Origin of the sequence: Cryobacterium soli (genome assembly GCF_003611035.1) — a bacterium.
GTDB lineage: Bacteria > Actinomycetota > Actinomycetes > Actinomycetales > Microbacteriaceae > Cryobacterium > Cryobacterium soli.
Map to the genome: position 1 here is coordinate 343420 of NZ_CP030033.1, position 455279 is coordinate 798698.

The 455279-nt window shown below is 69.5% G+C and carries 411 protein-coding genes, 3 tRNA genes, 1 other RNA gene and 1 pseudogene (2 of these 416 only partly in view); 145 read left to right on the top strand and 271 right to left on the bottom strand.

What is annotated here, in order from left to right; genetic code table 11:
- Both DOE79_RS01640 and DOE79_RS20825 read left to right on the top strand, forming a co-directional pair.
- Positions 1-1530, top strand: partial view of a DNA gyrase/topoisomerase IV subunit A gene (locus DOE79_RS01640; protein ID WP_120337000.1) — the 3' portion only. Its footprint begins 942 nt before the window's first position; 1530 of the gene's 2472 nt are visible here — the last part of the coding sequence; the start codon falls outside the window, past its left edge; it ends in the stop codon at positions 1528-1530.
- A gap of 58 nt (positions 1531-1588) precedes the next feature.
- Positions 1589-2101, top strand: a pseudogene (locus DOE79_RS20825) (SDR family NAD(P)-dependent oxidoreductase); the annotation flags it as partial.
- Between the two features lie 212 nt (positions 2102-2313).
- On the opposite strand, the gene DOE79_RS01650 reads toward DOE79_RS20825, so the two are convergent.
- On the bottom strand, positions 2314-4392 hold the full coding sequence (locus DOE79_RS01650) for a DNA gyrase/topoisomerase IV subunit B (protein ID WP_120337002.1): 2079 nt from the start codon (positions 4390-4392) through the stop codon (positions 2314-2316).
- Positions 4393-4590: 198 nt separating this feature from the next.
- Between DOE79_RS01650 and DOE79_RS01655 the strand changes: the two genes are divergently transcribed.
- Positions 4591-4827 carry a DUF7455 domain-containing protein gene (locus DOE79_RS01655; protein ID WP_066595309.1) on the top strand — a complete coding sequence of 79 codons (237 nt, stop codon included), beginning with the start codon at positions 4591-4593 and terminating at the stop codon, positions 4825-4827.
- A gap of 23 nt (positions 4828-4850) precedes the next feature.
- Here the strand turns inward: DOE79_RS01655 and DOE79_RS01660 are convergent, their stop codons facing one another.
- From DOE79_RS01660 to DOE79_RS01680, 5 genes are all read right to left on the bottom strand, one after another.
- On the bottom strand, positions 4851-5588 hold the full coding sequence (locus tag DOE79_RS01660; protein WP_120337003.1) for a type 1 glutamine amidotransferase: 738 nt from the start codon (positions 5586-5588) through the stop codon (positions 4851-4853).
- Positions 5585-6772 carry a MurT ligase domain-containing protein gene (locus DOE79_RS01665; RefSeq protein WP_162942564.1) on the bottom strand — a complete coding sequence of 396 codons (1188 nt, stop codon included), beginning with the start codon at positions 6770-6772 and terminating at the stop codon, positions 5585-5587. Before DOE79_RS01665 ends, DOE79_RS01660 begins: the two co-directional genes overlap by 4 nt.
- 90 nt (positions 6773-6862) lie before the next feature.
- Entirely contained in the window at positions 6863-8191 is a 1329-nt protein-coding gene (locus tag DOE79_RS01670; RefSeq protein ID WP_120337005.1) for an RNA polymerase sigma factor, read from the bottom strand.
- A 287-nt stretch (positions 8192-8478) separates the two neighbouring features.
- Positions 8479-9813, bottom strand: a complete 1335-nt coding sequence (locus DOE79_RS01675; protein WP_120337006.1) for an MFS transporter — start codon at positions 9811-9813, stop codon at positions 8479-8481.
- A 66-nt stretch (positions 9814-9879) separates the two neighbouring features.
- Positions 9880-10803, bottom strand: coding sequence for a proteasome assembly chaperone family protein (locus DOE79_RS01680; protein WP_120337007.1), 924 nt, complete (start codon positions 10801-10803; stop codon positions 9880-9882).
- A gap of 95 nt (positions 10804-10898) precedes the next feature.
- Between DOE79_RS01680 and DOE79_RS01685 the strand changes: the two genes are divergently transcribed.
- The 3 genes from DOE79_RS01685 to sucB all read left to right on the top strand — a co-directional run bounded on the left by DOE79_RS01685 (position 10899) and on the right by sucB (position 15374).
- The gene (locus DOE79_RS01685) at positions 10899-12386 is read left to right on the top strand and encodes a leucyl aminopeptidase (protein WP_120337008.1); all 1488 of its coding nucleotides are present in this window, start codon (positions 10899-10901) and stop codon (positions 12384-12386) included.
- A 106-nt stretch (positions 12387-12492) separates the two neighbouring features.
- Positions 12493-13866 (top strand): dihydrolipoyl dehydrogenase, encoded by a 1374-nt coding sequence (lpdA, locus tag DOE79_RS01690; protein ID WP_120337009.1) that lies wholly within the window; start codon positions 12493-12495, stop codon positions 13864-13866.
- A gap of 68 nt (positions 13867-13934) precedes the next feature.
- Positions 13935-15374 (top strand): 2-oxoglutarate dehydrogenase, E2 component, dihydrolipoamide succinyltransferase, encoded by a 1440-nt coding sequence (sucB, locus tag DOE79_RS01695; RefSeq protein WP_120337010.1) that lies wholly within the window; start codon positions 13935-13937, stop codon positions 15372-15374.
- 22 nt (positions 15375-15396) lie between these two features.
- Here sucB and DOE79_RS01700 read toward each other — a convergent pair whose 3' ends face one another.
- On the bottom strand, positions 15397-16860 hold the full coding sequence (locus tag DOE79_RS01700) for a protein kinase family protein (RefSeq protein ID WP_120337011.1): 1464 nt from the start codon (positions 16858-16860) through the stop codon (positions 15397-15399).
- A 107-nt stretch (positions 16861-16967) separates the two neighbouring features.
- On the opposite strand from DOE79_RS01700, the gene lipB reads away from it, so the two are divergent.
- From lipB to DOE79_RS01715, 3 genes are read left to right on the top strand one after another with little or no spacing between them, the layout of a single operon-like run.
- A complete protein-coding gene (gene lipB, locus DOE79_RS01705) occupies positions 16968-17603 on the top strand; it encodes a lipoyl(octanoyl) transferase LipB (protein ID WP_120337012.1) in 636 nt (211 codons plus the stop codon).
- Positions 17600-18586 (top strand): lipoyl synthase, encoded by a 987-nt coding sequence (gene lipA, locus DOE79_RS01710; protein WP_120337013.1) that lies wholly within the window; start codon positions 17600-17602, stop codon positions 18584-18586. The genes lipB and lipA overlap by 4 nt, the downstream gene beginning before the upstream one ends.
- A gap of 48 nt (positions 18587-18634) precedes the next feature.
- A complete protein-coding gene (locus DOE79_RS01715) occupies positions 18635-19345 on the top strand; it encodes a DUF4191 domain-containing protein (RefSeq protein WP_120337014.1) in 711 nt (236 codons plus the stop codon).
- Between the two features lie 87 nt (positions 19346-19432).
- On the opposite strand, the gene DOE79_RS01720 is transcribed toward DOE79_RS01715, so the two are convergent.
- Entirely contained in the window at positions 19433-19876 is a 444-nt protein-coding gene (locus DOE79_RS01720) for an RDD family protein (RefSeq protein ID WP_120337015.1), read from the bottom strand.
- A gap of 146 nt (positions 19877-20022) precedes the next feature.
- Between DOE79_RS01720 and glnA (DOE79_RS01725) the strand changes: the two genes are divergently transcribed.
- Positions 20023-21447 carry a type I glutamate--ammonia ligase gene (gene glnA, locus DOE79_RS01725; RefSeq protein WP_120337016.1) on the top strand — a complete coding sequence of 475 codons (1425 nt, stop codon included), beginning with the start codon at positions 20023-20025 and terminating at the stop codon, positions 21445-21447.
- A gap of 57 nt (positions 21448-21504) precedes the next feature.
- Here glnA (DOE79_RS01725) and DOE79_RS01730 read toward each other — a convergent pair whose 3' ends face one another.
- Together DOE79_RS01730 and glnA (DOE79_RS01735) are read right to left on the bottom strand one after the other, a co-directional pair.
- Complete coding sequence (locus tag DOE79_RS01730) at positions 21505-24540, bottom strand: bifunctional [glutamine synthetase] adenylyltransferase/[glutamine synthetase]-adenylyl-L-tyrosine phosphorylase (protein WP_120337017.1); 3036 nt, start codon at positions 24538-24540, stop codon at positions 21505-21507.
- Between the two features lie 39 nt (positions 24541-24579).
- Positions 24580-25917 (bottom strand): type I glutamate--ammonia ligase, encoded by a 1338-nt coding sequence (gene glnA, locus DOE79_RS01735; protein ID WP_066595282.1) that lies wholly within the window; start codon positions 25915-25917, stop codon positions 24580-24582.
- Positions 25918-26056: 139 nt separating this feature from the next.
- Between glnA (DOE79_RS01735) and panB the strand changes: the two genes are divergently transcribed.
- Positions 26057-26929 carry a 3-methyl-2-oxobutanoate hydroxymethyltransferase gene (panB, locus tag DOE79_RS01740; protein WP_120337018.1) on the top strand — a complete coding sequence of 291 codons (873 nt, stop codon included), beginning with the start codon at positions 26057-26059 and terminating at the stop codon, positions 26927-26929.
- Between the two features lie 28 nt (positions 26930-26957).
- Here the strand turns inward: panB and DOE79_RS01745 are convergent, their stop codons facing one another.
- Positions 26958-27146 (bottom strand): hypothetical protein, encoded by a 189-nt coding sequence (locus tag DOE79_RS01745; RefSeq protein WP_066595281.1) that lies wholly within the window; start codon positions 27144-27146, stop codon positions 26958-26960.
- A gap of 12 nt (positions 27147-27158) precedes the next feature.
- On the opposite strand from DOE79_RS01745, the gene map reads away from it, so the two are divergent.
- Positions 27159-28025, top strand: coding sequence for a type I methionyl aminopeptidase (map, locus tag DOE79_RS01750; RefSeq protein ID WP_120337019.1), 867 nt, complete (start codon positions 27159-27161; stop codon positions 28023-28025).
- Positions 28026-28067: 42 nt separating this feature from the next.
- The gene (ppgK, locus tag DOE79_RS01755) at positions 28068-28835 is read left to right on the top strand and encodes a polyphosphate--glucose phosphotransferase (RefSeq protein WP_120337020.1); all 768 of its coding nucleotides are present in this window, start codon (positions 28068-28070) and stop codon (positions 28833-28835) included.
- A gap of 14 nt (positions 28836-28849) precedes the next feature.
- On the opposite strand, the gene DOE79_RS01760 is transcribed toward ppgK, so the two are convergent.
- From DOE79_RS01760 to DOE79_RS01790, 7 genes are all read right to left on the bottom strand, one after another.
- Complete coding sequence (locus DOE79_RS01760; protein ID WP_120340089.1) at positions 28850-29239, bottom strand: TIGR02611 family protein; 390 nt, start codon at positions 29237-29239, stop codon at positions 28850-28852.
- A gap of 85 nt (positions 29240-29324) precedes the next feature.
- An RNA gene (rnpB, locus tag DOE79_RS01765) (RNase P RNA component class A) lies at positions 29325-29695 on the bottom strand.
- Between the two features lie 76 nt (positions 29696-29771).
- Complete coding sequence (locus tag DOE79_RS01770) at positions 29772-30509, bottom strand: zinc ribbon domain-containing protein (protein ID WP_120337021.1); 738 nt, start codon at positions 30507-30509, stop codon at positions 29772-29774.
- Between the two features lie 54 nt (positions 30510-30563).
- Positions 30564-31385 carry a Nif3-like dinuclear metal center hexameric protein gene (locus DOE79_RS01775; RefSeq protein ID WP_120337022.1) on the bottom strand — a complete coding sequence of 274 codons (822 nt, stop codon included), beginning with the start codon at positions 31383-31385 and terminating at the stop codon, positions 30564-30566.
- Positions 31386-31435: 50 nt separating this feature from the next.
- Positions 31436-31939, bottom strand: coding sequence for a DUF427 domain-containing protein (locus tag DOE79_RS01780; protein WP_120337023.1), 504 nt, complete (start codon positions 31937-31939; stop codon positions 31436-31438).
- Between the two features lie 4 nt (positions 31940-31943).
- Positions 31944-32573: a response regulator gene (locus DOE79_RS01785; protein ID WP_066595274.1), complete on the bottom strand. Its 630-nt coding sequence runs from the start codon at positions 32571-32573 to the stop codon at positions 31944-31946.
- Positions 32570-34291 carry a sensor histidine kinase gene (locus tag DOE79_RS01790; RefSeq protein ID WP_120337024.1) on the bottom strand — a complete coding sequence of 574 codons (1722 nt, stop codon included), beginning with the start codon at positions 34289-34291 and terminating at the stop codon, positions 32570-32572. The genes DOE79_RS01785 and DOE79_RS01790 overlap by 4 nt, the downstream gene beginning before the upstream one ends.
- Positions 34292-34444: 153 nt before the next feature.
- Between DOE79_RS01790 and DOE79_RS01795 the strand changes: the two genes are divergently transcribed.
- The gene (locus DOE79_RS01795; protein ID WP_162942565.1) at positions 34445-35314 is read left to right on the top strand and encodes a universal stress protein; all 870 of its coding nucleotides are present in this window, start codon (positions 34445-34447) and stop codon (positions 35312-35314) included.
- Positions 35311-36204: a universal stress protein gene (locus DOE79_RS01800; RefSeq protein ID WP_120337026.1), complete on the top strand. Its 894-nt coding sequence runs from the start codon at positions 35311-35313 to the stop codon at positions 36202-36204. Before DOE79_RS01795 ends, DOE79_RS01800 begins: the two co-directional genes overlap by 4 nt.
- Before the next feature lie 21 nt (positions 36205-36225).
- On the opposite strand, the gene DOE79_RS01805 is transcribed toward DOE79_RS01800, so the two are convergent.
- The 5 genes from DOE79_RS01805 to DOE79_RS01825 form a co-directional block, all read right to left on the bottom strand.
- A complete protein-coding gene (locus tag DOE79_RS01805; protein WP_120337027.1) occupies positions 36226-36564 on the bottom strand; it encodes a hypothetical protein in 339 nt (112 codons plus the stop codon).
- An 83-nt stretch (positions 36565-36647) separates the two neighbouring features.
- On the bottom strand, positions 36648-37358 hold the full coding sequence (locus tag DOE79_RS01810; protein ID WP_120337028.1) for a GAF and ANTAR domain-containing protein: 711 nt from the start codon (positions 37356-37358) through the stop codon (positions 36648-36650).
- 7 nt (positions 37359-37365) lie between these two features.
- Positions 37366-38091, bottom strand: coding sequence for a GAF and ANTAR domain-containing protein (locus DOE79_RS01815; protein WP_120337029.1), 726 nt, complete (start codon positions 38089-38091; stop codon positions 37366-37368).
- Between the two features lie 114 nt (positions 38092-38205).
- Positions 38206-38278 (bottom strand) — tRNA-Val (locus DOE79_RS01820).
- Positions 38279-38325: 47 nt separating this feature from the next.
- Positions 38326-38811 (bottom strand): peroxiredoxin, encoded by a 486-nt coding sequence (locus DOE79_RS01825; protein ID WP_120337030.1) that lies wholly within the window; start codon positions 38809-38811, stop codon positions 38326-38328.
- A 195-nt stretch (positions 38812-39006) separates the two neighbouring features.
- Between DOE79_RS01825 and aceE the strand changes: the two genes are divergently transcribed.
- The 6 genes from aceE to DOE79_RS01855 all read left to right on the top strand — a co-directional run bounded on the left by aceE (position 39007) and on the right by DOE79_RS01855 (position 46668).
- Positions 39007-41733 (top strand): pyruvate dehydrogenase (acetyl-transferring), homodimeric type, encoded by a 2727-nt coding sequence (gene aceE / locus DOE79_RS01830; RefSeq protein WP_120337031.1) that lies wholly within the window; start codon positions 39007-39009, stop codon positions 41731-41733.
- Positions 41734-41782: 49 nt separating this feature from the next.
- Positions 41783-42943: a PucR family transcriptional regulator gene (locus DOE79_RS01835; RefSeq protein WP_181445846.1), complete on the top strand. Its 1161-nt coding sequence runs from the start codon at positions 41783-41785 to the stop codon at positions 42941-42943.
- Between the two features lie 99 nt (positions 42944-43042).
- Complete coding sequence (locus tag DOE79_RS01840; RefSeq protein WP_120337033.1) at positions 43043-43963, top strand: ACP S-malonyltransferase; 921 nt, start codon at positions 43043-43045, stop codon at positions 43961-43963.
- Between the two features lie 29 nt (positions 43964-43992).
- Complete coding sequence (locus DOE79_RS01845; protein ID WP_120337034.1) at positions 43993-44994, top strand: beta-ketoacyl-ACP synthase III; 1002 nt, start codon at positions 43993-43995, stop codon at positions 44992-44994.
- 62 nt (positions 44995-45056) lie between these two features.
- On the top strand, positions 45057-45305 hold the full coding sequence (locus tag DOE79_RS01850; protein WP_022883990.1) for an acyl carrier protein: 249 nt from the start codon (positions 45057-45059) through the stop codon (positions 45303-45305).
- Between the two features lie 127 nt (positions 45306-45432).
- Positions 45433-46668, top strand: a complete 1236-nt coding sequence (locus DOE79_RS01855; RefSeq protein ID WP_120337035.1) for a beta-ketoacyl-[acyl-carrier-protein] synthase family protein — start codon at positions 45433-45435, stop codon at positions 46666-46668.
- A gap of 88 nt (positions 46669-46756) precedes the next feature.
- Here the strand turns inward: DOE79_RS01855 and DOE79_RS01860 are convergent, their stop codons facing one another.
- Positions 46757-47278, bottom strand: a complete 522-nt coding sequence (locus tag DOE79_RS01860) for a DUF3145 domain-containing protein (RefSeq protein ID WP_120337036.1) — start codon at positions 47276-47278, stop codon at positions 46757-46759.
- Between the two features lie 207 nt (positions 47279-47485).
- Here DOE79_RS01860 and DOE79_RS01865 point away from each other — a divergent pair, with 207 nt between their 5' ends.
- Complete coding sequence (locus tag DOE79_RS01865) at positions 47486-48073, top strand: PadR family transcriptional regulator (RefSeq protein ID WP_162942566.1); 588 nt, start codon at positions 47486-47488, stop codon at positions 48071-48073.
- 5 nt (positions 48074-48078) lie between these two features.
- Here the strand turns inward: DOE79_RS01865 and DOE79_RS01870 are convergent, their stop codons facing one another.
- The 5 genes from DOE79_RS01870 to DOE79_RS01890 form a co-directional block, all read right to left on the bottom strand.
- The gene (locus tag DOE79_RS01870) at positions 48079-49824 is read right to left on the bottom strand and encodes a bifunctional 3'-5' exonuclease/DNA polymerase (RefSeq protein ID WP_120337038.1); all 1746 of its coding nucleotides are present in this window, start codon (positions 49822-49824) and stop codon (positions 48079-48081) included.
- A complete protein-coding gene (locus DOE79_RS01875; protein WP_120337039.1) occupies positions 49712-50560 on the bottom strand; it encodes a hypothetical protein in 849 nt (282 codons plus the stop codon). Before DOE79_RS01875 ends, DOE79_RS01870 begins: the two co-directional genes overlap by 113 nt.
- A 95-nt stretch (positions 50561-50655) precedes the next feature.
- Positions 50656-50729 (bottom strand) — tRNA-Ile (locus tag DOE79_RS01880).
- A gap of 42 nt (positions 50730-50771) precedes the next feature.
- On the bottom strand, positions 50772-52016 hold the full coding sequence (locus DOE79_RS01885; protein ID WP_245977068.1) for a glycosyltransferase: 1245 nt from the start codon (positions 52014-52016) through the stop codon (positions 50772-50774).
- A gap of 197 nt (positions 52017-52213) precedes the next feature.
- A complete protein-coding gene (locus DOE79_RS01890) occupies positions 52214-53128 on the bottom strand; it encodes a DMT family transporter (RefSeq protein WP_120337040.1) in 915 nt (304 codons plus the stop codon).
- A gap of 40 nt (positions 53129-53168) precedes the next feature.
- On the opposite strand from DOE79_RS01890, the gene def (DOE79_RS01895) reads away from it, so the two are divergent.
- Positions 53169-53735, top strand: coding sequence for a peptide deformylase (gene def / locus DOE79_RS01895; protein ID WP_120337041.1), 567 nt, complete (start codon positions 53169-53171; stop codon positions 53733-53735).
- A gap of 22 nt (positions 53736-53757) precedes the next feature.
- On the opposite strand, the gene DOE79_RS01900 is transcribed toward def (DOE79_RS01895), so the two are convergent.
- The 15 genes from DOE79_RS01900 to recO all read right to left on the bottom strand — a co-directional run bounded on the left by DOE79_RS01900 (position 53758) and on the right by recO (position 69390).
- Complete coding sequence (locus tag DOE79_RS01900; protein ID WP_245977069.1) at positions 53758-54633, bottom strand: sensor histidine kinase; 876 nt, start codon at positions 54631-54633, stop codon at positions 53758-53760.
- 112 nt (positions 54634-54745) lie between these two features.
- Positions 54746-54818: transfer RNA gene (locus DOE79_RS01905), tRNA-Asn, on the bottom strand.
- 86 nt (positions 54819-54904) lie between these two features.
- Positions 54905-55843: an NAD(P)-dependent oxidoreductase gene (locus tag DOE79_RS01910; RefSeq protein ID WP_120340091.1), complete on the bottom strand. Its 939-nt coding sequence runs from the start codon at positions 55841-55843 to the stop codon at positions 54905-54907.
- 51 nt (positions 55844-55894) lie between these two features.
- Positions 55895-56797: an ATP-binding cassette domain-containing protein gene (locus tag DOE79_RS01915; RefSeq protein ID WP_120337043.1), complete on the bottom strand. Its 903-nt coding sequence runs from the start codon at positions 56795-56797 to the stop codon at positions 55895-55897.
- A gap of 5 nt (positions 56798-56802) precedes the next feature.
- Positions 56803-58509: an ABC transporter ATP-binding protein gene (locus tag DOE79_RS01920; RefSeq protein ID WP_120337044.1), complete on the bottom strand. Its 1707-nt coding sequence runs from the start codon at positions 58507-58509 to the stop codon at positions 56803-56805.
- Positions 58506-59588: an ABC transporter permease gene (locus tag DOE79_RS01925; protein ID WP_120337045.1), complete on the bottom strand. Its 1083-nt coding sequence runs from the start codon at positions 59586-59588 to the stop codon at positions 58506-58508. Before DOE79_RS01925 ends, DOE79_RS01920 begins: the two co-directional genes overlap by 4 nt.
- Before the next feature lie 2 nt (positions 59589-59590).
- Positions 59591-60694, bottom strand: a complete 1104-nt coding sequence (locus tag DOE79_RS01930) for an ABC transporter permease (protein ID WP_120337046.1) — start codon at positions 60692-60694, stop codon at positions 59591-59593.
- Positions 60695-60785: 91 nt separating this feature from the next.
- On the bottom strand, positions 60786-62417 hold the full coding sequence (locus DOE79_RS01935) for an ABC transporter substrate-binding protein (RefSeq protein ID WP_120337047.1): 1632 nt from the start codon (positions 62415-62417) through the stop codon (positions 60786-60788).
- Between the two features lie 171 nt (positions 62418-62588).
- On the bottom strand, positions 62589-64454 hold the full coding sequence (gene dnaG, locus DOE79_RS01940) for a DNA primase (RefSeq protein WP_120337048.1): 1866 nt from the start codon (positions 64452-64454) through the stop codon (positions 62589-62591).
- Positions 64442-65731: a deoxyguanosinetriphosphate triphosphohydrolase gene (locus DOE79_RS01945; RefSeq protein ID WP_120337049.1), complete on the bottom strand. Its 1290-nt coding sequence runs from the start codon at positions 65729-65731 to the stop codon at positions 64442-64444. The genes dnaG and DOE79_RS01945 overlap by 13 nt, the downstream gene beginning before the upstream one ends.
- Positions 65724-66887: a tRNA dihydrouridine synthase DusB gene (gene dusB / locus DOE79_RS01950; RefSeq protein WP_120337050.1), complete on the bottom strand. Its 1164-nt coding sequence runs from the start codon at positions 66885-66887 to the stop codon at positions 65724-65726. The genes DOE79_RS01945 and dusB overlap by 8 nt, the downstream gene beginning before the upstream one ends.
- 95 nt (positions 66888-66982) lie before the next feature.
- Positions 66983-67105 carry a hypothetical protein gene (locus tag DOE79_RS21005; RefSeq protein ID WP_281270270.1) on the bottom strand — a complete coding sequence of 41 codons (123 nt, stop codon included), beginning with the start codon at positions 67103-67105 and terminating at the stop codon, positions 66983-66985.
- Positions 67102-67791: a DsbA family oxidoreductase gene (locus tag DOE79_RS01955; protein WP_120337051.1), complete on the bottom strand. Its 690-nt coding sequence runs from the start codon at positions 67789-67791 to the stop codon at positions 67102-67104. The genes DOE79_RS21005 and DOE79_RS01955 overlap by 4 nt, the downstream gene beginning before the upstream one ends.
- Positions 67792-67843: 52 nt before the next feature.
- Positions 67844-68671 carry an isoprenyl transferase gene (locus tag DOE79_RS01960; RefSeq protein ID WP_120337052.1) on the bottom strand — a complete coding sequence of 276 codons (828 nt, stop codon included), beginning with the start codon at positions 68669-68671 and terminating at the stop codon, positions 67844-67846.
- Complete coding sequence (gene recO / locus DOE79_RS01965; protein WP_120340092.1) at positions 68668-69390, bottom strand: DNA repair protein RecO; 723 nt, start codon at positions 69388-69390, stop codon at positions 68668-68670. The genes DOE79_RS01960 and recO overlap by 4 nt, the downstream gene beginning before the upstream one ends.
- Before the next feature lie 86 nt (positions 69391-69476).
- Between recO and DOE79_RS01970 the strand changes: the two genes are divergently transcribed.
- Both DOE79_RS01970 and DOE79_RS01975 read left to right on the top strand, forming a co-directional pair.
- Entirely contained in the window at positions 69477-70217 is a 741-nt protein-coding gene (locus DOE79_RS01970; RefSeq protein WP_181445847.1) for a trimeric intracellular cation channel family protein, read from the top strand.
- Between the two features lie 126 nt (positions 70218-70343).
- Entirely contained in the window at positions 70344-71051 is a 708-nt protein-coding gene (locus DOE79_RS01975) for a hypothetical protein (protein ID WP_245977070.1), read from the top strand.
- A 66-nt stretch (positions 71052-71117) separates the two neighbouring features.
- Here the strand turns inward: DOE79_RS01975 and leuA are convergent, their stop codons facing one another.
- The 8 genes from leuA to DOE79_RS02015 all read right to left on the bottom strand — a co-directional run bounded on the left by leuA (position 71118) and on the right by DOE79_RS02015 (position 82898).
- Positions 71118-72884, bottom strand: coding sequence for a 2-isopropylmalate synthase (leuA, locus tag DOE79_RS01980; RefSeq protein ID WP_120337054.1), 1767 nt, complete (start codon positions 72882-72884; stop codon positions 71118-71120).
- 151 nt (positions 72885-73035) lie between these two features.
- Positions 73036-74445 (bottom strand): ABC transporter permease, encoded by a 1410-nt coding sequence (locus DOE79_RS01985; protein ID WP_120337055.1) that lies wholly within the window; start codon positions 74443-74445, stop codon positions 73036-73038.
- On the bottom strand, positions 74442-75203 hold the full coding sequence (locus DOE79_RS01990) for an ABC transporter ATP-binding protein (RefSeq protein WP_120337056.1): 762 nt from the start codon (positions 75201-75203) through the stop codon (positions 74442-74444). The genes DOE79_RS01985 and DOE79_RS01990 overlap by 4 nt, the downstream gene beginning before the upstream one ends.
- A 113-nt stretch (positions 75204-75316) precedes the next feature.
- Positions 75317-75922, bottom strand: a complete 606-nt coding sequence (locus tag DOE79_RS01995) for a LuxR C-terminal-related transcriptional regulator (protein ID WP_220094342.1) — start codon at positions 75920-75922, stop codon at positions 75317-75319.
- 80 nt (positions 75923-76002) lie between these two features.
- Positions 76003-77913: a sensor histidine kinase gene (locus tag DOE79_RS02000; protein ID WP_245977071.1), complete on the bottom strand. Its 1911-nt coding sequence runs from the start codon at positions 77911-77913 to the stop codon at positions 76003-76005.
- A gap of 102 nt (positions 77914-78015) precedes the next feature.
- Positions 78016-80610 carry a phosphatidylglycerol lysyltransferase domain-containing protein gene (locus tag DOE79_RS02005; RefSeq protein ID WP_245977072.1) on the bottom strand — a complete coding sequence of 865 codons (2595 nt, stop codon included), beginning with the start codon at positions 80608-80610 and terminating at the stop codon, positions 78016-78018.
- Positions 80607-81857, bottom strand: a complete 1251-nt coding sequence (locus DOE79_RS02010; protein WP_162942567.1) for an alpha/beta hydrolase — start codon at positions 81855-81857, stop codon at positions 80607-80609. Before DOE79_RS02010 ends, DOE79_RS02005 begins: the two co-directional genes overlap by 4 nt.
- Before the next feature lie 162 nt (positions 81858-82019).
- A complete protein-coding gene (locus DOE79_RS02015; RefSeq protein ID WP_120337058.1) occupies positions 82020-82898 on the bottom strand; it encodes a ketopantoate reductase family protein in 879 nt (292 codons plus the stop codon).
- Positions 82899-82980: 82 nt separating this feature from the next.
- On the opposite strand from DOE79_RS02015, the gene DOE79_RS02020 reads away from it, so the two are divergent.
- On the top strand, positions 82981-83394 hold the full coding sequence (locus DOE79_RS02020; protein ID WP_120337059.1) for a PPOX class F420-dependent oxidoreductase: 414 nt from the start codon (positions 82981-82983) through the stop codon (positions 83392-83394).
- Positions 83395-83448: 54 nt separating this feature from the next.
- Here the strand turns inward: DOE79_RS02020 and DOE79_RS02025 are convergent, their stop codons facing one another.
- The 9 genes from DOE79_RS02025 to hrcA all read right to left on the bottom strand — a co-directional run bounded on the left by DOE79_RS02025 (position 83449) and on the right by hrcA (position 92560).
- Entirely contained in the window at positions 83449-85212 is a 1764-nt protein-coding gene (locus DOE79_RS02025; RefSeq protein ID WP_120337060.1) for an HNH endonuclease signature motif containing protein, read from the bottom strand.
- A gap of 264 nt (positions 85213-85476) precedes the next feature.
- Positions 85477-86379, bottom strand: a complete 903-nt coding sequence (gene era / locus DOE79_RS02030) for a GTPase Era (protein ID WP_066595187.1) — start codon at positions 86377-86379, stop codon at positions 85477-85479.
- Positions 86363-87691, bottom strand: a complete 1329-nt coding sequence (locus DOE79_RS02035) for a hemolysin family protein (protein WP_120337061.1) — start codon at positions 87689-87691, stop codon at positions 86363-86365. Before DOE79_RS02035 ends, era begins: the two co-directional genes overlap by 17 nt.
- Positions 87688-88155, bottom strand: a complete 468-nt coding sequence (gene ybeY / locus DOE79_RS02040; RefSeq protein WP_120337062.1) for an rRNA maturation RNase YbeY — start codon at positions 88153-88155, stop codon at positions 87688-87690. The genes DOE79_RS02035 and ybeY overlap by 4 nt, the downstream gene beginning before the upstream one ends.
- Entirely contained in the window at positions 88152-89276 is a 1125-nt protein-coding gene (locus tag DOE79_RS02045; RefSeq protein WP_120337063.1) for a PhoH family protein, read from the bottom strand. Before DOE79_RS02045 ends, ybeY begins: the two co-directional genes overlap by 4 nt.
- On the bottom strand, positions 89230-89592 hold the full coding sequence (locus tag DOE79_RS02050) for an HIT domain-containing protein (RefSeq protein WP_120337064.1): 363 nt from the start codon (positions 89590-89592) through the stop codon (positions 89230-89232). Before DOE79_RS02050 ends, DOE79_RS02045 begins: the two co-directional genes overlap by 47 nt.
- Before the next feature lie 19 nt (positions 89593-89611).
- Positions 89612-90358: a 16S rRNA (uracil(1498)-N(3))-methyltransferase gene (locus DOE79_RS02055; protein ID WP_120337065.1), complete on the bottom strand. Its 747-nt coding sequence runs from the start codon at positions 90356-90358 to the stop codon at positions 89612-89614.
- Between the two features lie 15 nt (positions 90359-90373).
- A complete protein-coding gene (dnaJ, locus tag DOE79_RS02060; RefSeq protein WP_120337066.1) occupies positions 90374-91483 on the bottom strand; it encodes a molecular chaperone DnaJ in 1110 nt (369 codons plus the stop codon).
- Positions 91484-91540: 57 nt separating this feature from the next.
- The gene (gene hrcA, locus DOE79_RS02065) at positions 91541-92560 is read right to left on the bottom strand and encodes a heat-inducible transcriptional repressor HrcA (RefSeq protein WP_120337067.1); all 1020 of its coding nucleotides are present in this window, start codon (positions 92558-92560) and stop codon (positions 91541-91543) included.
- A gap of 167 nt (positions 92561-92727) precedes the next feature.
- Here hrcA and DOE79_RS02070 point away from each other — a divergent pair, with 167 nt between their 5' ends.
- Positions 92728-93129: a DUF4870 domain-containing protein gene (locus tag DOE79_RS02070; RefSeq protein ID WP_120337068.1), complete on the top strand. Its 402-nt coding sequence runs from the start codon at positions 92728-92730 to the stop codon at positions 93127-93129.
- Between the two features lie 93 nt (positions 93130-93222).
- Positions 93223-93597: a DUF4870 domain-containing protein gene (locus DOE79_RS02075; protein WP_120337069.1), complete on the top strand. Its 375-nt coding sequence runs from the start codon at positions 93223-93225 to the stop codon at positions 93595-93597.
- 88 nt (positions 93598-93685) lie between these two features.
- On the opposite strand, the gene hemW is transcribed toward DOE79_RS02075, so the two are convergent.
- The 3 genes from hemW to lepA are packed head-to-tail and all read right to left on the bottom strand — an operon-like array spanning position 93686 to position 97423.
- Entirely contained in the window at positions 93686-94912 is a 1227-nt protein-coding gene (gene hemW, locus DOE79_RS02080; protein WP_120337070.1) for a radical SAM family heme chaperone HemW, read from the bottom strand.
- Positions 94913-94916: 4 nt separating this feature from the next.
- Positions 94917-95564: a DUF1990 domain-containing protein gene (locus tag DOE79_RS02085; RefSeq protein ID WP_066595166.1), complete on the bottom strand. Its 648-nt coding sequence runs from the start codon at positions 95562-95564 to the stop codon at positions 94917-94919.
- A 5-nt stretch (positions 95565-95569) separates the two neighbouring features.
- Positions 95570-97423 (bottom strand): translation elongation factor 4, encoded by a 1854-nt coding sequence (gene lepA / locus DOE79_RS02090; RefSeq protein ID WP_120337071.1) that lies wholly within the window; start codon positions 97421-97423, stop codon positions 95570-95572.
- A gap of 112 nt (positions 97424-97535) precedes the next feature.
- Between lepA and DOE79_RS02095 the strand changes: the two genes are divergently transcribed.
- The 5 genes from DOE79_RS02095 (at position 97536) to DOE79_RS02115 (ending at position 101513) form a co-directional block, all read left to right on the top strand.
- Positions 97536-98801 carry a sensor histidine kinase gene (locus tag DOE79_RS02095; RefSeq protein ID WP_342767937.1) on the top strand — a complete coding sequence of 422 codons (1266 nt, stop codon included), beginning with the start codon at positions 97536-97538 and terminating at the stop codon, positions 98799-98801.
- Positions 98798-99439 (top strand): response regulator, encoded by a 642-nt coding sequence (locus DOE79_RS02100; protein WP_120337072.1) that lies wholly within the window; start codon positions 98798-98800, stop codon positions 99437-99439. The genes DOE79_RS02095 and DOE79_RS02100 overlap by 4 nt, the downstream gene beginning before the upstream one ends.
- A 1-nt stretch (position 99440) precedes the next feature.
- Positions 99441-100247, top strand: a complete 807-nt coding sequence (locus DOE79_RS02105; RefSeq protein WP_120337073.1) for an alpha/beta fold hydrolase — start codon at positions 99441-99443, stop codon at positions 100245-100247.
- A 119-nt stretch (positions 100248-100366) separates the two neighbouring features.
- A complete protein-coding gene (gene rpsT / locus DOE79_RS02110; protein ID WP_066595159.1) occupies positions 100367-100627 on the top strand; it encodes a 30S ribosomal protein S20 in 261 nt (86 codons plus the stop codon).
- 130 nt (positions 100628-100757) lie between these two features.
- Positions 100758-101513: a hypothetical protein gene (locus DOE79_RS02115; protein WP_120337074.1), complete on the top strand. Its 756-nt coding sequence runs from the start codon at positions 100758-100760 to the stop codon at positions 101511-101513.
- Here DOE79_RS02115 and holA read toward each other — a convergent pair.
- The 5 genes from holA to DOE79_RS02140 all read right to left on the bottom strand — a co-directional run bounded on the left by holA (position 101510) and on the right by DOE79_RS02140 (position 110384).
- Positions 101510-102553, bottom strand: coding sequence for a DNA polymerase III subunit delta (gene holA / locus DOE79_RS02120; RefSeq protein WP_120337075.1), 1044 nt, complete (start codon positions 102551-102553; stop codon positions 101510-101512). The genes DOE79_RS02115 and holA overlap by 4 nt on opposite strands.
- A 26-nt stretch (positions 102554-102579) precedes the next feature.
- The gene (locus DOE79_RS02125; RefSeq protein ID WP_120337076.1) at positions 102580-105117 is read right to left on the bottom strand and encodes a ComEC/Rec2 family competence protein; all 2538 of its coding nucleotides are present in this window, start codon (positions 105115-105117) and stop codon (positions 102580-102582) included.
- Between the two features lie 9 nt (positions 105118-105126).
- Positions 105127-105957 (bottom strand): ComEA family DNA-binding protein, encoded by an 831-nt coding sequence (locus tag DOE79_RS02130; protein ID WP_245977073.1) that lies wholly within the window; start codon positions 105955-105957, stop codon positions 105127-105129.
- A gap of 138 nt (positions 105958-106095) precedes the next feature.
- Positions 106096-108702, bottom strand: coding sequence for a leucine--tRNA ligase (leuS, locus tag DOE79_RS02135; protein ID WP_120337078.1), 2607 nt, complete (start codon positions 108700-108702; stop codon positions 106096-106098).
- 56 nt (positions 108703-108758) lie between these two features.
- Entirely contained in the window at positions 108759-110384 is a 1626-nt protein-coding gene (locus DOE79_RS02140) for an anthranilate synthase component I family protein (RefSeq protein ID WP_245977074.1), read from the bottom strand.
- Positions 110385-110586: 202 nt separating this feature from the next.
- Here DOE79_RS02140 and DOE79_RS02145 point away from each other — a divergent pair, with 202 nt between their 5' ends.
- Entirely contained in the window at positions 110587-111240 is a 654-nt protein-coding gene (locus DOE79_RS02145) for a DedA family protein (protein ID WP_120337079.1), read from the top strand.
- 3 nt (positions 111241-111243) lie between these two features.
- Here DOE79_RS02145 and cydC read toward each other — a convergent pair whose 3' ends face one another.
- Genes cydC through DOE79_RS02165 form a run of 4 tightly spaced genes read right to left on the bottom strand, consistent with a single transcriptional unit; the run spans position 111244 to position 117064 of the window.
- Positions 111244-112989, bottom strand: a complete 1746-nt coding sequence (cydC, locus tag DOE79_RS02150; RefSeq protein ID WP_120337080.1) for a thiol reductant ABC exporter subunit CydC — start codon at positions 112987-112989, stop codon at positions 111244-111246.
- Positions 112982-114634, bottom strand: coding sequence for a thiol reductant ABC exporter subunit CydD (gene cydD, locus DOE79_RS02155; RefSeq protein ID WP_120337081.1), 1653 nt, complete (start codon positions 114632-114634; stop codon positions 112982-112984). The genes cydC and cydD overlap by 8 nt, the downstream gene beginning before the upstream one ends.
- Before the next feature lie 6 nt (positions 114635-114640).
- The gene (cydB, locus tag DOE79_RS02160; RefSeq protein WP_120337082.1) at positions 114641-115645 is read right to left on the bottom strand and encodes a cytochrome d ubiquinol oxidase subunit II; all 1005 of its coding nucleotides are present in this window, start codon (positions 115643-115645) and stop codon (positions 114641-114643) included.
- Positions 115646-115654: 9 nt separating this feature from the next.
- Positions 115655-117064 carry a cytochrome ubiquinol oxidase subunit I gene (locus DOE79_RS02165; protein ID WP_120337083.1) on the bottom strand — a complete coding sequence of 470 codons (1410 nt, stop codon included), beginning with the start codon at positions 117062-117064 and terminating at the stop codon, positions 115655-115657.
- A gap of 93 nt (positions 117065-117157) precedes the next feature.
- Between DOE79_RS02165 and DOE79_RS02170 the strand changes: the two genes are divergently transcribed.
- Positions 117158-117541, top strand: coding sequence for a BlaI/MecI/CopY family transcriptional regulator (locus DOE79_RS02170; RefSeq protein ID WP_120337084.1), 384 nt, complete (start codon positions 117158-117160; stop codon positions 117539-117541).
- A gap of 16 nt (positions 117542-117557) precedes the next feature.
- Positions 117558-118622 (top strand): M56 family metallopeptidase, encoded by a 1065-nt coding sequence (locus tag DOE79_RS02175; protein ID WP_245977075.1) that lies wholly within the window; start codon positions 117558-117560, stop codon positions 118620-118622.
- 103 nt (positions 118623-118725) lie between these two features.
- On the opposite strand, the gene DOE79_RS02180 is transcribed toward DOE79_RS02175, so the two are convergent.
- The 5 genes from DOE79_RS02180 to DOE79_RS02200 all read right to left on the bottom strand — a co-directional run bounded on the left by DOE79_RS02180 (position 118726) and on the right by DOE79_RS02200 (position 122813).
- Positions 118726-119652 carry an ABC transporter substrate-binding protein gene (locus DOE79_RS02180; RefSeq protein ID WP_120337085.1) on the bottom strand — a complete coding sequence of 309 codons (927 nt, stop codon included), beginning with the start codon at positions 119650-119652 and terminating at the stop codon, positions 118726-118728.
- Positions 119653-119693: 41 nt separating this feature from the next.
- Positions 119694-120452 (bottom strand): ABC transporter permease, encoded by a 759-nt coding sequence (locus tag DOE79_RS02185; RefSeq protein ID WP_120340100.1) that lies wholly within the window; start codon positions 120450-120452, stop codon positions 119694-119696.
- A complete protein-coding gene (locus DOE79_RS02190; protein ID WP_120337086.1) occupies positions 120449-121126 on the bottom strand; it encodes an ABC transporter permease in 678 nt (225 codons plus the stop codon). Before DOE79_RS02190 ends, DOE79_RS02185 begins: the two co-directional genes overlap by 4 nt.
- On the bottom strand, positions 121123-121977 hold the full coding sequence (locus DOE79_RS02195) for an ABC transporter ATP-binding protein (RefSeq protein ID WP_120337087.1): 855 nt from the start codon (positions 121975-121977) through the stop codon (positions 121123-121125). The genes DOE79_RS02190 and DOE79_RS02195 overlap by 4 nt, the downstream gene beginning before the upstream one ends.
- 179 nt (positions 121978-122156) lie before the next feature.
- Entirely contained in the window at positions 122157-122813 is a 657-nt protein-coding gene (locus DOE79_RS02200) for a TetR/AcrR family transcriptional regulator (RefSeq protein WP_120337088.1), read from the bottom strand.
- Between the two features lie 225 nt (positions 122814-123038).
- On the opposite strand from DOE79_RS02200, the gene DOE79_RS02205 reads away from it, so the two are divergent.
- Positions 123039-124091 carry an App1 family protein phosphatidate phosphatase gene (locus tag DOE79_RS02205; RefSeq protein ID WP_162942870.1) on the top strand — a complete coding sequence of 351 codons (1053 nt, stop codon included), beginning with the start codon at positions 123039-123041 and terminating at the stop codon, positions 124089-124091.
- A 29-nt stretch (positions 124092-124120) separates the two neighbouring features.
- Here the strand turns inward: DOE79_RS02205 and DOE79_RS02210 are convergent, their stop codons facing one another.
- The 3 genes from DOE79_RS02210 to hisD are packed head-to-tail and all read right to left on the bottom strand — an operon-like array spanning position 124121 to position 126984.
- Positions 124121-125155 (bottom strand): quinone-dependent dihydroorotate dehydrogenase, encoded by a 1035-nt coding sequence (locus tag DOE79_RS02210; protein ID WP_120337089.1) that lies wholly within the window; start codon positions 125153-125155, stop codon positions 124121-124123.
- A 2-nt stretch (positions 125156-125157) separates the two neighbouring features.
- Complete coding sequence (gene nrdR, locus DOE79_RS02215) at positions 125158-125652, bottom strand: transcriptional regulator NrdR (protein WP_120337090.1); 495 nt, start codon at positions 125650-125652, stop codon at positions 125158-125160.
- Positions 125653-125664: 12 nt separating this feature from the next.
- Positions 125665-126984 (bottom strand): histidinol dehydrogenase, encoded by a 1320-nt coding sequence (hisD, locus tag DOE79_RS02220; RefSeq protein ID WP_120337091.1) that lies wholly within the window; start codon positions 126982-126984, stop codon positions 125665-125667.
- A gap of 70 nt (positions 126985-127054) precedes the next feature.
- On the opposite strand from hisD, the gene DOE79_RS02225 reads away from it, so the two are divergent.
- Complete coding sequence (locus DOE79_RS02225; protein ID WP_120337092.1) at positions 127055-127606, top strand: flavin reductase family protein; 552 nt, start codon at positions 127055-127057, stop codon at positions 127604-127606.
- 35 nt (positions 127607-127641) lie between these two features.
- On the opposite strand, the gene DOE79_RS02230 is transcribed toward DOE79_RS02225, so the two are convergent.
- Positions 127642-128424: a lysophospholipid acyltransferase family protein gene (locus DOE79_RS02230; protein ID WP_120337093.1), complete on the bottom strand. Its 783-nt coding sequence runs from the start codon at positions 128422-128424 to the stop codon at positions 127642-127644.
- Positions 128425-128548: 124 nt separating this feature from the next.
- On the opposite strand from DOE79_RS02230, the gene DOE79_RS02235 reads away from it, so the two are divergent.
- Positions 128549-129058: a hypothetical protein gene (locus DOE79_RS02235; RefSeq protein ID WP_120337094.1), complete on the top strand. Its 510-nt coding sequence runs from the start codon at positions 128549-128551 to the stop codon at positions 129056-129058.
- 75 nt (positions 129059-129133) lie between these two features.
- Here DOE79_RS02235 and dnaE read toward each other — a convergent pair whose 3' ends face one another.
- From dnaE to DOE79_RS02340, 21 genes are all read right to left on the bottom strand, one after another.
- Positions 129134-132601, bottom strand: a complete 3468-nt coding sequence (gene dnaE / locus DOE79_RS02240; protein WP_245977272.1) for a DNA polymerase III subunit alpha — start codon at positions 132599-132601, stop codon at positions 129134-129136.
- Between the two features lie 110 nt (positions 132602-132711).
- Positions 132712-133632, bottom strand: a complete 921-nt coding sequence (locus DOE79_RS02245) for an RluA family pseudouridine synthase (RefSeq protein WP_066595110.1) — start codon at positions 133630-133632, stop codon at positions 132712-132714.
- Between the two features lie 8 nt (positions 133633-133640).
- Positions 133641-134225, bottom strand: coding sequence for a signal peptidase II (gene lspA / locus DOE79_RS02250; protein ID WP_120337096.1), 585 nt, complete (start codon positions 134223-134225; stop codon positions 133641-133643).
- On the bottom strand, positions 134215-134871 hold the full coding sequence (locus DOE79_RS02255) for a DivIVA domain-containing protein (RefSeq protein ID WP_120337097.1): 657 nt from the start codon (positions 134869-134871) through the stop codon (positions 134215-134217). The genes lspA and DOE79_RS02255 overlap by 11 nt, the downstream gene beginning before the upstream one ends.
- Before the next feature lie 135 nt (positions 134872-135006).
- Positions 135007-135303, bottom strand: a complete 297-nt coding sequence (locus DOE79_RS02260) for a YggT family protein (RefSeq protein ID WP_120337098.1) — start codon at positions 135301-135303, stop codon at positions 135007-135009.
- 6 nt (positions 135304-135309) lie between these two features.
- The gene (locus DOE79_RS02265) at positions 135310-135816 is read right to left on the bottom strand and encodes a cell division protein SepF (RefSeq protein WP_120337099.1); all 507 of its coding nucleotides are present in this window, start codon (positions 135814-135816) and stop codon (positions 135310-135312) included.
- A gap of 19 nt (positions 135817-135835) precedes the next feature.
- Positions 135836-136555, bottom strand: coding sequence for a YggS family pyridoxal phosphate-dependent enzyme (locus tag DOE79_RS02270; RefSeq protein ID WP_120337100.1), 720 nt, complete (start codon positions 136553-136555; stop codon positions 135836-135838).
- A gap of 34 nt (positions 136556-136589) precedes the next feature.
- Positions 136590-137756, bottom strand: coding sequence for a cell division protein FtsZ (ftsZ, locus tag DOE79_RS02275; protein WP_120337101.1), 1167 nt, complete (start codon positions 137754-137756; stop codon positions 136590-136592).
- A 186-nt stretch (positions 137757-137942) separates the two neighbouring features.
- Entirely contained in the window at positions 137943-139079 is a 1137-nt protein-coding gene (locus DOE79_RS02280) for a cell division protein FtsQ/DivIB (RefSeq protein ID WP_120337102.1), read from the bottom strand.
- Between the two features lie 25 nt (positions 139080-139104).
- The gene (gene murC / locus DOE79_RS02285; RefSeq protein ID WP_120340102.1) at positions 139105-140514 is read right to left on the bottom strand and encodes a UDP-N-acetylmuramate--L-alanine ligase; all 1410 of its coding nucleotides are present in this window, start codon (positions 140512-140514) and stop codon (positions 139105-139107) included.
- Positions 140515-140661: 147 nt separating this feature from the next.
- Complete coding sequence (locus DOE79_RS02290) at positions 140662-141747, bottom strand: UDP-N-acetylglucosamine--N-acetylmuramyl-(pentapeptide) pyrophosphoryl-undecaprenol N-acetylglucosamine transferase (protein ID WP_120337103.1); 1086 nt, start codon at positions 141745-141747, stop codon at positions 140662-140664.
- Positions 141744-143051, bottom strand: a complete 1308-nt coding sequence (gene ftsW / locus DOE79_RS02295) for a putative lipid II flippase FtsW (RefSeq protein ID WP_120337104.1) — start codon at positions 143049-143051, stop codon at positions 141744-141746. The genes DOE79_RS02290 and ftsW overlap by 4 nt, the downstream gene beginning before the upstream one ends.
- Positions 143020-144576, bottom strand: coding sequence for a UDP-N-acetylmuramoyl-L-alanine--D-glutamate ligase (murD, locus tag DOE79_RS02300; RefSeq protein ID WP_120337105.1), 1557 nt, complete (start codon positions 144574-144576; stop codon positions 143020-143022). The genes ftsW and murD overlap by 32 nt, the downstream gene beginning before the upstream one ends.
- Positions 144555-145655, bottom strand: coding sequence for a phospho-N-acetylmuramoyl-pentapeptide-transferase (gene mraY, locus DOE79_RS02305; RefSeq protein ID WP_120337106.1), 1101 nt, complete (start codon positions 145653-145655; stop codon positions 144555-144557). Before mraY ends, murD begins: the two co-directional genes overlap by 22 nt.
- Entirely contained in the window at positions 145649-147076 is a 1428-nt protein-coding gene (locus tag DOE79_RS02310; protein ID WP_120337107.1) for a UDP-N-acetylmuramoyl-tripeptide--D-alanyl-D-alanine ligase, read from the bottom strand. The genes mraY and DOE79_RS02310 overlap by 7 nt, the downstream gene beginning before the upstream one ends.
- A complete protein-coding gene (locus DOE79_RS02315; RefSeq protein ID WP_120340103.1) occupies positions 147077-148645 on the bottom strand; it encodes a Mur ligase family protein in 1569 nt (522 codons plus the stop codon). It abuts the gene before it with no gap.
- A 13-nt stretch (positions 148646-148658) separates the two neighbouring features.
- The gene (locus tag DOE79_RS02320) at positions 148659-150422 is read right to left on the bottom strand and encodes a peptidoglycan D,D-transpeptidase FtsI family protein (protein ID WP_120337108.1); all 1764 of its coding nucleotides are present in this window, start codon (positions 150420-150422) and stop codon (positions 148659-148661) included.
- A 48-nt stretch (positions 150423-150470) separates the two neighbouring features.
- On the bottom strand, positions 150471-151064 hold the full coding sequence (gene ftsL, locus DOE79_RS02325; RefSeq protein ID WP_120337109.1) for a cell division protein FtsL: 594 nt from the start codon (positions 151062-151064) through the stop codon (positions 150471-150473).
- The gene (gene rsmH, locus DOE79_RS02330; protein WP_120340104.1) at positions 151061-152053 is read right to left on the bottom strand and encodes a 16S rRNA (cytosine(1402)-N(4))-methyltransferase RsmH; all 993 of its coding nucleotides are present in this window, start codon (positions 152051-152053) and stop codon (positions 151061-151063) included. Before rsmH ends, ftsL begins: the two co-directional genes overlap by 4 nt.
- 163 nt (positions 152054-152216) lie before the next feature.
- Complete coding sequence (mraZ, locus tag DOE79_RS02335; RefSeq protein ID WP_120337110.1) at positions 152217-152648, bottom strand: division/cell wall cluster transcriptional repressor MraZ; 432 nt, start codon at positions 152646-152648, stop codon at positions 152217-152219.
- Positions 152649-153028: 380 nt separating this feature from the next.
- A complete protein-coding gene (locus DOE79_RS02340) occupies positions 153029-153409 on the bottom strand; it encodes a DUF3040 domain-containing protein (RefSeq protein WP_120337111.1) in 381 nt (126 codons plus the stop codon).
- Positions 153410-153482: 73 nt separating this feature from the next.
- Here DOE79_RS02340 and DOE79_RS02345 point away from each other — a divergent pair, with 73 nt between their 5' ends.
- Positions 153483-154592, top strand: coding sequence for a polyprenyl synthetase family protein (locus DOE79_RS02345; protein WP_120337112.1), 1110 nt, complete (start codon positions 153483-153485; stop codon positions 154590-154592).
- A 22-nt stretch (positions 154593-154614) separates the two neighbouring features.
- On the opposite strand, the gene DOE79_RS02350 is transcribed toward DOE79_RS02345, so the two are convergent.
- Positions 154615-154983 carry an Rv2175c family DNA-binding protein gene (locus tag DOE79_RS02350; RefSeq protein WP_120337113.1) on the bottom strand — a complete coding sequence of 123 codons (369 nt, stop codon included), beginning with the start codon at positions 154981-154983 and terminating at the stop codon, positions 154615-154617.
- Positions 154984-155133: 150 nt separating this feature from the next.
- On the opposite strand from DOE79_RS02350, the gene DOE79_RS02355 reads away from it, so the two are divergent.
- Positions 155134-156480, top strand: coding sequence for a muramidase family protein (locus DOE79_RS02355; RefSeq protein WP_120337114.1), 1347 nt, complete (start codon positions 155134-155136; stop codon positions 156478-156480).
- Positions 156481-156613: 133 nt separating this feature from the next.
- Positions 156614-158557 (top strand): Stk1 family PASTA domain-containing Ser/Thr kinase, encoded by a 1944-nt coding sequence (pknB, locus tag DOE79_RS02360; RefSeq protein WP_120337115.1) that lies wholly within the window; start codon positions 156614-156616, stop codon positions 158555-158557.
- Positions 158558-158622: 65 nt separating this feature from the next.
- Here pknB and DOE79_RS02365 read toward each other — a convergent pair whose 3' ends face one another.
- The 3 genes from DOE79_RS02365 to DOE79_RS02375 form a co-directional block, all read right to left on the bottom strand.
- Positions 158623-159966, bottom strand: a complete 1344-nt coding sequence (locus DOE79_RS02365; RefSeq protein ID WP_120337116.1) for a class II 3-deoxy-7-phosphoheptulonate synthase — start codon at positions 159964-159966, stop codon at positions 158623-158625.
- A gap of 95 nt (positions 159967-160061) precedes the next feature.
- A complete protein-coding gene (locus DOE79_RS02370) occupies positions 160062-160751 on the bottom strand; it encodes a lysophospholipid acyltransferase family protein (RefSeq protein WP_120337117.1) in 690 nt (229 codons plus the stop codon).
- 81 nt (positions 160752-160832) lie between these two features.
- Positions 160833-161780: an ROK family glucokinase gene (locus DOE79_RS02375; RefSeq protein WP_120340105.1), complete on the bottom strand. Its 948-nt coding sequence runs from the start codon at positions 161778-161780 to the stop codon at positions 160833-160835.
- Between the two features lie 201 nt (positions 161781-161981).
- Here DOE79_RS02375 and DOE79_RS02380 point away from each other — a divergent pair, with 201 nt between their 5' ends.
- Entirely contained in the window at positions 161982-163826 is a 1845-nt protein-coding gene (locus tag DOE79_RS02380; RefSeq protein WP_120337118.1) for an AMP-dependent synthetase/ligase, read from the top strand.
- Between the two features lie 54 nt (positions 163827-163880).
- Here the strand turns inward: DOE79_RS02380 and def (DOE79_RS02385) are convergent, their stop codons facing one another.
- The 3 genes from def (DOE79_RS02385) to DOE79_RS02395 form a co-directional block, all read right to left on the bottom strand.
- Positions 163881-164372: a peptide deformylase gene (gene def / locus DOE79_RS02385; RefSeq protein ID WP_066595054.1), complete on the bottom strand. Its 492-nt coding sequence runs from the start codon at positions 164370-164372 to the stop codon at positions 163881-163883.
- 113 nt (positions 164373-164485) lie between these two features.
- A complete protein-coding gene (locus DOE79_RS02390) occupies positions 164486-165895 on the bottom strand; it encodes a MinD/ParA family ATP-binding protein (RefSeq protein ID WP_245977077.1) in 1410 nt (469 codons plus the stop codon).
- A 55-nt stretch (positions 165896-165950) separates the two neighbouring features.
- Positions 165951-169355, bottom strand: coding sequence for a pyruvate carboxylase (locus DOE79_RS02395; RefSeq protein WP_120337119.1), 3405 nt, complete (start codon positions 169353-169355; stop codon positions 165951-165953).
- A gap of 77 nt (positions 169356-169432) precedes the next feature.
- Between DOE79_RS02395 and DOE79_RS02400 the strand changes: the two genes are divergently transcribed.
- Entirely contained in the window at positions 169433-170245 is an 813-nt protein-coding gene (locus DOE79_RS02400; protein ID WP_066595050.1) for a ParA family protein, read from the top strand.
- Positions 170246-170338: 93 nt separating this feature from the next.
- Here the strand turns inward: DOE79_RS02400 and DOE79_RS02405 are convergent, their stop codons facing one another.
- The 5 genes from DOE79_RS02405 to ku all read right to left on the bottom strand — a co-directional run bounded on the left by DOE79_RS02405 (position 170339) and on the right by ku (position 173912).
- Positions 170339-170890, bottom strand: coding sequence for a MerR family transcriptional regulator (locus DOE79_RS02405; protein ID WP_066595049.1), 552 nt, complete (start codon positions 170888-170890; stop codon positions 170339-170341).
- A 210-nt stretch (positions 170891-171100) separates the two neighbouring features.
- Complete coding sequence (gene ftsR, locus DOE79_RS02410; protein ID WP_120337120.1) at positions 171101-171799, bottom strand: transcriptional regulator FtsR; 699 nt, start codon at positions 171797-171799, stop codon at positions 171101-171103.
- Positions 171799-172212: an FHA domain-containing protein gene (locus tag DOE79_RS02415; RefSeq protein ID WP_084021395.1), complete on the bottom strand. Its 414-nt coding sequence runs from the start codon at positions 172210-172212 to the stop codon at positions 171799-171801. The genes ftsR and DOE79_RS02415 overlap by 1 nt, the downstream gene beginning before the upstream one ends.
- A 146-nt stretch (positions 172213-172358) precedes the next feature.
- Positions 172359-172937 (bottom strand): CDP-alcohol phosphatidyltransferase family protein, encoded by a 579-nt coding sequence (locus DOE79_RS02420; RefSeq protein ID WP_245977078.1) that lies wholly within the window; start codon positions 172935-172937, stop codon positions 172359-172361.
- A gap of 33 nt (positions 172938-172970) precedes the next feature.
- Complete coding sequence (ku, locus tag DOE79_RS02425; protein WP_120337121.1) at positions 172971-173912, bottom strand: non-homologous end joining protein Ku; 942 nt, start codon at positions 173910-173912, stop codon at positions 172971-172973.
- Positions 173913-174013: 101 nt separating this feature from the next.
- Between ku and DOE79_RS02430 the strand changes: the two genes are divergently transcribed.
- Both DOE79_RS02430 and DOE79_RS02435 read left to right on the top strand, forming a co-directional pair.
- Positions 174014-176653 carry an ATP-dependent DNA ligase gene (locus tag DOE79_RS02430; protein WP_120337122.1) on the top strand — a complete coding sequence of 880 codons (2640 nt, stop codon included), beginning with the start codon at positions 174014-174016 and terminating at the stop codon, positions 176651-176653.
- The gene (locus DOE79_RS02435) at positions 176650-177516 is read left to right on the top strand and encodes a DUF1295 domain-containing protein (RefSeq protein WP_120337123.1); all 867 of its coding nucleotides are present in this window, start codon (positions 176650-176652) and stop codon (positions 177514-177516) included. Before DOE79_RS02430 ends, DOE79_RS02435 begins: the two co-directional genes overlap by 4 nt.
- Here DOE79_RS02435 and DOE79_RS02440 read toward each other — a convergent pair.
- Complete coding sequence (locus tag DOE79_RS02440) at positions 177497-177949, bottom strand: NUDIX domain-containing protein (RefSeq protein WP_335582791.1); 453 nt, start codon at positions 177947-177949, stop codon at positions 177497-177499. The two genes, DOE79_RS02435 and DOE79_RS02440, sit on opposite strands and share 20 nt — an antisense overlap.
- A 111-nt stretch (positions 177950-178060) precedes the next feature.
- Between DOE79_RS02440 and deoC the strand changes: the two genes are divergently transcribed.
- Positions 178061-178774, top strand: coding sequence for a deoxyribose-phosphate aldolase (deoC, locus tag DOE79_RS02445; RefSeq protein ID WP_120337124.1), 714 nt, complete (start codon positions 178061-178063; stop codon positions 178772-178774).
- 118 nt (positions 178775-178892) lie between these two features.
- On the opposite strand, the gene DOE79_RS02450 is transcribed toward deoC, so the two are convergent.
- Positions 178893-179420 carry an adenine phosphoribosyltransferase gene (locus tag DOE79_RS02450; protein ID WP_120337125.1) on the bottom strand — a complete coding sequence of 176 codons (528 nt, stop codon included), beginning with the start codon at positions 179418-179420 and terminating at the stop codon, positions 178893-178895.
- A gap of 28 nt (positions 179421-179448) precedes the next feature.
- A complete protein-coding gene (locus DOE79_RS02455; RefSeq protein ID WP_162942569.1) occupies positions 179449-180111 on the bottom strand; it encodes a MarR family winged helix-turn-helix transcriptional regulator in 663 nt (220 codons plus the stop codon).
- An 82-nt stretch (positions 180112-180193) separates the two neighbouring features.
- Here DOE79_RS02455 and idi point away from each other — a divergent pair, with 82 nt between their 5' ends.
- The 8 genes from idi to DOE79_RS02495 are packed head-to-tail and all read left to right on the top strand — an operon-like array spanning position 180194 to position 186307.
- A complete protein-coding gene (idi, locus tag DOE79_RS02460) occupies positions 180194-180745 on the top strand; it encodes an isopentenyl-diphosphate Delta-isomerase (RefSeq protein ID WP_425455677.1) in 552 nt (183 codons plus the stop codon).
- On the top strand, positions 180738-181784 hold the full coding sequence (locus DOE79_RS02465) for a polyprenyl synthetase family protein (protein ID WP_162942570.1): 1047 nt from the start codon (positions 180738-180740) through the stop codon (positions 181782-181784). Before idi ends, DOE79_RS02465 begins: the two co-directional genes overlap by 8 nt.
- Positions 181781-182689, top strand: coding sequence for a phytoene/squalene synthase family protein (locus DOE79_RS02470; RefSeq protein WP_120337129.1), 909 nt, complete (start codon positions 181781-181783; stop codon positions 182687-182689). Before DOE79_RS02465 ends, DOE79_RS02470 begins: the two co-directional genes overlap by 4 nt.
- Positions 182686-184305 carry a phytoene desaturase family protein gene (gene crtI / locus DOE79_RS02475; protein ID WP_120340108.1) on the top strand — a complete coding sequence of 540 codons (1620 nt, stop codon included), beginning with the start codon at positions 182686-182688 and terminating at the stop codon, positions 184303-184305. The genes DOE79_RS02470 and crtI overlap by 4 nt, the downstream gene beginning before the upstream one ends.
- 7 nt (positions 184306-184312) lie before the next feature.
- Complete coding sequence (locus tag DOE79_RS02480; protein WP_120337130.1) at positions 184313-184639, top strand: lycopene cyclase domain-containing protein; 327 nt, start codon at positions 184313-184315, stop codon at positions 184637-184639.
- Positions 184636-184986, top strand: coding sequence for a lycopene cyclase domain-containing protein (locus DOE79_RS02485; protein ID WP_120337131.1), 351 nt, complete (start codon positions 184636-184638; stop codon positions 184984-184986). The genes DOE79_RS02480 and DOE79_RS02485 overlap by 4 nt, the downstream gene beginning before the upstream one ends.
- A complete protein-coding gene (locus tag DOE79_RS02490) occupies positions 184983-185894 on the top strand; it encodes a prenyltransferase (protein ID WP_120337132.1) in 912 nt (303 codons plus the stop codon). Before DOE79_RS02485 ends, DOE79_RS02490 begins: the two co-directional genes overlap by 4 nt.
- A 44-nt stretch (positions 185895-185938) precedes the next feature.
- On the top strand, positions 185939-186307 hold the full coding sequence (locus DOE79_RS02495; protein ID WP_120337133.1) for an RNA-binding S4 domain-containing protein: 369 nt from the start codon (positions 185939-185941) through the stop codon (positions 186305-186307).
- 3 nt (positions 186308-186310) lie between these two features.
- Here DOE79_RS02495 and DOE79_RS02500 read toward each other — a convergent pair whose 3' ends face one another.
- Positions 186311-187792, bottom strand: a complete 1482-nt coding sequence (locus DOE79_RS02500) for a lipase maturation factor family protein (protein ID WP_120337134.1) — start codon at positions 187790-187792, stop codon at positions 186311-186313.
- A 155-nt stretch (positions 187793-187947) separates the two neighbouring features.
- Between DOE79_RS02500 and DOE79_RS02505 the strand changes: the two genes are divergently transcribed.
- The 5 genes from DOE79_RS02505 (at position 187948) to DOE79_RS02525 (ending at position 193366) form a co-directional block, all read left to right on the top strand.
- Complete coding sequence (locus tag DOE79_RS02505) at positions 187948-189018, top strand: LacI family DNA-binding transcriptional regulator (protein ID WP_120337135.1); 1071 nt, start codon at positions 187948-187950, stop codon at positions 189016-189018.
- Between the two features lie 76 nt (positions 189019-189094).
- On the top strand, positions 189095-190429 hold the full coding sequence (locus DOE79_RS02510; protein WP_120337136.1) for an extracellular solute-binding protein: 1335 nt from the start codon (positions 189095-189097) through the stop codon (positions 190427-190429).
- 5 nt (positions 190430-190434) lie between these two features.
- Complete coding sequence (locus DOE79_RS02515) at positions 190435-191394, top strand: carbohydrate ABC transporter permease (RefSeq protein WP_120337137.1); 960 nt, start codon at positions 190435-190437, stop codon at positions 191392-191394.
- Between the two features lie 59 nt (positions 191395-191453).
- Positions 191454-192287: a carbohydrate ABC transporter permease gene (locus DOE79_RS02520; protein WP_066599395.1), complete on the top strand. Its 834-nt coding sequence runs from the start codon at positions 191454-191456 to the stop codon at positions 192285-192287.
- 2 nt (positions 192288-192289) lie between these two features.
- On the top strand, positions 192290-193366 hold the full coding sequence (locus DOE79_RS02525) for a glycoside hydrolase family 130 protein (RefSeq protein ID WP_120337138.1): 1077 nt from the start codon (positions 192290-192292) through the stop codon (positions 193364-193366).
- Between the two features lie 109 nt (positions 193367-193475).
- Here DOE79_RS02525 and csrA read toward each other — a convergent pair whose 3' ends face one another.
- The 13 genes from csrA to DOE79_RS02590 form a co-directional block, all read right to left on the bottom strand.
- Positions 193476-193739, bottom strand: a complete 264-nt coding sequence (gene csrA / locus DOE79_RS02530; RefSeq protein WP_120337139.1) for a carbon storage regulator CsrA — start codon at positions 193737-193739, stop codon at positions 193476-193478.
- A 4-nt stretch (positions 193740-193743) separates the two neighbouring features.
- Complete coding sequence (locus tag DOE79_RS02535) at positions 193744-194985, bottom strand: hypothetical protein (RefSeq protein ID WP_162942571.1); 1242 nt, start codon at positions 194983-194985, stop codon at positions 193744-193746.
- A complete protein-coding gene (locus DOE79_RS02540) occupies positions 194960-196957 on the bottom strand; it encodes a flagellar biosynthesis protein FlhA (RefSeq protein ID WP_245977275.1) in 1998 nt (665 codons plus the stop codon). Before DOE79_RS02540 ends, DOE79_RS02535 begins: the two co-directional genes overlap by 26 nt.
- 54 nt (positions 196958-197011) lie before the next feature.
- The gene (locus DOE79_RS02545) at positions 197012-198193 is read right to left on the bottom strand and encodes an EscU/YscU/HrcU family type III secretion system export apparatus switch protein (protein WP_120340109.1); all 1182 of its coding nucleotides are present in this window, start codon (positions 198191-198193) and stop codon (positions 197012-197014) included.
- On the bottom strand, positions 198193-198951 hold the full coding sequence (locus DOE79_RS02550) for a flagellar biosynthetic protein FliR (RefSeq protein ID WP_120337142.1): 759 nt from the start codon (positions 198949-198951) through the stop codon (positions 198193-198195). Before DOE79_RS02550 ends, DOE79_RS02545 begins: the two co-directional genes overlap by 1 nt.
- Positions 198952-199227 carry a flagellar biosynthesis protein FliQ gene (gene fliQ, locus DOE79_RS02555; protein WP_066595006.1) on the bottom strand — a complete coding sequence of 92 codons (276 nt, stop codon included), beginning with the start codon at positions 199225-199227 and terminating at the stop codon, positions 198952-198954.
- Positions 199227-200156 (bottom strand): flagellar type III secretion system pore protein FliP, encoded by a 930-nt coding sequence (fliP, locus tag DOE79_RS02560; protein ID WP_245977079.1) that lies wholly within the window; start codon positions 200154-200156, stop codon positions 199227-199229. The genes fliQ and fliP overlap by 1 nt, the downstream gene beginning before the upstream one ends.
- Before the next feature lie 56 nt (positions 200157-200212).
- A complete protein-coding gene (gene fliO, locus DOE79_RS02565; RefSeq protein WP_120337143.1) occupies positions 200213-200746 on the bottom strand; it encodes a flagellar biosynthetic protein FliO in 534 nt (177 codons plus the stop codon).
- Positions 200747-201499: a flagellar motor switch protein FliN gene (gene fliN, locus DOE79_RS02570; protein ID WP_120337144.1), complete on the bottom strand. Its 753-nt coding sequence runs from the start codon at positions 201497-201499 to the stop codon at positions 200747-200749.
- The gene (locus tag DOE79_RS02575; protein WP_245977080.1) at positions 201496-202404 is read right to left on the bottom strand and encodes a flagellar motor switch protein FliM; all 909 of its coding nucleotides are present in this window, start codon (positions 202402-202404) and stop codon (positions 201496-201498) included. The genes fliN and DOE79_RS02575 overlap by 4 nt, the downstream gene beginning before the upstream one ends.
- Positions 202405-202489: 85 nt before the next feature.
- Complete coding sequence (locus tag DOE79_RS02580) at positions 202490-203440, bottom strand: flagellar motor protein MotB (RefSeq protein WP_181445848.1); 951 nt, start codon at positions 203438-203440, stop codon at positions 202490-202492.
- Positions 203437-204255: a motility protein A gene (locus DOE79_RS02585; protein WP_120337145.1), complete on the bottom strand. Its 819-nt coding sequence runs from the start codon at positions 204253-204255 to the stop codon at positions 203437-203439. Before DOE79_RS02585 ends, DOE79_RS02580 begins: the two co-directional genes overlap by 4 nt.
- Positions 204256-204537 (bottom strand): flagellar FlbD family protein, encoded by a 282-nt coding sequence (locus DOE79_RS02590; protein ID WP_120337146.1) that lies wholly within the window; start codon positions 204535-204537, stop codon positions 204256-204258.
- 402 nt (positions 204538-204939) lie between these two features.
- Between DOE79_RS02590 and DOE79_RS21010 the strand changes: the two genes are divergently transcribed.
- Positions 204940-206826: an HNH endonuclease signature motif containing protein gene (locus tag DOE79_RS21010; protein ID WP_120337147.1), complete on the top strand. Its 1887-nt coding sequence runs from the start codon at positions 204940-204942 to the stop codon at positions 206824-206826.
- A 201-nt stretch (positions 206827-207027) separates the two neighbouring features.
- Here DOE79_RS21010 and DOE79_RS02600 read toward each other — a convergent pair whose 3' ends face one another.
- The 17 genes from DOE79_RS02600 to DOE79_RS02680 form a co-directional block, all read right to left on the bottom strand.
- On the bottom strand, positions 207028-208218 hold the full coding sequence (locus DOE79_RS02600; protein ID WP_120337148.1) for a flagellar hook protein FlgE: 1191 nt from the start codon (positions 208216-208218) through the stop codon (positions 207028-207030).
- 128 nt (positions 208219-208346) lie between these two features.
- Entirely contained in the window at positions 208347-208802 is a 456-nt protein-coding gene (locus DOE79_RS02605; RefSeq protein WP_120337149.1) for a flagellar hook assembly protein FlgD, read from the bottom strand.
- 99 nt (positions 208803-208901) lie between these two features.
- Positions 208902-210539, bottom strand: coding sequence for a flagellar hook-length control protein FliK (locus DOE79_RS02610; RefSeq protein ID WP_162942572.1), 1638 nt, complete (start codon positions 210537-210539; stop codon positions 208902-208904).
- Between the two features lie 320 nt (positions 210540-210859).
- Positions 210860-211588: a C40 family peptidase gene (locus DOE79_RS02615; protein ID WP_120337151.1), complete on the bottom strand. Its 729-nt coding sequence runs from the start codon at positions 211586-211588 to the stop codon at positions 210860-210862.
- The gene (locus DOE79_RS02620) at positions 211585-212079 is read right to left on the bottom strand and encodes a flagellar export protein FliJ (protein WP_181445849.1); all 495 of its coding nucleotides are present in this window, start codon (positions 212077-212079) and stop codon (positions 211585-211587) included. The genes DOE79_RS02615 and DOE79_RS02620 overlap by 4 nt, the downstream gene beginning before the upstream one ends.
- Positions 212076-213500 carry a FliI/YscN family ATPase gene (locus DOE79_RS02625; RefSeq protein ID WP_120337152.1) on the bottom strand — a complete coding sequence of 475 codons (1425 nt, stop codon included), beginning with the start codon at positions 213498-213500 and terminating at the stop codon, positions 212076-212078. The genes DOE79_RS02620 and DOE79_RS02625 overlap by 4 nt, the downstream gene beginning before the upstream one ends.
- Positions 213497-214306: a FliH/SctL family protein gene (locus DOE79_RS02630; protein ID WP_162942573.1), complete on the bottom strand. Its 810-nt coding sequence runs from the start codon at positions 214304-214306 to the stop codon at positions 213497-213499. The genes DOE79_RS02625 and DOE79_RS02630 overlap by 4 nt, the downstream gene beginning before the upstream one ends.
- Positions 214299-215318 carry a flagellar motor switch protein FliG gene (gene fliG, locus DOE79_RS02635; protein ID WP_120337154.1) on the bottom strand — a complete coding sequence of 340 codons (1020 nt, stop codon included), beginning with the start codon at positions 215316-215318 and terminating at the stop codon, positions 214299-214301. The genes DOE79_RS02630 and fliG overlap by 8 nt, the downstream gene beginning before the upstream one ends.
- The gene (gene fliF / locus DOE79_RS02640) at positions 215315-216910 is read right to left on the bottom strand and encodes a flagellar basal-body MS-ring/collar protein FliF (protein ID WP_120337155.1); all 1596 of its coding nucleotides are present in this window, start codon (positions 216908-216910) and stop codon (positions 215315-215317) included. The genes fliG and fliF overlap by 4 nt, the downstream gene beginning before the upstream one ends.
- Positions 216910-217221: a flagellar hook-basal body complex protein FliE gene (fliE, locus tag DOE79_RS02645; RefSeq protein WP_120337156.1), complete on the bottom strand. Its 312-nt coding sequence runs from the start codon at positions 217219-217221 to the stop codon at positions 216910-216912. The genes fliF and fliE overlap by 1 nt, the downstream gene beginning before the upstream one ends.
- On the bottom strand, positions 217221-217613 hold the full coding sequence (locus DOE79_RS02650; protein WP_120337157.1) for a flagellar basal body rod protein FlgC: 393 nt from the start codon (positions 217611-217613) through the stop codon (positions 217221-217223). Before DOE79_RS02650 ends, fliE begins: the two co-directional genes overlap by 1 nt.
- Positions 217613-217954 carry a flagellar basal body rod protein FlgB gene (gene flgB / locus DOE79_RS02655; protein ID WP_120337158.1) on the bottom strand — a complete coding sequence of 114 codons (342 nt, stop codon included), beginning with the start codon at positions 217952-217954 and terminating at the stop codon, positions 217613-217615. Before flgB ends, DOE79_RS02650 begins: the two co-directional genes overlap by 1 nt.
- Positions 217955-218091: 137 nt before the next feature.
- Complete coding sequence (locus tag DOE79_RS02660) at positions 218092-218514, bottom strand: hypothetical protein (RefSeq protein ID WP_120337159.1); 423 nt, start codon at positions 218512-218514, stop codon at positions 218092-218094.
- Positions 218501-218986 (bottom strand): flagellar export chaperone FliS, encoded by a 486-nt coding sequence (locus DOE79_RS02665; RefSeq protein WP_245977081.1) that lies wholly within the window; start codon positions 218984-218986, stop codon positions 218501-218503. Before DOE79_RS02665 ends, DOE79_RS02660 begins: the two co-directional genes overlap by 14 nt.
- Positions 218983-220314 (bottom strand): flagellar filament capping protein FliD, encoded by a 1332-nt coding sequence (gene fliD / locus DOE79_RS02670; RefSeq protein WP_120337161.1) that lies wholly within the window; start codon positions 220312-220314, stop codon positions 218983-218985. The genes DOE79_RS02665 and fliD overlap by 4 nt, the downstream gene beginning before the upstream one ends.
- Positions 220315-220493: 179 nt before the next feature.
- Positions 220494-221654 carry a flagellin N-terminal helical domain-containing protein gene (locus DOE79_RS02675; RefSeq protein ID WP_120337162.1) on the bottom strand — a complete coding sequence of 387 codons (1161 nt, stop codon included), beginning with the start codon at positions 221652-221654 and terminating at the stop codon, positions 220494-220496.
- Positions 221655-221739: 85 nt separating this feature from the next.
- Entirely contained in the window at positions 221740-222648 is a 909-nt protein-coding gene (locus DOE79_RS02680; RefSeq protein ID WP_120337163.1) for a sigma-70 family RNA polymerase sigma factor, read from the bottom strand.
- A 381-nt stretch (positions 222649-223029) separates the two neighbouring features.
- Between DOE79_RS02680 and DOE79_RS02685 the strand changes: the two genes are divergently transcribed.
- The 6 genes from DOE79_RS02685 to DOE79_RS02710 all read left to right on the top strand — a co-directional run bounded on the left by DOE79_RS02685 (position 223030) and on the right by DOE79_RS02710 (position 230068).
- Positions 223030-223515 (top strand): flagellar protein FlgN, encoded by a 486-nt coding sequence (locus DOE79_RS02685; RefSeq protein ID WP_120337164.1) that lies wholly within the window; start codon positions 223030-223032, stop codon positions 223513-223515.
- A 28-nt stretch (positions 223516-223543) separates the two neighbouring features.
- The gene (gene flgK / locus DOE79_RS02690; RefSeq protein WP_120337165.1) at positions 223544-225016 is read left to right on the top strand and encodes a flagellar hook-associated protein FlgK; all 1473 of its coding nucleotides are present in this window, start codon (positions 223544-223546) and stop codon (positions 225014-225016) included.
- 15 nt (positions 225017-225031) lie between these two features.
- Positions 225032-225919, top strand: a complete 888-nt coding sequence (locus DOE79_RS02695; protein ID WP_342767942.1) for a flagellin N-terminal helical domain-containing protein — start codon at positions 225032-225034, stop codon at positions 225917-225919.
- Positions 225916-226341, top strand: coding sequence for a flagellar assembly protein FliW (locus DOE79_RS02700; protein WP_120337167.1), 426 nt, complete (start codon positions 225916-225918; stop codon positions 226339-226341). Before DOE79_RS02695 ends, DOE79_RS02700 begins: the two co-directional genes overlap by 4 nt.
- Positions 226342-226679: 338 nt before the next feature.
- Positions 226680-228992, top strand: coding sequence for an acyltransferase family protein (locus tag DOE79_RS02705; RefSeq protein ID WP_245977082.1), 2313 nt, complete (start codon positions 226680-226682; stop codon positions 228990-228992).
- A gap of 92 nt (positions 228993-229084) precedes the next feature.
- Positions 229085-230068, top strand: coding sequence for an acetylxylan esterase (locus DOE79_RS02710; RefSeq protein ID WP_120337168.1), 984 nt, complete (start codon positions 229085-229087; stop codon positions 230066-230068).
- Positions 230069-230172: 104 nt separating this feature from the next.
- Here the strand turns inward: DOE79_RS02710 and DOE79_RS02715 are convergent, their stop codons facing one another.
- Positions 230173-231186 (bottom strand): LacI family DNA-binding transcriptional regulator, encoded by a 1014-nt coding sequence (locus DOE79_RS02715; RefSeq protein WP_120337169.1) that lies wholly within the window; start codon positions 231184-231186, stop codon positions 230173-230175.
- Between the two features lie 235 nt (positions 231187-231421).
- Between DOE79_RS02715 and DOE79_RS02720 the strand changes: the two genes are divergently transcribed.
- Both DOE79_RS02720 and DOE79_RS02725 read left to right on the top strand, forming a co-directional pair.
- On the top strand, positions 231422-233950 hold the full coding sequence (locus DOE79_RS02720; RefSeq protein WP_120337170.1) for a glycoside hydrolase family 2 protein: 2529 nt from the start codon (positions 231422-231424) through the stop codon (positions 233948-233950).
- 115 nt (positions 233951-234065) lie between these two features.
- Complete coding sequence (locus DOE79_RS02725) at positions 234066-234995, top strand: N-acetylglucosamine kinase (RefSeq protein ID WP_120337171.1); 930 nt, start codon at positions 234066-234068, stop codon at positions 234993-234995.
- Positions 234996-235049: 54 nt separating this feature from the next.
- Here the strand turns inward: DOE79_RS02725 and sufU are convergent, their stop codons facing one another.
- Together sufU and DOE79_RS02735 are read right to left on the bottom strand one after the other, a co-directional pair.
- On the bottom strand, positions 235050-235547 hold the full coding sequence (gene sufU / locus DOE79_RS02730; protein ID WP_120337172.1) for a Fe-S cluster assembly sulfur transfer protein SufU: 498 nt from the start codon (positions 235545-235547) through the stop codon (positions 235050-235052).
- Entirely contained in the window at positions 235544-236917 is a 1374-nt protein-coding gene (locus tag DOE79_RS02735; protein WP_120337173.1) for an aminotransferase class V-fold PLP-dependent enzyme, read from the bottom strand. The genes sufU and DOE79_RS02735 overlap by 4 nt, the downstream gene beginning before the upstream one ends.
- Positions 236918-237028: 111 nt before the next feature.
- Here DOE79_RS02735 and DOE79_RS02740 point away from each other — a divergent pair, with 111 nt between their 5' ends.
- From DOE79_RS02740 to DOE79_RS02755, 3 genes are all read left to right on the top strand, one after another.
- Complete coding sequence (locus tag DOE79_RS02740) at positions 237029-238333, top strand: ThiF family adenylyltransferase (protein ID WP_120337174.1); 1305 nt, start codon at positions 237029-237031, stop codon at positions 238331-238333.
- Between the two features lie 403 nt (positions 238334-238736).
- The gene (locus tag DOE79_RS02750) at positions 238737-239138 is read left to right on the top strand and encodes a (R)-mandelonitrile lyase (RefSeq protein WP_120337175.1); all 402 of its coding nucleotides are present in this window, start codon (positions 238737-238739) and stop codon (positions 239136-239138) included.
- Between the two features lie 73 nt (positions 239139-239211).
- Positions 239212-241110 carry an alkyl/aryl-sulfatase gene (locus DOE79_RS02755; protein ID WP_220094271.1) on the top strand — a complete coding sequence of 633 codons (1899 nt, stop codon included), beginning with the start codon at positions 239212-239214 and terminating at the stop codon, positions 241108-241110.
- Positions 241111-241162: 52 nt separating this feature from the next.
- On the opposite strand, the gene DOE79_RS02760 is transcribed toward DOE79_RS02755, so the two are convergent.
- The gene (locus DOE79_RS02760; RefSeq protein ID WP_120337176.1) at positions 241163-241402 is read right to left on the bottom strand and encodes a MoaD/ThiS family protein; all 240 of its coding nucleotides are present in this window, start codon (positions 241400-241402) and stop codon (positions 241163-241165) included.
- Positions 241403-241477: 75 nt separating this feature from the next.
- Positions 241478-242062, bottom strand: a complete 585-nt coding sequence (locus DOE79_RS02765; protein WP_120337177.1) for a dihydrofolate reductase family protein — start codon at positions 242060-242062, stop codon at positions 241478-241480.
- Positions 242063-242226: 164 nt separating this feature from the next.
- On the opposite strand from DOE79_RS02765, the gene DOE79_RS02770 reads away from it, so the two are divergent.
- From DOE79_RS02770 to DOE79_RS02795, 6 genes are all read left to right on the top strand, one after another.
- On the top strand, positions 242227-243519 hold the full coding sequence (locus DOE79_RS02770; RefSeq protein WP_120337178.1) for a molybdopterin molybdotransferase MoeA: 1293 nt from the start codon (positions 242227-242229) through the stop codon (positions 243517-243519).
- A gap of 73 nt (positions 243520-243592) precedes the next feature.
- On the top strand, positions 243593-244096 hold the full coding sequence (gene moaC, locus DOE79_RS02775) for a cyclic pyranopterin monophosphate synthase MoaC (protein WP_120340114.1): 504 nt from the start codon (positions 243593-243595) through the stop codon (positions 244094-244096).
- The gene (locus DOE79_RS02780) at positions 244093-244716 is read left to right on the top strand and encodes a MogA/MoaB family molybdenum cofactor biosynthesis protein (RefSeq protein WP_120337179.1); all 624 of its coding nucleotides are present in this window, start codon (positions 244093-244095) and stop codon (positions 244714-244716) included. The genes moaC and DOE79_RS02780 overlap by 4 nt, the downstream gene beginning before the upstream one ends.
- A complete protein-coding gene (locus tag DOE79_RS02785) occupies positions 244706-245161 on the top strand; it encodes a molybdenum cofactor biosynthesis protein MoaE (protein WP_181445850.1) in 456 nt (151 codons plus the stop codon). The genes DOE79_RS02780 and DOE79_RS02785 overlap by 11 nt, the downstream gene beginning before the upstream one ends.
- Before the next feature lie 346 nt (positions 245162-245507).
- Positions 245508-246419, top strand: coding sequence for an FAD binding domain-containing protein (locus DOE79_RS02790; RefSeq protein ID WP_120337180.1), 912 nt, complete (start codon positions 245508-245510; stop codon positions 246417-246419).
- Positions 246416-249247, top strand: coding sequence for a molybdopterin-dependent oxidoreductase (locus DOE79_RS02795; protein WP_120337181.1), 2832 nt, complete (start codon positions 246416-246418; stop codon positions 249245-249247). The genes DOE79_RS02790 and DOE79_RS02795 overlap by 4 nt, the downstream gene beginning before the upstream one ends.
- Before the next feature lie 37 nt (positions 249248-249284).
- Here the strand turns inward: DOE79_RS02795 and DOE79_RS02800 are convergent, their stop codons facing one another.
- The 6 genes from DOE79_RS02800 to DOE79_RS02825 all read right to left on the bottom strand — a co-directional run bounded on the left by DOE79_RS02800 (position 249285) and on the right by DOE79_RS02825 (position 254899).
- On the bottom strand, positions 249285-249779 hold the full coding sequence (locus DOE79_RS02800) for a DUF7144 family membrane protein (protein ID WP_120337182.1): 495 nt from the start codon (positions 249777-249779) through the stop codon (positions 249285-249287).
- A 160-nt stretch (positions 249780-249939) separates the two neighbouring features.
- Entirely contained in the window at positions 249940-251142 is a 1203-nt protein-coding gene (locus DOE79_RS02805) for an XdhC family protein (protein ID WP_120337183.1), read from the bottom strand.
- A 2-nt stretch (positions 251143-251144) separates the two neighbouring features.
- Entirely contained in the window at positions 251145-252008 is an 864-nt protein-coding gene (locus DOE79_RS02810) for an ABC transporter permease (RefSeq protein WP_245977083.1), read from the bottom strand.
- On the bottom strand, positions 252005-252808 hold the full coding sequence (locus DOE79_RS02815; RefSeq protein ID WP_120337184.1) for an ABC transporter permease: 804 nt from the start codon (positions 252806-252808) through the stop codon (positions 252005-252007). The genes DOE79_RS02810 and DOE79_RS02815 overlap by 4 nt, the downstream gene beginning before the upstream one ends.
- Entirely contained in the window at positions 252808-253641 is an 834-nt protein-coding gene (locus DOE79_RS02820) for an ABC transporter ATP-binding protein (protein ID WP_245977084.1), read from the bottom strand. The genes DOE79_RS02815 and DOE79_RS02820 overlap by 1 nt, the downstream gene beginning before the upstream one ends.
- Positions 253642-253813: 172 nt before the next feature.
- On the bottom strand, positions 253814-254899 hold the full coding sequence (locus DOE79_RS02825) for an ABC transporter substrate-binding protein (protein ID WP_120337186.1): 1086 nt from the start codon (positions 254897-254899) through the stop codon (positions 253814-253816).
- A 329-nt stretch (positions 254900-255228) separates the two neighbouring features.
- Between DOE79_RS02825 and add the strand changes: the two genes are divergently transcribed.
- The 4 genes from add to DOE79_RS02845 all read left to right on the top strand — a co-directional run bounded on the left by add (position 255229) and on the right by DOE79_RS02845 (position 260210).
- Positions 255229-256260: an adenosine deaminase gene (add, locus tag DOE79_RS02830; protein WP_120337187.1), complete on the top strand. Its 1032-nt coding sequence runs from the start codon at positions 255229-255231 to the stop codon at positions 256258-256260.
- A gap of 154 nt (positions 256261-256414) precedes the next feature.
- Positions 256415-257821: an allantoinase AllB gene (gene allB, locus DOE79_RS02835; RefSeq protein WP_120337188.1), complete on the top strand. Its 1407-nt coding sequence runs from the start codon at positions 256415-256417 to the stop codon at positions 257819-257821.
- 51 nt (positions 257822-257872) lie between these two features.
- Complete coding sequence (gene pucL, locus DOE79_RS02840) at positions 257873-258781, top strand: factor-independent urate hydroxylase (RefSeq protein ID WP_120337189.1); 909 nt, start codon at positions 257873-257875, stop codon at positions 258779-258781.
- A gap of 1 nt (position 258782) precedes the next feature.
- Positions 258783-260210, top strand: a complete 1428-nt coding sequence (locus DOE79_RS02845) for an amidohydrolase family protein (protein ID WP_245977085.1) — start codon at positions 258783-258785, stop codon at positions 260208-260210.
- Positions 260211-260292: 82 nt separating this feature from the next.
- On the opposite strand, the gene DOE79_RS02850 is transcribed toward DOE79_RS02845, so the two are convergent.
- Positions 260293-260808 (bottom strand): DinB family protein, encoded by a 516-nt coding sequence (locus tag DOE79_RS02850; RefSeq protein WP_120337191.1) that lies wholly within the window; start codon positions 260806-260808, stop codon positions 260293-260295.
- A gap of 113 nt (positions 260809-260921) precedes the next feature.
- Positions 260922-261449 carry a GNAT family N-acetyltransferase gene (locus DOE79_RS02855; RefSeq protein ID WP_220094272.1) on the bottom strand — a complete coding sequence of 176 codons (528 nt, stop codon included), beginning with the start codon at positions 261447-261449 and terminating at the stop codon, positions 260922-260924.
- An 83-nt stretch (positions 261450-261532) separates the two neighbouring features.
- Between DOE79_RS02855 and DOE79_RS02860 the strand changes: the two genes are divergently transcribed.
- The 3 genes from DOE79_RS02860 (at position 261533) to DOE79_RS02870 (ending at position 263638) form a co-directional block, all read left to right on the top strand.
- On the top strand, positions 261533-261982 hold the full coding sequence (locus tag DOE79_RS02860; protein ID WP_120337192.1) for a bleomycin resistance protein: 450 nt from the start codon (positions 261533-261535) through the stop codon (positions 261980-261982).
- 82 nt (positions 261983-262064) lie between these two features.
- On the top strand, positions 262065-262772 hold the full coding sequence (locus tag DOE79_RS02865; protein ID WP_162942575.1) for an SOS response-associated peptidase: 708 nt from the start codon (positions 262065-262067) through the stop codon (positions 262770-262772).
- A gap of 335 nt (positions 262773-263107) precedes the next feature.
- Entirely contained in the window at positions 263108-263638 is a 531-nt protein-coding gene (locus DOE79_RS02870) for a hypothetical protein (RefSeq protein WP_120337194.1), read from the top strand.
- 12 nt (positions 263639-263650) lie between these two features.
- On the opposite strand, the gene uraH is transcribed toward DOE79_RS02870, so the two are convergent.
- A complete protein-coding gene (gene uraH / locus DOE79_RS02875; RefSeq protein ID WP_120337195.1) occupies positions 263651-263995 on the bottom strand; it encodes a hydroxyisourate hydrolase in 345 nt (114 codons plus the stop codon).
- Positions 263992-264543 carry a 2-oxo-4-hydroxy-4-carboxy-5-ureidoimidazoline decarboxylase gene (uraD, locus tag DOE79_RS02880; protein WP_120337196.1) on the bottom strand — a complete coding sequence of 184 codons (552 nt, stop codon included), beginning with the start codon at positions 264541-264543 and terminating at the stop codon, positions 263992-263994. Before uraD ends, uraH begins: the two co-directional genes overlap by 4 nt.
- Before the next feature lie 97 nt (positions 264544-264640).
- Between uraD and DOE79_RS02885 the strand changes: the two genes are divergently transcribed.
- Positions 264641-265393: a nucleotidyltransferase family protein gene (locus DOE79_RS02885; RefSeq protein ID WP_162942576.1), complete on the top strand. Its 753-nt coding sequence runs from the start codon at positions 264641-264643 to the stop codon at positions 265391-265393.
- A 122-nt stretch (positions 265394-265515) separates the two neighbouring features.
- Here DOE79_RS02885 and DOE79_RS02890 read toward each other — a convergent pair whose 3' ends face one another.
- The 5 genes from DOE79_RS02890 to DOE79_RS02910 all read right to left on the bottom strand — a co-directional run bounded on the left by DOE79_RS02890 (position 265516) and on the right by DOE79_RS02910 (position 271734).
- Entirely contained in the window at positions 265516-266361 is an 846-nt protein-coding gene (locus DOE79_RS02890) for a MurR/RpiR family transcriptional regulator (RefSeq protein WP_236900867.1), read from the bottom strand.
- Positions 266358-267665: an allantoate amidohydrolase gene (locus tag DOE79_RS02895; protein ID WP_120337198.1), complete on the bottom strand. Its 1308-nt coding sequence runs from the start codon at positions 267663-267665 to the stop codon at positions 266358-266360. Before DOE79_RS02895 ends, DOE79_RS02890 begins: the two co-directional genes overlap by 4 nt.
- Positions 267662-268879 carry a pyridoxal-phosphate-dependent aminotransferase family protein gene (locus DOE79_RS02900; protein ID WP_120337199.1) on the bottom strand — a complete coding sequence of 406 codons (1218 nt, stop codon included), beginning with the start codon at positions 268877-268879 and terminating at the stop codon, positions 267662-267664. Before DOE79_RS02900 ends, DOE79_RS02895 begins: the two co-directional genes overlap by 4 nt.
- 124 nt (positions 268880-269003) lie before the next feature.
- On the bottom strand, positions 269004-270659 hold the full coding sequence (locus DOE79_RS02905) for an AtzH-like domain-containing protein (protein WP_120337200.1): 1656 nt from the start codon (positions 270657-270659) through the stop codon (positions 269004-269006).
- Positions 270652-271734, bottom strand: coding sequence for an acetamidase/formamidase family protein (locus tag DOE79_RS02910; RefSeq protein ID WP_120337201.1), 1083 nt, complete (start codon positions 271732-271734; stop codon positions 270652-270654). The genes DOE79_RS02905 and DOE79_RS02910 overlap by 8 nt, the downstream gene beginning before the upstream one ends.
- Before the next feature lie 219 nt (positions 271735-271953).
- Between DOE79_RS02910 and DOE79_RS02915 the strand changes: the two genes are divergently transcribed.
- Positions 271954-272670 (top strand): YoaK family protein, encoded by a 717-nt coding sequence (locus DOE79_RS02915; protein WP_342767944.1) that lies wholly within the window; start codon positions 271954-271956, stop codon positions 272668-272670.
- Between the two features lie 96 nt (positions 272671-272766).
- On the opposite strand, the gene DOE79_RS02920 is transcribed toward DOE79_RS02915, so the two are convergent.
- Both DOE79_RS02920 and DOE79_RS02925 read right to left on the bottom strand, forming a co-directional pair.
- Positions 272767-273414 carry a hypothetical protein gene (locus DOE79_RS02920; protein ID WP_120337202.1) on the bottom strand — a complete coding sequence of 216 codons (648 nt, stop codon included), beginning with the start codon at positions 273412-273414 and terminating at the stop codon, positions 272767-272769.
- A gap of 312 nt (positions 273415-273726) precedes the next feature.
- Entirely contained in the window at positions 273727-274551 is an 825-nt protein-coding gene (locus DOE79_RS02925) for an HNH endonuclease family protein (RefSeq protein WP_245977086.1), read from the bottom strand.
- Positions 274552-274721: 170 nt separating this feature from the next.
- Here DOE79_RS02925 and clpS point away from each other — a divergent pair, with 170 nt between their 5' ends.
- Both clpS and DOE79_RS02935 read left to right on the top strand, forming a co-directional pair.
- Entirely contained in the window at positions 274722-275006 is a 285-nt protein-coding gene (clpS, locus tag DOE79_RS02930) for an ATP-dependent Clp protease adapter ClpS (RefSeq protein WP_120337204.1), read from the top strand.
- Between the two features lie 82 nt (positions 275007-275088).
- On the top strand, positions 275089-275604 hold the full coding sequence (locus DOE79_RS02935; RefSeq protein ID WP_120337205.1) for a DUF2017 family protein: 516 nt from the start codon (positions 275089-275091) through the stop codon (positions 275602-275604).
- 89 nt (positions 275605-275693) lie between these two features.
- On the opposite strand, the gene DOE79_RS02940 is transcribed toward DOE79_RS02935, so the two are convergent.
- From DOE79_RS02940 to gad, 4 genes are all read right to left on the bottom strand, one after another.
- A complete protein-coding gene (locus tag DOE79_RS02940; RefSeq protein WP_120337206.1) occupies positions 275694-277010 on the bottom strand; it encodes a nucleotide disphospho-sugar-binding domain-containing protein in 1317 nt (438 codons plus the stop codon).
- Entirely contained in the window at positions 277007-279226 is a 2220-nt protein-coding gene (locus DOE79_RS02945; RefSeq protein ID WP_120337207.1) for a glycosyltransferase, read from the bottom strand. Before DOE79_RS02945 ends, DOE79_RS02940 begins: the two co-directional genes overlap by 4 nt.
- Before the next feature lie 329 nt (positions 279227-279555).
- On the bottom strand, positions 279556-280446 hold the full coding sequence (locus DOE79_RS02950; RefSeq protein WP_120337208.1) for an SDR family NAD(P)-dependent oxidoreductase: 891 nt from the start codon (positions 280444-280446) through the stop codon (positions 279556-279558).
- Positions 280447-280604: 158 nt separating this feature from the next.
- Positions 280605-281981, bottom strand: a complete 1377-nt coding sequence (gad, locus tag DOE79_RS02955) for a glutamate decarboxylase (RefSeq protein WP_120337209.1) — start codon at positions 281979-281981, stop codon at positions 280605-280607.
- 172 nt (positions 281982-282153) lie between these two features.
- Here gad and DOE79_RS02960 point away from each other — a divergent pair, with 172 nt between their 5' ends.
- On the top strand, positions 282154-282426 hold the full coding sequence (locus tag DOE79_RS02960) for a hypothetical protein (protein WP_120337210.1): 273 nt from the start codon (positions 282154-282156) through the stop codon (positions 282424-282426).
- A gap of 7 nt (positions 282427-282433) precedes the next feature.
- The gene (locus DOE79_RS02965; protein ID WP_162942578.1) at positions 282434-285904 is read left to right on the top strand and encodes a DNA polymerase III subunit alpha; all 3471 of its coding nucleotides are present in this window, start codon (positions 282434-282436) and stop codon (positions 285902-285904) included.
- Between the two features lie 68 nt (positions 285905-285972).
- Here DOE79_RS02965 and DOE79_RS02970 read toward each other — a convergent pair whose 3' ends face one another.
- Positions 285973-288387: a transglycosylase domain-containing protein gene (locus tag DOE79_RS02970; protein WP_120337212.1), complete on the bottom strand. Its 2415-nt coding sequence runs from the start codon at positions 288385-288387 to the stop codon at positions 285973-285975.
- A 269-nt stretch (positions 288388-288656) separates the two neighbouring features.
- Between DOE79_RS02970 and DOE79_RS02975 the strand changes: the two genes are divergently transcribed.
- The gene (locus DOE79_RS02975) at positions 288657-289241 is read left to right on the top strand and encodes a hypothetical protein (RefSeq protein WP_162942580.1); all 585 of its coding nucleotides are present in this window, start codon (positions 288657-288659) and stop codon (positions 289239-289241) included.
- Between the two features lie 99 nt (positions 289242-289340).
- Here DOE79_RS02975 and DOE79_RS02980 read toward each other — a convergent pair whose 3' ends face one another.
- The 7 genes from DOE79_RS02980 to DOE79_RS03010 form a co-directional block, all read right to left on the bottom strand.
- On the bottom strand, positions 289341-291119 hold the full coding sequence (locus DOE79_RS02980; protein WP_120337214.1) for a cellulase family glycosylhydrolase: 1779 nt from the start codon (positions 291117-291119) through the stop codon (positions 289341-289343).
- Between the two features lie 173 nt (positions 291120-291292).
- Positions 291293-291778, bottom strand: a complete 486-nt coding sequence (locus DOE79_RS02985; protein WP_120337215.1) for an aromatic ring-opening dioxygenase LigA — start codon at positions 291776-291778, stop codon at positions 291293-291295.
- Positions 291779-291982: 204 nt separating this feature from the next.
- Entirely contained in the window at positions 291983-292876 is an 894-nt protein-coding gene (pflA, locus tag DOE79_RS02990; RefSeq protein ID WP_219902635.1) for a pyruvate formate-lyase-activating protein, read from the bottom strand.
- Positions 292877-292922: 46 nt separating this feature from the next.
- The gene (pflB, locus tag DOE79_RS02995; RefSeq protein WP_120337216.1) at positions 292923-295190 is read right to left on the bottom strand and encodes a formate C-acetyltransferase; all 2268 of its coding nucleotides are present in this window, start codon (positions 295188-295190) and stop codon (positions 292923-292925) included.
- Between the two features lie 208 nt (positions 295191-295398).
- A complete protein-coding gene (locus DOE79_RS03000) occupies positions 295399-296409 on the bottom strand; it encodes a ferredoxin family protein (protein ID WP_220094273.1) in 1011 nt (336 codons plus the stop codon).
- Positions 296406-297668: a cupin domain-containing protein gene (locus tag DOE79_RS03005; protein ID WP_120337217.1), complete on the bottom strand. Its 1263-nt coding sequence runs from the start codon at positions 297666-297668 to the stop codon at positions 296406-296408. The genes DOE79_RS03000 and DOE79_RS03005 overlap by 4 nt, the downstream gene beginning before the upstream one ends.
- Complete coding sequence (locus DOE79_RS03010) at positions 297668-297922, bottom strand: BatC protein (RefSeq protein ID WP_120337218.1); 255 nt, start codon at positions 297920-297922, stop codon at positions 297668-297670. The genes DOE79_RS03005 and DOE79_RS03010 overlap by 1 nt, the downstream gene beginning before the upstream one ends.
- Positions 297923-298083: 161 nt before the next feature.
- Here DOE79_RS03010 and DOE79_RS03015 point away from each other — a divergent pair, with 161 nt between their 5' ends.
- From DOE79_RS03015 to DOE79_RS03025, 3 genes are read left to right on the top strand one after another with little or no spacing between them, the layout of a single operon-like run.
- On the top strand, positions 298084-299556 hold the full coding sequence (locus DOE79_RS03015; protein WP_120337219.1) for a ferredoxin reductase family protein: 1473 nt from the start codon (positions 298084-298086) through the stop codon (positions 299554-299556).
- Positions 299553-300086, top strand: a complete 534-nt coding sequence (locus tag DOE79_RS03020) for an FMN-binding protein (RefSeq protein WP_245977087.1) — start codon at positions 299553-299555, stop codon at positions 300084-300086. Before DOE79_RS03015 ends, DOE79_RS03020 begins: the two co-directional genes overlap by 4 nt.
- Positions 300087-300088: 2 nt before the next feature.
- Positions 300089-300877 carry an FAD:protein FMN transferase gene (locus tag DOE79_RS03025; RefSeq protein WP_245977088.1) on the top strand — a complete coding sequence of 263 codons (789 nt, stop codon included), beginning with the start codon at positions 300089-300091 and terminating at the stop codon, positions 300875-300877.
- 38 nt (positions 300878-300915) lie between these two features.
- On the opposite strand, the gene DOE79_RS03030 is transcribed toward DOE79_RS03025, so the two are convergent.
- Together DOE79_RS03030 and DOE79_RS03035 are read right to left on the bottom strand one after the other, a co-directional pair.
- Positions 300916-302304, bottom strand: a complete 1389-nt coding sequence (locus DOE79_RS03030; RefSeq protein WP_220094274.1) for an FAD-binding oxidoreductase — start codon at positions 302302-302304, stop codon at positions 300916-300918.
- Positions 302305-302541: 237 nt separating this feature from the next.
- Complete coding sequence (locus DOE79_RS03035; protein WP_120340124.1) at positions 302542-303279, bottom strand: DUF72 domain-containing protein; 738 nt, start codon at positions 303277-303279, stop codon at positions 302542-302544.
- A 213-nt stretch (positions 303280-303492) separates the two neighbouring features.
- Between DOE79_RS03035 and DOE79_RS03040 the strand changes: the two genes are divergently transcribed.
- Positions 303493-304353, top strand: coding sequence for a hypothetical protein (locus DOE79_RS03040; protein ID WP_120337220.1), 861 nt, complete (start codon positions 303493-303495; stop codon positions 304351-304353).
- 112 nt (positions 304354-304465) lie between these two features.
- Here DOE79_RS03040 and DOE79_RS03045 read toward each other — a convergent pair whose 3' ends face one another.
- Positions 304466-305311 carry an SDR family NAD(P)-dependent oxidoreductase gene (locus DOE79_RS03045; RefSeq protein ID WP_120337221.1) on the bottom strand — a complete coding sequence of 282 codons (846 nt, stop codon included), beginning with the start codon at positions 305309-305311 and terminating at the stop codon, positions 304466-304468.
- A gap of 178 nt (positions 305312-305489) precedes the next feature.
- On the opposite strand from DOE79_RS03045, the gene DOE79_RS03050 reads away from it, so the two are divergent.
- Both DOE79_RS03050 and DOE79_RS03055 read left to right on the top strand, forming a co-directional pair.
- The gene (locus DOE79_RS03050; protein WP_120337222.1) at positions 305490-306161 is read left to right on the top strand and encodes a GntR family transcriptional regulator; all 672 of its coding nucleotides are present in this window, start codon (positions 305490-305492) and stop codon (positions 306159-306161) included.
- A 79-nt stretch (positions 306162-306240) separates the two neighbouring features.
- On the top strand, positions 306241-307440 hold the full coding sequence (locus tag DOE79_RS03055; protein ID WP_120337223.1) for an MFS transporter: 1200 nt from the start codon (positions 306241-306243) through the stop codon (positions 307438-307440).
- Between the two features lie 53 nt (positions 307441-307493).
- Here DOE79_RS03055 and DOE79_RS03060 read toward each other — a convergent pair whose 3' ends face one another.
- The 4 genes from DOE79_RS03060 to DOE79_RS03075 form a co-directional block, all read right to left on the bottom strand.
- Positions 307494-307898, bottom strand: a complete 405-nt coding sequence (locus tag DOE79_RS03060) for a phage holin family protein (protein WP_120337224.1) — start codon at positions 307896-307898, stop codon at positions 307494-307496.
- Positions 307899-308018: 120 nt separating this feature from the next.
- Complete coding sequence (locus tag DOE79_RS03065) at positions 308019-309884, bottom strand: carbohydrate-binding domain-containing protein (RefSeq protein WP_120337225.1); 1866 nt, start codon at positions 309882-309884, stop codon at positions 308019-308021.
- Positions 309885-309959: 75 nt separating this feature from the next.
- The gene (locus DOE79_RS03070) at positions 309960-310736 is read right to left on the bottom strand and encodes a VTC domain-containing protein (RefSeq protein WP_120337226.1); all 777 of its coding nucleotides are present in this window, start codon (positions 310734-310736) and stop codon (positions 309960-309962) included.
- Entirely contained in the window at positions 310733-311350 is a 618-nt protein-coding gene (locus tag DOE79_RS03075) for a DUF4956 domain-containing protein (RefSeq protein ID WP_120337227.1), read from the bottom strand. The genes DOE79_RS03070 and DOE79_RS03075 overlap by 4 nt, the downstream gene beginning before the upstream one ends.
- Before the next feature lie 203 nt (positions 311351-311553).
- Here DOE79_RS03075 and DOE79_RS03080 point away from each other — a divergent pair, with 203 nt between their 5' ends.
- A complete protein-coding gene (locus DOE79_RS03080) occupies positions 311554-311835 on the top strand; it encodes a hypothetical protein (protein WP_120337228.1) in 282 nt (93 codons plus the stop codon).
- A gap of 77 nt (positions 311836-311912) precedes the next feature.
- The gene (locus tag DOE79_RS03085) at positions 311913-312332 is read left to right on the top strand and encodes a hypothetical protein (RefSeq protein ID WP_120337229.1); all 420 of its coding nucleotides are present in this window, start codon (positions 311913-311915) and stop codon (positions 312330-312332) included.
- A gap of 59 nt (positions 312333-312391) precedes the next feature.
- Here DOE79_RS03085 and ppsA read toward each other — a convergent pair whose 3' ends face one another.
- On the bottom strand, positions 312392-314812 hold the full coding sequence (ppsA, locus tag DOE79_RS03090; RefSeq protein WP_120337230.1) for a phosphoenolpyruvate synthase: 2421 nt from the start codon (positions 314810-314812) through the stop codon (positions 312392-312394).
- Between the two features lie 123 nt (positions 314813-314935).
- Between ppsA and DOE79_RS03095 the strand changes: the two genes are divergently transcribed.
- Complete coding sequence (locus DOE79_RS03095) at positions 314936-315478, top strand: GNAT family N-acetyltransferase (RefSeq protein ID WP_120337231.1); 543 nt, start codon at positions 314936-314938, stop codon at positions 315476-315478.
- A 23-nt stretch (positions 315479-315501) separates the two neighbouring features.
- The gene (locus DOE79_RS03100) at positions 315502-317037 is read left to right on the top strand and encodes a maltokinase N-terminal cap-like domain-containing protein (protein WP_120337232.1); all 1536 of its coding nucleotides are present in this window, start codon (positions 315502-315504) and stop codon (positions 317035-317037) included.
- Here the strand turns inward: DOE79_RS03100 and DOE79_RS03105 are convergent.
- Positions 317034-317825: an MIP/aquaporin family protein gene (locus DOE79_RS03105; RefSeq protein ID WP_120337233.1), complete on the bottom strand. Its 792-nt coding sequence runs from the start codon at positions 317823-317825 to the stop codon at positions 317034-317036. The genes DOE79_RS03100 and DOE79_RS03105 overlap by 4 nt on opposite strands.
- Positions 317826-317917: 92 nt before the next feature.
- Complete coding sequence (locus tag DOE79_RS03110) at positions 317918-319627, bottom strand: AMP-binding protein (RefSeq protein WP_120337234.1); 1710 nt, start codon at positions 319625-319627, stop codon at positions 317918-317920.
- A gap of 108 nt (positions 319628-319735) precedes the next feature.
- Between DOE79_RS03110 and DOE79_RS03115 the strand changes: the two genes are divergently transcribed.
- A complete protein-coding gene (locus DOE79_RS03115) occupies positions 319736-320782 on the top strand; it encodes an ATP-dependent DNA ligase (protein ID WP_120337235.1) in 1047 nt (348 codons plus the stop codon).
- 11 nt (positions 320783-320793) lie between these two features.
- Here the strand turns inward: DOE79_RS03115 and DOE79_RS03120 are convergent, their stop codons facing one another.
- A complete protein-coding gene (locus DOE79_RS03120) occupies positions 320794-321852 on the bottom strand; it encodes a DNA topoisomerase IB (RefSeq protein WP_245977089.1) in 1059 nt (352 codons plus the stop codon).
- Between the two features lie 304 nt (positions 321853-322156).
- On the opposite strand from DOE79_RS03120, the gene DOE79_RS03125 reads away from it, so the two are divergent.
- Positions 322157-323422, top strand: coding sequence for an acyl-CoA dehydrogenase family protein (locus DOE79_RS03125; protein WP_120337236.1), 1266 nt, complete (start codon positions 322157-322159; stop codon positions 323420-323422).
- Here the strand turns inward: DOE79_RS03125 and DOE79_RS03130 are convergent, their stop codons facing one another.
- On the bottom strand, positions 323423-323638 hold the full coding sequence (locus DOE79_RS03130; protein WP_120337237.1) for a hypothetical protein: 216 nt from the start codon (positions 323636-323638) through the stop codon (positions 323423-323425).
- Between the two features lie 237 nt (positions 323639-323875).
- On the opposite strand from DOE79_RS03130, the gene DOE79_RS03135 reads away from it, so the two are divergent.
- Entirely contained in the window at positions 323876-324289 is a 414-nt protein-coding gene (locus DOE79_RS03135; protein ID WP_120337238.1) for an ASCH domain-containing protein, read from the top strand.
- Between the two features lie 27 nt (positions 324290-324316).
- Here the strand turns inward: DOE79_RS03135 and DOE79_RS03140 are convergent, their stop codons facing one another.
- Both DOE79_RS03140 and DOE79_RS03145 read right to left on the bottom strand, forming a co-directional pair.
- Positions 324317-324742 carry a hypothetical protein gene (locus tag DOE79_RS03140; protein WP_120337239.1) on the bottom strand — a complete coding sequence of 142 codons (426 nt, stop codon included), beginning with the start codon at positions 324740-324742 and terminating at the stop codon, positions 324317-324319.
- Positions 324743-324751: 9 nt separating this feature from the next.
- Positions 324752-326458, bottom strand: coding sequence for a PspC domain-containing protein (locus DOE79_RS03145; RefSeq protein WP_120337240.1), 1707 nt, complete (start codon positions 326456-326458; stop codon positions 324752-324754).
- A gap of 114 nt (positions 326459-326572) precedes the next feature.
- Between DOE79_RS03145 and DOE79_RS03150 the strand changes: the two genes are divergently transcribed.
- The 3 genes from DOE79_RS03150 (at position 326573) to DOE79_RS03160 (ending at position 330165) form a co-directional block, all read left to right on the top strand.
- The gene (locus DOE79_RS03150) at positions 326573-327919 is read left to right on the top strand and encodes an ATP-binding protein (protein WP_245977090.1); all 1347 of its coding nucleotides are present in this window, start codon (positions 326573-326575) and stop codon (positions 327917-327919) included.
- Positions 327916-328617 (top strand): LuxR C-terminal-related transcriptional regulator, encoded by a 702-nt coding sequence (locus DOE79_RS03155; RefSeq protein ID WP_120337241.1) that lies wholly within the window; start codon positions 327916-327918, stop codon positions 328615-328617. Before DOE79_RS03150 ends, DOE79_RS03155 begins: the two co-directional genes overlap by 4 nt.
- 204 nt (positions 328618-328821) lie before the next feature.
- Positions 328822-330165, top strand: coding sequence for a CotH kinase family protein (locus DOE79_RS03160; RefSeq protein WP_120337242.1), 1344 nt, complete (start codon positions 328822-328824; stop codon positions 330163-330165).
- Positions 330166-330168: 3 nt separating this feature from the next.
- On the opposite strand, the gene DOE79_RS03165 is transcribed toward DOE79_RS03160, so the two are convergent.
- Positions 330169-330903, bottom strand: coding sequence for a glutamine amidotransferase (locus tag DOE79_RS03165; protein ID WP_120337243.1), 735 nt, complete (start codon positions 330901-330903; stop codon positions 330169-330171).
- Positions 330904-331051: 148 nt separating this feature from the next.
- Positions 331052-333064: an alpha/beta hydrolase-fold protein gene (locus tag DOE79_RS03170; RefSeq protein ID WP_162942581.1), complete on the bottom strand. Its 2013-nt coding sequence runs from the start codon at positions 333062-333064 to the stop codon at positions 331052-331054.
- A gap of 243 nt (positions 333065-333307) precedes the next feature.
- On the opposite strand from DOE79_RS03170, the gene DOE79_RS03175 reads away from it, so the two are divergent.
- Positions 333308-334147, top strand: coding sequence for a thymidylate synthase (locus DOE79_RS03175; RefSeq protein ID WP_120337245.1), 840 nt, complete (start codon positions 333308-333310; stop codon positions 334145-334147).
- Complete coding sequence (locus DOE79_RS03180) at positions 334137-334682, top strand: dihydrofolate reductase (RefSeq protein ID WP_281270279.1); 546 nt, start codon at positions 334137-334139, stop codon at positions 334680-334682. Before DOE79_RS03175 ends, DOE79_RS03180 begins: the two co-directional genes overlap by 11 nt.
- Here DOE79_RS03180 and DOE79_RS03185 read toward each other — a convergent pair.
- The 3 genes from DOE79_RS03185 to DOE79_RS03195 form a co-directional block, all read right to left on the bottom strand.
- A complete protein-coding gene (locus tag DOE79_RS03185; protein ID WP_120337246.1) occupies positions 334679-335695 on the bottom strand; it encodes a CPBP family intramembrane glutamic endopeptidase in 1017 nt (338 codons plus the stop codon). The genes DOE79_RS03180 and DOE79_RS03185 overlap by 4 nt on opposite strands.
- A 51-nt stretch (positions 335696-335746) precedes the next feature.
- A complete protein-coding gene (gene ligD, locus DOE79_RS03190; RefSeq protein ID WP_120337247.1) occupies positions 335747-336787 on the bottom strand; it encodes a non-homologous end-joining DNA ligase in 1041 nt (346 codons plus the stop codon).
- Between the two features lie 87 nt (positions 336788-336874).
- Positions 336875-338770 (bottom strand): APC family permease, encoded by a 1896-nt coding sequence (locus tag DOE79_RS03195; protein WP_425455709.1) that lies wholly within the window; start codon positions 338768-338770, stop codon positions 336875-336877.
- Positions 338771-339016: 246 nt separating this feature from the next.
- Between DOE79_RS03195 and DOE79_RS03200 the strand changes: the two genes are divergently transcribed.
- The gene (locus tag DOE79_RS03200) at positions 339017-341536 is read left to right on the top strand and encodes an FAD-dependent oxidoreductase (protein ID WP_120337248.1); all 2520 of its coding nucleotides are present in this window, start codon (positions 339017-339019) and stop codon (positions 341534-341536) included.
- 64 nt (positions 341537-341600) lie between these two features.
- Here DOE79_RS03200 and DOE79_RS03205 read toward each other — a convergent pair whose 3' ends face one another.
- The 5 genes from DOE79_RS03205 to DOE79_RS03225 all read right to left on the bottom strand — a co-directional run bounded on the left by DOE79_RS03205 (position 341601) and on the right by DOE79_RS03225 (position 347010).
- Positions 341601-342071, bottom strand: coding sequence for a VOC family protein (locus DOE79_RS03205; RefSeq protein WP_120337249.1), 471 nt, complete (start codon positions 342069-342071; stop codon positions 341601-341603).
- Positions 342072-342199: 128 nt separating this feature from the next.
- The gene (locus DOE79_RS03210; RefSeq protein ID WP_120337250.1) at positions 342200-343672 is read right to left on the bottom strand and encodes a lipase family alpha/beta hydrolase; all 1473 of its coding nucleotides are present in this window, start codon (positions 343670-343672) and stop codon (positions 342200-342202) included.
- A 43-nt stretch (positions 343673-343715) separates the two neighbouring features.
- A complete protein-coding gene (locus DOE79_RS03215; protein WP_120337251.1) occupies positions 343716-344591 on the bottom strand; it encodes an alpha/beta hydrolase in 876 nt (291 codons plus the stop codon).
- A gap of 167 nt (positions 344592-344758) precedes the next feature.
- A complete protein-coding gene (locus tag DOE79_RS03220; protein ID WP_120337252.1) occupies positions 344759-346381 on the bottom strand; it encodes a hypothetical protein in 1623 nt (540 codons plus the stop codon).
- Positions 346378-347010, bottom strand: a complete 633-nt coding sequence (locus DOE79_RS03225) for an ABC transporter ATP-binding protein (RefSeq protein WP_245977092.1) — start codon at positions 347008-347010, stop codon at positions 346378-346380. The genes DOE79_RS03220 and DOE79_RS03225 overlap by 4 nt, the downstream gene beginning before the upstream one ends.
- Before the next feature lie 71 nt (positions 347011-347081).
- On the opposite strand from DOE79_RS03225, the gene DOE79_RS03230 reads away from it, so the two are divergent.
- The 3 genes from DOE79_RS03230 to kduI all read left to right on the top strand — a co-directional run bounded on the left by DOE79_RS03230 (position 347082) and on the right by kduI (position 349398).
- Complete coding sequence (locus tag DOE79_RS03230) at positions 347082-347378, top strand: hypothetical protein (RefSeq protein ID WP_120337254.1); 297 nt, start codon at positions 347082-347084, stop codon at positions 347376-347378.
- A gap of 74 nt (positions 347379-347452) precedes the next feature.
- The gene (locus DOE79_RS03235) at positions 347453-348487 is read left to right on the top strand and encodes a glutathione S-transferase family protein (protein WP_181445851.1); all 1035 of its coding nucleotides are present in this window, start codon (positions 347453-347455) and stop codon (positions 348485-348487) included.
- 59 nt (positions 348488-348546) lie between these two features.
- On the top strand, positions 348547-349398 hold the full coding sequence (kduI, locus tag DOE79_RS03240) for a 5-dehydro-4-deoxy-D-glucuronate isomerase (protein ID WP_245977093.1): 852 nt from the start codon (positions 348547-348549) through the stop codon (positions 349396-349398).
- A gap of 22 nt (positions 349399-349420) precedes the next feature.
- Here kduI and DOE79_RS03245 read toward each other — a convergent pair whose 3' ends face one another.
- Complete coding sequence (locus DOE79_RS03245; RefSeq protein WP_120337256.1) at positions 349421-350182, bottom strand: SDR family oxidoreductase; 762 nt, start codon at positions 350180-350182, stop codon at positions 349421-349423.
- A gap of 116 nt (positions 350183-350298) precedes the next feature.
- Between DOE79_RS03245 and DOE79_RS03250 the strand changes: the two genes are divergently transcribed.
- Positions 350299-351216 carry a 3-methyladenine DNA glycosylase gene (locus tag DOE79_RS03250; protein WP_425455678.1) on the top strand — a complete coding sequence of 306 codons (918 nt, stop codon included), beginning with the start codon at positions 350299-350301 and terminating at the stop codon, positions 351214-351216.
- A gap of 40 nt (positions 351217-351256) precedes the next feature.
- Positions 351257-353824, top strand: a complete 2568-nt coding sequence (locus tag DOE79_RS03255) for a cation-translocating P-type ATPase (RefSeq protein ID WP_181445906.1) — start codon at positions 351257-351259, stop codon at positions 353822-353824.
- Positions 353825-354092: 268 nt separating this feature from the next.
- Here DOE79_RS03255 and DOE79_RS03260 read toward each other — a convergent pair whose 3' ends face one another.
- Entirely contained in the window at positions 354093-354647 is a 555-nt protein-coding gene (locus DOE79_RS03260; protein ID WP_120337259.1) for an NAD(P)H-hydrate epimerase, read from the bottom strand.
- A 788-nt stretch (positions 354648-355435) separates the two neighbouring features.
- On the opposite strand from DOE79_RS03260, the gene DOE79_RS03265 reads away from it, so the two are divergent.
- The 4 genes from DOE79_RS03265 to DOE79_RS03280 all read left to right on the top strand — a co-directional run bounded on the left by DOE79_RS03265 (position 355436) and on the right by DOE79_RS03280 (position 358013).
- Complete coding sequence (locus DOE79_RS03265) at positions 355436-356398, top strand: 1-phosphofructokinase family hexose kinase (protein WP_181445852.1); 963 nt, start codon at positions 355436-355438, stop codon at positions 356396-356398.
- A 21-nt stretch (positions 356399-356419) separates the two neighbouring features.
- On the top strand, positions 356420-356734 hold the full coding sequence (locus DOE79_RS03270) for a hypothetical protein (protein WP_120337260.1): 315 nt from the start codon (positions 356420-356422) through the stop codon (positions 356732-356734).
- Positions 356735-356831: 97 nt separating this feature from the next.
- Positions 356832-357338, top strand: a complete 507-nt coding sequence (locus DOE79_RS03275; protein ID WP_120337261.1) for a DoxX family protein — start codon at positions 356832-356834, stop codon at positions 357336-357338.
- A gap of 3 nt (positions 357339-357341) precedes the next feature.
- Positions 357342-358013: a TetR/AcrR family transcriptional regulator gene (locus tag DOE79_RS03280; protein WP_120337262.1), complete on the top strand. Its 672-nt coding sequence runs from the start codon at positions 357342-357344 to the stop codon at positions 358011-358013.
- A 239-nt stretch (positions 358014-358252) separates the two neighbouring features.
- Here the strand turns inward: DOE79_RS03280 and DOE79_RS03285 are convergent, their stop codons facing one another.
- Positions 358253-360496 carry a HelD family protein gene (locus DOE79_RS03285; protein ID WP_162942582.1) on the bottom strand — a complete coding sequence of 748 codons (2244 nt, stop codon included), beginning with the start codon at positions 360494-360496 and terminating at the stop codon, positions 358253-358255.
- Positions 360497-360687: 191 nt separating this feature from the next.
- Between DOE79_RS03285 and DOE79_RS03290 the strand changes: the two genes are divergently transcribed.
- The gene (locus DOE79_RS03290) at positions 360688-362865 is read left to right on the top strand and encodes a glutamine synthetase III family protein (protein WP_120337263.1); all 2178 of its coding nucleotides are present in this window, start codon (positions 360688-360690) and stop codon (positions 362863-362865) included.
- A 73-nt stretch (positions 362866-362938) separates the two neighbouring features.
- Here DOE79_RS03290 and DOE79_RS03295 read toward each other — a convergent pair whose 3' ends face one another.
- From DOE79_RS03295 to DOE79_RS03325, 7 genes are all read right to left on the bottom strand, one after another.
- Positions 362939-365509, bottom strand: a complete 2571-nt coding sequence (locus DOE79_RS03295; protein ID WP_120337264.1) for an ATP-dependent Clp protease ATP-binding subunit — start codon at positions 365507-365509, stop codon at positions 362939-362941.
- Between the two features lie 254 nt (positions 365510-365763).
- Positions 365764-366369 carry a hypothetical protein gene (locus tag DOE79_RS03300; RefSeq protein WP_120337265.1) on the bottom strand — a complete coding sequence of 202 codons (606 nt, stop codon included), beginning with the start codon at positions 366367-366369 and terminating at the stop codon, positions 365764-365766.
- A gap of 33 nt (positions 366370-366402) precedes the next feature.
- Entirely contained in the window at positions 366403-366720 is a 318-nt protein-coding gene (locus tag DOE79_RS03305; protein ID WP_066594738.1) for a carboxymuconolactone decarboxylase family protein, read from the bottom strand.
- 214 nt (positions 366721-366934) lie between these two features.
- Positions 366935-367720 carry an ATP-binding cassette domain-containing protein gene (locus DOE79_RS03310; protein WP_120337266.1) on the bottom strand — a complete coding sequence of 262 codons (786 nt, stop codon included), beginning with the start codon at positions 367718-367720 and terminating at the stop codon, positions 366935-366937.
- The gene (locus tag DOE79_RS03315; RefSeq protein ID WP_120337267.1) at positions 367717-368760 is read right to left on the bottom strand and encodes an ABC transporter permease; all 1044 of its coding nucleotides are present in this window, start codon (positions 368758-368760) and stop codon (positions 367717-367719) included. The genes DOE79_RS03310 and DOE79_RS03315 overlap by 4 nt, the downstream gene beginning before the upstream one ends.
- Positions 368757-369752, bottom strand: coding sequence for a substrate-binding domain-containing protein (locus tag DOE79_RS03320; protein WP_245977094.1), 996 nt, complete (start codon positions 369750-369752; stop codon positions 368757-368759). Before DOE79_RS03320 ends, DOE79_RS03315 begins: the two co-directional genes overlap by 4 nt.
- A gap of 145 nt (positions 369753-369897) precedes the next feature.
- Entirely contained in the window at positions 369898-370479 is a 582-nt protein-coding gene (locus DOE79_RS03325; RefSeq protein WP_120337268.1) for a DinB family protein, read from the bottom strand.
- Between the two features lie 68 nt (positions 370480-370547).
- Between DOE79_RS03325 and DOE79_RS03330 the strand changes: the two genes are divergently transcribed.
- Complete coding sequence (locus DOE79_RS03330) at positions 370548-371033, top strand: DNA alkylation repair protein (protein WP_120337269.1); 486 nt, start codon at positions 370548-370550, stop codon at positions 371031-371033.
- Here DOE79_RS03330 and DOE79_RS03335 read toward each other — a convergent pair.
- The 9 genes from DOE79_RS03335 to DOE79_RS03375 form a co-directional block, all read right to left on the bottom strand.
- Complete coding sequence (locus DOE79_RS03335) at positions 371030-371998, bottom strand: NAD(P)-dependent alcohol dehydrogenase (protein WP_120337270.1); 969 nt, start codon at positions 371996-371998, stop codon at positions 371030-371032. The genes DOE79_RS03330 and DOE79_RS03335 overlap by 4 nt on opposite strands.
- Entirely contained in the window at positions 371995-372288 is a 294-nt protein-coding gene (locus DOE79_RS03340; protein ID WP_120337271.1) for a helix-turn-helix transcriptional regulator, read from the bottom strand. Before DOE79_RS03340 ends, DOE79_RS03335 begins: the two co-directional genes overlap by 4 nt.
- Positions 372282-372710 (bottom strand): hypothetical protein, encoded by a 429-nt coding sequence (locus DOE79_RS03345; protein ID WP_120337272.1) that lies wholly within the window; start codon positions 372708-372710, stop codon positions 372282-372284. The genes DOE79_RS03340 and DOE79_RS03345 overlap by 7 nt, the downstream gene beginning before the upstream one ends.
- A gap of 89 nt (positions 372711-372799) precedes the next feature.
- Entirely contained in the window at positions 372800-373174 is a 375-nt protein-coding gene (locus tag DOE79_RS03350; protein ID WP_120337273.1) for a VOC family protein, read from the bottom strand.
- A gap of 27 nt (positions 373175-373201) precedes the next feature.
- On the bottom strand, positions 373202-374050 hold the full coding sequence (locus tag DOE79_RS03355) for an alpha/beta fold hydrolase (RefSeq protein WP_120337274.1): 849 nt from the start codon (positions 374048-374050) through the stop codon (positions 373202-373204).
- A gap of 45 nt (positions 374051-374095) precedes the next feature.
- Positions 374096-377557, bottom strand: a complete 3462-nt coding sequence (locus tag DOE79_RS03360; protein WP_162942583.1) for an ATP-binding protein — start codon at positions 377555-377557, stop codon at positions 374096-374098.
- Entirely contained in the window at positions 377554-378378 is an 825-nt protein-coding gene (locus DOE79_RS03365) for a DUF4194 domain-containing protein (protein ID WP_162942584.1), read from the bottom strand. Before DOE79_RS03365 ends, DOE79_RS03360 begins: the two co-directional genes overlap by 4 nt.
- A complete protein-coding gene (locus tag DOE79_RS03370) occupies positions 378371-379885 on the bottom strand; it encodes a DUF3375 domain-containing protein (RefSeq protein WP_120337277.1) in 1515 nt (504 codons plus the stop codon). Before DOE79_RS03370 ends, DOE79_RS03365 begins: the two co-directional genes overlap by 8 nt.
- Positions 379886-380017: 132 nt before the next feature.
- The gene (locus tag DOE79_RS03375; RefSeq protein WP_120337278.1) at positions 380018-380599 is read right to left on the bottom strand and encodes a hypothetical protein; all 582 of its coding nucleotides are present in this window, start codon (positions 380597-380599) and stop codon (positions 380018-380020) included.
- 101 nt (positions 380600-380700) lie between these two features.
- On the opposite strand from DOE79_RS03375, the gene DOE79_RS03380 reads away from it, so the two are divergent.
- Complete coding sequence (locus tag DOE79_RS03380) at positions 380701-384675, top strand: SCO7613 C-terminal domain-containing membrane protein (protein ID WP_162942585.1); 3975 nt, start codon at positions 380701-380703, stop codon at positions 384673-384675.
- A gap of 33 nt (positions 384676-384708) precedes the next feature.
- Here the strand turns inward: DOE79_RS03380 and DOE79_RS03385 are convergent, their stop codons facing one another.
- On the bottom strand, positions 384709-386385 hold the full coding sequence (locus DOE79_RS03385) for an FAD-dependent oxidoreductase (RefSeq protein WP_120337280.1): 1677 nt from the start codon (positions 386383-386385) through the stop codon (positions 384709-384711).
- 163 nt (positions 386386-386548) lie between these two features.
- Between DOE79_RS03385 and DOE79_RS03390 the strand changes: the two genes are divergently transcribed.
- Complete coding sequence (locus DOE79_RS03390) at positions 386549-387211, top strand: histidine phosphatase family protein (RefSeq protein WP_120337281.1); 663 nt, start codon at positions 386549-386551, stop codon at positions 387209-387211.
- Here the strand turns inward: DOE79_RS03390 and DOE79_RS03395 are convergent.
- From DOE79_RS03395 to DOE79_RS03440, 10 genes are read right to left on the bottom strand one after another with little or no spacing between them, the layout of a single operon-like run.
- Entirely contained in the window at positions 387208-388191 is a 984-nt protein-coding gene (locus tag DOE79_RS03395; protein WP_162942586.1) for a DUF4862 family protein, read from the bottom strand. The genes DOE79_RS03390 and DOE79_RS03395 overlap by 4 nt on opposite strands.
- On the bottom strand, positions 388188-389162 hold the full coding sequence (locus tag DOE79_RS03400) for a sugar kinase (protein WP_120337283.1): 975 nt from the start codon (positions 389160-389162) through the stop codon (positions 388188-388190). Before DOE79_RS03400 ends, DOE79_RS03395 begins: the two co-directional genes overlap by 4 nt.
- Positions 389159-389860 carry a bifunctional 4-hydroxy-2-oxoglutarate aldolase/2-dehydro-3-deoxy-phosphogluconate aldolase gene (locus DOE79_RS03405; RefSeq protein WP_245977095.1) on the bottom strand — a complete coding sequence of 234 codons (702 nt, stop codon included), beginning with the start codon at positions 389858-389860 and terminating at the stop codon, positions 389159-389161. The genes DOE79_RS03400 and DOE79_RS03405 overlap by 4 nt, the downstream gene beginning before the upstream one ends.
- Positions 389861-389871: 11 nt before the next feature.
- Entirely contained in the window at positions 389872-390537 is a 666-nt protein-coding gene (locus tag DOE79_RS03410; protein WP_120337285.1) for a DUF624 domain-containing protein, read from the bottom strand.
- Positions 390534-392552 (bottom strand): DUF4962 domain-containing protein, encoded by a 2019-nt coding sequence (locus DOE79_RS03415; RefSeq protein WP_120337286.1) that lies wholly within the window; start codon positions 392550-392552, stop codon positions 390534-390536. Before DOE79_RS03415 ends, DOE79_RS03410 begins: the two co-directional genes overlap by 4 nt.
- Positions 392549-394450 carry a heparinase II/III domain-containing protein gene (locus tag DOE79_RS03420; protein WP_120337287.1) on the bottom strand — a complete coding sequence of 634 codons (1902 nt, stop codon included), beginning with the start codon at positions 394448-394450 and terminating at the stop codon, positions 392549-392551. The genes DOE79_RS03415 and DOE79_RS03420 overlap by 4 nt, the downstream gene beginning before the upstream one ends.
- Positions 394447-395256, bottom strand: a complete 810-nt coding sequence (locus tag DOE79_RS03425; RefSeq protein ID WP_245977096.1) for an SDR family NAD(P)-dependent oxidoreductase — start codon at positions 395254-395256, stop codon at positions 394447-394449. The genes DOE79_RS03420 and DOE79_RS03425 overlap by 4 nt, the downstream gene beginning before the upstream one ends.
- Before the next feature lie 46 nt (positions 395257-395302).
- Entirely contained in the window at positions 395303-396229 is a 927-nt protein-coding gene (locus tag DOE79_RS03430; RefSeq protein ID WP_120337288.1) for a carbohydrate ABC transporter permease, read from the bottom strand.
- Positions 396226-397182: a carbohydrate ABC transporter permease gene (locus DOE79_RS03435; RefSeq protein ID WP_120337289.1), complete on the bottom strand. Its 957-nt coding sequence runs from the start codon at positions 397180-397182 to the stop codon at positions 396226-396228. The genes DOE79_RS03430 and DOE79_RS03435 overlap by 4 nt, the downstream gene beginning before the upstream one ends.
- Positions 397183-397184: 2 nt before the next feature.
- The gene (locus DOE79_RS03440; RefSeq protein WP_162942587.1) at positions 397185-398540 is read right to left on the bottom strand and encodes an ABC transporter substrate-binding protein; all 1356 of its coding nucleotides are present in this window, start codon (positions 398538-398540) and stop codon (positions 397185-397187) included.
- Between the two features lie 301 nt (positions 398541-398841).
- Between DOE79_RS03440 and DOE79_RS03445 the strand changes: the two genes are divergently transcribed.
- Both DOE79_RS03445 and DOE79_RS03450 read left to right on the top strand, forming a co-directional pair.
- Complete coding sequence (locus DOE79_RS03445) at positions 398842-399897, top strand: LacI family DNA-binding transcriptional regulator (RefSeq protein WP_245977097.1); 1056 nt, start codon at positions 398842-398844, stop codon at positions 399895-399897.
- 100 nt (positions 399898-399997) lie between these two features.
- On the top strand, positions 399998-401179 hold the full coding sequence (locus DOE79_RS03450; RefSeq protein ID WP_425455710.1) for an MFS transporter: 1182 nt from the start codon (positions 399998-400000) through the stop codon (positions 401177-401179).
- On the opposite strand, the gene DOE79_RS03455 is transcribed toward DOE79_RS03450, so the two are convergent.
- The 6 genes from DOE79_RS03455 to DOE79_RS03480 all read right to left on the bottom strand — a co-directional run bounded on the left by DOE79_RS03455 (position 401180) and on the right by DOE79_RS03480 (position 405816).
- A complete protein-coding gene (locus DOE79_RS03455; RefSeq protein WP_120337292.1) occupies positions 401180-401539 on the bottom strand; it encodes an MmcQ/YjbR family DNA-binding protein in 360 nt (119 codons plus the stop codon).
- A gap of 54 nt (positions 401540-401593) precedes the next feature.
- Positions 401594-402592, bottom strand: a complete 999-nt coding sequence (locus DOE79_RS03460; protein WP_120337293.1) for an LLM class flavin-dependent oxidoreductase — start codon at positions 402590-402592, stop codon at positions 401594-401596.
- A 38-nt stretch (positions 402593-402630) separates the two neighbouring features.
- Positions 402631-403092, bottom strand: a complete 462-nt coding sequence (locus DOE79_RS03465) for a methyltransferase family protein (protein WP_120337294.1) — start codon at positions 403090-403092, stop codon at positions 402631-402633.
- A 135-nt stretch (positions 403093-403227) separates the two neighbouring features.
- Positions 403228-404100, bottom strand: a complete 873-nt coding sequence (locus DOE79_RS20715) for an aggregation-promoting factor C-terminal-like domain-containing protein (RefSeq protein ID WP_181445853.1) — start codon at positions 404098-404100, stop codon at positions 403228-403230.
- A gap of 460 nt (positions 404101-404560) precedes the next feature.
- The gene (locus tag DOE79_RS03475) at positions 404561-405088 is read right to left on the bottom strand and encodes a nitroreductase family deazaflavin-dependent oxidoreductase (protein ID WP_120337295.1); all 528 of its coding nucleotides are present in this window, start codon (positions 405086-405088) and stop codon (positions 404561-404563) included.
- Between the two features lie 101 nt (positions 405089-405189).
- Positions 405190-405816, bottom strand: coding sequence for a PadR family transcriptional regulator (locus DOE79_RS03480; RefSeq protein WP_120337296.1), 627 nt, complete (start codon positions 405814-405816; stop codon positions 405190-405192).
- A 337-nt stretch (positions 405817-406153) separates the two neighbouring features.
- On the opposite strand from DOE79_RS03480, the gene DOE79_RS03485 reads away from it, so the two are divergent.
- On the top strand, positions 406154-406801 hold the full coding sequence (locus DOE79_RS03485) for a hypothetical protein (RefSeq protein ID WP_162942588.1): 648 nt from the start codon (positions 406154-406156) through the stop codon (positions 406799-406801).
- A 155-nt stretch (positions 406802-406956) separates the two neighbouring features.
- A complete protein-coding gene (locus DOE79_RS03490) occupies positions 406957-408516 on the top strand; it encodes a cellulose binding domain-containing protein (protein WP_120337298.1) in 1560 nt (519 codons plus the stop codon).
- Between the two features lie 40 nt (positions 408517-408556).
- Here the strand turns inward: DOE79_RS03490 and DOE79_RS20415 are convergent, their stop codons facing one another.
- The 6 genes from DOE79_RS20415 to DOE79_RS03515 all read right to left on the bottom strand — a co-directional run bounded on the left by DOE79_RS20415 (position 408557) and on the right by DOE79_RS03515 (position 413578).
- Entirely contained in the window at positions 408557-408706 is a 150-nt protein-coding gene (locus tag DOE79_RS20415; protein ID WP_162942589.1) for a hypothetical protein, read from the bottom strand.
- 1 nt (position 408707) lies between these two features.
- Entirely contained in the window at positions 408708-409154 is a 447-nt protein-coding gene (locus tag DOE79_RS03495) for a DUF6325 family protein (protein ID WP_120337299.1), read from the bottom strand.
- A gap of 113 nt (positions 409155-409267) precedes the next feature.
- Positions 409268-410956, bottom strand: coding sequence for a long-chain-fatty-acid--CoA ligase (locus DOE79_RS03500; protein WP_120337300.1), 1689 nt, complete (start codon positions 410954-410956; stop codon positions 409268-409270).
- 63 nt (positions 410957-411019) lie between these two features.
- Complete coding sequence (locus DOE79_RS03505; RefSeq protein ID WP_120337301.1) at positions 411020-411820, bottom strand: slipin family protein; 801 nt, start codon at positions 411818-411820, stop codon at positions 411020-411022.
- Between the two features lie 104 nt (positions 411821-411924).
- Positions 411925-412182, bottom strand: coding sequence for a DUF1272 domain-containing protein (locus DOE79_RS03510; protein ID WP_120337302.1), 258 nt, complete (start codon positions 412180-412182; stop codon positions 411925-411927).
- A gap of 76 nt (positions 412183-412258) precedes the next feature.
- Entirely contained in the window at positions 412259-413578 is a 1320-nt protein-coding gene (locus DOE79_RS03515) for an LLM class flavin-dependent oxidoreductase (protein ID WP_120337303.1), read from the bottom strand.
- A gap of 119 nt (positions 413579-413697) precedes the next feature.
- Here DOE79_RS03515 and DOE79_RS03520 point away from each other — a divergent pair, with 119 nt between their 5' ends.
- The 3 genes from DOE79_RS03520 (at position 413698) to DOE79_RS03530 (ending at position 418389) form a co-directional block, all read left to right on the top strand.
- Positions 413698-415095, top strand: coding sequence for an O-acetylhomoserine aminocarboxypropyltransferase/cysteine synthase family protein (locus DOE79_RS03520; protein ID WP_120337304.1), 1398 nt, complete (start codon positions 413698-413700; stop codon positions 415093-415095).
- 113 nt (positions 415096-415208) lie between these two features.
- Positions 415209-417053 (top strand): DEAD/DEAH box helicase, encoded by a 1845-nt coding sequence (locus DOE79_RS03525; RefSeq protein WP_120337305.1) that lies wholly within the window; start codon positions 415209-415211, stop codon positions 417051-417053.
- Between the two features lie 313 nt (positions 417054-417366).
- Positions 417367-418389: a TerC/Alx family metal homeostasis membrane protein gene (locus DOE79_RS03530; protein WP_120337306.1), complete on the top strand. Its 1023-nt coding sequence runs from the start codon at positions 417367-417369 to the stop codon at positions 418387-418389.
- Positions 418390-418434: 45 nt separating this feature from the next.
- Here DOE79_RS03530 and DOE79_RS03535 read toward each other — a convergent pair whose 3' ends face one another.
- The 3 genes from DOE79_RS03535 to DOE79_RS21015 all read right to left on the bottom strand — a co-directional run bounded on the left by DOE79_RS03535 (position 418435) and on the right by DOE79_RS21015 (position 422450).
- A complete protein-coding gene (locus DOE79_RS03535) occupies positions 418435-419142 on the bottom strand; it encodes an NUDIX hydrolase (protein ID WP_120337307.1) in 708 nt (235 codons plus the stop codon).
- A gap of 35 nt (positions 419143-419177) precedes the next feature.
- Entirely contained in the window at positions 419178-422087 is a 2910-nt protein-coding gene (locus tag DOE79_RS03540) for an arylsulfatase (protein WP_120337308.1), read from the bottom strand.
- A 234-nt stretch (positions 422088-422321) separates the two neighbouring features.
- Positions 422322-422450, bottom strand: a complete 129-nt coding sequence (locus DOE79_RS21015) for a hypothetical protein (protein ID WP_281270280.1) — start codon at positions 422448-422450, stop codon at positions 422322-422324.
- Between DOE79_RS21015 and DOE79_RS21105 the strand changes: the two genes are divergently transcribed.
- The gene (locus tag DOE79_RS21105; protein WP_425455711.1) at positions 422389-422541 is read left to right on the top strand and encodes a DUF805 domain-containing protein; all 153 of its coding nucleotides are present in this window, start codon (positions 422389-422391) and stop codon (positions 422539-422541) included. The genes DOE79_RS21015 and DOE79_RS21105 overlap by 62 nt on opposite strands.
- A 124-nt stretch (positions 422542-422665) precedes the next feature.
- Here the strand turns inward: DOE79_RS21105 and pgi are convergent, their stop codons facing one another.
- Positions 422666-424393, bottom strand: a complete 1728-nt coding sequence (gene pgi, locus DOE79_RS03550; protein ID WP_120337310.1) for a glucose-6-phosphate isomerase — start codon at positions 424391-424393, stop codon at positions 422666-422668.
- A gap of 152 nt (positions 424394-424545) precedes the next feature.
- On the opposite strand from pgi, the gene DOE79_RS03555 reads away from it, so the two are divergent.
- On the top strand, positions 424546-425049 hold the full coding sequence (locus DOE79_RS03555; protein ID WP_120337311.1) for a SixA phosphatase family protein: 504 nt from the start codon (positions 424546-424548) through the stop codon (positions 425047-425049).
- A gap of 43 nt (positions 425050-425092) precedes the next feature.
- Here the strand turns inward: DOE79_RS03555 and DOE79_RS03560 are convergent, their stop codons facing one another.
- The 5 genes from DOE79_RS03560 to DOE79_RS03580 form a co-directional block, all read right to left on the bottom strand.
- Positions 425093-426034, bottom strand: a complete 942-nt coding sequence (locus DOE79_RS03560) for a pseudouridine synthase (protein WP_120337312.1) — start codon at positions 426032-426034, stop codon at positions 425093-425095.
- Positions 426035-426052: 18 nt separating this feature from the next.
- Entirely contained in the window at positions 426053-426463 is a 411-nt protein-coding gene (locus tag DOE79_RS03565; RefSeq protein WP_120337313.1) for a Rid family hydrolase, read from the bottom strand.
- 172 nt (positions 426464-426635) lie between these two features.
- Entirely contained in the window at positions 426636-429266 is a 2631-nt protein-coding gene (locus DOE79_RS03570) for a helix-turn-helix domain-containing protein (RefSeq protein WP_120337314.1), read from the bottom strand.
- A gap of 199 nt (positions 429267-429465) precedes the next feature.
- Positions 429466-430461, bottom strand: coding sequence for a Gfo/Idh/MocA family protein (locus tag DOE79_RS03575; protein WP_120337315.1), 996 nt, complete (start codon positions 430459-430461; stop codon positions 429466-429468).
- The gene (locus DOE79_RS03580; protein WP_120337316.1) at positions 430458-430946 is read right to left on the bottom strand and encodes a heme-degrading domain-containing protein; all 489 of its coding nucleotides are present in this window, start codon (positions 430944-430946) and stop codon (positions 430458-430460) included. The genes DOE79_RS03575 and DOE79_RS03580 overlap by 4 nt, the downstream gene beginning before the upstream one ends.
- Before the next feature lie 118 nt (positions 430947-431064).
- Here DOE79_RS03580 and DOE79_RS03585 point away from each other — a divergent pair, with 118 nt between their 5' ends.
- Positions 431065-431778: a phosphatase PAP2 family protein gene (locus DOE79_RS03585; RefSeq protein ID WP_120337317.1), complete on the top strand. Its 714-nt coding sequence runs from the start codon at positions 431065-431067 to the stop codon at positions 431776-431778.
- A gap of 18 nt (positions 431779-431796) precedes the next feature.
- Here DOE79_RS03585 and DOE79_RS03590 read toward each other — a convergent pair whose 3' ends face one another.
- Positions 431797-432411, bottom strand: a complete 615-nt coding sequence (locus tag DOE79_RS03590; RefSeq protein ID WP_120337318.1) for a DnaJ family domain-containing protein — start codon at positions 432409-432411, stop codon at positions 431797-431799.
- A gap of 65 nt (positions 432412-432476) precedes the next feature.
- Between DOE79_RS03590 and DOE79_RS03595 the strand changes: the two genes are divergently transcribed.
- Positions 432477-432977: a DUF2127 domain-containing protein gene (locus DOE79_RS03595; RefSeq protein WP_120337319.1), complete on the top strand. Its 501-nt coding sequence runs from the start codon at positions 432477-432479 to the stop codon at positions 432975-432977.
- A 2-nt stretch (positions 432978-432979) separates the two neighbouring features.
- Here DOE79_RS03595 and DOE79_RS03600 read toward each other — a convergent pair whose 3' ends face one another.
- Both DOE79_RS03600 and DOE79_RS03605 read right to left on the bottom strand, forming a co-directional pair.
- A complete protein-coding gene (locus tag DOE79_RS03600; protein WP_120337320.1) occupies positions 432980-433558 on the bottom strand; it encodes a hypothetical protein in 579 nt (192 codons plus the stop codon).
- 89 nt (positions 433559-433647) lie between these two features.
- Entirely contained in the window at positions 433648-434922 is a 1275-nt protein-coding gene (locus DOE79_RS03605; RefSeq protein ID WP_120337321.1) for an MFS transporter, read from the bottom strand.
- 208 nt (positions 434923-435130) lie between these two features.
- On the opposite strand from DOE79_RS03605, the gene DOE79_RS03610 reads away from it, so the two are divergent.
- Positions 435131-435610 carry a flavodoxin family protein gene (locus DOE79_RS03610; protein WP_120337322.1) on the top strand — a complete coding sequence of 160 codons (480 nt, stop codon included), beginning with the start codon at positions 435131-435133 and terminating at the stop codon, positions 435608-435610.
- Between the two features lie 3 nt (positions 435611-435613).
- On the opposite strand, the gene DOE79_RS03615 is transcribed toward DOE79_RS03610, so the two are convergent.
- Together DOE79_RS03615 and DOE79_RS03620 are read right to left on the bottom strand one after the other, a co-directional pair.
- Entirely contained in the window at positions 435614-437041 is a 1428-nt protein-coding gene (locus tag DOE79_RS03615) for a DHA2 family efflux MFS transporter permease subunit (protein WP_120337323.1), read from the bottom strand.
- A complete protein-coding gene (locus tag DOE79_RS03620) occupies positions 437038-437601 on the bottom strand; it encodes a PadR family transcriptional regulator (protein ID WP_162942590.1) in 564 nt (187 codons plus the stop codon). Before DOE79_RS03620 ends, DOE79_RS03615 begins: the two co-directional genes overlap by 4 nt.
- A gap of 86 nt (positions 437602-437687) precedes the next feature.
- On the opposite strand from DOE79_RS03620, the gene ppk2 reads away from it, so the two are divergent.
- The 3 genes from ppk2 to DOE79_RS03635 all read left to right on the top strand — a co-directional run bounded on the left by ppk2 (position 437688) and on the right by DOE79_RS03635 (position 442006).
- A complete protein-coding gene (gene ppk2 / locus DOE79_RS03625) occupies positions 437688-438515 on the top strand; it encodes a polyphosphate kinase 2 (RefSeq protein WP_120337325.1) in 828 nt (275 codons plus the stop codon).
- A gap of 48 nt (positions 438516-438563) precedes the next feature.
- Positions 438564-441287: a cation-translocating P-type ATPase gene (locus tag DOE79_RS03630; protein WP_281270283.1), complete on the top strand. Its 2724-nt coding sequence runs from the start codon at positions 438564-438566 to the stop codon at positions 441285-441287.
- Positions 441288-441463: 176 nt separating this feature from the next.
- Complete coding sequence (locus DOE79_RS03635; RefSeq protein WP_120337326.1) at positions 441464-442006, top strand: flavodoxin domain-containing protein; 543 nt, start codon at positions 441464-441466, stop codon at positions 442004-442006.
- 78 nt (positions 442007-442084) lie between these two features.
- Here DOE79_RS03635 and arfB read toward each other — a convergent pair whose 3' ends face one another.
- The 5 genes from arfB to DOE79_RS03660 all read right to left on the bottom strand — a co-directional run bounded on the left by arfB (position 442085) and on the right by DOE79_RS03660 (position 447051).
- The gene (gene arfB / locus DOE79_RS03640) at positions 442085-442507 is read right to left on the bottom strand and encodes an alternative ribosome rescue aminoacyl-tRNA hydrolase ArfB (RefSeq protein WP_120337327.1); all 423 of its coding nucleotides are present in this window, start codon (positions 442505-442507) and stop codon (positions 442085-442087) included.
- Between the two features lie 111 nt (positions 442508-442618).
- Positions 442619-443386, bottom strand: coding sequence for an SCO1664 family protein (locus tag DOE79_RS03645; protein ID WP_120337328.1), 768 nt, complete (start codon positions 443384-443386; stop codon positions 442619-442621).
- Complete coding sequence (locus DOE79_RS03650) at positions 443386-443931, bottom strand: DUF3090 domain-containing protein (RefSeq protein WP_120337329.1); 546 nt, start codon at positions 443929-443931, stop codon at positions 443386-443388. Before DOE79_RS03650 ends, DOE79_RS03645 begins: the two co-directional genes overlap by 1 nt.
- Positions 443932-443940: 9 nt before the next feature.
- Entirely contained in the window at positions 443941-444648 is a 708-nt protein-coding gene (locus tag DOE79_RS03655) for an MSMEG_4193 family putative phosphomutase (RefSeq protein ID WP_120337330.1), read from the bottom strand.
- Positions 444649-444774: 126 nt separating this feature from the next.
- Entirely contained in the window at positions 444775-447051 is a 2277-nt protein-coding gene (locus DOE79_RS03660) for an exo-beta-d-1,3/1,6-glucosidase (protein ID WP_245977099.1), read from the bottom strand.
- 112 nt (positions 447052-447163) lie between these two features.
- On the opposite strand from DOE79_RS03660, the gene DOE79_RS03665 reads away from it, so the two are divergent.
- The 4 genes from DOE79_RS03665 to DOE79_RS03680 all read left to right on the top strand — a co-directional run bounded on the left by DOE79_RS03665 (position 447164) and on the right by DOE79_RS03680 (position 450809).
- On the top strand, positions 447164-447808 hold the full coding sequence (locus DOE79_RS03665) for a TetR/AcrR family transcriptional regulator (RefSeq protein ID WP_120337331.1): 645 nt from the start codon (positions 447164-447166) through the stop codon (positions 447806-447808).
- Positions 447805-448236, top strand: a complete 432-nt coding sequence (locus tag DOE79_RS03670) for a VOC family protein (RefSeq protein WP_120337332.1) — start codon at positions 447805-447807, stop codon at positions 448234-448236. The genes DOE79_RS03665 and DOE79_RS03670 overlap by 4 nt, the downstream gene beginning before the upstream one ends.
- A 104-nt stretch (positions 448237-448340) precedes the next feature.
- Positions 448341-449480: a guanitoxin biosynthesis MBL fold metallo-hydrolase GntH gene (gntH, locus tag DOE79_RS03675; protein ID WP_120340136.1), complete on the top strand. Its 1140-nt coding sequence runs from the start codon at positions 448341-448343 to the stop codon at positions 449478-449480.
- A gap of 12 nt (positions 449481-449492) precedes the next feature.
- A complete protein-coding gene (locus tag DOE79_RS03680; protein ID WP_120337333.1) occupies positions 449493-450809 on the top strand; it encodes a cation:proton antiporter domain-containing protein in 1317 nt (438 codons plus the stop codon).
- Here the strand turns inward: DOE79_RS03680 and DOE79_RS03685 are convergent.
- Positions 450793-451539: an SDR family oxidoreductase gene (locus DOE79_RS03685; protein ID WP_120337334.1), complete on the bottom strand. Its 747-nt coding sequence runs from the start codon at positions 451537-451539 to the stop codon at positions 450793-450795. The two genes, DOE79_RS03680 and DOE79_RS03685, sit on opposite strands and share 17 nt — an antisense overlap.
- Before the next feature lie 101 nt (positions 451540-451640).
- Here DOE79_RS03685 and DOE79_RS03690 point away from each other — a divergent pair, with 101 nt between their 5' ends.
- On the top strand, positions 451641-452495 hold the full coding sequence (locus DOE79_RS03690; protein WP_120337335.1) for a helix-turn-helix transcriptional regulator: 855 nt from the start codon (positions 451641-451643) through the stop codon (positions 452493-452495).
- An 8-nt stretch (positions 452496-452503) separates the two neighbouring features.
- Here the strand turns inward: DOE79_RS03690 and DOE79_RS03695 are convergent, their stop codons facing one another.
- Complete coding sequence (locus DOE79_RS03695; RefSeq protein ID WP_120337336.1) at positions 452504-453115, bottom strand: hypothetical protein; 612 nt, start codon at positions 453113-453115, stop codon at positions 452504-452506.
- 91 nt (positions 453116-453206) lie between these two features.
- Positions 453207-454475 (bottom strand): ammonium transporter, encoded by a 1269-nt coding sequence (locus DOE79_RS03700; protein ID WP_120337337.1) that lies wholly within the window; start codon positions 454473-454475, stop codon positions 453207-453209.
- Positions 454476-454671: 196 nt separating this feature from the next.
- Here DOE79_RS03700 and DOE79_RS03705 point away from each other — a divergent pair, with 196 nt between their 5' ends.
- Positions 454672-455279, top strand: partial view of a DNA alkylation repair protein gene (locus tag DOE79_RS03705; protein WP_120337338.1) — the 5' portion only. 88 nt of this gene lie beyond the right edge of the window; only the first 608 of its 696 coding nucleotides appear in the window; the start codon lies at positions 454672-454674; its stop codon lies beyond the right edge, outside the window.

Here is a 455279-nt window from a genome sequence, read left to right on the forward strand (position 1 = left end):
AAGACCGGCTTCAGCCCCGAGGCGGTGCTGGAGCAGCTCTACCGGTACACCCCGCTCGAGGACTCCTTCAATATCAACGCCGTCGCCCTGGTCAACGGCGGGCCGCAGACCCTCGGCCTGGTGGAGCTGCTGCAGGTCTACGTGGACCACCGCATCGAGGTCGTCACCCGGCGCTCCGCCTACCGGCTCGCGCGCCGGCGCGAGCGCCTGCACCTGGTGGAGGGACTGCTCATCGCGATCCTGGACATCGACGAGGTCATCCAGGTCATCCGCGCCAGCGACGACACCGACCAGGCCCGCACCCGGCTCATCGACGTGTTCGACCTCAGCCAGGTCCAGGCCGAGTACATCCTCGAACTGCGACTGCGCCGCCTGACCCGGTTCTCCCGCATCGAGCTCGAGTCCGAGCGCGACCAGCTGCTCGCCGAGATCCGCGAGCTGGAGACCCTGCTCGGCAGCAAGCAGGCCATCCGTACCCTGGTGTCCACCGAGCTCGCCGCCGTGTCGGACCGGTTCGGCACGCCGCGCCGCACCCTGCTCACCGAGGCGCGACCGAGCATCGCCGGCGCCTCCGCCAAGCGCGCGGCCGTGCTGGAGGTGACCGACACCCCCACCCGGGTGTACCTGAGCACCACGGGCCGCATCGCGAGGGTCGACCTGCCACCGTCGGACGACGACCAGGCCGAACGCATCACCCCTGCGCACCGCCGCAGCAAGCACGACGCCGTGCTGTCGGCGCTGGACACCACCAGCCGCACCGAGATCGGCGCCGTGACCAACCGCGGCCGGCTCATCAGGTTCTCCCCCGTCGACCTCCCCGTGGTGCCGCCTACCTCGATCCAGTTGGCCGCCGGCGTGCGCGTGCGGGACTACCTGTCGCTGGCCGGCGGCGGCGAGCATGTGCTCGCCCTCGTGGCGCTGACGGGCGACCGGTGCATCGCCATCGGCACCCGGTTGGGCGTGGTCAAACGGCTCACCGCGAACGACTGGGCGAACAAGCCCGATTTTGAGATCATCGCGCTTAAGCCCGGCGACGAGGTTGTCGGAGCCGTGCAGGGCTCGGAGGAGGACGAACTCGTGTTCGTCGCCTCCGACGCCCAGCTGCTGCGTTTCCCGGCCGCGACCGTGCGGCCGCAAGGCCGGACGGCCGGCGGAATGGCGGGCATCAAACTCGCCACGGGAGTCAGCGTCGTGTTCTTCACCAGCCTGCCGGCCGACTCCGCCGACACCGCTGTTGTCGCCACCATCGCCTCGAGCAGCCTGACCCTGCCCGGCACCGATCCGGGCAGCGCGAAGGTTTCGGCGTTCTCCGAGTACCCGGCCAAGGGGCGCGCCACAGGCGGTGTGCGCTCACACCGGTTCCTCAAGGGCGAAGACCTCATCGCCCTCGCCTGGGTGGGCGCGGCTCCGGCTCGCGCCCTGGGCATGGAAGGGTCGCCGCGTACCCTGCCCGAGACCGGCGCGCGGCGGGATGCGTCCGGCGTCATGCTGGACGCCGTGGTCGGCTCGATCGGCGCCGGGATCGGCTGACCGGCGTCTCGGTCGGCCTGCCGAGGTGCAGCCGGAGCCTCCCGCAGTAGGGTGGGGCATGGCTGATCTGAGCGGTTCCACGATCCTGGTTGTCGGTGCGACGGGCGGGTTGGGCCGTGAGCTCGCCCGGCAACTCGCCGAGGCCGGGGCCACCCTGGTGCTCAGCGCCCGCGATCCGGCCGCGATCGCCGCGCTGGGGATTCCGGGTGCCGTCGTCGCGGCCGACCTGACCGACCCGGCCGCGATCCGGCGCCTGGTGCAGGTGGCCGTGACCGTCACCGGCCGCCTCGACGGCATCGTCGTCGCCGCCGGCGTCGTGGCGTTCGGTCCGGCCGCCGACCTCTCCCCCGCCACCATCGAGCGGCTCTTCGCCGTGAACACCATCGCCCCGATGCTGCTGCTCCAGGCCGCCCATCAGACCCTCGCGGCGTCGGCGGCGGCCGGTAGCTCCCCCTTCTTCGTCACGCTCAGCGGGGTGGTGAGCGAGAGCCCCACGGCGAACCTCGCGGCCTACTCGGCGTCGAAGGCGGCACTGGCCGCGTTCGGCACCGCCACCGGGAGGGAGCTGCGGCGCTCGGGCATCCGGATCCTCGACGCCCGGCCCGGGCACACCGACACCGCCCTGTCCACGCATCCGATCAGCGGCACGGCCCCGCCCTCCCCCGCGGGCTGGATCCCGTCGCCGTCTGCGCGCGCATCGTGCGCGCCATCGCCGACGGCGAACGTGACCTGCCGAGCACGGCGTTCACCGTCACCTAACCCGCAGCAGCTGGGCGGACAGGGTCAGACGTCGATGCGGTCGCGGCTGAGCTTGTCGGCGCTGTCCACGATGAACTCCTTGCGCGGGGCGACGTCATTGCCCATGAGCAGTTCGAAGACCTTGCCCGCCATCTCGGCGTCGGCCACTTGCACCCGGCGCAGCGTGCGGTGCGAGCGTTCCATGGTCGTGGTGGCCAGCTGGTCGGCGTCCATCTCGCCCAGGCCCTTGTACCGCTGGATCGGGTCCTGGTAGCGCTTGCCGCTCTTCTTCAGCGCAGCGAGCACTCCCTGCAGTTCAAGCTCCGAGTAGGTGTAGATGGTCTCGTTGGGCTTGCTGCCCGGGTTCATCACGACCACCCGGTGCAGCGGCGGCACCGCGGCGAAGATCCGGCCTGCCTCGATCATCGGCCGCATGTAGCGGAAGAACAGGGTGAGCAGCAGGGTGCGGATGTGCGCGCCGTCGACATCGGCGTCGCTCATGATGATGACCTTGCCGTAGCGCGCGGCGGAGAGGTCGAAGCTGCGCCCTGAGCCGGCACCGATGACCTGGATGATGGAGGCGCACTCGAGGTTGGAGAGCATGTCGGAGACCGACGCCTTCTGCACGTTGAGGATCTTGCCCCGGATCGGCAGCAGCGCCTGGTGTTCGCTGTCCCTGGCCAGCTTGGCCGTGCCGAGGGCGGAGTCGCCCTCGACGATGAACAGTTCGCTGAGCGCCACGTCGTTGCTGCGGCAGTCCACGAGCTTGGCCGGCAGCGACGAGCTCTCCAGGGCGTTCTTCCGGCGCTGGGTCTCCTTGTGCGCCCGGGCGGAGATGCGGGACTTCATCTCGGCGACGATCTTGTCCAGCACCACGGCGGACTGCGTCTTGTCGTCGCGCTTGGCCGAGGTGAAGCGCTCGGTCATGGTCTTCTGGATCACAGCGGCCACGATCGCGCGCACGGCCGGGGTCCCGAGGACCTCCTTGGTCTGCCCCTCGAACTGCGGTTCAGGCAGCCGCACCGTGAGCACGGCCGTGAGGCCGGCCATGATGTCGTCCTTCTCGAGCTTGTCACTGCCCACCTTGAGCCGGCGGGCGTTCTGTTCCACCTGCGCCCGCAGGAACTTGAGCAACCCGGCATCGAACCCTGCCTGGTGCGTGCCGCCCTTGGGCGTGGCGATGATGTTGACGAAGCTCTTGACGACGGTGTCGTAGCCGGTCCCCCAGCGCAGGGCGATGTCGACCTGGCAGTCCCTGACCAGTTCGGTCGGGATCATGGCTCCGGAATCGGTGAGTACGGGCACGGTCTCGGTGAAGCTTCCGGCGCCCGTGAGCCGCCAGGTGTCCGTGATCGGGGTGTCCACGGCGAGGTGGTCGACGAACTCGGAGATGCCGCCGGCGAAGGTGAAGGATTCCGCCAGGGGCGTCTCCCCCCGCCTGTCGTCGATGTTGATCGTGAGCCCTGGAATCAGGAACGCAGTCTGGCGGGCCCGGCCCATCAGGTCGTCGGTCTGGAAGGACGCGCCCTTGGTGAAGATCTGCCGGTCGGCCCAGTAGCGGATGCGGGTGCCCGTCACACCCTTCTTGACCTTGCCCACCACGCGCAATTCGCTGGTCTTCTCGAACGGGGTGAACGGCGCATCCGGGCTCTTCTCGCCGGTGTCGGCGAACACCCCCGGCTCGCCGCGGTGGAAGGACATCGCCCAGGTCTTGCCGTCCCGGTCGACCTCCACGTCGAGACGTTCGGACAGCGCGTTCACGACCGAGGCGCCGACGCCATGCAGACCGCCCGACGCGGCGTAGGAGCCGCTACCGAACTTTCCGCCGGCGTGCAGCTTGGTGAACACCACCTCCACACCAGACAGACCGGTCTTCGGTTCGATGTCCACAGGGATGCCGCGGGCGGTGTCGCTGACCTCGACGCTCTCGTCGGGGTGCAGGACAATGCCGATCGATGACCCGTGCCCGCTCAGCGCCTCGTCGACGGAGTTGTCGATGATCTCCCAGAGGCAGTGCATGAGCCCGCGGGAGTCGGTGGAACCGATGTACATGCCGGGGCGTTTGCGCACCGCGTCGAGGCCTTCGAGGACCGAGAGGTGGCGGGCGGAATAGTCAGAACTCACAACTGTTAAGAATAGTGACCCCGAGCCGTGCGGCTCCGCAGGACACCCTGTGGAGCCGGATACGCCCGGTTCGCCGCGTGAATGCTACGCGGTGAGCGAAATGTCACCCAACTGTGGCCCAATCCGGGCCCGGCCGTGTTTACATGGTCAGTAAGGATTCAATTGGTATCACCTGGTATCAGTCTGGAGGAGGAGAATATGTCCCAGATCGCCACCGAAAATGGTGCCGTCGACCAACAGGGCGCCCCCCACCAGCTCACCGCGGCCGACCGCTGCGACGCTTGTGGCGCTCAGGCCTACATCCGTGTAGTCGTGAACAACAGCGAGTTGCTCTTCTGCGCCCACCATGGTCGCAAGCACCAGGAGAAGCTCGCCGCGATCGCCGAAAGCTGGCACGACGAGTCGAGCCGACTCTTCGAAGACCAGAAGTCCTAGGGGCGGGCTCGCTCCGGCGAGTCCTACTCTGAGGCGAGGCTGAGCCGCACTGCAACCTGGTTGCGTGCGGCTTTTGCCATTTCATCGACAGTCTCGGTGTGAGCGGATGCGTCGAGGATGATCCCCCGGGCGGCGCACGCCGCGCCGAGCAAACGATCGGCCAGCACGGGGTTGCGTGCAAGGACGGGCCCGTGCAGGTGGGTCCCGATGAAGCTGCCTTCGCGGGTTCCCTCCGTGCCGTCGCCGTTCCCGGTGCCCGAGAGCACCGACCCCAGTGCTGCCGCGGCGTTCACATAGCCCCGCGCGTGGTTCTCGAACCCGATCAGGCGCTCCGTGCCGGTGGCCACGACGAGGTCGTCGGTGGCGCGAGCCGGCCGGGCCGTCGCGCGTCCGCGCACCAGGCCGAGACCGTCCACGGTGCCGCCGCCGGACAGGTCGACGCCGTCGCTGAGCAGTTCCCAGCCGGTGCCGACGGCAAGAACCGGTACCCCGTCGGCCAACCAGCCGCGCAGAGCAGCCGAGAGCGGCTGCAGGGCGTCCCTGACGCCGCCGAGGTCGGTGTCCGTTCCCGACCCGATCACGACGAGGTCCACGACGGGCGGAAGGTCGGCCGGGGTGTGCACGGGCACGACAGAAGCCTGCAGCCCGGCCCAGCGAGCCCGCTGGGCGAGCACCCGCGCGTTCGCGGCGTCGCCGTTGGTGTCGAGCAGGCGCGGGAGCAGCGTCACGATGGTGAGGGAGGCCGAGGGGTCCACTGTCATGAGGGGTTCGCTTCGTTGGTGGCCAGACCCAGGTGCGCGCGTGTGCGCCGCATGGAGTCGGCCGAGAAAATAATGGTCTTCATCCCCGTGGCCGGTTCAGGCAAGGCGAGGAAATCATCCAGTGCCCGGCCGAGATCCGGTTCCACCCGGTCGACCGTGACACCGTCGTAGACGAGCTGCAACGCGATGTCGTGGGCCTTGGACCCCGACGCGATGAGTACGTGGCCGAGACCCGAGGTGTCGGCCGGCCACAGGTAGGACGGGTCACGCACATCGGAGCCGACGGCGACGAGGATCTGCTCGGTTCCGGGGGCCAGGCTGTCGACGTTGAGTTGGAAGCTGGCCGGGTTCTGCACGAGGACGAATTCGACGCTCGTGCCGCGCACGGTGACGACCTCACCGCGACCGAACACCGGAGCGATGCCGGAGATCGCGGCGGTCGCTCGTGCGGCGTCGAAGGCCGTGCCGAGCGCGGCGCGCGTCGCGGCCAACGCCGTCAGGGCATCCACGGCGTAGTGCGTTCCGCGCGCGGGCAGCCGGACCGCCAGGTCGGTGCCGTCGACACGCACGCGGGCATCCCGGCCGTCGACCTCGGTCAACAGCATGCCGTCGTCACCGTTCAGCCGGGTGTCGGCCGTGGCCGCGTAGCCGAGCCCGCGAGGGTTGGCCGCGAGTACGGCCTCGGTCACGCCGTAGCGCCCCACCGAGACCGGCGGGCGGATGGCGTCGCCGATGTCGACGAGGTACCGGTCGTCGGCGTTGATGACGACGGTGCCGGTGGCGCGTGCAGCGATCTTGGCGAGCATCGCCGCGACCATGTCGGAATCGTGGAACCGGTCGATCTGATCGACCATCACATTGGTGAGCACCACGACGCGCGGCTCGAGCGCCCCGGAGATGAGCGCACCGTGCCCTTCGTCCATTTCCAGCACGGCGATGTCGCCCGCGATGCGGCCCGTCAGGGTGACCTGCTCAAGCAGAGCCGAGGTGAGACCCTGGCTGATGTTCGCCGTGGACGGGTTCGTGAAGACGTCGGAGCCGTGGGCCCGAAGCGCAGCCACGAGCATCTTGGTCGTGGTGGACTTGCCGCTGGAGCCGGTCACGATGACCAGGCCCTGGGGGAAGGAATTCAGGGTGCGCGGCAGGAAACCCGGCGCGATCGTGTTGACTACCAGGCCGGGCACGGCGGAACCCCCACCGGGCTTCCGCCAGCGCGCGAGCGTCCGCGCGACCCTCCCGAGGAGGATCGCCGGCGCGTACCGCACAGGCAACTCCTACTCGAGGTAGTCGCGCAGGGACTGCGACCGGGACGGGTGGCGCAGCTTGGCCATGGTCTTCGATTCAATCTGACGGATGCGTTCGCGGGTGACCCCGAACGTGTCGCCGATCTGGTCGAGAGTCTTGGGCATGCCGTCGCCGAGTCCGAAGCGCATGCGGATCACGCCCGCCTCACGCTCGGACAGGGAGTCGAGCAGGCTCTCGAGCTGCTTCTGCAACATGGTGAAGCCCACGGCATCGGCGGGTACGACGGCTTCGGTGTCCTCGATGAGGTCACCGAATTCGCTGTCGCCGTCCTCGCCCAGCGGGGTGTGCAGGGAGATCGGCTCGCGGCCGTACTTCTGCACCTCGACGACCTTCTCCGGGGTCATGTCGAGTTCGCGGCTCAACTCTTCCGGCGTGGGCTCGCGGCCCAGGTCCTGCAGCATCTGGCGCTGCACCCGGGCGAGCTTGTTGATGACCTCGACCATGTGCACGGGGATGCGGATGGTGCGGGCCTGGTCGGCCATCGCACGGGTGATGGCCTGGCGGATCCACCAGGTGGCGTAGGTGGAGAACTTGAAGCCCTTGGTGTAGTCGAACTTCTCGACGGCACGGATCAGGCCCAGGTTGCCCTCCTGGATCAGGTCGAGGAACTGCATCCCTCGGCCCGTGTAGCGCTTGGCCAGGGAGACGACGAGACGCAGGTTGGCACCGAGCAGGTGGCTCTTCGCCCGGGCGCCGTCCTTGGCGACCCACTGCAGTTCGCGGCCGAGGGCGCTCTTCTTCTCGGCATCCGTCATCTGCGCGAGTTTGTCCTCGGCGAAGAGACCGGCCTCGATGCGCATCGCCAGCTCGACCTCCTCGGCGGCGTTGAGCAGCGCGACCTTACCGATCTGCTTGAGGTAGTCCTTGACGGGGTCGGCCGTGGCACCGGTGATGGCACTGGAGTACACCGGCACCTCGTCTTCATCGTCCACGAGCGACAACACGAGCGCACCGCTGGGCAGCGGTTCGGCGGGGGCCACGCGCTTGGCGGAACCGTCGCTGTTCTCGTCGTCGTCGCTGTCGTGCTCGTCCCCGGCAACCACGACGTCGTCGTCGCCGGCGTCGGAGTCGCCGTCCTTCTTCTTACCGGCGGCGGCCTTGGTCTTCGTGCTGGCGGCACGCTTACGCGGGGCGGCCTTCTCGGGCGCGTCGGCACCGTCGGCGGCGGCGGCCTTGGCCGCACGGGTCGCGGCGGCCTTCTGGGCGGCCGTGCGGGGCGCGGCGTCGACGGCTGCTGCGTCGACTGCTTCGGTCTCTGTGATCTTCAATTCGGGCTCTGTCTTCGTTGGGGTTGCCATGCGAACACCTCTCATGCCGTAGTTCGTGCGCGTGCGGCGCTGCCCCGCTCACCCGGTCACTCGGCGCGGACCGGGTACGTGCCAGGCGGGGTGGTGGGCAGTACGTTTGTGGAAGTACGTGTGTCGGCAGTCCTGCGTTTTCGAGCAGTCCTGCGTTTTCGGGCAGTACGAGGACCCATGTCAAGTCCCCGGGAATGCAGCCAACGATGAGTTGGAGTGCCCAGGAACCAGAACGGGTCCTATTGACAATTATTGCACGGATTGTGTATAAACCGAGCCACGCGACATCACTGACCGCGCCCGCGCCGACGCATCCGTCGTGACAGTTCAACCCAGAGCGGGGCCACTTCTATTCCCTCATCGCGCGAGAGCACCCGCCTGGTGCGCTTGCGTGTCGTGACGAGCATCACCACTCCGGCGCCGATCACCACGAACTGCACCGCGAAGGCGAGCCGGAACGAGTCCAGCGCGTACAGGTCGCTGGTTTCACCCTGGGCCAGCCGCCACCCGTCCTGGAGGTCCAGGAGCACGCCGATCAGGAACATCATCACGAAGCTGGCGAGAAAACCACCCACGTTCACGACTCCGTTGGCCGACCCCAGGCTGCGCTGGGGGTTGAAGGTGCGGGCGAAGTCGAATCCGATCAGGGAGCCCGGTCCGCCGATTCCCAGAACAACCAGCAGCAGTACGACGAGCGGGAACGGCGGTGCGACGGGCCACAGGAGAACCAGGGCCCACGCTGTGCCCATGGCCGACACGATGCCGAGCACGATGTTGCTGCGGCGCAACGGATGGCGGGCCGTGAGGACACCCAGCACCGGCCCGCAGAGAATGCCCGCCGCCACCGGGATGGTCAGCATGGCCGCGGCCATGCCGGACTCGTAGCCCAGGCCGTAGACCATGAAGGGGTAGCCCCAGAGCAGGGTGAAGACAGTTCCGGAGGATTGGGTGACGAAGTGCGACCAGAACCCGAGCTGGGTTCCCGGCCGGCTGAAACTGTGCCGCAGCTGGGTGAGCGCACTGCCCCACGTGCCGGGCCTGGCCTGGTCGGCGGACCCCGCCGGCCTGTCCCGGATGGCGACGACCACGACGACGAACGCCGTGAAGGCGACCAGGGTGGCCACGAGGAATGCCGGCGTCCAGCCCCAGCTGTGCAGGATCCAGGCCAGCGGAACGGCCGAGAGCACCTGGCCGAGCTGGCCGATGTTGCCGAACCACTGCGACAGTTGCGGCACGATCCGGCCGCTGAACCAGGAGGTGATCAACCGGATCATGGAGATGAAGATGGTGGCGTCGCCCGCCCCCACCAGCATCCGCCCCACCACCGCGATAGTGATCGACGGCGCGAACGCCAGAGTCAGCTGGCCGGCGACCATCAAGATGGTTCCGGCGAGCATGAGCACTCGAGGGCCGAACCGGTCGATCAGAACCCCGACCGGGATCTGCGCCGCCGCATAGACGATCAGCTGCACCACGGCGAGGCTGGACAGGACGGCGGCCGAGCCGCCGAATCGTTCGGTGGCCGACACCCCGGCGATGCCGAGCGACGTGCGCTGCATGACGGCGGAGAGGTAGACGAACGACCCGAGGGAAAAGATCAACCAGGATCGACGAGAGTTCACTCCCCCCAATCTAGCCGGATGCCCGGGAGGTCCTGACCACCGCCCGTGCCGGCGCGGCCGGCCGGGTCAGCCGGGCTGGCCGTCGTCACGGCCGCGGCGGGTCGCGAGGAATTTCTCCAGCTCGGCCGCGATCTCGTCGGCCGTGGGCAGCGCCCCGTCTTCGTCGGTCAGCGGGGACCGCAGGGTGTTCCCCTCCATGTAGGCGTCGTAGCGCTCCTCGAGAGTGCCCACCAGCTTCGCCAGTTCGGGGTTGTCGCCGACCTGCTCGTCGATCCGGGCGACGAACTCGCGGTTCTTCTCCCGGAGCAAGTCGGTCGGGAAGATCAGACCGGTGGAGGCACTCGTGCTCTCCAGGGCGGACAACGCCGCCGACGGGAACTCGGTGTCCGCGAGGTAGTGCGGGATCAACAGGACGTAGCCGATCGCCCAGGCGCCCATCTCCTGGAGCCGGAATTCGACCAGGTGCAGCGCGTTCGCGGGCACCTGGGTGTGCGGACGCCAGACCGACATGCTCTCGATGAGATCGGTGCGGTTGCCGCTCACTGTCACGCCGATCGGCCGGGTGTGCGGCACAGGCATGGGAATGGCGTTCACCCAGGTCGTCGACGACACCGTGAACCGGCTGACCAGCTCGAGCACGGCGGCGGTGAACTGCTCCCAGCGGAAGTCGGGTTCGAAGCCGGCCAGGAGCAGGAACGGCTGACCGATCTCGTCGCGGGCCAGGTACAGCCGCAGCCGCGGCGGCCGGTAGTCGGTGAGGTGGTCCTGGTCGAAGTAGATGATCGGGCGGCGGGCCCGGTAGTCCAGGAGCAGATCGGCGTCGAACTCCGCGATGACCGTGTGCTCGAGGGTCGCGAGAAGATACTCGGTGAATTGCGAGACGGCACCGCCTGCATCGGTGAAGCCGGTCAGGCCCGCGACAAGATGCAGCCCTTCGGGGACGCCGGCGGCGTCCGCAGTGAGCGTGTAGATTTCATCGGGATCGCGCATTCGTTAACTCTATTCGGGGTTTTTGCCCGGTGTCCGAGAAACCCGGCGCTCGGCATGGTGCCCAGAGCGAACACCGGGCCCCGTAGCATCGAGGCATGACCGTTCCCCGCATTTCAGTGTCCGCACAGCCCGCGATCGAATCAACCGCCGATGTCCTCGTCGTCGGCGCCGTCCAGGGCAAGGACGGTCCCACCCTGTTCGCCGACCCCTCCTTCGCTCCCCTCGCCGAGCAGTTCAAGGCCGTCGGCGTCTCGGGCGCCAAGGACCAGGTCGTGAGGTTCGCCCCCGTCGTGGGCAGCGCGCGCAGCATCGCGGTCGTCGGCCTCGGCGCCGTCGTCACTTCAGAGTCGCTGCGGTACGCGGCCGGGTCCGCCGTCCGCCAGCTCACCGGCGCGGCCACCGTGGCGTTCGCCCTCCCGCTGGCGGATGCCGAGCAGGCCGCGGCGGTCCTGGAGGGGGCGGCCCTTGGCGGCTATTCCTTCACGACCTACCGCAAGGCCTCCCTGGCCGGCACCAGCCTCCCCACGGGTGACATCACCGTCCACACTGACCAGGCCGCGGCCGGTGCAGTCGACCGGGCGGACGTCGTCGCCGGGGCCGTGAGCCTCGTGAAGGACCTCGTCAACACTCCCCCGCTCGACCTCTACCCCGAATCCCTGACCGCCCTGGCCCAGGCCGCGGCCGAGGGGCTTCCCGTCACCCTGACGGTGTGGGACGAGGACCAGCTCGTCGCCGACGGCTTCGGCGGCATCGCCGGTGTCGGACAGGGCTCGACCCGCCCGCCCCGCCTGGTCAAGGTCAGCTACGCCCCGGCCGGCGCGGCCAAGCACCTGGCCCTCGTCGGCAAGGGCATCACCTTCGACACCGGCGGACTCTCGCTCAAGCCGCCGGCATCCATGGTGGGCATGAAGTACGACATGACCGGAGCGGCCACGGTCCTCGCCGTCACGCTCGCCGCCGCGCGCCTGAACCTGAACGTGCGCATCACGGCGTGGTTGTGCATCGCGGAGAACATGCCCTCCGGCTCGGCCATCCGCCCCAACGACGTGCTCAGCATCCGCGGCGGGCGCACGGTCGAGGTGCTCAACACCGACGCGGAGGGCCGCCTCGTCCTGGCCGACGGGCTCGTCGCGGCCGGAGAGGAAGAGCCGGATGCGATCATCGACGTCGCCACTCTGACGGGTGCCGCTGTCGTCGCCCTCGGCACGCGGTACTCGGCTGTGCTCGGCGATGACGACCTGGTGGAGCATGTCCTCGCTGCCAGCACGTCGGAGGGAGAGTTGGCCTGGCCGATGCCGATGCCCGAGGAACTGCGGGCCCTGCTGAACTCCGATGTCGCCGACATCGCCAACGCCAAGATCGGCAACACGGGCGGCGGCATGCTGCTGGCCGCCGTGTTCCTGCGGGAATTCATCGGCTCTGTGGGCGAGGGCGACAACGCCCGGACCATTCCCTGGGCGCACCTGGACATCGCCGGCAGCGCTCAGCTGGTCGGCGGCGGCCTCGGCTTCACGGCCCCCGGGCCCACCGGAGTCACCGTTCGAACCCTGTTGCGACTGGCCGAGGACTTTTCACGCCCGTAGTACAGTCGTATAGGCAGGAAAATCCTTGCCGTTCAACGCCTGTCCGCGCAGCATAATTGCGCTGGCAGGCCGTGAAAGTGTATGTGATGCACGAGGGAGTATCTGGGTGTCTGAACAGAATTTTGACCTTGTAGTTCTCGGTGGCGGCAGCGGCGGCTACGCGGCCGCCCTGCGCGCCGTCCAGCTCGGCCTGACCGTGGGCCTGATCGAGAAAGACAAGCTCGGCGGTACCTGCCTGCACGTCGGTTGCATCCCGACCAAGGCCCTGCTGCACTCCGCCGAGGTCGCCGACGTCAGCCGCGAGTCGGCCAAGTACGGCGTCACGACGTCGTTCGAAGGCATCGACATGGCGGCCGTCACGGCGTTCCGTGAGGGCATCGTCGCCAGCAAGTTCCGCGGACTGCAGGGCCTGATCAAGGCCCGCGGCATCACCGTCATCTCCGGAGAGGGCCGTCTGGTCTCCCCCACGACCGTCCAGGTCGGCGAGGACACCATCGTCGGCAAGAACGTGGTCCTGGCCACCGGTTCCTACTCCCGGTCGCTGCCCGGGCTGGCCATCGAAGGCCGCGTCATCACGAGCGAGCAGGCCCTCGAGCTCAGCTACGTGCCCAAGAAGGTCGCCGTGCTCGGTGGCGGCGTCATCGGCGTCGAATTCGCCAGCGTCTGGAAGTCCTTCGGCGCAGACGTGACCATCATCGAGGCGCTGCCGCACCTGGCCCCGAACGAAGAGGAATCCGTCTCCAAGCAGCTCGAGCGTGCCTTCCGCAAGCGCGGCATCGAGTTCTCCCTCGGCGTGCGGTTCCAGTCGGTCACCCAGGACGACTCCGGCGTCGTCGTCACCCTCGAGAACGGCACCACCATCGAGGCCGAGCTACTGCTCGTCGCCGTCGGACGTGGCCCCTCGACCGCCGGGCTCGGCTTTGAAGAGGCCGGCATCACCATGGACCGCGGTTTCGTTCTCACCGACGAGCGCCTCGCCACCAACATCCCCGGCGTCTACGCCGTGGGCGACATCGTCCCCGGCCTCCAGCTCGCGCACCGCGGCTTCCAGCAGGGCATCTTCGTCGCCGAGGAGATCGCCGGCCTGTCCCCGATCGTCGTGGACGACCTGAACATCCCCAAGGTCACCTACTGCGACCCTGAGATCGCATCCGTCGGCTACACCGAGGCCAAGGCCGCCGCCAAGTTCGGCGTCGACAAGGTCTCCAGCTACGAGTACAGCCTGGGCGGCAACGGCAAGAGCTCGATCCTGGGCACCACCGGCTCGATCAAGGTCGTCCGCGAAGTCGATGGCCCCATTCTCGGCATCCACATGATCGGCGCCCGCGTCGGCGAGCTGATCGGTGAAGGCCAGCTGATCGTGAACTGGGAAGCGTACCCGGAGGACCTCGCGCCGCTGCTGCACGCCCACCCCACCCAGAACGAAGCGCTCGGCGAGGCCTTCCTGGCCCTGGCCGGCAAGCCGCTGCACGCCATGTAGCCCGTTTCGGGCACAGAGAACGTCACTAACATTGGTCAGACATTAATGGTTTCAAAGGAGACAAACGCATGAGCGAATCCGTCAACCTCCCGGCACTCGGTGAGAGTGTCACAGAGGGTACGGTCACCCGCTGGCTCAAGAACGTGGGAGACCGCGTCGAAGTCGACGAACCGCTGCTCGAGGTATCGACCGACAAGGTCGACACCGAGATCCCATCCCCGATCGCCGGCGTCATCGAAGCCATCCTGGTTCAGGAAGACGAGACCGTCGAGGTCGGAACCCCCCTCGTGACCATCGGCGACGGCTCGGCTCCGGCCGCGGCCCCCGAAGCGGCAGCACCCGAAGCGGCCGCACCGGCCGCACCGGCCGCAGCAGAGGCACCCGCCGCCCCCGTCGCAGCGGCTCCCGTTGCCGAGGTCCCGTCGACCGAGGCTCCCGCTCCCGCGGAGGCTCCGGCCGCTGTCGCCCCGCCGGCCCCCGCTGCCGTCGAGCCGCCGCCCGCGGCGCCGGCAGCACCCGCCGCTCCAGCCCCGGCAGCACCGGTGGCTGCAGCGCCCGCCGCACCCGCTCCGGCAGCCGCAGCACCCGCCGAGCCCTCTCGCGGCGCGCACGCCGGCACCAGCGGCTATGTCACGCCCATCGTGCGCAAGCTCGCCAACGAAGCCGGCGTGGACCTGTCCACCATCACCGGCACCGGTGTCGGCGGACGCATCCGCAAGCAGGACATCGAGAACGCCGCGGCACCGGCCCAGGCGGCTCCCGCCGAGTCGGCCGTCGCCGTCGAGGTTTCGCCGCTGCGCGGCACCACCCAGCCGATGTCGCGTCTGCGCAAGGTCGTCGCCGAACGAGCCGTTGCCTCGATGCAGCAGACCGCACAGCTCACGACCGTTGTCGAGGTGGACGTGACCCGGGTCGCGATGCTGCGCGACAAGGTCAAGGTCTCCTTCCACGAGAAGACCGGCAACAAGCTGTCCTTCCTGCCGTTCTTCGCCCTGGCCGCGGCCGAGGCCCTGAAGGCGAACCCGATCATCAACGCCACCGTTGACGGCACCTCGATCGTGTACCCGCCCCAGGAGAACATGAGCATCGCCGTGGACACCGAGCGTGGACTGCTGACGCCGGTCATCCGCGACGCCGGGGAACTCGATCTGGCCGGCTTCGCCGCCCAGATCGCGGACCTGGCCGCCCGCACCCGCGACAACAAGCTCAAGCCCGACGAACTGTCCGGTGGCACGTTCACGCTGACCAACACCGGTTCGCGCGGCGCGCTGTTCGACACCCCGGTGGTCTTCCTGCCGCAGAGCGCCATCCTCGGCACCGGCGTGGTCTACAAGAAGCCCATCGTCGTGACCGACAAGGGCCTGGACTCCATCGCGATCCGTTCGACGGTGTTCCTGGCGCTCTCCTACGACCACCGCATCATCGACGGAGCGGACGCCTCGCGCTTCCTCACCACGATGAAGGCACGTCTGGAAGCCGGAGCCTTCGAGGCGAACCTGGGCATCTAACACCCCACCCGAGCGGTTCGATTCACCAATCGAAGAGTTCGCGTAACCGCCAGCCGGCCTCGCCCTTGATCACCAGGGCCGAGGCCGGCTGTCTCGTTTCCCCGAGCTCGGAGCCGGCTGCATCCGGCACCGGCGTGAGGAGCACGAGCGCCGAATTCCCGGTTCGCTCCTGCACGCCGGCTGTGAACGGCACCGTCGCACCCCACGGTGACGCCCCGCCCGTCGGAGTCCCCGGCTGCCCCTGCCGGACCGAGTAGACGTCCGCGGCGCTGGCGACGGAACCGGCCTGGTCGACGGAATCAAGGCACAGCACAGACGCGTTCGCCAGGCACCGCTCCCGCAACGCCAGCAGCGTCAGTGTCGCCGCCGCCGGATCGTCCGCCAGCAGGGAGTCCGTCGGCACCGCCGCAGCATCGCCGTCGGTGGCTGTCGCATCGGCGGCTGCGTCTGAGGGGACGTCAGACTGGGCGTGAGACGGCAGGTCGCGCTGTCCGCCGCCGCCGGGCGCGGCGCCACCCTGGCCCAGCACGCCCAGTCCCCCCGCTCCGAGGACGACCGCCAGCCCCGCTCCGACCAGCACCGGTCGCCGCGCCCTGCGAAGCCTCACCCGCCCGGCGCCGAGTGCCGCGACGATCGCGGGCACAAACCGGTTGGGGAGGCCACGGGAGACAACGACGGCACTCGGCGTCCCTGCGGCGCTCGGCAAGGCCCCGCCGGTCAACTCCGCACCGGCCTCGGTACCCGTCTCGGCGCGCAGCCCGGCCCCCGCGCCGCGCACGGCGGCCGCGGGCGCCCAATCGAACAGCGCCGCCTCGAGCCCGGTCAGGTCCGGTGGAAGCGGGCGGGCGGTCGCCGCGGATTCGAACCGCGCCAGCACCGCGGCGGCCCCGCCGGCATACGGATCCCGGGGATCGAGATGGTCCAGGAGCCGGCGGAGGAACCCGGCCAGCCGCAGCAGGTCGTCCCGACGCCGTGCCGCCCCGCCGCCGCCGGCCGGGAGGTCCTCCAGGGCGCCGAGCCCCAGCAGCACGGGGCGCCCGGAGGCGTCGAAACGAACACAGGCCGCACCGATGGCGGGATGGCTGAACCCCGCCGCGTGCAGCGCCCCCAGGGCCGCCGTGACCGTGGCCCCGATCGTCACTGCCTCGCCCGCCGTCAGCGCCCCGTGTTCGACGAGCGCATGCTGCAGCGTGGGCCCGGGCAGCCGCTCCAGCACGAGGCAGACCTGGCCGTCCGGCGTCGTCGCCACATCGAGGAGCCGGCACAGGTATCCGGCGGGGACCGTGAGCAGCGCCCGCACCTGCCTGTCAAGGCTCTTGCCGTCCAGGCCGGGGTGGAACACCTGCAGTGCCGCCGTCGGGGATTGCCCCCGGAGGCCTGCGACGGCACCGAGGTACACCGACGAACGGCTTCCGGTGCCGATCCGGCGCACCAGGCGGTACCCCGCGACGGTTCCGCGTGCCGCGGCTGTGTTCGCTTCGTCCATCGTGTCACCCTGCCTGCCGGTCTCCCGGTCAGGCGGCTGCGGGGCGAGTCGGGGGGAATCCCGTCGGACTTCCCCGCTGGGGAGGAGCGGCCCCCTAGACTGGCCGCATGCTCGACTTTGTCGTCGCGGGGCTAAGCGCCAACTCCGTGCCGTATTTCGAGGGCCTTGAGCTCCAGCGCGCCGTCCATCGCACGGTGGTGTCCGGTCACCGACCGAACACCGTCCTGCTTCTCGAACATCCCGCCGTGTACACGGCCGGTAAACGCACCCAGCCGGAGGACCGTCCCACCGACGGCACCCCGGTCGTGGACGTCGACCGCGGCGGCCGGATCACCTGGCACGGCCCCGGGCAGCTGGTCGGCTATCCGATCCTGCGCCTGGCCGAACCCATCGACGTGGTCGGCTATGTGCGACTCCTCGAAGCCATCCTCATCGACGCCCTCGCCGAGTTCGGTATCACTGGCAGAAGGGTGGACGGCCGAAGCGGCGTCTGGGTCGGACCCGTCGGGGCCGAGGACAAGATCGCCGCCATCGGCATCCGTGTCGCCGACGGAGTCACCATGCACGGCTTCGCCCTGAACTGCAACAACTCCCTGGAGCCGTACGACCGCATCGTCGCCTGCGGCATCGCGGACGCCGGCGTGACCACCATGACCCGGGTGCTCGGCCGGGTCGTGAGCACCGAGGATGCCGCGGCGTCCGTCACCGCCGCCTTCCGCAGCCACCTGGCGGTGCCCGCATGAACGCCGCGCCCGACGGCCGCCGGATGCTGCGCCTGGAGGTCCGCAACGCCGAAACACCCATCGAAAAGAAGCCCTCCTGGATCAAGACCCGAGCCCGGATGGGCCCCGAGTACCGTCAACTGCAGAACCTGGTGACGAGCGAAAACCTGCATACCGTCTGTCAGGAAGCCGCCTGCCCGAACATCTACGAATGTTGGGAGGACCGCGAGGCGACCTTCCTCATCGGCGGGTCGCAGTGCACCCGGCGCTGCGACTTCTGCCAGATCGACACGGGCAAACCCGCCGACTACGACACCGACGAGCCCCGCCGGGTTGCCGAGTCCGTGCGGGCCATGGACCTCCGCTATGCCACCGTCACGGGGGTGGCCCGTGACGACCTGCCCGACGAGGGCGCCTGGCTCTACGCCGAGACGATCCGGCAGATCCACGAACACTGCCCCGGCACCGGCGTGGAAATCCTGGTACCCGACTTCTCGGGAAACCGCGACCATCTCGCCGAGGTGTTCTCCGCCCGCCCCGAGGTTTTCGCGCACAATGTCGAAACCGTCCCCCGGATCTTCAAGCGCATCCGCCCCGCCTTCCGCTACGACCGGTCCCTCGACGTGCTCAGCCAGGGGCGTGCCGCCGGCCTGATCACCAAGTCGAACCTGATCCTGGGCATGGGCGAGGACCGTGCCGAGGTGTCAGAGGCGCTGCGGGACCTGCACCAGGCGGGCACCGACATCCTGACCCTCACCCAGTACCTGCGGCCCAGCCCACGGCACCTGCCTGTGGCGAGGTGGGTGCGGCCGGAGGAGTTCGTCGAACTCAAGGAAGAAGCCGAGGAGATCGGCTTCCTCGGGGTCCTCTCCGGACCCCTCGTGCGGTCGTCGTATCGGGCCGGGCGCCTCTGGGCCCAGTCCATGGCGGCGACGGGGCGCCCCGTTCCCGCGAGCCTGCAGCACCTCGCCGACGCCACCCTGGGGTTCAGCCAGGCCGTTTGACCCTAAATCCGTCACGCGCATATCGACCGACTGGGTAGTCTTAGAACCATGGCACGCAGCAAGGACAAGAGTCCCCGCACCCCCAAAGAACCTGGCCGCTTGAAGCAAATGTGGCAGGTCTTCCAGATGACCAGGCGCTACGACTCGAACATTGTTCTGTTCATGGTCCTTGGCTTCCTGATCCCGGTCGCGGTGGGCCTGATCCTGGCCCTCCTGCTGACCCCGGACAGCGGCTTCACCATCGCCCTCTGGATCATCGCCGGAGTGCTCGGTGGTGTGCTCGCAATGCTCATCATCCTGGGGCGACGGGCCGAGAAGGCCGCATACTCGCAGATCGAGGGCCAGCCCGGAGCCGTGGGCGCCGTGCTGCGTTCCTCGCTCAAGCGCGGTTGGGTCGGCAGTGAGATGCCCGTCGCCGTCAACGGCAAGACCCAGGATGCGGTGTACCGCGCCGTCGGCCGTGGCGGCGTCGTCCTCATCAGCGAGGGCCCCCGCACCCGCACAGCGCGAATGGTGGACGAAGAACGTCGCTCCGTGGCCAAGGTGGGCGGCAACGTCGCTGTCACGGTCATCTCGGTCGGACCCGACTCGGACGCCGTGCCGCTGCACAAGCTCGCGCGACGTCTGACCAAGATCAAGCCGTCCCTGACCAAGGCCGAGGTTCTCGCGGTGAACAACCGCCTCAACTCCATCGCCAAGAAGCTCCCCATCCCCAAGGGCGTCGACCCGACCAAGGCCCGCCCACAGCGCGGCAACTAGCCGACGCATCCGCGCACCCGAACGGGACACAACACAGCAGGGCACGGGGTCGACCCCGTGCCCTGCTGCCGTTTCCTGAGCCGTCGGCTACCGGCGGATCAGCACCGTGCCGGCAATCTTGTCGTGGAAGCCGCGCTGATCCGAGTCCCAGACCAACGCGGGAACGGCCACGCCGAGCAGGGCGGACCGCACGACGGGCCGCCACAGGCCCACCGGTCCGCCGCTGAGGCTGATCAGGCGGAGGCCGACCAGCAGGTGGCCGATGCTGGCTCCGAGCGTCGCGAGCAGTACCGCCTGCAGCAGCACGAAGACGCCCAGCACGACGAACCCGTCGTAGTCCAGAAGGGTGTAGCCCCAGATCAGGCACGCCAGGCCCACCGCGATCGCCCAGTCGATGACCAGGGCCACAATGCGGCGCCCGACCCGGCCCACCGAGTGGGGGCCGCTCCGGGGCAGACCCAGCCGCTCCCCCGGCCAGGTGCTGGGCGGAAGCTGCCCGAATGTCGTGGGTCGTGGAGGTGTCGCGTTCACCCGCCCAGTTTACCCAGCGACCTCCCCTGTAACATTGCGGAAACATAAGCGTCATTCTTAAGTAACCCGTCCGTAATAGTGTCGGGGAAGCCGCAGTGTGCGACATTGATAGTCACCCACGCCTACGTCGTTTGGAGTAAAACCGCATGTTCCGCGATTCGTCCGAAGTGCTCGCTTTCATCAAGGACACCGATGTCAAGTTCCTTGACCTCCGCTTTACCGACCTGCCGGGTGTGCAGCAGCACTTCAACATCCCCGCGTCGACCGTTGACGAGGACTTCTTCACCGTCGGCCAGATGTTCGACGGCTCGTCGATCCGCGGTTTCGCGTCGATCCACGAATCTGACATGCAGCTGATCCCCGACGTGACGAGCGCCTTCGTCGACCCGTTCCGCGCCGAGCGCACGCTCATCATGCTGTTCGACATCTACAACCCGCGCAACGGCGAGATCTACTCCAAGGACCCGCGCCAGGTGGCCAAGAAGGCCGAGAAGTACCTCGCGTCCACCGGCATCGGCGACACGGCGTACTTCGGCTCCGAGGCCGAGTTCTACATCTTCGACGACGTGCGCTACGAGGTCAACCAGCACACCAGCTTCTACTCGGTCGACTCCGGTGAGGGCGCCTGGAACTCCGGCCGCAAGGAAGAGGGCGGGAACCTCGCCAACAAGACCCCCTACAAGGGCGGCTACTTCCCGGTCAGCCCGGTCGACCAGCACGCCGACATGCGCGACGACATCTGCCTGAAGCTCATCGACGCGGGCCTGGTGCTCGAGCGCAGCCACCACGAGGTCGGCACCGGCGGCCAGGGTGAGATCAACTACAAGTTCGACACCATGGTGCACGCGGCCGACGACCTGCTGAAGTTCAAGTACATCGTCAAGAACACGGCGCACGAGTGGGGCAAGACCGCCACGTTCATGCCCAAGCCGCTCTTCGGCGACAACGGCTCCGGCATGCACACCCACCAGTCCCTGTGGTCAGAGGGCAAGCCGCTGTTCTACGACGAGGCCGGCTACGGCGGACTCTCCGACGTCGCTCGCTGGTACATCGGCGGCCTGCTCAAGCACGCCCCCGCCGTGCTCGCCTTCACGAACCCGACGGTCAACTCCTACCACCGCCTGGTGCCGGGCTTCGAAGCACCGGTCAACCTGGTCTACTCGGCCGGCAACCGCTCAGCCTCGATCCGCATCCCGATCACCGGCACCAACCCCAAGGCCAAGCGACTCGAGTTCCGCGCGCCCGATGCCTCAGGCAACCCGTACCTCGCCTTCGCAGCCCAGCTGATGGCCGGCCTTGACGGCATCAAGAACCGCATCGAACCGCACGAGCCGGTAGACAAGGACCTCTACGAGCTGCCGCCCGAAGAGGCCAAGAACATCCCCCAGGTTCCCGCTTCGCTCGAAGAGGCCCTGCAGGCGCTGGAGGCCGACCACGACTTCCTGCTCGCCGGCAACGTCTTCACCCCTGAGCTCATCGAGACCTGGATCGACTACAAGCGCGAGAAGGAGATCAAGCCCCTCGCGCAGCGTCCGCACCCGTTCGAATTCGAACTGTACTACGGCGTCTAAGCAGCACCATTCACTGAGCCGAAGGGCCGCGACCGCGAGGTCGCGGCCCTTCGGTCGTTAACCCGAGAAGGCCCCTGGGCGCTCCACCGGGCCGTAGAAACGGCGCTCGAACACTGCTCGGGCGCGGCGGGTGACCGACAGGTAGTCTTCCTCGAGCTGGTTGGCCGAGCCGGGCGGGTACTCCATCATGCGGGCAACGCCGTCCAGCTGCATCCGGTCGCTCGGGAGCACGTCAGCGGTTTTGTTGGTCCACAGGGTGATGGCCGAACGGCACCGGGACGCGAAAAGCCAGGCGGCGCGGAGCGTGGCGGCCTCCGGCGCCGTCACCAGGGAGTGCCGAGTGGCTTCCTCAAGGGCCCCGAGAGTGGAAGTCGTGCGGAGTGCCGGCAGCGCGGCGGCATGCTGGAGCTGCAGGAGCTGCACGAACCATTCCACGTCGCTGAGCGAACCACGCCCCAGCTTGAGGTGGCGGTTGGGGTCGGCGCCCTGGGGCAGGCGTTCGTTCTCCACCCGCGCCTTGATGCGCTTGATCTCGCGCACGTCTTGCTCGGAGATGGCCTCGGGGTACCGCACGGTGTCCATGACGGCGTGGAAGCTCTCCACGAGCGCAGGTTCCCCGGCGATGCCGCGGGCGCGCAGCAGGGCCTGCGCCTCCCAGGTGAGCGACCAACGGCGGTAGTACGCCTGGTACGAATCGATCGACCGCGCCACGGCCCCGTTCTTGCCCTCAGGGCGCAGACCGATGTCGAGGTCCAGCGGCAGCCGGTTGTCGTCGGTGAGCCTGTTCAGTTCGCGCACGATGAACGTCGCCCGGTCGTGCGCCGCGCCTTGCTCGAGCGCACCCGGCCGGAAGACGAACATGACGTCGGCGTCGGACCCGAACCCCAGCTCCGCTCCCCCGAACCGGCCCATCGCGATGACTGCGAACTCGATGCCGTCCGGCGCCAGCGGACCGTCGTCGCCGGTGAGCCCGGTGCCTCGGATGGCGCCCAGCACACCCTGGATGATCACCGTGGTCACATCGGTCAGGCCCGCCGCCAACTCGTCGATGCTGATCCGGCCGAGGATCGCCGACAGGGCCAGGCGCAACATCTCTCGGCGCCGACTGGTGCGCAGCACCGACGCGGCAGCGTCGGGGCTGCCGTGCCGGGCCAGGACCGCCCGTGCCTCGTCCTGCAGCACCCCGAGGGATCGTGGGCGCAGCTCGTCGTCGTGCTCCAGCCAGGCGACGGCCTCTGGGATGGTCTCGAAAAGCTCCCCGACGAACCGGGAGGCGGACAGCACCCGGGTCAGACGCTCGGCGGCACCGGACGAGTCACGCAGCATGCGCAGGAACCAATAGGTGGAGCCCAGGCTGTCGCTCAGGCGGCGGAACGCGAGCAGACCGTAGTCCGGGTCGGCGCCGTCGGAGAGCCACTGGAGCAGCACCGGCAGCAGGTGCTGCTGGATCGTCGCCCGCCGGGACACCCCGCTCGTGAGCGCGGCGATATGGGCCAGGGCACCCGCGGTGTTGCGGAAACCGATGGCAGCCAGTCGTGCCTCAGCCTGGGCGCTCGTGAGATTGAGCCCCTCGGCGGGCAACGCCGCCACGGCCGACAGCAACGGGCGGTAGAACAAGCGTTCGTGCAGACCCCGCACGCGATGCTTGGTCGCCTCCCACCGGGAACTCAGCCCGGCCGCGCTGGTCGCCAGTCCGGTGGCGCGGGCGAGCACCCGCAGACCGGACTCGTCCCGGGGTAGCAGGTGCGTGCGGCGCAGGCGATCCAACTGCAGGCGGTGTTCCATGAGCCGGAGCATCCGGTAGTCCTGGGCGAACTCGGCCGCCTCCGCTCGGCCGACGTAGCCGGACTCGGCCAGCGCGGCCAGCGCCGGCAGCGTGCCGGGCTGGCGCACGTCAGGGTCGGCCTGGCCGTGCACGAGCTGCAGCAACTGCACCGTGAACTCGATGTCGCGCAGGCCGCCGGGCCCGAGCTTGAGCTGCACGGCGACCTCGTCGGCGGGGATGTTGCTGGTCACGCGTTCGCGCATCCGCTGCACGGACTCGACGAAGTTCTCCCGGCTCGCACTGGTCCACACCTTCGGCGCGACGGCTGCGACATAGCGGGAACCGAGGTCGAGGTCGCCAGCCAGCGGCCGGGCCTTGAGCAGCGCCTGAAACTCCCAGCTCTTGGCCCACCTGTCGTAGTAGACGATGTGGGACTCGAGGGTGCGCACCAACGCCCCCGACTTGCCTTCCGGCCGCAGGTTGGGGTCCACCTCCCACAGCTCGGGTTCCACGGTGGGCTGGTTGAGCCCGCGCATCATCAGGATCGCCAGCCGGGTGGCGATGTCCACGGCACGGCCGGTATCGAGACCGGCGTCCTCGTCTCCTTCGGCGACGAAGATGACGTCGACGTCGCTGACGTAGTTGAGCTCCCCCGCACCTGCCTTACCCATGCCGATCACCGCGAGCTTGGTCAGCCGCACCTGCTCGAGGGGGAACACGCCGGGAGCGGCGACGGCGCCGCCGGCCATCCCCCTGGCGACGGCCAGGGAGGCCTCCAGCGCCGCGGCGGCCAGGTGGGACAGGTGCCGGGCGATCCTGTCGAGGCCGGCAACGGGATCGGCCTGTTCGAGGTCGAACGCGGCCAGTTCGGCGAGCCGGCGGCGGTACCGCACCCGTAGCGCGACCCAGCCGGCGTCGTCGACCAGCGCTGCGACTCCGTCCGTGGCCTGCACAGAGTCGAGCAGGTCGCGAGTGAGCTCGGCCAGCCCGGGCAGCGCCGTGCTCTTCTCGTGCAGTACCACGAGTTCGTCGGGATGCCGCAGGAAGAAGTCGGTCAACCCCGTCGACGCACCCGCAACGAGCACCAGGCGTTGAACGGCTCCCGGATGCCGCCGGAGCACGGCGAACTCGGCCGGAGACTGCCGGACGAACGAGAGCACCGCGAATAGCGCCGCGTCGGGATTCGCCGCCCGGCTGAGCAGCGGGAAGAGGTCGGACGGGTCAGGTCCGCCTCGCTCGCTGACCTCGTCGAGGCGTGCGCGGGCCTCGCCGAGATCGGCGAAGCCCACCCGAGCGAGGTCTGTCAGGGTCAGCTGTTCTCTCGCCATGTCGTGCGCCTGTCTGGGTCTGCCGGTGTGGGACTGCCCCTAGAGCATCTCGAGGTTCTTGTTCAGCTCGAAGGGGGTGACCTGCGACCGGTACTCACGCCATTCCTGGCGCTTGTTCAGCAGCACGTAGTTGAAGACGTGCTCACCGAGCGTCTCGGCCACCAGTTCGGATTCCTCCATGTACTGGATGGCGTGATCAAGGCTGGCGGGGAGCTGGTGGTAGCCCAAGGCGCGGCGTTCGGTGTCGCTGAGACCCCACACGTTGTCCTCTGCCTCCGGCGGCAGCTCGTAGCCCTCTTCGATGCCCTTGAGACCGGCGGCCAGCATCAACGAGTATGCCAAGTACGGGTTCGCCGCGGAGTCGATCGCGCGGTACTCGATGCGCGAGCTCTGACCCTTGTTGGGCTTGTACAGCGGAACCCGGATCAGGGCCGACCGGTTGTTGTGGCCCCAGCAGACGAAGCTGGGCGCCTCGTCGCCGCCCCACAGCCGCTTGTACGAGTTCACGAACTGGTTGGTCACCGCCGTGATCTCAGGCGCGTGGCGCAGCAGTCCGGCGATGAACTGGCGGCCCGTGGTGGACAGCTGGTACTGGGCGCCGGCCTCGTAGAAGGCGTTGGTGTCCCCCTCGAAGAGCGAGAGGTGGGTGTGCATACCCGAGCCAGGCTGGTCGGAGAGCGGCTTGGGCATGAAGGTCGCATAGACGCCCTGCTCGATGGCCACTTCCTTGATCACGGTGCGGAACGTCATGATGTTGTCCGCCGTGGTCAGGGCATCCGCGTAGCGCAGGTCGATCTCGTTCTGGCCGGGGCCGGCCTCGTGGTGGCTGAACTCCACCGAGATGCCGAGGTCTTCGAGCATCCGCACCGACCGGCGGCGGAAGTCGTGCGCGGTGCCGCCGGGGACGTTGTCGAAGTAGCCGGCTGAGTCGACCGGGACGGGACCGTTCTTGCCGAACTTCGAAGACTTGAGCAGGTAGAACTCGATCTCCGGGTGCGTGTAGAAGGTGAACCCGCGTTCCGCTGCCTTCGCCAGGGTGCGCTTGAGAACGTTCCGGGGGTCGGCGACGGCGGGCTGGCCGTCCGGCGTGGTGATGTCGCAGAACATCCGCGCGGTGGGGTCCACCTCGCCGCGCCAGGGCAGTATCTGGAACGTCGTGGGGTCCGGGTGGGCCAGCACGTCGGCTTCGAACGAGCGCGTGAGGCCCTCGATCGCGGAGCCGTCGAAGCCGAGTCCCTCGGCGAACGCCCCCTCGACCTCGGCCGGTGCGATGGCGACCGACTTCAGGGTGCCGACCACGTCGGTGAACCATAGTCGAATGAACTTGATGCCCCGTTCCTCGATGGTCCGAAGAACGAAGTCGCGCTGCTTGTCCATCCACGCCCTTTCTTGTTGCTCCTAGGCTACCGGCTGCCGCCCGTCCGCGCGCGAAAACCGGCTGATCGCGCACGAATCAGACGGGCCCATCCGGATGAAGGATCGGGATGGTGAAACGGGCGCTGAGTACACTGGGCACATGCCTGAGCCAGTCACACCGGACGCCGCCAATGCCGTCGAGGTGCAGAATCCGTATGTCAGTGTTCCCTCCGGACCCAAGCGGGTGCGCACCAGGCATTTCCAGAACGCGAAACAGCAGGGCATCCCGATCACGGGTTTGACCAGCTACGACATGCTGACCGCCCAGATTTTCGACCAGGCCGGGATCGACTTCCTGCTCGTGGGCGATTCGGCCGGCAACAACGTCTTCGGCTACGAGACCACTCTCCCGGTCACGGTGGACGAGCTCATCCCCCTCACGCGCGCTGTCGCCCGCGCCGTCAACCGTGCCCTCGTCGTGGCGGACATGCCGTTCGGCACCTACGAGACCGGCCCCTCCGAGGCCCTGCACACGGCCGTGCGGTTCATGAAGGAGGCGCAGGCCCACGCGGTCAAACTCGAGGGCGGGGTGCGCAGCCGCAAGCAGATCTCCCGGATCGTCTCGGCCGGTATCCCCGTGATGGCCCACATCGGTTTCACCCCGCAGAGCGAGCATGGTCTGGGCGGCCACATCATCCAGGGCCGCGGCGCCGCCGCCGACCAGCTCCTGGCCGACGCCCTCGCGGTGCAGGAGGCGGGCGCGTTCGCCGTTGTCCTGGAGATGGTGCCGTCCACGGTCGCGGCTCTGGTCACCGAGAAACTCGAGATCCCCACCATCGGTGTCGGAGCCGGCCCGGATGTGGATGGCCAGCTCATGGTCTGGACCGACTTCGCGGGGATGACCGGCGGCCGGGTGCCCCGCTTCGTGCGCCAGTACGCCAATATGCGTTCCGCGCTCACGGATGCCGTGCACGCCTTCAAGGCGGACGTCGACTCCGGCGCTTACCCCGGCGCAGAGCACAGCTACGAGTAGCGCCCGCGCAGGAGCTGCTGGCGGCGGGCTACCTGTCGTCGGCGGCGTCGTCCTCGGCCCACTTCGCGCTGTTCGCGCGCAGTTTGTCCAGGGCGTGCGTCGCCTCGTCGAATGTCGCGAACGGACCCACGCGGTCCACCGACGGTGACAGCAGACCCTTCTCGACGGCTCCCGTGCGCATGTTGTACCAGAACTGGTGCTCAGTATCTTCGGCCATAAGCTTGATCCTATGCCTAAGGATTCCATCGGTCACCTCATTCCCGGAGCCGTGTCCAGCCACCGCTCCGTTCCCTCCCAGATCCCCCGTCCGGAGTACGTCGGACGGACCGCACCGGCCCGGTTCACCGGCTCCGACGTGTACTCCCCCGAACGCATCGCACTGATCCGCGAGTCGGGCCGGATCGCCGCGGAGGCCATCCAGGAGGTCGGCCGCGCCGTGCGGCCCGGCGTCACCACGGAGGAACTGGACCGGATCGGCCACGAGTACGTGATCGGGCAGGGTGCCTATCCCTCCACGCTGGGTTACCGGGGCTACCCGAAATCGCTCTGCTCGTCCGTGAACGAGGTCATCTGCCACGGCATACCCGACGACACCGTGCTGGAGAACGGCGACATCGTGAACATCGACATCACCGCGTTCAAGAACGGCGTGCACGGTGACTCCAACGTCACCTTCATCGTCGGGGAGGCCTCCGAGGAGGTCACCCTGCTCGTGGACCGCACCAGGGAAGCCCTGGCCCGCGGGATCAAGGCCGTCGCCCCCGGGCGTCAGGTCAACGTGATCGGCCGCACCATCGAGTCCTACGCCAAGCGGTTCGGCTACGGTGTGGTGCGGGACTTCACCGGCCACGGTGTGGGTGAGGCGTTCCACTCCGGCCTGATCATCCCGCACTACGACTCAGCGCCGCAGTACGACACCGTCATGGAGGTCGGCATGGTCTTCACGATCGAACCCATGCTCACCCTGGGTACGAGCGAGTGGGACATGTGGGCGGATGACTGGACCGTGTTGACGAAGGACCGCAGCATCACCGCGCAGTTCGAACACACCCTCGTGGTCACCGAACGCGGCGCCGAAATCCTGACCCTCCCGTAGCCGGCTGCCGAAGCCGCCGCGCGTAGCCGGTAGATTGTCTCCATGAGTTCATCCACTGCCATCGGCATCGATATCGGCGGAACCGGCATCAAGGGGGCCGTGGTCGACCTGTCCACCGGCGCCCTGCTCTCCCCCCGCATCAAACTGCCCACCCCCAAGGGCGGCCGCCCGCAGGACATCGTCGAGACCACGCGGCAGCTGCTCGCCACGGTCTCCAGCGGCACCAGCGACCTTCCGATCGGCGTCTGTTTCCCGGCCGTCGTCAAGCACGGGCACACCATGTCCGCCGCGAATGTGTCAGACAAATGGATCGGCCTGGCCGCGGAGAAGCTCTTCGAGAAGGGTCTGGGCGTTCCCATCCACTTCGTCAACGACGCCGACGCGGCCGGCTACGCCGAGTCGCAGTTCGGCGCCGCCCGCGATGTGGACGGAGTGGTCCTCCTGACCACACTGGGCACGGGCATCGGCACCGCGCTGATCAACGACGGTGAACTGGTTCCCAACACCGAGCTCGGGCACCTCGAGATCGACGGCGTGGACTACGAGACCCGCGCGGCATTCTCGGCCAAGGAACGCGACAACCTCAGCTGGGAGAAGTGGGCGTCCCGGCTGCAGAAGTACTACAGCCGGTTGGAGGCGCTGTTCACCCCCGACCTGTTCATCGTCGGCGGCGGCGTGTCGAAGCACCACGAGGACTTCCTGCCGTTGCTGCACCTGAACACGCGCATCATTCCGGCCGTGCACCGCAACAACGCGGGCATCCTCGGCGCGGCGGCCCTGGCCGTGAAGTACGCCCCGGTCACGGCCTGATCCGCTCCGGCGATCTAAGCCGCCTCTGCCCCGGTCGACTGGGTGCTCTGGCGATCCCGGCGGGCGCGCCACCACTGCCGAACCCGATGAGCCAGGCGCCGCACCGACACCGTGATCCGGTGCGCGGCGGGGAATTCGGTGCCCAGCACCGCCACCCCGACGAACACGATGAGCCAGCCAGGGCCGGGCAGCGGCACCAGGATCAGGCCGAGCACGATCACCGTCAGGCCCGCCGCCCCCACCAGGATCCGGTACGGGGTGCGCAACCTCGGGTGCCGGTGGATCCAGGCGCGAGTGCGGGTCAGTCGCCGCCGGAACGTCGAGCCCTGGCCGTCAGTGCCCGGCAGGTGGTCCGGTCGCGTGGCGGGGTGCGTACCGGGCAGGTATGACGAGGTGGTGGCCATGGGCCCAGCGTAGGAGGACTGCCGGACGTCCGCCACCCCCGCCCGGGTGATCACGCGGGACTCACAGGTTGGGGGGGAGTTGGGGGGAATGGGCCGGCTGGTACGCCGGGTTCTGTCCCAGCTTGCGCTCTGGACGGCCATCTATCTCGGGACTACGTTGCCGCAGCCCTCTAGCGGTCTACCCGGGAACTCGGCGAGCAGCCTTGACGTTCCCTGTGTGACCTTGCTCCGGACGAGGTTTACCGAGCCAGCCAGGTCACCCTGGCCGCTGGTGGTCTCTTACACCACCGTTTCACCCTTACCCCGGGCCGAGGCCCAAGGCGGTCTATTTTCTGTGGCACTGTCTCGCGGGTTGCCCCGGGTGGGTGTTACCCACCGTCCTGCTCTGTGGAGCCCGGACGTTCCTCGGCATCACGGACTCTGAAGCCCGGATGACGCGACCGTCTTGCCGACCCATTCCGTCGTCGAGCCTACAGGCCCCCGGAGCCGGCCCGGTACCGGACCGGTTCCGACCCGGGCCCGGCCGGGTCGATCAGATGCCTGATTCCTCCGTGCGGACCAGGATGGCACCGCAGTCCGGGCAGAAGACGATGTCGTCGGCCGGAGCGGCCCGGACGTCTTCGAGGTCGTTGCCGGTGAGCGTCATGGTGCAGCCGCTGCAGGTGCGTGCCCGCAGCAGTGACGCGGCATTGCCGCGGCCGGCCACGCGGCGCTTCTCGTAGAGCGCGGCGAGGTCGGCGCCGATGGCCGAGACGATGGCCTCCCGGTCGCGGGCCAGCTCACCGAGCTGACGGTTCAGGTCCACGAGGAGCACGTCGCGGTCCGCCTCGATCTCGGCCACCCGGGACGCCACGGCCGCGCGTTCGGCCTCGGTCTCTGCGACGGCGGCTTCCTTCTCCTCGAGCCGTTCCATCACCGCGAGTTCGATCTCCTCGAGGGCCGACAGGCGGGCGGTCAGCGCGGCGAGCTCGGTCTCCAGGGCCTGCACGTCCTTGATCGAGGAGGTGTGCTGGGCACGGTCGGTGTCCCGCGCGATGCGCTTCTCCACGACCTCCACGTCGGACTCGATCCGGCGCAACTCGATCCGGGCGTCCTCGACCTCGCCGGTGCGGCCCGTGAGGACCGTCTTGGACGCATCGAGGGTGCGCGCGAGCGCCGCGAGCTCGGCGTGTTGGGGAAGCGCCTTGGCCTGGTGTTCGACCTGCTGCAGACGGATATCGAGGGCCTGGAGCCGCAGGAGCTCTTTCTGCTCTGGGGGGGATGCCTTCACAATGTCCTGACCTTCATGATTATGGAGTTTGAAATGAGCGGGGGTGAGCGGGGCTCACTGGGTGACGGCGAAGTCCCACGGGTCGGTGCGCAGTTCACTGACCGTGACCCGGATGCCGGGCAGCGCCTGCCGGAGCGCGGCGGCCGCGACGTCCAACCACAGCCACTCGCTGGCCCAGTGTGACACGTCGATGAGCGCCGGGCCAACCCCGGCGAGCACGGACTGCTCCCGGGACTCGGACGCCGGGTGGTGGCGCAGGTCGGAGGTGATGAAGGCATCCGCTCCGCGCACCATTGGTTCGCGCAGCAGCGAGTCTCCGGCCCCGCCGCAGAGGGCGATGGTCGAGACGACGTCTCCGTAGCCGCCCGCGACGCGCACGCCGGATGCCGTCGGCGGGATCAGGTCGGCCAGTCGCCGGGCGAGCTTTCCCAGCGTGGTCGGTTCGGGAAGCCGTCCGACCCTGCCGATGCCGGTGCCGGGGGCATCGCCCGCGGTGATCGGGTGCACGTCGACGAGGCCCAGTCGCTGGGCGAACACATCAGACACCCCGTCGGCGACGACGTCGGCGTTGGTGTGCGCGGCCAGGAGGGCGCAGTCGGCCCGGATGAGCCTGGCCAGCAGGGCGCCCTTGTAGCCGTCTTCGGCCACGGTCGTCACACCGCGCAGCAGCAGTGGGTGGTGCGCCAGCAGCAGGTCGGCGCCGGACTCGACGGCCTCGGCGACGGTGTCCGCCACGGCGTCGACGGCCAGCAGGATGGAGTCCACCCGGTGCGCGGGGTCGCCGCTGATCAGGCCCGGCGCGTCCCAGTCCTCGGCCCCGGAGAGCGGCCACAGGTCATGGGAGACCCGGGCTACTTCAGCAAGCGAGAATGACACCCCATCAGCCTACTTGTCGGCGGGCGCGCACGGGGACGCCGACCGGCCGGTCACCAGCCGAGGGTCCCTGGGGCGCCCTTGAACGGACCCACGATCCGGTCGGTGATCCAGCCGCCGTAGAAGTCGCCGGGCTGGGCCCGCACGGTCTCCCCGTCCACGGTGCACTCCTCCAGGCGTCCGGGGTACACGGCCACCCGGCCGGCCAGGACCTCGAATCCGGCCAGCGGCGCCGGGTAGTACCAGGCGACGGCGTCGGCGTGGGCGTCGCCGACGACGACGCTGAGGTAGGACGCCAGTCCCTTGTACTCGCACACACTGTGCCCGTTCACGGGCACCAGCACTCCGGGAGCGAAAGCGGTCCGCGGCAGGTAGTAGGTGGGCGGATGGCTGGTCTCCAGCACCCGGACGCTGTCGCGTGTGTCGGCGATCACCCGGCCGTTGAACCGGAGGACGACGTGCTCGGACGTGGGCTCCGCCCTTGGCGGCCGCGGGTAGTCCCACACGGATTCCTGGCCGGGGCCGGGAATCTCACGATTCCGGTGAGTCCTGTCCATGGGACTACCGCGGGCGCAGACCGGCGCCGTACACGGCCGCCTGGGTGCGCCGGGCCATGCCGAGCTTGGCGAGCAGACCGGACACGTAGTTCTTGACGGTCTTCTCGGCCAGGTCGAGCTGGTCGCCGATCTGCCGGTTCGTCAGTCCCTCTGCGATGAGCTCGAGGACCTGGCGCTCCCGGGTGGTCAGGTTGGACGCCGGTGAGTCGGCGGCGGTACCGGTGAGTTCGGTGACGACCTTGCGGGTCACGGCCTTCTGCACGAGCGATTCGCCGCGGGCGACCCGCCGGATGGATTCGACGAGGTGCTGGCCGCGGATGTCCTTGAGGACGTAGCCGGCGGCACCGGCCAGGACCGCGGAGTAGCTGGCTTCGTCGTCGTCGTAGGCGGTGAGCATGAGGCACTGCACACCGGGGTTCGCCGAGCGGATGGTGCGGCACACGTCGATCCCGCTGCCGTCGGGCAGACGGACGTCGAGCACCGCCACGTCGGGCACAGTGGCCGCGACCCTGGCCACGGCCTGCCGAGCCGTCGAGGCCTCGCCGACCACCTCGAGGTCGGGTTCGGCGTTGATCATGTCCGCGATTCCGCGGCGCACGACCTCGTGGTCATCCACCAGGAAGACTCGGATCATGACGGTTCCTTTCGTACGGGTTCGGGTTCGATGCCGGCTGTCCAGCGTAGTCGGCTGCCGCCCCTTGCCCGGTTCTCGAGCACGACGTCACCGCCCCACTGTTCGGCGCGCACCGCCAGGTTGGCCAGGCCGCTGCGCCGGTCGGATTCCGTGACGCCCACTCCGTTGTCGACGACCTCGATGACGACGAGGTCGTCGCCCACGCTGAGGTTGACCACGGTCTCGGTGGCCTCGGCGTGGCGGACCACGTTCATCAGACCCTCGCGGATGACCGCGGCGATGTCGTCGGACATCGCCGGTGGGGTGAGCAGGTCGATCGGACCGGTGAAGACCAGTCGCGGCGTCTGGGGGAAGAGGGACGCCAGCTCGCTGAGCAGATCGATGACACGGTGCCGGATGGAACCGCGGTCCCGGCTGGTCTGCGCGGTCAGGGCGAAGATCGCGGTTCGGATCTCGACGATGGCCACGTCGAGGGCGACGACCTCCTCGATGATGCGTTCGCGCACATCCGCATCGTCGACCGAGCCGCTGATGGCCTGCAGGCCGATACCTGCGGCGAACACCCGCTGAATGACGTTGTCGTGCAGGTCCCTGGCGATCCGGCTGCGATCCTCGAGCAGGGCCAGCTTCTGCCCGGCGGTGCGTCCGCGGGCAAGCTCGAGAGCCACGCTGGCCTGGCCGGCGAAGTCCGCCGCCATCTCCAGGTCGCTCGTCGTGAAGCGCGGCCGGCCGGCCGACCGGGAGACCGTCATGACGCCGTGCGTGCGGCCTGACGCGAGCAGCGGGATGACCATGGTCGGGCCGAGCACGAGCTGGGCGTCCGGCTGGTCGAGGCTGGCTCCGCCGTCGGCGGTGAGGATGGGCTGGCCGCTGTCGAAAGCTCGCCCCACGGTCGTGCCGGCCGACGGGATGACGAGACCCTTGACCCGTTTGGCCTGGGTGCCACGGGCGGTGTCCACGATGAGGGTGCCCTCGCCCGCGGCCAGGACCACGCAGACCAGGTCGGCGTCGGCGAGCGAGGCGAACCTGTCGGCGAGGAGTTCAAGCGACGCATCCGCCCGGTCGGAGAGCAGGGCGGCACTGATCTCCGCAGAGGCGGCCGACCAGCGCTGGCGCCGCCGGGTCTCGTCGAACAGCCGGGCGTTGTCGATCGCGATGCCCGCCGTGGCGGCGAGGGCCGTCAGGAGTTCCTCGTCTTCCTCGCTGAAGCCGCCGGAGATCTGGTTGGACAGGTAGAGGTTGCCGTACACCTCGCCGCGCACCCGCACAGGGACACCGAGGAAGCTGTCCATCGGCGGGTGGTGCGCCGGGAAGCCGGAGGATCGCGGGTCGTCGCCCAAGTGGGTGAGACGGATGGCGTGCGGGTCGTCGATGAGGGCGCCGAGGAGACCGTGACCGGCCGGCAGGTGGCCGATCCGGGTGGCCAGCTCGTCGGGGATCCCGACGTGGATGAACTGCTCGAGGTTACCGCTGGGGGCGATGACGCCCAGGGCACCGTACTGGGCGCCGACGAGGTCGACGGCCACGTCCACGATACGTCGAAGCACCGCGGCGAGGTCGAGTTCCTCGACGACGGCCTGGCTGGCCTGCAACAGGCTGCGCAGGCGCCCCTGGGTGGCGAGCACCTTCTGGGCGTTCAGGACGAGTTCGGACAGCGCCTGATCGAGGGCCGACCGCGGCCCGTCGGGAAAGGAGAGCCTGGTCTCAGGAACGGTCACAGAATGCGTCCCCTTTCGGTTCGCGCTAGCCCAAAGTGTAACTGACTGGGACCTTCGGCCCTTTCGCAGTTTAGGGGATCTTGCCACCCTGGAGACATGGCATCTCCCGACGCACCACCGGGAAGAACTGGAGATCAACTCATGGTTGAGAGAGTGATCGTAGCCGTTGACGGGGGGCCGGCGAGCCGGGCCGCCCTGGACTGGGCGTTGGCCAGAGCCGCCACCGTGCCGATCAGGCTGGAGCTGACCACTGTCGTGGAGCTGGGTTGGTCGCCTGTCGCCGGTCCGGACGACGACTTCCAGCCGGTCTACGAGCGGGCGCTGGCCGAGGCCACCCGGTTCGTCGAGAAGAACCTCCCAGAGCTCAAGACCATGAGCGTCGTCCGTCGCGGTGTCCCCGTCGACGAGTTGGTGCGAGCCGCCGCCGATGCCGACCTGATCGTGATAGGCACCAACAAGACCGGCGCGCTGGCCGGCGCCGTGCACGGCACCCTGCCGCTCAAGCTCGCCGCCCATGCGCCCTGCACGGTAGCGGTGGTTCCTGCGGGTTGGGTCGCCGGCGGCGACCGCGTCGTCGTGGGCGTCGAGGACGACGGCACCCAGGACGCGCCCCTCGGCGCCGCCGCGGCCGAGGCCGACCGGCTCGGGCAGCCCCTCGACGTCGTGCACGCCTGGTCCATTCCGGCCACGCTGGGTGTCGACTTCGGCGCCGCGGTCCCCTACGACGCTCTCATCGAGGCGCACACCGACATCGTGGACCGGGCGCTGCAGCGGGTCACCGCGGCCCACCCCGGCCTGGCCGCGTCAGCGGTCCTCGTGCAGGGCGCCGCAGCGCCGGTCCTCGTCGAGGCGGCCGCGACGGCGACCGTCCTGGTGGTGGGCACCCACGGGCGTGGGGCCGTCGCGGGCCTGATTCTCGGCTCGGTGAGCCACGACGTGCTCCTCAACATGCCCTGCCCCGTCCTCGTCGTCCCTTCCGCCCGCCCGCAGCCCGGCACCGACCGGACGGGGGCGTCGGCATGAGCGCCACGTATTACATCGGGGTCGACGGCTCCGGCCCCAGCCGCGCCGCCCTCCGGTGGGGCGTGCGCCGGGCCTCCGAACGCGGTGCCGCCGTGGTCCTGGTCAACACCGTCGACGACGAATGGGGCCTGGTCGGACGGGACGCCGCCGCCGGAGCCGAACGGCAGGCCAGGGAACTGCTGGCCGAGGAGTCCGCCCGGGTTGACGCGCTGCACACCGGGGTCAGCCTGACCACCCGGATCGTGCACGGCGGGACGGCCTGGGAGCTGGCCAGGCTGCCCAACCCCGAAGACCTGCTCATCGTCGGAACCCACAAGACCGGGTTTCTCCGCGGCCGGGTACTCGGCTCCCGCAGCGTGCAGATCGCGTCAGCGGCGCGATGCTCCGTGGCCATCGTCCCTGACACGACCCTCGAGTCCCGCCACGACGTCGTCGTCGGCATCGACGGCACCGACGGGTCCCTGCCCGCCGTGCAGATGGGTGCCCAGGAGGCGGAGCGTCTCGATCAGGATCTGCTGCTGGTCTACGCCCCGCCGGCCCCGCAACGTGCCGAACCGTCCCGCGCCGAGTCCCGAGCCGAGTCCTCCGACGACCGCAGTCCGCAGACCGCCGGCCTGATGAGCCGCGCGGCGGCCGTGGCCGCCGCCACGTCCTCCCGGATCACGGTGCGACGCCGGGTGGCACACCGCGACCCTGCCGAAGCCCTTCTGGACGCAAGCTTCGATGCGGCGCTGCTGATCTTGGGCGTGTCGGCACGCCACGGCGACAGCAGCCTGATCGGCTCGGTGACCCACGACGTCCTGATGAACATCAACGTCCCCGTTCTTATCGCCCGGGGCGCTGCGACGTCGCACGAGTCGGCATCGCGCGTCTCCCGGGTCAGCGCCTGAGGAACACCGGCGGCGAAGGGCTCAGTAGTCGAATTCGTCGAACTGTGGCGATCCCACCGCGGCACCCGCCCAGACCGAGGACGGCGGGCGTCCGCCTCTGGAGACCTTCAGGTACAACGCCTCGGTGGTGGCCGTCTCGGTCAACTCGGACAGGACGTCGGCGCTGGTGACGCTGACCAGCTGGCTCGACGCGCCGATGAGGAACTGGGCCCGGCCCGGGCTGCCGTCCTCTGAGATCACCGGAATGTCCACGACATCCGTCTCTCGGCGATTGCCCAAAGCCTCGGCATACAGCATCACGGCGTCGGCGAGATCGCTGCCCGTGACGATGGATCCCCCAGGATGGAAAATACGTTTCATGGCGCACCCCTGATGGTTCACGTGAAAACTCGGTCGTGAAGCCGGGGTCTAGGGCTCTACGTGCGATTCTACGACGGGGACGGTCAGAGCGCGAGGTCGCCGTTGACGATCTGCGCGGCGACGTCGGCCAGCGGCAGGCCGTTCGAGCGCGCATAGGTGCGGATGAGCGTGAACGCCTCGTCCATGCCGGCGCTGTGCGTGTACGCGACGACGCCCTTCGCCTGTTCGATGACCACGCGGCTGCTCAGCGCGTACTGGAGCTGCTGGCGCGCGACGTCGCTTTCACGCAGCGCCCGCTCCTGCAGGATCCCGATGGTGGCGACGTCGGCCAGGGCCTGCACCGTCGGCGCGTCCTGCTCGGGCAGCCCGCCCGTGCGTTCCCAGAACAGGTTGAGGGACCCGATGGTGGTCGCCCGCAGGCGCATGGGAACGGAGAACATGGATCCGAAGCCCTGCTCGAGAGCGCCGGCCCGGAAACGGGGCCATTTGGGACCGGAGGCGTCGATGTCGGGCACGGAGACGGAGTGACCGGTGATGACGCTTTCCACGCACGGGCCGCTGCCGCTGCGCAGCTGGAGGATCTCCACCAGTCGGCTGCGTTCGTTGGTGGACGCGACGACTTCGAACTCCTCCTCGTCGGTGAGGATGATGCCGGCCGCTGACGCTTCGAACAGCGGCACGCACTTGGAGACCAGGGAGTGCAGCAGATCGACGAGGTCGTATCCGACCACGAGCGTGTCGGCCAGTGTCACGAAGGCCTCGACGAGTTGGCCTTCACGGGTCTTTGTTGCCATCACTCCATCATAATGAGTCGGACGAGGGCTCAGACGGGGATGCCCACTCCTCGGCGAAATCCAGGCGCCTGGCCACGATGTCGGCCGAGACCTCACGCACGGTCCGGCCCCTGGCGAAGGCGTAACCGGTGATGACCAGGTGGGCGTCGGCCGCGCTCACTCCGAGCTGGGCGAGCACCATCCCGGTGGCCTGGTGCACCTCCCGCCGGGAGAAGCCGTCGCCGTCGTCGTCCGGGCCCGGGTGGGGCTGGTCGGCCAGGCTGCGGCGTAGCACCTGACGGGCGCAGATCGTCGCCAGGGTCGTGGCGTCGCCGACCTGATCATCGGTCAGCGTGGCCGGCCGCCGGCTGTAGAGGTCGACGGCACCGATGTTGAGAGAACCGAGGGCCAAGGGGAACGCGAAGAGCGAGCCCACCTCCGCAGCCCCGAGCGCTTCGGTGAACAGCGGCCAGCGGGCCACGTCGGTGCGGAAATCCTGGCTGAGCACGGGGCGGCGGTGGGCCAGGGCCTCCCAGCATGGCCCCTCGCCGAGGTCGAACTGCAGTTCGTCGAGCCGGGCCGCCTGGGCGTCGCTCGCGCACAGCGTCTCGGAGCCGAACGGCTGCCCGAGGGTGGAGATGGCGGCACCGGTGACGGGCAGCACGCGCAGGAACGGGCGGCACAGGCTGGTACGGCGCTCGAATGCGAGCGACAACTCCTCGACGGCGGCCCCGAAGGCCAAGCGATCAGACATGTGCACGCACGACCAAGGCGGCCGTCTCCTGCCGTGCTGCCATGGTGACCTCGCAACCGCCGGGCCCACCGGACCCGGGTGTGGAACTACGGTGTGGGAACTCTGGAGGAAGTGTGGGCCCTACCGGGCTCGAACCGATGACATCCACGGTGTAAACGTGGCGCTCTACCAACTGAGCTAAAGGCCCCGACCGAAACGAACCGGTTCAGGATGGGACAAGCCTACGACACAACGTCAGCTGCCGGAAAACGACGGCGCGGGATGCAGTTCGTCCAGCGCCGCCCGGTAGGCGTCGAGTGAGCGAGCCTGCCCCGGCGCGGTGATGAAGCTCGCCCGGATGATGCCGTCCGTGTCGATGAGGAATGTCGCCCGGTTGGCGAAACCCTTGTCCTCGAGGAACACCCCGTACTCCTTCGCGACCGAGCCGTGCGGCCAGAAGTCGGCGAGCAAGGTGAAGCCGTAGCCCTGCTGCTCTCCCCACGCCCGGAGGGTGTGCCGGGAGTCGACCGAGATGCCGATGAGTTCGACGCTGTTGTCGGCGAAGAGGCCCAGGTTGTCCCGCAGCTCGCACAGCTCACCGCTGCAGATTCCGGAGAACGCGAGGGGGAAGAAGACCAGGGCGACCGCCTTCTCGCCTCGGTAACGGCTGAGTTGAATGGTCTCGCCGAATTGACTGACGAGTTCGAAATCCGGAGCCTGGGTGTCGTTCTCCAGTGCCATGGTGCGCGTCCTTCCCGGCCACCGGGAAACGATGGCTGAATACGGGGGGAAAGCCTATCCCGTGCACGCTTCCCAGCAAGAATCACTAGGCTGACGTGGTGCCTTTCGGTCGTGACCCGGCCGGGCTGTGTCCGGCACGCCTAACCAGGCATGATCCTTCCCCCACACGATCTGCCCTACAGAAAGAGGTCGAGTGTGACTGTCAACGACCAAGACCCGTACTCCATGGACAACTCGGACGCCGATCCCGAAGAGACGAGCGAATGGTCGCAATCTCTCGAAGCGCTTGTCGCGGCCAACGGGCCGGCCCGGGCCCGCGAGATCATGCTCAGCCTGCTCAAGCGCTCCAAGGAATTGCACCTTAATGTCCCGATGGTTCCGACCACGGACTACATCAACACCATCGCCTCGACGAACGAGCCCGATTTCCCCGGCGATGAAGACATCGAACGCCGCTACCGCGCCTGGATCCGCTGGAACGCCGCCGTGCTCGTGCACCGCGCCCAGCGCCCCGGCATCGCCGTCGGTGGTCACATCTCCACCTACGCGTCGTCTGCCGCGCTCTATGAAACCGGTTTCAACCACTTCTTCCGCGGCCAGGACCACCCGGGCGGCGGCGACCAGATCTTCATCCAGGGGCACGCCTCCCCCGGCACCTACGCCCGCGCGTTCCTCGAGGGCCGCCTGAGCGCCAACCAGCTCGACGGGTTCCGTCAGGAGAAGTCGCACGCGCCGGACGGCATCTCGTCGTACCCGCACCCGCGCCTGATGCCGGAGTTCTGGCAGTTCCCCACCGTGTCGATGGGCCTGGGCCCGATCAATGCCATCTACCAGGCGCAGCTGAACCGCTACCTGACCAACCGCGGCATCAAGGACGCCAGCGACCAGCAGGTCTGGGCGTTCCTCGGCGACGGCGAGATGGACGAGGTCGAAAGCCGCGGCCAGCTCCAGGTCGCCGCGAACGAGGGCCTGGACAACCTCAACTTCATCGTCAACTGCAACCTGCAGCGCCTCGACGGCCCGGTGCGCGGCAACGGCAAGATCATCCAGGAACTGGAGAGCTTCTTCCGCGGTGCCGGCTGGAACGTCATCAAGGTGGTCTGGGGCCGCGAATGGGACGACCTGCTCTCCCGCGACACCGACGGTGCCCTGCTCAACCTGATGAACGTCACCACGGACGGTGACTACCAGACCTACAAGGCCGAGAGCGGCGCGTACGTGCGCGAGAACTTCTTCGGCCGCGACCCTCGCGCGCTCAAGCTGGTCGAGGGTTACACCGACGACCAGGTCTGGAACCTCAAGCGCGGTGGCCACGACTACCGCAAGGTCTACGCGGCGTTCAAGGCTGCGTCCGAGCACAAGGGCCAGCCCACGGTCATCCTGGCGAAGACGGTCAAGGGCTACGGCCTCGGCCCGAGCTTCGAGGGCCGCAACGCGACCCACCAGATGAAGAAGATGACGCTGGACAACCTCAAGACGTTCCGCGACAGCATGCACGTGCCGATCACGGACGCGCAGCTCGAGGCCAACCCGTACCAGCCGCCGTACTACACCCCGGGCGAGAACGACGAGGCCATCCAGTACCTCCACGAGCGCCGTCGCGCGCTGGGCGGATACCTGCCGGAGCGTCGGAGCAAGTACACCCAGGTGAACCTGCCGGACGACTCCACCTACGCCATCACCAAGAAGGGCTCCGGCACCCAGGAGATCGCCACCACCATGGCGTTCGTCCGGCTGCTCAAGGAGCTGCTGCGCTCGAAGGACTTCGGCCACCGCATCGTGCCGATCATCCCCGACGAAGCCCGCACCTTCGGCATCGACGCGTTCTTCCCGAACGCGAAGATCTACAACCCCAACGGCCAGCACTACACCTCGGTGGACCACGCCCAGCTGCTCGCCTACAAGGAGAGCCCGCAGGGCCAGATCATCCACGTCGGCATCAACGAGGCCGGCGCCCTCGCCGCGTTCACCAACGTCGGGACGTCGTACGCCACCCAGGGTGAGCCGCTCATCCCGGTCTACGTCTTCTACTCGATGTTCGGCTTCCAGCGCACCGGCGACGCCATGTGGGCAGCCGGCGACCAGATGACGCGTGGTTTCATGATCGGCGCCACCGCCGGCCGCACCACACTCACGGGTGAGGGCCTGCAGCACGCCGACGGCCACTCCCCCCTGCTCGCCTCGACCAACCCCGCCGTCGTGTCCTACGACCCGGCGTTCGGCTATGAGATCGGGCACATCGTGCGCTCCGGCCTGGAGCGGATGTACGGCGGAACCCACACCGACCCGAACGTCATGTACTACATCACGGTGTACAACGAGCCGCAGGTACAGCCGGTCGAACCGGCCGACGTGGACGTGGACGGAATCATCCGCGGCATCCACCGGGTGTCGGAGTCCACCGTCGCCGGCCCGAAGGCGCAGCTGCTGGCTTCCGGTGTCGCGGTGCCGTGGGCCCTCGAGGCGCAGACCCTGCTCGCCGAGGACTGGGGGGTGTCCGCCGATGTCTGGTCGGTGACCTCTTGGGCGGAACTCCGCCGGGACGGCCTCGCGGCCGAGGAGCACAACTTCCTCTACCCGAACGAGGAGCCGCGCACGGCGTACGTCACCGACAAGCTGGCCGGCACAGCCGGCCCGTTCGTCGCGGTGAGCGACTTCATGCACGCCGTGCCCGACCAGATCCGCCAGTTCATTCCCGGCGACTTCGCGACGCTGGGTGCGGACGACTTCGGTTTCTCCGACACCCGCCCCGCCGCCCGCCGGTTCTTCAAGATCGACGGCCCGTCGATGGTGGTGCGCACCCTGCAGCAGCTGGCCAACAGCGGCGAATTGGACCGCAGCGTCATCCAGCAGGCCATCGACAAGTACAGCCTGCACGACGTCTCGGCCGGCACGACCGGCTCGGCCGGTGGCGAGAGCTAACTGACCCGTGGCACCGGCGCCGAAGACAAAGGAACAGACCCTCACCTGGTTGCGCACGATTTCAGGTGAGTTGTCCACGGCGACGCTGAAACGACTCGAGGACACGCTGCCCTGGTATGGCGATATGCCACCAGGGCGGCGGTCCGCCGTCGGCCTGGTGGCCCAGGCCGGCATCACGTCCTTCATCTCCTGGTATGACGATCCCCGGTCCACGCCGTGGATCGCCGCGGACGTCTTCGGCGCCGCACCCCGGGAGCTGCTCCGCTCGGTGAGCCTGCAGCAGACCCTGCAGCTGATCCGGGTGACCGTCGAGGTCGTCGAGGAGCGCGTCAAGGACGGGTCAGAGACGCTCCGCGAAGCGATCCTGCTGTACTCCCGCGAGATCGCCTTCGGCGCGGCTGATGTCTACGCCCGCGCCGCCGAGGCCCGCGGGCTCTGGGACGCCAGGCTCGAGGCCCTCGTGGTCGACTCGATCCTCTCCGGCGAGTACGACGACGAGCTGCCCAGCCGCATCGCGGCCCTCGGCTGGCACGGCCACGGCGAGGTCTGCGTGCTCGTCGGAACGACCCCCAAGATGCTCGACGTCGACCAGTTGCGCCGGTCGGCCCGGCACATGACGGCCGATGTGCTCATCGGGGTGCAGGGCAATCGTCTGGTCCTGGTGATCGGCCGGGCCCATCCCACAGTGCAGGACTCGGACGAGGCGACCGGCCCGCCGGCCCTGAGCTTCATGGACATCGCCCTGCAACTCGAACCCAGCTTCGGCCCTGGCCATCTCGTGCTCGGACACGAGGTCCCCAACCTCGTCGACGCCTCGAAGAGCGCCAAGGCGGCCCTCGCCGGTTTCGCCGTTGCCCGCTCCTGGCGGAACGCGCCCAGGCCTGTGCAAGCCGACGATCTGTTGCCCGAACGCGCTCTCGCCGGCGACCCGCTGGCTCGGGCGACCCTCATCCACCGCATCTACCGCCCCCTGCAGGCGCACTCCACCGAGCTGCTCACCACACTGTGGTGCTACCTCGACAACGGCCGGTCGCTCGAGGCCACGGCCAGGGAACTGTTCGTGCACCCCAACACAGTTCGTTACCGGCTCAAGCGGGTCTCCGAGGTGATCGGCTACGACGCCACAGGCGCCAGGGAAGCCCTGATCCTGCAGGCCGCCCTCATCATCGGATCGATCAGCGACCACGACGGATCGACCCGGCGGCGCTGAGCTGAAAGCCCGGCCCTTTGCGTTTACGGACAAACGTCTGGCGGATAGTCGGTAGATTATCCACACCCCCCGCCTGTTCCAAGTTGGGAGACTTAGGAAATGATTGTTGTCGTCTGCCCCGGTCAGGGCTCACAAACGCCCGGATTCCTCGAACCGTGGTTGCAGAACCCCGACTTCGCCGAGCGTCTCGCGGCCATGTCCGCCCCGGCCGGCACCGACCTCGTCACCGCCGGGACGGTCAGCGATGCAGACACCATCCGCGACACCGCGATCGCCCAGCCGCTGATCGTGGCGGCCGGCCTGCTGGCCCTTGACGCCCTCTTCACCGACGGCCGCCGCGACGGCATCGGCGGCATAGCGGGCCACTCGGTCGGCGAGATCACCGCTGCCGTCGGGGCCGGCGTGCTCGGGAGCACCGACGCCCTCACCTTCGTCGGCGAGCGTGGCCGGGCCATGAAGGCCGCAGCCGCCCTCGCACCGACCGGCATGAGCGCGGTCCTCGGCGGTGACGAGGCCGACCTCCTCGCCCGCCTCGCCGAGCTGGACCTCGAGCCGGCCAACTTCAACGGGGGCGGTCAGATCGTCGTCGCCGGAGCCCTCGACGCCCTCGCGGCCCTCGCCGCCGAACCGCCGGCCAAGGCCCGGGTCATTCCGTTGCAGGTCGCCGGAGCGTTCCACACCCGCCACATGCTGCCGGCCGTTCAACACCTGGACGCGGTGTCCCACACCCTCTCCCCGCAGGATCCGACCATTCCGCTCTGGACGAATAACGACGGCACCGTGGTGACCAGCGGCTCCCGCTTCATCGAACTTCTCGTCGGCCAGGTCTCGTCGCCGGTACGGTGGGACCTGTGCATGCAGGCGTTCACCGACGCCGGCGTCACCGGAATCATCGAGGTCGCCCCTGCCGGCGCCCTCGTCGGCCTGGCCAAACGCGCCCTGCGGGGCATCCCCAGCGTGGCCATCAGGACCCCGGACGATCTGCCTGCCGCATACGAACTGATCGACCACCAGGCCTGAATCAGCCCAGTCGCCACCGGAAGAGACGAATGACCCAGCCACAACTCCTGCAGTCGCAGGGCGCCCAGTACACCCGCATCCTCTCGGTGGGCGCCGCCCGCGGCGACCTCGTCGTACCCAACGACGACCTCGTCGGCCCGATCGACTCCTCCGACGAGTGGATCCAGCAGCGCACCGGAATCATCACCCGCACCCGCGCCAGCCAGGATGTGCTCGCGGTGGATCTGGCCACGACGGCTGCCATCGAGGCCATCGAGAAGAGCGGTATCCGCGCCGACCAGATCGATGCGATCATCATCGCCACCATCAGCAACGGTCGCCAGACCCCGTCGATGGCCGCCGTGGTCGCCGACCGCATCGGCGCCGTCCCGGCCGCCGCCTTCGACCTCAACGCCGCCTGTGCCGGCTACGCCTACGGCGTCGCCCAGGCCGACGCCCTGATCCGGTCCGGCGCCGCGCACTACGCGCTGGTCATCGGCGCAGAGAAGCTCTCCGACATGGTCGACGGCACGGACCGCAGCATCTCGTTCCTCCTGGGCGACGGAGCCGGCGCCGTGGTCATCGGACCGAGCGACTACCCGGGCATCTCTGCCTCGGTCTGGGGCTCGGACGGGCGTGCCGACGCTGTGGGGATGAACGCCACACTGCAGGAATACCGCCGCGGCGAGAAGGAGTGGCCCACGCTCCGCCAGGAAGGTCAGACCGTCTTCCGCTGGGCCGTCTGGGATATGGCCAAGATCGCCAAGCGGACCCTCGAAGCTGCCGGCATCACGGCCGACCAGCTGGCCGCCTTCATCCCGCATCAGGCCAACATGCGTATCGTCGACGAGTTCGCCAAGCAGCTCAAGCTGCCGGACTCCGTCGTGATCGCCCGCGACATCGCCACGACGGGGAACACCTCCGCCGCGTCGATCCCCCTTGCCACCCACCGCCTGCTCGAGGAACACCCCGAGCTCAGCGGTGGTCTTGCCCTCCAGATCGGCTTCGGAGCCGGTCTGGTTTACGGCGCGCAGGTGGTTGTGCTGCCGTAGCTGTCCTCTGTCCATCTAAACTGAATCTCGGTCAAACGAGACACCCTCAAGGAGAAAACACCATGGCATTGTCCACCGAAGAAGTTCTTGCCGGCCTGGCCGAGCTCATCAACGACGAGACGGGCATCGCAACCGACACGGTTGAGCTGGACAAGTCGTTCACCGACGACCTGGACATCGATTCCATCTCGATGATGACCATCGTCGTCAACGCTGAAGAAAAGTTCGACGTCAAGATCCCCGACGAAGAGGTCAAGAACCTCAAGACCGTCGGCGACGCCGTCGAGTTCATCGTCAAGGCCCAGGACTAGGTCCACGCCCGAACGGGCCGGCTGGCACCAGCCGGCCGGCCCGTTTTCCAGGGACGCTCCATCCGGGGTCGTTGCCTCGTTTCGCGCACGTTCTCACTCGCGCTCGTTCTGACGGAGAGTCGTTGTTATGACCAAGAAAATCGTTGTCACCGGTCTCGGTGCCACCTCCCCCCTCGGCGGGACCGCCACAGATACCTGGAACGCCCTCCTCGCCGGCGAGTCCGGCGCATCCACCCTCGACTATGAGTGGGTCGAGCGCACCGCGCTCCCCATCACCTTCGCCGCCCAGGCGCGCGTCAAGCCCATCGACGTCCTCGCACGCCACGAGACCAAGCGCCTCGACCCGTCCAGCCAGTTCGCCCTCATCGCCGGCCGTGAGGCCTGGGCCGATGCGGGCATGCCCGCCGTTGAGCCCGAGCGGCTCGCCGTGGACTGGGCCACCGGAATCGGTGGGGTCTGGACTCTGCTGGACGCCTGGGACACCCTGCGCGAACGCGGCCCGCGCCGGGTCCTGCCGATGACGGTTCCCATGCTCATGCCCAACGGACCTGGAGCGGCGATCGGCATGGACCTGCACGCACGGGCCGGCATCACCACCGTGGTATCCGCCTGCGCCTCGAGCACCGAGTCCCTCGTGAACGCGTACAACCGCCTCCAGGCCGGCCTCGCCGACGTCGTCATCGCCGGGGGTTCGGAGGCGGCCATCCACCCGCTGCCCATCGCCTCCTTTGCGGCCATGCAGGCTCTGTCCAAGCGCAACGACGACCCCGCGACGGCCTCCCGCCCCTACGACGTCAGCCGGGACGGCTTCGTGCTCGGTGAGGGCGCCGCGGCGCTCGTCGTGGAGACGGAGGAGCACGCCTTGGCCCGCGGCGCACACATCTACGCCGAACTGCTGGGCGGCTCGATCACGAGTGACGCATACCACATCACCGCGCCGGACCCCGAGGGCTCCGCTGCGGCACGCGCCATGATCCAGACCATCCGGAATGCCGGCGCCGACCTGGCCGACGTCATGCACATCAATGCGCACGCCACCAGCACGCCCGTGGGCGATATCGCCGAGTACAACGCGCTGCGCCGCGTTTTCGGCGACCTGCTCGAAGGCATCCCCGTGTCGGCCACCAAGGCCTCGACCGGGCACCTGCTCGGCGGCGCCGGAGCGATCGAGGCACTGTTCACGGTCAAGGCCCTGTCCGAACGGATGCTTCCGCCGACCATCAACCTGACCGAGCAGGATGCCGCCATCCCGCTGGATGTCGTCACTTCGCCCCGGTCCCTGGGCGCCGGGGACCTGCTCGCGATCAGCAACTCGTTCGGGTTCGGCGGCCACAACGCCGTCGTCGCCTTCCGGTCGGTCTAAGCCGCGCGACGGTCGCCGAAGCCGGCCACCCGACCATGGTCGGGTGGCCGGCTTCCGTCGTACCGGGACGGTCCCACCCTGTGTCGTCTCAACCCGCGCGGTGCAGCCAGACGACGCTCGAGAAGTCGCCGGCGTGCCGGAAGGCCTCCAACTCGTCGTCCCAGGCTTGCCCGAGCACGCGCTGCAGCTCCTGCTGGAGCTGGACCGGGTCCGTGCCAGCTGTGGACATGGCGGCACGCAGCCGGTCTTCGGGCAGCACGACGTTGCCCGCCGTGTCGGTCTGGGCGAAATGGATGCCAAGGGTCGGGGTGTGCACCCACCGTCCGCCGTCGCGGCCCGGGCCAGGGTCCTCGGTGACCTCGAAACGCAGGTGCTCCCAACCCAGCAGTTCGGAGGCTATCGCCGCGCCACTTCCCGGCGCCCCCTCCCAGTAGAACTCGGCTCGCTGAGCACCGGGAAGCACGGGCTGCGCACTCCACTCGAAACTCACCGCCTCGTCGAGGGCACGGCTGGCCGCCCACTCCACGTGCGGGCACAGGGCACGCGGTGCCGAATGCACATACAAAACTCCCCGTGCAGTCGGTGACTGACGAGCATGGGGTGCCGTCATCGTGTTCTCCGTTCCCTGGTTGTTGTTCGAGGTGCGTCTTCCCCAACGAACTCGACGACAACAACTGTGGAACCGGGACCTGACCGATGAATGCAGGCTCTGGGCGGTGCTCTTAGCTGAATTATGCCTCACTCACCCGGGAAATCACAACGAAGTGCCCACGCGTTATGTATATTCGGTATAGCTTTAGTGGATTTCGGAGGCACGGTGTCGGTACGCAACTCGCTCCTGGCCGTCCTGACCATGGGCCCTGCCTACGGCTTCCAGCTACACGGGGAGCTCGCCCGACGCACCGGCGGCCGTCGCTCCGTGAATGTCGGCCAGATCTACGGCACCCTGGAGCGCCTCATTGCCCAGGACGCCGTCGAATCCGCCGGTTCGACGGCGGACGGCCTGCCCCTGTACAGGCTCACCGAGACGGGCCGCACCGAGGCCCTCAGCTGGCTGCACGACACCCGCAGCGGCTCCGGAGACGAGTGGAACGACATGCTCGAGCGGGTCATGATCGCCTCGTCGCTCCCCCACGTCGATCTTGCGTCCGTTCTGGACGGCTATCGGTCGGCCTGGCAGTCCCGGCTGGCCGCCCGCACAGCGGAACCGGACTCCGGTCAGGGTTTGTTGGCCGATGCCGCGGACGCCGCGCAGGGGCGTGCCGCGCTCGCGTGGCTGTCCGTGGTCGCCGGCCTGGCCGGGGACCAGGGCACCGGCCCTTCAATGCACCGTGAACTCAGTGCCCTGCGCCCGAAACGAGGCCGGCGCCCGGCTCCGGCCGTCTCGGCACGCCCGCACCGCTGAGCGCGCTACTTCGCGTCGGCGTAGCTGTCCACCACCACGCAGGTCAAGGGGAAATCGACCGGGAAGTCGCCGAAGAGCAGCCGCCCCGCCGTCGCCGCCGCCTCCCCCACGATGCGCGCCACATCGTCGGCCAGAGCCGCCGGGGTATGCACGATGACCTCGTCGTGTAGGAAGAAGACCAGGTGCGGTACGGAGGCGAAAGGGCCGGGGGCTGAGCGCGTCGTGCCGGCCTCAGGGGACGCCGGTGCGGAGAGTGCCCACAGGCCCTTCCTGATCTCGGCCATCCAGCACAGCGCCCACTCCGCTGCGGTCCCCTGAACTATGAAATTGCGGGTGAACCGCCCCCAGTCCCCGGCCTGACTACGTGCCCGCCGCTGGGCGGCCGAGCCGGCGCCGCCCTCGCTCCCCCGTGCCTGATCGTCCTGCCAGTCCGGGCCTGGGCGGGGCGAGGACCGTCCCAGCCTGGTGCTCACGATGTCGCCGCGCTCCCCGGCCCGTGCCGCGGATTCCGTGAGAGCCAGGGCCCGCGGGTACGCTCGGGCCAGCCTGGGCAGTAGTCGCCCGCTCTCGCCGGAGGTGGCGCCGTACATGGCGCCGAGCATCGCGACCTTCGCGTGGGCGCGCGTCTCCACCACACCGCTGGCCACGATGCCGGCGTAGAGGTCTGTTCCGCGGCCCGCCGCGGCCATGGCCGTGTCTGCCGACAGTGCCGCCAGGATGCGGGGCTCCAACTGGGCGGCGTCGGCGACCACGAAGCGCCACCCCGGGTCGGCCACCACGGCTCCCCGGATCTGCCGGGGCAGCTGCAGCGCTCCGCCGCCACGGGTGGCCCAGCGGCCGGTCACCACGCCGCCCGGCAGGTACTCGGGGTGGAACCTGTCGTCGACGATCCAGGTCTGCATCCAGTACCACCCGTTGGCGCTTTGTAGCCTGGCCAGCTTCTTATAGCGCAGCAGCGGTTCGATCACCGGGTGCGACAGCTTCTCCAACTCCCAGGCCCTGGTCGTCGTGACCTGCACCCCGGCCCGGTTGAGCGCGCGGAGCAGCTCGGGGGGCGAATCGGGGTTGACCGTCGGGTCGCCCAGTTCCTCGCGGATGCGCCCGGCTAGACTCTCCAGACGAACCGGGCGCTGGCCGGGTGCCGCCCTCGGGCCGAGTTCCGCAGTCAGCAGGCTGTCATGGATGCCCGTGCGCCACGGCAGCCCGGCGAACTGCATCTCCGCGGCGATCAGGGCGCCCACCGATTCCGCAGCCAGGAGCAGCCGGAGCCGGCCGGGTTCGGTGCTGCCAGCGACGGCGGCCAACTGCGCCAGGAACTCCGTGAGAATGTCCTCGCCCGGCGTCTCGCCGGCGGTGTCCACGGCGCCGCCCAGGTCCATGTCGAAAAGCGTCGACCCCGCAGTCTCCGGGCGCGGAACGGCGGGCGGCGCATCCCACCGGCCCGCCGCCGCATTCGCCAGGACGCTCGCACCGGTCAGGGCGGAGTTCCGCAGGATGGCGTGGCAGAGCCGGAGGTCGTGGCACCGCTGCACGCGAACGTGGGCGCGCAACAACAGCGGATAGATGTCGGCGGTGTCCTCCCAGACCCACCGGACGCCACCGCCCTCCCTGGCACGGGCATGGGCCGCGAAAGCCGCGTCAGAGAGCGTCACGTCGGCACCGGCATCGGCTGGTTCCGCCGGGCCGCCGTCGGCGTCGAGTTCCCTGAGCCGCACCCGATCGGGGCGCGTTCGGGTCACCAGAATGTACACACTCCATTGTCCCGCACGGGAACCGGCCCCGCCGCAGGTCAGGCCCGGGGAAGATGGCGACAGGCACCGGCACGTGCACGATTTGCTTGGTGTAGCCACCGGCGCCCGCGGAGGACTCGGCCGAGATCGTCATCGCGAAGTCGAGGATGACACCGTAGGTGTCCGCGCTCAGCGTGCCGATCTGGTTGGATTCCAACTGGAAGCCGCCCTTGGGCGAGGTGATGAGCAACCCATCCGCCGAGCGGAGCGCCTCAGGGTCGAGGGTGACCAGAAGCGGGTCGGTGTCCAGGACGAACGGCGAGACGGATGCACCGCCGGTGGTGGAGGTCGTGGCGGTCACGGAGATGTTGGACATGTAGACCAGTCGCTTAGCCGCGAACGGCGCGTCGGCCGGGACCGAACGGTCGAAGACGTTGATGACGAAGGAGAACAGCTTCTCGCTGTCCGTGTACCACTCGTGGGTCTTCTGCTCCGTCCACATGTCCAGCTGTAGCTCGAGGTCGTCGCCGATCATGAGGGTGGGGTGCACAGACCCCATGTCGGTGAAGACCGAGTCGAAGACGAGGTCGGGTGTTGCGGACGGCGTCGGCGTCGCTGCGGCGACGTTCTGGACCGGTTGCGCGCCGATCAACGGGGTGAATGTGCTGCACCCCGTGAACCCGAGGGCCATCAGGGTCAGGCCGCCCGCCAGAACGGTGCGGGAGGTGCGAGTACGAAGGAGGAACCGTCCGGGCATGCTGGGTACTTTCGGGAGGAGGCTGAAGGCAATCCCTCATATAGTGGCACAGATCTTCGCCCCACCCGGCCATTCGGGGGGAGCGACTGCCTCGGTAGGGTGGACGGGACTTGAACCCGTGACCGTGCGGTTATGAGCCGCGTGCTCTAACCAGCTGAGCTACCACCCCGTGTGTGACGTCTATCGTATCGTCCGGGCGCCGAGCCCGGCGTCAGTCGTGCGCTGGCGTGCCGTCCAGCACTTGCCGGGAGGAGGCCGACTCGGTCGTGGCCGTGGCCGGGCTGTCGATCGGTTCGCCGCGGTAGAGGTGCTCGAAGGTCGTCAGGGTGCGCTTGATGTCGTGGGCCTCGATGAGCTTGAGCGATTCGTTCTTGAGCGCGTCGAGTTCGTCGGGCGCCGCCGTGAGCACCACGGTCAGCTTGTCCGCAAGGTCCCTGGCACTGCCCGGCTCGAAGAGATAGCCGTTCTGTCCGTCGTGCACGAGGTGCGGGAGAGCCATGGCGTTGGCGGCCACGACAGGAAGGCCGGAGGCCATGGCTTCCATGGTCGCGATGCTCTGCAGCTCGGCGATGGACGGCATCGCGAAGACCGTGGCCCGTGAGTAGGCCTGGCGAAGCTCCTCATCGGTGACGTAACCCGTGAAAGTGAAGCGCGAGCTGAGACCCAGGCTCTCGACGAGGAGTTCCAGATTGCGGCGCTGGTCCCCACCGCCGACGATCTCGACCTGGGCATCCAGGCTTGCGTCGAGCAGGGCTACGGCCTGCACCAGCACATCGATCTGCTTCTCGCCGGTGACCCGACCCACGAAGAGGATCCGGTTCTCGGTGCGCGGCGCGAAACTGGGCGAATAGTTGTCCGCGTCGATACCGCAGGAGATGGCGTGCACTCCCGTGAGTCCGGTGTACTTCTCCAGGAACTCGGCGGCCCGTCGGGTCGGGGTCGTGACGGCTTCGGCCCGCCTGAAGGTGTGCTCGGCGGCCTTCCAGAGCGCCTTGACCACCTGGTGCTGGAAGCCCTTGGGAACGAGGGAGAACTGCAGCATGTTCTCGGGCATGAAGTGGTTGGTACCCACGATTCGGATCCCGCGCTTCTGGGCCTCGATGGCCACACCGCGGCCCACGACGATATGGGACTGGAAGTGCACGACATCGGGCTGGAAGGAGTCGAGGATGGCGCGGCTGTGCCGGCGTACGATCCAGGGCAGAGCGAACCGCAGCCAGTCGTGCGGGTACCAGCGCCAGCTGTGCAGGCGGTGCACCGTCATGGACTCGCCCTCGTGCACCTCCGTCCAGGTGCCGTGCTTGCGTGTGGCGGCCGGGGCCATGATGGCGACGACGTGGCCGCGGGAGACCAGGCCCGCCGCGAGGCGTTCAGCGAACCGGGCGGCACCGTTCACGTCCGGCGCGAACGTGTCCGCGGCGATGAGGACGCGGATGGGCCTCGTCGCCGGGGTCACCCGGTCAGACGATTGTTCCGGTAAATCTGATGAAGCGCACAAGTGGCGTAGTCCCTACGTAGGTGGGCCGGGGATGAGCGTCCGGCACGAAGTCTGGGTCTCGACGGAACACGCCGTCGAGGTGTGTTAGCACCCTATTCTAAACCGGCTGGGCGATGGCAGCCCCCCAGTCGCGGCGCGTTGATAAAAATCACTGATCAGCTCGCGGATTGCGGGTGGTACTTTGCGAGCCGGAAGACTCCCCAGATCGCGACGGCACCGGCGAGGGCGAAGAGCACCCCGGCCCACGCGGGAGCCTGGGAGGCCTCCCCCAGGACGATGATCCCGATTCCCACTGCGATCATCGGGTCGATCACGGTGAGCCCCGCGATCACCAGGTCTGGCGGGCCGGAGGAGTAGGCGTTCTGCACGAAGTAGGCCCCTGCACCCGCGGCGAGCAGCAGCCCGGCGACGCAGACGAGAGTGAGCCACTCGAAGTTGCCGTTCTGGATGCGGTTGATGATCACCTTCGCGAGCGTGGCGACGAAGCCGTACAGCACGCCGGCGCCGATGATGTAGAAAATGGCCTGGAACCGGGTACGGAGCATCACGAAGGCTGCGGCGAAGGCGCAGAGCACCACGGCGAGCACGATGAGGATCGTGATGAGGTTGGCGTCGGTCACGGGCTTGTCCACGGCCGTGAAGGCCGCGACCGTCACGAACAGGCCCACACCGCCCACACACATGGCGATCGCGATGATCGAGGCCCTGTTGAGTTTGAGCCGGCTCACCCGGGCATTGAGGATCGCCGTGATGACCAGGGCCACCGCACCGAGCGGCTGGACCACGATGAGAGGAGCGAAGGCGAGGCTGGTGAGCTGGAACGCGATTGCCATGCCCAGCATGAGGGTGCCGAAGACCCAAGACGGCCGGGACAGCAGCAGAATCAGCTGGCGGGTGTTCAGGCCGCCGGTGACCTCGACCGTGGATGCCTCGACCTTGGTCACCCCGCGGTGCTGGAATTGTGCGCCCAACGAGAGGAACACCGCCCCGATCAACGCGAGCGGAATGCCAATTGCCTGACGAGGATCGATGGCGATCTCCCCAGCCAGGTCTGTCAGGTCGGGAGTCACTCAACGAGACTATCGAGATCCATGCCGATATCCTTGCTGAATGGCCGTACGACCGATAGTAATTTCAGGCGAACCCGTCCTGCACTCCCCCGCAGCCCCCGTCGTCGTCTTCGACGACGCGTTGCGCGAGCTGGTGCAGGACATGTTCGAGACCATGGACGCCGCCCCCGGCGTCGGTCTCGCCGGACCCCAGGTGGGCGTGGGGCTGCGGCTCTTCACGTTCAGTTACCTGGACGATGACGAGATCGAGACTCGCGGGGTCGCCATCAACCCGGAGCTGTGGATCACCCCGGTCCCGGCCTCAGAGGCCGATGAGGACGAGGACGTCGAGGGCTGCCTGTCCTTCCCGGGTGAGCGGTTCCCGCTCTGCCGCGCGGAATCGGCGATCCTGCGCGCCGTCGACCTGGAGCAGAACCCGTTCGAGATCCGCGCGGACGGCTGGCTGGCCAGAATCTTCCAGCACGAGTTCGACCACCTCGACGGAACCCTGTACGTGGACCGGCTGGAGCACCAGTACGCGAAGATCGCTGCCAAGGTGGGCCGCAAGCGCGGGTGGGGGGTGCCCGGCGTGAGCTGGCTGCCCGGTGTCGACGATCTCGAGAGTTGACCGCCTCGTAGGCTGCTGAGCCTCAGCGGGAGAGGTTGACTCCGTGTACACCGTTGTGGAACCGGAGTGACGGGAACACCGCGGAGACGGAGAATCCGACGCCGGGAACCGTGCCGGCGTTGAAGATGCCGCCGAAGAGCTGAGCGCGCTCCCGCATCTGCGTGATGTCCGCTCCGGAGATGCTCTCGCTGAGCGCCTTGAGGTCGTCGTCGATCGTGTACGTCGTCCGGGCCGCGAAATCGGATGCGGACGCGCTCTCCCGCCGAGCGGCGGCACGGATGCCGTCGTCGTCGATGAGCAGCTGCAGGCCGTCCTGGGTCCAGGTGAAGGACACTCTCGCCTCGGTGCCGATGCCGCCGTGCTTGAGCGCATTGGCCAGGGCGCTCTGCAGAATTCGGTAGATGGCCAGCTCCGCGCCGGGCTTGAGGGGGAACCGTTCGCCCGATTCGGTGAAGCCCACGGCCAGGCCGGCATCGCGCATCACACCGAAGAGGTTGTGGGCCGATTGCAGTCCAGGCTGCCTGGCCTGGATCGACTCGCCTTCGTGGGCGATGGTGAGAACGCGCCGGAGGTCCGCCAGGGTGATCCTGCCGTCGTCGACGAGCGCTGTGGCCGCCCGCACAGCGGTGGACGGGTCGCTCTCGGCGGCATAGCGCGCGCCCTCTGCCCGGGTGATCAGACGCGCAAGCGAGAGCACCGCGATGTCCTGCAGCTCGCGGATGATCGCCAGCCTGCCGTGCTGTTCGGCCAGCGAGAGTTCGAGGTCGATCCGCACCCGTTCGGCGGCAGAGCGGTCGAACCGGCTGCGGCGCTGCCGCACGGCCGAGCGCAGCCAGAGCACGAGGAAGACCACGGCCAGCCCCGCGAGGACGGCGCTCACACTCTGCCAGAGAGACACATCGGCCACCTTTCGGTACATTCGGGATCAGACTAGCGGCCGGCGCCCGCATGGGCACCCGCGTGGGCACTAAAAAAGGCCACCGGGGGTGGAGCCCCTAGTGACCTTTTCGCTCCCCGACTTGGACTCGAACCAAGAACCTGCGCATTAACAGTGCGCTGCTCTGCCAATTGAGCTATCGAGGAATGTGTGCTCGGCGAGAGTTTCCCTCGCCTTGAACAGCGTAGCTACTTTACCAAAAGATCGCCGTGTGCCAAATCGAGGGTGCCGTTCAGTAGCCAGACTCGGTGTCGACGACCCCGATGAACGGCCCGTTTCCTAGGAAAGCGGCCACATTCAGGCGAATTCGTTCGGCCAACAGCGGAGCGGTCATCTCGGGCGTGTCGGCCATGTGCGGGGTGATCAGACACCGGGGCTCGGTCCAGAGCGGATGCCCCTGCGGGAGCGGTTCGGGATCCGTGACGTCGAGCGCGGCGCCGGCTATCGTGCCGGAGCGCAGGGCTGCCACGAGCGCGTCGGTGTCGACGAGTGGTCCCCTGGCGATGTTGACCAGATGCGCCGTCTTCTTCATCAGGCCGAGTTCGGCCGCTCCGAGCAGATGGCGGGTGTCGCCGGTGAGGGCGGCGGCGACCACCACCACATCGGCCAGGGGAAGCTCGTCCCGCAGAGCCGGGGTGGTGACGGTGCGGGCGGCGCCCGGAACCGGCTCGGCACTGCGACGTACCACCACGTTCTCAGTGCCGAACGGGGCGAGCAGCCGGATGAGTTCACGGGCGATGCCGCCGGCCCCGATGATCAGCACGGTCCGGCCGTACAGCGACTCGCCGGACGGCACCGCGTTCCAGGATCGGGCCCTGGCGCGCTCGGGAAGCACCCGGAGAGACGCCAGGGCCAGGGCCAGCGCGTGTTCGGCGACGGGTTGGGCGAACGCCCCTTTGGCGCTGGTGACGAGCAGGCCGGGCCGCCGGTGGGCGGTGAGCACGTCGCTGAAGGCGTCGATACCCGCCCACGGCAGCTGCACCCAGTCCAGCTGCGGATGCGCGGCCAGGACATCGCCCAGCTCGCCAGCCCTGGCGTAGGAGAGCCAGATGAGACCCCGGGTGCGCTCGGACAGCGGAGCAACCTCGCCGCCGGCCTCGACCACGGCCGCAGCGAACACCGCGGAGCCCTCCGGGAGGATCGCGATGGGGGCGGGGCGGGCGCCTGGCATCCGCACGGTGGCCGCTTCGGGGGCCAGGACGGCGCGATGTTGGGCCACGGTTCAGTCCCGCGTCTCGACGTCGGCTGGGGGCAGGGCGTCCGGGTCGGTCGGGCCGGCCGGCTCCCCCTCACCCGTGTCGGCGCTGCCGAGGGTGAGCGCCGCCGCGAGTTCGACCACGTAGGGGTGCCAGGGGTTGTCGAACACCTCGTCGATCCGGCCGAGTCCCACCAGCACCCCCTCGTGCATCACCCCGATCCGGTCAGCGACCCGCCGGAGCACCCCGAGATCGTTGCTGATCAGGATGGCGGAGAACGCCCGCTCGCGCTGGAGCTCACCAATGAGGTCGATGACATCGTCGCGCACGAGCGCGTCGACGCCGGCGGTCGGCTCGTCGGCGATGAGCAGGGCTGGCCCGAAGACGAGCGCCCGCGCCAGGGCCACCCGCTGGCGTTGCCCGCTGCTGAGTTCGTAGGGGTACTTGCCAAGAAGTGACAGGGGCAGCCGCACGGCGTCGACCATGGTGGCCACCAGCGTCGCCAGCTCGACCTTGTCGTACCTGCGGTCGCGTTCGAGCACGGGCTCGCCGACGATGTCGGCCACCGTCAGGCTGGCAGGGAGCGTGCTCGCGGCGTCCTGAGCGAGCATCCCCACGCCGAAGGTCAGCTTGCTGAGTTTTCGCCGACCGATGCGGCGCAACGGGTAGCCCAGCACAGTGGCCTCCCCGCCGGTGATCTGCGCGCGCACGTCTCCGTGCCCGGCCGTCGCCTCGGCCCCCGACAGCACCCGGGCCAGGGTGCTCTTCCCTGATCCGCTTTCGCCGAGCAGGCCGAGGACCTCACCGCGGCCCAGGGTCAGGGTGAAGCCGTGCACCGCCACGAAGGACGAACTCGCTCCGTGCGCCGGATATTCGACCGTGAGGTCACTGGCTACGATCGGATACGGATCTGCTTCGGCGCGTCTCATGGGTTCTATCCTGCCGCACGCAACCTCGCGAGTTCTTCCCGGCGGAGCGCCTGCGCGGCCGGATCGGGCACAGGGAGGGACGCCAGCAGCCGTCGGGTGTACGGGTCGTTCGGGGCTCCGAGCACCTCCGCGCCCGTTCCCTCCTCGACGAGACGGCCGTGGTAGAGCACGGCGATCCGGTCGGCCAGGATGTCGACCACGGCGAGGTCGTGGCTGATGAACAGTGCGGCGAAACCGAACTCGCGCTGCAGTTCGGCGAAGAGTTCGAGCACCCGCGCCTGCACGGACACGTCAAGAGCCGATGTCGGTTCGTCGGCGATGAGCAGCGTGGGTTCGAGCGCCAGCGCCCGCGCCAGGCTCGCCCGCTGGCGCTGGCCACCACTGAGCTCGTGCGGATACCGATCGCCGAAGGCGCGCGGCAGCTGAACGGCTTCGAGGAGCTCATCGACCCGGGCCCTCGCAGCACGCGGGCTCGACGCCCGGCCGTGCACGACGAGCGGCTCGGCGACGCAGTCGGCGATGGTCAGCAGCGGGTTGAAGCTGGACGCCGGGTCCTGGAACACGAATCCGATGTCGCTGCGCAGGTGCTTGAACCGGCGTTCCTTGAATCCGTTCATCTCGTGGCCGAGTACGCGCAGCGACCCGTCGGTGACCTTGGTGAGACCGGCGATGGCGCGGCCGATCGTCGTCTTGCCCGAGCCGCTCTCCCCGACCAGGCCGAGCACCTCACCGGGGCGGATCGAGAAGCTGACCCCGTCGACGGCGACGAAGCCGGCCCGTCCGAGCCTGCCGGGGTACTGGATGCGCAGGTTGTCTGCCACGACGACGGGCGCCTGCTCCGACCATTCCGGCGTGCGGGCCGCTGCGCGTTCCGCCGCCCTGACCACTCCCTGGCCCACGTAGGGAACCGCGGCGAGCAGCCGCTGGGTGTATGGGTCCTTCGGGGCGGTGAACAAGGTGACGGCGTCGGCTTCCTCGACCACCTTGCCCTGGTACATCACGGCGACCCGGTCGGCGAGGTCGGCGACGACGCCCATATTGTGTGTGATGAGCACGATGGCGGTGCCGAATTCGTCGCGGCAGCGTCGCAGCAGGTCGAGGATCTCCGCCTGCACGGTGACGTCGAGGGCCGTGGTGGGCTCGTCGGCGACGATGAGGCCCGGTTCGAGGACCAGGGCCATGGCGATGACCACACGCTGTTTCTGGCCGCCGGAGAACTGGTGCGGGTAGTAGTTGACGCGCACCTCGGGGTCGGGGATGCCCACTCGTCCGAGGATCTCGATGGCCTTGGCCTTGGCGTCGGCGCGGCTGACCGCGCCGTGCGCCCTGATGCCCTCCATGATCTGCCAGCCGACCGTGTAGACGGGGTTCAGCGCTGTGGACGGCTCCTGGAACACCATGGACACGTCGGTGCCGCGGACCTGGCGCAGCCGTTGCTTGCTCAGGGCGATGACGTTGTTCTCGCTGGCCCCGTCGCGGCTGCTGAGGATGACGGCGCCCTCGGACACCGCCGTCTCCGGCAGCAGCCCGAGGATGGTCTTGGCGGTGACGGTCTTGCCACTGCCGCTTTCCCCGACGATGGCGAGCACCTCGCCGCGGCGGACGCTCAGGGAGACCCCGTCGACGGCGCGTACGGAGCCGGCATCGGTGGAGAAGGCCACACCGAGGTCGTCGATGCGCAGCACCGTCGACTGGTTGAGGGTGTCGCTCATCGGGTGGCCTCGCTGTCGTCAAGGGGAAGGATGTTGGTCGGCGGGGCGTCGGTGGGTGACCCCGAGCCGGTTTCGAGCCCGGCCAGGCCGCCTGGGCCGGCGTCCAGGGTGCCGCCGGGCACCACGGAGGTCTCGGCGACGAGGCCGGAGGACGAAGCGACCCGGCGGCGTCCGCGCAGGCGCGGGTCGGCCAGGTCGTTCAGGCTCTCGCCGACCAGGGTGATGCCCATCACGACGAGCACGATCGCCAGGCCGGGGAACAGCGAGGTCCACCAGATGCCGCTCGTGACGTCGGAGAGGGACTTGTTGAGGTCGTAGCCCCACTCGGAGGCCGCGGTGGGTTCGATGCCGAAGCCGAGGAAGCCCAGGCCGGCCAGGGTGAGGATCGCCTCGGAGGAGTTCAGCGTGAAGATCAGCGGCAGGGTGCGGGTGGCGTTGCGCAGCACGTGCCGGAACATGATCCGGGTGTTCCCGGCGCCGAGCACCCGCGCGGACTCCACGTAGGCCTCGGACTTGATCCGCACGGTCTCGGCCCTGATCACCCGGAAATACTGCGGGATGAAGACGACCGTGATGGAGATGGCCGCGGCGAACACACCGCCGACGAGATTGGACTTACCCCCGGAGATGACGATGGACATGACGATGGCCAGCAGGAGCGACGGGAAGGCGTAGACGGCGTCGCAGACGACGACGAGTACCCGGTCGAGCCAGCCGCCGAAGTACCCGGAGACGAGGCCGAGGAACACGCCGGCGAAGATCGACAACAGCACGGCGACGACGATCACGAACAGCGCGGTCTGGGCCCCCCAGAGCACCCGGGAGAGCACGTCGTAGCCGCCGACGGTGGTGCCGAACAGGTGCGAGCCTCCCGGGGGCTGCTGGGCGCCGAAGACCCCGTCGGCGTCCCGAAGCTGGCTGTACCCGTAGGGCGCGATCACGGGAGCGAAAATCGCCGTGAGGATGAACACCGCGGTGATCACCAGGCCGGCCACCAGCATGCCGCGCTGGAGGCCGACGCTCTGCTGCAGCTGGTGGACGATGGGCAGACGGGAGAGCCCGTTCGGTTTGCGTGTCATGGCTAGTACCGCACTCTCGGGTCGATCAGCGCGGCGATGATGTCCACGATGAAGTTGGACAGGGCCACGATCACAGCGAGGAGGGCGACGATGCCCTGCACGGCCACGAAGTCGCGGGCCTTGAGGAACTCGGAGAGCATGAAGCCGAGGCCCTTCCACTCGAAGGTTGTCTCGGTGAGCACCGCTCCGCCGAGAAGCAGGGCGATCTGCAGGCCGATCACGGTGATGATCGGGATCAGCGCCGGACGGTAGGCGTGCTTGCGCACCAACCGGAATTCGCTCACGCCGCGGGACCTGGCGGCATCGACGTAGTCGGTACCGAGAGTGCCGATGACATTCGTGCGTACCAGGCGGAGGAACACGCCCGCGGTGAGCAGCCCGAGGGCGAGAGCCGGCAGCACCGCGTGCGAGAGCACGTCGGTGAGCACGGCAGGGTTGCCGGTCTGGATGGCGTCGATCGTGTAGAAGCCTGTCTTATTCGGCAGGAGCTGCATCTGTAGCTCCGACCCCGTCGAGGCGCGCCCGGCGACGGGGAGCACCTTGAGCCAGACCGCGAAGATGAGCTTGAACAGCAGGCCGGAGAAGAACACCGGGGTGGCGTAGCAGAGGATCGCGAAGATGCGCAGGGACGCATCCGGCGACTTGTCGCGCCAGTAGGCGGCGACCATGCCCAGCGGGATGCCGACGATGAAGGCGACGAGGAGGGCGTAGAAGGCCAGCTCGGCCGTGGCGGCACCGTAGGTGAGCAGCACCTCGGAGACCGGACGGTTGGTGCTGATGGTGGTGCCGAAGTTGCCCGTGAAGATCTGGCCGAGGTACTCGAAGTACTGAACGAGGATGGGCCTGTCGTAGCCCGCGGCCGCGACGCGTTCGGCGAGTTGGTCGGCGCTGAGCCGGCCGCCGAGGGCCGCCGTGATCGGGTCGCCCGTGGTGCGCATGAGCCAGAACACCATGGAGACCAGGATGAAGATGGTGGGGAAGATCAGCAGGAAGCGCACCACGATGTAGCGCACGATGCCGCCGCCGGCGGGTTTCCTGGTCGCCGCCTTGGGCGTGGGTTCCGGCCCGGCCGCCGGGGCCTGGGGGGTGGTCACTACAGTCGTCATTCCTACCTCACTCGTGCAAAACGAAAGACGGGGACGTTCGGCGATGTGCCGCCCGAACGCCCCCGTCGTCTAGCCAGGTGTGACCGGGTTCCTAGCCCTTGGCGAGGGCCGCGTAACGGAACTTGAACGACGCGTCGAGCGTGTCGCTGGTTCCGGTCACGGTGGTGCCGGTGACGGCGACCTGGGCACCCTGGAGCAACGGCACGGTCGACAGCTGGGCCGCGACCTTGTCCTGGATCTCCTCGATGAGCGTGGTGCGCTCGGCGGGGTCGACGGTCACGGCCTGCTGCAGGATCAGGTCGTTGACCTCCTGGTCGGCGTAGTGGTTCTTCAGGAAGTTCTCCGTGAGGAAGAACGGCGTCAGGTAGTTGTCGGCGTCGGAGTAGTCCGGGAACCAGCCCAGCTGGTAGGCCGGGTAGACGTCGCTGGAGCGGTCCTTGGAGTACTGGACCCACTCGGTCGTCTGCAGGTTGACGGTGAACAGGCCCGAGGACTCCAGCTGGTCCTTGATGAGCGCGTACTCGTCGCCCGACGAGGGGCCGTAGTGGTCATTGCTGTACTGCAGGTTCAGTTCCACAGGCCCGGTGATACCGGCCGCGGTCAAAGTGGCCTTGGCCTTGTCGGCATCCGGGGCGCCGGAGCCGTCGCCGTAGAGGCCCTTGAGGGACTCGGTGGCACCGGTCAGACCGGCCGGCACGTAGGAGTACAGCGGGGTGTAGGTGCCCTTGTAGACCTGGTCGGCGATCTCTTCACGGTCGACGAGGTCTGCCACGGCCTGACGCACGGCGAGGGCCTTGGTGGCGTCAGCATCCGCGGTGGTCGCGCCGAACGGCTGGGTGTCGAAGTTGAACGTGATGTAGCGGATCTCGCCACCGGGGCCGTCGATGACCTGCACCTTGTCGTTGCCGCGGAGGTCTTCGACGTCGGTCGCTGAGAGGCTGCGGAAGGCGACGTCGATAGCCCCCTCCTGCACGTCCAGCTTGAGGTTGGAGGAGTCGGCGTAGTACTTCACGTTGACGACGTCGGTCTTCGCCGGGCCGAGGAGGCCGGCGTAGTCCGGGTTCGCCTTGTAGCCGATGAGGGAGTTGAAGTTGTAGCTGGTGATGACGTACTGGCCGGCGAACGCGTTGGCCTTGACGATGTCGTCGTCGCTCGTGAGCTCGGTGGCCGAGAAGGACTCCTCGTCGACGATCGGGCCGGCAGGGCTGGACAGGATCTGCGGGAAGATCTGGTCGTCGGGCGCCTTGAGGGTGAAGACGACGGTGGTGTCGTCCGGCGCGGCGACGCTCTCCAGGTTGTAGAGCAGCGAGGAGGGGCCGTTGTCGGCCGCGATGGCCAGCTGGCGGTCGAAGCTGAACTTGACGTCCGAGGAGGTCAGGTCGTTGCCGTTGGCCCAGACCAGGTCGGGCTTGAGGGTGACCGTGTACTCGGTCGGAGCGGTGAATTCGGCGGAGGCCGCGATGTCGGGCTGGACGTCGGGGCTGCCGTAGGGCGTGTTCATGAGGAACGGGAAGACCTGGTTCTGCACGGCAAACGAACCGTTGTCGTACGAACCGGCCGGGTCGAGAGTGGTGACCTTGTCGGTGGTGCCGATGGTGAGCGGTGCGCCGGAGCCGGAATCCTCGGCCGGGCTGCTCGAGCAGCCGGCGAGAACGAGTGCCGCGGCGGCGAGACCGGCGGTGACGCCGATTGCGCGGCCACGCCTGGTGGGTGCAAAAGCCATAGTCGAATGCCTCTTCCTCAAGGTGAATGTGTCGTGGTGACGTTCGCACTTCTGCAGACAGGCGCAGAAATGCGTTGCTGTAATCCAAGAATTAGCACACAATGCGCGATTGACGGCCACTCAGCGGAGCATCTTAATAGACCCGCAATATTTGGTGCACCCGCACACAGGTCACTCGACCCGGAGATTGCGCCGTTCTGCTTCGACCCGCACGAGCTCGCGCTGGATGGCGACGTAGACCTCGCGGTCGGTGGCGTCCGCGCGCTGCAGCCGGCCCAGGAGCTCGGCCTTCTGGCGCAGCAGGTCCTTTTCGATCAGCACGATGGTGATGTCGCGGACGTACCGGGTCACCTCGCGTTCGGTGCGCTCCGGCAGTGGCGCCATGGCCAGTTCAGTCACCAGGTTGGCCATCGGGGCCGGGGTCTCCCCCACCACCCTGTCGAGCCAGTCCGGGGCCGCGGCATGCGGGAGGGCAGCGGCCAGGGCGTCGCGCACGACGGCCAGGGTGGAGTTGGTCATGCCGGTCAGGACGGCCCGCTGCACGAGCTCGAGACCCACCAGGGTGGGATGTTGCAGCATCGCCATCAGGGCATCACGCTCGATGCGGGTGACCGGGTCTGCAGGGAGGTCGGCGAGGGAGAACAGGCGCTCGCGCGGGGCCGGGGCCGGCTCGCCCGAGCGGCGCGGCGCCTCGACAGGAGCGGTGCGGGACCGCGACTGGGCCTGGCTGACGGCGCGCGACACCTCGCCGAGATCCATGCCGAGCATCCGGGACAGTTCGTGCGTGTAGCCGGGCCGAAGGGAGGGGTCGCGGATGTCGCTCACGATGGGGGCGGCCGCCCGGAGCGCCGAGACCCTGCCCTCGACGGTGTCGAGGTTGTACTGGCCGAGCAGTTGACGGATCATGAATTCGAACATCGGCTTCTTGGCGTCGATGAGCCGGCGCACGGCGTCGTCGCCGCGGTGCAGGCGGAGATCGCACGGGTCGAGCCCTTCGGGGGCGACGGCGACGAATGTCTGGGCGGAGAAGCGCTGTTCCTCGGCGAAGGCCCGCATGGCGGCCTTCTGGCCGGCGGCATCCGGGTCGAAGGTGAAGACGACCTCGCCGACGCCGCTGTCGTCGCCGAGCACCCGGCGCAGTACCTTGATGTGGTCCACGCCGAAGGAGGTACCGCAGGTGGCAACGGCCGTGGTCACGCCGGCCAGGTGGCAGGCCATGACGTCGGTGTACCCCTCGACGACGACAACCTGGTGGCCGCGGGAGATGTCCCGTTTGGCCAGGTCGAGACCGTAGAGCACCTGGGCCTTGTGGTAGATCGGGGTCTCGGGGGTGTTGAGGTACTTGGGCCCTTTGTCGTCGTCGAGCAGCTTGCGCGCGCCGAAGCCGATGGTCTGCCCGGTGATGTCGCGGATCGGCCAGACCAGCCGGCCGCGGAACCTGTCGTAGACGCCGGAGGACCCTTCCCGGCTCGACACGAGGCCGGCGAGCGTGAGTTCCTCGGTGGAGAACCCGCGGCCTCGGAGGTGGTTGGTCAGTTCGTCCCAGCTCTGCGGGGCGAAGCCGATGCCGAACCGGGCAGCGGCCTGGGCGTCGAAGCCGCGCTCGCCGAGGAAGGTACGGCCGACCTGAGCACCCGGGCTGCCCAGCCTGTCGACGAAGAAGTCGGCGGCGGCCTGGTTGGCCGCGTACAGGCGCGCCCGGTTGGTGTGGTCGGGGGCCCCGCCCTCACCGCCCTCGTAGTGCAGTTCGATGCCCACCCGGGCGGCCAGGCGTTCGACGGCCTCGCTGAAGCTGACGTGGTCCATTTTCTGCAGGAACGAGTAGACGTCGCCGCTCTCGCCGCAGCCGAAACAGTGGTAGAAGCCCACCTGCGGGCGCACGTGGAAGCTCGGGCTGCGCTCGTCGTGGAAGGGGCAGAGACCCTTCATCGACCCCACGCCGGCGGATTTGAGAGTGACGTAGTCGCCCACGATGTCGGCGATGTTGGTGCGCGCCTTGACCTCTTCGATGTCGCCTTGACGGATCAGCCCTGCCATGCGTCACCGCTCGTCCGTGCCGGTTCCCGGGTGAGTTGCAGCCGGCGGTGCAGGGCGATGGCGCTCTGGTCGGTGAGGCTGGCCACCTGGTCGACGATGACCCGCTTGCGGGCGGAGTCGTCGGACGCCTCCGCCCAGTCCTCGCGGAAGCCGGGGTCGAGGTGCTCGTCGCCCGTGGCCAGCAGGGTGTCGGCGAGGTAGACCAGCGTCTCACGCTGTTCGACGTAGATCGGTTGGCGCACGTGGGTGGACATCACGAAGGCCGCGACGATGCCCTTGAGCACGCCGATCTCGGCCTGCACCTCACGAGGAACGACCACGTGCGCGTTGAACCGGATCAGGTGCCGGTCGGGGTAGCTGGCCCGGGTGGCCGCGACTGCTGCACCGCTGAACCGGCCGATGAGCTGGCTGGTCAGATTCTTCAGGCGGCCCTGGTCCCGGCGTCCTGCGCTGTAGGTGTGCAGCCATACGTCGAGGGCGTCGAGCCTGTCGAAGGCGGCCCGCAGCTCGTCGGGGCTGAACTGGCCACCTGTCCACTCGTACATCGAGGCGACGAGCGCGTCGTGGTCGGCGCGGTTGCCGAGTAGTTCCACGTCGAGGTAGCCGCTGACCACGGCGTCCTCGAAGTCGTGCACCGAGTAGGCGATGTCGTCGGAGAGGTCCATGACCTGCGCCTCGACGCAGAGCCGCCGGTCGGGGGCGCCCTGGCGCAACCATTCGAACGCGGCCCGGTCGTCCTCGTAGAAGCCGAACTTGGCGCGGCCGCTGGGGTCGGCGACCGAGGAGTCGGCAGCCCAGGGGTACTTGCAGCTGGCGTCCAGGCTGGCCCGGGTGAGGTTGAGCCCGTAGCTCTCGCCCCGGTCGCCGAAGACCTTGGGTTCGAGGCGGCTGAGCAGGCGCAGGGTCTGCGCGTTGCCCTCGAACCCGCCGATGTCGGACGCCCAGGTGTTGAGGGCCTTCTCGCCGTTGTGGCCGAAGGGCGGATGCCCGATGTCGTGCGCGAGGCAGGCTGTGTCGACGATGTCGGGGTCCAGGGCCAGGCGCAACGCGATCTCCCGGCCGATCTGGGCGACCTCGAGCGAGTGGGTGAGCCGGTTGCGGGCGAAGTCGAGGCCCGCGGCAGGACTGAGCACCTGGGTCTTCGCAGCCAGCCGGCGCAGGGCGCTGGAGTGCAGCAGCCTGGCGCGGTCGCGGGCGAAGTCGCTCCGGCTGGAGTCGTGCTCCTCCGGCCGGAACCTGGCTTCGTCGTGGACGCTGTATCCGGTCTGGTTAACCACCGCTGGTGTCCCCTTCTCCCTCGGTGAGGTTGCTGCGCTCGGCGCCCGCGATCTCGCGGGAGTCGAGCCAGCGCTCGGGCAGGGAGGTCTTCTTGGGGCTTCCCGCACGGCCGCGCTGGCCTTCGGCCCCGATGCCGGGGTACGGCTGGTCGGGGTCCATGGTGGCGAGCAGTTCGTCGAGCTGCTCGAGCGACACGACGGAGGCGAGGCTGGCGCGCAGGTCGCCGCCGACCGGGTAGCCCTTGAAGTACCAGGCCACGTGCTTGCGGATGTCGCGGCAGGCCCGTTCCTCGCTCTCGAAGAACTCGGTGAGCAGCACGGCGTGCCGGCGGAAGGCATCCGCCACCTGGCCGAGGGTCGGTTCGGCCTTGAGGACGTCGCCGCGGAAGGCCGCGGCCAGGTCGCCGAACAGCCAGGGGCGGCCGAGGCAACCGCGCCCGACGACGACGCCGTCGCAGCCGGTCTCGTCGACCATGCGCAGTGCGTCTGCCGCGGACCAGATGTCGCCGTTGCCGAGCACGGGGACGCTCGTGATGGTGTTCTTGAGGGTCGCGATGGCGGCCCAGTCGGCGTGGCCGGAGTAGTAGTCGGCGGCCGTGCGGGCGTGCAGCGCGATGGCCGCGACGCCGGCTCCCTCGGCGACCCGGCCGGCCTCGAGGTAGGTGAGGTGGTCGGAGTCGATGCCCTTGCGCATCTTGACGGTGAGCGGGATCGAGCCCGCAGCCGAGACGGCGGCCTCCACGATCTCGCGGAACAGGGTGATCTTCCACGGCAGTGCCGCTCCCCCGCCCTTGCGGGTGACCTTGGGAACCGGGCAGCCGAAGTTCAAGTCGATGTGGTCCGCGCGGTCCTCGGCGACGAGCATCGTGACGGCCTCTGAGACGGTCTTCGGGTCGACGCCGTACAGCTGGATGGAGCGGGTCGTCTCGCTCTCGTGGTGCGTGATCAGGCGCATCGACTCCGTGGTGCGCTCCACGAGCGCCCGTGAGGTGATCATCTCGCTGACGTAGAGGCCGGCGCCGTATTCGCGGCAGAGCCTGCGGAACGCGGTGTTGGTGATGCCGGCCATGGGTGCGAGGACCACGGGCACGTCGAGTTCGATGTCACCGATTCGAAGCGGTGCCATCAGATTCTGCGTGGGAGTCGAAGTGTTCATCGTGTCCAATTCTCCCAGACCCGGCTGTGTTCGTTCGCCACGCCCGGCCGACGGTGGAAAACCTCCGGGCCGGGCGTGGGAAGCCGGAGAGGGTGCTAGATGGCGCAGGAACCGTCGCCGCAGCATCCGCCAGCCGTGTCGTCCTGCTCGAGCAGCTGGATGATCGGGCGGGGTGTTGCGGGCGTCTCGGTGACGGTGCCGGTGGTGTTCTCGCTCATGCGCGGGTCTCCTCTGTGCTCGTGGTGCTGGTGGTGGCTGATGCCCGGTTTTCGTCCTGCACCTGGCGCAGCGCCTGGGCGAAGGTGTCGGGGTCCTGGGCGCCGGAGATGCCGTACTTGCCGTCGATGACGAAGAACGGCACCCCGTTGATGCCGTATTCGGCGGCCTGGGCGACATCGGCCTTCACGGCGGCGAGGTACTCGTTCGAGGTCAGGGAGCGAACGACGTCGGCGCGGTCCAGACCCACCGTGACGGCCAGGTCGGCGAGATCCTCGATGCGGCCGACGTGGCCGCCGTCGACGAAGTATGCCTTGAGCAGGCTTTCCTTCATCTCCAGCTGCACGCCGTGCGCCTTGGCGTAGTGCAGGAGTTCGTGGGCCTTGACGGTGTTGGTCTGGTGCACGGCGTCGTAGTCGTAGTGCAGCCCCACGCTCTCGGCGATGCCGGTGACCCGTTCGAGCATCTCGAGGACCTGCGGCACGGGGATGCCCTTGCGCTCACTGAGGTAGTCGACCGGGCTGCCGGCGAAGTCAACCGGGGTGTCGGGCGCGAGTTCGAAGGAGTGGTACTCCACCTCGACCTCGGCGCCGGAGGCGGCCACGCCGGCCTCGAACTTGCGTTTACCGATGTAGCACCAGGGGCACTGCACGTCGGACCAGATGTCTACTTTGATGGTTTCGCTCACAGGAGGGCTAACCCGAGCGCCCCCTCCAGTTATTCCCGGTCACTGTTCCCGCTCAGGCCGTCGGCGTGTCGACGGCGCCGCCGTAGCGCCGGTTGCGGGAGGCATAGAGCTCGATGGCGCGCCACAGGTCGACCCGGGAAAAGTCCGGCCACAGCGTGTCGAGGAACACCATCTCGGCGTAGGCGCTTTGCCAGAGCAGGAAGTTGCTGGTGCGCTGCTCGCCGGAGCTGCGCACGAAGAGGTCGACGTCGGGCAGCGCGGCGGTGTACAAGTGGCGTTGGATGGACTTTTCGGTGATGCCGGACGGCTTGAGCCGGCCGGCGGCGACGTCTTCGGCCAACGCGCGCACGGCATCCGCGATCTCGGTGCGACCGCCGTAGTTGACGCACATGGTGAGGGTGAGCACGTCGTTGCCCGCGGTGAGCTTTTCGGCGTACTGGAGTTCGTTGATCACGGAGGCCCACAGCTTCGGCTTCCGTCCGGCCCAGCGCACCCGGACACCCCAGTCGTTGAGCTGGTCCCTGCGGCGGTGCAGCACGTCGCGGTTGAAGCCCATCAGGAACCGCACCTCGTCTGGGGAGCGCTTCCAGTTCTCGGTGGAGAACGCGTAGACGCTGAGGTGCTTGACCCCGATCTGGATGGCGCCGGCGACGACGTCGAGCAGCGCGGCCTCGCCGGCCTTGTGCCCCTCCACCCGGGACAGCCCGCGGGCGTTGGCCCAGCGGCCGTTGCCGTCCATGACCACGGCCACGTGCTCCGGCACCACCTTGGCGGGCAGGACCGGCGGGTAGAGCCCGGTCCAGTCCACGGGCTTGAACGGCACGGCGTCCTTGTGCGTGTACGGCGTGGCCGCGGTGGAACGGAAAGGGTTCGGCGTCATGGGCGCACGTGCTCCAGAGATCGAAGGCCCCGGCCGAGGTGCCACTGCGTGTACGCGGCGACGACCCCGGTAGCCCGGGCCTGGGTGGATGGTTCGGCGGCGGCGGTGTGGGCCCAGTCGCCGGTGAGCAGGGCGGCGAGCAGGGCTGTCGTGTCCGGGTCCAACCGGGGTGACCCCGGGGCGGCGCAGGAGTCGCAGACGACGCCGCCCACCTGCACGACGAAGGCGGAGTGCGGGCCCGGTTTGCCACAGCGGGCACAGTCCTGGAAGCTCGGTGCCCAGCCGGCCATGGACAGGGAGCGCAGCAGGTAGGAGTCCAGGGTGGCACCTGAGCCGTGCTCCCGCCGGGACAGCGACCGGAGCGCGCCGACCAGAAGCAGGTACTGCTGCAGCGACCCCTCGGATTCGGTGAGCTTGTCGGCGGTTTCCACCATGGCGCTCGCGGCCGTGTAGCTGCCGTAGTCGGAGGTGATGGCTGCACCGTAGGAGCCGATCGACTCGGCCTGGTTGACGATGTCGAGGCTGCGGCCCTCGTAGAGCTGCACGTCGACCACCATGAACGGCTCGAGCCTGGCCCCGAACTTGGAGGCGGTGCGGCGCACCCCCTTGGCGACGGCGCGCACCTTGCCGTGCTGCCGGGTGAGCATCGTGATGATGCGGTCGGCCTCACCCAGCTTGTGGGTGCGCAGCACGACGGCTTCATCACGATAAACGGGCACGGTCAATTCTCCCACCCTCCGAGACGGATGCCGACGCGAAGCGCCGGTACGAGTGCCGGGGCGACCGGTCGTGGTAGACATTGACGGTGCCCACTCCGCTCTTCGCCATCCCCCTCTGGATAGACCTCGTCGCGGTGGCCATCGGCGCCATCCAGGGCGCGATGTTCGCCGGGCGGTTCACCGACCGCAGGATGGACCTGCTGGGCATCTCCATCATCGGCATCACGGTGGGGCTCGGCGGTGGTCTGCTGCGCGACATCCTGCTCGGCGGGGTGCCGGCGGCACTCCTGAGCAACTGGTACCTGCCCGTCGCGACCGCGTTCGCACTTCTGGGCATGGCGCTGCAGAGCCTGTTCAACCGGCTCGGGCCGCTCATCATCACCCTCGACGCCGTGACCATCGGCCTGTTCGGCGTGATCGGCACCACCAAGGCTCTTGCCGCGGGTCTGCCGGAGATCCCCGCCCTGTTCGTGGGCGTGGTGTCGGCAGTGGGCGGGTCGGTGCTGCGCGACATGATGCTCAACGTGCCGATCGCCGTGATGCACGTCGGGTCGCTCTACGCCGTCGCGGCCCTGGTGGGCTGCGGCCTGCTGGTGGGCCTGGTGGTGCTGCAGGTGCAGATCACGGTGGCCGCGCTCATCTGCGTCGTCGCCACGACCGTGATCCGGGTGCTCGCCGCCCGGTTCGGTTGGAGCCTGCCGCAACAGCGGGCCATCGGCAGCTGGCCGCACTGGCGGCGCCGCGGCTCGATACCGCCCTTCCGCGCCTGGCCGCGCCGACGGCGCGTGAGGGCGACGACGGCCGTCGCCGACCCGACGGAGCCCTGACCGGCCGGCTCCGACGGCTACCCTCACCCTTTCCTGAGGATTTATCACCCGCACTGGTTTTAACCTCGCCTTTCCCCGCATCTGGGGTCAGTATTGAGGCACAACCACGTCGCAGGGAGGTACTCCATGAAACGATTCGAGGGCACTGTGCCCGACCTGTTGCCCGTCCTGTCCCGGGGCAAACACAAGTCCCCCCGTAGCGGAGCGTGCTTCATGGAGTTCGCCTCGCACCTCTCGGGCGAAGCCTGGAGCGATCATCCCGCCTGCACGCATCCCGTTCTGGCGTCACTGGCCCGGATGGTGAACGACTGCACGTCGGACGACGCCAGGTCACGCCTGATGACACTGATCCCGTCGGTGATCGGGCTGCGCGGGGACGACCCCCGCGTCCGCCTCGTCGTGGCCCTGCGGGCCGCGACGGCCGGTCTGCCGGTGGTCAGTGCCGACCACCAGCGGGCTTTGGCCGTGGGTATCCTCAACTGCCAACGCCATCTGGCCCGGCTCAGTGAGAGCGACTCCGGCGCCGTCTCCGATCAGGTGCGGGAGGCCTTCGAACGGGCACCGCAGACCGAACGCTGGGCACGGGAGTTCATGGGCTCGGTGGGATCCTGGTCACGCACCCGGTTCACCGACCGCACCGCGGAGTCGATCATCCGCATCACCGTGCAGGGCATCGCCGAGGCGTGCATCCCCGACACCGATGAGCGGTTGTTCACCCTGCTCTCGCAGGCGATCGACGACACCACGCGGGTGCTCGGCAAGCCGGAGGGCGAACCCGTGGTGATGCCGCAGCCGTTGAGCCCGGAGGCCGCACGGCGCGCGTTGAGGGTGTGAGGAGAACAGGTCAGAGAAGCCCGGCTCCGACGGATGTCGGAGCCGGGCTTTTCTGTGCTCGATGTTCTAAACGGCCGCCAGCTCGCGGTCGCCGGTCTCGGCGCGGATGCCCCGGTTGACCGCGGACACCACGGCCTTGAGCGAGGCTGTGGAGATGTCGGGATCGATGCCGACGCCCCAGAACCGCTTGCCGTTCACGTCGAGCTCCACGTAGGACGCCGCGGTGGCGTCGCCGCCCGCGGACATGGCGTGCTCGACGTAGTCGTAGAGCGTGATGGCGATGCCGCGTTCGGCCATGATGCCCAGGAACGCCGCGATCGGGCCGTTGCCCGTGGCCGTGGCACTGGCCACGGCGTCGGAGTCGCGCAGGTCCACCGTGAGGTCGACCGCACCGGCCAGGTCGCTGGAGGTGCGGGTCGAGAAGAGTTCGAACCGTCCCCACTTGGCGTCTGGGTTCGTGTGCGTGGCCGGCAGGTACTCGTCGTTGAAGATATCCCAGATCTGCTCGCTGGTGACCTCTCCGCCGTCGGCGTCGGTCTTGGCCTGCACCACGCCCGAGAACTCGATCTGCAGCTTGCGCGGCAGGTCGAGGTGGTGGTCGGTCTTGAGCAGGTAGGCCACGCCGCCCTTGCCCGACTGTGAGTTGACCCGGATGACGGCCTCGTAGCTGCGGCCCAGGTCTTTGGGGTCGATCGGCAGGTAGGGCACGGCCCAGACCAGGTCGTCCACGCTGCGGCCGGTCTCCGCGGCCTCGACGGCCATGGCCTCGAAGCCCTTCTTGATGGCGTCCTGGTGTGATCCGCTGAATGCCGTGAAGACCAGGTCGCCGGCCCAGGGACTGCGCTCCGGAACCGGCAGCTGGTTGCAGTACTCCGCGGTGCGCTTGACCTCGTCGATGTTGCCGAAGTCGATCTGCGGGTCGATCCCCTGGGTGAACAGGTTGATCCCCAGTGCGACCAGGTCGACGTTGCCGGTGCGCTCGCCGTTACCGAACAGGCAGCCCTCGATGCGGTCGGCGCCGGCCAGGTAGCCCAGTTCGGCGGCCGCGATCGCGGTGCCGCGGTCGTTGTGCGGGTGCAGCGACAGGATGACGTTCTCCCGGTGCGCCAGGTGCCGGCTCATCCACTCGATCGAGTCGGCGTAGACGTTGGGCGTGGCCATCTCGACCGTGGCGGGCAGGTTGACGATGACCTTGCGCTCCGGCGTGGGTTCGAAGACCTCGATCACCTGGTTGGTGATGTCGACGGCGAATTCGAGCTCGGTGCCGGTGAAGCTCTCCGGGGAGTACTCGTAGTAGACGGTCGTGCCGGGCACGGTCGCCTCGAGCGCGCGGCAGGTGCGGGCGCCGAACAGGGCCAGGTCGATGATGCCCTGCTTGTCCTCGCGGAACACGACCTCGCGCTGCAGGACGCTGGTGGAGTTGTACAGGTGCACGATGGCCTGCTTCGCACCGAGGATGGACTCGTAGGTGCGGCGGATCAGGTGCTCACGCGCCTGAGTCAGCACCTGGATGGTGACGTCGTCGGGGATCGCGCCGTCCTCGATGAGGCTGCGGACGAAGTCGAAGTCGGTCTGGCTGGCTGACGGGAAGCCGACCTCGATCTCCTTGTAGCCCATCCGCACCAACAGGTCGAACATGATGCGCTTGCGTTCGGGGCTCATCGGGTCGATGAGAGCCTGGTTGCCGTCGCGCAGGTCGACGGCACACCAGCGTGGGGCCTCGGTAATGCGGTTGGACGGCCAGGTGCGGTCCGGCAGGTCGACCCGGAACGTGTCCTGGTACGGCCGGTACTTGTGCACCGGCATCGTCGATGCGGCTTGATTGTTTTTCATTGTCTGTTGTCTCCTCGCGAGTGGTGGTCAGCCGACGACGAACTCCGCGACGAGTGAGGCCTCAGATTAGGACTCGTCGCGGCAGCTAAGGAGGAGCAGACCGAACAGCACACAAAGAGGGTAACACCGTTTTGCCGCGCGGTCACCTGGCTCACGCGGCAGCCAGTGCCGTCACCGGGGCCACCGACACGGCGCGACGGGCCGGCACGAGCGTGGCGGCGACGGCGAGGAGCACGGTGCCGATCACACAGCCCACGACCAGAAGCCACGGAACCGCTGGGGCGGTCAGGCCGCCCATGGTGACCGCACCGAAGAGCGACTGCGCGGCGGCCCAGCCGTAGAACACGCCGAGGACCAGACCGAAGGCGACGGCCGCTGCGGCCATCTGCAAGCTCTCCGCCAGGATCATCCAGCGCACCTGTGTGGCGGTGAAGCCCAGCGACCGCAAGAGCCCGATCTCACGTGAGCGCTGCAGCACGCTCTGCGCCAGATTGTTGACCATGCCCACGGCCGCGATGAGGGCGCTGAAGCCGACCAGCACCGAGATCACCGCCAGGGATGTCGCCACTGTCTCGCTGATGGCCGCCTGGAGGACCGGATCCTCCATGGTGCGCTGCATCATGACCTCGAAGGTGGACCCGGCCACCGCGAACATCGTGATGAGGGTCACCCCGATCACCAGGCCGATGGTGGCCCTGGCGCTGCGCTCAGGGTGCCGTTGCGCGTTCGCCGCGGCGAGGCGGGCCGGCGCGCTGCCGCCGAGGACCCGTCCCGCGAGGGCCAGGATCGGGGGCATGATCAGGTGCGAACCGAGCACGAGTCCGCTGAACGAAAGGATGCCGCCGAGCAGGCCGAGCAGCACACCCTCCGGCGCGACCTGGCCCACGACCACCCCTCCGGCGAGGAGGAGTATCCCCGCGCCCATGAGGAGGACGGCGATGACCGTGCGCGCCGGGCGCCGGACGGTGTCCTCACGGGAGCGTTCCTCGGCCGCGCCGACGGCCTGCATCGGGCTGACCCCGAGCACCCGGCGGGACCCCACCCAGGCGGCGGCCCAGGTGGAGAGCACGACCACGGCGACGGGGAGGGCCAGGAGCGGTTCGATGAGGGTGTAGTCGAGGTCGGGCAGCACACCGGTGGCGACGAGCATGCGCAGACCCGCAAAACTCAGCAGGGTGCCGATCAGGGCTCCGGCGACGGCGCCGATCGCGCCCACGGTGAGTCCGTCGGTCGCCACAACCCGGCGCTGCGCTCTGGCGCTGGACCCGATCAGCCGCATCAGGGCGATGGTGCGGGTGCGGCCGGCGATGATGGTCGCCACGGTGTTGGTGGTCACGATCGCGGACACGTAGACGGCGATCGCGATGAACAGGAAGGCGACCAGGTCGAGCGCAGTGCGCACCGCGCCGACGTCCGTCATCCCCGAGGCGCTGACGATGGTGCCGATCATACTGGTGACCTGCAGGAGGACCACGCCGAAGGCGGATGCCAGGCCTGCCACGAGCACGCTCGCGCCCCGGCCTGCATGATCGTTCCGGCGCGTGCGAGTGGCGGCGCTCATGCGCGCTGCTCCATGCCCAGCATGATGCGGGAGATCTCTTCGGCCGAGGACTTCTCCCGGTCTTCGACGAGCCGGCCGTCGGCCAGGAACAGGATGCGGTCGGCGTAGCTGGCCGCCACCGGGTCGTGGGTGACCATGGCGATGGTCTGGCCGTATCCGGTGCTCGCTGCCTTGAGAAGGGTGAGCACCTCCCGGCCGGTGCGGGAATCCAGGTTGCCGGTGGGCTCGTCGGCGAAGACCAGCTCCGGGCGGGTGGCGAGGGCCCTGGCGATCGCGACGCGCTGCTGCTGGCCGCCGGAGAGCTCGTGCGGGCGGTGGGTCAGCCGGTCGCCCAGACCGAGGGACTCGGTCAGCTGGGCGATCCAGTCGGACTCGGCGCTGGTGGGCTTCCGGCCGTCCAGGCTGAACGGCAGCAGGATGTTGCCGCGTACGTCGAGCGTGGGCACCAGGTTGAACGCCTGGAAGATGAATCCGATCCGGCGGCGCCGGAGGACGGTGAGCGCCGAGTCGGCGAGACCGCTGATCTCGGTGTCGCCGAGCCAGGCCTGTCCGGACGTGGCGGTGTCCAGCCCCGCCATGATGTGCATGAGCGTCGACTTTCCCGAGCCGCTCGGGCCCATGATGGCCGTGAACTGGCCTCGGCGGATGCCGATCGACACATCGTCGAGGGCCGTCACTGCCGTGGACGACGAACCGTAGGTCTTGCCGAGGTGGGTCACTCTGGCTGCGAGGCCGAGGTCTGAGGGTGTGGTTTCCATGCTTTCAGGCTAGGAAGCCGCACGGTCCGGCCGCGTCGGGCCGGGGAGGTATCCAAGCCGCCGCACGGATGATCCCGGGCCTGGCCGGGTCATCCTCTGGGAGTGCCTGGCGCTTAGGAGGTGAGCCGGTGTTGGAAGGCGAAGACCACGAGCTGCACCCGGTCGCGCAGCGACAGCTTGCCGAGGATCCGGCTGATGTGGGTCTTGACGGTGGCTTCGCTGAGGAACTCCCCCGCCGCGATCTCGGCGTTGCTCAGGCCCAGTGCGGCGAGGGCGAAAATATCGCGTTCCCGGCTGGTGAGGGTGCGGAAAGCCTCCGGCTCCTCGCGTTGGGGCTCTGGCGCGTCGAAGTGGGCGAAGAGTTCGCGGGTGGCCGAGGCGGCGATGACGGCGCTGCCGGCGTGCACGGTGCGGATGGCGGCGAGCAGGAACTCGGGATCGGCGTCCTTGAGCAGGAAGCCGCTGGCTCCGCCGCGGATGGCGCGGCCGGCGCTCTCGTCGAGTTCGAAGGTGGTCAGCACCACGATGCGGGGCGGCGTGGTGCCCGCAGCCTCGGCCGCCGCGAGAATCGCCGTGGTGGCGTCGATGCCGTCCATCACGGGCATCCGGATATCCATCAGGATCACGTCTGGGGTGACCGCCGCGGCCATGGTGACGCCGGCGGCGCCGTTGCCGGCCTCGCCGACGAACTCCAGGTCGGCCTGCGAGGACACCAACATGCGGATGCCGGCCCGGAAGAGCGCCTGGTCGTCGACCAGGGCCACCCGGATGCGCGGGGCGTCGTCCGACGCCACCTCGCTCACTGCAGGGCTCCGGGCAGGGCCGCGGCCGCGGGCTGGTCTGCCAGGAGCGTGGCCGCCGGCCGCATCAGAGCGTTGGTGGTGATGGCCGGGAGGCGGGCGGCCACGATGAAGCGGCCGCCGATGGACTCCGCGGCGAGGGATCCGCCGGCCAGGAGCGCACGCTCGCGCATGCCGGGAAGGCCGTGGCCGATCTCGCCGGCACGCTCGGCCGTATCCGTCACGCCTACCGCATTGTCAATCGTCACCGCGACCCATCCGTCTGTCCACGCGAGGCTCAAATATACCGCCCGGCCAGCATCTCCGTGGCGGAGGGCGTTGGTGAGGGCCTCCTGCACGATGCGGTACACCGCCAGCTGCGCACCGGACCCGAGGGTGGTGGGGGTTCCGGTCGTCGTCCAGTCGATGTCGAGCCCGGTGCTCCGCATCTGCGCGACCAGGCGGTCGAGGTCGGCCAGCACGGGCTGCGGTCCGGCCGCGTCGTCCTGGCGCAGCCGGGTGAGCAGGATGCGGACGTCGCCCAGGGCCTCCCTGGCCGTGGTCGAGATGGTGCTGAGCGCCTCGTCGACGGCCTCCGGGTTCTGCGCCCGGGCATACCGGGCGCCGTCGGCCTGAGCGATCACGACGGCCAGGGAATGGGCGACCACGTCGTGCATGTCCCGGGCGATGCGGTTGCGTTCCTGTTCGACGACGACGCTGCGCTGGGCGACGCGCTGCTCCTCGACGGCACGGTGCTGGGTCACCCGGCTCTCCCTGGCGGTCTGCCAGGTGCGCATCAGCAAGCCCAGGGTCCAGGACAGGCCGAGCACGGCCAGGCTGGCGACGAAGACGGCCACGGCCGACCAGATCAGGCCGCCCACATCGCCCTGTGCCTTCGCCTCGGTGACTGTGGTCACGCCGCGCTGGAGGATGCTGAGATACATGGCGGCAAGCAGTGCGCCGATGCCCACTGAGACCAGGCCGGCCCAGCGCACGGCCCGCTCGGCGTACGCGGCCGTGACGTAGAGCACGGCCAGCACGGCCACGTCGCTCGTGAGCACCTCCAGGCCGCCCACCATCTGTGTGAGAGCGGTGATCCAGGCGATGCCGAGAGCGAGTGCCGGTGACAGCCGGCGTACGACCAGTGCGGCGGCGAATCCGGCAAGCACGACAAGGGACAACACGCTCGAGCGAGGGTCGGTCAGCAGGCCGAAGAGCAGAAAAGCACCGGCGACCCCGGCATCGACGACCAGCGTTCGCCGGGAGATCGGGCGGAATCCCTGGCGCCCGAAAGCCAGCGCGGGCCCCGTCAGCCACTCGGTGGGTACCGGGAGCATCACCCAGGCCTCCGCCCACTGGGCGGAGGGTGGACCGTTCGGGGTGGTGAGCAGGCCGGCGCGGCGGTCGGCGCGGTTCCGCAGGATCAGGCCGAGTACCCACCCCCCGGTCAGCACCACCGTGGCCAGGAACCCCTCGGTGAGACGGAAACCGAGTTCAAGAACGAAGCGCAGAGCACCGTCGATGCCCCGTTGGCCGGCCGTCAGGACGCTCATGGCGAGCAGCCCGGTGAGTATGGCTCCCACCAGCAGGCCGGCCCCCAGGGCGACGTAGCGCAAGGTGGGTTGGCCGTACAGGCATGCTCCCCAGGTGACGATGCATCCGCTGAACAACAGCATGGCCAGCCACGCCGGGTCGTCGAGGGTGCCGCCGACTCCGGCGATGGTGGCTGCGGCTCCGGTGATCAACGCGGCCGCAGGGAGCAGGCGCGAGACGCCCACGGCGGTCGCGAAGAGCACGACGCTCACCAGTGAGTCGAACCCGCCGGTGAACAGGCTCAATACGCCCCAGACCAGGAGGACGATGAGACCCAGGGAGGGCTCCAGCGCCCACCGGTAACGCGCCGTGCGCGTGAAGAGCCCCAGATCCGACATCCTCCCAGCGTACGGCTCGGGCCGTGTGACGGTGCCTCCTCCGGCGCGGTTCATCCCCGAGCGTGCCCAGGATCATCCGAGCGATGTACGCGGGCTGCGGGGTCACCCGAGGCTGCGAACGAAGGCCGCGGCCTCCCGCATGGTGAGAGTGGGCAGGTAGGCGCGGGCGAGCGCGACGCCGATGGCCGGCAGCGCCACCGGGTCGGGGTAGGCCATGAAGAGCGGGTGGAACTCGGGCTGGAACTTGCGTTTGAATGCGAAGAGCGACCGGAACCCGTACACGGGCTCCAGCGTACGACCGAGGAAGTCGAGCATCCGCGCGGCCAGGCTGCCGGTCTCGCCCTCGGACTGGGGCGTGTCTTTCCTCGCAAGCGGTGCCGCGGACAAGCTGAGGAATTCGACCTCCGGCCGGTCTTTGAGCAGTGACGCCGTCTCGCTGATCAGGAACTCCATGACGCCATTCATGGTGTCCGAACCTCGCCGCATGAAGTCGAGGGTCCACCCGATCACCTCGCCGCCCCGATAGGTGGGGAGCCAGCTCGTGACAGCCAGAATTCGGTCGTCGGAGTCGATCGCGAGCATCAGCCGCACGTCGGGGTCGCGCAGTTCGTCGAGTCCGCCGAGCGTGAAGCCGAGCTCCGGCAGGCCCTTCTCCTGCACCCACTGCTCGGAGATCTCCGCGATCTGTGCGGCCTGCCGCAGAGGCAAGGACCGGTACGAGGTCCACACGGCGCGGACCCCGAGCTTCTGGGCCCGGTTGACGGAGGAACGGATGTCCTGCCACTTCTTGCCGGTTGTGGCCCAGTTGTGCGGGCGCAGCACGGTCTCCTCCCCCACCTCCATGGCCTGCCAGCCCATCTCGTCGAACACCGGGCGCCAGCGTTCGCGCAGGGAGTAGAACACCGGCACCCAGCCGTGGTCGTCGCACATGCGGGCGAAGGCGGCGACCACCGCCGATGCCCGCGGCAGGTCATCGGCGGGGTCCACGCCGACGGGCTCTGCGACCGTGATGGCCACGCCGTTCACCACCCGGTAGGCGATGGCCACGGGCGTGACCGGCTCGGGCTCCGTCGGAGTGAACCACAGTGAGGACCCCTCCCAGGTGGTCATATGGGCGAGCGAACCGCCGCCGCCTGCGCGCAGCAGACCGCGGAGGCGCAGTTGGTCCTCCGGTGGGGCGCCGACGGCACCGGTGCGGAGGGCCAGGAGGGCTCCGCCGATGACGAGCAGCCAGAAAATCGGTCCTACCCAGTGGTAGAGCACGGTCGACAGGGGATCCCCCGGCAGGAAGGACAGGCGTTCCAGTCTCAGGAACCCGACCGGGATGAAGCGTTCGGGTAGGTCGGCGACGAGGTCGGCCAGGGTCACCTGCGGCCGGAAGCGATCGCGCAGAACCCAGCCCAGGCTCACGTACACGACCGACAGCACCAGCAGTCCGCCCGTCGTGATCACCGCGAACCGCCGCAGGTAGCCGGGGCGGGTGCGCACAGGGAAGTGGCGCAGGGACAGGGCGATCCAGACCGCGGTGGCCGCGGGCACCAGCACCGACACGATCAGCACCAGTGCGACCTCCCAGTAGTGGCCGGAGCGCCACTGGAACGAATAGGGCTCGCCGGAGACGGGGAGCAGACCGTAGTACCAGGCGCCGAGGACGGCCATCCCCACGTTGACGACGATGGCCAGCCCCGCGGCGAACCGGCGGCCACGGGTCAGGCCGTACGCGGCGATCAGCAGGACGATGAGCGGCAGCAGGCTCACCAGCACCGGACCGACTCCGCCGATCCGCTCCAGAGTCAGCTCGTGCACACACTGCCGGGTGATGTTCCCGAGCAGGCAACGGTCGACCACGTCGCCGACCGGAGGAACCTCCTGGGTGAGCAGCAGCCCGAGCGGCGCGAGGATCCCGAACCGGCCACCGGACACCACAGTGACCACGGGACCGATGGCGAGCACGGCCACGATCGCGCCGAACAGGGTGCGCGTCTCATGATCGGAACTGCGCCGCCAGGCCGCTTCGCGCCGCACCGGCCGGAGCACGATCCCCAGAACGAGGCCGGTGAGCACGGCCAGCAGCCGGTACAGGTCGCTCGGCTGGCCGGAGTAGAGCAGCAGGACGAGCGCAGCGGCGAGGGTGAGCACCCGGATGCGCCGGCGCCAGAGCGCCCCGGCGAATCCACTCGCGGCCATGATGGTGCCCAGGATCGGAGTGAACGGGTCGAGCGCCCACAGCTCCCGCACTCCCCGAGACCACATCTCGCCGCCGGCGACGCCGAAGTCCTGCAGCACCAGCCCCAGGCCCGTGCCGATCACCGCCGTGGCCAGGAACGCCAGGATGGTGCGGCCGGTGCCGAGCAGGCGCTCGGCGGCTCCGAGCACGAGAACCGCGCCGAGGATCGCCAGGACGAGTTCGGCGATGTTGTCAACGAGGAACACCGACGTGATCGGGGTCCACCAGTGCCCCAGCCCGATCGCGGAGTGATATCCGGTGCCGAGCAAGAGGCGCAGGGCATACGACGGGCCCCGGAGCAGCCCCGTCGCCAACGCGGTGGCGAGCAGAAGCACCGCGACGCTGAGGGAGAACGGCGTACGCGCGGCGCTGGTGGCGAGGCGGCGCATCCGCTGTCGGAGAGCCGACGGCCGGGTGACCGGCGGCGGGGTGACCGGTGTCTGTGCGCCCGAGAGGGTGGGAGTGCTCACGACAGGCCACTCAATCCGGTGCTCTCGGCGAGCACGGGCAGGGCCTGGGTCCACGCATACTGCACGGTGTGCCAGTCGTGCGCGGTGCCCGGCGACACGATGAAGTGGGTGTGAGCGCCGGCCTGGTCCGCGGCATCCTTCACGGACTGGGACCAGGGCAGGTACCGGGTGTCGTCGCCACCCACGGCGACGATCACCGTGAGGTTCTCGTACGGCGCGTGCGCGGCCAGCACGGAGACGGGAGCCGCTGCCGCGTACGCCGTGGCGTCGCCGGCGAACCCGGCGGCGATGGTCTGGGCGACGCTGCCCTTCTGCGGGGCCAGTTCACCCGAGATGTCGAGAATGGTTCCGTAGAGCTCCGGATGCGCGGCGCCGAGTTGAATCGAGCAGGTTCCGCCCTGGGAGAATCCGGCGATTGCCCAGCCGGCGGGGCCGGCGGCGACATGAAGGTGGGCCCGGATCCAGTCCGGAACGTCCTTGGTGAGGTAGGACGCCGAGTTGCCGAGCGTGGAGTCGACGCACATCGGGTTCTGTTCCGGGGCACCGAGCTGGTCGGGCACCACGACGATGGGAGCCACCCCTCCGTGCGCGGCCGCGTAGCCGTCGAGGATGGTGGCCAGGTGGCCCGCCGTGAAGACATCGGCAGGACTGCCGGGCTGGCCCGACAGCATCTCCACGACCGGCAGTGCTGGCGGGTTGGTCCTGCGCGCGGCCGGCGGAAGGTAGACGAGGGCAGACCGAGCGGCGAACCCCGAGGTGGTGGCCGGAATCGTCACGGTGCCCACCACTCCCGTCGCGGGCGTCGAGCCTGAAGTCGCCACAGCGAGCGAGTCGTAGGTGGGGAGTCCGAGGGCGGTGCGCACCGTCGTGAACTGCCCGAAGTCAGCATTCACCCCCGCCGCCGCGGAGAGCAGCAGCAGCGGGATGGCGACGACGGCGACCATTCGGCGCCACCTCCTCGCGGTGACGAGGGCGAACACGATCAGAGCGAGAGCACCGAAGAACCCGGCAGCCCAGAGGCGGGTCGTCGTACTCAGGGAGACTCCGAAGAGATCCCAGACGTCGCTCACCAGCCAGCTGAGCGTCCACCCTGCCGCAGCGCCGCCGACGACCAGGCCGAGTCCGATCAGTGTGCTCGGGGTCGGCAGACGACGGGCGGCCAGAACGATCAGGCTCACCGCCGTCACCCCGTATAGGGCGAAAAGAAGCGGGCCACCGACGATGCTGGTGTTCAGGAATGTGCTCACGAATGTCCTCCGGATCAACTGTGCACCCGCTGTGCTCGGCCACGCACCCGGAGTGATCGTTCTGAACGAGGTTTCAGAGCACGCGCTGGCTATCATCGGCCCGCTCACGGGACACTGTCAGGTACCGCTCAGGTATCGGAGCGGACGGCTGAAACCGGCCCGTCAGCGCGCTCCACGGGTGCTCAGATCGTCGACGAGTTCCTGCACACGAGGGGCGGGCGCGCCGTGCCGGCTGGCACGTCGCAGCAGGGCGCCGCCGATGGCGTCAAGCTCGTCCTCCGCCCCGGCCTCCAGGTCATTCTGCAGGGAGGACCGCATGCCGGGTGGGAGCGCGTGGATAGCCCGGGCGAGCTGGGCGGGGTCCGACGGCACACCATCCCTGGTGGCGATCTGGGCGACCTCGGCCAGCAACGCGGTGGTGAGGGCAGGGTCCTGGTCCCGGGCGGCCCCGATGCTGACTCCCCAGTAGGACGTGAGCAGCGCCATCGGAGCCAGGAATCGCAGTTTGCTCCAGAGCACCTCCGCCTCGCTTCCGCCCACGGTGACATCGAGTCCGGCGCCTTTCCAGGCCGTGACGACTCCGGTGCTCTCCCCGTCGGCGGGAACGGTGAGCCGCAGGAACGGACTGCGGTGGTCGATGATCGTGGGCCCGAGTCGGGTGCTCTCGACAGCGACCGTAGCGCCCGCGACGCGGGCATCGGGGGCTGCCTGCCGCAGCACGTCCATGTGTTCGATGCCGTTGAGCAGGGACACGACCTCGGCGGGTTGCGCTCGCCGGAGGGCATCGACGATTCCAGGGAGGGCATAGGCCTTGGTGGCCACGATCACGCGGGCACCGACGGGAATCTCCGTCACCGCCGTGAGTCGGCCGACCTGGTCGCCGAAATGGGGGCTATGCAGCGTGAGGCCGTCAGCGTTGATGTGCCGAGCCGTTTCCGGACGTGCGACGGCGACGACATCGATCCCGCTTCCGTGCAGCAGGACGGCGATGAGCCCTCCCACGGCTCCGGCACCCACAACAGCGATGACCGGCTCAGACATTCGACACCTGTGACATGGGGACCTTCCATTGTGCGTGCGGCGTCTGCCGCCCGTTCCATTGTGGAGCAGATACAGTGTGGAAATGTCCTCTTCCACCACGCTGGCCGGCCTCGGCGACGAACGCTTCGTGTCGCTCACCACGTTCCGCCGCACGGGAGAGCCAGTCTCGACCCCGGTGTGGATTGCCAGGGACGGTGACGACCTGATCGTGACCACCCCGAGGCAGAGCGGCAAGGTGAAGCGGATTCGCCACACCTCCCGGGTGCAGCTGGTCCCCTGTTCCCGCACCGGAGCCGTGGCGGCCGGTGCGCTGCCGCTGGAGGCGATGGCCGTTATCGAAGACGACGACCGGAGCCGGGCTGTATTGACGGCGGTCTTCGCCGCAAAATACCGACTCGAGTACCGGATCTTCCTGTTCATCGAACGACTCGGCAAATCCGGTGCCAAAACCCGCGTGCTGCTGCGGATCAGCAGCCCCCGCTCCCCCAACACATAGGAGACCGCCAAGCAGACTGCGTCCCGGTGGTCGAGCGTGTCGAGACCCGGTGGGTCATTCCGTGTTCGGTGGTTGTCGCGTGTCCGGGTCGTGGGTGTTGGGGTCGTGGGCGCGGTGTTGGTTGGGTCGGCGCCATGTGCCGGTGGGGTCGAGCCAGTGCGGTGCCTTCACTTGCGGCATGCCGTTGACCATGCGGATCTTCCACCCGGCGGTGTCGATGGTGTGGTGGTGGTACCAGCAGAGCAGTACCCCGTTGTCGATGTCGGTCGGGCCACCGTTCTGCCAGGGGATGACGTGGTGGAGTTCGGTCCATTGGGCCGGGCTGGTGCAGTTCGGGACGATGCAGCCGCCGTCTCGGGCGGTGATGGCGCGGCGTTGGAGGGGGCTGAAGCAGCGGGCTTTGTTGCCCAGGGCGAGGACGGCGCCGTTGCCGCCGAAGAACACCGGGCGGATGCCGCCGTTGTCGACCATCTGGTTGATCGTTTTCATCGACAAGGGTGCGTCGACGCCGTCGATCCAGCCGACGCCGATGCCGGCGAGGAGGTCTGCGGCGCTGACGTGCACCATCACGGTTGGTGGCATCCCGCCCATGGTGGGGGTGCGGGGGTCTTGGGCGATCTGGGTGAGGATGCCGCGGAGGATGTCGGCTCGTTTCTCGCCGCCGCTGCGGTCGTCGAGGATCTCTCCGGGGACGAGTTCGCCGGCTTCGATGCGTTCCTGTTCCTCGGCGGAGGGGAACCGGGGTGCGGTGCGGGCGGACTGGTAGGTGTTGAACAGGGTTTGGATGATGCCTTTGAGTTCCGGTGTGACGCCGCCGCGGAGGGGGTAGAGGCCGTTGCGGATCCCGCCGAAGGAGAACGTGGACTTCGCCTCGAGGACCTCCTCGTTGGGCGCGAGGCCGTCGGGGTTCAGTGCCGCCTGCCACTGCAGAGCCATGTCCCGGAGAGCATCGGCGGGGTAGGCGAACCCGTCTGAGTCGCCCAGTCGGGTGATCGGGTCGCCGTCGGTGCTGCGGCCGTAGACGGAGCCGGTGGCCGATTCGACCAGCCCGGCCTCGGCGGCGTCGACGTCGGCGGGGTTCGCATCGAACCGGCCGTGGACCTTGTAGTCGGCCAGGCCCTTCACGATCTCCTCCGCCGCGTCCAGCCCGAGTTCCCCGTCGGCCAGCGCGGCGGCGACGGTGGGGAAGACGGGGTCGAGGACGGTGCCGCCCATCATGCGTGGGGCGATCCTCTCCCCCAACCGCACCCGGCGTTTCATCTCCTGGCCCGACGCCCCGGTCAACCGGGTCAACAGGTCGGTGTGGTGCGACGCGCCCAACCGCCACGCCAACGAGTCCCGACCCAACCCCGTCCGAGCCCGGTACTCCACCACCGTGGCGGTGGTCACCCGGGCCAGATCCGCGGGCCGGCCGACCTGCTCCGTCATCTGCGTCAGCGCGACCAGCTCCGCATCGGTGAGCCCGTCGACATCGATCGAACCCATCACCTCCTGCACCACCGCGGCGGCCCGCGCCAGGACCTGCAGTTTCTGTCCGAACACCCCGGTATGTGCCTGCTGCACCGCGGGGAGCCGTGCGGGGTCCCGCCAGGTGGGCTGCGGGGCACCCCGGCGACCCGCGCGAGGCGGCGCGGGCACCGCCCGGTCGCCGTCGATGGGAGTATCGGTGGCCGCGTTTACGCTCGAGTCAGCGGGGACGTCGAAGGCTGCGGGAACTGGTGCCGGACCGGCCAGGCTGGTGTTCCAGTCCTGCGGAGTACCGCCGGCGGGAGTGTCTCCCAGCGGTGCGGTGGAGCCGTGTACGAGCTCTTCGTCCATACCCTCATTCTCCCACGAATCAAAGAATATTGTGAGGAAATGTCACGTTATCCACAAGGGAATCTCGAGAATACTTGCGCCCGAGTCATTGCAAGTTCATAGGGACATCCAAAGGATCTCGACGGGCTCGATCGACGGGACGGGGCGTCAGGGTGCACAGAAAAGACGGGGCCCAGCACGGTGTTAACCGGCTGAGTCCCGCCGCACGGCCTCTGACTGGACCGGGAGGCACCGCCCCGACAAGCCTCGCTTCGGAGCCCGGCGCTAGAAGCCCAGGCGGCCCAGCTGCTTCGGGTCGCGCTGCCATTCCTTGGCGACCTTCACGCGCAGGGACAGGAAGACCCGCTTGCCCACGAGAGGTTCGATCTGCTTGCGTGCCCGCATGCCGACATCCTTGAGGCGGCCGCCGGACTTGCCGATGATGATGCCCTTCTGGCTGTCGCGCTCGACGAAGAGGTTGGCGTAGATCTCCACGAGTTCCTGGTCGTCGCGCTCGATGATGTCGTCGATCGTGACGGCGATCGAGTGCGGCAGCTCGTCGGTCACGCCCTCGAGGGCGGCCTCCCGGATGTACTCGGAGATCCGGGACTCCAGGCTCTCGTCGGTCACGGCATCAGCGGGGTACAGTGGTGCGTCGCTGAGCGGCAGTAGTCGCAGCAGTTCGCTGCTCAGCACATCCAGCTGGATGCGGCTGGTGGCCGAGATCGGCACGATCGCCTCCCAGTCGCGCAGCTGCGAAACGGCGAGGAGCTGGTTGGCGACACTGGTCTTGGAGGACATGTCGATCTTGGTGACGATGGCCACCTTCTTGGCGCGGGGGAAGTTGTCCAGCTGCTCGTTGATGAACTTGTCGCCAGGGCCGATGGGTTCGTTGGCCGGGATGCACAGGCCGACGACGTCGACGCCACTGAGCGTGGACTGCACCAGGCTGTTCAACCGCTCGCCGAGCAAGGTGCGCGGGCGGTGGATGCCGGGGGTGTCGACCAGGATCAGCTGGCCGTCCTTCTGGTGCACGATGCCGCGGATAGCCCGCCGGGTGGTCTGCGGCTTCGACGACGTGATCGCCACCTTCTCCCCCACCAAGGCGTTGGTCAGGGTGGATTTGCCCACGTTGGGGCGCCCGACAAACGAGACGAACCCCGCTCTGAAGTCAGGTTCTCTTGTCATTGCCGTGTGCTCCTTCTGTGTCCGGCATTCCCAGGAATGCGGACTGTGCGTCTCTCAACGCCTTGTCTGGTTCAACCAGCACTGTGCTGATTCGTTTGCGGCGGCCTTCTGTACGTTCCGCCGTGAGGATGAGGCCGCTGGTTCTCGCCTCGGACCCGGCGACGGGAAGCCGTCCGAGCACCTTCGCGAGCAGGCCGCCGACTGAATCGACCTCGTCGTCGTCGAGGTCGAGGTCGAACAGCTCGCCGAGCTCATCGACGGGCAGTCGGGCGCTCACCCGGAAACGGCCTGATCCGAGGTCTTCGATCTCCACGACGTCGCGGTCGTACTCGTCGGAGATGTCGCCCACGAGTTCCTCGATGAGGTCCTCGAGGGTCACCAGACCGGCGATTCCGCCGTACTCGTCGACGACCATGGCGAGGTGGTTTGATTCGAGCTGCATCTGGCGGAGCAGCGCGTCGGCCTTCTTGGACTCGGGCACGAACTGGGCGGCCTTGGCCAGTTCCCGCACCGTGAGGCTCTCGAGGTTGCGCGGGCGCTCGTAGACGAGACGGGAGACATCCCGCAGGTAGAGCACACCGATGACGTCGTCCACCTCTCCGTCCACGACAGGCACCCGGGAGTAGCCCTTGCTGAGGAACAGCCCCATGGCGGCACCGACGGTGGCGTCGGCGTCGATGGTGACCATGTCGGTGCGCGGGATCATGACCTCGCGCACGACGGTCTCGCTGAACTCGAAGATCGAGTGGATGAGTTCGCGGTCGTCTTCCTCGATCACGTCCAGCTCGGTGGCCTCATCGACCATGCTGAGCAGCTGGTCCTCCGAGGTGAAGGTGGCGAGACGGCTGCGGCCCGGGGTGACCCGGTTACCGAGGGCGACCAGGGCGTTGGCCACAGGGCCGAGCAGCACGCGCAGGAAGTGCACGAGAACGGCCGTGAGCACGAGCAGGTTCTTCGGATGCGCCCGGCCCACGCTGCGCGGGCTGGCCCCGACGAGCACGAACGACACGGCCGTCATCAGCAGGGCCGACAGCAGCAGGGCCAACCAGATCTGGTCGATCGTGGTGGCGAACACGAGGGTGACGAGCACCGCCGCGGTCGTCTCCGCGATGATCCGCACGAAGTTGATGGCGTTCAGGTGCGCGCCCGTATCGGCGGCGATAGCACGCAGTGACCGCTTCGAACGTGCGGTCACGGCGAGTTCGGCGATGTCGGCCCGGGACTGGGATGTGACCGCAGCGTCGACAGCGGCCATCAGCCCGCCGAACGCGACGAGCAGGATGGCGGCCGTGAGGAACCACCCGACGATCATCGGGGCCGGCGTCGTTCCTGCATGGAGAAGCCGATCAGGATGTCGCGCTGGATGCCGAACATCTCCTTCTCTTCCTCTGGCTCCGCGTGGTCGAAGCCGAGCAGGTGCAGGATGCCGTGCGTGGTGAGCAGCAGCAGTTCGTCGAGGGTGCTGTGGCCGGCGGTCTCCGCCTGGCCCTGGGCCACCTGCGGGCAGAGCACGATGTCGCCGAGCAGGCCCGGCGGCGTGATGGCGTCTTCGGTGCCGGGGCGCAGTTCGTCCATCGGGAAGCTGAGGACGTCGGTAGGACCCGGCTCATCCATCCACTGCACGTGGAGCTGTTCCATGGCGCCCTCGTCGACGAGCACGATCGCCAGTTCGGCGTCGGCATGCACGTGCATGGTGTCCAGCGCGAAGGCGGCGAGCCTCAGGATGGCGGCCTCGTCGACCGGGATGGCCGACTCATTGTTGATTTCGATGCTCAACTGGATCTCCGTTTCGGGGTGCGATCGCGCGGGTTCCCCTGGTGCGGAGCGCGGGATGCGAAGTCGCGGGCCTGTTCGCTTTCGTAGCGTTGGGCCTGCTTCTGCGCGTCGTATTCGGTGTAGGCGTCGACGATGCGGCCGACAAGGCTGTGGCGCACGACGTCGGCGCTGGTCAGGCGAACGAAGGCTATGTCGTCGATTCCGTCGAGCACCTTGGTGACCAGGCGGAGTCCGCTGGCGCCGGCGGGCAGGTCCACCTGGGTGATGTCACCGGTGACAACCATCTGGGAACCGAAGCCGAGCCGGGTGAGGAACATCTTCATCTGCTCCGGCGTCGTGTTCTGGGCCTCGTCGAGCACGATGAACGCGGAATTCAGGGTGCGCCCGCGCATGTACGCCAGCGGGGCCACCTCGATGGTGCCGGCGGCCAGCAGCTTGGGCACCAGCTCCGGGTCCATCATCTCGAAGAGGGCGTCGTAGAGTGGCCGCAGGTACGGGTCGATCTTGTCAGTGAGGCTGCCGGGCAGGAACCCGAGCCGCTCCCCCGCCTCGACGGCCGGTCGGGTGAGGATGATGCGGTCGACCTCCTTGCGCTGCAGCGCCTGCACGGCCTTTGCCATGGCGAGGTAGGTCTTGCCGGTTCCGGCCGGCCCGATGCCGAAGACGATGGCGTTCTCGTCGATCGCGTTGACATAGCTGCTCTGACCGAGCGTCTTGGGGCGCACCGTGAGGCCACGCGACGTGAGGATGGTCTGGCCGAGCACCGTCGACGGGCTCGACGTGCTGTCGGCGCCGAGCATGCGCGCCGAGGTTGTCACCTCGGTCTCGCCGAGGTCCGCCCCGGTACGCAGAAGCAGCTGCAGCTCCTCGATCAGGCGCACCACGGCATCCGTGGAGGCGGCCGGCCCGGTGAGGGTGACCTCGTTGCCGCGGACGTGCACGGTCACGTCCGGGTATTCCTTCTCGATGGTGCTGAGGAACCGGTCCTGGGGGCCGAGCAGACGCACCATGGCGACGCCGTCGACGAGGAGTGTGCGCACCGCGGGCAGTGCGCCTGTTCCGGGAGTCTCCGGGTCAGAGGGCTGCAAGCGTCCCCTCCTCGAGAGTGCCGCCGAGCACATGGGCGTGCACGTGGAAAACCGTCTGGCCGGCCGATGCGCCGGTGTTGAAGATCAAGCGGTACTCCCCCGCGCAGTGTTCGTCGGCCACCCGGCCGGCCACGGCGACCAGTTCGGCCAGGAGGGCGGGGTCGCCGGCCGCGAGTTCGCCGACGTTCTGGTATTGCTGGGTCTTGGTGGTCACGACCACGTGGACGGGCGCCTGCGGGGCGATGTCGTTGAACGCGATGATGTGGTCGGTTTCCGCGACGATGGTCGCCGGAATCTCGCGCGCGGCAATGCGGCTGAAGATGGAGGGTTCTGCACCGGAGGAGGCCATACGTCTATCTTAAGCGGAACTACCAGCGACCGAGGGTTGCGTTCAGGATGGCGACGGCGGCGGGGCCCGCCGTCGACGTGCGCAGCACGGTGTCGCCCAGGCGCACCCGGCTGGCGCCGGCCGCCTCGAGGACGTCCAGTTCCGATGCGGCGATCCCGCCCTCCGGGCCCACGACGAGAACGATGTCACGATCGTCGGTCGGTGGCGCGATCGCGGTCAGCCGGGTGTCCGCGGTGGGTTCGAGCAGCAGCATCCGGCTGGTGGCGGCGAGCTGTGCAAGTTGCTTGGTGCTGACCAGCGCCGCCACCTCTGGCAGCCAGGGCCGGATTGACTGCTTGCTGGCCTCGCGCACGATGGCGGCCCAACGGGCCTGCCCCTTCGCCACCTTGACGCCTTCCCACCGCACCACCGACCGTGAGGCCGCCCACGGGATGACCCCGTCGATGCCGAGTTCGGTGGCCGCCTGCACCGCGAGTTCATCGCGGTCGCCCTTGGCCAGCGCCTGCACGAGCAGGATGCGCGGAGTCGCCGGCGGGCTGTGCCGCACGGAGTCGACGCGGAGCACAAGCTCGGTCGGAGCCGCCGTGATCACGGTGACCCCCAGCATCAGCCCGGCGCCGTCGCCCACCAGCAGGGTCTCGCCCGGGCGCACCCGGCTGACCGTGACGGCGTGCTTGGCCTCGGCGCCGGTGAGGCTCACCGTGGCCCCCACCTGCATGGCGGACGGGGCCTGGCCGAGAGTCTCCGAGAGGAAGAAATGCGCCATCGCTAGCGGGCGTCCCTAACCGAGGAACCGGTCGCGGAGCTTCGCGAACAGGCCCTGCTGGAAGTGGCTGAGGGCCGGTGCCGCGACCTTGTGGCGGGCGGCGAAGGCCTCGATGAGTTCGCGTTCCTTGTGGTCGAGCTTGGTCGGGGTGAGCACCTGCACGCCGACGCGGAGATCGCCACGGCCGTTGCCGCGCAGCCGCGTGATCCCGCGGTCCTTGACCGTGAGGATCTCGCCGGCCTGCACGCCCGGGCGGAGCTCCACCTCGATGTCGCCGTCGAGGGCCTTGACCGTGGCCGTGGCGCCGAGGATGGCGTCGGTCATGGGCACCTCGAGGGTGCACAGCAGGTCGTCGCCGTCACGGCTGAAGACGTCGTGGTGCCGCACCTTCATCTCGAGGTAGAGATCGCCGTTGGGGCCTCCGGCCGGTCCGGCCTCGCCGCTGCCGGGCATCTGCAGGCGCAGGCCCGTGTCGACGCCGGCGGGGATGTCGACCGGAACCGTGCGGCGCGCGCGCACGCGGCCCTGGCCCTGGCAGGTGACGCAGGGCGTGGCGATGATGGTGCCGTAGCCGCGGCAGGAGCCACAGGGGCTGGAGGTCATGACGTTGCCGAGCAGGGACCGCACGGCACGCTGGATGCTTCCGGTGCCGTGACAGATGTCGCAGGTCACCGGGGAGGTGCCGGGCTGGCAGCAGCTGCCGTTGCAGGTGGCGCAGACGATCGCGGTGTCCACCTCGATGTCGCGGTGGGTGCCGAAGATCACCTCGTCGAGGTCGAGCTCCACGCGGATGAGGGCGTCCTGCCCGCGTTCGCGGCGCGACCGCGGGCCGCGGCTGCCGCCGCCTCCCCCGCCGAAGAAGGTCTCGAAGATGTCGCCGAAGTTGCCGGCGTCGAAGCCGCCGCCCTGGCCGGAGTTGCCCGAGCCGCCGCGGTCGTAGTTCTGGCGCTGCTTGGGGTCGGAGAGCACGTCGTAGGCGTGGGTGATGGTCTTGAACCGCTCGGATGCCTCAGCGCCCGGGTTCACATCGGGGTGCAACTGGCGGGCGAGGCGCCGGTAGGCCTTCTTGATCTCGTCGGTGGTGGCATCGCGCGCGACGCCGAGTGCTTCGTAATGGTCAGCCAAAGCTGGCTCTCCTCGGGTTCTGGGGTGAAAAGTGTCGGTGGGAAGGTGTGGGGGCGGCTAGTTCTCGCCGAGCAGGCGCGAGAGGTACCGGGCGACGGCGCGCACGGCCGCCATGTTGTTGGAGTAGTCCATGCGGGTCGGGCCGAGCACGCCCAGCCGGGCCGCATCGCCGTGGGAGGTATAGCCGCTCGTGAGCACGGAGGTCTCCCCCAGGCCGAACGGCGCGTTCTCACGGCCGATGCTCACCGAGACGCCGTGCTGGTCGGTGGCCATCTCGCCGAACAGGCGCAACAGCACCACCTGCTCCTCGATGGCCTCGAGCACAGGGTAGATACTGCCGCTGAAGTCGTCCTCGGTGCGCACCAGGTTCGCGGCGCCGGCCATGACCAGGCGGTCCTGACGGTTGGCGCCCACCTGGTCCCGCAGAGTGCCGGTGATGAGGTCGATCAGGTCCTGCAGTTCGGGCGGGCCCAGCCCGGTCGGCCCGGTCAGCGCGGCGGCCGCCTCGCTCATGCTCAGACCGCCGACCACGGCGTTGAGCCGGGTGCGGAGTTCGGCCAGGGCGACCTCGTCCACGGCGCGGGTCAACTCCACCACGCGCTGTTCGACGCGTCCGGAGTCCGTGATCAGGACGGACAGCACCCGGGTGTCGCTGAGCGGCACCAGTTCGATGTGCCGCACGCTAGCGCGCGACAACGACGGGTACTGCACGAGGGCCACCTGATGGGTCAGCTGCGAGAGCAACCTGACGCTCCGCGCCAGCACCTCGTCCAGATCGGCGGACTGGCCGAGGAAGACCTCGATGGCCTGCCGCTGGGCGCCGGTCAGGGGGCGCAGGTCGGCCAAGTGGTCGACGAAGAGGCGATAGCCCTTGTCGGTGGGAATGCGCCCCGACGACGTGTGGGGCGCGATGATGAGCTCTTCCTCCTCGAGCAGGGCCATGTCGTTGCGGATGGTCGCTGCCGAGACTCCGAAGGCATGCCTGTCGACGATCGACTTGGACCCCACCGGTTCGCGCGAGGCCACGTAGTCCTGCACGATGACGCGGAGCACTTCGAGACTACGATCCGACACCATTCCGATCGCCTCCCTCACGCCCGGTCCTGCCACCAACTGGCTGGCACTCTCATTGTTTGACTGCTAATCATATCGCGAGCGGGCTGGATACCCATTGCTCCCCGACGATTTTGCGCAGTAGCGTGGGCACAAGCACACCCACGCACCGCTCACCGAAGGACACCGCCATGAGCTATCCCACCGGTCAGGGACCATCGAACGGGCCGTCATCAGGGCCTCCGCTCTCCCAGGAGCAGGACAGGCAGTGGGCGTCACTGGCTCACCTGGGCGGCATCCTCTCGTTCCCGCCCTCCCTGATCATCTGGCTGGTCTTCAAGGACCGGGGCCCGTTCACCAACGAACAAGGCAAGGAAGCGCTGAATTTCCAGATCACCCTGCTGATCGGCTATGTGGCCCTCAACGTTCTGTCCACGATTCTCAGTCTGATCACATTCGGCCTGCTGTCCGGGCTCTTCTCGCTCGGCTGGGTGCTGTGGCTGGTCGGATCGATCTTCTCCGTGCTCGGCTATCTGAGCGCTCGCGACGGCCGGCCGTACCGCTACCCCTTCTCTATCCGTCTGATCAGCTAGTTTGCAGACTCCGGGTTGGGGCGAGCGGCGCTATTCTGGTAACAGCGGCGCCGGACGCCGCCCCGCACCGCCGGGAGTCACGAAGGAGATCCCATGTCAGAGGCAACGCCTCCCCCCGCAGCCCCGTACCAGGCACAGAGTCAGCTGAGCCCGGCCGACGAGAAGCTCTGGGCGACCCTGATCCACATCGGCGGGATCCTCTTCAGCTTCCTGCCTGCCCTCATCGGCTACATCGTGCTCAAGGACCGCGGCCCGTTCATCCGGGCGCACACGGCAACCGCTCTGAACTTCCAGATCACCCTGGCCATCGCCGGGTTCGTCGGAGGCATCCTCACCGTCATCGGCATCGGCTTCCTGATCCTGGCCGCGGTGTGGATCCTCAACATCGTCTTCAGCATCATGGCCGCCATCGCCGCCAACAAGGGCGAGTGGTACACCTACCCGCTCACCATCAAGTTCCTCAGCTAGCCCGTTTCCCCCTCGCGAGCTGCGAGGTGAGCACCGAGAACTCGCGCGTTCTAGGGCTTAACTCACGGTTCGCGGGTGGGAGCGGAGGTTAGTCGGTGAGGAGGCGGCGCACCACGGCGTCGGCCAGGAGCCGCCCGCGCAGGGTCAGCTTGATGGTGCCGCCGATCGCCGCCCTCGCGTCGATGAGTTCGTCGGCAATCAGGCCGGCCACCTCGCGGCGCCCCGCCGTCGTCAACGTCGCCACGGGGATGCCCTCGCGGATGCGGGTGAGCAATAGCACCCGCTCCAGCTCGCGCGTGTCGTCGTCGAGAGTCTCGCGTCCGGCCGCCGGGGAATGCCCGGCGAGGATCCGGTCCGCATACGCCGCCGGGTGCTTGACGTTCCACCAGCGCACCCCGCCGATGTGGCTGTGCGCCCCTGGGCCCACACCCCACCAGTCGGCGCTCCTCCAGTAGGAGAGGTTGTGCCGGGAGCGATGCTCCGTGCCCCTGGACCAGTTGCTGACCTCGTACCAGCCGTAGCCGGCCTCGGCCAGGAGCCGGTCGGCCAGCTCGTAGAAGTCGGCCTGCAGGTCCTCGTCGGGCTGCACGAGCTCGCCGCGGCGGATCTGCCTGGCCAGCTTGGTGCCGTCTTCGACGATGAGCGAGTAGGCGCTGATGTGGTCGGGGTTCTGAGCGATAGCGTGGTCGAGGCTGGCCCGCCAGTTCTCGATGGTCTCCCCCGGGGTGCCGTAGATCAGGTCGAGGCTCACGTCCAGGCCTGCGTCCCTGGCCCACTGCACGACGAGCGGAACCCGCTCGGGGTCGTGCGTGCGCTCGAGGGTGGCGAGCACGCTCGGCACGGCCGACTGCATGCCGAAGGACACCCGGGTGAACCCGGCGGCCTTGAGCTGGAGGAGGTAAGCGGCGTCGACCGAGTCCGGGTTCGCCTCGGTGGTCACCTCGGCACCCGGCACAATGCCAAAGGTGTCCCGCACGGCGTGCAGCATCCGCACCAGGTGGTCGGCGGGCAGCAGCGTGGGCGTGCCGCCACCGAAGAAGACCGTCGCTGCGGGCCGGCTCTCCACGCCCGACGCGGCCAGGATGCGCGCGGCGGACTCGACCTCCGACACGGCCTGGCTGGCGTAGTCGCTCTGCTTCACCCCGCGCAGCTCGGTGGCGGTGTAGGTGTTGAAGTCGCAATAGCCGCAGCGCACCTTGCAGAACGGCACGTGCAGGTAGACCCCGAAGTCGCGTTCGTCCGCGCCGACTCCGGCCGAGGCCGGCAGCAGCCCGTCGAGGGGGGCGGGGTCACCGACCGGATGCGGTCCAGCCATCCGGTCAGGCCATCCCGACGGGATGCAGGGCGCGCAGGTACCGGCGCGTGTAGCGTTCCTGCTGGAAGCGCAGGACCGGCCAGGCCAGACGGTAGTACCAGGTGCTCGGCCGGGAGAACGAGCGGATCGTCAGCCAGACGGAGTCGTCCGGACGGCGGTCCACGATGAACGCTTCCTCGCCGTTCTGCGGGTGACCGCGCATGGTTCCGTAGGCGAAGCCGATCTTGTCGGCCTCATCGATGACGTAGACCACGCGGACCGGTGCGGCGACCGTGAAGGGGCCGTTCGGGATCTTGAGCACGCCGGTCATGCCGTTGCTGATGAAGGGGGTGCCGTCCTCGGCGAAGGTGGCCTCGTTCACCGGGTGCTCCTGGTTGGGCGCCGGGGTGCCGTCGTCGGTGAAGACGATGCCGGTGTACTGCACGCCGGTTCCGGCGTCGAGGTCGGTGACCTCGATGCCGCTGCCACGCTGGATGCCCCAGGTCATCAGCGACGTCGTCGCCGCCCGGAAACGTTCCTCGCCGCTGCCCAGGCGCACGGTGCGCTCGAGCGGCCGGTGCCCCTTCGGCGGGTAGCGCATGAGGTCGGACGCGAGGGTGCCGCCGATGGCGGCGTACGTCACGGCGGCGTCGGTGAAGGTCGAGCGGCGCATGACGGTTACTTCTTTTCCTTCTTGGGCGGTTCGTCGCCGGAGAGCGCGGCGATGAACGCCTCCTGCGGCACCTCGACCCGGCCGACCATCTTCATGCGCTTCTTGCCTTCCTTCTGCTTTTCGAGCAGCTTGCGCTTGCGGGAGATGTCACCGCCGTAGCACTTGGCCAGAACGTCCTTGCGGATGGCGCTGATGGATTCACGGGCGATGATGCGGGCGCCGATGGCGGCCTGGATGGGCACGTCGAACTGCTGGCGCGGAATGAGCTTGCGGAGGCGCCCCGTCATGAGGACACCGTAGTCGTAGGCCTTGTCGCGGTGCACGATGGCGCTGAAGGCGTCGACCTGTTCGCCCTGCAACAGGATGTCGACCTTGACCAGGTCGGCCTCCTGCGAGCCGATGGGCTCGTAGTCCAGCGAGGCGTAGCCGGCGGTCTTGCTCTTGAGCTGGTCGAAGAAGTCGAACACGATCTCGCCCAGCGGCATCGTGTAGCGGATCTCGACCCTGTCCTCACCGAGGTACTCCATGCCGAGCAGGGTGCCGCGGCGGCCCTGGCAGAGTTCCATGATCACGCCGACGTAGTCCTTGGGCGCGAGGATCGCGGCCTTGACGATGGGCTCCTCGACGACGGCGATCTTGCCGTTCGGGAACTCGCTCGGGTTCGTGACCGTGACGGTCTTCTTGTCGTCGGTGGTGACCTCGTAGATCACGCTGGGCGCGGTGGTGATCAGGTCGAGGTTGAACTCCCGGTCGATGCGCTCGGTGATGATCTCGAGGTGCAGCAGGCCCAGGAAGCCGCAGCGGAAGCCGAAGCCCAGCGCGACGGAGGTTTCCGGTTCGTAGACCAGCGACGCATCCGAGAGCTTGAGCTTGTCGAGCGCTTCGCGCAGCGCCGGGTAGTCGCTGCCGTCGATCGGGTAGAGGCCGGAGAACACCATGGGCTTGGGCTCGGTGTAGCCCGGCAGCGCCTCGGTGGCGGGCTTGGCCGCAGTGGTGACGGTGTCGCCGACCTTGGACTGGCGCACGTCCTTCACACCGGTGATCAGGTAACCCACCTCACCGACGCCCAGGCCCTTGCTGGGCGTGGGTTCGGGGCTGGTGACGCCGATCTCGAGGATGTCGTGGGTGGCTCTGGTCGACATCATCTGGATCTTCTCGCGCGGGCTGAGGTGCCCGTCGATCATGCGCACATAGGTGACGACGCCGCGGTAGCTGTCGTAGACGGAGTCGAAGATCATCGCGCGGGCCGGGGCGTTCGCGTCGCCGACCGGAGCCGGGATCAGACTGGTGGCCCGGTCGAGCAGCTCGGACACGCCCACGCCGGTCTTGCCGGAGACCCGCAGCACGTCGTCGGGGCTGCCGCCGATGAGGCTCGCGAGTTCCTTGGCGTACTTGTCGGGGTCGGCGGCCGGCAGGTCGATCTTGTTGAGCACCGGGATGATGGTGAGGTCGTTCTCGAGAGCCAGGTACAGGTTCGCCAGCGTCTGGGCTTCGATGCCCTGTGCGGCGTCGACGAGCAGGATGGCGCCTTCGCAAGCGGCCAGGCTGCGGGAGACCTCGTAGGTGAAGTCGACGTGGCCCGGAGTGTCGATCATATTCAGCGCGTAGGTCTGGCCGTCCATCTCCCACGGCATGCGCACGGCCTGGCTCTTGATGGTGATGCCGCGTTCGCGCTCGATGTCCATGCGGTCCAGGTACTGGGCACGCATGGAGCGGTCGTCGACGACGCCGGTGATCTGCAGCATCCGGTCGGCCAGCGTGGACTTGCCGTGGTCGATGTGCGCGATGATGCAGAAGTTACGGATGAACGCGGGGGCGGTTGCGGCCGGTTCCAGCGCCTTGATTGCTCTCGGTGACATGATGGCCCAATTCTCCCATGCCTCGCAGCATCGGGGTGACCTGCCTCGGCCCGGCTCGCTCATCCATTCGACGGATGCAGGCTGCGCACGGCCTGATTATGCTGGCATCACCATGTCCAGCCTCACCGTCGCCGCCACCCCGACCCCGAGGGATCCCACCCCGCCCACCAGCATCGGCGACGGCCTGCCACACTCCGCACTGACCCCGGTGTTCTCGGGGCTGCGCATCGGTCTGCACGTGCTGATCGTTGCCCTGACCGGGCTGGTGATCGTGCTCACTCTGTGGGACGCGGCCCCGGATGCGGCGCTCATCGTGGCACTGGCGCTGGTGTTCCTCACCAGCTACGCCGCCGGCGGCCGCCTGGCCCGCACGCGGCCGCGCTGCTGGGTCGTGCCGGTCTGGATGGCGTTGCTGCTCGTGGAGTGGCTCGCGCTGACGCTGTTGACCGAGGACGCCGCGTTCATCGTCTTCCCCCTGTTCTTCCTCCAGCTGCACGTGCTGCCCCTCCGGGCGGGCATTCCGCTGGTGCTGCTGAGTGTGTTCCTCACGATCTGGTCGATGAGCCTGCATGTGGGCCTGAGCCTGGGCGCGACCCTGGGGCCGCTCGTGGCCGCCGGTGTGGCCGTCGCGGTGGGGCTCGGCTACCGGGCGCTGCTGCGGGAGGCCGGCGAACGGCAGAGCCTCATCGACGACCTGCTGGCCACCCGGGCCGAGCTCGCCGCCACCGCCAGGGATGCCGGCACCCTCGCCGAGCGGCAGCGGCTGGCCCGCGAGATCCACGACACCGTCGCGCAGGGGCTCTCGAGCATCCAGTTGCTGTTGCACGCGGCCGAGCGCACCGTCACCGACCCGGCCGCCCTCGACCACCTACGGCTGGCCAGGGACACGGCGGCGGCGAATCTGCAGGAGACCCGTCGGTTCATCCGCGAACTCACCCCGCCGGCCTTGGATACCCAGACCCTGCCCGGCGCCCTGGCCAGGCTCGCGGCCTCGATGGAGCGCCCGACGCCCACCGATGGGCGGGCCACCCGGGTGAGCCTGCACGTCACCGGGGACGCCGTGGCCCTGCCCATGTCGTTGGAAACCACCCTGTTGCGCATCGCTCAGGGGTCGCTGGCCAACGTCGCCCAGCACGCCGACGCCCATCGCGCCGAGATCACGCTGAGCTACATGACCGACGAGGTGACCCTGGACATCGTCGACGACGGCCGGGGGTTCACGCTCACCGATGCGGCCGCCCAGAGCCCGGACTCGTTCGGGCTGGTCGCGATCAGGCAACGGGTGGAGCAACTCGGCGGCAGCTTCGTGCTCGAGTCTGCGCCGGGTCAGGGCACGGCCGTTGCGGTCACCTTCCCGACCGGGCAGGTGGCGGCATGATCCGGGTGCTGCTCGCCGATGACCACCCCGTGGTACGGGCGGGCCTGCGGGCCCTGCTCGGCGCGGAGCCCGACCTGGTCGTGGAGCTCGAGGCCGGCACGGCCGAGGAGGCGGTGACGCTGGCGGCGTCCGGACAGGTCGATGTCGTGCTCATGGACCTGCAATTCGGCGGGGCGCTGCCCGGTGCCACCATGCAGGGGGCCGAAGCCACCCGCCGGGTGCGCGCGGTTCCCGGCGCCCCTCACGTGCTGATCCTGACGAATTACGACACGGATGCCGACATCCTCGGCGCCATCGAGGCCGGCGCCAGCGGCTACCTGCTCAAGGACGCCCCGCCGGCCGAGCTCATCACGGCCGTTCGCGCGGCCGCGGCCGGCCAGAGCGCCCTCGCGCCGGCCATCGTGACCCGCCTGGCCGACCGCTCCCGGGTTCCGGAGAGCCGGCTCTCCCCGCGTGAGGTCGAGGTGCTCGGGCTCGTCGCCGCCGGACGCTCCAACCGGCAGATCGGGCAGGACCTGTTCCTCAGCGAGGCGACCGTGAAGTCCCACCTGGTGCACATCTTCGGCAAGCTCGGGGTGGGTTCGCGTACCTCGGCCGTCGCCAGTGCCCGCGCGTCGGGGACCATTAGGGGGGCCTGAGATGACCGAGGCCGATCGGCCCGGCGCCGACCTACCGGTCGCCGGTCCGTTCGCCGGCCCGGTCCCGGTGCTGCTGGTGCACGGTATCCGCACCTCGGCGACCATGTGGCGCCACCAACTGGAGTGGCTGGAGGCGGCGGGTCATCCGGTGCTCGCGATCGATCTGCCCGGCCATGGAGCACGACTCGGTGAGCCGTTCACGGCAGCGGCGGCGCTCGCCACCATCGACGCCGGAGTCGACGCCCTGGGCGGCACTGCGCTTCTGGTCGGACTGTCACTGGGCGGATACTGGACCATCGCGTATGCCGCCCTGCACCCGGAGAAGGTCATCGCCCTTGTCGCCGCGGGCAGTTCCTTCCAGCCGAGCGGCCCTGGGCTCGCCGGCTACCGGTTACTGGCCAGGTCTATTCGCCGTCTTCCGGACCGGGGCCTGGCCCTGCATACCGTGCTGGTCAGGCGAATGCTCCCCGAACCCGGAGCCACGGATGTCCTGGCGGGCGGCGTCGCCCTGGACGTCATGGACGCCGGTCTCGGCGCGACCGGGACCCTCACTCCCGTTGCCGACCTGCACAGGTATCCCGGCCGGGTCTGGCTGGTCAACGGCGCGTGGGACCACTTCAGGTTGCATCAGAGACGTTTCCTGGCCGCAACCAGACAGGGCACCCTGGTGACGGTTCCCGGGGCCGGTCACCTCGTGAGCCTGCACCGCCCGCACGCCTTCGATAGGATCCTGCGAGGCATCATCGCCGAGGTCGAGGCTGATCTTCGCCGGGATCACCCCGATTCGGTGCATGGTCGGCCCGGATAGCTGGTATCGTTGCCTGTTGGCTTGCGTGTTGGGTCCCACCCCACACGATTTTCGCCGCACGGTGCCCTCTATCACCGGGCGGCCCATCCGAACAAGAACCTAACGAAAGCGTAAAAAACGTGGCAAATATCAAGTCGCAGATCAAGCGGATCCTCACGAACAAGAAGTCGCAGGAGCGCAACAAGGCGGTCAAGAGCGAGTTCAAGACGGCCATCCGGGCAACCCGCCTCGCCGTCGCCGCCGGTGACAAGGACAAGGCTGTCGCCAGCCTCGCCGTTGCTTCCAAGAAGCTCGACAAGGCCGTCAGCAAGGGCGTCATCCACCAGAACCAGGCAGCGAACAAGAAGTCCGCTATCGCCAAGTCGGTCAACGCGCTCTAACTCGGCCTCACGGCGCTCTCTGACGAGGCGCCACACAGACAAACCCCCGCCCCCGGCGGGGGTTTTCTGTGTGTCCGGACGTACACCTCAGGCCCTTTCCGGCTCGGCCCGCCAACGCTATGGTGTCGACGTGACCAGCGAACAGGCCGCCGGGGCCACGAGTTCTCCCGGAGAGACCAGCGGAGGTCCGCCGAGCGCGGCCCACCCCACCGTGGGTGAGCCCGGCGGAGGGCAACCCGGCAGCGAGCAACCCGGCGGAGCCCAGCCCAGCCCAGGCACCGGCGGTCCGGCTTCTGCACCACCGGTCGCCTCCGGCTCCTCCCCCTGGCGTCGCCAGGCCGGGCTGCTCGGCGCCGCATTCGCCGTCGCCGCCGCCGTCATCGCGGCCGGGCTCCGATTCGCACCCCAGGTGTCGGCGTACTCAGGGCTCAGCTCCTGGGTCTTCGCCGGCCTCCTGGGCTTTGTGCTCGTGCTGGCGGGAGCCTGCGTGCTCTTCGCCGCATCCCTTCCGACCTCGCCCTCCTCTGGGCATGCCCACGATGACTCCCGGATGCCTGCCGGGCGGGGCCTCACCATCCTCGGCGCGGTGCTCGGGCTTGTCGGCCTGGCCCTGGCTGCCCTGGCGGTTCTCCTCGCGGTGGTGCTGCCCGGGCCCACCCAGCGGATCATGGTGCAGTTCACGGACCTCTACGGCCGGGTGCAACTCGAGTACTGCCCGACGCTGCCCGGATCGTTCGAGGCGACGGCCTCCCAGGCCGACCTGGTCGGGTCGTCCACGATCTTGCCGGTCAAGGTCAGCGGAGAGACCTGCGGCGACCCGGAGTACACCGACGGCGTCTGGATCTACCTGAACCGCGACTCGGTCACGGTGTCCGACCGCCCCTAGTCCCCGCGTTTGGCGATGACCGTCACGAGGCGTTCGAGGGCGAAGACCGGGTCACGGCCTGCGCCCTTGACCGCGGCATCCGTCTCGGCGAGCATCACGATGCACCGGGCCAGTCCCTCGTCCGACCAGCCGCGCAGGTCACGCTGGGCGCGCTCCACCTGCCACGGGGCCAGGCTCAGGCTGGCCGCCAGTTGAGCGGAACCCCCGCGGGCGCCGAAGACCTTGGCCATGGTGCGGATCTTGCTCGCGAACGCGGCCACGATCGGCACCGGGTCGGCCCCGGACGACAGCGCGTGTCTGAGGGTCACGAGCGCCTCCCCCAGCCGGCCGGCTATCGCGGAATCGGCCACCTTGAAGGCATTGGTCTCGACCCGGCCGCCGTAGTAGCGGTCGACCGTGGTCTCGGTCACCTCGGCGCCGGTGTCGGCGATGAGCTGCTGGCAGGCCGCCGACAGCTCGGCGAGGTCGTCGGAGAAGGCGGCCACGAGGGACCGCAGGGCGCTCGGCGTGACGCGCTTCCCGGCAGACCGGAACTCCGCGGTCGCGAAGTCGTGCTTGTCCGAGTCCTTCTTGAGTTCGGCGCAGACCACCTCGACGGCGCCGCCGACTCCGCTGCGGATGGTGTCGAGCAGCTTCTTTCCCCGGACTCCCCCTCCGTGGCGAAGCACGACGTAGGTGTCATCGGCGGGGTTCTGCAGGTAGTCGATGGCTTCGGTGAGGAAGGTGTCGCTGCACTTCTCCACCGAGCTGACCCGGATCATCCGCGGCTCACCGAAGAGCGACGGGCTCGCCAGGGTGAGCAGCTCGCCTGGGGCGTAACTGTCGGCCTGGATGTCGCTGACCTCCAGGCTGGGATCTTCCAGTTTGAGGAAGTCCCGTAACGAGCGGATGGCGCGGTCGGCGAGGAACGTCTCGGTGCCCGACACCAGCACCACGGGTGCCGGTCGCACCTGGTGCCAGGCGAGCTGGGGAATGTTCGCTGCGCTCGCCTTGGCGGCCGGTTTGCCGGTTCGTGCCTGTGCGGTTGTTCGTGCGGCCACGCGGCTCCCTTCGCTACCGCTCCAGCCTAACCGGAGCCCCCGACGCTCCCGACCCTGGTGCCGCCCACCGGGGTGTTGTCGATCCGTTCGGTCCAGACCCGGAGCGCGGCGCGGCCCGCCGCTCCCGGCGTCGTCTCCCCCGTGCTCGTCTGGCCCACGGCGGACGTCCCGGCGGTGGGGGCGACCACGGCCAGCCCCTCCTGGTCGGTGCGCACCACGGCCGTGCCCGTCGAGGCGAGCACCTCCAGCAACGACAGGGTCGGGTGCCCGTAGCCGTTGTCGGCGCCCACCGAGATCAGTCCGACCGACGCCCGCAGGTGCGCGTAGAGCGCGGAGCTCTGGTCGCGAGAGCCGTGGTGGGCCACCTTCACCACGTCGACCTGTCCGATCGGCCCCGCGGCGAGGAGGGCGTCCTGGGCCTCCTCGTTCAGGTCGCCGAGGAACACGGACCGGATGCCGGCTCCGTCGAAGAGGATCGTGACGCTTCCCGGGTTGCCCGTTTGCATGAGCGGCGATCCCCGGACCGGCCAGAGGATCTGCCAGGAGAGTCCACCGAGGGCGCCGCTGTCTCCCCGCGCCGCTTCCCGCACCTCGGCCCCACCCTCGGCCAGCCGGGTGTGCAGCGAGGCGTCCTCGGCGTTTTCCGGCACCCCCACCAGGGCGGTTCCCACCTGGCCGATCACCGCGTCCAGTCCGCCGACGTGGTCCAGGTCGTAGTGCGTGAGCACGAGCAGGTCCACGGTGTCGATCCCCAGGGTGTCCAGGCAGCGGGTCAGGAGCGCCGGGTCCGGACCGACGTCCACCAGCGCCACCCGGTCGCCGTCGCGCACGAGCACCGCGTCGCCCTGGCCGATGTCGCAGGCGGCGATCTGCCAGTCGGCGGGGAACACCGCCGCACGCCCGAGCCCTGTGCCGACCAGGGTGCCCAGGGTGCAGCCCACGGTCACGCAGACCAGGCCGGCGCTCAGGATACGCAGCACGAGCGGGGTGCGGTGCAGCAGCAGGCCCAGCACCGCCGCGGTGCAGACCACCGTGAGCAGCACCCCTGCGGGTCCGCCCAGCCAGGGCAGGCTGCTGCCGGGCAGGCCTGCGCTCGTGCGGGCGACCGCCGCTATCCAGGTGGCCGGCAGCCAGGCCAGCCAGATCAGCGCTGTGGCGAGCCAGGGCAGAAACGGCGCAAGAAGGCATCCGGCCAGGCCCACGATGGTGGCCAGGGGTGCAGCGGGGCCCGCGAGCAGGTTCGCCGGTACGCCGTAGCCAGGCAGAGTGGGGCTGAGCAGCACCAGGACGGGCTGGCAGGCCAGCTGAGCGGCGAGCGGGATCGCCAGGACCGTGGCGACGGGGCGGGGCAGCCACAGCGCCAGGCGGCGGCCGAGGGGCGCCGCGAACAGCAGCAGACCGAGCGTGGCCAGCACGGACAGTGCGAAGCCGTAGCTGCGTGACAGCCAGGGATCCCCGATGAGCAGGCAGAGGGTGGCAAGGGCCAGGGCGGACAGGCCCCGGCCGGGCCGGCCCATCGAGCCGGAGACGAGCACCGCGGTGGCCATGGCCGCGGCGCGCACCACGCTGGGTTCTGGGGTCACCAGGATCACGAAGCCGCCCAGGACCGCCAGTCCGGCGCCGATCCGCCAGAGCCGGCCGAGGCCCAGCGCGGCGGCGGCCAGCAGCGCCAGCGCCAGCACGATCGCGCAGTTCGCGCCGGAGACGGCCGTGAGGTGGCTGAGGGAGCTGAGTTTCATCGCGCTGTCGAGGTCCTCGCTCACCGCCGACGTGTCGCCGATGGCCAGCCCGGGCAGCAGCGCGGCACCGTCCCCGGGGAGCGTCCCAGACGCGGCGGCGAATCCCGCACGCAGGTCGTTGGCCCAGGCCAGCCACCAGGGAGCCGGGCTCAGCACCTCGGCGGCGTCCCGGGCGAACAGCAGGGCCGCCGCGGCGTCACCGGGATCGGTGGCCACAAGGGTCCCGGACACCCGGATCTCCTCCCCGATCCTCGGCGGAGACTCAGCCACCCGCGCGAAGACCACGACGGGCACGACCAATCCGGTGCGGCCGGTACCGACCGTCTCGGCCGACGTGGGCGCCGGCGCGTAGCTCCGTTCATCCTCCAGGGCGGTGAGCGTGGCCCGGAAACGCAGCTGTGGTGCCCCGCCGAAGGCAGCCCGCGGACCGGGCACGGCACTGGAGGCGACCGTGAGCCGGGCAGTGACCTTCTCGTGTTCGGCGATGACGGTGCGCACACCGTCGGGATACCGGGCCGGTGCCTGCACCGCCACGGCAAGACCGGCCAGCGCAGCCGCCGCACAGCAGACCGCCACGGTGCCGGGCAGCCGGGCTGGCCACGAGGGACCGCCGGCGCGTTGGTTCACGTGCCGGACGGCGCCGTGCCCGACCGCCCAGGCCAGGGTGACCACCGCCACCGCGCCCAGGACGATCGCGGTGGCGGCGGCGTCCCCTGGCGCGGCCACCACCAGTCCGGCCGACGCCCAGCAGGCCGTGGCGGGGAACACCAGACGGAGGTCGACGCGACCGGGCCCCACGCGGAGACGGGACGCCGTGCCGCTCATGCCTGTCGCTCAGACCGTGATCAGGTCCTGGAGCGCGGCAAAGGTCTTGTCACCGATCCCGGTCACGTTGCGGAGGTCGTCGATGCTGCCGAATCGGCCCTGGGCGTCGCGGTAGTCCAGGATGCGCTGGGCCATGGTCGGTCCGATCCGCGGCAGGGTGTCCAGATCGGCCAGCGTGGCCGTGTTCAGGTTCACCTTGACGGCCGCTCCGCTACCGGTTCCGCCCCAGCCGCCGTCGGTGGTCGCGCCGCCGGCGGCCACCGGGGGCGCGCCCGCCACGACTTCGCCCTGGGCCGGTACGTAGAGCTGCTCGCCGTCGGAGACCAGGCGGGCCAGGTTCACGCCGGCCTGGTCGGCCGTGGCCAGCAGCCCGCCGGCGGCCGCCACCGCGTCGACCACCCGGGCGCCGTCGTGCACCTCGAAGAGACCGGGGTGCGCCACCGCGCCCAGCACGTGCACGAAGATCGCCGGCGCCCCGGCGGCAGCCGGTCCCGTCGAGCCGTCCCCGGTACGGTCCTCCCCCGCTGCGGGCGCTCCGGATGAGTCCGGCGCGCCGGACGGATCGCCGGCGTCTGCCGCCGGCCCGTCGGGACCGGAGGTGACCACCCCTGAGGCAGTCGAGCCGGCCTGGCCCCGGTTCGCGGCGACCTCCACGCTGTGGCCCACCTGTCCAACGGCCGTCACTGCGACGGCGATCCCCAGGGCCGCGAGCAGCAACACGACGGCCGCGCCCACGCCGATGCGCATCCGGGCCCTACCGGGCTCACGGAGGCGGGCGCGCCAGCCCGGGCTCCCGGGTCGCGACGCGGGCGCAAGGCTGTCGAACGGGTCGAGGTCCATACCGGCAGGCTAGGAACCGGCACCGGGTGCGGGACCCACGCCGACCACCCTGGGGAGAAGACGACGCCGGCCTCGCCTGTGGAGGCGGGGCCGGCGTGTGGTGCGCCACGGCCGGGGCGGGCGCGGTTGAGCTTGTTGCTACGGTTTGGTGACGATGCTCACCATGCGCGGTGCCCGCACGATCACCTTGACGATCTCGCGATCGCCGATCGACCGGATCGCGGCGGCGGACGCACGAGCGAGAGCCTCCAGGTCGTCGGTGGAGATCTTCGGGGACACCTCGAGGCGGTCGCGCACCTTGCCGTCGACCTGCACCACGGCCGTGACGGACTCGGCCACGAGCAGGCTGCGGTCTGGCTTCCGCCATTGTGCGAGAGCGACGCAGGGGTCGTAGCCCAGGCGTTCCCACATGTCCTCCGCGGTGTACGGCGCGAAGAGGTTCAGGGCCATGGCGGTCACCTCGGCCGCCTCGCGGACGGCGGCGTCCCCGGCGCCTGCGCCGGTGTCGATGACCTTGCGGGTGGCGTTGACGAGCTCCATCATGCGGGCCACGACGACGTTGAACTTGAACGCCTCGATGAGCGACGGGGCGTCGGCGAGGAAGCGGTGGGTGACGCGGCGGAGCGCCACGTCTCCGGTCTTCCACTCCACCTCGGGGGCGCTCGTGACGTCGCGGGCGACGCGCCAGGCGCGGGCCAGGAACTTCGCCGATCCGACCGGGGACACATCCGCCCAGTCGATGTCGTCCTCAGGCGGGCCGGCGAACGCCATGGTCAGGCGCACGGCGTCGACGCCGAACTTGTCGACCTCCTCCGTGAAGTAGACCAGGTTGCCCTTGCTCTTGCTCATCTTGGCGCCGTCGAGGATGACCATGCCCTGGTTGAGCAGAGCCGTGAAAGGCTCGGTGAAGGTGACGTAGCCCAGGTCGAAGAGCACCTTGGTGATGAAACGGGCGTAGAGCAGGTGCAGGATGGCGTGTTCCACGCCGCCCACGTACTGGTCGACGGGGGCCCACTTGTCGGCTTCCTTCGGGTCGAAGGCCTTGGTGTCGTCGGTCGGGTTGAGGAAGCGCAGGAAGTACCAGGAGCTGTCCACGAAGGTGTCCATGGTGTCGGCGTCGCGCTTGGCCGGCGTGCCGTCGATCGGGTTCGTCACGTTCACCCAGTCGGTGGCGCCGCCGAGCGGCGACGTTCCCTTTGGCTTGAGGTCGAGGCCGTCGGTCGGCGGCAGCAGTACGGGCAGCTGGTCCTCCGGGACCGGGATCTCGGTGCCGTCCTCGCCGTGGATGATGGGGATGGGGGTTCCCCAGTAGCGCTGGCGGGAGATCAGCCAGTCGCGCAACCGGTAGTTCTTGGTGGCGCGCCCGGTGCCGTCGGCCACGAGAGTGTCGATCATCCGCTTGATGGCGTTGGCCTTGGTGAGCCCGTTGAGGGCGCCGGAGTTGACCAGGCGTCCTTCGCCGGTCAGGGCGGTACCGGACTGGGCGGGGTCGAGAGCGTCGGAGTCCAGCGCCGGCAGCTCTTCGGAGCCGTCCAGCATGCCGGGGGTGATGACCGGGATGACCCCGGTCACGGGCGCCGTGGTGTCGACGACGACCCGAATGGGCAGGTCGAAGCGCAGGGCGAAGTCGAGGTCGCGCTGGTCGTGCGCGGGCACGGCCATGACCGCTCCATGCCCGTAGTCGGCCAGCACGTAGTCGGCGGCCCAGATGGGCAGCCGCTCACCGTTGGCCGGGTTGATGGCGTAGCGCTCGAGGAAGACGCCGGTCTTCTCGCGGTCGGTGGCCTGGCGTTCGATCTCGGTGCTGTTCTGCACCTGCACGAGGTAGGCGGCGAAACGCTCGCGCACCTCGGGCGAGGAGTCGGCGACAAGCTCGGCGGCCAGGTCGGCATCCGGCGCGACGACCATGAAGGTGGCGCCGAAGAGGGTGTCCGGGCGGGTCGTGAAGACGCTGACCGGGGCGTCGCGGCCCTCGATGGCGAAGTCGACATCGGCACCGATGGAACGGCCGATCCAGTTGCGCTGCATGTTGAGCACCTTGGCCGGCCAGGTGCCCTCGAGCTGGTTGAGGTCGTCGAGCAGGCGGTCGGCGTAGTCGGTGATCTTGAAGTACCACTGGGTGAGCTTCTTCTTCACCACGACGGCGCCGCTGCGCTCGCTGGTGCCGTCGGCGAGCACCTGCTCGTTGGCGAGCACGGTCTGGTCGATCGGGTCCCAGTTGACCCAGCTGTCCTTACGGTAGGCCAGGCCCTTCTTGTAGAGCTGCAGGAACAGCCACTGGTTCCACTTGTAGTACTCGGGGTCGCTGGTGTGCAGTTCGCGGGACCAGTCGAAGGAGGCCGCGTAGAGCTTCATGCTCTTCTTCTGCTGCGCGATGTTGTCGTAGGTCCAGCCGCGCGGGTCGATGCCGCGCTTGATGGCGGCGTTCTCGGCGGGCAGGCCGAAGGAGTCCCAGCCGATGGGATGCAGCACGTTGAAGCCCTGCTGGCGCCAGTAGCGCGCGACGATGTCACCGAGGGCGTACACCTCGGCGTGGCCCATGTGCAGGTCGCCCGAGGGGTACGGGAACATGTCCAGCACGTACTTGCGCGGGCGCTTGTCATCGGGGTCGCTCGTGCGGAACGGCTCGAGCTCATCCCAGATGGGAGCCCACTTCGCCTGGATGGCGGCGAAGTCGTAGCCGTCTTCGTCCTCTGGACCGTTGGACAGGGTGTCGTGCTCGTGTGCCACGTGGCTCTCATTCATTGTGGTGAGGTGACGTTCTGCGCAGCGAAGTCGGGCCGCTGGCGACGCCCAAGCTCCTAGGTTACTAAACCCTGGCCATCCGCCGCTTCAGCCGCCGGTGCGGAGTCCATGAGGGCCGCGATCAGCGCCCGGGCCTTGATCTGGGTCTCCTCGATCTCCTCAGCGGCGATGGAGAGGGCGGTGATGCCGCCGCCGGTGCCGATCGACGCGCCGTCCGGGCCGAGGACGATGCTGCGGATGACCATGGCGAGGTCGACGGCGCCGTCCACCCCGAGGTAGCCGAATGCCCCGGCGTAGACACCCCGGTCGCCGCCCTCGAGCGTGGCCAGGATGCGCATGGCGCTGGCCTTGGGGGCCCCGGTCATCGACCCGGCGGGGAAACAGGCCTCGATGGCGTCGACGGCGCAGAGGCCCGGCGCCAGGCGGGCCTCGACCGTGCTCACCAGCTGGTGCACGTGCGGGTAGCTCTCCACCTGGAGCAGCGCAGTCACGGCCACGGAGCCGAGCGCGGCGACCCGGCCCAGGTCGTTGCGCATCAGGTCGACGATCATGAGGTTCTCGGCGCGCTCTTTGTCGCTGGCGAGCAGTTCGCCCCGGAGCAGCCGGTCTTCGGCGGGGTCGGCCGAACGCGGCCGGGTGCCCTTGATCGGCCGCGTCCGCAGCCGCCCGGCCGGGCTGACCGACAGGAACTCTTCCGGTGAGGCGCTGAGCAGGGCGAACGGGCCGAACCTCAGCAGCCCGCCGTGGTGGCTCGGGCTTCCGGCGCGCAGCCGCCGGTAGACCTCCAGCGGGTCGAAGCGGCCGGCAATCGTGACCTCGTTGGTGAGGCAGAGCTGGTAGGCGTCGCCGGCGACGATGCGCTCCTGGCACGCACCGATCAGGCGTGCGTACTCGACGGGATCGTGCCGCCAGCGAGCCGAGATCGGGTCGGCGGATGCCCCGGCGTGCGCGCCTCGTGTCGGCGTGGCGACGCTGCCGGGCTGTGCGCTGTCGGACTGTGCACTGTCGGACTGTGCACTGTCGGGCAGGGTGGCGGCGGACGGGGCGGCATCCTCGAGTCCCGTCGCGAGGACCCTCGCGGTGTCGCGTACCCAGGCGTCGAGGCCGGGCGAGGCGACGTCCGGCCCGGTGAGCGCGAGCAGGGTGACCGTGCGGGCCGCATGGTCGAAGGCGATGGCACGGTCGACGAAGAGCAGTGCGGCGTCGGGCGCCCCGGGCGTCGGGTCACCCCGGCCGTCAGTCGCGGAGGGCGCGGCCAGAGCGTAGCCGAACCAGCCCACCCAGCCGAGCCGGAATCCGTCCCCGGCGTGAGGGGCGGGGCCGGCCGCCGGAGCGGCCCCGGCGGCCACCAGATCCGCACGGAGGAAGTCGAAGATGCTGCCTGTCGTGGTGCGCGGCGCATCCGTGGCGCCCAGCGGCCGGGTGCAGGTCACCGTGCCGGCCGTCGCCGACGCTGTGACGAAGAGTGAGCCGGCGTGGGCCGCCGCGAGATAGCTCACTCCGGCCGTCGCACCCGCCCCGGCGTCGAGCCACACGGCATGGCTGGCGTCGCCGTGCAGCAGGTCGAAGGCCACGGCCGGCTCGATCCAGCACGGGAGCCGACGGGAGAACACATCAGCCGGCCGCACCCGCGCCGGGCGCGCGGCGTCGTCTTGCTGCGGGAGGATGGGGGTCGACGGCACCCCACCAGCCTAGAGCCGTGGCCGGAACGGGCCGGAAGGACAGGTCAGCCGTTCCGCCAGAGACAGGGTCCGTGGGTCACGAGGGCGATGAGGACGCCCCAGCACGCACCGATCAACACGGCCAGGAGAATCCGGAAACCCTGTGTGCCCGAGCCGCGTGAGCGCACACCAGCCGCGCAGGCACACGCCCTAGGCTGGCGAGGTGAACGACGTACTCAACTGGATCCTGGACGCCGTCGGGGCCGTCGACCCTATCGTGCGCACCCTGCTGGCCGGGGTGGGCATGCTCCTGGAGACCTCGGTCCTGATCGGGCTGGTCGTGCCGGGCGACACCATCGTGATCGTCGCCAGCACGGCTGTGGAGGGGCCGGTCGAATACGTCGCACTCGTCGTCGCAGTGATCCTGGGCGCGCTCGCCGGGGAGAGCATCGGTTTCTACCTCGGCCGCCGGTTCGGCCCAGCGATCCGCGCGAGCTGGCTGGGCCGGCGCATCGGCGAGAAGAACTGGGCGGGCGCCGAACGATATCTCGCCCGGCGCGGCGGCATTGCGGTGTTCCTGTCGCGCTTCCTACCGGTACTGCACTCGGTCATCCCACTCACGGTCGGCATGAGCACCATGCGCTATCGCACCTTCCTGAGCTGGACGGTTCCCGCCTGCGTGATCTGGACCCTCGCCTACGTCTCCGTCGGCGCCGCCGCCGCGGAGGGCTATCGGGGTATCTCGGACCGGTTGCACTTCGCCGGGTACCTGTTCGTGGCGGTCATCGCGGTCTTCGCCGTCGTCGTGGCCCTGGTCAAGCGCTGGGTCAAGCGCCGGGAAGCCCGGTTCATGGAACACGAGCTTCCCCCGGAGTGAGACCTAGAGCACGGACGCCTTCCGCCCAGCGGGCGCCGTGAGCGTGACCGTGCGGGTGATCAGGTCGGCCGGAACCGGGGTGTGGGAGATCAGGAGCACGGCCCGGCCGCCATCCGCGGCCGCGGACAGGATGTCGCGCACGAGCCGGTCGCCCAGGCCTGTGTCGACGTTGGCCGTGGGTTCGTCCACTATGAGCACCGGGAAGTCGGCGAGCAGGGCCCGGGCCAGAGCGATCCGCTGGGCCTGCCCGCCCGAGACCAGGGCGCCGCGTTCGCCGACCCGGGCGTCCAGGCCGCCGCGCTGGCCCACCCACTCGGACAACCCGACCCGGTCGAGAACCGTGAGCAGCTCGGCGTCGTCGGCCGACTCCCGGGCGAAGAGCAGGTTCTGCCGGATGGTGTCGTCGAAGAGCCATGGGCGCTGCTCGCACAGCCCGACGACCTGCCGCACGTCGGACGGAGTCAGGTCACTCGCTTCGACGCCGTTGACCCGGTACGACCCTGTGTAGTCGAGGAAGCGCACCAGGGTCTGTGCGAGAGTCGTCTTGCCCGCGCCGCTGGCGCCGGCCAGGTGCACCCGATCGCCGGCGTCCAGGCGCAGGGAGAGCCCGGCCACGGCCGGCGCGAGGGCGCCAGGCCAGCTGGCGCCGAGGCCCGTGAGCTCGAGCAGCGGGATGCCCGGCTCGCCCGGCGCGGCTGTGACCGGCGCTGTCACGCCGGCGGCATCCAGCGCAGCCTCGGCGGGGATCTCGGCGGGAACCTGCTCCGGCACCGCTGTCGCCACACGTTCTGCGCTGGAGCGCACCTGCCGCCAGGCGCTCAGTGCGGGCGGGATCATCCCGAAGACCTCGAAGACCGCCATCGGCACGAGCACCACCACGGCCAGGGCAGGTCCGGAGAACCCACCGGTGCCCAGCGCCGGGATCGCCGCGATGAGGGCGAGGACGGTGGCCGCTCCCGCGCCGAGCGAGATCACCGCGGCCTGCACTCCGGCCCCGGTCGAGCGCCGCAGTGCCGCGCGGCGCAACCGGTCCTCCACGACCCTGAGATCGTCCAGGCGTGCCTCGAGCGCCCCGAAGGCCGTGAGCACGTCCAGGTTCTCCACGACCTCGAGCACCTCGTCGGCCAGGGCGCCGCGCAGCGGGGCCAGGGCGCGCTCGGAGCGAGCGGCCAGCGCCGCGGAGGCGAGGGCGCCGACGACGCCTGCGACGACGAGGCACAGGGCCAGGGTGAGGCCGGCAGCCGGCAGGACAGTCCAGACACCGATCACGCTGAGCAGGGCCACCAGGCCCGAGGTAGCGAGTGGCTGCACGACCCGCAGGGGGAAGTCCTGCAGGTCGTCGACATCGCGCACCAGACGCGTGAGCAGGTCACCCCGGCGTGTTTCCGACAGCCCGGCCGGGGCCAGCGGCAGGAGCCGGGCGAAGATGCCCAGCCGGAGTGCGCCGAGCTGGCGGAAGGCCGCGTCGTGGCTGGTCAGGCGCTCCAGATAGCGGAAGGCCGAGCGGGACAGGGCGAAGGCGCGCACGCCGACGACGGCCGTGCCGAGGAACATGATGGGCGGCATCTCGGCGGCGCGGGTGATGAGCCACGCCGAGCAGGCGAGGAGCGCCACGGCGCTGGCCGCGCTGACCACGCCGGCGGCGAGTCCGGGGAGGCTGCGGCGGGCGGGCGGCTGCGCCAGCCGGAGGATCGACCGGGCGGCCGGTGCCGGCAGCCAGGTGGAGCGATTCGGTGAGAACTCAGACATGCGCGACCTCGCTCAGGCGGACGACGTGCTCGGCCGCGTCAACGAAGGCGCCGCGGTGGCTCACGACGATGACGATGCGGCCCTGGGCGGCCAGGCGCCGCAGGCCCGTGATCAGGGCGGCCTCGGCCGCCTCGTCGAGCGCGGAGCTCGGCTCGTCGAGCACCAGGACGGCGCAATCCCGCGCCAGGCACCGGTAAATGGCCCGGGCCGCGGCGACCCTCTGCGCCTGACCGCCGGAGAGTCCGGCGCCGTTGACGCCCAGATGCAGGGCCGGGTCGAGGTCCGCCGCCCCGGCCCGCCGGAGCGCGGTGAGCACGAGGGCGTGGTCCACGACGGTCTCCCCCAACGCCACATTGGCGGCGATCGTGCCGGCGAACAGCCCGGGGCGTTGGCCGGCCCAGGCGAGCCACTCACGGTGGTCATCGGAGGCCACACGCTCAGTCCCGAGCCACACGGCACCGTCGAAGGGAACAAAACCCTGCAGGGCGCCGATCAGGGTGGACTTACCGACACCGCTCGGGCCGCTGATGACGCTCAGCTGACCGGCCGGGAACTCAGCGCTGAACCCGGCGATGGTGGCGGTGTCGCCGCGGCGAACGGTCACCTCGGTGAAGCGGAGGGACGCGGGGCGCCGGGCGGGCGGTGTCGCACGCTCCACTCCCCCTGACGTCTGGGTTCCCGCCTGCGCACCGGAGTCACCGTCCAGGATCGCGAACACCTCTTCGGCCGCGGCCAGGCCGTCGGCGGCGGCATGGAACTGCGCGCCCACCTGGCGCAGCGGGAGGAATGCCTCCGGGGCCAGCAGGAGGACGAACAGGCCGACGCCCAGCAGCAGCGAGCCGTCAACCAGGCGCAGCCCGATGGATACGGCGATGAGCGCCACGGACAGGCTGCCGGCCAGCTCCAGCACGAAGCCGCTGAGGAAGGACACCCGCAGGACCGTCATGGTACGTCCGCGGTATTCGTCGGTCAGGCCGGTCAGCCGGGCCGCCTGGCGGCGATCACGACCGAAGATCTTGAGGGTGGCCAGGCCGCCGACCACGTCGAGGAAGCCCGAGGACAGCCGCTGCAGGGCGTCCCACTGCTGCCGTTGCACGGTCTGGGTGGCCTGCCCGATCAGGATCATGAAGATCGGGATGAACGGCAGCACGATGATCACGGTGATACCGCTCGCCGGGTCCTGCCAGAGCATGACCAGAACCAGGATCGGTGTGGCGATCGCGGTGAGCAGCAGTTGCGGCAGGTACCGGGCGAAGTAGTTGTCGAGGGCGTCGAGACCGCTCGTGACCACCGTGGCGATCCGCGCATCCTGCTGCCCGGCCAGCCAGTCCGGTCCGCGCTCCGCCAGCCGGTCGAGCACAGCGGTGCGCAGCTGGCTCTTGACCGCCGCCGCGCCCCGGTTGGCCGCCACCTCGAGCAACCAGACGATCACGGCCCGAACGACCACCACCCCGGCCAGAGCCGCGACGGTGCTGCGGAGGGAATCGAACGATTCGCCGCCGACAGCCAGGGTGATGCTCTGGCTGAGCAGCCACGCGAAGGCCACGATGGCGAGGGTCTGGGCCAGGCCCAGGAGCGCTCCGACGAGGAGGAACCAACGCGCGGCTGAGGCGTGTTTGAGAAGCCGGGGATCGAGGGGGCGCATGCCGATCTAGTGTACGGCGGCTTCGATGTGCGTCCGCGTGATCCGTTTGCGGAAGACCCAGTAGGTCCAGCCCTGGTAGGCCAGGATCACGGGGGCCGCGATCAGGGCGGTCCAGCTCATCACCTGCAACGTGTACGGGGTCGAGGAGGCGTTCTCGATGGTCAGGCTGTTGGCCACGTCGTTGCTGGCCGGCATCACGTCGGGGAACAACGATGCGAACAGGGTCAGAACGGCGAAGCCGATGGTCACGGCCATGAGTCCGAAGGCGGTGCGCTCGTTGCCGCGCAGATTGGCCAGGTAGGCCGCGATCAGCGCGACGGCGGCGACGGCGGCGAGGATCCCGGACGCCAGGGTGCCGTAGGCCAGGGTGGTCCAGACCAGGAAGCTCGCTGCGACGACGATGGTCACCACGCCGGACCGGATGGCCAGTGCCCTGGCCCGCACCCGGATGTCGCCCTCGGTCTTCGTGGAGACGAAGATCACGCCGTGCGTGAAGAAGAGAAGCAGGGTGGTCAGGCCGGCCAGCAGCGAATACGGGTTGAGCAGGTCGAAGAACGTGCCGATGTAGTTGAAGTCGGCATCGAGCGGCACACCGCGAACGACGTTGCCGAAGGCCACACCCCAGAGCAGGGCCGGTACAGCGGAGCCCACCACGATCATGGTGTCGAAGGACTTCTTCCACTTGAGCTCTGGGCGCTGGTGGCGGTACTCGAACGAGACCCCCCGGGCGATCAGCGCCAGCAGAATGAGCAGCAGGGCGAGGTAGAAACCGCTGAACATCGTCGCGTACCACTCGGGGAACGCGGCGAACAGGGACGCCCCGGCCACGATCACCCAGGTCTCGTTGAGGTCCCAGACCGGGCCGATGGTGTTGATGAGCACCCGGCGGTCGGTGTCGTCCTTACCGAGGAAGGGCAGCGACATGCCCACGCCGAAGTCGAACCCGTCGAGCACGAAGTACCCGATGAACATCGCGGCGATGATCCAGAACCACAGGATATTGAGTTCCATGGTGAGCTCCTAGTAGACCGTGGTCGTTTGCTTGATTTCGCCGGACACAGCGTCGGGTACCGGTGCGTCGTCCGGGCCCTTCTGCACGGCCTTGAGAATGAGCCTGAACTCCACGACGGCGAGGGCGCCGTACAGGAGGGTGAAGGCGATGAGGGAGATGAGGATCTCCAGGCCGCTCACGTTCGGCGAGACGCCATCCGCTGTCTTGAGCAGGCCGAACACCAGCCAGGGCTGGCGACCCATCTCGGTGAAGACCCAGCCCACGCTCATGGCCAGCAGCGACAGCGGGAAGGACCAGATCGCGACCTTCCAGATCCAGGTCTTGGGGTTGCGCCCCTTGCGGGTGACCCAGAGGCCGCCGACGGCGACGAGGATGTGCGCGATGCCCAGTCCGATCATCCAGCGGAAGGACCAGTAGGTCACCCAGATGATCGGCGAGTAGTCGCCCGGCCCGTACAGCTGGACGTACTGCTCCTGGAGGTTGTTGATGCCCTCCACCGTGCCGTCGAAGGTGTGGGTCGACAGGAACGACAGCAAGTACGGGATGCGGATGGAGAAGAGTTCGCTGACGCCGTCCGGGGTACCGAGGGTGAAGATCGAGAACGACGCGTTGGCCCCTGTGGCCGTGTGGTACATCGCCTCGGCCGCCGCCATCTTCATGGGCTGGGCCTGGACCATAGCCAGACTCAACTGGTCGCCCATCAGGGTGGTCAGGGCGCCGGCGATGACCATCATCCAGAGGCCGAACTTGAGCGCTGGGCGCATGGTCTCGAGGTGCTGGTTGCGGGACAGGTGCCAGGCGGCCACCGAGATGATCAGGCCGGCGGAGACCATGAAACAGGCGAAGATCGTGTGCGGGAAGGCCGCGAGGGCGATCGGGTTGGTGAGCAGTTCCCCGATGCTGGTGAGCTCGGCCCGGCCCTTCACCTCGTTGATCTGGTACGCCACCGGGTTCTGCATGAAGGCGTTCGCGGCGATGATGAAGTACGCCGACGCGATGCTGCCCACCGTGGTGAGCCAGATGGTGGCCAGATGCAGCCCCTTGGGCAGCTTGTCCCAGCCGAAGATCCACAGACCGATGAAGGTGGCCTCGAGGAAGAACGCCGTGATGCCCTCGAAGGCCAACGGGGCCCCGAAGACGTCGCCGACGAACCGGGAGTAGTCCGACCAGTTCATGCCGAACTGGAACTCCTGCACGATTCCCGTGACGACGCCCATGGCGAAGTTGATCAGGAAGATCTTGCCGAAGAAGTGGGTGAGCTGCAGGTACTTGGCCTTGTTCGTGCGGTACCAGGCGGTCTGGAAGATCGCGACAGTCGTCACGAGACCGATGGTGAGGGGCACGAAAAGGAAGTGGTACACCGTCGTGAGGCCGAACTGCCACCTCGACAGGAGTAACGGATCAAGCCACTCGTTCATGTGCCCTCCCGGACCTCAGATTTCTACGTGCTGTAGAACACTACTATTCTACGAGCCGTAGAAACACCCATTTCGCTTGATAAACTTGTGCACATGGGAAGTTTGGGTGTGCTCGAGAGACTGTTGATGGACCTGCTGTGGTCCGCCGACCGGCCGTTGTCGGCCAACGAGCTGCGGGACGCCCTGTTGGATCCCGCCGCCACCGGTACGAAGCCGCTGGCCACGACGACGGTGCTCACGGTGCTGTCCCGCCTGGAGAACAAGGGCTTCGTGACCAGGGACCGCGGCAGCCGTCCGCACGGCTACACGGCCGTGAGTTCCCGTGCCCAACACACCGCCGAGCTCATGCACGAGGTCCTGGGCTCCACGAGCGACCGCACGGCCACTCTGGCGCGGTTCATCGGGGACGTCAGCCCGCAGGAGGCCCGGATGCTGCGCGAGCTCCTCGAGAGCGTCGGTTCGCCATCAGCGGACTAGGCAAGGTCGCGGCGGCGTGCTGACCTGCGCGCTCGCCTTGATGGTCCTGGCCGTGATCCTGGCTTGGCCGCTTCCCATCGTGCTGGCGTCGTCGGCCTGGCCGGCAACCGCGCCCGGACTCGCGCTGGCCCTGTGGCAGTCCATCGCCCTGGCCGGCGGCGTGTCGATGATCGGCTCCCTCCTGGTCTTCGGCCTGATCCCGTTCGGGCCGACTCCGCTGCTGGCCCTCGGCGCCCTCGCCAGGCATGTGGGGGCAGGCACCCTGCCGGCGGGTGCCACCTTGGCCGGCGTCATGTCGCTCTGCCTGGCGCTCATCCTCGCCGCCCACCTGGTGTTGAACCTCGGCGCCACTTTCGTCAGGGCCGAACGGCAACGGCGCCGTCACCACACGCTGATAGCCCTGCTGAGCGAGCCGATGCCGTTCGATGAGACCGGAACCCGGGTGATCGACCATGCCGCCCCTGTGGCCTACTGCCTGCCCGGCGCCACGCGGTCGGCCACGGTGCTGTCCCGAGGTCTGCTGCGCCTGCTGGATGCCGACCAGTTGCGCGGTGTCGTCGCCCACGAACGCGCGCACCTGCGTCAACAGCACCACCTGGTGCTGTTGGCCTTCAAGTCCTGGCACAGCGCCCTGCCCTGGTTCCCGATCGCGAACCGCGCCGAGACCGCCGTAGCCCTGCTCGTGGAGATGCTCGCCGATGACCAGGCCAGGCAGGTTGTCGACGACCGCACCCTGGCCACGGCCATAGCGCTGGTCGGAACGGCGCCCATCGACGGCACGGCCGCCTCGTCGACGCGGGCGGGCACCTCTGCTGCCGGCCGCGGCGACGGGATCAGCCCTGACGGCGCCCCGAGCGGAGCCGCCGCAACCGGGCTCGCCCTCGGTGGGTTCGGTGTGGACGGCCTGGGTGACCGGCGGCGCATCGAGTCACCCGCCGATTGGTCCGCCGAACTGGTGGCGCCCAGGGTCCGTCGCCTGCTCGGGCAGGGCCGGGTGCTCCCGCCACTCGGCCGCGGAGCCGTGGTCGTGGCCACGGCCGGGCTCATCCTGCTGCCCGCCGTACTGCTCGTCAGCGCCTGAGGCCAGCGCAGCACGAACGGCCCCGTGGAATCACGGGGCCGTTCGTGGTGAAGCCGGGTGCGGTGCAGAGGACTGCGCCGCTGAGCCGTTTAAAGCTGAGCCGCTAGATCAGGTCTTCTTTGGTCAGCCAGTCGGTCGCGATGGTGTCGGCCGCGGCCTGGTCGTTGACGCTCTGGGCGTTCAGCGACACGAGGACATCCGCGCTCAGCTTGGCGCTGACGGCGTTGATGATCTCAGCGGCGCCGTCGTCGACCTTGTCGGAGACCACGGGGACGACGTTGTCGGGGAAGAACAGCCCGTCGGGGTCGTCGAGGGCGACGAGGTCGTTGGAGACGATGTTCGGGTCGGCCGTGTAGATGTTGGCCAGCTGGATGGTGTTGTCGACCAGAGCCTTGACCGTCAGCGGCCCGCCGTTGTCCTCCACCGGGGTGAAGCCGGCGATGTCGATGCCGTACTTCTCCTTGAGGGCGGTCGGTCCGTACGGGCGGGTCTCCAGCTCGGAGTTTCCGCCGACGGTGATCGGTTCGGTCACCTGGGTGAGCGAGGCGATGTCGGTGAGGTCATAGGTGTCGGCGAAGGCCTTCGTCACGGTCCAGGAGTTCTGGTCGGTCGCATCCGCCATGTCGAGCACGGCCAGCCCGTCTGGGAGGGCGTCCTGCAGCTCGGCGTAGGTCTCGTCGGCGGTTCCCCCGGCGGCGTCGGGCTCGAGGGCCTGCAGCAGGCTGCCGGTGTATTCGGGGAAGACGTCGATGGAGCCGGCTTCGATTTCGGGGAGGTAGGCCTCGCGCTGGCCGATGCGGAACTGGCGGTCGACGGTGTAGCCGCCGTTCTCCAGCGCCTGGGCGTAGATCTCCGCGATGATTTCGTTGGAGTAGTAGTCCTGCGAGCCGACCACGATGGTGTCCGGTGCGCTGGAGCTGTTACTTCCCTCATCCAGCGGATCGCCGGATGCACACCCTGCAAGGGCTACGACAGCCCCAACCGCGACCGCGCTGACAAGCGCGAGCCGGCCTCGTGTGATTGTGAACATGCTGTTGTCCTTCCTCAGGTACCGATGGTTCGGTAGTTGTGTCACCGGAGAGCTGTGCGGCGGTCCGGGCGAAGTGTGCTGGTGCTGGTGCTGGTGCTGGTTGTGGCCGTTGGGCTGCCGGTCCTGCCGGGGCGCAGGCGCCCGGAAACACCCCGTGGTACGACAAACCGTTGGATCAGCGCAAAGATTCCCTCGAGCACCAATGCCAGCAGGATCACCAGGATCGAGCCGCCCAACATCTCGGCGTAATCGCGATTCTTCAGGCCCGCGAACAGGTACCGGCCCAATCCGATGTCGGCCACATACGCCGCCAGCGTCGCCGTGGCGATGACCTGGAGGGTAGCCGAGCGCAGGCCCCCGATCAAGAGCGGCAGGCCGAGGGGAACCTCGACCTTCCGCACGATCTGCAGCTCCGACATGCCGACCGCGCGGGCGGCATCCACCGTGCGCCGGTCGATGGCCTCGAAACCGGTGTAGGCGCCGGCCAGGATGGGCGGGATCGCGAGCACCGTCAGGGCCACGTACGGGGCGACGACGCCGATGCCCACCCAGAGGGCCACGAGGGTGAGCAGGCCGAGGGTCGGGATGGCGCGCAGTCCGCCGGAGGTGGTGACCGCCAGGCCCCGGCCCCGTCCGGTGTGGCCGATCAGGTAGCCCAACGGAATCGCGATCGCGGAGGCGATCACGAGGGTGATGAGCGTGAAGACCAGGTGCTGGCCGAGGCGCAGCGGGATGGCGTTCAGACCCGTCCAGTTGGCCGGGTCGAGGATCCAGTCGATGGCGTCGACGAAGAGGTTCACGCGGCAGCCACCTCCGCCGGGGCGGGCGCCCGGACGGCGGCCACCTTCCGGGTCCACGGCATCAGCACTCGTCCGGCGAGCACCAGTGCCCCGTCGAAGATCAGGGCGAGAGCCACGGTGGCCACGAGTCCGGCGATGATCTCCGCCTGGATGCCACGCTGGAAGCCGTCGGTGAACAGACTGCCGAGGCTTTGCACCCCGATGACGGCGCCCACCGTCACCAGGCTCACCGTGCTCACCGCGACGACCCGCATCCCGGCCAGGAGCACCGGACCGGCCAGCGGCAGTTCGACCTGCCAGAACCGCGACCAGGCCGAGTAGCCCACGGCCGATGCCGATTGGCGCACATCGGCGTCCACGGACTCCAGCCCGTCGGCGACGACCCGCACCATGAGGGCGACCCCATAAAGGGTCAGCGCGATGATCACGTTGAGCGGGGAGCGGAGACCGGTGCCGATCACGGCGGGCAGCACGAAGAAGAGGGGCAGCGACGGCACAGCGTAGAGCAGGCCTGCACCGGTGAGGATGATGCCGCGGCTCACCCGGTAGCGCCGGGCCAGCCAGCCCAACGGAACCGCGATCACGAAGCACAGGACGATCGGGGGCAGGCTCAGCACGACGTGGTCGAGCATGCGCGCCCAGATCAACCCGAGGTTGGCCAGCACCCAGGTCATCGGGCGCCTTCGGTGCCGGTGGCGGCGCGGCTGGCCGCGGGGTCGTTCAGCACCCCGGCCAGCCGGCCGTCGCTGTCCACGAGGACGTCCTCCTCGCCGTGGCGCTCGAGGTGCAGCACGCGTCGGCCGCGGTCGGCGCCGACGAAGCTGGCCACGAAGTCATCGGCCGGGTGGGCGAGGATGTCCGCGGGGGTGCCGACCTGGGCGATGTGACCGCCCTCACGGAGGATGACGATCTGGTCGCCGAGCAGGAACGCCTCTTCGATGTCGTGAGTGACGAAGACCACTGTCTTGTCGAGGTCCTTCTGCAGCCGCACGAGCTCCTGCTGAAGTTCGGCCCGCACGATGGGGTCGACCGCACCGAAGGGCTCGTCCATGAGCAGGATGTTGGGGTTCACGGCCAGCCCCCTGGCCACGCCGACACGCTGCTGCTGACCGCCGGACAGCTGGCTGGGGTACCGGTCGGCCAGGGAACGGTCGAGCCCGACGGTGTCGAGCATGGCGAGGGCATCCGCTCTGGCCTGGCGTTTCGGGGTGCCGCGCAGCAACGGCACCGTGGCGACGTTGTCGACGACGGTGCGGTGCGGCAGCAGGCCCGAATTCTGCATGACGTAGCCGATGCCGCGTCGCAGCTTCACCGGGGCCAGCGTGGAGATGTCCTCACCGTCGATCTCGATCGACCCGCTCGTCGGGTCGACCATGCGGTTGATCATCCTCAGGAGGGTCGTCTTGCCCGACCCGGACGAGCCCACGAGCACCGTGGTCTGGTGCGAGGGCAGGACGAGGCTGAAGTCCTCCACGGCCAGGGTGCCGTCCGGGAATCTCTTGCTGACGGAATGAAACTCGATCATGGCTGGCTCGGTCCTCCAAGCGGCTTGACGCTCGACGTCACTCCCCGGGTACGGAGGTGACGGAAGCGGGCAAGTACGGAAAGACTAGCCAACCATTGTTCGGAGCCAGATCCAAAGCGGATTGCCGGTGATGACGCCGATCACGCCAGAGGCGAACGTCCCGATCAGGTCTCGGCCGGTCAGGAGTCGGTGCCGTAGAACCCCTCGAGGTAGTCGTGCATGATGCGCCGGCACTCGGCGATGAAGCGTTCGTCGCCCTGGCTGTTCCAGGTGAAGGCCCGCGACAGCAGGGAGTCGGCCATTTCCACAGCCACTTCGAGGCGGAAGATCAGCTCGGGTCCGCCGGAGAGGCCGAACTGCTCGGACAGGACGCCCGCGATCTGGTTGGCGAAGAATCCCGAGTCCAGTTCGTCGGGCACGCTGGCCTGGGCCCGCTCGCGGTCGGCGAAGTGCAGGATCCGGAAACCGGGTTCGGCACGGTACAGGTCGACGAAGGCGGAGATTCCGCAGTCCACCGCCTCCCACCAGGTGCTCGGCTGGGTCTCCTTGAGCGTGTCGGCGACCCGCTGGCGGTAGCGCATCACTGCGCGTTCGCGGAGCCCTTCGAGCACGGCGACGCGGTCGGGGTAATAGCGGTACACGGTGCCGATGGAGGCTCCGGCGCGTTCGGCGACCATCGCGGTGGTGATCCGGTCGAAACCGACTTCATCGACGACCTCTGCCGCCGCGTCGAGCAGGGCGGTCAGACGGGCCGCACTGCGCTGCTGGATGGGTTCGGTGCGAACCTGTCGGCCTTGTGCCACAGAGTCTTCACCGAAAAGGTCGATCAGCGCCACGTGTCCTCCTTGAATATACGTCACAATCCTAGGGGTCCCCGCGAGCGGCTCAGCACTATACTTGCCCCCCAAACGGGCAGAAACCCGATAGCCGGGCGCGTCGCATGTCGGCCCTGTCGCCGGCTGCCCGGCCCCGCTCGTCCCGGACAGCCGCGCCGCCCGTGAGAGACTCTAGGTGTGTCAAAGTTCCCCGCCACGGCCTCCGCCCCGCTGAACCCTGCACGCATGATGCACCGCGCGGCGCGAATCGAGGATTGGCTGCACGACAAGAGGGAGAAGTTCGCCCGGCGGCGTGGACACAAGCCCATCGTCATCCCGTACACCGGGTACGGCACCCCCGAGCGGGTCCGGGTTCTCTGCCGGGTGCTGCTGGCCAAGCCGGCGACGGCCGCGGCGGTCGCACGCAAACGGCGCCGCAACGACGGTCGCGACGCGAGCATCAGGGGCTGGCGGAGCTTCCTGAGCGTTCCCGTCAACGACGTCACGGTCACCATCGACATCGGCGGGCACGCGCACCGGGTGCAGGCCGACCGCGGCGGAGTGGTCGACACTGTCATGGACGTGGCCCTCGAACCCGGATGGCACACCGCCCTGCTGCACACCGAGGCATCAGCCCCCGTCGAAGCACCGGTGTTCGTCGTGGCGCCCGACGTGCGCCGGGGGATCATCTCCGATGTGGACGACACCGTCATGGTGACCACACTGCCGCGTCCACTGCTGGCCGCCTGGAACACCTTCGTGCTCGACGAGCACGCCCGGGTTCCCACGCCCGGCATGGCGGTTCTGCTGGACAGGCTGGCGGATGCGACACCCGGCGCCCCCGTGATCTACCTCTCCACGGGCGCGTGGAACGTCGCGCCGACACTGAGCCGTTTCCTCTCCCGCAACCTCTACCCGGCCGGGGCTCTCCTGCTCACGGATTGGGGCCCCACCCACGACAGGCTGTTCCGGAGCGGCCGGGAGCACAAGAGGGAGAACCTGCGCCGGTTGGCGCAGGAGTTCCCCGAGATGCAGTGGATCCTGATCGGCGACGACGGTCAGCACGATGAGGCGATCTACAGCGAGTTCCAGCAGGACTTCCCGCAGTGCGTCGCTGCCGTCGCCATCCGCCGCCTCTCCCCCAGTGAGGCCGTCCTGGCCGGCCGCCGGGCCAAGGATGCCGTGGAGGCCAAGCCTGATCCGCTCTGGGTCTACGGTCCGGACGGTGCGAGCCTGGCCACCCAACTGGCCGATCTCGGCCTGATCGCCGACCCCGGACTGCCCGGTCCGGCGGAGTAGCCGTCCGGCGCGGGACGCGTCGCTTCCTGTCAGCGCCGGGCGAGCAGCCGGTCGAGTCCGCGGTTGATCTGGCGGGCCCAGAGCGGACCCCGGTAGAGGAACCCCGTGTAGCCCTGCACGAGAGTGGCGCCGGCGGCGAGACGCTCGGCGACCTGCTCGGCCGTTTCCACCCCGCCCACCGAGATGACGCAGAGGTCGGCCGGGACGGTGGCCCGGATGAGCCGCAGCACCGCGAGGGACCTGGCGTGCAGCGGCGCCCCGGAGAGCCCGCCGGCGCCGGCGGCTGCCACGACGGCGGTGTCCGTCGCGAGGTTGTCGCGGCTGATGGTGGTGTTGGTGGCGATGATGCCGTCCAGGCCGAGTTCCACCGTGAGGCCCGCGATACGGGTGACTTCGTCGTCGGTGAGGTCCGGCGCGATCTTCACCAGGAGCGGGGTGCCCCCGGCCTCATCGCGCACGGCGCTCAGCAACGGGGCAAGCTGGTCGAGTTCCTGGAGTCCGCGCAGGCCCGGGGTGTTGGGGGAACTCACGTTGACCACGAGGTAGTCGGCGATGGGCGCCAGCAGGCGCGTGCTGACCAGGTAGTCCGCTGTGGCGTCCTCGACGGCGGTGACCCGGCTCTTGCCGATGTTGATGCCGAGGACCGGGCGCTTCCGGGTGGCGCGCACCCGGGCCAGCCGCTCGACGGCCGCGGCGGCGCCGCCGTTGTTGAAGCCCATCCGGTTGATCACGGCGCGGTCGGGAATCAGGCGGAACAGGCGGGGCTTGGGGTTCCCGGGCTGCGCGACGGCGGTGAGGGTGCCCACCTCCACGTGGCCGAAGCCCAGCCGGCCGAGGCCGATGACGGCCTGGCCGTCCTTGTCGAAGCCGGCGGCGACGCCGAACGGCGAGTCGAAGTGCAGCCCGAGGGTGGTCACCCCGATGTCGGTGCGCGGGCGCGTGAGCCCGTGCACGAGGGGGCCGAGGCCCAGGCGGGGAATCCAGCGAATGACCTCGAAGGCCAGGTGGTGAGCCCGTTCGGGGTCGATGCGGGTGAGGACGTGTGTGAAGAGGGTGGGGTACACGGTCAGCTTTCGGCCCGGGAGCCGGTCTCCACGGCCCCGGCATCCGCCTCGGCGTGTTCGGTGCGCAGCTGGCCGATGGCGGCTTCGAAGTCCTCGAGGGAATCGAACGCCTGGTAGACGCTGGCGAAGCGCAGGTACGCGACCTCGTCGAGCTCGCGCAACGGGGCCAGGATGGCCAGGCCGATGTCGTTGGCCTCGATCTGGGACGCGCCGGTCTGGCGGATGGTCTCTTCGACCTTCTGGGCCAGCATCGCCAGGTCGGAATCGGTGACCGGGCGGCCTTGGCAGGCCTTGCGTACGCCGGAGACGATCTTTTCTCGGCTGAACGGCTCCACGACACCGCTGCGCTTGATGATGTTCAGGCTGGCGGTCTCGGTGGTGCTGAACCGGCGCCCGCACTCCGGGCACTGCCGACGACGGCGGATCGAGAGCCCGTCGTCGCTGGTGCGCGAGTCGATGACACGGGAATCAGGGTGGCGACAGAACGGGCAATACATGGTGGGAAAAGCCTACCGCGCCGCATCCCCCGCGAAACGCGCCGTGACGGCGTCGCCGTGCGCCGGCAGCGCCTCGGCCGAGGACAGCGCCAGGATGTGGTCGGCCACGCCGGCCAGACCCTCACGGCTGTACCGCACCACCTGCTGCGGGCGCAGGAACGTGTAGGCGCCGAGGGCCGAGGAGAATCGCGCCTGTCCCCCGGTGGGCAGCACGTGGTTGGAGCCCGCGGCGTAGTCGCCGAGGCTGACCGGAGCGTACGGGCCGAGGAAGATGGCTCCGGCGTTGTCGATCTGGCTCAGGACGGCGTCGGGGTCGACGGTCTGGATTTCGAGGTGCTCCGGGCCGAAGGCGTTGCTGAAGGCGGCGGCCTGGTCGAGATCGTCGACGAGGACGATGGCCGACTGCGTGCCGCTCAGCGACGCCGTGACCCGCTCGGCGTGGGTGGTCGTTCCAGCGAGGTCGTCGAGCAGGTCCTCGACGGCGCCGGCAAGCTCGGCGGAGTCGGTGACGAGAACGGCCGCCGCGAGCTCGTCGTGCTCGGCCTGGCTGACCAGGTCGGCGGCGACGAACGCGGGGTCGGCGGCGGCATCCGCGATCACCAGGATGTCGGTCGGGCCGGCTTCGGAGTCGATGCCCGTCACACCGCGGACGAGGCGCTTGGCGGCAGCGACGTAGACGTTGCCCGGTCCGGTGACCAGCTGCACGGGGTCGAGCCCCAGACCCGGTACCCCGTAGGCGAAGGCCCCGACGGCGCCGGCCCCGCCCATGGCGTAGATCTCGTCGACGCCGAGCAGGCCGGCGACGGCCAGGATCGTGGGGTGCACACGGCCGCCGAAGTGGCTCTGCGGCGGAGACGCGAGCGCGATGGAGCCGACGCCGGCGACCTGGGCCGGCACCACGTTCATCACCACGCTGGACGGATAAACGGCCTTGCCGCCGGGGACATAGAGCCCGACACGCTGCACGGGCCGCCAGCGCTGCACGATCTCGGCGCCGTCGGCGATGGTTGTCGTGACCTGTGGCGGCACCTGGGCCAGGCTGGCCAGGCGCACCCGGCGGATGGTCTCTTCGATGGCTGTGCGCACCGCGGGGTCGAGGGCCGCGAGGGCCTCCTCGACGTGGGCGGCGGGCACCCGCACGAACTCGGGGCGCACCCGGTCGAGGCGCTCGGCCTGGTCGAGCAGGGCGATTTCGCCGCGTGCGCGCACGTCGTCGATCAGCTCCGCGGCGACGTCGCTGGCGACCGTGACGCTCGTCAGAGCCCGGGGTACAGCGGCCAGCAGATCGGCCGGAGCAGGCCGCGTTCCTCGGAGGTCAATCGTCTGAATCATGTCGACCCAGCTTATCCAACAACCGTCAGGGCACGGGAATAGGCTGGTAGGTGAAACGATTGGCACCAGTATGAACGAAGGCACCATCCGGTCGGCCGCGCTCCCCCAGGCGACCGCTCTCGACACCGATCCCCACGCCCCCGGCGATCTGGCCGCGTTCAAGAACGCGTTCCGTCGGCATGCCGCCGGGGTGTCGGTCGTGACCGCCCTGGATGCAGAGGGCTCCCCCGTCGGTTTCACCGCGACATCGCTCGCATCGCTGTCGGCGGTGCCGCCCCTGGCCACCTTCAACATGGCCAGGTCCGCGAGCTCCTGGCCGGCCATCTCCGAGACGGAGCGGGTGGTCATCCATCTGCTCGGGCTGCGCAATCGCACGCTGGCCGAACGCCTCGCCGGACCGGGCACCGAGCGTTTCGTCGGCGATCACTGGCGCGTGGGCCCGCACGGCCTCCCGGTGCTCAACAATGTGACGTCCTGGATGGTCGGCCGGATCGTCGAGCGGGTCTCCGTGCACAACGCGGCAGTGATCGTGGTGCAGATCGAGGGCGGCGGGCTCGGCGAGGACGACGAGGCGCTGGTCTACCACGAGCGCCGCTACCGGGCGCTGGGCGAGACGCTCTAGGCGCGTCAGCCGGCGCCGCCGTCAGAGCGCGCCCGTCAGCGGGCGGCCTGGGCCTCGCGTGCCGCGGCCTTTCGGCGCTGGCGTTCTGCTTCCGTCGCGGCAGCTTCGGCCGGCGTCGGCGCGGTGCCGCCCAGGTGGGCGGGCTGCCACCACCGCCCGGATCCGGGCTCGGGGTACCGGGCCTGGGCGCCGTCGACCAGGGTCTGCAGTGTGGCGTGCAGCCTGTCGGTGACCTGCTGCGGGTCCTCGTCTGCGCCCACGTGTATGGGTGCGCCGATGGCGAAGCTCACCGGGGTGCGGTAGGCCTCCCCGAGCGAGGGCTTGTGGTTCTTGGTGAGCAGCCGGTGGCCGCCCCAGACGGCCACAGGGATGATGGGCACCCTCGCTTCCTGGGCCATGCGTGCGGCTCCGGTCTTGAGGTCCCGCACGGTGAACGATGCGTTTACGCCGCCCTCGGGGAACACCCCGACCAGCTCACCGGCGCTCAACGCGCGCACAGCGTCGGCGTAGGCCTGCGCGCCGGCGGTCATGTCCACGTTGATGTGTCGCATGCCCCGCAGCAGCCAGCCCACGACGGGCTTGTCGAAAGCGCCCTTCTTGGCCATGAAGCGGATGTGCCGGCGGTTCTTCCGCCAGGTCATCCACTCGACGAGGGCGAAATCGGCGTAGCCGAAGTGGGTGATGGCCATCACCGCTCCGCCGGCATCCGGCAGATGGGTGAGGCCGGTGACGGAGGGCCGCAGCCGGAAGAGTCCGAAGATGCCTCGGCCGGCCGCAATGGCCGTGCTGTAGATCGGTTCCCTGGTACGCGTTCTCATGCCCTCAGCGTAGGACCTGAGGCTGTCAACCTCCTGGTGTCCGCGCCGTACTCGCCCGGGTCTTCGGGGGCGCGCGCGGACGGCCTCCTGCTCGCCGGCGTGGCGCCCGCGCTATCGTGTGCGCATGACTGAGCCGGTGACCACCGGATGGACCGATTTCGCCCTGGCGACGGCCGGGGCCGCGGCCGCCCTCGCGGGGCTCGTGATGGTGGCGATCTCGGTCAATATCCGCCAGATCCTGGGCCTGGCCGGGGTGTCCGCGCGGGCAGCGGCGGCCATCGGGTCGCTCGTCCTGGTGGTCGTGTCGAGCGCGCTGATCCTCGTTCCCGGCCAGCCGGGCTCCGCGCTCGGGGCGGAACTGCTCGCCGCCGCGGCGGCAGCCGCGCTCCTGCACGGGGTGTCCCTGAGCCAGAGCATGAGGCAGGCGACCCGGCCACGGGCCGCGCGCCTGCTGTCGCTTCCGATCGCGGCCGCCCAGCTGGCGCCGCTCATCGTCGGCGCACTGCTCCTGGTGTTCGGCGGCGACGGGTCCCTGGCCGGTGCCGCCCTGTACTGGGTGGCCGCCGGCCTGATCCTCACCGTGATCGGTTCCATGCTCGACGCCTGGGTCCTGATGGTCGAGATCCTGCGCTGACCCTTAACGTGCCGCGGACTGTGAGTGCGGCCCCGGAAACGCGCCCGTCCCGGCTTAGCTCACCGTTCGCGGGGTCTAGGTGAGGCAATAGGGGCCGAGGAGGCTCTTGAGCTCGCCGAACAGGTCGGCCGTGACGGTGACCCGGCTGGGCAGCTCGAAGACCCGGGCCACATCGCCCTTGATGAGCTTGAGGCGAACCTCGGAGGTGCCGCTGTGGCGCTTGAGCACCTCGCCGAGCTGGGTCACGGTGTCCGTGGTGGCCCGCGCCTCGAACAGCGTGATCGAGAGCGTGCCGTGATCCGAGGCCTGACCGAGGTCGGGCGCGAAGATGCTGTACGCGTGCAGGTTCATGCCGTCGTCGCGCATGCTCACCCGTCCTCGCACGACCACGACGGAGTCGCTGATGAGGTCGAGGGAGAACTCCTGGTACGCCTTGCCCATGAACATGACATCGATCTCGCCGCCGAAGTCCTCGACCGAGATGATGCCGTACTGGTTGCCGGACTTCTTGGCGATGCGGTGTTGCACGTTGGTGATGAGCCCGGCCACCGTGACGGTGTCGGCATCCTGGGTGTGCTCGGAGCTGATCAGGTCCGTGATGGTCGTGCTGGCGTGCTTGGCGAGCGGGATCTCGAGGCCGGCCAGGGGGTGATCGGAGACGTAGAGACCGAGCATGTCGCGCTCGAGCGCCAACTTCTCCTTCTTCGTCCACTCCGGCCGCTCGGGTACCTGCTCGGTCTCCTGAGGGTCGTCGAAGAGGCTGTCGAAGTCGAATCCGACCATACCGTGCGACTCGTCGCGCTTGATTTTGACGGCGGAGTCGACCGCACCCTCGTGGATCTCGAACATCGCCCGGCGGGTGGCGCCGAGGGAGTCGAACGCGCCGGACTTGATCAAGGACTCCACGGTGCGCTTGTTCGTCACCTGCAGGGGCACCTTGCGCAGGAAGTCGTGGAACGACTCGAAGGCGCCCTTCTCGGTGCGTGCCGCCCTGATCGCCTCGACGACGTTGAAGCCGACGTTCCGCACGGCGCCGAGACCGAAACGGATGTCGGTGCCGACGGCGGCGAAGAAGCCGATCGACTCGTTGACATCCGGCGGGAGCACCTGGATGCCCATGCGGCGGCACTCGTTGAGGTAGAGCGCGAGCTTGTCGCGCGCGTCGCCGACGCTCGTGAGCAGGGCCGCCATGTACTCGGCCGGGTAGTGCGCCTTGAGGTAGGCGGTCCAGTAGCTCAGCACGCCGTAGGCCGCAGAGTGAGCCTTGTTGAAGGCGTAGTCGGAGAACGGTAGAAGGATGTTCCACACGGTGGTAACGGCTTCCATCGAGTAACCGTTGGCCATCATTCCGCCGGAGAAGCCCTCGAACTGCTTGTCCAGTTCGGACTTCTTCTTCTTGCCCATCGCGCGGCGCAGCAGGTCGGCCTGGCCCAGCGAGAAGCCCGCCAGCTTCTGCGCGATCGACATCACCTGCTCCTGGTAGACGATGAGTCCGTAGGTTCCGCCGATGATGTCCTTGAGGGGCTCCTCGAGCTCCTTGTGGATGGGGATGATCTCCTGCTGGCCGGTCTTGCGCAGGGCGTAGTTGGTGTGCGAGTTCGCACCCATGGGGCCAGGCCGGTACAACGCGATGACGGCCGAGATGTCTTCGAAGTTGTCGGGCTTCATGCTGCGCAGGAGCGCCCGCATCGGGCCGCCGTCGAGCTGGAACACGCCGAGAGTGTCGCCGCGGGCGAGCAGCTCGTATGCGAGCGGGTCGTCCAGGCCGAGGTCCTCGAGAACGGGCCGGTGGCCGCGGTTGGCCTCGATGTTGTCGAGGGTGTCGTCGATGATGGTGAGGTTGCGCAACCCCAGGAAGTCCATCTTGATCAGGCCGAGGCTCTCGCAGGCCGGGTAGTCGAACTGGGTGACGATCTGGCCGTCCGCTTCACGGCGCATGATCGGGATGATGTCGATCAACGGGTCGGAGGACATGATGACACCCGCGGCGTGCACGCCCCACTGGCGCTTGAGGTTCTCGATGCCGAGAGCCGTGTCGAAGACCGTGCGCGCCTCGGCGTCGGTCTCGATCACAGCGCGGAAGTCGCCGGCCTCGCGGTAGCGCGGGTGGTCCTTGTCGAACATGCCGGTCAGCGGCATGTCCTTGCCCATGATGGGCTGCGGCATGGCTTTGGTGAGCTTGTCGCCCATGCCGAAGGGGAAGCCGAGCACCCGGCTGGAGTCCTTGAGGGCCTGCTTGGCCTTGATGGTGCCGTAGGTGACGATCTGGGCGACGCGCTCCGCGCCATACTTCTCGGTGACGTAGTGGATGACCTCGCCGCGGCGACGATCGTCGAAGTCGACGTCGAAGTCGGGCATGGACACGCGGTCGGGGTTGAGGAAGCGCTCGAAGATCAGTCCGTGCACGAGCGGGTCGAGGTCGGTGATGCCCATGGCGTACGCGACCATCGAGCCGGCACCGGAGCCACGGCCGGGGCCGACCCGGATGCCGTTGTCCTTCGACCAGTTGATGAAGTCGGCCACGACGAGGAAGTAGCCGGGGAACCCCATCTGGGTGATGACGCCGACCTCGTAGTCGGCCTGCTTGCGGACGGCGTCCGAGATACCGTTCGGGTAGCGGCGCTGCAGCCCGAGTTCGGTCTCCTTGATGAACCAGCTCTCCTCGTTCTCCCCCTCCGGGGTGGGGAACCGGGGCATGTAGTTGGCCTGGGTGTTGAACTTGACCTCGCACCGCTCGGCGATGAGCAGGGTGTTGTCGCAGGCCTCCGGGTTGTCCCGGAACAGGTGGCGCATCTCGGCGGCCGTCTTGAGGTAGAACTCGTTCGAGTCGAACTTGAACCGGTTCGGGTCGTCCAGCGTCGAGGCCGACTGCACGCAGAGCAGGGCGGCGTGCGCCGTGGCGTCGTGGGCGTGCGTGTAGTGCAGGTCATTGGTGGCCACCAGGGGCAGGTCGAGCTCCTTGGCCAGCTTGAGCAGGTCGGTCATGGTGCGGCGCTCGATGTCGATGCCGTGGTCCATGATCTCGCAGAAGAAATTGTCCTTGCCGAAGATGTCGCGCAGCTCCCCCGCGGCCTGCCTGGCCTCGTCGTACTGGCCGAGGCGGAGACGGGTCTGCACCTCGCCACCGACGCACCCGGTCGTGCCGATCAGGCCCTTCGAGTAGGTGCTGAGCAGCTCTCGGTCCATCCGGGGCTTGAAGTAGTAGCCCTCGAGCGACGCGAGCGAGGAGAGTCGGAAGAGGTTGTGCATGCCCTCGGTGTTCTCCGAGAGCAGGGTCATGTGGGTGTACGCGCCGCTTCCACCGACGTCGTCGCGGTTCTGCGCGTTGGTGCCCCACTTCACCCGGGTCTTGTCCCGGCGGTCGGTGCCAGGGGTGATGTACGCCTCGGTGCCGATGATGGGCTTGATGCCCGCGTCGGTGGCGGTCTTCCAGAAGTCGAAGGCGCCGAAGACGTTGCCGTGGTCGGTCACCGCGATGGCGGGCATACCCTGCTCCGCGGCCGCCGCGATCAGGGGCTTCACCCGGGCGGCACCGTCGAGCATGGAGTACTCGCTGTGCACGTGGAGGTGGACGAACGAATCATTCTGCGGTGACACGACTGCTCCAGCTGCTCTGGGGTTGTACTGATGAGAAGGAGGGGTGGTATTCCAGCCTAATCGCCACGAAGGATGCGCAGGGCGTTCGCCAGGTCGTCCGGGTATTCGGCGTCGAAGGTGACCCATTCGCGGCTGGACGGGTGCTCGAAGGAGAGCTGCTTGGCAACCAGCCACTGCCGGGTGAGGCCGAGTCTGGCCGAGATCTTGGCGTCGGCGCCGTACATGGCGTCACCGACACACGGATGCCGCTGGGCGGCCATGTGCACGCGGATCTGGTGGGTGCGCCCGGTTTCCAGGTGCACCTCGAGCAGCGACGCGGACGGGAAGGCCTCGAGCGTCTCGTAGTGGGTGACGGAGTCCTTGCCGCCGGCGATCACGGCGAACTTCCAGTCCGAACGCGGGTGGCGCCCGATGGGAGCGTCGATGGTGCCGCTGGACGGGTCGGGGTGGCCCTGCACGACGGCGTGGTAGATCTTGTCGACCTCGCGGTCGTGGAAGGCCCGCTTGAGGTGCGTGTAGGCGGCCTCCGACTTGGCCACGACCATCAGGCCGCTTGTGCCGACGTCGAGGCGGTGCACGATGCCGGCCCGTTCGGACGCCCCTGAGGTGGCGATCCGGTACCCGGCGGCGGCGAGGGCACCGAGCACAGTGGGGCCGGTCCAGCCCACACTGGGGTGCGCGGCGACACCGGAGGGCTTGTTGATCACGACGATGTCGTCGTCGTCGTGCACGATCGTGAGATCCGGCACCGCGATAGGGACTATCACCAGGTCTTGCTTGGGTGCCCAGCTCACATCCAGCCAGGCCCCGGCCCGCAGCTTGTCGGACTTGCCGACCACGACGCCGTCGAGGGTGACGCCGTCGGACTCGGCGATCTCGGCCGCGAAGCTGCGGGAGAAGCCGAAAAGCTTGGCGATGCCCGCATCCACGCGCACACCGTCCAGGCCGTCGGGGAGGGGAAGGGCTCGGTTTTCCATGATGCCGTTCAGTTGGGGGTGACGAGGGGGGCCGGGGCAGCCGGCGACTCGTCGGCGGCTGATGCTGCTGCATCCGCCGAGGTGGTGCGGCGGCCGTCGAGGCCGATGCCGCGCAGCGTCAGCAGCATGAAGAGCACCATGCTCACGACGATGCAGGAGTCGGCGATGTTGTAGATCGCCGGCATCATCCAGGGTGTGGAGATGAAGTCGACCACGTGGCCGAGGCCGAAGCTCGGCTCTCGGAACAGGCGGTCGGTGAGATTGCCGAGCACGCCGCCGAGCAGGAGCCCGAAGACCGTGGCCCATCGAAGCGAGCGGATGCGGCGGGCGAACCACACGATGAACACAACGACACCGGCCGCAATGAGTGAGAACACCCAGGTGAGGCCGGTGGCGAAGGAGAAGGCCGCGCCGGGGTTCCGGATGAAGTGCAGTTGAAGCACATCACCCAGAACCCGGGCGGTCTCGCCCTCGGTCATCGATGAGACGACGAGGGCTTTACTGATCTGATCGAACGCATACCCGCCCACGGCCACGAGGGCCAGGACGAGAAGGGCGCGGTAACTGACCTTCGTGGGAGTGTTACGCGCCAAAGCCCTGGAAGCTCGCCTTCGGCGAGTTGCCCGAGTCCTTGCCGGCACCGGCGCCGACAGGCGAGGTGGAGTCGAGGTCGCGAAGCTGACCCTCGATGTAGCTCTTCAGCTTCTGGCGGTACTCGCGCTCGAAGGTGCGCAGTTCCTCGATCTTGTTCTCGAGGACCGAACGCTCCTGGTCGAGGATGTTGATCTGCGCGCGCTGCTTGGCTTCGGACTCCGCGATGACGCGGGCCGCCGTGGCGTGGCCCTCGGCGATCAGGGCGTCGCGCTTCTCGGCGCCTTCCTTGACGTGCTCCTCGTGCAGGCGGCGGGCCAGCTGCAGCAGGTTGGTCGTTCCGGCGGTCTCGTCGACCTCGGCCGCCGGGGCGGCGGCGACGGGCGCGGGAACCACAGCAGCGACCGGCTCTGCGACGGGCTCCGGGGTGTTCACGGGCTCTGCGGCCTTGGCCGGGGCTGCGCTGACGGGGGCAGCCGTCTCGCCGCCGGAGAGACGGGCCTTGAGGTCCTCGTTCTCCTGGGTCAGGCGTCGCAGCTCGACAACGACCTCGTCGAGGAAGTCGTCAACCTCGTCCTGGTCATATCCCTCACGGAACTTGGTCGACTGGAACCGCTTGTTGACTACATCTTCCGGAGTTAGCGCCATGGCTTTCCACCTCAAAACTTATTTGCGAACAGTTGTGCGAACACGTGCATAGGCGCAATCCGCACCCGGTGGGTACCGGGGCGGTTGGCCGCCATCGATCCAGAATACATGCCGGGGCCGTCGTCGGGCTCCGGGTCAGAACAGAATCGCCGTAATCCACATGCCGATGATCACGCAGAGCATCGTCAGGCTCCAGCCGAAGTCGAAGGCAATCGGGCCTACGCGCAGCGGCGGGAAGATACGGCGGAAGAAGTTGACCGGCGGATCCGTCACGGTGTACACGAACTCGATGAGGACGAGAACCACGCCGTGCGGGCGCCAGGACCGATTGACACCGCGCACCAGGTCGACGATGAACCGGCCCCACATCACGAAGAAGTAGAGCAGGAGCGCGTAGTACAGAAGCGCCCCGATCAGGGAGACTACGTTCACGTCGCGTTAGGACTGGGCGAAGAAGGAGGAATCGGCGTCCCCCTCCTCTGCGGCGTTGTCACCGGAGATGACGACGTGCGACGGCGACAGCAGGAAGACCTTGGCGGTGACGCGCTCGATCTTGCCGTACAGCCCCTGGGACAGCCCGCTGGCGAAGTCGATCAGACGGCGTGCATCCGCATCGCTCATCTGGGAGAGGTTGATGATGACCGGGATGCCCTCACGGAAGGACTCGGCGATCACCTGCGCGTCGCGGTACTGACGCGGGTGGACGGTGAGGATCTCGTTCATTTCAGACACGACAACATTCTTGGGGGTGGAGGTCTTGTGCAGGGGCGTGACCGGAGCACGGCCGGACGAGTGCGAGGCATTCGCCGTGCTGGCGTGCGACGGCGCCGCGTGCGCGGACTGGGTGGGGAGCGTGGAGACGGGAGCCTTGGCGGGCTCCTCATATTCCAGCTCTTCGTCTGCCAGACCCAGGTAGACCATGGTTTTCTTGAGCGGGTTGGACATCTCTACCTCCGTGTTGGTATTACGACGTTTTCAGATTAACCGGTGCCGGGCGATTCCCGGTGATTGCGGTGCCAATTCGCAGGTGTGTCGCGCCCTCGGCGATGGCGGCTGCGTAGTCCTGGGACATGCCCATGGACAGATATCGGGCGTCGGGGGCGATCTGGCGCATCTGCGCCCCCAACTCGCTGACCAGGGCGAACGAGCGCCGCGGTTCGGTGCCGAGCGGCGCCACCGCCATCAGCCCGAGCAGGGTGAGGCCGTCGGACTCGAGCACCCGCTCCACGAGCGGTGCGAGGTTGGCGATGGAGACCCCGCCCCGTGCGGGATCGTCGGTGAGGTTGACCTGCACGAAGCAGTCCACCGGCGCTCCCGCGTTCGAGCCGCCGGCAGCATCGACGGTACCGCCCAGCGCGGTTACCAGCGATTCCCGGTCGACCGAGTGGATGACCGACGAGTAGGCGCGCACCTGGCGCGCCTTCTTGCCCTGCAACTGTCCGACGAAATGCCACCGGATGCCAGAGCCCGCCAGGTCGGCGGCCTTGGCCTGGGCCTCCTGGTGGCGGCTCTCGCCGAAGTCCCGCACCCCGAGCGCGAGCAGCTCGCGAACCAGACTCACCGGCTGGAACTTGGTCACCACGACGGTGGTGATCTCCTCGACCGGACGGCCGGCGCTGCGGGCGGCGGCGGAGATGCCGTCGCGCACACCGGCCAGCCGCTCGTTCAGCCCGGGGTCCGTCATGACGGACCCCGGGCTAGCGAACGAGACCGCGGCATCACTTGAGGAAGTCGGGGATGTCCAGGTCGTCTGAATCGTCCTCGAAGGCCGGGTCGGCGACGGGAGTGCTCGCGGCGGCATCGGTCGACCAGACCGAACCGGCGGGCTCCTCGACGGCGGAGGTGTCGGAACCGGTGGCACCGACGGCGGCGACGCCTGCGGCAACTCCGGCGGCGACCAGATCGGAGCGGCGGACCTCGGCGACCTTGGCGCCGGGCTCACCGCCGTCGAAGCCGGCCGCGATCACGGTGACCCGCACCTCGTCGCCCAGGGTGTCGTCGATGACGGCACCGAAGATGATGTTCGCCTCGGGGTGCACGGCTTCCTGCACCAGGCGGGCGGCATCGTTGATCTCGAAGATACCGAGGTTGGAGCCACCCTGGATGGACAAGAGCACCCCGTGGGCGCCGTCGATCGACGCCTCGAGGAGCGGGGAGGCCACGGCGAGTTCCGCCGCCTTGATGGCCCGGTCGGCGCCGCGGGAGGAACCGATACCCATGAGGGCGGAACCGGCGCCCTGCATGACCGACTTGACGTCGGCGAAGTCGAGGTTGATCAGGCCCGGCGTGGTGATCAAGTCGGTGATGCCCTGCACACCGGCGAGGAGCACCTGGTCCGCGGTGGCGAAGGCCTCGAGCATGCTGATGCCGCGGTCGCTGATTTCCAGCAGCCGGTCGTTCGGCACGACGATGAGGGTGTCGACCTCGTTCTTGAGCGAGGCTACGCCGGTCTCGGCCTGGGCCTGGCGGCGCTTGCCCTCGAAGCCGAACGGCTTGGTGACCACACCGATGGTGAGGGCGCCGATGGACTTGGCGATGCGGGCGACGACGGGAGCGCCACCGGTTCCGGTTCCGCCGCCCTCGCCGGCGGTGACGAAGACCATGTCGGCTCCGGCCAGCGCCTCTTCGATTTCCTCGGCGTGGTCCTCGGCGGCTCGGCGGCCGACCTCGGGGTCCGCTCCGGCGCCGAGACCCCGGGTGAGGTCACGGCCGACGTCGAGCTTGACGTCGGCATCGCTCATCAGGAGTGCCTGGGCATCCGTATTGATGGCGATGAATTCGACCCCGCGGAGGCCGAGCTCGATCATGCGGTTGACGGCGTTGACGCCGCCTCCGCCGATTCCAACAACCTTGATGACTGCTAGGTAGTTCTGATTAGTTGACACGTCCGGCCTCCGGTGGAACCCTAAACCTCTACTCGAGGCTTAAAGTTATGCTGAGTATGCAATTCCTAAACTCGAAATTAGGGGCCAGGCGGGGCGCCTTGGGGAGGCGCGCCCGCGTGTCGCGAATACTCAGCGCGATCCCAGCAGAACCGGGGTCTCCGCGGCCGATTCGGCGGCCGATCGGACTCAGCGGACGACGGCGCTGTCGGGCGAGGAGACGTCGTACTCGGTGACGCTGCCCACCGGATGGCTCACGATGAGAGCGCTGAGCACGACGGCCTTGTACTCGGACCGTTCGGCATTGCCCCAGACCACGCGCGCTCCCCCGGCGAGGGTGAGGGTGACGTCGTCCTTGGTGGCCGCCGCGACGCTGTCGAGCTGACTGCGGATGCCCTCCGGAAGCGCCCAGACCACGGCGACGGCGGACTGGAAGCCGGCGCCGCTGGCTCCCCCGGTGGCCGTGACGACGGGATACCCCGCCGGCCGGTCTGCGCTCGACTGGATGACGACTCCGGCTGCGTCCACGAGGTCGAAGCCGGCGGCGGAGGCGATCGCTCCGACGGGTTCGCGTTCGATGACGCGCACGACGAGGGTGTCCGGTGGCCGGCTCTCCGTGACGTAGCTGCGGATCAGGGTGAACTCGCTGAGTTCCCGTTTGACCTCGGCGAGATCCACGAGCGGCAGCGGCGTGCCGAGCTGGCCGTCGAGGGCCTGAGCGATGTCGGCCGCTGGGATGCGGTTGGTGCCGGTGACCTCGATCGTGCGCAGCGCCATGAGCGGGGAGAACACTCCCACCAGCACGAACGTGACGAGGGCGGCGATGGTGCCTGCCGCGGCGATCCACAGGTTGCGGCGGCGGCGCGATCTGGAGGTGAAGCGGCGCACCTCGCTGCGTTCGTACTGTTTGCGGGCGCGCCGGGCCGCGCGGAGGCGCGCGCGGGCGCTCCGGGCGGTGAGCGGTGGTTCGAGCGCCGGCTCAGCGGGCGCGGGGGTGCGGGAGCCGGAATCGGTGCGTGCCCCCAGGCCGGACGGGCGGGCACCGTGGGAGCCGGTCAGCCGGGCCCAGGCGGACGGTGCCGTGGGCGCGCCGGAGGGACTCGGTCCGGCTGCAGGGGCGGCCTCCGTCTCGGCTACGCCCAGCGGCGGCAGCGCGATCGGCTCGGTCGTCGCGTCGGGCTCCGCGCGCTTCCGGGCCGTCGTACCGGGTACCGCCGTGCGCGGCGATGCCGCGGCGGGAGTCTTCCGGGTCGATCTCGGCTCGGGCTCCGGCGCTCCCCCGGTGCCCGACCGGGCCGCCGGGGTGATCCCTGGGGGACGTTTCATGCGCGCACGATCCGTGCGGGCATGATCAGCGCGCCCCGGCCGCGGTGTCGGCGCTGAGCGACGCGAGCAGTTGGGGAACGATGCGGTAGACGTCACCGCAGCCGAGGGTCACGACGAAGTCGCCTTCCCTGGCGATGGTGCCCAGGTAGTCGGCGGCGTCCTGCCACTCGGGGATGAAGGCGACGTGAGACGGGTCCTGGAAGCGTTCGGAGACGAGGGCGCCGGTGACGCCGGGCTCCGGGTCCTCTCGGGCGCCGTAGACGGCCAGCACGATGGTCTCGTCCGCGTACTTCTCCAGAGTGTCGGCGAACTCCTGCGCGAACAGCCGCGTGCGGCTGTACAGGTGCGGCTGGTGCACGGCGATGATGCGCCCAGTGCCCACCACGGTCCGGGCGGCCGCCAGTGCCGCGGCGACCTCGGTCGGGTGGTGCGCGTAGTCGTCGTAGACGCTCACACCGCGTACGGTGCCGTGCAGCTCGAAGCGGCGCTCCGTTCCACCGAAGGCCGCAATGGCCTCCAGCGATGCGGCCGGCTCGAAGCCGAGGCCGACGAGCACAGCGAAGGCACCGGCGGCGTTGATCGCATTGTGGCGGCCGGGGATGCGCAGGGTGGCTGAGTAGTCGGTGCCCGCCCAGGTCACCGTGAAGCCCACCGGCCCGTTGGTGTCGATCGAGTGCACGCGAACGGTGGCGTCCTCGGCCTCGCCGAAGGTGATGACGTGCTTGCCCTCGAGGCGGCCGGTGACGTGAACGGCACCCGGGTCGTCGGAGGAGACCACCACGAGCTCGCCGGCGTTCTGGGCGAACTGCACGAACGCCGCCTCGAACGCCTCGAGCGAGCCGTAATGGTCGAGGTGGTCGGGGTCCACGTTCGTGATGAGCGCGATCCCGGTGTTGTAGAGCAGGAAGGACCCGTCGGATTCGTCGGCCTCGACGACGAAGAGGTCGTCGGATCCGCTGCCCGCACTCACGCCGAGGGATTCGATGACGCCGCCGTTGACGAAGCTGGGGTCCTGGCCGAGCCCGAGCAGCCCGGTGACGATCATTCCGGTCGACGTCGTCTTGCCGTGCGCGCCGGCCACGGAGACGAGCCGGTGCGAGCGGATCAGCCAGGCGAGAGCCTGCGAGCGGTGCAGCACGGGCAGGCCCCGTTCGAGCGCGAGCACGTACTCCGGGTTGTCCTGCCAGAGGGCCCCGGTGACCACGAGGCTGTCGGCATCGCCCACATTGGCGGCGTCGTGTCCGATCGCGATGGTCGCGCCCAAGGCGCGGAGGGCCTGGATGTTGTCGGAGTCGCGCACGTCGGAGCCGGTCACGGTGTGCCCGGCGGCCAGGAACAGGCGGGCGATGCCGCTCATCCCGGAGCCGCCGATGCCCACGAAGTGCACGGTTCCGAGGTCTGCGGGAACGATGAGGGTGAGGTCTGGCTTGATCACGTGACGGTCTTTCTGGCTGGCGGAGCTGGGGAGACGCAGGTCTGGTTCCACGTTACGCGGCGCTCGACGTGAGGTCGAACGCGGTCTCGCTGTCGCTGTGCTCGTGCGGAGTGGTGCGGAGGTGCGGGGATGGGCGGTAGGTGCCGGTCAGCGGGGCTTCGGCCGTCGGGCCGCCTGATCGATGAGTTCCACCGTGCGCCGGGTGCCGTCGAGCACGCCGACGGAGCGTGCGGCGACACTCATCTCCTGGATGGTCCCCGGCTTGTGCAGCAGGGGCAGCAGGGTCGATTCGATCCAGGAGGGCAGGAATCGGGCGTCGTCGATGAGGATGCCTCCTCCAGCTGCCACGACGTCGGCCGCGTTGAAGCGCTGTTCGCCGTTGCCGACCGGGTACGGCACGTACGCGGCGGGAATCCCGAGGGCGCTCAGTTCGCTCACGGTGGCGGCTCCGGCCCGGGACACCGCGAAGTCGGCGACCGACAAGGCGAGGTCCATGCGGTCGCAGTAGGCGATCATCCGGTAGCCGTCCAGGCCGGGATCGGTGACCTCCGCCTGGGTTCCGGTGATGTGCAGCACCTGCCAGCCTGCTGCAATGAGCGCAGGGGCAGCGTCGACGACGGTGCGGTTGATGCGGCGTGCGCCGAGCGACCCGCCCGTCACGAGCAGTGTGGGCAGGTCGGCGGCCAGGCCGAAGAAGGCCAGGCCCTCCGGGCGGGACGCGGCACGGTCGAGGACCTCGATCTCGCGCCGGAGCGGCATGCCGACGACCCGGGCGTGCCGGAGCCGGGTCCCGGCGAAGGCGACGCCCACGGAGTGGGTGAAGGCCGAGCCGAGCCGGTTGGCCAGGCCGGGCTTGGCGTTGGCCTCGTGGATGGCGATGGGGATTCCGGCGCGCCGGGCGGCAAGGTAGGCCGGTGTGGCCACATAGCCGCCGAAGCCCACCACGACGTCCACCTGGCGGCGGCGCAGGGTGGCGGCCACCTCGTTGATGGCCCGGTTGAACCGGGGCAGGAAACGCACGGCGGCGCGGTTGGGCCGGCGCGGGAACGGGAGGCGGGGCACGATGAGAAGTTCGTAGCCGCGCTCGGGGACCAGGCGGGACTCCAGTCCCTCGCTCGTTCCGAGCACCAGCACAGTGGCGTCGGGGTCGCGCGCGCGGAGCGCATCCGCGACGGCGAGCAACGGATTCACGTGACCGGCGGTTCCGCCGCCGGCGAGCAGATAGGTGGTCATCGAACCGTTCCTCGTTTCGGTGCCGTGCGCGCTGGGCCGGCGGACGCCACAGGGGCCGCGCCCGGGCGGGCCAGGGCATCCTGTTGCAGGTTGTGGTCGCTGCGTGCGAAGGAGAGCACGACGCCGATGGCGGCGAGCGTCGTGAGCAGCGCAGTGCCACCCGCTGAGATCAACGGCAGCGGCACCCCGAGCACGGGGAGCACCCCGAGCACGACGCCGATGTTCACCATCGCCTGGCCGATGATCCAGACCATGACGGCCGCTGTGGTCACCCTGATCTGCAGGTTGGTGGTGCTGTGCATGATGCGGATGAAGGCGAACGCGAGCAGGATGAACATCAAGAGCACCACGATGGCGCCGATGAGGCCGAGTTCCTCTCCGATGATGGCGAAGATGTAGTCGTTGTCCGCGGCGGGCAGCCAGGACCACTTGGCCTTGGAGTTGCCCAGCCCGACCCCGAACACTCCCCCGTTGGCCAGCGCCCAGGTGCCGTGCAGCGGTTGCCAGCAGGCCGCAGAGATGGTGCCGTTGAGTTCGTGGCAGGTGTCGACGGCGAAGCTGAGGATGCGGGTCATCCGGTTCTCGCTCGTGACGGCCAGCAGACCGCCGACGAGGATTCCGACCCCCAACGGGGCGGCGAGCATCCGCAGCCGCACCCCGGCGAAGAACAGCGCGCCGAAGAGGATGCCCGCCATGATGATCACGGTTCCGAGGTCACCACCGATCATGACGAGCATGATCGACCCGCCACCGACGCCGAAGACGGGGATGTACACGTGCCGCCAGTCGTCGAGCTTGTCCTTCTTCTGCGCCAGGAGCACGCCCAACCAGATCACCAGGGCCACCTTGATGGCCTCAGAGGGCTGGAACTGCACGCTCCCGATCGCGAGCCAGTTGGTGTTGCCGGCCACGGTGATGCCCAGCGGGGTGAAGACCACGAGGCACTGGAAGAAGCAGGAGACCAGCAGGGCCGGCCAGGCGACCCGTTGCCAGAAGCGCACGGGCAGCCGGCTGATCACGAGCATGAGCGGGATGCCGAGGACGGCGAAGATGCCCTGCCGGAAGAGGCCGCCGTAGAAACCGGCATCCTCGAGGTAGGAGTCGACCGACGAGGAGGAGAGCACCATGACCAGGCCGAAGAGCACCAGGAACAGCGTGGTACCCAGCAAAAGCAGGTAGTTGGTGGATTCGGCCCGGAAGACCCGGCCCAGATTGACGCGGGTCAGAGAGCTGCGTACCTGTCCGAGCGGCGCGGGGGTGTTACCGCCAGCCTCAGGCACCCGGGTACGAGGACGAGTCTTCATGCGACCCACCTCCCAAATAATCGTGAACGGCCTGGGCGAATTTCGCCCCGCGTTCCGCGTAGCTCGCGAACTGGTCCATGGACGCCGCTGCCGGAGCCAGCAGGACGACGTCTCCGGCCTCGGCCAGCGAGCCGGCCAGCCCGACCGCTGACGGCATGACCTCACCAGTGTCATCTGAGTCGATCTCGAATACCCGCAGGGCGGGGGCGTGTCGCCGGAATGCCGCGAGGACTTCGTCCCGTTCGACCCCGATGATCACGGCGCCGCGCAACCGGCCGACGTGCCGGGCCACCAGATCACCGATGTCGACACCCTTGAGCAGCCCGCCGACCAGCCAGACGACGGAGTCGAAGGCGGCGAGGGAGGCATCGGCGGCGTGCGGGTTGGTCGCCTTGGAGTCGTCGATCCAGCTGATGCCGTTCTGCACGGCGACCACCTCGATGCGGTGCGCGTCGAGCCTGAAGGTCTCCAGGGCGGCGCGGATGGCCGCGGGGGCGACATCGAAGGATCGCGCGAGCGCTGCGGCGGCGAGGATGTTGGCGACCACGTGCGGTGCGGCCAGGCCGGCCGCGGCGAGGTCGGTCACGGTGGTGAGCTCGATGGCGCTGTCGAACCGGTCCTCGAGGAACGCCCGGTCGCAGACGATGCCGTCGACGATTCCCAGGTCGCTGGGGCCGGGCACGCCCAGCCCGAAACCGATGGCCCGGGCACCGTCCCCCACCTCGGCGTCTTCGACCATGCGCATGGTGGCACGGTCGGCCTTGTTGTACACGCACGCCACCGTGGTGTTGGCGTAGACCTTGGCCTTCGCGTCCCGGTAGGCGTCGGCCGAGCCGTGCCAGTCCAGGTGGTCGTCGGCGACGTTGAGACAGACGCTGGACCAGGGCACCAGCGCGCCTGGGCCGGTGAGGGGCAGGTGGTGCAGCTGGTAGCTGGACAGCTCGACGACGAGCACGTCCCAGCCCTGCGGGTCTCGCACGGCGTCCAGCACGGGCACGCCGATGTTGCCGCAGGGAGCCACCCTATGGCCGGCTGCCGCGAGCATGGTCGCAGCAAGCTGCACCGTGGTGGTCTTGCCGTTGGTGCCCGTGACGAGGATCCACGGCGCGGGCGCGCCGACCTTGTCGCGCAGCCGCCAGGCCAGTTCGATGTCGCCCCAGACCGGGATCGACTCCGAGCGGGCCCAGAGCAGCACGGGGTGGTCGGGGTGGAACCCCGGCGACACGATGATGAGCTCTGGGGCGTGTGCCGCGAGGGCTGCCGGCACGGAGTCCAGGTCGGCGGTCAGCAACGGGATGCCGAGGACCTCGAGCAGGCGGGCCCGGTCGTCCGGGGCGGTGCCGGCCACGACGAGCACGTCCGCGCCGAGCTCGCCGAGGGTGTCGGCCGCGGCGAAACCGGTCATGCCCAGGCCCAGGACGGCCACGCGCAGGCCGGTCCACTCGGAGTGCCAGCTCGTCAGACGCTCCAGGCGCTCGTCGGACGGGGTATCCGCGGAAAGGGCTACCACAATCGCGCCAGCCATTCGAGGTAGAAGGTGCCGACGCCCGCGGCGACGAGCAACCCGCCGATGATCCAGAAGCGCACCACCACCGTGACCTCGGCCCAGCCCTTGAGCTCGAAGTGGTGATGGATCGGGCTCATCAGGAAGATCCGTTTGCCCCGGGTGACCTTGAAGTACGCGCGCTGGACGATCACCGAGCCGGCTTCGATGACGAAGAGGCCGCCGATGAGGACCAGGAGCAGTTCGGTGCGGCTGAGGATGGCCAGCGCGGCCAGGGCGCCGCCCAGCCCGAGCGAGCCGGTGTCGCCGAGGAAGATCTTGGCCGGGCTGGTGTTCCACCACAGGAAGCCGATCAGTCCGCCGACGATCGCCGCGGCCACGATGGCGAGGTCGAAGGAGTCGGGTCCGGGGTAGCACTTGTACATGTCGGCGATGTCCGACCCGCCGGGGTTGCAGGACTGGTTCGACTGCCAGAAGCCGATGATGATGTAGGACCCGATCGCGAAGACCAGCGAGCCCGTGGCGAGCCCGTCGAGGCCGTCGGTGACATTGACGCCGTTGGAGGTCGCCGCCACGATCAGGCAGATCCAGACGATGAACGCGGCGATCCCGATGAAGGTGCCGAGCTTCATGAAGTCCAGCGGCAGGTCCCGGATGAACGAGATGTGGGTGGAGGCCGGCGTCTCGCCGTTCTTGTCGGGGAACTGCAGCGCCATCCAGCCGAAGGCGCCGGCGACGACGACCTGTCCGGCGATCTTCTGCCAGCCGCCCAGGCCCAGGCTGCGCTGGTTGCGGGTCTTCAGGTAGTCGTCGAGGAAGCCGACCAGTCCGAGGCCGACCATCATGAACAGCACGAGCAGCGGGGATGCCGTCAGCGGCCGGTTTTCGATCCACATGGCGAGGAAGTAGCTGACCAGGACGCCGACGATGATGATGATGCCGCCCATGGTGGCGGTACCGCGTTTGGCGTGGTGGCTCTTGGGTCCGTCATCGCGGATGAACTGGCCCCAGCCGAGCTTGTGGAAGAGCCGGATGAACAGCGGGGTCAGGAGCAGCGTGAAGACGAGGGACATCGCTCCAGCCAGCAGGAGGGCTACCACGAGTACAACTTTCCCAGTCGGTCGCCGAGGAAACGGAGTCCGGCTGAATTCGATGATTTGACGAGCACGGTGTCGCCGGGCTTCACGGTGTCGCTCAGCAGGGCGAAGGCCTCGTCGGCGTTGTCGACATAGGCCGACTCGCCGTCCCAGGAGCCTTCGTTGATGGTGCTGATGTGCATGCGCCGGGCGGCGGGTCCGACCACGACGAGTTGGGAGATGTTGAGGCGCACGGCGAGCAGGCCGATCCGGTCGTGCTCGTCGCCGGCCAGTTCGCCCAGTTCGCTCATCTCGCCGAGGACGGCGATGCTGCGCCCGTCGGGCTTGCGGATCTGGGCGAGTGTCTTGAGGGCTGCCGTCATGGAGTCGGGGCTGGCGTTGTAGGCGTCGTTGATCACGGTGATGTCATCCCGTCCGCCCATGACCTCCATGCGCCACCGTTCGGCGACGGTGACGGATTCGAGCGCCGTGACGATGTCGTCGATGGGCACGCCGAGGACGTCGGCGACCGCGGCCGCGGCCAGGGCGTTCATCACGTGGTGTTCGCCGAGGACCCGGAAGGAGACCGGCCGGCTCGCACCATCGGGGAGGTGCAGCGTGAAACGTGTGCCGGTGCGGGTGCCGTGGATGTCGGAGGCGCGCACCGCGGCGCCAGCGCCCTCGCCGAACCAGACGACGCGCGCGGTCGTCAGAGCGGCCATCCCGGCCACCCTGTCGTCGTCCACGTTGAGCACGGCCACATCGCCAGGGAGCAGGTCGGTGACCATCTCCGACTTGGTGCGCACGGTGGCGTCGATACCGCCGAACCCGCCCGCGTGGGCGAGGCCGACCTTGAGCACGACGCCAATATCGGGCCGGGCCATCCGCACCAGGCGCCGGATCTCGCCTTCGGCGCTCGCGCCCATCTCGGCGACGAGGAATTCGGTCTGCTCGGTGACCTCGAGCATCGTCAACGGGGCGCCGACCTCGTTGTTGAAGGAGGCGCGTGCCGCCACAGTGGGGCCGACCTGCTCGAGGACGGCCCTGAGCAGGTTCTTGGTGGTGGTCTTGCCGTTGGATCCGGTGATGCCGATGACCCGGAGGGGTCCGGTGGCGCGCACGCGAGCGATGACGGCGGTGGCCAGGTCGCCGAGGGCGGTCACGGCGTCCGGCACGAGCACCTGGGCGACGGGAAGGTCGAGCAGCCGCTCGACGATGATGAGGACGGCGCCGTTGGCGACGGCGGCCGGCGCGAAGAGGTGACCGTCGGTCTCCTCCCCCGGCTTGGCGACGAAGATGTCGCCGGAGGCCACCTCACGGGAGTCGGTGTGCACCGCGCCGCTCACCAGGGAGTCGGCGGTCAGCACGTCGGAGGCGCCGGGCGCCGCGAGGTGAAGCTCGCCGGTCATGGCCGCCGTGATCTCGGTCAGGCTCAGGGCGATCATCTACAACCACCCGGCTTCCTGCAGGGCCAGGCGGGCGTCGTCCCGGGCGGAATAGGGCAGTTTCACACCTGCCACCTCCTGATAGTTCTCGTGGCCGGGGCCGGCGTAGAGCACGACATCGCCCTCTCCGGCCAGCGACAGGGCACGACGGAACGCCGTCGCGGGGTCGGGGACCTCGTAGAGTTCACCGTCAGGGACCGCGGCGCGGGCCGCCTCGAGGAGGGTGGCCCGGATGCTCGCCGCGTCTTCGAAACGCGGGTGGAAGTTGGTGATGACGACGGCGTCGGCGCCGCGGGCGGCGATGGCGCCCATGTCGGCGCGCTTGGTCTTGTCCCGGTCGCCGTCGGCGCCGAACACCATGATGATGCGGCCGGTGGTCGAGGCCCGGATCGCGGCCAGGGTGTTGAGGAAGGCGTCGGGGCTGTGCCCGTAGTCGATGTAGACGAGTGGCCCGCGGTCCCCGGAGATCAGTTCGGCCCGCCCGGGAATGTACGCGGTGATGCCACCGTCGCGCTCCAGGGCGTGCTCGATGGCCGCGAGGTCGAAACCGGACTCCACGAGCATCACGATGGCCAGGGCCGCGTTGGCGGCCATATACCAGCCGAGCAGCGGCACCTGGGTGCGCAGGCGCCGGCCGTCCGGTCCCTCGAGCGTGAACTCGGTGGAACGTGCGCCCGTCGCGACGACGTGCATGTGCCAGTCGGCCTCGAGATCCGAGGTGTCCATGGTGCCGATGTGGGGGTGGTTGGCCAGTGTGGTGACCGGGATGCGGCTCTCTGCGGCGATCCGCCGGCCCCACTCCGAGTCGACCGTGACGACCCCGCGGCGGGACCGGTCGGGCTGGAAGAGCTCGAGTTTGGCCTGGAAGTACTCTTCCATGTCGGAGTAGTCGTCCAGGTGGTCGTGTGAGAGGTTGGTGAACCCGGTGAGGTCGAAGACCAGGCCGTCGACCCGGTGCCGGCTGACCGCTTGCGCCGAGACCTCGACGCCCACGGCGCGAACCTCGGCCTCGCGCATCCGCGCCAGGAGTGCGTGCAGTTCGCTGGCCTCCGGGGTGGTCAGCGAGCTCGTGACGGCGACATCGCCGATCCGGCGTTCGGCGGTGGAGGTGAGTCCGGCCACGACGCCCAGCTGGTTGAGGATGGCGAAGAGAAGGTAGACGACGCTGGTCTTGCCGTTGGTGCCGGTGACGGCGAACAGCGTCGCCGGGTTGTCGGCGGTGCGGTGAATCCAGGCCGAGACCGCCCCGAGGGCCAAGCGCACGTCGGTCGTGACGAGGACGGGGAGCCCGCAGTCGGCGGCCAGCAGCGCACCGGCTTCGTCGGTGAGGACAGCCACCGCGCCGGCCTCGCGGGCGGTGGCGGCGAAGGAGGCCCCGTGGATGAGGCGCCCGGGCATGCCCACGTAGAGGTCGCCGGGCTGTACGGTGCGGGAACTCAGGCTCACGCCGGTCAGCTCCCGGGTACCCGCGTCGCCGCGGAGGTCAAGGTTGAATTCATCGACTAGTCCCGACAACGACCGCGGGACCGGATGCTGAGGACGGAGAGCCGAGGGTGCCAAATCGGTCACGAGGCTCACTTTCTTACCAGGTACCGGAGAGATCAGGCGCGGCGGCGCCCGAGGGAACTGCCCGGTACTTCTTCAGCACCTGACTCATGACTTCCTGGAAGACCGGAGCGGATGCTGCTGAAGAGTTCATGTTAACAGGATCGGCCAGACTCACCGAAACGACGTACTGCGGATCGTCGGCCGGGGCGAAGCCCGACACCGACACGAGATAGCCCTTGGTGTAGCCGCCCTTGCCGTCGGGCATCTGGGCGGTTCCGGTCTTGGCGGCCACCCGGTAGCCGGGGATCTTCCACTTCTCGGCGAGCCATCCCTGCTGGTAGACCATTTCGAGCATGTCGGCTGTCTCGCGGGCCGCCGTGGGCGACACGACCTGGGTGCCCTCGGCGGAGGGAACCTCGGTCATGGTGCCGTCTGCGGCCTTGCAACCGGACACCAGCTGCACGGGCATGCGCACCCCGTTGTTGGCGATGGTCTGGTAGATGCTCGACACCTGCAGGGCCGTGGTGGTCAGGCCCTGGCCGAACATGGTCGCGTAGGAGGTCTGGTTGTCCCAGTTCTCCGCGGCGTGCAGGATGCCGGAGTCCTCAGCGGGGAAGCCGCTCTCGGTGACGCTGCCGACGCCGAACTTGGTCATGTAGTCGTAGCGCTGCTGGTCGTTGAGGAGCTCGCCGAACTTGGACATGCCCGTGTTGGACGACTCGATCAGCACGCCCGTGAGGGTCAGCCGCAGGTCACCGTGACCGGAGCTGTCGTTGATGTTGGCGCCGTTGGCCGGCAGGTAGCGGAACGGGGCGACGATCTGGGAGTTCGGGTCGGCGAGGCCGGCGTCGATGACGGATGCCGCGGTGAGGGCCTTGAAGGTGGAGCCGGGCTCGTAGGAGGCGCTGAAGGCGCGGGAGCCGCGGTCGTCCGGGTTGGTCGTGGCGCTCACATTGTTGGGGTCGACGGCGGGATAGTCGGCGACGGCGACGAGCTTGCCGGTCTTGACCTCCTGCACGACGACGTTGCCCCAGGCGGCGCCGGTGGCCTGGGCCTGCTTGGCGAGCACCTGCTGCACGAACCACTGCAGGTCGGAGTCGATGGTGGTGACGACGTCGCTGCCGTCCACGGCGGCCTTCGTGGTGACCGTGCTTTCGGGCAGGCGCACGCCGTCGGCGCCGCGCTCGTAGGTCTCGATGCCGTTGTTGCTGGCCAGGCAGGAGTCCTGCCCCAGCTCGAGGCCCGCCTGGGCCTCCCCCTCGCCGGAGACGAAGCCGACGAGGTTGCCGGCGACGGCGCCGTTGGGGTAGACCCGGCTGGGGTTCTGGTACAGATACAGCCACGGGATGTCGAGGGCGTCGAGGGCACGAAAGGCATCCACGTCGACCTGTTTGGTGATGTATGCGAAATCGGACTTGGGGTTCTCGGTCAGTGAGTCCGTGACGATGCCCTGCACGGCCTCGGCGGTCTGGCCTGTGATGGCCCCGATCTCGGCCGCGGCCTGGGCGACCGGCACCGAGACATCCTTGCCGTTGACGGTCCGGGTGAACGTGCTGGTGTTCTTGGGCGACACGACGACGTCGTAACGCATGACAGTTCCGGCCAGCACCACCCCGTTGGCGTCGAGGATCTCGCCGCGAGAGCCGTAGACCGTCTTCTCCACAGAGCGGTTACCGAGGGAGTCGGCGCTGAGAGAGTCGGCGCGCACCACCTGGATATCCACGAGGCGTACCACGAAGAGTCCGATGATCGCGACAAGGACGACAATGGTCGCCGCCACTCTGCGCTTGCTGGACATGCTTCTTTTCGCCACGTGTGGTCCTCCTGTACCGGACTGTACCGGCGTTTAGCGAGTGGTCGGCGACGGCAGGCCGTCGGTCACGGCAACTGCCAGCGGAGCAGATCCTGCTGTCGCGGCGGCCGCGGACGCGACGCTGGTCCCTTGGCCGCCCGCGGGCAGCTGAGTCACCAGCGGCACCCCGGCCAGCAGGGCGTTGGGCACCAGGCTCGCCGCGCCTGCCTGGCTTCCGCTGGCCGAGCTCGGTGCGCCGAGGACGGCGCCGTCCGAAAGACGCAGGTACGCGGGGCTGGAATTGCTGACCATGCCCAGCGCCTCGGCGTTGGCGGCCAGGCTCTGCGGAGAGGACACCCGGATGAGGTCTTCGCTCACACTGCTGGCCGTGCGGCCGAGTTCGACCTGGCTGGCGCGCAGTGCCGAGATCTCGTAAGCGCCCTGCGAGATTCCGACGCTCAACAGGAGCTGGGCGACGATGACCGCCCCGACGCAGGCCACGGCTGACAGTGCGTAGACCACGCGCGGCCGCTTGTGCGCGCTCGGGCTGACGATCTCGATATGGCGGCGTTCCTCCGCCCCGGTGCGCGGGTCGTGATCCGGGCGAAGGGGTGCCGATTCAAATGCCCGGGCCAGGTTGTCGCTCATTCGGCTCTCCTCAGTCGTTCGGCGGCACGTAGGCGAACCGACGTTGCACGGGGGTTGATGGCTTTCTCGTCCTCGGACGCCTGTTCGGCGCCTCGGATGAGCAGGGTGAACAGCGGCTTGTGTTCCGGCAGTTCGACGGGGAGTCCGGCGGGGGCGCTGGACGTGGAGGCGGCGGCGAACATCCGCTTGACGATGCGGTCTTCGAGCGACTGGTAGGCCATGGTCACGATGCGGCCGCCGACGGCGACGGCCTCCATCGCGGCGGGGATGGCGCGCTCGAGAACGGCCAATTCCTGGTTGACCTCGATGCGCAGCGCCTGGAAGACCCGTTTGGCGGGGTGTCCCATCCGCTGCACGGCCACGGGGGTGACCTTGGTGATGACCTCGACCAGCTGGGCCGAGCGAACGAACGGCACGGTCTCGCGAGCCTCGACGATCGCCTTGGCGTAGCGTCCGGCGAGTTTCTCCTCGCCGTACTCCTGGAAGATGCGACGCAGTTCGGCCTCGCTGTAGTCGGCGAGGATGCGCTCGGCGGTGAGCGGTGACGTGCTGTCCATCCGCATGTCCAGCGGGGCGTCCTTGGAATAGGAGAAGCCGCGCTCGACCTGGTCGAGCTGCATGCTGGAGACGCCCAGGTCGAACAGGATGCCCTGGACCTCGCTGATGCCGAGACCCGCAAGGGCGTCGAGGATGCCGTCATAGACCGTGTGGACGAGGTGGATGCGGTCGTGGAACGGTTTGAGGCGCTCTTCGGCGATGGCCAGCGCGTCGAGGTCGCGGTCCAAACCCACCAGGGTGAGGCCGGGGAAACGGCTGAGCATGGCTTCGGCGTGGCCGCCCATACCGAGGGTGGCGTCCACGAGGATCGCGCCGGGCTTGTCCAGAACGGGGCCCAGCAGCTCGATGCTGCGCTCCAGCAGCACCGGGGTGTGGATCTCGCTCAGCTGGGGCCGGTCGGCCGGGGCTGCTGCGGTGGTGTCGGTGGTCATCTCGTCGTTCGGCTTGTTGTTCGTGTTGTCGTTGATGTTGGTGCCGTTGCTGTCTTTGGTCATAGCTACCCGGGCTGGATCCTGGGGCCGGATCCCCATCCGTTCCGCCTGGCACCGGGGAAGTGTGTCAGGAGGGCGACGGCTGGGAGTCGGGCACCAGGAGCTAGAAGAGTCCCGGAATCACCTCCTCCGTGATGTTGGCGAACGAGGTCTCCTGCTCGGCGAGATAGCTGTCCCAGACCTCGGTGTCCCAGATCTCCACGCGGTTGCCCACGCCGATGACCGTGAGGTCGCGGTCGAGTCCCGCGTAGGCCCTGAGGTTGGCCGGGATGGTGACGCGGTTCTGCTTGTCGGGGGTCTCGGCGCTGGCTCCCGAGAGGAAGACGCGGAAGAAGTCGCGCCCCTCCTTGCTCGTGATGGGCGCCTGGCGGATCTTCTCGTGCACCTCGTCGAAGTCACGCGAGGTGAAGACGTAGAGGCAGCGCTCCTGACCGCGAGTCATCACGATGCCGGTCGAGAGCTCGTCGCGGAATTTGGCCGGCAGGATGACGCGTCCTTTTTCGTCGAGCTTGGGGGCATAGGTCCCGAGGAACATTCGTCACCCCTCTCTTCCGGCCAAGGTCAGGTGTTGCTCCACTTTACTCCACTATCAACCACCGTGTCCGTAAATCAGGGTGTTTTGCCGTTTAATCCTGGTTTTATTCCCTGAATTCACAGGCAATCACTGGGTGGAGGAAAATCCCACGTTTTGGAGCAGATGTGCCCGTTTTTGGGCATGAAAAAGGGCCGACCTGGTGGTCGGCCCGTGCGGGTCGTGGTCAGTGGGGCAAAAGGGAGGCAGGTGGGGCGAGCGGGATGCGGCTTAACTCACGAACGCCCGCCATCCTGGGTGTGCCAGGGGCGGGCGTTACTCGGAGTCGACCCGGTGGTTCACACACGGGTCAGCGGGATGGGCTCGCGGAGCCCAGCCGTGGGCTACTGCTGTCCGTCCTGGCGACGGTCCCAGCGGTCGTTGAGCTTGTCCATGAAGCCCTGCTGGGTGCGCGCCTGGGCGGGGCTGCGAGTCTGGGCCGACGACGGCCGTGTCGCCCGGGCCGTGCGACCCGGGGTGATGGCCAGAAGCACACCGCCGAACATGATGATGAATCCGATGATGCCCAGCCAGAGCTGCTGCACCGCAACGCCGGCGACAAGAGTCGCGATCCCCACGACACCTGCGAGTACCCCGAGGACTATGGATCGGTAGTTGGGGCGGAGGCGCGTGCCCCCGACGCTCGCCACGAATTCGGCATCGTTGTGATAGAGACTGCGCTCCATCTCTTCGAGGAGTCGCTGCTCTTGTTCTGAAAGCGGCATCTCATTCCTCCAATTGGGGATCGAGCGGATTAGACCCTAATTCTAGTCCCGCCGAGATGGCTAGGCTAGGCACGTGGCTCAAAGCACTCGACTGGTCGATCTGGTTCATTCTCGCATCGACGAATTCATCAATACGCGTGAATCAATTGTGACGACCATCAGCCCGGACCTTGCTGTGCTGGTGGACTTCTCACGGCAGTTTCTCAGCGGCGGGAAGCGCTTCCGGGCTCAGTTCGCACACCTCGGCTGGCAGAGCGTTCCGGCGACCACGCAGACCGCCCCCGACGGGGTGTCTGCCGGCCTGGCCGGCCTGGTGTCCGCGGCCAGCGCACTCGAGGTCTTCCACGCCGCGGCGCTCGTCCACGACGACATCATCGACAACTCGGACACCCGCCGAGGAGCCCCCTCGGCGCACCGGCGTTTCGAGAGCCTGCACGGTGCCAACGGATGGGCCGGAAGCCCCGCCGACTTCGGTCGCGCCTCGGCGATCCTGCTCGGCGACCTCCTGCTCGGCTGGAGCGACGAATTACTCGACGAGGGCCTCGACGGCGCCGCCGACCGGGTCAGCGCTCGACGCGCCCGCACCGAGTTCAACCTCATGCGCACCGAGGTCACCGCAGGTCAGTATCTCGACATCCTGGAGGAGCGCGCCTGGCTCACCCAACCCGAGGCGGAGCTGCTCGACCGCGCCGTGCGGGTCATCATCTTCAAGTCGGCCAAGTACAGCGTGCAGGCACCGCTCGTGATCGGCGCGGCCCTCGCCGGTGCCGATGACGAGCAGCTCGACATCTTGCGGGCGTTCGGGCTGCCGCTCGGGATCGCCTACCAGCTGCGCGACGACCTGCTCGGGGTGTTCGGTGATGCCAGCGTCACGGGCAAGCCCAGTGGTGACGACCTGCGCGAGGGCAAGCGAACCGTCCTGATCGCCCTGACCAGGGAACGCCTGGACGCGGCGGACCTGGGCACTGTCGACAGGCTGCTCGGCCGCCCCGACCTCACGCCGGAGCAGATCTCGGCCCTGCAGCAGGTCATCGTGGACAGCGGCGCCGTCGACAGGGTCGAGACCCTGATCCAGCAGAACGTGGCCCAGGCTCTCGCCGCGCTGGACGGTTCGCTCGTGGAGCAGAGCGTGCAGGTCGCGCTCACCGACTTCGCCGGAACGGTGACCCGACGGGTCTTCTAGGCGTTCGAGCGGCCGGGCTGGATCAGGCCAGGGCCTGCGCCACTCGGCGCACCTCGGCCTTGCGTCCGGCCAGGAGCGCGTCGATCGGGGGAACTCCGAGGCTGTCGTCCACCTCGAGCAGCCATTCCATGGCCTGCTCGTCGGTGAAACCGTCATCGGAGAGCACAATCAGAGTGCCACGGAGCTCGCCCACCGGTGCCCCGTCACGTATGAAGGAGGCGGGCACGCTGACCCCGCCGTCACGACGGATCGCAAGGAGGTGCTTGTCTTCGATGAGCTGGCGCACCCGGCTGTGGCTGATCCCGAGAACCTCGACGAGGTCGGGGATGGAGTACCACTCGGGGGTGGAAGAAGGAACGGACTGCTGCGGAGCGGAAGACGAATCGGTCACCCCCCAAGCCTCCCACGATTCAGCACGGGCTACAAACCCCCTGTCAGGCCCGGTCACGCGGGTGATCCGTGCCGCTGCCGCGTGGTTAATTGACTCGGACTCGCTTCTGTGTGAGCGTTGAGGGCACATCATCTATCGATAGGACGTGCAATGCCGGTCAGAGCCAGCAAGATCGAATCGGGGACGGTCACCGCCGACTCCCCCGGTGCTGACTCCCCTGTCGAGTCGGGGGTCGTGCGCCCTGCGGCCAGGCGCCGCCCTGCGAAGACCGGTGTGCGGCGATCCTGGGGAGCGGTGGCGAGCATCCCCCTGGTTCTCGTCAGCACCGTGGCCATCGTGTTCAACCTGGCCTCACCCGCCCAGGCGGCGACGGCCCTGAAGAAGCCGTTGAAGACCCGCACGACGCTGCCGCAGGCGGTCGTCAAGCCGGTCCAGACCGTGCGGCCGGCGGTGTCGACTCCGGCGCCGAACCAGTACACCGTCGTCGACGGCGACACCATCAGCGCCATCGCCGGCAAGTTCGGCCTCTCGACGGCGTCCGTCCTCGCCCTCAACGGCCTGGGCTGGAGCGCGGTCATCTTCCCCGGCCAGGTCCTCACCCTCTCGACCTCCCCGGTCACGGCCGCGGCAGCCCCCGCGGCTGTCGCCAGCGAGCTCACCCGGTACACGATCCGCTCCGGCGACACCCTCAGTGGGATCGCGGCGGCCAACGGCGTGAGCGCGGATGCCGTCTTCCGAGCCAACGGTCTCGGCCGGGACAGCATCATCTTCCCCGGCCAGGTCATCGTGCTCCCTGCAGCCGCGCCGTCGGCCGTGGCCGGCGGACCCCAGATCTCGCTCGCGTCGGCCACGTCGGGCAGCCACACCGTGGTGTCCGGCGACACTGTCGACAAGGTGGCCGGCGCCGCCGGCGTCTCGGTGCAGGCGGTTCTCGAGGCCAACGGCCTGGGCTGGTCGAGTGTCATCCACCCGGGTCAGGTCCTGAAGATCCCGGGCTCAGCGCCCGTGTTGGACGCCGCACCCGCCGTCGTCGTGACCCCGAACGCACCAGCAGCACCTGCCCCCACTGCCGTGCGCGATGCCGTGACGCCCCTCACGTCGGAGATGGCCGCCAACGCCCGTCTTATCATCGCCGTCGGCCGCGAGGCCGGAGCGAACGACGCCGCCCTCGTCGTGGCCCTGGCCGCTGCCGCCCAGGAATCGGGGCTGCGCAACATCGATTACGGCGACCGCGACTCGCTCGGGCTCTTCCAGCAGCGGCCGAGCTCCGGCTGGGGAACCGCCGAGCAGGTGATGGATGCCGAGCGCGCCAGCCGCGCCTTCTTCGGCGGCCCGGTCAACCCCAACGTCGGTGTCACCCGCGGGCTGCTGGACATCCCGAATTGGGAGAGCATGACGGTGACGCAGGCCGCCCAGGCCGTGCAGATCTCCGCCTTCCCCGACTACTACGCCAAGTGGGAAGCCTCCGCCAGGAGCTGGCTCGCCGAACTCGGCTGACCGGCCCGTCACCCGACCCGCGCCACGTGGCGGGCGACGTTCACGGGCGACGCCGGCGACAGTGACCGAATCGTGTCCCGCCGCGCTGGTGGTCCGTCCCGAGGAACCCGCCAGAATTCCGTAGACTCGACGGGTGACCGAAAGCCCCATTGACCCCATGATCGGCCGTCTCATCGACGGCCGCTATCAGGTGCGCTCCCGGATCGCCCGCGGCGGTATGGCCACCGTGTACCTCGCCACCGACCTGCGCCTCGAGCGCCGCGTGGCGATCAAGATCATGCACGGCCACCTGGCCGACGACAACGCCTTCCGCAGCCGCTTCATCCAGGAAGCCCGCTCGGCGGCCCGCCTGGCGCACCCGAACGTGGTGAACGTGTTCGACCAGGGCCAGGACGCCGACATCGCCTACCTGGTGATGGAGCATCTGCCCGGCATCACCCTGCGCGACCTGCTCAAGGACTACGGCCGGCTCACCCCCGAGCAGACCATGGACATCCTCGAGGCCGTGCTGTCCGGCCTCGCCGCCGCCCACAAGGCCGGCATCGTGCACCGCGATGTGAAGCCGGAGAACGTGCTGCTAGCCGACGACGGCCGCATCAAGATCGGCGACTTCGGGCTGGCCCGTGCCGTCAACAACAACACCGCCACCGGCCAGGCCCTGCTCGGCACGGTGGCGTACCTCTCCCCCGAGCTGGTCACCCGGGGCATCGCGGATGCCCGCAGCGACATCTACGCGCTCGGCATCATGACCTACGAGATGCTCACCGGCGAGCAGCCCTACGTGGGTGAGGCGCCCATGCAGGTGGCCTACCAGCACGCCAACGACACCGTGCCGATGCCCAGCCTCGTCGCGCCCGGGGTGCCGCAGGAACTCGATGAGCTCGTCCTCTGGGCCACCGCCCGCGACCCCGAGGAGCGCCCGCGCGACGCGAGGGTCATGCTGGACCAGCTCCTCGACGTGGAGAAGCTGGTGCGACCGCACGACCAGACCGCGCTGCAGGCCACCATGGTCTTACCCCGAGGCGTCGCCGCGGCGTCGGCCGACGCCGAGACGCAGATCCTCGGCCGCGCTCCCCTGGCGGCTGCGACCCTCGCCGCCCCCGAGCCAGAGACGGGCGAGGTCGACAGCACCGACCAGCTGGCCGGCGGGGCGCGGAAGCGCCGCCGCCGCGGCTACCTGCTCTTCACAATGATCGTGCTGCTGGCCGCTCTCGCGGGCGGAGCCGGGTGGTATTTCGGCTTCGGCCCCGGCTCGGAGATCGCCGTGCCCAACCTGACCTCCGCCTCGCCGGAGGATGCCACAGCACAGCTGGAGGCGCTCGGTCTGGTCGCCGCAGGCGGCACGGCATACAGCACCGAGATTCCCGCCGGGCTCGTCGTCGATACCGATCCCGGCGACGGCGCCCGAGTGGCCAAGGGCAGCACGGTGACCGTCAACGTGTCGCAGGGACCCGCCCCGATCGTGCTGCCTGCCCTGGCCGGACTCACCTCTGATGCCGCGTCCCTGGCGATAGCCGAGGCCAAGGCCGTTCCCGGAACCATCGACGAGGTGTTCAACGGCGACGTCGAGGAGGGCCTGGTGATCTCGGCCAGCCGGGAGAGCGACGGAGGCGATGTCTCCCAGGGCGGTGACTACTTCGAGGGGCTCCCGGTCAACCTGGTGGTGTCGCTCGGCGGTATCCCCGACGTCACCGGCGAGTCGGTGGACGATGCCATCAGCATCCTCGAAAAGAAGAACCTCGTCGCCACAACGGGTGAGGAGACCTACAGCGACACCATCGCCGAGGGCGACGTCATCTCGGTCTCCGCCGCCGCAGAAGGCCCCATCAGGGCCGGCTCCACCCTCATCCTCACGGTTTCCAGAGGCCCGGAGCCTGTAGAGATACCGAACGTGATCGGCATGTCCTGGAGCGAGGGCAAGCAAGTGCTCGCAGACCTCGGCTTCAAGTTGAACTACAACCTGGCCGCGGACGCCATCGCGGCCATCATCAGTATCAAATCGACGGATCCGGCGGCAGGGACCCTCGCGGCCAAGGGCAGCTCGATCACGCTGACGCCCACCAACCCGTTCGGTTAACCCACAACGCGGCCCCGGATGACCGGGGCCGCGTTCGGCCGTACTGCGGGTGTGCCCGCGGGCTGCTAGCGGGCGGCCAGTTCCTCGGCCACCAGGAACGCGAGCTCCAGCGACTGCATGTGGTTCAGGCGCGGGTCGCAGAGCGACTCGTAGCGGGTCGCCAGGGCGGCCTCATCGATGTGCTCCGAGCCGCCGAGGCACTCGGTGACGTCGTCGCCGGTGAGCTCGACGTGGATGCCGCCCGGGTGCGTCCCCACCGCGCGGTGCGCCTCGAAGAAGCCCTTGACCTCGTCGACCACGTCATCGAAACGACGCGTCTTGTAACCGGTGGGCGTGGTGACGCCGTTGCCGTGCATCGGGTCCGTGACCCAGAGCGGCGTCGCGTCGCTGGCCTTGATCGCCTCCAGCAGGGGCGGAAGGGCATCGCGGATCTTGCCCGCGCCCATCCGCGTGATGAAGGTGAGTCGGCCGGGCTCGCGGTTCGGGTCGAGCTTGTCGATCAAACGCAGCATGTCGTCGATCGACGTGCTCGGGCCGAGCTTGACACCGATCGGGTTGCGCACCCGGGACAGGAAGTCCACGTGGGCGCCGTCGATCTCGCGGGTGCGCTCCCCGATCCAGACGAAATGCGCCGAGGTGTTGTAGGGAGTGCCTGTGCGGGAGTCGATGCGCGTCATGGGGCGCTCGTAATCCATCAGCAGGCCCTCGTGGCTGGTGTAGAACTCCGTGCGGCGCATGGCCTCGAAGTCGGCGCCACAGGCGATCATGAACTTGATGGCGCGGTCGATGTCCTTGGCCAGGCCCTCGTAGCGCTGGTTGGCCGGGTTCTTCGCGAAGCCCTGGTTCCAGCTGTGCACCTGGCGGAGGTCGGCGAAGCCGCCCTGCGTGAAGGCGCGGATCAGATTGAGGGTGGACGCGCTCGTGTGGTACGCCTTGACCAGCCGGTCGGGGTCGGCCTCACGGGACTCCGGGGTGAAATCGTAACCGTTGACGATGTCGCCGCGGTAGGCCGGCAGGGTGACGTCGCCGCGGGTCTCGAAGTCGCTCGAGCGCGGCTTGGCGAACTGGCCGGCCATACGACCCATCTTCACGACGGGCATGGATGCGCCGTAGGTGAGGACCACGGCCATCTGCAGCACGGTCTTGACCCGGTTGCGGATCTGCTCGGCCGTGGCGCCGCTGAAGGTCTCGGCGCAGTCGCCGCCCTGAAGCAGGAAGGCCTCCCCGCGGGCGGCCTGGGCCAGGCGGTCGCGCAGGATGTCGACCTCGCCGGCGAAGACCAGCGGCGGCTGGGTGGCCAGCTCGGCCGATGCCGCGGCCACGGCGTCGGCATCCGGCCAGGCCGGCTGCTGCTTGATGGGAAGGGTGCGCCAATAGTCCAGCCCGTTGATTACAGATTTGTCTGCCATTACAACCGGTTCGGTGGGGTCTACCACGGGACTGAGCCTGTTTTTCTCTTCTGCGGCCCGCGCGAACGCGAGTCTGGGGTTAGCGATATTCGAGCCTAGCGTGAAAGGCTGGCGCGCTTTTCTTTGACGCTGGTGGCATAGACGTCGACGTACTCCTGCGTGCTGAGGCGGCGCAGTTCGTACATCAGCTCGTCCGTCACGGAGCGCAACACGAACCTGTCGCCTTCCATTCCCTCGAACCGGCTGAAGTCCAGCGGCTTCCCGATCACGATGCCGATCCGGCGCACCTTGGGGATCCGGGTGCCGGTGGGCATGGCCTTCTCAGTGTCGATCATGGCGACGGGCACGACGGGCACGCCCGCCTCGAGCACCATGCGGGCCACGCCCGTGCGGCCGCGGTACATGCGCGCGTCCGGGCTGCGGGTGCCCTCTGGGTAGATGCCCAGCGCGCCGCCGGCGTTCAGGACCGCGAGACCGGTGTTGAGGGAGTCCTCGGAGGCCTTACCGCCTGAGCGGTCGATGGGCAGTTGTCCGGTGGCCTTGAAGAACTGCCGGGTGGCCCATCCCTTCAGGCCCGTCCCGGTGAAGTACTCGCTCTTGGCCAGGAACACCACCCGGCGCGGAACCACGAGCGGCAGGAAGACCGAGTCGATGAACGACAGATGGTTGCTCGCGAGCACCACGCCGCCCTCTTTGGGGATATTCTCGAGCCCGATCACCCAGGGCCTGAACAGGCCCAGCAGGAGCGGGCCCGCGACAATATTCTTCATGAACCAGTAGAACATCGGTGTCCTTACCTGACGGTGCGCTGTAGGGCGGTGCTCTGGACGGGGCCCTGCGGCACGTTCCTGGGCGACACGGTCAGCCTACTCACCCGTGACGTGCCGGCGGGCGAGGTCTGCGGCGCCGACGACGCCGGCATCGTTGACCAGTTCGGCGATGGCGAACTCCGCCTCCGGGTGGTAGCCGCGGGCCGGCAGGTTGTCGAGGTAGGCGCTGCGGATGGGCTCGAGCAGCAGTTCGCCGGCTGCGGCCACCCCGCCGCCGAAGACGAAGACCTGCGGGTCGAGCACCGCGGCCAGGCTGGCACAGGCCTGGCCGAGCGAGGCGCCGAGCTGGCGGAGCGCCGCCAGGGCGCCGGGGTCGCCCTCCTGGATGAACCGGCCGACATCCTTGCCGGTGAGCTTGCCGCGTTTGGCGCGCGACGCGGCCAGGCCCAGACCGATACCGCCGGCATCGGCGAATTCGTTGGCGATGCGCAGGAGGGCACGTCCGGAACCGTACTGCTCGATACAGCCGTGGGCGCCGCAGCCGCAGGGCAGGCCGTCGGGGACGACGCGCATGTGGCCGAGCTCGGCGCCCACCCCGAAACCGCCGCGGAACAGCTTGTCCCTGGACACGATGGCCCCGCCGACACCCGTGCCGATGGTGAGGGTCACCATGTCGCTGTAGAGCCGGCCGGCGCCGAAGCAGAACTCGGCCCAGCCGGCCGCGTTGGCGTCGTTCTCGATGATGATGGGAACCGACAGCCGGGACTCGAGCTTCTCGCGCAACGGCTCGTTGCGCCAGTTGATGTTGGGGGCGTAGTAGACGGTCGACTGCGCGGCGTCGATGAATCCGGCGGCGGCCACACCAGCGGCGACGACCTCTTCGCCGGCGGAGAGTCCTTCGATCATCTCGACGACGGCGTCCTCGATTTCCCGCGGATCGGCGGCCTCGGTGGGCCGGCGGTCCGACTTGATGATGGTTCCGAATTCGTCGACGAGGGCACCGGCGATCTTGGTCCCGCCGATGTCAATCCCAATGGCGTGCACGACTGACACCTTTCGTTGGTGGAGCTTCAGGAGCATTCTTCAACCGGTTGAACGCCGGCGTGGCGCTGAAGCGACCTGAACGACCACGGAGGCACCCCCTAGAGTGTAGTAAACGAGTATGCCGCCGGGAGAATCGCGAGGCTCAGGTCGTTTCACGGCTAGAGTGGTCGGACTTACCCGTCCGGTGCCAAAGGAGTTACCGTGAAACAGTTCGATGAGCCCGCCGTCGTCCCCGCCGACCCGAACGCGAACGTCACCGACCTGCTGGTCGACCGCCTCGCCCTGACCCCGCACTCAGTGTTGTTCTCCCGCCCTGACCAGGGCGGCTGGCTGCCGGTCACCACCGCTGAGTTCCACGCGGAGGTCGTCGCACTTGCGAAGGGGCTTGTCGCCTCCGGAGTGCAACCGGGCGACAAGATCGGGCTGACCTGCAAGACCCGGTACGAGTGGACCCTGATCGACTTCGCCGTGTGGTTCGCCGGAGCGATCCTGGTCCCGGTCTACGAGACCAGCTCCCCCAGCCAGATCCAGTGGATCCTCAGCGACTCCGGAGCAACGGCGCTCATTGTGGAGACGGCTGACCACTTCGCCCGGTTCGACGAGGTGCACCCCGACCTGCCCGAGGTTCAGACGGTCTGGCAGATCGATCTCGGCGACCTCGACAAGCTTTCCGCCAGGGGCGTCGACGTTCCGGATGCCGAGATCGAGCGCCGGCGCGGCCTGGCGGTCGGCTCGGACATGGCCACCTTGATCTACACCTCTGGCTCCACCGGGCGCCCCAAGGGATGCGTGCTCAGCCACAGCAACTTCGTCGAGACCAGCCGCAACGCCGGCATCGCCCTCAAGCCGGTCCTCACCGACCCGGAGGGCGCATCCACGCTGCTCTTCATCACGACGGCGCACGTGTTCGCCCGTTTCATCTCGGTGCTCTGCGTGCACGGCGGCGTGCGCGTCGGCCACCAGCCGGACACCCGGCAGCTGCTGCCGTCCCTGGGGAGCTTCAAGCCCACCTTCCTGCTGGCCGTTCCACGCGTGTTCGAGAAGGTCTACAACTCTGCCGAGCAGAAAGCGGAGGCCGGGGGCAAGGGGAAGATCTTCGAGGCCGCTTCGGACGTCGCCGTCGAGCATTCCAAGCTCATCGAGGCCGGCGAGCGGGTCCCGCTGGGCATGAAGATCAAGTTCGCCCTCTTCGACCGGCTGGTCTACAGCAAGCTGCGGGCGGCCATGGGGGGCAAGGTCAAGTACGCCGTGTCGGGTTCGGCCCCGCTCGGCGCGCACCTCGGCCATTTCTTCAACAGTCTCGGCATCGTCATCCTGGAGGGCTACGGTCTCACCGAGACCACGGCGCCGGCCACCGTCAACCTGGCCACCAAATCGAAGATCGGCTCTGTCGGTCCGGCACTTCCCGGCGTGTCGGTGCGGGTCATGGACGACGGTGAGATCGAGGTGAAGGGCGTCAACGTCTTCACCGAGTATTGGCACAACCCCGAGGCCACAGCCGCCGCATTCGACGACGGTTGGCTCAAGACCGGGGACATCGGTGCCCTCGACGCCGAGGGGTTCCTCTCGATCACCGGGCGCAAGAAGGAGATCATCGTGACCGCCGGAGGGAAGAACGTCGCCCCCGCCGCGCTGGAAGATCCCATCCGGTCCAACCCTCTGGTCGGCCAGGTCGTCGTCGTCGGCGACCAGAAGCCGTTCATCGCCGCCCTCGTGACCCTCGACCCGGAGATGCTGCCGGTCTGGCTGAACAACAACCACGAGGACGCGGGCCTGTCGCTCATGGACGCGTCGGTGCACCCCAAGGTGCTCGCCGAGGTGCAGCGCGCGATCGACCACGCCAACGAGACGGTGTCGCGGGCCGAATCGATCCGCAAGTTCGTGGTGCTGCCCATCGAGCTCACCGAGGCCGCCGGCTACCTCACCCCCAAGATGAGCATCAAGCGCGACGTGATCCTGCGCGACTTCGCCGCCGAGATCCAGAATCTCTACGGGGCCAACCCGGTCACCGCCGCGGTGCCGGTGCGCACGAGCTCCCAGGACTAGCGCCCGGCTCAGGGCCGTGTCCTGCGGCCCTGAGCCTGGCCGAGAGGCCCGGGTCTAGAACCAGTCCGACTCGCGCACTTCCTTCATGGCCGCCCGGCGGCTCTCCTTGTCGAGCCTGTCGAGATAGAGCAGACCGTCCAGGTGGTCGGTCTCGTGCTGCAGGGCCTGGGCCAGCAGGCCCTCGCCGGCCAGTTCGACGGCGTTACCGTCGAGGTCGATGCCGGTGACGCGGGCGAACGGGAACCGCCTGGTGGGGTACCACAGTCCGGGGACCGACAGGCAGCCTTCATCGACCAGCTCGGGCTCACCCGACAGCTCCACGATGACCGGGTTGAGGATGTAGCCGATATCGCCGTCGATGTTGTAGCTGAAGGCTCGGAGATTGACGCCGATCTGCGATGCAGCCACACCAGCGCGGCCCGGAAGCTTCACGCTGTCGACGAGGTCCTCCACGAGGCTCCGCACCCGCGCGTCGATCGTGCCGATCGGCTCTGAGCGGGTCTTGAGGACGGGATCGCCCAGCAGGCGGATCTGGCGTTCGGGCACGGGTGGCTCTCTTCGGGGTTCAGCGGCGGCCGGTTCGGGCGTCGGTCGCGGTAGGCGGGCGGAGTGCGGGTGGGTGGAGTGCGGGTGGCGGAGTGCTGCGGATGTGCCGGCGCTCAGACGCGTCGCTCGGCCGGCAGGCCCTCCACCACGAGTGCGGCCAGGGTGCGCGCGGCCAGGCGCGTGATCGGCTTGAGGTCCTTGTAGGACACCACGCTGCCGGCGGCCAGCTGCGGGTCGTACGGGATGCGCACGATCTCGCGCACGCGGGACCTGAAGTGCGACTCGATCTCTTCGAGTTTGACCAGGTTGGTGCCCTGTGTGGCGGTGTTCAGGGCGACGACGGCGTTGCGCACCAGGTCGCCGTAGCCGTTGGCTTCCAGCCAGGTGAGGGTCTCAGAGGCCAGCCGCGCCTCGTCGACGCTGCCGCCGGAGACGATCACGATGGAGTCGGCGCGCTGCAGGGTCGCCCGCATGACCGAGTGGACGATACCGGTTCCGCAGTCGGTGAGCACGATGGAATAGAACCGGGCCGCGAGGTCGGCGACGACGTTGTAGTCGTTCTCGTCGAACGCCTCGGAGAGCAGCGGGTCGGTGTCGCTGGCGAGGATGTCGAGCCTGGTCTCGTCGCGGGAGACCAGAGCCGAGAAGTCGGTGAAGCCGCCGATGGAGGCGGCCTTGGTGACGACGTCGCGGACGGTGGACCTGGTCTGTTTGGTCACGCGTTCGGAGAGCGTGCCGCGGTCGGGGTTGGCGTCGACGGCGATGATCCGGTCCTCGCGGGCGTCGGCGAGAGCCATCCCCATGAGCGCGGTGACCGTCGTCTTGCCCACGCCGCCCTTGCGGGTGAGGACCGGCACGAAGCGGGCGCCGCCCTCGAACTGCTTGCGGATGCGTTCGTCCATGGCCTGGTGAGCGCGCACCGCGGCGGAGTCGCCGAGATTGATCAGGTGCAGGGAGGCGTTGTAGACGAACCGGTTCCACGCGCCCTGGGGTGCGCGCCGGGTGCGCCGGTTGACTTCGAGCAGCCGGTCGGAGGTGAGCATCGAGGCGGATTCCGGCGCGACGGTGTCGGTGCGGGTGCGTTCGCGCCGGCTGCCGGTGGGAGCGTTGGTCGGGCCCGTGCCGAGCGAGAGCGCCGCCGCGGCCGTGCCGCTGGCCCCGACGGGAACGGCCAGCTCCCGCGCGGGTTGCGGGGTGACGATCTCGATGGTGTGCGTGCCGGGGTGAGCGTGCGCCGACGGGTCACCGGCCGGCCGGGTCGCTCCGGCGGGCCGCGCGGATCCGCGGGTCAGCGCGGGTGCCGACGCCGACACGGGCAGGGACCCGTCGCCGAGGGACACGCCCAGACTCTCGGGCAGGGCCGCCGCCAGATTGTCGAAGGTGTGCGGAGGGAGTTCACTGTGGTACTCGTCGCCCGCCCGCACCGATGACCCGGCCGCGGCCCCGGCCGAAGCCGGAGCCGGGGTCAGCTCGCCGTCACCCTCGTCGTGCGGATAGGCATCGTCTGTCCGTTTATCTGTCACAGCAGACTCCTCGTTCCTCAACGGGCCACGAATGGGCCCCAAATCAGGCCTCAGCCTAGCGTGGTCGCACCACCACGAGCAGGTCTCCGGCGTCGACCTGCTGGGTGGTGGGGATCGCCACCCGCTCCACGACGCCCGCAATGGGCGACGTGATGGCTGCTTCCATCTTCATGGCTTCGATGGAGGCCACGCTCTGGCCGGCCGCGACGTGGTCACCGTCGGCGACCTGCAGGGTGACCACTCCGGAGAACGGGGCGGCGACCTGGCCGGGCTGGTTGGCATCCGCCTTCTCGGCGGCCTTGGTCACCACGGCGATACTGCGGTCCCGCACGAACACGGGACGCAGCTGGCCGTTGAGGATGGTCATGACGGTGCGCATGCCCTTGTCGTCGGCCTCGCCGATGGCCTCGAGACCCACGTAGAGGCGCACGCCCTTGTCGATCTCGACGGAGTGCTCTGTGCCCTGACGCAGGCCGTAGAGGTAGTCGACGGTGTCCACAACGGACAGGTCGCCGAACAGCTCGCGGATCTGCTGGAAGTGCCGGGTGGGCGCGGGGAAAAGCAGCTGGTTGAGCATCCCCCGCCGGGTGGCGCTGTCGCCGCCCAGGGCTTCTTTCTCGTCCGCGGTGAGCTCGGTGGTGCTCACGCGCACGTTCCGGCCCTCGAGCACCTTGCTGCGGAAAGGCTCCGGCCAGCCGCCGGGCAGGTCGCCCAGCTCGCCGGCCATGAAGCCCACCACGGAGTCCGGCACGTCGTATTTGGATGGGTTGGCCTCGAAGTCGGCCGGGTCGGCGTTCACCGCGGCGAGGTAGAGGGCGAGGTCGCCGACCACCTTGGAGGATGGCGTCACCTTGGGCACCCGGCCCAGGATGGTGTTGGCCGCCGCGTACATGTCCTCGATGAGCTCGAAGTCGTCGGCGAGGCCCAGCGCCACGGCCTGGGTGCGCAGGTTGGAGAGCTGCCCGCCGGGGATCTCGTGCTTGTAGACCCGGCCGGTGGGGGCGCGGAGGCCGGATTCGAAGGGGTGGTAGACCCGGCGCACGTCCTCCCAGTACGGCTCGAGGTCGCAGACGTTCTGCAGCGAGATACCCGTGTCGCGCTCGGTGTGGGCGAGAGCGGCCACGAGGGACGAGGCGGAGGGCTGGCTGGTGGTGCCGCCCATGGGCGCGCTGGCCACGTCGACGGCGTCGGCGCCGGCGCGGGATGCCGCGAGCAGCGTGGCGAGCTGTCCGCCAGGGGTGTCGTGCGTGTGCACGTGCACCGGCAGGTCGAACCGTTCGCGGAACGCCGCGACGAGCTTCTCCGCCGCGGCCGGACGCAGCAGACCGGCCATGTCCTTGATGGCCAGGATGTGCGCGCCGGAGGCGACGATCTGGTCGGCCAGGCGCAGGTAGTAGTCCAGCGTGTAGAGGCTCTCGGCCGGGTCGAGCAGGTCGCCCGTGTAGCAGACCGCCACCTCGGCCACGCTGGTGCCGGTGTTCAGCACGGCGTCGATGGCGGGGCGCATCTGGTTGACGTCGTTGAGGGCGTCGAAGATGCGGAAGATGTCGACGCCGGTGTCGCTGGCTTCGCGAACGAACGCATCCGTCACCTCGGTGGGGTACGGGGTGTACCCCACGGTGTTGCGGCCGCGCAGGAGCATCTGGATGTTGATGTTGGGCAGCGCCTCCCGCAGGGCAGCGAGACGCTCCCAGGGGTCTTCGCCGAGGAAGCGCAGCGCGACGTCGTAGGTCGCACCGCCCCAGGCCTCGACCGAGAGCAGCTCCGGAGTGAGCCGGGCCACGTGCGGGGCGACGGCGACGAGGTCCTTGGTGCGCACCCGGGTGGCCAGGAGCGACTGGTGGGCGTCGCGGAAGGTGGTGTCGGTGACGGCCAGCGCGGTCTGCGCGCGCAGCGCGCTCGCAAAACCGACCGGGCCGAGCAGCTGCAGCTTCTGGCGGGAGCCCTCGGGCGCCGGAAGGGACAGGTCGATCTTCGGGAGCTTCTCGGCCGGGTTCATCAGCGTGATCGGCACCCCGTTGGGCTGGTTGACCGTGACATCGGCCAGCCAGTTGAGGATCTTGGTGCCGCGGTCCTTCGAGGCGCGGCCGCGCAGCAGTTGCGGGCGCTCATCGATGAACGAGGTGCTCAGGTCGCCGGCGGCGAAGTCGGGGTCCTCCAGCACGGCCTGCAGGAACGCGATGTTGGTGGACACGCCGCGGATGCGGAACTCCGCCAACGCGCGCTTGGACCGGGTGACGGCGGAGGCATAGTCGCGGCCGCGGCAGGTGAGCTTGGCCAGCATCGAGTCGAAGTGCGGGCTGATCTGTGCGCCCGGGTTGATGGTGCCGCCGTCCAGGCGGATGCCCGCGCCGCCGGGTGAGCGGTACGTGGTGATCTTGCCGGTGTCGGGGCGGAAACCCGCGGTGGGGTCCTCAGTGGTGATGCGGCACTGCAGGGCGAAGCCGCGCAGCTTGATGGAGTCCTGGCTCAGGCCCAGGTCGGCGAGGGTCTCCCCCGCGGCGATCCGGATCTGCGACTGCACGAGGTCGACGTCGGTGACCTCTTCCGTGACGGTGTGCTCGACCTGGATACGCGGGTTCATCTCGATGAAGACGTGCTGGCCGGCGCGCTCACCCACGGTGTCGAGCAGGAACTCGACGGTGCCGGCGTTGACGTAGCCGATCGACCGGGCGAAGGCCACGGCGTCCTTGTGCAGGCGCTGGCGGATCTCCTCGGGCAGGTTGGGCGCCGGTGCGATCTCGATGACCTTCTGGTGGCGTCGCTGCACGGAGCAGTCCCGTTCGAACAGGTGCACGGTCTCGCCCGTGGCATCCGCGAGGATCTGCACCTCGATGTGGCGCGGGCGGAGAACGGCCTGCTCGAGGAACATGGTCGGATCGCCGAAGGCGCTGTTGGCCTCCCGCATGGCTTCTTCGAGCGAGCCGCGCAGGTCCGCCATGGTGGCGACCCGCCGCATGCCGCGTCCGCCGCCTCCGGCGACGGCCTTGGCGAAGATGGGGAAGCCGATCTCCTCGGCGGCCGCGATGAGCTCTTCGACGTCGCGCGACGGTGCGCTGGACTTGAGCACCGGGACACCGGCGGCGATGGCGTGTTCCTTGGCGGTGACCTTGTTGCCGGCCATTTCCAGCACGTGCGAGCCCGGGCCGATGAAGGTGATGCCGGCGGCCTTGGCCGCTTCGGCCAGGTCGGGGTTCTCGGAGAGGAATCCGTAGCCGGGATAGATGGCGTCTGCGCCACTCTCCCTGGCCACGCGGATGATCTCGGCCACGTCGAGGTAGGCGCGCACGGGGTGACCCGGTTCGCCGATCTCGTACGCCTCGTCGGCCTTGAGCCGGTGCAGCGAATTGCGGTCTTCGAACGGGAAGACGGCGACGGTCTTTGCTCCCAATTCATAGGCGGCGCGGAAGGCGCGGATTGCTATCTCTCCACGGTTGGCGACGAGGATTTTGGTGAACATAGAGACCTTTCGATCCGGGAGCGGCACACAGCTGACGGTTAGGTTCTCTAAGACTAGTGAAGGTAACGTATCTACTTGTGCACGTACTTAGCGTTAGCTCCCTCAAGGGAGGGGTAGGCAAGACCACGGTGACCCTTGGTCTGGCTTCTGCTGCCTTCGCCCGCGGTGTTCGGACCCTCGTGGTCGACCTCGATCCGCAATCGGATGTCTCTACCGGGCTCGACATCCAACTCGCCGGCCACCTCAATGTGGCCGATGTGCTGGCCTCGCCGAAGGAGAAAGTCGTGCGGGCCGCCATTGCGCCCAGCGGCTGGACCCGCGGCCGCCCCGGCACCATCGACGTCATGATCGGCAGCCCCTCCGCCATCAATTTCGACGGCCCGCACCCCAGCATCCGCGACATCTGGAAGCTCGAGGAGGCCCTCTCCACAGTGGAGAAGGACTACGACCTGGTGCTCATCGACTGCGCGCCCTCGCTGAACGCCCTCACCCGCACCGCGTGGGCCGCCAGCGACCGCGTCGCCGTGGTGACCGAGCCCGGCCTGTTCTCGGTGGCCGCCGCCGACCGCGCCCTGCGCGCGATCGAGGAGATCCGCCGTGGGCTCAGCCCCCGGCTGCAGCCGCTGGGCATCATCGTGAACCGGGCCCGCACGGCCTCGCTCGAGCACCAGTTCCGCATCAAGGAGCTCCGCGACATGTTCGGCCCCCTCGTGCTGACTCCGCAGCTGCCGGAACGCACCAGCCTGCAGCAGGCCCAGGGCGCAGCGAAGCCGCTGCACACCTGGCCGGGAGACAGCGCCCAGGAGATGGCGCACTACTTCGACCAGCTGCTCGACCGGGTGCTGCGCACGGCGCGCATCGGCGAGTACGCCGAGGCGGCCGCCCGCTAACCCCGCGAACTGTGAGAAAAGCCCCGAAAACGTCCAGTTTTCGGGGCTTTTCTCGCAGTTCGCGAGGGATCGTTGATCGAGCTTGTCGAGATCCTAGGAGACCTTGCGGGAGACGCGACGGGCGGCGAGCTCGTCGGAGGGGTCGTTGGCCTGGGTGTCGAGCTCGACCAGGGTGGTCTCGACCTCGCGGAGAACCTTGCCAACGGCGATGCCGAAGACGCCCTGGCCGCGGCTGACGAGGTCGATGACCTCGTCGTTGGACGTGCAGAGGTAGACGCTGGCGCCGTCGCTCATGAGAGTGGTCTGGGCGAGGTCGTTCACGCCGGACTCGCGGAGCTGGTTCACTGCGGTGCGGATCTGCTGGAGGGAGATACCGGTGTCGAGAAGGCGCTTGACCAGCTTGAGCACGAGGATGTCGCGGAAGCCGTAGAGGCGCTGGGAGCCGGAGCCGGCCGCGCCGCGCACTGTGGGTTCGACCAGTTCGGTGCGGGCCCAGTAGTCGAGCTGGCGGTAGCTGATGCCGGCGGCGCGGGCCGCGACGGCGCCACGGTAGCCGGAGTTCTCGTCGAGTTCGGGCATACCGTCGGTGAAGAGCAGTCCCTGACCGTAGCGAGACGAATCGTCTCGGGGATTGAGCTCACTCATACGATCGCCTCTCGGGGGTGGATGCGAACCTTCAGGCCGCACTTCAACGTTAGCGAGGCCGACGGCCCCAACCCGTGACATCCGGTGCAAAGGCCCCGGCGTGTCTTGGGAACGGTGAGGCGTGCGCGGATTCTGCTCCGCGCGCACCTACCACATCCGTGCCACGAGGAGTCGAGCGCGCTGGAATGCGTTGAACTTGCAGTCTACGACCTATTTGGTCAGGCGACCCAGGGCGGAGCGGATGAGGCTGCCGCGGATCACTTCGAGCTGGCCGGCGATCTCCACGGCCATCTCGGCGGCCTTGGCCCGGCTGGAGGCGTCCTTGCGTCGCGCAAGGGGCACGAGGGCGCTCTCGATCAGACCCAGCTCGCGTTCGGCCGCGCCGCGGAACCCGCGGAGGTGCCGGGGCTCGATGCCGCTCTTCTGCAGGTCGACGAGGGCACGGAGCACCTGCAGTGCGTCGTCGCCGTAGTGCTCGGCAGGCAGGATGATGGACGACGAGACGGCGTCATGCAGCAGGGCGGCAGGGGCGCCGGACTCGCGCAGCAGTTCGTCGCGGCTGAAGCGGCGGGCCACGACGAGCATGCTCGGCCCTGGGGCCCCTCCGCCGGGCAGGGACGGCGACAGGCCGGCGTCGAGATCGTCGAGGTAGGAGCGAATGACCTTCAACGGCAGGTAGTGGTCCCGCTGCATCGAGAGGATCAGGCGCAACCGGTCCAGGTCGCCGCCGTTGAACTTTCGGTAGCCCGACTCGGTGCGGGCCGGGGAGACCAGTCCCTGTTCCTCGAGAAAGCGCAGCTTGGACGGGGTGAGGTCGGGGAATTCCGGCGTGAGCCGGGCCAGGACCTGGCCGATACTCAGAAGTGACGTCGCGCCCGGCAGCCTGGCCTGGGCGGAGGACGCCGGCACTAGTCGCTCGCCAGGTGTACGAGGTCGAGCCGCGAGGCGTAGAACGTCAGGCGGAATTTTCCGACCTGCACTTCGGACCCGTCGGTGAGGACGGCCAGGTCGATGCGTTCACCATCGAAGTAGGTGCCGTTGAGCGATCCGAGGTCCTTGACCTGGAAGGTGCGGCCTGAGCGCAGGAATTCGGCGTGACGCCGGGAGACCGTGACATCGTCGAGGAAGATGTCGGCGTTGGGGTGACGGCCCACCGTGGTGACATCGGCATCCAGGAGGAAGCGCGCACCGGAGTTGGGTCCGCGGCGCACGACCAGAAGGGCCGAGCCGGAGGGCAGCGCGGCGATGGCTTCCTGCTCCTCGACCGTCACGTTCGAGTCGAGGGCGGCCAACGACGCCGCGAACTCCTGGCTGAACGTCATCGTCGTGTCGACGTTCCCCCTGGCATTCTCGGGCGCTACCGTCTTCCCCGGCGCAACCGTCTGCTCGGGTTCTTTCTTATCGTCGGAATCGACCACCGTGCACCTCCTACCGGTAAATCGTATCGGATGGAACCGGCCAACATTTGCTAAGGCAGCCGAATCACCCGAACCGTTTCAATCGCGTAGATGACCCCGGCCCACCAATACAGGTACGCGCCCCAGAGCCCGAAGGCCCAGCCGACCGGCAATGACCACCAGGACAGCTCGGGGAACGCCTGCCCGAGCATGATCATCGGCAGGGCGTAGAACAGGCAGAACGTGGCGATCTTGCCCAGCTGATGCACCGGAAGCGGACCGAAACCGTGGTTGGCCAGCACAACGCCAAGGCCCAGCAGGAAGACGTCCCGGCCGACGACGACGGCCACGATCCACCAGGGGACCAGGTCGCGCCAGGCCAGCCCGATCAGGGCGGCGAAGATGTAGAGCCTGTCGGCGGCCGGATCGAGCAGCTGGCCGAGCCGGGTGACCTGGTTGAACCGGCGTGCGATCCAGCCGTCCAGGAAGTCGGTGAGGCTGGACACCGCCAGCACGAGCAATGCCCAGGCGTCCGCGCCGCTGACGATGAGGCCGAGGAAGACCGGAACGAGCCCCAGGCGCAGGAAACTGAGCAGATTGGGCACGGTGATCACCCGGGAGCTCACCACACTCGACTCGGGCCCTGTCACGTGTCGAGTCTATCGACGTGCCTTCGGTTCCGGTCAGGCGGTGTTCCGGTCCGCGGTGGTCGTCGCCGCGCTCTTCTTCTTCTTCGCCGCCGCCGTCTTCTTCTCGGCCGGTTTCTTGGCTGCCTTCGTGGCCGATGAGGCCTTCGCCCTCGACGGCGCAGGGGAAGACTCCGACGCCGCGGCCGAACCTTTCCTGCTGCGGTCGACACTCCGACGCAGCGCCTCCATCAGGTCGAGCACCTCTCCCCCGCCGCCCTCCTCCTCGGCGGCGCCGAAGGTGGCCTCGGTGTCGATGGCGTCGCCCTTCTCGAGCTTCTCCTCGATGAGCCGGCGCAGCTGGACCTGGTACTCGTCGGTGTAGTCGCCCGGGCTGAAATCGGCCGCGAAGGACTCGACCAGCGCCGCCGACAGGTCCAGCTCCCGGTCGGAGATCGTCACCGACTGCTCCAGCGCCGGGAAGTCGGCCGTGCGCACCTCGTCGTTCCAGAGCAGGGTCTGCAGCATCAGGACGTCCCCCTGCACCCGCAACGCGGCCAGGCGGGTCTTCTGCCGGAGGGAGAAGTGCACGATGGCGGTGCGATCGGACTGCTCCAGTGTGCGGCGCAAGAGCACGTAGGCCTTGGGCGAGCTCCCGTCGGGTTCGAGGAAGTAGCTCTTGTCGAACATGATCGGATTGAGCTGGTCGTTCGGCACGAATTCGAGCACGTCGATCTCCCGGCTGCGTTCCTCCGGCAGCGCCTTGAGGTCGGCATCCGTGATGATGACGGTCTTGTCTGCGTCGGTGAAGGCCTTGTCGATGTGCGCGTAGTCCACGATGTTGCCGCACACCTCGCAGCGACGCTGATAGCGGATGCGGCCGCCATCAGCGTCGTGCACCTGGTGCAGCTCGACGTCGTGGTCCTCGGTGGCGCTGTACACCTTGACCGGCACGTTGACCAGGCCGAAGGTGATGGCACCCTTCCAGATCGATCTCATCGCGCCTCCTCGACGCTCGCAGCCCGGTTCACCCTTCTAGTAGACACCGTGTCGGGCCGCTGCGGCTAGACCGGAAGCGCCGCCAGGAGCAAGCTGGCCTCATGACAGCTGGTGCGGAGGGTGCGGGGAACTCCACGGCGGGCGCCGGCGGCGCGCACCGCGAGGTCGTGACGGTGGACGGTCGCCGGGTCACCCTGACCAATCTCGAGAAGGTGATGTACCCGGCCACCGGCACCACCAAGGCCGACGTCCTCGGCTACTACGCGGCCGTGGCGGATGCCCTCATCCGGCACGCCAGGGACCGCCCGGCCACCCGCAAGCGCTGGGTGCACGGAGTGGGTACCGCCGCCGAGCCCGGCCAGGTGTTCTTCCAGAAGAACCTGGGCGACGGCACTCCGGAATGGGTGGAACGCCGGGAACTGGAGCACAAGGAGCGTCGCACCGTGTATCCGCTCGTGAACGATCTGGCCACGCTCACCTGGCTGGCGCAGATCGGCACCCTCGAGATCCATGTTCCGCAGTGGCGGTTCGACGCCCGGGGCGCGCAGAGCCCTCCGGACCGGCTGGTGCTCGACCTCGACCCCGGCGAGGGCGTGGGCCTGGCCGACTGTGCCGAGGTGGCGCGCTGGGCGCGGGCGCTGCTGCTGGACATGGGTCTGGACGCCCGGCCCGTGACGAGCGGGAGCAAGGGCATCCATCTCTATGCGGCGTTGGACGGCCGGCACAGTTCGGAGCAGGTGAGCCAGGTGGCCAGGGAGCTGGCCCGGGCGCTCGAAGCCGACCATCCGGACGAGGTGCTCAGCGCCATGACCCGGTCGATGCGACCGGGCAAGGTCTTCGTGGACTGGAGCCAGAACAGCGCGGCCAAGACCACTATCGCGCCGTACAGCCTGCGCGGCCTGCTGCGGCCGTTCGTGGCGGCTCCGCGCACCTGGCGCGAGCTGGAGGCACCGGGGCTGGAGCAGCTGGACTACCACCAGGTGCTCAAACGGCTCTCCAGGGCGCCGGACCCGCTGGCGGCCGTGGCCGACGCCGCCGAGGCGCGCGCCGGCGCCGCTGCAAGCCCGGTGCCGGCCTCCGGGGCCGCCGCCGGGCCGGACGAGGACCGCCTGCACACCTACCGGAGCAAGAGGGACGCCCGGCGCACGCCCGAACCCATGCCGGAGAGCACGCCTGACGCCTCCCCGGCCGCCGGCGGAGCCGCCTTCGTAGTCCAGGAACACCACGCCAGGGCCCTGCACTTCGATCTGCGCCTGGAGCACGAGGGCGTGCTGGCCTCCTGGGCACTGCCCAAGGGAGTGCCCACCGACCCCACCCACAACCACCTGGCCGTGCAGACCGAGGACCACCCGCTCGAGTACCTCGGGTTCGAGGGTGACATTCCGGCCGGGGAATACGGCGCCGGGACGATGTCGATCTGGGACCGGGGCGAATACAGCGCGGAGAAATGGCGGGACGACGAGATCATCGTGACCCTGCACGGCAGTCCCGGCGGCCCGCTCACGGCGGGTGGGGACGAGTCCGGGCGCACCTTCGCGCTCATCCGCACCGGGGGCGCCGGCTCCCGCAACTGGTTGATCCACCTCATGAAGCCCCGGCGCCCGCCGACCGCGGAGACACCCGGCGCCGGCCAGGTCGGCTCTGCCCAGGACGCCCGCGTCACCAGCGCCCCACTTCGCGCCGCGGCCTACTCCCCCATGCTCGCCCGGCCTGGCACCCTGCGCGACCTCTCGGCCGAGACCGACTGGGCGTACGAGATGAAATGGGACGGCATCCGCATGATCGCCACCGTCGGAGCCGGCGCCGACGGAGCCGTGCGTTTCCTCACCCGCAACGGCAACGACGTCACCGCCGCGTTCCCCGAACTCGTCGATGACCTGCGCGCGGCCCTGGCCGGCCGGGCCGCCGTGCTGGACGGCGAGGTCGTCGCGCTGGACCGTCACAACCGGCCCGACTTCTCCCTGTTGCAGACCCGGCTCGGGCTCACCGACCCGACCGATGTGCGCCGGGCCCGACAGGGCGCCCCGGTGCACTACTTCGCCTTCGACCTCCTCGAGCACGACTGGCGCCCCCTCGTCGAGCTGCCCTATGCCGAGCGCCGGCAGGCCCTTGAACGGTGGGTGCGGGGAACAGGCACCGTTCAGGTGCCGCCGACGTTCGACGACCAGGATGCGGCCACGGTGCTCGCCACCAGCTCCCGGCTGGGCCTGGAGGGCATCATCGCCAAGGACACCCGCAGCGGTTACCTCACCGGCCGCCGCGCCGACCGCTGGGTGAAGATCAAGCATGTGACCAGCCAGGAGGTCGTCATCGGCGGCTGGCGGCCCGGCGCCGGCCATCGCTCCTCGACCCTGGGCTCGCTCCTGGTGGGGATACCCGCGCCGGCCGGGCCCGACGCTGCCCCGGGCGCACCCCGGCGACTGCTCTACGCCGGACGGGTCGGCACGGGTTTCCGCGACCGGGACCTCACCGCTCTCCGACGGCGCCTCGACGAGCTTTCGACGACGGACACCCCGTTCGAGGACGTACCGGCGGCCGACGCGACCGACGCCGTCTGGGTGCAGCCGGTCCTGGTCGGCGAGGTGGACTTCTCGGCCTGGACCCCGGCCGGCCGGCTGCGCCACCCCAGCTGGCGAGGGCTGCGGGCCGACAAGGACCCCGCCGATGTGGTGCGGGAAGAAGCGGTGCGGGAGGATGCGGTGCGGGAGGCCGCCGTGGCCGAGGCGGGTGATTCCCGATGACCGAAGCGGCCGCATCCGCCCTGCTCATCTGCCTGGTGATCGCGGGGCTGGCCTCGGCTGCCGCATGGCTGCTGTCGCTGGCCACCCGCGACTACTCCTGGGTCGACAGGGCCTGGTCCATCCTGCCGGCCGTCTATCTCTGGATCTTCGCCCTCGCCGCCGACCCGCCTGATGCGCGCCTGCTCGTCCTGGCCGCGCTGGGCACCCTGTGGGGCGTGCGGCTCACCCTGAACTTCGCGCGCAAGGGCGGCTACCGGCCCGGCGGCGAGGATTACCGTTGGGCCGAACTGCGCCGGCGGATGTCGCCGCGCCGCTTCGCCGTCGTCAACCTGGTCTTCATCTCGGTGACCCAGAACCTCCTGCTGCTCATGATCGCCCTACCCGGCTGGATCGTGCTGCAGCATCCGGGCCGGTTCGGTCTCCCTGAGCTCGCGGCGACGGCCCTGTTCCTGGCCTTCCTGGCCGGCGAGAGCGTGGCCGATCAGCAGCAGTGGCGGTTCCAGCAGGAGCGGCGCAGGCTCGCGGCCCAGGGCGCGGCGGATCCGGGCTTCCTGCGGAGTGGGCTGTTCCGCTTCTCCCGCCATCCGAACTACTTCTTCGAGATCGCCCAGTGGTGGACCGTCGCCGCTTTCGGCGCCCTCGCCGCGGGCACGCTCCTGCAGCAAGGCACGCTGGGGGCGGTGCTGCTGACCCTGCTCTTCGTCGGCTCGATCGCCCTCACCGAGAGCATCTCGATGGCGCGGCATCCCGGCTACACGGCCTACCGGCGCGAGGTGTGGCCCCTGGTGCCGTGGTTACCCAGGCGCCCCGCGGACATCCGCGTGCCGGGCGCCGAGGACCCGTTCAGGCCAGACGCGCCCTGAGTGCGGGCCAGCTGGCGGCGAAGCCCGGATGCAGCGGCAGCAGGTCGACGTCGGCCGGCGGCACCCAGCGCAACGCGATGCTCTCGGAGTCGCTGATGACCGCGTCGAAGGCCTCAAGAGCCTCCACCACCACTGTCGTATAGGACCAGAATCCGAGGTCGACCACCGAGCTGAAGCTGAACCGGAGCAGGTGCGCCGGCACGCCGGCCTCTTCCCCGGCCTCCCGGATCGCGGCGTCGAGTGCGCTCTCGTTCTCGTGCCGTGCTCCGCCTGGGACACCCCAGGTGTCACCGTGATGGCTCCACACGGCCCGGTGCTGCAGGAGCACCCCTCGCTCGGCATGGTGCACGAGCAATCCGGCCGCGCCGTACCGTCCCCAGAACCGGGAACCGTCCGGGCCGAAGACCCAGGCGTCCCCGCTGTGTGCACTCACGCTGCCGCTCATCGCTTAAGCATGCCGCACCGGCCGGGGCCCGTTCTGCCGGGCCGGGTAAGATCGAGCCCGGCGGCGACCTTCCCGCCCCTCCCAAAGGACTTGACGAGCATGACCTCTTCCACCCCCGCCAGCGCCCTCGACGCCGCAGCACTGGCCCGCTACATCGACCACACCCTGCTCAAGCCCGAAGCCACCCAGGCCGACGTGGCCGCCCTCATCGCCGAGGCCGTCGAGCTCGGCGTCTACTCCGTGTGCGTGTCGCCGTCGATGCTGCCGCTCACCCTGCCCGCGGATGCCGACCTCAAGGTCGCCGTGGTGTGCGGGTTCCCGAGCGGGAAGCACGCGTCGGCGATCAAGGCCGCCGAGGCCGCACTGGCCGTGGCCCAGGGCACCGACGAGGTGGACATGGTGATCGACATCGGTGCCGCCAAGGCCGGCCGGTTCGACCTGATCGAAGCCGACATCAGTGCCGTGCGCGCCGAGATCCCGGCCCCCCTGGTGCTCAAGGTCATCATCGAATCCGCCGCCCTCACCGACGACGAGATCGTCGGCGCCTGCCGCGCGGCCGTTGCCGCCGGTGCCGACTTCGTCAAGACCTCCACCGGTTTCCACCCCACCGGCGGCGCCACCGTGCACGCCGTGCGCCTGATGCGCCAGACCGTGGGCGACGCTGTGGGCGTCAAGGCCTCCGGCGGAGTGCGCAGCCACGCGGACGCGCTGGCCATGATCGAGGCCGGCGCCACCCGCCTCGGCGTCTCCGGCAGCACGGCCGTGCTCTCCGGCGCCGTGGTCGAAGCCCCGGCCAACCCCGCCGCGTACTGAGGCTCCAGGGCCGAACCAGCGGGCCTTCTGTCGCCCGCGCGGACAACTGCCCCCGGTCTGCCGGGTGCTGTTGTCCGCACCGGGTGCAGAACCGGGTACAGAGCGGGTGCAGAAGAGGCTAAACCGACACGATGGTGTGCACCGGCACGTCGCCGATGCGGCCGCGGCCGTCAAGTTCGGCCAGCTCGAGCACCACGCCCACCCCGACCGTGAGGTACCCGGCCCGCTCGATCAGGCGCGCGGTGGCGGCGACGGTGCCGCCGGTGGCGAGCACGTCGTCCACGATCAGCACACGGGAGCCGGCCGGCAACTGCCCGACCTCCAGCTCCAGCCGGGCCGAGCCGTACTCGAGGTCGTATTCCTCGGTCAGCACGGTGCCCGGCAGCTTCCCGCCCTTCCGCACCGCCAGCACGGCGCACTGGGCGGCATACCCGATGCCGGCCGCGAGCAGGAAGCCGCGCGCCTCGATGCCGGCCACGGCGTCAAAGGAGCCCCGGTAGCGCTCGGCCAGTTCGTCGATGATGGACCGGAACGCCACCGCATCCGCGAAGACCGGATTGAGGTCTCGGAACAGGATGCCGGGAAGCGGGAAGTCGGGGTAGGAGGCGAGAAGGGTGTGCACGTGCTGGGCTGCGGGAACGATCACGTACTCCAGGGTACCGTCGCCGTCAGGGTCACCCCTGCTGCGCGGCCGGGCCTGAGGTCCCGGGTGCGACGGGGCCGGGCCGTTCCTGCCCACCCGACCCGCCGTCGGCCGTCGGCTCGCGCGGCCCGGGCTGCTCGGTCGGCTCGACCGGCTCGACCGGCTCGACCGGCTCGACCGGCTCGTCCATGGCTCCGCTGAGCTCGTCGAGGAACCTCACCACCGCGAGCTGCTCCGACGCGCTGAGCTTCTCGGCGGCGGCGAGCATCCGCTGGTGCGCCGCCCCGAGGGCCAGGCGCACCTCGTCGTGGGCGGCGCCGGTGGCGTGCAGCACCTGCGCCCGCCGGTCGCTCGGATGCGGTTCGCGGCGGAGCCGGCCGGCCGACTCCAACCGGGTGAGCAGTTTGGCCGTCGCGGCGGAGGAGATGCCGAGGTACCTGCTCAGGTCGGTGGGCCCGACGGACTCGCCCCGCTCCTCCGCCGCGATCAGGTGCCGGACCGCGACGAGGTCGGTGTGGTGCATGTCCATGCCCGAGCGGACCCGATTGCGCATGGCCAGATCGGCAGCACGGAAGCGGCGCACGGCGCGCAGGACGTCAACGGCACTCAAAGGAGCACCGCCGGAAACCGGGTACCAGAAGCCGCCTGAGCGGCCGGCCTCCACGTCCCCGGCAGGTTGGGCGTCTGCGGGCATAGCCACCATGCTAGCCTCGAATATCGCTAACTCGGTTAGGTACTTTTTCGGGTATCTTGGCTGCACGAGAGGGAGCCCAGTGATGCACACAGCAGAAAACACCATGGACCGGGTGGAAGATTGGGTCGTGCTGCTCGATGAGGACGGACTTGAGATCGGCATCGCCCCCAAGAGCAGCGTGCACGGAGCCGACACCTCGCTGCACCTGGCCTTCTCCTGCTACGTCTTCAACGATCGCGGCGAGGTTCTGCTGACCCGCAGGGCCCTGGGGAAGAAGACCTGGCCCGGCGTCTGGACGAACTCGTTCTGCGGCCACCCTGCCCCCGCCGAGCCCCTCCTGGATGCCGTGCACCGCCGCGCCGAGTTCGAGCTCGGCCTCCAAATCGAAGACATCGAGCTTGCCCTCCCCCTGTTCCGGTACCGCGCCACCGACAGCAGCGGCATCGTCGAGAACGAGGTCTGCCCGGTCTACCTGGCCCGCGCTGTGGGCGACCCGACCGCCAACCCGGACGAGGTGATGGAATACACCTGGACCGACCCTGAGGTGCTGCGCCGTTCCGTCCTGGCCAGCCCCTTCGCCTTCAGCCCCTGGATGGTCCTGCAGATGCGCGAATTGGAGACCTTCGGTGCATGAGATCGCGACGCTGGGCGTCGAGACCGAGCTGCACCGCTTCTTCGCCGCCGCGCGGCTGCGTGCCAGTGACTACGGCGAGCACTACGTCGCCCTCTGGGATTCCCTCGACCTGGCCAGCCGCGGCGGCAAGCGAGTACGCCCGGCACTCGTCTTGGCCGCGTACGACGGCTTCGGCGGCACCGACCACACCCTGTCCACCCCCGTCGCGGTCAGTTTCGAACTGCTGCACACGGCCTTCCTGATCCACGACGACGTGATCGACCGCGACCTCTCCCGCCGCGGCATGGCCAACATCGCCGGCCGGTTCACCGAGCGTGCGATTGCGCACGGTGCGGGCACCGGCCAGGCCGAGGCCTGGGCCGCGACCGCCGCCATCCTGGCCGGCGACCTGGCCCTGAGCGAGGCCCACCGCGCCCTCGCCCTGCTCCCGGTGGAGACCACCATGCGCGCCCGCCTGCTCGACCTCCTCGACCGGGCCGTGTTCGTGTCGGCCGCGGGCGAGCTGGCGGATGTGACCAACACGGTCAGCCGCGTGCCGCTCACGATCGAGCAGGTCATCGCGACCCTCGAGCACAAGACGGCGATCTACTCGTTCGAAGCCCCGTTGCAGGCCGGCGCCGTGCTGGCCGGCGCACCGGAGGAGGCCATCGACGCCCTGGGCCGGTTCGGTCGTCTGATCGGCGTGGCCTTCCAGCTCACCGACGACCTGCTCGGTGTGTTCGGCGATCCGGACACCACGGGTAAGAGCGTGCTCGCCGACCTGCGGGAAGGCAAGCAGACCGCCCTGATCGCGCACGCCGGCGCCACCGACCGGTGGCCCCTGATCGCGCCGTTCCTGGGCAAGGACGATCTGACCGAACCCGAGGCCGAGTCCGTGCGCACGCATCTGCGCGAGTGCGGTGCTCTCGAGACCGCGGATGCGCTGGCCCGCGAGTACGCCGGCCGCGCCGTGGAGGCCCTCGCCGTGCCCCTCATGCCCGAGGATCTGCGCAGTACCCTGACCCAGCTGGCGCGCAGCGCCGTGACCCGCCGCAAATGAGCCGCGACACCGCGGGGCCCCAAACCAGCGCCCTACCCACCACTCTCGGCACCTACAACGCCGCCGCCCTCGCCAGTTCCGCCACGGTCATCGGGCACTACTCGACGTCGTTCGGACTCGCCGCCCGCCTCCTGGCCCCCGGTGTGCGCGAGGATGTGCGCACCATCTACGCTCTCGTGCGGATCGCCGACGAGATCGTCGACGGCGCCGCCGCCGAGGCCGGCATCGACCTGGCCGGCCAGCGGGAATTGCTGGACGACCTGGAGCAGGAGACCGAGCGGGCCATGTCCCGGGGCTTCAGCACCAACCTGGTCGTGCACGCTTTCGCCCTCACTGCCCGCCGGGTGGAGATCGAGCCCGCCCTCACCCGCCCGTTCTTCGCGTCGATGCGCCGCGACCTCGACCCGGCGCCCTTCACTGCCGCGAGCGTCGCCGAGTACATCTACGGCTCTGCGGAGGTCGTGGGCCTGATGTGCCTGCAGAGCTTCCTGCAGGACTCCCCGCGCAGCCCCGCTGAGCAGGCCGAGCTGGTGCACGGTGCCCGCAGCCTCGGCGCGGCCTTCCAGAAGGTCAACTTCCTCCGCGACCTCGCCGCCGATCGCGACGCCCTCGGCCGGAACTACTTCCCCGGAATCGACCTGGCCCGGCTCACCGACCCGCAGAAACACCTGCTGCTCGACGATATGGACGCCGACCTCGAGGCCGCCGAGCGGGTCCTGCCGCTGCTGCCGACCGGCAGCCGACGCGCCGTCACGGCCGCCCACCACCTGTTCGCCAGGCTGTCTGCGAGACTGCGGGAGACCCCCGCCCACGAATTGATGAGCACCCGCGTGCGAGTGCCGGATCCGGAGAAACTGATGATCGCCCTGTCGTCCTCGCTCGGCCCACAGGCATGGCGCCGATGAACCGCCCGGCCGCACACACCCGCACCGTCGTGATCGGCGGCGGTATCGCCGGACTGGCCAGCGCCGCCCTGCTGGCAAAGGAGGGCCACGAGGTCACACTGCTCGAGGCGCACGACACCCTCGGCGGCCGGGCCGGGTTCTGGGAGACCGACGGGTTCAGGTTCGAGACCGGGCCGTCCTGGTACCTCATGCCGCAGGTGTTCGAGCACTTCTACCGCCTGATGGGCACGAGCGCGGCCGAACAGCTCGAGCTCACCCGCCTCGATCCCGGCTACCGGGTCTACTTCGAGTCCGACGCCGATCCCGTGGACGTGCGCGCCGACCGCGCCGACAACATCAGGCTCTTCGAGAGCCTGGAGCCCGGCGCCGGCGCCTCGCTGGAGACCTACCTCGCCTCGGCGCGCGAGACCTACGACATGGCCGTGGACAGGTTCCTGTACACCAGCTTCGCCTCGTTCAAGCCCCTGCTGGTGCGCGATGTGCTCTCCCGGATGGGCCGGCTCGGCCGGCTGCTGCTGCAGCCGCTCGACAAGTTCGTGGCCGGCTACTTCCGCGACCCCAGGATCCGGCAGATCCTCGGCTATCCAGCCGTGTTCCTCGGCTCCTCGCCCGACCGAACCCCGTCGATGTACCACCTGATGAGCCACCTCGACCTGGCCGACGGAGTGCTGTACCCGCAGGGCGGTTTCACCCGCCTGATCGACAGCATCGCAGACCTCGCACGCGCCCAAGGCGTCACCATCGAGACCGGCGCCCGGGTCCAGGCCATCCGTTCGGGCGCCACCCCGACCGGACGCGGAGCCAAGGCCGCCGTCGAGGGCGTGCGCTACACCAACGCCGCCGGTGAGACCGTGACGCTGGACGCCGACATCGTCGTCTCCGCCGCCGACCTGCACCACACCGAGACCGAGCTCGTGGAGCCGGCCAAGCAGACCTACCCCGAACGCTGGTGGCAGAAGCGCACCTCGGGCCCCGGCGCGGTGCTCGTGCTACTCGGCGTGACGGGCGAACTGCCCAAGCTGACCCACCACACCCTGTTCTTCACGACGGACTGGGCCGACAACTTCGACCGGATCTTCGGCGCAGAGACCTCCGTGCCCAACCCCGCATCGTTCTACGCCTGCATGCCCAGCGCCACCGACCCCGGGGTCGCCCCGGACGGCGCCAGCAACCTGTTCCTGCTGATCCCCGTGCCCGCCGACACCGGCCTCGGCCATGGCGGCGTGGACGGCGCCGGCTCCGACACCGTCGAGGGCATCGCGGACGCCGCGATCGGCCAGCTCGCCGAGTGGGCCGGCATCCCCGACCTGGCCGAGCGCATCGTGGTGCGCCGCACGATCGGTCCGGCCGACTTCGCCGACGACCTCAACTCCTGGAAGGGCGGGGCCCTGGGCCCCGCGCACACGCTCAAGCAGAGCGCGTTCTTCCGCGGCACCAATGTGTCCCGGCACATCGACGGCCTCTACTACGCCGGCGGCAGCACCATCCCGGGCATCGGCCTGCCGATGTGCCTGATCAGCGCCGAGATCCTTCTCAAACGCATCCGAGGTGACGTGAGCACAGGTCCGCTGCCCGAGCCGCTGCCGAGCGGTCCGGCCGGCGCCAGGGTGCGGTGACACCTCGATGCCGGGTGTGCTGTACCTGCTGGCCCTGCTCGTCTCATTGACCGGCATGGTCGTGCTCGACCGGAGGTTCGGGCTGTTCTTCTGGCGCGCGCCCCTGGTCGCGGCCGCCGTCCTGGCCATCGGGGTCGCCTTCTTCCTGGCCTGGGACCTCTGGGGCATCGGCGCCGGCATCTTCTACCGCGGCGAGACCGACTTCATGACCGGGCTGCAGCTGGCGCCCGAGCTGCCCGTCGAGGAGTTCTTCTTCCTGACCTTCCTCTGCTACCTGTTCATGAATGCCTTGCAGGGCGTGCGGACGCTGTTGGAGACGAGGCGCACCGCGTGACCTACACCCTGCTCAATATCGTCTTCCTCGGGCTGGCCCTCATCGTGGCCGCCGCGGCGTACCTGCGCCGGCCGGGGTACCGCCGGCTTCTTCCGGCGGCGGGACTCGCCCTGGTGGCCGTGCTCCTGCTCACCGCGGTGTTCGATAACATCATGATCGGAGTGGGACTGGTCGACTACGACCCGGACCTGATCTCCGGATTCTTCGTGGGGATCGCTCCCCTGGAGGACTTCGCCTACCCCGTGGCGGCGGCGCTCCTGCTGCCCGCGGCCTGGTCGCTGCTCGGCGGTGACATGCGGCGGAGCCCGAGGGGCCGGAGTTCGTCGCGATCGGAAGGCAGACAATGACCGAATCGGTACCCCGACCACGACCGACCACGGGCCTCGGCCACACCGTGCGCCAGGTGCTGCTCTCATCGCGTCCGCTCAGCTGGATCAACACGGCTTTTCCCTTCGCGGCCGCGTACATCGTCAGCACCGGACGGGTCGACGCCCTACTCGTGGTGGGGACCCTGTTCTTCCTCATTCCGTACAACCTGCTCATGTACGGCATCAACGATGTCTTCGACTACGAGTCCGATCTGCGCAACCCCCGCAAGGGCGGCGTCGAGGGCGCCATGCTCGACCGGAGCCTGCACCGCATCGTGCTGGTCTCCGGCGTCGCCACCGCCCTGCCGGTGCTGATCGTCATGGTGCTGCTCGCCGGCGTGAACCCCTGGTCGTGGGTGGTGCTGGCGCTCAGCCTGTTCGCAGTGGTCGCCTACTCGGCCCCCGGCCTGCGGTTCAAGGAACGCCCGGTGCTGGACTCGGTGACGTCGAGCATCCACTTCGTGAGCCCGGCCGTGTACGGCCTCGCGGTGGCCGGGGCACTGGTCACCCCGGACCTCGTGGCACTGCTCACGGCGTTCTTCTTCTGGGGCATCGCCAGCCACGCCTTCGGCGCCGTGCAGGATGTCGAACCCGACCGCCAGGGCGGCATCAGTTCCATCGCCACGGCCTTCGGCGCCGCCCAGACCGTGCGTCTGGCGATCGTCTTCTGGGTGCTGGCGGGCCTGTTGATGCTCGTGACGGACTGGCCGGGGCCGCTCGCGGCACTGCTCGTGATCCCCTATGTGCTCGCCGCGTGGCCGTACCGGTCGATCAGCGACGCCGATTCCGAGCGAGCGAACAACGGCTGGAAGCGGTTCCTCAGGTTGAACTTCTTCACGGGCTTCCTGGTGACCATGCTGCTGATCCTCTGGGTCGTGGTGCGCTGACGCTGCGGCGCCCTCCGCCCGCTGCCGCCGCGTAGAGTCGAGGCATGGAACTGCAGAGCGCCCGCGTCGACAGCTGGGCCTGGGCGGTGCGGATGTACAAGACCCGCTCCCAGGCCACCGCGGCGTGCCGGGCCGGGCATGTGCGGGTGAACGGCGAGCGGGCCAAGTCCGCTCAGGCCGTGAAACCGGGCGACGAGGTGCGCATCCGCTCCAACGGGTTCGACCGGGTGCTCGTGGTGTCGAAGATCATCGTCAAGCGCGTGGGCCCGAGCGTGGCCGCGGTGTGCTTCGTGGACAACACCCCGCCGCCCCCGCCGCGCGAGGAGGTGGCCCTGGTGCCGATGCGCGACCGCGGAGCGGGCCGGCCCACCAAGCGCGAGCGCCGCGACATCGAAGAGCTGCGCGGCTACTGATCGCTAGCCGTGCGGCGGCGGGGCCGGGGGTGGAGCCTGGGGAGGAAGGGTCACCGGCGGCACCAGCACGCCGGCCTCAGTACGCACCCACCACACGTGCCCGGCACGGCGCTCGGCCGGGGTGCTGAACCGGTAACGGAACACCCTCGCCCGCACGAAGCGCGGCGGGCCGTCCGGGAACGGGTTGCCGGCCAGGAGACGCAGGGTGGCCCGGTCGCCCTGCAGCAGGCGGGCCAGGAAGACCTCGAACCAGCGGGTGTCGCGGGCGCCGAGGGCCAGGAACCACATCAGCCAGTCCAACCGCAGGTGGTACGGGGCGAACTGGCCGGGCAGCCGGCCGACGGCGCCGGGCTTGCCGCGGAACTCGTAGGCCAGCCACCCGTCCTCGGAGCGGGGACCCTCGTCGGCGCTGCCCTCGACGACCACCTCGAAGCGTTCCTTGGTGACCGTGCCGAAGGCCCCGTAGGCGTTCACCAGGTGGAAGGGATTGAAGCTCGCGTTCATGAGCTGCCGTCGCCGGAGCAGGTTGCGGGCCGGCCAGTAGCTGAGCACCAGCAGCAGGGCGGTCACGGCCAGCACCACCACGACGAACCAGACGGGTTGCTCCCCCGGCGCCTCCATCTGTGCGGGGTCCCGCAGGGCCGGCACGACCCATCCGCCGAGCCAGCGGAACGACGCGTCGTCGACGGCCGATGCGGCCAGAACTATCGTGATCCAGTTCAGCCAGGCGAAATTGCCGGTGAGCACCAGCCAGAGCTGGCTGAGCACGATGATGCCCGCGGCGATAGACGCCACGGGCTGCGGGGCGAAGAGCAAGAACGGCAGCAGGAGTTGAACGGCGTGGTTGCCCAGCACCTCCCCGCGGTGGAACCACCGGGGCAGGTGGTGCACGAACCAGCTGACCGGATTGGGCATCGGTTGGGTCTCGTGGTGGTAGAACAGTGCGGTGAGATCGCGCCACTCCCGGCCACCGCGGATCTTGATCAGCCCGGCGCCGAACTCGAGCCGGAACACCAGCCAGCGCAGGAAGAGCAGGATCGGCAGCGGCGTGGCCACGGCATCGGAGCCGAGGAACGCGACGATGAAGCCCGCCTCGACCAGGAGGCTCTCCCAGCCGAAGGCATAGAACGTCTGCCCCACGTTGACGATCGACAGGTAGGCCCCGAAGAGCACCAGGAACACGAGCATCGGCAGCCAGGCCGGACCGGCCTGCGGCAGGCCGAGGACCACCGACGCGGCCAGCAGGACGCACCACCAGGCCACCAGGCGCAGCAACCTGTCTGAGTACCGCCACTGGAAGAGGCTGGGCGCCCGCCGCATGCTCACCACCTGGGTGAACCGGCGCACCGGCAGCAGACCGTTCTCGCCCAACAGGGCCGGGAACTGGGCGAGCGCCGAAACGAACGCGATCAGGAAGATCGCGGCGATCCCTCGCTGCAGCACCTGGCGGGCGATGTCGTAGTCGCCGGTCCCGAACCACTTCATGGTGCCGCCCACCCTAGGCGCACCCGTGCGGCGCAACAAGGAGACCCTTGACGTCGTCGGCTAAACCGGTATAGGTTGACTCTAAACCGGTTCAGCACAGTTTCAGTACGGCATCCCCCGCCGAACCGGGAACGCCATCAATGAGGAGGCCCCGCATGGATTCCCAGCCGGATTCCAGCACATCCGACACGTCGGCGTCGAAGGACGCGGCCAGGGTGACCATCGCCGACGTCGCCCGCCAGGCCGGTGTCAGCAAGGGACTGGTGTCGTTCGCCCTCAACGACCGGCCGGGCGTCTCCGCCGAGACCCGGGCCCGCATCCTCTCCGTTGCCGGGTTGCTCGGCTGGACACCGTCGCTCCGGGCCCGCTCGCTCTCCTCGCAGCGTTCCTTCGCCCTCGGCCTGGTCATCGCCAGGGACCCCGAGGTCCTCGGATCCGACCCGTTCTTCACCTCGTTCATCGCCGGCGTCGAAACCATCCTGGCCCCGGAGGGGCTGGCCCTGGTGCTCAGCGTCGTCCCCGACGAGAAGACCGAACTGGCCACGTACCGCACCCTCGTCGCCGACGGCCGGGTCGACGGCGTCTTCGTCAGCGACCTCCGCCAGGACGACGCGCGCATCCCCTGCCTGACCGAACTGGGCCTGCCGACCGTGACCCTGGGCCGGCCGGACCAGCCCAGCCCGTTTCCCTCGGTGTCCATCGACGACACCCAGGGCATCGCCGAGTCGGTGCGGCACCTCAGCACCCTCGGCCACCGCCGCATCGCGCACGTCGCCGGCAGTCCCGCCATGCTGCACGGGCGCCGGCGACGGGACGCGTTCACGCAGGCCATGCATGCCGCCGGGCTGGGCCAGGGGCAGATCGTCGAAACCGACTTCTCGATCGCGGCCGGTGCGGACGCCACCCGGAAACTGCTGCGCCAGCCCGAACCACCCACAGCCATCGTCTTCGCCAACGACCCGATGGCCATCGCCGGCATCGGTGTGGCGCAGGAGCTCGGCGTGCGGGTCCCCGACGACCTGTCCATCACCGGCTTCGACGACATCGAGTTCGCCCGCTATGTCTACCCGGCACTGACCACCGTCGGCGCCACCCCCATGGTCTGGGGTCGCGCCGCGGCGAGCACCCTGCTCGGCCTGATCCGGACCGGGAGCGCCGAGGATGTCGAGCTGCCCGCTGCCCGCCTGATCGTGCGGGGATCGGCATCCGCCCCACCGCCCTACTAGGGACGTGTCCCGCCGGACATGCCCCGCACTACCGTGCCGCAGCAGAGCCGCTGCGGATTCATGAATGGAGAATCGCATGCATACCCGCACCCGCATCACCAGCACGAACCGCCAGACCAGGCGGCGCAACGCCAGGTTCCTCGCCGCGGCAGCCACCTCCGCCGCCATGATCGTCGCCCTCGGCGCCTGCTCGAGCGGAGGCGCCTCCTCCGGCGGCTCGGGCTCGCGCGGAGACATCACCATCTGGTACTCCAACAACGAGACCGAGATCGCCTGGGGCAAGCAGATGGTCTCGGCCTGGAACGCCGACCACCCCGATGAGCAGGTCAAGGCCCAGGAGATCCCCGCCGGCAAGAGCAGCGAAGAGGTCATCGGAGCCGCCATCACGGCCGGCAACGCGCCCTGCCTGGTCTTCAACACCGCCCCGGTCGCGGTGCCGCAGTTCCAGAAGCAGGGTGGTCTGGTCGATCTGAGCAGCTTCGAGGACGGCGCCAGTTACATCGAGGAGCGCACCGGAGAGGCGTCGTCGCAGTACCAGGACGCCGACGGCGATTACTACCAGATGCCCTGGAAGTCGAACCCCGTCATGATCTTCTACAACAAGGACATGTTCGCCGCGGCCGGGCTCGACCCGGAGAACCCGCAGCTGTCCACCTACGACGACTTCCTCGCCACCTCGCGCACCCTCGTCGCCAGCGGCGCAGCACCCAACGCCATCTACCCGGCCCCCACCAGCCAGTTCTTCCAGAGCTGGTTCGACTTCTACCCGCTCTACGCGGCCGAGACCGGCGGCACGCAGCTCGTCGAGGACGGCGAGGCCACCTTCAACGACGCCGACGGCGCCGCGGTCGCCGAGTTCTGGAAGACCCTGTACTCAGAGGGGCTCGCCGGAAAGGAGCAGTACCAGGGTGACTCGTTCGCCGACGGCCAGGCGGCCATGTCGATCGTCGGACCGTGGGCGGTGTCCGTCTACAAGGATGCCGTGAACTGGGGTGCCGTTCCGGTTCCCACCAGTGCCGGCACCCCCGCCGACCAGACCTACACCTTCAGCGATGCCAAGAACGTGGGCATGTTCACCGCCTGCGAGAACCAGGCCACGGCCTGGGACGTGCTGAAGTTCGCCACCAGCGAGGAGCAGGACGGCCAACTTCTCGAACTGACCGGCCAGATGCCGCTGCGCGCCGACCTCACCACCGTGTACCCGGACTACTTCGCGGCCAACCCCGCGTACCAGCAGTTCGGTGACCAGGCGTCCCGTACGGTCGAGGTGCCCAGCGTCGCCAACTCGGTCGCCGTGTGGCAGGCCTTCCGTGACGCGTACACCAAGTCGGTGATCACCGGAGACGGTGATGTGGCCGGTTCCCTGGATGACGCGGCCACCAAGGTCAACGACCTGATCACGCAGCCGTAGGCATCATGTCCACCCTCACCCCGAAACGACCCCTCGCCGGGAGGCCCGCAAGACCTCCCGGCGGGGGCGCCCGCCCGCGCCGCCCGCGCCAGTGGCTGGGTAAGAACCCGTTCGGGCTCCTGCTCAGCGCACCGTACCTGATCTTCGTCCTCGCGGTCTTCGCCTATCCTCTGGTGTTCGCCTTCTGGATGTCGTTCCACGATTACTTCTTCGCCGCCCCCGGCGCCCAGGTCGACCGGCCATTCGTGGGGCTGGCCAACTTCCAGGAGGTGCTCAGCGATCCCGCCGTCATCCGGTCATTCGGCAACGTGGGGATCTTCCTGCTCATCAACGTGCCGCTCACCGTGGTTCTCTCCCTGGTCCTCGCCAGCGCCCTGAACAAGGCGGTGCGTTTCCGCACCTTCCTGCGGGTGTCGTACTACGTGCCGTACGTCACCGCATCCGTCGCCGTCGTGGGCGTGTGGATCTTCCTGTTCAGTGGCAACGGGCTGGTCAACCAGATCCTGGGCCCGCTTGCTCCCGACCCGGCCTGGCTGATCAACGAGCAGTGGGCCATGCCCACCATCGCCATCTTCGTGACCTGGAAGGGCCTGGGGTTCTTCATCCTGCTCTACCTGGCGGCGCTGCAGAACGTGTCAGAGGAGCTCTACGAGGCCGCGGCGACGGATGGTGCGGGCAAGATCCGCAGCTTCTTCTCGGTCACCGTGCCCGGTGTGCGCCCGGCGACGGTGCTCGTGCTGCTGCTGTCGACCGTGACCGGCGCCAACCTCTTCACCGAGCCGTACCTGCTCACCGGCGGCGGCGGCCCGAACGGCGCCTCCACCTCCCCCGTGCTGATCATGTACCAGCGCGGCATCGAACAGGGCTCGCCGGACACGGCGGCCGCGATCGGAGTGATCCTCGTGATCGGTGTCCTCATCCTCGCGTTCATCCAACGCAAGCTCGCCGGGGGTGACGAATCATGAGCCGCACACAGACCGAGAAGGTCACGGACGCTCCAGACCGTACCCACCGGGCGGACGGGATGAGCCGCGGCCAGAACATCCTGCGCGGCGTCGTGCTGCTGGTCGGCGCGCTGGTGTTCCTGTTCCCGTTCTACTACATGGTGATCGGATCGCTCCAGACCAAGCCGGACCCGACCATCGCGGGGGCCTTCCCCAACCCGGCCAACCTGACTCTCGACAACTACGCCGACATCAACGGCCGGATCAACCTGCTGCAGGGGCTGCTCAACTCGGGCATCTTCACCGGCGGCGTGATCCTGTGTACCGTCGTGTTCGGTGTCCTGGTCGGGTACGCCCTTGCGCAGTTGCAGTGGCGCGGCCGCGGAGTCACTTTCGCGCTGGCGCTGCTGGTGCAGGTGGTTCCGTTCCAGCTCCTGATGATCCCGCTCTACGTCATGATCGCCAGGGACTACGGCCTCGCCGACAACTACCTGGGCATGATCCTGCCGTTCGCCATCAACTCGACCGCGGTGATCATCTTCCGGCAGTACTTCCTGCAGATCCCCAAGGAACTCTTCGACGCGGCCCGTATCGACGGCGCCGGGGAGCTGCGGATCCTGCGCCGGATCGCGTTGCCGCTCGTGCGGCCGGCGCTGCTCACGGTGGTGCTGTTGACCTTCATCGGCCCGTGGAACGAGTTCCTCTGGCCGTTCCTGATCACCAAGGAAGCCTCGCTGCAACCGCTCGCCGTCTCGCTGGCGAACTACCTCAGCAATGTCGCCGCCACGGCGGCCAACCCCTTCGGAGCCATCCTGGCCGGTGCCTGTGTTCTGGCCGGCCCGGCGGTGCTCCTGTTCATCCTGTTCCAGCGTCACTTCGTCTCGAGCAATATCGGCTCGGGCGTGAAAGGTTAGCCATGCACACCGTCAGCACCGCATTCCCGTACACCCTCACCCGGATGGGCGTCATCATGACGCCGGAAGACGGCAATGAGCTCGAGGCCGAGGGCGTGCTCAACCCCGCGACCGGCCGCACCCCGGACGGCACCCTGTACCTGCTCCCCCGCCTGGTCGCCACCGGCAACGTCTCCAGGGTCGGACTGGCGCGCCTGATCATCGAGGACGGTGTGCCCACCGGCGTCGAACGCGAGGGTGTCGTCCTCGCCCCAGACCGTGGCTGGGAACGCGGCGCCAACAATGCCGGCGTGGAGGATCCGCGGGTGACCTTCGTGCCTCTGCTCGGTCTGCACGTGATGACCTACGTGGCCTACGGGCCGCTCGGTCCGCGCACCGCGGTGGCTGTGTCGGAGGACCTCCGCGAGTGGCGACGCCTGGGCCCGGCCCTGTTCGCCTACGATGACGCACTCGACATGGACCTCAACCTGTTCCACAACAAGGACACCGTCTTCTTTCCGGAGCCGGTGACCGCCCCGGACGGCGTGGCCAGCTTCGCGGTGCTGCACCGGCCCATGTGGGACCTGGGCGAGACCCGTCCGGGCGAGGGCATCCGGGTGCCGGCCGGAGTGACCGACCGGCGCCAGAGCATCTGGATCAGCTATGTCCCGGTGTCCGAGGTGCTGGCGGATGTCTCCGCCCTCACGATGTGGCGCGGGCACCGGTTCCTGGCCGGGCCGGAGTTCGCCTTCGAAGAACTGAAGATCGGCGGCGGCCCCGCTCCGCTGCGGGTGCCGGAGGGCTGGCTGCTGCTGCACCACGGTGTGACCGGGGTGATCAACAGCGCGTTCGACCAGCAGCAGAAGGTGAACTACGCCGCCGGAGCCATGATCCTGGACGCCGACGACCCCACGATCGTGCTCGCCCGCACCGAGGAACCGCTGCTGAAGGCCGAGACGCCCGATGAGACCAGCGGGATCGTGCCCAATGTGGTCTTCCCCACCGCTATCGAGGAGATCGAGGGTCAGCTCTACGTGTTCTACGGCATGGCCGACTCCAAGATCGGCGTGGCCCGGATGGACCGCCGCCCGCTCGACTGAGCATCCCCACCCAGAAGTGGACCCGAAGCGGACAATTGCACCCGGCGTACCAGGGGGCGCAGTTGTCCGCTTTGGTGACCAGTTGGGACGGGGCCGTCGGGGCGGGCGGTTACGGGGCGGGTGTCACCGGGGCAGGCAGGCCGAGGCTGGACCTGAGCTGGTCGGCGGCGGCCTCGTCGGACCTGCCGGCGGCCACATTCGCCTCGAGGTTGGCCTCGGTGACGGCCGTGAGGATCTCGGCCCGCTGGATGGAGATGCCGCGGGGGGCATCGACGCCGATGCGGATGCTGTCGCCGCGGACGTCGAGCACTGTGATGACGATATCGTCACCGATGAGGATCTTTTCCCCCTGTTTGCGCGTGAGAACCAGCATCCGGTCAGCTTATCGCGAACGGGTCGTCCGGCCCCTCTGGACGGCGCTGCGGGCGTGCCTCGGCGGGCGTACCTGGCCGGTCCTGGACCGTGGTCCTGGCCTGCTGTTGCGTGCCCACCGAGCCCGACGGAGATCGCTGGGCCGGCGCGATCCACCCGATCGGCAGGCCGAGCCGGCGCACCGTTCCCGGGGTGGCCGTGGACTCGGCGCCGACCACCGCAATGGCGTCGATGGCCACGGTGGCGCGCACGGCGCTCACCCATCGGGCGGTGTCGGCGGCCTTCCGCCCGGCGTGCACGACGGCCCAGGCCTGGTCCGCGCCGAGCACAGCCAGGGTGGCCACGTCGGCCCCCGACGCTCCGGGCGCATCATCGGGTCCGGTCGGCGCAAACGAACCGGGTGCCGGGCAGGCGACAAGGATGCTCCGCCCCTGCTCCACTCCCCTGGCCCGAGCGGCCAGAGCGCCGCGCCGGTCGACGATCCGGTCGCCCCCGGCGCTGATCGGCGCGCCTGGGCCTGTCGAGAGCAGCCGCACGACCTCGAGCACATCATCGGGCATCCCGACCAGCAGCACCAGGTCGCCCGGGCCGGCGAGCAGGGCCGGCGCCGAGACGCTGAGGTCGAGTGGGTGCTCCGGAGACTCGGCGTCAGCCGCAGCCGCAGCCATGCCTGTTCCGGTGCCGGGTGCGACGGTCGGGCCCGTCTGGCCCGGCCCGCCGCGGCCGGGCGAGGTCGCGAAGGTCAGGTCGTCCATCAGCCGGGCGAAGTCGGGCGTGCCGGTGGACACCGCCTCGGGCCGCCTCTCCCGCGCGGACGCGGCGCGGCGCGGCGCGGACTCTGCGGGCTGTGCGGGCTGTGCGGGCTGTGCGGGCTGTGCGGCAGGATCGACGTCCACGAGCCTCCCGGGCTCTCCCTGCTGTGCGGCACCGCTCGATGCGGCGCCCGCCCCGATCCCGATCAGCCCGGACTCGGCCGCATCGGCGTCGTCGAGCAGGGCCGCGATGCCCAGCCTGGTCGCGAGTTCGTCCCTGCCGCGGCGACGACGGACCGGCTCCGCCTCCACGAACACCTCGACGGGGACCTCGACCGTCACCTCCACGTGCCGTCTGGCGAAGTATCCGCGGATGCCGCCGACGGTGATCTGTTCCGCCCGCACGATGCGGGCATCCCGCCCGTGCTCGACCCGCACGCGTTCCCGTAACTCCGCCAGCGACGACCCCTCAAGCCGGAATCGTCGCGGTTCCACGGACCACCCCCACGGTTTCGATGGCCACGCGGGCCGAGGTGACCTCTTCGTAGGACAGCACGGGCAGGCCGCCGGCCTGCGCAGAGACCAGACGCCGGATGGCGGGGCGCAGGGCCGGCGCGCAGACCAGCACCGCCGTGCGGCCGCTGGCCTCGACGGTGGCGATGGCGCTCTGCAGCGAGCCGAGGATGGCGTCGATCCGCAGCGGGTCGAGGAGGATCTGGCTGCCCTGGTCGCTCGGCCGCATGCCCTCGAGCATGGACTGCTCGAGCCCCGGTTCGATCATGATCACCCTGAGCACCCCGCCGTCCATGTACAGGGCGGTGAGCGCGGGCCCGAGCGCCTGACGGGCTGCCTCGACCAGTCCCTCCTGGTCCACGGACACCTTGGCCCGCACCGACAGGGCCTCGTAGATGCGCGGCAGGTCGTTGATCGGGATCTGCTCGCCGAGCAGGCCCTGCAGCACCCGCTGCACCTCGGCCAGGGAGAGCAGGGCGGGCACCAGGTCGTCGACGGCGGAAGGACTCACCTGGCGGACACCATCCGTGAGCACACGCACGTCTTCGCGGGTGAGCAGCCGCGCGGCGTTGCCCGTGATGATCGAGGAGAGGTGGGTGACGAGCACCGACACCCGGTCGATCACGGTGGCGCCGGCCATCTCGGCCCGGGGGCGCATCTCGCTGGACACCCACTTGCCGGCCAGGCCGAAGACCGGTTCGACCGTCGTGGTGCCCGGCAGGGACTCCAGGTTGTCGCCGAGCGCGAGCACCTTGCCGGCCGGGGCGATGCCCCGTCCGGCCTCGACGCCCGAGATACGGATGGAGTACGTGGCCGGCGGCAGGTCGACGTTGTCCCTGGTGCGCACCGGGGGCACCACCATGCCCAGGTCGAGGGCGACCTTGCGGCGGAGCGCCCGCACCCGGGCGAGCAGGTCGTCGGATGCACCGGACACCAGGTCGACCAGGTCGGGGGCGAGCTGGATCTCCAGGGCGTGCACGCGCATCTGCTCGATGAGTTCCTCCGCGGTATCGGACCGGGGGGCGCGGCTCTCGACGGCCACGGCCGCCGCCGCGCCGGCCGTGGCCCTGGCCTCGTTGCCCTTGATGCGTTGGGCGAGCACGATGAGGCCGGCGCCGACGACGACGAACGGGATGATCGGCATGCCGGGGATGAGGGCCATCAGGATGGCGGCGGCGCCGGCGATCATCAGGGCCATGCGCGACTGGGTGAGCTGGGCGGACGCTGTGGCGCCGATGTCGGATTCGGCGTTGGACCTGGTGACGATCATGCCGGTGGAGACGGCCATCAGCAGCGCGGGGATCTGGGTGACCAGGCCGTCGCCGATGGTGAGCAGGGCGTAGGTGTTCAGCGCGTCGCCGATCTCCAGGCCCCGCTGCAGCATGCCGATCGCGATGCCGCCGATCAGGTTGATCACGATGATGATGATGCCGGCGATCGCGTCGCCCTTGACGAACTTGGAGGCGCCGTCCATGGCACCGTAGAAGTCGGCCTCGGCCGAGACCTCTGCACGGCGGTCCTTGGCCTGCACGTCGGTGATCAGGCCGGCGTTCAGGTCGGCGTCGATGGCCATCTGCTTGCCCGGCATGGCGTCGAGGGTGAACCGGGCGCCCACCTCCGCGACACGTTCGGCGCCCTTGGTCACCACGACGAACTGGATGACGACGAGGATCAGGAAGATCACCGCGCCGATGATGATCGAGCCGCCGACGGCCACATGCCCGAACGACGCGATCACCTGCCCGGCATAACCCTGGCCGAGCACGAGCCGGGTGGAGGCCACGTTGAGGCCCAGCCGGAACAGCGTGGCCACGAGCAGCAGCGACGGGAAGACCGAGAAGTCCAGCGGCTTCTTGACGAACATCGTGGTGAGCAGGGTCACCAGGGCCAGCAGGATGTTGACGATGATCAGGACGTCCAGGAGCACGGCAGGCACCGGGACCACCAGGAGCATGATGATGCCGACCACCCCGACCGGGACGGCGAGTTTCGCGAGGGTGCTGTTCACTTAAGTGGCCTCCGTGGTGCGGATACGCGTGGGCAGGGTCGACAGGTGCCTGGTGGGAGCGGACGGGGCGGGCGCGCCGCCGTGGCGGGCAGGCGGTGGCGGCGCCGGCGGGGTGGTCATGGTGTGCACGCCGGACCGGGAGCCGCGCGTCTTGAGCGCCAGCACGAAGGCGAGCACCCGGGCGACCGCGTTGTACAGCTCCACCGGGATCTCGTCGCCGAGCGCGCAGGCGCTGTGCAGCGCCCGGGTGAGCGGGATGTCCTTGACGATGGGCACGGCGTCGGTCTCCGCCTGCTCGCGGATGCGGGTGGCGATCACCCCGGCACCCGTGGCGACCACGCGGGGCGCCGACTTGCCCGGCTCATAGCGCAGGGCCACGGCGAAATGGGTGGGATTGATCAGCACCACATCGGCTGTGGCGACGGCCGCGATCATGCGGTTGCGGCTCATCGCCAGTTGCCGGGCCCGGCGCTGGGACCGGATCAGCGGGTCGCCCTCCGAGCTCTTGTGCTCGTCGGTGACCTCCTTCTTGGTCATCCGGGTACGTTTGCGGTTGCGCCTTAGCACCACGAACACGTCGGCGGCGGCGAGCACGAGACCGGCGATCACGGCCGACTGCACCAGCGCGGCGGTGCCGTCGGTGGCGGCCCCGATCAGCACGGTCACGGGCAGTCCCCCGGCCGTCATGAGCACGGGCGTCAGGCCCTGGATCACTGTGGTCAGCACCACACCGACGACGATGGTCTTCAGCAGCGCCTTCAGCCCCTGCCACAGGGCCTGGCTGCCGAAGGTGCGGGCCAGTCCGGTGACCGGGTTGAACTGGTCGTACTTGCCGGCGAGCTTCTTGATGTGGATGCCGCCCTGGGCGATCGACCCGGCCAGAACCGCCACGCACACCACGATCAACATCGGGGTGAGGATGCCGCCCATCGCGCCGAGTCCCTCGCCGAGCAGATCCAGCGCCCGTTGCGGGTCGGGGTTCTCGGCGACCGCGCGGATGTCGAACAGTTGCGTGCGCCCGGCGGCGGCGCCGGCCTCGATGGTGAGGGGCATCATCACCGCGGCCGCGCCGATGCCGACCCACGCCGTGAGGTCCTGGGAGCGGGAGAGCTGTCCCTTGGAGCGAACCTCGCGCATCCGCTTCTCTGTGGCCTGCTCGGTGCGTTCGCCCGAATCGCTCATCAGCGCACCCCCCACATGCTCGTGACGGCGTCGTCGGTGAGGGACGCGACAATGCCCGGGAGGGCCATGAAGCCTGCCGCGCCGAGGGTGAGGGTGATGAGGATCTTGAGCGGGAAGCCGAGGGCGAAGGCGTTGAGCGCGGGCGCCACCCGGGTGAGGAGTCCGAGGCCCGCGTCGGCGAGGAACAGCACCACGATGAGGGGGCCGGCGATCTGCACCGCGGCGAGGAGCATCTGGCCGACGGCCGCGGTGATCGTCTCCAACGGCACGGCGAGATCGATTCCGCCGCCGACCGGCAGGGCTGCGAACGACCGGGCGAGGCCGCCGAGGATGAGCTGGTACCCACCGGAGGCGAACAGGAGCGCCAGCGCGGTCATCTGGTACAGCCTGGTGAACTGGGCGCCGTTGACCATCGACTGCGGGTCGAAGCCCTGGGCCAGCTGGAAGCCGCCGAACAGGTCGATGAGGTTGCCGGCGGACTGGATGGCGGAGAAGACCACGAGCACCAGGAAACCCAGCACTCCACCCACGAGGATCTCGAGAAGTAGCGCGAGGATGAACCCGCCCGTGTCCGGCGAGGCATAGCCGGGCACCACGCGTGGGGCGACGGCCAGGGCCAGTCCCACGGCGAGCATGCCTTTGATGCGCAGCGGGAAGGCGTTGAAGGAGAACGGCGGCGCGATCACGAGGAACGCGACCATGCGCACGCCCGCGAGCATCACGGCTTCGAGCCAGGCGAAGTCCAGGGTGATGTCCACCTAGCCACCGCCGATGAGGCCGGGGATCTTGTCGAACAGATTGGTGGTGAACGAGACGATCTCCGAAATCATCCAGTGCCCGCAGATGAGCATGGCCACGCACACCGCGATGGCCTTGGGCACGAACGAGAGCGTCACCTCCTGGATCTGCGTGATCGACTGCACGAGGGAGATCGCGAAGCCGACCACCAGGGCGGTGATGAGGATGGGCGCGGAGAGCTTGGCGGCGACGACGATGGCCTGCAGCCCGATGTCGAGAACGGCGTTGGAGTCCATCAGCCACCCCGGTAACTGTTGACCAGGGTCGTGATGATCAGGCCCCAGCCGTCGACGAGGATGAAGAGCAGGATCTTGAACGGCAGGGAGATCATCACGGGCGGCAGCATCATCATGCCCATCGACATCAGCGCCGCGGACACCACGAGGTCGATGACCAGGAACGGGATGAAGATCACGAAGCCGATGATGAACGCGGCCCGGAGTTCGGAAATCATGAACGCCGGGATGAGGGTGAGCAGCGATACCGCGGCGGTGTTCGCCGGGTTGGGCTGGTCGGAGGCGCGCACCATCAGGGCGAGGTCCTCCTGCCTGGTGTGCGCGAGCATGAAGGTGCGCAGTGGCTCCGACCCTGTCGTCACGGCGTCGTCGAAGGTCATGGTGCCGTTGAGGTAGGGCTGCAGGGCATCCGTGTTGATGTCGGTGAGCACGGGCGCCATGATGAACAGCGACAGGAACAGCGCGAGGCCGGCCAGCACCTGGTTCGGCGGGATCGACGGCAGCGCGAGGGCGTTGCGGGTCATCGCCAGCACCACGAAGATCTTGGTGAACGACGTCATCATGAGCAGCAGCGCGGGGGCCACCGACAGCAGCGTGATGCCGATCAGGGTCACGATGGCCGAGGAGGGGGCGCCGTCGGGACCGTTGATCTCCACCGTGAGTCCGGTGCCCGGGGTGGCCGCCGGCGTGGCCACAGGGGTGGGCGTCGCCGGATCGGTGGGCGCGATCGGTTCGGCAGGTACCGCCAGGGCGTTGCTGTGGCGGGTCGTGCTTTCGGCAGCGTGTCCTGCCGAGGACACCAGCATCATCAGGGCGGCCACGATGACGAGGATGAGGGCGGCCGCGACGCCGAGGCGGGCGAGCCGTCGGCGCCGCTCGCTGACCACCGCGCGCGGGCGCGACGGTCCGCGGGCCGGGCCACGTGCCAACCCACGAACCTGACCAGGGACCAGCCCGGCGCCTGCCGGGAGCGGCGAAGCGTGATTCACCGGCCGTGCCGGAGCAGGGCGGCGGTCTGTTGCCAGGTCGACGGGGACAGGATGGAGCCGCCCAGCCGCCCGGTCGCGCTGCGGTCGCGGCGCGGCCGGAAGGTCAGCGGCGGACCGTCGAGCGGCTCCGCCTCGGCCTCGCCGGACGCGACGGGGCTCTCCGCCCGCAGCGGCACGAGCACCGGCGGCACGAGCGTGGGGCCGCCGGAGGCCGCGTGGAGGGACCGGGCGAAGGCGGCCGAGCGGTCATCCGGGGTCTGGTGCCCCGTCCGGTGGGCCTCGGGTTCGGCCTCGCCGCCGTGCAGCACGTTGATGGACTGCTCGGTGACGCCGAGCACGAACCGGCGGCCGTCGACATCCACCACCACCACGGATGCCTTCTGGCCGAGCCCCTGACGGCCCACGATAGTGACGACATTGGCCGTGCGCTTGCCCGGGCCCCTGGACAGGCGTCGTTGCAGCACCCAGAGCAGCCCGAGCACGACGGCCAGGGACAGCACCACCCTGAGGGCGACGACGACGGTGTCCACCTAGCTCAGGCTCTCGGCGACGTCGAGGATCTCGGTGATGCGCACCGCGTAGTCCTGATCGACCACGACGATCTCGCCGTGGGCGATGAGCCGGCCGTTGAGCAGGATGTCCGCGGGCGAGCCCACCGAGCGATCCAACTCCACGACCGCGCCGGGTTCGAGGGCCAGCACGTCGCGGACCGTCATGCGGGTGCGGCCGATCTCCACGGTGAGGGCCATCTCCACGCTGTTGATCCGGCCCAGGTTGCCGACGGCGCTGTCGCTCCGCGCGGCGGGACTGCCGTTCCGGCGCAGGCGGATCGCGAACCAGCCCACGGTCTCGCCGTCACCGACGAGGTCGAAGACCACGGTCTCCGGATCGAGCAGCAGGGCGGACGCGTCGTCGACGCGGGCGTCGCCGAGCACGCCGAGTCCGAGGACTCCCGCGGCACGCTCGAGGGCCGGGCGCACGATGTCGTCACGCGACACCATGCCGCCGTCGTCGCCGGCCGCTGCGTCGAGCGATGCCGGGTCGGCGAGCACAACGGCGAGGTCGGCCGAGGTGGCACCGACGAAGGCCGCGACCACGGCACCGTCGGCGCGGCTCAGGGCCGCCGCCGCGGAACCCGGCTGCGCGGCGAGCAGGGTGGGCGTGGGCAGCACCGTGAGCAGGGCGTCGACCGCTGCCAGCGCGGTGCTGTCGGTGAGACGGGGCTGGGCGGGCTCGCCGGCCGGGGCTGCGTACGGCTGCTGCGCGGGGCTGTGAAGCGTCATGGCGTGGTGTCCTCGGTGTCGATGATGATGCACGCCAGCCGGGACCCGGTGGAACCGACGGCGGCGCGCGCGAGTGGGCGGCCGTCCACCACCAAGTCGAGCGGCCGATGGGTCGGGTGCGGGATGGCCAGGATGTCGCCGACGGCGAGAGCCAGGATGGCGCTCGGCTTGACGCGCGCGTGAGCGAGACGCACTGACACGTCGACGGGCACCCAGCTCAGTTGGGCGCGGAGCAGGTCGGCCGCCGGGGTGGGCGGCAGCACCGGCCCCGGCTCACCGAGCTGCGGAAGCAGTGCCTCGGCCGGCAGGGCGAGGGTCGCGGTGGTGGTGCTCTCACCGACCCGGATGGTGAAACTCGCCACGATCATGAGGTCGGCCGTGGCGGCGGCCTGAGCGAACTGCGAGTTGTACTGGATGGCACCGACCGCGATGGGCAGGGTGAGGAGGGCGCCGAGCGAGTACCGCAGGTCTTCGAGGGCATCCTCCATCAGCCGACGCACGAGGGCCTGTTCGATCTGCGTGAACGGTCGTTCGGGCGGGGCCGGCAGGCCGGTCCCGCCGAGCATGTGGGTGACCCAGGACAGTGCGGCCGCCGAGGGGAACTGGATGACGGCCGCAGCCTCCAGACTCCCGACCGCGCAGAGCACCATTGTCGTCGTTGCCGGCAGCGAGGCGGCGTACTCGTCGTAACCGCGCATCAGCACCTGCTCACACGTGACCTGCGAGATCACCCGCACCTGCGCGGTCAGCTGGGTGCCCCACTGCCGGGCGAAGGTCTCGAAGGCCAGCTCGAGGACCCGGGCATGGTCGCGGGCCAGCGTCGTCGGTCGGCTGAAGTCATAGACCTCAACCGTGCGCGCCGGTTTTCCGGGCACGACCGTGCTGATGTGTTCCTGGACCGTCACGACTGGAACTATCGACCGTGCGCGAACGGATGTTAGCGGCGTCGCCGGATCCGCTCGACTCGATTCTGCGTCCGTGCCGCGGCTGTCAGTGCCCGGTGTCCGTCACCGGGTTCCCGTGCGAGGTGCCGGCAGGGTCGCTGCCGCCGGGCGCGACATCCGCGGCACCGGCGGGTGCGGGGTCGGCCGGAGCGGGGTCGTCCGGAGCGGGAGCGTCCGGCACCGCAGTGCCGTCGAGGACCGACGGGATCAGCGCCCGCACGCTGTCCGGCTGGTTCGAGAGCAGCACCACATCGACCCGCCGATTGCGGGCCATCGCGGCCAGGTCGTCGCCGGTGTCGACCGGCCGCGCCGAACCGTACCCCACGGCCCCGATCCGTTCCTGGGCCACACCGGTGCGCTCCACCAGGTGGCGCAGGACCTGGGTGGCGCGGGCGCTGGAGAGTTCCCAGTCGGTCGGATAGTTGATCGTCACGCCATGTCGGTCGGCGTGCCCCTCCACCGACACCTGCCGGCCGGTGCCCGCCAGGATCGGGCCGATGGTGTTGAGGACCGAGACCGCCTGTGCGCTCAGAGTGGCCACATTGGGTTCGAAGAACGTCTCCGACCCGACCAGGCCCACCGAGAGTCCCCGTTCGTCGATGGTGTACTCCACCAGAGTGTTGAGGCCGACCGCGGTGAGGGCGGTGTCCATGGCCTCCTCCACGGCGGTCAGGTCGTCGACTTCGGCTATCGCGAGTTCGAGGTCGGTGAGCCCGATGTCCTGGTTGTCGGCAGGAGTGTCGACCAGGTCGGGCGGCACCACGATGCCCTCCGCGGTGTCGACCGCACCCACGTCAACGGATCCGAAACCGGTGGCCAGGGAGTTCTTCAGCTGCACGAACTTGGCCTGATCGACCGTCGACATGGCGAAGAGAACGATGAACATGCACATCAGCACGGTGACCATGTCCATGTAGGAGGCCATCCACCGTTCGTCGACGTGCTCTTCGTGCTCCTCTTCCAGGCCGCGGCGGCGCCCCCGGCCGTGACCGCTCACGCAGCCTTCTTGAGCGGCTTGACCGCCTCAGACGGCTTGCCCTGCTTGACGCCTTTCCCCGCCTTCGCGGAGGCGAGGGGCACCATGGCCTGGAGCCGTTCGCCGAGAAGCCGTGGCTGGCTGCCGGCCTGCACGGCGAGAGCACCCTCCATGAGCAGGGTCATCCGCTCGGCCTCGATGTCGGAGAGGCGCTTGAGCCGGTTGCCGATCGGGAGCCACAGGAAATTCGCGGTGAGCAGCCCCCACAGGGTCGCCACGAACGCTGCCGCGATCATGGGGCCCAGAGTGGAGGGCGTGTCCAGATTCTCCAGCACGTGGGTGAGGGAGATCACGGTGCCGATGATGCCGACTGTGGGTGCGTACCCGCCGAGGGTGGTGAAGAACTTGGCGGCCGTTCGGCTCGCCTTGGTACGGGTGGCGATCTCGTCTTCGAGCAGGATGCGCAGCTCGTCACCGTCGGTGCCGTCGGCGATGTTCTGCAGGGCGCCGCGGAGGAACGGGTCCGAGATGTTGTCCGCCTCCTGCTCGAGGGCGAGCAGCCCCGAACTCCGAGCCTTCTCGGCCAGGCCGACCACCTGGTCGATGAGTTTCTGCGGCGGCGTGGTCCGTCCCAGGAAGGCCCCGGGAAGCGCCTTCACCGCATGGATGGTGTCGCGTAAGGTACCCCCGGCGATGCCGACGGCGATGGTGGCACCGAAGACCAGCACCATGGGTGCCGGCAGGAGGATCGCGGTGATCTGCGATCCCTCGATGGTGATCATCGCCAACAGGGCGCCGAACGCCAGGACGATACCGATCAGTGTTGCGGGATCCATCTACATTCTCCGGGGGCGCAAGGGGACAACGGCGTCCGGGCGGGTGTCGGGGTCGGCCGCACTGTGGTCGTCGTCGCTGCCGTTTCCGGAGCTGTAGGCCAGGTTGATCACGTGCGCCCGATAGGCGGCGATCTTCTCGATGACCTCGGCGAGGCTCTCCGTGACGATGAACTTGGCCCCGTCGACCATCACGAGGGTGGTGTCAGGATTCACGTGTATGCGCTCGATCAGGTCGGGGTTGATCGCGAACTGACTGTCGTTCAGCCTGGTTACAACGATCATGGACCCGTCCCTGGTTCCCGGACGGCTCCAGTAGCCGTCAGCGACCACTGTCGGCCGACGGGTGCATTAGGTTAGCTGCCGCCCGCCCTCGCGCTCCTCCGGCGATCTTCGTCAGCCGGTGCCGGGCCCCTTTGTCAGCCGGTGCCGGGCCGATTCCGGCTCTCCCTCCCCAGGGATGCACAACTCCTGCAAGTCCCGACAGGTCACCGAGTCGGCCCCGGAGTACAGCGGGCGGCTGGCTCAGCGGGAGGAAGGAGTTATGCACACTCTCGGCAAGCAGCAACGGCGCGCCCGGCGCGGGAGGCGTTCTCCAAGCCAGCACTGGGATCCGGGGCAGAAAAAACTTATCCACAAAGTGAATTTTGCTCACACAGGGATGCGATATCGGGCTACATTCGGGGCATGGCAATCCAGTCGAGCATCGCAGACACGTTCACCGTCGGGACCTCCCCCGACGGTGCTCTCAGTGCCGGCGAGGATGCTGCTGAGGGGCCCGCCGAACGCGATGCTGCGGATGCTACTGACGAGGGTGCTGCGGGCGGTGCTGACGGGGCTGTCAATGCTGCTGGTGACGGCGGCGACGGCCTCGTGGTCGCGGCGGCGAATGTGGCCCGGTTGGGCTGCTCGAGTGCCGACTACGACGCCCTGTCGGATGCCGACGTGTTGGCCGGGCAGCAGACCCTCGCCCGCGCCCAACGCGAGTTGGATACCCGGAAGGCGTGGATGGCGAAGACCCTCGCTCACCGGTCCCGGTGGGAGTTGGGCCAGGCGGGCTTGGCGAAGAAGCAGGGCTTCCTCTCCCCCGAAGCCCTGATCCAGGAGCTCACCGGCACGAGCAAGGTCGAGTCCCGCAAACTCGTCGGCGTCGGCCAGATGCTCGCCGAGGCCGAAGCGGCCGAGATACAGGCCGCCGAAGCCGAAGCTGAGGCAGCCCGCCGGCTGGTCGACACGGCCCTCGACCCCGACGCCGCTGACCCTGCGGACGCCGAACCGGCCGCTCCCCTGCTGCCGGCGCCGTGGCACGCGCCGATCAGCCGCGCGGTGAACGCCGGCACCCTCTCAATCGACGCCGCCCACGCGATCCGCACCGGCCTGGGCGACATCGACACCGTCGTCACCGCACCGGTCCTCGCCGACGCCCTGGAGGGGTTACTCGCCGACGCCGGGACGATGAACGTGGACCAACTCCTCAAACGCGCCCGGCAGACCCGCGACAGCCTCGACGAAGCCGGCATCCGGGTGCGGGAACAGAAAGCCTGGGACGACCGCTACCTGCGCATCTGGACCCTGAACACCGGCCAGGTGCGGGTCGACGGATTGTTCCCACCGGAACAGGGCGAATTCATCAAGGCCACCTTCGACAGCCTCACCAGCCCCCGCCGCGGCGGCGTGCGCTTCGTCGACACCGAACGCGCCGCCTGGGCCAGACGCGTCCAGGACGACCCCCGCAGCACCGAGCAGATCACCTGCGACGGCTTCTTCGACCTGATCGAGGCCGGCACCACCATCAACCCGAACGAGATGCTCGGCGGCCGCCGCCCCACCGTGCAGATCCTCACCACCCGCGCCCCCGCAGCCCGCCCCGCAGCCACAGAAACCCCGGCCGGCGGGACCTCAGCCAGTTCACCGCCCGCACCAAACGGGACCGCCGAGTCGCCCACGTCCACCCGGCCCACCGGATACACCGGGTCCACCGGATCCACCGGATCCACCGTGTCCAAAGGGTCCACCGGGCAGCCTCGACCACCCGGGATGGCGGAATCCACCGGGCCCTGCCCGCCGGACAGCCCGTTCCCGCCGGGATTCCTCCGCGACGCCGACAACATCCTGGTCTGCGAACCCGGACAACCCGGCCACGGCTACCTCGAAGGCAACACCGCACCCGTCTCCCAAGAAACCATCGAACGCCTCATCTGCGACTCGGCCACCATCGAGATCACCGTCGACGATCTGGGCCGGCCCCTGAACGTCGGCCACGAACAACGCCTCTTCAACCGGGCCCAACGCCGCGCCCTCGCCGCCCGCGACGGCGGCTGCCGCTGGCCCGGCTGCGACCGACCACCCGCCTTCACCGAAGCCCACCACATCCAACACTGGAAACGCGACCACGGCCGCACCGACATCAACCAGGGCATCCTGCTCTGCCACGCCCACCACATGCTGCTCCACAACCAAGGCTGGCAAATCCTCGAGAACACCGGCACCTACTGGCTGCGCCCACCCGCCACCATCGACCCCGGCCAAACACTCATCGAGATGCCCAGCCACACCCCGCCGGGCACCACCTGACCCACGCTGGGTCGCGACCACACGCTGATCGAGCTTGTCGAGATTTCGCCCGCCTGTGCACTTTCGCGAGCATCGTCACCAGGTCTACTTCGACAAGCTCAGCACGGCGTCGACACGCTCGACCAGCAGGGTGGCACCACACCTCGAACGCGGCATGCGAGTACCCCTCCGGTACCGGAGAGGCGCCCGCATGCCTGAGAGTCAGCGCTTGAGGTTGGTGAGCTCCTGCAGCACCTCATCCGAGGTGGTGATGATGCGGGCATTCGCCTGAAAGCCGCGCTGCGCGACGATGAGATTGGTGAATTCCTGCGAGAGGTCCACGTTCGACATCTCGAGCGCCCCTCCGATGAGCGACCCCAGCCCGGTCGAACCCGGGGCACCGATCTCGGCGGTACCGGAGTTGAACGTGGCCTGGTACCCGTTGGATCCGGTCTTCTCAAGCCCACCCGGGTTGGTGAATGTGGCCAGGGCAATGCGGCCGAGGGCCTTCTGCTCGCCGTTGCTGAACAGGCCGATGAGAGTGCCGTCCTTGCCGAACGAGTAGGACTCGAGCGATCCGGGTGCGCTGCCGGTCTTGGATGCGACCTCAGCCGTGCTGAGGCCCGCCAGGCCGGTGAGCGCGGCCATGCTCACCCGTATGCCACCGATGACAAGGTCGGGCCCGGCAGTGAGCTTGCCATCAGTGAACGCCAAAGTCGTCGAACCGGTTGCCGACCCGGGCGCCGTGCCGTCGACTCCGGTGACAGCCCAGCCGCCCGAGGCCGCGCCCGTGCGCGTGAAGGTGAGCGACACCGTGCGAGCCGCCCCAGACGCGTCGTAGACCTTGATGTCACGCAGGACTGAGGTGCCCACTGCAGCATCCGAGGGCAGGTTCCCACCCATCGCCGCGGATGTGGTTGCCGTGCCCGCGATGACCGCGTTCTGCGGCAGGGTGATGTCGCTGAGGGCGCCGCCCTCGTTGATGACGCCGTCCACCGCAGCCCAGCCCTGCACGATTGCACCTGACGGCGTCACCAGCCGCCCGGCCGAATCGAAGTCGAAGGTGCCGGCCCGGCTGTACACGGCTTGGCCGCCTTCCTTGGTGACGAAGAAGCCGTCGCCGGCGATGAGCATGTCACCGGCCTTACCGGTCGTCTGCGAGGAACCCTGGGTGAAGTTGGTCGAGATACCGGCGACCTGCACACCGAGGCCCACCTGGGCCGGGTTGGTGCCGCCGGCCTCGGTGGTCGGCCCTCCGGCGCCCTGGGTCAGCTGAGAGAGCGTGTCCTGGAACTGTGTTGCCGACGCCTTGAACGCCGTCGTGTTGACGTTGGCGATGTTGTTGCCGGTGACGTCGAGCATGGTCTGGTGGGCACGGAGCCCGGAGATGCCGGAGTAGAGGGAGCGAAGCATGGGTGCTTCCTTTCGAGAGTTCGTGCAGACGGATGGTGGTGGGTGCGGTGTTGTCGGCCGACGGCGGAATCGGGGCCGAACCGCACGGGGTCGAATCGGCCGTGCGAGCGGCCGGGGGCGGTGCCGCCTCACCCCGTCGGGGCGGTCACCCCCGAGATGGCATCGAGGGCGACGCTGGCCTTGCCGACGGTGACCTGGGGCACCGGGCCTGCAAACGACACGGCCGTCACAAGCCCGGAGACGCTCAGGCCCTTAGCATCCGTGTATGTGACGTTCTGGCCTACGAGAGCCGCAGCGGAGGTGCGCATCTGCAGCGAGAAGTTCTCGTCCGAGGTGGTGGACAGGGCGGTGATCTTCTCCATCATGGCCAGCTGGGTGGTCTGCGAGATCATCTGGTTGGTGTCCATGGGCGAGCTTGGATCCTGGTTGCGCAGCTGGGTGACCAGGAGCGACATGAAGGCCTCGGAGTCCAGAGTCTGTTTGGGCGCACGCACCGGCGCGGTGGCGTACATGCTGGCTTTGGAGGCAGAGCCGGTGGCGTTGGGAGTGGCGGCGGCCACCGTTCCTACGGCGTCGACGGTCATGAGATCTCGTTTCTCGGGAGCTGCGTGGATGTGGATATGGATGAGTACGTGGACGAGGAGTAAGACTGATGAGAGCCTGGCGTCACGCCGCGCGGCGGATCAGGCGAGAACATCGACACGTCCCCTCTGCGACCGGACGCCGGCATCGTCGGCTGAGCCGCCGGCCACGTCTGCGGATGCCAGGACGGAAGATCTGAGCCAGGGATCCGGAACCGCGGTTCTCGGCCGCTCATGAGGCCTGCCGGCATCTGCGCCATGGCCCGGGTTTCCCTGCCCGGCAGCGGCGCGATCCTGCGCGCCGGACTGGCCAGGGTCTCCCGGCTGGCTGCGGCTGGACAGGTCGAGGCTGGCCGGAAGCCCGCCGCCGGCGAGATCGCGGCGCAGGTCGGGCAGGATGAGGCGCAGCGCCTCGCGGGCCGCGTCGGTGGGCGCGAAAAGTTCCAGTCGCATACTGCCGGCGCTGATCTGTGCGCGCACCAGGACCGGCCCCAGGTCGTCTGGAGTCACGCTGATTGACAGTGTGTGCTCCCCCGCGCCCGCAGCCGCCAGGGTGAACAGCGGACGGACCACCTGCGCGGCCAGGGGCGTCGGTGTACTGGCCGGCCAAGCGATTGTCGGGGAGACCGCAGCGGGTGCGGACGCCCCCACGACGGTACCCGGGACCGTGGAGCCCATCGATACGGCCGGATCCAGGGCGGTGGGGTCCCGTATGACCACGGCCACCGCGGATGCGTCGGGTGCAGTCGCGGGTGCAGCACCGCTCCGGCCGTCCCGCGCTGCGGCCGCGGCGACAATTGTGCCGGCGGAGGCTGTGGAGGCGGCGGAGGAGGCGGAGGTCGTGGTGGTGGCGGAAGTACCGGCCGCGATCCTGGCGTCAGAGCCCATCCCGGCAACGGCCTCCACCAGGCCGGAATCGCCGAGCGCTGCGACCGCGAAGTTCGCGGCGCCGCTCTGAGCGCCGGCCCGGGCGGCGCCGAGTGGGGCAGCACCGAGCGGGGCAGTGACGACTGGGGCCGTGATTGCTGAAACCGTGGCGCTCGGAGGTGCGCTGTTCATGCCCGCGCCGCCCGGGGCCGAACCGCCCAGGGCCGCACTTTTCAGGGTTGCACCGCTCGGGTCGGCACCACTCGGGTCGGCACCGCCCGGGTCGGCACCGCTCGGCTCGGCAACGCTGAGGTCGGCACCACTCGGGTCGGCACCGCTCGGGTCGGCACCGCTCAGAGCCGCTCCGGTCCAGAGGAAACCGGACTTCTCGGCCCCGAAGAATGCGGCGCCGCCCTGGCCAGAGCCGCCCAGAGCTGCGTCGCCGTGGACAGCGCCGCTCCCGTCGGCGACCGACTGAGAGGCACCGATCGGGGCTGCGAAGGTGGGGACGGTCTCGGCCGTCGCCGCGCCACCACCGGTGTCGCCCTGGGCAGCGCCGCCTGGGGCGCTGCTCGCCGAAGCCCCGTCGGGCCGGACGCCGCCGGGCTCCGTCAGGCTGCCGATCTGCGTGGGGCCGGCGGGCTGCGGGAGACCAGCGTCGGTGGCGCTGGTCTGGACACCGGCTGACCCGGCACTCCCGCCCACCGTGGCTGCCTCGGCCGGGGCCTTCGCCGACGCGATGTTGCCCGTCTGTGCAGCACCGAGATCCCCCGCGGTGGCTGGAGCTCCGCCGACGCGAGGTGAGGAGGTGTGAGCTGCCTCATTGTGGACCGCGCCGGCGCGAGTAGCTGCGGCCTCGGCACCGCTCGACACGGTTACGCCTGCCTGGGCTGTACCCGCCGCATCTGCTGCGGTTGCGGGGGCCTCCGCTGCTGCAGCTGCCGAGACGGTTGTCGCGCTTCCGGAGGAATGTTCCGCTGCAGCGGGGTGGTCGGTCCTTTTCGACGCCGCCGCCGGCCTCGTCACGATGACGTCCGCACCGGGACCGGTCGCGGCGGCGGCTTTCAGGGTGCCGGCGAACACAGCCGCGGCTCGCCGGGAGCCACCTGCTGAGCCGGTCGATGGGGCGGACAATCGTGCAGCTGACAGGTGGGCCGCTGCCGGTCCGGGGCTCAGCGGTGCGGCGCCCGAGGTCACGACGCCAGTCCAGACATGGACAGTGCCGAAGCGGACAGAGCCGACGTGGACAGCGCCGACTGCGACGTTGTTCCTGAGAACAGCGAGGCGAACGCCGCCGTGAGCAGATCGGCCTGGCTCGAGCTGGCTGCTCCACTCGGCGCCGTGCCCGATGCAGTGCCGGCGACCGCGGCATCCGGGATCACTCGTCGGATGGTGTCGATCTCGGAGTCGTCCATGTAGGCGTCAACCTTGCACACCGTACGACCCTCATACGGAGCGTGGATCACCTGGTTGTTGCCGGCATAGATCAGGATGTGCTCACCGCCGCCCGTCACGATCAGGTCACCGGGCCGGGCCTCGGCGAGGGAGCCCACCTCGGTGCCGATGGTCATCTGCCCCGAGACCAGGCGCGGAACGTCTATGCCCAGATCGGCATAGACGCATTGCACGAGACCCGAGCAGTCCATGCCGCTGCCGTCCTCACCGCCGAAGACATACGGCACCCCCAGGTACTTCTCCGCGGAAGCAACCACGTCGGCGCCGGTCGCACCCGCGGTGTTCCCGGCTGTGGACGTTGCCGTCGCCGCGGCCAGGGCATCCGCAAAGCTCGTCGCGGACACCGTCGCGGTCGTCGCGACAGCGCTGCTCGACGTCACACCGGTGCCCCCGGCCACAAGGTCGTTGAGCTGCACCAGCCGGGTCTGTATCTCGCCGACCCGCAGCGTCGCATCCACCAGTGTCACGTTCTCTCCCCCGTTGTGTTTCCCCGTGCGGGGGTTCCGGCCTGCGAGGTTCCGGTCTGCGCGCGCTGCTCGCCCTGCCGGCGATGCCAACCCGTTGAGGCGATCTCGTCGATGACCGTCTGCTGGGCGTGCAGGTCCTCCGCCGCCTCCGCGGCACCATGCCGTCCCTCGAGCTTCTCCAGACTCGCCGACGCCGCCTTCTTCGCCTCGAAGTCCGCTTTCGCCGCTGCCGCCGCCTGCTGCGCCACGCCGTCCAGTGCGACCAGTTCGGCCAGCATGCTGCGCGAGGATGCCCGCGCCGCCGCGATCGCATAGAGCGTGTCGGCACCGGTGGGGTTGAGCGGAAGATGTTCGAGCGCCGCCCGGGTTTCATCGATACGGGTGGCGGTCGCCCGGAGGCGTGCGTTCGCGGCGGCCAGGTCGCCCGCGGCCTGATCCTGCTGCAGGTGGCGCAACCGCAGCAACCCGGCGAGGGAGAACGGCCGGCTCACCGGTCGCCGCCGAGTAGAGCGGCCAGTTCGGCGAGCCGGATCCAGGCCTGGTCGGCCGGGGTGTGCTCGTTGATCCGCTGTCGCAGGAATGCCGTGATGGCCGCGTCGTGCTCCACGGCCGCGTCCACCAACGGGTTGGTGCCGCTGCGGTAGGCGCCGACGTCGAGCAGGTCCTGTGCGGCCCGCCGTGCGGCAAGGACGGCGCGTAACCGGGTCGCGGACTCGGCCTGCTGCGGGGTGGTCACCCGTGCGGCCACCCGGGAGATCGAGGCGAGCGCGTCCACGGCCGGGAAGTGCCCGAGCACGGCCAGCGTGCGATCGAGCACGACGTGGCCGTCGAGGATGGAGCGGGCGGCATCAGCAATGGGTTCGTTGTGATCGTCACCGTCGACGAGAACCGTGTAGATGCCGGTGATCGAGCCCGTCTGGTCGGTGCCGGCCCTCTCCAACAACCGGGCGAGCAACGAGAACGTCGACGGCGGATACCCGCGGGTGGCCGGCGGCTCCCCGGCCGACAGACCGATCTCGCGCTGGGCCATCGCGACGCGGGTCAGCGAGTCCATCATCAACACCACGTCGGCCCCCCGGTCGCGGAACGACTCCGCGATGCGGGTGGCGACGAACGCAGCCCGCAGGCGCATCATGGCCGGTTCGTCCGAGGTGGACACCACCACGATCGACCGCGCCAGGCCCTCCTCGCCCAGATCGTCCTCGAGGAACTCCCGCACTTCACGACCGCGCTCCCCCACCAAGGCGATCACCGATACCTCGGCGTCGGTGCCGCGGGCGATCATGGACAGCAGCGACGACTTGCCCACGCCCGACCCCGCGAACAGGCCCATCCGCTGGCCCTTGCCCACCGTGGTGAGGGTGTCGAGCACCCGCACGCCCAGTTGGAGGGGCAAATGGATGCGGGAGCGCGCCATGGCCGACGGGCTCTCGTGCTCTACGGGCACCCGGTCGGGATCGACGAGGGGCCCCTTGCCGTCGATGGGCCGGCCCAGGCCGTCGATCACCCGGCCGAGCAGCCCCGGCCCGGTGGGAACCAGGTAGCCGGTGGTGCTGGCGCGAACGGGATCGCCCACCCGGATGCCGGTGAGCCGCGCCAGCGGCATGCAGCGCATGCCCTCTGGCGTTGTGGCGACGACCTCGGCGTCAATGCCGGCTCCCGTTGAACTGCCCGGAGCGCCCACACCGGCACCGGCGCCCTGCGCGGCCTCGCCGAGCGCCCCACCGAACGACGCGCCGGTTGCGCCGCCCGGCACCCCACCGATCGTGACGAGGTCGCCGATGGCGCCGTTCAGGCCACGCACGTCCACGCTCAGGCCCACGATCGATGACACAACGCCGACCCGCTCGGGGCGGGCGGCCGCCACCGCCCGGGCCAGCCGGTCGGTGGTGTCCGGTCGGGTGAGACTCATGAGTCGCCTCCGAGCGCCGCCCGGGCTCGCTCGAGGGCGCTGCCGATGCGGGCATCCAGATAGCCGTCGGGGAACTCGCTGACCGCGTCGCCGCGTTCGATACCAGGATCCGCCACACAGACCACACCTGCTGCGGCAGTGACCGCGGGATCGAGCACGGCGAGATCGTCGGGGTGCAGTCGCACCGTGTGCAGTGCGGTGTGGGCCGCCCGGAGCCCGCCTGCTCCGGCGCCGCCGTCCTCCCCGATGGCCCGGCCGAGAGCCGACCGCGCGGCCGCTGACTCATCGGCCAGCGCATGCCCGACGATCGCCTCGGCCAGGGCGAACGCCGCCTCGAGAACAGTGTCCTCGGCGTCCCGCAGCACCGGCAGCGTGCGTTCGTCGAGTGCGCGTACCGCCGCCTTCAGCACCGACAGCATCCGGTCGACCTGGTCCTGAGCGGCGAGAATCCGGTGCGCGTGTTCGGCGTCGAGGCGACGGATCTGGTCGGCCACCACCTGCTCGGCGGCTCGCAACCCCTCGGTGTATCCGGCGGCGTGACCGCGGGCCCGCCACTGCTGTTCGAGCCGCGCCCGGTCGGCGTCCCTGCCACCGCGCGCTCCGGAGGCGTGGCCGCCGAGCATGGGGAACACCAGTGCGGAGAAGTCGTTCTCTGGAACGGCCGAGGGCACCGCCGTCGAGGCGGGGGAAGGCACGGCGGACGGGAGCGCGGTGGGCACAGCGGGCGGCCCTGCGGCCGGCACGGCTGCGGGCACGGCTGCGGGCACGGCCGCCGCACCGGACACGAGGAACGCGGCGCTAGACAATGAAATCGTCCTCGTCGGCGCGTTGCACGGTGATGGCTCCCTCTGCGGCGAGCTCGCGGATGGACCGAACGACGGTGGCGCGCGCTTCCTCCACTTGCGATACCCGCACGGGTCCGAGCCCGGTGACCTCGTCGTTCAGGATGTCGCGGTTGCGTTCGGAGAGGTTGCGCTGGATGATGTCGACGACAAGCTCGCTGGTGCCCTTCATGGCCACGGCCAGCACCTGGGCGTCGATGCCGCGGAGCACCAACTGGACATCACGGTTCTCGAGTTTGATGATGTCGGCGAAGGTCAGCATGCGCGAGCGCACCTCCTCGGCGAGCACCGGGTCGCGTTCGTCGAGCGCCTCCAGCAGCGCCCGTTCGGTGCCGATATCGGCCCGGTTGATGATCTCGACGAGCGGTTGGATACCGCCCACCACGCCGGCGGAGTCCTTGGACGCGGCGACGGCGCCGATCCTCTTCTTGAGGATCTCGGTCACCACCCGCACCGCCTCGGGGGTCGCGGTACCCGTCGACGCGATGCACTGGGCCACGTCGGTGCGCACAGACCCCTCCAGCCCCGACAGGATGGCCGACGCGTGTTCGGGTCGCAGGTGCGCGAGCACAAGCGCGATGGTCTGGGGAAGCTCCCCGTCGAGCAGGGCGAGCACCTGCAGTGCGTCGACGGTGTCGAGGAATTCGAACGCCTTGCCGGCCATGGACGTGGCGACCCTGCTCATCACGCCGGCGGCCCGCTCGGCGCCGAAGGACTTCTCCAGCAGACCGACCGCCACCGCGTGCCCGCCACGCGGGTTGCGCGCCCCCACGGTGGCGAGCTCGTGGAACTCGGCGACGGCGCTGTCCATCACCGTGGCATCCACCCGGCGCAGCTGGACGATCTCGGCGATGATCTCGGCGGCCTCCGTCTCAGAGAATTGCTTCATCACCTCGGAGGCGCGCTGCTGGTCCATGGTCATCAGCACCACGGCCACCTTCTGCGTACCGGTCAGGGGCGTCCTGGCATCGATCATGCGTGCTGCCGATCGTCCATCAGCCCACGCAACATCTCCGCGGCCATCTGCGGGTCACGCAGCGCGAGAGCGTCGATGTCTGCCACTCGCTGGTCACCGTCGCCCGGCGCATACGCCTGGGTCGGCGTGGGGTCGATGACCAGGGGCACGAGGTGGGGCTGCAGGGCGAACGGCACCGTCGGTGCGTCCAACGACGCGTGCGGCTGCACGAGCTCGGTCAGCTCGATGGCCTCGCGGCTCTGCCGACGTGACCGGCGGGCGTAGAGGATCAGGCCGAGCACGAAGGCGATCACCGTGCCGCCCACGATCAGGCCCACTCGGAGGATGCCGGCGGTACGGTCGGCGGCCTCTGCGGCCTCGGCCTCGGCCAGGGCGGCGGCCGCGGCGTCGGCGCCGGCGGCATTGAAGCTCACGACCTCCACGGTGACCGCATCGCCCCTGGCGCTGTCGATCCCGGCGGCGGACGAGACCAGGCTGGTCACGTCGGCCACATTGAGATCGTCGGCGACCGCCGAATTCACGGCCACCGAGACGGTCTGCCGGGTGATCGCCCCGGCCGGGATGGTGCGGGTCTCGGTCACCTTGTTCACGGCATTGTTGCGGGTGGTGTCCTCCGAGGTGAAGGTGCCGTCGGTGGAGGTGTCGCTCGGAACCGCAATGTTGTCGGGGCCGAGCACACCGGCGGCCGAGCCGCCCGAGCCGGTGTACGACTCGGTCTTCACGGCCTCGTTCAGGGCGGGGGTGTCGGTGGGCGAGGTGAAGGACTCCTCGACCCGCTGGGCCGCCTCCGTGCTCATGTCGGCGGCGACCACCACGGTGGCGTTGCCCGGGCCGACGACCTTGTCGAGCATGGCCTGCACCGAGCCGCGCACGCGTTCCTCATAGTCGTTGGCCTGTTGGCCGGGCGTTCCCGTGGCTCCGACGCCCACCGCGGAGAGCACGACCCCGGAGGCGTCGATGACAGCGACATCCGTGGGCTTCATGCCGTCGATCGAGGCACTCGTGAGGTGCACGATGGCCTGCACCTGGTCGGCGTTGAGAGTGACCCCGTTGCGGGTCCCCACGAAGACGGATGCGGTGGGGTCGTTGGCCTCGTCGGTGAAGACCGTGGCCTCGGGGATGGCCAGTCGCACTGAGGCGGTCTTGACGCCCTTCATGGCCTCGATCGTGGCGGCGAGTTCGCCCTCGAGCGCTCGCTTGTAGGTGACCGACTGCTGGAACTCCGACGCGGTGACCCCCATGGTGTCCAAGAGCGAGTAGCCCCCGGTGCTGGAGGAGGGCAGGCCGGCCGCGGCCGACTTCAGCCGTTCGTCGTAGACATCGGCCTCCGGCACCAGGATCGTCGCTCCCCCGTCACTCAACTGGTACGGCACCCCGTCCGTGCGCAGCTGCTCCACGATGGTGTTGGCGTCCGCACCGCTCAGGCCCGAGTACAGCGGCGTATACGCCGGTTGGCTGACCCACATGGTGAGCGCGGCGATACCGAGCGCGAGAACCGCCACACCGATCAGGGCGACGGTGCGCTGGGCGACGGTGAATTCCCGCACCGCGTTGCCGAGGCGACGGAAGGCCGAGCTGATCTGAGCGGGCATCAGGCCTGCATTCTCATGATGTCGTTGAACGCCTCGACGCCCTTGTTACGCACGGCGGCCACGAGTTCGAGGGTCACCTGGGCGCGTGAGGCCGCGAGCGTGGCGGTGTGGATGTCGTTCAGGTCGCCCGTGACGGCTTGGATGGCGTATGTGTTGGATGTGGACTGCAGCTGCTGCAGGTTGTCGACGGCACCCGTGAGGGCGGTGGCGAAGCTGCCCTCGGTGCCGCTGCCGCCGGTGGTCGCCGTCGTGGCGGGCAGGTAGGACGTTGCGCTCACGGCGGGCACGGCGCCGATGGCGGAGACGGTCATCAGGAACGTCCGATCTGCAGGGCCGCTTCGTAGGAGGTCTTGGCCCTGTCGATGACCGCTGCGTTGGCCTGGTAGCCGCGCTGCGCCATGATGAGCTCACCCATCTGCTCCGCGAGGTCGACGTCGGGTCGCCGGACGTAGCCGTCGGCATCCGCGAGGGCGTTGTCGGGTTCGTAGGTGAGGATGCCGTCCGCATCGCCCAACGCGGTGCCTGACACGTATGCTCCTGTGGTGCCGGCGCCTTCCTGGGCGACGATGTAGCGGGCCTGGAAGGCATCCCCCGACGTCGCGGTGACCGTGTTCGCGTTGGCGATGTTGTCGGCCACGGCGTCGAGCCACTTGCGGTGCAGCGTGAGGCCGGTGCCGGCGATACCGAGCGCGTCGAGGCTCATCAGCTGGTCTTCAGCGCGGCGCGCATGGTGGAGTCGGCACCGGCGGCGGCCTGCGCGGCGAACTGGTAGCGCAGCACGGTGTCGATGTTGGAGACGGTCTCGGTGTCGAGGTTGACGTTGTTGCCGTCGAGGCGGGTGGGCTCGAGGGACCGCGCCGTTGATGCACTCGCGTGCCCGTCGCCGTCGCGCACCGATGCGGCGAGGGCGGTCTCGAACGACACCCGCTGGGCGTGGTAGCCGGGGGTGTTGACGTTGGCGATGTTGTCGGCGATGGTGCGCTGGCGCAGCGCCAGCCCGTCGAGGGCGCTGGAGAGCGCTGCGCTGGTCACGGATTCGATCACGCGGATGCCCGTTTCGTCGTCAGGGTGCCGAACGGCCGATCCGTGGCCTGGGGTGAGCGATCCGTGCTCATCAGTAGCTATCGGCGTTCTGTGACGCTTCGTTAGGGCGAATCCCGAAAAGGTTCCAGCGGTGGCGGTCAGCCCGCGATGTCGAGGTAGACGGGGTGGTCGGACGGGTGCGTCGAGAGGATGGTGCGCACTGCCGCCAGGTGGGCGCCGGCCGAGCGCCGCGCATCCTCGATCTCGCGGATCAGCTCGAGTTGGCCGGCCAGCAGCAGCCGGGCCCGCTCCTCCAGCTCGCGCGGGAGTTGTCCGAGGAGCTCAGGCGCCCGCCACTGCACCCCGGTCACCAGCGTGCCGCCCTGGGCCGAGAGCACCGCGTCCCTGGCGCCGCTGCCGAGGCTGGCCTCGAGGTCGTCGAGCACCTTGAGCCATTCGGCCGCGCTGGTTCGAGGGATGGCCCGCTCATCGGTGCCGGCGGCGCTGCCGTGTGGGCGGGCGCTGCTGGAGTGGACTCTGTTGGAGGGTACGCCGCTGGAGGGGATGTCAGGCGACGCCACGGTAGCCCTCCGCACTCGGCGCCGTCTGCGGCGCGGGCAGTGCGGCGGCGGCCTCGTGCCACGCCTGACGCAGCGGCTCCAGCAGCACGATGCTTTCGCGGGTGCGGGTCACGTCGCGGTGGATGTTCGCACCGACCAGGGCGTTGGACACGTAGGTGTACACGGCGAGCAGTCCCTCCGCGCCGTCCCACGCCGCGACATTCAGCGAGGTGGTGAGCTCGTCGACGATGGCCTGCGCGTGCAGCAGGTTCTCCGAGGCCAGCGGCCAGTTCTCGCCCACCTGGGCGGCTTCGGTGCGGTCGAGGTCTAGCATCAGCCTGTCGTAGAGCAGTGTGAGCAGCCGCACGGGTGTGGCCGACAGTACGGCCTCCCGGTTGAGCTGGGCCCGGCGCGCCTGGGCGCCGGCCGCGGAGGCGGGCACCCCCGGACTCACCGGGGTGAACAACGCTGGGAGCTCTGTCGGTGTCATCATGACGAAGAACTTCCTGTGTAGGCGGGCAGGAGCGAGGCGATCTGCGAGGTGAGCCAAGCCGATTGGGACTTGAGTTCGCCCAGGCGGGACTCCATGGCGGTGTACGTGCGTTCCAACGAGCTGCGCTTGGCGGTCAGCCTGAGATCCCAATCGGTGATCTCCAGCCCCATCGTCTTCACCTGGGACTCTTGGCTGGTGATGGTAGCCGTGAGTGTGCCGTCGTACTTGTCGGATGCGGCGGCGGCGGCGGTCGCGACCCGACCGGCGATCTCTTGCACAGCCTTCATCGTGCCGGCTGGGTCCTTGGCGAGGGCCGCAGTGAATTTCGCGGAGTCGAACTCCAGCGTGCCCGACTTCGTGATGCTGATGCCGATCTCCGACGGAGAGTGCCCGTTGACCGGCATGGACGCTGCGGTGATCAGGTTCTGGTTGACCGTGCGGATGGTGCTGTCGCCGGCGAAGACACCGGCGGACGTGACGGGCTTGCCCGTGGAGTCGGTGGTGGTCGACACTGCGGACCGGTTGGTGATGACGGCGAAGATGTTGTTGAGGCTGGTCACCAGGCCGCCGGCCATCGTGGTGATGGCGGTGTCGTCCCGGGCAACGGTGAGCGTGACCGGCGTGCTGGAGACCACGCTGACGGTCACATCCAGACCGGGCAGCAGGTTGGTGAACGTGTTGCTGCCCGAGGTGATGGCCTGTTCGGCGGCGGTGCCGGCCCAGAGGGTCACCTGGGCGTCCTGGGCCGCCTTGACCTGGGTGGTCGCGACCGTGCCGCCGGTCACGGTGAAAGCGTGCGCCGCGCCGGGGGCCGCGCTGCTGAACTGCAGGCGGAAGGAACCGGCGCCCACGGCGACCTTGGTGGCGGTGATGCCGAGCCCGGCCTTGTTGACCGCGCTGACGACGTCGTCGAGGGAACCGGAAGCCGGCGTGATCACGGTGGAGGTACCGGCGGCGTTGGTGAGTGTGAGGGTGGCGTCGGGCCAGGCTGTCACGGGCGCCGTGACCGTCACCTGGTTCTGGGCGAGCCGGCCCACAGTGACGTCGACGACACCGGCTGCGGCGCCGGCGCTGGTGGTGGCGGAGACCTGGCTGGAGCTGCTCGTGGCGCTGTAGAGGTCGTAACTGGCGGGCTTGGCCGCCTTCGCGGCGGCATCGGCGAGGGTGGAGACCTGGGTGTTCAGTCCCTGAACGGCGGTGGTGTAGCTCTGGGCGGCGGTGACCTTGCCTTTGAGCAGGGTCTGCGGAATCGCTTCGACCGCGATGAGGTTGTTGATCAGGGTCGTGGTGTCCTGGCCGCTGATCAGCCCGTCGATGGAGAGTCCCATGGCGCCTTCCGTCCCCTCGTGCGTGTGTCGGCATGTGCTGTGCTGCCTGGTTTGACTGGCGGCCGACGACGAGTGGCCGGCGGCGGGCTTCCTGAGGTCCAGTTCAGGTTGTGCTCGCCACCGGCCGATTCTCGGTCAATCGGCCGCCCGGTTCACCCGGGCCGTCGTTCGTCCGCGATCTAGCGCAGCAGCGTCAGGACGCCCTGGTTGGACTGGTTCGCCTGCGCGAGCATGGCGGTGCCGGCCTGCGACAGGATGCTGGAGCGGGTGTACTTGACCATTTCCTCGGCCATGTCGGTGTCGCGGATACGCGAGCCGGCAGCGGTGAGGTTCTCCTTGGAGACGGCCAGGTTGCGGATGACGCTCTCGAACCGGTTCTGCGAGGCACCCATGTCGGCGCGCGCGGTCGACACGGCCGTGATCTGCGTGTCCACTGCCGTGAGGGCAGCGGCTGCCCCGGCGGCGGTCGAGAAGTCAAGGGCTCCTGCCGCACCGGCCGTGCTGAGGGTGAAGCCCGTGCCGGCAGACGCGTGAGTTCCGGCGGTGCCGCCACCGACGACAGTGCCGCCGTTGTTCGAGCTGACGACCAGTTTGTTGTTGGCATCGACAGAGGCGGTCAGCGCCGACTTGAAGGTGGTGTCCTTGTTGAGCGCATCCGCAACGCTCTGGACGGTCTTCATCGAGCCCGCTGCTCCGAGGTCTCCCGTCGTGACGACGCTCTTCGAGCCGTCAGCCGCCGTGACCGAGAATGATGCGACACCGGTGACCAGGGTGGGGGTGTCCACTGCGCTGACGGCGCCCGCAGATCCGACCGTGAGTGCGGCGGCGATGCCCTTGACGTTGGCACCCGTGAGGCTCACCTGGATCTGGCTGCTGGAGTCGGCGTTGGCACCGACCTGGAAGCTCAGCGACGCCTTGGAACCGTCGAGGAGCTGCGTACCGTTGAAGTTGGTCGATGCGCTGATCCGCGTGAGTTCCGTCGTCAACTGCTTCACCTCAGTGGTGATGGCGTCGCGGGACTTGGCGTTGTTCGAGTCGTTACCGGCCTGGACGGCGAGGTCACGAACGCGCTGCAGAATGGTCTGCACCTCGCTCAGCGAACCTTCAGCGGTCTGGATGACCGAGATGCCGTCCTGGGCGTTGCGGCTGGCGACCGTGAGACCGCCGACCTGTGACTTCAGTCCCTCGGAGATGGCCAGGCCGGCCGCGTCATCCGCGGCACGGTTGATGCGGAGGCCGCTGGAGAGGCGTTCGAGCGACTTGGCCATGTCGGTCTGGGTCGAGGCCAGGTTGCGGTAGGTGTTGTTCGCCGCGAGGTTGGTGTTGATCTGCATACCCATGATGTGTTCCTCCGTGATTGGGTCGAGTTCGCCGGCCCATCCATGGGCTGACACAGAGACCTATCGGCTTCAGCCCTGCGGCTCGTTAGCCGTTGCTGGAGAAAAGTTCCTGCGAACCGAACGTGATTCCCTGGGCCCTGGCGATGTCGGTGACCCCGGCCAGCGCGTCGGTCGCGGAGATCGAGGCCTGCGCATCCGGCAGCCGGTCGTGCGCCATATGGGCCATGCCGAGCATCGCCTGGTCGGCCAGGCGCGACAGGTAGGCGCTGCGCCGCGCAGGCGCCACCGTGGACTCTGGCGTGTACTCGGCCTCGGCGTCGTCGGCATAGTGTGTGCCCAGGCCGTCGCGCAGCAGCCGGATAGCCTCGGAGCGCTGCTGGGACACTGCCGAGTGGGTGATGCCCAGGTCGGCGGCGATGTCCTTGACCGAGCGGTCCTGGAAGTACACCTGCTCCACGATCAGGCGCATTCGCTCAGGCAACGCCACCACGGCGGCCCGGAGGTAGGCGAGACGCTCTTCGGAGAGCAGGGACTCCTCCGGGAGAACGGTGTCGGCGACGAGGAACTCTGTTGTGGTGTCGTCGAGAGCCGTGAGAGTGCGCTCGGAATCGGCCAGTCCGGCGAGGGCGGTCTCCCTGTCGACGCCCAGCGCGGCCGCGACCTCATCGACCGTGGCGCTGCGGCCGAGGGCCGCGGCGAGGGTCTCCTGCACCTGGCGGGTATCCTTGATCCGGCGGCGGGCCATCCGGGTGGCCCAGTCGTTGGAGCGCATCTCGTCGGCGAAGGCGCCGATGATCCGCCGTCGGGCGAACGCTCCGAACGGCACGCCCAGGGTGGGGTCGAAGGCATCCGCCGAGGTGACCAGGGCCAGCGACCCGGCCGAGGCGAGGTCATCCCGGGAGAGGTGGCGGGCCTTGGCCCACACCTCGGAGACGAGGTAGCCGACGAGAGGCAGATTCTCGACCACGAGGTTGTTGCGTTCGGAACGGTTCAACGGCTTACCCTCCTGGCGGGTGCACGCGTGCTACTGCGGCGATGGGACATGGACCTGAAACGGGGAAACGCAGCCGGGTAAGCAGGGTGGAGGGTCTTCTGACGGGGAGGCGGAAATCGGCCCAGAACAGGGATTCGGGTCCCTCTCCGGGGGCTTTCGCCTGCTAACACGCTAACGAACGCGCCCGGCGTTTCCACCCGCAAACCGCCCCCAGTCCGGGGCGGCGGCTGTCCTCATTTAGGAGGACAGGACGGCTTGCGCCGGCGACGGCAATAGTCCTGCAGGCCTAACGGCAGGCGACTTCCGGCCGATAGTGCTCTCGAACGGGCAGGGAATCGTACGATAGAGCAACGAGCCGGCGGGGCGGAAAGGCAGTGACACGTGGGTGCCAATGAATTGTCCGCACTGCTGTGGCGGGAACGCGAGCTGCTCGAGCTGCTGGTCTTCAAGCTCGACGAGGAACAGCTCCTGCTCAGCGCCGGCCGCTCCCGCTGGGTGCAGCATGCCACGCGTGAGGTGGAACAGGTTCTCGAGCTCGTGCGCGAGGCGGGGCTCGGTCGGTCGGTGGAGGTGGCCGCGGTCGCTCTCGAGTGGGGTACCCCGCAGGAGGCCACGTTGCGGGAGCTCGTCGAGCAGGCTCCCCCTGGCCCGTGGTCCGACATCTTCAGTGCCCATCTCGCCGCCATGACGGACCTGATCGGTCAGATCCGCAACCTTCGCGACGTGAACGAGCAGTTCCTGCGCTCTGCCGCCCGGTACACCCAGGAATCGCTGGCCGGCGCCGATCTGCAGGCCACGACCTATGACTCCCGCGGCGCCTCCGGCGCCCAGACCACCGGTGCCCGACTCTTCGACCAGAGCCTGTGAGACGTGAGATGACAACAGTGATGACCTCGTGAGCACCTTCGGCGGACTCAACACCGCGTACACCGGCCTGGTCGCCGCCCGGGCCGGCCTCGATGTCGTGGGGCAGAACATGGCCAACATCAACACCGAGGGCTACACCCGACAGCGGGTCACGACGTCGGCGACGAATGCCGCCGCCCGGGCCGGCCTGGTGGCCTGGGGCGCCGCGCCGGGTGCCGGCGTGTCGGTCGACGGCATCTCGCGCCTGGGCAGCGCCACCCTCGACGCCACGGTGCGGGCGACCGCGGCGACCGCCGGGTACACGGCCGTGCGCGCCAACGCCCTGGGTTCTGTGGAGAACTCGTTGAACGAACCGGGCAAAGCAGGGCTGTCCACCCAGCTGCAGGAGTTCTGGGCTGCCTGGCAGGAGCTGTCCATCGGCGCCGACGACTCGGCGGCCAAACTCCTGCTGGGCGAAGCGGGGCAGCTCACCACCCAGATCCGCGCGGGCTATCGCGCGGTCACCGACGAATGGTCGGCCGTGCGCACGAGCGCGGATGCCCTCGTCACCGAGGTCAACGGTGCCGCGACCCAGGTCGCCACCCTCAACGGCATCATCCGCCAGACCCTCGCCTCTGGCGGGTCCGCCAACGAACTCATCGACAAACGCGACGCGCTCACCACCACGATCGCCGCGATCACCGGCGCGAGCGTGCGAGCCCAGGCAAACGGCACGGTCGATGTGCTCGTCGGCGGCAACACGCTGGTGTCCGGCACCGACGTGCAGAAGCTCACCGTGACCGGGCCGGCTTCGCTGGCGACCGCCGCGGTGCCCGGAAGCAACCCGGTGACGTACACCCCGGTGCAGCTGGAGTGGGCTCATCACCCGGGTGTGCCCGTGGCGGTGGACGGCGGCGAGCTCGCCGGCGCCCTGTCGCTTCTCGGGCCCGCGGATGCTGCCGGCACCGGAGGCGCTCTCGCCGAGGCCGCGGCCTCTTACAACGACTTCGCCGCGCGCCTGGCCGATAGCGTCAACGTGATTCATCGCGCCGGGGCGACCGCCGCGAACCCCGGTGTCGAAGCGAAGCTGGACTTCTTCTCCTTCGACCGAACCAACGCCGCATCGTCGATCAGCGTCCTGGCGACGGATGCAGACGGCATCGCCGGTGGAGCGCCAGGAGGCGCCACAGGTTCCAACGCCGACAAGATCGCACAGCTCGGCGCCGGACGCGCCGTGGACGCCGCCGGGAACCCGGTCACCTCCCCCAACGTGATCTGGACGGCCTTCGTCACCAAACTCGGCGTCGCCACGGGCATCGAACTCGGCCAGGCGTCCGCCTCGAACGCGTCCGCCGCCGCCGCCGTCACCCTGCAATTGTCCAACTCTTCGGTCGACATCGACGAGGAGAACGTCAACCTGTTGACGTTCCAACACGCCTACCAGGGCGCTGCCCGGGTGATGACGGCCGTGGACGAGATGCTCGACACCCTGATCAACCACACCGGACTGGTGGGAAGGTAACCGATGATCTCCCGTGTGACCAGCAGCACCCAGATGCGCGCCGCGCAGGCCAATCTGCAGGCCAGCGCGCAACGACTCGCCCAGTTGCAGGAGCAGTCCACGTCGCTGAAGACCATCAGCCGGGCATCCGACGACCCCGCCCGGGCGGCGAACGCCATGGCTGTGCGAGCCGAACAGCGTGCCACGGCCCAGTACACCCGCAACGCCGACAACGGGGCCGGCTGGCTCACCACGATCGACGGCGCCCTCGATGAGAGCACCAAGCTCCTCACCGCGGTGCGCGACCTCGCCGTGCAGGGCAGCAACGCCGGCACCATGACCCCTGCAGCCAAGGAGGCCATCGCCGTCCAGATCGACGGCCTCAAGAAGGACCTGCTCAACCAGGCCAACGCCAGCTATCTGGGGCGCACGGTGTTCGCCGGCAACTCGGATGCCCGCACCGCGGTCGGCTCAGAACCCCCGTACACCGTCAGCGCGGACACCTCGGTCCCGGTGGACCGGCGGGTGGGGGCAGACAGTACAGTGCGGGTGGACGCCGACGGCGCCGCCATCTTCGGCACCGGCGACGTCTCCGTCTTCGCGCTGCTCGACGAGGTCTCGGCCGCGCTCCGGAACCCCGACCCCACGGTGTCGGTGTCCGTGCACCTGGGTGCCATCGACGACCGCCTCACGACGATCATCGGCGCCCGCGCCGAGGCCGGAGCCCGGCAGAGCCGCATCGAGACAGCGGGCGCCTCGCTCGTCGTCCAGAAGGGCACCCTCGAGGCGCAGCGAGTGCAGCTCGAGGACGCCGACCTGGCCACTGTGATCCTCGACCTCAAGCTCCAGGAAGTGGCCTACCAGTCGGCCCTCTCCGTGACCGCCCGCGTGATCCAGCCGACCCTGATGGACTTCCTCCGATGACCGCATCCCTCAGCTTCGTCTCCCCGCCGCCCGGGCTGGCACCGCTCACCGACTTCCGGCTGCGCGAGATCGCCGGGGCAGCCGGGCTCTTCGCGCTGCAGTCCGCCGACGACGAACACACCCGGCTTTTCGTGCTGGATGCGTCGATCTACCTGCCGCAGTACACCCCGGTGATCTCCGATGAGCACGCGCGCTCCCTCGACCTGGCCACCCCGGACCAGGCCCTGGTCCTGGTGGTCACGAACCCGGGCGAGGCCGGCACAACGGTCAATCTGATGGCTCCCATCGTGGTGAACGCGAGCACGGGCCGTTGCGCCCAGATCATCCTGGACGGCCAGGACTGGCCGCTGAGGGCCGAGCTCACCCCTCAGTCGGGCTCCCAGACGGACACCAGGGCCGAACCGGCCGACGCCACGATCTGAACCCGCTTCGCTGTCCTGCGGCCGGCCTGAGCGCCCGCCTGCACGGTAGCCCACGCGCCCTCACACGCGGCAGAGCCTCCCCGAACGCGGCACTACGACTTTCGCGCTGTAGGCTCGTCAGCGGTTCGAGAGCTGGGGGACGTGTGACATCGGGGAATGGCGCGGCAGGGAACGACCCGGAACACACGGGCCCCGCCCCTCACCGGAATCCACGACCTGACCCGTCCCAGCCGGACCCGTCCCATCGGGTTTCCCGACCGACCCCCACCGGACCGGACCCCTCCAGGCCAGACCCCGTGCGACCAGACCCCGCCCGGCCAGGCACGTTACGGCCGGGCTTGTCACGGCCGGGTACGACACGGCCGGGCCTGTCCCGCCCCGGCACGCCGCTCAACCGCATCGTCACGACCACGTCAGCGTCCGCGGCTGGAGTCGGGGCCGGATCCGCGAAGCCCATCCCCCGTCCCGCGGACACCTATCCGGCGGCGTCCGCCACCCCGCCCGGCGCCATCCGCCCTGGCACAGCCCACCCCGGTGCCGCACCGCGGGAGACGACGTCAGGCCGCCGGCGGGACATCCAGGGCCTCCGGGCCCTCGCGGTGATCGCCGTCATCCTCGATCACGTCATCGCCTGGCCGGGCGGCGGCTTCGCGGGCGTCGACATCTTCTTCGTCATATCCGGGTTCCTCATCACCGGCGTCCTGCTGCGCGAACACGAGCGCACCGGGCGCATCTCCCTGCGCACCTTCTACGGCAACCGGCTCCGCCGCATCCTGCCGGCCGCCGCGGCGGTGCTGGCGGTCACCACCGCCCTCGGCGTCGTCCTGTTCAACCAGACCCGGGCGCTCTCCACCGCGTGGGACGCTCTCTCGGCACTCTTCTTCGCCGCCAACTGGCGATTCACTGCCGTCGGCACCGACTATTTCCACGCCACTGCGCCGGTATCGGTGCTACAGCACTACTGGTCTCTGTCGGTGGAAGAGCAGTTCTACCTGCTCTGGCCGGTGCTCCTGATCGTGGCGCTCGGCACCGCGAGCCGGCGCGGGCGTGGGTCGGGACGCGACCGTGCGCGCGGCCGCCGTCTGCTCGGCGCGGTCGCCGTCGTCGTCGTGGCGGCTTCGTTCTGCTACGCCGTGTGGGAGACCGCGACGAACCCCACCGTGGCTTACTTCTCCACGTTTTCCAGAGTCTGGGAACTCGGCGTCGGCGCCGCCCTGGCGATCGCGGCCCCTCTGTTCCTGCGGATGCCGCTGGCCGCCCGAATCGTCCTCGGCTGGGCCGGACTGGCAGGCATCATCGCCTCCTTCGCCGTCGTCACCTCGAGCCTGCCATTCCCGGGCCCGTGGGCCGCCCTGCCGGTGGGTGCCACCGTTCTCGTGATCGCGGCCGGCATCGGCGGGACCCAGCGCAACCTGTTCCCGCTCACGAACCCCGTCAGCGTCTATCTGGGCAACATCTCCTACTCGCTCTACCTGTGGCATTTCCCGGTCTTCGTGTTCCTCACGCTGGTGTTGCCCGAGGCCTCCAGCACGACCACCCTGCTCGTCCTCGGCACCACCCTGGCCGTGTCGGTCGTGTCGTATTACCTCATCGAGCAGCCTCTGCACCGCTCGCCCTGGCTGCGCGGAACCGGGCCACTGGTCGACCGTCGGCTCGCCTGGCGACGCTGGCGGGAACGCTACGGCACCCAGTTCATCATGTCGTCCCTGGGTGCCTTCGTCATCGTGGTCGTCGTCGCCGTGTCGTTCGAGGTGCACGACCGTCCGTTGACTCCCATCAGTGCCCCCGCGGCCGACGCCGCGGCCGATGTGAACCCGGAGGTGGCGGTGCAGGCCGACCTTGCTGCCGCCGCGGCCGCCACCACCTGGCCGGATGACCTGTCGCCCTCACTGGACCAGGCCATGGCTACGACCTCTACCAACAACCCGGCTCGCGCCTGTTTCGATGTGGGCGGCACACCCGACTTCGGCCGTTGCACCTGGGGCGACAGCGATGCGCCCCAACACATGTACCTCGTCGGCGACTCCGAGGCGCTCTCCTACGCGCCGGCGTTCAAGGCCATCGCTGAGGCCAGCGACGGCCAGTGGCGCATCACCACCATCGGCCTCTACGGCTGCCGGTTCACCCAGGTGCTCGTCGCCAACGACGGAGCGGGGGTGATGGATGCCTGCCCGCAGCGAAAACTCGACATCGCCACACACATCGTCGCCGACGCTCCCCAGCTCGTGGTGGTCGCCAACGCCTTCGCCGAAGGGCAGGACACCAACCGTCGGCCGCTGTCGGTCGCGAGCATGGTGGCCTCCACCCTCGCCGAAACAGCGGGCTACAACGCCGCGGGAAAGATCGTCTACCTCGCGCCGCCGCCGCTCGGTGCCGAGCTCGGGCAGTGTTATTCGACAGTGTCGAGCCCCCAGGACTGCGCCGTCGGCGTCGGAGCGACCTGGCAACAATTCGCCGCGGCGCTCTCGGCTCCCTCCACCACCGGCGACCACTTCGTCAGCTCCCTCCCGTTCAGCTGCGCCGACGGGGTATGCCCGGCCTTCGCCGGCACCATTCCCACGAAATACGACACCGTGCACATGACCCCGGCCTACGCCGAGCGTGTAGCGCCGGCCCTCCGCTACGCCCTGCAGACGGCCGGAGTCATGTAGCTCCGGGTGGGGCACACGCCGACAATCACAGCCCCGGTATAGTCGGTGCTGGCGCCAGCGCTGGCGCAGAATCCGTCCGCGAAAGGCTACACGTGCCCCGGTTAGATCTCCCCCTGTCCGACCTCGAGACGTATCGGCCGGAGGTGGCCGAGCCGGCCGATTTCGACGCGTTCTGGCAACGCACCCTCGCCGAAGCCCGCCGTTTCGATGCCGCACCCACGCTCACCCGGGTCGACTCGCCGCTGAGCGAGGTGGAGGTCTACGACGTCACCTTCGCCGGATTCGCCGGCGACCCGATCAAGGCCTGGTTCCTTGTGCCGGCCGAACGGCCCGGTTCCGAGCAGACGCGGCTGCCCACGGTCGTGGAGTACAACGGCTACGGCGGCGGTCGCGGCTTCCCGCACGAGCGCCTGGCCTGGGTGGCCAGCGGCTACGCCTACCTGTTCATGGACACCCGCGGACAGGGCAGCTCATGGGGCTCCGGCGGCCACACCCCCGATCCGCACGGCAGTGGCCCTGCCTCCCCCGGATTCATGACCCGCGGCATCCAGTCACCCGACGACTACTACTACCGCCGGGTGTTCACGGACGCCGTGCGCGCCATCGACGCCGTGCGCACCCTGGACCGCGTCGATGCCGAACGCGTGGCCGTGTGCGGCGGCAGTCAGGGCGGCGGCATCGCCCTCGCCGCCGCCGGCTTGGCGCAGGGCCTCATCGGCGCGATGCCCGAGGTGCCGTTCCTCTGCCACTTCGAACGTGCCGTCGGCATGACCGACAACGACCCGTACCACGAGGTCGTGCGATACCTCTCGGTGCACCGCGACCGTGTGGAGCAGACCTTCGCGACCCTGGCCTACTTCGACGGTGTCAACTTCGCCAAACGCGCCACCGCGCCGGCGATCTTCTCGGTGGCGCTGCTCGACCCGATCTGCCCGCCGTCCACAGTGTTCGCCGCGCGCAACCACTACGCGGCGGATGCCGAGATCGAGGTGTACCCGTTCAACGAGCACGAGGGCGGTCAGGGCTACCACTTCGAGCGTCAGGCCGCCTGGCTCTCCCGCCGTTTGGCCGGCTGACTGTTGCCCGAACGGACGTCTGCGCCCGGCGTACCGGGCGCAGAAGTCCGCTCCGGGAACAGATAGCCCGGGCGGCCGCAAGACGACGACGGACGGGCAGCGGGTTAGGGGGCCGGGGGCGGCGGGATCTCGCCGGAGCCGCGGTGGATCAGCCTGGTGGGCAGCTCGACCTGTTTGGTGAACGAGTCCGGGTCGGCGAGGTGCTCCAGGGCTAACCGGGCCGCCGTGCGTCCGAGTTCCATCGGGTCGTACGCCACGACCGAGATGCCCAGGGCATCCGCCAGCTCGAAGTCGTCGAAGCCGATGAACGCCACGGGCGTCTGCAACGTTCGCAGCACCCGCACGGCGCCGGCGCTGCCGCGGTTGTTGCCCGCCACGATGGCCGTGGGCGGGTCAGGCAGGTCCAGCAGGCTCTGCACGGCCAGCTCGGGCGAGATATCCGGGTCGTCGTCGAGCCGCTCCCACTGGGCGGTCTCGACGACCCCCACCTCCCGCAGGGCCTCTCGGTACCCGGCCAGGCGTTCCCGCTGGGTGTACATGGCGGACGGGTTGCTGATGAAGCCGATCTTGCGGTGCCCGATGGCGGTGAGGGAGCGCACCGCCTCGGCCATGCCCTGGCGGTTCGCCAGCACCACGGAGTCGGCCAGGAGGTTGCGTGCCGGCCGGTCGACGCTGACGACGGGGGTGCCCAGCTGCCGCTCGCCCTCGAGGTAGGACTGGTCGTCGGCGATCGGGATGAGCAGGAGGGCGCGTACGCGCTGGGAGATCAGCGCGTCGACCACGCGTTCCTCACTGTCCGGTGAGTCGTCGGTCGTGGCGAGCACCATGGTGAGCCCGCTGAGCGCGAGCTCGCGTTCGATCCCCGCCGCCACGTGGAAGTAGAACGGGTTCTTCAGGTCGCCGATCACGAACGCGACGGTGCTGGTCACCCCGCCGCGACGTAGGTTCCTGGCCAGGTTGTTGGGCCGGAAGCGCAACCGCTTCGCCGCGACGAGCACCCGTTCCCGGGTGTCGACCGACACATTCCCCGCGCCCAGGAACACCCGCGAGACCGTCTTGGAGCTCACTCCGGCCAGCCTCGCCACATCGGCCAGCGTCGCGCGCGGTTGAGTAGTCATCGGATCTCCTCGGTGAAGGACGCCTGTGGACGTTGCCGCGAAAGTGGTCCAGAGGTCGCAATGACAACGTAGGACATTTTGCAGGACATTCGCAAGGAGAGCCGCGGGCGTGACGAGGTGAATCGCCCTCTGATACCGGGAGATCCGGGGCTGACACCACGATGGGACAGGAACAGACAACCTTGACATTCCTGTTTGACGCGCCGCCGAATCCGGGCCTAGCATGAGGCCCAATATGCCGTTCCCTGCGCCCTCGACCCACGCCCCCGTCGTCCGTCTGCTCGACGCCGACTGGAACCTTACGGCCCTGGCCGGGCCGACGCCGGCGCCCATCCGCCGGATCACGGTCCCGGCCACCGTGCCCGGCTCGGTGCACACCGACCTGCTGGCCGCCGAGCTCATCCCCGATCCCTACCTCGACGGCAACGAGCAGCTGCTCTCCTGGATCGGCCTGACCGACTGGCGCTACAGCACCACCTTCGTCTGGAACCCGGCCGGGGCCGACCGCTCTGAACTGGTCTTCGCCGGCCTGGACACCATCGCCGAGATCGAGCTCAACGGGGTCCTGCTCGGCACCACCCGCAATATGCACCGCAGCTACACCTTCGACGTGGGCTCCAGGCTCAAAGCCGGCCTCAACGAACTTGTGGTCGTGTTCCGCTCCCCCATCAAGGCCGCTGACGCCGCCAGCCTCGAACTCGGGTACCGCCCGCACGTCAACCACCACCCATACAACGCCATCCGCAAGATGGCCTGCAGCTTCGGCTGGGACTGGGGCATCGACACCTCCACCTCCGGCTTGTGGAAGCCGGTGACCCTGGTGAGCTGGTCGACGGCCCGCCTGCACGCCGTGCGACCCATCGCCACGGTGCAGACCCACACTGTGCAGAGCACGGCCGGAGACACCTCTAACCGCAACGCCGGAACCGTCGATGTGCACGTGGACATCAGCCGGGCCACGGATGCGCCGGTGACCGTCACCGCCTCCGTCGCCGGGGTCAGCCGCACGCTCGAACTCGCAGCGGGCGCCACCAGCGCCACGGTGACCCTCGAGGTCCCCGAGGTCGACCTGTGGTGGCCGACCGGTTACGGCGAGCATCCGCTCTACGACATCGTCGTCACCCTGCACGATGCCGACACGGCCCACGAACTCGACCGGTCCCACACCCGCGTGGGCTTCCGCACCGTGGAATTCGACACCACCCCCGACGCCGCGGGCACCCCGTTCACCCTGGTGATCAACGGCCAGAGCGTCTTCGTGCGGGGCGCCAACTGGATCCCCGACGACGCCTTCCCGCACCGGATCGACCGGGCTCGCTACGAGCGGCGGCTCGAACAGGCCGAATTCGCCAATATCAACCTGATCCGGGTCTGGGGCGGCGGCATCTTCGAGAGCGACGACTTCTACGACCTCTGCGACGAGAAGGGCCTGCTCACCTGGCAGGACTTCCTGCTGGCCTGCGCCGCCTACGCCGAGGAGACGCCGCTCGGCGACGAGATAGCGGCCGAGGCCCGGGAGAACGTCGCCCGGCTGGCCGCGCATCCGTCGCTGGTCGTGCTCAACGGCAACAACGAGAACCTCTGGGGGTTCGAGGAGTGGAACTGGAAGCTGCGGCTGGACGGCAAGACCTGGGGCGCCGGCTACTACTACGACGTGTTCCCCGCGATCGTCGCCGAGCTCGCGCCGCACATCGGGTACACGCCCGGCAGCCCGTTCTCGCCCGTCGCCGGGAGCGTCCGGAACGACCTGCACCCCAACGACCCCGCGCACGGCACCATGCACATCTGGGACCTGTGGAACCAGCGCGACTACCCCGACTACCGCGACTACACGCCCCGCTTCGTCGCCGAGTTCGGCTGGCAGGGACCGCCCACCTGGTCGACGCTCACCGAGTCGATCCACGACGATCCGCTGACCCCGGAGTCGCCCGGCATGCTCGTGCACCAGAAGGCCATGGAGGGCAACGTCAAGCTCACCGACGGCCTGCTGCCGCACCTGCCGCTGCCGAACGAGATCGGCGACTGGCACTGGGCGATGTCGCTGAACCAAGCCACAGCGATCACCACGGCCATCGAGCATTTCCGCTCCCTGGCCCCGCACTGCATGGGCAGCATCGTCTGGCAGCTCAACGACTGCTGGCCGGTCACCTCCTGGGCCGCCGTCGACGGCTACGGCCGGCCGAAGCCGCTGCTCTACGCGATCAAGCACGCGTACGCCGACCGGCTGATCACGGTGCAGCCCCGGGGCGACGGCCTGGCCGTCATCGCGGTCAACGGCTCCGCCGAGCCCTGGAGCGGCGAGCTCCGGGTGCGGCGGTACACCGACGCGGGCGTCGTCCTGGCCGAGCACGCCGAGCAGGTCACCCTGCCGGCGCGGTCGAACGTGACCGTGCCGCTGGGCGCATCCGTGTCCGCGACAACGGATGCGGCAGCGGAGCTCCTCCGCGCCGAGCTCGGCGGCGCGCGCGGTCACTGGTTCTTCGCCGAGGCCCGCGACAGCGCGCTCTCGGACTCCGCTCCCGAGGTGCTGGCCGAGCGCACCACGACCGGGTACACCGTGCGGGTCACTGCGACCTCCCTCACCCGCGACCTGGCCCTGCTGGTCGACACCGTCGACCCCGACGCGCTCGTCGACGACATGCTCGTCACCCTCCTGCCCGGCGAAAGCGTGCTCTTCACGGTCGATTCCGTGCTCGACGTCGACCCCGCGGTCTTCGCCGCCCCGACCGTGCTGCGCAGCACCAACCAGCTGGTGCGGCCGTGACGGGCGCCTCTGCGGGCGCACGCTACGGTGTCAACGGCAAACCGGCCGCGGCGTTCCTGGCCCGGAAGTACCGGGCCCTCACCCCACCCGCACCAGCTGCAAGAACGGACCGTTCATGAGCGCCCCCGCCAGCTCCCTCACCATCGACGCCGGACAGACCGGTATCCGGGCACGGCTGCACAGCGCCACCGGTGAGGCCGTCCAGTTCCAGTTCGGCGGCATCCGCACCGACAGTGCCCTGATCCCGCAGCTCGGCGACGTCGTCGCCCAGGTCGCGTCGACGACGGACGAACCGATCTTCACCGTCAGCGCGGGCATCTCGGGCTTCTCCAAGGCTGAGACCGATCCCGCCGAGCTGCGCGCAGCGGGCGCGAGCCACGGGGTACACGAGGTGTTCCTCGCGCATGACTCCGTCACCAGCTACCTCGGCGCCCTCGGCGACGAGCTCGGCGTGGTCGTCGCCGCGGGCACCGGGGTCGTCACCCTGGCCGTGGGCTCGACGGAGGTGGCCAGGATCGACGGCTGGGGCAACCTGATCGGCGACGCCGGCAGCGGCTACTGGATCGGCCGGGCGGCGCTGGATGCCGTGATGCGCGCTTACGACGGGCGCGGGCCGGCCACGGCGTTGAGCGCCGTGATGGGACAGGACTTTCCCAACATCGAGATGGCCTACCTCGACCTGCAGGCCGATCCGCTGCGGGTCAGCCGCATCGCCGCCTACGCCCGCCGGGTCACCGAGCTGGCGGCCACGGATGCCGTTGCGGCGCGCATCTGCGACGACGCCGCTGCCGAGCTGGTGCTCTCGGCCACCACCGGGCTGCGCCGGGTGGGCCAGGCCGACCGCCCCGACCCCGTGGTATGCGGGATCGGCGGGGTTCTGCGCACTCCGGAGATCGCGGAACGGTTCGAACGGGGCCTACGGGGCATCTGGCCGCAGGTGGACATCCGCCCGCCAGGCGCCAACGCCCTCGACGGCGCCGAGTACCTGCCGCGACTGGCGCCCACCAGCGCCCTGCGCGACCGCCTGGCTACCTCGATCGCCTGACCGCCCCGTCCAGGGCGCGGGCGGCTGAGGGGCGGTCGACCCGGAGGATGGGTGCTAGCGCAGCTGGAGCAGGGCGGCCTCGAAGGCCACCCAGGGCAGCATGGCGCACTTGACCCTGGCCGGGTACTTGGAGACCCCGGCGAAGGCCGCGGCGTCGCCCATGACCTCTTCGTCGGGTTCGATGGTGCCGCGCGAGCGCAGCATCTCCCGGAAGAGGTCGAGCATGGCCTCGGCCTCGGCGACGCTGGTGTTCAGAACGGTGTCGTGCAGCACGGATGCCGAGGACATCGAGATCGAGCAGCCCGCCCCACGCCAGGTGAAGCCGTCGATCCGGGCATCCACACCGGTGCCGGACAGGGCGACACGCACGGTGACCTCGTCGCCGCAGGTGGTGTTCACCTGGTGCGACTGGGCCAGGCGCACGTCGGTGCCGGATTCGCCGGTGGCCGTGTCGGCGTCGAGTGCCGGCAGCTCGGCCACCGAGCCGTGCGCCGACTTGGCGTGGTCCAGGATGATCTGCTGGTACAGCTGCTGCATGGCGGAGGAGGTCATCGGGTGGCTCCGAAGAACGGGGCGACCTCGGCGAGCACGGCCAGGAACTGGTCGACCTCGTCGTCGGTCGTGTACAGGTAGGTGCTGGCCCGGGTGGACGCGGTCACACCGAGACGGCGGTGCAGCGGCTGGGCGCAGTGGTGGCCCACCCGCACGGCGATGCCGGCCTCGTCGAGGAACTGGCCCACGTCGTGCGCGTGCACGCCGGCGACGTCCACGGCGGCCAGGCCGATGCGCTCCACCCCGAGGCCGGGGCCGAGCAGGCGCACGCCGGGGATGGCCGTGACGCCCTCCACGAGCCGGCGGCCGAGCTCGGCCTCCCGGGTGCGGATCCGGTCCATGCCGGTGTGCGCGAGGTAGTCCACGGCCGCGGCCAGGGCGATGGCCTGGGAGATGCGCTGGGTGCCCGCCTCGAACCGCTGCGGCGGCGCGAGGAACTCGGCGGTCTGCATGTCGACCGTGGTGATCATCGACCCGCCGGTGAGGAACGGCGGCATCGCGGCCAGGAGTTCGGCCTTGCCGTAGAGCACGCCGATGCCGGTGGGGCCGAGCATCTTGTGCCCGGAGAACACCGCGAAATCCACGTCGAGGGCGGTCAGGTCGATGGCCAGGTGCGGCACGGACTGGCAGGCGTCGAGGAACACCAGCGCGTCGACACCGTGGGCGAGGGCGACGAGGTCCTCGATGGGGTTGATGGTGCCCACCACGTTGGACGCGTGGGTGACGGCCAGCAGCCGGGTGCGCGGGTTGACGATCTCGGCGGCGGCGCCCAGATCGAGGGTGCCGTCGTCCAGCACCGGGATGAACCGCAGCGTGGCGCCGGTGCGCAGCGCCAGCTGCTGCCAGGGGATGAGGTTGGAGTGGTGTTCCATCTCGGTGACGACGATCTCGTCGCCGGCGCCCAACCGGAACCGGGCGGCGGCGGGACCGCCGAGCCCGAGGGATGCGTTGGAGAAGGAGTAGGAGACCAGGTTGACGCCCTCGGTGGCGTTGGAGGTCCAGACGATCTCGTTCTCCCGGGCGCCCACGAAACGGGCGACGGTGGCGCGGGCGGCCTCGAACACCTCGGTGGCGGCGAACGCCAGGGTGTGCGCGCCGCGGTGCACGGCGGCGTTGCGTTGTTCGTAGTACTCCTGCTCGGCCTCCATCACGCTGATCGGGTTCTGCGAGGTGGCGCCGGAGTCGAGATAGTTGAGCGGATGCCCGTTGACCTGCTGGTTCAGCACCGGGAAGTCGTTGCGGATGCGCAGGACCTCGTCGGCGCTGAGGGTGTCGGCGGCGAGTGTGGCGGCCCCGAGTTTGTCCGCGCCGGCCGTGCCGGTACGGGGAGTCTGGTCACGCGAGGAAGCCGGGGGTGCAACGAACGTCATACTCCAGGGTACCGTCCCCCCGCTGCCGGGTGGCAGGGTGCGCGGCATCCGCTCAGACGGCCGGGCCGTCGCCTGCGAGGCTTAGGCTGGAACCCAGCAGAAAGGCCCGCCATGCCGCACGCTCCCCTTGTTTCGCCGGGGCCACCGCTCACCCCCGACCAGCGCCGGCGTTACGCCCGTCAGCTCTCCCTCGACCAGGTCGGCGACCTCGGCCAGCGGCGCCTCGCCGTCGCCCGGGTGCTCATGATCGGTGCGGGTGGTCTCGGCTCCCCCGTGCTCACGGCGCTGGCCGCGGCCGGGGTAGGCACGATCGGCATCGTCGACTCCGACAGCGTCGAGGTGTCCAATCTGCACCGCCAGACGATCTACTCCATGGCCGACCTCGCCCAGCCCAAGGCCGAGGCCGCCGCCGCCGCCCTGCGCGCACACAACCCGTTGATCGAGGTCGTGGCGCACCAGACCCGGCTCACGGCGGCCAATGTGCAGGAGCTCGTGGACGACTACGACATCGTGGTCGACGGCACCGACAACTTCGCCACCCGCCATCTCGCGCACGACGCAGCGGCCCGGGCGCACAAGCCTTATGTCTGGGGTTCGGTCTTGCGCTTCGACGGGCTCGTCACAACCTTCTGGGTCGACGGCCCCCGGGGCGGCACCCGGTTGGAGGACCTCTTCCCCAGCACCCCCGGCCCCGACGAAGCCGAGACCTGCGCGATGGCCGGTGTGCTCGGCTCGGTGTGCGCGAGCATCGGCGCCATGATGGCCACCGAGACCCTCAAGCTCATTGTCGGCTTCGGCGAACCTCTGTTCGGTCGGCTGCTCGTGCACGACGGCCTGGATGCTTCCTGGCGCGAGGTGCCGTATTCGGGCTCAGTGCCGGCCGAAACGGAAGCGGCCGCAGCGGCAACGGCAGCGGTGCCGTCCACCGGCACCGTGCCCGCGGAAGCCGTGCCCGCGGAAGCCGTGCCCGCGGGAGCTCCTGCGACGGAAACCGTGACCAGGGACACCAGCCACAGCCAGGTACCCGCTCACGCCCACCCCGGCGCCGCGCCCACCGAGCCCGGCCCGGGCTTTGTCACGCCCGAGGAGATCGACTCGGAGGAGCTGGCCGCGCTGCTCGCCGACCGCGCGGCCGGCACGGCAGATTTCGTGCTCGTCGACATCCGTGAGCCGTGGGAGCGCGAGATCGTCGCGATCGACGGGTCCGCGCTGGTGCCCATGGCGCAGCTGCTCACCGAGAGCGCCCGGCAGGTGCTCGAGCCCGATTCGCGCGTCATCCTGTACTGCCACCACGGCACCCGCTCCGAATACGCCCGCGGCGTGCTGCTCGACAACGGCTGGTCGGATGTGACCCACCTCGCGGGCGGCATCGACGACTGGGTGCGCCGGATCGAACCGGGCAAGCCGCGGTACTGATCAGCGACGACAAGCAGGCACGCCGTGCGGCGCTGCTCGTCGGCCGGTCGTTCAGTCCCCGAAGACGCGCTGGGCGACGTTCATCGCGGCCATGCCCTTGGGCCAGCCGGCGTAGAACGCCACGTGCGTGATGGCCTCGATGAGAAGGGCTGGTACTGCTGTCGGTCATGGTTGTTCCTTCGGCTGTCGTGACTGTATTGTGCGGCGTCGCGTGTGTGGCACGCGCCCAGCACCAGCACACCGCATCGCCGGCCGCTCAGGGAGACCCTGCTGGAGGAGGTACTGGCAGGGTGTTCCTCCTCGGCCCCGGGTGCCCTAGCGTCGACCTCGGCCGACCCGGGCAGACCCGACCGGGCGTCTTGGCAGCACCGGAACCACGAGGGCACCATCGAGGAGGACCACCATGCAGATCGAACCCCGCACACCCACCGTCAAGAATCCGGCTGCTCAATTCGCCGGTGACGTGTGGCTGGACTTCGTCGCGACCCCGCACACGGACGACCAGCGGATGACCGTCGCGGTCGTGCGCTTCGCCCCCGGCGCACGCACGGCCTGGCATTCCCATGCGCGCGGCCAGTACCTGCGGGTCACTCAGGGCGTGGCCCGCTTCGGTACCCGCGACGGGAGCATCATCGAGGTGCATCCCGGCCAGACGCTCTACACCCCGCCTGGCGAAGAACACTTCCACGCTGCCTCGCAGGACAGCTTCATGGAGCACATTGCCATGCTGGAATCCGCCGACGATCCCGCCACGACCACCGTCTGGCTCGAGCACATCACCGACGAGGACTACGCGGGGAGGTAGCCGTCCGCGGCTGGTCGATCCATCCTCATCACGCCCACTGTGCCTGCGAGCCCATCCGGTTATGGTGTGCGCAGTGGGACTCGACCGAGTCCTGACCGCAGCGATGGAGGTGGTCATCATGGACGATGGCGGCACACGAGACGGCACGACCGGCAGCATCCCGGTTCATGCCGGCAGGGCACACGCGGGTGACGGCACGGCCGATGACGTGGCCGCGGACCGCGGTTTCCTGGGCAGCATCGACCCCCTGGTCATCCGCGCGGCGGACGGACGGGTGGTCTGGGAGATGGACAGCCTGGCGTTCCTGGCCGGCGAAGGGTCGGAGAGCGTCAACGACAGCCTGTGGCGCCAGAGTGCCCTCACCGCCAAACACGGCCTCTACGAGGTCACGGAGGGCATCTACCAGGTGCGGGGATTCGACCTGTCGAATGTGACCTTCGTCGAGGGCGAGCGCGGTGTGATCGTGATCGACCCCCTCATCTCGGCCGAGACCGCCGCAGCGGCGCTCGACCTGTACCGGCAGTACCGCGGCGACCGCCCGGTCACCGCCATCGTCTACACCCACGCGCACGTCGACCACTTCGGCGGTGTGCTCGGAGTGGCCGAGCCTGACTCCGGGATCCCCGTTGTCGCCCCTGAGCACTTCCTCGACAACGCCGTGTCTGAGAACGTCTACGCCGGCACGGCCATGTTCCGCCGCGGCTACTACTACGACGGCCATCCGCTGGCCCGCAGCGCGTCGGGCCGGGTGGGCATCGGCCTGGGGCCCGGGGCCTCAACGGGCACCATCGGACTGTTGGTGCCCACCATCGAGATCACGCAGACCGGTCAGGAGGAGGTGCTGGACGGGGTGCGCATCATCTTCCAACTCACCCCCGGCACCGAGTGCCCGTCGGAGATGAACCTCTACTTCCCCGATCACCGCGCGCTCTGCATGGCCGAGAACGTCACGCACACCCTGCACAATCTGCTCACCCTGCGCGGCGCCCAGGTGCGTGACCCGCGCATGTGGTCGCGGTATATCGGCGAGGCCATCGAACTGTTCGCCCACCGGTCGGATGTCGAGTTCGCCTCGCACCACTGGCCGACCTGGGGTACCAGGGAGATCATCGACTTCCTCGGCGAACAGCGTGACCTCTACGCGTACCTGCACGACCAGACCGTGCGGCTGATGAACCAGGGGCTCACCGGCATCGAGATCGCCGAGGACTTCGAGTTGCCGCCCAGCCTCGCCACGCTGTGGCACACGCGGGGGTACTACGGTTCGGTGAACCACAACGTCAAGGCGATCTACCAGCGCTACCTCGGTTGGTACGACGGCAATCCCGCCCACCTGTGGCAGCATCCGCCGACCGCCGCCGCCCGTCGTTACGTCGAGGTGATGGGCGGTGTGGCGGCCACGCTCGAGCACGCCCGTCGGTATCTCGAGGCCGGTGACCTGCGCTTCGCCGTGGAGCTGGCCAGCCACGCTGTTTTCGCCGACCCCGGCGACGGCGCGGCCCGGGAACTCCTGGCGACCGGACTTGAGCGGTTAGGCCTCGGCGCGGAGAACGCCACCTGGCGGAATGTCTACCTCACCGGCGCCAACGAGCTGCGGTACGGAATCGGCCGGAACGACATCAGCGCTGGCGGGCTGCTCAGCGCCCTCACCGTGACCCAACTCTTCGACACCCTCGCGATCCGGGTGGTCGGGCCACGAGCCTGGAACGAGAGCTTCGCCATCAACTGGGTGATCACCGACACCCGCGACCTGTATCGCCTTGAGCTGAGCCACGGGGCCCTGGTGCATTACCCGATGCAGAAACCCCGCGCCGCGGACCTCAACGTGCGCATCAGCCGCACCCGGCTTGCTCAGGCGGTGGCCAGCGGCTCGTTCAGCGGGGTCGACATGACGGGTGACACCGGGGTGCTGTCGCGGTTGTTCGCCCTGCTCGACGCCCCGGATCCCTCTTTCGCCGTCGTCACTCCGTAGCGTGCCGGTCTAGGTTGGCCGGTCTGGGCGGGCCCGCCGGGGCGGGCGCGCCTCAGCCGCCGGCGAAGGGCGGCAGCACGTCCAGCCGGTCGCCATCGTCGAGCACCCTGGCCCGGTCCGTGGTGGCCACGCCGTTCACTATGAAGGAACAGCGCGCGAAAACCGCGGCAGAGCTGCTGCCCAGGTCATCGAGGAACGCACCGATCGTGGCCCCGGCCGGCAGCCGGCGGCTCTCCTCGGCCACGCCGGTGGCCGCCTTCGCGGCGGCGTAGTACCGAACCTGCACCTGCATGCTGATGGACCCTTCGTCGTGGTCGGGTGGAGTGTCCCCGGCCTGTTCACTTCCGTGGCTCCAGCCTACGACGGGTCACCACTCCGGAGCGGGCCGCAGCGTATAGACCAGCTCGACAAGGCCGGTGTCGAACACCTGGGCGCTCGTGAGATCGAGCACCGTTGGGTCGATGTCGGCGGGGAAGACCCCGCGGCCGGAGCCGATCACGACGGGCATCACCACGAGCCTCACCTCGTCGACCTCGCCCGCGGCGAAGAAGGCCCGGCTGAGGGCGAGGCTCCCCCACAGCACGACACTGCCCGTGGCTTCAGCCTTGATCCGGCGGATGGCGTCGACCGCATCCCCGGATTCGAGGGTGGCGGCGGGCAGGTCGCCCCAGGGCGCGTGGCCGAGACTGCGGGAGAACACGTGGCGGCGGAGTGCGTTGAGCGGACCGGCGATGACCTCTCCCTCGGCCGCCGGCGTGGGCCAATAGGCGGCGAACATGCGATAGGTGGTGGCGCCGAGGACCATGGCCTCCACGCCGGCCAGCCACTCCGTCTGGCTGCGGTCGAATTCGGCGGTGCCGCCCTCGAGCAGCTCATAGGCCGTGAACTCACCGGCGGAGTTCGCCGCGAACCCGTCGGCGGTCACGAACTCCTGCACCACAAGTCGCCCCATGCCCTGCCCTTCCCGGGTTGCCCTTCCCTGCGAGTCCGCCGGCACCTTCCGCCCGGCCGCCCCAGCCCCACGCGTCCGAAGCAGAATACGCCGGGGTCCCCGTCGCTTCAATGGGGCACGTCCACGGATGCCGTCATCCGAGCCGGGTGCGGCAAGATGGTGCCATGAGCGCGCGCACGATCGAGCAGCACCGCGAGGCCGTGGCGACGCTTCTCGCACCGCTGTTCCAGACCCGGTCCGTGGAGACCCTCACCCTCTCGAGCGAGCGGCTCACCGGGGACCCCGACGGTTTTCGCTCGCGCACCCTCGCCGCCGCCGTGGCCTCACCGGTGTCGCTGCCGCCCTTCGACAACTCGCAGATGGACGGCTACGCCGTCCGGTCCGGCGATCTTACGCCGGCCTCCTCCGGCACCCCCGTCACGCTCGGTGTCGCCGACCGCATAGCGGCCGGAGACGCCGGTACCCCGCTGCGGGCCGGCACCGCCGCGCCCATCATGACGGGTGCGCCGATTCCGCCCGGCGCGGATGCGGTCGTGCCGATCGAACTGGCCGACCCGCCACGCTTCCTGTCTCCTGCGACGACACCCGGCACGGTGTCATTCGCTGCGCCCGTGGCCGCCGGCACCTTCGTGCGGCCCGCCGGGAGCGATGTGGCCGCCGGCGACCTGCTGCTGCCGACCGGCAGCCACCTCGGGCCCGCGCAGCTCGGTGTTCTCGCGGGCACCGGGGTGACCGAGATCAGCGTGCTCCGGCGCATCCGGGTGCTGCTCATCGCCACCGGCCACGAAATCCGCGCGGCCGGCGAGCAGCTCGCCGCCGGGCAGATCTACGATTCCAACACCGTGATCCTGACCCAGGCCCTGCACGATGCGGGCTGCACGGTGGTCGCGCGGCCCTGCCCGTCGGACGATGCCGCCGACCTTCTCGCGCTCCTGACGGCGGCGCCAGAGGTAGACCTGATCGTCACCGTGGGCGGTGTGAGCGCCGGCGCCCGCGAGGTGGTGCGCGACGCGCTCGGCCCGCTGGGCGTCGAGTTCCTGCACGTGGCCATGCAGCCCGGCGGCCCGCAGGGGCTCGGCGAGATCACCCGCCCGAGTACTGCGGACGGCGATCCCGCCGCCCACGTGCCCGTGGTCTCCTTCCCCGGCAACCCGGTGAGCGCCCTCATCTCGTTCGAGGTCTTCCTGCGCCCCCTGCTGCGCGCCCTGGCCGGCCTGCCCCGGCCCGAGCGGGCCCTGCTGCGCGCGCCGCTGGCGACCGCGGTGGAATCGCCGGCCGGCAAACACCAGCTGCGCCGCGGCATCCTGCGCCCGGACGGGACCCTCGAGCTGGTGGGCGGTCCGAGTTCGCATCTCCTACATTCCTACGCGGCAGCGACCGTGCTGGTGCACCTTCCCGTCGGGCTCGACAGGGCCACCGCGGGAGAGCCCGTGAACTATTGGAGTATCGATGATTGACAGCACGCCCCTTTCCGGTGCCGGGGACAACACGGACGGCAACACGGGTGGCAACACCGACGGCGCCACCGGGATGGCCGCGGCCGCGAGCCCGGCCGGCGAGACGGCGCCCCGGCTCAGCCACGTGCGCGCGGACGGCGCGGCCCTGATGGTGGATGTGACGGACAAGCCCGTCACCAAACGGCGTGCCACGGCCACGGCCACCCTCATCACCCGGCCCGATGTGATCGACCTCGTGGTGGCGGGCACCCTCCCCAAGGGTGAGGCTCTCGCCGTGGCCAGGGTGGCGGGCATCATGGCTGCCAAGCAGACCTCGGCGCTGATCCCGTTGTGCCATCCGCTGCCGATCTCGGGCGCGACCATCGACTTCGAGCCGGGTGCCGACAGAATCGTCATCACCGCGACGGTGAAGACCACCGGGGTCACCGGCGTGGAGATGGAGGCGCTGACCAGCGTGTCTGTCGCCGCCCTCACCCTCTACGACATGATCAAGGCCGTCGACAAGCACGCCGTCCTCACCGACATCCGGGTGTTGGCCAAGTCGGGCGGCAAGAGCGGCGACTGGAGCCTCGAATGACCCCGGGCACCAGACCGGCGCCGGCCGGGGGTTCCGGAGGGAACTCCATCGTGCGGCGCACCGCGCAGGTGATCGTCGCGTCGACCCGGGCGGCGACGGGGGTGTACACCGATCAGACCGGTCCGGTCATCGACGCCTGGCTGCAGGACCGGGGCTGGCTGGTGCTCGAGCGCGCCGTCGTGGTGGACGGTGAACCCGTGGGCGACGCCCTGGCCGCCGCCATCGAGGCCGGCCTCGACCTCATCATCACAACGGGCGGCACCGGGGTGAGCCCCACCGACAGGACCCCAGAGCAGACACTGCCGCTGCTGGACCGGGAGCTTCCGGGGATCATGGAGGAACTGCGCCGCCGAGGCGCGCTCTCCACGCCGTTGGCCGTGCTGTCCCGCGGCCACGCCGGCATCGCCCGCGGCCGCACCGTGGTGATCAACCTGCCCGGCTCCACCGGCGGAGTGCGCGACGGCCTGGGCGTGCTCGCCGACATTCTCGACCACCTGCTGGACCAGGTCGCCGGGCTGGACCACGACACCCGAATCATCGCCGCCGGTGCACCGCCGGCAGCAGCATCCTCAGCGAAACCCGCAGCACCACTGACGAAGGACCCGCATCATGACCGCTGACACCCCCGACGCCCTGGCTCCGGGAACCGTGCTGTTCGCCCGGGTGGACGACACCCCCATCACCGTGGAGGAATGCACGGACGCCGTGGCCGACAAGGCGGCCGGCGCCGTCGTCACCTTCGCGGGCGTGGTGCGCAACCACGACGAGGACCGCGGCGTCACCTGGTTGCGCTACAGCGCGCATCCGAGCGCCGAGGCCGTGCTCGCCGACGTGGTGCGGGACGTGGCCCTGTCCCACCCCGGCTGCCGGATCGCCGCCGCCCACCGCGTGGGCGACCTCGGCATCGGCGACATCGCGCTGGCCTGTGCGGTGGCCTCCGCACACCGCGCCGCAGCGTTCGCGGCCTGCGCGGCCCTGGTCGACGACATCAAGAACCGGGTGCCGATCTGGAAAGAACAGGGCTTCACCGACGGCAGCACCGAATGGGTCGCCGCGCTCGGCTGACCCGCCATCCCCGGCCGGTCGCAGCTGTTCCCGAAGCGGACAAATGGTGCCGGCGCACCGGGCGCACTTGTCCGGACGGGGAACAGTTCGGTGCCGATCACGCCGCAAAACTGGGCATTCGCTGGGTGGCACGGGCGCGGTTAACATCACTGACACATAGCTGCGCTTGACTAGGGTGTCGGCACCAGAAACTGGAGCCGTACGGTGCTGCCCCGAGGCGATACCGAACACCGGATGCCTGCATCCCGCACAAACCAGCTCACACCGACACGTTCTCACCGACCGGCTCCCCCGGAGTCGCTCGCTGAGCATCTCGCGCAGAGCATTCCGTACAGAGGAGGCACGGATGGACCTGACCACCGTTGCGACCATCACTCCGGCCCGCACCCGGTCGGACCTGGCCCTGCTGGGCGCGTCCGTCGTTCCGCTGGCAGGCGGCTCCGAGCTGTTCGCCGACCCGCGCATCCACCTCACCGGCCTCGTCGACCTGCAGACGATGGGCTGGCCGCCGCTCACCGTCACCCACGAGGGTCTGGAGATCGCCGCCACCTGCACGCTCGCCGACCTCTCCCGCATGCCCGCCGAGCCCGGCTGGACCGCCCACCCGGTCTTCCACCAGGCTTGCACTGCCCTGTTCGGGTCGTTCAAGGTCTGGAATGTCGCCACCGTCGGCGGGAACCTCTGCACCTCGCTGCCGGCCGGCCCGATGATCTGCCTCACCGCCGCGCTCGACGCCCGGGTGCTGATCTGGCACGCCGACGGCAGCGACGAGTGGATGCCCGCCCTCGACTTCGTCACGGGCAACACCACCAACGTGCTCGCTCCCGGCGACGTGCTGCGCTCGATCCACGTGCCGACCGCGGCGCTGGCCGCCCGCACCGCCTACCGCAAGATCGCGCTGTCGCCGCTCGGCCGCTCAGGGGCCGTGCTCATCGGCCGGCTCGACGCCGACGGCGCCTTCGTGCTCACCGTGACGGGCGGCACCGTGCGCCCGGTGCAATTGCGCTACCCGCAGCCGCCCGACTCGGCCGTGCTCGCCGCAGACATCGCAGGCATCGACGCCTGGTTCACGGATGCCCACGGCGCCGCCGACTGGCGCCGCGCCATGAGCGGTCTGCTGGGTGAGGAGATCCGGCAGGAGCTCGCCGGTCCGGCCGACCTCGTCCGGCCCGCCCCGGCCACGGACACCGGCATCCGCACCGACGCCCAGATCGAGACCGGCACAGACACAGACACCCCGGACGGGAGCCGCGCATGAAGCTCAGCGTGAACGGCGTCCCGCTGGATGCCCCGGCCGCGGCCGGCCAGGTGTTGCGCACCTACCTGCGCGAGCAGGAGCACTTCGAGGTCAAGAAGGGCTGCGACACAGGCGACTGCGGCGCCTGCTCGGTGCTCGTCGACGGCACCCCGGTGCACTCGTGCATCTACCCGGCCTACCGGGCCGAAGGCCGGGAGGTCACCACGGCCACGGGCATCGGCGGCCCCGACGACCTCGCACCGATCCAGCAGCGCTTCATCGACGCCGCCGGCTTCCAGTGCGGCTTCTGCACGCCGGGCATGGTCGTGACAGCCTCCACCATCCAGGACCACCAGCTGCACGACCTGCCCCGCCTGCTCAAGGGCAACCTGTGCCGCTGCACGGGCTACCGGGCCATCGACGACGCCATCCGCGACCGCCACACGCCGGCCTCCGAAAGCTGCGACCACGACCACGCCGCGGATGTCGCCGGCCCGACGGCCGCGCCGGTCACCGGCCTCGGCCCGGTGCGCACCACCAAGCCCCGCACCCCCCGCACCTCCGCCACCGACGGCAAGGTCGGCGGCTCCCTGCGCGCGCCGGCCGCCGCCCGGGTCGTGAGCGGCCAGGAGCCGTACACGCTCGACGTGGCCGTGCCCGGCCTGCTGCACCTCAGCGTGTTGCGCAGCCCCCACGCGCACGCCAGGGTGCTCTCCATCGACGACACCGCCGCCCGGGCCCTGCCCGGCGTGCACGCCGTGCTCAGCCACGCCGACGACCCCGGCACCCTCTACTCCTCTGCCCGGCACGAGAGCCGGCTCGACGACCCCGACGACAGTCTGGTCTTCGACACCGTCATGCGGCACCGCGGTCAGCGCGTCGCGGCCGTGGTCGCCGACTCGGTGGCTATCGCCGAGCACGCCTGCCGGCTGCTCGTGGTGCAGTACGAGGTGCTGCCGGCGGTCTTCGACCCGGCCGATGCCCTCTCCCCCGGCGCCCCGCTCGTGCACGGCGACAAGGATGCCGTAACCAGCCGGGTCGCCGACCCCGGCCGCAACCTGGTGGCCGAGCTGCACGGCGAGTACGGCGACGTCGCCGCGGGCCTCGCCGCCGCCGACACCGTGGTCACCGGCACCTGGCAGACCCAGCGCGTGGCCCACACCCAGCTCGAGACGCACGCCACGATCGGCTGGCTGGAGGAGAACCGGCTCGTGCTGCGCACCAGCTCCCAGGTGCCGTTTTTGGTGCAGAAGGAGATCAGCCGCATCTTCGACCTCGACCTCGAGGCCGTGCGGGTGTTCACCGCACGCGTCGGCGGCGGGTTCGGCGGCAAGCAGGAGATCCTCACCGAGGACGTGGTGACCCTCGCGGTGCTGAAGACCAAACGTCCGGTGCAGTACGAGTTCACCCGCACCGACGAACTCGCCGCCTCACCCGCCCGCCACCCCATGCGGGTCGGCGTCACCCTGGGCGCCACCAGCGACGGCCGGCTCACCGCCCTGGCCATCGATGTGCTCTCCGACACCGGCTCGTACGGCAATCATGCTCCCGGCGTCATGTTCCACGGCACCAGCGAATCCGTCGCGCTCTACAACGTGCCCAACAAGCGGGTGGATGCCCAGGCCGTCTACACGAACAACCCTCCGTCGGGCGCCTTCCGCGGCTACGGTCTCGGCCAGGTGATCTACGGCATCGAGAGCGCGCTCGACGAACTCGCCCGCGCGCTGGGCATCAACCCGTTCGACCTGCGCCGGATCAACTCGGTGCGACCCGGCGACCCGCTCGTGGTGACCCACGAGGAAGGAGACGACATCGGCTTCGCCAGCTACGGCCTCGACCAGTGCCTCGATCTGGCCCAGGCCGCTCTGGCCCGCGGCAACGGTGTGGCGGCGCCCACCGGCGCCTCCTGGCGGGTGGGTGAGGGCATGGCCTCCTCCATGATCGCCACGACTCCCCCGCGCGGGCATTACTCCCAGGCTGCCATCACGCTGGGCGCCGACGCGCGCTACGTCGTGCGGGTGGGTACCGCCGAATTCGGCAACGGCACCACCACCGTGCACACCCAGATCGCCGCGACCGTGCTGAACACCGCTCCGGACCGGATCGAGATCCGGCAGTCCGATACGGACGCCGCGGGCTACGACACCGGAGCGTTCGGCTCGGCCGGCGTGGTCGTGGCCGGCAAGGCCGTGCACGGCGCCGCGACCACCCTGGCCGCCCGGCTGCGCGGCTTGGCCGCCGAGCGCACCGGCACCCCCGCGGCGTCCTTCGTGCTCGAGGCCGACGGCCTCCGCTCCGGCGACGTGTTCGTGCCCCTGACCGAGCTGGCCGGCCCCGACGGTCTCACGGCCATCGGCCGGGAGGACGGCGCCCGCCGGTCGCTCGCGTTCAATGTGCACGCCTTCAGGGTGGCCGTGAACACCGACACCGGCGAGGTACGGATGCTGCAGTCGATCCAGACCGCCGATGCCGGCTTCGTGATGAACCCGGAGCAGTGCCGCGGCCAGATCGAGGGCGGGGTGGCCCAAGCCATCGGCACCGCGCTCTTCGAGGAACTCATCCTCGACGGCGCCGGCACCGTGACCACCCGGGTGCTGCGCAACTACCACGTGCCGCAGCTGGCCGACCTGCCCGTGACCGAGGTGTACTTCGCCGACACGGCCGACGACCTGGGGCCCTACGGCGCCAAGTCGATGAGCGAATCGCCCTACAACCCGGTGGCGCCAGCCCTGGCCAACGCTGTGCGCGACGCCATCGGGATTCGTGCGTACGAACTCCCGATGTCGCGCGACAGGGTGTGGCGTCTGGTGAACCGCGCCGCCCTCCAGGCCCCGGCCCTGCAGGAATAGACCTGCAGGGAGAGACCTGGAGGGAGAGGCCGGTGGGTCACTCCACGTCGGAGGTCGCGCGGCTGGGGCCCGCCGAGACCGCCTTCATCTCCTTGCCGTGCACCGAGACCGCCCAGATCACCAGAACGTCGATGGCGATCATGGTGATCGACCAGAGCGGGTAGGCGCCCAGGAACGCGATGTTCACCAGGGCGCTGGCGAAGGCGAGGATGATGGCGACGATGCGCGCCCACATCTGCCCGGCCAGCAAGGCCACGCCGGCGAGGATCACGACGGCTCCGAGGATGGTGTGGACCCATCCCCACGTCGTGTAGTCGACCTGCACCACCAGCCCCTCGCTGGCGACGAGGTAATAGGTGTCCTGGAACAGGGCAACCAGACCCTGGATGACGTGGAAGGCACCCATCATCAGCATCATGACGCCGGCGAAGACGATCCAGCCGGTCCAACCCGACACCTCGGTGTCGGCGCTGTAGCTCTGGGCGGTGGCGGCGCCGGTCGTGGTGCCGGTTGCCTGTCGTGTGTTGGTCATTTCGCTTCCTCCATTCAATGGACTCGACGATCACGCTAGTGCGCAGTCGAACCCGTTTCGTCCCCCGAATGGGGTGAGGGCTGGGGCGAAACTCCTGGTCAGAGCCGTGGCGACCGGCTAGTCGGGGGCCCAGCCAATCGACGAGCGCGGTTGCCGGAGGTCAGGGGGCCGGGTGGATCGGGCCCGGCCGGTCCCGCAGGGGCAGGCCGGTGGCGCCCGATCGGGCGGCGAGGATCTCGGCGAGGATCGACACCGCGGTCTCCTCCGGGCTGCTGGCGCCCAGGTCGAGCCCGATGGGCGAGTGCAGCCGGGCCAGGGCGGTCTCGGCGACGCCGGCCTCGCGCAGGCGCAGCATCCTGCGGTCGTGGCTGCGCCGTGAACCCATGGCGCCCACGTAGGCCACGTCCAGTCCCAGCGCCGTCTCGAGCAGCGGCAGGTCGAACTTCTCGTCATGGGTGAGCACGCAGACCACGGTGCGCGCGTCGGTGTCGGTGCGGGCCAGGTAGTCGCTGGGCCATTCGACCACGACCTCGGCCGCGGCCGGAAAACGCTCGGGGGTGGCGAAGACGGCGCGGGCGTCACACACCGTGACCCGGTAGCCCAGCAGGCTCGCGGCCGCTGACAGCGCCGCGGCGAAGTCCACCGCGCCGAAGATCAGACAGCGCGGCGGAGTCGCCGCGACCAGGTAGAGCACCCGGCTCTGCACACCGTCGCAGTCCACGGTGCCGAGGTGGGTCTTTCCGCGGGAGATGCGGGCGTCAAGCTCGGCACGGATCCGGCGCTCGGCGTCCGGGTCGAGGCTCGGCTCGCCGGCGTGAGGGCCGTCCGCCTCCAGGGCCGCCCCGGCGACGTCAGGGCCGTCCGCCGCCGCTCCGGCGACCTCAGTGCTGCCGCCGTCCTCGTCCATGGTGGATCCGGCGGCTCCGTTCGGCACCAGGATGCGGCCGGCCCCGGCTCCCGCCACGACCAGGGCCAGACCGGCAGCCCGGCCGGCCGCGGCGTGGGCGAGCTGCGCGCGTGCGGCGCCGGCGAGGGCGTTCCGCAGGCCCGCCGGGGCAAACTCGGTGAGGAACACCTCGACGGTGCCGCCGCAACTCAGCCCCACGGCGAAGGCGTCGTCGTCGGTCACCCCGAATTCGGTCAGGCGGCCGCGGCCGTCAGCGAGCACCTCCTGGGCGCTCTCGACGATCGCACCTTCGACGCAGCCGCCGGAGATGCTGCCGATCACCGCGCCGGCGTCGGTCACGGCCATGGCCGTACCCAGGGTGCGCGGTGCGCTGCCGAGCACCCGGGTGACCGTCGCGACAGCGACCCGGTGCCCATGGGCCAGGGCCTCGAGCAGCTCGCCGGCGATCTCGAGCACGGCTAGTTGCCTGCGCTCTGGTCCATGCCCATCCGTCGCAGCACGAGGTTCTCGGCGAACTGTGCCACGCCATAGAGCACCATCGAGACGATGGTGATGATCACCACAGACGACCACACCTCGAAGTTCTTCACCTGGGAGACCGCAACGACGATACCCCAGCCGAGTCCCTGGCCGGTGGCGAGCCACTCGGCCAGCAGGGCGCCGGTGATGGCGCCGGGGATCGAGATCTTGATCGCCGCGAAGAACGACGGCAGCGAGCTGGGCAATGCCACCTTGCGGAGCGCGGTGAACGGGGTTCCCCCGTAGACCGCGATGACGTCACTCACCTGCGGTGACGCCGACCGCAGGCCGAACGCGATGTTCACCAGGGCCGGGAAGAGCACCACGATCGCGCCGGTGACCACCGCGATCGACGGGCCGCGGCCGGTGATGAGGATCAGCACCGGAACGAAGGCGACGAGCGGCACGCTGCGCAGCAGCAGGGCGATGGGCATCAGTGCGTGCTCGATGCCCTTCGACAGGGTGAACAGCGTGGCAAGAATCAGCGCCACCAGGATGCCGGCGACGAAGCCGAGGAACGCGTCGGTGAGGGTGATCCCGAGATTGGTGAGGATCAGCACCCGGTTCTCGGCCGCGGCCGGAACCGTGAACAGCCAGTTGAAGACGTCAGCCGGGCCCTTGGCGATGAACGGGGAGATGCCCAGTATCAGGATCAGTCCCTGCCAGGCGGCGAGGACGATCGCGAGGGTGAGCACGCCCGTGCCGAGGGCCCGTCCGAGGTAGGCGCCCAGGCCGCGGGCCTGCGCTCCGGTGCTCTTGGTGAGAACGGCCGGCTGGCCGGTGACAAGGGTCTGGGCGCTCACGAGCTGCTCCGTCCGGTGGTCCAGGGGGTGGCGAAACGGGAGATCACGGCGAAGAGCAGGTAGCCGATACCGGCCAGGAGACCGGCGACAAGGGCCAGGCTCCAGACCCGTTCCACGTTGGCGGCGTTGCCGGCGGCGATCATCGCCACACCGAGTCCACGCTCGGCACCGCCGAGGTATTCGCCCAGGATGGCGCCGAGCAGGGCGGCCGGGGCCGCGATCTGCAGGGCGTTGAGCACGCTGGGGGTTCCGGCGATCAGCCGGACCTTGCGCAGCTGGGTGAACTTGGTGCCGCCGTAGACGCTGACCAGGTCGAGGCTGGCCTGGTCGGCGGCCTTGAGCCCCACGAGGGAGCCGACCACGGTTGTGAAGAACACCGACAGTGCGGCCAGGAAGATGGCGGTGCCGGACGGGTCCCCTCTGGAGGGCCCGATGACGACGTACGCGATCGGGCCGATGGCGACGATCGGCACACAGTAGGTGATCACGGCGATCTGCAGGGCGATCTTCTCGATGCGCGGCACGATCAGCACGAGGCCGGCCAGGATCAGGGCCAGGCCATTTCCCCACAGGAAGCCGATCGCGGCTTCGCTGAGGGTCATGGTGATGTGCGGCCAGAAGAAGCCCACTCCGTCGTTCACGAACTGCGCGGCCACCTCGGCCGGGGTCGGGATGGCGCCGCCGGGGACGGAGCCGGCGTTCTGGAAGATCGTCAGAGCGCTGACCCACCAGAGGGCAACGACGACGACGATCCCGATCAGGCCGGTCGCCCAGCCCGGCAGGCCACGGCTGACCGGCATCAGTGCGCTCCGGACGGGGCCGGGGTGTCGGCGCCGAAGAGCAGTTCGGAGGCCCGGTCGTGCAGGGCGTGGAACTCGGGGGTGCGCATCATCTCGGGCAGGCGCGGCCGGGGCAGGTCGATCTCGATGACCTCCTTGACGCGGCCGGGCCGGGGACTCATCACGGCCACCTGGTCGGAGAGGAAGATCGCCTCGGAGATGCCGTGCGTGACCATCAGGGTCGTCGCGGGCTTCTCGGTCCAGATGCGCAGCAGCTCCACGTTGAGGCGCTGGCGGGTCATGTCGTCCAGGGCGCCGAAGGGCTCGTCGAGCAGCAGCACCGAGGGCTTGAGCACCAGGGACCGGGCGATCGACACGCGCTGGCGCATCCCACCGGACAGCTGGGCGGGCTTGGCCTTCTCGAAACCGGTGAGGCCCACGAGCTGGATGAGTTCGGTGACGTAGTCTTCGTCGACCGGCATCCGGGCGACCTCGAAGGGAAGTTTGATGTTGCTGCGCACACTCCGCCACGGCAGCAGGGCGGAGTCCTGGAACGCGATGCCGAGCTCGTGGCCGCTGCGAAGCTCGGCGGGGCTCTTACCGTCGACGCGCGTCGTGCCGCTGGTGGGGTTCTCCAAGCCGGCCAGGATGCGCAGGATCGTGGACTTGCCGCAGCCCGACGGGCCGAGCAGGGACAGGAAGCTGCCCTTGTCGGTGTGCAGGTTGGCATTGTCGAGCGCGACAACCTCCTTGCGGCCGACCGAGAAGGTCTTGTGGAGCTCCGAGATGTGCAGCCCGGTTCCCGAGGTGGTGGCCGAGGTGGTGGCCTCCGGGCCGGTGTCGATCGTACTCACGTCGTACATTCCTTACTGGGCGTCGTCGGGAACCGGATACCCAGTATCGCCGACGGCACCCGCCTCCAGGAGACGGGTGCCGCGGCAATGCCGAGTGATGGTGCGACTAGCGAGTTGGTGCTGGGTTACGCGCAGCCGGTATACGTGCTGCGGTGGTTACGTGCAGCGGTGACTACTTGCTGTACTTGACGAGGTCGGGGTTCTCCTTGTAGACCTCGGCGAGCAGGCTCAGGTCGAACAGCGACTTGGCGTCGATGTCGATGCCCGCGGCCTTCAGCGTGGCGATGGACTCCTTCTGCAGGGCGTCGCTGATCGTGAAGAGCCCGTTGGCCACGGTGTCATCGCTCACGACGAGGTCGGTGGACTGGATCTCCGCCTGGCGGGTTTCCTTCTCCATGGTCAGGCCGAGGTCCTTGCCGTAGGTGTCGACCGTGAGGGTCGCTGCTGCGGTGGGGTCGTTGATCGCGTCGGACCAGCCCTTGATCTCGGCGACCAGGAGCGCCTTGAGCTTCTCGCGGTCATTGGCAATCGCGTCGTCGGAGGCCGTGAAGGTCTCGGCGACGAACGGCAGGCCGTTGTCGGCCAGCGGCAGGTTGACCGGGTCCAGGCCGGCCAGCTCGGCGTCGATCGACTCGTTGGTGAGATAGGCGAACCAGCCGTCGACCTCGCCGTTGAAGAGGGGGGTCGGGTCGTACTCGACCGGGACCACGGTGATCGTGGACGGGTCGATGTCGTTGATCTTGAGGAAGGCATCCCAGAGGCTCTGGTTGCTGGCCTGCACGCCGATGGTCTTGCCGGCCAGGTCGCTGAGCTTGGCGATGTTGCCGACGCCCTTGAGCGAGAGGATGGTGAAGGGGTTCTTCTGGTAGGTCGCGCCGATGATCTTCAGCGGGGCGCCCTCCTCGGCGATGACGGTTCCGGTGGAGATGGCGTTGCCGATGCCCAGGTCGACGTTGCCGGAGATGACGCCGGCCTCGGCCGATGCCGGGCCGGGGATCAGGTCGACGGAGTCAAAGCCCGCGTCGGTGAAGTAGCCCGCGTCGTCGGCGACGAACTCGCCCATGAACTCGGTGTTCTTGATCCAGGACAGCTGGATGCTCGCGTCGCCGAAGGAGGCGTCCTCACCGGAAGCCGAGTCGGAGCCGGCGTCGCTCGCGCAGGAGGTGAGCAGCAGGGTGAGGGCGGCGGCGACAGCCACGCCCTGACCGAGGCGCTTGACAGAGCGGCGGGTGAACGGGGAAAGCGGGGCTTGCGTCATGACGCGGTTCCTCTCGATGGTGCTCGGGGGGTTGCCGTGGAACTCAACGGCGTGCTGGGGGCGGGATGCCCTGATACTGATGGCGTGCTGTGGGTGGGTAAGTACTGCTGTGAAGCTGCTGGTGTGATTGCGGTGTTTCAGCACGTCGCATCCGCTGCAACAAATGTTCGGATGCCTCGAACACTAATTGCTGCGTGTGACGTGCCGAAGACCGAAACATTTCCGGCTCATTACGGCTGAAATGCCGGGATGAAACGCCGGAATTCCCCTCGGGCCGGGCAATACCCTGGCGTGATAGCGTCACGGAGTCCACCCCGAAAGGAACCCCAATGTCTTCCGCTATCGTACCGACCTCTGCGTTCGTCTCCGGCCTGCCCAAAGCCGAGCTGCACCTGCACCTCGAGGGCACCCTCGAACCCGAGCTGAAGCTCGCGCTGGCCCGCCGCAACGGAGTGGACATCGGCCAGAGCACGGTGGAGCAGGTGCGGGCCACCTATGAGTTCGACTCGCTCGCGAGCTTCCTGGGCGTCTACTACCCGGCGATGGACGTTCTCGTCACCGAAGAGGACTTCTACGACCTCGCAACCGCCTACTTCCGCCGCGCCGCCGCCGACGGCGTGCGCCGCGTGGAGGCGTTCTTCGACCCGCAGGCGCACACCTCCCGCGGGGTGCCGATCGAGACCGTGATCGTGGGCTATCACCGGGCCGCGCAGGATGCCGCCACGGTCGGCATCTCCGCGGAGCTCATCCTCTGCTTCCTGCGCGATTTCTCCGCCGAGAGCGCGCTGGAGACGCTGACGGCCGCGCTGCCCTACAAGGACCGCTTCATCGGGGTGGGCCTCGACTCCGACGAGCGGGACAACCCGCCGGCGAAGTTCGCCGCCGTCTTCGCCCTCGCCCGGGAGAACGGACTCAAGCTGACCATGCACTGCGACATCGACCAGGTCGGCAGCATCGAGAACATCCGCCAGGTGCTCGAAGACATCCAGGTGGACCGCATCGATCACGGCACCAACATCGTGGAGAACCCTGAGCTGGTCACCCTGGTGCGCGAGCGGGGACTCGGCCTCACCTGCTGCCCGGTGTCGAACAGCTTCGTCACCGCCGACATGAAGGCCGTGGAGCTGGTGGCCCTGATGAACTTCGGCGTTCTGGTCACGGTGAACTCCGACGACCCCGCCTACTTCGGTGCCTACGTGGCCGACAACTACCTGGCGCTGGCCGAAAAGGCCGGCCTCGACGCCGACGAGCTGGTGCTCCTGGCCAAGAACTCCTTCCAGGCGTCCTGGTTGCCCGAGGGCGAGAAGGCGGCCTATCTGGCGTCCATCGACGACTACGTCGCAGGGTACCCGACGGCATAGGGCGTCTCGTCACGTCGGTGTTTCATCGACGCCGCATGTCGTGTGTCCGACAGGTTTCAGAACCCCGGAACGAGGCCTGAACGAGTTCACTAGGGTGACAGAAGTGGCCTCACACGAGGCCCGGAGACGCTCTCGAGCCGAGAAGGAGAACCCGATGTACGACCTGGTCATCCGCTCGGATCGAGTGCTCACCGCGCAGGGTGTCGGGCCTGGTTCGGTGCCGCGTTCAGTACCGGGTTTCGTGCCGGCGGCCGTGGCGATCACCGGCGGCGTCATCCGCGCCATCGAGCCCGTGGATGCCACCCTCGAGACCGTGCGTGACCTCACCCTCCCGGCCGGTCAGGTGTTGCAGCCGGGCGTCGTCGACACCCACGTGCACGTCAACGAGCCCGGCCGCACCGACTGGGAGGGCTTCGCTAGCGCCACCCTCGCGGCGGCAGCCGGCGGTGTGACGACCATCGTCGACATGCCGCTGAACAGCATCCCGCCGACCACGACGGTGGCCGCTCTCGAGCTCAAGCGCCGGGCCGCGGCGCCCCAGGCCAGCGTGAACGTGGGCTTCTGGGGCGGCGCGATCCCCGGCAACCTGGGTTCGCTCCAGCCGTTGCACGACGCGGGCGTCTTCGGCTTCAAGGCCTTCCTCTCCCCCTCCGGCGTGGACGAGTTCCCGCACCTCTCCCCCGCCGAGCTCGAGTCCGCGGCGGCCGAGATCGCCGGCTTCGGCGGCCTGCTGGTGGTGCACGCCGAAGACCCGGCCGTGCTCGAGAGCCACCAGAACGACGGCGGCACCGGCTACTTCGACTTCGTCGCCAGCCGACCGGATGCGGCGGAGGATGCCGCGATCGCCCGGGTGATCGACGTCGTGCGGCGCACCGGCGTGCGCGCCCACATCCTGCACCTCTCCTCCGCGCAGGTGTTACCACGCCTGGCGGCCGCGCGGGCCGAGGGGTTGCCGATCAGCGTCGAGACCTGCCCGCATTACCTCAGCTTCGCCGCGGAGAGCATCGCCGACGGCGCCACGGCGTTCAAGTGCTGCCCGCCCATTCGCGACGCCGGCAACCGGGACCTGCTCTGGCAGGGGCTTGAGGACGGTGTGATCGACGTCATCGCCTCGGACCACTCGCCGGCCACCCGGGAGCTCAAGCTCGGCCACGGCGGTGACTTCGGCCTGGCCTGGGGCGGCATCTCCGGGCTGCAGCTGAGCCTGCCCGCCGTGTGGACGGCGGCCAGGGAACGCGGCATCGGCCTCGACCGGGTGCTGCACTGGATGTCCGCGGCCACGGCCCGCTTCATCGGGCTGCCCGGCGGGGTCATCACGGTGGGCGCGGCCGCCGACCTCGTCGCCTTCGCGCCGGACGAGACGTTCACCGTGCGGGTCGACGCCCTGCGGCACAAGAACCGGGTGAGCGCCTTCGACGGTGCCACGCTGTTCGGCCGGGTGCACACCACGTGGCTGGCCGGAGCCGTGATCTACGCGATCGACGAGGCCGGCGCATCCCCGCGGGTACCAGCGCAGACCTCAACGCCGACACCGTCGGGCGCGCTGTTGCGCGCCCGCTGACCAGACTCTCTCGACCCGACTACCCCGCACGACGCACTAGAAGGAGCACTCATGTCGATCGTTCTCGGACCCAACCGCTACGGCAAGGCGGAGAACCGCATCGTGCGCATCTACCGCGACACGCCCCGCCACGAGATCCACGACATCAGCGTCTCCACGGCCCTGCACGGCGACTTCGCCGACGCGCACCTTGCCGGCGACCAGCTGCAGGTGCTGCCCACCGACACCCAGAAGCAGACCGCGTACTCCTTCGCCAAGGAGAAGGGCCTGCTCTCGATCGAGAGCTACGGACTCGACCTCGCCACCCACTTCGTCGACCACATCAGCTCGGTGGCCGGCTCCCGGGTGGAGATCGAGGAATTCGCCTGGGAACGCGTGGTCGTGGACGGCACCGAGCACGACCACACCTGGGTGCGCCGCGGCCAGGAGGTGCGCACGGCCGCGATCTCCGTGGAAGGCACCGGCGACGACCAGCAGATCTGGGTCGTCGGCGGCCTCAAGGACCTGATCCTGCTCAAGTCCACCGGGTCGGAGTTCTCCGGCTTCATGCAGGACCCGTACACGCTGCTGCAGCCCACCACAGACCGGGTGATGGCCACGTCGCTCACGGCCGGCTGGCGCTTCACCGACCACACCGACGTCGACTGGGAGGCCACCTACGCGGGCATCGCCGCGATCCTCAAGACCCAGTTCGCCGTGGTGCACTCCCTGGCCCTGCAGCAGACGCTCTACAAGATGGGCCAGGCGGTGCTCGAGGCCTACCCGAACATCGCCGAGATCCGGTTGTCCGCGCCCAACAAACACCACTTCCTCTACGACCTCTCGCCGTTCGGTGTGGAGAACAACAACGAGGTCTACCACGCGGCCGACCGGCCGTACGGGCTCATCCAGGCCACCGTCTTGCACGACGACGCATCGGATGCCGGTCCCGCCTGGGATTCCTACACCGGTCTGGTCTAGCGTGGGCGCCCAACCCGCCGGCTCCCTGGGCCACGTCTACCTCGGCCACGTCTTCCACATCGCCGGCTCCCCCACGCTCGCCGAGGCGCCGGCCCATCTGGTGTCGCTTCCGCAGGGCGCCCTGGTCACCGCCGGCGACGGCACCATCGCCTGGGTCGGCCGGGCAGCCGACCTGCCCGCCGGCTTCGAGGGCCTCCCGGTCACCGACAATCGCGGCGGCTTCATCCTGCCGGGCTTCGTCGACACCCACATCCACTTTCCGCAGACCTACTCCACGGATGCCTACGGCGGCGGGCAGCTGCTCGAGTGGCTGGACAACTGCGTGTTCCCGGCCGAGACCCGGCTGCAGGACGACGAGTTCGCGGCCTCGATCGCCCGCGACTTCACCCGGCGGCGCACGGCGGCCGGCACCACGAGCGCCCTGGTGTTCGGCTCGGCGTTCCCGCACGCCCAGGACGCGCTGTTCGCCGAGTCCGAACGGGCCGGGCTGCGCCTGGTCAGCGGGCGTGGCATCCAGACCGTCGGCCCGGAGTCGGCCAACGCCCTGGTGACCTCGGAGGCCCGCGCCCTCGACCTGGTGGGCGACGAGATCTCCCGCTGGCACGCGCGCGACACCGGGGACTCCCGCACGGCGCTGTTGCAGGTGGCCGTCGTGCCCCGGTTCAGCCTCTCGGTCACGCCGCACACCCTCGCGGCACTCGGCGAGCTGTACGACGGGGTGCGCGGCGACGGGGTCTACTTCCACAGCCACCTCAACGAGAACAACCGCCCGGAGACCGGCGAGATCGACGTGGTCAAAGCCATCTACCAGGTCGACCACTACCTCGACACCTACGACGGCAAGTTCCTGCCCGGCTCAGCGGTGGGCGGGTCCAGCCTGCTCGGGCGCCGCAGCATCCTGGCGCACGCCGTGCACTGCGAGGACGACGAGCTCTCCCGCCTGGCCGAGACCGGTTCGTCGATCGCGCACTGCCCCACCTCGCAGCAGTTCCTCGGCTCGGGCACCATGCCGTGGACCCGCACCACGGGCTTCGGTGTGAACGTGGCGCTGGGATCGGACATCGGTGCCGGCGACGAGTGGCTGATGAGCCGGGTCCTCAACGACTGCTTCAAGGTGCACCTGTCCGAGCCGGGTGATGCCGGGCTGTCGATCAGCCCCGCCGAGCTGCTGTTCACCGCTACCCTGGCCGGCGCCCGGGCGCTCGACATGGAGGAGCGCTACGGAAACCTCGACGTGGGCAAGGATGCGGACTTCCTGCTCATCGAGCCCGACAAGTGGGAGCCGCTTGCGGCGGTGCTGGCCAACGGTATCCGCGCCGACGACGAGGCCATGGCCACCGACCAGACCCTGTTCGCCCTGCTGATGGCCCTCCGCCAGCCGGCCATCACAGGCGTCTTCGTGCGGGGGCGCCGCGTCACCGCCCCCTAGCCGCTCGTCTGGGGCGGCAACTGTTGCCCGTGCGGACATCTGCGCCCGGTACGCCGGCCGCAGATGTCCGAAGCGGGAACAGTTACTCGCCGACGGTGCCGTCGACGCCCTCGCGGATCAGGTCGGCGTGGCCGCAGTGCCGGGCGGTCTCCTCGATGAGGTGCAGCAGGATCCAGCGCAGGCTCCACCGCTCGCCGTCCCGGCCGGGCGTTGCGACCAGCTCGTCGAGGCCGCGGCCCGCCGTCGCGCGGCGGCTACGCTCGCAGGCGGCCCGGTACAGCTCCCGCAGCTCCTCGGGGTCGTCCGCGGCGGCACTGGTGAATTCCCAGTCCCGGTCCTCATGCCAGGGCGCGCTCCCCCACGGCTCCAATTCGGCGTCGGAGCGCCCGAGGAATCTGGACTGCACCCAGCGGTCCTCCACATAGGCGAGGTGCTTGAGCAGCCCGGCCAGGGTGAGCGACGATGGCGCCAACGCGGTGGTGAGCTGCGCGTGGTCCAGCCCATCGGTCTTCATCAGCAGGGTTGCCCGTTGGTAGTCGAGCAGGGTGTCCAGCAGCGTGCGCTCGTCGGCGGCGTGAGGAGGTTCGGTGCGCGTCATGCCCCCAGCCTTCCATAGGCCCTCGGCTCCTCGCGTGGCGCGACTGCTGCCCGCGCGGCGACGTGCCGCCGGTGCACGGGGAGCACACGTCGGCAACTGACCCGGGTCTCCGGTCACGCTCCCGGGGTGGCCTGCAGCAGCCGGTCGGACGCCGCGAACCCCGCCCGGGAATACGCGGTGACCGCGCCGGGAGTGGAGTGCACGGTCACCCGTTCGAGGCCGAGGGTGAAGGCGCGGCGAAGCAGGGCGTCCAGCATCCGCGCACCGACACCCGCGTTGCGTTCATGCGGCACGACGTACACGCTCTGCACATCACCGGATGCCCGCACGAGCGCCCGTGCGCTCGGCACCCGGGGCAGCACAGCCAGCCAGGCCATGCCCACCACGGTGGTGCCCCGGCGGGCGAGCGTGCAGTGGTGGGTCTGGTCGTTGCGGCCGGCCCAGTCCGCGAACACCTCGAGGAATTCCTCGTGCGTGACCACCGGCGTGCCGTCGTTCTCGAGCACCCACTGCCAGCGCAGTTCGGCCAGCGCGGCCAGGTCTGCGGGAGTGGCACTGTCGATGGTGATCGTGTCGATGCCCGGGTCGGTGCCGGTGCCCTCGCGTTCAACAGGGCCGGGAACTGGACTGTCATCGTTCATGGCACCAGTGTGGTGCAACGGCTGCCGGCGGGTCCACGGACGCGCCGCCGGGACCGGTCGTGGCCGCCGCCATACTGGGAGGCATGACCTCTCCCGCAGCCACTCCGCCGCCGGCGTCGGAGGTCTCTCCCGATCTCGTTCCCGAGTTGCTCGTGACCGACCTGGCCACGAGCCTGCACTTCTGGGTCACGCTTTGCGGCTTCGAGGTGCTCTACGAACGCCCGCTCGAGGGCTTCGCCTACCTGCGCTCGGGTACCGCGCACCTGATGCTCGAGCAGGTCGGAGCGGGACGCAACTGGATCCCCGGCGCGCTGGAGCGGCCCCTCGGCCGCGGCATCAACTTCCAGATCATGGTGCCGGCCATCTCGGTACTGGTCGACAGCCTGGCCGCCGCCGAGTGGCCACTCTTCATGGCGCCGGAAACCAAGTGGTACGACACCGGCGAGACCCAGGCCGGTGTCGCTCAGTTCCTGGTGCAGGATCCGGACGGCTATCTGGTGCGCTTCTCGTCGCGGCTGAGCCCAGCGTCCTGACTCGGTCGGTGGGTCGGGAAACGTCCGCGTGACTCCACGGCGCCCACGGAGTACCCTCGCCCTCATGTGCGGACGATTTGCGATGAACGAAGACGTTGACGATCTCATCCGGGACTTCGTGGCCGCCGGCGGGCGCGCCGGCGACTGGCGGCCCAGCTACAGCATCGCCCCGACCGACCCGGCGCCCATCGTGCGCGAGTGGCAGCCCGAGGGAGCGGATGCACCCACCAGGGAGGTCACCCTCGCGACCTGGGATTGGCCCCAGCCGGCCGGCCAGCCCCGCCGAGGCCCGATCATCAACGCCCGGCTGGAGAAGCTCGACCAGCGATTCTGGGTGGGCGCGTTCTCCAACGCGCGGTGCATCGTGCCCATGCTCGGCTACTACGAGTGGACCGGGGAGAAAGGCGCGAAGCAGCCGCACTTCATCCACGGCGACGGCCTGCTGGCCGCGGCGGGCGTGAGCTGGGCGTCCCAGGACGCCGACGGGCAATGGTCCCGGGTCTTCGCCGTCGTGACCCGCGAGGCCCGGGATGCCTCGGGCGAGGTGCACGACCGGATGCCGGCCTTCCTGGAGCCCGACACCTGGTCGACCTGGTTGAACCCGCAGTCGATCACCACCGCAGACCGGACTGAATCGGCGGCCAAACGACAGGCCATGATCGACCTGCTCGACCGTACGTCGACCGCCGTGGCCGCCACCATGCACACCCGCCTCGTCGACCGCCGGGTCAACAGTGTGCGGGCCATCGACCCACAGGATGCGACCTTGATCGAGGCCCTCCCCGGATAACCTCCCGTCAGTCGCCCGAGCCGACCTGTCCGGGTCGTCAGCGGAGCGCTATGGTCCCGCCATGACAACGGCGTCGGCAGCCGACACAAAGTCCGGCCCGCCTTCATCGCCGGCACCATCCGGGGCGAGCGATCCGCCCGACGACCCGCCGCCGTTCTGAACTGTGACGGCTGACCGCCGCAGCCCCACTGGGGCTCGACGGCGCCTGTCTCGGCCACTAGGTTGGGCATACCAACCGGCACACCCCTGAGCTTTCCCCTGTTGGCCAGCAATTATCCGTCGCCTGCCTCCCGGCGCCGCTCACCGGAAGCTTCTCTCTCGACAGATCGGACACCATGCCTGCGAACCTCTCAGCCCGCGCCCTCCTGTGGATCGGCATCGGGCTGGTGGTGGCCAGCGTCCTCCTCCAGCTCGCCCGAGACCTCGTCTACCGCGTCACCGACCCGAACTCGCTGCAGTCCCTCGCCACCAGCTGGTGGTTCGAATCGTTCTCTGTCGCCCTGGTGCTGCTCGTGCCATTGGGCACCTGGACGGTCGCCGCCTCCTTCGTGGCACGGCTCATCGAGCGCGGAACGATCGCACCGGCGCATCCGGCCACCCGCATCACCGCCGCCGGGTTGTTCTGGACGGGTGTCGTCCTCACCCTCGCCGGCCTGTTGGTGGGAGCCTCCCTCGACAGCTGGATGAGCTCGCTCGTTGCGCAGGGACGCCCGAGCATCGCGCTCGACGCACTCAACCTGGTGGTCAGTCCGCTGCGCAACGTCATCGTTCCGCTCGGGCTGGCCTTACTGCCGGCCTCCGTGCTGATGAAGAAGCTCGAGGCCCGGGTCCCGGCCGATGAGTCGGCCCGGGCGACGGCGGACTGACCGGCCGCCGGCTCAGCTGCCGCGGTACGTGGAGTAGGCGAACGGGCTCAGCAACAGGGGCACGTGATAGTGGGCGGACTCGTCGCCCAGCTCGAAGACGATGGTCACCTGAGGGTAGAACGTGGCCTGGTCACGAGCGGCGAAGTAGCTTCCGGTGTCGAACGTGATGCGGTAACGGCCGGCCGACACGGCCTCCGGTCCGAGGTTGCCGATACGTCCGTCGGAGTCGGTCTGCGCCGACGCCAGATCATGCCAGTTGTCGCTGACCTGCTGTTCGAGACGAACACCCACAGCGACGGCGGGCCGGCCGGTCACGGCATCGAGCACGTGGGTGGTGATGTGGCTGCGCGGACTCATCGGGGATCGCCCGATGGCGTTGCGGAGTCGGAGGCGTCGGTTTCGGGCACCGAGACATCCTGCCACTGCACGGCCAGAACTCCCAAACGGATGAGAGCGATGTCCCGCAGCTCGGAGCCGACGATGGCGGCCTCGGTGTCACCGTCCAGGTCCACCCGGCGGTGCAGTTCGGTCAGGATCTCCTGGCGGGTCCGCCCGGCGGCACGGATGAGGAACACCCTGTCGAACCGTTCCTCGTAGACGCGATTGCCCTCCGCGAGAGCCGCGGCGAGGTCCGCGTCATCAGCGTCAGACGACGCCTGCTCGCTGCGTGAGAATCCCGCGGCGCGCGAGGTGCCCCGCGGTTTCTCGCCGATCCGCGGATGCTCCGCCATGGCCTCGTCGATCTCCGCCCGGGTCAGCGGCGTGGCTGCGGTCCGCGCCGTCTCGACCAGGCCGGCGACCGAGCCGAACGGCGCTTGGGCGGCAACCTCGTCCACCCACCGGCCAACCGCCAGGCAGGCCCGGAGGATGTCGCGCAGCTCGTCGCCGGTGGGGATCGTGGTCATGGGTGCCTCCGGGCGGTGACGGTTCGGGTGGGAGCGGTTCGGGTAGGAGCAGTGCGGGTCGGGACAGTTCCAGTGCGCACCCCGTACCATGGCTGGCATGCAGACCGACAGAGACCGCCGGGTGGCGGGATTGCTCCTGGCCGCGGGCGCGGGCTCCCGGTACGGCGGACCGAAGGCCTTGGCGGTCGACCCGACCGGTGCGTCCTGGCTCGTCCAAGCCGCCCGTGCCCTCGAAGCCGGAGGCTGCGATCCGGTGCTGGTGGTTCTCGGCGCGGGCGGAGCCGAGGCAGAAGAGCTCCTGCGCGACTCCGCCGGCCGGTTCGCCAGACCAGACCGACTGGTCGTCGTGCATGCCGACCGCTGGGCCGACGGGCTGGCGGCGTCGCTCGACGCCGGGCTGGCCGCGCTGCAGGAGTCCGACCCGGCGGTCACGGCCGTGGCGATGGTGCCGGTGGATGTTCCCGACCTCGACGCGGCGACGGTTGCACGACTGATCGGCGAGATCGATGTGGCGGGGAGCTCCGGCACGGCGGCCGCGCGCACGAGCGGTGGCTCGGCGAAGCCGATTCGCGCTGCGTCAGCGGGCGCGGCATCCACGGACGGCGCAACCGCGTTCGCGGGCACATCCGCTCGAGGGTGCGGTGTGACGCCGCAGACCCTCAGGCAGGCGCACTTCGGCGGCCGGCCCGGGCATCCGGTGGTCATCGGCCGCAGCCACTGGGCGCTGCTGCGATCGAGTCTGAGCGGCGACACCGGCGCCCGGCCGTACCTCGTGACGCACGGCGTGCTGGCGGTGCCCTGTGACGACCTGGGCACCGGCGACGACGTGGATACGCCGGAAACGGCGTAGCGGCCGCGCGAGGCACTGCGGAACCCCGGTCCCGTCAGAAGCTCCGACACCAACGCCGACGCCATCGCCATCGCCGTCGGTCGGTCATGCTGCGCCGGCCTCACGATCTCACCCGGTGCACGTCACCACGGCGCTTCGAGTTCGTCGAGGTCCTCGTAGACGCTGGTGATCGCCGCGATCCGGGTGCGGCTCTCGCGCACCTGCGCGCCCATCGCTCCGGTGGCGAGCAGGTTCACCAGGCTCATCGCGGTGGCGTAGCTGTCGAACGCGGAGACCGAGTCGACCGGGCATTCGAGCCAGTGCGTGGCCTGGTCGGAGTACTTGCGCGCCGAGGAGTCCGCGATCAGCACCAGCGGCACGTCGCGGCGGCGGATCGCGGCCACAATGTCGCCGAATCCGGCCACCCGCCGGCGAAAGCCCATCAACACCACCACGTCGCGCGGCCCGAGCCCCGCGAGTTCCTCGCCGAGCGACTGCCCGGGCAGGGGCGCCAGCCGCACGTGGTCGCGGGCCTGCACGAGCTGCTGGCGCAGGTGCAGGGCCAGCGGGTAGCTGTTGCGCAGCCCCACGATCACCACGTTCTGGGCCGAGTGCACCAGCCGGGCGGCGGCGTCCAACCGGCCGTCCTCCAGGGTCAGCAGCAGGCGCCGCAGGTTGTCGTGTTCGGCCTCGGCGTGCGCCGCCAGCCGCGAGGGCGTACCGGCGGATGCCCCTGGACCGCCGAGCGGGGCCCCCAGACTGCGGAGGGCCCTGGCGTGCTCGCGCACCTCGGCCGAGTCCTGGAAACCGAGACGGCGGAACAGCCGCGAGACCGTGGCCTTGGACACCCCGCTGAGGCGGGCCAGCTCCGACGCGTTGTACACGGCGAGATCGCTCATGTGGTCGAGGATGAAGTCCGCGGCGCGCTGTTCCTGCGGGGACAGCTCGCCGTACCGGCCGTCGATGCGCTGCCCGATGTTCATGGTCATGCCTGTGCCTCGTGCTGTCCGGCATCATGATGCGCCGCCAGCTCGAGCACGGCCGCCTCGAAGGCGTCCAGGGCCCGGCCCACGTCCGCCTCGGTGACCGACTCGTCGGGGTGGTGGCTCACTCCCCCGGCACAGCGCACGAACAGCATGCCGATCTCGGTGATCTGGGCGACGGCCATGGCGTCGTGCCCCGCCATCGACAACAGCTCACGCGGTTCGGGGTTCTCGGCCGACGCATCCGTGGCCCGGATGCCGGCGGCGATGACCCCGCGCAGCCGGTCGCTGCAGTGCGCGGCGGGCGCCGCATGGGTCTGGTCGACCGCCACGTGCAGGCCGCGGGTCGCGCAGATCTCCTCCAGCAGGGACTCGATCTGCTGCCAGGCCCGGTCGCGGTCGGCGTCGAACCGGCCGCGCAGGTCGAGACTGAACTCGACCCGGCCGGCGATCACGTTGACGGCGTCGGGGAACACCTCGAGGTGGCCCACCGTGGCGATCAGGTCCGCGGCGCGGGCCAGCTTCTCGATGGCCACGATGGCCTCGCTGGCCCCCGCGAGGGCGTCCCGGCGGTGCGTCCACGGTGTGCCCGAGTGACCGGCCTTGCCGGTGATGGTGATCTGGAAGCGTCGGGCGCCGGCGATCGAGGAGACGATGCCGAGCGGCTGGTCGTGCTCCTCGAGCACCGGGCCCTGCTCGATATGCGCCTCGAGGTAGCCGATGACCTCGTTCGAGGTGCGGGCGGCGGCGCCGATGGCGGCCGGGTCCAGACCGAACGCGCCGAATGCGTCGTGCAGGGTCGTGCCGGCCTCGTCGGTGAGCTCCCACCAGGCGTCCAACCAGGTTCCGGCCAAGGCGCGACTGCCCAGCAGAGCGGTGCCGAACCGGGTGCCCTCCTCATCGCCGAAGGCCACGACCTCCAGGGCGAACGGCAGGCTGCGGCCGCTGGACGCGATCCGTTCCACCACGGCGATGGCCGTGAGCACGCCGAGGATGCCGTCGTACCGCCCGGCAGACGGCACGGTGTCCAGGTGCGAACCGAGCAGCAGCGCGGGCAGGCCGGGTGTGGCCCCCTCGAGGCGGCCGCACTGGTTGCCCGCGGCGTCCTGCCAGCTGGTCATGCCGGCCTCACGCATCCAGCCGGCGGCGAGGGCGTTCACCGCGGTGTGCTCGGGCGAGAGGTAGACCCGCTCGATCAGGCCGTCGGGCAGGCTCGAATACCCGGCTAGCTCGTCGCAACGCTCCAGCACGGTGGCCGCGCCGGTGCGCGCTCTCCCGTTCAGGCCCGCGCTGACCCCCGGACCGCTCATGCTGGCCCGGTCTCCGCAACGGATGCGGCGCGGGCCGCGTCCTGGTAGACCTCGTAGGCGGCGCCGACCCCGCCACCGCCGGTCACGGCAGCACCGGCGCGGCGCAGCACCTGCTCGAGGGCGGCCAGGGTTGTGAGCACGGTGTCCTTGCGGGCGTTGTAGCCCATGGCGCCGATGCGCCAGACCTTGCCGTGCAGCGGACCGAACGACGTGCCGATCTCGATACCGAAGTCGTTCAGCAGCTCACCGCGCACGGTGTCGCCGGTCACGCCATCAGGGATGTGCACGGCGACGACGTTGTTCATCCGGTGCTCCAGGTCACCGAAGATGGTCAGGCCCAGGCCCTGCACCCCCGCGAGCATGGCGGCGCCGTGCAGCCGGTGCCGCTCCACGGCACTGTCGACACCCTCGTCCACGAGCAGCCGCGCGCATTCGCGGGCGCCGTAGAGCATGGTGGTGGCCTCGGTGTGGTGGTTGAGCCGCTTCGGACCCCAGTAGTCGAAGATCATCGACAGGTCGAAGTAGTTGGAGCGGATCGGGTGCGCGCTCACGGCGTCACCGGCCTCGCGGATGCCCGCTTCGATGCTCTTGCGGGCGTTGATCACGTCGACCGCACGTGGGGAGAAGGTGGCCGGCGCAGAGCCGGAGGGACCGCCCAGGCATTTCTGCAGGCCGGCGGTCACGGCGTCCAGGCCCCAGGCATCCGCCTCGAAGGTGTTGCCGGCCAGCGATGCGGTGACGTCGGTGTAGAACAGCACGCCGTGCCTGGCGCAGATCTCGCCGAGCTCGTCGAGTGGCTGGGCCACGGTGGTGGACGTGTCGCCGTGCACGATGGCCAGCAACGCAGGCTTGGTCTCGCGGATGGCCTGCTCGATCTGGGCGGGGGTGAACACGGTACCCCACTCGATCTCCCGCACGTGCACCTCCGCCCCGGCCCGTTCGGCGATCTCGCGCAGCAGGTGGCCGAAGCGCCCGAAGATGGGGACCAGCACGCGGTCGCCCGGGCTGATCAGCGAGACCAGGGCCGCCTCTATGCCGGCCCTTGAGGTGCCGTCGATGAGCAGGGTCTGCTCGTTGGCGGTCTTGAAGACGCCCCGGTACAGCTCCATGGTCTCGTTCATGTACGCCGTCATGGACGGGTCGTACTGGCCCACGAGTTGGGCCGACATAGCGCGCAACACCCGCGGGTCGGCGTTCACCGGGCCGGGGCCCATCAGCAGACGCGAGGGCGGATTGATCGGAAGACTGGAAATGGCTGTTTCACCCCTCGGCAATTCTGAACCAGATGTTTCAGAGCCCCAGTTTACGCAACAGGTGTTTCAGCCATGTTTCGCACGCTTACCCACCCGCGGCCAATTCCGCCCCCACACCCACGAGGGCGAGGTCGCTGTACCGCGGACCCACCAGGCAGAGCCCCACCGGCTTGCCGTGAACCTCGAACAGTGGCACGGACAGCGCCGGATACCCGCCGATCCCGGCCAGGCTCGTCATGGTCAGCGTCGCCGTGCGGGTCGCGTCGATGGTGGCCGCGTTGGCGTGCCGCGACGGCGCCGTCGACGACGCCGAGGGCAGCAGCAGGATGCGTCCGTCGAGCACCGCGTCCAACCGGGCGCGGGCGGCGGCCATCGCGACGCGAGCCTCGGCCTCGGCGGCCGGGTCGGTGCGGGACGCGATCTCGAACCGGTTCGCGACCGCGGCGCCGAGGGCGCCGGGGTGCGCGGTGACCCAGTCCCCGTTGCATCTCCACGCCTCTGCCGTCTGGATCGCCCGGAAGATGCGCAGCGCCTCGGCGAGGTCGCCCACGTCGACGAGGTCGGGTTCGGGCAGCAGCCCGGCCCGGATGAGGCGGTCCAGCCCTGTCACGAAAGCGGCCTGTACGTCGTCGTCGGCGGCGAAGACCAGCGCCGTCGACACGGCAAAGCGGGCCGGTGGATTCGTCAGTTCATCCGCCGGCGCTGCGGTCGGGGCGGCCGTCGGTGCGAGGGCGACCTGCCGGGCGGGATCGAGCGACGCGGCCGCGGCGGCACGCAGCACGGCCGGGGTGCGGGTGAGCCAGCCGACGGTATCGAAGGTCGGTGCCAGTGGCAGCAGGCCGGTGCGGTCGACGGCGTCGTGGGTGCTGCGCAGCCCCCAGAGCCCCTGGTACGACGCGGGCACCCGGATGGAGCCTGCGGTGTCCGTGGCCAGCCCGATGCCGGCCTGGCCCAGGGCCACGGCCGCGGCGGGTCCGCTCGACGAGCCGCCGGGCAGTCCGCCGGGCACCCGCACGTTGGGCGGGGTGCCGTAGTGCTCGTTGTCGCCGGCGATGCTGTAGGCGAATTCGTCAGTCTGGGCGACACCCCGCACGCTCGCGCCGGCACCGAGCAGCGCGGCGACGGCCGGGGCGGTGGCCGTGGCGGGCGTGGCCTCGCGGAGGTACGCCGGGTTCCCGGCGCCCACCGTGAAGCCGGCGAGGTCGAAGAGGTCCTTCACGGCAACCATCTCGCCGGCGAGCGGGCCGGTGTCGGTGGCCGCGGGCACCAAGGGGGTGCCCACCAGACGCCACACGGTGGGGTTGACCGCCGCCGGCGGCGCGGCCACCTGGGCCACCTCCACCCGCCAGGAGTCCGAGTCACCCAGCACCCAGAGCTGGGTGACCAGGCCGGCGCCGCCGGCATCCGGGGCGTTCACCGACACGATCACGGCGTGCCGCGGATCGATCACCCGCACGTGCAGCGAGCGGATGCCGCGGGCGAGCGTGCCGCTGCGCGCCCCGCGGAACCCGCTGATCGCGTCGTGGCCCACGAGCAGCCCGGTGGCGTCGCCGCGCAGGGTGCTCTCCCCCGGCGCGAAGTAGGCGTCGAGTGCGGCGAGGTCGTTCCGGGCGAGGGCGTCCTCGTAGCCGGTGAAGGCCTCGAGCAGTCCGTCGGGCAGCTCACCGGTGACGGTCGTGGGCGTGACGGCGGCGGGCCCGGCAACGGCCGTCCCGTGAACGGTGGTGCGCGGGTCAGACATCGAAGTCCGCCACCCGGATGCGCGCGTGCACGCCGGCGACCAGGTCGACCACCTGCGAGATGTTGAAGTCGGTCGCCGCGCTCAGGTACGCGTAGGCGAGGGTGCGGTCCATCCCGAACCGCGCCGCAAGGAGGTCGATCGCCGCGCGCACGCATTTCCGCACGGCCTCGTCGAGGTCGGCGTCCATGCCGGTGGGCACCAGGAACTCGGCCGTCTCGGCCAGCGGCCCGACCAGCTCGCCGAACGCGGCCAGGGCATCGGCCTGCGTCACCACGTCGAACCGGATGGTCACCCGCAGCGACGCCTCCATGGCCGTGAGGGCCACCTCGCCGTCGCCCTGGGCGAAGTGCGGGTCGCCCACGTAGGCCAGCGCGCCCTCCACCTGAACCGGCAGGTAGAGCGCTGAGCCCACGGTGAGCAGGTTGATGTCGATGTTGCCGCCATGCGAACCGGGCGGCACGGAATGTGGGCGCTCGTCACCGGCGACGGCGACGCCCATGATGCCGAGGAACGGCCGGAGCGGGAAGTGCACGCTCCGTTCCCCACCCGGCACGAGCGGCAGGGTACCCACCCGGCCCGCCGGGCCGTCCTCCAGCGCCGCGAACACGCTCACGTTGCCGTCGCCTAGCGGATACTCGCCCGGCAGGGCGCCGCGCCCGTGCCGGTTGGAGATCACGCCGTACGGCACCCGTGGGGTGGCCTCGAGCACGGTCATCTTGAGCAGGTCACCAGGCCGGGCGCCGCGCACGTGGATCGGACCGGTGACCAGGTGCGGCCCGTCCACCCGGGGGTCGCGCAGGCTGAAGGAACCGGCCAGCAGCACGGCGTCGTCGAGCACGGCGGCTCGTTCCACTCCGTGCCCGGCGAAGAAGGCCACCGGGTCACGGCCCTGGTCTTCGAGCACACCCTCGTGGCTGATCGTGTCGATGGTGACATCGGTGCCGCTCTCAATCACGAGTGCCGGCGCATCCGTGGCACAGGGCAGCCGCCCCCACAACACGGTGTCGGGCGTGGCGGGCAGATACTGCGCGGCGCGGATGGGCCCGGTGCCGGGCTGCAGGATGTCGAATGGCATGGGACGCCTTTTCGGATCGAGGGTCGGGAACCGGTTCGGCGCCGGACGGCCGGCGCATCCCCGTTGGTCGAGAGTAGCGCCCGTTTTGCGCCCGCTCCGACCAGCCGCTACCGTGACAATTCCCGACCGGGCTCAGTTCAGCCCCGGGTGCACCTCACCCCGGCACCCGTCCCCGAACCCATCTCGCACGCTCGCGCGTCCACACCGATAGGACCACTCGTGGCCTCCACCCCCGTCCTCCACCGCCTGCGCAGCAAGCCCGACAACCTGCACCTGGGCCTGATGCTCGCCCTCACCTTCTCCACGGGCGTGGCGGATGCCGTGGGTTACCTCGGCCTCGACAAGGTGTTCACCGGCAACATGACCGGCAACGTCGTGATCCTGGGCATGGCCATCGCCGGCGCCGACGACCTGCCCGTGGTGGGCCCGCTCATCGCCCTGTTCACCTTCATGGTGGGGGCCGCGATCGGCGGCCGGGTGCTGCGCCATGTGAAGTTCGGTTGGACCACCGAAGCCACCGCGCTGTTCGGCGCTGTCGGCGTGATCATGGCCGCGCTCGCGATCATCCTCTTCGCCGTGGGCGGCAAGCCGCCGGCGCCGTTCGACCTGTTCGTGACCGGCTTCCTGGCCGCCGTGATGGGCCTGCAGGCCGCCGTGGCCCGCCACATCGCGGTGAAGGACGTCACGACCGTGGTCGTCACCTCCACCATCACAGGCTTCGCGGCCGATTCCCGCTTCGGCGGCGCCAAGAACCAGCCCTGGTTCCGACGCCTGGCGGCCATCGTGCTGATCCTGGCCGGCGCCGGCGTGGGCGCCCTGCTGCTCATGGTGCACATCGGCTGGGGCATTGCCCTCACCGCCGCGATCACCCTCACCGTGACCGCCATCGGCCACGCGGCCGGCCGCCCCCACCACGCCCCAGCGCCGGTTGCATAAATCCTGCTCGATTCCCCACCGGGCCCGAACAACAGCCGTTTCGGGCCCGTCGGCCGAGAATTGCAAGAGTTATGCCCCAGCCGGGGCGGGTGATGGTCAGCCGAAGGGCATCACGGCCATGGCGGCCGTCATAACCGACATGCTCAGCAGGGTTCCGCGCTCCGGCCGGCTGCGCTGACCGACGAGCACCATGGCAGCGGCCGCGACCACGAAGAGGGCCCCGGCGACGCACACCACGGCGACGAAGATCGACACCGAGTGCGGATGCGTCATGCCGCCGCCCAGGCCCGGTGACGCGGCCGTTCCTCCGGCCATGGTGCCGCACAGGGCGATCTGGCCGGCCACCACCACCAGGCCGAGCTGGTGCAGCAGGTGCAGGTGGCGAGGTCCGTCAGTGGTGACAGCGGCCCGGGACTCGGTGGCCGTAGCGGCGGCGGCCGGGACGACAGTGGCAGGATACGCGGCGGCCGGAACGGCGCCGCCCGGGCCGGCCTCGTGGTCCATCGCCGTGCGACCCTCCCGCCACCGGGCGGCACCTGCAGCCACCATCGCCCAGCCCATCAGGAGAGTGGTCCACACCAGCGGGGCCAGACCGATCAGGCCGAGGGCGAGGTCGGCCATGGCCGCGGCCATGAGCACTGTGCCACCCACGGCCGTGACCGACCGGGTGCGCCGGCTGCCGAGCACACAGCACAGGCTCGACGCCGCCGCCACGATCATGATCAGGTGCAGGGCCGAGATCACGAGGAGGCTCCCGTCGACCGGTCAGGCGTCGTGCGCCGCGTGGCCGGCACAGCCGAGCGCCTGCCGCGCAGAGGTGGCCGGGGTGTATGCATCCGCGCACTGCAGAGGCGCAGCAGTAGGGAGCGCCGAGCGCCGGATCAACCTGATTGGCATACCGGTAGTGTGCACCTGCGGTGAGGTCGGCGCCAGAGGTGGCCGCACCCACGTGCATAACTCCAGCAGATTTCCGGCGGAACAACCGATTCGGCCTGTTTCAGGCTGTTCCCGCCGAAATTGCAGGAGTTGCGCACGGGGCAGGGGCGGCGGGCGGGATCAGGCGGGGCAGGTCTCCAGCACGGCCGTCATCGCGGCGCGGTCTTCGGGGGTGACGCCGAGGTCGTAGGCCACGAAGACCGGAACGAGCTTGTCGATGTACCAGCACTGCAGGCTCGTGTCGGCGGGCAGGTCATCCCAGACCACGCGCTGACCCAGGTCGTGCCGGTCGGAGACGTCGGGGTAGAAGCCCGGTAGCCAGTCGCTGGGCAGCGAATCGGACTTCGACGAGTTCTCGGTGCCCTTGACCGCCAGCAGGTTCACCGGGTCGTTGGCCAGGGCCTGCCGTTTCTCGGCCGTCCAGGCCTCACCCCCGGTGGCGTAGACCGCCTTCAGCGGCAACAGGTGGTCTATCTGCACGAGGGCCGAGGTGTCCTGCCCGCGCACGAAGTCGATCGTCTCGCCCGTGTACGGGTCGGTGAGGGTGCCCGTGTACACGCGGCAGGTCGACGGGTCGACGTCTGCGGCCACGAGATCGCGGGTGAGGATGTCGTTGCGGGTGTCGCAGCCGTTCTGGTCGAAGTCGTACGCCCAGGCATCGCCGAACAGAGCCGTGCGGTTGCCCGCGTAGCTGCCGTCGTCGCTCCAGACGGCGTCGGGCAGCGCCGCCACCAGGGCGAGGGCCTCGGTGCCGGAGTAGGTCGGCGCGCTGTTCGCGGGTGCGGCCGGCGCTGGCGCGGTGGAAGCCGGCGCGGTGGTGCCGGAGGCAGGACCGCCGTCGGTGGGCGGGGCGGTGGTCTGCCGCGCTCCGGTGTCCCAGCCGATGGTGGGAGCGGCCTGGCCGGTGGAAACGTAGCCGACTGCCCAGGCGATGGCGATCGCCACTACCAAAGTGATCAGCAGATTGGGGGTGCGGCGACTCCAGCGCGGTCGGCGCCGAGGTCGGCTGATGCGGGGACTGACGGTGGGGCGGCGGCTCATTGCGGGTGTCTCACGATGTCCCCATCCTGCCATGGGGTGGTGGAACTCTCGGCCCGCACATGTGAGGCTTAAGTGTGCCCACAACCGACGAAAGACTGCTCACCCGAGAGGCCGTCTCCCTGGACCGGCCCTGGGTCACCGTGGTCTGGGACGACCCGGTCAACCTGATGTCCTATGTCGCCTACGTCTTCCGCAGCTACTTCGGGGTTCCGGCCGCCGAGGCGGAACGCCTCATGCTGCAGGTGCACAACAACGGGCGCGCGATCGTGGCCACCGGCAACCGGGAATCGATGGAACGGCACGTGGAGGCCATGCACGGCTACGGCCTCTGGGCCACACTGGACCGGGCCGAAGAGTGAGCACCGGGACTGACCACCCGGGTGCGGGTCGACGCTCGGGCCGGGCGATGACGCTGCCCCCGCGCGGCCGGACTGTGGCCTGATGGACTTCCGCCGCGAAGACTCCGGCACGGTCTCGGCGATGTTCGAACCCGTCGAAGCCGACCTGCTCCGCCAGGTCGCCGGTCAGCTGATCCGGATGCTCGAGAGCATCGACACCGACGACCCCGCATCGTTCAGCCTGGGCACTGTGAGCCGGCTCCTGCCCGCCGCCTACCCCGACGACCCCGAGGCCAGCGCCGAGTTCCGCCGGTTCACGGCCGACGGCCTGCTCGACGGCAAGATCGCCAACGCCCGCTCGGTTATCACCCTGCTCGGTGCCGAACCGCCGGATGCGCCGGAGCACGACCCGCTTCCGGTTCCCGTCGTGCTCGAACCGGCGGCGGTGCAGTCGTGGCTGCGCACCCTCACCGACCTCAGGCTGGTGATCGCCGAACGCCTGCAGGTCGACGACCGGGGTATCCCCCGGCTACACGACGACCAGAGCGGCTTCCTGGGCGAGGTCTACGACTGGCTCGGCATGGTGCAGGAGTCACTGGTGTACGCCATCGACGCCTAGCACTCGGCAGCTACAACTCGCCGCCGAGGACGCCCGCGGAGGACCCCCGCGGAGAACGCGCCGACGTGCACGACGCGTCCCGCGCCGGGTCAGGCGGCGCGCGGCACCGTCTGCAGCGCCGCATAGGCGCGCTGCGGTCCCGCGCCGTCTGCCAGCGCCGCACTGAGCGCCCGCAGCCGCTCCCGGGTTTCGCCCGACAACCCCAGCAGGGCCACGGCAGCCTGCCGCAGCGCATCCGGGCCGGCCGTGTTGGGGTCGAGGGAAAGCCCGAAACCGGCGTCGTCGAGAGCCGCGGCTCCGGCGAACTGGTCGGTGGAGAATGGCAGCACAAGCAACGGCACACCGGCCGTCATGGCCTCGGTGACCGAGTTGTTGCCGCCGTGTGTCACGGCCAGGGCCGCGTGCCCGAGCACCGTCACCTGGGGCAGGAACGAGCGCACCAGCCAGGAATCCGGCAGCGGGCCCAGCTCGGCCGCGGCGGTGGAGCCGACGGCGATCGCCACTCGCACATCGATGCCGCGCAGGGCCTCGGCCACACGGGCGAGGACATCGCCGCGCACCGACAGGAAGCTGCCGAAGCTGACGTACACCAGCGGGCGGTCGTCACCTGAGGCCAACCAGGCGGACACCTCGGGGTCGTCGGCCTCCGAACGCACGGCGGAGCCGAGGAAGGCGTGTTCGGGCAGCAGCGCCGTGCGCTCCTCCGCGTGCAGCTCGGCCGGATAGTTCAGCAGCAGCACATCCCCGGTTTCGGTGAAGGCGTCTCCGCTGGGCGGAGCGGCCGGGTCCAGCTGCAACAGGGCATCGTTCCACTGCAGCGTGAAGTCGTCCCGCACCCGCTCGCAGAGCTGCCGTAGCTGCACCAGTTCGAGGGGGTCGGGGCTGAACGCGGCCGGCCAGGCCGACGGATAGCCGTAGACCTCGTCGCCCACCGGTAAGGCGGTGGGATGTCCGAGCACGACGTCGGCGTGCCGCACCCCTGCACTGATCAGGGCGAGCCGGGCGCTGAAGGCCAGGTGGTCCACGATCACCTGATCGGGCTGCACCTCGGCCACGATGCGCTGCACTTCGCGGGCCACGGCCACCGGGTTCCAGAGCAGGTCGCTGCTGCGCGCCTCGGCCTGGAACCGGAGGGTTTCCACCAGGCCCACCCTGGTGGCGTCGAAGAAACCGCGCAGGGCGTCATCCTCGCCGGTGGGCTGGTCTTCGGCACGGATAGTGCCGGGGTTGGACCCCCGACCCAGCTGCAGGTTCACCCGTTCAAAGCCGAAGTCCGCCACGATGCCGGCCGTGGCCGGCCCGCTGGCGACCACAACGCGTTCGCCGTTTGTGCGCCAGGCTGTGCCGAGGGTCGCGAGCGGGAAGAGGTGCGAGGCATAGTCGGGGCTGATGATCAGGAGGGTCATGAGGCGCTCAATGCCCAGTCGAGGGCCTGCTGCGCTTCGGCGACCGAATGGTAGACCTCCGCAAGGGTGCCGGCCATGGCCTGGATGGCGAAGGTTCCGGCGACCATGTCGGCGGCGCGCTGGGCGAATTCCTCGCCGAACGGGCCCGCTGCCAGATCGAGTGCCTGGGTGATGCCGTCGGAGAGCTCGGCGGCGTCGGCGGTGTTCACCAGGATGCCTGTGGTGCCGTCTTCCACGTAGGTGGCCGGTCCGCCCGCATCAGGCGCCACGACGGTCAGTCCCGTCGCCATCGCCTCGAGCAGGGCTATGCCGAATTCCTCCTTCATACTCGCGCACACGTAGACGCCGTTCGGCGCGGCCAATCCGGGCCTGCCGTACCGGGCGGCGGCCAGCCAGCGGGCCACAGCGTCGTTGGCCCGGTGTCCGGCGAGCAGCAGACCGTGGTCGGCGGCGGCGTCCAGGGGCACCGCGGTACCGATCAGCTCCAGCTGTCCGCGTTCATCGAACGACGGGTTCTCGAGGTCGCCGCCCACGATCAGCAGGTTGCACCGCTCACGCAGGGCCGCGTCGTCGGCCCAGGCGTGCACGAGAGTGGCCATTCCCTTCACTCGGTGCAGCCGGCCCACGGTGACGGCGAGCGGCAGCTGCCGCCGGTGCTCTGGCAGGGTGGCCAGTAGCGCGTCGAGGTCGGCGAAGTCGGCCGGGTCGGCCGCGACCGCGGCGGACACCGACCGCTCGATCACGGTCAGGTCGATGCCCTCCGCGACCACGGAGTGCCGCTCGGGATGCGCGGTGATGTCAATGCCCACGAGTTCGCGCATGTCGCGCTCCAGTTCGGGGCGCGGGAAGAGCACGGTGTGCGCGGCGTCGGCCGCGATCCGCTGCACCAGCCGGGCCCGGAACCAGAAGTGTTCGACCTCGTCGACGGCGCCGAAGTTGGCGCGGGTGAGCGAGCCCGCGGCATCCATCGCGTTGATCACGCTGTGCGGGTCCGGGGCGACCGTGAAGACCACCGGGATCTCCAGCTCGCGGGCGACGGAGGAGGCCGCGAGGGTACCCACGTCGGCCATCCGGAGGTGCAGCACGTCAACGCTGCCGGCGGCGCGCAGAATCCGGCGGATGCCGCGCTGCACGGCCACCCGTCGCGGCCAGGCATCGGCCGAGGAGATGGGCGCCCCGAGGAAGGGGACGGTCGCGAAGGCGTGCCCGGAGAGCGTCGAGCTCACCTCGGGCAGGCAGGCCAGGGCGTCGGCGGGGCCGCCGCGCGACAGGGTGAGGACGCGGTCGACGCTGGTGCCGGGCCGGTCGGGGTCGAGCCGTGCCGAGTCGAGCGGGTGAGCATCGAACTGGCCGGCCGGGGAGTAGGCCGCGCCGCCGCCGGCCACGAGGGCGTCGCCCAGGCGCACCAGCAGGGTGGCGATTCCGCCGTTGTCGCCCGAACCGACCTGGCTGAGTTCACGGTCGATGTCGGCGTGCAGGAACAGCTGGGCCACGGTCTGCCCGCTGCTCCACGGCGCGCGCGGGTAGGCGGGAACGGTGAGGTCCAGCAAGGCGAGGCGGGCCACGTCGGCGAGGTCGTCGTCGCCGCGGGCGAGGTCGGTCACCACGGCGACGTTGGCGTCGGTGGCCGGGAAGTCGCCGAGGGCGGCGACGGCCGCGGCCCGGGGGTCGAGGGCCTCGGCGGGGTCGGCCGCGATACGGCGCAGCATCCGCTGCGGGATGCGGCCGCCGATGAGGCCGATCGTCTCGACGAGACGGGCGCGGGCGGCCGGCTCGGCCACGCCGAGCATGGCGCCCTCGGCGGCCAGGGCCACGTGCTCGGGCGCGGAGGCCGCCCACTGCTCGAGGGTGCGCTGGGCGATCATGCCGGAGAAGCCGCCGGCCACCACCATGCGGAACAGCCCCGCGATGGCGTCGAAGCGCGGCAGCCGGGTGCCGAATGCCCAGGCGGCGTGCTCGCGCAGGAACGCCGAGTCGTGCTCGAGCAGCGAGACGAGCACATCGTCGGCGGACTCGTCGAACACCTGGGCCAGGGCATGCACGGCCGCGATGGCGGTGAGCTGGTCGGCCGGGTCGAGGGCGGCCTGGGCGAGCAGCCGCACGGCACGGTTACCGCCGTCGCGGGACGCGGCGATGGTGAGGTCGTCTGCAGAGCGGATACCGGCCAGGATGCTGCCTGCCTGTCGTATCGAATCCAGCGTCGTGTGAGTTCCCACGGTGTCTCCCTCTCGGCGGCGGTCCGCCCATCATGGGGCGCAGCAGAGCCCGCGCCGGTTGTGAGGCACCGGGGTGGCAACATTGCCCTCCGTGGTGACCCGTCGTTTCTCACATCATCGATCATGTCGATCGAGTGATACGTCTTGTGTTCGGAGCCGTCCCGACAAGAGTCTGCCCCGGAGCGATATTCTGCCACGTTGCCCGGGTCTGCGAGCGGTCGTTTCCATTTGATCAGGGCATTGGCAGGTTGCTCGCTCGGGACGGGGAATGCAGCCGGGGAATGCGGCCGGTAGGACGGCCGGCACACGGCCGCCAGCTCAGCCGGGAATCAGAAGACGATCCCGGCCGACGCCGTCAGGCCGCCGTCCACCGCGAGGGTCGTTCCCGTCACGTACGACGCCGCCGGCGAGAGCAGGAAGGCGATGACCGACGCGACCTCGCGGGCATCCGCGAGCCGGCAGAGCGGGATACGCCGCGAAAAATCCCGGCCGAAGATCTGGTCGGACAGGTTCTCGTCGCCGAGGTCCGCCCGCACCAGGCCAGAGGCCACATTGTTGATCCGGATGTCGCGGGCGGCATAGGTCAACGCCGACGACCGCACGAGGTCGATCATCGCGATTTTCGAAGCGTGATAGGCCCAGTTTCCCGGATCCGCGAGCAACCCGGCCACGGAGGCCGTCGCGACGATGCTGCGGTGTCCGTCGAGCGAGAACCCCTCGACGGCCGCCTGGATGCCCAGGGCGATGCTGTTGAGGTTGCGGGCCAGCAGATGCTCACCCTCGGCGATGGAACCGGGCATCTGCAGCGTGCGGGAGCTTCCGATGTCGGCCAGAAGCACGGCTGCATCGAGCCGACCGAAGGTCTCGATGGTGTGGGACACGGCGAGGCGAGCGTCGCGCTCGGTACCCATGTCTCCCACCGACACGACGTGCCGATCGCCCAGGAGCGCAGTCTCCTTGGTATCGACTCCGGCCACGGCGTAGCCGTTCTCCAGCAGCCGGGCGACCACGGCGCGACCGATGATCGAGCCGGCTCCGGTGACGAGGGCCACCGGAGCCGGGGGCGTGGATTCCTCGTCAGTCGCGCTGACCGTACCCGGTGACGTGACGCGTGCGGCCTGGGCGACCGGTCCGGCCGAGGTCGCAGTCTGTGTCTCTGTCGGGGACTCCGCCTGGGTCTGGATCTGGGCCTGGGCCTGGGCCTCGCTGTCGATTGTCATGTGTACCTTCTAACGGGGCTGCTTGCTACTCAGCGCACCCCACAGAAAATGCTACGCCGCACCGGCTGGGAGTGGGGTCCGTTGACGCAGATAGTGAGCGGCTCTGGCACAACGGTTCTGTCGCGGAAACTCGACGTGCGAGGTTCGGCCCCGCCGGGTCAGTGAGTGAAGCCGGGCTGGTGTTCCTCAACGGGCATCGGCCCGTCCAGCCGGTCGAGGTACGCGGTCTCTTCGCTGATCGCAGTCAGCAGCCGCGACGCGAGGTCGAGGCTCAACCCGTTCCGCACCACGATGCGCTGCACGATGCGGTCCGAGAGGTCGTCGGGCATCGGGTACGCGGGCACCAGCCAGCCGCGCGCGCGCAACCGGTCGGACAGATGGAAGAGGTTCCACTTGTCGGTGTGTCCCTCGGCCAACCGCCACGCGAACACCGGGATGTCGGAACCATCGCTCACCAGGGTGAACGCACCGTGCTCCGCGATGCCCTTGGCGAGGTACATCGCCACGTCCTGGGAGGCCTGTTGCACCAGCCGGTAGCCCTCGAAGCCGAGTCGCAGGAACAGGTAGTACTGCAGCAGCACCTGGGCCCCGGGCCGCGAGAAGTTGAGCGCGAGGGTCGGCATGTCGCCGCCCAGGTAGCTCACCCGGAAGATCAGGTCCTCCGGCAGCAGGTCCGGGCTGCGCCAGACCACCCAGCCCAAACCCGGGTAGACCAGGCCGTATTTGTGCGCCGAGGTGCTGATCGAGTGCACCCGCTCCAACCGGAAGTCCCACACCAGGTCCGGCTGCAGGAACGGGGCGATCATGCCGCCGGATGCCGCATCCACGTGGATGGGCACGTCCAGTCCAGTGCGCGCCTGGATCTCGTCGAGGGCCGCGGCGATCTCCTGTACCGGCTCGTAGATGCCCGTGTAAGTCACCCCCATGATCGCGACGACCCCGATGGTGTTCTCGTCGACGTAGTCGGCCAGGTCGTGGCCGTCCAGGCACGGATGCGCGTCCGTCACCGGTACCAGGCGCATCTCGACGTCCCAGTAGTTGCAGAACTTCTCCCAGCAGACCTGCACGGCACTGCTCATCACCAGGTTGGGTTTCTCCGTGGAGAGCCCGGCGGCGCGGCGGGCCTGCTGCCAGCGCCGTTTGAAAGCCAGCCCGCCAAGCATGCAGGCCTCGGACGACCCGATCGTGGAGGTACCGATGGTGGTGCGCGGTTCGGGCGCGTGCCAGAGGTCGGCGATGATGTGCCAGCAGTAGTCCTCGATGGCCGCCGTCTGCGGGTACTCGTCCTTGTCGATCATGTTCTTGTCGAAGGACTCGCTGTATAGCCGTCTGGCCTGGTCGTCCATCCAGGTGCTCACGAAGGTGGCCAGGTTGAGTCTCGAGATGCCGTCGAGTTTGATCTCGTCGTGGATGATCTGGAAGGCCGTGTCCGGCCCCATCATGGTGTCGCCGAGCGTGTACCGCGGGGCGAGAGTGGCCTCCCCCGGCCGGGCGAACAGTGGGTTGACCTCGAGGAACTCCGGATTCGTCGACATGCAAGCCAGAGTGCCCCCACCCCGCCGCCCGGTCTACCCCGAACCGTCAACTTCACCGGACCGGCCTGCACGATCCGGCTGGGCCGGCCAGGCCCGCTGGCGTGTGTCGGAGGAGTGACGTACACTCCGATTGTCGAACATTTGTTCGAGATTCCAGTTTCGAAAGGCTGCCATGCCCCAGATCATCGACACCGCGGTGCAGGTTGAACTCTCCGCAGACGGCGACCCCCTGGCCTTCGTCTGGGACCGGTTCGAACACACCATCATCGGCCAGCCGCAGGCGGTCTTCACCCGCACTCGCTGGTGGGAGGACGCGGGCACCCCCACCCGGATCGACACCGAACTCTGGCGGGTGGATGCCGCGCGCGGCGGCGAGGAGCAGCACCGCTACGATCTGCGCCACGACGCCGACGGCACCTGGGTGCTCTCGCTCGACTGGGGGTGAGGCTCCGATGAGTTTCCCGCACCTGCACGTGGCCAGCGCGTACTCCACCCACTACGGGGTGACCCTGCCAGAGGCCCTCGCCGGCCAGGCCGCCGCGGACGGCGCGACCTTCCTCGCCGTCACCGACCGTGACGGCCTCTACGGAGCGGTGAAGCATGTGCGCGCCTGCGTCGCAGCGGGCATCAGCCCGGGCCTCGGCGCCGAGCTCGCGGTGCACCACGACGACGACCTCGGTTCGCTCGGCCGGGTCGTGGTGCTCGCGCACGGCGGCACCGGGCGCGGCTACGCCGCCCTGTGCCGCGCGGTGTCCAGCGCCCACGAGACCTCGGCGCTGCTGGCGGGCCGGCCGCCGAGCATCTCCCGGCGCCGGCTCGCCGAGCTGGCCGGTTTGAACTCGCTGACGGTGCTGCTCGGCCCGCTGTCGGACGTGGGCCTCGCGGTGGAGCGCCGCGACACCCCGCAAGCCAGGGCCGGCCTGGCCGACTGGGTGCGCGAGATGCCGCCGGGGTCGCTGGTCCTCGAGGTGGTCTGCCACCTCGCCGAGCCGGGCACCCCCGGCAGCGTCGCACCCGCCACCCGCATGCTCGCCCTGGCGGAGTACGCCCAGTTGCCCGCGGTGCTGAGCAACGCCGTGCGCTACGGCACGCCCGACGAGGCGGTCACCGCCGACCTCGCCGACGCCGCCCGGCACCTCACGCCGCTGGCCCAGCTCGGCGGATCGCTGGGCACCGAGCTGCAGGTGAACGGGCAGGCCTGGCTCAAACCTGCCGCGGCCATGCGGCAGGTGGCCCGGATGGTGGTCGACGCCGGCCAGCACAGCGACGGGGCCCTGGCCCGGCTGTTGCGGGACACCCACGACCTGGCCGAGCGCTGCGTGCTCGACCCGGTCGCCGACATCGGCCTCGGCCGCCCCCGGATGCCCGAGGCGAGCGTCATTGGCATCACCGGCGACCCGCTCACCGAACTCTGGTCGCGCGCCCGCAGCGGCATCGACGAACGGTACGCCGATGCGGGCCGTCCGGCCCTCGGCGCCGCCCACCACAGGCTGGCCCACGAGATGGCCACCGTCGAGAGCCTCGGCTTCGCCAGCTACTTCCTCACCGTGGCCAAGGTGGCCGACATCGTCCGCGGAATGGGAATCCGCATCCAGGCCCGCGGTTCCGGGGTGGGCTCGGTGCTCAACTACGCCCTGCACACGTCCTCGGTCGAGCCCATCGGCAACGGCCTGCTCTGGGAGCGCTTCCTCTCCCCCGAACGCCAGACCCTGCCCGATATCGACCTCGATGTGGAATCGTCCCGGCGGCACGACATCTACCGCACCATCTTCCAGACCTTCGGCGGCTCCCGGGTGTCGCTCATGTCGATGACCAATGCCTACCGGGGCCGCGGGGCCGTGCGCGACGCCGGGCTGGCGCTCGGTATGCCCGACACCCAGGTCGCCACGATCGCCAAGCAGATGTGGCGCTTCAACGCCCGGGACTTCCGCGCGGCGCTGGCCGAGAAACCCGAACTCGAGGAGCTCGCCGCCGAGGTGCGCGAGTCGGCCCAGCTTGACCTCCTCGTCGACCTCACCGCCCGGCTCGACCGGCTGCCGCGGCACATCTCGGTGCATCCATGCGGGGTGATCCTCTCCGACGCCTCCCTGCTCGACCGCACCCCGGTGCAGGCGTCGGGCATGGGACTGCCGATGTCGCAGTTCGACAAGCACGACATGGACCCGATGGGCCTGATCAAGCTCGACATCCTCGGGGTGCGCATGCAATCGGCGATGGCGCACGCCGTCGAGGAGCACCACCGCCTCACCGGCGAGCACATCGACCTCGACCGCGTGCCGCTGGACGACCCGGCCACCTTCGAACTCATCCGCTCCACGCGCACGCTGGGCATCTTCCAGATCGAGTCGCCCGGCCAGATGGAGCTGGTGGGGAAGCTGCAACCCGAGGAGTTCAACGACCTCACCGTCGAGATCTCCCTGTTCCGGCCCGGCCCGATGAAGAACAACATGCCGCTGAAATACCTGCAGGCCCGGCACGGCGAGGTTGCCCCCGACTACATCCATCCCCGCTTCGAAGCCATTCTGCGGGAGACCAAGGGCGTCGTCATCTTCCACGAACAGGTGATGCGCCTCTTCCACGAACTCACCGACTGCGGCCTCGGTCACGCCGACGTGCTGCGCCGGCATCTCGGCCGGCCCGAACAGTTGCCCGTCATCGAGGCCTATGTGCGCGAACGTGCCCTCGCGCGCGGATTCGACGCCTTGACCATCGACCGGGTCTGGACCGTTCTGGCGGGCTTCGGCAGCTTCGGCTTCGCCAAGGCCCACGGGGCCGCGTTCGCACTGCCCACCTATCAGTCGGCCTGGTTGAAGACCCACCATCCGGCCGCCTTCCTCGCCGGCCTGCTCACCCACGATCCCGGGATGTGGCCCAAAGACCTGCTTGTGGCCGAGGCCCGGGTGCTCGGCGTGCCGGTGCTCGGCCTCGACGTGCAGCGCAGCGCCCTGGACTACCGTGTGGAATCCGTCGGCTCGGCTCAGGGAATCCGGATGCCGCTGCCCGAGCTGAGCGGTTCAAGCGAGGCCGAGCGCGCCCGCATCGTGCGGCATCAGCCCTTCACCTCGCTGCAGGACTTCCGCGACCGGGTGCGCCCGCGCCGGCGCACGTTTGAGGCCCTGGCCCGCATCGGCGCGCTCGACAGCTTCATCGACCACGACCGTGCCCGACGGCACGAACTACTCGCGCACATCCAGTCGCTGCGGGGAACGGCCATCACGATCGCCGACGACCAGCTCGCCTTCGAGGTGCCGCTGCCCGTTCTCGACTACGAGGGCGCGCGGTTCGACGCTGTCACGTCCCTGCAATTGCGCGGACGCACCCAGAGCGACCTCGAACTGCTCGACACCGGGCTCGCCGTGGCCGACCACCGGATGCGCAAGTTCTACCCCTTGTTCGCCGAGCTCGGGGTCACGCCGGCCTCGGCGCTGGCCACGTTGCCCGGCGGTACCGACGTGCTGCTCGCGGGCGTGCGCCGGGCCACGAACACCCCGCCCATGCGGGGCGGCCGCCGGGTGGTCTTCGTGAGCCTGGACGACGGGACCGGACCGGTCGCCAACGTCGTGTTCTTCCACGACGCGCAGGAGCTCATCGGCGCCGGGGTCTTCCAGACCGAGCTGATGCTCGTGCGCGGCCGCACCCGGCGCTCGGGGGCCCGTGGCGTCTCGGTGACCGGCGAAGGCATGTGGGATCTGGTCACGGTGGCCAAGAACAAGGCCAGGGAACGCGCCAGGGCAGCCAAGGAGGCGCGGACGGGCACTCTGCCCGGCGGAGTGCCAGACCCCGTTCTCGACCCCGCCATCGCTGGAGGGGCCGCCGGCACAGCGGCCGACCCTGACGCGGCCCAGGCCGGTCAACCCCGGCCGGGTCCGTCGCGTACGGCCGGGATCGCCCCGTTCGACCTGTGGTCGACGCGGAGCGCCTAGCGGCCGGCCCGCGCAGACGCTGTGGCTGGAGCCGCACGTGCCTCCCGGCTCACCTTCCTGGCCGTGCCCTAGCCGGGCGGCGCGGGCTCCGGAGCGGGAGCCTGGGGAGCGGGCGGATCCGGGGCCGGCGGCTCCGGAGCGGGAGGTTCCGGGGCAGGCTGCTCCGGCGCCGGCTCCGGTGTCACCGGTGCCGGCGGTTCGGGAGAGACCGGGGCGGGCGCCTCGGGGGTGACGGGGTCGGGTGCGGGCGGATCCGGCGTGACCGGGTCAGGATCGACGGGCCCGGTGCCGTCGTCGTCGGCGTCATCTGGGGGGTCCTGCACGACGGGCACCCCGGGGAACAGGTCTCCGCCATACTTCGCGTTCGCCACCGACATCACGTCCGGCCACATCCGGTGCCGCGCCGTGGCTGCGGGCCCGCTCGCGAACCGGATCGCCCGCTGATTGGCCTCACCCGTCACGGTGACGACGCCCACCACTGTGGCGACCTTGCTGCTCGCACCGCTCATCCAGGTGTTCTTCGCGTTGTCGGTCGTGCCCGTCTTTCCGAACATCGGCACGCGCGGCGTCGTGGCCGAGTTCGACTGCACCGCCGTGCCTTCCGTCATCACCCGGCTCAAGGCCGAGATCATCTGGGTCGCCGTGCCCGGGGTCACCGACGTGGAGCACTTCGGTTGCGGAATGGGAACTTCGGCGCCGTCCGACCCGACCATCCGGTCGATCACGAGCGGACTGCAGGTGACCCCCTGATTGGCGATTCCGGCGAAGGCCACGGCCATGGTCAGCGGCGCGATCTCGTTGGTGCCGATCACCGACGCGGCGCTTTGGCTCAGCGGCTCGCCATCGGCCCGGTGCACCCCGAAGGCCTCGGCCATCTTGCGGATGCCGCACAGGTCGAGGCGTTTGGCCATGCCGATGAATCCAGTGTTGATCGAGCCGATGGTGGACTCGAGCGCGCTGTAGTTGCCGCCGGACTCATCGGCGTCGTTCTTGGGGCTCCAGCCCTCCGCGTCGTAGTTCTGCGGACCGAGGCAGCTGTCGGTGAAGGTACCCCAGCGCGACTTGGGAGCGGAGTCGACCCTTTCGCTCAGCGAGTGGCCGGTGTTCAGCCACTCGGCCAGGGTGAAGACCTTGTAGGTCGACCCAGGTTGGAACCCGCTGGAGCCGCCGGCGTCGAAATCTGTGTTGTAGTTCACGCTGGTCCAGTTGTTCCCCGTGGCCAGCACCTCGGGGTCCTGGCTGTAGTCCTTGTTCTGGGCCATCGCGAGTACCCGGCCCGTTCCCACCTGCACGCTCGAGATGACGCTGCCCACGTCCCAGCCCGCCACCGACTTGGGCACGTTCTCGTTCAGGGTACTGACCGCCGCGTTCTGCAGGTCGAGGTCGAGCGTCGTGTAGACGTCGAAGCCACCGCGACGGATGTTGGTGATCCGGGCATCCGCGTCGTCACCGAACACCGGGTCGTTCGCCAGCACGTAGATCACGTAGTCACAGAAGTAGGCGTTGGCCAGAGCGGTCTGACAGCCGGTGCTGGGCTCGTGGATCTTCGGCTCGATCGGCGCCGCGACGGCCTCGTCATACGCTGCCTGGGTGATCTTCTGATACTTGAGCATCGCGCCGAGGATGTAGTCGCGCCGTTGCCGGTTGTCGCTGTAGCCGTTGGCGGCCCCGTTGGTCTCGCTCTCGGGCTTGTCCAGGCGGAACTTGTCCGGATTGTTCACAATCGCCACGAGGCTGGCCGCCTGGGAGAGGGAGAGGGTCGCCGCCGTAGCGCTGTAGTAGTAGTCAGCCGCCGCCTCGATGCCGTACACCCGGCCGCCGAAGCCCGCGATGTTCAGGTATTGCCGCAGGATGTCGTTCTTCGCGAACTTCTTCTCCACCCCGATGGCCAGGCGCATCTCCTTGAGCTTGCGTGCCACGGAGGTGACGGTGGCCGCGTCGTAGCAGCTCTGGATCTCGTCGTCGGTGGGCAGCATCTCGCACTTCTGCACCAGCACGTTCTTCACGTACTGCTGTGTGATCGACGAGCCACCCTGCACGTCTCCGTGCAGGGTCGTGGTCACCGCACCGCGCACCGTGCCCTGCAGGTCGACGCCGCCGTGTTCGTAGAACCGGGGGTCCTCACCCGCGACCGCGGCATCCTTGACGTTCTGGCCGATGTCGTCCCAGCCCACTTCGACCCGGTTCTGGTCGTACAGGGTGGCCAGCAGCACAGGGCTACCGTCGGAATTGGTGGCGTAGATGTTGCTGCGCTGGGCGAGCGGCTCGATGTCCAGGTAGTCCGGAAGCGTCTCGAACACGCCGATGGTGTTGGTCGCGGTCAAACCGGTCAGCGCCAGGACCGGGGTCAGGCCCACCGTCACCAGCAGGCCGGCCACGGCGCTCGCGGCGAGGAGTCCCATGAATCCGCCGAGCACTCCCCCGGGCGAGCGCGGCTGGGTCACCCCGGTTCCGTTGGTTCCGTCCGTCCCATTCGACACCATAGCCGTTCGGTCCTGCCCTTCCGCCTGCCACGGCTCACGCCGGTAGACCTGCTCGCACCGGCACACAGCTGCGTCCGGTGGACCAGCGACCACCGGTAGGTCCACTCAAAGCCGAGCCTCGTCCGGCCGCTAGGGGCTTGCCGAAGCCCCCTGAACGGGGCACCATGCGGCTCCGCACGACCGGCTGCCGACGACGACCGTCAGGCCTCCGACACGACCGGGACGTGCCCCGGGAGTTAGAGTGGCGTGTCAGGTTCTCAGGAGGAAAAATGGCCGGTCCCGCTATGCCCAATGTGCCCACAAGGCGAAACGTCAAGCTGCTCACCGACGCGATCGCGACCCTGGAGTCGGGCAGCACGGTCAGCGCGATGTTCCTGACCAAGCGGTACGGAGCCTTCACGATCGAGGGAACGGCCTTCATCTCCGCCTCGGTCAAGACCCTCACCATCGGTGGTCGCTCCATCGAGCAGAACCTCAAGCCGCACAAGTCCCTGCAGGCCCTGACCACGACGCCGTCGGCCGGCTCTCTGGTCGGTGAGCCCGAACCCGATGCGACCGGTGCAGAGGCGCCCCCCGCCGAGTCAGGTGCCGGCCCGGTCGTGCAGCACGGCGACCTCATCTCGGCTCGCTTCGCGGATCCGGCCTACGGGCAGTTCACGGTCACCGGGGTGGGCGTGGCATCCACGGTCAGCGATGTGGTGCTCGTGGGCGGCTGGTTTGTGAGCCAGGCCGGCACGACCGCGCCCCGCCTGGTGGATCTCGAGATCCTCGCGGAGAACGGCACCCACGAGTATCCGCTTCCGCCGCGGATCGCGAGCTGGGGCGACGACTCCGAGGGCGCAACCGAGTACTAGGCCCGACAGCACAGTCGCACACACAGCCCGTCACACACAGCGCAGTCCGGCACACAGCACAGTCCGGCACACACCCGAAGGGTCCTTGCTACCCGGCGGTCACCGTTGCCTGGTCGTCACAGTGAGCGTGGGTGAGACCGGAGCGGCGCTGGCGGCCACCTGCACTCCGACGCGTGCCGTCTGGTCCGCGGGGACCGCTGCTGCCCAGTCGTAGCCGGTGCAGGTGATCGAGGTCCCGGCCGTGAGCGTGCAGGCCATGCCCCAGGCGTTGACGATGCTGGTGGCTGTGGTGTCCGGCCAGGTCACCGTCCAGCCCTTCACCCCGGTGGTACCGGTGACGAGGAATTCGGTGACGTAGCCGGCGCTCCAGGAATTCTGCAGTTGCCAGGCGACGGTGGCTCCGGCAGCGGCGGTCGGCGTGGCCGTCGGCTTCGGCGTCGGCTTCGGCGTCGGCTTCGCCGTCACGGTCGGCCTCGGCGTGGTGGTCGGCTTCGCCGTCACTGCCGGCCTCGGCGTCGCCGTGGGTTTCGGCGTCGCGGTGGGCTTCGGTGTCGTGGTCGGCTTCGGCGTCGTGGTCGGCTTCGCCGTAGCCGTAGCCGTCGCGGTCGGCGTGGGCTTCGGCGCCGGGATCGGCGTGGTGGCTGCACTCGTCAAGAGCGGCGCGAGGGCGGCGAGCTTGGCGGCCTGCGGGGTGACCCAGTCGTCGGCGACGATCCCGCCGGTGTCACCGCTGTTGGGATTGAACGACCAGTAGGCGAAGCTCGTCTTGTTCGCGGCCAGATAGCCCACGATCGAGCTCATCCACCGTGTGTCGGAGGTGGTCTCGAGCTTGCTGCCGAACTCCCCCACGAGCACAGGCGCGATGCCGTTCTTGCTGATGTAGCCCCAATTCGCGTCCCAGACCGAGGTGAGGTTGGCCGGGTAGGTGCTGGCGCTGAACCACTTTTGGGCGTAGACGGATGCTGGGTAGTCGTGGGGCGAGTACACCACGCGGTTCGGCACCGTGAGGGTGACGGGCTTCGCAGCCACGCCGCTCAGGCCACCACCCCACCAGGTGGAGGTGCCGGACGCCTGGTTCTCGATTCCTTCGACCAGGATCAGCAGGTTGGGGTTCACGGCCAGCACGGCGTTGCCGGCGCGAGTCGCAGCGGCCTGCCAGTCGGTGTCGGGGTTGCCGCAGCCCCAGCAGGCCGGTCCGTGCGGCTCGTTGTGCAGGTCGACGCCGATCACGGTCGGGTCGTTCCGGTACCGGGCGGCCAGCGCCTTCCAGTCGGCGATCCAGCGTGCCTCGCTGTACTGCGCGGTGTACCAGAGTTCTGACTGCGCTCCGGAGTCGGGCCGGTGCCGGTCGAGGATGACGCTGAGTCCGGCTGCCGCGGCCTTGCTGATGACGATGTCGAGCAGCTCGTGCGGCGTCTTGTTCACCAGGTCGGGGTTTGCCGCGTAGTTGATCGAGCTCGTGGCGGATGCCGCAAGGCACTCGTTCGAGAATGGCAGCCGGAGGGTCGTGAATCCCATCGACTTGATCTGCTCCAGTCCAGACGCGAGCGAAATGGTCCAGAGACCGTGCGGGGCGCAGTTCGAGGTCTCCATGCCGAACCAGGACACGCCCTTGATCACGTAGGGAGCGCCGGAGGCGGTCAGGATGCTGCCACCAGACGTGTGCAGCCAGCCGGACGTCGCCTTGGCCGCGACCGCAGAAGTGGCCGCGGCGACGGCCGGTGAAGCTGCGCGTGGTGAAGCTGCGGATGGTGAAGCTGCGGCTGGTGAAGCTGCGGCTGGTGAAACAGAGGCAGCCGCCGTACCGGCCAGCAGTACGACGCCGAGAACCAGCGCGACCAGACCGGTTCGCGCGCGTGAGTGAAGGTTCCCGCTCATGGATCCCCCAAAAATGATGCCCGAGATTGTGCTGCACAGGATCGGGGGTGTCCCCTCGCTCAGGATAGGGGCTCGTACCATCCTGCGGCAACGGCCGGCGCCAGTCGTCGAGTGAGGAAACGACGAACGACCCGGCAGCCGAGGCTGCCGGGTCGTTCGGGGAACCGGGTGGGTTAGGCGCGCACGCCCGTGGCCACGGTCTTCTTGGGCCAGGCCGGAGCGAGGGTCAGGATTGCCCAGCCGAAGAGGCCGGACAGGAGGCCCATGCCCATCGCGAAGGCCGAGACGCCGAACGAGACGACCGAGGTGAACAGCGAAGTCCGCAGGAACGAGGCGTTCATGACCGTCGCGCGCAGCGGGTCATCCTGCTCGAGCTCGGCGTACGTCTTGTTGTCGGCCATCGCCAGGGCGTGGTGGTTGATGATGGTCGCCTGCGCGTATGCGGAGAACGGGCCGACCACGGGTGCGCCGGCGAGGAACTCGGCGTCCTCAGAGACGGTGATGTTCTCGGCGGCGAGCTGCGAGCTCACGACGCCCCAGACGACGCCGCCGCCGACGATCATGACGATTGCACCGAGAATTCCGGCCCAACCAATGAGCTTGACGACCTTGGTCTTGGTGGCGCTCAGGGCCGTGGCCGGAACTGTTGCTGTTGACACGATGTTGCCTTTCGTTGTGAATCTGAAGATATCCACAGTCTGGCAGCAACCTGTTTTCCCAGTCAGGGTACAAAGTCCCTGGCTTCGAATTCGTAACACTATTTGTGCTGGTCACAGGCAAATCGGCTTTACGCATTTATATGCGTAAAGCCGATATCCACAGTGTGTCGCGGTTGGCCGACGCGTGTCGCCGCGCGGGAGAGGCTAGAAGACGGTCAGTCCCCGGGCTTCGAACTGGCCGCGCACGCGGTTCAGCAGCTCGTTCTCCGGCGGGTGCACGCCGTGCAGGGGGTACGGGATGCTCAGGCGGTCCCACTTGTCCTCGCCCATCTGGTGGAAGGGCAGCACCTCGACGCGCTCCACGTTGGGCCAGGACTTGACGATGTCCACCACGGCCTCGACGTTGTCGACGGCGTCGGTGAGTCCTGGCACAAGGACGAAGCGCACCCAGACCGGGATGCCCCGCTCGGCGAGCCGGTCGCCGAAGGCGATCGTCGGCGCGAGTTCGCGGCCGGTGACGGTCTTGTAGGTGTCGGGCAGGCCCGACTTCACGTCGAGCAGAACCAGGTCGACGTTGTCGAGCAGCTCGTCCGAGGCACTCTTACCGAGGTAGCCCGAGGTGTCCAGGGTGGTGTGCACGCCCAGGGCGTGCGCCTCCTTGAACATCCGCTTCACGAAGGCGGGCTGCATGAGCGGTTCGCCGCCGGAGATGGTGAGGCCGCCGTTGGTGGCCTTGAAGACACCCAGGTAGCGGGTCATCCGGGCGACCAGTTCGTCGATGGGCGTGACCAGCCCGTCGCGCATCTTCCAGGTGTCAGGGTTGTGGCAGTACTGACAGCGCAGCAGGCAACCGGACAGGAACAGGGTCATGCGGGTGCCGGGGCCGTCGACGGCCGTCACCAACTCCCAGGAGTGCACACTGGCGACGGTGCCTTCCCGGATCGCCTTCATTTCGAGGGTGTGCAGTTCGGCCTTGCGGTCGGCGTCGTTGAGGGCGCTGACATCGTCGGAGACGGGCGCCGACAGGTCGACGTGCTCTCCGGAAAGTTCGACAACAGGACAGGCAACGCTAGGGAAGCCGAGGTTGATCGCGGTCATGGTCTCGTCCTACCTAGCGTTGCCGGTCATGTGTTAAGGGTGTTCTTTAGTGCGAGTGGAACGTGCGGCTGATGACATCCATCTGCTGCTCGCGGGTGAGGCGGACGAAGTTCACGGCGTAACCGGAAACACGGATCGTCAGCTGCGGGTAGTTCTCCGGGTGCAGCATGGCGTCTTCGAGCGTCTCTTTGTTGAGCACGTTGACGTTCAGGTGGTAACCGGTGGCCGACGTGAACGCGTCGAGCAGGCCGACCAGGCTGGTGATCTGCTCGTCCTTGGTGTGGCCGAGGCCGCTCGGAACGACAGTGTTGGTCAGCGAGATGCCGTCCTGGGCTTCACTGTACGGAAGCTTGGCGACACTGAGTGCCGACGCGAGCATACCGTGCGTGTCGCGGCCGTTCATCGGGTTGGCACCCGGTGCGAACGGCTCACCCTTGCGGCGACCATCGGGCGTGTTGCCGGTGGCCTTGCCGTAGACCACGTTGGACGTGATCGTCAGGATCGACTGGGTGTGGATGGCGTCGCGGTAGGTCGGGTGCTTGCGGATCATGGTCATGAAGCGTTCCATGACGTCCACCGCGATGACGTCGACGCGGTCGTCGTCGTTGCCGAAGGTGGGGAATTCGCCCTCGACGGTGTAGTCGACAACCAGGCCGGTCTCGTCGCGGACCGGGCGGACCGTGGCGTACTTGATGGCGGACAGCGAGTCGGCGACCACGCTCAGGCCGGCGATGCCGCAGGCCAGGGTGCGGATGATCTCCTTGTCGTGCAGTGCCATCTCGAGGCGCTCGTATGCGTACTTGTCGTGCATGTAGTGGATGCAGTTCAGTGCGGTGACGTAGGTCTCTGCGAGCCACTCGAGGGTCTCGAGGTAGGCCGGGAAGACGGTGTCGTAGTCGAGGATCTCGTCGGTGTTCGGCGCGGTGGCCGGGGCGATCTGCTTGCCGGACACCTCGTCCTTGCCGCCGTTGATCGAGTACAGCAGCGCCTTGACGGCGTTGACGCGGGCTCCGAAGAACTGCATCTGCTTGCCGACGCGCATCGGGGAGACGCAACATGCGATCGCGGCGTCGTCACCCATCTCGTTGCGGATGAGTTCGTCGGACTCGTACTGGATGGCCGACGTGTCGATCGAGACCTGGGCGCAGAAGCGCTTGAAGCCCTCGGGCAGCTTGTCGCTCCAGAGCACGGTCAGGTTCGGCTCGGGTGCGGGGCCCACGTTGTACAGGGTCTGCAGGAAGCGGAACGCGGTCTTGGTGACCAGCGGGCGGCCGTCTTCACCGATGCCGGCGAGCGACTCGGTGACCCAGGTGGGGTCGCCGGCGAAGATCTCGTCGTACTCCGGGGTACGGAGGAAGCGCACGATGCGCAGCTTGATCACGAGGTCGTCGATGAGTTCCTGGGCACCGGACTCGGTGAGGACGCCGGCGGCGAGGTCGCGCTCGATGTACGCGTCGAGGAAGGCCGCGTTACGGCCGAACGACATAGCCGCACCGTTCTGCTCCTTGACGGCGCCGAGGTAGGCGAAGTACAGCCACTGAACGGCTTCCTTGGCGGTGGTGGCCGGCTTGGTGATGTCCGAGCCGTAGCTGGCGGCCATCTGGGCGAGCTCCTTGAGGGCCCGGATCTGCTCCGAGTTCTCCTCGCGGGCACGGATGATGTCCTCGGTCGAGGGCTCCATGTCCAGCTCGGCGCGGTCGTTCTTCTTACCGGCGACCAGGGCGTCGATGCCGTAGAGGGCCACACGACGGTAGTCGCCGATGATACGGCCGCGGCCGTAGGCATCCGGCAGGCCCGTGATCAGGTGGCTGCTGCGCGCACGACGCACGCCGGGAGGGTAGACGTCGAAGACCGCGGTGTTGTGGGTCTTGCGGTAGTCGGTGAAGATCTTTTCGAGCTCGGGCGACACGGGGTAGCCGTAGGTCTCGAGCGAGGTGGCGACCATGCGCCAGCCGCCGAAGGGCATGATCGCGCGCTTGAGCGGCGCGTCGGTCTGGAGGCCGACGATGACCTCGTTGTCCTTGTCGATGTAGCCGGGCTTGTGCGCGGTGATGGACGACGGCGTGGTGGCGTCGATGTCGTAGACGCCCTTCTCGCGCTCGACGGGGAACATCGCGGACAGCTTGGCCCAAATGCCTGTGGTGCGCTCGGTGGCGCCTTCGAGGAAGCTTGCGTCGCCGGTGTACGGCGTGTAGTTGCGCTGGATGAAGTCGCGCAGGTTGATCGAGTCTTGCCACGGGCCGCTGACGAATTCAGCCGGGCCTGCTTCTGCGAGACCGCGCTGGTCGCTTCTGATGCCATCTGTAACGGTCATATGGATTGCTCTCCTTGTAGGATCGAGGCTTTCCCGCTGACTGGGTGTTTATCCCACCAGTCGGGCCACGAGAGCAGGACCACGAGGTACCAGCTAATGCCACGGTGCCGGTGGTTCGCCCTCTGTTCTGAACACTACTCTTCGGTTCGGCGGCCGAACCGGGACCTTGGTCCCGTATTCACCTCCCATTGGGGGGTGCCTCCAGCCGCTATCGTGTGGACGCGCGCGCGGGCGCGATCGAGTGCAGCCGGAACTGTCGCACCGGGCGCGCCGTGGTGGCGGCACAGGTGCTGAGCAGCGGCTCGGAGAGGGTCTCGACGACCCGCACGGTGACCGGCTCGACGGCGTGAGCCGCCCGCGGTTCGTCGCCGGGCGCGGCGGTTCCGGTCGTGTGGTCGAAGGAGACGCTGTGCACCCCGGCCGACTCCGTCCACGACCGGTAGGCGAAGGCGTCCACGCGGTCGTCACCGAACTCCCGGGCCGCGAAGGCGGCAGCGGCCTGCACGACGTTCGGCAGCGAGCTGCGGCCACGGAAGCGGCTCGGTTCCACGAGTCCCCGGCGATACAGTTCGATCAGGGTGGGGGCCTCCTCCGCGCTCATCCGGCCGTAGTACAGCCCGTGCGGGAAGAGGATGAGGGTGGCCGCAAACCTGTCACCGCCCAGGTGGGAGCATTCCCAGGTGGCGTCGGGGTGGGCCAGGGCGAGCGCGGTGACAACCGGGCGGCCTCGCACGGCGCAACATTGGTCGTGGCGGGCGTGCGTGCACACGCAGATGAGCGGCTCGGTCGACGGCTCCCCGCCGGCGCCGTCCAGCGGCACCGTGAGGAGGTCGGCTGGATCGGACACGGCGCCCCAGCGGATCTGCTCGTGCCCTGGCCGGGCATCCACCGCGGCCCAGCGCCAGCTGGCCTGGGCGCGGCGTTCGTGGGCGGTGCGGCCCGTGCGCCGGATCGCGAGCGGGCGGATGCCCGCGGCCTCGATGCGGGTGACCAGGGCGCGGCCGAGGGCGGGGTCGAGCGGGGACTGCAGAAACGCGTGTGTGCCCCACGCCCCGTCGATCTCGACCAGGAACCAGCGTTCGCCGTACCCGGCCGTGCCGGGCAGCGGGTCGTCGCGCTCGAGGGACCGGTCGCTGCACGGCAGCCAGCCCGCGGCTGGCGACTGCTCCCCCGGCGCCGAGTCCCCCGGCCCGGCCCGGTCGTCCCCAGCCCGGCTCACCGCACGACCAGGACGCCTTCGCGCACGAGGCGCCGGGCGACGACCAGGGACGAGGCCGAATCCAGCCCGGTCAGGCCGCCGGCCTGCGTGGTCTGGCCCGTGAGCACCTGCGCCAGGGCGTCGGCGGCCTCCGCGGGCAGAGTGACCCGTTTGCCCGACAGCACCAGCGACACCGTGGTGGGACCCGAGCTCCGGCCGGGCCCGGAATCCGTCTCGAGACGGGCATCGAGCCCGCGGCGGAGGCTCACGGTGGTCGCCTCGTGCAGGGCGGCCGCCGCGGCGCTCGTCGCGAGCGGGGCGACCGGTTCCGGCCGGGCCGAGTCGCGCACCCTCGCGTGCAGGCGCCGCCCGACCGTGGCGTCGGGGCCGGGTTCGGCACGGGCGAACCGGGCCAGGTCGTCGACGGCCGCGCCGACGAGCGCGGCGACCGTCGCCGCATCCGTGAGGTCGACGCCCAACGGCAGCGCGGCGCGGAGTGACTCGTCGGCGGTCGCGGCCGCCAGCACCTCGCGGAGCACGTCGTGCCGGGTGAGGGCGGCGACCCCGATGGTCAGGTGGATGGACGTGCCGCCGAGCGCCGTCGCGGAATGGATCCAGCCGCGCGGGAGGTAGAGCACGTCCCCCGGCCGGAAAACTTCGTCGATGGCCGGCAGGTTGCGCGCCTGCGTCTCCACCTCGCCGCGATGCCCGGACCACGGCTGGTCACGGAGCGGCCGGGAATGCACGGGCGGATGGATACGCCAGCGTTTCTCCCCCTGCACCTGGATCACGAAGACGTCGTGCACGTCGTAGTGCGGGTCGAATCCCCGTTCGGCGGCCGGGGTGATGTAGGCGTTCACCTGCACCGGATGGCCCAGGTCGGCCGCCAGGGCGCGGGCGAACTCCGCCAGCGGCGGCCAGGTGCGATGCAAGCCCTGCAGCACCAGGGTGGCCCCGGCACTGAGTTCGTCGAGGACCTTGTCGGCGCTGACCTGGTCGGCGATCTCGGCTCCCAGCCCACCGGGTGCCGTGTAGCGCGCGGGATCGAGCAGCACGCCGGCCTTGGCCATACGTGCGAACGGAGTGCGGAGGCCCCTGCGGGTGACCAGTTCATCCACCGCGTCGGCGCTGAACAGGTCGTCGAGCCCGTCGCCCAGCCCCGCGGCGCGGGTGAACAACGCCGCGCGATCCCAGTACTCGGCGGCAAAGGACTCCGGCGGCACCGGCAGCAGCCGTGCGAGCGCGGGCCGATCACTCGGCCCGCGCTGCCCGGAACCCATCAGGCGGATCCGTCGGCGCCGCCGTCGTGCCCCTCGGGGTTGGCGCCGCCGTCGGCCGTGCCCTCGCCGGAGGCGGAGCCGTCCGCGCCCCCGTCGTGTCCGGAGGGGTTGGCTCCCCCGTCTGCGGTGCCCTCGCCGGCATCGGCCGAACCGTCGGCCCCGCCGTCGTGACCCTCCGGGTTGGCTCCGCCGTCCGCGGTGCCCTCGTTCGGATCCAGGCTCGATGTCGTGATGTCGTCGTCGTTGATGCCCACTGCATACCTCCAAAGCCGTTGCCGGGCGCCGGCTGACGCCCACTCGCGATAGTACGTCGCCGACCGGGCCCGCGGCTAAGAAACTTCGAAGAATCCCGCGGGAGTGTTGAACCAGAACGAGATCGCCACCAGCGTGTTGCCCACCCGGAACGAGAAGAGCCATGACAGTTCGCCAGCCCACTGCCGGCACCGACGCACCGACGACCGACGCACAGGATGTCGCCCGGGGAATCAGCCGGGGCGCGACCAGGGGTGCCACGGCGCCGGTCGCCCGGGCCCGCCGGATCCGCACGCGACGCCGGCTCCGCGCCGCGGACATCCTGAGCACGGCGCTCGTCACCTCGATCGCCCTGGCCGTGGCGCTGTACCTGGCCTACGGCGGTCTGAACACCGTGACGGATGTCCCGTCGGCCGTGACCGCCCTGGGCATCGTGACCGGGCTCGTCGGCACCGACCTCATCCTGGTCATGCTCGTGCTTGCTGCGCGCATCCCGCTGATCGACCGCACGGTCGGGCAGGACGTGGCCATGGCGCTGCACCGACGGCTGGGCAAGCCGGCCCTCTACCTGATTCTCGCCCACGGTGTGCTCCTCACGGTGGGTTACGCGCTCAGCAGCGGCGTCGACGTGATCGCCGAGACGATCTCCCTCTTCAACACCCCGGACATGGCCTTCGCCTATCTGGGCGTGGGGCTGCTCGTGGCCGTGGTGGTCTCGTCCCTCGTCGCGGTGCGCCGGCACTTCCCGTACGAGGTCTGGCATGCCATCCACCTGCTCAGCTACGCCGCGGTGCTGGTCGCCCTCCCCCACCAGCTCAGCGCCGGCGGCGTGCTGGCCGACGGCACGGTGCAGCGCGTCTACTGGCTGGCACTCTACGTTCTCGCCTTCGGGTCGATCGGCGCTTTCCGTTTCGTGCTTCCGGTGATCCGGTCGTACCGGCACGGGATCACGGTCTCCGGCGTCGAGACCATCGCCCCCGGTGTGGTGTCGATCCACCTGACCGGCCGTCACCTCGACCGGCTGCAGACGGCGGGCGGCCAGTACGCGATCTGGCGGTTCTGGACGGCCGGCACCTGGTGGCACGCGCACCCGATATCGTTCTCCGCGGTGCCCACGCGCACCAGCGCCCGAATCACGGTGCGGAACCTGGGCCGCGGCAGCCGCGAACTCGCCGAGGTGCCCGTGGGTACTCGGGTGTCATTCGAGGGCCCGTACGGCCTGTTCACCGATGCCGCCCGCACCTCGCCGCACCTGGCGGTCGTGGCCGCGGGGATCGGCATCACCCCCATCCGTTCGCTGCTCGAGCACTCCACTCTCAGCCGCGGCGAAGCGACGGTGCTGCTGCGCGGTACCGATGCCTCGCAGAGTTATCTGTGGAACGAGGTCGGCGCCCTGTCCCGCACCGCGGGGTCGGCCATCTACTCGATGATCGGACGCCGTCCTCGTGGGGTCGACACCTGGATGAGCGCCGAGGCGATCAGCGCCGGGGTCACCATCTCCAGCGTGTTCCCCCGGCTGACCGACTCCGACCTCTACGTCTGCGGCCCGCAGGCGTGGACCGATCTGGTGGTGCGGGACGCCAAGGCCGCCGGGCTAGCCGACCGTCAGATCCACGTGGAAAGGTTCGACTGGTGAGAAAACGCGCTGTCGCAGCAAGCATCCTCTCCTCTGCCGCCGTCCTGGTGGTGGGCTGGCAACTCGGCGCCCCCAGCGCCGTGATGACGTCGGTTCCGTCCGCCTCTTCCGGCGTCGGCACCAGCACCGGTCCGGGGTCACCGGCCACGGGCACATCGTCGACGGGCACATCGTCCGCGGGAACGCCGTCCGCGGGCGGCGCGTCGGCACCGGCCGCCACGGCTTCCGCCACGCCCGCGGCACCGGCCGCAGCCTCCGGCACGTTCGTGGGCACCAGCACCTCCACCCGGTTCGGATCGGTGCAGGTGCAGATCACCGTGACGGCGGGCAGCATCACCGATGTGACCGCCCTCAAACTCACGGATGCCGACGGACGGTCCGTGCAGATCAGCAACCGGGCTGCCCCGGTGCTGCGCCAGGAGGTGCTCTCGGCGCAGTCCGCCCAGGTCTCCACGGTCTCCGGCGCCACCTACACGAGCGAGGCGTATCTCACGTCGTTGCAGTCAGCTCTCGACCAGGCCGGACTCTGATCATGCCCACGGTGGTCTTCCCGACCATGGGAACGATGGCGAGCCTGCGCTTTCGCGATGCGCCGCCCGGCACGAACGGTGACGTCACCGACGTACTGCAGGGCCTGCGCGATCATTTCGAGGACCTCGAACAGCGGTTCAGCCTGTACCGGGCCGATTCGGAGATCAGCCGGATCAACGACGGGTCCGAACGGCTGACCCGGGCCAGCCCATCGATGCTCGCCGCCTACGAGCTCGCCCTGCGCTGGCGGGACGACACCGGCGGAGCCTTCACCCCGCACCGTCCGGACGGTTTCCTCGACCTTTCCGGCGTGGTCAAGGCCCTGGCTATCGAGGATGCCGGCCGACTGCTGCGTGCGGCCGGCGTGCAAAATTGGCTGGTCACCGTCGGCGGGGACACTCTGTCCGACGGAACGGAGGCCCCGGCGCCCCAGGCGGAGGGGACGCAGACACCGTGGACCGCGGGCATCGTCGACCCGCTCGACCGCAGCGCCCTGCTCTGCGTCGTCCCGTTCACCGACAACTGGCGAGCGATAGCGACGTCGGGCACCTCCGAACGTGGCGAGCATGTCTGGCGCCGCCCGGAGTCCGGCGCCCTTGTGCAGGTCAGCGTCCTGGCTGCGGACATCGTCACGGCCGACGTCCTGGCCACGGCGATCCTGGCCGGCGGACCCGACACCCTCGACCGGGCGACCGAGCGCTGGAACATCGACGTGCTGACGGTCGACGCGTCCGGCGGCCTGGCGATGACGCCGCGGCTGCGGGAGCGCTACCTCAGCCCCGTGACCTGAGCCCGTCTGGAGCTGAGACCGCCTAGACCTGAGACCGCCTAGAGCTTCTTGCCGGGGTTGAGGATCCCCAGGGGGTCGAAGGCCGCCTTGACGCGCAGCTGTAGGTCGCGCAGCACCGGGCCGAGCTCGTCGTCGAGGTGTGCACGCTTGAGCACGCCGATGCCGTGTTCGCCGGAGGCCGAGCCGTCCAGGGAGATGGCGAGGCTGATCACCCGGGCGAACGCGGCGTGAGCCGCCTCGATCTCGGCGGGGACGGCCGGGTCGTAGCCGATCACGGGGTGCAGATTGCCGTCGCCGATGTGACCGCCCGTGCTGATCGGCACGTCCAGGTCCCGGGAGATCTCGGCCAGACCGGCCAGCAGGGCCGGCAGCTGGGAACGCGGCACGGTGATGTCCTCGTTCAGGCATCCCCCGCGCACGGCCTGCACGGCCGGGTGCAGCAGGCGCCGGGCGCTCATCAGCTGGTCGAGCGATTCGGCGTCGTGGGCGATGACCACGTCGTCGGCGCCCGCGGCCCGCAGCACATCGGCGTAGGCCTCGACGTCGTCGTGCGCCTGGCCGATCTGGTCGGACTGCACGAGCAGCAGGGCCCCGGCCCCGCGCGGCAGCACAGAGGCGGGGTCGAACGCGTTGATGGCCTCGATGCAGGCCCCGTCGAGGAACTCGACCACGCTGGGCCGACGGCTGCCGGCGACGATGGTGTTGGCCGCGGCCAGCGCATCCGCCACCGTGGAGAACGTCGCGGACACCCCCGACGGGCTGGCCGGCGCGGGCAACAGGCCCACCGTGATCTCGGTGATGATTCCCAGGGTGCCCTCCGACCCCACCAGCAGAGCGGTGAGGTTGTAGCCCGCCACGCCCTTGATGGTGCGTTGGCCGGTCGTCACGATCGACCCGTCGGCGAGCACCACGGTGAGCTGGCGCACGAAGTTGCCGGTGACGCCGTACTTGACGCAGAGCATGCCGCCGGCGTTGGTGGCCACATTGCCGCCGATGGTCGAGGCGCGCCAGGACCCGGGGTCGGGCGGGTAGAACAGGTCGACGGCCTCGGCGGCCCGGGCGAGCGCGATGGTGCGCACGCCCGCCTGCACGGTGGCGGTCTGGTTCGCGGCGTCGACCGAGAGGATCTTCTTGAGCCGGGTGGTGCTGAGCACGATGGCGCCCGCGATGGCGTTGGCCCCGCCGGCGAGGCCGGTCCGGGCTCCCTGCGGCACTATCGGGATGCGGTGCGCCGCGGCGATGGTGACCACTGCGGAGACCTCCTCGGTGCTGGCCGGGAAGACCACAGCGAGCGGCTCACCGCTCAGCGTGCCCTCGGACTGGTCGCGACGATTGCCCTCGGTGCGCGGACCGGTGACGATCTGGGCGCTGGAAAGCACGCTGGCGAGTTCGTCGAGGACGGGGGACGCGACGTCGGTCATGGTCATGGACACCTCTGCTGGACATGCACCCGAACGGGTGCCTCATCGACGCGGTGACTCGTCAGACCGCGTCCGGGGCCACAATTCTATGCAGCCATATGCCTCGTGACCGGCGGTTTGACAGGTTTGCCTTCCCGTTTCTGTGTTCCTCTGCCGATTTACATATCCCACCACGGGCTGGTGCGCTAGGGGCATTGTGCGGCGTTTCGGCGTCCGCTGACGCCGGCGGTCGTCCGCGGCCGGTCAGATTCCCAGAAGCCCCCGAAGGGTCTGGGCGTTCCGCACCGCATTGCCGTCGCCGTCGTTGTTGAAGTAGGCGAAGACCTCACGCCCGTCGGCCTGCCACTCGCGGATGCGCCCGGCCCACCAGTGCAGATCCGCCTCGGCATAGGACCCGGCGTAGAGGGCAGCCTGGTCGGGGCCGTGCAGACGGACATAGACGAACGGCGCCGTCGCCCTGAGCACGCAGGGCAGACCCGCGCCGCTCATCACGCAGTAGGCGGCTCCGTGCCGCTCCAGGATGCCGAACACCTCGTCGACGTGCCAGCTGTCGTGCCGGAATTCGACGGCCACCCGCATCCACGCGGGCAGGACGCCGAGGAAGTAGTCCAGCCGGGCATCGTCGCGCTCGTGCCGGGGATCCAGCTGCACCAGGAGCACGGCCCGACGCCGACCGAGTTCGTGCCACCCTGCCTCGATGCGGCCGGCCCACAACTCGGGTTCGTAGAGCCTCTTGGCGTGGGTCAGGCCCCGGGGCGCCTTCACCGACATCAGGAATCCGTCCGGCAGTCGGCGGTTCCACCCGGCGAAGACGGCCGGGCGCGGCCACCGGTAGAAGCTCGCGTTGAGCTCGACGGTGTCGAAGGCGGCCACGTAACAGGCCAGTCGCTTCGCCGACGGCAGGCCGGCCGGGTAGAGCACGTTCTCCCAGTGGTCATAGCTCCACCCCGAAGTTCCGATATGGATCGCCGGTGTCGTCATCGACGACATACTGCCCTGGTCGACTGCAGGAGGGTACGGGCGGGAGCACGGAAATTTCCCCGCCCGTAACATGCTCCCGATAAACTGGCCACCGGAAACCGGCGTCCGGCCGGCCAGGCGAAGCGGGTGGGGCGAATTCCAGGGGACGAGCGGCAGGTACCAGCCGGGTCGGCGCGCGCCCAGCAGAATGGCAGTCGTGTCCGCGGCCTCCGGATGCGGGGCAGCCGCCGCACCGGCATGCTGGTGGCCGCCGGAGCCCTCGTGCTGGTGCTCGTCGCCGGATTCGTCGTTCGCACAATTTCGGTGTCCGAGGCCCAGAACGCCTACGACGCCGCGGCCCTGGCCTTCAGAGCCGAGCAGTCCACGGCGGTGCGCTCCGTGACCTCCGGGGAGAGCGCCCTCGACCACGCCATCGCCCTGCTGGACGAGAGCGCGGGGAAAGTGCTCGACGAACAACCGCGCCTAGACCTCTCCGCTGCGATCGACAGCGTGAACGGGAGGTTGAGCGCCGCCGCGCAGGAACTCACGGCCGCCGAGATCGCCGCCGACGTCTCCCCGAGCCGGAGTGCCCTGTTCGAACTGGGTCCGGGTATCCGCGACGACGCCCGGGTTCTGGCGTCCTTCGACTTCGCCGCCGCCTCGGGCGTGCGGGGCGTCGCCGACGACCTGGCTGCGCCGGTGGCCGCCGTGGTGCAGGCCATGGCCGACTGGCAGGCCGAACAAGACCGGATCCTGCGTGAGCGCTACACCAACACCGTGCACGCCACCGGGTGGACACCGGAACTCGACGAGTGCATCGGATCGGTGGACGTGACCGCGCACTACCAGAATGTGCCCACCATCGCCGAACACTGGTCGTGTGGCGGCAAGGACTTCCCCGATGACGCGGGAACCGTGATCACGCTCGCCGGCGTGCACGCCGGCACCTACCGGGTCGACGGAATCGTGGCCATGCTCAACGCCGACCGGGACAGCACCGCGGACATCCCGCGCGGCTACGACCTGCTCTACCAGACCTGCCAGAACGGCTACTCGGGGACTATGTCCTTCACGGCACTCACGCGCATCACCTGACCGGGATCAGCGCGCCCCGGCCCGAGCGCCCTGCGCGGCCACAAGAGGTACCGCAGCGGACAATTGCGCCCGGTGCGCCGGGTGCAGAAGTGGGCACCGGTACCAGTCGTGGCTACGAGGCGCGGTCCTGCGGCAGCAGGTCGGTGGCGACCATGTCGGCGCTACGTTCCCAGAGAGCCGTCGCGAGTCCCGCATCCGTGGCCTGACTGTTGGTGGAGTGCACCCGGCGCTTCTCGTAGTACTCGCCGGACTGCCAATCGACGCCGGCCGCCGTGCTGGCCAGCCAGATCAGGGTGTCGGCGCCCTTCTCGGGCGTGATCAGCATGCGCTTGAGGGCGGTCTGGTAGAGGAAACGCATGACACTGGTCGAGTCTGTGGAGAAACTCGTGGCGACCACGCCGGGGTGGAAGGCGGCCGTGACCAGGCCGCGCGCGTTGTAGCGCCGGTGCAGCTCGCGGGTGAAGAGGATGTTGGCGAGCTTGGCATCGCCGTAGGCCTTGTTGGGGGAATACCTGCGTTCGTTGTCGAGGTCGTCGAGGTTGATGCGGCCGAACCGGTTGGCCGTGCTCGAGGTGTTGATCACCGAGGCCCGGCTGGCAAGCAGGCGGTCCATGAGCAGCGTGGTGAGCAGGAACGGGGCCAGGTGATTGACCTGCATGGTCTTCTCGTGACCGTCGACCGTGAGCTCCCGCTCCCCCATGATGCCGCCGGCGTTGTTGGCCAGGACGTCGATGCGCGGGTACCGCTTGAGCAGATCGGATGCCAGGGTGCGTACCTCGGCGAGTCTGCTGAAGTCGGCGATGAAGTGGTCGGCTCCGAGTTCGGCCGCGATGGCCTGGGTCCGCTGCGGCGAGCGCCCCACGATGACCACCCGGTCGCCCGATCGGCTGAGCGCCCGAGCCGCCGCAGCGCCGATACCGTCGCTGGCCCCGGTGATCACAATCGTTCGTTCGCTCATCAGTCGCTCTTCCACTCAGGCCGGATCCGGCACGGGCCGTCTCCGGCAGATTCCCGGGGCGAGGCATCGTCGGCTCACGGTGACTGCACTCTACTGCCGCGTCGACGCACCCCGTGTGGATCACCCCCGGCACACCTGTTGAGGTTATTGATGCATTTATCAGCGCTACGATGAAGGCATGCAGTCTTCGACGTCCGCCCGTCCCCGCTCCAACGGGCCCTCCGCGGTCGATCGCGCGTACTCCCACGTGGCCGACGCCATCATCTCTGGCACGCTCGCGGCGAGCGCCCTCATCACCGAGGGCGACGTGGCCCACACCCTCGGGCTGAGCCGCACCCCCGTGCGCGAGGCCTTCCTCATGCTCGAGTCGGCAGGCCTGTTGCGTCTCTTCCCCAAGAAGGGCGCCGTGGTCACGGCCGTCGACGACGCGGAGACCGCAGACCTGCTCCAGGTGCGCATGCTCCTGGAGACCAAGGCCGTGCAGTTGATCGGTGGGCGTCCCCACCAGATCGAGGCCGTCGACGCCGAGCTGCGTGCGCTCATCCAGGCCCAGACGGATGCCGCCGTGGCGGGCGACCTCCTGGCCTACGCCCGTGCAGACCACAGGTTCCACTCCCGCATCGTCGACGAGACCGGAAACCGGATCATCGACGACATCTACGCCCGCCTGGGCCCCCGGCTCGAACGGCTTGTACACCGGGTGGCGGCTCGCGACCCCGACAGCATCACGGTGCTCATCGACGAGCACACCGTGCTGGCCGATCACCTGCGCGCCGGCGACACCCTCGCCTACGACGCGGCGTTGCGCCTGCACCTGGAGACCGGGCATCGCGTGCATCGGTCGCTCTAGCCCGGCGCCCCAGCCGCTCTCCGCGGACCACCCGTCCCTCCTGTCCTCATCTCGTCCGCCCTCCCGACCGAAAAGACCCATGTCCCCCCGCACTCCCCGCGTCATCCCCCCGTGGCAGCTCGCCGCCCCCGCACTGTTCGTCATGGCCTGGGGCGGCAACCACTTCACCCCACTGCTGCACATGTACGAGACCCTCGGCCATTACTCCACCGTCACGGCGGATCTCTTCCTCGGGCTCTACGTGGTCGGCCTGGTCCCCGGCCTCCTGCTCGCGGGTGCGCTCTCGGACCGGTACGGACGCAAGCCCCTCGTGATCGCGGGCGTCGTCGCCGGCATCACGGCCAGCATCCTGCTGGGCCTGGGCTTTTCCAGCGAGGTGATCATCTGCCTTGGCCGGTTCCTCGCGGGGCTGAGCGTGGGCGTGGCCATGTCGGTGGGGACGGCCTGGCTCAAGGAACTCTCCAGCGTCCCGTTCGACCTGGTCGCCCGCCCCACGGCCGGTGCCCGGCGGCCGGCGCTCACCCTGACGATCGGTTTCGGGCTCGGCGCCGGGGTGTCCGGAGCGCTGGCACAGTGGGGGCCGGCGCCGACGCTGCTGCCCTACGCGGTGCACATCCTGCTCAGCCTGGCGATCCTGCCCGCGCTTCTGCGCGCCCCGGAGTCCGTGCCCCGCAGCCGGGTGCACGGCTCCCTGTGGCTCGACCTGCAGGTGCCCCTGGCCGGCCACCGCCGCTTCCTCCGCGTGGTGCTGCCCACGGCGCCCTGGGTGTTCGGCGCCGCAGGCATCGCGTACGCCATGATGCCCAAGCTCGTGGAGGCGCAACTCGGCGAGCTGAACCTCGCTTTCGCCACCCTCCTGACCGTGGTGACCCTCGGCACCGGCGCCCTCGTGCAGCCGCAGGTGTCGCGCCTCAACTCGATCACCCACGGCCGGGCGCTCCTGGCGGGGATGGGACTCATGGTGGTGGGTGTGCTCAGCGCCGTGGCCACGTCCCTCACGCTCTCCCCCGTGCTGGCCCTGGGAACCGGGATTCTGCTCGGCGCCGCCTACGGCATCACGGTGGTCGCCGGACTGGTCGAGATCCAGCGCATCTCCACCCCCACCGACCTCGCCGGCATCACGGGCGTCTACTACAGCCTCACCTACGTGGGCTTCCTGCTGCCCGTCGCCTTCGCGAGCCTGAGCGGCTTCGTCGGATACCCGGTGATGCTCTCGCTGCTCGCTGTCGCCTGTGCCGGCTGCCTGGCGCTGACGGCCGTGGGACTGCGCCGCAGCTGACCGGGCCGCACAGGGAACACCGCGGCGTGCGGCAGCTGACCGCGGTCGTACCGCTACGGCGTGCGGCCGGCCGCGCCGGCGCGCTTGTCCTTCGCCTCGCGCAGGAGCAGCAACGGCAGCAGCAGGGTCGCCAGGGCCGTGACCAGCCACACCACCAGGGCGGCGAGGATCCAGGTCTGCCAGCCCACGATGGTCAGTCCGCCGGGGAACAGCGACGCGATCCACAAGGCCACGAACGTCGACACGAGCCCGATCCCACCCAGGAAGGCCGGCGCGCCCCGGGCGATGACCTTCGCCAGGAACGGTGACAGTACACTCTGCGTGACGGCGAAGACCACGACGGCGGTGATGAAGCCTCCCGGCGTGATCGTGAGGTCGGGCAACAGCAGCGACGCCACCCACAGGCCCAGTGCGGCCGAGAGCAGGAAGATCAACGCGCGCAACAGGATGCGAATCATGCCGCGATGGTAGCGCCGGGGAGGGGCCGCGTCATCCCCCGCCGTTGTCGCAACGGCCGCGATGCACCGGCCGGCCCGCAACGGCCGGCCGGTCCGGGCCGGCCGTTGCGGGCCGGATGCTCAGCGGGGTCCGCCGGCGCCTCCGCCGCCCATCGTTCCCGTCGCGGCCACACCTGCGGTCACGGTTGTCGCGTTCGTCGCCGTCGCATAGTCGCCGTCCGAGTAGACCCCGGCCGCGATCTCGCCGGAGGCCGTTCCGCCCACGTACACGCTGTAGGTCTCACCGTCGGTCAGCTCGGCGGAGGAGAACACCACGGACTGGAAGTCCTTGATTGACTCGAAGGCCATCAGCACGTCACCGGAGCTGTCCACGAGCTGCACGGTGCTGCCGGCGTCCTGCACCGAATCGAGCGAGATCGCCACGAAGGTCTGGCCGGAGCCGGTTTCGGGCGATACCGCCATCCCGGCGCTTCCGGCGGCCAGCAGGGTGCCGCCGGTCATGGTGAAGGTGCCGTTCACGTCGAGCGCACCGTTGCCGTCGTTGGTGGGACCGTTCACTACGAGGGTGCCGGCACTCATGGTCGCCGAGCCGTTGGAGTCGAAGCCGTCTCCACCGGCGTCGATGACCGTGCTGCCGCCGGTGATGGTGATGGTCTCCCCGCCGTCGGAGTCCATTCCCGCGCCACCGCCGCCTTGGGCGGTCGTGGTGCTGCCGCTGGAGGCATTGAGGCCGTCGTCGCTGGCGGTGACCGAGACGGTGCCGCCCCCGATACTGATGGCCGTGCTCTCCAGTCCCTCGTACGAGGTGGTCACGGTGATGCTGCCGCCGATGACGTCGAGCGCCGTGTCGGCGTGCACCCCGTCGTCGCCCGCTGCGAGGGTGACCTCGCCGGAGGCGATCCGCACCGTTCCATCGGAGTGCAGCGCGTCATCCGCCGCGTCGACGGAGAGGGTGCCGCCGTCGACGACCGTCACAACCCCGGACTTGAGGCCCTTCGCCGAGACGTCGTCTGCGACCGTGGCCGTGTGGCCACCGCCGGACTGCACGGTGACCTCGGCGCCGGAGAGCACCACGTCGGTGACGGCCTGCATGCCGTCCCCCGCAGCCGTCACGTCCACGGCGCCGCCGGTCAGCGAGATGTAGCCGCGGGTCACGTCCTCCTCGTTGTCGGACTTCAGGCCGTCGCCGCCGGCGGTGACCGTGACGGTCCCGCCGTCCACCACCAGGTAGTCCTTGCCGCGGATGCCGTCGTCCACCGCCTTCACCGTGAGGGTGCCGGCGTTGATGATCAGGCCATCCGTGCTGGTGATGCCGTCGTTGCCGTTGCCGGTCACGTCGAGCGAGCCCGCGCCCGTGATGGTCAGGTCGGCCGCGCTGTAGAGCGCAGCGTTGGCGTCGGCCTCCTCGGCGTAGCTGTCGGTGTCGGAGAGGGAGTTGCTCGAGCCGTCGGCCAGCACGATCATCGCTTCGTCGGCCTCGGAGACGACCAGGGCGGCCCCGGTGGAGTTGCTCACCTTGACGCCGTTGAGGATCAGGCGCACGGTGCCCTCACCCACGGAGGCGACGACGATTTGCCCGTCATCGAGGGTGCCGCTGAGTTCGTAGGTTCCGGCGGCCGTGATGGTCACGGTGCTGCCGGAGATGGTCACCGCCCCGCTGTCTTCGGAGGCGCTGTCGGTCGAGGCACTGTCGCCGTCGAGGGTGATCGACACCACGTCGGCGTCGTCCCACTCGTAGTCGGCGGCGTCGTCATGGGTCTGCTGGTTCGCGGCCAGCACCTCGGCGGCGGTGGTGGACGTGTCCACGGCGACGGCGGCCGTGGCGGAGGCGCTGGTGCTGCCGGTCGACTCGGCGGTCCCGGCGACGGCGGTGCATCCGGTCAGCAGGGCCGCGGTGACGAGGAACGGCAGCACCCGGTAGGTACAGGCCTGCACACCGTAGCGGCGGTTGCCGGGCACGGATGGCGCGGCGGGTGATTTCTTCATGGGGGTACTCACAATCGATGGGTGTCCGCGCTGGGGCGGTGGTCAGGAGGTGGGGAGTGCCGGCGCGAGGGGCGCCTAACGGAAGTACCGGCGCAGGACGGGGGCCCATTTGTTGCCGGGGAGATCGGCGCGAAGAGCCGCCATGCCGGTGCCGTACTTCGAGATGCTGGCCGGCCGGTGCCCGTGCGCCCAGAGGATCCGGTCGACCGCGGAGGCCCGCGAGCCGGACTTGGTCTCCACGATCGCCAGGTGCGGCCGGTCCAGCCGGAGCGGCTGAGCGCCGGTGGGCGTGGCGGCCCAGGACAGGCCCGTGTCGATCGTGGCCCGGCTGCTGGACTCCGGAACGAACAGGGTCGTGCGCAGGTAGCGGGTGGTGAGCGTGGGCACGAGGTCCTGCCCCTCCGCACCGCGGATCTCGGCCTCGTCCAGCACCGTGTCGGTGTATCGGCGGCCCTCTCTGGTGAGGGTGCCCCGGTCGTCGATCCCGTAGGGCAGGCGGTCCTTGACGGTCACGCCGCGGCCACCGCGGGTCTTCACCTCGAGGTAGCTCTGGGCGGAGTCGACGTAGGTGCGCGTACGGATCTTGAACCGGCGCCGACGCGGATGCGCCGCCATCAGGAAGCTGGTGAGCTCCGGGGTATCGAAATACACCGATTCGTACGCCGACGACCGCACCCCGTCGATGTCCAGCACCCGCACGCAGGGGTCGAGGTCGGCCAGGACACCGCCGAGCTCGCTCCGCGGCAACACGTACTTGCGGTCGACCCGGGTGAGCAGTCCCGCGCGGTCGGTTAGTTCGGCCAAGTCGATGGTGCCGAGGCCACCGAGCGGCAGGTCGAGCACGGTGCTCATCGGTTCGTCTCCTGGAGGAGCGTGACACCGGTGCTGGGCCGCGGAGCCGGGGCGGGTGCCGAGGAACGCTGGGCTCCCACCTGGTACCGCACGTCGACGACAGTGGTGTCATTGACGAGGTCGAGACTGCGCACGTGCACGCCGTGCACCCGGGCGCCGAGCAGTCCCTCGAGATGGGCGATGAGGGCGGACTCGTCGGGCATCGCCGCGTCCAGCACCACGGTCTGCTGACGGTAGCTGCGGAACAGCCGGGGGTTGTCGCCGAAGTAGACGACGGCCACGATGAGAGCCATCAACACGACGGTGAGCACTGAGGGCTCGGTGCTCAGGCCGGCGAGCAGCCCCATGGCGAGGGCGGCGAAATAATAGGCCACTTCGTGCTGCTCGATCTCGCTGGAGCGCAGCCGGATGATCGAGAGCACACCGAAGAGGCCGAGGCCCAGCCCCACACCCACGGTGCTCGACGCGAGCACCTGGGCCACGGCCAGCACGCCGACGTTGACGATGAGGTACGCGACGACGAGGTCTCGACGGCGGTGACGTGGAAAATACAGCCCGAACGTGAGCAGGCTGATGAAGAGCAGATCGATCAGGATGATCGCGGCCTGCAACATGGTGTCCTCCAAATGAACTATCGGTAACGCAACGATGTCCATCTAGCCGGAGGCGCTTATGAGCCGGCTATGCCCGGGTTATGAGCCACTGCTGAGCCGGCCCGGCCGGCCCGGACACCCCGGTCACGACATCCGGGTCTCGTAATGTCGGCGGGTGTGCAGTAAACTTCGAACATATGTTCTACAAGTCGAGGTGATGCCCCATGAGTGTGATCAATGAGACCGTTGCGGTCTGGGTGACCCCGGAGGGCTCCCCCGTGCGACTGGTTTGGCGAGCCCGCCGGTTCCGCGTGACCGACACCCCCACGCCGTTGACGGCATCGGCGTCGCTGCCCGACGAATTGCTGCATTTCCTCACCCATCCGCCCAAACCCGTGGCGGCCTGGCGGTGCCAGGGCACCGCCGATGACGGCACCTCGCTGGTCTTCGACATCCAGCACGACGACGGCCGGGGTCGCTGGCAGCTCTTGCGCACCTTCGACTAACGGGCGCGGGCGGCACCGGAGCCTCCATTCCGCCCGGCCGGATGCGGCGCTAGGCTCCCACCGACAAGGGAGGCGCCGTGAACGTCGAGAGCAATGACACCGGCCGCAGCAACACCGGCAGTACTGGCCTGGGCAGCGCAGGACTGGGCAGCGCAGGACACGCGGATTCCGCCGGCATCGGGCACAGCGTGCAGCCGGTGCCGCCACCGCCGCCGAACCCCCGCCAGCAGTGGGAGGCGCGCATCACGTTCCTGCGCAGCCGGGCCGCGGTCGCCCGGGCGGAGGTGGCGGCCATCGAGGCCATGCACCGCGACCCCGACACCCTGGAGGACCTGCTGTCCAACGCCTCTCCCGAGGAGGTGGCAATGGCCGAGGCCGTGGAGCACCGGATCAGCGAGCGCGTCATCGCCGCCCGGCAGGTGGCCGACGCTGCCGAGGCGGACTACGAACGCGCCCTGCTCGACGGCGCCGACCAGAGTACGGACGACTCGGTCTAGCATCGCGCGGCCGCGGTTCCCGGCCGCGTCACCCGCGCCGGCCGGGCCCGCTCCGCCGGTTAGGTCGTCACCCGGGTGAGCGTCGGCCAGGTGCCCGTCGCCGCCGCAGTCTCGGCCTCCTTGATCAGGTGCACGGTCTTCAGGAAGGAGTCCGGGTTGAGCGAGATCGAGTCGATGCCCTCCCCGACGAGGAACTGGGCGAAATCCGGGTAGTTGCTGGGCCCCTGCCCGCAGATGCCGATCTTGATGCCGGCCGCGTGCGCCTTCTCGATGGCCTCGCTGATCATCCGGGTCACGGCCTCATTGCGTTCGTCGAAGAGGGCCGCCAGGTCGCCGGAGTCCCGGTCGACACCGAGCACCAGCTGGGTGAGGTCGTTGGAGCCGATGGAGAACCCGTCGAACCGGGTGGCGAACTGCTCGGCCAGGATCACATTGGCCGGGATCTCGCACATCATGTAGACCTGCAGGCCGTTCTGTCCGCGCACCAGGCCGTTCTCCGCCATCACCGCGAGCACCTTGTCGGCCTCGGTCGTGGTGCGGCAGAAGGGCACCATCACGATCACATTGCTGAAGCCGATCTGCTCGCGCACGCGCTTGAGCGCCCGGCATTCCAGCGCGAACCCCTCGGCGTACTTCGGGTCGTAGTACCGGGAGGCGCCCCGGAAGCCCAGCATCGGGTTCTCCTCGCCCTGCTCGAAGACGTCACCGCCGATCAGGTGCGCGTACTCGTTCGATTTGAAGTCGCTCAGCCGCACGATCACCGGATGCGGGTGGTACGGCGCCCCCAGCTTGGCGATGCCCAGCGCCAGAGTGTTCACGAAGTACTCGCCGAGGTCGTCGTACCCGCGGGTGAGCTCGGCGATCTGGCGCAGCACGGCCGGATCGGTCACCCGCTCCGGGTGCACGAGCGCCATGGGGTGGATCTTGATGAGGTTGTTGATGATGAACTCCATCCGCGCCAGCCCCACCCCCGCCGTGGGCAGCCGCCACCATTCGAACGCCGCGGCCGGGCTGGCGATGTTGACCATCACCTGGGTGCGGGTGATCGGCACAGCCCCCAGGTCGATCTGTTCGGTCTCCGAGGCCAGGATGCCTGCGTACACGAAGCCCTCATCACCCTCGGCGCAGGAGATCGTGATGGGCGCGTTCTCGGTGAGCACCTCGGTGGCGTTGCGGGTGCCGACCACGGCCGGCACACCGAGTTCCCGGCTGACGATGGCGGCGTGGCTCGTGGGGCCGCCGTGGTCGGTGATGATCCCGGCCGCCCGCGTCATGATGGGCACCCAGTCGGGGTCGGTCATCTCGGTCACCAGGATCGCGCCGTCCCGGAACTTCTCGATGTCGGCGGGGTCGCGGATCACGCAGGCCGTGCCGGAGGCGATGCTGTCGCCGATGGCGACGCCGGACACCAGCACGGGCCCGCTCTCGATCAGTCGGCTCACCGAGAACCGGGTGAGGCTCTTCTGCGAGTGCACTGTCTCCGGCCGGGCCTGCACCAGGAACAGTTCACCGGTGATCCCGTCCTTGGCCCACTCCATGTCCATCGCCCGGCCGTAGTGGTCCTCCACGATGTGCGCCCAGCGGCCCAGCTGCACGATTTCGGCGTTGTCGAGCACGAAGGCTCGGCGTTCCCGCTCGGGAGTGTCGATGACCCGGGTGCGCGCGCTGCCGCCCTCGGCGTAGGTCATCTTGCGATCCTTCCGCCCCAGGGTCTTCTCGATGATCGGTTCGCAGTCGGGTTCGGCGAGCAGCGCCTTGAAGACCAGGTACTTGTCGGGGTCCACCGCGCCCTGCACCACGGTCTCGCCCAGCCCCCAGGCGGCGCTGATCACCGCGGCGCCCGGGAAGCCGGTGTCGGTGTCGATGGAGAACATCACGCCGGATCCGGCCAGGTCGCTGCGCACCATCCGCTGCACGCCGATCGACAGCGCGACCTCGAGGTGGTCGAAGTTCTTCACCTCGCGGTAGCTGATGGCACGGTCGGTGAACAACGACGCGTAGCAACGGCGGCAGGCGTCGAGCAGGTCCCGCTCGCCGCTGACGTTGAGGAAGGTCTCCTGCTGGCCGGCGAAGCTGGCATCCGGCAGGTCTTCGGCCGTGGCGCTGCTGCGCACGGCCACGGGCAGGTTGGGCACCCCGGCCTCTGTCGACAGCGTGCGGTAGAACACCCGGATGTCGTCGGCAATCGCCGCAGGGAACTCCCCGGCCAGGAACGCCTCACGCAACCACAGACCGGTCTGGCGCAGCGAGGATCGGCCGGAGTGATAGCGGTCGATCTGTTCGCGGATCACGCTCTCGAGCCCGTTGGCCGCGACGAAGGCACGGTACGCGTCGGCCGTCGTGGCGAAGCCGTTGGGCACCCGCACGCCGCGGGCCGCGAGCGAGCGCACCATCTCGCCCAGGGATGCGTTCTTGCCGCCGACCTGAGGAACGTCCGTCAGCCCGATGGTATTGAACCAGACAACTTCGCGACCACGCATGAGTCCTCCCGCGTTCAGAGCCGGCGCCTAATTCGCCGGCAGCGGCAACCTACTGCGCTCCAGCGGCGGCGGCTAGGAGCGTGGCGGCGGGACGGGACGGGGCCCGTCGATTATCGTCGGAGGATGAACTCCACGCTGCCCCCGGTGTCCCTCCGTCCCGTGCTCGACACGGACACCGCCCAGTTACTCGAACTCAACAGCGCCGCGGTGCCGGCCGTCAACGACCTCGACGTCGACGAGCTCACGGTGCTCCTCGCAGCATGCCACAGCGCCGTCGCCGTCACGACCGACACCGAACCGGGCACCGTGCTGGGCTTCGTGATCCTCTTCGCTGCCGGCGCCGACTACGCCAGCGAGAACTACCGGTGGTTCTCCCGCCGCACCGACTCCTTCCTGTACGTCGACCGCATCATCGTGGCGCCGGATCACCGCGGCCTCGGCCTGGGCGCGCACCTCTATTCGGCCGTCTTCGACGCCGCGCGGGCCCTGGGCACCGACGTGGTGTTCTGCGAGGTCAACCTGCGCCCGGCCAACCCGGAGTCGCTGGCCTTCCACGACCGCCTGGGCTTCACCGAAATCGGCCAGCAGGCAACGAAAAATGATTCCGTGCTGGTGTCGCTGCTCAGCGCCGACGTCTCGCAGGTGCGTTCGGCACCGCCCGAGTAGCCGGCCGGGATACGCTGAGCCACATGAAGCACGCCAGCGCCGGCACCGGCATCGACCTTCCTCCCGGCCTCGACGGCTGGGCGGGCCGGCAGCGCTGGTTCGCCGGCAAGGGCCACAGCCCGGTTCTGACCAGCATCGGCCAGTGGGCGCTGCCCAGCACCGAGCCGGGCGTGCGCATCCGGTGCCATCTGGTGCTCGACACCGCCAGCCGGTTCTCCACGGTGTACCAGCTGCCGCTGACGGAGCGTGCCACCCCGTTGCCCCAGACCGGGCCGAGCGGGTCCGGAGCGAACGAGTCCGCCTCTCCGGCCCTCATCGCGCGGGTCACCGGCGTCGACGGACTCCCCCGGTACGTGTACGACGCCACCCACGACCCCGCCTACGCGGCGGGGTTACTGGGCTTCGTCGTGTCCGGCGGGGCGGCTCCGGCCGTCGACCACACCGGCATGAACGCGCGGGGCGAGACGATTCGCACGCCGGCCGCCGGCGTCCTGCGCGGGCTCACGGTGGTGGCCAGCCGGGTCCTCAGCGGGGAGCAGTCGAACACCTCGATCATCGTCGACCTCGCCGGCCCCGACGGCCGGCCCGGCCGGCCGGTGATCTGCAAGGTGTTCCGGGTCGTGGCCGACGGCCAGAACCCGGATGTGTCGGTGCAGTCCGCCCTCGCCCTTGCCGGGTCCCGGTTCGTGCCCGAGCCCATCGGAACGGTGTGGGCCGAGTGGACGGGTCCGCTCGCGGCGACCCGGAGCAGCGGCCATCTGGCCTTCGTCCAGGAGTTCCTGCCCGGGGTCGAAGACGCCTGGCGAGTCGCGCTGGGCGCCGCGGCCGTCGGCGAGGACTTCTCCGGCCCGGCGCGCGCGCTGGGGGCGGCGACGGCCGCCGTGCACCGGGATCTGGCGCGGGTGTTCCCCACCGTCGAATCCACGCCCGACGTCGTCGACCAGCTCTGCTCCTCGATGCGGGAGCGCTACCGCCTGGCCGCGCGTGAGGTGCCGGAACTTGCCCGGCACGGTGACGCCGTGGCCGGCGTTTTCGCCCGCGCCCAGGCGGTGTCCTGGCCCCGGTTGCAACGCATCCACGGCGATTACCACCTCGGTCAGGTCCTCGACGCGCCCGGGCGCGGCTGGGTGCTGATCGACTTCGAGGGCGAACCGCTCCGGCCCCTGTCCGAACGCACCCTGCCGGATATCCCGCTGCGGGACGTGGCGGGCATGCTGCGGTCGTTCTCGTATGTGGGCGCGACCATCGCCAGGCGTGATCCGGCCGCCGGTCCCGCCGCACTCGCCTGGACAGCGAGTGCCCGGGCCGCCTTCCTGCAGGGGTACCGTGAGCAGGACGGCGATTCGCTCACCGGCCAGGAACCGTTGCTGGCGGCGTTCGAGCTCGACAAGGCCATCTACGAGAGCGTCTACGAGTCCCGGAACCGGCCCTCCTGGTTGCCCATCCCGCTGCTGGCCGTCAGCCGCCTGATCAACGACGCCGCGGCGCGGGCGCTGACCCTGGAGGGCGTCCGCCTCGAACCGGACGCCCAGGGGCACCCGGCCCGCCGCACGCCCTAACGATCGCCGTCCGACACCTCGGTGAACAGGGCGCCCTGCGCCGCGGCCGACCCTGATGCACCGCCACCGCGGCCGCGCAGCAGGAACGCCAGTCCCACGGCGGCGACCGCGCCGGCGAGGGGGCCGGCCAGGTACACCCAGTAGTCCGTGAAGTCCCAGCCGACCAGATCGGGTCCAAAGGTGCGCGCTGGATTCATCGACGCCCCGGAGAGCGGGCTCCCCCAGAGGCCGGCGAGGACGATGTAGGCGCCGACGCCGAACGCCCCGAACAGGCCCACGTTCTGGGCGCCGGACGCCGTGCCGAGGATCACGCTCACCAAGCCGAGGGTGAGGATGGCTTCCATCCAGAAGGCGGCCCAGGTGGAGTAGCCGCTGGCCGGGTAGTTGGACCCGGCGGTGGCCGACACCCCGATCACGGCTCTGAGCACGAGAGCGGCGAGAGCGGCTCCGGCCAGCTGCACGACGATGTAGCCCGGAACCCGCCACCACGGGAAGTCACCGCGGAGCGCGAAGGCGATGCTCACGGCGGGATTGAGGTGCGCCCCCGACACCTTGCCCATGAACAGGATGACCCCGAGCACCATCAGCCCGGGCGCGGTGACGGCCGCGCTGCGGTCGATCACGCCGGGGAACGCCTGGCCCATCATGCCGCCACCGGCCGCCACGAGCACGAGGAGGAAGGTGCCGTAGAGCTCGGCGAAGAGCCGGCGCCACTCCTGTCGGGGATCGGAGAAGTCCTGGATGCGGGTGAGAACGGATTTCGGAACGAGTTCGGTCGTCTGGCTCATCTGCTGCTCCCGTCAGCGGGCGGAGCGGACCTCCGCACGCTGGGGAACATACCCGCCGTGGGGCCGGGGCGCGAAGCCCCGGCCCCACTGGATCAGGACCGCTTCTTGAGCTCCGGGAACTGGTCGTCGCGCCACTCCTCGGCCAGCCGCACGTTCGCGGCCGCCGCGTCGTTCTCCCTGGCCCGCAGTTCCACCCGGCGGATCTTGCCCGAGTTGGTCTTGGGCAACTCGAAGAACTCCACCCGGCGCACCCGCATATAGGGCGGCAACCCGTTGCGGGCGTGTCGCAGCACGGCCAGCGCCGTCTCGGCGTCCGGAGCCCATCCTGCGGCCAGGGCCACGTAGGCCTTGGCGATGTTCAGCCGGGTGTCGTCCGGGGCGGGAACGACCGCCGCCTCCATCACGGCGGGGTGCTCGATCAGCACGCTCTCCACCTCGAACGGCGACACCTTGTAGTCCGACGACTTGAAGATGTCGTCGGTGCGGCCGATGAAGGTGAGGTAGCCGTTCTCGTCGCGGTTGGCGACGTCGCCGGTGTGGAAGTACCCGTCCCGCAGTACCTCGGCGCTGCGCGTGGTGTCGCCGTGATACCCCGACATCAGGTTGACGGCCAGCGTGGTGAGGTCCAGGCAGATCTCGCCCTCCTCGGTCAGCTCCCCCGTGATCGGGTCGACCAGGACCACGGCCACACCGGGCAGCGGCAACCCCATCGACCCTGCCTTCAGGCGCGAGCCGGGGACGTTGCCGACGATCGCGGTGGTCTCGGTCTGGCCGTAGCCGTCCCGGATGGTCAGCCCCCAGGCGCGCTGGATCTGACTGATCACCTCGGGGTTGAGCGGCTCCCCCGCCGAGAGGATCTCGCGGAGGTTCGCCGGTTTCGCGCCCACATCCGACTGGATCAGCATCCGCCACACCGTCGGCGGCGCGCAGAAGGTGCTCACGGCGGCGCGGTGCAACTGGCTGGCCAGAGCGGCCGGATCGAATCGCGAGTAGTTGTAGATGAACACCGTGGCCTCGGCGATCCACGGCGAGAAGAAGCAGCTCCAGGCGTGCTTGCCCCACCCCGGCGAGCTGATCGCCAGGTGCACGTCGCCGGGCCGGAGGCCCAGCCAGTACATGGTGGTGAGGTGGCCGACCGGGTACGAGGTCTGGCTGTGCACGACCATCTTGGGCTTGCTCGTGGTGCCCGAGGTGAAGTAGATCAACGAGGGGTCGTCGGAGCCGACGGGCACGTCGACCTTGCCCGTCGCTGCCCGCAGGGAGTCCGCGTAGTCGGTCCAGCCCGCGGCGGGCTCGCCGACGCAGATGCGCGAGAAGCCGCCATCGACGCCGTCGAACTTCGCGGTGTCCTCGGTGTTGGCGATGACATGCTGCACGCCGGCGCGCAGTACCCGGTCGGCCAGGTCGGTCGTGCCCAGCACCGTCGAGGTGGGCAGGATGACCGCGCCCACCTTCATGATGGCGAGCATGGTCTCCCACAGCTCCACCTGGTTGCCGAGCATGAGCATCACGTGGTCACCCTTGCGCACCCCGTGCGTCAGGAGCCAGCTGGCGACCTGGTCGGAGCGGGTGACCATCTCGTCGAAGCTCACCTTGAGTTCACGGCCGTCTTCTTCGACGATCCACAGGGCGGTCTTGTCGTTTCCGGTGCCGATCACGTCGAACCAGTCGACCGCCCAGTTGAAGCTGTCGCCTACATCGGGCCAGACGAAGGCGGCGGATGCGCCCGGGTGATCGCTGCGCAGCTCGAGGAGCTGGTCGCGGGCGCGGCGGAAGTTGGTCGTGCTCGTGCGCTCAGTCATTCCTCCATCATCCTCACCTGTGGATGCCCGCACCGGCATGAACGACCAGTCTTCCTGAGAATTCGTGCAAGAGCTTGTATTCGGGCCCAGGCGGGTGAGACTCGGGGCATGGCAGTCGCAGCCCCCGTCTCCCCCATGCTCGCCCGCGCGGTCGACACCGTGCCCGAGCCGGAGAGCGTGCCCGGGGGCCTCAGCTACGAACCCAAGTGGGACGGTTTCCGCAGCATCGTCTCCTTCGACGGCACCGTGAGCGCAATCGGCAGCCGGGGCTCCAAGATGCTCACCCGGTATTTTCCCGAGCTGACCTACGCGTTCGAGGAGATGCTGCCCGAGCCCTGCGTTCTCGACGGTGAGATCGTGCTGCGCACGGGCGCACCCGGCGCAGAGCACCTGTCCTGGGAGCAGCTGTCCCAGCGCATCCACCCGGCCGCGAGCCGGGTACGGCGCCTCGCCGACGAAACCCCCGCCACCTTCGTCGCCTTCGATGTGCTCGCCCGGGGATCGACGAGCCTGCTGGACACTCCGTTCGAGCAGCGTCGCGCGATTCTGGAAGACCTGGTCGGCAGTCTGGGCGACCCGATCCATCTCACCCGCACCACCCGCGACGTGGCGCTGGCCCGCCGTTGGCTGGTCGAGTTCGAGGGCGCCGGGCTGGACGGTGTGGTCGCCAAGCCCCTCACGGCGGCGTACGCGCCGGGCAAACGGCTGATGTTCAAGGTCAAGCACCACCGCACCGCCGACGTCGTGCTGCTCGGGTACCGCCGGCACGTCAGCGGCAACGGAGTGGGGTCGCTGCTGCTCGGCCTGTACGACGCCGACGGCGAATTGCGGAATGTGGGCGGCGCATCCGCCTTCAGCGACGCCCGCCGCCTGGAGCTCGTCGACGAGCTCGACCCGCTCGTGCTGCTCGACGAGGCGGGCGCCGTGGTCACGGGCGAGACCGAGCGCAACCGTTTCTCGGCCAACAAGGACACCTCGTATGTGCGGCTGCGGCCCAGCCGGGTCCTGGAGGTGCGCTACGACCACATGGAGGGCGAACGGTTCCGGCACACCGCCCAGTTCGAGCGGTGGCGGCCCGACCGGGAGCCGCGCTCGTGCACCTTCGACCAGTTGGAGCGGCCGATCGCCTACGACCTCGGCCAGGTTCTCGACTAGCCTGGGCCCGGTCAGTCCAGCAGCAGCCGGCGCAGCTCCGATTCGGCGGATGCGGCGCGCGCGGGATCGATCGTCCGGCCGGTGTTGTACGCGTCCACCACGCGGGGATCCACATAACTCGACCGGGCGATCGCGGGGGTGTTGCCGAGCACCTCGGCTGCGGCGTGCATGGCCGTCGTCAGGGCGCGGCCGCGGGCCCTGGTGCCGGTTTCGACGCCCGACCGGGCCAGGCTGACCGCCGCGGCCGCCGTGCCGCGCAGTGTGCGGAAGTCCTTGGCGCTGAAGTCGCCGCCGGTGCGTTCCTTGATGAACTCGTTCACGTCGGCGGCGGACACCGTGCGCACCTCGTCGCCCTCGATCCAGGTGAGCAGCAACCGCCCGGGGTCGTCGGCGTAGTCCGGGTCCGTCGTGCCGAGCAGACGGTCTTGGTCACGCACGTAGCCGGCCACGTCGGGGTCGACCAGGGTGCTCGACCAGGCCTGCCCGCTCTTGGCCGGGAACTCGAAGACCACGGTGTCGCCGGTCAAGAGCACATGCGAGCGCAGCAGCGTGGACAAGCCGTGGCTGCCGTTCTCCTCGGCGTACCGCTCGCTGCCGATCCGCAGGGCACCCTGATCGAGGATGCGGAACGCGGCGGCGAGGGCCTGGTCCCGGGACTCGTCAGCCGAGGACGGGGTGCGCCGGAGGCTCCGGGTGACGTAGCCGCGCGCCGCGGGCAGCGACTGGGCCAGCTCGAGCGCGCGGGCGAACTTCACCCGGTCCTGCCGGGTGTGCCAGTCGGGGTGGTACAGGTACTGACGGCGGCCGGCGGCATCGACGCCCGTGGCCTGGATGTGGCCGTTGGAATACGGGGCGATCCAGACATCCGTCCAGGCCGGCGGGATGGCGAGTGAGGCGAACCGGGCGCGCAACTCGGGGTCGGTCACCGTGCGGCCGTCGGCATCCCGGTAGCTGAATCCGCGGCCGGAACGGCGCCGGGCGTAGCCCACCCCAGCTGTGTTGCTGCGCCGCAGGCGCACGAGCCGTTTCCGGCCGGAGGCGGCCTGGACGACCTGAACGTTCGACGACATCGTCAGCACCCACCCACTTCTGCCGTGCCCGGTCACGACGCCCATTCAGGCTAAGCGAGGGCGGGCCTCCGGGCAACCCGGCCCCTGTCCGTGCCCTCCGACGTAACTTCCGGTCGTATTCCGGTGCCGGCCACGGGTGCTGTCTAGGGTTGCAACACCTCGACAGAATCCCCCACCCCGTGGCGTCGACACGCTCGCAGCGGCCCCCGCCGGCCGCTTCTTCGTGGTGCCCACGGCGGGCCGGGACCGGCGAGAACACGGCACCATCACCGAACAGCACGATCACCGAACAGAAGGAGACATCATGACCCACACCGAGCAGCTCGGCGTCAGCACCGCTCCCACCGACGGCTCCTCCGCCGGCCGGTGGGCCGGCTCGCCGCACCCGTCATCGGCAGAGGAGTGGCTGGCCCGGGCCAGGGAGGTCTCGGACATCCTGATCGTCGACGCGGTCGACCGTGACCGCGCCAATCTGACGCCCCATGCCGAGGTGCGCCTCCTCAAGGACTCCGGCCTGGTGACCCTGCTCGGCCCGGTCGCTCACGGCGGCGGCGGTCAGAGCTGGGAAACCGCCTACCAGGTGATCCGGGTCGTCGCGCGTGGGGACGGTTCCATCGGCCAGTTGCTCGGTTATCACTACTTGTGGGCGTGGGCGGCCCGTCTGGTCGCCACCGACGAGCAGATCGCGGCCGTCGAGGAGCTCTACACGACGAACAGCTTTCTGTTCGGCGGTGCCGTCAATCCCCGCGACTCGGACCTGTCAGTGCGCGAGGACGGCGAGGAGCTGGTCTTCTCCGGGCACAAGTCGTTCTCCACCGGTGGCGAGGTGGCCGACCTCACCGTCCTGGAAGGGGTCCTCGACGGCACCGACACGCACATCTTCGCGATCGTGCCCACCAGCCAGCCCGGGATCGTCTTCGGCGGAGACTGGGACAATCTCGGCCAACGCCTCACCGAGTCCGGCTCGGTGGAGATCCGCCAGGTGCGGGTGCCGTGGTCCGACGCCGCCGGATTCGTCGGGAAAGTCTTCCAGCCGTTGGTCTACAACACGCTCAACGTGCCCGCCATCCAACTGGTCTTCACGAACTTCTACCTGGGCATCACCCAGGGCGCCCTCGAGACGGCGGCGGAATACACCCGCAGTTCCACCCGCGCCTGGCCGTACGGCGGAGACAACAAAGAGCGGGCGACCGACGAGTGGTACCTCCTCGAGGGCTACGGCCAGTTGCAGTCCAAGCTCTGGGCGGACGAGGCCATCGCGGACCGGGCGGGCGCCGAGATCAGCCAGGTCTTGCACGAGCCGCGGGAAGACCTCAGCCCCCGGCGCCGCGGCGAGATCGCCGTGCTCATCGCCGCGGCCAAGCTTCGCGCCATCGAGGACGGCCTGGAGACCACGAGCAAGATCTACGAGCTCACCGGGGCACGGGCCACGGCCAACTCGGTCGGGCTGGACATCTTCTGGCGCAATCTGCGGACGCACAGTCTTCACGACCCCGCCGCCTACAAGAAGCGCGAGGTAGGGCAGTATGTGCTGCTCAACGAGGTGCCCGAACCCAGCTGGTACACCTGATCAGTCCTTGCGGCCACCGATGAAGTAGGCGATCGGGCCGGCATAGTTGATGGCGATCACGGCCGCCCATACGCCCTTGGGCCCATTGACCTTCTTGGCCGGTCGATGGGCCAGGTCGCTCCAGGCCAGGCCGGCGAGGACCAGTTGCACGATGCCCCCGGCCACAACGCCGAACCGCTGGGCTCCGCTCATATCGCTCCACTTTCGCTGCGCCATGGTGCTCTCCCGTCGTCGTCGCGCCGGCCTCGGTTGGCGGCCCGTGCTCCTCGCATCATGCCACCGGCACGGCCGTCCGGCGAGGCACACGACGGCGCGGCAGGGACGCCGCCGTCGACGGCGACCGACGGGTGCGGAACGGTAGGAGTGTCGTCATCGGGCAGCCTCGCGTGCCGCCTAAGCTGGTTCTCCCCACCACGCGCGAACGGACGCGGGTGCCCGTGAAAGAAAGCCACCATGCACGCCGAGATCACCACGCTTCCACCACTCGTATTCGGCGAACCGGGCGAGTTCCGCGAACTCATGGTGGCTCTGGTCATGAGCGGCGCGAAGACGGGCTCGTCCAACCTGCGCGTCGCCTACGAGATGACCGGTGAGGCGCTGCCCGTCGCCGGGTCACGGTACGCCCTGGTCGATTCGGGTGACTTCAGGGTTGCCGTGATCGAGGTTCTCGAGGTGGTCGAGACCACCGCCGCCGAGGCCACCCTGGAGCTGGCCCGGCACGAATCCCCCACCCTCGAACACTGGCGCACGGTGCACCGGGATTACTGGGAAACGCTGGTTCCCGCCATCCGGAAGCACAGGAGCGACCCCGACTGGCAGCTGACGGATGCCGAACCCGTGATCAGCAAGGTGTTCAGGGTCGTCTGATCCCGGCGGCGTCGCCGCACGAGACCTCTAGCCGGCCCGCCGGGACGCAGCGGCGATGCCGGCCACGACGAGCAGCAGTCCGATACCCACCACCGCGGTGAGTAGCCAGGTGACCAGGTCGAGTTCCCCCGGTACCAGCTCGCGAGCCGCGACGAAGGCGGCCAGGGCGAGCATCAACGCGCCCCACAGCATGGTCGAGAACAACGGGCGGCGCCGGGGCGCGGGTGCTGCCGCCGCAGGTGCCGGCGGCTGGGGCGCCGGCACGGCGTCGGTGGGCGCAGTTCCGATGGGCGACGTGCTGGTCGAAGACGTGCTGGTGGCGGACGTGCTGTACGCGGCCGTGTCTGGCTCCGTAGCCGCGGATGCGTGAGCATCCGGGTGCACGTCGGTGCTCGGTCCGCCGGTCGGGATGTCGTCGGGGGTGCTGTCGGGGGTGCTGTTGGAACTGGTCATGGTCTTCTCCTAGCGTTCTGCCGGCTGGTTGATGGTGACCTGGCCGAAGAGCGTCCAGACCCGGACCGTGGTCACGCCGGTTCCGGCGCCTTCCGCCACCACCTGCGAGTCGTGGAAGAGCACACCACCCCGGTCGAGGTCGTTGCTGGTGCCGTAGTCGATCCCGCCGGCGAGGCTGCTGGCCTCCACTGCTACGGTGCGGTTGTCGGGCAGCAGGAGTTCCACGTCGCCGAAGGCTGTCCAGACGTCGACCTCGCGGGATGTGCCAGACGGCGCGGTGTCGAGGTCGGTGAGGTCGATGGTGGGTGCGCCGGCGATCATCGCGAAACCCGTGGGGCTGTCGGTGCTGTATTGCCAGGTGGGATCACCGAAGGTGGCGACGTCAGTCCCGGCCGGAATGAACGCCGTCCAGGCCAGGGAGACCGACAGGACGAGGCTGAAGAAGGTCAGCCAGCCGCCCTCCTTGCCGCGGACGCCGGCGATCACGATTCCCAGGGCGATCACGGCGAGCGCGGCGGACGCACCTACCAGGAAGGCGCTGTTCGACCAGGAGCCATCGGCGACGAAGGAGGCGGCCACGGCGCCGATGCTCAGGGCGATTCCGCTGACGACGGCGATGTAGCCGGCGCCCAGGTGCTTGCGGCGGTGCGACGCCCGGTACCGGTCGGGATCGAAGGGTCGCGCGGTGTCCGCAGCACCGTAGCCGGCCGCCCCGTGGCCGGACCCGTACCCGCCGGAGCCGGACGCGGCCGCCCCGGAGGGTGCGGATCCGGACGGTGCGAATCCGGACGCTGTCGATCCGTACGGCGCAGACCCACCGGATGCCGCTGCAGCAGGGACGCCGTGACCGGTGAGGTCATCCCAGAGCGAGGGGCCCGTCGGCGGAGTGCTCCCGGAGACGGGCGACACCGGAACCGTGGGGGCCGTGGCCGAAGCCGGCGCGGCCGGTGGCTGCGGCACGGGCGGGATGGGCGGCACGAAAGCTGCGGCGGGGCGGGCGGCGGGGTACGCGGTGGGCGCGGGGTCGGCCGGGAAAGTCTGGGCAGGCTGGGCGGGTGTTCCGGCGCCGGCGGTCGTGTCGGATGCCGCGCTCGGCTGCGGGACGCCTCCGGGCTGGGGTGCGCTGCCGGACTGCGGCGCACTGCCGTACGGCGAAGTCTGCGGGGCAGCGCTTCCGTAGCCCGTGGCGGGCCGGTTGCGCGGTGACGGCACCCGCTTGGCGATGTAGATCACCAGGAGAATGATGCCAACCGTGAGCCCGATCGCCCAGCTGGTGCGCAACAAGACCTCGAGCCATCCGGGCATTCCCCAGACTTCGGGCGGACCCTGCCACCAGATGCCCTGCATCCAGGGGACGAAGGTGAAGAACAGGAGCACCCCGACGGCGATCATGGCCGGCTCGAACACCTGACGCACGGCCTGCTCCACGAGGCTTCGCCCGGATTCGTCGGGCATCAGGGCCCAGCCGACGGCGTAGAGGAAGAAGATCGGCCCACCGAGGATCGCGATCACGACGGCGATGCCGCGCACGACCAACGGATCGAGACCGGTGCGGGACGCGATCGCCCCGCACACGCCGGCCAGCCAGCGGTCCCGGCCGCGCACGAAGCCGAGGCCTCGCACCCAGTCGAAGAACGCGGCGCCGCCCGGCGGCGTGGGCTGGCCGGAGTTTCCGTAGGCTGAACCCGATGTGGTGGTGGACCCTGCGTCTGTCATGGCTCCATACTCCCGCGCCCTGCACCACGGCGGCCATGGGGGAAGACCCTGATTGCACCCTGAGCCTGCGAATCAGGGTGCGACCGGCAACTCTGGGCGTGCTTGGATGGACCTGTGACCACCGTGCGTCCCACCGGACCCCGCCTCAGCGGGCAGCTTGTGCGGCCACGCCTGCGCATCATCGCAGGCGTCTGCGCCGGGTTCGCCCGGCACTCCGGCCTGCCGGTCACCTACGTGCGCACCGTCGCCGTGGTTCTGGCCCTCTGCGGCGGCGCCGGGGTGCTGCTCTACGGCTGGCTGTGGGCCACCACCCCCGACGAGTCCGCGCACCCCCTGGGAGACGCGGGCCGCTCCGACCTGCCCAAGGCCGTTCTCACCCCGGCCGACGCGTCCGCCGCCGGGGCCGACGGTGAGACCGCCGCCTCCCGTCATGCACCGGTCACCGAGATCCTTCTGGGGCTGGCGCTCGTGACCACGGCGGGCGCGCTCATCGCCAACCGGTTGGGCGCCGCGTTGCCGGTGGATGCCATCATCCCCGCGATCGTCGCCCTCGCGGGCACGGGGCTGGCCTGGCGCCAGTTCGCCGAGCTCCGCAGCGGAGCCGGGCCGCGAAGCTCCGGCATGCTCGTGCGCGCTCTGGGGGCGCTGGTTCTGGTGGCCCTGGGCATTCTGCTGTTCTTCGTCACCAGTGAGAACCCCAACATCTGGACCGTCGTCGTTGCCGCGCTGTCGGTGCTCGTGGGGGTGGCGGTGGTCGTTGCCCCGTGGGCGGTACGCCTCATGCGCGACCTGTCCGACGAGCGTGCCCTACGAGAGCGGGAGTCCGAACGGGCCGAGATGGCCGCTCATCTGCATGATTCGGTGCTGCAGACTCTCGCGCTCATCCAGCAGAAGGCCGGACCGCACTCCGATGCCGCCCGGCTCGCCCGCGCCCAGGAACGCGATCTACGCGAGTGGCTGTTCACCGGCTCCGCGACCGGACCGGTGGATCTGGCCGCAGAACTGCGCGGTATCGCGACCACCGTTGAGCGCGACTTCGCCGTGCACGTTGATGTGGTCTCGGTCGGCAGCATCGACCGGGACGTGCCGGAGGCCCTTCTGGCAGCCGCGCGGGAGGCCATTCTCAACGCAGCCCGGCACGCCGGCGGCCGGGTGTCCGTCTACGTGGAGTCCTCGACTACCGCCATCGACGTGAGTGTCACCGACCGGGGCCCCGGTTTCGCGCTCGACCAGATCCCTGCCGACCGCATGGGGGTGCGGGAGTCGATCCTGGCCCGCATGGGACGGGCCGGCGGCACGGCCGTGGTTCAGGCTGGCCCGGGCGGCACCGGTACCGAGATCCGGCTCACCCTCCCCCTCAACGGCCAGTCCGAGTACGACCAGCCGGAGCAGGACCCGGCGGACCACGCCCTGCCCGACCGGAGCGCCCCTCACCCCGACCCCCAGGACGGCACACCATGACCGATCAGACCACCCCGTCCGGCACGGTTCCAGGGACCGTGCCCGGCCCCGAGCTCACCGTGGTGATCGTGGATGACCACTCGATCTTCCGGTCGGGCCTGCGCTCAGAGCTCGACCCGGCGCTGCGGGTCGTCGGCGAGGCAGCGACCGTCGACGAGGCCATCGCCGTCGTTGTGGCCACCCAGCCCCGCGTGGTGCTGCTGGACGTGCACCTGCCCGGCGGCACCGGCGGAGGCGGCGCTGAGGTCATCAGGGCCGCGGCCGCGCGGGCGCCGGCCACCGTGTTCCTGGCCCTGAGCGTGTCGGATGCGGCCGACGACGTGGTCACCGTCATCAGGGCCGGTGCCCGCGGCTACATCACCAAGAGTTCGTCGGGCGCCGAGGTCTCCGATGCAGCCCGTCGGGTGGCCGGCGGGGACGCCGTCTTCTCGCCCCGCTTGGCCGGGTTCGTGCTCGACGCTTTCGGCGCCGTTTCCGGCGAGACCGCGGCGACCAACGACGAACTCGATCGTCTCTCGGCCCGGGAGCAGGAGGTGATGCGCCTGATCGCACGCGGGTACGCCTACAAGGAGGTGGCGAGCGCGCTCTTCATCTCCCCCAAGACCGTGGAGACGCATGTGTCCGCCGTTCTGCGCAAGCTGCAGCTCTCCAGCCGGCACGAACTGACGGCCTGGGCCACGGCCCGCAAGTTGCTCTGACCCGGGGTGGGCTTGCTGCCGGCGCTCAGCGGATGCTTGAGCGCCCCATAGGGAAGCCATAGGGCGCTCTGGTGGGGTGGGAATTCCCTACCGGAAGGCCCCATCGTGCGTCAGCCCCATCCCGCCGGCCAGTCAGGCCACTCCTCCCGAACCGCCCGATCGTCCCGTCGCTCCCGTGCAGCCGCCAAACCCATCGCCGCGGTTGTGATCGGAGTTCTCGCCATCGGCGGTCTGGCCGCCTGCGACTCCACCGGGGCGGTCACCTCCTCGTCCCTGACGGCTGAACAGGCGGCGGCGCTGGTCGGTGCTGACTTCTACGACACCAGCCTCGTGCATTCCGTCACGATCGACTATGACAAGGCCGACTACCAGGCGATGCTCGCCGCCTACACCGCAACCGGCGACAAGGGCTGGATCTCGGCGACGGTGACCATCGACGGCACGGTGTTCGAGCAGGTCGGGCTGCGTCTGAAGGGCAACTCGAGTCTGCGCGGGATCGGGGATGCCACGGAGTCCGATGATGACACCGCGACCGGTACTGACGCCCCGGCCGACCCGAGCGACGGATCGGTGGATACCGACTCCCCGCAGACCCTGCCCTGGCTGATCCGGCTCGACAAGTATGTCGACGGACAGTCTTACCAGGACCGCACTGAGTTCGTGGTGCGCGGCAACACCACCGAATCCTCTCTCAACGAAGCGGTGGCCCTCGAACTGATCGGGCTCAGCGGGCTGGAGACCGAGAGGTCGGCCGCGGTCCGCCTGAGCGTCAACGGCGGCGACGAGGCCCTGCGGCTGGTGATGGAGAGCATCGACGACGACCTGTGGAACACGGACACCTTCGAGAACGACGGCATCACCTACAAGGCCGACTCCGACGGAGACTACAGTTACCGCGGCGATGACCCGGCCGACTACGTCGACGTCTTCAACCAGAAGACCGGGGAGGACGACCTCACCCCGCTGATCGCGTTCCTCGACGTCATCAACAACTCCGACGATGCCACCTTCGCCGCCGAGCTGGGCAACTACCTCGACGTGGAGTCGTTCGCGACCTATCTGGCCGTGGAAAACCTGACCGATAACTTCGACGACATCGACGGTCCTGGCAACAACTCCTACCTGCGCTACGACAGCACAACGGGCCTGATGACCGTCGTGGCGTGGGACGCCAACCTCTCGTTCGGCACCCTGAACGGCGGCGGCGCTATGCGTGGCATGGGCGAGGGTGGCCCGGACGGCGGCGACCGCGGCACCCCGCCGGATGGCGCGACCGCGCCGGACGGAGCCGCACCGGACGCCACAGCCGGCGGCATGGGCGGCGACAACATCCTCGCCACCCGGTTCCTGGCCGACAGCAGCTTCTCGGCCCTTGTCGACACGGCGACGGCCGCGCTCACTACGAGCCTCTACGACAGCGGCGCCGCGCAGGCGGTTCTCGACCGGTGGACCGCACTGCTGGCCGGCCAGGCGGGTGACCTCATCGACAGCGACACCCTGCAGAGCGAGTCCGACGCCATCGCCAGTTACTTCACAGGCGACAAGTGACGGTCAGGGTGTGCCGAAGCGCTCCACGAAGGCCTTCATGATGGTGGCCGGCTCGGTCACCGTTGCGGCGGCGATGGCGGCCATCACCTCGTCGTAGGCATCCGGTTCGAAATAGCCGTTGTCGCTGTAAACCCGCAGGCGGGTGAGGATGCCGGCCTGGGTGAGCTCCGGGTGGAACTGGGTGGCGTAGACGTTCTCGCCCACCCGGAACGCCTGCACCGGGCAGTTCGCCCCCGTCGCCAGCAGCACGGCGCCGGTCGGCAGCGCCGTACAGGCCTCCTTGTGACCCACGAACGCCTCGAAATCGGCCGCCACCGTGCCGAAGAGCTGGTCGGCGCGGCCCGCCGCGGTCAGGCTCACCATGATGGGGCCGGCCGGCTCCGACCAGGTGTCGTCGACGACGCCGTCGAGGTAACTGGTGAGCAGGCCGATGCCATAGCAGGCGCCGAGGAAGGGGAAGTCCCGGGCGACGACCTGGTCGAGCAGCCCGGCGAGTTCGCGTTCGACACGGCGCTGCACGGGAGATTTGGTGTCGTCGGGGTCGCTGGCGTTGAACGGGCTGCCGCCCACGATCACCCCGGAGTAGTCGTCGAGGGCGATGGACGGCAGAGGCGCGGCCTCCAGCCGCACTCGGTGCAGCTGGTCCGGCGTCAACCCGCCTGCGGCGAGGAAGCCGGCGTACTCGTCGTCGGCGGCCTCGTCCTCGGGCCGGGTCGCCAGCAGCAGAAAGGGCTTCACGGGCCCATGTTACCGATCATGAGCCGCAGGCGGAGGGAGGTGACGACGGGCGCGCCCGGCGGCCGCCGTCGGCGCTCGCGCGCATCCGTGTACCTCGGAGGCCGCTCCCCGGTGCGCCGGGGAGCGGCCGTATCCGACGGTGGACGTGCTACCGATTCAGCGCCCGGCGGCGCCCCAGGACCAGCAGCGCGATCCCCGCCGCCACCAGGGCGAGCACGGCACCGATCGCGCCCGACGGGTCGACGCCCGTGGCCGCCACGACCTGGGCGCGGCTCGTCGAGGCCGCGGCCGGGGTCGATGCCGCAACGGGCGCCGGTGTGGCCGTCGACGTCGGGGGCGTGACAGCCGGCGCGGTGGTGCCGGGGGTCGGTGTGGGGGTCGGTGTGGGCTCGGTCACCGGATCCGGCCCGTTGTTCTCCACCAGTCCGGCTGCCCGCACGTGGTCGGAGTGCATGCCGAACGAGTCGGCGATGCGCGGAACCCAGCAGGCGTCGTTGTGGCGTCCCTCCGGGTACAGCGCATAGGTGTGCGCCACCCCCTTGCCGGTGAGGAGGGTGTCCAGCGACCGGGCGGCGTCATCGAAGGCGTAATCGTCGAACTCGCAGGCGTCGAAGAAGTAGTCGTATCGCGAGAGTGCCTCGGCGGGCAGCCCCGCCACGACCGTGAGCGGGGATGCCGACTGAGCTTGCGGTCCCCCGGGCGAGGTGACGCCCACCTGCGCGGGAGCGAGGTTCAGCGCTCCCATGTGCGAGGCCATCGAGGAGAACAGCTCGGGGTAGGCCAGCCCGAGCGAATACGCGCCGAACCCGCCCATCGAGACTCCGGACAGGCCGCGGTACTCGCGGGAGTCGAGCGTGCGGTATTGCTCGTCCACCTGCGGGATCATCTCGGTGGTGAACATGGTGCGCCAGGGTGCGCCGCCGTCATTGTCGACGTACCAGAGCGAGTCGGCGTCGGGCATGATCACGATCGATTCGGCCAGGCCCCCGGTGGTGTAGAGCTCGTCGAGCTTGGTGCCGAAGTCCCGCGGCTCCCATTCCCGGCTGCCGCCGTTGAAACCGTGCAGCAGGTAGACGACCGGGAACTCGCGGTTGGGCTGGGTGAAGTACGACGGCGGCAGGTAGGTGATGTACTCCCGGCGCGCATCTTCGACGGCCGACTCCACGTAGTCGCGGAAGAACCGGGAGCGGTTCCCCTTCTCGGTGCGGGTCTCCCGGTCGAGCGTCAGGAACTCCTGGGTGGTCGGCTGGAAGCTGAACGGCGCGCCGTCCCGCATCCCGCTGATCGTTCGGTTGGTGTCGACGACGAGACGACCGTCGGAGCTCTCCACGACCTCCACACTGGCATCGGTCAGGGTCAGGGAGCCCGACTCGGCCAGCCACTGCCGCAACTCGCTCTCCCGCCGGGCCCGGTCACGACCGTCGTGCACGTAGTCGGCCGAGAGCGTCGCGAGGTACGCGTCGATGTCACCGGATGCGAGGGCGCCGGCCTGTGTCGCCAAGAGGTCGCCCACCCAGCTCGTGGCCTCAGGGTCGGCGAGCGGACCCGAGATGCCGAGAACCTCCTCGCGTAGTGCGTCCTTCGAGTAGAGGCCGACGGGACCGTGGTACCACCCGCCGCCGCCGGTCATGTCGTACAGGCGCACGGCGAGGGTGTTGCTGCCACCGAAGACCGGCAGGGCGGCCGGAACCGGGTAGAGCCTCTGTTCGAACCACTGGCTCTCGGCATCCGGCGGCAGCGAGCCCGACCCGTTGATCCGGGTGCCGTTGAGGTAGACCTCGTCGACGTCGTCCATGAAACCCATCGAGGCCACCAGGTTGGTGCCCGCCGCCTCGGCGGGCAGGTCGAAGGTGAGCCGGTACCAGGCGAAACCGTCGTAGTCGTCGAACTCGCGGCCGCCGCCCACCTCGGGCACTGTCACGGCCGACCAGGTTGAATCGTCGAAGGCCGGGTCGGCCCAGGCGAGTTCGTCGCCCAGCGAGAACTGCCACTGGCCGGTCAGGTCCAGGTTCACCGAGGTGCCTGACGCGGCGGCAGACGGGGTCGCCGGCGCCAGCGCCAGCAACGGTGCCGCCGCGATCGCCAGGGCGGCAACGGACGCGATGAGCGGACGGCGGGCGTCGTGCCGCTTCGGCCGCGGAGGGGTGAGAGTGAGATCCATGCGCTCCAACTTCATTGTTGTGCCAACTTCATTGTTGTGGGCGGGAACGCGTTTCTGTGCACGTTCCCAGGCGCGAGGAAAAAGCAGTTGACCAGCTCATCCCCGACTCCGACCGACGTTACTGTGAACGTACACAGAAATCAAGCATCCGTTCGCGGCACGGGCGGGAATCTCCGCTGCTTCGGATTTCGGCACCGCGAAACAATGCCCCGGAGGCGGACTGCACCGGGTAGATTTGAGCCAATGAACACTCAGCCGGAACCCAGCCTGAGCGACGCCAGCGCGATCGCCACCCCGTACGAGGACCTGCTGCGCCTGGTGCTCGAAACCGGAGCGAACAAGGCCGACCGCACCGGTACCGGAACCCTGAGCGTGTTCGGCGCGCAGCTGCGTTTCGACCTCAGTCAGGGCTTCCCGATGATCACCACGAAACGGGTGCACTTCCCGTCGCTCGCCTACGAGCTGCTCTGGTTCCTCCGTGGCGAGAGCAACGTGGGCTGGCTGCAGGAGCACGGCGTGCGCATCTGGAACGAGTGGGCCGACGAGCAGGGCGAACTCGGACCGGTGTACGGCGTGCAGTGGCGCTCCTGGCCGACCCCGGACGGCGGCCACATCGACCAGATCGCCCAGGTCATCGAGACCCTCAGGACCAACCCGGACTCCCGGCGCATCATCGTGTCGGCGTGGAACGTCGCCGACATCCCCGACATGGCGTTGGCTCCGTGCCATGCCCTGTTCCAGTTCTATGTCGCCGACGGCAAGCTCTCCTGCCAGCTCTATCAGCGCAGCGCCGACCTGTTCCTCGGCGTGCCGTTCAACATCGCCAGCTACGCGTTGCTCACGCACCTCGTGGCGGCCCAGACCGGCCTCGAGGTGGGCGACTTCATCTGGACCGGTGGGGACTGCCACATCTACTCCAACCACATCGAGCAGGTCACCGAGCAACTCAGCCGCACGCCCTACCCGGCGCCGACGCTGAAGATCACCACCGAACGGGACAGCATCTTCGACTACCAGTTCGAGGATCTCGAGGTCGTGGACTACCAGCACCACCCGGCGATCAAGGCGCCCGTTGCCGTCTGAGACCGGGACGCCCGCGATAGTGCCGTCCGGTGAGACGGCCGACGCCCGCATAGGCCTGATCTGGGCAGAGGCCAAGGGCGGCGTCATCGGCGACGCCGGCAGCATCCCCTGGCACCTGCCGGAAGACCTGGCACACTTCAAGCAGATCACGCTCGGTGGCGCCGTGATCATGGGCCGCCGCACCTGGGACTCCCTGCCCGAACGCTTCCGGCCCCTGGCCGGCCGGCGCAACATCGTCATCACTCGGCAGCCGCAGTGGCGAGCCGAAGGAGCCACCGTCGTGCACTCGCTCACCGAGGCGCTGGCCGCCGCGGCCCCCGACCCGGTCTGGATCATCGGCGGCGGCGACATCTACCGGCAGGCGATGCCGCTGGCCGCCCGGCTCGAGGTCACCGAGGTTGATCTCGAGGCCGGCGGTGACACCGTCGCCCCGGCCGTGGGCGCACGGTTCGTGCAGGTCGACGCGACGGAGTGGCTCACCTCGCGCACCGGCCTCCGCTACCGCTTCCTGGGCTACGCGCCGAGCGCCCCCTAAACGCCGGCGGGGCCGGAACCGGGCACGACCGCCGCGGGAGGGGAGATGCGCGGCCGGCGCTCCAACCGGGGCTGGATCCGGAATTGACCGGTCAGCACCAGCACGCCGATCACCACGGCCATCACGATCCAGGCCACCCAGCCCAGCGGGCCGAGCGCGGCCGGGTCTGCGGAGGTGCCGGCGGCGGCCACCAGGATCAGGAAGCCGGCGGCAGCGTTGAAGGCACCGTGGGCGAAGACCGAGGGCCAGACCGACGCGGTGCGGAGGCGCAGCCAGCCGATCAGGATGCCGTAGAACACGCATCCACCGACCATCAGGGCCATGCCCAGCAGGTTGGGCTGCGCGAAATTGTAGCCGAGCAGGATCACCGGGCTGTGCCAGAAACCCCAGACCGCGCCGCTGATCAGCAGGGCCGGCCAGGTGCCGAGGGGGCGCAGGCTCGGCAGCAGCCAGCCGCGCCAGCCGAGTTCTTCGCCCAGGGCGAAGAAGCCGTTGAAGATCGCCGCGACCGGGATCGTGAGCAGCTGGATCAGCACGACCATGCCAACCGGGATCGGCGACGAGGTGGGGTTGGCGGCGTCCAGGATCTGCGCGAAGCCGGAGAAGGCCACCAGGTCCAGCTGAACGAGGCCGAGAGCCGCGGCCAGGAAGACCCCCGCGACGACCAGGAGCGCGCTGCCGAAGATACCGAAGACCGTCATCCAGATGGTGCGCTTGACGGGGCGCAGCGGCCACAGCCCGAGGTATTCGGGAATGGATGCGGGGCGGGGGCGCTGCACCATGAACACCACGAACAGGGCGGCCACGGCCGGTGTGAACATCATGACGGGCAGGAGCAGGGCCGCGAGCGGGTTCGCCAGGCCGCTGCCGTCGAGCCAAAGCGGGAGGACCACGAGCCAGGCGAGAGCGCAGGCCATCACGACGAAGACCACGACGGCCGCCCACGGAACGCGGTCCACCAGAGGGGTGGCGGCCGGGGCGGGATGCGGTTGGCTGGTGATCGGTGCGCTCATGGCTGCCACGTTAGCCAACCCCAGAGCGGAGGGCATCCCCCGGCAGACGGACTAGGCGTCGGGCTGGCTGTCGGGGTTGTGTCGGGCCCGGCTGGGCTGCACGCGGGGCGGCTCCCCCGGCATCTTGGGATAGTCCGGTGGGAAAGGCAGCTCGCCGAGCCCGGCGTCGAGGTCGCGACGCCACCAGTCCAGCAGGATGTCGATGCGGCCGGGCTCCGCGTTCATCTTCGCCCAGGGGTCGCCGGTGGCACGCAGCCGGGCCGGCACGGTCTCGACGGTGAACGTCGTGGGGTCGGCGCCCTCCAGCTCGTCCCAGTCGATCGGGCAGGAGACGGGTGCGTGGGCGAGCGCCCGGGGGCTGTAGGCGCCGGCCATGGTGCGGTCGCGGTTGGCCTGGTTGAAGTCGACGAAGATCCGGGCTCCGCGCTCTTCCTTCCACCAATTCGTAGTCACAGTCATCGGCAAACGCCGCTCCACCTCACGAGCGGCGGCGATCACGGCGTGCCGCACCACCTGGAATTCCTCGACGGGTTCGATGGGGGCGAACACGTGCAGGCCGCGGTTGCCCGAGGTCTTCACGAACGCCGTGAGGCCGGCCTCGGCCAGCACCTGGCGCAGCTCCTGGGCCACCGGAATGGCGTCATCGAAATCGGTGCCGGGCTGCGGGTCGAGGTCGACGCGCAGCTGGTCGGGATTGTCGGTGTTCTCTGCCCGGGAAGGCCAGGGGTGGAACACCACGGTGTTCATCTGCGCGGCCCAGACAGCACCGGCGGGTTCGTCGATCACGAGTTGCGGGTGCGTGCGCCCGCTCGGGTAGACCACCGGCACTGAACGCACGAAGTCGGGCGCCCCCTTCGGCGGGTTCTTCGAGAAGAACTGTTCACCGTCGATACCGCCCGGGAACCGTTGCAGCGACACCGGCCGGTCGCCGTTCGCGGCCACGAACGCCTCCCCCACGTCCACCAGGTACCGGGCCAGGTCCAGCTTGGTGATGCCCAGCTCGGGCCAGAGCACCCGGCTCGGGCTCGAGATGCGCAGGACTCGGTCGCCGTGGGGCCCGGCGACAGTCAGCTCCGTCGATTCGCTCGCCATGCCCCCAACCTAATCCCCCTCCCGCGAACTGTGACCTAAGCCCCACAAACGCGCGTTTCCGGGCTTTGCTCACAGGTCGTGAAGGAGTCAGCCGCCGCCGACGTGGATGGCGGGGCGCCGGGCGGCGTCAGGTTCGATCTCCCGCAGGATCTCACGCACCACCGGCGCCGTGTCGCCCTGTCCGAGGAGCAGGTAGCGCAGCAGATGCCCCACCGGGTTGCCCTCCGACCATTCGAAGTAGGCCTGCGGACGCACCCCGGTGGCATCCCGGAGGGCGAGCAGGATCGCCGCGATCGCGTTGGGCGCCGCCGGGCTGTGCGCGCGCAACACCCGATAGTCGCCCACCTCCACCCCGCGCACGTGCAGCACGTCGCTGAACCCCGACGGATCGACCACCTCGATCTCGAGGAAGAGCACATCGGCGGCGCCCGGAACCGGGTTCATGCCGCGCTGCTCCAACTCCTTCTCGGCATACTCGGCCTGGTCCCCGGTCTTCCGCTTGTTGGCGACCACATCGAGGGCGCCGTCGAAGGCCAGGGAGTCGGCGATGAACTGCCGGGCCTGCTCGTCGAATTCCACGCTCTCCACGCGCAGCTCCGTCGTGCGCGACACCCTGGACACCAGCGACACCAGGATGATCCCGGCGATGAACAGCGCCGAGATCATGATGCCGTCAGGTTTCTCGATGATGTTCGCCCCGAGGGCATAGAGCAGCACCCCCGACAGCACCCCGAACCCGATGGCAGCCCGGCGCCGGCGCCTCCGCCCCGCCGAGATCGTCACGGCTACCGCGCCAGACACCATCATCACCAGGATGCCGGTGGCATACGCTCCGGCCTGGGCGTCGACGCTCGCCGTGAACCCGATGGTGATCAGAATGCTCACCCCCGTGTACACGAGCACGACCGGCCGTACCGCCCGGCTCCATTCCGGCGCCATCCCGTAGCCGGGCAGGTACCGCGGCACGATATTGATCAGGCCGGCCATGGCGGATGCGCCGGCGAACCAGAGGATGAAGATGCTGCTGATGTCGTAGAGATTGCCGAACCCGTTGCCGAGGTACTCGTGCGCCAGGTACGACAGCGCCCGGCCGTTCGCCGGAGCGCCGTCGTCGAAGGCGTCGGCCGGGATCAGGACCGTCGTGACGATGCTGCTGGCGATCAGGTAGACGCTCATGATGCCCGCAGCGAGGGTGAGCAGCTTGCGGGTGTTGCGCACCCGGGATGCCAGGCGTTCCTCGGCTGTCCGCCCGGTCGTGGCCACGAGCGGCATCATGCTCACCCCGGTCTCGAAGCCGGACAGCCCGAGCACCAGCAGCGGGAACGCCAGCAGCACCGGTACCAGGATGTCGCCCGGGCCGGCCCCGACGGTGGCGACGGCGGACAGCCATCCGGTCAGCGCATCCGGTTGGGTGACGACCTCGAACAGCCCCACGACGATCACGGTGCCGTTGAGCAGCAGGAACACGGCCACGAGCGGGATCGCGACGGAAACCGCCTCCCGGAAGCCGAGCAGGAACACCCCGCCGAGCACGAGCAGGAAGAGCACGGTGACCGGCACCGCCTGGCCGTCCAGGAAGTCGGGTGCGGCAGGGTTCTCCAGGAGGTGCACCGTCGCATCCGCGGACGAGAGGGTGATCGTGATGATCCACGAGGTCGCGACGAAGCCGAGCAGCACGAGCACGAAGACCTTGCCGCGCCAGAACGGCAGCAGCCGTTCGAGCATGGCCACTGACCCCTGCCCGTTCGGGCTTTCCACGGCGACCCGGCGGTACATCGGCAGCATCCCCAGCAGGGTCAGGAGCACGATAAGTACGGTGGCCAGCGGCGAGAGCACCCCGGCGGCGACCACGGCGATGCTGGGCAGGTACGAGAGGGTGGAGAAGTAGTCCACGCCGGTCAGGCACATCACCTTCCACCATGCATGCGTCGAGACGCCCAGCTCGGAGGATTCAGGTCCCACCGGCTGCACGCGGTCGCGCATCAGCCAGGCGCCGAAGCGTCCTGATGGCGGCGGCGCGGTGAGCGGGCGGGTCACCCGCGCCGGGATTCCGGATGGGTCCGCACGGTCCACGACCTCTCACCTCGCCCTCGATACCGGGTCCAAAGTCCCGGTTTATCCCCCGTAGACCGGCAGGGCTAGGTGTACTGTCACAAACAGCCCCCTTGTATACCCATAGGGGTATCCTCCCGCCGGCGAAGAGGCCGTCGGGTCCACGGAAGGCATCCCATGAAGATCGTCGTCGTTGGAGGCGTCGCTGCTGGCGCGTCCGTCGCAGCCCGGGCACGTCGACTGGACGAGGCCGCCGACATCATCGTCCTCGAGCGCGGCCACCACGTGTCCTTCGCCAACTGCGGACTGCCGTATCACGTGGGCGAGGTGATCGCTGATCGCAGCCGCCTGCTGTTGCAGACTCCGGAGAGCCTGCGCGAATCCCTCGACATCGACGTGCGCATCGGCCACGAGGTCACCGGCATCGACCGCGCCACGCGCAGCATCACGATCCGCGAGGTCGATTCCGGCCGGGAATACACCGAGAGCTACGACGCTCTCGCCCTGTGCCCGGGCGCCGAGGCGCTTCGGCCCCCGCTGCCGGGTATCAACCTGGCCGGGGTGCACGTGCTCCGCCGGATCGGCGACATGGATGCCATCAAGGGCCAGTTCGATGCCGCGCTCGCCCAGGCAGCAGCCGGCGTGCGCGGCCCGGTGCGCACCGTCGTGATCGGCGCGGGCTACATCGGCCTGGAAATGGCCGAGAACCTCAAGCACCGTGGTGCACTCGTGGACGTCGTCGAGATGAGTGACCAGATTCTGCCGCCGCTCGACCACGAGCTCTCGGTGCCGGTCGAGCATCACCTGCGAAGCAGGGGCATCACCCTGCACCTGTCCACGGCGGCCGCCGCTTTCACCGCCCGGCCCGATGGGACCCTCAATGTGGAGCTGACGGACTCCACCGTGCTGACCGCCGACCTGGTCATCCTCTCTGCCGGAGTGCGCCCGAACACTGCCCTCGCTGTGGCCGCCGGACTGCAGATCGGCGACCGCGGGGGAATCACCGTCGACACCCACATGCGCACCTCCGACCCGTACATCTGGGCGGCCGGCGACTCCGTCGAGACCCCGCACACGGTGCTGCCCGGCCGGTGGCTCGCTCCACTGGCCGGACCCGCCAACCGGCAGGCTCGGGTGGCCGCCGAGAACATCTGCGGCCGCGCCACCGAGTACCACTCCACCCAGGGCACCTCGATCGTGAAGGTCTTCGACATGGTGGCCGGCGGCACCGGGGCCACCGAACGTCAGCTCCTGGCCGCCAAGCTGCCTCATCGGGCCGTTCACGTGCACCCGTCCGGGCACGCCGGCTACTACCCCGGCACCGCGATGATGCAGCTCAAGGTGCTCTTCTCCCCCGACACCGGGCGAATCCTCGGCGCGCAGGCCGCCGGTTTCGACGGCGTGGACAAGCGCCTCGACGTACTCGCCACAGCGCTCCGCGCCGGTCAGAGTGTCTACGACCTCGAGGAGCTCGAGCTTGCCTACGCGCCGCCGTTCGGCTCCGCGAAGGACCCGGTGAATATGGCCGGTTTCGTGGCGAGCAACGTGCTGCGCGGCGATCTCACCCTCTGGTACGCCCAGGATTACCCCGACGCCACACGGGGCGCGCGCCTTGTCGACGTGCGCACCCCGGAGGAGTTCTCGATCTGGCACCTGCCGGGCGCCGAGAATGTGCCGCTGGGCAGCATCCGCGAGGCCAGTGCGAGCTGGGACCACACGGTCCCGGTGCGGCTCTATTGTGCGGTCGGATTTCGCAGTTATCTCGCGCACCGTGCGCTCGTGCAGCGCGGGTTCACGGATGTCGCCACGCTGTCGGGCGGCTCGGACACATTCCGTTCCTGGCACGAGGTGGCCCCGGAGAGCGACGAGCCGCCACAGCCGATGACGTCCTACGCCGAGGCCGCTGCGTTCCAGGATGCTGCAGCGGCGAGCTCGGCTCTGGCGCACGGCACCGGCGTGCGAGTCGACCTGGACTGCTCGGGTCTGGCTTGCCCGGGCCCGATCATGAGACTCTCCGAGAAGATGAAAGCCCTCACCCCCGGCGACGAGGTGGTCGTGCACGTCTCTGACCCCGGATTCGCCAGCGATGCCCCGGCCTGGGCGAGGCGCAACGGCCACCAGCTCGTGGCCATCCAGCCCGAAGGCCCCGGCTATGTCGCCACGATGCGCAAGGGCGGCATCACTGCCCCAGCGGCCGCTCCCGGACCCGCAGCGATACCGGCCGGGCCGGGCAAGACGTCATTCGTGGTGTTCTCCGGCGACCTCGACAAGGTGCTCGCGGCCTTCATCATCGCCAACGGCGCCCTGGCCATGGGCGAGGACGTCTCGATGTTCTTCACCTTCTGGGGCCTGAACTCGCTGCGTCGCGCCGACGCCCCCAAGCGGGACCGCAAAATGATGGACAAGATGTTTGCCACCATGATGCCCTCCGGCGCGGGCAGCCTGCCGCTTTCGCAGATGAACATGCTGGGCGCAGGCGCCGCCATGATCAAGAAGGTCATGAGAGACAACGCAGTGGCGCCGCTGCCCGACCTGATCGCGTCCGCGCAGACCGGCGGCGCGCGGCTGATCGCCTGCACCATGACGATGGACCTGCTGGGCATTGCCGACACGGACCTGATGCCCGGGGTCGAGCTCGGGGGCGTGGCGACGTTCCTCGGAGAGGCAGCCGAATCCACCACGACCCTGTTCATCTGACCTGCGAACTGTGATCAGCCCCGAAAAACCGCGAGTTTCGGGGCATTCTCACGGTTCGCGAAACTTAGACGGTGTCGCTGGAGGCGGCACGCTGGGGCGTGGTCGCGGGAGCGTTCGCAGGAGCCCCTGCGATGTTCACCAGCCAGGCCACGCCGAACTTGTCGACGCACATGCCGAAGCTGTCGCCCCAGGGGGCGACCTCCATCGGCATCGTCACCGTTCCGCCGTCGATGAGCTTGTCCCAGAAGCCGCGCAGTTCGGTGGCGTCCGTGCTGTCGCCGCTGAGCGACACTGAGTAGTTGTTGCCGGGGGTGTACTCCATGGCGTTCGGGGTGTCGGCCGCCATGAGCGACAGCCCGGACGGGGTGGTCAGCGCCGCGTGCATGGTCTTGTCCTGCTCGGTCGGGTCCTCGCTGGCGTGGAACTCGGCAAAGGTGCTTCGGGTCAGTTCGCCCCCGAATACCGACTGGTAGAACTCCATGGCTTCCTTGGCGTTGTCGCGGAAGCCCAGATAAGGGTTCAGACGCGTGCTCATGATCTCCTCCTCGCTGCACGGGCCTCGGCGCCCGCGCCTTCGGTGTGTGGCAGGTTGGTCTGCGCACCTCCCGCGATTATCGGCCGATCGTGCCGGATGCGCGAGAGGCGCCCGCCACGGTGCGCGCGTCAGTTCCAGTGCGTGACGGCCAGGTCCAGGCCCGCCTGATCGCCCACCAGCCGCGCGGCCACGTTGGGGAGTGGGATGACGGGATGCCAGCTGCCGTCGGCGCTGCGCCCCGATGCCCAGTCCAGCGTGTTCGAGAGTTCGGCCACGCCGGGTCGCTCGGCGAGGGTGCTGTTCCACTCCCACTGGATCCGGGTGAGCGCACCGTCTTCGCTGAGCACCACCTCGACGATGAGCGAGTCCTGCCAGTCGCCGATCTGTTCCAGGTGCTCGCCGAAGCCGAAGATACCGCCTCGCTCCACCAGCGACAGCAACGTCACATCCAGCGCGTACCGCGCCACATTCTTCGGATTGGGGATCAGGAACACCGTGATCAGCGGCACGGGTGACATCGGGGTGGGGATGCGCTTTGCCTCTGCGTTGAGGTCGACCGGGCAGTAGTGGGCGGCGGTCTGCTCGTGGATGAGAACGGGGAGTTGTCGGATCGCCAGTCGTACCTCGGCTTGCCAGACCCTGTCCTCCTGGAGATCCAGCCCGCGCAGGCCGATCTCGACCCGAAGGGTGCCGAAGAGAAACCGTTTGAGGTTTTGGTAGACCTCCTCAGCGTTGACCATGCCATACCGCCCCGAGTGCGACCGGTGCACGTAGGCTCGCGCCGAGCCCACGACATAAGCGTTGCGGATCGCCACGAGTCCGTCGCTCTGCACGCCCATGACCGCGCTCGACAGGCCCAACGCCACGTCGTAGTCCCGGGCATTGGTGCCCACGATGCTGAGCACCCGGTCGGGCGTGAAGCCCCCGCTCAGCCGTCGGGTGTCGCCCTGGGCCGGGCCGGGCGCATCCTGGGGATACAGGTACTCGCGCATGTATTCGGGCGCGAAGATCCGCGAACCCTGCGGGCCGAACGTGTTGAGGATCCACCCGCCGATGGGGCCGCCGAACTCGGGGTCGATGCCGCCGTGCGGGGTGCCGATCGTGCACAGCTTCGAGACGGATGCGCGCGGGTCGGCGATATTCACCTGCAGCGCGGTGCGGCAGATCAGGCCGCCCATCGAATGCGCCACGAGGTACACCGGCGGGTGACCGGCCGCCTTCTCCCGCACCAGGGCGATGAAGTCCGCCAGACCCTGGGCGGCGGTGCGGATGTCGTACGCCTGCGCCGGGCTCCCGAAGGTGCCGGTGGCGGCGTCGTAGAAGCGGTAGATCCATACGGAGTCCGCGCGCAGGGTGTCGGGTTCGGCATCCAGCAGCACCCGTTGCTGGCTTCCCTCGATGCGCACGTCGTAGCCCTGCTCCTTGACCAGCCGGATCAACGGCCCCTCGTACTGGTAGAACTGCGGCGTGCCGTTGGCTCCCACCCGCACGTGCACGGATCCCTCGTTGAGCCCGTAGAACGGGTCATCCGCGGCGGCATCGATCGCGCCCTGGCCACCGGCGAATCCCCGCACGTAGATGATCGGAAACCTCTCGCCCATCATCTGCTCCGTTCTGCTCTGGCCGGCACGCCGGCGCCCGCGGTCACCCGACCGGTGCCCGGTCGAACCGCTTCACGAAGGCGAGGGCAGGCTCGGCCACATCCCGCCAGCCGCTGTCGATGACCAGGGAGTGGCCGCGACCGGGGATCTCGGCGATCTCGGTGACGCCCTCGTTCTTGGCCTGCAGCTTGTAGCTGGCCCGGGTGATGGCCAGCGGCACGGTGTTGTCGTTCTCCCCCGCCAGGACCAACAGCGCACCGCGGTTGGGATTCTTGGTGTCGACCCGCGTCTCACCGCCGAACGGATTGAAGTTCGCCACCGCGGCCTGGAACAGCGGCGCCCCGGATGCCGGCACGTGATAGTCCGTGTACAGTTGCCGCGCCTCGGACTCGTCCAGGTTGTTCGCCCAGCCGTACTGGAACTGTTCGAAGGTGAGCGAGATCGCCTTGCCGCGGTTGCCCGGATTGCCCAGCACCGGAGACGCCGATTTGAGTGCAGACGCCGGGAGCGGCAGCACCCCCTTGAACGGCGCGTTGTCGATCGCGACGGTGGCGAAGGCCACGCCCTCTCCCGCGAGTTTCTGGGCGATCAGCCCGCCGAACGAATGACCGATCACCGCGGGCCGTCGGGTCAGCCGTGAGATGGCTTCGAGGTAGTGGTCGGTGACCTGCTGCACCATCTTGTGCGCGAACGCCTCCGGCGCCTCGTAGGCCTCCTCCACGGTGCGGGGGTCATCGGGCCAGCCGGGCGCGATAGTGGTGAACCCGTTCGCCTCGAACAGGTCGCGCCACTGCTTCCAGCTGCTGGAGAGCAACCAGAGTCCATGCACGAAGACAACTGGAGTGAGCCCGGACGCATTGGCGCGGTCGATCTCGTCGACCTCCCACTGCGCGAGGGTGGGCGCTTCGGTGTCGGCCATGTCGCAGATCCTTTCTGTTTCTGAGTGCGCGGTCACGTGGGTTCGGTCGTTCACTGGCGCGGCGGTGTCCGCTGAGGTTGTGAATAGCCGGGTCCGGCCGCGCGCGCAAGCCCTGGAGCCCCGGCCTGACGCGTTCCGGGCGTACCGATTTCTGCGCCCGGCCAGGCTCACGTGGTGAGCGACCGGAGCCGCCGCATGCCCAACGCCACCACCACGCCGCAAGCGACGACGAGCCAGGCCGCGGCTGTCGCGCCGGACTGCTGCGCCAGCACGGTCAACCCGGCGGCACCGGCCAGCAGGAGAATCAGGGCGTCGGCCTGCCAGGCGATCACGTTGAGGATGGAGACGTCGCCGACGGGTGTGGGAACCGGAAGGAGCAAGCCGATCGGCAGGGGGCCTCTGAGACTGTCGAAGACGCGCAGCAGAGTGATGAACACGGCAACCAGCGCCCACCACGGCACGGCCAGCGCGGGCGGAGTCAACCAGGGCAGGGCCGACCAGGGCAGGGCCGAATCGGGCAACGCAGCATCGGCGGGCGCCGTCACACCGGCGGCCGCGATACCCACGGTTCCGAGCACGAGCAGCGCCAGGGCAGGCACGATGGCGTGGCAGCCGATCATCGTCAGACCGCTCCGCCCATAGATCGACGACGGCCCGGCGTTCTCTGCGGCACTGCGGAGACCGTCGCACCACACGCCGACACCGAGGTAGGCGGCCAGGGCGGCGGCCACGGCCGGCGGCCACGCTCCCCCGGGCGGCGCGGCCCATACCCCGGCCTGCAGCCAACCGGCGACGGCGATGGCGAGGGATCCGGCCAGCATCCGCACCGGGAACCGCCGCGCGGCACCGAGGTCACGTTGCACGACCGCGACCGGCAGGGGCCCGCTCAGGGCGATCCGGTCATGCCGACCCCTGGCCGGCGGAGTGCGCAGGACGCCGGCGGCTCCCGCGACATCGCCGGTCTGCAGGAGCGTGCCGATGGACTGCCAGCGCCGGGCCTGGCGCATCAGGTCGGCGGCCCGGAGGCGGTCCAGGAGTCGGGGAATCAGCGGCAGGCACAGCAGCGCCAGCACCAGAGTCCCCAGCACCACCGGCACGGACCCCCCGGGGATGTTCGCCGGCGCCAGTCCGGGCCGCAGCGGTGATACCCCGACCGCGCCTGCGGCCACGAACGCCGCGCCGAGAGGCATGGTCCAGCGCCGCGGGAGGCTCTGACCCGCCAACCACGCGACGCACAGGCTGACCGCGGATGCGGCACAGCCGAGCACAGTGAGGCCTGCGCCGGCGAGTGCGTCCGGGCCGGCCGGCAGGAGTCCACCGACCATCAGCGCCGCGCTGACCACACTGGCAGCGAGAACGGCCAAACCGGCCAGAACGACCGCGCTGACCAGGAACGGGCGCAGCAGTGTGACCCGCCGGGCCAGGGCGCTCCCGACCAGGAATTCCACCGCAAAGGGACTCGGCAGCACTGGGCCGCGGATGGGGCCCACCAGCAGTGCGAGACCGGCCAGCCCCACAGCGCCGGCGGCCAGCCCGGAGGGAGCCTCCGGCGAGACCAGCACGGCGAGGCTCTCGGCATCCGCGGCGCCGAGCACCAGCGCACGCAACAGGGGAACGGCTACCACGAGTACCGTGAGAACACCGAGGTACACGGAGTACCCCACCTCGTCGGCCGACCGGGGGCCGCCTCGCGTGGAGAGCACGGCCCGGCCCTGCGCGAGCGCCAGCCGCTCCCGCGCATTCCCCGCCGTTGCCCGCTCCGCGGAGGACGACTGCACCCTGCGCGTCACCGGTCGCCGAGCGTGACTGTCGATCCCGGCAATGCCGCCACCAGGTCGGCACTGTGGCTGGCGATCACGACGGCCGCGCCGGCATCGATCTTCGCGCAGAGTACCGCGGCGACCACGGCCAGCCGGTGCTCGTCCAGGCGTTGCTCTGGCTCGTCCAGCACCAGCACCGAGAACGGACGCACCAGTGCCGTGGCCAGCGAAAGCAGCTGCAGCTGGCCCGATGACAGTTCATGCACGAACCGCTGCGCGAGGTGGTCGATACCCAGTGCCGCCATCACGTCATTCGCGTCTGCTGTCGCGGGAGCGCCGGATCGGCCCCAGGTAGTGGCGATGAAGCGCAGGTGCTCGTGTGCCGTCAGCTCCCGCGCGAAGGCGGGCAGCCCGATTCGGGCCGAGATCGCCCGGCGCACGGCGGTCGAACGGTCGTCGATGCGCATCCCGTCGATGGTGGCGTCACCGGAGGTGGGCCGGAGCGCGCCGCTCAGGATGCGCAGGAGGGTCGTCTTGCCTGACCCGTTGGGCCCGCGCACGACCACGGCCTGCCCGGGGTTCACAGTCAGCGACACCGGGGCGAGGAGCACCTCGGAGTCGATCGACGCGGCGACGTCGCGGGCTTCGAGTGTGCTCATGGGGCTCATCCTTCCGCATCTCGGCTACGCTGGCGCTCACCCGCGCCGCCCCCAGCCATCGAAGGACACCCATGGACCATGTCGCCACCATCGTCGCCGATGTGCACCTCACCAAGCCGGAGGCGTTGGCCGTGATCGCCGCGACGCTGGATGCCGAGGTGGTTGGCGCCCACACCGCTCATGCGTTCGTCGCCCTGCCGCACGGCGGCCGGGTCGAGGTCGAGATCCCCAAGTTCGGCGAGGCGCCGCCGCTGGCCGTCGACGTGCACGACTCCCGCGGTGATGCCGAGGCCCGTGCTGCCGCCCAACGCCTGCTCGAGCTGCTCGCCGCCACCGCTGGCTGGCCGGTGCACCACCTGCACGAGTGACCGGCACCGGCCACCCGCGAGCCCGACCGACTGATTCCATGCGTACGCACGGGTTTTTCCCGTAGCGTGGACGCATGAGCAATGTGACCCCCAGCGCCGCCGACAACGCCCTGACTCCCAGCTACGTGGAGCCCGGCAAGGACTTCAACCGCGACACGAACTACATCGAGGACCGCATCACGCGCGATGGCCGCGACGGTTGGCCGGTCGAGGCCGGCCGCTACCGTCTGGTGGCGGCTCGCGCCTGCCCGTGGGCGAACCGCACCGCGATCGTGCGCCGCCTCCTCGGGCTCGAGGGCGTCATCTCCCTCGGTCTGCCCGGGCCCACCCACGACAAGAACAGCTGGACGTTCGACCTCGACCCCAACGGCGTCGACCCGGTCCTGGGTATCGAACGTATCCAGGCGGCCTACTTCGCCCGGTTCCCCGACTACCCGCGCGGCATCACCGTTCCGGTGATCGTGGACGTGCCCTCTGGCAAGGTCGTCACCAACAACTACCCGCAGATCACCCTCGACTTCGAGACCGAGTGGGTGGAGCACCACCGCCCGGGCGCCCCCGACCTCTACCCAGAGGCACTGCGCGCAGAGATCGACGAGGTCGCCGAACTGATCTTCCACGACGTCAACAACGGCGTCTACAAGTGCGGCTTCGCCGGCAGCCAGAAGTCCTACGAGCGGGCCTACGACACCCTCTTCGCCCGGCTCGACTGGCTCGAAGAGCGCCTGGCCGGCCAGCGCTACCTGGTCGGCGACACCATCACCGAGGCCGACGTGAGGCTCTTCACCACCCTGGCCCGCTTCGACGCGGTCTACCACGGCCACTTCAAGTGCAACCGAAACAAGCTCAGCGAGATGCCGGTGCTGTGGGCGTACGCCCGCGATCTGTTCCAGACGCCGGGCTTCGGGGACACCATCGACTTCGACCAGATCAAGAAGCACTACTACGTGACGCACAGCGACATCAACCCCACCGGCATCGTGCCGAAGGGTCCGGATGCGTCGGTCTGGCTCACCGCACACGGGCGCGAGGCCCTGGGCGGCCGCCCGTTCGGCGACGGCACCGCCCCGGGCGCCCCGATCGAGAGCGAGCGGGTGCCGGCGCTCTAATCCACGCAGGGCTAGGCTGTCTAGTGGAACCTCGTTCCACCAGACGGCACGCTTGAGGCGTGTCAGAGAGAAGACCGATCATGCAGGTGCGGCACGCCACCAACCCGGCCCAGATTCGCTCGTTCGACACCCAGGCGCTCCGCGAGAACTACCTCGTCGACGACCTCTTCGCCGACGACGAGTTCCGTGCCACGTACAGCCACGAGGACCGTGTGGTCCTCGGCGGCGCCCGGCCCGTGACCGGCAGCATCCGTCTGACCAGCTTCGACGTGCTGCGCACCGAGAACTTCTTCGACAACCGCGAGGCCGGCATCGTGAACGTGGGCGCACGGGGCACCATCACCGTCGACGGCGTCGACCACGCGATGGACACCGGATCCTGCTTGTACGTGGGTCGCGGCGCGGTCGACGTGGTCTTCGCCAGCGCGGCAGCCGCCGCTCCGGCCGCCTTCTACCTGTTCTCGGCCACGGCGCACCGGAGCTACCCCACCACCCTGGTGCCGCAGGGTCAGGGCACGGTGCGCCGTCTCGGTGCCCAGGAGACCTCCAACGAGCGCACCATCAACCAGTACATCCACCGAGACGGCGTGCGCAGCTGCCAGGTGGTGATGGGCGTCACCGAGCTCGGCTCTGGCAGCATGTGGAACACCATGCCCGCACACACCCACGACCGGCGCACCGAGTGCTATCTCTATTTCGACCTGGCGTCCGAGCACCGCGTCGTGCATCTGCTCGGCGAGCCCACCGAGACCCGCCACCTGATCGTGGCGAACCAGGAGGCCGTGATCTCGCCCAGCTGGTCGCTGCACAGCGGCTTCGGAACGGGCAGCTATTCCTTCGTCTGGGCCATGGCGGGCGAGAACCAGGCGTTCGACGACATGGACCACGTGCAGGCCGCCGAGCTGCGCTGAGCCGCCCGGCCTCGGGCCTCGACTACCGGCCGAGCCAGCCGCCGTCGACGGGCAGTGTGATGCCGTTCACGTAGTCGGAGGCGCTGCTGGCCAGGAAGACCGCCGCGCCGGCCAGGTCGGACGCCTCGCCCCACCGGCCTGCGGGGATGCGCTCCAGGATCGCGGCGGAGCGGGCCGCGTCGTCGCGTAAGGCCCGGGTGTTCGCGGTACTGATGTACCCCGGAGCGATCGCATTCACATTCACACCCGACCCGGCCCATTCGTTCGACAAGGCCTTGACCAGGCCGACGACGCCGGACTTCGCCGCCGTGTAGCCGGGCACATTCACCCCGCCCTGAAAGCTGAGCAGGGACGCCGTGAAGATGATCTTGCCGTGGCCGCGGGCCACCATTCCGGCGCCGACGGCCCGGCTGAGCACGAACTGCGACGACAGGTTCACCGCGATCACCTCGTCCCAGAAGTCGTCCGAGTGCTCGATGGCCGGGGCCCGACGGATGGTGCCGGCATTGTTGACCAGAATGTCCGGACGACGCTCGGCCAGCTCGCCGCCCAGGGCGGTGACCGCGGCTCTGTCGGCGAAGTCCGCCCTGAGCGGCGTGAACCGGCGGCCCAGGCCTTCCACCCGGCGGGCGACCTCGCTGCCGGTGTCGGGCAGGTGGCCGCTCACCCCGATGATGTCGGCGCCAGCGGCCGCCAACCCCTCGGCCATTGCCAGACCGATGCCGCTGCTCGCCCCCGTCACGACCGCGAGGCGTCCGGTGAGATCGAAGGCGGTGGTGGGCATGGCGGCACTCCTCTGCGTCGGTGAGTTCTGCTGTACGGAACGTTGTTCCACACGCTCTCCAGCCTAGACCGTGCCGGGCGGTGACAGGGCGTCTGGTCGCCGGGTACTCTCGTGAGGTGCCCGGATATCCAGCATCGCCAGCGGTCGACACCGCGTTGTTCAACACCGCGGTGTTCGATGCCGCGAACTGGCAGGCCCGCGAGGCACAGCACCAGGACCGTGCCGACACCCTCTCTCTCGAGCGCCGGGAACGCGCGGCCGCCGGCCGCACGCATCCGGTCGACGACTTCCTCTTCACCTATTACCCCTTCCGCCCCGGGCTGCTGCGCCGCTGGCATCCGGGCTCCGGGGCGCGTCTGCGCGGAGCGGCCGGCGCCGAACGTGCCGGGTGGAAGTGGTACCGCACCGAGGGGGACGACGTTCTCGTGGACGACGCGGCCTTCCGGGACAGGAACGCGCGCAGCATCCGCTTCATCGTGACCCTGCTCGACAGAACGGCCGCGCGACCGGCGAATTTCAGCTGCTTCGGTCTGCACGAGTGGGCGATGGTCTACCGGCAGGACGAACACCGGCATGTGGCCCCGCTGCGCCTGGGCCAGGGCGACACGGATGACGTCGTCGACGCCCACAACATCTCCTGCAGTCACTTCGACGCGTTCCGTTTCTTCACCCCGGCGGCGCTCGATCACAACGCCCTCCAGCCGACCCGTGAGAACCAGCCGAGCCTCGAGCAGCCCGGCTGCCTGCACGCCGGCATGGATGTCTACAAGTGGGTGATCAAACTGGGGCCGCTGATTCCCGGCGAGCTGCTCCTGGACAGCTTCGAGCTGGCGCGCGACATCCGCCGCCTCGACATGCAGGCGTCGCCGTACGACCTCTCCGAGTGGGGGTATGCCCCGGTCGCCATCGAGACGCCCGCGGGCAAGGCCGAGTACGTGCGCCGCCAGCGCGACCTGGCCGATCGCAGCAACGCGCTGCGCGCCCGCGCGATCGCGGCCGTCGGCGCGCTGCCGTCCGACCAGCCGCGGGTGTAGTTTCCCCCTAGCCGAGGAAGGGCGAGGGAAGGAGGGCCTTGTGACACGGGCGCCCGGGCTCAGCTCGGAGGAGGCGGCCCGCCGGCTCGCCGCGGACGGACCCAATGTGCTGCCGCGTCTGGCCCGGCCATCACCGCTACGCGCCCTCGTGCGGCAATTCACCCATCTGCTGGCCGTGCTGCTCTGGGTGGCCGCCGGGCTGGCCCTTCTGGCCGGAACACCCGCACTGGCAATCGCCATCGTGGTGGTGATCGTGCTCAACGCGCTGTTCGCGTTCTGGCAGGAATACCGGGCCGACCGGTCCGCCGAACGGCTGCGTGACCTCCTGCCCGCCGAGACCCGGGTGCGCCGGGACGGCGCCCAGCGCACCGTCGACGCCGGCGAACTCGTGCGTGGAGACGTCGTGCTCCTGCGCCTGGGCGATCGCATCGCCGCCGATATGCGCCTCCTCGAGGCGCACGCGCTCACGGTGGACGAGTCGATGGTGACCGGGGAGAGCGAGGCCGTGCACCACGATTCCGGCCAGACGGCCCGCGCGGGCACCTTCGTGGTGCAGGGTGACGCAGAGGCCGAGGTGACGGCAACCGGTTCGGCGACGACGCTCGCCGAGATCAGCGCGCTTGCCCGCGCGGCCATCCGGCCGACCAGCCCGCTCACCCTCCAGCTCAACCGGGTGGTGCGCGTCGTGGCCGTCATCGCGGTGGCCACGGGGGTGGGGCTCGGCCTGGCGGGGCTCGGCATCGGGCTGCGACCGGCCGAGGCGTTCCTGTTCGGCGTCGGGGTGGCGGTGGCATTGGTTCCGGAAGGTCTGCTGCCCACCGTCACGCTGTCGCTGGCACGGGGCGCCCAGACGATGGCGGAGCAGCAGGCCCTGGTGCGCCGACTCGATGCCGTCGAGACTCTCGGCGCCACTACCTTCATCTGCACCGACAAGACCGGAACCCTCACGCAGAACAAGATGTCGGTGGTCGAGGCCTGGACGCCGCAGGGCGTGGTCACCATCGACGGGGCCGGCTACGGACCCACCGCCACGATCTCCGGGCCGCCGGACGCGACCGCGCTGCTGCCTGGCCTGGCGGCGGCGGCCGTGTCCTGCGTGACCGGACGGGCCGTGCTGCGCGACGGGCAATGGCGGCCGGAAGGTGGTCCGCTGGACGCCGCGATCACGGCCCTCGCCCATCGCAGCGGCTGGACAGAGGACCTGCACCAGGCCATCCGACGGTTGCCGTACACCGCAGACCGGATGATGAGCTCCGCCGTGGCCGCCGGACGGCTGAGCACGCTCGGGGCGCCGGAGAGCGTCTTCGCCCGGTGCACCGACGTGCCGGAGGCGGCCCATCGAGAGCTGGCCAGGATGACCGCCCGCGGTCAGCGGGTGATGGCGGTCGCCGCCCGGGACTGGCCGGCCGACACCGTGCCCCTGGGGGCCGAGTCCGACTTGCATCTATGGGGCCTGCTCGGGTTGGAGGACCCGCCCCGGCCCGACGTTCACGAGGCCCTCACCGAGTGCCGCGCCGCCGACATCCGGGTGATCATGGTCACCGGCGACCACCCGAGCACCGCCGAGGCGATCGCCCGGCAGGTGGGCCTGCTCGGGCCTGGCGGCACCGTGATCGGGCCGGGCCTGCCGGAATCCGACGCCGATCTCGGCGCCCTGCTCGATCACCCAGAGGGCGCCGTCGTGGCCCGCGTCACCCCGGCGGACAAGCTGCGGATCACCCACGTTCTGCAGGCCCGCGGCCACGTCGTGGCCATGACCGGCGACGGGGTGAACGACGCCCCCGCGCTGCGGGAGGCCGATGTGGGCGTGGCCATGGGGCTCAGCGGCAGCGACGTGGCGCGCGAGGCCGCCGACCTGGTGCTGCTGGACGACCACTTCGGCACCATCGTGGCGGCCGTGCGGCTCGGGCGGGCGACCTTCGCGAACGCGCGCCGGTTCCTCACCTACCACCTCACCGACAACGTGGCCGAGCTTGCGCCGTTCGCCGCGTGGGCGCTCACCGGCGGCCAGTTCCCGCTCGCCATCGGCGTGCTGCAGGTGCTCGCCCTCGACATCGGAACCGACCTGCTGCCCGCCATCGCGCTCGGCGTCGAGCCGCCCAGCGCCCGGGTGATGCAGGGCCGGGCACGCACTCGCACCCTGATCGACCGGGTCCTGCTCTGGCGAGCCTTCGGCGTGCTCGGTCCGGTCGAAGCCGTGGTGTCGCTGGTGGGATTCGCGGCGGTTCTCGTGGCCGGCGGCTGGACCTGGGGTGCGTCGGTGGCGCCCGGGCTCCTCGCGGCGGCCTCCGGTACGGCGTTCGCCACGATCGCGGTGGCCCAGATGGCGAACGCCTTCGCCTGCCGCAGCGAGACGGTTCCGGTGTGGCGGCTGCGCCCGTGGGGCAACCGGGCCCTTCTCGCCGCCGTGGGCGCAGAGCTGGTGCTGCTGGTCGCCTTCCTGGGCATCCCGTTCGTCAGCGCACTGCTCGGCGGCAGCTGGCCGCCTCCCGCCGCGTGGGCGTTCCCGCTGCTGGCCGCGGTGCTTATCGTGCTGGCCGACGCCGGGCTCAAGCTGCTGCGCAGCAGCCTGCGGCGGCGCGCCCGGCAGATCCCGCAGCCCGCCTAGGAGCCGGCAGGGTGCCAGGCCTCCGCTTCCTCCGCGCCTCCGTTACCTCCCCCTCCTGCCGCGCCCGCTCGCCCTCCCTCCGGCACCGCACCCTCCACACCGACGTACCGCAAAGCACCCCTTCAGCGCGTCAGAATGGGATATTCGCTGCACGTGGGCGCACAACCCACGCCCAATTGCCGCAAAGCGCCCCTTCAGGTCGCCGGAAGGGGTACTTCGCTGCATGTCGATGCGGCGCGCCAGGAGCGACGGCGCTACCGCGAGCGGCTCAGGCGAGGTCCCGGCGGCGGATGCGTTCCAGTTCGGCGCCGATACCGATGTCGGCCACGACGACCCGGCCCGCGTACCCGGCCGCCGGGCGGGTGAGCAGCCCCGCCTTGCACCCACCGAAGGTCACCGTGAGATCGGCGGGCAAGACCGTGGGGTCGGGCACGCTGCCATCGTCGACGCCGATGCCGCTGGGCAGGTCCACGGCCACGACGAGAGGCGGATGTTCGCTGGAGCGCACCGGAAGGATCGCGGCGATGATGCTCCGGGCCGCACCGCGCAACGCGGGAGAAGCGCTGGTCCCGGTGCCCAGGATGCCATCGAGGATGAGGTCGGCAGCTTCCGCAAGCCCGGCGATGACCTCGGCGGGCTCGCCGGTGGGCCGCAGGTCGGCGCCCTGCGCAAGAGCCGCTTCGAGCGCCTCCCGGTGCAGGTGCTCGCTCGTCGGCAGGATGCACAGGAGCGCGCCCCGGTTCGCCAGGCGTTCCGCGGCGTAGAGCGCATCCGCACCGTTGTTGCCCGAGCCGGCCAGAACCAGAACCCGTGCACCCGCCACTCCCCCCGCGCCGCGCCTCCAGGAGTGCGCCCGCCTCGTGCGCCAGGGCCTCGGCCGCCCGCTGCATCAGCGGCACGCCGCGCTCGAGGAACGGGAGCTCGGCCTCGCGCACCTGGGCGGCCGTGTACGTCTGCGGTGGATTGTTCGGCACGCGGCCACCCTACGCCGCACCGTCCCCAGGCGCAGGTCCGGCCTCGCGGCGCACCTTCAGCCTCGCGGCGCAACTTCAGTCTCGCGGCGCACGTTCAGTCTCGCGGCGCACGATACCGGGCCATCTATCCTGCGCCACGAGGCTTTTCGTACGCCGCGACGCCCGCCATCGTGCGCCGGGCTGCCCCGCAGCTCGGGACAGTGCTCGCGGCACGGGAACGTGCGCCGGTTTTCCCACGCCGCGAGACATTTCACACGCAGCGACACATTTCGCACGCCGCTCCGGCGGCGCCGCCGGAGCGTCACACCCAGCATCCGGTCAGATTGAGCTATACCCCATGGGGTATCCTGGAGACTTCACCAGGGAGGCCAGCACGGTCATCCCGAACCTGACTCCGAGGAGACCCCCATGTGCCGAGCCGTGACCTGCCGAACCTGCGGAAAGACAACCTGGGCCGGCTGCGGCCAGCATATCGACCAGGTCATGCGCGGTGTGCCCCGCGCAGACCGGTGCGCCGGACACGAGAACGACCCCGCAACGGGCGGCGGCTTCTTCTCGCGGCTCTTCTCCGGTCGCTGACACCACCGCCCAGACCCGCGTCCCCCGGCGGAGCGCCCGGGAGTCCTACGCTGGGTCCATGGATGCCTCCAGACCGACAGCGCTGCGGCCGATACTCACACTCACCGTCAATCCCGCCCTCGACGTCAGCACCTCGACACCGAACGTCGTCGGTGAGCACAAGCTGCGCTGCGGGCGATCCCGCCTCGATCCGGGTGGCGGCGGCATCAACGTCTCGCGCGTCATCCAGCGGCTCGGCGGGCAGACCCTCGCGATCTACGCCGCCGGCGGACCCACCGGCGACGCCTACCGCAGGCTGATCGAGGCAGAGGGAATCCCCACCCTGGTCGTCCCCATCGCCGGCAGTACTCGCGAGAGCTTCACGGTCGACGAGACGGCCACGGGCAAACAGTTCCGCTTCGTGCTGCAGGGCCCCGAGCTCACCGAGCCCGAATGGCGCGCCTGCCTCGCCCGGGTGGCGGAGTCCATCCCCCCGCACGGCTATGTCGTGGCGAGCGGAAGCCTGCCTCCGGGAGTGCCGGACGATTTCTACGCCCGGGTGGCACGCCTGGCCCGCGAACACGAGGCACGCTGCATAGTGGATGCGTCGGGTGACGCCCTGGCCGAAGCCCTCACCGAGGGCGTCTTCCTGGTCAAGCCCAGCGCCCGCGAGCTCGGGGAACTGCTCGGGCACCCGCTCGACAGCGAGGAGAGCCAGATCAATGCGGCGAGTACCTTGGTGGAGCGCGGCTCCGCGGAGCATGTGGCACTCACCCTCGGCGGCGCCGGAGCGGTGCTCGCCTCCTCCGGCGGGGTCCTGCGCCTACCGGTCCCCCGGGTCCTGGTGCAGAGCACCGTGGGAGCCGGGGACAGCTTCCTTGGCGCGTTCGTGCTGCGCATCGCCCAGGGCCTGGACACTCGGGCGGCGTTCCGCGCCGCGGTGGCCGCCGGCAGCGCCACCGCCATGACGCCGGCCACCGAGCTCTGCCATCGCGTCGACGTGGAACGACTGGAGGCCGAACTCGCCCTGCTTCCGGCCTGAGCCGAAGTTAGGCTGGTTCTCATGAAGCTGACCAAGATCGACCCGCCCGGTCGGAGCTTTTCGCGCTGGCTCACCGATGACGAGGTGGGCCAGGTGCTGGCCGCCAGCCGCGGTTGGCGGCTGGGCGGCGACGGCAGCGTCGTCGCCGGCACCCTGCGCAAGTCCACCATCGCCCCCTCGCTGGCCGCCCTGGGCGCCGCAGCGGCGGCCAACCGCTGGATCAGCCGCCCGGCCGCAGCCGGCAGCGACGGCAGCGGACCCACCCACATCATGTGGGGCGTTTTCGACGCACGCACGGATGCCGAGGTGGCGAGTCTCGTGGCCGCCGCCGGCTGAGCGGGACCCATGCTCTATTGACCGAGTGGTCATTGACCAGCTGGTCAATATAGGCTGGACACATCGAGTTCGTCCCGTCCCCCACGAAAGCCGCACCATGAGCAGCCGCACCGCACCCAAGGCCCACCCGCACACTCCGCTGCCGACCTGGTCCCTTGTACTCCGGGCCACCTTCCGGATCGTGCTCGGAGTCTTCCTCCTCCTGGCCGGGATCAGCCACCTCACCGTGAACCGGGAGGCCTTCCTCGCCCAGGTGCCCACCTGGTTGCCGCTGGACGGCGACTTCGTCGTCCTCGCATCCGGTGTCGTCGAGATCATTCTCGGCACCGCGCTGGTGGCCTTGGGCCGGTACCGCGTCTACGTCGGCTGGATCGTCGCCGCGTTCTTCGTCGCGATCTTCCCCGGCAACATCTCCCAGCTGGTCACCCACACCGACTCGTTCGGCCTGGACACCGATCTCCAGCGCACCATCCGGCTGCTCTTCCAGCCTGTCCTGGTGCTCTGGGCCTTGTGGTCCACGGGCGCCTGGCGGGCCTGGCGCGGCTACCGCGCGCAGAAGCGTGCCGAGCAGGACGCCGCGCCGCGCTCAGAGACGATCGGCTGACCGATGGGTGGACCCAAGCGACCCGAGCAGGAACGCGTCGAGGAGATCCTCGCGACCGCGTACCGGATCGCCCTGGCCGACGGCCTCGATGCGGTGACGGCCCGGCGGGTCGCCACGGCCGCGGGCATCTCCCCCGGCCTGGTCTTCTTCCACTTCCAGTCGAAGGACGGCCTGCTCCTGGCCCTGCTCGACGTGCTGTTGGACGGCACACTCGACGCCCTGACCGCTCCCGGCCTCGCCGCGCTTGCGCCGTGGGACCGCCTCGAACGGATGGTGCGGGGCGAGCTCGAACGCCTCGCCGAGTACCACGCCGGCGTGGAGTTGCTCTTCGCGTTCTACTTCTCCCGCCGCGACGACCTCTTCCGCAGTCGCATCGAGAGCTCGTTCGGCAGGTACCTGGAGGCCTTCCTGCCCGTGTGCCGCGAGGTCGCCGCCGGCAGCGGCCCGGACGGCATCCGCGGTCCGGCGTCGGGCAGCGGCCGGGCCGGCAGCCACGGACCGGCGACGGGCAGCGGCCCGGACGACCTCCAGGGTCGGGCGCCGGGCGATGACCTTGCCGCCACGATCGTCGCGCTCATCCAGGGCGCCTCCATCCAGGCGATCCGCGCGCCGGCCACCTTCGACCCCGAGGCGCTCCTCGCCACCATGCAGGCCTTCCGGCCGCCTTCCGGCTGACTCCGCCCGCGGACGCGCTTGTGCTCATCGCCTGATATCAGGCGCGCGCCGGTCACCGACGTGCGCCGAACTGCCCCCTCGGCACGACCGAGGGGGCACTTTGCCGGAAGTCGCGCGGGCGAGTGTCGCCGACTTGCCGCAAACATCCCCCTCAGCCCATCGGAAGGGGCACTTTGCGGCAACTCGGCGTAACGGTGATCCGCTCGGGCGCATCTGCAGAACGTTCGCGGGCGCGTGGGTCAGGCCAGGTCGTCGAGTCCGGCCGGCAGCGGGCCGTCGCTCACCAGGTAGAGCCGCTGGGTTGCGCGGGTCATCGCCACATAGAGGGCCCCTGCGCCGCGTTCGGATGCGGCCACCACGCCAGCGGGGTCGACGACGACCACGGCGTCGAACTCCAGCCCCTTGGAGTCCTGCGGGGTGAGCAGCGCCACATCGCGCAGCAGGCCGAGTGCTCCCCGGCCGACGATGTCACCGAACTCCGCCTCCAGCTCCGCGGCGAGGGCGTCGATGTGCTCCTCCACCACGATCACCGCGACGGTGCCGCCCACGCCCAGCGCGCGTTCGCGGCGCACGGCGTCGAGCGCATCCGTGAGCACCTCGACAGGCCAATCACTGGCCCGCACCGTGCGGGATGCGGTGATCGGCAGGCCGTGCGCCACCGCCATGCTCTCGGCCGCCTCGGCGATCTGGCTGGGCGTGCGGTAGTTGACCGTGAGTTCCTCCAGGCGCCAGCGGTCGGCCTCGAAGGAGGACTCCAGAACGGGCGCGAGCGCCTCCCGCCAGCTGTCGGCGGCGGCTGCTGCGGCGGCCTGGGCGATATCGCCCACGATGGTGAACGAGCGGCGCGGCCCACGACGCATGAGGAGCCGCCACTGCATCGGCGAGAGCTCTTGCGCCTCGTCGACGATCACGTGCCCGTAGGTCCAGCTGCGGTCCAGCGCGGCGCGCTCGGCCGTCGTGGCCCGGTCGCCGAGCTCGGCGAAGTTGTCGGCGAGGGCCTTCGCGTTCACGAGTCCCTTGACGTCCATGTTCTTGATGGCCAGCTCGGCGTTCTCGATGTCGCGCTTGCGCTGCTCCTTGGCCTCGCGCTTCTGAGCGGCGTCGACCGCGCTGTACTCGCCGAGGTGCTCGGCCGCCTCGTCCAGCAGCGGGATGTCGGCGATCGTGAACTCGGCGTCACGGGCGCGGTAGAGCAGGGCGCGCTGGGCCGCCCGCCAGCGCGGCGTCAGCTCCTCCAGCCACTGCGGCCGGGCATAGAGGTCCTGCACGAGCTTCTGCGGAGTCAGCGGCAGCCAGGCCGTGTTGAGCGCCACCCGCACATCGTCGGCCAGGCGCAGGTCTTCGCGCAACATGGGCAGATCGGTGTCGTCCATCGACCGGCCCTGCTTCTGCAGCTGCTCGAGCCATTCCCGGGCCAGCGAGTTGAGGGCGTGCTTGACGAAGACCACACGGGCCTCGTTGTGCGGCTTGCCGCCCGCGCGGGCCCGGTGGATGGCGGACTCGATCAGCTGGGGCTTGAGCAGCAGGGTGTCGCCGTTCACGAGCAGCTTCTGGCTGCCGGACGGCACCTTCTGCCGGCTCTTCACGGCGCGCGCGATGAGGTCGGCCATGAACGTCTGGCCCTTGAGCGCGGCGACGGCCGGCGCATCCTCGTGGCTGGCCTCGACGCCGGGGAACAGCTGGCCCACCGAGGCGAGCACCACGCCGGTCTCGCCGAGCGACGGCAGCACCGCTTCGATGTACTGCAGGAACGACGTGGACGGGCCCACGATGAGGACCCCGGCGTTCTGCAGCCGGTCGCGGTGCGTGTAGAGCAGGTAGGCGGCGCGGTGCAGCGCCACGGCGGTCTTGCCGGTGCCCGGCCCGCCCTGCACGACGAGCACGCCGTTCAGCCCCGAGCGGATGATGCGGTCCTGTTCGGCCTGGATCGTCGAGACGATGTCGGCCATATGGCCGGTGCGCTGGGCTGTGAGCGCCGAGAGCAGCGCCCCCTCGCCCTGGTGCAGGCCGGCGGTGTCGCCCTCGAGCAGCGCGGCATCCAGGATCTCGTCTTCGATGCGGATGATTCGCCGCCCGCTGGAGAGCAGGTGCCGGCGGGACCGGGCGCCCAGCGGAGTCGCGGCGGTGGCCTGGTAGAAGGCACTGGCCTGCGGCACCCGCCAGTCGAGCAGGATCGGCTGCAGGTTCTCGTCCCGCAGGCCCACCCGTCCGATGTAGCGGTACACGGGAGTGCCGTCCTCGTCCTCCGGGGCCGTCTCCAGACGGCCGAAGGCGAGCCGGTCGTCCACCTCGCGCAGCTGCACGATGCGGTCCTCGTAGGTGCGGGCGAAGGTGTCGCGCTCCGACCGGGACTGGTGGTTGCCGCCGACGTCGAGCATCCGCACGGCCTTCAGCTGAGCCTCGGCCTCGCGCTGCAGCGCGTCGAGTCGCGCGTACAGCGTGGCGACATAGTCCTGTTCCCGCGCGAGCTCCTGATCGACCACTCAAACACCCCTCAAATCAAACGACCAGTTTAGCCGCTGGTGGTGCGCCTGGGTTTTGTCCCCCGATCGGGAGAGGACGGAGACCGAGTCCGTCATGCGGCCGAAATGTGACCGGCATAGAAGCTCCCTACATTTGGAGCACCGGATTCCGTACCTAGTCGCGGAATGAGCCCGAATCAAAGGGGTAGTAAATGAGTGGAAATGCCATGCGTCTGCAGGCGATCAGGGACGTTGAGGCCTATGTGCCTCCGGCCGTCAGCTTCACCGACACCGAAACGCCCGGCCAGATCTTCGGCGAGAACGTGTTCAGCAGCGTCGTCATGCAGAAGCGGCTGCCGAAACTGGTCTACAAGTCGGTCATGGCCACCATCGAGCACGGCGCCATGCTCGACCCCCTGGTGGCGGATGCCGTCGCCAGCGCCATGAAGGACTGGGCGATGGAGAAGGGCGCGTCGCACTACGCGCACGTCTTCTACCCGTTGACCGGTCTGACGGCCGAGAAGCACGACAGCTTCCTCGAACCGGTCGGCGACGGCACGGCCCTGGCCGAGTTCGCGGGCAAGACCCTGGTGCAGGGCGAACCCGATGCGTCCAGCTTCCCCAACGGCGGTCTGCGCAACACCTTCGAAGCCCGCGGCTACACCGGCTGGGATGTCACCAGCCCCGCCTACGTGCTGGAGAACCCGAACGGCAACACGCTGTGCATCCCCACGGTGTTCGTCTCGATGACCGGAGAAGCCCTCGACCACAAGACCCCGCTGCTGCGCTCGCAGCAGGCGATGGGCGAGCACGCCGAACGCATCCTGCGCCTGTTCGGCCACGACAAGCCGGCCAAGGTCGTTTCATTCTGTGGTCCTGAGCAGGAGTACTTCCTGGTGGACCGGCACTTCTTCCTGGCCCGCCCGGACCTGCTGAACTCCGGCCGCACCCTGTTCGGCGCCAAGCCGCCCAAGGGCCAGGAGTTCGACGACCACTACTTCGGCGCCATCCCCGAGCGCGTGCTCGGCTTCATGATGGACACCGAGCGGGAGCTGTTCAAGCTCGGCATCCCCGCCAAGACCCGGCACAACGAGGTCGCGCCCGGCCAGTTCGAGATCGCCCCGATGTTCGAACGCGGCAACATCGCGGCCGACCACCAGCAGCTGCTGATGACGACGTTCAAGGCCATCGCCAAGAAGCACGGCATGGAGTGCCTCTTCCACGAGAAGCCGTTCCAGGGCGTCAACGGATCGGGCAAGCACGTCAACTTCTCGCTCGGCAACAACCAGCTGGGCAGCCTGCTCGTCCCCGGGGACACCCCGCACGACAACGCCCAGTTCCTGGTCTTCTGCGCCGCGGTCATCCGGGCCGTGCACAAGTACGCGGGCCTGCTGCGGGTCTCCGTGGCCTCGGCCACCAACGACCACCGGCTCGGCGCCAACGAGGCCCCGCCGGCGATCATCTCGATCTTCCTCGGCGACCAGCTGGCGGATGTCTTCGAGCAGATCAAGAACGGCGCCGCCACCTCCTCCAAGGGCAAGGGCAGCATGATCATCGGCGTCGACACCCTCCCGGTGCTGCCGACCGATCCCGGCGACCGCAACCGCACCAGCCCGTTCGCGTTCACCGGCAACCGGTTCGAGTTCCGCGCCCCGGGCTCGATGCAGACCGTGAGCGGCCCGATGGTCACCATCAACACGATCATGGCCGAGTCGCTGGACTACATCGCCACCGACCTCGAGGCCGCCGTCGCGGCGGGCACCGACTTCGATACGGCCGTGCAGTCGCTGCTCACGCAGATCATCACCGATCACGGCGCCGTCGTGTTCAACGGTGACGGGTACTCGGATGCCTGGCCGATCGAGGCCGAGAAGCGGGGACTCGCGAACCTGCGCACCACGCTCGACGCCCTGCCCGAGCTCATCACCGAGCCGGCCATGGACCTGTTCGAGAAGTACAAGGTCTTCAACCACCGGGAGATGCACAGCCGATACGAGATCGGCCTGGAGCAGTACGCACTCACGATCGGGGTGGAGGCCCGCCTCACCCTGGAAATGGGCACCACGCAGATCCTCCCGGCGGCAGTGCGGTACCAGACCGAGCTGGCCGTCAACGTCGGGGCGCTCTCGGCCGCCGGAGTGGACGCCGACACCGCGCCGCTCCTCGCCGTGACGGGCCCGGTCGGCGAGCTGCGGAGCGCCCTGGCCGGCCTGAAGGCCGCGCTGGATGCCGAGACCGGCCACGAGGCGCTGGCGGAGGCCGAGCACGCCCGGGATGCGCTGCTGCCGGCCATGGCCGCCGTGCGCACGGCCGCGGACGCGCTCGAGGACCTCGTCGCGGACGACCTGTGGCCGCTGCCGACCTACCAGGAGATGCTCTTCATCCTGTAGTCCACGACGGAGCGCGACAGAGCCCCAGCCGGAACCCGTACGGGTTCCGGCTGGGGCTCTGGTGTATCCCCGTTTAGGCGGCCAGCGGCATCCGGGCCGGCTCGGCCGCGACCGTGAGGGCGCCGTCCTGCACGCTCACCGCGACGATGCCGCCGTCCCCGAGGGCCGAGGCCACCAGCAGGTCAGCGATCCTGTCGTCGACCTCGCGCTGGATCACCCGGCGGAGCGGCCGGGCGCCGTACTCGGGCTCGTACCCGTGCTCGGCGATCCAGTCGATCGCCTCGTCGGTCACCGTGAGGGTGTGGCCCTGGGCGTGCACCCGGTTCTCGGTCTGGCCCAGCAGGAGCCGCACGATGCGGCGCAGCTGGGTCTGTTCGAGCTTACGGAACAGCACGACCTCGTCGATCCGGTTGAGGAACTCGGGCCGCATGGCCTCGCGGAGCTTGGCCATCACCCGGTCGCGCAACGCCTTCTCCGAACCGAAGCCGTTGCCGGCTCCGTCCAGATCGGCGGTGAAGCCGAGCGCGCCGCTGCGGCTGGCCAGCACCTCCGAGCCGATGTTCGACGTCATGATCACCACGGTGTTGCGGAAGTCCACCGTGCGACCCTGACCATCGGTGAGCCGGCCGTCGTCGAGCACCTGCAGGAGCAGGTTGAACACGTCCGGGTGCGCCTTCTCGATCTCGTCGAGCAGTACCACCGAGTAGGGGTTCCGCCGCACGTGTTCGGTGAGCTGACCGGCCTCGTCGTAACCGACGTAGCCGGGAGGGGCGCCGACCAGGCGGCTCACGCTGTGGCGCTCGCTGAACTCGCTCATGTCGAAGCGCAGCATGGCCTTCTCGTCGCCGAAGAGCGACTCGGCCAGCGACTTGGCCAGTTCGGTCTTGCCCACGCCGGTGGGGCCGAGGAAGAGGAAGCTGCCGACCGGACGGTTCGCGTCGCCCATGCCGGTGCGGTTGCGCCGCACGGCCTTGGCGATCACGGTCACGGCGTCGTCCTGCCCGATGACCCGCTCGTGCAGGTCGGCCTCGAGCCGGGCCAGGCGCTCGCGGTCACCGGCGGTGAGGCGGCTGGCCGGGATGCCGGTGGCCCGGGCGATGATCGCGGCGATCTCGGCCTCGTCCACCACGGCGGACGGACCGGAGTCCTCGCCGCCCTGGCTGACGACGGCCGCGTCGATGGTCGCCGCGATAGTCTCGGCTTCATCGCGCAAGCGGGACGCCTCCTCGTACTGCTCGGCGGCGACCGCGTCGGCCTTCGCCGACTCGAGTGCCGACTGCTTCTCGCGCAGCCCGTCGACGTCCACGCGGGAGCCGAGGGCCAGGCGGGCCCGGGCGCCGGCCTGGTCGATCAGGTCGATGGCCTTGTCCGGCAGGAACCGGTCCGGGATGTACCGGGCGCTCATCTCCACGGCGGCGCGGATCGCGGCATCCGTGTAGCGCACCGAGTGGTGCTCGGCGTAACGCTCCTGCAGGCCGGCGAGGATCTGCACGGCATCCTCGATACCGGGCTCCCCCACCCGCACGGGCTGGAAGCGTCGTTCGAGGGCCGGGTCCTTCTCGACCTTGCGGTACTCGTTCAGGGTGGTCGCGCCCACGACGTGCAGTTCACCCCGCGCCAGGCGGGGCTTGAGGATGTTGCCCGCGTCCATGCCGCCCTCGCCGGAGCCGCCGGCACCGACGACGGTGTGCAGCTCGTCGAGGAAGACGATGATCTCGTCGCTGCGTTCGCTGATCTCATCCATGGTCTTGGTGAGGCGTTCCTCGAAGTCGCCACGGTAGCGGGTTCCGGCGAGCATGGCGGGCAGGTCGAGCGCGATGACGCGCTTACCGCGCAACTGCTCGGGCACGAGGCCGTCGACGATGGCCTGCGCGAGGCCCTCGACCACGGCGGTCTTGCCCACGCCGGCCTCGCCGATCAGCACCGGGTTGTTCTTGGTACGCCGGGAGAGGATCTCGACGGTCTGCTCGATCTCGTCGCTGCGGCCGATCACCGGGTCGAGCTTGCCGGAGCGCGCCCGCTCGGTGAGGTCGACGCCGTAGGTGTCGAGCATCGGGGTGTCGGAGGTGCCGTCGCCGACCGGGTTGCCGGCGGCGGCCTGGGCCTCGTCGGCCTCGGCCTGCTGGGCTCCGGCTTGCAGCGACTCAGCGGTGACGCCGGCGGCGGCCAGCACCTGGGCGGCCGGGGCGTCCTGGTTCACCACGAACGCGAAGAACAGGTGCTCGGGGTCGATGTAGGTGGAGCCGAACGCGCGGGCCACCTGGTGGGCGTCGAGCAGGGCGCGCTGGGCCGACGGGGTGAGCGCGGGCGCCGAGGTGGCCTGCTGCTCGCTGGACTCGGGCAGACGCTGATCGGCGGCCGTCACGATCGCGGCCGGGTCGCCGCCGGCCCGGCGGATGGCCGACGCGGCGGGTTCCTGCTCCACCATGACGCGCAGCAGGTGCAGCGCGTCGACGTGGGCGTGGCCGTGGTCGACGGCGAACTGTGCGGCCTGCACGAGGAGCTCGTGGGTGCGCCGGCTCAGCAGTCGGGTGATCTCAATGGGTCGACCGGACTGCGCGGAGCGCTGGCCCTGCAGGTAGCGGGCCAGGAATTCGTCGAAGGAACCGTTCTCGGATCCGGCCGGGCCGAAGTATGTAGGCAATGCATCCTCCTGGGAGTCAAAACGAGGAGGGATCCCGAAAGTTGAGCGCCCTCGACTCAAGTCAACGCCTGGGGGCGTTTTTCATTCCCGCCCGAAGCTGAGACTCCCCTGAGTCCGTCGAGATCGCCGGTCTGCTCTCGCGCCCACCTCGTCGGTCGAGCTCGTCGAGACCCGGCGAGGGCCGTCGCCAACACGTTCGGCTCCCGGGATCTCGACGAGCTCGATCAGCGGATGGGTCGCGACCGGCGGCCGGGCTAGGAGGTGAGGTCGGCGCACTCCGGGGCCGCCCGGAACGCCTGGCCGAGGGTGCTCGACGTGTCGTTGATGGCCGTGGTGACGGTCTGCACGGTGCCGGCGACACTGTTGAGCGCGTCTCCGGTGTCGCCGACCACTGTGGCCAACGCGTCCACAAGGGCGGCCCCCGTCGTGCCCTGCACCTGGCTGGCGCTCGACTCCAAGGTCTTCAGGGACTGGTCGACGTTGTCGATCGAGTCCTGCACGGCGAGCAGTTCCGGGTCGTCGCCCAGGTTTTCCGGCGGCGACTTCACGGTGTCGACCAGGTCCGTGGCCGACGCCGAGACTGTGTCCATCTGGTTCGAGATGGCCGTTCCCACCGAGTCCCCACCGGTGGCCGCCGCAGCGGCGAGGCCCTGAACATCCGTCTTCAGCGTGGTGATGTCGCTGCAGACCGTGCCCGCCCAGGTCACCTGGGCCGCGGTCGGCGGGGAGGCCGTGGACCCGGCCGTCGCCGTGGCAGTCGGCGAATCTGTCGCCGTCGGGCTCGGCGACGCTGAATCGCCGCCGGCCGTGCAGCCGGTGAGGAGCACCAGCAGAACCATGGACACGATGGGCTTCTTCACGGGGGTGCTCCTCACTCGGTTGTCGGTCACCGGCTACTGCGTGTCGTCTTCGCTTCCCAGCTCGATGGCCAGGTCGAGGGCTTCCGCGATCTTGCGCGCCGAGGACATCAGCCGCGGCGTGCCCACGATCGGCGCCACGGCGACGAGAACGTCCTGCACGTCATCGACCGTCAGCCCCACCTCCGCGGCCGGTCCCACGTGCAGGAGGTACGAGGCGACGGGTGCGTCGACCGCCGCAAGGGCTGCGATCCTGGCGATCATCAAGGTGCGCGGGTCGAGCTCGGTGCGGGCCAGCGACACCGCGTTGATCTCGGCCGCCGCATCGAGCACCGGGGTTGTTCCTCTAGCCATGGGTATCACTCCAATTCCAGGGCATCGCCCTGCCGTCGTCGATTCCTGCCATTGTCGGATCCACGCTGGCGGGTTCACCTGGTTCGCCCGGCACGCGCGGGATCCGGCCTGTCGCCCCAGACGGTAGCAACCTATGTCGCAGAGGCCGATGGCCGGGCCGTGGAATCCTCCGAAACGGATGATGCCGGGTGCGGCCGCCCGGCCCGGGACGAGGTCAGCCGCGCTCGATCTCCCTGGCCAGTGAATCCAGTTCGGCGCCGCCGGCCATCAACCGGGTGAGTTCCTCGATGGTGATGCCGGCCTTGTCGAATTCGCCCAGGCTGGTGCCGCGGTTGAGCACCAGGAACCGGTCCCCGACCGGGTAGGCGTGGTGCGGGTTGTGGGTGACGAACACGACGCCGAGTCCGTTGTCGCGGGCCCGCGCGACGTAGCGCAGCACCACCCCGGCTTGCTTGACGCCGAGCGCGGAGGTCGGTTCGTCGAGGATCACGACCCTGGCGCCGAAGTAGATGGCGCGGGCGATCGCCACCGACTGCCGCTCTCCCCCGGAAAGGGTGCCGATGGGTTGGTCGACGTCACGCAGGTCGATGCCCATCCGGCCCAGTTGCTCCAGGGTGACCGCGCGCATCTCGGCGACCCTGAGCCGCGAGAACGGGCCGACGCCGGCGCTCAGCTCGGATCCGAGGAAGAAATTGCGCCAGACCGGCATCAGCGGCACGATCGCCAGGTCCTGGTAGACCGTGGCGATCCCGGCGTCGAGGGCCTGCCTGGGGCCGCCGAAACGCACGGCGGTTCCGTCGAGCAGCAGTTCGCCCGAGGAGTGCGAGTGCACTCCGGCGAGGATCTTGAGCAGCGTCGACTTGCCCGCGCCGTTGTCGCCCAGGACGCAGAGCACCTCTCCCGCCGACACCGAGGTGGAGATGTCGCTGAGGGCGATGACCGAGCCGTAGACCTTGCCCACCCCGCGCACCTGCAGGATGGCCGTCTCCGCGGCGCTCATTCGCGCACTCCGGCCTGGCGGCGCACCGAGAGGTTGACCAGCACGGCGAGCAGTAGCATCCCGCCCAGGAAGGCCTTGAGCCAGTTGTTGTCCCACTGGGCGAAAACGATGCCCTGCAGGATCATGCCGTAGATGAGCGCGCCGAGGGCCGCGCCGACGGCGGACCCGTAGCCGCCCGTGAGCAGGCAGCCGCCCACGACGGCGCAGATGATGTAGACGAATTCCTGGCCGATGCCGGTGGTGGCCTGCACGGTCGCCACGTCGAAGAGCGACAGCATGCCGACGAGCCAGCCGGCCGCGGCCGTGCCCATGAACAGGCCGATCCGGGTGCGCCGCACGGGAACGCCGGTTTGCACGGCGCTCTGCAACGCCCCGCCGATGGCGAAGATCCAGTTGCCGTAGCGGGTGCGGAGCAGGATCCAGCTCGCGACGATGGTGAGGCCGAGCCACCAGAAGACCGACACCTTGAGGTTCACTCCGGCGACCGGGATCGTCGACCCGAAGATCGCCTTACCAGCGTCGAAACCGGGTACCGCGCTCATGCCCTGGATGGCGACCTGGCCGGTCACGAGCTTGGTGCCGGCGAGGTTGAGGCCCTGCAGGATGAAGAAGGTGCCAAGAGTGACGATGAAGCTCGGGATGCCGGTGCGCACGACGAGGAACCCGTTGAAGGCGCCGACAGCGAGGGCGATCAGCAGAGCGAGCACCATGGCCAGCCAGAGGTTCATGCCCCACTGGGTGGTGAAGGCGCCGACGAGCAGGCCCGTGGTGCCGGTCATGGCACCGGCGGACAGGTCGAACTCGCCGCCGATCATGAGCATCGCCACGGCCACGGCCATGATGCCGAACAGCGACGCCGAGTAGAGCCAGGTGGCCGCGCCGGCCGGGGTGAGGAACGAGGTGGTGGCCAGGGAGAAGTAGCCGAAGATCGCGGCGGCGGCGACCAGCGCGCCCATCTCGGGGCGGCGCAGCAGGCGCACCACGGGGTGCGTCGCGGCGAGTCTCTCGTCCCGGCGGGGTGGCGTGGCCAGCTGCGTCATCGCGTGCCGTTGCCGGCGAACCCGGCGACCTGGTCGGCGTTCTCCTGGGTGACGAAGCCCGGCCCGGAGTAGACCGGCAGGTTACCGCCGACGACGTTGCCGTTCGTGTAGAACAGCTCGAAGAAGCTCACCGGCAGGTAGCCCTGCAGGTAGGGCTGCTGGTCGACGGCGAAGAGGATGCTGCCGTCGCTGATCAGCCCGGTGACATCGGCGGAGACATCGAACGTGCCGATCTGGGCGTCGCTGCCGGCCTCGGCCACGGCCTGCGCCGCGGCGACTCCCACCGCGGAGTTGAGGGTGAGCACACCGTCGATGGTGGGGTCGGCCAGCAGGGCGCTCTTGATGGTGTTCTGGGCATCCGCGACGTTGGCGATGTCGACCTGCAGGTTGCTCATGCTGCCGTCGAGGGTGTCCGCGGCACCGCGGCACCGGTCTTCCAATCCGGCGTTGCCGGCCTCGTGGATGACGCAGATGACCTTGCCGGCGCCGGCCTCGGTGAGTTTGGTGCCCGCCCCCTGCCCGGCCAGGTACTCGCTCTGCCCCACGTGGGTGAGCGCGCCGACCGACGCGGATTCCTCGGCGCCGGAGTTGATGGTGATCACCGGGATGTCGGCGGCGGCCGCGTCGGCGAGGGCGCCGCGGAGACCGTCGGGGTTGGCCATCGACACGATGATGCCGTCGACCTGGGCGGCGATGGCCGTCTCGATCAACTGGCTCTGCTTCTGCACATCCGGGTCGCCCTGGTAGGTGACCGTGGCCCCGTAGAGGGTGCCGGCCGCCTCGGCGCCGGACTTCACGACGTCCCAGAACGCGTCGCCCGGAACCGAGTGCACCACGAGGGCATAGGTGCGGTCGGATGCGCCGGCCGCGGCGCCGGCCGAGCCGGCGGACGCGATCGGCTGACCGGTGCAGGCGGCGAGACCGGTGACGGTGAGCAGGGCGAGGGCGGCAGTCGCGCCGGAGCGGGCCCAGCGGGCAGGGATTCTCGACACGGTGCTTTCGTCCTTCGGTGTGTGCTGGAGGTGCGGTCTACCGGAGTGGTCCCCACGGGGACAGTCCGGATGTGAGCGTTGAGGGGCGCCTTTTCGGGGCGCAGTCCACTTTAGGCCGCGGGCGACGCAGGTCACAGCCGAGGCGTCAGGCCTGCCGGGCTGTCCGCTCCAGCCCGGCACGGTAGTCGGCCCACCATTCCGGGCTGCCCGACGGCAGGTTGTCGTTGACGGCCCGCAGCCCGGCCGCCCCGTCGATCAGCTCGCGCACGATGTCGGCGTGGCCGGCATGCCGGTGGGTCTCGCTGATCAGGTGCACCAGGATGCGGTGCAGCGTGACCGTGTTGCGCTCGGCCGGCCACCACGCCACCCGGCCGGTTCCGTGCAGCGGCACCTGGGCGATGGTGGCGTCGGAGTGCGCCCAGACCCGGCGATACAGGTTCACCAGGCCGTCCCGTGACTCATCGAGGGTGGCCCACATGTCGGCGTTGTCCGGGGCGGCGTCGTCCATCCACGGCATCGGCTCGGGGAACGGCCGTCCGAAGGTCGCGCCGAGATACCCGGCCTCCACACCGGCCATGTGCTTCACCAGGCCCAGCAGATTGGTGCCGGTCGGAACCAGGGGCCGGCGCATGTCGTAGGGGCTGAGCCCGTCGAGTTTGAAGACCAGGGCTTCCCTGGCCTCCTGGAGATAACGGCGCAGGTCTCCGGCATAAGCGTCTTCGGTCATGCGCTCCAGCCTTCCAGATCACCGCGCCGCGCGACAGTCGGGGAGAACAGCCAGGGAGAATAGGACCCATGAGTGCAGCGGGCGAGTTCGTGGACGCCACCCTGCAACGCGAGAGCTCCTGGGAACGCGCCGAAGCCGCCCGGGCCCGCCTGGGCGGAACCCTGGCCTTCTACGGCGCATCCGTCGGCGCGGTCCGCGGCACGGTGCGCGACACCGCCCGGCGCTACCCCGGCCTCGACCACGACGACATCACCGCCCTGAGCAGCGAGCTCTGGGCGCTGCCGGTGTTCGAGAGCCGGCTGGCGGCCGTCGTGCTCCTGCAGAGCCACGTGAGGATGCTGCGTGCCTCCGACCTCACCCGCATCGAGGGGTTCCTGCGCGAGGCCCGGCTGCCCGCCCTGGTGGATCCCCTCGCGGTCGACGTGGTGAGCCCCCTCGTCGCCGGCCTCACCGGAGCGGCCCGCGGGCGCGCCCAGGTGGTGCTCGACCGGTGGGCCGCGGACCCCAGCGACAGCCTTCGCCGCGCCGCCGGGCTGCTCGCCGCCGCCGACTAGATCGTGACGACGAGCTTGCCGCGGGTGCTGCCATCCGTGAGCCGGCGCATCGCGCTGGCGGCCTCGGCGAGGGGGTAGACGCCGTCGATCACCGGGGTGATCGCTCCGCTCTCGAGCAACCCCGCAAGGATGTGCAGGTCACCGTGCCGCACGACCGACGTGAGGCCGGTGAGCTTTTGCGGCACCAGGGGTGAGAGGAAAAGTGCCCGGAGCGCCCGCTCGAACCCGCCGGTGAGCCTGCCACCGCCTTCGCCGCCCACGATGACCAGGGTGCCGCGTGGCGCGAGCAGCCGGCGCAGGGACGAGACCGACCGGTTGCCCGCGGTGTCGAGAACGAGGTCATAACGCTCACCCGACCGGGTGATGTCGCCACGCGTGTAGTCCACGATCACGTCTGCCCCGAGCGAGCGCACGTAGTCGGCCTTGCCCGGGCTGCAGACTCCCGTGACGTGGGCGTCGAAGGCGTGTGCCAGCTGCACGGCGTAACCGCCGACAGCGCCGGATGCGCCGATCACGAGAACCCGCTCCCCCGCGCCGGCCTCGCGCACCGAGGCCAGGCCCTGCAGGGCCGTGACGGCGGAGACGGGCACCGCGGCCGCCTGTTCGAAGCTCAAGCCGGCCGGCTTGGGCTCGACGGTGCCGGCCCGGGCCACGGCGTACTCGGCCAGTGACCCGTCGCAGACCCCGAAGACCTCGTCGCCGGGCTGGAACCGGGTGACCTGGGCGCCGACGGCCTCGACCCGGCCCGCCACATCCATGCCCCGCACCCGGTTCCTCGGGCCGCGCCGACCCGCGGCAAGGCGCAGCAGCAGGGGTAGCCCCGTCATCATGTGCCAGTCGCCGATGTTGAGACTGGCGGCCCGCACCGCGATGAGCACCTCGTCGTCACCGGGCGAGGGCCGGTCGATCTGGGCGGGGTGGAGCACGTCGGCCGAGCCGTAACGATCCTGCACGATGGCTCTCATGAGCGTCCTCCGGGTGTTGGCGGTGCGGGGCTGGCTGGCGGAGTGGGGCCGGTTGTCGCGCTCGGCCGGGCCGGGCCGGCGGGGTACTGGAATACCTCGTCGAGTGGTCGATTGAACACCCGTGCGATCTGGAACGCCACCTCGAGCGAGGGCGAATACCGGCCCTGCTCGATGGCGATGATGGTCTGCCGGGTCACGCCGACCTGCCGGGCCAGGTCGGCCTGGGTCATCTCGCCGTGCTCGAATCGCAGCCCGCGGATGCAGTTGGTGATACTGGTTGCCTTCACCATTTCTGGAACCCGCGGCGGTATGCGACGATCCGGGTCACCGAGGCCAGGACCGCCGAGAGTACGAAGCCCAGGTAGATCACGTTGGCGATCCAGAACGGATCGAGCTCGGCCAGGGCGAACAGCAGGGCTAGCACGGCGCCGAGGATCACGAAGGACTGCCCGATGTACTGTCCGGTCCGGTGGATCTCGGTGTCACGCTGGTCCGTCACGGTCGCCTCGCGGGGCGAGATCAGGCCCGCGCCGATGGTGAGCACGATGGTGCCCAGAATGGCGCCGCCGATGCTCCAGAGCATGAGTGCGGCGTACGGCACCTCGGTGAGGGGTCCCGTCCGGGTGCCCCCGAGCAGCAGACCCAGGTAGATGCCGTACGCCAGGATCGTGACACCAGCCATGATCCAGGCGCGTTTCTCTTCGTGTGCCACGTGTGCCGCCCGTCTGAGAGTAAAGAATTGTTGACATCCACAATGTATGCCGAAGCAGACACCGTGTCAAACTTTTTTTACTCTCTGGATCAGAACGTCGTGGCCGAGATCTGCTGCAGTGCCCAGCTGTTGCCGTGCGGGTCGCTGAAGTATGCGTAGCGGACACCGCCCATATCGGTGACCGTCGAGACGTCCACACCGTTTCCCAGCAGGGTCGCGCGAACGGCGTCGAGGTCGTCGACGACCAGGTGCAGGTTCTGCACCGGGGCGGCATCGGGAGCGCTGATGCCCACCCCGATCACGATGGAGCAGGCCGATCCCGGCGGCGTGAGCTGCACCACGCGCATCCCGTTGCCGGGTGACACATCGTGATCGAGGTGGAACCCCACCTGGTCGACGTAGAACGTCAGGCTGCGGTCAACGTCACTCGCCGGCAACGGCACCAATTCCAGTCGCATATCCATAGTGGTCTCATCCTGGCACCCCGGGAGTCACGAGTGGGCCAGCAGCCAGTCCAGAACCGCCGGGCACTCGTCGAGGATCGAGATGTGGCCGTCGTCCGGGTACTCCCAGAATTCGGCCCGGGTGCAGGTGCGGGCCAGCCACGCTCCGTGGGCGGGCGGCACCACCCGGTCACGGCCGCCCTGCACGATCAGCACGGGCACCATCACGGCGGCAGGGTCGAAGCCCCAGGGCATCACGAACGCCAGGTCGTCGTCGATGAGGCCGTCCGGGCCTGCCGCCGACGCCTCCCCCACATCGTCGCCCAACGAGGCCCAGTCCCCGGCCAGAGTGGCGTAGTCGCGTTCCACGAAGCTGGCCGGGTCGAACTCGGCGGTGGCCTCGTAGTGTTCACGGGCGGCGCGGCCCGCCAGCGCCGACCGCAGCGCACCGTCGGACGCCATCCCGGCGAAGAAATCCAGGTCCTCGGCGTCGATAGGCGCGAGGGAGGCCAGGCACGCGGCGGCGATCACCCGGTCGGGCAGCAGCGCCGCGCAGGCCAGGGCGTGCGGGCCGCCGCCCGAGGCGCCCATCACCGCGAACCGGTCGAGGCCGAGGGCATCGGCGATGGCCGCCACATCCGTCGCCGCGGAGGCGACCGAGCGGCCGGGCCGGGGCGACGAGCCGCCGTAGCTGGGCCGGCCGTAGGAGATCAGACGGATGCCTCGCTGGGCCGCCGCCCTCAGCAGCGGAGCGAGCAGCGCGCCGGTCTGCGGCGACCCGTGCAGCCACACCACCGTGAGGCGGGGCCGGGCGACATCGCCGCCGGGGCTCTCGGCGCTGTCGTGCACCCTGAGCACCCGCCCGTCGGGCAGTCGCAGATCGTGCACGGACACCATCGGGCCAGCGTAAGCCGGATTTCCCCGCCCGGCCAGAGCGGCGCGTCAGCCGAGCGCCGGTTCCGCCTCCCGCGTCTGGGCCTGGGCCGGCTCGGGCGACACCGACTCTGGCGACATCAGCGGGGTGATGTAGGAGAAGCCAGTGGCGCTGTTCTTCGTCATCGAGAGCACCAGGTCCATGTACGGTTCGAGCGCGGTGACCTTGTCGAGCGGAGACCCCACGATCAGTTGGAACCCGAGCCCCTTCCACGCCGCGACGGCGCGGCCGGCGAACTCGGAGTCGGACTTCACGAACCCCTCGTCGAGGAACACGGGCGCGAACCTCGGCCGGGTGCGGCTCTCGTCGCCGAGCTGGAACCGCAGGGCGGCGCCGACCACGAAGGCCACCAGTTCCTGCGATTCGCCACCGCTCTTGCCGCCGAGCGACGAGTACGTGCTCACTTCGACGCCGTCCGGCGTGGTGCGCACCGCGGTGATCTCCACGTGCCGGCGCACGTCCAACAGCAGGTCACGGTCGGACTCGCCCTTCATCGCCGTCCGGCCGCCCGCGCGCGCGCCAGCCACGCCGTCCAGGTCGTCCGGCCGGCGGATCAGGTTCATGAAGGCCTGCAGCCGGGTGAACCGGCTCTCGGTCTGTTCGTCGGTGAATTCCTCGGTGGACCCGGACGAGAGCAGCTTGAGTTCCTTGCGGAACGCCGTGGCGTCGTCGCGGTGCAGACGGCGCAGCGAGATCTGCAGCCGGTCCCGGCCTGCCCCGAACGGGAGGGTGGTGAGGATCTCGTTGATGGGCCGCAGTCGGTCCTCGATCTCCTCGATCGACGTGGTGAACGCGCCGACGAGGGGCACCAGGTCCTGGCCGCTCCAGGCGGAGAGGCGACGCTTCCATTCCTGCCGGCGCTCGTAGAGGCCCAGCGTGTACACGGCATCCAGGATGTCGTTGTAGCTGGAGTACGATTCCATCCCCACGCCGATGTTCGGGTCTGGCCAGCGGCTCTGGAAGGTCTCGAAGATCCCGATCAGAGTGTCCCTGGCGTTGCGGGCGGTCTCGCGGTCCTGGCTCGACTGCTCGATGAGGCGCTCGCGCAGCCGCTTCACCCCGCCGGCGAAGCCGGCGAGATCGGCGCTGTCGGCGCCGAACGCGAACTGCGCGTCGAGGTGGGCGGAGTGCTCGTCGGTCAGGGTGACGGTCTCGTCGGCCTGGATGCGCTCCAGCCGCACGTTGACGATGTCCTGGCGGTCCACGATCGCGGCGTGCTCGTCGCCGAGCTCGGCGGCTGCCCGCTCGGTCTCGTGCTTGCGCTTCTGGGCATCCTCCAGCTGGCTCGACAGGCGCGCCTCCTCATCCTGCAACCCGCGCAGGACATCGCTGCCCGCGAGCAGGCGTTCCCGCTCGGCTTCCTTTGCGCCGATCCGGGCCTGGGCCCCGGCCACGTCGATGGCCGCCCAGGCGGTGTCGATCAGGTGCTGGTGGGCATCCTTCAGCCGGCGGAGCGCCATGATGCGGCCCGCCATGGCGGAGGCCTGCTGGGCCAGGTCGTCGGCCCGCGCCTTGAGGGCGGCCAGCTCGTCGGTGATCTCGGCCAGGCGCACCCCGCTGGAGAAGCCGATGATGGAGCGCTGGTCTTTGTTCCAGCCGTGCGCGCCGCGCTTGCCATTGCGGATCTGCCCGCTCTGGGTGACCCGGGAACCGTCCCCGGCCAGCTCGGCCGGTCCGGCCACGCAGAGCGCGTCGATGGCGGGAGCCTGCACCCGGTCCTGCACCCAGCGGCTGAAGGGCGAGTCCTTGAAAACGAGCTTGCCGGAGACGTACCGCGGGTCGGGTCGCACCTCCTGGTGCGGGTGCAGGGCGACACCCTCGAAGTGGATGCGCACCGGGATATGCAGCGGGTCGATGGCCTCGCCGAGCGCGCGCAGACGGGTCTCGTCGACGAGCAGTACCCTCACGACCGACGAGAGGGTGACCTCGGCGGCCTGGCGCCAGGCGTCCTCCCCCGGCGCGATGTCGATGAGCTCGGCCACGAAGGGCAGTTCGTCGGCGGGGATGCCCGCGGCCTCGGCGATCATCAGGCGGGCGTTGTGCAGGTGCTGCGGCACCAGGCTGGCGCGGCCGGTGAGGAAGCCGTGCTCCTGCTTGAGGGTGCGGATCTTCTCCTCGATCGGGTAGGCGGTGCGCTGCAGGCCCACCCGCTCAAGGTCGAGCTCCTGCTCGGTGGCGGCGAAGCCGGCCACGAACTCCTCGGCGCGCAGCTGGGCGGCGGCGAAGTCGTCGGCGGAATCGATGGTCGCGCCGACCAGGCTGATCCGGTCGTCGAACCGGGCCCGTTCAGCGGCCACGTCGTCGCGGCGGGCGGTGAGCACGTCGAGTTCGTTCTGCAGGCCGGCGAGGACGTCGCCGCCGTTGTCGCGCTGCTGGTGCTGCAGGTCGGCGACCCGGCCCTTCAGCTCGGTCTCGGCATCCCGGGCGGCGCTGAAGGCGGCCTGGTTCTCACGCCGGCGGGCGCGGTTGGTGTCGGCGGCCGCGTCGAGCAGGCCGTGCTCGGTGAGCAGCTGCCAGAGCACGAAGGGGGTGTCGCCCTCGCGGTGCACCCCGAACCGGTCGATCAGGTCGGCCTTCTCGGTGGCGGACTCGTAGTCCCGGTGCAGTTCGGGCAGGCGCTCGAGCACCTTGGCCTTCTGCGCCTCGGTGACCATGGCGCCGTAGGAGCGCTCGAGGTCTTCGAAGTGGTCGACCGCCTTGTCGGCCGCCGCGTAGGTGGCGGGCTCTTCGAGCACCATCGACTTGTAGAGACCGTCGACGGTCTTCACCTGTTGGCCGGCCTGGATGCGGGCGAGCAGGCGCAGCGCCTTACCGCCCTCGCCGTTGGCGCCGATGCCGAGCCGGGTGTAGAGGGTCTGGGAGAACGCGGCGTAGGTGTCGAACACGTCGAGGTCGCTGAACCGGTTCTTCAGGGCGCGCTTGTCGAAGCGGGCCTCGGTCACGTCGGCGAGGTCGCGCAGGTCGAGCCGGCCGTCGCGGGTGGCCATCTTCATCGTGACGTCGGCGAACTTCGTGGCTCCGCGCGGCACGAAGTACGCCCGCAGTACGGTGAAGCGGCGCTTGTTGTCGTCGATGAAGGTCATCGCGACGGCGCCCCAGGTGGCTTCGTCGGCGCCTCGGAGCACCTGGTCGTGCATCGCTCCGGTGTCGGCCTCCCGAGTGGAGTCGGTCTTGCCGCGCAGGTAGGTCATCAGGTTGCGCTGGTCGACGCTGCGGGCCCGGCCGGATCCGGCGTCGTTGGAGGCGCCGTTGAACGGGGTGTCCGAGGGCATCATCAAGGCCAGGTAGGCGTCGAGCAGACTGGACTTACCGGTTCCGGACGCGCCGGAGACCAGGGTGGCCGATGTGGCGAAGTCGACGGAGTGGTGGCCCTGGAAGCCGCCCCAGTTGACCATCTGGAAGGACTCTGCGCGCCACTGGGTGGTTCCCTCGGTGGCGCCGTCCATGTGGAACAGCGGGGAATCGGTCATGAGACGGCCTCCAGGTCGGGGTCGGCAGCGGAGGCTTCGGTAGGTTCGGCAGGTTCGACGGACTCGTCGGTGTCCGTGTCGAGCTCGTCGGCGTGAGCGGTGCCGGCGGCGGGCAGTTCCCGGCCGTTCTGCTCGACCAGCCATTCCCACAGTTCGCCGAGCCGTTCGATGGGCAGCAGCACCTCGATCACGGCCGAGATGCGGAAGCGGTCGGGGTCGCTGGTCTTCAGCAGCACCCGGGCCTTGGCCAGGCTGTCCACGGCCGCGGCGGCCCGCCGGGCATCGCCGAACCGGTCCGTGGCGTGCTCGGGCCGGAAGTGCGCCACGTTGTCGACCAGGTTCTCCCGGTCGACGATGACGATGTCGACGCCGCTGGCGCGTTCGCTGCGGAAACGCTGGCGCAGCAGCACCAAGAGGATGGTCTCCTCGCGCGTGTACGCCACGTCGTGCAGCAGGGTCGGGAACCTGTCGCCGCCCTCCCCCACGGCCTGGCGTTTGAAGGCCACCTCGTAGTGCAGGTCCACGTGCAGATCGAGGAACAGGTCGTTCAGCCGCGACTTGAGCAGGGACTGGGAGGCGAGCAGGGTGCGCCATTCGGCGGGCTGCAGCGCCGCGGAGATATAGCGGTGCTTGAGCAGCAGCACGAGAGTGCGGCGCTGCTCCACCGTGAGGCCGCCCTCGTCGCCCTCGAACAGCGAGAAGCTCTCGGAGCCGTCGTCATCGGCCGCGGGCTGGCCGGTGCTGTCGCCGTCCGGGTCGGTCACGTCGCTCGGGTCGCTGGGGTCGGCCAGGTCGGCCAGGTCGGTCACGTCGTCAGTCATGATCAGGTCCATAGTTCAGGGCGGCCAGGGCCGCGGTGTCGTCGTCGGTGAGCGTGATGCGGGGCACCCGGAAGGTGCGCCGGGTGCCGTCGGGCCGCACGGTGTCGAAGTCCTCGGTCGGGGCGTCCGCGCCATCCGTGTGTCGCACGGCGTCGACCTGGGTGGCGATCTGCATCAGCCCCAGGATCTCGACCGGGCGGCGCATGGCCGGCTCCAGGCTGTTGAAGGCGTCGCCCACGGACGCGGCACCCCGCTCGGTGAACGCCGTCACCATGGCGTCCCGCAGTTCCTCGAGCAGCGGGCCACCCTGGGTACGCATGGCGTCGAGGCTCGGCGGTTCGGGGGCGAACGCCGACACGTCCTCGAGGGGCGGCGGCGCCTTGTGCGCGCCGGGGTCGTAGAAGCGTTCGCGCAGGTGCTCGAGTTCGAGGGTGCCCGGCATGAGTTCGGCGGTCACCGTCGACCGCGGGCCGGCGGTGTGCATCCACACGGCGAGTTCCTTGTTGATCTCGCGCAGCAGGCGCTCGAGTTCGCGGTCCTTGACCACGTCGTGGTTCACGATGTGCTCGCGCAGCGTCGTGGTCAGGCCGTTCCGTTGGGTGAGCACATCGTCGACGCCCTTGCGGATGAGGCTCACTGTGCCCATGAAGCTGCGCCGGTCCGCGGCGCTCAGTTCGAGCGCGAACGGGTGCAGCAGGATCGACTCGAGGTCGTTCTTGAGTTCGGACAGCAGGGCATCGTTGCGCAGCAGCACGAAGGCGCCTTCGAAGGCGCGTCCCTCAGCGGTCGACGACATCAGCGCATCCGTCTTGGACAGGTACTCGTCGAGGACCTCGCTGATCGGGCGTTCCTCAGCGCGGAAGTCGTTGACGATCTGCCGGTGCATGCCGGCGACGGATTCCTCGACACGCTTGAAGTCGCTGGGCAGCTGGGTGATCAGGTCGATGAGGTTGGCGTAGCCCTCGTGCATCTGATCGTTCGAGGCCGCGGCGATCTCGCCGCCGGCGGCTAAGCGGTCCCGTTCGGCGGCCTTCTCCGCGATCTCCAGGTCGAGCCGGCGGATGCGTTCGTCGCGGTCGGGGTTGGCCTGGGTGGCGCGGTGGCGCACGGTGTCGACGATGGTGGTGAGGCGGGATTCGCTGATCAGCGCCCGGTCGCGGGAGAGCCCGTCGACCAGGAGCAGGGCCTCGAGGGCGTGCGACGTGAGCGAGTACTGCTCCTCGTCGTCCTCCCCGGTCTCCCGGTAGAGCCACTGGTCGTTCATCCACTGCACGCAGAGCGCTCGGCCGTTCTTGCCCGGCACCTCGCTGCCGATGGAGCGGAGGTCGGCCAGGTAGGCGTCCACCTGGGTGTGCAGGCGGTCGGCTTGCACGCTGCGGCGGTCGCGGCTGAACGAGGCCTTGAACACGGCGAGCACGAACGGCGCCCATTTGCGGTCGAGCAGGCGCAGGGTGGGCCGGTCGAAGGCTTCGCGTACCCGCGCCAATTCACCCGCAATGTCACTCACTCGCGCACGTTCCTTTCTCGACGACCCGCTCAGGGCCTCCTCAACCGTAGTCGCCCGAACGCCGCGCTCCGGGCGGCCGGCGTCAGCCTGTGCAGACGGCCGGGCGGGTCGGCCCGGCGGGGACTCGGACCTCTAGTAGTCGCTGGGCCCGTTTCCCGCGGCTTCGTCGGCTCGGAGCTTCAGCAGCGCGAGGTCGACGAGCAGGAACATTTCGGTGCGTTCGGCGCGGTGCCGCTGGTAGTCCGGGTCGCGCGGATCGATCGAGAGGCGCATCAGCCGGGTGTGCATGGCGTCCTGGATCTCGTCGCTGGCCAGGTTCTGCGCGTCACTCACGATCCGTGACACGTGCTCCTCGTCGTCGGCCACGGCGGTGAGGGCCACCGCCAGCAGCTTGTGCACCCGGCGGCGCAGCTTGAGCTGGCGGATGTCGGTGAGCTGGTCCTGGCTGAGGTCGACCCGCCAGGTCATCGAGGTGAGCTGTTTGCGCTGGCGACGCACCCGTTCGGCGGAATCCAGGTTCTCCCGGGCGAGTGCGAGGAGTTCCCGGCGGGTGGTGTCGGCGAACCTGTCCAGGTCGTAGTCGGCGTGCTCGGCGATTCCGGCCACGATGATGTCGTTCTTCACCGCCATCCGCACGGCAGACAGCGCGATGAGCAATCCCTCGTCGACGATGCGCGAGATCGGCGCACGGCCGTGCCTCGTCGCATCCGTCACATTCTCATTTTACGGTGCCGTGACCTGAGCCCCGAAAACCTCGGATTTCTGGGGCTTATGGCACAGCTCGCGGGAGGAGGAGGGCCACCTAGACTGCGGCCATGGGGAAAATCTGGAACGATGCTGCCATCCGGTACCTGCAGGACCAGCGGATCTGTCCCCGATGTGATGTGCGCTTGACCGAGGAATGGTGCCCGGGGTGCGGGGCCGATCTGTCCGGCGGACTCGGTGGCGAGCTGGCCTCGTCGGCCGGACGGGTGGTCAAGGCCCTGCGTGGGAGGGACCGCCTGATCGAGCGGATACCGACGATGTGGCCGGCGGACCATGTCGCGGCCGGGGCGGCCCCGACGGGCACCGCACCGGTGGGCGCACTTTCGGCGGGAAGGGCACCGGCGGCCATGACGCCGGCGGGCGCATCCACGGTGGTCGCTTTCCACCCGCACGAGTCCGCGCAGCAGAAGCGAACCGCGGGAGCTGCCGCGGGCGGTCCAGCGGGCGTTTCGGCAGCGGTGGCCCCGGCCCCACCGGAGGCGGGCGCCCAGATCAGCGTGCAGTCGGTGCTCGCCTTCGCCGGCGCCGCGCTGCTCGCCGTGGCCGCCCTGGTGTTCACGTTCCTCAATCCCGACCTCACGAGCTTCGCCGTGCGCACAAGCATCACTGGAGCGGTCACGGTGGTCTTCCTCGGCGGGGCCTGGTTGTTCGCCGCACGCGGTCTGCGCTTCTCGGCCGAGTCGGTGGCCGCCCTGGGGGTGGTGTTCGTCGGTCTGGACGTGTGGGCGTTCACTCAGCTGGCGCCGTCCGGCGTGAGCGGCTGGACCTATGCCGCTCTCGGCACACTGGTTGGCTCTGCAGTGCTGTTCGGGCTGGGCGCCCGCTCCGGTGTGCGGGTCTGGTTGTGGGCCGCTGTGGTGGGTCTGGCCCTCTCGCCAGGGCTCCTCGGCAGCGGGGGTACCGCCTGGGGCGCCATCCTCGGCTGCCTGGGTGTGGCCGTTGTCGCGCTTGTTCTGCACCCCGTGCTCTCGCGCCTGTCCCCGGGGCTGGGCTCCACCCTGGGGGTGGAGCGGTACACGGCCACCGCTCTGCAGGCTGCCGCCGTGCTCGCCGCCGTGCTGCAACTGCTCCTGCATCTGATCAGCTCGACCACCGCCGACATCGTCGGGTACGCAGGCATCCTGGCCGTGTTGGCCGTGGTGGCAGCTCTCGGCAGCCGCAACGGCCTGCCGCGCCAGTGGAGCTTCGTCGCGGGCGCGTTCGCAGTGGCCGCGGTGGCCATCCTTCCCGTGGCCGTGTCGTTCGCAGATTCGGCCTGGTACCTGGCACTGATGCCGGTGGCGGGCGGGATCGCCGTGGTGGGGCTGGCCGCGCTGCCTTCGAGCCCGGCCGCCAGCCGCACCGCCGTGGGCGCCGGCGCCGTCACGGTGCTGGTCCTTGCCGCAACCCCGGCTCTGGTGACCGCGATCGTGCAACTCTGCGGAGCGCTGTCCGCTCCCCTGCGCTGGGCCGGATCCGGCTCGGGCGGCTATCCGGGCGGCACCTCGTCCGACGCGGGTGGCGGCGCCGCGCTGATCGCCCAGAACATCGGCCTGGCCTCGATCGTGGCGTTGGCCGCCCTCGCGGGCACGGCCTGGGCCGTCGCAATGGTGAGCCGCGGAACGGTTCCACCGACACCACTCGGAACCAGAGATTTCGACGCCGCCGAGCCGCCGGTGTCGTCCGGACTGTCGGCACCGAACCACCTCGCGGTGTGGCTGGGTGTCTTCACACTCCTCACCATCACCGGATGGGCCGGCTTGTCCGTCACCGGTCAGGCCGTGGTGGGACTGGTCCTCACCGCGTCGCTCGTCGCTGGTCTGTTGTTCGTTCCCGCGCTTGCCTCTGCACACCCGGCCGTGACGCGAGCGGTGGGCACCGGAGCACATCTCCTGCTCGTGCTGGCGGCGATCACCGGATGGTTGCAGCAGTCGACCACCGTCTGGGTGGGCGCGGCCGCGGTGCTCGCCCTCGCCGCGCTCGCCCGTACCGTGCCGGCACGGTGGCGCCCGCTGTACCTGGCGGTCGGTTACGGGTACGCGCTGGTCGTCGTGGGCACCGCCCTGACGATCGTGGGGGTCGACGCCATCGCCGTGCTCTGCCTCACCACCACGCTCGGCCTGCTCTGCGCACTCGCGGCCACACTCACCGCTTGGCTCACCCCGCGCAGCTGGTACGCCGTTCTCCTGGTGAGCGCGGTGCCGTTTGTCGCCGGTGTCGTCGCAGTGCTCCTGGTGCGCAGCGGTTGGACGGCGCTGTCCACCGGTGTGGCCTTTGCTCTCGCCCTGACCCTGATGACCGTGCGTCGGCCGGGCATGACCGTGGTCCTGCGCTCGTTCGCGGCGGCCATGCTGGTGCCCTCGCTCGCGGTGGTGGTGGTCTGCCTCGGCGCTCAGTTGCTGGCCACAAGTGGGTCGCCGGTGGTCTTGCCGCTCATCGCGCTCCTCGTGGCGGGCACGTTCGCCTCCACAGGTCCGATCGCCCAGGCTCTGGAGAACCACGGTCTGGCCGCTCTCGAAGCGGATGTCTGCCGTCGCTGGATCGAGGCATCCGCCGCGGTGACGGGCGTGCTGGCGGTGCTTCTCGCTCTGGTTCGCACCGCAGCCGGACTATCGACCACGGTTCTGGTCCTCGTGGTCCTCGGCGTGGGGGCTGCCGTCAACGCGCTCCGGACCGGACGCCGGCTGGCCTGGTGGGCGGCCGGCGCAAGCTGGACCGGCGCTCTCTGGTGCGTCTGGGCCATCCGCGGCATCGAGGTGATCGAACCCTACGTGCTGCCGCCGGCCCTCGCTATGGTCGTCGTCGGCGCGATCCTGGTCGCCAGGGGCCGGCCGGGTCAGACGCTCGCTGCCACCGGTCTCGCGCTCGCCGTGGTGCCCAGCCTGGCGGTGCTCGTCACCAACGGATCCGCCGGGTTCGGGGCCGTGCGGCTCGATTCCGTGCGGTTCGGAGTGGCGCAGTTCGCGCTGGTCGTTCCGTGGCGGGCCTACGGACTCCTCGCCGCCGCGTTGCTGCTCGTGCTGATCGGAGCCGCCATCGCCAGGGCCGCCGCGAGAGCGCCGGGTGCTGTCACGGCTGCGGCCGGCCTTCGCAGCCTGCTCGGCTCCGTGGCCGTGGTGGCCACCCTGGCGGCGGCGGCAGGTGCCGCCCAGGCCATGCGCTGGGGTCTCGGCCTGGATCTTCTGGCCGGCAGCCGGACGACCGGCGTCATGCTGCCCGTGCTGGCCGTCAGCGCGGCCGCCACGCTGCTCGCGGCATTGGCCGGAGCACTCCCCGGCGGTGACACGTCGTCCACGGGGGCGGTGCCTGGCGACGCTGCATCCCGCGTCACCGCACCGTCGCGGTGGCGATTCGCCGCGGCCACGGCGTTCCTGGTGGCCGGACCGATCACGGCCATCCGCTCTGACGCCTTCTCGATCGGCACCCTGACGCTGCTCATGGTCGCCCTGCTCGGCTTCATGCTCGTTGTCGCGGCGCGGGCCCGCCGCACAGCGACGTCCCTGCCTCCGGTCTGGTTCCTGTTCCTGCTCGCCTGGTGCGCGGCCGTGGCGGGTTGGAGCGAACGGGAGCTGCGCGTCGAGGCCTTCTCGCTGCCGCTCGGACTGGCGCTGCTCGGCGCCGGCATCATCGGGATCCGCTCGGGTGCCCGGGTCGCCTCCGCGACCCTCGGATCATGGCCGAGAGGTTTCACCGGCTCGTGGCGGCTGTTGGCGCCCGGCATCATCGTCACGTTCCTGCCGTCGGTGCTGGCCACCGGCACCGACCCGCAGACCTGGCGGGCCATCCTTGTGATGTCCCTCGCCCTCACAGCGATCTTGATCGGCTCGACCCGACGCCTCGCCGCGCCGTTCCTGATCAGCCTGGCCGTGCTGCCCATCGAGGTGATCGTGGTGTTCACCGTGCAGATCGGGCAGACGATCAACCCGCTGCTGTGGTGGATCACCCTGGCCACCATCGGCGCGGTCATGCTCGTGATCGCCATCACCTCCGAGAGGAAGGGTGCAGCGGCCGGTGGGCTCTCGGCCCGCCTCCGCGACCTCACCTGAGGGCGACGGCGAGCGGGCGGGCCGGGCCGCGGCTCAGGCGGGCAGCAGGGCCGCGGCGGCGCGTTCGGGGTCGGTGCGCGCGGCACCCGTGCCCGCGGCCCAGGTGAGGTATCCGCCGTCGAGGTTCACGGCGTCGCGGCCCAGTTGGGCGAGCAGCCGCACGGCGGTGTGGCCGCGCTGGCCCACCTTGCAGTGCACGATCAGGCGGCCCTCGGGCAGTTCGGCCCGACGGGCACGGAGGTCGTCGAGCGGAATGTTCACCGAGCCGGGGATCGCCGCCTCGGCATACTCCCCCGCGGTGCGCACGTCGATCAGGGTGGCTCCGGCGTCGCGAGCGGCCTCGAGTTCGTGCCACTGCACCGACGGGGTGAGGCCCTCCGCGGCGTTCAGGGCCACGTAGCCGAGCATGTTCACCGGGTCCTTGGCCGAGGAGAACTGCGGCGCGTAGGCCAGTTCGAGATCGGCGAGTTCGGACGCCGTGATACCGCCGGCCATGGCCGTAGCGATCACGTCGATGCGCTTGTCCACGCCGTTCCCGCCCACACCCTGGGCGCCGAGGATGGCGTCGGTCTCGGCGTCGACGACGAGCTTGAGCGCCATCGGCTCTGCGCCCGGGTAGTAGCCGGTGTGCGAGGCGGGATGTGTGTGGAACACCCGGATGGCGCGGCCCCGAGCGCGCAGCAACTTCTCGTTCCAGCCGGTGGCGGCGATGGCGAGGCCCATCATGCCCACCACGGCCGTACCGAGGGCTGGGCGCACCCGGATGGTCTTGCCGGTGATGGCATCGGCGACCAGGCGTCCGTGCCGGTTGGCCAGGCCGGCGAGCGCGACCAGGCGTTGTTCGCCGGAGATCGCGTCGGTCTTCTCCACGGCGTCGCCGATGGCGTAGATGCCGGGGGCGCTGGTGCGCAGCTGGTCATCCACCTGGATGCCGCCGCGCTGCCCGATCGTGAGGCCGGCGGCCGTCGCCAGAGCCGTGTCGGGGCGAACCCCGATGGCGGCGAGCACGAAGTCCGCCGCAACGACACTGCCGTCACTGAGGGTGGCCGAGTCCGCGTCGAGCTCGGTCACCTGGGTGCCCAGTCGCACGCTCACCCCCGCGGCCCGGAGCCGGTCTGCGACCGGGCCGGCCATCTCGGGGTCGAGCGGCGGGAGCACCTGGTCGCCCAGTTCCACCAGGGTGACGTCCAGACCGCGGTGCACCAGGTTTTCCACCATCTCGAGGCCGATGAAGCCGGCGCCGATGACGAGGGCGCTGCGCGGCGCGACGGCAAGGGCGGACATGGCCGCGTCGACGTCGTCGATGTCACGGAGGCTGAGCATCCGGTCGCCGCCGGGCAGGGGCGGGCGCACGGGTGACGCGCCGGGCGAGAGCACCAGGGCGTCGTACGGTTCGGTCGACTCCTCCCCCGTGCCGAGGTCACGCACCCGCACCGTCTTGGCCGCGCTGTCGATGCCGATCACCTCGGTGCGCACGCGAACGTCGAGGGCGAAGCGGCCAGCCAGCGAGGCCGGCGTCTGCAGCAGCAGGCTGGAGCGCTCCTCGATGACACCGCCGAGGTAATACGGCAGCCCGCAGTTGGCGAACGACACGTGCCCGCCCCGTTCGAACACCGTGATCCGGGCGTTCTCGTCGAGACGGCGCAGGCGGGTCGCGGCGGACATGCCCCCGGCGACGCCCCCGACGATGATGTACCGATTCTGAGTCATGACTCCATCCTGCTATACCCCGTGGGGTATCTGCAAGTCGACGTGGGCTCGGCGGCAGTGCGGCCCAACGGAAACGGGCCATCTACAGCCAGGAGGGCGCTCGGCAGACGCTCGGGTCTCCCGACTGTTCCTCCGGTGACACCGTGCCTATGCTGGATGGACCATGCGACTTCTCCTCATCCGTCACGGCCAGACTCCCGCCAATGTGCTCGGGCAGCTCGATACCGCCCACCCGGGCCCGGGACTCACCGAGCTCGGCGAGCGTCAGGCCGCGGTCATCCCCGACGCCCTGAGGTTCGATTCGATCGACGCCATCTTCGCGTCGACCCTGCACCGCACGCAGCTCACGGCCCGGCCCCTCGCCGTCGACCGTGGCCTCGACATCCAGGTGGCCGATGGCCTGCACGAGATCGAGGCCGGCACCCTCGAGCGGCGCAGCGACCACGCTTCCATCCGCACCTATATGGAGACCGTGTTCGCCTGGGGTGCCGGCAACCTCGATGTGGGCATGCCCGGCGGCACGGACGGCCATGCCTTCTTCTCCCGGTTCGACGCCGACATCGCCGTGGCCGCCGCCAGCGGCCACACGGCAGCGGTGTTCAGCCACGGTGCGGCGATCCGGGTGTGGGCCGCCGCACGGGCCACCAACGTGCCACCGATGTTCGCCGGGCTGCACGACCTGGACAACACCGGAGTGGTCGAGCTGTCCGGATCCCCGGACGGGGGCTGGACGCTGCTGTCCTGGGCAGGTGTGCCGTTGGGCGGCATGCCGCTGGCCGACGCGGATGCCATCGACCCCACCGGTGAGGCGCTCGACGCGTCCTAGGCAGAAGCGGCCGTGAGCAGTCCGACGCTTCGCCGGATCATTTCCACCCGGCCCTCGACCGACGCGTCGGCGGGCCGCCACGCGAACTTGATCCCCGAGTAGAGCAGCTCGCCGGCCTCCGCGAGGGCACTGCGGGCCAGCGGCACGGTGAGCATCGACGCCGGCTCGGCATACGCCGCGGCGTCGGCCGCGCCGGGGTGCGGGGAGAAGGGCAGATGCGCATCCGCCCAGGCCTCGCCGTAGGCGCTCGGCCGGTCGGCGACGCCGGAGAACATCAACCCGCGCAATACTCCGGCATCCCGTGCCTCCTGCACGTGTTCGAGGACCAGGGACGATGAGCGCAGTTCGATAGCCGACCGTCCCCAGTTGACGGCTATGCCCACATCGGCACCCGACATCCGGATGGCGGCGATCTCGTCTCCGAGCGGCAGGAACCCCTTGGCGTGTGCCTGGCCGGGCACCAGGGCGTCACAGTGCTCGAGCAGCACCGCGGCGCCCTCCCAGTCCCACGCGCCGATCTCCGTCAGGGAGGCGGCCAGGGCGGCCGCGCCTGCGGATGACCTCGGGTGCGGCCCGGGGCTGGCCTGCAGCTCCACGGCGATGACCGCGGCATCGCCGGCGGAGTCGTTGAGACGGCGTACACCGGCGAGCATCGCGGCCGCATTCGCCACCGCGGCGCGTCGGCCCCGGTCATCCTCAGATGCCAATCCATGCCGGGGGTCCCTGGCCACCGCGGCGACGGTGTACCCCACCGAGGTGAGCACGACCTGCCACCGGCACGGCAGGGCCGCCAGCAGCCACGGCTCGTCGTGCGGGTGCAGGGCTTCCAGCCACGGCAGCTCGAGGCCGCGGATCCCGGCGACCTCGGCCAGCCCGGCGAGATAGCCGCTCTCGACCGCCGGGTCCCACCCCTGTGCGGTGGGCGAACTGGCGTAGGCTCCGACGACGAGTCCGGCGCGCTGCCCGGCGCTGAGACTCACCGCGAGACCGGTTCGGTCGCGGATAGCGTGGCCAGTTCGCTGCGGCGGGGCATGCCCTCCCAGTCGCCGGGTACCAGGCAGGCGTACGCGCCCACGGTCACGGCGGTGGTGAGGCACGCCGCCACGCTCTCCCCCGCCAGGTATTCAGCCAGGTAGCCGGCCACGAATCCGTCGCCGGCGCCGACGGTGTCCAGAGGGTCGACCGCGATGGCCGACCGCTGGTACTCCACGCCGTCGACCACGGCGACGGCACCGTGCTCGCCGAGCTTCACGATCGCCTGCCCGGCGCCGGCCTCCACCAGCCGGTGGGCCAGGGTCATCCCGGTGACGCCCGTGGATGGTGGGCCGTCGCCGAGCGCGATCTCGGCCTCGCTGTCGCCGGCGAAGACCAGGTCGGCGAGTGGGATGAGCCGACGGTAGACCTCGCGAGCCTCGACGGGTGACCAGAGTTTGCCGCGGTAGTTCAGGTCGAGGGACACCGGCACACCGGCCTCCCTGGCCAGGGTCACCGCGGTGAAGGTGGCGTCGGCGGCGGATGGCGACAGGGCCGGGGTGATCCCGGTGACGTGCAGCAGCGCCGCCGATCGGATGACGACCGGGTCGATGTCGGCCGGGCAGAGCCGGGAGCCGGCGCTGCCGCTGCGGTAGTACCAGACCCGGGTCTGGCGGCTGGTGCGCCGTTCCTTGATCATCACGCCGGTCTGCGCGTCCGGGTCCCGGATCGCGCGCACCGACACGCCCTCCGCGCCGATTTCGCGGGCCACGAGGTCGCCGAGCGAGTCCTCGCCGACCCGGCCGATCCAGGTCACGTCCACGCCGAGACGGCGGAGGGCTATGGCCACATTGCTCTCCGACCCGCCGATGCCCATGGTCATGGCGCGACTGTGCTGCAGCGGCCCCCAGGTGTCCGAACTCATCAGCGCCATGGTCTCGCCGAGGGTGACCACACCACCGGCGCGAACACCGCTCATGCCCGCCCTCCGGCTCGGCCGTCGTCGCGGGCTTCTCTGACGATCTCCACGGCACGCCGGGCCCGGTCGGCCAACGACACCAGGGACCCACCGTCGAGGGCGTCACCGAGCAGCGGGCCGCCGAGGCTCACGGCCACGGCTCCGGCTCGCAGCCAGGCGGGCACATCGGCCAGGCCGACCCCGCCCGACGGCAGGAATTGCAGGTCGGGAAACGGGCCCCGCAGATGCGCGGCATAGGCGCTGCCCACGGTCTGGGCGGGGAAGATCTTGACCGCGGTGGCGCCGGCGGCCCAGGCCGAATAGAGCTCGGTCGGAGTGAGGCCGCCCGCGTAGATCGGGGTTCCGGAGCGCACGGCCAGGTTGATGACCTCGAGGTCGACGACCGGGGTGACCAGGTAGTCGGCGCCGGCATCGATGGCACGGCGGGCCTGGTCGGCGCACACGATGGTGCCGATGCCGATCTCGACCCGCTCGCCCAGGCTTTTCTGCAGCGCGGGCAGGTGTTCGAAGGTGCCCGGCGTGCTGAGCGTCAGCTCGATCGAGCGCACTCCGGCGTCGGCGAGCACCTCCACGACCCTGTCGTAGTCGGTGGCGCGCGCCGCGCGCAGCACGGCGATCAGCGGGTTCTGCCTGAGCTGGTCCGAGGGGGTGCGCCGCTCTGCTGCCGGTGCTGCGGGCGTGGTGGGGCTGAGATTCACGGATGCTCCGATCATGAGGGTGTGCCGCCCGTGTCCCGGCCCAGCGTGACGAGGGCGAGGTAGACGGGCAGGGAGAGGCCGAAGAACGGCACCAGGGTGGGCAGCAGATAGCAGGTGAGGACGAAGACCGCGACGATCGCGAGCATGAGCAGCGCCTGCACGGGCCGGCGGGCGATCAGGTAGCCCGCTTCCAGCAACCACTGGCGCCGGGTGCCCTCGCGGCTCCGGGCCGCGGCCACCGGCAGGGCCAGCAACAGCAGGGTCACGGCCAGGGCGACGGGCACCGTGGCTGCGGCCAGGACCAGCGCCACCGGGCTCGCCCCTGCGCCGGCCTCACTGAGCTGTTGGCCGAGGAAGACGCTGTCGACCAGGAGCAGCAGCACGACGGCGACGCTGGCGACGCCCAGCGGCAGGGTGCGCCGCCAGGTGGCGCCGAACTCGCGGAAGGTGGCGGTGAACACCGCGGTCTCGCCGTCCTGCAGCCAGAGGCGCAGGGCGCGCGCGGCCGCCACCGACGCGGGCAGGATGGTCACCACCGGCAGGGCCAGGATGAGCGCGGCCACTCCCACGAACGCGAGGTTCGCCGGGTAGGCCATGGCGGCCAGCAGCCGCTGCTCCCAGCCGCGGGCGGCGGCCGGGGCAGGGCGGTTACGTGGCGGTCGGGTTGCTGCGATCATGGGGTGCTCGTCTCGTCGGGGCGGGTCCGGGCGGCGAATCCCGCTCCGCGCACCTGGGCCGCGCCGGCAGCGGCGGCCAGGTTGATGGTCTGCCCGTCCAGGTGCAGGGCGACGTGTTCCTGGCGCCCGGCCCGGCTGAGGGCCAGGTGCACCGTCCGGCCGTCGATGTTCGCGGTCGCGACCCCGGGCTCGGTGTCGTTCCAGGCGCGCGGTTCGAGCACGGTGACGAAGACCGTGGCCGTGACGGGCCCGGTCGTGCGGCGCAGGGTGTGCTGCTCGGTCACGATCGCCAACGCGGGGGTCGACGAGGTGGGGTTGGCCTGCACCATGCTCGTGATGACGTCGGTATGGACGTCGACCGGTTGCAGCAGCGTGACGAGCAGGCATCCGCTGCCCGCCTGGGCGAGATAGCGACCGTCGCCCTGGGCCGCGGGCGGGTTGTCGGTCTGCAGCAACCAGGTGAAGGCGCTCGGGTCGCGCGCCACGCACTCGTCGACGGTGAAGACGGTTCCCGCCGGTGACATCACCAGGTGTCGGCGCAGCCGCTGCACGCCGAGGGCGGGGTCGTACATCGCGCCGATCTCGCTCACGGTGTGCACCCAGCCGCCGTAGAGGGTGGTGGTCAGGACCTCGGCGGTGTGCTGCCGGTCCAGGTTCTCGAACACGTGGTAGCGGTCTTCGTTGACGAAGCCGTGACCGTCCACGAGCACCCCGTTGTGGTGCGCGGTGCGTTTGCGGCTCGAGTAACCCTCGTCGATGGCGAGGTAGGAGCCGTGCCCGAGGATCACGAAGCTGCCGGCGTCCGGGTGCTGGTGGCCGGCGTTGAGGGTGGTCCAGCCGTGTTCCCGGTCGAGCTTCGCCGAGGCGGTCCAGGCCGTGTGACCGCCGCCGGGGGCCGCCTTCACGGAGACGAGCGTCGCATCCGGCTGCCACGAGGTGCGCCCGACGACGAGCCCGAGGTCGGGGAAGAACCGGCTGGTCGGCAGGCTCTGCGGGTCGACCTCGGCCACGGTCGTGTCGAACCAGAGCAGTTCCTGGTAGGCCTCCGCGCGCACACCGGGCCGAACGCCGCTCTCGTAGGCCTCCCGCCAGAAGAACCCGTCGGCCACCCGGCGCGCCAGCCACTGGGCCTGCCCGATGCCGTATTCGGCGGCCAGTTTGTAGTACAGGGCGACGGAGTGGCCGCTGCGCCGGTCGTGGCAGTCGCCGTGGTTGACGATGCGTTCGAGGTCCGGCGCGGCCTGGTAGAGCCGGAACCAGAAGGTCTCCCTCAGGTAGGCGCTGCGGGCGAACCAGTCGGTTCCCTCCGCGGAGCGCAGCACGTCGAGGTAGCTCACCAGCCACGGCACACCGTAGCGCCAGTACACGACACCTTCGTTGTTCGAGCCGTCGTCGGGCAGCAGGTCGAGCACGGTGTCGAAGTTGGCCTTGGCCAGGTCGGACCAGGCCCGAGCGTCCGGATGCTCGGCCACGACGGCGTAGGCGGCTGTGGCCAGGCCGGCGAAGCAGATCCAGTTGTGGTTCTGCCAGTACGACGAGGCCCACCAGCCGCCCTCGGAGGCGACCGCGAACGCGTGCAGCCGGGCGCCCTGCAGGATGAGCTTGTCCCGCAGCCGGGCCCGTTCGGGTTCCGGCAGGGCGTCGCCCGCCCAGGAATAGGCCAGGCCGAGGCCGTGCAGCAGCCAGCCCGCGTCGAGGTCGTGGTCGGGCAGGTGCGCCTTGCCCCAGTGCGGGTAGCCCACGGCCACGTCGAGCCAGCGGCGGAGCTCGGTGCGGTAGTGCTCCTGACCGGTCAGCCGGTAGGCCAGCGCCAGGTTGGCAGCGGCGGCACCGAGGTAGGTGATCGACGTATCCGGATGCGCCGGCGCAAGCGGCAGGGCCCGGTACCGTTCGCACTCGTCGAGCAGCCGGCGGAACTGCGCGGCCTTCACCGTGAGGATCTCGGCGCGCAACCGGTCTTCGTGCCCGGCGAGCAGGAGCGGCCGGCTCACGACGGTGGTCGGTGCGGCGCTCATCGGGTCACCCGGTGGTCGGTGGAGCGTTCGTCGGCGAGGAGGACCGTGACAATGGTGAGGCCGGCCGCGCCGGAGTGCAGAACCACGTCGCGCACGACGGCGGTGCCGGGCGCGTAGACCGAGACGAACCAAGCCTCGTGCCCCGTGACGGTCCAGTCGGCGAGGGTGAGGGTGCGGGCCGGGTCATCGGAGGGCCCCCGGCCGGGTGCGGCCAGCAGCACCGCCGGCGCCGTGGCCCGGTGGAAGCCGTGCAGCTCGGCTGCGCCGGGCGCCGGCTCCTGCGTCGGGTCGCCGTGTCGGCTGGCCGCCCAGGTGGTGCGCCAGGCGCCTCCCTCAGCCGTGACCGTGAGGGGCACCGCCGGCCGGAGGGCGAGGGTGATCCGGCGCCCGCCGGTAGCGTCGGCGTCCCCGGGGGTGTCGGTGTCGCCGGTGGGGTCGTCCGCGACCGCGTGCACGATATCGAGGAGGTAGTCGTCGGTCATCACGAGCTCGCGCCGCAGGAAGACCCCGGCGATGGCGTCGCCGGCGCTGGCCACGACCCGGGTTGCCGAGAAGTCGTCCACCTGGCCTGTCGTGGGCAGCTGGTCGAGATCGTCGACCCGTACGGTGGGATGCGCCAGGGTGCGGGCGTAGTAGCCGCGGCGCAGAGTGCTGGCGTACGGCGGCACACCGGGTGCGGGCTGCCAGGCCACCCCGGTGCCGTAGAGGTAGAGGCCGAGCTTGTCGAGGTGTCCGTGTGAACCACCGTGCGGACCGGCGTCGAGTACGGCCTGCCAGGTGTCACCCGGGTCGCGGAGCACCGCGTAGCCGGCGTTCGCGAAGAGCGCGGATGGCCGCGGCCCGGCCGGTGCCGCCCCGCGGGTGGCCACGGGCAGCGCCGGGCCGACGAACCAGCCGGTGAGCAGGTCTTCGAGTCCGTCGTGGCCCGCCCCGAGCGACCGACGGGTCGCCGCTTCCACCGCGCCGAGCGGCGAATCTGCCCAGAGCTGGCGGGCCAGCACGCACACCTCGAGCACCTCGAGGTGGGCCGGCACCCGGTCGTACGGTCCGTCGTGCAGCATCGGCAGGGTACCGTCCGGGGCGGCCAGGTCGGCCAGCACCCGCACCATGTCGGCGAGCCGTTCGGCGGCGTCGGCGGGCAGCGCGGCCGGCTCGGTGCCGCGGAGCGCAAGCAGGTAGGCCCGCAGCACGAACAGGTGATAGTAAGTGGATCCCTCCCACTCCCAGCCGTCGGCGCCGATGGCGAGCCTGGCGTGTTGGACGGTGCGGCCGACCCAGTCCTGGCCGTCGTCGGCGTGGCCGAGGGCCAGCAGGGCCCGGTTCAGGGTGGTTCCGGCGGCGTCGATCCAGGCCACGTAGTTGCTGGTCGGGTCGTTCTTGTCCACCACAAGGGTCTGCCGGGCCGACGTGATCGTGGCCAGGAGCCCGGTCAGCAGGCTCACCACCGGGCCGCCGAGGGCGGGTCTGGCCATATCGTCGGTGGCCAGTTCGGCCACGGCATCCGCCAGTTGCACCGCCCAGATCGCTTCGGTCAGGGCCTGGGCGAAGAGCTTGCCGCGTAACATCCACGGTTCGCTCTGGGTGCTCCAGCCGGCCGCAGCGATGTCGGCGTAGACCTCGGCGAACTCCGCCACGATGCGGACGGCCTCGTCCCGGTCAGCGGTGTCGACGACTCCGCAAGCCCGGGCGCTGGTGTGCCGGTGAGCGAGCAGCCGGGCCCGGCGGGCCCCGGCCTGATGCGTGTAGACGGTCCAGGCCGAGGCGAACGGTTCGCCGGTGAGCCGGCAGCCGTACCGGCACGGGAAGGCGTCGCCGGAGCGGGGGTCCAATTCGGTGCCGTGCGTGGGGCAGACGTAGTCGTGCCACCACCCTCCCCTGGCGTGCTGCACGCCGGTCACCGGAAGTTCGCCCCGCCGTTGATGTCGATCACTTGACCGGTGACGAACGAGGCGAGATCCGAGGCCAGGTACAACACGGCGCCGGCGACATCGTCGACCGTCCCCGGGCGTTGCAGCGGAAGGCCGGCGACGATGTTCTGCTGCGCGGCGGTCGGGGTGAAGGTGTTGTGGAAGGCCGTGTCCTCGATGAAACCGGGCGCAAGGGCGTTGACGGTGATGGCGTCGGCGGCCAGTTCCTTGGCCAGTCCGCGGGCGAACCCCACGACGGCGGCCTTGGCGGTGGCGTAGGCTACGGACCCGGCGCCGCCGCCGTTCTCGCCGGCCAACGACGACATCAGCACCACGCGGCCCGCGGCCGATTCGGCCAGGTACGGCACGGCGGCGCGGGTGACGTAGAAGCTGCTCGAGACGTTCACCGCGAGCACACTCGCCCAGTGTTCGTCGGACATCTCGGCCACGGTGGCTCGCCCGACGAGGTGGCCGGCGTTGTTCACCACGATGTCGATGCCGCCCAGGTGCGCGGCCGCGGCGGCCACCACGGCGGATGCCTGGGCCGGGTCGGTGAGGTCGCCGCCGATGGCGATGGCGCGCCGCCCCGCTCCGATCAGCTCGCCGGCGACGACCTCAGCGCCGTCCTTGCTGTTCGCGTAGTGCACGGCGACGTCGGCGCCCCGAGCGCCGAGGGCCCGGGCGATGGCGGCGCCGATGCCGCTGCCGCCGCCGGTGACCAGGGCGCGTCGGCCGGTGAGGTCGAGCTGCAGGCCGTCGAGCGGAGTGGGGGTGCGGAGTGCGGTGTCGTTCGGCATGGTGAGTCCTTTGGTGGGGTGTAGTGGTGTCGTTCCGGATGCCGGACTATTTGATGCCGGCATGGGTGAATCCCTGGATGAAGTACTTCTGGCAGAAGAGGAACAGCACGACCATGGGCACGGTGGCCAGGGTGGTGCCGGCCATGAGGTAGTGCCACGAGGTGCTGTCGAGCTGTTGGAAGACCGCCAGTCCCACCTGGATCACCCGGAGGTCGTCCCTGGTGGTGACCAGCAGCGGCCAGAGGAAGTTGTTCCAGCTCTCCTGGAAGGTGAGCAGGGCCACGGTGGCCAGGGCCGGCTTGATCAGCGGCGTGTAGATCTGGGCGTAGATGCGGAACTCGTTCAGGCCGTCGAGCCGGGCGGCCTCTTCGAGTTCGCGTGGCAGAGAGAGGTAGAACTGCCGGAACAGGAAGATCGCCGTGGCGCTGAGGCCGCCAGGGATGATGAGCGCCCACCAGGTGTTCAGCCAGCCCGTGCCGCCCTGGCCGAAGATGTCGTTGCCGCCGAAGAGGGGCATGAACTTCACCAGCAGGAACTGCGGCACGATCTTGGTGTACGTGGGGATCATCAGCATCGCGACGAAGCCCATGAACACCCACTCCCGCCCGCGGAACGGGACGCGGGCCAGCGCGTACCCGGCCATCGAGCCCAGCACCAGGGTGATGATGGTGTGGCCGGCCGAGATCAGGAAGCTGTTGCGGAAGTACAGGTGGAACGGGGCGGCCTGCAGGGCCTCGCTGTAGTTGCTCCACTGCCAGACCTGCGGCAGCAGTGTCGGCGGGAACTGGGCCAGTTCGGCGGGTGACTTCAGCGAGGTGGCGATCATCCAGAGGAACGGGATGATCATGGTGAAGGCGCCGAGGCTGAGGATCATGTTGAGCAGCAGCCTGCCCTTCCACGGCCGTCGCCGTGTGGTGCGCGGCCTCGGAGCCGCTGCCGGCGTCGTGCCCGGCTGCGTCCGTGTGGTTGTCATTCGTCATCACCTCGGGTCGCACGTCGGCTGATCAGGGTCATCACGAGCAGGAAGGCGAACAGGCACACGGACTGCGCCGAGGCGAGGCCCATCTGGAAGTTCTGGAAGGCGGACCGGTAGACCTCGTAGGTCATCATGGTCGTCGCGTTCGCCGGGCCGCCGTCGGTGAGGACGTAGATCTGGTCGAACACCTGGAAGGCTCCGATGATCGAGATGACGAGCACGAAGAACGTGGCCGGCTTGAGCATCGGAAGGGTGATGGCGAAGAACTTGCGCACCACGGAGGCTCCGTCCACGGATGCCGCTTCGTAGAGGCTGTTGTCCACGTTCTGCAGGGCGGCTATATAGATGAGCATCTTGATGCCGATGCCCTGCCAGGCCCCGACCAGGATCACCGCCCAGAGCGACCAGTCCGGGTTGGCCAGCCAGGCCTGGCCGGGAATGCCGATGACGGACAGCGCCGCGTTGAGGAGTCCCTGCTGCGGGTTGTAGATCCACAGCCAGACCATGGCGATGGCGACGGTGGCGGTGACCTGCGGCAGGAAGAACGCGGTGCGGTACCAGGTGCGCAGCCAGAGGTTCTGGTTGAGCGCCACGGCGATGACCATGGCGATCGCCATCGACACCGGCACCGTCCAGAAGGTGTAGACGACGGTGTTCCAGGTGGCCAGGCGGAAGGTGGGGTCGTTCCAGATCTGGATGTAGTTGTCGATCCCGATCCAGCGTGGTGCGTCGAAGATGTTGTAGTCGGTCAGGCTCAGGGCGAAGGTCGCCAGTACCGGCAGTGCGGTCCAGAGCCCGATGTGGGCGACGGCGGGCGTCACCATCAGCCAGCCGGCCCTGCTCAGCTTGCGCTGGGACCGTGACCTCTCGGGCCGCCGTGGTGCACTCGTCAGGACCCGGGGCGGGGGAACGAGTCGGGTCGCTGGGGCGGGGCGCGTGGGTGCGCTCATGGTCAACCGCCCATCTTGGAGGTGAACAGGTCGGCGAGGTCGTCCAGGGCCTGCTTCGGAGTCTTCTGCGCCAGCAGCGCGGATTCGATGGCCGGCGCGATCTCGCCGCGCAGGCCGAGCCATTCGCTCGGCCCACCCTCGCGCTTGGCCACGTCGAGGTTCTCCATCGAGAACTGCACCAGTCGGTTGCCCTGCGCATACTCGCTGTCGAGCAGTTCGGTCAGGGCCGGGATGTTGCCGCGCTGTTCGTTCGCGGCCAGTGCCGGTCCGGGGCTGGCGAGGAATTCGAGCAGGGCCTGGGCTGCTGCCGGGTGCTCGGAGCCCTTCGACATCGTGGCCAGGGTGCCGCCGACGAACATGCCCGGCGCGTCGCCGGGGATCAGGAAGGGTTCAAGCTCGGGCAGCAGCTCCGGGGCGGCCTCCAGGGTCTGGGTCCAGAGGTTGTTGTGCGCGATCCCCATCGCGGCCCGCCCGTTGATCAGCGGGTTGACGGTTTCCTTGGTCGAGGAGAACCCGGTGTCCTCCACCTTGCTCGTGTGGATGAGGTCGACCACGGACTCCAGCGCTTCCACTCCCGCGGCGGAGTTGAACGCCGGCTCGGTGTTGTCGTCGTTGAAGAGCGTGCCGCCCGACGAGAAGAGCATGGTCTCGTACATCTGGCGGGCGTCCAGTGACAGCATGTCGAAGCCGGCCCGTTCGAGGGAGCCGCTGTCCGAGCGCACCGTGAGGGTCTCCGCCATCTCCACAAGTTCGGCCCAGGTGCTGGGCGGGGCGTCGTAGCCGGCCTCGCGCAACAGGTCCATCCGGGCGACGCCGAAGCGGGCGTCGAGCATGATCGGCACGCCGTAGACGTCGCCTTCCCACACGCCGGCCTGGACGATCTCCGGGGTGGTCGACTTCTCGAGGTCGGAGACGCTGATGCCGGACTCGGACAGGTTGGCCAGCACACCCTTGTCGGCGAAGGCTTCGACCCAGCCGACGCCCATCATCATGACGTCGGGTACCAGCCCGGAGACGACCCCGGTGGTGAGCTTTTCATTCAACCGAGCGAAGTTGGTGTAGTCGACGGTGACGGTCACATCGGGGTACTGCTCGTAGAACTGAGGAAGGAGTTCGTCCTCCAGCAGGCGTTGGCCGGCTGCCCCTTCATAGATGGGCGTGAGTAGCGTGATGTCGCCGCTGACCGCGTCGGAGTCTTCGCTCGCCGATCCCTCGTCGGCAGAACAGGCCGAGAGGGCCAGGGCCAGAACGGTTGCGGTGCCCAGGGCGGTGTACCGCAGGGCCAGGTGGCGCCGGCTGATGCCGTTGGCTGTCAGAGCCTGTCTCGTGGAAGTCGTTCGTGCTGTCCGAAAGTTCATGAGCATTTTCCCTTCACGGGGAGTGAGTAGTTGGTGGCGACGCTGCCGCAAACTCAGACGTCTTCGTCGTCGTCGTACAGTTTTCGGGGGCCAAGCTCGTGGCTCTGGCCCGTCAAACTGGTGTAACGATTTACCGACCATAACCGCCGCTTTTCGTTTCGTCAAGCACTCCCCGCCTGGGCCAGGACGGGAGCATACGGTCCAGTGCGATCGCGCACGGGCCGCACATTGCCAACCAGTCGGTAGATCGTTACACTGCTGGAATCACCCAACACTTCGACCGACGCCACGTGAACGGACAATGATGGAGAAGGTAACGATCCAGCAGGTCGCACGGGCGGCCGGCGTCTCGGCGAGCACGGTGTCCAACCTGCTGAACGGTCGCTCAGGTCGCATGCTGCCCGCCACGCGGGACCGCATCACCGAGGCGATCAGCCAGCTCGGCTACCGGCCGAACCGGGCGGCACGCGAGTTGCGAACGGGCCGAACCCGCACCGTCGGTCTCATCGTGCCGTCGGTGGGCAATCCGTTCTGGGGCGCATTCGCCCGGGAACTCGAGCATGCCGCTCTCGCCGAGGGCTACAACGTGCTGCTCTGCAACAGCGAACGCGACCCCGACCGGGAACGCCGCTATGTCGAGGAGCTCTGGGACGACGGCGTGCGGGACATCGTGCTGTGCACGTCACTGCCGTCATTGAAACACCTGGCCCACATCATCGAGCAGGGGCTGCGCCTGGTCACGTTCGACCGGCCCACCCAGGCCGACGACCCGTCCACCGTGGTGAGCATCAGCATCAACAACGTCGTGGGCGGCCACCTGGCCGCGTCCCACCTCACGAGTCTCGGCCACCAGAATCTCACCTTCGTCTCCGGCTCGCTCCGCTCCGTCAACCGCACCGGGCGGTACGAGGGGTTCTGCTCGGCCGTCGAGGCCGCCGGCCTCGCCGTGGCGGATATGACCCTCTGGGCCGGCGCTGACGAGGCGCCCTTCGGTGATGTCGAAGCGGCCGATGTGGGCCGCCGCGCGGCGCACGAGATCTTTGCCGCCGCCACCCCTCCGACCGGCGTGGTGGCCATCAACGACATGACCGCCCTCGGCGTGTGCCGCGGCCTGCGGGACCTCGGCCTCCAGGTCGGCCGCGACGTGTCGGTGGTCGGCTTCGACGACATCATCCTGGCCGATCTCTACGACCCGCCGCTCACGACGGTGCGCCAACCCATCGGCCAGATGGCCCAGCTGGCCATCGCCGAGATCGTCTCTCACCACGGGCTGGCCACCGGCGAACCGGGCCGGTCGGTGCTGCTGCGACCCGAACTGATCGTGCGCGGATCGACGGCGGCACCGCCTGTCGACTAGCACCCCTCCCCCGCCACCCGGCCGCCGTCGGTGGGGAATCACCCTGGATTCCCTCACCGTGCCCAACTTCAGGTTGTTCACGATCTCCAACGTGATCGCCATGACCGCCACCTGGATGCAGCGCATCGCCCAGGGCTGGCTGGTGCTGCAGCTGACGGACAGCGTCGCGGCCGTCGGTGTGACCGTGGCCATGCAGTTCACCCCGATGCTCCTCTTCGGCCTCCTCGGCGGGGTCGTCGTCGACCGCTACTCCAAACGGATGCTGCTGCTGATGACGCAGTCCGCCGCATCCGTGCTCAGCCTGACCCTCGCCGTGCTCACCCTGAGCGGTGTCGTCGAGGTGTGGCAGGTATGGGTGATCGCGTTCGTACTCGGGCTCGTCACGGTCATCGACAACCCCACCCGGCAGGTGTTCGTCAATGAGATGGTGGGCCCGCAGTTCCTGCGGAACGCCATCACGGTCAATTCCTCGGCGTTCCAGCTGGGCGGGCTGGTGGGTCCGGCGGTCAGCGGCCTGCTGATCGTGGCCGTGGGGGCGGGCTGGTCGTTTGCGATCAATGGGATCGCCTGCCTGGTCACCGTGCTTGCACTCGTGCTGCTGGACACCACGGCATTGCATAGGAAGCCGCCGACGCCCCGCAGCAAGGGTCAGCTGCGTGAGGGACTGCGGTACGTCGTCGCCACCCCCACCATCCTCTGGCCGCTCGTGATGATGTCGTTCCTCTCGGTCTTCGCCCTCAACATGCCCGTGTTGCTCGTCGCGTTCGCCGGTGACGTCTTCGCCGCAGGGGCCGGCGGCTACGGGCTGTTCAACAGCCTGGTGGCCGTTGGCGCGCTGGCCGGGGCGTTGGCGTCGACCAGGCGGGTCACCATCCGGCTGCGCACCGTCATCTTCTGCGGCGGAGTATGGGCGCTCATCCAGGCCTCACTGGGCCTCATGCCCACCCAGCTGGCTTTCGGCCTGGTGCTCGTGGCCTCCGGCATGGCCAATCAGTTCTTCTTCATGGCCTGCAACCCGCTTGTCCAGCTCTCCTCGAACGTGCTCATCCGCGGCAGGGTCATGTCGGTCTACGTACTGGTTCTGCTCGGCGGCCAGGCTCTCGGCAGCCCGCTGATGGGATGGCTGATCGAACACTACGGCGCGCACACCGGCATGCTCGTCTCCGGCCTCGTGCCGGCCACAGCGGCCGTCACGATCGCGATCGTGCTCGCCAGACGCCATCAACTGACCTGGGACTGGCGCGGTGGGCGTCCCGGCCGCTGGCGGATCCGGCGGCGGTGACTACCCGGCGCTCCCCCGGGGCGCCCGCGGCACCTTCGGGCGTACCAGCGCGTGACTGTCGCGCAGCAGGTTCTCCACGAGTTCGTCGGGCACGAAGCCGTCGAGCACGATGGTGATCCAGTGCTTCTTGTTCAGGTGGTAGCCGGGGGTGATGTGCGTGGGGAACTCCTCCCGGAGCGCCCGTCCCTCCTCGGGGTCGCACTTGAGCGACACCGCGAATGGCTCGCCGTCGAGGGCGCTGAGAGCGAAGATCTTGCCGTTGCCGCTGGTCTTGAAGACGCTGGTCTCCTCGCCGAACGGGAACGTTTCGGTGGCCTGCGGCAGGCTCAGGCAGAACTCGACGAGGGCATCCGGGGTCATGCCTTGCACTCTACTGACTCTGCCGTGCCGGACACACCCGCCGCGGGCCGCGCCTCAGGCCAGGGCGCCGGCCATGGCCCCCGCGGTCAGCTCGACGGAGCGCAGCCGGTCACCGATCTGCTGCGAGGCGTGGGCCAGGATCAGTTCGTCGGCCCCGGTGGATGCCGTGAGGTCGTCGAGGAATGTCCTCACGTCGGCCGGGGTGCCCACGGCGGAGTAGCGCATCATGTCGGCGAGGCGACGGCCCTCCGTGGTGGTGAGGAACGCGTCGATCTGCTCGTCGGAGTAGTCCGGCGTCGCCGGTCCGCGGGAGATCATGCTGCGCACCCGGGAGCGGCGCATGAGCGTGAACTGCTCGGTCGCATTCGCCGCGTCGTCGGCCGCGATCACGTTGGCGGCCACCATCAGGTAGGGCTCGGCCAGCTGCGCCGACGGCGTGAAGTCGCGGCGGTAGGTGGCGATGGCCTCGAAGAGCGAGTCGGGGGCGAAGTGCGACGCGAAAGCGTAGGGCAGGCCGAGCGCCGCGGCCAGACCGGCGCCGAAGAGGGACGAGCCGAGGATGTACAGGGGAACGTTGGTTCCCGCACCCGGCACGGCGCGCACGCCGGGGATGATCGATTCGTCGCGGAGGTAGGCGCCCAGCTCCATCACGTCCTGCGGGAACTGGTCGGACGCGCGCGGGTCGCGGCGCATGGCCCTGGCCGTGGTCTGGTCGCTGCCGGGCGCGCGGCCCAGGCCCAGGTCGATGCGATCGGGGTAGAGCTCGGCGAGGGTGCCGTACTGCTCGGCGATGGTCAGCGGCGAGTGGTTGGGCAGCATCACGCCGCCGGAGCCCAGGCGGATGGTGGACGTCTGCGAGGCCACATGCCCGATGAGCACGCTCGTCGCGGAGGACGCGATGGTGGGCATGTTGTGGTGCTCGGCGTACCAGACCCGCTCGTACCCGTTCTTCTCGGCGGTCTGGGCGAGTGCGACGCTGGCCGCGAAGCTCTCCCGGATGGTCTGGCCGGGAGCGATGGGGGCAAGGTCGAGAATGGAAAGCGGTGTCGTCATGGTGGGGGTAACGGTTTTGCCGCCCGAATCCTTCCGGGTTACCGGATTCGACCCACCCCGGGCAGAAATCGTCCGACTCTGGCGGCGTACTCGGAGTAGTCCGGATGCTCGGTCGCGAGCATCCGCTCCTCCCACCGCGCCTTTCCGGCGAACAGCCCGATCAGGGCGAGCCAGACCACAACGTGCAGGGCGGACGACCCGATCACAGTCAACCCGAGCCCGGCAGTCATGAGCCCGGTATAGATCGGGTTGCGCACCACCCCGTACACCCCGGTGGTGGCCAGAGGAGCGTTGTCTCGCGGTATCGGGCTGGCCGTCATCGCCGGGCCGAGAGAGGCGGATCCCTGCACGGCCAGCGTCACACCGATCGCCACGAGGGCGATCGAGGTGGCGATGACAAAGCCGTTCACGGGCCACAACGTGCCGTGCGGCAAGACCAGCAGCCCGACGAGCAACAGAATCTGCCCGACGACGAGAGCGAACGCAAGCGCACGTTTCATGCCCCGAGAGTACGCCCGCCCGCCATCTTCCGCGTGGTCGGTCCGGCCGGTGCGGCCGGATACAGCGACCGGCCGGCCGGCACCGGTTTCCCGATGCGGCCGGCCGGCCGGTGGTTCAGCGAGTCAGGGCTGCGGCTAGTACCAGCCCACCGACTGGGACTTCGACCAGGCGGCGCACGGCGTGCCGTAGCTGCCTGAGATGTAGCCCAGGCCCCAGGAGATCTGGGTCGCGGCGTTGGTGGCCCAGTCGGCGCCCGCCGAAGCCATCTTGCTGCCGGGCAGGGCCTGCGGAATGCCGGTGGCACCGCTGGACGCGTTGTAGGCGTTCACGTTCCAGCCGGATTCCTTGTTCCACAGGCTGACCAGGCAGGAGAACTGGTCAGAACCCCAGCCGTACTTGGACGCCATCATGTCGCGGGCGATGGCCTGGGCCCCTGTCGGGTTGCTGGGAGCCGACGGCGCGGGGGCGCTGCTGGCCTGGGGTGCGGCCTGAGCGGCCTGAGCCGCCTTGGCCGCCTGGGCGACCTGGGCCGCCTTGGCCTCGGCAGCCTGCTGGGCGGCGGCCTGCTCTGCCGCGGCCTGGGCGGCAGCGGCGGCGGCCTGCTCTGCGGCGATGCGGTCGGCCTCGGCCGTGGCGGCCTGAACCGGGCCGACCTCGGCGTTGGTGGCGTCGACGAGGTCGTAGATGCGCTCGGGCGCCAGCTGCTGATAGTTGCTGAGCATCGCGACGTTGGTGACGAGCTTGGTGGCGTCGGCCTTGTCCTGAGCGGCCGAGATCACTCCGTTTGCGCCGGCGAGGGTGCCTTCGGCAGCCTTCTCGGCGTGGGCGTCGACGATGCTGCTGTACGCGCTGAGCTGTTCGGCGTGCCGTCCGGTGGCCGCGGTGAGGGCTTCGGTCTCGGCGACACGATCGTTCTGGGCCGCCATGGCCGGCTCCAGCACCAGGCCGGTGCCGACCATGGCACCGATCGAGAGCACAGCGACGGCTGCGGCCGAGCGACGCGTCACTCGGGTCCGGTGACTCGTGGCCGCACGGGCCTCACCCCGGCCGAGCAGGTCGGTGGAGGTGGCACCTGGTGACGTCGCCGAAGCGGAAGGACGGGAGGCTGGGTTTCGGGTGAAGGGGAATCTCAAGGTTACGTATGACTTTCACAAGGTGAATCGCGGATGCTGGGGCGCCGAAGCGATTCTGGTCCGGCGGCTCTCGGGCGGGACCCGCCCGGGCGAAGTGACTACCTTGCAGGACGTTTCTGGACGGATGCTCACCTTTTGCCAGCAAGGTCCTCCTAATGTGACGCACCCTCTTGCGTCAGCGCCGCCCGGCTGGAAGTCTTCTCAAGCCCTGGTCAAACCGGTATTCACCGCGGCGTTCGCACCGGATATCGGCCGCCGCCGTTCAATTCGGATGCATAAAGTTTTTGGAATCATTTTTGCGATTGCCGCTACCCCCTTGCGAAAATCCGTTTTGTCACTCGTGACGAAGGCGGTCCCGACCGTCTGGCAGGGGCGACTCGGCGACGGGCCGGAGCAGAAACAACCGCACCGTCCGGCCTGAACTGCGCTCGTAGGCGCGATACCCAGGCCACTGCCTTTCGATCAGGCGCCAGGCCCGCTCGCGCCCACCCGGATCGATCAGGCTGGCGACCACCGCGAGGCGGCGACCACGCACGTCGATGACCGCCCGCGGATTGCGGATGAGGTTGTAGGTCCAGGCCGGATGCCGGGCCTGCGCGAAGCTGGTACCGGCCACGATCGCCCGGCCGTGGCCGTCCGGCGTGTACATCAGCCGGGTCGTGCGTGCGGCCCCGCTCTTGGCGCCCGTCGCGTGCAGCACCAGCGAGGGAACGAGGAGAGCGCTCAGTTGCAGCCGGCCAGCGCTGACGGCGCCGAGAAGATTCTCAATCGGCGGCAAGGCGGCCGGCGCCGTCCGGCGAAAGAGCCGGGTGCGGGTCAGCGGCGCGACCACGGAACGAACAAGGTGCAGGACCTGGGACATGCCGCCATTCTCGTCCCCTGGACAAGCGCGCAGCAACGTGGCGCCGTGCCGCGCTCCCCCCGGGCGGCCGGGCCGGAAACCGGCCCGGCTCGCCCGGACGATCAGTCCGCGAGGATGAGGTAGAGCGCTCGGCGCGCCTCATCCAGCTTGGCCGTCGCTGCTGCGCGCTGGGCATCCGTGGCCGAGGCTCGGAACTGGTGCACGACCCCGAACAGCTTGCCGACACTCTCGTGGAACGCGGCATCGGCATCGGACTGCCCGGGCGTGGCCTCCCACGCCTTCTTCAGGTCATCGGCGTGCTCGGCGAGATAGGCACGCCCGGCCTCGGTGAGCTCGTATTCGGTCCGCCGGCCGTCACCGGTCGGCGCAATGAGTTCCTCGTCGACGAGTTGCTGAAGGGTCGGGTAGATGGAGCCTGGGCTGGGGCGCCATGCTCCCCCGGTCTTCTCCTCGATGGCACGGATGAGACCGTAGCCGTTCGATGGGCCGTCGGCCAGGAGCGAGAGGATGGCGGAGCGCACGTCGCCGCGGTTGGCCCGGCGGGATCCGCGTGGGCCGCCGGGACCGAAGCCGGGGCCGAAACCACCGAAGCCGGGCCCGCCGGGACCGAAGCCGCGGCCGAAACCCCTGCCTCGCTCCTGGGGCGAGTCGTGATGGGCCCTGTGCATGTCGGGCGTGAACTCCGAATGCCCGAACCCTGGGTTGTCTGTGTAATGGAAGCGCTTCATGCTCGCATCGTCCTTTCACGTCGTCATCGTCATTCGACGAAGACTTCTCGCGGGATTTCCACGATACTCAACGATATATCGCTGATTGTCGTGACGTCAATGGGGTGCGATTCTGCAGAAGTTTTCTGCGGTCTTTTCTCGCTTCTTCGACGAGGACGCCGATCGCCGCCACGACGGCGATCACGGCTCTGATGAGGGTGCGCACGACAGTGTCGATCGGCCGGATGCCCGGCCCGCTCCGGCCGCACGACCAATCCGGACCAGCCCTCGCTCCGGACCACCACTGCGGCCCGGATTACTCCGAGGCCGGAGCAGAACTAACGAATTGGAGTTCATTGTGAAGAACATCACCAAGCGAATCGGCATTTTCGGCGCAACCGGAGCTGCAGCAGCCCTCATCGTGGGCGGACTCGTCGCCCCCGCCCAGGCTGCGGAGATCGAGAACGTCAGCTCCACCGCACAGACCGACAGCTCGTCGTCCTCGACGAGCACCCAGCTCATCGACGACATCCTGCGCGATGCCATCACGGGCAACTCCGGAACCGGCATCCTGGCACCGGTCGTTTCCGGCGCCGACGTTTCGGGCACGGATGTCTCCGGCACGGACACGTCAGTGAACGACGGTGGAGTGGCCAACGGCGGCCTGGTCAACGGCCCCCTCGTGAGCGGCCCGGTCGTTGAGGATTCACTCAACAGCGACATCATTGATGTGGCCTCGGGCAACAACGTCGCCAACGGCATCGACGCACCGATCGCTTCGGGCAACGACACGCCCGTCGCCTCGGGTAACGACACCTCGGTCGACGCGCCGGTTGACGCGCCGGTTGACGCGCCGGTCGTCTCCGGCAACGGCACCGACCTCGGTGATGTGACCGGTGGCGACGTCTCCGGAGGCGACCTCGGCGCCGAGATCAACGACGCCGTCGACTCCACGGTCAACGACACCCTGGGCGGCATCTCCCTGGACGCACTCCTCGGCGACTAACCTCTGAGGCTCTCACCGTTCGACACCGAACACTGAGACTGGGCGGCTCCCTTCGGGGAGCCGCCCTTTCCGTGTGTGCCGCCTGACCGCGCCCTCTCGGCGGACGATAGTACTGACTACCGCTCCGCCCACCGCATGCACGCAGAGGACACACCGTGAACGAGTCACCCTTCCGCCGACTTCGCCCGATCGCGCTTGCCGCCGGCTCCGCCATGCTCCTCACTCTGGGACTCGCCGCCGGAACCGCGGTTCCGGCCCTGGCCGCCGCACCCGCGGCGGTCGCGGTGACCTGGACGAACACCAACGTCTGGACAACCGGGTTCCAGTCCGAGGTCGGCGTACGCAACGCCTCGGGAACCGCACTCAGCCCGTGGCAGCTCTCGTTCAGCTACAGCCACACCGTGAACACGCTGTGGAACGGCGTCGCGTCCCCGGTCACCGGTGGGTTCTCGGTGACGGGCCCATCCTGGGCTCCCGCGCTGGCGTCCGGCGCGGCCACCTCATTCGGCCTGACCTCCCTCAAGGTCGGCACGGCGCCCCTGGTTCCCTCAGGATGCACCGTGATCGGGCTTCCGGCGGGCGCGGCGGTCATCCCCTGCAGCGTCAACGGAGCGCTAGGCACCACCACGCCGACGCCGACCTCCACTGCCACTCCGACGGCCACACCAAAGCCCACCTCGACCCCGACGGCCACGCCGAAGCCCACCGTGACGCCCACACCGACAGCCAGCCCCACCGCCACCGCCACTCCCACCCCCGTACCCAGCGCAACGCCGGCGGCACCCGCGCCGAACGGCAGCTTGCTGGTCGCTCCGTACGTGGACCTGGGCGTGTGGCCCACCGCCGACCTGCCGACCTTCGCGGCCAAGGCCGGCGTCGGCGCGGTGACGGGAGCCTTTATCGTGGCCGACCGCGGCTCCTCGTGCAGCCCTACCTGGGCCGGGTACACCGACTATGCCGTGGGGTCCTCCGGGGACTCACTGTCGACGATCACGGCCTTCCAATCCAGCGGCGGCCGGTTCGTGGCCTCCTTCGGCGGCGCGATCAATGACGAACTCGCCCGGGTCTGCACCACCCCACGCACCCTCCTTGCCGCCTACACGAAGGTGGTCACCCGGTTCTCCCTCGACCGGATCGACTTCGACATCGAGGGCGCCGACGTGTCGGACTCCGTCACCAACAAGCGACGCGCCACGGCGGTGGCCGCTCTCCAAGCCCAGCGCGCCGCGGCCGGGCATCCGCTGCAGGTCTCGCTGACCCTGCCGGTGATGCCCACCGGACTGCTGCAGAGCGGCCTGCGCACGATCACCGAGTTCACCACGGCGGGCGTCACGCTGTCCGCTGTCAACGTGATGGGCATGGACTACGGCGACGGCACCCGGAACATGGGCGCTGCCGCCATCTCCGCCGCGACGTCGACGGCCGCCCAACTCGGCACCGTTCCGGCCTTCGCACACCTCACCACGGCCCAACGCCTCTCCCTCGTGATGGTCACCCCGATGCTCGGGCAGAACGACGTGGCCGGCGAGGTGTTCAGCCTGGCCGACGCCAAGTCGGTTGGGGCCTTCGTGCGCGCCAACGCGCTGGCCGGCCTCGGCTGGTGGGAGATGACTCGCGATCAGCCCTGCACCGGCGGCATTCCCGCCTACATGTGCTCGGGGGTGAGCAGCCCACGCTGGGCGTTCGCCACGGCCTTCGTGGCCGCCACCCGCTAGAGAGATCGGCGCGGGACCCACCCGCGCCGATCTGCCCGTCTCAGCGGCGTTGGCGCCGTTCGTCCCTGCGGTCGCCGCGCCGACGTACCCCGTGCGCCACGACGGCCGCCGTGCCCACGGTCGCGGCGGTGCGCACGACGGGTGCGCCGATGACCCGCGGCCGTCCTACCCTCCGCGCTGCGATGGGCATCTCAGGCCTCCTGCGTTTCGTCGGCCTCGATGGCGTCGGCGAGCGCCTGAACCGGGATGCGTCCACTCGCCACGAGCTGTCCGCCGGCCTGGCGCACGACCGACCCGAACGGAGCCGCCCAGAGGTTCTCCCAGACCAGGAGGGCGGCGCTGCTCCCCGGCTCGATGGCCTGCGCGGCCGCGATCACGTCTTCCTCGCTGAGCAGAGTCGCCAATTCGGTCTCGAATGCCCGCAGCTCGCCGAGTTCACCATCTTCGACGTCGGAGAGCTCCGCGATCTCCAGACCGCCGGCGGCGTCTTTCTTGAGGATCAACAGGTCCAGGATCTTGATCAGACCCCGGTCGACGAGCGAGGTGAGCTCCGGGGCGATCGAACCGTTGAAGCTGTTGCCCGGAAATTCCACCACGATCCAGTCCACGGGTCCGAGTTCGTCGACGGTGTCGGTCATCATCCACTCCACTTCGCTAGGGGGCGCAAAGTGTCAGTGTTCAACAGGAGCTGCCCGGCCGCGTCACCCGCTCCGGGTGAAGCAGACCGGGCACCCGAGCGCGGCGCCGCTGGTCAGAGAGTGGGCAGCACCTGTTCGCGCACCTTGCGACGCAGAACCTTGCCGAGCATCGAGCGTGGGGTCTCGGTGATCTGCACGATCCGGCGGGGAATCTTGTAGGCGGCCAGGTGCTCCCGGCAATGGTCCTGCAGGGCCTTCTCATCCAGGGTGGCGCCGGGCTCGAGCTCCACCGCGGCCACGACGAGTTCGCCGCCGCGTTCGAGCGGCTTACCGAACACGGCCGCATCCATCACCGACGCGTGCAACCGCAGCACGGTCTCCACCTCGGTGGGTGAGACATTGAACCCGCCCGTGATGATGAGGTCCTTGGCTCGGTCCACGATGGTGGCGAAGCCGTCGTCGTCCTGGGTCACGATGTCGCCCGAACGCAGCCACCCGTCCGGGGTCAGGGTCTTGGCGGTCTCTTCCGGGTTGTTCCAATAGCCCTGGAACACCTGCGGTCCCTTGATCAGGAGCTCCCCGGGTTGTCCATGCGGCACCTCGACGGTGGGGTCGTCGATGTCGGTGACCTTCATCAGGGTGGACGGGAACGGGATGCCGACGGTGCCGGGCTTGCGGGTGGGGTAGAACGGGTTGCCCAGCGCCACCGGGGACGCCTCGGTCATGCCGAAGCCCTCGACGAGGAGCCCGCCGGACACCGATTCCCACAGCTCGACCACGTGGTCGGGCAGGTTCATGGCGCCGGAGATGCAGAACCGGCAGGACCGCAGCGAGACGCCCCGCTCCTTCGCGGCGAGCGCGGTGCGTTCGTAGATCGGCGGCACCGCGCAGTACACCGTGGCCGGCGACTTCTTCATGGCGTCGAGCACGAGCTTGGGCTCGAACTTGGGGAACAGTACGAGCAGGGCCTGCTTGTGGATGCCGTAGGTGAGGTAGAGGGTGAGGCCGAAGGAGTGGAACATCGGCAGGATCGCGTAGAAGATCTCCTTGCGGTACTCGGCACCGTGCATCCACGCCTCTCCCTGCAGCGCGTTGCAGTGCAGGTTGTAGTGCGTGAGCATGGCGCCCTTGGGCCTGCCCGTGGTGCCGGAGGTGTACTGGATGGCCGCCAGGTCGTGCAGGCCAGGTCGCGGATGCGCCGGATCGATGGCACCGTGCGTGAGCAACTCCTTCCACGGCGTCGTGCCCGGGGCGGGGCCACTGAGCGCTTCCCGGGACTCGCGGAGGCTCTTCACCGGCAGGTACAGGGCCAGGCGCTTCAGGGTGGGGAATTCCTGCAGCAGGCTCACCGACACGACGTGGTCGATCTCGATGTCGGCGGGGAACGCACGCACGGTAGGGGCGACCTTGTCCCAGGCGATCACGATGCGGGCCTGGTGGTCCTCGAACTGGTGCCGCAGCTCCGGCGAGGTGTACAGCGGGTTGTGCTCCACGACCACGCCGCCCAGGCGCAGCACCGCGTAGAACGCCACGACGTGCTGCGGGCAGTTGGGCAGGATCAGTGCCACCCGGTCGCCGGCCCGCACGCCCAGAAGGCGCAGGCCCTCTGCGGCCCGGTCGACCTGGTCGCCGAGTTCGGTGTAGCTGGTGCGGCGCCCGAAGAACTCCAGCGCGGGCAGGTCGCCGGCCTCGGCCACCGCGTGCTCGAGCATTTCGACGAGTGACGTGGTGGGCAGATCGATCTCGGCGGGCACGCCCGGTTGGTAGTGCTTCACCCAGGGCTGCTGCTCAGTATTGGCCATGGGGACATCCTCCCGCGATCTGTGGCTCGCCGGGGCACGACACGGCGCGCCCGGCGGTGCGGGTCAGTCGGTGTCCGCCGGGGAGACGGCCGAGTTCCGGGTCTCCCGGGCGAGGAAGGTGCCTAGTTCGCTGATGGTGCTCATCAGCGGGGCGGGGAAGACCACGATGGTGTTCTTGTCGACGCCGATCTCCACCAGGGTCTGCAGGTTGCGCAGTTGCAGGGCGATCGGATGCTTCATCATCGTGTCGGCCGCGTCGCCGAGCTTGGCCGCGGCGAGCTGTTCTCCCTCGGCGTTGATGATCTTGGCCCGCTTCTCCCGCTCGGCCTCGGCCTGCTTGGCCATCGACCGTTTCATGGACTCCGGCAGGAGGATGTCCTTGAGCTCGACGAGCGTGACCTCCACGCCCCAGCCCAGCGTCTGCGCATCCAGGATCTCGCGCACATTCACGTTCAACACCTCGGTGTTGGCGAGCGTCTCGTCCAGGGCGTGCTGGCCGACGACCTTGCGCAGGGTGGTCTGGGCGATCTGCTCGATGGCGGCCTGCACATTCTCGATCTCCACGACTGACTTCACCGAGTCGATGACCCGGTAGTACGCCACCGCAGAGACCCCGACGCTCACGTTGTCGCGCGTGATGATGCCCTGCGACTCGATGGGCAGCGTCACGATACGCAAGGACACCCGGGTCATGACATCCACGAAGGGGATGATGAGGTGTACCCCGGGCTTGAGCACCCCGACGAGCCGGCCGAACCGCAGCAGCACCCCCTGTTCGTACTGGGTGACCACCCGGATCGAGAACGACAGGAGCACGATCAGGAGGACCAGGGCGAGCACCAGCAGCACCCAGAACCACACCATGAGGAGGCCCTTCTCTCGATCGGCAACGCCTCTCTCGCGTCATTCTGCGCCCGTGTCGCGACCTCCGCCAGTGCGTAGCCGGTTCCAGCGGGCCGCCTACGTGCCTACGGTGCGGTCGCCACCGCGGCAGCGCAGCCGGGCGTGACAACCCGCGTCGTCGACGCCGGGGCCGACAGCAGCTTGTGCGCGGCCCGGCTCGGTCGCCGCGTCAGCACGCCGCCGCAGTTGGGGCAGGCTCCGTCGGCGAAGGTTCGCACGCAGTCGGTGCACCAGGTGCACTCGAACGAGCAGATGAGCGCGTCATCGCCCGACGGCGAGAGGTCCCGGTCGCAGCACTCGCAGTTCGGTCGCATTTCGAGCATCCGCGCTCCCCTTGTCTGTCATCTGTCGGTGTCATTCTTCCAGACCGGCATTCCCCGGCCGCACGGTACCGAGGCTTCAGAAGTCGGTGAGGTTCGCCCGCAGACCGCCGCCGCCGAACGAGTCCCGCAGGATACCGCGGTGCCGCAGTTCGGGCACGAGCTGGTCGAGCATCCGGTGCACGGTGACGGGATGCAGATCCCCATTGATGATGAACCCGTCGTTATCGGCGGACTCCCCCAGCTCCTCGATGAAGTCCGCGAATTGCACGGCCGTACCGACGAAGCCGGTCTTGTCGGCGATCCGGCCCTTCCGCGCCTTGCGGGCGGCGATCTGGCGCAGCGTGTCGGTCTCGAGGTCACCGTCGGCGCCGACGAGATTGTTGATGGTCCCCTGCGACACATGCTGGCCGAAGACACCCGGCCCGATCGGCCGCTCGAGATCGAGCACCGTCAGGTCGGTCTCCAGGTCGCTGGACTGTGCGGCCAGCACCTGCCGCAGCACCTCCTCGGTGGGGTGCCGCCCGGCGTCCACCACCCGGTCCACCTCCTCCTGGCTGGCCACGATCTCCGGGGTGAGCACGAAGAGCACGTTGATGTCGGCGGGTGTGCGGCCGTGCGCGCGCGCCGCGGCGTGGATCTTCGCCCGGTAGGCGGTGACGCTGGGAACGGTCAGCGGTGCGAGCGCCAGCTGCACATCCGAGTTGGCACCGGCAAAACCCAAGCCGCGGCCCGACCCGCCCGGCGACACCACGACGGGGTCGCCGTCGTCGAACGGGAGGGCGTTGAGGGGCCCGTCGAACCGGAAATATTCGCCCGTGTGGCTGAACGCATCGAGCCGGGCGGCATCCGCGAACTGGCCGGTGGCTACATTGTGCACGTGGGCGCCGTCGCCCCAGCTGTGCCAGAGCCGGCGGATGCCGCCGAGCCATTCCTCGGCGCGGTCGTAGGCGGCGTCGTGGCCGAGTTCGGGCAGGCCGAAATGCCGGGCGCTCTTCACATCGGTGACCACGTTCACGCCGAACCTGTTGCTGCTGAGATGCTGCAGCGTGGCGAACTGCCGCGCCGCCAGGTAGGGCGGGTAGGCGCCGGCGTTCACGGTGGGAGCGACGCCGAGGTGGCTCGTGACATCGAAGAGGTAGGGCGCCAGCATCAGCGGGTCGTGCTTGGGACCTCCGTAGGCCGAATTCACCCGCAGGTCGAGGGTCTCCGGGGAGCCGAGCGACAGGGCGTCCTCGATGATGAGCAGGTCGAACCCGGCCTGCTCGAGCTCGCGGACGGACTGCTGGTAGATGTCCGGTTTCTGCCACTGGTAGTTCCACCGGTAGTCGGGCCGCCCCCAGCCCTGGGGCCCGAAGCCGCGCCCGAAGAACCAGCCGAAGTGTTGAAGGTGTGCCATGGTGTCCAGTCTCCGACGCCACGACGGGCGCAGCCGGTTTGTGTCGTCGTGTGAACCTGACCGATTGTCCGGTGAGACGCCGAACCGTAGCGTGGCACCGTCGAGAGGGAAGACGAGCCATGACCACCACAGCCACGCCGTACGGGCAGGACAACTTCGGCTTCGCCACCGAGCAGGTGCACGCCGGGGAGAGCATCGACGGGGACGCCGGGGCTCGGATCACGCCGATCTACCTCACCGCGGGCTTCGTCTTCGACTCGTTCGACCACGCCCAGGCGCGATTCAACGGTGACGACGGCGGTCTCGTGTACACCCGGTACGGCAACCCCACCACCGCCGCGGTCGAGGGCAGGCTCACGGCTCTCGAGCACGGTGTGGACTCGCTCCTGGTCAGCAGCGGTCAGGCGGCGATCACGGTCGCGCTGCTGGGCATCCTCAAGTCCGGCGACCACTTCCTCTCCGCACCGAGCCTGTACGAGGGCTCCAAGACGCTGTTCCGGGAGAACTTCGCCCGGTTCGGCATCGAGGTCGAGTTCGTCGACGACCCGCACGACATCGATGACTGGCGGCGCCGGGTACGCCCCAACACCCGCGCGGTCTACGGCGAGACCATCCCGAACCCGAAGAACGACTTGATCGACATCGGCCTCATCGCCGACTTCGCCCGGGACCAGGGTCTGCCGTTCGTCATCGACAGCACGGCCTCCACGCCCTACCTGATCCGCCCGCTCGACCACGGCGTCTCCATCGTGGTGCACTCGGCCAGCAAGTTCCTCAGCGGGCACGGGGCGTCACTGGCCGGGGTCGTCATCGACGGCGGCACCTTCGACTGGAGCCGGTATCCCGACAAGTTCCCCCAGTTCTCCACCCCGATCGGTGGTGCCGGCTCGCCCACCCTCACCGAGAAATTCGGACGCACCGCCTATCTGCAGTACACCCGCACCATCATCGCCGGACGGCTCGGGCCGGTGCTGTCGCCGCTCAACGCATTCCTGCTGCAGCAGGGGCTGGAGACCCTCTCCTTGCGGGTGGCCCAGCACTCCCGCAACGCGCTCACCGTGGCGCGCTGGCTCGAGGCCCAACCCGAGGTCGCCTCGGTGGACTACCCCGGTCTGCCGTCCAACCCCTCCCACGCCATCGCGCAGAAGTACTACCCGCGGGGAACCGGGTCGGTGTTCGGCTTCACCCTCCGCGGCGGAATCGGGCACGCGCGCATCCTGATCGATGCCCTTGAACTGTTCAGCCGGATGTCGCACCTCGGCGACGTACGGTCCCTGGTGCTGCACCCCGGCACAACCTCGCATGCGCACCTGACCGAAGCGGAGCGTGTGCGCCTGGGCATCTTCCCCGGCCTGGTGCGGTTGTCGGTGGGGATCGAAGACGAAGCCGACCTCATTGCCGACCTCGAGCACGCGTTCGACGTGCTGCGGTCGGGCCTCGGGTCGGTGGTGGTGCCGGCCACACGCGAGGCCGCCGCCGAAAGAGGTGTGGCGGTCGGCCTGCCCCTCTCGGCCTAGAGTGGGCCCGACCCAGGTCAGATCCGAAGATTTATCGGAGCCGATCGGCCCAAAACCGGGCAATTTCGCCGCGCACGAACGGGGGGCTTACCCCGACCGACTACCGTAGTAGTATGACGCCTCCTGATTCAACTGCACCGACCGAGGCAGACACTGCCCGCGCGACGATCACCTTCTCCGAGCTTGGGCTCAGCGACTCCGTTCTCAAGGCGCTGAAGGACGTCGGCTACGAAACCCCGTCGGCCATCCAGGCCGCCACCATTCCCCCGCTGCTCGACGGCCGCGACGTCGTGGGCCTGGCCCAGACCGGCACCGGCAAGACGGCCGCGTTCGCGCTGCCCATCCTCTCCCGCCTCGACCTGTCCCAGAAGAGCCCGCAGGCCCTGGTGCTCGCGCCCACCCGCGAGCTCGCCCTGCAGGTCTGCGAGGCGTTCGAGAAGTACGCCGCCCACATGAAGGGTGTGCACGTGCTGCCCGTCTACGGCGGACAGGGGTACGGCATCCAGCTCTCTGCGCTGCGCCGTGGCGTGCACGTTGTCGTCGGCACCCCCGGCCGCATCATGGACCACCTCGAAAAGGGCACCCTCGACCTCACCCAGCTCAAGTACCTGGTGCTCGACGAGGCCGACGAGATGCTCAAGATGGGCTTCGCCGAAGACGTCGAGACGATCCTCGCCGACACCCCGGACGACAAGCAGGTGGCCCTGTTCTCGGCCACCATGCCGGCCGCGATCCGGCGTATCTCCAAGCAGTACCTCAACGACCCCGAAGAGATCACGGTCAAGAACAAGACCACGACCTCGGCGAACACCACCCAGCGCTACCTGCTGGTCTCCTACCCGCAGAAGGTCGACGCTCTCACCCGCATCCTCGAGGTCGAGAACTTCGAGGGCATGATCGTCTTCACGCGCACCAAGAACGAGACCGAGACCCTCGCCGAGAAGCTGCGCGCGCGCGGCTACTCCGCGACGGCGATCAACGGCGACGTGCCCCAGGTGCAGCGTGAGCGCACCGTGGAGCAGCTCAAGAACGGCAAGCTCGACATCCTCGTCGCCACGGATGTCGCCGCCCGCGGTCTGGATGTGGAACGCATCAGCCACGTCATCAACTACGACATCCCGATCGACACCGAGTCGTACGTGCACCGCATCGGCCGCACCGGCCGGGCCGGCCGCAGCGGCGCCGCGATCAGCTTCGTCACCCCGCGCGAGCGCCACCTGCTCAACGCCATCGAGCGGGCCACCCGCCAGCCGCTCACCCAGATGCAGCTGCCGAGCGTGGAGGACGTCAACTCCACCCGCCTCACGCGCTTCGACGACGCCATCACGGCGGCGCTGGACCAGACCGCCCGCATCGCAGCGTTCCGCGACATCGTGGGCCACTACGTGGAGCACCACGACGTGCCGGAGGCCGACGTGGCCGCCGCCCTCGCCGTGGTCGCCCAGGGTGAGACCCCGCTGCTGCTCAACGCCGACGACGTGCGGGCCGCGGCCCGGTTCGACCGGGAGCGCACCGAGCACCGCGACCGCGACCGGGGCGACCGCCCCGTGCGTGAGCGCCGCGACGACCGTGGCAGTCGGGACGACCGCGGCAGCCGCGACGATCGTCCGCTGCGCAGCGAGCGTCCTGAGCGCCGCTCGCGCGACAGCAACCGGGCCATGGCCTCGTTCCGCATCGAGGTGGGCAAGCGCCACAAGGTCGAACCGCGCCAGATCGTCGGCGCGCTGGCCAACGAGGGTGGCCTCAGCCGCGAGGACTTCGGCGCGATCCAGATCCTGCCCGAGTACTCCCTGGTGGACCTGCCCGCGGACCTGTCCGGCGACGTGCTGGGGCGCCTCTCGGCGACCCGCATCAGCGGCAAGCTCATCGAGATCCACGCCGACAACGGTGCCTCGGCCGGCCGCAACGACCGTCCGCAGCAGGGCGACCGCTCCGAGCGTCCGCCGCGCCGCTACTAACCAGAACCGCTTGACCCTGCGCGGGTCAGGCGCCGTTTCGCGGGCTGCGTGCCACCCGCTTAGCGGCGCCTGACCCGCGCTGCGTGTTTTCGGCGCCCCGTGCCCCGAGCCGGATTTGCCATCCGGGTCCGCGTGGGGCGACATCTCAGCAAAAGTCCTCTACTGTGGATCAAGCAAGGGGAGTACTCCCACGCGGCGCACCCGTCAGTACGGACTTAACGAAGAGTCCCGGGACGCCGGCTCGACAACCTCATAGGGTCTCGGGTGGAAGAGACCTTGAACTCCGCCCGTTCCCCCTGCCCTGGAGCTCTCCTTGAACATCACTCCCACCATCTGGATCATCACCATCGCCGTGACGATCGCCTTCTTCGCCTACGAGTTCTTCGCCCACGTGCGCAAGCCTCATGAGCCCACTGTCGGCGAATCCGCGCGCTGGTCGGCCTTCTACATCGGCCTCGCGCTCCTCTTCGGTGTCGGTATCGGCATCGTCTCCGGCTGGCGCTACGGTGGCGAGTACTTCGCCGGCTACCTCACCGAGAAGGCCCTGTCGATCGACAACCTCTTCGTCTTCCTCATCGTGATGGCGGCGTTCTCGGTCCCCAAGGCCTATCAGCAGAAGGTGCTGATGTTCGGCATCATCATCGCCCTGATCATGCGTGGTGGCTTCATCGCGGTGGGTGCGGCCCTGATCGAGAACTTCTCCTGGGTCTTCTACCTCTTCGGCGCCCTGCTGTTCGTGCTGGCCTACATGCAGGTGCGCGGCCACGAGGGCAACCCGGCCGACAACCTCTTCGTGCGCCTGGCCCGCCGGGTGCTGCCGGTCAGCGAGGAATACGACCGCGACAAGCTCACCACCAAGATCAACGGCAAGCGCTTCGTCACCCCGATGCTGCTCACCATCATCGCGATCGGCTTCATCGACCTGGTCTTCGCCATCGACTCGATCCCGGCGATTTACGGACTCACCTCCGAGGCCTACATCGTCTTCACCGCCAACGCGTTCGCCCTGATGGGCCTGCGCCAGCTGTTCTTCCTGATCGGCGGGCTGCTCGAACGCCTGGTCTATCTCTCCCAGGGACTGGCCGTCATCCTCGGCTTCATCGGCCTGAAGCTGGTCTTCCACGCCCTGCACGTCAACGAGGTGCCGTTCATCAACGGTGGCGAGCCCATCCTGTGGGTACCCGAGATCCCGATCTGGTTCTCCCTGGTCTTCATCGCCGCCACCGTTGCCGTGGCCACCATCGCGAGCCTCGCGAAGACCCGCGGGGACGCCGCAAAGGCCGACCGCGGCCAGGTCGAGGGCGAGCCGATCACCAAGGCGAAGGACTCGCACTAACCGCTGGCGCGACTGAAGGCCGTGACCCCCGATCGTTGACCAGCGTCAACGGTCGGGGCGCACCACCCGGTCGGGGTCCCAGGGCACCGACCAGCCGAGCTCGTCGAACATGCGCGAGAGCACGATGGCGGTGAAGCCCCACACCAGCCGGCCGTCCACGGTGAACGCCGGTGCCCGGTAGCTGATCCCGCCCACGGCGTGCTCGGTATTGGCCCGGCTAGCCGGGTCGAGCAGGTCGGCCACGGGCATCCGGAACACGTCGACGGTTTCGGCGTGGTCCACTGCGGCGACCTGCGACGGCCGGGCCCACCAGGCCGGCACCGGGCTGACCAGGTGGTTGCTCACTGGCACCGGCAGGGGCGGCAGGGTGCCCAGCGGTTCGATGCCCTCCGGGTCCAGCCCGGTCTCTTCGACCGCCTCGCGGAGCGCGGCCGCTACCGGTCCGGTGTCGGATGCTTCGACCCGGCCGCCCGGGAACGCGATCTGGCCGGGGTGACTGCCGAGTGTGGATGCTCGCCGGAGCAGCAGGACGTCGAGGTCGCGCGGCACCCCACCGTGCGCGGTGCCGACGTCCGGGATGCCGACCGCCGACGTCTGCGCCGGCACGGCGTCGAGCACTCCGAAGAGCACCAGCACCGCGGCCCGCCGGGCATTCCGGGCGGACGGGAGCACCCGGGTGCCGCCGGTGTGCCAGTCCAGGCCGCGCTCGCACAGTGCCGCCAGTTCGGCGCGTGGATCTCTGGGCCGAAGCATGACTCCAGCCTACGCACCGTGCGCCCCCGCCCCGATCAACCGGCGGCGCCGTGGGCCAGGTTCTCCACTGCGTGGTGCAGGTGCAGGGCCTTCTCGTCGGCGTGACCCATCGGCATGAGGTCGAAGACCACCCGCTGCACGGTCCCGGTAAACGCGTTCGGCGCCTGATCTTCATAGTCCCGGTCCACGACGAGTCCATTGTCGCGGCCGATGTCCAGGCCCGAGTAGCTGGTGAACGCGATCGGCACGGTGTGCGGCAGGTCGCCGTCCCCGACGGGTTCGTCGTTCACGAACAGCGTCACGTGGCCGCCGGTACCGGGTCTGTTCTCGGTGGCCTCGAACAGCATCCGCACCCGCACGTCGCCGGCCGGCAACGGCGCATCCGCTTTCTGGCGATAGGTTTCAACGCCCAGGAACGAGTAGGTGTGCGTAAGGACCCCTTCAGCATCAACCCACAGGGCGAACCCGCCGATGAAGTCGGCATGCGCCACGACCACTCCCTGCGCTCCCCCGGCCGGTACGGTCAGATGCGCCTCAATGGCGTACGACCGCCCGTAGATGCGCGGGATCATGCCGCGTTGGATGTTCTGCACGTCGCCGGCGAAGGTGAATTTGGTCACGGTGGACATGGGCGGCAGGATGCCGTAGATCGCCGACATCCCTCCCATCAAGGGCAACACGTGATTCTCCTTGGCTGCCGCCCACCACAGCTCCTGTAGCTCACGCACCTTGTCTGGGTGCTCGGCGGCGAGGTCCCGGTTCTGGGCGAAGTCGTCGGGCAGGTAGTACAGTTCCCAGCCCACGTCACGGTCCGGGTCCCAGTCGGCGTCCGGGCCGAACTGGGCAAGCGTCGCCGGCGACATGTCCCAGGGGATGCGGTCGGGCCGGGAGGCTGCCCACCAGCCGTCCTGGTACATCGCCCGACTTCCGAACATCTCGAAGTACTGCGCCCGGTGCCGTTCGGGAGCGATGGAGTCGTCGAAACTGAACAGGAAGCTGGTGCCGTCCATGGGCTCCTGGGCGATGCCGTCCACGGTTTTCGCCTCCGGGATGCCCGCCGCTTCGAGAACCGTGGGCGCGATGTCGATCACATGGGTGAACTGGGTGCGCAGCGCGTCTCCGGGCCGCAGGCGGGTGGGCCAGGACACCACCATCGGGTCACGGGTTCCGCCCAGGTGGCTGGCGTCCTGCTTGCCCCACTGGAACGGGGTGTTGCTGGCGTGCGCCCACGCGGCGGCAATGTGCGGGGCGGTGTGGATGCCGCCCAGCGCGTCGATGCCGCCGTACTGTTCGATGAGGTCGGTCTGTTGGTCCGCGTCGAGCACCAGCCCGTTCAGGAAGGTCAGCTCGTTGAACGACCCCGTGGTGGTGCCCTCCAGGCTGGCGCCGTTGTCGCCCCAGATGTAGAAGATCAGGGTGTTCTCCAGGTCGCCCATCTCCTCCAGGGAGTCCAGCAGCCGGCCGACATTCCAGTCCGCGTTCTCCTGGTAGCCGCAGTACACCTCCATCTGGCGGGCGTAGAGCCGGCGTTGCGCCTCGGTCAACGAATCCCAGGCCGGGAAGAGGTCGGGGCGAGGGGTGAGTTCGGTCTCCGGGGGCACGATGCCGAGTTCCTTCTGCCGTGCCAGGGTCTTCTCCCGCAACACGTCCCAGCCGTCGTCGAATTGGCCGGCGTACTTGTCGGCCCATTCCTTGGCCACGTGGTGCGGGGCGTGCGCACAGCCCGTCGAGTAGTACATCATCCAGGGCTTCACCGGGTCCTGCGCCCGCACGGCGTGCAACCACTCGGTGGCTTTGTCAGTGAGGTCGTCCGGGAAGTAGTACTGCCGGCCGTCCTGGGCGGTCGGCACCCCGATGACGCTGTCGTCGAGGGTGATGATGGGGTCGTACTGGCCGGCGGCGCCGGACAGGAACCCCCACCAGTGGTCGAAGCCCCACCCCTTGGGCCAGTGGTCGAACGGGCCGGCCGCGCCCTGCACGTTGTCGGGAGTGAGGTGCCACTTGCCGAACCCGCCGGTGACATACCCGTTCTCCGAGAGGATACGGGGCAGCGCCGCGCAGCTACGCGGCTTGGCGGCCGTGTAGCCGGGGAACGGTCCGGGATACTCGGCAATGGACCCGAACCCCACTCGGTGTTGGTTACGGCCCGTGAGCAACGCAGCTCGGGTGGGCGAGCAGACAGCGGTGACGTGGAAGCGGTTGTAGGTGGTGCCGCGTTCCTGCACCCGGGTGAAGTTGGGGGTGCGCACCGGACCGCCGAAGGTGTCCGGGGCGCCGTAGCCTGCGTCGTCGATGAGCACGATGAGCACGTTCGGGGCGCCGGCGGGCGCCCGCGGTCCGGGAATCATCGACCAGTCGGCCACCGAATCGGCGAGGGTGCGGCCGGCCGTACCGCCGAACGAGCGGTCCGGCATCGGCAGCACCGTGCGGTCAGGAACGAACTTCCCCATCGCCTGATCCAATTCAGCCTCCAGCTCGGCCAGATCCGTGGGACCGGACTCGACCAGGGAGAACAAGAACGCACCGGCCAGGTGCAGCTCCACGGCCAGCCGGTGCTCGGCGGGAAACACCCCGATCACGGCCGCCGACCCCGCACCAAGCGCCGAACCGATCTCATCGTGAACCACCCGGCGCAACCGGTGCCCGGTGAAGGTATCCACCAGGGCGCCGCCGGCGGCGCCGACCACCACGGTTCCCAGCATCACCGGGGCGAACAGACCGACCACGACGCCCACCCCGGTGCCCCAGCCGAGCCCGGTGTGGCCATGGTCGTCGCCGGTGTGCTCCAGGCGCACCTCGCCCTGCGCGTTCTTGGTCACCAGGATCATGCCCCGGGTGGCGAGCTGCCGTGCCCGCACGAGCGCCGCCGTGGCGAGGAAGTCCCGCCGGGCCGTGTCGATGTCCTGGTAACCCGCCACTACGAGCACCATCTCGTTGTCGCTCATCCGTTGCACCCTTCGATCGCTCGTCGGAACCTGGTTGTGCAGGCACAATAGCCCGAGAAACGCCAGGCCGATGTTGACAGCGACACAAGCGGGCACGACTGTGGTCTGCAGGTTCGCGCACCGCCATCGCCGAACAGGCTGTCGGAATCGCCAGGGGCTGGAACAGACACGGGCGTAGAGTCGCCCGCTGCTCCGGTCACGGCCTGCACCAGCCGTCACCGTACCGACACGTCGCTAGGCTGGCGGCATGACCCAGTCGTGGATAGCGCCGCCGATGTCCTTCGGCACGGCGATCAGCACGGTGTTTCGCAAGTATGCGGAGTTCGGGGGCCGGGCCACCCGCGCCGAGTTCTGGTGGTTCACGCTCTTCGCCGCCCTCGTGAGCAGGTCATGCGCTGGTGCGAGCCGACCTGGCCCGACGGCCCGAAGGACTAACCCCCTCCAGGTGTTCTGAGCCGGGCCACGGCGTCCCTGGGCGACGCGCTCACTGCGCCTCCATCGGGCGACCGCGCCCGCTACAGCGGGCGCGGTCGCCGGTCAGAGGTGCGGTGACCGGCGCTGGGGCCACCGCACTGCGACTACTTACGCAGTTCGAGGTACTTCGCGATCAGCGCCTTGGTCGACGAGTCCTGAGCCTCGAGCGCAGCACTGTCGCCCTGCACCGCGGGGGTCACCTGCAGCGCCAGCTGCTTGCCCAGCTCCACGCCCCACTGGTCGAAGGAGTCGATGCCCCAGACGGTACCCTCGACGAACACAATGTGTTCGTAGAGCGCGATGAGCTGGCCGACAACGCTCGGCGTGAGCGCGGGCGCGAGGATCGACGTGGTCGGGCGGTTGCCGCTGAACACGCGGGCCGGAACGATCGACTCCGCGACGCCGTCGGCGCGCACCTCGTCGGCGGTCTTACCGAAGGCCAGCGCCTTGGTCTGGGCGAAGTAGTTGGCCATGAACAGCGTGTGCACGTCCTGTCCGGGCTGGACGCCCGCACCGTCGCCGGTCTCGTCCTTCAGCGGGTGCGCCGGGTTGGCCACGGCGATGAAGTCCGCCGGAACCAGCCGGGTGCCCTGGTGGATGAGCTGGTAGAACGCGTGCTGGCCGTTGGTGCCCGGTTCGCCCCAGAAGACCTCTCCGGTGTCGGTCGTGACCGGGCTGCCGTCCCAGCGCACGCTCTTGCCGTTGGACTCCATGGTGAGCTGCTGCAGGTAGGCGGGGAAGCGGTGCAGGTACTGTGCGTACGGGAGCACCGCGTGGCTCTGTGCATTGAGGAAATTGGTGTACCAGACGTTGAGCAGGCCCATCAGAACCGGCACGTTCTGCTCGAGCGGCGCGGTGCGGGTGTGCTCGTCGATGGCGTGGAAGCCGGCGAGGAACTCGCGCCAGTTGTCGGGTCCGATGGCGATGACCACCGAGGTGCCGATGGCGGAGTCGACCGAGTAGCGGCCGCCGACCCAGTCCCAGAAGCCGAACGCGTTCTCGGGGTCGATGCCGAAGGCCTTGACCTTGTCGAGGGCCGTGGAGACGGCGACGAAGTGCTTGGCGACGGCATCCGTGCGGGCCGCATCCGTGTCGTCGAGGACGCCGGCGGAGGCCAGCTCCGCCCAGAGCCATTCGCGCGCGAGGCGGGCGTTGGTGAGGGTTTCGAGGGTGCCGAAGGTCTTGGAGGCGACGATGAACAGCGTGGTCTCGGGGTCGAGGCCGGCGGTCTTCTCGTAGACGTCGGTCGGGTCGATGTTCGAAACGAAGCGCACCTCGAGGCCCGGCTTCACGTAGGGCTTGAGGGCCTCGTAGACCATCACCGGGCCGAGGTCGGAGCCGCCGATGCCGATGTTGACCACGGTGCTGATCGGCTTGCCGGTCACGCCGGTCCACTCGCCGGAGCGCACCTTGTCGGCGAACGCGTAGACCTTGTCGAGCGTGGCGTGCACGTCGGCGTCGACGTCCTGGCCGTCGACGATGAAACCGGCCGGCGGCACCAGGCCGGCGGCGTTCTTGGGACGGCGGAGCGCCGTGTGCAGCACCGCGCGGTCTTCGGTGGCGTTGATGTGCTCGCCGGCGATCATCGCCTGGTAGCGGCCCGCAACGTCGACGTCCTGCGCGAGCTGCACGAGGTGGCCGAGGATCTCCTCGGTGATGAGGCCCTTGGACAGGTCGACGGTGAGGTCGGCCGCCTGGAAGGTGTACCGATCGGCGCGATCGGCATCGGCGTCGAACCACCCGCGCAGGTCGGGCGTGAAGCCGTCGGCGATGCCGGCGAGCTGCTTCCACGCGTCGGTCGAAGTGGGATCAACGGGGGTATTTTCGGCCACGAGGCCCTCCTGGATGCGTCAGAACACGGTCCACAACTCCCGCAGCGCTGCGAGGCGGTCCGAGAGCAAGCCTATTGCCACGCCGTACCTCACCGCACATCGTGACGCAGGTCAGTGGCCGGCCGGCGCCGGGGCGGGTGCAGACTATCGGAATGACCACACGTCGCACGCGCACCCTCATCGTGCTCCGGCACGCCAAGTCCGACTGGTCGGGCGGTGAAGCCGACATCGACCGTACGCTCAATGCCCGAGGGCAGAGCCAGGCTCCGGATGCCGGCAGCTGGCTGGCCGAGCACCACCCCGGCATCGACCTGGCCATCGTCTCCCCCGCCACGCGGGCCCGCAGCACCTGGGCGTTGGCCTCGGCCGAGCTCAGCATCGCCCCGGAGGCACGCGTCGACGAGCGCGCGTATGCCGCCTCCGTCACCGATCTGCTCGAGATCGTGCGGGAACTGCCCGACGAGCTGGAGAGCGTGATTCTCGTGGCCCACAATCCCGGCCTCGAGGAGCTGGTCTACGCGCTCACCGGGGAGAGCGTCAGGATGTCGACGTCGGCGCTGGCCGTGCTCGGTGTGCCGGGTGGTTGGGCCGACCTGCCGGCCTCGACGGCGGTTCTCCTCTTCTCTGTCCGCCTCGGCCCGGCCGGGCTCGACTAGCCGCGCGCGACGAGCTGTCGTGGCGAACGTGCTCGGCCCGTCGTCAGTCGGCCTGAGCGGCTTCCATGCGCAACGGGAGCCGCCGAACGCTCTCGAACTGCCGGTGCGAGCCGTCGACCGGATCGGTGAAGGACACCTCGCTGGCCAGGAGCTGGAGCGGCCGGCTGAAGTCGTGCACCGACACATCCTGCACCACGGGGTAGATCGGGTCGTCGGTGATCGGGATGCCGAGGCCCAGCATGTGCAGGCGCAACTGGTGGGTGCGCCCGGTCGTGGGCGTCAGCCGGTACTCCCCCGACTCCCCGTGTGTGCCCGCCAGTTCGATGCGTGACTCGGCGTTGGCCGGGGCGCCGGGCACCACCTCGCCCTGCCACTGACCGGGCCGGGTCGCGAGGTGGTTGCGCACCGTGACGGGCAGGTCGAGTTCCGGGCGTAGCGCCGCCAGGGCCCGGTACACCTTGCCCACCTCGCCGCGTTGGAAGAGGGTCTGGTAGGCACCGCGCCAGCGGCGTTCGGTGGCCAGGACCAGCAGGCCACTGGTCACCCGGTCCAGTCGGTGCAACGGCGAGAGCTCGGGCAAGCCCAGTTCGGCGCGCAGCCGAACGACGACGCTCTGCACGACATGCCGTCCTCGCGGGATGCTGGAGAGGAACGGGGGCTTGTCGATCACCACGATCCGCTCGTCCCGGTAGACCAGGTGCAGCGCGCCGGGCACCGCCGGTTCGTCGGCCAGGTCCCGGTGGAACCAGATGAACGTGGTGGGCCGGTACCGGTCGGTCCCGGCGACCGGCGCGCCGTTCTCGTAGACGAATCGGCCGGCGGCCAGGAACCCGGCCACCTCCACGAACTCGCTCAGCCGTTCCTGCAGCCAGGCGCCCATGGTAGGCCAGGTCGGCTGCGGTGCGCCCGGTCGGTCGCGCTCGGGGGTGCACACCCACGCCGCTTCGAGCCCGTGTCGTTGTGGCAGGGGCGAACGTGGGGGCATCCCCCGATCGTATGCGCCCTAGGAGGCGGGGAGCGCTGCGCCGATGATCGCGTCGAGCTCGATCTCCACGAGAAGGTCGGGGGCGGCCAGCGCGCCCACCGCCACGGCGACCAGGGCGGGGCGGATGCTGCCGAAGATCTCTCCGTGCACGGCGCCGACGGTGTCGAAGTCGGCGATGTCCTTCAGGTACACCCGGGTGCGCACCACCTCGTCGAAGCTTGCGCCGGCCTGCTCGAGGGCCGCGCCGATGCGCACGAAGATCTCGCGGGCCTGCGCCGCGGCATCCGCCCCGCCGACGGCCCCATCGGGCGAACTGGCGGTGGTACCGGCGACGAACACGAACGCGCCCGCCTTCACTGCGCGGGAGTAGCCGACGACGGGCTCCCAGGCGGAGCCGGACGAGATGTTCTGGCGGGTGTATTCGGTCATGGTGTCCTCGCTGGGGGCCTGTTTCGGGCGTCACTAAGGGGGTGACGAAACTCTGACATTACCGGGTCGCGCGGCGCGCGCAGGATGCCGGGGCGCACACCGGATGGCGAGGCTCAAGCCCGGAACCGCGGGCCGAGTTCCACGAGCCGCCTGCCGGTGTCGGCGCGGTCCGTCAGCTGACCACGACCACGGCCGGGCCATCCACCTCGGGCGCGGTCGCCGACTCCGGGGCCGCCCGGCCGGCCAGTTCTCGCCGGGACCGCAGGCCCAGCTTGGCCAGCGCGTTCGCGAGGTGTTTTTCGACCGTCTTGACGGACACGTGCATGGACGACGCGATCTCCCGGTTGAGCTGTCCTCCAGAGGCGAGCAGAACGGTGTCGCGTTCCCGGGGAGTGAGCGTCGGCCAGCCGGCCAGGGCAGGCAGGGCGGCGGCCGTTGCGGCGGCTACGGGCAGATAGGCCGCCGCACCCAGCCGGCCGAACAGCCGGTCGGCCTCGCGCGCCGCTGCGGCTCCGTCATCGACGTGGCCCCGCGCCACGAGGCTGCCGGCCAGCGCCCGCAGGGCGAGGGCGTGGGCGAACGGGGTGACCGTTTCGTCGCCGGTGCTGACGGCCACGGCGAAATGCCGAGCGGCGATCATGCGCTGGCCGCGGGCCTCTGCGAGCAGGCCGCGCAGCCAGTCCGGGTAGCCGAACGCGCGGCTGCCGCTCTCCTGAACCAAACGGTCGATCACGGCCTGGGCCTGGTCGAGCGAGCCCAGCGTGATGAGGGCTTCGGCCTGCATGGCTCGCCAGCCGGTGTATCCGGTGGCGGTGGTGGCGGTGTCGAGACTGCCTCCGAGCAGCGGCGCGAGCGCCTGGATGACGGCATGCGGATGCCCGCCCGCCCTTTCCACGACCGCGGCAGCGACAGCTGCCCCCACGTGGTGTTGCGGCAGCGGGCGCTCGACCGCGAGTCGGGCCCCGACGCGCACGGCTCGCTGGGCCTCGTCAAGCTGGCCGGCCTGCGCGGCCAGCATCGCGATCACCCCGTGGGCGATGCCGTCGTGGTTGCCGTTGCGGCTTGCCGTGGTGTGCGCGAGCACGGCCTGGGCGTCGAGCATCGCCGAATCCCACTGGCCGAGCGAGTAATGCACCTGCGCGCGCAGGGCGAGTCCGAGCGGCAGCACGTGCAGCGCTTGACTGGCCCGCGCCGACTCGATGGCCAGGTCGAAGGTATGCAGGGCCGCCCGGTCCAGGCCGCCGTAGAACTGATGCTGGCCCACGATCACCAGCGCGTCGGCGCGCTCTGGCCGGTTGAGCGGCAACCCGATCAGCGGGTTCAGGACCACCATGGCCTGGTCCCGATCGCCCGAGATCCACAGGGCGAACCCCCAGGCCAGGCGCAGCCGGGCGTCGGCGGGCGACACCGCCGCAGGTTCGCACGGTGCGGCCGCCAAGGCGGCAGCGCTGGCGGCGATGGTTCCGACGATGTCCAGGGTGGCCAGCCGGATGCTCGCGACGACGCCGGCCACAAAGAGCACCTCGTCCCGGGTCGGCTGCCGGGCGTCGGCGGGCGCGCCCTGCGCCAGGCCCTCCTGCACGAGGGCGAGGGTCTCGGGAAAGTTGCCGAGCAGGTAGCCGAGTCCGCCCAGCACGATGGTGCGGGCGGGGCCGGGGGAACACCGGGCCACGCTCTCGGCGAGGGTGCCGGCGAGTTCCGCGTCATCCGCGAAGAAGGCGTACGCGCCGGCGCGCAGCAGCCGGCGTTCCCGATCCGCGCTCGCGGAGCTCACCCCGCTCGCTCGGCTGTAGATTCGGGCCGCGCTCGGGTAGCGGCCCGTTGCCGCGTTGCGGTCGCCCTCGGCCTCGAGGTCTGCGGCGAGCTCGTCGTCGGTGTGCTCGGTCGCCGCGAGCCGGTGCTCGAGCTGCGCCCATCCACTCATCGACCGGGCGATGGCGGCGTTGAGCGCGCGGGCCCGAGACGCGTCGATTCCGCGACGGATGCCCGTGCGTGCGCGCTCCGAGGTGAAGCCCAGTTCTCGCTGCCCCTCCTCGTCGAGCATCTCGACGAGCCCGGACGCCAGGACACCGTCCACCGATACCGTCAGGGAGAGTCGTGCGGCGATCTCCATCAGGGTGGACACGGCCAGTGGTCGTCCCATCACCGACAACAGCTCGAGCAGAGCGCGGGTCGGCGCATCCAGGGCGGTCAGCTGCGCAGCCAGGTGATCGGCGTAGCCGTCAGGCACGGGCAGGTCTCGGGGAATCGAGGCATGCAACCGCCCGCCCAGCCGTTCGAACACGGTCACCAGGTGGTGCGGGTTGCCGTCGGTGAGCTCGGTGAGCAGGTTGGCGCGCGCCGGGTCGAGCTGGATGATGCCGTGTTCGGCGGCCAGCTCGATGCACTGCAGCGCCGTGAAGCCGGGCAACCGGATGACCCGGCCGCGGCCATCCCGACTGCTGGCCACCCGCAGGCGGTCGATCAGGCTCGACTGGCCGGTGTGACCGGCGACGATCACCAACAGCGGCACGTTGTGCAGCGCGCCGATGAGGCCGGCCGCCCGGTCGGCCGCCTCAGGCGTCAGTTCATCGGAGTCATCGATCAGGGCGATGGTGGGCTCGTCGACGGGGCCGACCAGAACGGTCAGCACCGCGGCACCGCGGACAACCGTGAAATCGGGAACCGTGCGCAGGAGATCGCGCACCAGCCAGCTCACCCCGGCACCGGGTTCACCCTCGAGGATGACAACGGTGGTCACACCCTCCAGCGCCTGCACGGCGGCAGAGAGGAGCTTCGACTGCTCCGCCAGACGCACCACCATGACGACTCCTTGGTTCCGGTCGCCTCCGAGGGTCGACGCCCAACTTTAGCGAGCGCCGTACGGTCCCCGCGAAAAGGAAGGGTTCTACCCTGCCATTGCCGCGCTCACCGTTCGGAAAGCCGATATGTCCTGCCCGTTTCGCGTCGGAGAACCCGGGACCGCCCGCCACAGTTCGTGAGATTCCACGCCGGGCGCGCGGCTAAGCGGTCGGGCGCGCGGCGGCGAGCAGCCGCCGCGCCTCGTCGACCACCGCGAGAACCGCGATCGTGTCGGCGAGAGGATGCCGGGGGTGTTCGGTGAGGCCGGCGGCGAGGGCTTCGCCTACGGCCCGGAACATGGGCACGTAACCGGCGCCCTCGATCGGCACCGTCGTCGTCTGCGCCGTGTAGCCCGGCGCGGAGTAGCAATGGATGGCGCCGCCTGCGAAGAACGTCGGGTCCATCACGATGGTGCCCGCGGTGCCGCCCACGACGGCGAACGCCATGATGACCTCGGTGAGGGAGCTGGTGACGGTGGCGAACCTGTCGTCGGAGTAGCCCAGGGTGAGGGTCGACCGGAGGTCCACGCCATCCGCCTGCATCACGCCGTGCGCGGCGACGCTTAGCGGCGTGCCCAACAGCAGCTGGGCGAACGCTGCGGGATACACGCCGAGGTCGAGTAGCGCCCCGCCGCCGAGGTCCGCGTTCCACAGCCGGCTGGTCTCGGTGCGGGGGAAGTTGTAGCCCATGCTGGATTCGACGGAGCGCACCGCACCGATGGCGCCGGACCGGATCAGCTCCTGCACGTGCAGGACGGCGGGGCTGAACTTCATCCACATGGCCTCCATGAGGAACAGGCCCTCGTCGGCGGCGAGTTGCGCGAGCTCCGCGCTCTGCCCGGCCGTGAGGGTGAGGGGCTTCTCACAGAGCACATGCTTGCCGGCGAGCAGCGCCTGCCGGGCCAGATCGAAGTGGCTGCTGTGCGGTGTGCAGATGTACACGGCGTCGATATCGGCACTGCCGAGGGCGTCCTCCACCGACGCGAACACACGTGGGATGCCGTGGCGGGCGGCGAAGTCCTCGGCCGTGGCCGCCGTGCGAGAGGCCACGGCCACGATGTCGACGTTACCGGCCAGCCTGATGTCGCCGATGGTCTGCTCCGCGATGGCGCCGGTTCCGACGATCGCCCACCGGGGCGCCCCGGCACCGCCGGTCATGCGGACGCCGCCCGCGCGGCCTCCAGGGCCCAGACCGCGAGGTCGTGGTCGATGCTCTCGTGCAGCCCGGAGACCCCGAGCATCCCGATCAGTGACCCGTTCACCCGCAGGGGGAAGGCGCCGCCGGCCGCCGCGTACAGGTTGATGGGCAGGCCGGTCGCCTCGTTGAAGTCCTGGCCTCTGGCCCGGTACTTGGTGCTGACCAGGAACGACGGCACGTTGTACCGGGAGACCACCCGGAACTTGCGGGCCAGCCAGTCGTCGTTGTCCGCGGTGGTGCCGGGGCGGGCGGCGTGGAAAACGCGTTGCTCGCCGAACACGATGGACACCGTGACGCCCAAGTTCTCCGCCACGGCACGCTTCATCAGGGCGGTGCCGAGCGCGAAGGCATCGTCGTGGTCGAAGGAGACGAAGCCGATCCTGTCATTCTGCTCTTCCAGAAGCGGGAGCAGATCGCGGGCGGCGGGGTCTGGGGTGAACGACATCGAGGGTCCGTATCCGTTGGGGTGGGCCTCTGCGCCGCACTAGTCTGCACGCTATCGGTGCCTGCGGCACTCCGCAAATGGATCCGGCTCCACGCCGGCACCGCCTAGCATTGAGCAGATGACGACGCCACGCCATCCGGAGGTCGCGGCCCAACCACGAGCGAAGCGGGTCTCCCGCTGGTGGCCGGCGCTGAGCGGCGCCATCGCCCTCGGCCTCGCGGTGGGCCTCGGCGTGCTGATCGTGGTGCGCGAGCAGGGCATGCCCCTGGCGATCGACACTGCATGGTTCAACGACCTCACCGAGAACCGCGCGCCCGTGTGGGATGCGGTGGCCCTTGTGATGGATGCCCTCGGCGGCGGGCTGGTCGCGACCCTGCTGCTCCCGGCCGTGATCTGCGTCGCCCTCTTCCTGACCCGGCGCCCCTGGGCTGCCGGCTACGTCCTGGCCGCAAGCCTCGCCACCGGCGGGGTCGTGCAGGTGCTCAAGCACCTGTTCGGCCGGGCGCGTCCGGAGAACATGCTCACCAACCTCGACTTCGGTTCATTCCCGTCCGGGCATGTGGCCAATGCGGCGGTGACCTCAGCGGTGCTGGTGTTGCTCTTTCCGCGCCTCTGGGTCTGGCTGGCCGCGGCCGCGTACACGGTTGTCATGATGCTCAGCCGCACCTATCTGGGCGCGCACTGGCTCACCGACACCGTGGGGGCGCTGTTGCTCGGCATCGGGGTGGCGGTGCTGCTGTGGGCGCCGGTTGCCGCCAAGCTCGACGGCGAGCACACGATGGCCCGGGCCCGCCGGACCGGGCCGAAAGCGTCCGGCGACGCCTCCTCCTGAGGACGCCTACTCCTGAGCCTAAGGAGCGCCGCGCTCGCGCCTGGCTCGGCGGCGTTCGCGCCAGGTCATGGCGGCCAGTGCGGCCTCTTCCCGGGCCCGCGACTCCTCGCGCTCCTGCTGCGCGGCGCGGCGGCGTTCACGCCACCGGGCGAGTTCAGCGTCCACGTCCCGCAGGGCCGTGACGACGGGCGGTCCGCCGCGGAGCTGCCGGCGTGCCTCGATGACGCGTCGGTTGAAGTCCTCGAGCACCTCGCGCACCTGCTGCTCGGCGAACACGGCATCCAGGCGGTCGTCGAGTCCGGCATCCTCGGTGCGGAGCGTCAGCGCGGGCGGCCCGAGGCCGGTGATCTGTTCTCGCTCGATCTTGCGTTTGATCCACCAGTCCGGGTCGTAGCTGTCGGTGAGCCCGGGGATGGGTTTGCCCGCACCGGGCAGATTGTCGAAGTCGCCGCGGCGGATGGCCTGTTGGATGGAGATCTCGACGTACTGTGCCCGCGCCTCCATCATCGACTGGCCGGCCTCGTTGGTGTCCGGCTCGGCCTCCTCGGGGCGTTCGGCCTCGGGGATCTCGCGATTGATCTTGTACCGCGCCACGTTGAGCGGCGTATCGCTGGGTTCGCGCTTGCCTGCCATGAATCCAGCCTAGATTCTTATGCTGACACTGTGGGCGCCGCCGCCCAGGTGAGCGGAGGAGGGTCATGACCAATCCGAAGACGGCGCCGGCCGCAGGTCCGACGAGTCCCACGCTGCTCGATCGCACCTTCCAGGTCAGCCTGATCCTCAAGGGCCTGGATGGCGTGCTGGAGCTGGTGGGCGGGATCCTGCTGCTGGTGATCAGCCCCGCCCAGCTCGGTGCAGTGGCGCGGGTGCTCACCCAACACGAACTCGCCGAAGACCCGCACGACCTCATCGCCACCACTCTGGTGCGGCTGGCCGGCGGGCTCAGCGTGTCGGCGACGCTGTTCGGGGCCGTCTACCTGCTGGCCCACGGGGCCGTGAAGGTCGTGTTGGTGTGGGCAGTGCTGGCGAACCGGCTCTGGGCCTATCCGTGGATGATCGGGTTTCTCATCGTGTTCATCGGCTACCAGGCCTACCGGCTCGCGGTCGGCTTCTCCTGTGGTGTGGCCCTGCTGACGGCGTTCGACATCTTCATCGTCGTACTCCCCTGGCGCGAGTACATGATCCGGCGGCGACGCTGAGGTCAGGCCGCCTGCTGGGACGGCGCACGGAACGCTGCGGCGATGGTGTCCTCCAGCAGTGGATGTGCCGGTCCGGCCGCCAACTGCGCCCACGGGTCGCCGAGGTCGAAACGCCAGGCCAGCCGGCCGGTGCTGTGTTCGAAGACCTGCACCGGGTCGATCGACACAAAGAGCCTGCGCGTGGCCGCCAGGGAACGCGCGTTCGCGTGGTGGATCGAGGAATAGAGCGGAACCGCGTGCGCGCGCGCCGCGACGATCGTCGCCCGTTTGATCGCGGCGTTCAGCCCGGTGCCGCGCACCGAGGGGGCGAGATAGGTAGAGGTCTGCTGCGTGCCGGGCAGCTCGAGGTACGGCACCACGGCGAACGCGCCCACGGGGTCGTCGCCGCGGAACAGCGCCCAGGCGCGGTCGGGCGCCCGCCGCAGATAGGACTCGACGAGGAGGTGACCGGTGGCCGCGCCGGCCACCGGATAGTCCAGCGCGCCGAGAGCGGTTGCCAGTCGGTCACGCTCGGCCGGGTCCAATGACGTGAGCAGACGGATGTCCGGGAGAACCTGATGGAGCGGCGTGCGCGGGTGCATGCGGATATTGTCATCGCGGCCGGTAGCGCCCGAGTGAACGTCGAGTGACCGTGGTATTTCCGGGCAGGAACCCGGGGTCGTTGCCGACCTCAGTCCGTGTCGGTGGAGGCCGAGGCGGCATCCGCTTGAACCGTCTTGGTGTCCGCTGGGTCGTTCTGCCGGCGGCTCGCGAGCATCAGCGGAACGCCGATCAGCTCCACCAGACCGCCGATGAGCAGTGAGGCCCCGTACCCGCCCACGTCCGCGGCGCGGCCGAGCGCCGGCTGGATGAACACGCCGCCGAGGCTGCCGAAGAGGGAGTCGAACGAGAGCACGGTGGCGCGTTGCTTGGAGGGGATCATGTCATTGAGGTAGGCCTGCCGCACGGGCTCGGCGACGGCGAAGACGAACCCCCACACGGTGAGGAACACGACCGCCAGCCAGAACAGGCTGTTGAGGCCGAGCACCACGAGCGAGACCACGCTGAGCAGGGATGCCACGATGACGGTGCTCGTGCGCTTGGCGAAGACGCCGCGGATGCGGGGCGCCAGAACGCCGCCGACCACCTGTGCCAGCGACAGGATCGCCGCGGCCAGGCCCGCGATGGAATACGCCGACGGGTCACCGTAAAGCTCGAGCAGGTAGGGCTGTAGCGCGTAGAAGGCATAGATCCCGACCCCGGAGGCGAACGGCGCGGAGAGGATCATGTAACGCACCGACCGCTTCTGGAGCCCGTGCTCCACCGATTCGCTCAGCACGAGCCTGGTCGCCTTCCACGGCCCCCGGGACCGGTCCGGGGTGAAGCCGAGGTCTTTCATCACGACGAACGCGTAAACGAACATCACCACCAACACCCCGGCGCGCAGCAGGAACGGCACGCCGAGGTTGGTGGCCTGGGCGATAACCCCGCCGAGCACCGACCCGGCGAACATGGCGATCCCGGTCACCACGAGCCCGCGCCCGAAGACAGCCTCGAGGCTGCCGGTGTACCCGGTCGACGTCAGCGCGTCGACCAGCCAGGCCTCCACCGCGCCGGAGAAGAAGGTGAACCCCAGCCCCAGCAGCACCGAGACGATGGCCCACCAGACGAACGGCGCCTGCCAGACCCACAGCATCCAGTACAGCCCGGTGGTCACCGAGAGGGTGATGGTGCCCAGCAGGTAGGAGGCCTTGCGTCCTACGGTGTCGGCGACGACGCCGGTGGGGATCTCGAAGATCACCATGCCCGCGGTGAAGAACGCGTTCGCGGCGAAGGCCTCGAAGTTGCTCAACCCGGCGTCGAGCAGGAACAGCGTGTTGATGCCCCAGATGAACGAGGCCGCCAGGGTGTTGCCGAGCAGGAGGATCACGTAGGTGCGTTGCACGCGCCGTGCCGCCGGGTTCACGACCCGCCGCCGATCCGCACCTGACCCTTCGTCATGCACCCATCATCAACCCGGGTGCAGCGGATGGCCACCCGGCGACCGGCCTTGGCAGGGGAATTCCTCGCTTCCGGTGCCGGGCGCGCGGTGCCGGCCTACGCTGTGGGTGTTCCCGGCGGTGCACCGAGAAGCCGTCGGATGCCCAACTGGCCACACATCGAAAGGAATCCACGTGAAAGTCCTGATCGTCACGGAATCATATTTCGGCAACACGGCCAGGGTCGGCGAGGCGATCGCGGCTGGACTGCAATCCCGCGGCGCCGACGTCACCGTCGTGGATGCCGCGTCGGCACCCCCGCCGGGTGCGCAGGACCTGGTGATGGTCGGCGCACCCACCCACTACCGCGGACTTCCCTCGCCCACCTCACGCGATCAGGCGGAGACCCGCGGCGGCCGACGGGTCACCGCCGGCGTGGCCGAATGGCTGGAGAAGATTCCGCGCAGCGCGGGCACGCACGCCTGGGCCTTCGACACGGTGTCCAACACGGGATTCTTCGCCGGTTCGGCGGCGAAGGCCATCGGCAAGCGGCTGCGAGCCAAGTCCTTCGACGTCGTCGGCCGCATGAGCTTTGTCATCACCGGCACCGGCACACCGCCGCCTGGCACGGAGCTGGCGCGGGCTCGGCAGTGGGGCGCGACCTTGGCCGGGTAGCGGCTACTCCCCTACGGTGCTCACGAGCGGCACATGCCCCTTGGCCGGTTCGGTCAGCCAGACCGACACTATCGCGCCCAGCACCGCCAGGCCGATGAGCACCCAGCCCACCACGTGGAAGGAATCGATGGTGGCCGCAAGCGTGGTGCCGCCGGCCACGAGGGAGCCGAGGATGCTCACTCCGATCGAGCCGCCCAGCCGCTGGGTGATGTTGAAGAGGGTGTTGCCGTCGGCGAGCTGGTCCTCCGGCAGCGGCGCGAGCATGGCCACGAGCAGCGGGGTGGTGACGAAGCCGATGGCGATCGCGCGCCCGGAGAGCATCAGCGCGGTGCCCCACAGCGGGGTGTCCTGCTCCAGGAAGAGCAGGAAGACGCTGGAGATCGCCAGCACCACGAAGCCGAACGCCACGAGCATCCGAAGGGGGATGCGTGCGGAGAGTTTCTGCCCCACGACGGTTCCGACGCCCATGATGATGCCCTGCGGCAGCAGTGCCAGCCCGGTCTCCACCGCGGAGTAGCCCTGCACGGACTGGGTGAAGATCGGCATCAGGAACACGGTGCCGAACGCGATCACCGAGCAGAGCACCTGCAGCAGCAGGGCCAACGCGGAGTTCTTGTGCCGGATCATCTGCACGTCCACGGCCGGATGGGCGTGCCGCAGCGCCCAGAACGTGTACAGCACCAGCAGCACCAGGCCACCGGCCAGCGGCAGGTAGGAGATCGGGCTGTCCCAGCCCTCTGACGTGCCCTCGGTGGCCCCGAGCAGCGCGGCGGTGAGACCCACCGCGAGCAAGGCAAAGCCCACCGGGTCGAACCGGATGCCGGGGTTCGGCGCCGCCCCGATTCCCTTCGGGATCCGCACGAGCAGCAACAGGCCGATGATGCCGACGGGCACGTTCACAAGGAAGATCCAGCGCCAGCCGCCCGCGCCGATGAGCAGGCCGCCCAGGGTGGGCCCGAGGGCCGGGGCGAGGAAGAGCACGAGCGCGGCGGAGATCGGGATCTTGCCGCCGCCGATACCGTCTTTGCCGAGCAGGATGCTCAACGCCAGCGGCACGAGGGGCGCCCCGACGAAGCCCTGCAACGCACGGGCGGCGATGAGGAACTCGATGTTCGGTGCGATCGCACAGCCGGCCGACACCAGGACGAACAGGATCATGCTCACCGTGTAGACCCGCATGGTACCGAACCGCTTGGCCAGATAGGCGGTGACCGAGAGGGAGACGCCCAGGGCGAGGAGGTAACCGCTGACCACCCACTGCACGGCCTTGAGATCGGCGCCGAGCTCGGTGGCGATGTCGGGCACCGCCACGTTGACGATGCTGGAGTCGATCATGCTCAGCAACGGCCCGATCAGCAGGCCGTACCGGGCGACCGCGCCGAGCGGGCTCGAGGTGCCGCGAGTGCGTGCGGCGGAGCGGGTGGTGGTCATCGGGTGCCTTCGGTGTCGGGGGTGACGGACGGAGTCGTGGTGGTGGGCACGCGCATCCCGCGCAGTTCGTCGACCCAGCGGCGTTCGGTCTCGAGGGTCGCCACGAGATGCTCCATGGCGAGTGATCGCCAGGCGCCGGTGGGCGAGGCGACCGCGTCGGCCAGAACGGCGTGCGCTTGCTCGAGCCGCGCAGCCAAGGCTGCCGCGCGGGCGTCGAGGATGCTCTGCCGGCCGGTGGGAGTGATCTCGGCGAAGAAGTTCAGCCGGGCCAGGAACTCCTCCTCGTTTCCGGCGAGCGCGGCCGGGAGAGTGGAGATGAGCTCGGTAAGCAGGACCCGGCCGTGATCGGTGATGGCGTAGATGGTGCGCGCGGGCCGGCCTTCCTGGGCCTCGTGCACGCTCGAGACGGCACCCGACTCCTCGAACCGGCGCAGGATCGGGTAGAGCGAGTTGTTACTCAGCCGGGTCGTGGTGGGGCGCTGCACCCGTTGCTTGAGCTCGTACCCGTGCACAGGCCCGGCCCGCAGGTTGCTGAGAATCAGGATGTCCAGAAGCGCCATGTCGTCCACTATGACATAGGTCAGCCTGGACTAGGTACGTTGACCGCCCGGCTGAGCCGGGCAACACTGTGCAGCGTGGACCCCCAATGGGGGTGGTCGACGAGGAGGTGCCCGTGGGCGACAAGAAGAACGCCGGCAGCGACAAGATGCGGCGCAAGGACTACGAGGCCGAGCTGGCCATCCTGCAGGGCCGGCTCGTCTCCCTGCAGGAGTGGGTGAAGCGCACCGGCGCCAAGGTCTGCATCGTCTTCGAGGGCCGCGACACCGCCGGCAAGGGCGGCACGATCAAGCGCATCGTCGAGCGGGTCAGCCCCCGGGTGTTCCGGGTGGTGGCGCTGCCCTCCCCCACCGAGCGGGAAAAGACCCAGATGTACATCCAGCGCTACCTGGCGCATTTCCCCGCCGCCGGCGAGGTGGTCATCTTCGACCGCAGCTGGTACAACCGAGCCGGTGTGGAACGCGTGATGGGCTTCTGCACGCCGCAGCAGACCGAGGACTTCCTGCGGATGGCGCCGCTGGTCGAGCGGGCCATGGTCGACTCCGGCATCATCCTGCTCAAGTACTGGCTCGAGGTCAGTGAGGACGAGCAGACCCGGCGTCTGGAGAGCCGGATCAATGATCCCCGCAAGACCTGGAAACTCTCCGCGATGGACATCGAGTCCTACGGACGCTGGTACGACTACTCCCGGGCCAGGGATGCCATGTTCCAGGCCACGGATGTGGGCGCCGCACCCTGGTACATCGCCCACACCGACGACAAGAAGCGCGGCCGGCTCAACATCATCAGCCACCTGCTCAGCCAGGTGCCCTACGAGGCCGAGCCGACGCCCGACGTGAAGCTGCCACACCGGCAGAAGCCCGGCGACTACCAAGAGCCCACGCTCACCCTGCGGCAGATTCCCACGCCGTTCTAGGCCGCATCCGTTCTGCTACGGCCCACTGTTACGCCCGAGGAGCACACCATGACCGACAAAGCCCGAACCATGCCGGCGGCGCCGACCGTGAGTTGGTTCGCGGTGCCGGTTGCGGAAACGGCGGACCGGTTGGAGGTGCGCCCGGGCGAGGGGCTCAGCAGTGCAGAGGCGCAGCAGCGGCTGAAGCAGTACGGGTCGAATGTGCTCGCCGAGGTGAAGCCCGAATCCGTGTGGACCAAGTTCTTCAAGCACTACCGGGACTACATGCAGATCGTGCTGGTGGGCGCCGCCCTGGTCAGCCTGCTCATCGGCGAGTTCCGCACCGCCGTGGGCCTGACCGTGCTCACACTCTTCAATGCCTGGCTCGGCTACCGGCAGGAGAGCAAGGCGGAGGCGGCAGCGGCGTCGCTGGGCAGCATGATGAAGGCGGTGGCCAAGGTGCGCCGCGACGGCGATGTCACCGAAGTGCCTGCCGACCAGCTCGTGCCCGGCGATATCGTGGTGGTGGATGCCGGCGACCGGGTACCCGCCGACGGCCGGGTGCTCGTCGCGGCCACCCTACAGGTCGAGGAGGGCGCGCTCACCGGTGAGAGCGTGGCGGTGGAAAAGGACGCCGGGGTCATCGACCGGCCGGATGTCGCGCTCGGCGACCGGGTCAACCTCGTTTTCATGAACACCAACGTCACCCGGGGACACGGGGAGATTCTCGTCACCACCACCGGCATGGGCTCCGAGGTCGGTCACATCGCGAACCTGCTCTCGCAGCAGAAGATCGAGAAGACCCCGCTGACCAAACAGGTGGACCGGCTCACTCTGTTCATCATCTTCGCGGCCCTGTTCGCGTTCCTGGTGATCGTGATCACGGGCCTGATCCAGGGCGAGTCGTTCACGGTGCTGTTCGGCATCGGGGTGGCGCTCGCCGTGGGTTCGATCCCCGATGCCCTGCCCGCGGTAGTCACCACGATCCTCAGCGTGGGCTCGGTGAACATGGCCAAGAAGAACGCCATCATGAAGGTGCTGCCGGCGGTCGAGACCCTCGGCTCCACCTCGGCGATCAACTCCGACAAGACCGGCACTCTCACCCTCAACCAGATGACGGTGCGGGAGTTCAGCACCGTGCAGCACCGCTACACCGTCACCGGGGAGGGCTATGACTTCGACGGGCAGGTGCAGCGCACGGTCGGCGATGCCGAACGCGACCTCGACTACGTGATGTTCTCCTGCGCCCTCTGCAACGACTCCGACATCCAGAACGGCCAGGTGATCGGCGACCCCACCGAGGCGGCGCTCTACGTGCTCGCGCAGAAGGGCGGCGTCGATGTGCGGGAGTTCCGCCGCAGCCACCCCAGGGTGGCGTCGGTACCCTTCGACTCCGACTACAAGTTCATGGCCACCTTCCACCGCATGCCCGGTGCCGACGGCAGGCCCGTCATCCGGGCCTACGTCAAGGGGGCGCCCGATGTGCTCCTGGCCCGGTCCACGACCGGCCGGATGCCCGGTGGCCGGGGCGCGCCGCTCACCGAGGAGGCTCGCGGCCTGGTGCTCGCCGAGAACGAGCGCATCGCCGGCCAGGGCCGCCGCGTGCTCGCCCTGGCGCAGCGAGAGTTCGACCCGGCCACCTTCGACCCCACTGGCGACCTGATGGCCCTGATGCAGGACCTGGAGCTGTGCGCGCTGATCGGGGAGGTCGACCCGCCCCGTGCCGAGGCCGTCGCCGCGATCGCCGAGGCCAAGCGGGCCGGCATCCGGGTGCGGATGATCACCGGTGACCACGCCGTGACGGCGGCGGCGATCGCCACCGAGCTGGGCATCCCGGGTGACGCGGTGACCGGAGCTGAATTCGCCGCCATGAGCGACGCCGAGGCGGACAGCCGGGTCGAGTCGATCGGCGTGATCGCCCGCGTGGCGCCCGAGCACAAGGTGCGTCTGGTGGAGGTGCTGCGCCGCCGCGGCAACATCGTGGCCATGACCGGGGACGGCGTGAACGACGCGCCCGCCATCGCTGCGGCCGACATCGGCATCGCCATGGGTATCACCGGCACCGATGTGGCCAAGGGGGCGGCCAAGATGATCCTCGCCGACGACAACTTCGCCACCATCATCGCCGCGGTGGAAGAGGGCCGCCTGGTCTACGACAACCTGCAGAAGTTCATCCGCATCCAGGTCGCCAACCTGTTCATGTTCATCCTCGCGTTCATCGGGTCGTCACTCTTCGCCATCGCCGGCACCGCCCTGCTCAGCCCCGCCCAGGTGCTCTGGATCCACCTGGCCGTCGTCGCGCCGATCGGCGCCGTGATGGGCCTGGACCTGTCCACCCCGGGCATCATGGACAAGAAGCCCCGCCCGTTCAACCAGCCGATCATCGTGCGCTCCATGATGATCCGCCTTCTCATCACGGGGCTCTACATGGCCGCGGCCACCCTGGTGCTGGTGCAGATTGGCAAGACCAGTTACGATTCCCTGGTACTCGGCCAGACCATGGCGCTGGTGGGGCTCAGCCTGATGAACATCGCCGTGGCGCTCAACCTGCGCTACCCCACCGAGAGCGCGTTCGGCCCGTCCACCCTCGCCAACCCCAAGCTGCTGTGGGCGTTCGCCTGGGCCGTCGTCGGCTCGCTGCTGATCACCCAGATCCGGGTGCTGCAGGATGCGTTCGCCACCGTCGCCCTCACCGGAGCGCAGTGGCTGCTCTGTCTGGCGCCAGCCGTGCTGCTCCTGCTGCTCGGCGAGCTGGGCAAGCTCATCCTCCGCACCCGCCGCCGCCGCTCCTAGCCGAGTTGCGGCAAAGCACCCCCTCCCGCGTCGCGAAAGGGCATTTCGCCGCAAGTGACGGATACACCCCCACGCCGAGTTGCGCCATAGTGCCCTGTTAGACGCTCCAAAGCGGCACTTCGCCACAAGTCGCGACCGGGGCGCTCACCTACCCATCCACATCCCAGGAGGAGATCATGACGGTACTCGTCGGGTATTCGAGCAAGTACGGCGCCACCGAGGGCATCGCGGAGCGGATCGCCGCCGCGTTGCAGTCGGCGGGGGTCGACGCGGAGGCGCATCCGGTGCGCGACGTGCACGACCCGTCCCGGTTCGACGCGTTCGTGATCGGCGCCTCCGCCTACATGGGCTCGTGGCGGAAGGACGCCACCCGGTTCGTGCAGCATCACCGGGATCTCTTGACCGCCCGGCCGGTCTGGCTGTTCAGCAGCGGCCCGCTCGGTACCGAGAAGACGGATGACCAGGGTCGCGACATGCTCACCCAGGCCGTGCCGAAGCAGTTCGCCGAGTTCACCGACTCCCTCTCGCCGCGGGGCACGCAGGTGTTCTACGGTGCCATGGACACGTCGAAGCTCCGCGGCCGGGACCGGCTGGTCGGCAAGATCCCCGCCGTGGAGAAGATCCTGCCCGACGGCGACTTCCGGGACTGGTCGGCCATCGACGCCTGGGCACACAGCATCGCCCAAGACCTGTCCCCCAGTCCGCGAACTGCGAGCTGAGCTTCACAAATCCCGAAAACTTGGGACTTTTCTCGCAGTTCGCGGCGGTGTATCGGGGCTGGCGGCCGGGCGGAGGGGTTACTCGGCGGCGGGGCGCCGGCGGTTCTGCTTGGTGGCCGAGCGTTGCTGCTTGGCGGCGAGGTGACGCCGGCCGGAACCGCGGGTGGGCTTGGTCGCCCGTCGGCTGGGCCCGTCCGGCGCCAGCCCCGCGGCAACGAGTTCGGCGAGCTTGACCAACGCGATCTCCCGGTTGCGCAGTTGCGAGCGCTGCTCGGAGGCGGCGATGGTGACCACCCCGCCGACCAGGCGCCGATCCAGGCGATCGAGCAGCAGCATCCGCTGGTCGTCCGTGAGTACCGCGGACTCGGCGATGTTCCAGGACACCTGAACCCGGCTGTCCGAGGTGTTCACGTGCTGGCCGCCGGGGCCCGACGACCTGGAGAACCGCCAGCCGAGTTCCGTCGCCGGAATCGTGAGCGCGGGCGATACCTCAAGATCCATGCGTCTAGCGTGACACGAACCGGCGCCCGCCGGTGCCAACGGATGTCGGGTCATCCGCCGAATCCGGTACCCACGTGTGTCAGAACATCCGCCCGAAGCCAGGGCGGCAGGTCAGAACAGCGGCCAGGGCACCGCGGGCATCTCGCCCTCTGGTTCGGGGAAACGGGCGCGGGTGCGCAACCGGTCGCAGCGGGCGGCCAACGCGGCCAGCTCGGCCGGGGTGAGCAGGCCGGCCAGGATAGCGCCGAGGGCGCCGTCCAACGCCGCGCTGACCCGGTCGATACCGGCGAGTTCGTCGATGCTGAGCTCGTCACCGATCCAGCCCCAGAGCACGGTGCGCAGTTTGTGGTCGGTGTGGAAGGTGAGGCCGTGGTCGACGCCGTGCCGGTGGCCGTCGGTCATCGGCAGGATGTGCGCGCCCTTGCGGTCGGCGTTGTTCACCACGATGTCGAACACGGCCATCCGACGCAGCGCCGTCGTGTCCTCGTGGATGAGCGAGACCAGCCGGTCGTTTTCGTCGCGGCCCTCGAGCACCTGGCGCCAGTCGTCGGGCACGGCGTCGGACGACACGAGGTCGACGGCTTCCTGGTCGGGGTCCGCTTCCTGCCACAGCTGCACCATGCCCGGACCCATCGGCCCGTCCCGCAGCCAGGTGCGGGGCACGACATTCCAGCCGAACGTCTGCGAGACCAGGTAGGCCGCCACCTCGCGGCTGGCCAGGTCGCCGTCGGGGAAGTCCCAGAGCGGGCTCTCACCGGCCACCGGTTTGTACACGACGGCGACCCCGTCGATGGTGCCGAAGAAAGTGGCGTTGGACGCCGTCGTGATCCGGCCGGTGAGCTCGAGGGCACCGGCGAGAGGATCGTCCTCCGGCGGCATCACTCGCCGGGCAGCGGGCAGATGTGGCCGTCGGCGTCGATGGGGTTGCCGCAGAGCGGGCACATGGGCCGGCCGGCGCCCACCACTTCGCGGGTGCGCTTGGCGAACGCGCGGGCGGTGCCCACGGGCATCCGCACCATCAGGGTCTCCCCCGGCTCGAGCGCCTCCGGGTCGAGTTCGGGGGTGCCCTCGTCGTCGAACCGGTACGCCTCGAGCACGATCTGCACCGTCGACGGGTCCCAGCCCAGGCTCATGGCGGCCGTGCGGAACTCCTCCTCAACGGGCTGCTCCAGCGGATCGTTGTCGACAAGCTCGACCGGGGTGCTGGTGGGGATGCTGAACGGGTTACCCTCGTGGGCCATCAGCTGGTCGAGGATCTCGTCGATCTTCTCGGCGACCAGCGCCGACTGCTGCTTCTCCAGCGCGATGCTGACGATCCGCGGCCCGGTGCGCACCTGCAGATAGAAGGTGCGAGAGCCGGGCGGGCCGACCGTACCGATGACGACCCGATCCGGCCAGGCGAACTCATGGACGATTGTAGGCATGGAGGTATTTTAGGCGCGCGCGGACGTTGGCGGCTGGTGTCCGGCCCCGCCGCCGACCGGCGCGTCGCCCGCGGGCGTGCTCGCGGCCAGCCAGGAGAGGTCACCGGCATCCGTGTTCGTGGCGATCACGCTCGGCCGGGCGGCGCCGTACCGCACGATCGAGACGGATGCCGGGCCCACGTTGATGCGCTGGAACAGGTCCAGGTGCATACCCAGCGCGTCGGCCAGGATCGACTTGATGATGTCGCCGTGGCTCACCGCCACCCACACCGCGCCGGGGCCGTGCTCGGCCTCGAAGGCCGCGTCGAGGCGGCGGATCGCGGCGACCGAGCGGGACTGCATGGTGGCCATCGCCTCGCCGTTGGGGAAGGTGACGGCCGAGGGCTGCGTCTGCACCACCGACCAGAGCTTCTCAGTGGCCAGATCGCTGAGCGAGCGGCCCTGCCAGTCGCCGTAGTCGCACTCGGTGAGGTCGTCCTCCACGGGCGTCGCGGGAGTTCCGGTCTGCTCGTTGAGAATCCACTCCGCCGTCTCCCGGCAGCGCTCCAGCGGGCTGGACACCACACCCACGACCGGCACCACGGCCAGCCGGGTGCCGGTCAGGCGCGCCTGCTCCCGCCCGATGTCGTCGAGCAGCACTCCGGCGGTGCGGCCGGCCAGCATGCCGGTGGCGTTGGCGGTGGTGCGTCCGTGCCGCACGAGGATGACTGTGGCCATGGGTACAGCCTAGACAGCGCTCTGTCCCGGAGTGTTCGCACGCTTGAGAGGAGTCAGTGAAGTTCTGAGGACGGAAAGGCCTGGGGTGACCCGCTCGTGCCGATGTCCTGGAAAACTCGCGCGAGGTCAGGCGGTGACCCGGAAAGGGACGCTCAACAGGGTCTCGGCGCGGGACGACGGGCCCACCAGCAGGGTGAACTCGCCGGGTTCGACCACCCGGGTGCCACGCGCATCCACCAGACTGCAGTCGGCGACCGGCACCTGGATGCTGACCGTGGCGGTCTGCCCGGGCTGGAGCTCCACCTGGGTGAAAGCCTTCAGCTCCTTCTCCGCCCAGCTCACCGAGGTGACGGTGTCGCTCACATACGCCTGCACGGTCTCCAGCACCGGCCGGTCGCCGGTGTTCTGCAGCGTGATCTGCGCGGAAACGGTGTCGAGGAGGGTAACGACGTGCTGCTGCACCCGGAGGTCGGAATACTCCACAGAGGTGTAGGAGAGCCCGTCCCCGAAGGCGAACGCCGGGTCCTGGGTCAGATCGGCATACCGGTTGCCGTGCTGGCCGCGGATCTGGTTGTAATAGGTGGGCTGCTGCCCCACATGGCGGGCGAACGAGATCGGCAGCCGGCCGGACGGTTCGGTGATCCCCAGCACGATCTCGGCGATAGCCCGGCCACCCTGCATCCCGGGGCTCGCGACCCAGATCACGGCGGCGGCGTTCAGGGCGGATGCCGGCAGCACCAAGGGCTTGGACGCCATGAGCACCACGATCATCGGGGTGCCTGTCGCCGCCAGGGCGTCGAGGAGGGCGATCTGGCCGCCCACGAGTTCGAGGGTCGCAGTCGACCGGCCCTCGCCGACGAGCTCCACCCGGTCGCCGACGACGGCCACCACGTAGTCGGCGGCGGAAGCAGCGGTCACGGCCTCGGCGATGAGGTGCGCGTCGGGCTCGCACGGAACGACCAGTTGGGGCCGGGGCTGGCCATCGGGGAAGAACTCCCCCGCCGGGTCCGGCGCCAGTCCAAGAATGTCGGCACCGCGCGCCACGGTCAGGTCCCATCCGGCCGGGACCAGCTCCCGCAGCCCGTCGAGCACGGTGCTGATCATGGCGCGCGGATGCCCGTCCGGCAGCCAGCCGGCCTGGCCGGAGGACCCGGCCCAGTCGCCGAGCTGGGTCTGGGCGTCGTCGATCAGGGGACCGACCACGGCCACTCGTTTGACGGCCGACCGGCCGACCGGAAGCGGCAGCACACCCTCGTTCCGCAGCAGCACCACCGAACGCCGGGCGACCTGCAGGTTCAGGTCGGTGTGCTCGGCGTTGGCGATGACCGCCTGCGCCATCGGATCGGGCAGCCGCGGGTTCTCGAACAGGCCCAGCTCGAACTTGAGGGTGAGGATGCGCGCGACGGCGGCGTCCAGGTCGGCCTCGGTCAGCATCCCCAGTTCGACGGCCTCGAGCGCACCGGCGAAGAACCCGGGTGTGGTCATCACCATGTCGTTGCCGGCCTTCACGGCCGCGGCCGCGGCGTGCGTGTGGTCGGGCTGCACCTGTTGTTCCCACACCATCCGGCCCACGTTGTCCCAGTCGGTGATGAGCGTGCCGGTGTACCCCCACTCGCCGCGGAGCACGTCGTTGAGCAGCCAGTCGTTCACCGTGATGGGCACCCCGTCGATCGACTGGTAGCCGAGCATGAAGGTGCGGCAGCCTTCCCGTGCCACGCGTTCGAACGGCGGCAGGAACCACGAGCGCAGCTTGCGCTGGGAGATGTCGGCCTCGCTCGCGTCCCGGCCACCCTGGGTCTCGGAGTAGCCGGCGAAGTGCTTCGCGGTGGCCAGGATCGCGGTCGGGTCGCTCAGCCCGTCGCCCTGATAGCCGCGCACCATGGCGCTGGCCAGTTCGCCGATCAGATGCGGGTCCTCGCCGAAGGTCTCGCCCACCCGGCCCCAGCGCAGGTCGCGGGCGATGCAGAGCACCGGCGAGAAGGTCCAGTGGATGCCGGTGGACGCGACCTCGACCGCGGTCGCCCTGGCCACCTGCTCGATCAGGTCCGGGTCCCAGGTCGCGGCCAGGCCCAGTTGAACGGGGAAGATCGTGGCGCCGATCCAGAAGGAGTGCCCGTGGATGGCGTCCTCCCCCACGATCAGCGGGATCCGCAGCCGGGTCTGGGCGGTGAGCGCCTGCGCCCGGATCAACCGCTCGGGCGAGGCATGCAGGATCGAGCCGACATGGGTGACCCGCACGTGATCCTCGATGTCGTCCCGGGCATCCAGCTGCATCATCTGCCCCACCTTCTCCTCCACCGTCATGCGGGCCAGGAGGTCGGCGACACGGTCACCGATGGTTCGGGACGAATCGAGGTAGACGGGACCGGCGCTGAGGGCCTCGGAGGCGGGGACTGTGTTCACGGTGGAAAACTTACCGTCTTGTCAGTAAGTTATCCAGTGTCGCCTCGCACTCAACCGGAGGCGCGTAGAATCCGGTAGCGAAACTCTCCCGACGGCATAGGTGACGACCTCGATGGTTACTGAACGACGACAGTCCCACCCGCGACCGCAGACGGTCGCGCGCCGGAAGGAGATCCTGCAAGCCGCGGTCGAGATCTTCGGCAGCAAGGGATATGTCAACGGCACGCTCTCCGACATTGCCGAGCAGGTCAACATGACCCACCCGGGCATCCTGCATCACTTCGGGTCCAAGGATCAGCTCCTCCTCGAGGTGCTGAGCTACCGCGACGAAATGGATGTGCAGAGCCTGGCCGGGCAGCACATCCCCGACGGCATCGAGTTCTTCCGGCACCTCGTGGCCACGGCCCTGGCCAACGCCCACCGGGCCGGGATCGTGCAGGCCTACGTGGTGTTGTCGGCCGAAGCTGTCACCGACGGCCATCCGGCCCGGGGGTATTTCGTCGAGCGGTACCGCACCCTGCGGGCCGAGGCGCGTCAGGCCTTCGAGGCACTGTGTGCGGAGCGCGGAACGGTGCCCCCCGCCACCGCAGCGCTCGCCGCGGCCTCGGTGCTGGCCGTGATGGACGGTCTGCAGGTGCAGTGGCTGCTCGATCCCACCGACGTCGACCTGGCCCAGGCGAGCGAATTCGCCATCGAGGCGATCGTCTCCTCGGTTCTCGACGCCAAGCCTTCGGTTCTGGCGACGGATTCCCCGTGAACCAGAACGTGCACTTCATCACCTTCGCCACGGCTGACCTGGCCGCGGCGAGGAGCTTCTACTCCGTAGCGCTGGGCTGGACGCCGCTGGCCGACGTGCCGGGCGAGATCATCTTCTACCAGGTCGCCCCCGGCATGGTGCTCGGCCTGTTCGACGCCGAGAAGTTCAACCGGGACCTCGCCACCGGCGCTGACCACTCCGCCGTGTCGGGAGTGACCCTCTCGCACAACGTCGGGAGTCCCGGCGAGGTACGCGCCGTGGTCGCAGCGATGACCGCCGCGGGCGGCCGCGTGGTCAAGGCCCCGCAGGCCGGGGCGTTCGGCGGCATCTTCCACGCCCACGTGCAAGACCCCAACGGCATCATCTGGGAGATCGCGCACAACCCCGGCTGGCACGTGTCGCCGACCGGCGCCGTCAGCTTCGGCTGAGCTCGATCCCCGCCCGCCCCGAATCGGTGCACCGTCCAGACACGGCGGCGGACCGATGGCCGGCGGCCCTGTTGCCGGGCCCAATTCGGGTGTATCTGTGGCGCATGGTTACCGCAATCGACGAGACGACCGAGCTGGCCTGCGAGGGCAGCACCGACCCGTTGACCACCACGCCCGTGGTCGGAACACCGACGCGGGAGTACGCCGACGTGCTCCTCCCGGGCACCGAGACGGTGGCTTCCGGGGAGGTCCGGGTGACGATCCTGGGCAGCGGCGACCCCTTCGTGAAGAACGGCCAGGCCTCGGCCTCCCTGCTCATCGAGGTCGGCAACGCCGAACACGACATGTTCTTCTTCGACCTCGGCTCGGGGTCGCTGGCCAACTTCACCGGGCTGCGCCTGCCGGTCACCGACACCACCAAGGTCTTCCTCAGCCACCTGCACGCGGACCATGTCGGCGACCTGCCGACGCTGCTGTGGAGCCTGGCCAAGGCCGGGCGGCGCGACCCCGTGGAGATCTGGGGGCCGGCCGGGGAGTTCCGGCCGCTGGGCACCCGGGCGTTCACCGAGCACCTCGAGATGGCCCACGCGTGGGACACGGAGTCGTTGTGCGGGCATCCGGGGCAGTCGGGCGCGGCGACGGTCACCGAGGAGGTTCCCTACGACCGCACCGCGGTGGTCTACGAGCGCAACGGGGTGACCATCACGTCGTTCCCGGTCATCCACCTGCTGAACGGCGCCGTCGGCTACCGGCTGGACTATGCGGGACGCAGCGTCGTGTACTCCGGGGACACCCGCCCGTGCCGCACCGTCATCGAGGCCGCGACCGGGGCCGATCTGCTCATCCACGAGACCTTCCCCACCGCCCAGGTGCTGGCCGAGAAGGCTGGCATGCCGTTGGAGGTGGCCGCACTGATCGTGGACAGCGCCCACACCAGCCCGGCGATGGTCGGCACAGTCTTCGACCGCGCCGGCGCGCGGATGTCGGCGATCTTCCATCTCGCCGTCGACCACGACACCGTCGGTCCGGTGTTCGCCGCGATGCGTACCCGGTACGACGGCCCGGCCGTGATCTGCCAGGACCTTACGGTGTTCGACATCACCACGGAAGCCGTGGTGGTGCGCCAACGCACGCTGGACCCCATGGCCTGGCCCGTCGTCGGCCCCACGCACGTCTCGGGCCCGCCCCTGTCCGCGCCGCACGCTCCCCCGCCGTGGTGGGCCGACGCTCTCCTCACCGAGTAGGCGGCCTCCCACATGGTGGCGGCGACGACGGTTCTGGCGATCATCGTTCTCTGGAGCGCGCTCTCCAAGCCGCTGGACGGGCGCGGTGTCACCTCGGCCCTGTTCCTCACGGTCGCCGGCTTCCTGGTCGGCAGTTCCGCCCTCGGCTGGCTCGACATCACGGTGGAGTCCGAGGTGGCCCAGCGGGTGGCCGAACTGGCGCTGGTGCTGTTGCTGTTCAGCGACGCCACCCGGCTGGATCTCCGCGCGCTCCGCCGGCAACTCGGCTGGCCGAGCCGGTTGCTCCTGATCGGGCTCCCGCTCACCCTGGCCGCCGGCGTCCTGGTCGGGGTGCTCGTCTTCCCCGGCATGGCGCTGGCCTCGGTGGTGCTGCTGTCCACGATGCTGGCCTCGACGGATGCGGCGTTGGGGCAGAAGGTCGTGTCCGACCCCGCGGTACCGGCCCGGGTGCGACAGGCACTCGATGTGGAGGGCGGCCTCAACGACGGCCTGGCGGTGCCGTTCTTCCTCGTCGCGCTCGAGCTCGCCAACGCCGAGCTCGAGACCAGCGCCCCGTCTGCGGTGCTCGTCACCATGGCGGAACAGATCGGCTGGGGGCTCCTGGCCGGCCTCGCCGCCGGCATCCTGAGCGGACTGCTCTATCGCATGGGCGAACGGAAGGGCTGGATCTCCGCCGAGTGGGTGCAGATCATCCCGCTGGCGGCGGCGCTGCTGGCGTACACGATTGCCCTGACGCTCGGCGGCAGCGGATTCATCGCCGCGTTCGTCGGCGGGCTCGCGTTCGGCCGGACCTCCGGGGCCCGGGGCTCGGCCGTCACCCTGCTGGCCGAGGACGCCGGCGGCCTGTTCGCGGCCGTCACCTGGATCGGCTTCGGCGCGCTGGCCCTCGCCCTGGCTCTGCCCCACCTGACCTGGCAGGTCTTCCTCTACGCCGCCCTCAGCCTCACCCTGGTACGGATGATTCCAGTGGCGATCGCCTTCGTCGGTCAGGGGGTGCGGCTGCCGACGGTGGCGTTCATCGGCTGGTTCGGCCCGCGCGGACTCGCGTCCCTGGTGTTCGCCCTGCTCGCGGTGCAGCGCGGTGTGCCCGAGGGCAAGGTCGTGCTCACGACGGTGCTCGTGACGGTCGCGCTGAGCGTGATCCTGCACGGCCTCAGCTCGGTGCCGCTGGTGTCCGCGTATCACCGCTGGTTCACAGCCTACGCGGCCCAGCATCCGGACAGCGCGGAAGCCGCCAGCACGACGATGTCGCGCCGACGCCGCCTCCCCGACTCCGGGTCGCGGTCCGGGCGACACGACACAGACGGCTCGGCTAAGCGGCCGGGTTGAGCGCGGCGATGGCGGCCGGGTAGCGGCCCTCGACCTCCGCGAAGCGCAAGAACTTGACGGTTTCGACGAGGATCTCCCGGGCGTCCGGCTGGGTCTCCAGCAGCGCCATGACCTCGTCGGCGAAGGCGTCGAGCGGCATGAAATGCTCGTTCACCGAGTTACCGGCCATGAGTTCGGTCTGCACGGCCGGCGGCACGAGTTCGATGACCTTGACCGTGGTGCCGGCCAGCTGCATCCGGATCGTTTCGCTGTACTGGTGGATGAAAGCCTTCGTGCCGTTGTACGTCGGCGTGTAGGCCAGCGGGGTGTGGGCCAGCCCGGAGGAGACCGTCATCAGGGTCGCATCCGGCCGGGTCTGCAGGTGGTCGATGAACGCCGCGATCAGGCGCAATGGTCCGTTGATGTTGGTGTCGACGATCCGCTCGGCTTCCGCCAGGAAATCGGCGCCGCGCACGTCTTCGGCGTTCATCACGCCGGCCATGGCGACGAGCACGTTCAGCTCGCCGTGCTGGGCCAGCACCCGGTCGCGGGCGGCGAGCACCGAGGCGGGGTCGGTGATGTCGATGGTGACCGTGGAGAAGCCGTGCGCGGCGGCGAGGCGCTCCAGCACGTCGGTGCGGCGTCCGCCGATGACGACGGTGTTGCCGGCGGCCTGCAGACGCAGCGCCAGGGCGAGTCCGATGCCCGACGTGGCGCCGGGAATGAAGATGGTGTTTCCGGTGATGTTCATGTCTCGAGTGTGGAACGGGCACGCTGCGGGCGGGAGAGGAGCCCTTGTCGTAGGACTGCCGGTCCCTGTCCCACGCGTTGCCGATGACGGATGATGGAGGAATGGACCAACCTGCCCTCGCCGCGTTCCTCCGCTCCCGCCGCGCCGGGCTGCGCCCCGAGGATGTGGGGCTCCCCGCCGGAGCGCGCCGCCTGGTGCCGGGCCTGCGCCGCGAGGAGGTCGCCGCACTCGCCGGGATGTCCGCGGACTACTACGTGCGGATGGAGCAGGCGCGCAGCCCGCAACCGTCCGAGCAGATGCTGTCGGCGCTGGCCCGGGCCATCCGGCTCACTAGTGACGAACGTGATTACCTGTTCCGGCTGGCCGGCCACAATGTGCCTGCGCGTACCCCTCAGGATACCCACGTCGCCCCCGCACTGCTGCGGGTCTTCGACCGGCTCGAGCATACCCCGGCTCTGATCCTGTCCAGCCTCAACGAGACCCTGGCGCAGAACCGGTTGGGGGCGGCGCTCCTCGGCGATCACTCCCGGCACACCGGACTGGCCAGGAGCAGTGTCTACCGCTGGTTCACCGAGCCCGCCGAGCGGGAGATCTATCCCGTCGCCGACCGGCACCGGCAGAGCAAGGCCCAGGTATCCAGCCTCAGGATGGCGCTGGGCACCGCCGGTCCCAGGTCTCGTGCGGGCGTGTTGGTGCGGGAGCTGCACAAGGTCAGCCCCGAGTTCACCGAGATCTGGGAACTGCACGAGGTCGCGACCCGGTTCGAGGATCACAAGACGCTCATTCACGCCGAACTCGGGCCGATCGAGCTGGACTGCCAGGCCCTGTTCACCGAGGACCAGGGCCAGGCCCTGCTCATCCTCACCGCAGCTCCGCGCAGCGAGGCGGCAGAGAAACTGGAGCTCCTGGCTGTGATCGGGCGGCAGCAGTTCACCCCGGCGCCCGAGTCCCGGTGACCGCCTGATCACGGGGGGTCGGTGACCACCGCCGTGCTGTCCAGCGACAACATCACGAGTCGGGCGTTCCCGGTCTCGACCGGCACGGGTGCGGCCCCATCGAGGATCAGCGCGGATTCCGGCGGCACGGCCGCATCCGCCAGCTCCAGGGTGCCCTCCAAGACGATGACCGCCCGCGTGTCAGCCGTGAGGGTGGCGGGCCCGGTGAGCGTGTCGAAGCTGAAGGCGGGGTCCAGCCCGCCGCCGACGAAGGTGAGAATGAGCACCCGGCTCGCCCCGGCCATCCGCAACCGCGGCCGGCGGAACTGGGCGGTCGGTGAGCGCACGAGCATCGCCTGGTCGCGGCGCAGCGGCAGCTGACGCTTCACCGGGCCGGCCAGCACCTGCGGGCCCGACATCCCGACGACGAGCTGGTGGGTGTCGGCCGGTGCGTGCAGGGTGGCGGTGTGACCGCGCAGTTCGAGCAATTTCAGCTGCCAGAGCAGGTCGAGCCCTGGCATCGAGGCGGTCCAGATCTCTCTCGTTCCGCCCTCGCCGTGCTGGAGCGGTTGGCGGGGCAGGCGGCCGAAATCCACGATCTGGGGCGGATGCGGCGGCTGGGATGCGCTGGTTGTCGTCATTTCACTCGGTCGGCCTGCTCGGAAGTCACGGCCGGGGAAAACGGCGGTGCAGGGCGGATATGCTCATCCGCCCTGCACCGCGGGGTGGTGGTCAGGCCTGGCGGTCGGCGAGGACGTAGCCCTCTTCGCCGTGCACGACGGTGTCGATGCCGGCGATCTCGTCTTCGTTCTTGACGCGGAAGCCGACGGTCTTCTCGATCGCGAAGCCGATGACGTAGGCGAGCACGAAGGAGTAGATCAGCACGGAGAACGCGGCGATGGCCTGCACCAGCAGCTGGGTGGCGTCACCACCGACGAAGAGGCCGGTGCCGTTGGCGAAGAAGCCCAGGTACAGGGTTCCGAGCAGACCGCCGACGAGGTGGATGCCCACGACGTCGAGCGAGTCGTCGAAGCCGAGCTTGAACTTCAGCTCGATCGCCAGGGCACAGACGGCGCCGGCGAGCAGGCCGAGCAGGATCGCCCAGATCGGCTGCAGCGACGCACAGGCCGGGGTGATCGCGACGAGACCGGCGACGGCACCGGAGGCGGCACCGACGGAGGTCGGCTTGCCGTCCTTGATCTTCTCCACGACGAGCCAGGCGAGCAGGGCGGCGGCCGGGGCGGCGATCGTGTTGACGAAGGCCAGCGCGGCGGTGCCATCGGCGGCGAGCTCGGAGCCGGCGTTGAAGCCGAACCAGCCGAACCAGAGCAGGCCGGCGCCGAGCAGCACGAACGGCGGGTTGTGCGGAACGCTGACGCCCTTCTGGAAGCCGACTCGTTTGCCGAGCACCAGGGCCAGGGCCAGGGCGGCCGCACCGGCGTTGATGTGCACCGCGGTTCCACCGGCGAAGTCGATGGCGCCGACGCCGAACCACTCCTGCATGCCGTAGGTGATCCAGCCGCCGTAAGCGAAGCTGCCGTCGTCGGCGAGGCCGAAGTTGAACACCCAGCTGGCCACGGGGAAGTAGACGACGGTCGCCCAGATGGTGGCGAAGATCATCCAGGAGCCGAACTTGGCCCGGTCGGCGATCGCGCCGGAGACGAGGGCCACGGTGATGATGGCGAAGGTGGCCTGGAAGGCGACGAACGCGAGCGGCGGGTAGGCGGCGCCCTCGGGCACCTCGACCAGGCTGGACAGGCCCAGCGCCGACGAGTCGATCGACCAGGGGAAGATGAGTCCTTCAGATCCCGGGAACGCGATCGCATAGCCGTACAGCACCCAGAGCACCCCGATGAGACCCATCGCGCCGAAGCTCAGCATCATCATGCTGATGACGCTCTTGGCTTTGACGAGTCCGCCGTAGAAGAACGCGAGTCCCGGCGTCATGAGCAAGACGAGAGCAGCACATATGAGGAGGAAAGCTGTATTACCTTGTTCCATTTCGAAGGACCTCTCTGCAAGAGACGCTGGGCGTAGCGTCGGATACGCCACAGTTTGGTCCGCGTTCGTTTCGTCTGACAGATCGATATGTTTCCGGGTTGTTTCGAGATCACCCTGGTTTGTAAACAACATGTGACGCCACCCGGGAGACGGCCAGCCTAGGCTGGATTGCACACGCGAGAGAGGGGAGACAGCGATGGCTCCGACTACAGCCGACACGACCGTGACCCACACGCTCGGTGCGGTGCTGGCCGAATTGGCTGAGCTCGAGGACCCGCGGGTCCGCGCGGTGAACGTCACCCACGGTGACGACCACGGGGTGAATCTGACCCGGTTGCGCGCGGTCGCCAAACGCCTGAAGACCCAGCCCGACCTCGCCCGAGAGCAGTGGGCGACCGGAGACACCGCCGCGCGACTGCTGGCCCTGCTGATCTGCCGCCCGAAGGCATTCGAGGCGGGCGAGCTGGACGCCATGCTCCGCAGCGCGGGCACACCGAAGGTGCAGGACTGGCTGGTGAACTACGTCGTGAAGAAGAACCCGCACGTGGAGGACCTGCGAGTGCTCTGGTTCGACGACATCGACCCCGTCGTCGCCAGCGCGGGCTGGGCGTTGACCACCGATCGGGTGGCCAAGAAGCCGCACGGTCTAGACCTGCCGGGGTTGCTCGCTCGGATCGAGACCGAGATGCGACAGGCGCCGGCCCGGCTGCAGTGGGCCATGAACCATTGCCTGGCCCAGATCGGGATCGAGCACGCCGAGTACCGGGCCCGGGCCCTCGCCATCGGCGAACGCCTTCAGGTGCT

Bases quoted from the DNA above. Each gene is read 5' to 3' on its own strand.
- DOE79_RS01655 (WP_066595309.1), top strand. From the start codon at position 4,591: ATGTCCCAGATCGCCACCGAAAATGGTGCCGTCGACCAACAGGGCGCC.
- DOE79_RS01660 (WP_120337003.1), bottom strand. From the start codon at position 5,588: ATGACAGTGGACCCCTCGGCCTCCCTCACCATCGTGACGCTGCTCCCG.
- DOE79_RS01670 (WP_120337005.1), bottom strand. From the start codon at position 8,191: ATGGCAACCCCAACGAAGACAGAGCCCGAATTGAAGATCACAGAGACC.
- DOE79_RS01680 (WP_120337007.1), bottom strand. From the start codon at position 10,803: ATGCGCGATCCCGATGAAATCTACACGCTCACTGCGGACGCCGCCGGC.
- DOE79_RS01685 (WP_120337008.1), top strand. From the start codon at position 10,899: ATGACCGTTCCCCGCATTTCAGTGTCCGCACAGCCCGCGATCGAATCA.
- sucB (WP_120337010.1), top strand. From the start codon at position 13,935: ATGAGCGAATCCGTCAACCTCCCGGCACTCGGTGAGAGTGTCACAGAG.
- DOE79_RS01700 (WP_120337011.1), bottom strand. From the start codon at position 16,860: ATGGACGAAGCGAACACAGCCGCGGCACGCGGAACCGTCGCGGGGTAC.
- lipB (WP_120337012.1), top strand. From the start codon at position 16,968: ATGCTCGACTTTGTCGTCGCGGGGCTAAGCGCCAACTCCGTGCCGTAT.
- lipA (WP_120337013.1), top strand. From the start codon at position 17,600: ATGAACGCCGCGCCCGACGGCCGCCGGATGCTGCGCCTGGAGGTCCGC.
- DOE79_RS01715 (WP_120337014.1), top strand. From the start codon at position 18,635: ATGGCACGCAGCAAGGACAAGAGTCCCCGCACCCCCAAAGAACCTGGC.
- glnA (WP_120337016.1), top strand. From the start codon at position 20,023: ATGTTCCGCGATTCGTCCGAAGTGCTCGCTTTCATCAAGGACACCGAT.
- DOE79_RS01730 (WP_120337017.1), bottom strand. From the start codon at position 24,540: ATGGCGAGAGAACAGCTGACCCTGACAGACCTCGCTCGGGTGGGCTTC.
- glnA (WP_066595282.1), bottom strand. From the start codon at position 25,917: ATGGACAAGCAGCGCGACTTCGTTCTTCGGACCATCGAGGAACGGGGC.
- panB (WP_120337018.1), top strand. From the start codon at position 26,057: ATGCCTGAGCCAGTCACACCGGACGCCGCCAATGCCGTCGAGGTGCAG.
- DOE79_RS01745 (WP_066595281.1), bottom strand. From the start codon at position 27,146: ATGGCCGAAGATACTGAGCACCAGTTCTGGTACAACATGCGCACGGGA.
- map (WP_120337019.1), top strand. From the start codon at position 27,159: ATGCCTAAGGATTCCATCGGTCACCTCATTCCCGGAGCCGTGTCCAGC.
- ppgK (WP_120337020.1), top strand. From the start codon at position 28,068: ATGAGTTCATCCACTGCCATCGGCATCGATATCGGCGGAACCGGCATC.
- DOE79_RS01760 (WP_120340089.1), bottom strand. From the start codon at position 29,239: ATGGCCACCACCTCGTCATACCTGCCCGGTACGCACCCCGCCACGCGA.
- DOE79_RS01780 (WP_120337023.1), bottom strand. From the start codon at position 31,939: ATGGACAGGACTCACCGGAATCGTGAGATTCCCGGCCCCGGCCAGGAA.
- DOE79_RS01785 (WP_066595274.1), bottom strand. From the start codon at position 32,573: ATGATCCGAGTCTTCCTGGTGGATGACCACGAGGTCGTGCGCCGCGGA.
- DOE79_RS01800 (WP_120337026.1), top strand. From the start codon at position 35,311: ATGAGCGCCACGTATTACATCGGGGTCGACGGCTCCGGCCCCAGCCGC.
- DOE79_RS01805 (WP_120337027.1), bottom strand. From the start codon at position 36,564: ATGAAACGTATTTTCCATCCTGGGGGATCCATCGTCACGGGCAGCGAT.
- DOE79_RS01810 (WP_120337028.1), bottom strand. From the start codon at position 37,358: ATGGCAACAAAGACCCGTGAAGGCCAACTCGTCGAGGCCTTCGTGACA.
- DOE79_RS01815 (WP_120337029.1), bottom strand. From the start codon at position 38,091: ATGTCTGATCGCTTGGCCTTCGGGGCCGCCGTCGAGGAGTTGTCGCTC.
- DOE79_RS01825 (WP_120337030.1), bottom strand. From the start codon at position 38,811: ATGGCACTGGAGAACGACACCCAGGCTCCGGATTTCGAACTCGTCAGT.
- DOE79_RS01840 (WP_120337033.1), top strand. From the start codon at position 43,043: ATGATTGTTGTCGTCTGCCCCGGTCAGGGCTCACAAACGCCCGGATTC.
- DOE79_RS01845 (WP_120337034.1), top strand. From the start codon at position 43,993: ATGACCCAGCCACAACTCCTGCAGTCGCAGGGCGCCCAGTACACCCGC.
- DOE79_RS01850 (WP_022883990.1), top strand. From the start codon at position 45,057: ATGGCATTGTCCACCGAAGAAGTTCTTGCCGGCCTGGCCGAGCTCATC.
- DOE79_RS01855 (WP_120337035.1), top strand. From the start codon at position 45,433: ATGACCAAGAAAATCGTTGTCACCGGTCTCGGTGCCACCTCCCCCCTC.
- DOE79_RS01860 (WP_120337036.1), bottom strand. From the start codon at position 47,278: ATGACGGCACCCCATGCTCGTCAGTCACCGACTGCACGGGGAGTTTTG.
- DOE79_RS01875 (WP_120337039.1), bottom strand. From the start codon at position 50,560: ATGCCCGGACGGTTCCTCCTTCGTACTCGCACCTCCCGCACCGTTCTG.
- def (WP_120337041.1), top strand. From the start codon at position 53,169: ATGGCCGTACGACCGATAGTAATTTCAGGCGAACCCGTCCTGCACTCC.
- DOE79_RS01910 (WP_120340091.1), bottom strand. From the start codon at position 55,843: ATGCCAGGCGCCCGCCCCGCCCCCATCGCGATCCTCCCGGAGGGCTCC.
- DOE79_RS01915 (WP_120337043.1), bottom strand. From the start codon at position 56,797: ATGAGACGCGCCGAAGCAGATCCGTATCCGATCGTAGCCAGTGACCTC.
- DOE79_RS01920 (WP_120337044.1), bottom strand. From the start codon at position 58,509: ATGAGCGACACCCTCAACCAGTCGACGGTGCTGCGCATCGACGACCTC.
- DOE79_RS01925 (WP_120337045.1), bottom strand. From the start codon at position 59,588: ATGACACGCAAACCGAACGGGCTCTCCCGTCTGCCCATCGTCCACCAG.
- DOE79_RS01930 (WP_120337046.1), bottom strand. From the start codon at position 60,694: ATGACGACTGTAGTGACCACCCCCCAGGCCCCGGCGGCCGGGCCGGAA.
- DOE79_RS01935 (WP_120337047.1), bottom strand. From the start codon at position 62,417: ATGGCTTTTGCACCCACCAGGCGTGGCCGCGCAATCGGCGTCACCGCC.
- dnaG (WP_120337048.1), bottom strand. From the start codon at position 64,454: ATGGCAGGGCTGATCCGTCAAGGCGACATCGAAGAGGTCAAGGCGCGC.
- dusB (WP_120337050.1), bottom strand. From the start codon at position 66,887: ATGAACACTTCGACTCCCACGCAGAATCTGATGGCACCGCTTCGAATC.
- DOE79_RS21005 (WP_281270270.1), bottom strand. From the start codon at position 67,105: ATGAGCGAGAACACCACCGGCACCGTCACCGAGACGCCCGCAACACCC.
- DOE79_RS01960 (WP_120337052.1), bottom strand. From the start codon at position 68,671: ATGACGCCGAACCCTTTCCGTTCCACCGCGGCCACGCCGTACACGCAC.
- DOE79_RS01975 (WP_245977070.1), top strand. From the start codon at position 70,344: ATGAAACGATTCGAGGGCACTGTGCCCGACCTGTTGCCCGTCCTGTCC.
- leuA (WP_120337054.1), bottom strand. From the start codon at position 72,884: ATGAAAAACAATCAAGCCGCATCGACGATGCCGGTGCACAAGTACCGG.
- DOE79_RS01985 (WP_120337055.1), bottom strand. From the start codon at position 74,445: ATGAGCGCCGCCACTCGCACGCGCCGGAACGATCATGCAGGCCGGGGC.
- DOE79_RS01990 (WP_120337056.1), bottom strand. From the start codon at position 75,203: ATGGAAACCACACCCTCAGACCTCGGCCTCGCAGCCAGAGTGACCCAC.
- DOE79_RS01995 (WP_220094342.1), bottom strand. From the start codon at position 75,922: ATGTTGGTGTCCTCGCAGGCCGACCTGGAGTTCGTCGGCGAGGCCGGC.
- DOE79_RS02000 (WP_245977071.1), bottom strand. From the start codon at position 77,913: ATGTCGGATCTGGGGCTCTTCACGCGCACGGCGCGTTACCGGTGGGCG.
- DOE79_RS02015 (WP_120337058.1), bottom strand. From the start codon at position 82,898: ATGTCTGAGCCGGTCATCGCTGTTGTGGGTGCCGGAGCCGTGGGAGGG.
- DOE79_RS02020 (WP_120337059.1), top strand. From the start codon at position 82,981: ATGTCCTCTTCCACCACGCTGGCCGGCCTCGGCGACGAACGCTTCGTG.
- DOE79_RS02025 (WP_120337060.1), bottom strand. From the start codon at position 85,212: ATGGACGAAGAGCTCGTACACGGCTCCACCGCACCGCTGGGAGACACT.
- era (WP_066595187.1), bottom strand. From the start codon at position 86,379: ATGACAAGAGAACCTGACTTCAGAGCGGGGTTCGTCTCGTTTGTCGGG.
- DOE79_RS02035 (WP_120337061.1), bottom strand. From the start codon at position 87,691: ATGATCGTCGGGTGGTTCCTCACGGCCGCCATCCTGCTCGTCGCGTTC.
- DOE79_RS02045 (WP_120337063.1), bottom strand. From the start codon at position 89,276: ATGTGCTCGGCGGCACTCTCGAGGAGGGGACGCTTGCAGCCCTCTGAC.
- DOE79_RS02050 (WP_120337064.1), bottom strand. From the start codon at position 89,592: ATGGCCTCCTCCGGTGCAGAACCCTCCATCTTCAGCCGCATTGCCGCG.
- DOE79_RS02055 (WP_120337065.1), bottom strand. From the start codon at position 90,358: ATGGCGCATTTCTTCCTCTCGGAGACTCTCGGCCAGGCCCCGTCCGCC.
- hrcA (WP_120337067.1), bottom strand. From the start codon at position 92,560: ATGGTGTCGGATCGTAGTCTCGAAGTGCTCCGCGTCATCGTGCAGGAC.
- DOE79_RS02070 (WP_120337068.1), top strand. From the start codon at position 92,728: ATGAGCTATCCCACCGGTCAGGGACCATCGAACGGGCCGTCATCAGGG.
- DOE79_RS02075 (WP_120337069.1), top strand. From the start codon at position 93,223: ATGTCAGAGGCAACGCCTCCCCCCGCAGCCCCGTACCAGGCACAGAGT.
- hemW (WP_120337070.1), bottom strand. From the start codon at position 94,912: ATGGCTGGACCGCATCCGGTCGGTGACCCCGCCCCCCTCGACGGGCTG.
- DOE79_RS02085 (WP_066595166.1), bottom strand. From the start codon at position 95,564: ATGCGCCGCTCGACCTTCACCGACGCCGCCGTGACGTACGCCGCCATC.
- lepA (WP_120337071.1), bottom strand. From the start codon at position 97,423: ATGTCACCGAGAGCAATCAAGGCGCTGGAACCGGCCGCAACCGCCCCC.
- DOE79_RS02095 (WP_342767937.1), top strand. From the start codon at position 97,536: ATGTCCAGCCTCACCGTCGCCGCCACCCCGACCCCGAGGGATCCCACC.
- DOE79_RS02100 (WP_120337072.1), top strand. From the start codon at position 98,798: ATGATCCGGGTGCTGCTCGCCGATGACCACCCCGTGGTACGGGCGGGC.
- DOE79_RS02105 (WP_120337073.1), top strand. From the start codon at position 99,441: ATGACCGAGGCCGATCGGCCCGGCGCCGACCTACCGGTCGCCGGTCCG.
- DOE79_RS02125 (WP_120337076.1), bottom strand. From the start codon at position 105,117: ATGAGCGGCACGGCGTCCCGTCTCCGCGTGGGGCCCGGTCGCGTCGAC.
- DOE79_RS02130 (WP_245977073.1), bottom strand. From the start codon at position 105,957: ATGGACCTCGACCCGTTCGACAGCCTTGCGCCCGCGTCGCGACCCGGG.
- leuS (WP_120337078.1), bottom strand. From the start codon at position 108,702: ATGAATGAGAGCCACGTGGCACACGAGCACGACACCCTGTCCAACGGT.
- cydC (WP_120337080.1), bottom strand. From the start codon at position 112,989: ATGTCTGAGTTCTCACCGAATCGCTCCACCTGGCTGCCGGCACCGGCC.
- cydD (WP_120337081.1), bottom strand. From the start codon at position 114,634: ATGCGCCCCCTCGATCCCCGGCTTCTCAAACACGCCTCAGCCGCGCGT.
- cydB (WP_120337082.1), bottom strand. From the start codon at position 115,645: ATGGAACTCAATATCCTGTGGTTCTGGATCATCGCCGCGATGTTCATC.
- DOE79_RS02165 (WP_120337083.1), bottom strand. From the start codon at position 117,064: ATGAACGAGTGGCTTGATCCGTTACTCCTGTCGAGGTGGCAGTTCGGC.
- DOE79_RS02170 (WP_120337084.1), top strand. From the start codon at position 117,158: ATGGGAAGTTTGGGTGTGCTCGAGAGACTGTTGATGGACCTGCTGTGG.
- DOE79_RS02180 (WP_120337085.1), bottom strand. From the start codon at position 119,652: ATGTTCACAATCACACGAGGCCGGCTCGCGCTTGTCAGCGCGGTCGCG.
- DOE79_RS02190 (WP_120337086.1), bottom strand. From the start codon at position 121,126: ATGACCTGGGTGCTGGCCAACCTCGGGTTGATCTGGGCGCGCATGCTC.
- DOE79_RS02195 (WP_120337087.1), bottom strand. From the start codon at position 121,977: ATGATCGAGTTTCATTCCGTCAGCAAGAGATTCCCGGACGGCACCCTG.
- DOE79_RS02205 (WP_162942870.1), top strand. From the start codon at position 123,039: ATGATGCACCGCGCGGCGCGAATCGAGGATTGGCTGCACGACAAGAGG.
- nrdR (WP_120337090.1), bottom strand. From the start codon at position 125,652: ATGTATTGCCCGTTCTGTCGCCACCCTGATTCCCGTGTCATCGACTCG.
- hisD (WP_120337091.1), bottom strand. From the start codon at position 126,984: ATGATTCAGACGATTGACCTCCGAGGAACGCGGCCTGCTCCGGCCGAT.
- DOE79_RS02225 (WP_120337092.1), top strand. From the start codon at position 127,055: ATGAACGAAGGCACCATCCGGTCGGCCGCGCTCCCCCAGGCGACCGCT.
- DOE79_RS02230 (WP_120337093.1), bottom strand. From the start codon at position 128,424: ATGAGAACGCGTACCAGGGAACCGATCTACAGCACGGCCATTGCGGCC.
- DOE79_RS02235 (WP_120337094.1), top strand. From the start codon at position 128,549: ATGACTGAGCCGGTGACCACCGGATGGACCGATTTCGCCCTGGCGACG.
- dnaE (WP_245977272.1), bottom strand. From the start codon at position 132,601: ATGCTCGACGGTGCCGCCCGGGTGAAGCCCCTGATCGCGGCGGCCGCG.
- DOE79_RS02245 (WP_066595110.1), bottom strand. From the start codon at position 133,632: ATGGAAAACCGAGCCCTTCCCCTCCCCGACGGCCTGGACGGTGTGCGC.
- DOE79_RS02255 (WP_120337097.1), bottom strand. From the start codon at position 134,871: ATGGCGCTAACTCCGGAAGATGTAGTCAACAAGCGGTTCCAGTCGACC.
- DOE79_RS02265 (WP_120337099.1), bottom strand. From the start codon at position 135,816: ATGTCCAACCCGCTCAAGAAAACCATGGTCTACCTGGGTCTGGCAGAC.
- DOE79_RS02270 (WP_120337100.1), bottom strand. From the start codon at position 136,555: ATGACGGACCCCGGGCTGAACGAGCGGCTGGCCGGTGTGCGCGACGGC.
- DOE79_RS02280 (WP_120337102.1), bottom strand. From the start codon at position 139,079: ATGAAACGTCCCCCAGGGATCACCCCGGCGGCCCGGTCGGGCACCGGG.
- DOE79_RS02290 (WP_120337103.1), bottom strand. From the start codon at position 141,747: ATGACCACCTATCTGCTCGCCGGCGGCGGAACCGCCGGTCACGTGAAT.
- ftsW (WP_120337104.1), bottom strand. From the start codon at position 143,051: ATGAAGACTCGTCCTCGTACCCGGGTGCCTGAGGCTGGCGGTAACACC.
- murD (WP_120337105.1), bottom strand. From the start codon at position 144,576: ATGGCTGGCGCGATTGTGGTAGCCCTTTCCGCGGATACCCCGTCCGAC.
- DOE79_RS02310 (WP_120337107.1), bottom strand. From the start codon at position 147,076: ATGATCGCCCTGAGCCTGACCGAGATCACGGCGGCCATGACCGGCGAG.
- DOE79_RS02320 (WP_120337108.1), bottom strand. From the start codon at position 150,422: ATGTCCAGCAAGCGCAGAGTGGCGGCGACCATTGTCGTCCTTGTCGCG.
- ftsL (WP_120337109.1), bottom strand. From the start codon at position 151,064: ATGAGCGACAACCTGGCCCGGGCATTTGAATCGGCACCCCTTCGCCCG.
- rsmH (WP_120340104.1), bottom strand. From the start codon at position 152,053: ATGACCACCGACACCACCGCAGCAGCCCCGGCCGACCGGCCCCAGCTG.
- mraZ (WP_120337110.1), bottom strand. From the start codon at position 152,648: ATGTTCCTCGGGACCTATGCCCCCAAGCTCGACGAAAAAGGACGCGTC.
- DOE79_RS02340 (WP_120337111.1), bottom strand. From the start codon at position 153,409: ATGCCGCTTTCAGAACAAGAGCAGCGACTCCTCGAAGAGATGGAGCGC.
- DOE79_RS02355 (WP_120337114.1), top strand. From the start codon at position 155,134: ATGCCGGTCAGAGCCAGCAAGATCGAATCGGGGACGGTCACCGCCGAC.
- DOE79_RS02365 (WP_120337116.1), bottom strand. From the start codon at position 159,966: ATGGCAGACAAATCTGTAATCAACGGGCTGGACTATTGGCGCACCCTT.
- DOE79_RS02370 (WP_120337117.1), bottom strand. From the start codon at position 160,751: ATGTTCTACTGGTTCATGAAGAATATTGTCGCGGGCCCGCTCCTGCTG.
- DOE79_RS02395 (WP_120337119.1), bottom strand. From the start codon at position 169,355: ATGTTCACCAAAATCCTCGTCGCCAACCGTGGAGAGATAGCAATCCGC.
- DOE79_RS02405 (WP_066595049.1), bottom strand. From the start codon at position 170,890: ATGAGTGAGCTCAATCCCCGAGACGATTCGTCTCGCTACGGTCAGGGA.
- DOE79_RS02415 (WP_084021395.1), bottom strand. From the start codon at position 172,212: ATGACGTTCAGCCAGGAGTTCGCGGCGTCGTTGGCCGCCCTCGACTCG.
- ku (WP_120337121.1), bottom strand. From the start codon at position 173,912: ATGAGATCGATCTGGAAGGGTGCCATCACCTTCGGCCTGGTCAACGTG.
- DOE79_RS02430 (WP_120337122.1), top strand. From the start codon at position 174,014: ATGACAGCTGGTGCGGAGGGTGCGGGGAACTCCACGGCGGGCGCCGGC.
- DOE79_RS02435 (WP_120337123.1), top strand. From the start codon at position 176,650: ATGACCGAAGCGGCCGCATCCGCCCTGCTCATCTGCCTGGTGATCGCG.
- deoC (WP_120337124.1), top strand. From the start codon at position 178,061: ATGACCTCTTCCACCCCCGCCAGCGCCCTCGACGCCGCAGCACTGGCC.
- DOE79_RS02455 (WP_162942569.1), bottom strand. From the start codon at position 180,111: ATGCCCGCAGACGCCCAACCTGCCGGGGACGTGGAGGCCGGCCGCTCA.
- idi (WP_425455677.1), top strand. From the start codon at position 180,194: ATGCACACAGCAGAAAACACCATGGACCGGGTGGAAGATTGGGTCGTG.
- DOE79_RS02470 (WP_120337129.1), top strand. From the start codon at position 181,781: ATGAGCCGCGACACCGCGGGGCCCCAAACCAGCGCCCTACCCACCACT.
- crtI (WP_120340108.1), top strand. From the start codon at position 182,686: ATGAACCGCCCGGCCGCACACACCCGCACCGTCGTGATCGGCGGCGGT.
- DOE79_RS02480 (WP_120337130.1), top strand. From the start codon at position 184,313: ATGCCGGGTGTGCTGTACCTGCTGGCCCTGCTCGTCTCATTGACCGGC.
- DOE79_RS02490 (WP_120337132.1), top strand. From the start codon at position 184,983: ATGACCGAATCGGTACCCCGACCACGACCGACCACGGGCCTCGGCCAC.
- DOE79_RS02495 (WP_120337133.1), top strand. From the start codon at position 185,939: ATGGAACTGCAGAGCGCCCGCGTCGACAGCTGGGCCTGGGCGGTGCGG.
- DOE79_RS02500 (WP_120337134.1), bottom strand. From the start codon at position 187,792: ATGAAGTGGTTCGGGACCGGCGACTACGACATCGCCCGCCAGGTGCTG.
- DOE79_RS02505 (WP_120337135.1), top strand. From the start codon at position 187,948: ATGGATTCCCAGCCGGATTCCAGCACATCCGACACGTCGGCGTCGAAG.
- DOE79_RS02510 (WP_120337136.1), top strand. From the start codon at position 189,095: ATGCATACCCGCACCCGCATCACCAGCACGAACCGCCAGACCAGGCGG.
- DOE79_RS02515 (WP_120337137.1), top strand. From the start codon at position 190,435: ATGTCCACCCTCACCCCGAAACGACCCCTCGCCGGGAGGCCCGCAAGA.
- DOE79_RS02520 (WP_066599395.1), top strand. From the start codon at position 191,454: ATGAGCCGCGGCCAGAACATCCTGCGCGGCGTCGTGCTGCTGGTCGGC.
- DOE79_RS02525 (WP_120337138.1), top strand. From the start codon at position 192,290: ATGCACACCGTCAGCACCGCATTCCCGTACACCCTCACCCGGATGGGC.
- csrA (WP_120337139.1), bottom strand. From the start codon at position 193,739: ATGCTGGTTCTCACGCGCAAACAGGGGGAAAAGATCCTCATCGGTGAC.
- DOE79_RS02540 (WP_245977275.1), bottom strand. From the start codon at position 196,957: ATGCTCCTGGTGGTCCCGGTGCCTGCCGTGCTCCTGGACGTCCTGATC.
- DOE79_RS02545 (WP_120340109.1), bottom strand. From the start codon at position 198,193: ATGAGCGATTCGGGCGAACGCACCGAGCAGGCCACAGAGAAGCGGATG.
- fliQ (WP_066595006.1), bottom strand. From the start codon at position 199,227: ATGGACTCCAACGCCGTTCTCGACATCGGGCTGCAGGCCATCGTCGTC.
- fliN (WP_120337144.1), bottom strand. From the start codon at position 201,499: ATGACGCTTCACAGCCCCGCGCAGCAGCCGTACGCAGCCCCGGCCGGC.
- DOE79_RS02585 (WP_120337145.1), bottom strand. From the start codon at position 204,255: ATGGATCCCGCAACACTGATCGGTATCGTCCTGGCGTTCGGCGCCCTG.
- DOE79_RS02590 (WP_120337146.1), bottom strand. From the start codon at position 204,537: ATGATCGTTGTAACCAGGCTGAACGACAGTCAGTTCGCGATCAACCCC.
- DOE79_RS21010 (WP_120337147.1), top strand. From the start codon at position 204,940: ATGGCAATCCAGTCGAGCATCGCAGACACGTTCACCGTCGGGACCTCC.
- DOE79_RS02600 (WP_120337148.1), bottom strand. From the start codon at position 208,218: ATGCTTCGCTCCCTCTACTCCGGCATCTCCGGGCTCCGTGCCCACCAG.
- DOE79_RS02605 (WP_120337149.1), bottom strand. From the start codon at position 208,802: ATGACCGTCGACGCCGTAGGAACGGTGGCCGCCGCCACTCCCAACGCC.
- DOE79_RS02625 (WP_120337152.1), bottom strand. From the start codon at position 213,500: ATGAGTCTCACCCGACCGGACACCACCGACCGGCTGGCCCGGGCGGTG.
- fliG (WP_120337154.1), bottom strand. From the start codon at position 215,318: ATGATCGATGCCAGGACGCCCCTGACCGGTACGCAGAAGGTGGCCGTG.
- fliF (WP_120337155.1), bottom strand. From the start codon at position 216,910: ATGCCCGCTCAGATCAGCTCGGCCTTCCGTCGCCTCGGCAACGCGGTG.
- fliE (WP_120337156.1), bottom strand. From the start codon at position 217,221: ATGACCGTCTCCGCCATCGGCGCCGTGCCCGCCGTGAGCGCAACGTCC.
- DOE79_RS02650 (WP_120337157.1), bottom strand. From the start codon at position 217,613: ATGAGCCTCGACGCGCTCGGTATCGCCGGCACCGGCCTCACGCTGCAC.
- DOE79_RS02665 (WP_245977081.1), bottom strand. From the start codon at position 218,986: ATGATGACACCGACAGAGCTCCCAGCGTTGTTCACCCCGGTGAGTCCG.
- fliD (WP_120337161.1), bottom strand. From the start codon at position 220,314: ATGGGACTCTCCATCGACGGGCTGATCAGCGGCCAGGACACCACGACC.
- DOE79_RS02675 (WP_120337162.1), bottom strand. From the start codon at position 221,654: ATGGGTATGCAGATCAACACCAACCTCGCGGCGAACAACACCTACCGC.
- DOE79_RS02700 (WP_120337167.1), top strand. From the start codon at position 225,916: ATGACCGCATCCCTCAGCTTCGTCTCCCCGCCGCCCGGGCTGGCACCG.
- DOE79_RS02715 (WP_120337169.1), bottom strand. From the start codon at position 231,186: ATGACTACTCAACCGCGCGCGACGCTGGCCGATGTGGCGAGGCTGGCC.
- DOE79_RS02720 (WP_120337170.1), top strand. From the start codon at position 231,422: ATGCCGTTCCCTGCGCCCTCGACCCACGCCCCCGTCGTCCGTCTGCTC.
- DOE79_RS02725 (WP_120337171.1), top strand. From the start codon at position 234,066: ATGAGCGCCCCCGCCAGCTCCCTCACCATCGACGCCGGACAGACCGGT.
- sufU (WP_120337172.1), bottom strand. From the start codon at position 235,547: ATGACCTCCTCCGCCATGCAGCAGCTGTACCAGCAGATCATCCTGGAC.
- DOE79_RS02735 (WP_120337173.1), bottom strand. From the start codon at position 236,917: ATGACGTTCGTTGCACCCCCGGCTTCCTCGCGTGACCAGACTCCCCGT.
- DOE79_RS02740 (WP_120337174.1), top strand. From the start codon at position 237,029: ATGCCGCACGCTCCCCTTGTTTCGCCGGGGCCACCGCTCACCCCCGAC.
- DOE79_RS02750 (WP_120337175.1), top strand. From the start codon at position 238,737: ATGCAGATCGAACCCCGCACACCCACCGTCAAGAATCCGGCTGCTCAA.
- DOE79_RS02760 (WP_120337176.1), bottom strand. From the start codon at position 241,402: ATGCAGGTGCAGGTTCGGTACTACGCCGCCGCGAAGGCGGCCACCGGC.
- DOE79_RS02765 (WP_120337177.1), bottom strand. From the start codon at position 242,062: ATGGGGCGACTTGTGGTGCAGGAGTTCGTGACCGCCGACGGGTTCGCG.
- DOE79_RS02770 (WP_120337178.1), top strand. From the start codon at position 242,227: ATGAGCGCGCGCACGATCGAGCAGCACCGCGAGGCCGTGGCGACGCTT.
- moaC (WP_120340114.1), top strand. From the start codon at position 243,593: ATGGCCGCGGCCGCGAGCCCGGCCGGCGAGACGGCGCCCCGGCTCAGC.
- DOE79_RS02780 (WP_120337179.1), top strand. From the start codon at position 244,093: ATGACCCCGGGCACCAGACCGGCGCCGGCCGGGGGTTCCGGAGGGAAC.
- DOE79_RS02785 (WP_181445850.1), top strand. From the start codon at position 244,706: ATGACCGCTGACACCCCCGACGCCCTGGCTCCGGGAACCGTGCTGTTC.
- DOE79_RS02790 (WP_120337180.1), top strand. From the start codon at position 245,508: ATGGACCTGACCACCGTTGCGACCATCACTCCGGCCCGCACCCGGTCG.
- DOE79_RS02795 (WP_120337181.1), top strand. From the start codon at position 246,416: ATGAAGCTCAGCGTGAACGGCGTCCCGCTGGATGCCCCGGCCGCGGCC.
- DOE79_RS02800 (WP_120337182.1), bottom strand. From the start codon at position 249,779: ATGACCAACACACGACAGGCAACCGGCACCACGACCGGCGCCGCCACC.
- DOE79_RS02815 (WP_120337184.1), bottom strand. From the start codon at position 252,808: ATGCCGGTCAGCCGTGGCCTGCCGGGCTGGGCGACCGGCCTGATCGGG.
- DOE79_RS02825 (WP_120337186.1), bottom strand. From the start codon at position 254,899: ATGACGCAAGCCCCGCTTTCCCCGTTCACCCGCCGCTCTGTCAAGCGC.
- add (WP_120337187.1), top strand. From the start codon at position 255,229: ATGTCTTCCGCTATCGTACCGACCTCTGCGTTCGTCTCCGGCCTGCCC.
- allB (WP_120337188.1), top strand. From the start codon at position 256,415: ATGTACGACCTGGTCATCCGCTCGGATCGAGTGCTCACCGCGCAGGGT.
- pucL (WP_120337189.1), top strand. From the start codon at position 257,873: ATGTCGATCGTTCTCGGACCCAACCGCTACGGCAAGGCGGAGAACCGC.
- DOE79_RS02850 (WP_120337191.1), bottom strand. From the start codon at position 260,808: ATGACGCGCACCGAACCTCCTCACGCCGCCGACGAGCGCACGCTGCTG.
- DOE79_RS02855 (WP_220094272.1), bottom strand. From the start codon at position 261,449: ATGAACGATGACAGTCCAGTTCCCGGCCCTGTTGAACGCGAGGGCACC.
- DOE79_RS02860 (WP_120337192.1), top strand. From the start codon at position 261,533: ATGACCTCTCCCGCAGCCACTCCGCCGCCGGCGTCGGAGGTCTCTCCC.
- DOE79_RS02865 (WP_162942575.1), top strand. From the start codon at position 262,065: ATGAACGAAGACGTTGACGATCTCATCCGGGACTTCGTGGCCGCCGGC.
- DOE79_RS02870 (WP_120337194.1), top strand. From the start codon at position 263,108: ATGCCTGCGAACCTCTCAGCCCGCGCCCTCCTGTGGATCGGCATCGGG.
- uraH (WP_120337195.1), bottom strand. From the start codon at position 263,995: ATGAGTCCGCGCAGCCACATCACCACCCACGTGCTCGATGCCGTGACC.
- uraD (WP_120337196.1), bottom strand. From the start codon at position 264,543: ATGACCACGATCCCCACCGGCGACGAGCTGCGCGACATCCTCCGGGCC.
- DOE79_RS02885 (WP_162942576.1), top strand. From the start codon at position 264,641: ATGCAGACCGACAGAGACCGCCGGGTGGCGGGATTGCTCCTGGCCGCG.
- DOE79_RS02890 (WP_236900867.1), bottom strand. From the start codon at position 266,361: ATGACCATGAACATCGGGCAGCGCATCGACGGCCGGTACGGCGAGCTG.
- DOE79_RS02895 (WP_120337198.1), bottom strand. From the start codon at position 267,665: ATGAGCGGTCCGGGGGTCAGCGCGGGCCTGAACGGGAGAGCGCGCACC.
- DOE79_RS02900 (WP_120337199.1), bottom strand. From the start codon at position 268,879: ATGGGCCCCGGCCCGGTGAACGCCGACCCGCGGGTGTTGCGCGCTATG.
- DOE79_RS02905 (WP_120337200.1), bottom strand. From the start codon at position 270,659: ATGTCTGACCCGCGCACCACCGTTCACGGGACGGCCGTTGCCGGGCCC.
- DOE79_RS02910 (WP_120337201.1), bottom strand. From the start codon at position 271,734: ATGCCATTCGACATCCTGCAGCCCGGCACCGGGCCCATCCGCGCCGCG.
- DOE79_RS02935 (WP_120337205.1), top strand. From the start codon at position 275,089: ATGGACTTCCGCCGCGAAGACTCCGGCACGGTCTCGGCGATGTTCGAA.
- DOE79_RS02940 (WP_120337206.1), bottom strand. From the start codon at position 277,010: ATGACCCTCCTGATCATCAGCCCCGACTATGCCTCGCACCTCTTCCCG.
- DOE79_RS02950 (WP_120337208.1), bottom strand. From the start codon at position 280,446: ATGACAATCGACAGCGAGGCCCAGGCCCAGGCCCAGATCCAGACCCAG.
- gad (WP_120337209.1), bottom strand. From the start codon at position 281,981: ATGTCGACGAATCCGGAGTTCCTCGAGGTCAACCCACTGTTCGCCCGG.
- DOE79_RS02960 (WP_120337210.1), top strand. From the start codon at position 282,154: ATGCCCCAGATCATCGACACCGCGGTGCAGGTTGAACTCTCCGCAGAC.
- DOE79_RS02965 (WP_162942578.1), top strand. From the start codon at position 282,434: ATGAGTTTCCCGCACCTGCACGTGGCCAGCGCGTACTCCACCCACTAC.
- DOE79_RS02970 (WP_120337212.1), bottom strand. From the start codon at position 288,387: ATGGTGTCGAATGGGACGGACGGAACCAACGGAACCGGGGTGACCCAG.
- DOE79_RS02975 (WP_162942580.1), top strand. From the start codon at position 288,657: ATGGCCGGTCCCGCTATGCCCAATGTGCCCACAAGGCGAAACGTCAAG.
- DOE79_RS02980 (WP_120337214.1), bottom strand. From the start codon at position 291,119: ATGAGCGGGAACCTTCACTCACGCGCGCGAACCGGTCTGGTCGCGCTG.
- pflA (WP_219902635.1), bottom strand. From the start codon at position 292,876: ATGACCGCGATCAACCTCGGCTTCCCTAGCGTTGCCTGTCCTGTTGTC.
- pflB (WP_120337216.1), bottom strand. From the start codon at position 295,190: ATGACCGTTACAGATGGCATCAGAAGCGACCAGCGCGGTCTCGCAGAA.
- DOE79_RS03005 (WP_120337217.1), bottom strand. From the start codon at position 297,668: ATGGGTTCCGGGCAGCGCGGGCCGAGTGATCGGCCCGCGCTCGCACGG.
- DOE79_RS03015 (WP_120337219.1), top strand. From the start codon at position 298,084: ATGACAGTTCGCCAGCCCACTGCCGGCACCGACGCACCGACGACCGAC.
- DOE79_RS03025 (WP_245977088.1), top strand. From the start codon at position 300,089: ATGCCCACGGTGGTCTTCCCGACCATGGGAACGATGGCGAGCCTGCGC.
- DOE79_RS03030 (WP_220094274.1), bottom strand. From the start codon at position 302,304: ATGACCATGACCGACGTCGCGTCCCCCGTCCTCGACGAACTCGCCAGC.
- DOE79_RS03035 (WP_120340124.1), bottom strand. From the start codon at position 303,279: ATGACGACACCGGCGATCCATATCGGAACTTCGGGGTGGAGCTATGAC.
- DOE79_RS03040 (WP_120337220.1), top strand. From the start codon at position 303,493: ATGCGGGGCAGCCGCCGCACCGGCATGCTGGTGGCCGCCGGAGCCCTC.
- DOE79_RS03045 (WP_120337221.1), bottom strand. From the start codon at position 305,311: ATGAGCGAACGAACGATTGTGATCACCGGGGCCAGCGACGGTATCGGC.
- DOE79_RS03050 (WP_120337222.1), top strand. From the start codon at position 305,490: ATGCAGTCTTCGACGTCCGCCCGTCCCCGCTCCAACGGGCCCTCCGCG.
- DOE79_RS03055 (WP_120337223.1), top strand. From the start codon at position 306,241: ATGTCCCCCCGCACTCCCCGCGTCATCCCCCCGTGGCAGCTCGCCGCC.
- DOE79_RS03060 (WP_120337224.1), bottom strand. From the start codon at position 307,898: ATGATTCGCATCCTGTTGCGCGCGTTGATCTTCCTGCTCTCGGCCGCA.
- DOE79_RS03065 (WP_120337225.1), bottom strand. From the start codon at position 309,884: ATGAAGAAATCACCCGCCGCGCCATCCGTGCCCGGCAACCGCCGCTAC.
- DOE79_RS03070 (WP_120337226.1), bottom strand. From the start codon at position 310,736: ATGAGCACCGTGCTCGACCTGCCGCTCGGTGGCCTCGGCACCATCGAC.
- DOE79_RS03075 (WP_120337227.1), bottom strand. From the start codon at position 311,350: ATGTTGCAGGCCGCGATCATCCTGATCGATCTGCTCTTCATCAGCCTG.
- DOE79_RS03080 (WP_120337228.1), top strand. From the start codon at position 311,554: ATGAGTGTGATCAATGAGACCGTTGCGGTCTGGGTGACCCCGGAGGGC.
- ppsA (WP_120337230.1), bottom strand. From the start codon at position 314,812: ATGCGTGGTCGCGAAGTTGTCTGGTTCAATACCATCGGGCTGACGGAC.
- DOE79_RS03095 (WP_120337231.1), top strand. From the start codon at position 314,936: ATGAACTCCACGCTGCCCCCGGTGTCCCTCCGTCCCGTGCTCGACACG.
- DOE79_RS03100 (WP_120337232.1), top strand. From the start codon at position 315,502: ATGAAGCACGCCAGCGCCGGCACCGGCATCGACCTTCCTCCCGGCCTC.
- DOE79_RS03105 (WP_120337233.1), bottom strand. From the start codon at position 317,825: ATGAGCCAGACGACCGAACTCGTTCCGAAATCCGTTCTCACCCGCATC.
- DOE79_RS03110 (WP_120337234.1), bottom strand. From the start codon at position 319,627: ATGACTGAGCGCACGAGCACGACCAACTTCCGCCGCGCCCGCGACCAG.
- DOE79_RS03115 (WP_120337235.1), top strand. From the start codon at position 319,736: ATGGCAGTCGCAGCCCCCGTCTCCCCCATGCTCGCCCGCGCGGTCGAC.
- DOE79_RS03120 (WP_245977089.1), bottom strand. From the start codon at position 321,852: ATGTCGTCGAACGTTCAGGTCGTCCAGGCCGCCTCCGGCCGGAAACGG.
- DOE79_RS03125 (WP_120337236.1), top strand. From the start codon at position 322,157: ATGACCCACACCGAGCAGCTCGGCGTCAGCACCGCTCCCACCGACGGC.
- DOE79_RS03130 (WP_120337237.1), bottom strand. From the start codon at position 323,638: ATGGCGCAGCGAAAGTGGAGCGATATGAGCGGAGCCCAGCGGTTCGGC.
- DOE79_RS03135 (WP_120337238.1), top strand. From the start codon at position 323,876: ATGCACGCCGAGATCACCACGCTTCCACCACTCGTATTCGGCGAACCG.
- DOE79_RS03140 (WP_120337239.1), bottom strand. From the start codon at position 324,742: ATGACCAGTTCCAACAGCACCCCCGACAGCACCCCCGACGACATCCCG.
- DOE79_RS03145 (WP_120337240.1), bottom strand. From the start codon at position 326,458: ATGACAGACGCAGGGTCCACCACCACATCGGGTTCAGCCTACGGAAAC.
- DOE79_RS03155 (WP_120337241.1), top strand. From the start codon at position 327,916: ATGACCGATCAGACCACCCCGTCCGGCACGGTTCCAGGGACCGTGCCC.
- DOE79_RS03170 (WP_162942581.1), bottom strand. From the start codon at position 333,064: ATGGATCTCACTCTCACCCCTCCGCGGCCGAAGCGGCACGACGCCCGC.
- DOE79_RS03175 (WP_120337245.1), top strand. From the start codon at position 333,308: ATGAACACTCAGCCGGAACCCAGCCTGAGCGACGCCAGCGCGATCGCC.
- DOE79_RS03185 (WP_120337246.1), bottom strand. From the start codon at position 335,695: ATGAGCGCACCGATCACCAGCCAACCGCATCCCGCCCCGGCCGCCACC.
- ligD (WP_120337247.1), bottom strand. From the start codon at position 336,787: ATGGCGAGCGAATCGACGGAGCTGACTGTCGCCGGGCCCCACGGCGAC.
- DOE79_RS03195 (WP_425455709.1), bottom strand. From the start codon at position 338,770: ATGCGCGACCGCGTGCAGCCGGTGGGACCTGAATCCTCCGAGCTGGGC.
- DOE79_RS03200 (WP_120337248.1), top strand. From the start codon at position 339,017: ATGAAGATCGTCGTCGTTGGAGGCGTCGCTGCTGGCGCGTCCGTCGCA.
- DOE79_RS03205 (WP_120337249.1), bottom strand. From the start codon at position 342,071: ATGAGCACGCGTCTGAACCCTTATCTGGGCTTCCGCGACAACGCCAAG.
- DOE79_RS03210 (WP_120337250.1), bottom strand. From the start codon at position 343,672: ATGGGCGAGAGGTTTCCGATCATCTACGTGCGGGGATTCGCCGGTGGC.
- DOE79_RS03215 (WP_120337251.1), bottom strand. From the start codon at position 344,591: ATGGCCGACACCGAAGCGCCCACCCTCGCGCAGTGGGAGGTCGACGAG.
- DOE79_RS03225 (WP_245977092.1), bottom strand. From the start codon at position 347,010: ATGAGCACACTCGAAGCCCGCGACGTCGCCGCGTCGATCGACTCCGAG.
- DOE79_RS03230 (WP_120337254.1), top strand. From the start codon at position 347,082: ATGGACCATGTCGCCACCATCGTCGCCGATGTGCACCTCACCAAGCCG.
- DOE79_RS03235 (WP_181445851.1), top strand. From the start codon at position 347,453: ATGAGCAATGTGACCCCCAGCGCCGCCGACAACGCCCTGACTCCCAGC.
- DOE79_RS03245 (WP_120337256.1), bottom strand. From the start codon at position 350,182: ATGCCCACCACCGCCTTCGATCTCACCGGACGCCTCGCGGTCGTGACG.
- DOE79_RS03265 (WP_181445852.1), top strand. From the start codon at position 355,436: ATGGATGCCTCCAGACCGACAGCGCTGCGGCCGATACTCACACTCACC.
- DOE79_RS03270 (WP_120337260.1), top strand. From the start codon at position 356,420: ATGAAGCTGACCAAGATCGACCCGCCCGGTCGGAGCTTTTCGCGCTGG.
- DOE79_RS03275 (WP_120337261.1), top strand. From the start codon at position 356,832: ATGAGCAGCCGCACCGCACCCAAGGCCCACCCGCACACTCCGCTGCCG.
- DOE79_RS03280 (WP_120337262.1), top strand. From the start codon at position 357,342: ATGGGTGGACCCAAGCGACCCGAGCAGGAACGCGTCGAGGAGATCCTC.
- DOE79_RS03290 (WP_120337263.1), top strand. From the start codon at position 360,688: ATGAGTGGAAATGCCATGCGTCTGCAGGCGATCAGGGACGTTGAGGCC.
- DOE79_RS03305 (WP_066594738.1), bottom strand. From the start codon at position 366,720: ATGGCTAGAGGAACAACCCCGGTGCTCGATGCGGCGGCCGAGATCAAC.
- DOE79_RS03310 (WP_120337266.1), bottom strand. From the start codon at position 367,720: ATGAGCGCCGCGGAGACGGCCATCCTGCAGGTGCGCGGGGTGGGCAAG.
- DOE79_RS03315 (WP_120337267.1), bottom strand. From the start codon at position 368,760: ATGACGCAGCTGGCCACGCCACCCCGCCGGGACGAGAGACTCGCCGCG.
- DOE79_RS03325 (WP_120337268.1), bottom strand. From the start codon at position 370,479: ATGACCGAAGACGCTTATGCCGGAGACCTGCGCCGTTATCTCCAGGAG.
- DOE79_RS03330 (WP_120337269.1), top strand. From the start codon at position 370,548: ATGAGTGCAGCGGGCGAGTTCGTGGACGCCACCCTGCAACGCGAGAGC.
- DOE79_RS03335 (WP_120337270.1), bottom strand. From the start codon at position 371,998: ATGAGAGCCATCGTGCAGGATCGTTACGGCTCGGCCGACGTGCTCCAC.
- DOE79_RS03340 (WP_120337271.1), bottom strand. From the start codon at position 372,288: ATGGTGAAGGCAACCAGTATCACCAACTGCATCCGCGGGCTGCGATTC.
- DOE79_RS03350 (WP_120337273.1), bottom strand. From the start codon at position 373,174: ATGGATATGCGACTGGAATTGGTGCCGTTGCCGGCGAGTGACGTTGAC.
- DOE79_RS03355 (WP_120337274.1), bottom strand. From the start codon at position 374,050: ATGGTGTCCGTGCACGATCTGCGACTGCCCGACGGGCGGGTGCTCAGG.
- DOE79_RS03360 (WP_162942583.1), bottom strand. From the start codon at position 377,557: ATGACCGATTCCCCGCTGTTCCACATGGACGGCGCCACCGAGGGAACC.
- DOE79_RS03365 (WP_162942584.1), bottom strand. From the start codon at position 378,378: ATGACTGACGACGTGACCGACCTGGCCGACCTGGCCGACCCCAGCGAC.
- DOE79_RS03380 (WP_162942585.1), top strand. From the start codon at position 380,701: ATGGGGAAAATCTGGAACGATGCTGCCATCCGGTACCTGCAGGACCAG.
- DOE79_RS03385 (WP_120337280.1), bottom strand. From the start codon at position 386,385: ATGACTCAGAATCGGTACATCATCGTCGGGGGCGTCGCCGGGGGCATG.
- DOE79_RS03390 (WP_120337281.1), top strand. From the start codon at position 386,549: ATGCGACTTCTCCTCATCCGTCACGGCCAGACTCCCGCCAATGTGCTC.
- DOE79_RS03400 (WP_120337283.1), bottom strand. From the start codon at position 389,162: ATGAGCGGTGTTCGCGCCGGTGGTGTGGTCACCCTCGGCGAGACCATG.
- DOE79_RS03410 (WP_120337285.1), bottom strand. From the start codon at position 390,537: ATGATCGCAGCAACCCGACCGCCACGTAACCGCCCTGCCCCGGCCGCC.
- DOE79_RS03415 (WP_120337286.1), bottom strand. From the start codon at position 392,552: ATGAGCGCCGCACCGACCACCGTCGTGAGCCGGCCGCTCCTGCTCGCC.
- DOE79_RS03425 (WP_245977096.1), bottom strand. From the start codon at position 395,256: ATGCCGAACGACACCGCACTCCGCACCCCCACTCCGCTCGACGGCCTG.
- DOE79_RS03430 (WP_120337288.1), bottom strand. From the start codon at position 396,229: ATGACAACCACACGGACGCAGCCGGGCACGACGCCGGCAGCGGCTCCG.
- DOE79_RS03435 (WP_120337289.1), bottom strand. From the start codon at position 397,182: ATGAGCGCACCCACGCGCCCCGCCCCAGCGACCCGACTCGTTCCCCCG.
- DOE79_RS03440 (WP_162942587.1), bottom strand. From the start codon at position 398,540: ATGAACTTTCGGACAGCACGAACGACTTCCACGAGACAGGCTCTGACA.
- DOE79_RS03445 (WP_245977097.1), top strand. From the start codon at position 398,842: ATGATGGAGAAGGTAACGATCCAGCAGGTCGCACGGGCGGCCGGCGTC.
- DOE79_RS03450 (WP_425455710.1), top strand. From the start codon at position 399,998: ATGACCGCCACCTGGATGCAGCGCATCGCCCAGGGCTGGCTGGTGCTG.
- DOE79_RS03455 (WP_120337292.1), bottom strand. From the start codon at position 401,539: ATGACCCCGGATGCCCTCGTCGAGTTCTGCCTGAGCCTGCCGCAGGCC.
- DOE79_RS03460 (WP_120337293.1), bottom strand. From the start codon at position 402,592: ATGACGACACCGCTTTCCATTCTCGACCTTGCCCCCATCGCTCCCGGC.
- DOE79_RS03465 (WP_120337294.1), bottom strand. From the start codon at position 403,092: ATGAAACGTGCGCTTGCGTTCGCTCTCGTCGTCGGGCAGATTCTGTTG.
- DOE79_RS03475 (WP_120337295.1), bottom strand. From the start codon at position 405,088: ATGTCCCAGGTCCTGCACCTTGTTCGTTCCGTGGTCGCGCCGCTGACC.
- DOE79_RS03480 (WP_120337296.1), bottom strand. From the start codon at position 405,816: ATGAAGCGCTTCCATTACACAGACAACCCAGGGTTCGGGCATTCGGAG.
- DOE79_RS20415 (WP_162942589.1), bottom strand. From the start codon at position 408,706: ATGCCCATCGCAGCGCGGAGGGTAGGACGGCCGCGGGTCATCGGCGCA.
- DOE79_RS03495 (WP_120337299.1), bottom strand. From the start codon at position 409,154: ATGACCGACACCGTCGACGAACTCGGACCCGTGGACTGGATCGTGGTG.
- DOE79_RS03500 (WP_120337300.1), bottom strand. From the start codon at position 410,956: ATGGCCAATACTGAGCAGCAGCCCTGGGTGAAGCACTACCAACCGGGC.
- DOE79_RS03505 (WP_120337301.1), bottom strand. From the start codon at position 411,820: ATGGTGTGGTTCTGGGTGCTGCTGGTGCTCGCCCTGGTCCTCCTGATC.
- DOE79_RS03510 (WP_120337302.1), bottom strand. From the start codon at position 412,182: ATGCTCGAAATGCGACCGAACTGCGAGTGCTGCGACCGGGACCTCTCG.
- DOE79_RS03515 (WP_120337303.1), bottom strand. From the start codon at position 413,578: ATGGCACACCTTCAACACTTCGGCTGGTTCTTCGGGCGCGGCTTCGGG.
- DOE79_RS03520 (WP_120337304.1), top strand. From the start codon at position 413,698: ATGACCACCACAGCCACGCCGTACGGGCAGGACAACTTCGGCTTCGCC.
- DOE79_RS03525 (WP_120337305.1), top strand. From the start codon at position 415,209: ATGACGCCTCCTGATTCAACTGCACCGACCGAGGCAGACACTGCCCGC.
- DOE79_RS03535 (WP_120337307.1), bottom strand. From the start codon at position 419,142: ATGCTTCGGCCCAGAGATCCACGCGCCGAACTGGCGGCACTGTGCGAG.
- DOE79_RS03540 (WP_120337308.1), bottom strand. From the start codon at position 422,087: ATGAGCGACAACGAGATGGTGCTCGTAGTGGCGGGTTACCAGGACATC.
- DOE79_RS03555 (WP_120337311.1), top strand. From the start codon at position 424,546: ATGACCACACGTCGCACGCGCACCCTCATCGTGCTCCGGCACGCCAAG.
- DOE79_RS03560 (WP_120337312.1), bottom strand. From the start codon at position 426,034: ATGCCCCCACGTTCGCCCCTGCCACAACGACACGGGCTCGAAGCGGCG.
- DOE79_RS03565 (WP_120337313.1), bottom strand. From the start codon at position 426,463: ATGACCGAATACACCCGCCAGAACATCTCGTCCGGCTCCGCCTGGGAG.
- DOE79_RS03570 (WP_120337314.1), bottom strand. From the start codon at position 429,266: ATGGTGGTGCGTCTGGCGGAGCAGTCGAAGCTCCTCTCTGCCGCCGTG.
- DOE79_RS03575 (WP_120337315.1), bottom strand. From the start codon at position 430,461: ATGACCGGCGGTGCCGGGGCGCCCCGGTGGGCGATCGTCGGAACCGGC.
- DOE79_RS03580 (WP_120337316.1), bottom strand. From the start codon at position 430,946: ATGTCGTTCACCCCAGACCCCGCCGCCCGCGATCTGCTCCCGCTTCTG.
- DOE79_RS03585 (WP_120337317.1), top strand. From the start codon at position 431,065: ATGACGACGCCACGCCATCCGGAGGTCGCGGCCCAACCACGAGCGAAG.
- DOE79_RS03590 (WP_120337318.1), bottom strand. From the start codon at position 432,411: ATGGCAGGCAAGCGCGAACCCAGCGATACGCCGCTCAACGTGGCGCGG.
- DOE79_RS03595 (WP_120337319.1), top strand. From the start codon at position 432,477: ATGACCAATCCGAAGACGGCGCCGGCCGCAGGTCCGACGAGTCCCACG.
- DOE79_RS03600 (WP_120337320.1), bottom strand. From the start codon at position 433,558: ATGCACCCGCGCACGCCGCTCCATCAGGTTCTCCCGGACATCCGTCTG.
- DOE79_RS03615 (WP_120337323.1), bottom strand. From the start codon at position 437,041: ATGACCACCACCCGCTCCGCCGCACGCACTCGCGGCACCTCGAGCCCG.
- DOE79_RS03620 (WP_162942590.1), bottom strand. From the start codon at position 437,601: ATGGCGCTTCTGGACATCCTGATTCTCAGCAACCTGCGGGCCGGGCCT.
- ppk2 (WP_120337325.1), top strand. From the start codon at position 437,688: ATGGGGGTGGTCGACGAGGAGGTGCCCGTGGGCGACAAGAAGAACGCC.
- DOE79_RS03630 (WP_281270283.1), top strand. From the start codon at position 438,564: ATGACCGACAAAGCCCGAACCATGCCGGCGGCGCCGACCGTGAGTTGG.
- DOE79_RS03635 (WP_120337326.1), top strand. From the start codon at position 441,464: ATGACGGTACTCGTCGGGTATTCGAGCAAGTACGGCGCCACCGAGGGC.
- arfB (WP_120337327.1), bottom strand. From the start codon at position 442,507: ATGGATCTTGAGGTATCGCCCGCGCTCACGATTCCGGCGACGGAACTC.
- DOE79_RS03645 (WP_120337328.1), bottom strand. From the start codon at position 443,386: ATGCCGCCGGAGGACGATCCTCTCGCCGGTGCCCTCGAGCTCACCGGC.
- DOE79_RS03650 (WP_120337329.1), bottom strand. From the start codon at position 443,931: ATGCCTACAATCGTCCATGAGTTCGCCTGGCCGGATCGGGTCGTCATC.
- DOE79_RS03655 (WP_120337330.1), bottom strand. From the start codon at position 444,648: ATGGCCACAGTCATCCTCGTGCGGCACGGACGCACCACCGCCAACGCC.
- DOE79_RS03665 (WP_120337331.1), top strand. From the start codon at position 447,164: ATGGTTACTGAACGACGACAGTCCCACCCGCGACCGCAGACGGTCGCG.
- gntH (WP_120340136.1), top strand. From the start codon at position 448,341: ATGGTTACCGCAATCGACGAGACGACCGAGCTGGCCTGCGAGGGCAGC.
- DOE79_RS03680 (WP_120337333.1), top strand. From the start codon at position 449,493: ATGGTGGCGGCGACGACGGTTCTGGCGATCATCGTTCTCTGGAGCGCG.
- DOE79_RS03685 (WP_120337334.1), bottom strand. From the start codon at position 451,539: ATGAACATCACCGGAAACACCATCTTCATTCCCGGCGCCACGTCGGGC.
- DOE79_RS03690 (WP_120337335.1), top strand. From the start codon at position 451,641: ATGGACCAACCTGCCCTCGCCGCGTTCCTCCGCTCCCGCCGCGCCGGG.
- DOE79_RS03695 (WP_120337336.1), bottom strand. From the start codon at position 453,115: ATGACGACAACCAGCGCATCCCAGCCGCCGCATCCGCCCCAGATCGTG.
- DOE79_RS03700 (WP_120337337.1), bottom strand. From the start codon at position 454,475: ATGGAACAAGGTAATACAGCTTTCCTCCTCATATGTGCTGCTCTCGTC.